Annotated in this window: 391 protein-coding genes, 36 tRNA genes, 2 other RNA genes, 3 pseudogenes and 1 riboswitch (2 of these 433 only partly in view); of the genes and pseudogenes, 164 read left to right on the forward strand and 268 right to left on the reverse strand. The window is 40.9% G+C overall.

Annotated elements, in window-relative coordinates; all coding sequences use genetic code 11:
* The 5 genes from QUE46_RS09945 to QUE46_RS09965 form a co-directional block, all read left to right on the forward strand.
* Nucleotides 1-1,253 carry the 3' portion of a hypothetical protein gene (locus tag QUE46_RS09945; RefSeq protein WP_286244654.1) on the forward strand. The gene continues 19 nt to the left of window position 1, outside the view, so the window shows 1,253 of its 1,272 coding nt (coding positions 20-1,272); its start codon lies off the left edge, out of view; it ends in the stop codon at nt 1,251-1,253.
* A 3-nt stretch (nt 1,254-1,256) separates the two neighbouring features.
* On the forward strand, nt 1,257-1,805 hold the full coding sequence (locus tag QUE46_RS09950) for a hypothetical protein (protein WP_286244655.1): 549 nt from the start codon (nt 1,257-1,259) through the stop codon (nt 1,803-1,805).
* Entirely contained in the window at nt 1,802-4,579 is a 2,778-nt protein-coding gene (locus QUE46_RS09955) for an ATPase (RefSeq protein ID WP_286244656.1), read from the forward strand. Before QUE46_RS09950 ends, QUE46_RS09955 begins: the two co-directional genes overlap by 4 nt.
* Before the next feature lie 108 nt (nt 4,580-4,687).
* A complete protein-coding gene (locus QUE46_RS09960) occupies nt 4,688-5,239 on the forward strand; it encodes a DUF4136 domain-containing protein (RefSeq protein ID WP_286244657.1) in 552 nt (183 codons plus the stop codon).
* A 403-nt stretch (nt 5,240-5,642) separates the two neighbouring features.
* Nucleotides 5,643-5,939: a hypothetical protein gene (locus tag QUE46_RS09965; protein WP_286244658.1), complete on the forward strand. Its 297-nt coding sequence runs from the start codon at nt 5,643-5,645 to the stop codon at nt 5,937-5,939.
* Nucleotides 5,940-6,291: 352 nt separating this feature from the next.
* On the opposite strand, the gene QUE46_RS09970 is transcribed toward QUE46_RS09965, so the two are convergent.
* Nucleotides 6,292-6,783: a peptide-methionine (S)-S-oxide reductase gene (locus QUE46_RS09970; protein WP_286244659.1), complete on the reverse strand. Its 492-nt coding sequence runs from the start codon at nt 6,781-6,783 to the stop codon at nt 6,292-6,294.
* 176 nt (nt 6,784-6,959) lie between these two features.
* On the opposite strand from QUE46_RS09970, the gene QUE46_RS09975 reads away from it, so the two are divergent.
* Entirely contained in the window at nt 6,960-8,813 is a 1,854-nt protein-coding gene (locus tag QUE46_RS09975; RefSeq protein WP_286244660.1) for a TonB-dependent siderophore receptor, read from the forward strand.
* A gap of 377 nt (nt 8,814-9,190) precedes the next feature.
* Here QUE46_RS09975 and QUE46_RS09980 read toward each other — a convergent pair whose 3' ends face one another.
* Entirely contained in the window at nt 9,191-9,454 is a 264-nt protein-coding gene (locus QUE46_RS09980; protein ID WP_055015194.1) for a YkgJ family cysteine cluster protein, read from the reverse strand.
* A gap of 169 nt (nt 9,455-9,623) precedes the next feature.
* On the opposite strand from QUE46_RS09980, the gene QUE46_RS09985 reads away from it, so the two are divergent.
* The 5 genes from QUE46_RS09985 (at nt 9,624) to QUE46_RS10005 (ending at nt 17,756) form a co-directional block, all read left to right on the forward strand.
* On the forward strand, nt 9,624-10,805 hold the full coding sequence (locus tag QUE46_RS09985; RefSeq protein WP_286244661.1) for an efflux RND transporter periplasmic adaptor subunit: 1,182 nt from the start codon (nt 9,624-9,626) through the stop codon (nt 10,803-10,805).
* Entirely contained in the window at nt 10,802-13,951 is a 3,150-nt protein-coding gene (locus tag QUE46_RS09990; protein WP_286244662.1) for an efflux RND transporter permease subunit, read from the forward strand. Before QUE46_RS09985 ends, QUE46_RS09990 begins: the two co-directional genes overlap by 4 nt.
* Before the next feature lie 698 nt (nt 13,952-14,649).
* Nucleotides 14,650-16,446, forward strand: a complete 1,797-nt coding sequence (locus tag QUE46_RS09995; protein WP_286244663.1) for a SulP family inorganic anion transporter — start codon at nt 14,650-14,652, stop codon at nt 16,444-16,446.
* Between the two features lie 132 nt (nt 16,447-16,578).
* Nucleotides 16,579-16,746: a hypothetical protein gene (locus QUE46_RS10000; RefSeq protein ID WP_286244664.1), complete on the forward strand. Its 168-nt coding sequence runs from the start codon at nt 16,579-16,581 to the stop codon at nt 16,744-16,746.
* A gap of 119 nt (nt 16,747-16,865) precedes the next feature.
* Entirely contained in the window at nt 16,866-17,756 is an 891-nt protein-coding gene (locus tag QUE46_RS10005) for a dienelactone hydrolase family protein (protein ID WP_286244665.1), read from the forward strand.
* Nucleotides 17,757-17,836: 80 nt separating this feature from the next.
* Here QUE46_RS10005 and QUE46_RS10010 read toward each other — a convergent pair whose 3' ends face one another.
* Both QUE46_RS10010 and QUE46_RS10015 read right to left on the reverse strand, forming a co-directional pair.
* On the reverse strand, nt 17,837-18,181 hold the full coding sequence (locus tag QUE46_RS10010; protein WP_286244666.1) for a lactoylglutathione lyase: 345 nt from the start codon (nt 18,179-18,181) through the stop codon (nt 17,837-17,839).
* Between the two features lie 13 nt (nt 18,182-18,194).
* Nucleotides 18,195-19,130 (reverse strand): LysR family transcriptional regulator, encoded by a 936-nt coding sequence (locus QUE46_RS10015; protein WP_286244667.1) that lies wholly within the window; start codon nt 19,128-19,130, stop codon nt 18,195-18,197.
* A gap of 509 nt (nt 19,131-19,639) precedes the next feature.
* Here QUE46_RS10015 and QUE46_RS10020 point away from each other — a divergent pair.
* The 4 genes and pseudogenes from QUE46_RS10020 to QUE46_RS10035 all read left to right on the forward strand — a co-directional run bounded on the left by QUE46_RS10020 (nt 19,640) and on the right by QUE46_RS10035 (nt 22,383).
* Nucleotides 19,640-20,017: a hypothetical protein gene (locus QUE46_RS10020; RefSeq protein ID WP_286244668.1), complete on the forward strand. Its 378-nt coding sequence runs from the start codon at nt 19,640-19,642 to the stop codon at nt 20,015-20,017.
* A gap of 21 nt (nt 20,018-20,038) precedes the next feature.
* Nucleotides 20,039-20,743 (forward strand): annotated as a pseudogene (locus QUE46_RS10025) (L-dopachrome tautomerase-related protein); the annotation flags it as partial.
* 119 nt (nt 20,744-20,862) lie between these two features.
* The gene (locus QUE46_RS10030; RefSeq protein ID WP_286244669.1) at nt 20,863-21,651 is read left to right on the forward strand and encodes a glycine betaine ABC transporter substrate-binding protein; all 789 of its coding nucleotides are present in this window, start codon (nt 20,863-20,865) and stop codon (nt 21,649-21,651) included.
* 78 nt (nt 21,652-21,729) lie between these two features.
* Nucleotides 21,730-22,383 (forward strand): nitroreductase family protein, encoded by a 654-nt coding sequence (locus tag QUE46_RS10035; protein WP_286244670.1) that lies wholly within the window; start codon nt 21,730-21,732, stop codon nt 22,381-22,383.
* Between the two features lie 51 nt (nt 22,384-22,434).
* On the opposite strand, the gene QUE46_RS10040 is transcribed toward QUE46_RS10035, so the two are convergent.
* From QUE46_RS10040 to QUE46_RS10070, 7 genes are all read right to left on the reverse strand, one after another.
* Entirely contained in the window at nt 22,435-23,019 is a 585-nt protein-coding gene (locus tag QUE46_RS10040) for a bifunctional 2-polyprenyl-6-hydroxyphenol methylase/3-demethylubiquinol 3-O-methyltransferase UbiG (RefSeq protein WP_286244671.1), read from the reverse strand.
* A gap of 182 nt (nt 23,020-23,201) precedes the next feature.
* A complete protein-coding gene (locus QUE46_RS10045; protein WP_286244672.1) occupies nt 23,202-23,408 on the reverse strand; it encodes a hypothetical protein in 207 nt (68 codons plus the stop codon).
* A gap of 177 nt (nt 23,409-23,585) precedes the next feature.
* Nucleotides 23,586-24,719, reverse strand: a complete 1,134-nt coding sequence (locus QUE46_RS10050) for an L-dopachrome tautomerase-related protein (RefSeq protein ID WP_286244673.1) — start codon at nt 24,717-24,719, stop codon at nt 23,586-23,588.
* 8 nt (nt 24,720-24,727) lie between these two features.
* The gene (locus QUE46_RS10055) at nt 24,728-25,219 is read right to left on the reverse strand and encodes a cupin domain-containing protein (RefSeq protein ID WP_286244674.1); all 492 of its coding nucleotides are present in this window, start codon (nt 25,217-25,219) and stop codon (nt 24,728-24,730) included.
* Between the two features lie 189 nt (nt 25,220-25,408).
* Complete coding sequence (gene ribB, locus QUE46_RS10060) at nt 25,409-26,062, reverse strand: 3,4-dihydroxy-2-butanone-4-phosphate synthase (protein ID WP_286244675.1); 654 nt, start codon at nt 26,060-26,062, stop codon at nt 25,409-25,411.
* A 346-nt stretch (nt 26,063-26,408) separates the two neighbouring features.
* Nucleotides 26,409-26,593: riboswitch (FMN riboswitch) on the reverse strand.
* Nucleotides 26,594-26,660: 67 nt separating this feature from the next.
* Complete coding sequence (locus QUE46_RS10065) at nt 26,661-27,719, reverse strand: S66 peptidase family protein (RefSeq protein WP_024033385.1); 1,059 nt, start codon at nt 27,717-27,719, stop codon at nt 26,661-26,663.
* Between the two features lie 312 nt (nt 27,720-28,031).
* Nucleotides 28,032-29,024 carry an AraC family transcriptional regulator gene (locus tag QUE46_RS10070; RefSeq protein WP_286244676.1) on the reverse strand — a complete coding sequence of 331 codons (993 nt, stop codon included), beginning with the start codon at nt 29,022-29,024 and terminating at the stop codon, nt 28,032-28,034.
* Nucleotides 29,025-29,180: 156 nt separating this feature from the next.
* Between QUE46_RS10070 and QUE46_RS10075 the strand changes: the two genes are divergently transcribed.
* From QUE46_RS10075 to QUE46_RS10085, 3 genes are all read left to right on the forward strand, one after another.
* On the forward strand, nt 29,181-31,295 hold the full coding sequence (locus QUE46_RS10075; protein ID WP_286244677.1) for a TonB-dependent receptor domain-containing protein: 2,115 nt from the start codon (nt 29,181-29,183) through the stop codon (nt 31,293-31,295).
* A 208-nt stretch (nt 31,296-31,503) separates the two neighbouring features.
* A complete protein-coding gene (locus QUE46_RS10080; protein WP_286244678.1) occupies nt 31,504-32,025 on the forward strand; it encodes a DUF2271 domain-containing protein in 522 nt (173 codons plus the stop codon).
* Between the two features lie 4 nt (nt 32,026-32,029).
* On the forward strand, nt 32,030-32,905 hold the full coding sequence (locus QUE46_RS10085; protein WP_286244679.1) for a DUF4198 domain-containing protein: 876 nt from the start codon (nt 32,030-32,032) through the stop codon (nt 32,903-32,905).
* A 332-nt stretch (nt 32,906-33,237) separates the two neighbouring features.
* On the opposite strand, the gene greA is transcribed toward QUE46_RS10085, so the two are convergent.
* The 4 genes from greA to dapB all read right to left on the reverse strand — a co-directional run bounded on the left by greA (nt 33,238) and on the right by dapB (nt 39,292).
* A complete protein-coding gene (gene greA / locus QUE46_RS10090) occupies nt 33,238-33,714 on the reverse strand; it encodes a transcription elongation factor GreA (protein WP_286244680.1) in 477 nt (158 codons plus the stop codon).
* A 46-nt stretch (nt 33,715-33,760) separates the two neighbouring features.
* Nucleotides 33,761-36,979 (reverse strand): carbamoyl-phosphate synthase large subunit, encoded by a 3,219-nt coding sequence (carB, locus tag QUE46_RS10095; RefSeq protein ID WP_286244681.1) that lies wholly within the window; start codon nt 36,977-36,979, stop codon nt 33,761-33,763.
* Between the two features lie 16 nt (nt 36,980-36,995).
* Nucleotides 36,996-38,132, reverse strand: coding sequence for a glutamine-hydrolyzing carbamoyl-phosphate synthase small subunit (carA, locus tag QUE46_RS10100; RefSeq protein ID WP_286244682.1), 1,137 nt, complete (start codon nt 38,130-38,132; stop codon nt 36,996-36,998).
* A 362-nt stretch (nt 38,133-38,494) separates the two neighbouring features.
* The gene (gene dapB / locus QUE46_RS10105) at nt 38,495-39,292 is read right to left on the reverse strand and encodes a 4-hydroxy-tetrahydrodipicolinate reductase (protein WP_286244683.1); all 798 of its coding nucleotides are present in this window, start codon (nt 39,290-39,292) and stop codon (nt 38,495-38,497) included.
* A 340-nt stretch (nt 39,293-39,632) separates the two neighbouring features.
* Here dapB and QUE46_RS10110 point away from each other — a divergent pair, with 340 nt between their 5' ends.
* The 3 genes from QUE46_RS10110 (at nt 39,633) to QUE46_RS10120 (ending at nt 43,046) form a co-directional block, all read left to right on the forward strand.
* Nucleotides 39,633-40,946, forward strand: a complete 1,314-nt coding sequence (locus tag QUE46_RS10110) for a Na+/H+ antiporter NhaC family protein (protein ID WP_286244684.1) — start codon at nt 39,633-39,635, stop codon at nt 40,944-40,946.
* Nucleotides 40,947-41,080: 134 nt separating this feature from the next.
* Nucleotides 41,081-41,869, forward strand: coding sequence for a nucleoside-binding protein (locus QUE46_RS10115; protein ID WP_286244685.1), 789 nt, complete (start codon nt 41,081-41,083; stop codon nt 41,867-41,869).
* 151 nt (nt 41,870-42,020) lie between these two features.
* On the forward strand, nt 42,021-43,046 hold the full coding sequence (locus tag QUE46_RS10120; protein WP_286244686.1) for an alpha/beta fold hydrolase: 1,026 nt from the start codon (nt 42,021-42,023) through the stop codon (nt 43,044-43,046).
* Between the two features lie 223 nt (nt 43,047-43,269).
* Here QUE46_RS10120 and QUE46_RS10125 read toward each other — a convergent pair whose 3' ends face one another.
* Entirely contained in the window at nt 43,270-44,067 is a 798-nt protein-coding gene (locus QUE46_RS10125) for a M48 family metallopeptidase (protein WP_286244688.1), read from the reverse strand.
* A 194-nt stretch (nt 44,068-44,261) separates the two neighbouring features.
* Between QUE46_RS10125 and QUE46_RS10130 the strand changes: the two genes are divergently transcribed.
* Complete coding sequence (locus QUE46_RS10130) at nt 44,262-45,461, forward strand: Bcr/CflA family efflux MFS transporter (RefSeq protein WP_286244690.1); 1,200 nt, start codon at nt 44,262-44,264, stop codon at nt 45,459-45,461.
* 27 nt (nt 45,462-45,488) lie between these two features.
* On the opposite strand, the gene grpE is transcribed toward QUE46_RS10130, so the two are convergent.
* Complete coding sequence (grpE, locus tag QUE46_RS10135) at nt 45,489-46,103, reverse strand: nucleotide exchange factor GrpE (protein ID WP_286244691.1); 615 nt, start codon at nt 46,101-46,103, stop codon at nt 45,489-45,491.
* A gap of 58 nt (nt 46,104-46,161) precedes the next feature.
* Nucleotides 46,162-47,127, reverse strand: coding sequence for an HrcA family transcriptional regulator (locus QUE46_RS10140; RefSeq protein WP_286244692.1), 966 nt, complete (start codon nt 47,125-47,127; stop codon nt 46,162-46,164).
* A gap of 279 nt (nt 47,128-47,406) precedes the next feature.
* On the opposite strand from QUE46_RS10140, the gene nadK reads away from it, so the two are divergent.
* The 4 genes from nadK (at nt 47,407) to QUE46_RS10160 (ending at nt 51,031) form a co-directional block, all read left to right on the forward strand.
* Nucleotides 47,407-48,291, forward strand: a complete 885-nt coding sequence (nadK, locus tag QUE46_RS10145) for an NAD(+) kinase (protein ID WP_286244693.1) — start codon at nt 47,407-47,409, stop codon at nt 48,289-48,291.
* 75 nt (nt 48,292-48,366) lie between these two features.
* Entirely contained in the window at nt 48,367-48,933 is a 567-nt protein-coding gene (locus tag QUE46_RS10150) for a hypothetical protein (RefSeq protein ID WP_286244694.1), read from the forward strand.
* A 75-nt stretch (nt 48,934-49,008) separates the two neighbouring features.
* Nucleotides 49,009-50,682 carry a DNA repair protein RecN gene (gene recN, locus QUE46_RS10155; protein WP_286244695.1) on the forward strand — a complete coding sequence of 558 codons (1,674 nt, stop codon included), beginning with the start codon at nt 49,009-49,011 and terminating at the stop codon, nt 50,680-50,682.
* Between the two features lie 37 nt (nt 50,683-50,719).
* A complete protein-coding gene (locus tag QUE46_RS10160) occupies nt 50,720-51,031 on the forward strand; it encodes a hypothetical protein (protein ID WP_286244696.1) in 312 nt (103 codons plus the stop codon).
* A 12-nt stretch (nt 51,032-51,043) separates the two neighbouring features.
* Here the strand turns inward: QUE46_RS10160 and QUE46_RS10165 are convergent, their stop codons facing one another.
* The 4 genes from QUE46_RS10165 to QUE46_RS10180 form a co-directional block, all read right to left on the reverse strand.
* Complete coding sequence (locus QUE46_RS10165; protein ID WP_286244697.1) at nt 51,044-52,063, reverse strand: GGDEF domain-containing protein; 1,020 nt, start codon at nt 52,061-52,063, stop codon at nt 51,044-51,046.
* 217 nt (nt 52,064-52,280) lie between these two features.
* Nucleotides 52,281-53,696 carry an FAD-dependent oxidoreductase gene (locus tag QUE46_RS10170; protein ID WP_286244698.1) on the reverse strand — a complete coding sequence of 472 codons (1,416 nt, stop codon included), beginning with the start codon at nt 53,694-53,696 and terminating at the stop codon, nt 52,281-52,283.
* A gap of 9 nt (nt 53,697-53,705) precedes the next feature.
* The gene (gene gltB / locus QUE46_RS10175) at nt 53,706-58,163 is read right to left on the reverse strand and encodes a glutamate synthase large subunit (RefSeq protein WP_286244699.1); all 4,458 of its coding nucleotides are present in this window, start codon (nt 58,161-58,163) and stop codon (nt 53,706-53,708) included.
* Nucleotides 58,164-58,823: 660 nt separating this feature from the next.
* Entirely contained in the window at nt 58,824-59,162 is a 339-nt protein-coding gene (locus QUE46_RS10180) for a Grx4 family monothiol glutaredoxin (RefSeq protein ID WP_004588110.1), read from the reverse strand.
* 266 nt (nt 59,163-59,428) lie between these two features.
* On the opposite strand from QUE46_RS10180, the gene QUE46_RS10185 reads away from it, so the two are divergent.
* From QUE46_RS10185 to QUE46_RS10200, 4 genes are all read left to right on the forward strand, one after another.
* Nucleotides 59,429-60,010 (forward strand): superoxide dismutase, encoded by a 582-nt coding sequence (locus QUE46_RS10185; RefSeq protein WP_286244700.1) that lies wholly within the window; start codon nt 59,429-59,431, stop codon nt 60,008-60,010.
* A 209-nt stretch (nt 60,011-60,219) separates the two neighbouring features.
* Nucleotides 60,220-62,142 carry a PrkA family serine protein kinase gene (locus QUE46_RS10190; RefSeq protein WP_286244701.1) on the forward strand — a complete coding sequence of 641 codons (1,923 nt, stop codon included), beginning with the start codon at nt 60,220-60,222 and terminating at the stop codon, nt 62,140-62,142.
* 26 nt (nt 62,143-62,168) lie between these two features.
* Nucleotides 62,169-63,452, forward strand: a complete 1,284-nt coding sequence (locus QUE46_RS10195; protein WP_286244702.1) for a YeaH/YhbH family protein — start codon at nt 62,169-62,171, stop codon at nt 63,450-63,452.
* A gap of 17 nt (nt 63,453-63,469) precedes the next feature.
* Nucleotides 63,470-64,984 (forward strand): SpoVR family protein, encoded by a 1,515-nt coding sequence (locus QUE46_RS10200; RefSeq protein WP_286244703.1) that lies wholly within the window; start codon nt 63,470-63,472, stop codon nt 64,982-64,984.
* 152 nt (nt 64,985-65,136) lie between these two features.
* On the opposite strand, the gene QUE46_RS10205 is transcribed toward QUE46_RS10200, so the two are convergent.
* Nucleotides 65,137-66,108, reverse strand: a complete 972-nt coding sequence (locus tag QUE46_RS10205; protein WP_286244704.1) for a diguanylate cyclase — start codon at nt 66,106-66,108, stop codon at nt 65,137-65,139.
* Nucleotides 66,109-66,111: 3 nt separating this feature from the next.
* Complete coding sequence (locus QUE46_RS10210) at nt 66,112-67,116, reverse strand: response regulator (RefSeq protein ID WP_286244705.1); 1,005 nt, start codon at nt 67,114-67,116, stop codon at nt 66,112-66,114.
* Between the two features lie 216 nt (nt 67,117-67,332).
* On the opposite strand from QUE46_RS10210, the gene tpx reads away from it, so the two are divergent.
* The gene (tpx, locus tag QUE46_RS10215; protein ID WP_286244706.1) at nt 67,333-67,920 is read left to right on the forward strand and encodes a thiol peroxidase; all 588 of its coding nucleotides are present in this window, start codon (nt 67,333-67,335) and stop codon (nt 67,918-67,920) included.
* 242 nt (nt 67,921-68,162) lie between these two features.
* Here tpx and adk read toward each other — a convergent pair whose 3' ends face one another.
* The 11 genes from adk to QUE46_RS10270 form a co-directional block, all read right to left on the reverse strand.
* Nucleotides 68,163-68,807, reverse strand: a complete 645-nt coding sequence (adk, locus tag QUE46_RS10220; protein WP_286244707.1) for an adenylate kinase — start codon at nt 68,805-68,807, stop codon at nt 68,163-68,165.
* 182 nt (nt 68,808-68,989) lie between these two features.
* Nucleotides 68,990-70,903 (reverse strand): molecular chaperone HtpG, encoded by a 1,914-nt coding sequence (gene htpG, locus QUE46_RS10225; protein ID WP_286244708.1) that lies wholly within the window; start codon nt 70,901-70,903, stop codon nt 68,990-68,992.
* 145 nt (nt 70,904-71,048) lie between these two features.
* Nucleotides 71,049-72,953 (reverse strand): MFS transporter, encoded by a 1,905-nt coding sequence (locus tag QUE46_RS10230; protein WP_286244709.1) that lies wholly within the window; start codon nt 72,951-72,953, stop codon nt 71,049-71,051.
* Between the two features lie 266 nt (nt 72,954-73,219).
* Complete coding sequence (recR, locus tag QUE46_RS10235) at nt 73,220-73,828, reverse strand: recombination mediator RecR (RefSeq protein WP_286244710.1); 609 nt, start codon at nt 73,826-73,828, stop codon at nt 73,220-73,222.
* Between the two features lie 5 nt (nt 73,829-73,833).
* A complete protein-coding gene (locus QUE46_RS10240) occupies nt 73,834-74,160 on the reverse strand; it encodes a YbaB/EbfC family nucleoid-associated protein (RefSeq protein WP_286244711.1) in 327 nt (108 codons plus the stop codon).
* Nucleotides 74,161-74,219: 59 nt separating this feature from the next.
* A complete protein-coding gene (gene dnaX / locus QUE46_RS10245) occupies nt 74,220-76,652 on the reverse strand; it encodes a DNA polymerase III subunit gamma/tau (protein WP_286244712.1) in 2,433 nt (810 codons plus the stop codon).
* 3 nt (nt 76,653-76,655) lie between these two features.
* On the reverse strand, nt 76,656-77,201 hold the full coding sequence (gene apt / locus QUE46_RS10250) for an adenine phosphoribosyltransferase (RefSeq protein WP_286244713.1): 546 nt from the start codon (nt 77,199-77,201) through the stop codon (nt 76,656-76,658).
* 172 nt (nt 77,202-77,373) lie between these two features.
* A complete protein-coding gene (locus QUE46_RS10255; protein ID WP_004588125.1) occupies nt 77,374-77,496 on the reverse strand; it encodes a hypothetical protein in 123 nt (40 codons plus the stop codon).
* Nucleotides 77,497-77,567: 71 nt separating this feature from the next.
* Nucleotides 77,568-78,320 (reverse strand): DUF2063 domain-containing protein, encoded by a 753-nt coding sequence (locus tag QUE46_RS10260; RefSeq protein ID WP_286244714.1) that lies wholly within the window; start codon nt 78,318-78,320, stop codon nt 77,568-77,570.
* A gap of 13 nt (nt 78,321-78,333) precedes the next feature.
* The gene (locus QUE46_RS10265; RefSeq protein WP_286247725.1) at nt 78,334-79,161 is read right to left on the reverse strand and encodes a DUF692 domain-containing protein; all 828 of its coding nucleotides are present in this window, start codon (nt 79,159-79,161) and stop codon (nt 78,334-78,336) included.
* A gap of 112 nt (nt 79,162-79,273) precedes the next feature.
* Nucleotides 79,274-79,759 carry a hypothetical protein gene (locus tag QUE46_RS10270; protein WP_024033363.1) on the reverse strand — a complete coding sequence of 162 codons (486 nt, stop codon included), beginning with the start codon at nt 79,757-79,759 and terminating at the stop codon, nt 79,274-79,276.
* A gap of 222 nt (nt 79,760-79,981) precedes the next feature.
* Here QUE46_RS10270 and QUE46_RS10275 point away from each other — a divergent pair, with 222 nt between their 5' ends.
* Both QUE46_RS10275 and QUE46_RS10280 read left to right on the forward strand, forming a co-directional pair.
* Nucleotides 79,982-80,962 (forward strand): tRNA-dihydrouridine synthase, encoded by a 981-nt coding sequence (locus QUE46_RS10275; RefSeq protein WP_286244715.1) that lies wholly within the window; start codon nt 79,982-79,984, stop codon nt 80,960-80,962.
* A gap of 57 nt (nt 80,963-81,019) precedes the next feature.
* Entirely contained in the window at nt 81,020-81,352 is a 333-nt protein-coding gene (locus QUE46_RS10280; RefSeq protein WP_286244716.1) for a TraR/DksA C4-type zinc finger protein, read from the forward strand.
* A 4-nt stretch (nt 81,353-81,356) separates the two neighbouring features.
* On the opposite strand, the gene QUE46_RS10285 is transcribed toward QUE46_RS10280, so the two are convergent.
* From QUE46_RS10285 to pyrC, 9 genes are all read right to left on the reverse strand, one after another.
* Nucleotides 81,357-82,400, reverse strand: a complete 1,044-nt coding sequence (locus QUE46_RS10285; RefSeq protein ID WP_286244717.1) for a hypothetical protein — start codon at nt 82,398-82,400, stop codon at nt 81,357-81,359.
* A gap of 63 nt (nt 82,401-82,463) precedes the next feature.
* Nucleotides 82,464-83,723 carry a hypothetical protein gene (locus tag QUE46_RS10290; protein WP_286244718.1) on the reverse strand — a complete coding sequence of 420 codons (1,260 nt, stop codon included), beginning with the start codon at nt 83,721-83,723 and terminating at the stop codon, nt 82,464-82,466.
* A gap of 11 nt (nt 83,724-83,734) precedes the next feature.
* The gene (locus QUE46_RS10295; RefSeq protein ID WP_126007517.1) at nt 83,735-84,349 is read right to left on the reverse strand and encodes an energy transducer TonB; all 615 of its coding nucleotides are present in this window, start codon (nt 84,347-84,349) and stop codon (nt 83,735-83,737) included.
* Nucleotides 84,349-84,753, reverse strand: coding sequence for a biopolymer transporter ExbD (locus QUE46_RS10300; protein WP_004588134.1), 405 nt, complete (start codon nt 84,751-84,753; stop codon nt 84,349-84,351). The genes QUE46_RS10295 and QUE46_RS10300 overlap by 1 nt, the downstream gene beginning before the upstream one ends.
* A 14-nt stretch (nt 84,754-84,767) precedes the next feature.
* Nucleotides 84,768-85,292, reverse strand: coding sequence for a MotA/TolQ/ExbB proton channel family protein (locus QUE46_RS10305; protein WP_004588135.1), 525 nt, complete (start codon nt 85,290-85,292; stop codon nt 84,768-84,770).
* A complete protein-coding gene (locus QUE46_RS10310; RefSeq protein WP_286244720.1) occupies nt 85,292-86,656 on the reverse strand; it encodes a MotA/TolQ/ExbB proton channel family protein in 1,365 nt (454 codons plus the stop codon). The genes QUE46_RS10305 and QUE46_RS10310 overlap by 1 nt, the downstream gene beginning before the upstream one ends.
* 7 nt (nt 86,657-86,663) lie before the next feature.
* A complete protein-coding gene (locus QUE46_RS10315; protein ID WP_286244721.1) occupies nt 86,664-87,434 on the reverse strand; it encodes a DUF3450 domain-containing protein in 771 nt (256 codons plus the stop codon).
* A gap of 851 nt (nt 87,435-88,285) precedes the next feature.
* Nucleotides 88,286-88,489, reverse strand: a complete 204-nt coding sequence (locus QUE46_RS10320) for a cold-shock protein (RefSeq protein WP_286244722.1) — start codon at nt 88,487-88,489, stop codon at nt 88,286-88,288.
* Between the two features lie 463 nt (nt 88,490-88,952).
* Entirely contained in the window at nt 88,953-90,002 is a 1,050-nt protein-coding gene (pyrC, locus tag QUE46_RS10325) for a dihydroorotase (RefSeq protein WP_286244723.1), read from the reverse strand.
* 213 nt (nt 90,003-90,215) lie between these two features.
* Here pyrC and QUE46_RS10330 point away from each other — a divergent pair, with 213 nt between their 5' ends.
* The 3 genes from QUE46_RS10330 to QUE46_RS10340 all read left to right on the forward strand — a co-directional run bounded on the left by QUE46_RS10330 (nt 90,216) and on the right by QUE46_RS10340 (nt 94,743).
* Nucleotides 90,216-92,585 carry an EAL domain-containing protein gene (locus tag QUE46_RS10330; RefSeq protein ID WP_286244724.1) on the forward strand — a complete coding sequence of 790 codons (2,370 nt, stop codon included), beginning with the start codon at nt 90,216-90,218 and terminating at the stop codon, nt 92,583-92,585.
* A 454-nt stretch (nt 92,586-93,039) separates the two neighbouring features.
* Entirely contained in the window at nt 93,040-93,927 is an 888-nt protein-coding gene (locus QUE46_RS10335) for a LysR substrate-binding domain-containing protein (RefSeq protein ID WP_055016584.1), read from the forward strand.
* Nucleotides 93,928-93,978: 51 nt separating this feature from the next.
* Nucleotides 93,979-94,743, forward strand: coding sequence for a YdcF family protein (locus QUE46_RS10340; RefSeq protein ID WP_286244725.1), 765 nt, complete (start codon nt 93,979-93,981; stop codon nt 94,741-94,743).
* Nucleotides 94,744-94,760: 17 nt separating this feature from the next.
* On the opposite strand, the gene QUE46_RS10345 is transcribed toward QUE46_RS10340, so the two are convergent.
* Nucleotides 94,761-95,513 (reverse strand): Nif3-like dinuclear metal center hexameric protein, encoded by a 753-nt coding sequence (locus QUE46_RS10345; RefSeq protein WP_286244726.1) that lies wholly within the window; start codon nt 95,511-95,513, stop codon nt 94,761-94,763.
* A gap of 150 nt (nt 95,514-95,663) precedes the next feature.
* Between QUE46_RS10345 and QUE46_RS10350 the strand changes: the two genes are divergently transcribed.
* A complete protein-coding gene (locus QUE46_RS10350; RefSeq protein ID WP_286244727.1) occupies nt 95,664-96,032 on the forward strand; it encodes a hypothetical protein in 369 nt (122 codons plus the stop codon).
* Between the two features lie 28 nt (nt 96,033-96,060).
* On the opposite strand, the gene QUE46_RS10355 is transcribed toward QUE46_RS10350, so the two are convergent.
* Nucleotides 96,061-96,537 carry an HPP family protein gene (locus QUE46_RS10355; RefSeq protein WP_286244728.1) on the reverse strand — a complete coding sequence of 159 codons (477 nt, stop codon included), beginning with the start codon at nt 96,535-96,537 and terminating at the stop codon, nt 96,061-96,063.
* 310 nt (nt 96,538-96,847) lie between these two features.
* On the opposite strand from QUE46_RS10355, the gene QUE46_RS10360 reads away from it, so the two are divergent.
* Nucleotides 96,848-97,420 carry a TetR/AcrR family transcriptional regulator gene (locus tag QUE46_RS10360; RefSeq protein ID WP_286244729.1) on the forward strand — a complete coding sequence of 191 codons (573 nt, stop codon included), beginning with the start codon at nt 96,848-96,850 and terminating at the stop codon, nt 97,418-97,420.
* Nucleotides 97,421-97,458: 38 nt separating this feature from the next.
* Here the strand turns inward: QUE46_RS10360 and QUE46_RS10365 are convergent, their stop codons facing one another.
* The 6 genes from QUE46_RS10365 to QUE46_RS10390 form a co-directional block, all read right to left on the reverse strand.
* Entirely contained in the window at nt 97,459-100,635 is a 3,177-nt protein-coding gene (locus QUE46_RS10365) for an amidohydrolase family protein (protein WP_286244730.1), read from the reverse strand.
* Between the two features lie 97 nt (nt 100,636-100,732).
* Nucleotides 100,733-101,557, reverse strand: coding sequence for a M90 family metallopeptidase (locus tag QUE46_RS10370; RefSeq protein ID WP_286244731.1), 825 nt, complete (start codon nt 101,555-101,557; stop codon nt 100,733-100,735).
* Between the two features lie 59 nt (nt 101,558-101,616).
* Nucleotides 101,617-104,505 carry a two-component regulator propeller domain-containing protein gene (locus QUE46_RS10375; RefSeq protein WP_308447152.1) on the reverse strand — a complete coding sequence of 963 codons (2,889 nt, stop codon included), beginning with the start codon at nt 104,503-104,505 and terminating at the stop codon, nt 101,617-101,619.
* A gap of 354 nt (nt 104,506-104,859) precedes the next feature.
* On the reverse strand, nt 104,860-105,498 hold the full coding sequence (locus tag QUE46_RS10380) for a CatA-like O-acetyltransferase (protein WP_286247729.1): 639 nt from the start codon (nt 105,496-105,498) through the stop codon (nt 104,860-104,862).
* 108 nt (nt 105,499-105,606) lie between these two features.
* Complete coding sequence (locus QUE46_RS10385) at nt 105,607-106,647, reverse strand: Glu/Leu/Phe/Val dehydrogenase (protein WP_286244732.1); 1,041 nt, start codon at nt 106,645-106,647, stop codon at nt 105,607-105,609.
* A gap of 449 nt (nt 106,648-107,096) precedes the next feature.
* Nucleotides 107,097-108,623 (reverse strand): fumarate hydratase, encoded by a 1,527-nt coding sequence (locus tag QUE46_RS10390; protein ID WP_286244733.1) that lies wholly within the window; start codon nt 108,621-108,623, stop codon nt 107,097-107,099.
* A gap of 169 nt (nt 108,624-108,792) precedes the next feature.
* Here QUE46_RS10390 and pabB point away from each other — a divergent pair, with 169 nt between their 5' ends.
* The 3 genes from pabB (at nt 108,793) to QUE46_RS10405 (ending at nt 112,200) form a co-directional block, all read left to right on the forward strand.
* Complete coding sequence (gene pabB, locus QUE46_RS10395) at nt 108,793-110,139, forward strand: aminodeoxychorismate synthase component I (RefSeq protein WP_286244734.1); 1,347 nt, start codon at nt 108,793-108,795, stop codon at nt 110,137-110,139.
* Between the two features lie 6 nt (nt 110,140-110,145).
* The gene (locus QUE46_RS10400) at nt 110,146-110,721 is read left to right on the forward strand and encodes a CoA pyrophosphatase (protein ID WP_286244735.1); all 576 of its coding nucleotides are present in this window, start codon (nt 110,146-110,148) and stop codon (nt 110,719-110,721) included.
* A gap of 102 nt (nt 110,722-110,823) precedes the next feature.
* Nucleotides 110,824-112,200, forward strand: a complete 1,377-nt coding sequence (locus QUE46_RS10405) for an L-serine ammonia-lyase (RefSeq protein WP_004589403.1) — start codon at nt 110,824-110,826, stop codon at nt 112,198-112,200.
* A 71-nt stretch (nt 112,201-112,271) separates the two neighbouring features.
* Here the strand turns inward: QUE46_RS10405 and cysB are convergent, their stop codons facing one another.
* Nucleotides 112,272-113,249: an HTH-type transcriptional regulator CysB gene (cysB, locus tag QUE46_RS10410; RefSeq protein WP_024032357.1), complete on the reverse strand. Its 978-nt coding sequence runs from the start codon at nt 113,247-113,249 to the stop codon at nt 112,272-112,274.
* A 292-nt stretch (nt 113,250-113,541) separates the two neighbouring features.
* On the opposite strand from cysB, the gene QUE46_RS10415 reads away from it, so the two are divergent.
* On the forward strand, nt 113,542-114,300 hold the full coding sequence (locus QUE46_RS10415) for a hypothetical protein (protein ID WP_286244736.1): 759 nt from the start codon (nt 113,542-113,544) through the stop codon (nt 114,298-114,300).
* A gap of 253 nt (nt 114,301-114,553) precedes the next feature.
* Here the strand turns inward: QUE46_RS10415 and QUE46_RS10420 are convergent, their stop codons facing one another.
* Nucleotides 114,554-115,846: an NCS2 family permease gene (locus tag QUE46_RS10420; protein ID WP_286244737.1), complete on the reverse strand. Its 1,293-nt coding sequence runs from the start codon at nt 115,844-115,846 to the stop codon at nt 114,554-114,556.
* A gap of 117 nt (nt 115,847-115,963) precedes the next feature.
* Between QUE46_RS10420 and QUE46_RS10425 the strand changes: the two genes are divergently transcribed.
* The 3 genes from QUE46_RS10425 (at nt 115,964) to QUE46_RS10435 (ending at nt 117,615) form a co-directional block, all read left to right on the forward strand.
* Entirely contained in the window at nt 115,964-116,419 is a 456-nt protein-coding gene (locus QUE46_RS10425) for a sel1 repeat family protein (RefSeq protein ID WP_286244738.1), read from the forward strand.
* 239 nt (nt 116,420-116,658) lie between these two features.
* Nucleotides 116,659-117,093, forward strand: coding sequence for a SulA-like leucine-rich domain-containing protein (locus tag QUE46_RS10430; protein ID WP_024032354.1), 435 nt, complete (start codon nt 116,659-116,661; stop codon nt 117,091-117,093).
* Between the two features lie 42 nt (nt 117,094-117,135).
* Entirely contained in the window at nt 117,136-117,615 is a 480-nt protein-coding gene (locus QUE46_RS10435; RefSeq protein ID WP_286244739.1) for a YchJ family protein, read from the forward strand.
* Nucleotides 117,616-117,909: 294 nt separating this feature from the next.
* Here the strand turns inward: QUE46_RS10435 and QUE46_RS10440 are convergent, their stop codons facing one another.
* Together QUE46_RS10440 and QUE46_RS10445 are read right to left on the reverse strand one after the other, a co-directional pair.
* Entirely contained in the window at nt 117,910-118,212 is a 303-nt protein-coding gene (locus tag QUE46_RS10440) for a DUF6172 family protein (protein ID WP_286244740.1), read from the reverse strand.
* 189 nt (nt 118,213-118,401) lie between these two features.
* On the reverse strand, nt 118,402-118,929 hold the full coding sequence (locus QUE46_RS10445) for a VC2046/SO_2500 family protein (protein WP_286244741.1): 528 nt from the start codon (nt 118,927-118,929) through the stop codon (nt 118,402-118,404).
* 112 nt (nt 118,930-119,041) lie between these two features.
* On the opposite strand from QUE46_RS10445, the gene QUE46_RS10450 reads away from it, so the two are divergent.
* Nucleotides 119,042-119,126, forward strand: a tRNA-Tyr gene (locus tag QUE46_RS10450).
* 48 nt (nt 119,127-119,174) lie between these two features.
* Nucleotides 119,175-119,259: transfer RNA gene (locus QUE46_RS10455), tRNA-Tyr, on the forward strand.
* A 48-nt stretch (nt 119,260-119,307) separates the two neighbouring features.
* Here the strand turns inward: QUE46_RS10455 and QUE46_RS10460 are convergent.
* Nucleotides 119,308-119,958, reverse strand: coding sequence for a M48 family metallopeptidase (locus QUE46_RS10460; RefSeq protein ID WP_286244742.1), 651 nt, complete (start codon nt 119,956-119,958; stop codon nt 119,308-119,310).
* A 309-nt stretch (nt 119,959-120,267) separates the two neighbouring features.
* On the opposite strand from QUE46_RS10460, the gene QUE46_RS10465 reads away from it, so the two are divergent.
* Both QUE46_RS10465 and QUE46_RS10470 read left to right on the forward strand, forming a co-directional pair.
* A complete protein-coding gene (locus QUE46_RS10465; protein ID WP_286244743.1) occupies nt 120,268-123,600 on the forward strand; it encodes an MHYT domain-containing protein in 3,333 nt (1,110 codons plus the stop codon).
* A 9-nt stretch (nt 123,601-123,609) separates the two neighbouring features.
* Complete coding sequence (locus tag QUE46_RS10470) at nt 123,610-124,605, forward strand: two-component system response regulator (RefSeq protein WP_286244744.1); 996 nt, start codon at nt 123,610-123,612, stop codon at nt 124,603-124,605.
* On the opposite strand, the gene QUE46_RS10475 is transcribed toward QUE46_RS10470, so the two are convergent.
* Both QUE46_RS10475 and QUE46_RS10480 read right to left on the reverse strand, forming a co-directional pair.
* Nucleotides 124,602-125,030 (reverse strand): VOC family protein, encoded by a 429-nt coding sequence (locus QUE46_RS10475; protein ID WP_286244745.1) that lies wholly within the window; start codon nt 125,028-125,030, stop codon nt 124,602-124,604. The genes QUE46_RS10470 and QUE46_RS10475 overlap by 4 nt on opposite strands.
* Nucleotide 125,031: 1 nt before the next feature.
* Nucleotides 125,032-125,688, reverse strand: coding sequence for an HD domain-containing protein (locus tag QUE46_RS10480; RefSeq protein WP_286244746.1), 657 nt, complete (start codon nt 125,686-125,688; stop codon nt 125,032-125,034).
* Nucleotides 125,689-125,828: 140 nt separating this feature from the next.
* Here QUE46_RS10480 and QUE46_RS10485 point away from each other — a divergent pair, with 140 nt between their 5' ends.
* A complete protein-coding gene (locus QUE46_RS10485) occupies nt 125,829-127,019 on the forward strand; it encodes a class I SAM-dependent methyltransferase (RefSeq protein WP_286244747.1) in 1,191 nt (396 codons plus the stop codon).
* Between the two features lie 96 nt (nt 127,020-127,115).
* On the opposite strand, the gene QUE46_RS10490 is transcribed toward QUE46_RS10485, so the two are convergent.
* From QUE46_RS10490 to QUE46_RS10540, 11 genes are all read right to left on the reverse strand, one after another.
* Entirely contained in the window at nt 127,116-127,412 is a 297-nt protein-coding gene (locus QUE46_RS10490; RefSeq protein ID WP_004589184.1) for a PilZ domain-containing protein, read from the reverse strand.
* Nucleotides 127,413-127,421: 9 nt separating this feature from the next.
* Nucleotides 127,422-127,802, reverse strand: a complete 381-nt coding sequence (locus QUE46_RS10495; protein ID WP_024034218.1) for a PleD family two-component system response regulator — start codon at nt 127,800-127,802, stop codon at nt 127,422-127,424.
* A gap of 74 nt (nt 127,803-127,876) precedes the next feature.
* Nucleotides 127,877-131,764: an ATP-dependent RNA helicase HrpA gene (gene hrpA, locus QUE46_RS10500; protein ID WP_286244748.1), complete on the reverse strand. Its 3,888-nt coding sequence runs from the start codon at nt 131,762-131,764 to the stop codon at nt 127,877-127,879.
* 95 nt (nt 131,765-131,859) lie between these two features.
* Complete coding sequence (locus tag QUE46_RS10505) at nt 131,860-132,894, reverse strand: isoaspartyl peptidase/L-asparaginase family protein (protein ID WP_286244749.1); 1,035 nt, start codon at nt 132,892-132,894, stop codon at nt 131,860-131,862.
* 125 nt (nt 132,895-133,019) lie between these two features.
* The gene (locus QUE46_RS10510) at nt 133,020-133,727 is read right to left on the reverse strand and encodes a SapC family protein (protein WP_286244750.1); all 708 of its coding nucleotides are present in this window, start codon (nt 133,725-133,727) and stop codon (nt 133,020-133,022) included.
* A gap of 335 nt (nt 133,728-134,062) precedes the next feature.
* Nucleotides 134,063-134,773 carry a 6-phosphogluconolactonase gene (gene pgl, locus QUE46_RS10515; RefSeq protein ID WP_286244751.1) on the reverse strand — a complete coding sequence of 237 codons (711 nt, stop codon included), beginning with the start codon at nt 134,771-134,773 and terminating at the stop codon, nt 134,063-134,065.
* A gap of 3 nt (nt 134,774-134,776) precedes the next feature.
* On the reverse strand, nt 134,777-136,249 hold the full coding sequence (zwf, locus tag QUE46_RS10520; RefSeq protein ID WP_286244752.1) for a glucose-6-phosphate dehydrogenase: 1,473 nt from the start codon (nt 136,247-136,249) through the stop codon (nt 134,777-134,779).
* A gap of 268 nt (nt 136,250-136,517) precedes the next feature.
* Nucleotides 136,518-138,164 (reverse strand): glucose-6-phosphate isomerase, encoded by a 1,647-nt coding sequence (gene pgi / locus QUE46_RS10525; RefSeq protein WP_286244753.1) that lies wholly within the window; start codon nt 138,162-138,164, stop codon nt 136,518-136,520.
* Nucleotides 138,165-138,504: 340 nt separating this feature from the next.
* A complete protein-coding gene (locus QUE46_RS10530; RefSeq protein WP_286244754.1) occupies nt 138,505-140,730 on the reverse strand; it encodes an aminotransferase class V-fold PLP-dependent enzyme in 2,226 nt (741 codons plus the stop codon).
* A 131-nt stretch (nt 140,731-140,861) separates the two neighbouring features.
* Nucleotides 140,862-141,938: an AI-2E family transporter gene (locus QUE46_RS10535; RefSeq protein ID WP_286244755.1), complete on the reverse strand. Its 1,077-nt coding sequence runs from the start codon at nt 141,936-141,938 to the stop codon at nt 140,862-140,864.
* Nucleotides 141,931-142,149, reverse strand: coding sequence for a hypothetical protein (locus QUE46_RS10540; RefSeq protein WP_286244756.1), 219 nt, complete (start codon nt 142,147-142,149; stop codon nt 141,931-141,933). Before QUE46_RS10540 ends, QUE46_RS10535 begins: the two co-directional genes overlap by 8 nt.
* A 147-nt stretch (nt 142,150-142,296) precedes the next feature.
* On the opposite strand from QUE46_RS10540, the gene QUE46_RS10545 reads away from it, so the two are divergent.
* From QUE46_RS10545 to QUE46_RS10565, 5 genes are read left to right on the forward strand one after another with little or no spacing between them, the layout of a single operon-like run.
* Entirely contained in the window at nt 142,297-142,962 is a 666-nt protein-coding gene (locus QUE46_RS10545; protein ID WP_004589173.1) for a hypothetical protein, read from the forward strand.
* A 1-nt stretch (nt 142,963) separates the two neighbouring features.
* On the forward strand, nt 142,964-144,421 hold the full coding sequence (locus tag QUE46_RS10550; RefSeq protein WP_286244757.1) for a M48 family metalloprotease: 1,458 nt from the start codon (nt 142,964-142,966) through the stop codon (nt 144,419-144,421).
* Between the two features lie 54 nt (nt 144,422-144,475).
* On the forward strand, nt 144,476-144,823 hold the full coding sequence (arsC, locus tag QUE46_RS10555; protein ID WP_286244758.1) for an arsenate reductase (glutaredoxin): 348 nt from the start codon (nt 144,476-144,478) through the stop codon (nt 144,821-144,823).
* A complete protein-coding gene (gene wrbA / locus QUE46_RS10560) occupies nt 144,823-145,377 on the forward strand; it encodes an NAD(P)H:quinone oxidoreductase (RefSeq protein ID WP_286244759.1) in 555 nt (184 codons plus the stop codon). The genes arsC and wrbA overlap by 1 nt, the downstream gene beginning before the upstream one ends.
* A complete protein-coding gene (locus QUE46_RS10565) occupies nt 145,374-145,817 on the forward strand; it encodes a DUF2069 domain-containing protein (protein WP_286244760.1) in 444 nt (147 codons plus the stop codon). The genes wrbA and QUE46_RS10565 overlap by 4 nt, the downstream gene beginning before the upstream one ends.
* Nucleotides 145,818-146,147: 330 nt before the next feature.
* Here QUE46_RS10565 and QUE46_RS10570 read toward each other — a convergent pair whose 3' ends face one another.
* The gene (locus tag QUE46_RS10570) at nt 146,148-147,485 is read right to left on the reverse strand and encodes an ankyrin repeat domain-containing protein (RefSeq protein ID WP_286244761.1); all 1,338 of its coding nucleotides are present in this window, start codon (nt 147,483-147,485) and stop codon (nt 146,148-146,150) included.
* 210 nt (nt 147,486-147,695) lie between these two features.
* The gene (locus QUE46_RS10575) at nt 147,696-148,289 is read right to left on the reverse strand and encodes a phospholipid-binding protein MlaC (RefSeq protein WP_286244762.1); all 594 of its coding nucleotides are present in this window, start codon (nt 148,287-148,289) and stop codon (nt 147,696-147,698) included.
* Between the two features lie 246 nt (nt 148,290-148,535).
* Here QUE46_RS10575 and QUE46_RS10580 point away from each other — a divergent pair, with 246 nt between their 5' ends.
* Complete coding sequence (locus tag QUE46_RS10580) at nt 148,536-149,072, forward strand: acyloxyacyl hydrolase (RefSeq protein WP_286244763.1); 537 nt, start codon at nt 148,536-148,538, stop codon at nt 149,070-149,072.
* A gap of 117 nt (nt 149,073-149,189) precedes the next feature.
* Here QUE46_RS10580 and QUE46_RS10585 read toward each other — a convergent pair whose 3' ends face one another.
* Nucleotides 149,190-150,560 carry a YjiH family protein gene (locus QUE46_RS10585; RefSeq protein ID WP_286244764.1) on the reverse strand — a complete coding sequence of 457 codons (1,371 nt, stop codon included), beginning with the start codon at nt 150,558-150,560 and terminating at the stop codon, nt 149,190-149,192.
* Between the two features lie 71 nt (nt 150,561-150,631).
* Complete coding sequence (gene bamC, locus QUE46_RS10590) at nt 150,632-151,690, reverse strand: outer membrane protein assembly factor BamC (RefSeq protein WP_286244765.1); 1,059 nt, start codon at nt 151,688-151,690, stop codon at nt 150,632-150,634.
* 360 nt (nt 151,691-152,050) lie between these two features.
* On the opposite strand from bamC, the gene QUE46_RS10595 reads away from it, so the two are divergent.
* The gene (locus QUE46_RS10595) at nt 152,051-152,587 is read left to right on the forward strand and encodes a glycine cleavage system protein R (protein WP_286244766.1); all 537 of its coding nucleotides are present in this window, start codon (nt 152,051-152,053) and stop codon (nt 152,585-152,587) included.
* Nucleotides 152,588-152,597: 10 nt separating this feature from the next.
* On the forward strand, nt 152,598-153,077 hold the full coding sequence (bcp, locus tag QUE46_RS10600) for a thioredoxin-dependent thiol peroxidase (protein WP_286244767.1): 480 nt from the start codon (nt 152,598-152,600) through the stop codon (nt 153,075-153,077).
* Nucleotides 153,078-153,211: 134 nt separating this feature from the next.
* On the opposite strand, the gene QUE46_RS10605 is transcribed toward bcp, so the two are convergent.
* From QUE46_RS10605 to QUE46_RS10615, 3 genes and pseudogenes are all read right to left on the reverse strand, one after another.
* Complete coding sequence (locus QUE46_RS10605; RefSeq protein WP_286247731.1) at nt 153,212-153,709, reverse strand: lactoylglutathione lyase family protein; 498 nt, start codon at nt 153,707-153,709, stop codon at nt 153,212-153,214.
* Between the two features lie 78 nt (nt 153,710-153,787).
* Nucleotides 153,788-153,868: pseudogene (locus tag QUE46_RS10610) on the reverse strand (twin-arginine translocation signal domain-containing protein); the annotation flags it as partial.
* 140 nt (nt 153,869-154,008) lie between these two features.
* Nucleotides 154,009-154,542, reverse strand: a complete 534-nt coding sequence (locus QUE46_RS10615) for a GNAT family N-acetyltransferase (RefSeq protein WP_286244768.1) — start codon at nt 154,540-154,542, stop codon at nt 154,009-154,011.
* Between the two features lie 128 nt (nt 154,543-154,670).
* Between QUE46_RS10615 and QUE46_RS10620 the strand changes: the two genes are divergently transcribed.
* Both QUE46_RS10620 and QUE46_RS10625 read left to right on the forward strand, forming a co-directional pair.
* The gene (locus tag QUE46_RS10620) at nt 154,671-154,928 is read left to right on the forward strand and encodes a hypothetical protein (protein ID WP_286244769.1); all 258 of its coding nucleotides are present in this window, start codon (nt 154,671-154,673) and stop codon (nt 154,926-154,928) included.
* A 199-nt stretch (nt 154,929-155,127) separates the two neighbouring features.
* A complete protein-coding gene (locus tag QUE46_RS10625; RefSeq protein ID WP_286244770.1) occupies nt 155,128-155,682 on the forward strand; it encodes a hypothetical protein in 555 nt (184 codons plus the stop codon).
* Between the two features lie 261 nt (nt 155,683-155,943).
* On the opposite strand, the gene queE is transcribed toward QUE46_RS10625, so the two are convergent.
* Complete coding sequence (gene queE / locus QUE46_RS10630) at nt 155,944-156,609, reverse strand: 7-carboxy-7-deazaguanine synthase QueE (RefSeq protein WP_286247733.1); 666 nt, start codon at nt 156,607-156,609, stop codon at nt 155,944-155,946.
* 145 nt (nt 156,610-156,754) lie between these two features.
* Here queE and queC point away from each other — a divergent pair, with 145 nt between their 5' ends.
* Nucleotides 156,755-157,411 carry a 7-cyano-7-deazaguanine synthase QueC gene (gene queC / locus QUE46_RS10635; protein ID WP_286244771.1) on the forward strand — a complete coding sequence of 219 codons (657 nt, stop codon included), beginning with the start codon at nt 156,755-156,757 and terminating at the stop codon, nt 157,409-157,411.
* Between the two features lie 98 nt (nt 157,412-157,509).
* On the opposite strand, the gene QUE46_RS10640 is transcribed toward queC, so the two are convergent.
* On the reverse strand, nt 157,510-157,959 hold the full coding sequence (locus tag QUE46_RS10640) for an isoprenylcysteine carboxylmethyltransferase family protein (RefSeq protein ID WP_286244772.1): 450 nt from the start codon (nt 157,957-157,959) through the stop codon (nt 157,510-157,512).
* Nucleotides 157,960-158,155: 196 nt separating this feature from the next.
* Here QUE46_RS10640 and QUE46_RS10645 point away from each other — a divergent pair, with 196 nt between their 5' ends.
* A complete protein-coding gene (locus QUE46_RS10645) occupies nt 158,156-158,398 on the forward strand; it encodes a hypothetical protein (RefSeq protein ID WP_286244773.1) in 243 nt (80 codons plus the stop codon).
* Here the strand turns inward: QUE46_RS10645 and QUE46_RS10650 are convergent.
* The 5 genes from QUE46_RS10650 to QUE46_RS10670 all read right to left on the reverse strand — a co-directional run bounded on the left by QUE46_RS10650 (nt 158,395) and on the right by QUE46_RS10670 (nt 164,668).
* Nucleotides 158,395-159,423 (reverse strand): hypothetical protein, encoded by a 1,029-nt coding sequence (locus tag QUE46_RS10650; protein ID WP_286244774.1) that lies wholly within the window; start codon nt 159,421-159,423, stop codon nt 158,395-158,397. The two genes, QUE46_RS10645 and QUE46_RS10650, sit on opposite strands and share 4 nt — an antisense overlap.
* 101 nt (nt 159,424-159,524) lie before the next feature.
* A complete protein-coding gene (locus tag QUE46_RS10655) occupies nt 159,525-160,196 on the reverse strand; it encodes a tRNA (adenine(22)-N(1))-methyltransferase TrmK (protein ID WP_286244775.1) in 672 nt (223 codons plus the stop codon).
* A gap of 148 nt (nt 160,197-160,344) precedes the next feature.
* The gene (locus QUE46_RS10660; protein ID WP_286244776.1) at nt 160,345-161,298 is read right to left on the reverse strand and encodes a class I SAM-dependent methyltransferase; all 954 of its coding nucleotides are present in this window, start codon (nt 161,296-161,298) and stop codon (nt 160,345-160,347) included.
* Nucleotides 161,299-163,293, reverse strand: coding sequence for an excinuclease ABC subunit UvrB (uvrB, locus tag QUE46_RS10665; RefSeq protein ID WP_286244777.1), 1,995 nt, complete (start codon nt 163,291-163,293; stop codon nt 161,299-161,301).
* Nucleotides 163,294-163,297: 4 nt separating this feature from the next.
* The gene (locus QUE46_RS10670) at nt 163,298-164,668 is read right to left on the reverse strand and encodes an MATE family efflux transporter (RefSeq protein WP_286244778.1); all 1,371 of its coding nucleotides are present in this window, start codon (nt 164,666-164,668) and stop codon (nt 163,298-163,300) included.
* A 1,062-nt stretch (nt 164,669-165,730) separates the two neighbouring features.
* Here QUE46_RS10670 and QUE46_RS10675 point away from each other — a divergent pair.
* The 12 genes from QUE46_RS10675 (at nt 165,731) to nth (ending at nt 175,220) form a co-directional block, all read left to right on the forward strand.
* Nucleotides 165,731-165,807: transfer RNA gene (locus QUE46_RS10675), tRNA-Asn, on the forward strand.
* Between the two features lie 21 nt (nt 165,808-165,828).
* Nucleotides 165,829-165,905 (forward strand) — tRNA-Asn (locus QUE46_RS10680).
* A 21-nt stretch (nt 165,906-165,926) separates the two neighbouring features.
* Nucleotides 165,927-166,003: transfer RNA gene (locus QUE46_RS10685), tRNA-Asn, on the forward strand.
* Nucleotides 166,004-166,029: 26 nt separating this feature from the next.
* Nucleotides 166,030-166,106, forward strand: a tRNA-Asn gene (locus QUE46_RS10690).
* A gap of 148 nt (nt 166,107-166,254) precedes the next feature.
* Entirely contained in the window at nt 166,255-168,198 is a 1,944-nt protein-coding gene (locus QUE46_RS10695) for an EAL domain-containing protein (RefSeq protein WP_286244779.1), read from the forward strand.
* Between the two features lie 213 nt (nt 168,199-168,411).
* Complete coding sequence (gene rsxA, locus QUE46_RS10700) at nt 168,412-168,993, forward strand: electron transport complex subunit RsxA (protein ID WP_004589478.1); 582 nt, start codon at nt 168,412-168,414, stop codon at nt 168,991-168,993.
* A 1-nt stretch (nt 168,994) separates the two neighbouring features.
* Nucleotides 168,995-169,549, forward strand: a complete 555-nt coding sequence (gene rsxB, locus QUE46_RS10705; protein ID WP_286244780.1) for an electron transport complex subunit RsxB — start codon at nt 168,995-168,997, stop codon at nt 169,547-169,549.
* A gap of 8 nt (nt 169,550-169,557) precedes the next feature.
* Complete coding sequence (rsxC, locus tag QUE46_RS10710; RefSeq protein WP_286244781.1) at nt 169,558-172,158, forward strand: electron transport complex subunit RsxC; 2,601 nt, start codon at nt 169,558-169,560, stop codon at nt 172,156-172,158.
* Entirely contained in the window at nt 172,155-173,213 is a 1,059-nt protein-coding gene (gene rsxD / locus QUE46_RS10715; protein ID WP_286244782.1) for an electron transport complex subunit RsxD, read from the forward strand. The genes rsxC and rsxD overlap by 4 nt, the downstream gene beginning before the upstream one ends.
* Entirely contained in the window at nt 173,210-173,848 is a 639-nt protein-coding gene (gene rsxG, locus QUE46_RS10720) for an electron transport complex subunit RsxG (protein ID WP_286244783.1), read from the forward strand. Before rsxD ends, rsxG begins: the two co-directional genes overlap by 4 nt.
* A complete protein-coding gene (locus QUE46_RS10725; protein ID WP_004589483.1) occupies nt 173,845-174,543 on the forward strand; it encodes an electron transport complex subunit E in 699 nt (232 codons plus the stop codon). The genes rsxG and QUE46_RS10725 overlap by 4 nt, the downstream gene beginning before the upstream one ends.
* A 44-nt stretch (nt 174,544-174,587) precedes the next feature.
* The gene (gene nth / locus QUE46_RS10730; RefSeq protein WP_024034131.1) at nt 174,588-175,220 is read left to right on the forward strand and encodes an endonuclease III; all 633 of its coding nucleotides are present in this window, start codon (nt 174,588-174,590) and stop codon (nt 175,218-175,220) included.
* A gap of 48 nt (nt 175,221-175,268) precedes the next feature.
* On the opposite strand, the gene QUE46_RS10735 is transcribed toward nth, so the two are convergent.
* The 4 genes from QUE46_RS10735 to QUE46_RS10750 all read right to left on the reverse strand — a co-directional run bounded on the left by QUE46_RS10735 (nt 175,269) and on the right by QUE46_RS10750 (nt 178,687).
* Nucleotides 175,269-175,928 carry a hypothetical protein gene (locus tag QUE46_RS10735; protein ID WP_286244784.1) on the reverse strand — a complete coding sequence of 220 codons (660 nt, stop codon included), beginning with the start codon at nt 175,926-175,928 and terminating at the stop codon, nt 175,269-175,271.
* 1 nt (nt 175,929) lies between these two features.
* On the reverse strand, nt 175,930-176,436 hold the full coding sequence (locus tag QUE46_RS10740) for an RNA polymerase sigma factor (protein ID WP_286244785.1): 507 nt from the start codon (nt 176,434-176,436) through the stop codon (nt 175,930-175,932).
* A 929-nt stretch (nt 176,437-177,365) separates the two neighbouring features.
* Nucleotides 177,366-177,731: a DUF4345 family protein gene (locus QUE46_RS10745; protein ID WP_286244786.1), complete on the reverse strand. Its 366-nt coding sequence runs from the start codon at nt 177,729-177,731 to the stop codon at nt 177,366-177,368.
* A 2-nt stretch (nt 177,732-177,733) separates the two neighbouring features.
* On the reverse strand, nt 177,734-178,687 hold the full coding sequence (locus tag QUE46_RS10750; protein WP_286244787.1) for an AraC family transcriptional regulator: 954 nt from the start codon (nt 178,685-178,687) through the stop codon (nt 177,734-177,736).
* Nucleotides 178,688-178,896: 209 nt separating this feature from the next.
* On the opposite strand from QUE46_RS10750, the gene QUE46_RS10755 reads away from it, so the two are divergent.
* On the forward strand, nt 178,897-179,847 hold the full coding sequence (locus QUE46_RS10755) for an SDR family oxidoreductase (protein ID WP_286244788.1): 951 nt from the start codon (nt 178,897-178,899) through the stop codon (nt 179,845-179,847).
* Nucleotides 179,835-180,644: an alpha/beta fold hydrolase gene (locus QUE46_RS10760; protein ID WP_286244789.1), complete on the forward strand. Its 810-nt coding sequence runs from the start codon at nt 179,835-179,837 to the stop codon at nt 180,642-180,644. The genes QUE46_RS10755 and QUE46_RS10760 overlap by 13 nt, the downstream gene beginning before the upstream one ends.
* 96 nt (nt 180,645-180,740) lie before the next feature.
* Here the strand turns inward: QUE46_RS10760 and QUE46_RS10765 are convergent, their stop codons facing one another.
* The 12 genes from QUE46_RS10765 to QUE46_RS10820 form a co-directional block, all read right to left on the reverse strand.
* Entirely contained in the window at nt 180,741-183,698 is a 2,958-nt protein-coding gene (locus tag QUE46_RS10765; RefSeq protein ID WP_286244790.1) for a TonB-dependent receptor, read from the reverse strand.
* 606 nt (nt 183,699-184,304) lie between these two features.
* Nucleotides 184,305-187,352, reverse strand: coding sequence for a TonB-dependent receptor (locus QUE46_RS10770; protein ID WP_286244791.1), 3,048 nt, complete (start codon nt 187,350-187,352; stop codon nt 184,305-184,307).
* Between the two features lie 78 nt (nt 187,353-187,430).
* Nucleotides 187,431-190,166, reverse strand: coding sequence for a poly(beta-D-mannuronate) lyase (locus QUE46_RS10775; protein ID WP_286247735.1), 2,736 nt, complete (start codon nt 190,164-190,166; stop codon nt 187,431-187,433).
* 518 nt (nt 190,167-190,684) lie between these two features.
* Nucleotides 190,685-191,647: a class 1 fructose-bisphosphatase gene (locus QUE46_RS10780; RefSeq protein ID WP_286244792.1), complete on the reverse strand. Its 963-nt coding sequence runs from the start codon at nt 191,645-191,647 to the stop codon at nt 190,685-190,687.
* Nucleotides 191,644-192,726, reverse strand: a complete 1,083-nt coding sequence (fbaA, locus tag QUE46_RS10785) for a class II fructose-bisphosphate aldolase (RefSeq protein WP_286244793.1) — start codon at nt 192,724-192,726, stop codon at nt 191,644-191,646. Before fbaA ends, QUE46_RS10780 begins: the two co-directional genes overlap by 4 nt.
* 13 nt (nt 192,727-192,739) lie before the next feature.
* A complete protein-coding gene (gene eda, locus QUE46_RS10790) occupies nt 192,740-193,357 on the reverse strand; it encodes a bifunctional 4-hydroxy-2-oxoglutarate aldolase/2-dehydro-3-deoxy-phosphogluconate aldolase (RefSeq protein ID WP_055020383.1) in 618 nt (205 codons plus the stop codon).
* 64 nt (nt 193,358-193,421) lie between these two features.
* Nucleotides 193,422-194,354 carry a sugar kinase gene (locus QUE46_RS10795; RefSeq protein ID WP_286244794.1) on the reverse strand — a complete coding sequence of 311 codons (933 nt, stop codon included), beginning with the start codon at nt 194,352-194,354 and terminating at the stop codon, nt 193,422-193,424.
* 58 nt (nt 194,355-194,412) lie between these two features.
* Nucleotides 194,413-195,720: an MFS transporter gene (locus QUE46_RS10800; RefSeq protein WP_286244795.1), complete on the reverse strand. Its 1,308-nt coding sequence runs from the start codon at nt 195,718-195,720 to the stop codon at nt 194,413-194,415.
* A gap of 3 nt (nt 195,721-195,723) precedes the next feature.
* Nucleotides 195,724-196,068, reverse strand: a complete 345-nt coding sequence (locus QUE46_RS10805) for a cupin domain-containing protein (RefSeq protein ID WP_055016656.1) — start codon at nt 196,066-196,068, stop codon at nt 195,724-195,726.
* Between the two features lie 11 nt (nt 196,069-196,079).
* Entirely contained in the window at nt 196,080-198,290 is a 2,211-nt protein-coding gene (locus QUE46_RS10810; RefSeq protein ID WP_286247738.1) for a heparinase II/III family protein, read from the reverse strand.
* A 5-nt stretch (nt 198,291-198,295) separates the two neighbouring features.
* The gene (locus tag QUE46_RS10815; protein ID WP_286244796.1) at nt 198,296-200,554 is read right to left on the reverse strand and encodes a chondroitinase-B domain-containing protein; all 2,259 of its coding nucleotides are present in this window, start codon (nt 200,552-200,554) and stop codon (nt 198,296-198,298) included.
* Nucleotides 200,555-200,700: 146 nt separating this feature from the next.
* The gene (locus QUE46_RS10820) at nt 200,701-201,579 is read right to left on the reverse strand and encodes an NAD(P)-dependent oxidoreductase (RefSeq protein ID WP_286244797.1); all 879 of its coding nucleotides are present in this window, start codon (nt 201,577-201,579) and stop codon (nt 200,701-200,703) included.
* Nucleotides 201,580-202,466: 887 nt separating this feature from the next.
* Here QUE46_RS10820 and gloA point away from each other — a divergent pair.
* The gene (gloA, locus tag QUE46_RS10825; protein ID WP_286244798.1) at nt 202,467-202,865 is read left to right on the forward strand and encodes a lactoylglutathione lyase; all 399 of its coding nucleotides are present in this window, start codon (nt 202,467-202,469) and stop codon (nt 202,863-202,865) included.
* Between the two features lie 37 nt (nt 202,866-202,902).
* Here the strand turns inward: gloA and QUE46_RS10830 are convergent, their stop codons facing one another.
* The 9 genes from QUE46_RS10830 to QUE46_RS10870 form a co-directional block, all read right to left on the reverse strand.
* The gene (locus tag QUE46_RS10830; RefSeq protein ID WP_286244799.1) at nt 202,903-203,169 is read right to left on the reverse strand and encodes a DksA/TraR family C4-type zinc finger protein; all 267 of its coding nucleotides are present in this window, start codon (nt 203,167-203,169) and stop codon (nt 202,903-202,905) included.
* A gap of 767 nt (nt 203,170-203,936) precedes the next feature.
* A tRNA-Glu gene (locus QUE46_RS10835) sits at nt 203,937-204,012 on the reverse strand.
* Between the two features lie 174 nt (nt 204,013-204,186).
* Nucleotides 204,187-204,262 (reverse strand) — tRNA-Glu (locus QUE46_RS10840).
* An 84-nt stretch (nt 204,263-204,346) separates the two neighbouring features.
* Nucleotides 204,347-204,422, reverse strand: a tRNA-Glu gene (locus QUE46_RS10845).
* Nucleotides 204,423-204,508: 86 nt separating this feature from the next.
* Nucleotides 204,509-204,584 (reverse strand) — tRNA-Glu (locus QUE46_RS10850).
* Between the two features lie 84 nt (nt 204,585-204,668).
* Nucleotides 204,669-204,744: transfer RNA gene (locus QUE46_RS10855), tRNA-Glu, on the reverse strand.
* A gap of 263 nt (nt 204,745-205,007) precedes the next feature.
* A tRNA-Glu gene (locus tag QUE46_RS10860) sits at nt 205,008-205,083 on the reverse strand.
* 141 nt (nt 205,084-205,224) lie between these two features.
* Nucleotides 205,225-205,300, reverse strand: a tRNA-Glu gene (locus QUE46_RS10865).
* Nucleotides 205,301-205,336: 36 nt separating this feature from the next.
* Nucleotides 205,337-205,412 (reverse strand) — tRNA-Ala (locus QUE46_RS10870).
* 960 nt (nt 205,413-206,372) lie between these two features.
* Between QUE46_RS10870 and QUE46_RS10875 the strand changes: the two genes are divergently transcribed.
* The 8 genes from QUE46_RS10875 to QUE46_RS10910 all read left to right on the forward strand — a co-directional run bounded on the left by QUE46_RS10875 (nt 206,373) and on the right by QUE46_RS10910 (nt 209,694).
* Nucleotides 206,373-206,448, forward strand: a tRNA-Val gene (locus QUE46_RS10875).
* Between the two features lie 144 nt (nt 206,449-206,592).
* Nucleotides 206,593-206,668, forward strand: a tRNA-Val gene (locus tag QUE46_RS10880).
* Between the two features lie 157 nt (nt 206,669-206,825).
* A tRNA-Val gene (locus QUE46_RS10885) sits at nt 206,826-206,901 on the forward strand.
* 36 nt (nt 206,902-206,937) lie between these two features.
* Nucleotides 206,938-207,013, forward strand: a tRNA-Val gene (locus tag QUE46_RS10890).
* Nucleotides 207,014-207,058: 45 nt separating this feature from the next.
* Nucleotides 207,059-207,134, forward strand: a tRNA-Val gene (locus QUE46_RS10895).
* 33 nt (nt 207,135-207,167) lie between these two features.
* Nucleotides 207,168-207,243 (forward strand) — tRNA-Val (locus QUE46_RS10900).
* Nucleotides 207,244-207,288: 45 nt separating this feature from the next.
* Nucleotides 207,289-207,364 (forward strand) — tRNA-Val (locus QUE46_RS10905).
* Between the two features lie 683 nt (nt 207,365-208,047).
* Nucleotides 208,048-209,694 (forward strand): tetratricopeptide repeat-containing response regulator, encoded by a 1,647-nt coding sequence (locus tag QUE46_RS10910; RefSeq protein ID WP_286244800.1) that lies wholly within the window; start codon nt 208,048-208,050, stop codon nt 209,692-209,694.
* A 4-nt stretch (nt 209,695-209,698) separates the two neighbouring features.
* On the opposite strand, the gene msrB is transcribed toward QUE46_RS10910, so the two are convergent.
* The 7 genes from msrB to QUE46_RS10945 all read right to left on the reverse strand — a co-directional run bounded on the left by msrB (nt 209,699) and on the right by QUE46_RS10945 (nt 218,236).
* Nucleotides 209,699-210,139: a peptide-methionine (R)-S-oxide reductase MsrB gene (gene msrB / locus QUE46_RS10915; protein ID WP_286244801.1), complete on the reverse strand. Its 441-nt coding sequence runs from the start codon at nt 210,137-210,139 to the stop codon at nt 209,699-209,701.
* 28 nt (nt 210,140-210,167) lie between these two features.
* The gene (locus tag QUE46_RS10920) at nt 210,168-210,608 is read right to left on the reverse strand and encodes a hypothetical protein (RefSeq protein ID WP_286244802.1); all 441 of its coding nucleotides are present in this window, start codon (nt 210,606-210,608) and stop codon (nt 210,168-210,170) included.
* A gap of 11 nt (nt 210,609-210,619) precedes the next feature.
* Nucleotides 210,620-211,126 carry a DUF2919 domain-containing protein gene (locus QUE46_RS10925; RefSeq protein WP_286244803.1) on the reverse strand — a complete coding sequence of 169 codons (507 nt, stop codon included), beginning with the start codon at nt 211,124-211,126 and terminating at the stop codon, nt 210,620-210,622.
* 9 nt (nt 211,127-211,135) lie between these two features.
* Nucleotides 211,136-213,154: an NAD-dependent DNA ligase LigA gene (ligA, locus tag QUE46_RS10930; RefSeq protein WP_286244804.1), complete on the reverse strand. Its 2,019-nt coding sequence runs from the start codon at nt 213,152-213,154 to the stop codon at nt 211,136-211,138.
* 71 nt (nt 213,155-213,225) lie between these two features.
* Nucleotides 213,226-213,969 carry a cell division protein ZipA gene (gene zipA / locus QUE46_RS10935; RefSeq protein WP_286244805.1) on the reverse strand — a complete coding sequence of 248 codons (744 nt, stop codon included), beginning with the start codon at nt 213,967-213,969 and terminating at the stop codon, nt 213,226-213,228.
* Nucleotides 213,970-214,041: 72 nt separating this feature from the next.
* Entirely contained in the window at nt 214,042-217,437 is a 3,396-nt protein-coding gene (locus QUE46_RS10940) for a chromosome segregation SMC family protein (protein WP_286244806.1), read from the reverse strand.
* Between the two features lie 67 nt (nt 217,438-217,504).
* Nucleotides 217,505-218,236 carry an RNA methyltransferase gene (locus QUE46_RS10945; RefSeq protein WP_286244808.1) on the reverse strand — a complete coding sequence of 244 codons (732 nt, stop codon included), beginning with the start codon at nt 218,234-218,236 and terminating at the stop codon, nt 217,505-217,507.
* 162 nt (nt 218,237-218,398) lie between these two features.
* Here QUE46_RS10945 and QUE46_RS10950 point away from each other — a divergent pair, with 162 nt between their 5' ends.
* The gene (locus QUE46_RS10950) at nt 218,399-219,508 is read left to right on the forward strand and encodes a YjgN family protein (RefSeq protein ID WP_286244809.1); all 1,110 of its coding nucleotides are present in this window, start codon (nt 218,399-218,401) and stop codon (nt 219,506-219,508) included.
* 9 nt (nt 219,509-219,517) lie between these two features.
* A complete protein-coding gene (locus tag QUE46_RS10955) occupies nt 219,518-220,540 on the forward strand; it encodes a M48 family metallopeptidase (protein WP_286244810.1) in 1,023 nt (340 codons plus the stop codon).
* A gap of 78 nt (nt 220,541-220,618) precedes the next feature.
* Here the strand turns inward: QUE46_RS10955 and speB are convergent, their stop codons facing one another.
* Together speB and speA are read right to left on the reverse strand one after the other, a co-directional pair.
* Nucleotides 220,619-221,542 carry an agmatinase gene (gene speB, locus QUE46_RS10960; protein WP_286244811.1) on the reverse strand — a complete coding sequence of 308 codons (924 nt, stop codon included), beginning with the start codon at nt 221,540-221,542 and terminating at the stop codon, nt 220,619-220,621.
* Nucleotides 221,543-221,545: 3 nt separating this feature from the next.
* Nucleotides 221,546-223,459: a biosynthetic arginine decarboxylase gene (gene speA / locus QUE46_RS10965; protein ID WP_286244812.1), complete on the reverse strand. Its 1,914-nt coding sequence runs from the start codon at nt 223,457-223,459 to the stop codon at nt 221,546-221,548.
* A gap of 262 nt (nt 223,460-223,721) precedes the next feature.
* Between speA and QUE46_RS10970 the strand changes: the two genes are divergently transcribed.
* On the forward strand, nt 223,722-224,585 hold the full coding sequence (locus tag QUE46_RS10970; protein ID WP_286244813.1) for an alpha/beta hydrolase: 864 nt from the start codon (nt 223,722-223,724) through the stop codon (nt 224,583-224,585).
* Between the two features lie 2 nt (nt 224,586-224,587).
* Entirely contained in the window at nt 224,588-225,193 is a 606-nt protein-coding gene (locus tag QUE46_RS10975; RefSeq protein WP_286244814.1) for a TetR/AcrR family transcriptional regulator, read from the forward strand.
* 37 nt (nt 225,194-225,230) lie between these two features.
* On the opposite strand, the gene QUE46_RS10980 is transcribed toward QUE46_RS10975, so the two are convergent.
* The 4 genes from QUE46_RS10980 to QUE46_RS10995 form a co-directional block, all read right to left on the reverse strand.
* Nucleotides 225,231-225,563, reverse strand: coding sequence for a YnfA family protein (locus QUE46_RS10980; RefSeq protein ID WP_286244815.1), 333 nt, complete (start codon nt 225,561-225,563; stop codon nt 225,231-225,233).
* A gap of 124 nt (nt 225,564-225,687) precedes the next feature.
* Nucleotides 225,688-226,557: an MYG1 family protein gene (locus QUE46_RS10985; protein ID WP_286244816.1), complete on the reverse strand. Its 870-nt coding sequence runs from the start codon at nt 226,555-226,557 to the stop codon at nt 225,688-225,690.
* Between the two features lie 164 nt (nt 226,558-226,721).
* Nucleotides 226,722-227,192 (reverse strand): GNAT family N-acetyltransferase, encoded by a 471-nt coding sequence (locus tag QUE46_RS10990; RefSeq protein ID WP_286244817.1) that lies wholly within the window; start codon nt 227,190-227,192, stop codon nt 226,722-226,724.
* Nucleotides 227,193-227,350: 158 nt separating this feature from the next.
* A complete protein-coding gene (locus QUE46_RS10995; protein WP_286244818.1) occupies nt 227,351-229,615 on the reverse strand; it encodes an EAL domain-containing protein in 2,265 nt (754 codons plus the stop codon).
* Nucleotides 229,616-229,996: 381 nt separating this feature from the next.
* Here QUE46_RS10995 and cysZ point away from each other — a divergent pair, with 381 nt between their 5' ends.
* Nucleotides 229,997-230,710 (forward strand): sulfate transporter CysZ, encoded by a 714-nt coding sequence (gene cysZ / locus QUE46_RS11000; protein ID WP_374761405.1) that lies wholly within the window; start codon nt 229,997-229,999, stop codon nt 230,708-230,710.
* A 49-nt stretch (nt 230,711-230,759) separates the two neighbouring features.
* Here the strand turns inward: cysZ and QUE46_RS11005 are convergent, their stop codons facing one another.
* The 14 genes and pseudogenes from QUE46_RS11005 to hemA form a co-directional block, all read right to left on the reverse strand.
* Nucleotides 230,760-231,296: a hypothetical protein gene (locus QUE46_RS11005; protein ID WP_286244820.1), complete on the reverse strand. Its 537-nt coding sequence runs from the start codon at nt 231,294-231,296 to the stop codon at nt 230,760-230,762.
* Nucleotides 231,293-234,610, reverse strand: a complete 3,318-nt coding sequence (locus QUE46_RS11010) for an Ig-like domain-containing protein (RefSeq protein ID WP_286244821.1) — start codon at nt 234,608-234,610, stop codon at nt 231,293-231,295. The genes QUE46_RS11005 and QUE46_RS11010 overlap by 4 nt, the downstream gene beginning before the upstream one ends.
* A gap of 17 nt (nt 234,611-234,627) precedes the next feature.
* Entirely contained in the window at nt 234,628-235,713 is a 1,086-nt protein-coding gene (gene rlmM, locus QUE46_RS11015; RefSeq protein WP_055016479.1) for a 23S rRNA (cytidine(2498)-2'-O)-methyltransferase RlmM, read from the reverse strand.
* Between the two features lie 17 nt (nt 235,714-235,730).
* Nucleotides 235,731-236,099, reverse strand: a complete 369-nt coding sequence (locus tag QUE46_RS11020) for a DUF423 domain-containing protein (RefSeq protein ID WP_055016478.1) — start codon at nt 236,097-236,099, stop codon at nt 235,731-235,733.
* On the reverse strand, nt 236,096-236,731 hold the full coding sequence (locus tag QUE46_RS11025; protein ID WP_286244822.1) for an alpha/beta family hydrolase: 636 nt from the start codon (nt 236,729-236,731) through the stop codon (nt 236,096-236,098). The genes QUE46_RS11020 and QUE46_RS11025 overlap by 4 nt, the downstream gene beginning before the upstream one ends.
* Nucleotides 236,732-236,733: 2 nt before the next feature.
* Nucleotides 236,734-237,630: a transcriptional regulator GcvA gene (locus tag QUE46_RS11030; RefSeq protein WP_004588843.1), complete on the reverse strand. Its 897-nt coding sequence runs from the start codon at nt 237,628-237,630 to the stop codon at nt 236,734-236,736.
* A 129-nt stretch (nt 237,631-237,759) separates the two neighbouring features.
* The gene (gene kdsA, locus QUE46_RS11035; RefSeq protein WP_286244823.1) at nt 237,760-238,614 is read right to left on the reverse strand and encodes a 3-deoxy-8-phosphooctulonate synthase; all 855 of its coding nucleotides are present in this window, start codon (nt 238,612-238,614) and stop codon (nt 237,760-237,762) included.
* Between the two features lie 9 nt (nt 238,615-238,623).
* Entirely contained in the window at nt 238,624-239,877 is a 1,254-nt protein-coding gene (locus tag QUE46_RS11040) for a DUF819 domain-containing protein (RefSeq protein ID WP_286244824.1), read from the reverse strand.
* 14 nt (nt 239,878-239,891) lie between these two features.
* Nucleotides 239,892-240,719, reverse strand: a complete 828-nt coding sequence (locus QUE46_RS11045) for a tetratricopeptide repeat protein (RefSeq protein ID WP_286247740.1) — start codon at nt 240,717-240,719, stop codon at nt 239,892-239,894.
* Nucleotides 240,720-241,013: 294 nt separating this feature from the next.
* A complete protein-coding gene (locus QUE46_RS11050) occupies nt 241,014-241,388 on the reverse strand; it encodes a SirB2 family protein (protein WP_064384853.1) in 375 nt (124 codons plus the stop codon).
* A 313-nt stretch (nt 241,389-241,701) separates the two neighbouring features.
* Nucleotides 241,702-242,643 (reverse strand): annotated as a pseudogene (locus tag QUE46_RS11055) (DUF3369 domain-containing protein); the annotation flags it as partial.
* 57 nt (nt 242,644-242,700) lie between these two features.
* Complete coding sequence (gene prmC / locus QUE46_RS11060; RefSeq protein WP_286244825.1) at nt 242,701-243,540, reverse strand: peptide chain release factor N(5)-glutamine methyltransferase; 840 nt, start codon at nt 243,538-243,540, stop codon at nt 242,701-242,703.
* Nucleotides 243,541-243,542: 2 nt separating this feature from the next.
* Nucleotides 243,543-244,628: a peptide chain release factor 1 gene (gene prfA, locus QUE46_RS11065; RefSeq protein WP_004588836.1), complete on the reverse strand. Its 1,086-nt coding sequence runs from the start codon at nt 244,626-244,628 to the stop codon at nt 243,543-243,545.
* A gap of 7 nt (nt 244,629-244,635) precedes the next feature.
* Complete coding sequence (gene hemA, locus QUE46_RS11070) at nt 244,636-245,892, reverse strand: glutamyl-tRNA reductase (protein ID WP_286244826.1); 1,257 nt, start codon at nt 245,890-245,892, stop codon at nt 244,636-244,638.
* An 83-nt stretch (nt 245,893-245,975) separates the two neighbouring features.
* Here hemA and lolB point away from each other — a divergent pair, with 83 nt between their 5' ends.
* The 16 genes from lolB (at nt 245,976) to QUE46_RS11150 (ending at nt 252,927) form a co-directional block, all read left to right on the forward strand.
* On the forward strand, nt 245,976-246,563 hold the full coding sequence (gene lolB, locus QUE46_RS11075) for a lipoprotein insertase outer membrane protein LolB (RefSeq protein WP_286244827.1): 588 nt from the start codon (nt 245,976-245,978) through the stop codon (nt 246,561-246,563).
* Between the two features lie 2 nt (nt 246,564-246,565).
* Nucleotides 246,566-247,423 carry a 4-(cytidine 5'-diphospho)-2-C-methyl-D-erythritol kinase gene (gene ispE, locus QUE46_RS11080; RefSeq protein WP_286244828.1) on the forward strand — a complete coding sequence of 286 codons (858 nt, stop codon included), beginning with the start codon at nt 246,566-246,568 and terminating at the stop codon, nt 247,421-247,423.
* Nucleotides 247,424-247,513: 90 nt separating this feature from the next.
* Nucleotides 247,514-248,461, forward strand: coding sequence for a ribose-phosphate pyrophosphokinase (locus QUE46_RS11085; protein ID WP_004588832.1), 948 nt, complete (start codon nt 247,514-247,516; stop codon nt 248,459-248,461).
* A 151-nt stretch (nt 248,462-248,612) separates the two neighbouring features.
* Nucleotides 248,613-249,227, forward strand: a complete 615-nt coding sequence (locus QUE46_RS11090) for a 50S ribosomal protein L25/general stress protein Ctc (RefSeq protein ID WP_286244829.1) — start codon at nt 248,613-248,615, stop codon at nt 249,225-249,227.
* Between the two features lie 18 nt (nt 249,228-249,245).
* Nucleotides 249,246-249,830, forward strand: coding sequence for an aminoacyl-tRNA hydrolase (gene pth, locus QUE46_RS11095; protein WP_024033868.1), 585 nt, complete (start codon nt 249,246-249,248; stop codon nt 249,828-249,830).
* Nucleotides 249,831-249,863: 33 nt separating this feature from the next.
* On the forward strand, nt 249,864-250,955 hold the full coding sequence (ychF, locus tag QUE46_RS11100) for a redox-regulated ATPase YchF (RefSeq protein WP_055018915.1): 1,092 nt from the start codon (nt 249,864-249,866) through the stop codon (nt 250,953-250,955).
* 751 nt (nt 250,956-251,706) lie between these two features.
* Nucleotides 251,707-251,783 (forward strand) — tRNA-Met (locus tag QUE46_RS11105).
* 67 nt (nt 251,784-251,850) lie between these two features.
* Nucleotides 251,851-251,935 (forward strand) — tRNA-Leu (locus QUE46_RS11110).
* Between the two features lie 37 nt (nt 251,936-251,972).
* Nucleotides 251,973-252,047, forward strand: a tRNA-Gln gene (locus QUE46_RS11115).
* Between the two features lie 5 nt (nt 252,048-252,052).
* Nucleotides 252,053-252,129: transfer RNA gene (locus QUE46_RS11120), tRNA-Met, on the forward strand.
* Nucleotides 252,130-252,220: 91 nt separating this feature from the next.
* Nucleotides 252,221-252,305, forward strand: a tRNA-Leu gene (locus tag QUE46_RS11125).
* Nucleotides 252,306-252,345: 40 nt separating this feature from the next.
* Nucleotides 252,346-252,420 (forward strand) — tRNA-Gln (locus QUE46_RS11130).
* A 68-nt stretch (nt 252,421-252,488) separates the two neighbouring features.
* A tRNA-Leu gene (locus QUE46_RS11135) sits at nt 252,489-252,573 on the forward strand.
* A gap of 40 nt (nt 252,574-252,613) precedes the next feature.
* Nucleotides 252,614-252,688 (forward strand) — tRNA-Gln (locus QUE46_RS11140).
* Nucleotides 252,689-252,728: 40 nt separating this feature from the next.
* A tRNA-Leu gene (locus tag QUE46_RS11145) sits at nt 252,729-252,813 on the forward strand.
* Between the two features lie 39 nt (nt 252,814-252,852).
* A tRNA-Gln gene (locus QUE46_RS11150) sits at nt 252,853-252,927 on the forward strand.
* Nucleotides 252,928-252,931: 4 nt separating this feature from the next.
* Here the strand turns inward: QUE46_RS11150 and QUE46_RS11155 are convergent.
* Together QUE46_RS11155 and QUE46_RS11160 are read right to left on the reverse strand one after the other, a co-directional pair.
* Nucleotides 252,932-254,521, reverse strand: a complete 1,590-nt coding sequence (locus QUE46_RS11155; RefSeq protein WP_286244830.1) for a bifunctional diguanylate cyclase/phosphodiesterase — start codon at nt 254,519-254,521, stop codon at nt 252,932-252,934.
* A gap of 155 nt (nt 254,522-254,676) precedes the next feature.
* Nucleotides 254,677-255,858 carry an FAD-dependent monooxygenase gene (locus QUE46_RS11160; RefSeq protein WP_286247744.1) on the reverse strand — a complete coding sequence of 394 codons (1,182 nt, stop codon included), beginning with the start codon at nt 255,856-255,858 and terminating at the stop codon, nt 254,677-254,679.
* Between the two features lie 244 nt (nt 255,859-256,102).
* Between QUE46_RS11160 and miaB the strand changes: the two genes are divergently transcribed.
* Genes miaB through lnt form a run of 5 tightly spaced genes read left to right on the forward strand, consistent with a single transcriptional unit; the run spans nt 256,103 to nt 261,568 of the window.
* Complete coding sequence (gene miaB / locus QUE46_RS11165; RefSeq protein ID WP_286244831.1) at nt 256,103-257,551, forward strand: tRNA (N6-isopentenyl adenosine(37)-C2)-methylthiotransferase MiaB; 1,449 nt, start codon at nt 256,103-256,105, stop codon at nt 257,549-257,551.
* 57 nt (nt 257,552-257,608) lie between these two features.
* Nucleotides 257,609-258,667 (forward strand): PhoH family protein, encoded by a 1,059-nt coding sequence (locus QUE46_RS11170; RefSeq protein WP_286244832.1) that lies wholly within the window; start codon nt 257,609-257,611, stop codon nt 258,665-258,667.
* A 4-nt stretch (nt 258,668-258,671) separates the two neighbouring features.
* Nucleotides 258,672-259,130 carry an rRNA maturation RNase YbeY gene (ybeY, locus tag QUE46_RS11175; protein ID WP_286244833.1) on the forward strand — a complete coding sequence of 153 codons (459 nt, stop codon included), beginning with the start codon at nt 258,672-258,674 and terminating at the stop codon, nt 259,128-259,130.
* 22 nt (nt 259,131-259,152) lie between these two features.
* Nucleotides 259,153-260,037: a CNNM family magnesium/cobalt transport protein CorC gene (gene corC / locus QUE46_RS11180; RefSeq protein WP_286244834.1), complete on the forward strand. Its 885-nt coding sequence runs from the start codon at nt 259,153-259,155 to the stop codon at nt 260,035-260,037.
* Nucleotides 260,018-261,568 carry an apolipoprotein N-acyltransferase gene (lnt, locus tag QUE46_RS11185; protein ID WP_286244835.1) on the forward strand — a complete coding sequence of 517 codons (1,551 nt, stop codon included), beginning with the start codon at nt 260,018-260,020 and terminating at the stop codon, nt 261,566-261,568. The genes corC and lnt overlap by 20 nt, the downstream gene beginning before the upstream one ends.
* 65 nt (nt 261,569-261,633) lie before the next feature.
* Here the strand turns inward: lnt and QUE46_RS11190 are convergent, their stop codons facing one another.
* From QUE46_RS11190 to QUE46_RS11210, 5 genes are all read right to left on the reverse strand, one after another.
* The gene (locus tag QUE46_RS11190) at nt 261,634-262,485 is read right to left on the reverse strand and encodes an alpha/beta hydrolase (RefSeq protein ID WP_286244836.1); all 852 of its coding nucleotides are present in this window, start codon (nt 262,483-262,485) and stop codon (nt 261,634-261,636) included.
* An 82-nt stretch (nt 262,486-262,567) separates the two neighbouring features.
* Nucleotides 262,568-262,858 (reverse strand): type II toxin-antitoxin system RelE/ParE family toxin, encoded by a 291-nt coding sequence (locus tag QUE46_RS11195; protein ID WP_055016135.1) that lies wholly within the window; start codon nt 262,856-262,858, stop codon nt 262,568-262,570.
* Nucleotides 262,848-263,099, reverse strand: a complete 252-nt coding sequence (locus QUE46_RS11200; RefSeq protein ID WP_055016136.1) for a type II toxin-antitoxin system Phd/YefM family antitoxin — start codon at nt 263,097-263,099, stop codon at nt 262,848-262,850. Before QUE46_RS11200 ends, QUE46_RS11195 begins: the two co-directional genes overlap by 11 nt.
* 83 nt (nt 263,100-263,182) lie before the next feature.
* Nucleotides 263,183-264,265 (reverse strand): RDD family protein, encoded by a 1,083-nt coding sequence (locus QUE46_RS11205; protein WP_286244837.1) that lies wholly within the window; start codon nt 264,263-264,265, stop codon nt 263,183-263,185.
* A 185-nt stretch (nt 264,266-264,450) separates the two neighbouring features.
* Nucleotides 264,451-265,536: an alkene reductase gene (locus tag QUE46_RS11210; protein ID WP_286244838.1), complete on the reverse strand. Its 1,086-nt coding sequence runs from the start codon at nt 265,534-265,536 to the stop codon at nt 264,451-264,453.
* Between the two features lie 212 nt (nt 265,537-265,748).
* On the opposite strand from QUE46_RS11210, the gene zigA reads away from it, so the two are divergent.
* Together zigA and QUE46_RS11220 are read left to right on the forward strand one after the other, a co-directional pair.
* On the forward strand, nt 265,749-266,948 hold the full coding sequence (gene zigA / locus QUE46_RS11215; RefSeq protein ID WP_286244839.1) for a zinc metallochaperone GTPase ZigA: 1,200 nt from the start codon (nt 265,749-265,751) through the stop codon (nt 266,946-266,948).
* Nucleotides 266,948-267,637 (forward strand): DUF1826 domain-containing protein, encoded by a 690-nt coding sequence (locus QUE46_RS11220; RefSeq protein WP_286244840.1) that lies wholly within the window; start codon nt 266,948-266,950, stop codon nt 267,635-267,637. Before zigA ends, QUE46_RS11220 begins: the two co-directional genes overlap by 1 nt.
* Before the next feature lie 271 nt (nt 267,638-267,908).
* On the opposite strand, the gene QUE46_RS11225 is transcribed toward QUE46_RS11220, so the two are convergent.
* The 6 genes from QUE46_RS11225 to QUE46_RS11250 form a co-directional block, all read right to left on the reverse strand.
* The gene (locus QUE46_RS11225) at nt 267,909-268,628 is read right to left on the reverse strand and encodes an SDR family oxidoreductase (RefSeq protein WP_286244841.1); all 720 of its coding nucleotides are present in this window, start codon (nt 268,626-268,628) and stop codon (nt 267,909-267,911) included.
* Between the two features lie 134 nt (nt 268,629-268,762).
* Nucleotides 268,763-269,665 (reverse strand): LysR family transcriptional regulator, encoded by a 903-nt coding sequence (locus QUE46_RS11230; protein ID WP_286244842.1) that lies wholly within the window; start codon nt 269,663-269,665, stop codon nt 268,763-268,765.
* A gap of 74 nt (nt 269,666-269,739) precedes the next feature.
* Nucleotides 269,740-272,499 carry a response regulator gene (locus QUE46_RS11235; protein WP_286244843.1) on the reverse strand — a complete coding sequence of 920 codons (2,760 nt, stop codon included), beginning with the start codon at nt 272,497-272,499 and terminating at the stop codon, nt 269,740-269,742.
* A gap of 264 nt (nt 272,500-272,763) precedes the next feature.
* Nucleotides 272,764-273,078, reverse strand: coding sequence for a hypothetical protein (locus tag QUE46_RS11240; RefSeq protein WP_286244844.1), 315 nt, complete (start codon nt 273,076-273,078; stop codon nt 272,764-272,766).
* Nucleotides 273,079-273,594: 516 nt separating this feature from the next.
* Nucleotides 273,595-273,691: signal recognition particle sRNA small type (gene ffs, locus QUE46_RS11245), an RNA gene on the reverse strand.
* Nucleotides 273,692-273,829: 138 nt separating this feature from the next.
* Nucleotides 273,830-274,705, reverse strand: coding sequence for a DUF3014 domain-containing protein (locus tag QUE46_RS11250; RefSeq protein WP_286244845.1), 876 nt, complete (start codon nt 274,703-274,705; stop codon nt 273,830-273,832).
* A gap of 385 nt (nt 274,706-275,090) precedes the next feature.
* Here QUE46_RS11250 and QUE46_RS11255 point away from each other — a divergent pair, with 385 nt between their 5' ends.
* Nucleotides 275,091-276,236, forward strand: coding sequence for a patatin-like phospholipase family protein (locus tag QUE46_RS11255; protein ID WP_004586945.1), 1,146 nt, complete (start codon nt 275,091-275,093; stop codon nt 276,234-276,236).
* A 22-nt stretch (nt 276,237-276,258) separates the two neighbouring features.
* Here QUE46_RS11255 and QUE46_RS11260 read toward each other — a convergent pair whose 3' ends face one another.
* On the reverse strand, nt 276,259-278,232 hold the full coding sequence (locus QUE46_RS11260) for a monovalent cation:proton antiporter-2 (CPA2) family protein (RefSeq protein ID WP_286244846.1): 1,974 nt from the start codon (nt 278,230-278,232) through the stop codon (nt 276,259-276,261).
* Between the two features lie 133 nt (nt 278,233-278,365).
* Here QUE46_RS11260 and QUE46_RS11265 point away from each other — a divergent pair, with 133 nt between their 5' ends.
* A complete protein-coding gene (locus tag QUE46_RS11265; RefSeq protein WP_286244847.1) occupies nt 278,366-279,262 on the forward strand; it encodes a GGDEF domain-containing protein in 897 nt (298 codons plus the stop codon).
* 53 nt (nt 279,263-279,315) lie between these two features.
* On the opposite strand, the gene QUE46_RS11270 is transcribed toward QUE46_RS11265, so the two are convergent.
* The 6 genes from QUE46_RS11270 to lpxB all read right to left on the reverse strand — a co-directional run bounded on the left by QUE46_RS11270 (nt 279,316) and on the right by lpxB (nt 287,268).
* Nucleotides 279,316-279,654 (reverse strand): hypothetical protein, encoded by a 339-nt coding sequence (locus QUE46_RS11270; protein WP_286244848.1) that lies wholly within the window; start codon nt 279,652-279,654, stop codon nt 279,316-279,318.
* Nucleotides 279,655-280,959, reverse strand: a complete 1,305-nt coding sequence (gene tilS / locus QUE46_RS11275; protein ID WP_286244849.1) for a tRNA lysidine(34) synthetase TilS — start codon at nt 280,957-280,959, stop codon at nt 279,655-279,657.
* A 91-nt stretch (nt 280,960-281,050) separates the two neighbouring features.
* Entirely contained in the window at nt 281,051-282,007 is a 957-nt protein-coding gene (accA, locus tag QUE46_RS11280; RefSeq protein ID WP_286244850.1) for an acetyl-CoA carboxylase carboxyl transferase subunit alpha, read from the reverse strand.
* 16 nt (nt 282,008-282,023) lie between these two features.
* On the reverse strand, nt 282,024-285,515 hold the full coding sequence (gene dnaE / locus QUE46_RS11285; protein WP_286244851.1) for a DNA polymerase III subunit alpha: 3,492 nt from the start codon (nt 285,513-285,515) through the stop codon (nt 282,024-282,026).
* A gap of 3 nt (nt 285,516-285,518) precedes the next feature.
* Nucleotides 285,519-286,121, reverse strand: coding sequence for a ribonuclease HII (rnhB, locus tag QUE46_RS11290; RefSeq protein WP_286244852.1), 603 nt, complete (start codon nt 286,119-286,121; stop codon nt 285,519-285,521).
* Nucleotides 286,111-287,268, reverse strand: coding sequence for a lipid-A-disaccharide synthase (lpxB, locus tag QUE46_RS11295; protein WP_286244853.1), 1,158 nt, complete (start codon nt 287,266-287,268; stop codon nt 286,111-286,113). Before lpxB ends, rnhB begins: the two co-directional genes overlap by 11 nt.
* 290 nt (nt 287,269-287,558) lie before the next feature.
* On the opposite strand from lpxB, the gene QUE46_RS11300 reads away from it, so the two are divergent.
* From QUE46_RS11300 to cydC, 5 genes are read left to right on the forward strand one after another with little or no spacing between them, the layout of a single operon-like run.
* Entirely contained in the window at nt 287,559-289,142 is a 1,584-nt protein-coding gene (locus QUE46_RS11300; RefSeq protein WP_286244854.1) for a cytochrome ubiquinol oxidase subunit I, read from the forward strand.
* On the forward strand, nt 289,139-290,278 hold the full coding sequence (gene cydB / locus QUE46_RS11305; RefSeq protein ID WP_286244855.1) for a cytochrome d ubiquinol oxidase subunit II: 1,140 nt from the start codon (nt 289,139-289,141) through the stop codon (nt 290,276-290,278). The genes QUE46_RS11300 and cydB overlap by 4 nt, the downstream gene beginning before the upstream one ends.
* Nucleotides 290,279-290,290: 12 nt before the next feature.
* Entirely contained in the window at nt 290,291-290,455 is a 165-nt protein-coding gene (gene cydX / locus QUE46_RS11310; RefSeq protein WP_004586934.1) for a cytochrome bd-I oxidase subunit CydX, read from the forward strand.
* Entirely contained in the window at nt 290,445-292,217 is a 1,773-nt protein-coding gene (gene cydD, locus QUE46_RS11315; RefSeq protein ID WP_286244856.1) for a thiol reductant ABC exporter subunit CydD, read from the forward strand. Before cydX ends, cydD begins: the two co-directional genes overlap by 11 nt.
* Nucleotides 292,210-293,952, forward strand: coding sequence for a thiol reductant ABC exporter subunit CydC (gene cydC, locus QUE46_RS11320; protein WP_286244857.1), 1,743 nt, complete (start codon nt 292,210-292,212; stop codon nt 293,950-293,952). Before cydD ends, cydC begins: the two co-directional genes overlap by 8 nt.
* Here cydC and QUE46_RS11325 read toward each other — a convergent pair.
* The 14 genes from QUE46_RS11325 to rpsB form a co-directional block, all read right to left on the reverse strand.
* Entirely contained in the window at nt 293,935-294,327 is a 393-nt protein-coding gene (locus tag QUE46_RS11325) for a septal ring lytic transglycosylase RlpA family protein (RefSeq protein WP_286244858.1), read from the reverse strand. The genes cydC and QUE46_RS11325 overlap by 18 nt on opposite strands.
* Before the next feature lie 136 nt (nt 294,328-294,463).
* A complete protein-coding gene (lpxA, locus tag QUE46_RS11330) occupies nt 294,464-295,234 on the reverse strand; it encodes an acyl-ACP--UDP-N-acetylglucosamine O-acyltransferase (protein ID WP_029773689.1) in 771 nt (256 codons plus the stop codon).
* 2 nt (nt 295,235-295,236) lie between these two features.
* Entirely contained in the window at nt 295,237-295,689 is a 453-nt protein-coding gene (fabZ, locus tag QUE46_RS11335; RefSeq protein ID WP_055018255.1) for a 3-hydroxyacyl-ACP dehydratase FabZ, read from the reverse strand.
* A 27-nt stretch (nt 295,690-295,716) separates the two neighbouring features.
* Nucleotides 295,717-296,739, reverse strand: a complete 1,023-nt coding sequence (gene lpxD / locus QUE46_RS11340) for a UDP-3-O-(3-hydroxymyristoyl)glucosamine N-acyltransferase (protein ID WP_286244859.1) — start codon at nt 296,737-296,739, stop codon at nt 295,717-295,719.
* A gap of 7 nt (nt 296,740-296,746) precedes the next feature.
* Nucleotides 296,747-297,265 (reverse strand): OmpH family outer membrane protein, encoded by a 519-nt coding sequence (locus QUE46_RS11345; RefSeq protein WP_004586927.1) that lies wholly within the window; start codon nt 297,263-297,265, stop codon nt 296,747-296,749.
* Nucleotides 297,266-297,276: 11 nt separating this feature from the next.
* Complete coding sequence (gene bamA, locus QUE46_RS11350; RefSeq protein WP_286244860.1) at nt 297,277-299,748, reverse strand: outer membrane protein assembly factor BamA; 2,472 nt, start codon at nt 299,746-299,748, stop codon at nt 297,277-297,279.
* Nucleotides 299,749-299,850: 102 nt separating this feature from the next.
* Nucleotides 299,851-301,203 carry a sigma E protease regulator RseP gene (rseP, locus tag QUE46_RS11355; RefSeq protein ID WP_286244861.1) on the reverse strand — a complete coding sequence of 451 codons (1,353 nt, stop codon included), beginning with the start codon at nt 301,201-301,203 and terminating at the stop codon, nt 299,851-299,853.
* 1 nt (nt 301,204) lies between these two features.
* A complete protein-coding gene (ispC, locus tag QUE46_RS11360) occupies nt 301,205-302,410 on the reverse strand; it encodes a 1-deoxy-D-xylulose-5-phosphate reductoisomerase (RefSeq protein WP_286247746.1) in 1,206 nt (401 codons plus the stop codon).
* Nucleotides 302,407-303,273, reverse strand: a complete 867-nt coding sequence (locus QUE46_RS11365) for a phosphatidate cytidylyltransferase (RefSeq protein WP_286244862.1) — start codon at nt 303,271-303,273, stop codon at nt 302,407-302,409. Before QUE46_RS11365 ends, ispC begins: the two co-directional genes overlap by 4 nt.
* Nucleotides 303,274-303,294: 21 nt before the next feature.
* Nucleotides 303,295-304,074, reverse strand: coding sequence for an isoprenyl transferase (locus tag QUE46_RS11370; RefSeq protein WP_286244863.1), 780 nt, complete (start codon nt 304,072-304,074; stop codon nt 303,295-303,297).
* A gap of 81 nt (nt 304,075-304,155) precedes the next feature.
* The gene (gene frr / locus QUE46_RS11375) at nt 304,156-304,713 is read right to left on the reverse strand and encodes a ribosome recycling factor (RefSeq protein WP_286244864.1); all 558 of its coding nucleotides are present in this window, start codon (nt 304,711-304,713) and stop codon (nt 304,156-304,158) included.
* Between the two features lie 13 nt (nt 304,714-304,726).
* Entirely contained in the window at nt 304,727-305,476 is a 750-nt protein-coding gene (gene pyrH, locus QUE46_RS11380; RefSeq protein WP_055016168.1) for a UMP kinase, read from the reverse strand.
* 159 nt (nt 305,477-305,635) lie between these two features.
* Nucleotides 305,636-306,487 (reverse strand): translation elongation factor Ts, encoded by an 852-nt coding sequence (gene tsf, locus QUE46_RS11385; protein ID WP_286244865.1) that lies wholly within the window; start codon nt 306,485-306,487, stop codon nt 305,636-305,638.
* Between the two features lie 105 nt (nt 306,488-306,592).
* Nucleotides 306,593-307,321, reverse strand: a complete 729-nt coding sequence (rpsB, locus tag QUE46_RS11390) for a 30S ribosomal protein S2 (RefSeq protein ID WP_286244866.1) — start codon at nt 307,319-307,321, stop codon at nt 306,593-306,595.
* A 238-nt stretch (nt 307,322-307,559) separates the two neighbouring features.
* Between rpsB and map the strand changes: the two genes are divergently transcribed.
* The 3 genes from map to dapD all read left to right on the forward strand — a co-directional run bounded on the left by map (nt 307,560) and on the right by dapD (nt 311,904).
* Entirely contained in the window at nt 307,560-308,378 is an 819-nt protein-coding gene (gene map, locus QUE46_RS11395; protein WP_286247752.1) for a type I methionyl aminopeptidase, read from the forward strand.
* 70 nt (nt 308,379-308,448) lie between these two features.
* Nucleotides 308,449-311,067, forward strand: coding sequence for a [protein-PII] uridylyltransferase (glnD, locus tag QUE46_RS11400; protein WP_286244867.1), 2,619 nt, complete (start codon nt 308,449-308,451; stop codon nt 311,065-311,067).
* A 9-nt stretch (nt 311,068-311,076) separates the two neighbouring features.
* Complete coding sequence (dapD, locus tag QUE46_RS11405; RefSeq protein ID WP_024033809.1) at nt 311,077-311,904, forward strand: 2,3,4,5-tetrahydropyridine-2,6-dicarboxylate N-succinyltransferase; 828 nt, start codon at nt 311,077-311,079, stop codon at nt 311,902-311,904.
* A 160-nt stretch (nt 311,905-312,064) separates the two neighbouring features.
* Here the strand turns inward: dapD and QUE46_RS11410 are convergent, their stop codons facing one another.
* The 9 genes from QUE46_RS11410 to pspA all read right to left on the reverse strand — a co-directional run bounded on the left by QUE46_RS11410 (nt 312,065) and on the right by pspA (nt 319,912).
* Nucleotides 312,065-313,063, reverse strand: a complete 999-nt coding sequence (locus QUE46_RS11410) for a DUF2971 domain-containing protein (RefSeq protein WP_286244868.1) — start codon at nt 313,061-313,063, stop codon at nt 312,065-312,067.
* Nucleotides 313,064-313,309: 246 nt separating this feature from the next.
* On the reverse strand, nt 313,310-313,654 hold the full coding sequence (locus QUE46_RS11415) for a 4a-hydroxytetrahydrobiopterin dehydratase (RefSeq protein ID WP_055016173.1): 345 nt from the start codon (nt 313,652-313,654) through the stop codon (nt 313,310-313,312).
* A 38-nt stretch (nt 313,655-313,692) separates the two neighbouring features.
* On the reverse strand, nt 313,693-314,490 hold the full coding sequence (gene phhA / locus QUE46_RS11420; protein ID WP_286244869.1) for a phenylalanine 4-monooxygenase: 798 nt from the start codon (nt 314,488-314,490) through the stop codon (nt 313,693-313,695).
* Between the two features lie 238 nt (nt 314,491-314,728).
* On the reverse strand, nt 314,729-315,910 hold the full coding sequence (gene megL, locus QUE46_RS11425; protein WP_286244870.1) for a methionine gamma-lyase: 1,182 nt from the start codon (nt 315,908-315,910) through the stop codon (nt 314,729-314,731).
* 136 nt (nt 315,911-316,046) lie between these two features.
* A complete protein-coding gene (locus QUE46_RS11430; RefSeq protein WP_286244871.1) occupies nt 316,047-317,075 on the reverse strand; it encodes a TIGR01620 family protein in 1,029 nt (342 codons plus the stop codon).
* Nucleotides 317,072-318,496: a YcjX family protein gene (locus QUE46_RS11435; protein WP_286244872.1), complete on the reverse strand. Its 1,425-nt coding sequence runs from the start codon at nt 318,494-318,496 to the stop codon at nt 317,072-317,074. Before QUE46_RS11435 ends, QUE46_RS11430 begins: the two co-directional genes overlap by 4 nt.
* A gap of 57 nt (nt 318,497-318,553) precedes the next feature.
* Nucleotides 318,554-318,955 carry an envelope stress response membrane protein PspC gene (gene pspC / locus QUE46_RS11440; RefSeq protein WP_286244873.1) on the reverse strand — a complete coding sequence of 134 codons (402 nt, stop codon included), beginning with the start codon at nt 318,953-318,955 and terminating at the stop codon, nt 318,554-318,556.
* A complete protein-coding gene (pspB, locus tag QUE46_RS11445) occupies nt 318,952-319,185 on the reverse strand; it encodes an envelope stress response membrane protein PspB (protein WP_004586907.1) in 234 nt (77 codons plus the stop codon). The genes pspC and pspB overlap by 4 nt, the downstream gene beginning before the upstream one ends.
* A 67-nt stretch (nt 319,186-319,252) precedes the next feature.
* Nucleotides 319,253-319,912, reverse strand: coding sequence for a phage shock protein PspA (pspA, locus tag QUE46_RS11450; protein ID WP_004586906.1), 660 nt, complete (start codon nt 319,910-319,912; stop codon nt 319,253-319,255).
* 186 nt (nt 319,913-320,098) lie between these two features.
* Here pspA and pspF point away from each other — a divergent pair, with 186 nt between their 5' ends.
* From pspF to QUE46_RS11480, 6 genes are read left to right on the forward strand one after another with little or no spacing between them, the layout of a single operon-like run.
* A complete protein-coding gene (gene pspF, locus QUE46_RS11455) occupies nt 320,099-321,163 on the forward strand; it encodes a phage shock protein operon transcriptional activator (protein WP_286244874.1) in 1,065 nt (354 codons plus the stop codon).
* 15 nt (nt 321,164-321,178) lie between these two features.
* Nucleotides 321,179-322,786 carry an ABC transporter substrate-binding protein gene (locus tag QUE46_RS11460; protein ID WP_286244875.1) on the forward strand — a complete coding sequence of 536 codons (1,608 nt, stop codon included), beginning with the start codon at nt 321,179-321,181 and terminating at the stop codon, nt 322,784-322,786.
* Entirely contained in the window at nt 322,786-323,820 is a 1,035-nt protein-coding gene (locus QUE46_RS11465) for an ABC transporter permease subunit (RefSeq protein ID WP_286244876.1), read from the forward strand. The genes QUE46_RS11460 and QUE46_RS11465 overlap by 1 nt, the downstream gene beginning before the upstream one ends.
* Nucleotides 323,807-324,700, forward strand: a complete 894-nt coding sequence (locus QUE46_RS11470; protein WP_024033801.1) for an ABC transporter permease subunit — start codon at nt 323,807-323,809, stop codon at nt 324,698-324,700. The genes QUE46_RS11465 and QUE46_RS11470 overlap by 14 nt, the downstream gene beginning before the upstream one ends.
* Complete coding sequence (locus QUE46_RS11475; protein WP_286244877.1) at nt 324,701-325,693, forward strand: oligopeptide/dipeptide ABC transporter ATP-binding protein; 993 nt, start codon at nt 324,701-324,703, stop codon at nt 325,691-325,693.
* Nucleotides 325,693-326,454 (forward strand): ATP-binding cassette domain-containing protein, encoded by a 762-nt coding sequence (locus QUE46_RS11480; RefSeq protein WP_286244878.1) that lies wholly within the window; start codon nt 325,693-325,695, stop codon nt 326,452-326,454. The genes QUE46_RS11475 and QUE46_RS11480 overlap by 1 nt, the downstream gene beginning before the upstream one ends.
* 114 nt (nt 326,455-326,568) lie before the next feature.
* On the opposite strand, the gene QUE46_RS11485 is transcribed toward QUE46_RS11480, so the two are convergent.
* From QUE46_RS11485 to QUE46_RS11535, 11 genes are all read right to left on the reverse strand, one after another.
* A complete protein-coding gene (locus QUE46_RS11485) occupies nt 326,569-328,470 on the reverse strand; it encodes a SurA N-terminal domain-containing protein (RefSeq protein ID WP_286244879.1) in 1,902 nt (633 codons plus the stop codon).
* A 172-nt stretch (nt 328,471-328,642) separates the two neighbouring features.
* Nucleotides 328,643-328,942 carry an HU family DNA-binding protein gene (locus QUE46_RS11490; protein ID WP_286247754.1) on the reverse strand — a complete coding sequence of 100 codons (300 nt, stop codon included), beginning with the start codon at nt 328,940-328,942 and terminating at the stop codon, nt 328,643-328,645.
* 183 nt (nt 328,943-329,125) lie between these two features.
* A complete protein-coding gene (lon, locus tag QUE46_RS11495) occupies nt 329,126-331,486 on the reverse strand; it encodes an endopeptidase La (protein WP_286244880.1) in 2,361 nt (786 codons plus the stop codon).
* Nucleotides 331,487-331,636: 150 nt separating this feature from the next.
* The gene (gene clpX / locus QUE46_RS11500; protein WP_004586896.1) at nt 331,637-332,920 is read right to left on the reverse strand and encodes an ATP-dependent protease ATP-binding subunit ClpX; all 1,284 of its coding nucleotides are present in this window, start codon (nt 332,918-332,920) and stop codon (nt 331,637-331,639) included.
* 135 nt (nt 332,921-333,055) lie between these two features.
* Nucleotides 333,056-333,673 carry an ATP-dependent Clp endopeptidase proteolytic subunit ClpP gene (gene clpP / locus QUE46_RS11505; protein ID WP_286244881.1) on the reverse strand — a complete coding sequence of 206 codons (618 nt, stop codon included), beginning with the start codon at nt 333,671-333,673 and terminating at the stop codon, nt 333,056-333,058.
* A gap of 160 nt (nt 333,674-333,833) precedes the next feature.
* On the reverse strand, nt 333,834-335,138 hold the full coding sequence (gene tig, locus QUE46_RS11510; RefSeq protein WP_286244882.1) for a trigger factor: 1,305 nt from the start codon (nt 335,136-335,138) through the stop codon (nt 333,834-333,836).
* Between the two features lie 356 nt (nt 335,139-335,494).
* A tRNA-Pro gene (locus tag QUE46_RS11515) sits at nt 335,495-335,571 on the reverse strand.
* A gap of 51 nt (nt 335,572-335,622) precedes the next feature.
* Nucleotides 335,623-335,699 (reverse strand) — tRNA-Pro (locus QUE46_RS11520).
* Nucleotides 335,700-335,714: 15 nt separating this feature from the next.
* Nucleotides 335,715-335,790 (reverse strand) — tRNA-His (locus QUE46_RS11525).
* A 24-nt stretch (nt 335,791-335,814) separates the two neighbouring features.
* Nucleotides 335,815-335,891 (reverse strand) — tRNA-Arg (locus QUE46_RS11530).
* 54 nt (nt 335,892-335,945) lie between these two features.
* Nucleotides 335,946-336,022: transfer RNA gene (locus QUE46_RS11535), tRNA-Pro, on the reverse strand.
* Nucleotides 336,023-336,361: 339 nt separating this feature from the next.
* Between QUE46_RS11535 and folD the strand changes: the two genes are divergently transcribed.
* Nucleotides 336,362-337,216, forward strand: a complete 855-nt coding sequence (folD, locus tag QUE46_RS11540; protein ID WP_286244883.1) for a bifunctional methylenetetrahydrofolate dehydrogenase/methenyltetrahydrofolate cyclohydrolase FolD — start codon at nt 336,362-336,364, stop codon at nt 337,214-337,216.
* Between the two features lie 72 nt (nt 337,217-337,288).
* Here the strand turns inward: folD and cysS are convergent, their stop codons facing one another.
* Complete coding sequence (cysS, locus tag QUE46_RS11545; RefSeq protein ID WP_286244884.1) at nt 337,289-338,668, reverse strand: cysteine--tRNA ligase; 1,380 nt, start codon at nt 338,666-338,668, stop codon at nt 337,289-337,291.
* A gap of 414 nt (nt 338,669-339,082) precedes the next feature.
* Here cysS and QUE46_RS11550 point away from each other — a divergent pair, with 414 nt between their 5' ends.
* The 3 genes from QUE46_RS11550 to QUE46_RS11560 all read left to right on the forward strand — a co-directional run bounded on the left by QUE46_RS11550 (nt 339,083) and on the right by QUE46_RS11560 (nt 341,252).
* Nucleotides 339,083-339,574, forward strand: a complete 492-nt coding sequence (locus QUE46_RS11550) for a peptidylprolyl isomerase (RefSeq protein ID WP_286244885.1) — start codon at nt 339,083-339,085, stop codon at nt 339,572-339,574.
* 87 nt (nt 339,575-339,661) lie between these two features.
* Nucleotides 339,662-340,399, forward strand: coding sequence for a UDP-2,3-diacylglucosamine diphosphatase (locus tag QUE46_RS11555; protein ID WP_286244887.1), 738 nt, complete (start codon nt 339,662-339,664; stop codon nt 340,397-340,399).
* Nucleotides 340,400-340,451: 52 nt separating this feature from the next.
* Nucleotides 340,452-341,252, forward strand: a complete 801-nt coding sequence (locus QUE46_RS11560) for an ABC transporter substrate-binding protein (protein ID WP_286244888.1) — start codon at nt 340,452-340,454, stop codon at nt 341,250-341,252.
* 32 nt (nt 341,253-341,284) lie between these two features.
* Here the strand turns inward: QUE46_RS11560 and miaE are convergent, their stop codons facing one another.
* Nucleotides 341,285-342,055 carry a tRNA isopentenyl-2-thiomethyl-A-37 hydroxylase MiaE gene (gene miaE, locus QUE46_RS11565; protein WP_286244889.1) on the reverse strand — a complete coding sequence of 257 codons (771 nt, stop codon included), beginning with the start codon at nt 342,053-342,055 and terminating at the stop codon, nt 341,285-341,287.
* A gap of 215 nt (nt 342,056-342,270) precedes the next feature.
* Between miaE and QUE46_RS11570 the strand changes: the two genes are divergently transcribed.
* On the forward strand, nt 342,271-342,870 hold the full coding sequence (locus QUE46_RS11570) for a Yip1 family protein (RefSeq protein WP_286244890.1): 600 nt from the start codon (nt 342,271-342,273) through the stop codon (nt 342,868-342,870).
* A gap of 97 nt (nt 342,871-342,967) precedes the next feature.
* On the opposite strand, the gene purF is transcribed toward QUE46_RS11570, so the two are convergent.
* The 10 genes from purF to fabB form a co-directional block, all read right to left on the reverse strand.
* Nucleotides 342,968-344,494 carry an amidophosphoribosyltransferase gene (gene purF / locus QUE46_RS11575; RefSeq protein ID WP_286244891.1) on the reverse strand — a complete coding sequence of 509 codons (1,527 nt, stop codon included), beginning with the start codon at nt 344,492-344,494 and terminating at the stop codon, nt 342,968-342,970.
* A gap of 18 nt (nt 344,495-344,512) precedes the next feature.
* Complete coding sequence (locus tag QUE46_RS11580; RefSeq protein WP_004586885.1) at nt 344,513-345,007, reverse strand: CvpA family protein; 495 nt, start codon at nt 345,005-345,007, stop codon at nt 344,513-344,515.
* A 169-nt stretch (nt 345,008-345,176) separates the two neighbouring features.
* Nucleotides 345,177-345,812 (reverse strand): SPOR domain-containing protein, encoded by a 636-nt coding sequence (locus tag QUE46_RS11585; protein WP_286244892.1) that lies wholly within the window; start codon nt 345,810-345,812, stop codon nt 345,177-345,179.
* A gap of 11 nt (nt 345,813-345,823) precedes the next feature.
* Nucleotides 345,824-347,089 (reverse strand): bifunctional tetrahydrofolate synthase/dihydrofolate synthase, encoded by a 1,266-nt coding sequence (gene folC, locus QUE46_RS11590; protein ID WP_286244893.1) that lies wholly within the window; start codon nt 347,087-347,089, stop codon nt 345,824-345,826.
* Between the two features lie 25 nt (nt 347,090-347,114).
* Nucleotides 347,115-347,990 carry an acetyl-CoA carboxylase, carboxyltransferase subunit beta gene (gene accD / locus QUE46_RS11595; protein WP_286244894.1) on the reverse strand — a complete coding sequence of 292 codons (876 nt, stop codon included), beginning with the start codon at nt 347,988-347,990 and terminating at the stop codon, nt 347,115-347,117.
* Between the two features lie 140 nt (nt 347,991-348,130).
* Nucleotides 348,131-348,925: a tRNA pseudouridine(38-40) synthase TruA gene (gene truA, locus QUE46_RS11600; RefSeq protein WP_286244895.1), complete on the reverse strand. Its 795-nt coding sequence runs from the start codon at nt 348,923-348,925 to the stop codon at nt 348,131-348,133.
* A 147-nt stretch (nt 348,926-349,072) separates the two neighbouring features.
* Nucleotides 349,073-353,431, reverse strand: coding sequence for a FimV/HubP family polar landmark protein (locus QUE46_RS11605; protein WP_286244896.1), 4,359 nt, complete (start codon nt 353,429-353,431; stop codon nt 349,073-349,075).
* Between the two features lie 352 nt (nt 353,432-353,783).
* Nucleotides 353,784-354,800, reverse strand: a complete 1,017-nt coding sequence (locus QUE46_RS11610; RefSeq protein ID WP_004588395.1) for an aspartate-semialdehyde dehydrogenase — start codon at nt 354,798-354,800, stop codon at nt 353,784-353,786.
* Nucleotides 354,801-354,845: 45 nt separating this feature from the next.
* On the reverse strand, nt 354,846-355,967 hold the full coding sequence (locus tag QUE46_RS11615) for a 4-phosphoerythronate dehydrogenase (RefSeq protein ID WP_286244897.1): 1,122 nt from the start codon (nt 355,965-355,967) through the stop codon (nt 354,846-354,848).
* 112 nt (nt 355,968-356,079) lie between these two features.
* Nucleotides 356,080-357,294 (reverse strand): beta-ketoacyl-ACP synthase I, encoded by a 1,215-nt coding sequence (gene fabB / locus QUE46_RS11620; RefSeq protein ID WP_273609736.1) that lies wholly within the window; start codon nt 357,292-357,294, stop codon nt 356,080-356,082.
* A gap of 181 nt (nt 357,295-357,475) precedes the next feature.
* On the opposite strand from fabB, the gene mnmC reads away from it, so the two are divergent.
* From mnmC to QUE46_RS11640, 4 genes are all read left to right on the forward strand, one after another.
* Nucleotides 357,476-359,485: a bifunctional tRNA (5-methylaminomethyl-2-thiouridine)(34)-methyltransferase MnmD/FAD-dependent 5-carboxymethylaminomethyl-2-thiouridine(34) oxidoreductase MnmC gene (gene mnmC / locus QUE46_RS11625; RefSeq protein ID WP_286244898.1), complete on the forward strand. Its 2,010-nt coding sequence runs from the start codon at nt 357,476-357,478 to the stop codon at nt 359,483-359,485.
* A gap of 105 nt (nt 359,486-359,590) precedes the next feature.
* Complete coding sequence (locus tag QUE46_RS11630) at nt 359,591-359,914, forward strand: hypothetical protein (protein ID WP_273609738.1); 324 nt, start codon at nt 359,591-359,593, stop codon at nt 359,912-359,914.
* Between the two features lie 169 nt (nt 359,915-360,083).
* Entirely contained in the window at nt 360,084-360,719 is a 636-nt protein-coding gene (locus tag QUE46_RS11635) for an NAD(P)-binding oxidoreductase (protein ID WP_273609739.1), read from the forward strand.
* Between the two features lie 355 nt (nt 360,720-361,074).
* Complete coding sequence (locus QUE46_RS11640) at nt 361,075-362,142, forward strand: hypothetical protein (protein WP_286244899.1); 1,068 nt, start codon at nt 361,075-361,077, stop codon at nt 362,140-362,142.
* An 87-nt stretch (nt 362,143-362,229) separates the two neighbouring features.
* Here the strand turns inward: QUE46_RS11640 and ssrA are convergent.
* Nucleotides 362,230-362,586, reverse strand: a transfer-messenger RNA (tmRNA) gene (gene ssrA, locus QUE46_RS11645).
* 266 nt (nt 362,587-362,852) lie between these two features.
* Between ssrA and QUE46_RS11650 the strand changes: the two genes are divergently transcribed.
* Nucleotides 362,853-364,478, forward strand: coding sequence for a DUF342 domain-containing protein (locus QUE46_RS11650; RefSeq protein ID WP_286244900.1), 1,626 nt, complete (start codon nt 362,853-362,855; stop codon nt 364,476-364,478).
* On the opposite strand, the gene rnt is transcribed toward QUE46_RS11650, so the two are convergent.
* Nucleotides 364,462-365,154, reverse strand: coding sequence for a ribonuclease T (rnt, locus tag QUE46_RS11655; RefSeq protein ID WP_273609755.1), 693 nt, complete (start codon nt 365,152-365,154; stop codon nt 364,462-364,464). The two genes, QUE46_RS11650 and rnt, sit on opposite strands and share 17 nt — an antisense overlap.
* 200 nt (nt 365,155-365,354) lie before the next feature.
* Between rnt and QUE46_RS11660 the strand changes: the two genes are divergently transcribed.
* On the forward strand, nt 365,355-366,233 hold the full coding sequence (locus tag QUE46_RS11660; protein WP_024032261.1) for an OmpA family protein: 879 nt from the start codon (nt 365,355-365,357) through the stop codon (nt 366,231-366,233).
* Nucleotides 366,234-366,246: 13 nt separating this feature from the next.
* On the opposite strand, the gene QUE46_RS11665 is transcribed toward QUE46_RS11660, so the two are convergent.
* The gene (locus QUE46_RS11665; protein WP_273609756.1) at nt 366,247-367,131 is read right to left on the reverse strand and encodes a DMT family transporter; all 885 of its coding nucleotides are present in this window, start codon (nt 367,129-367,131) and stop codon (nt 366,247-366,249) included.
* Between the two features lie 204 nt (nt 367,132-367,335).
* Between QUE46_RS11665 and QUE46_RS11670 the strand changes: the two genes are divergently transcribed.
* Nucleotides 367,336-368,538: an aromatic amino acid transport family protein gene (locus QUE46_RS11670; protein WP_273609757.1), complete on the forward strand. Its 1,203-nt coding sequence runs from the start codon at nt 367,336-367,338 to the stop codon at nt 368,536-368,538.
* 47 nt (nt 368,539-368,585) lie between these two features.
* Here QUE46_RS11670 and ggt read toward each other — a convergent pair whose 3' ends face one another.
* Nucleotides 368,586-370,259: a gamma-glutamyltransferase gene (ggt, locus tag QUE46_RS11675; protein ID WP_286244901.1), complete on the reverse strand. Its 1,674-nt coding sequence runs from the start codon at nt 370,257-370,259 to the stop codon at nt 368,586-368,588.
* A 96-nt stretch (nt 370,260-370,355) separates the two neighbouring features.
* The gene (locus QUE46_RS11680; RefSeq protein WP_286244902.1) at nt 370,356-370,898 is read right to left on the reverse strand and encodes a GNAT family N-acetyltransferase; all 543 of its coding nucleotides are present in this window, start codon (nt 370,896-370,898) and stop codon (nt 370,356-370,358) included.
* A gap of 51 nt (nt 370,899-370,949) precedes the next feature.
* Here QUE46_RS11680 and QUE46_RS11685 point away from each other — a divergent pair, with 51 nt between their 5' ends.
* Complete coding sequence (locus QUE46_RS11685; protein ID WP_286244903.1) at nt 370,950-371,318, forward strand: hypothetical protein; 369 nt, start codon at nt 370,950-370,952, stop codon at nt 371,316-371,318.
* A 109-nt stretch (nt 371,319-371,427) separates the two neighbouring features.
* On the opposite strand, the gene QUE46_RS11690 is transcribed toward QUE46_RS11685, so the two are convergent.
* Nucleotides 371,428-371,766, reverse strand: coding sequence for a P-II family nitrogen regulator (locus QUE46_RS11690; RefSeq protein WP_004588371.1), 339 nt, complete (start codon nt 371,764-371,766; stop codon nt 371,428-371,430).
* A gap of 179 nt (nt 371,767-371,945) precedes the next feature.
* Here QUE46_RS11690 and QUE46_RS11695 point away from each other — a divergent pair, with 179 nt between their 5' ends.
* Together QUE46_RS11695 and QUE46_RS11700 are read left to right on the forward strand one after the other, a co-directional pair.
* On the forward strand, nt 371,946-372,497 hold the full coding sequence (locus QUE46_RS11695; protein WP_286244904.1) for a GspH/FimT family pseudopilin: 552 nt from the start codon (nt 371,946-371,948) through the stop codon (nt 372,495-372,497).
* Nucleotides 372,498-372,577: 80 nt separating this feature from the next.
* Nucleotides 372,578-373,108, forward strand: coding sequence for a GspH/FimT family pseudopilin (locus QUE46_RS11700; protein ID WP_286244905.1), 531 nt, complete (start codon nt 372,578-372,580; stop codon nt 373,106-373,108).
* Between the two features lie 359 nt (nt 373,109-373,467).
* Here the strand turns inward: QUE46_RS11700 and QUE46_RS11705 are convergent, their stop codons facing one another.
* From QUE46_RS11705 to murJ, 13 genes are all read right to left on the reverse strand, one after another.
* Nucleotides 373,468-373,890: a type IV pilin protein gene (locus QUE46_RS11705; RefSeq protein ID WP_273609763.1), complete on the reverse strand. Its 423-nt coding sequence runs from the start codon at nt 373,888-373,890 to the stop codon at nt 373,468-373,470.
* Between the two features lie 9 nt (nt 373,891-373,899).
* Nucleotides 373,900-377,121: a pilus assembly protein gene (locus QUE46_RS11710; protein WP_286244906.1), complete on the reverse strand. Its 3,222-nt coding sequence runs from the start codon at nt 377,119-377,121 to the stop codon at nt 373,900-373,902.
* A 2-nt stretch (nt 377,122-377,123) separates the two neighbouring features.
* Complete coding sequence (locus tag QUE46_RS11715) at nt 377,124-377,627, reverse strand: pilus assembly protein PilX (protein WP_273609765.1); 504 nt, start codon at nt 377,625-377,627, stop codon at nt 377,124-377,126.
* Nucleotides 377,615-378,610 (reverse strand): PilW family protein, encoded by a 996-nt coding sequence (locus QUE46_RS11720; protein WP_273609766.1) that lies wholly within the window; start codon nt 378,608-378,610, stop codon nt 377,615-377,617. The genes QUE46_RS11715 and QUE46_RS11720 overlap by 13 nt, the downstream gene beginning before the upstream one ends.
* A gap of 1 nt (nt 378,611) precedes the next feature.
* Nucleotides 378,612-379,172, reverse strand: coding sequence for a type IV pilus modification protein PilV (gene pilV / locus QUE46_RS11725; protein ID WP_286244907.1), 561 nt, complete (start codon nt 379,170-379,172; stop codon nt 378,612-378,614).
* A gap of 107 nt (nt 379,173-379,279) precedes the next feature.
* Complete coding sequence (locus QUE46_RS11730) at nt 379,280-379,984, reverse strand: LytTR family DNA-binding domain-containing protein (RefSeq protein ID WP_273609768.1); 705 nt, start codon at nt 379,982-379,984, stop codon at nt 379,280-379,282.
* A complete protein-coding gene (locus tag QUE46_RS11735; RefSeq protein WP_273609769.1) occupies nt 379,981-381,015 on the reverse strand; it encodes a sensor histidine kinase in 1,035 nt (344 codons plus the stop codon). The genes QUE46_RS11730 and QUE46_RS11735 overlap by 4 nt, the downstream gene beginning before the upstream one ends.
* A gap of 40 nt (nt 381,016-381,055) precedes the next feature.
* Nucleotides 381,056-381,985, reverse strand: coding sequence for a 4-hydroxy-3-methylbut-2-enyl diphosphate reductase (gene ispH / locus QUE46_RS11740; RefSeq protein WP_273609770.1), 930 nt, complete (start codon nt 381,983-381,985; stop codon nt 381,056-381,058).
* Nucleotides 381,985-382,425: an FKBP-type peptidyl-prolyl cis-trans isomerase gene (gene fkpB / locus QUE46_RS11745; RefSeq protein WP_004588360.1), complete on the reverse strand. Its 441-nt coding sequence runs from the start codon at nt 382,423-382,425 to the stop codon at nt 381,985-381,987. The genes ispH and fkpB overlap by 1 nt, the downstream gene beginning before the upstream one ends.
* On the reverse strand, nt 382,422-382,922 hold the full coding sequence (gene lspA, locus QUE46_RS11750; RefSeq protein ID WP_004588359.1) for a signal peptidase II: 501 nt from the start codon (nt 382,920-382,922) through the stop codon (nt 382,422-382,424). The genes fkpB and lspA overlap by 4 nt, the downstream gene beginning before the upstream one ends.
* A 12-nt stretch (nt 382,923-382,934) precedes the next feature.
* On the reverse strand, nt 382,935-385,763 hold the full coding sequence (gene ileS / locus QUE46_RS11755) for an isoleucine--tRNA ligase (RefSeq protein WP_286244908.1): 2,829 nt from the start codon (nt 385,761-385,763) through the stop codon (nt 382,935-382,937).
* A 29-nt stretch (nt 385,764-385,792) separates the two neighbouring features.
* The gene (ribF, locus tag QUE46_RS11760; protein WP_273609772.1) at nt 385,793-386,719 is read right to left on the reverse strand and encodes a bifunctional riboflavin kinase/FAD synthetase; all 927 of its coding nucleotides are present in this window, start codon (nt 386,717-386,719) and stop codon (nt 385,793-385,795) included.
* Between the two features lie 84 nt (nt 386,720-386,803).
* On the reverse strand, nt 386,804-388,342 hold the full coding sequence (gene murJ / locus QUE46_RS11765; RefSeq protein ID WP_374761383.1) for a murein biosynthesis integral membrane protein MurJ: 1,539 nt from the start codon (nt 388,340-388,342) through the stop codon (nt 386,804-386,806).
* Nucleotides 388,343-388,636: 294 nt separating this feature from the next.
* On the opposite strand from murJ, the gene rpsT reads away from it, so the two are divergent.
* Nucleotides 388,637-388,897, forward strand: coding sequence for a 30S ribosomal protein S20 (rpsT, locus tag QUE46_RS11770; protein WP_004588355.1), 261 nt, complete (start codon nt 388,637-388,639; stop codon nt 388,895-388,897).
* A gap of 326 nt (nt 388,898-389,223) precedes the next feature.
* On the opposite strand, the gene QUE46_RS11775 is transcribed toward rpsT, so the two are convergent.
* Complete coding sequence (locus QUE46_RS11775) at nt 389,224-389,607, reverse strand: response regulator (RefSeq protein ID WP_273609774.1); 384 nt, start codon at nt 389,605-389,607, stop codon at nt 389,224-389,226.
* Between the two features lie 102 nt (nt 389,608-389,709).
* On the opposite strand from QUE46_RS11775, the gene QUE46_RS11780 reads away from it, so the two are divergent.
* The 3 genes from QUE46_RS11780 (at nt 389,710) to smrA (ending at nt 391,211) form a co-directional block, all read left to right on the forward strand.
* Complete coding sequence (locus QUE46_RS11780) at nt 389,710-390,150, forward strand: hypothetical protein (protein WP_273609775.1); 441 nt, start codon at nt 389,710-389,712, stop codon at nt 390,148-390,150.
* A gap of 106 nt (nt 390,151-390,256) precedes the next feature.
* Nucleotides 390,257-390,502, forward strand: coding sequence for a hypothetical protein (locus QUE46_RS11785; protein WP_286244910.1), 246 nt, complete (start codon nt 390,257-390,259; stop codon nt 390,500-390,502).
* Between the two features lie 127 nt (nt 390,503-390,629).
* Nucleotides 390,630-391,211, forward strand: a complete 582-nt coding sequence (smrA, locus tag QUE46_RS11790; RefSeq protein ID WP_273609777.1) for a DNA endonuclease SmrA — start codon at nt 390,630-390,632, stop codon at nt 391,209-391,211.
* Between the two features lie 208 nt (nt 391,212-391,419).
* On the opposite strand, the gene QUE46_RS11795 is transcribed toward smrA, so the two are convergent.
* Together QUE46_RS11795 and QUE46_RS11800 are read right to left on the reverse strand one after the other, a co-directional pair.
* Nucleotides 391,420-391,566, reverse strand: a complete 147-nt coding sequence (locus QUE46_RS11795; protein WP_273609778.1) for a hypothetical protein — start codon at nt 391,564-391,566, stop codon at nt 391,420-391,422.
* A gap of 95 nt (nt 391,567-391,661) precedes the next feature.
* Nucleotides 391,662-392,582, reverse strand: coding sequence for a glyoxylate/hydroxypyruvate reductase A (locus QUE46_RS11800; protein WP_286244911.1), 921 nt, complete (start codon nt 392,580-392,582; stop codon nt 391,662-391,664).
* Nucleotides 392,583-392,743: 161 nt separating this feature from the next.
* On the opposite strand from QUE46_RS11800, the gene QUE46_RS11805 reads away from it, so the two are divergent.
* Nucleotides 392,744-394,450 (forward strand): lysophospholipid acyltransferase family protein, encoded by a 1,707-nt coding sequence (locus QUE46_RS11805; protein ID WP_273609780.1) that lies wholly within the window; start codon nt 392,744-392,746, stop codon nt 394,448-394,450.
* Between the two features lie 51 nt (nt 394,451-394,501).
* On the opposite strand, the gene dapE is transcribed toward QUE46_RS11805, so the two are convergent.
* The gene (gene dapE, locus QUE46_RS11810) at nt 394,502-395,686 is read right to left on the reverse strand and encodes a succinyl-diaminopimelate desuccinylase (RefSeq protein WP_286244912.1); all 1,185 of its coding nucleotides are present in this window, start codon (nt 395,684-395,686) and stop codon (nt 394,502-394,504) included.
* Nucleotides 395,687-395,947: 261 nt separating this feature from the next.
* Here dapE and QUE46_RS11815 point away from each other — a divergent pair, with 261 nt between their 5' ends.
* Nucleotides 395,948-396,601 (forward strand): OmpW family protein, encoded by a 654-nt coding sequence (locus tag QUE46_RS11815; RefSeq protein WP_286244913.1) that lies wholly within the window; start codon nt 395,948-395,950, stop codon nt 396,599-396,601.
* A gap of 60 nt (nt 396,602-396,661) precedes the next feature.
* On the opposite strand, the gene QUE46_RS11820 is transcribed toward QUE46_RS11815, so the two are convergent.
* Nucleotides 396,662-397,198, reverse strand: a complete 537-nt coding sequence (locus tag QUE46_RS11820; protein ID WP_286244914.1) for a thioesterase family protein — start codon at nt 397,196-397,198, stop codon at nt 396,662-396,664.
* Between the two features lie 103 nt (nt 397,199-397,301).
* Between QUE46_RS11820 and QUE46_RS11825 the strand changes: the two genes are divergently transcribed.
* The gene (locus QUE46_RS11825) at nt 397,302-397,796 is read left to right on the forward strand and encodes a hypothetical protein (RefSeq protein ID WP_286244915.1); all 495 of its coding nucleotides are present in this window, start codon (nt 397,302-397,304) and stop codon (nt 397,794-397,796) included.
* Between the two features lie 77 nt (nt 397,797-397,873).
* On the opposite strand, the gene tyrR is transcribed toward QUE46_RS11825, so the two are convergent.
* The 3 genes from tyrR to bcsE form a co-directional block, all read right to left on the reverse strand.
* On the reverse strand, nt 397,874-399,430 hold the full coding sequence (gene tyrR, locus QUE46_RS11830; protein ID WP_286244916.1) for a transcriptional regulator TyrR: 1,557 nt from the start codon (nt 399,428-399,430) through the stop codon (nt 397,874-397,876).
* Nucleotides 399,431-399,639: 209 nt separating this feature from the next.
* Nucleotides 399,640-401,220 (reverse strand): cellulose biosynthesis protein BcsG, encoded by a 1,581-nt coding sequence (bcsG, locus tag QUE46_RS11835; RefSeq protein ID WP_286244917.1) that lies wholly within the window; start codon nt 401,218-401,220, stop codon nt 399,640-399,642.
* A 169-nt stretch (nt 401,221-401,389) separates the two neighbouring features.
* Nucleotides 401,390-403,012: a cellulose biosynthesis protein BcsE gene (bcsE, locus tag QUE46_RS11840; protein WP_286244918.1), complete on the reverse strand. Its 1,623-nt coding sequence runs from the start codon at nt 403,010-403,012 to the stop codon at nt 401,390-401,392.
* Nucleotides 403,013-403,126: 114 nt separating this feature from the next.
* Between bcsE and bcsR the strand changes: the two genes are divergently transcribed.
* From bcsR to fahA, 10 genes are all read left to right on the forward strand, one after another.
* A complete protein-coding gene (bcsR, locus tag QUE46_RS11845) occupies nt 403,127-403,306 on the forward strand; it encodes a BcsR/BcsP family cellulose biosynthesis protein (protein ID WP_286244919.1) in 180 nt (59 codons plus the stop codon).
* Nucleotides 403,307-403,337: 31 nt separating this feature from the next.
* The gene (gene bcsQ / locus QUE46_RS11850; protein WP_286244920.1) at nt 403,338-404,051 is read left to right on the forward strand and encodes a cellulose biosynthesis protein BcsQ; all 714 of its coding nucleotides are present in this window, start codon (nt 403,338-403,340) and stop codon (nt 404,049-404,051) included.
* 2 nt (nt 404,052-404,053) lie between these two features.
* Nucleotides 404,054-406,723 carry a UDP-forming cellulose synthase catalytic subunit gene (gene bcsA, locus QUE46_RS11855; RefSeq protein ID WP_286244921.1) on the forward strand — a complete coding sequence of 890 codons (2,670 nt, stop codon included), beginning with the start codon at nt 404,054-404,056 and terminating at the stop codon, nt 406,721-406,723.
* Nucleotides 406,716-408,962, forward strand: a complete 2,247-nt coding sequence (gene bcsB / locus QUE46_RS11860; protein ID WP_286244922.1) for a cellulose biosynthesis cyclic di-GMP-binding regulatory protein BcsB — start codon at nt 406,716-406,718, stop codon at nt 408,960-408,962. The genes bcsA and bcsB overlap by 8 nt, the downstream gene beginning before the upstream one ends.
* Nucleotides 408,962-410,089, forward strand: coding sequence for a cellulose synthase complex periplasmic endoglucanase BcsZ (bcsZ, locus tag QUE46_RS11865; protein ID WP_286244923.1), 1,128 nt, complete (start codon nt 408,962-408,964; stop codon nt 410,087-410,089). Before bcsB ends, bcsZ begins: the two co-directional genes overlap by 1 nt.
* Nucleotides 410,080-413,898: a cellulose synthase subunit BcsC-related outer membrane protein gene (locus QUE46_RS11870; protein ID WP_286244924.1), complete on the forward strand. Its 3,819-nt coding sequence runs from the start codon at nt 410,080-410,082 to the stop codon at nt 413,896-413,898. Before bcsZ ends, QUE46_RS11870 begins: the two co-directional genes overlap by 10 nt.
* 408 nt (nt 413,899-414,306) lie before the next feature.
* Entirely contained in the window at nt 414,307-415,800 is a 1,494-nt protein-coding gene (locus QUE46_RS11875; RefSeq protein WP_286244925.1) for a peptide MFS transporter, read from the forward strand.
* A 149-nt stretch (nt 415,801-415,949) separates the two neighbouring features.
* The gene (locus tag QUE46_RS11880; protein WP_286244926.1) at nt 415,950-418,697 is read left to right on the forward strand and encodes a metallophosphoesterase; all 2,748 of its coding nucleotides are present in this window, start codon (nt 415,950-415,952) and stop codon (nt 418,695-418,697) included.
* Nucleotides 418,698-419,004: 307 nt separating this feature from the next.
* The gene (gene hppD, locus QUE46_RS11885) at nt 419,005-420,051 is read left to right on the forward strand and encodes a 4-hydroxyphenylpyruvate dioxygenase (protein ID WP_286244927.1); all 1,047 of its coding nucleotides are present in this window, start codon (nt 419,005-419,007) and stop codon (nt 420,049-420,051) included.
* A 130-nt stretch (nt 420,052-420,181) separates the two neighbouring features.
* On the forward strand, nt 420,182-421,495 hold the full coding sequence (gene fahA / locus QUE46_RS11890) for a fumarylacetoacetase (protein ID WP_286244928.1): 1,314 nt from the start codon (nt 420,182-420,184) through the stop codon (nt 421,493-421,495).
* A 78-nt stretch (nt 421,496-421,573) separates the two neighbouring features.
* Here the strand turns inward: fahA and putP are convergent, their stop codons facing one another.
* A complete protein-coding gene (gene putP, locus QUE46_RS11895; protein ID WP_286244929.1) occupies nt 421,574-423,052 on the reverse strand; it encodes a sodium/proline symporter PutP in 1,479 nt (492 codons plus the stop codon).
* Nucleotides 423,053-423,386: 334 nt separating this feature from the next.
* Between putP and QUE46_RS11900 the strand changes: the two genes are divergently transcribed.
* Nucleotides 423,387-424,610 (forward strand): EAL and HDOD domain-containing protein, encoded by a 1,224-nt coding sequence (locus tag QUE46_RS11900; protein WP_286244930.1) that lies wholly within the window; start codon nt 423,387-423,389, stop codon nt 424,608-424,610.
* A 79-nt stretch (nt 424,611-424,689) separates the two neighbouring features.
* Here the strand turns inward: QUE46_RS11900 and QUE46_RS11905 are convergent, their stop codons facing one another.
* The 10 genes from QUE46_RS11905 to ccmA are packed head-to-tail and all read right to left on the reverse strand — an operon-like array spanning nt 424,690 to nt 432,408.
* Nucleotides 424,690-425,421: a VacJ family lipoprotein gene (locus QUE46_RS11905; protein WP_138540836.1), complete on the reverse strand. Its 732-nt coding sequence runs from the start codon at nt 425,419-425,421 to the stop codon at nt 424,690-424,692.
* Between the two features lie 9 nt (nt 425,422-425,430).
* Nucleotides 425,431-426,681, reverse strand: coding sequence for a c-type cytochrome biogenesis protein CcmI (ccmI, locus tag QUE46_RS11910; RefSeq protein WP_286244931.1), 1,251 nt, complete (start codon nt 426,679-426,681; stop codon nt 425,431-425,433).
* Entirely contained in the window at nt 426,681-427,142 is a 462-nt protein-coding gene (locus QUE46_RS11915) for a cytochrome c-type biogenesis protein (RefSeq protein ID WP_286244932.1), read from the reverse strand. Before QUE46_RS11915 ends, ccmI begins: the two co-directional genes overlap by 1 nt.
* Nucleotides 427,142-427,711 carry a redoxin family protein gene (locus QUE46_RS11920; RefSeq protein ID WP_286244933.1) on the reverse strand — a complete coding sequence of 190 codons (570 nt, stop codon included), beginning with the start codon at nt 427,709-427,711 and terminating at the stop codon, nt 427,142-427,144. The genes QUE46_RS11915 and QUE46_RS11920 overlap by 1 nt, the downstream gene beginning before the upstream one ends.
* Entirely contained in the window at nt 427,708-429,678 is a 1,971-nt protein-coding gene (locus tag QUE46_RS11925) for a heme lyase CcmF/NrfE family subunit (protein ID WP_286244934.1), read from the reverse strand. Before QUE46_RS11925 ends, QUE46_RS11920 begins: the two co-directional genes overlap by 4 nt.
* A gap of 1 nt (nt 429,679) precedes the next feature.
* Nucleotides 429,680-430,159, reverse strand: a complete 480-nt coding sequence (ccmE, locus tag QUE46_RS11930) for a cytochrome c maturation protein CcmE (RefSeq protein ID WP_055015944.1) — start codon at nt 430,157-430,159, stop codon at nt 429,680-429,682.
* On the reverse strand, nt 430,156-430,359 hold the full coding sequence (gene ccmD, locus QUE46_RS11935) for a heme exporter protein CcmD (RefSeq protein ID WP_004588323.1): 204 nt from the start codon (nt 430,357-430,359) through the stop codon (nt 430,156-430,158). The genes ccmE and ccmD overlap by 4 nt, the downstream gene beginning before the upstream one ends.
* A gap of 3 nt (nt 430,360-430,362) precedes the next feature.
* The gene (locus QUE46_RS11940; protein WP_286244935.1) at nt 430,363-431,100 is read right to left on the reverse strand and encodes a heme ABC transporter permease; all 738 of its coding nucleotides are present in this window, start codon (nt 431,098-431,100) and stop codon (nt 430,363-430,365) included.
* Nucleotide 431,101: 1 nt separating this feature from the next.
* Entirely contained in the window at nt 431,102-431,788 is a 687-nt protein-coding gene (gene ccmB, locus QUE46_RS11945) for a heme exporter protein CcmB (protein WP_004588321.1), read from the reverse strand.
* Complete coding sequence (ccmA, locus tag QUE46_RS11950) at nt 431,788-432,408, reverse strand: cytochrome c biogenesis heme-transporting ATPase CcmA (RefSeq protein WP_286244936.1); 621 nt, start codon at nt 432,406-432,408, stop codon at nt 431,788-431,790. Before ccmA ends, ccmB begins: the two co-directional genes overlap by 1 nt.
* 113 nt (nt 432,409-432,521) lie before the next feature.
* Here ccmA and QUE46_RS11955 point away from each other — a divergent pair, with 113 nt between their 5' ends.
* Both QUE46_RS11955 and QUE46_RS11960 read left to right on the forward strand, forming a co-directional pair.
* Nucleotides 432,522-434,834 carry a flagellar hook-length control protein FliK gene (locus tag QUE46_RS11955; RefSeq protein ID WP_286244937.1) on the forward strand — a complete coding sequence of 771 codons (2,313 nt, stop codon included), beginning with the start codon at nt 432,522-432,524 and terminating at the stop codon, nt 434,832-434,834.
* Nucleotide 434,835: 1 nt separating this feature from the next.
* Nucleotides 434,836-435,156, forward strand: a complete 321-nt coding sequence (locus QUE46_RS11960; RefSeq protein WP_286244938.1) for an EscU/YscU/HrcU family type III secretion system export apparatus switch protein — start codon at nt 434,836-434,838, stop codon at nt 435,154-435,156.
* An 80-nt stretch (nt 435,157-435,236) separates the two neighbouring features.
* Here QUE46_RS11960 and QUE46_RS11965 read toward each other — a convergent pair whose 3' ends face one another.
* The 28 genes from QUE46_RS11965 to fliF form a co-directional block, all read right to left on the reverse strand.
* Nucleotides 435,237-435,638 (reverse strand): DUF2802 domain-containing protein, encoded by a 402-nt coding sequence (locus QUE46_RS11965; protein ID WP_286244939.1) that lies wholly within the window; start codon nt 435,636-435,638, stop codon nt 435,237-435,239.
* A gap of 17 nt (nt 435,639-435,655) precedes the next feature.
* Nucleotides 435,656-436,153 carry a chemotaxis protein CheW gene (locus QUE46_RS11970; protein WP_004588316.1) on the reverse strand — a complete coding sequence of 166 codons (498 nt, stop codon included), beginning with the start codon at nt 436,151-436,153 and terminating at the stop codon, nt 435,656-435,658.
* 24 nt (nt 436,154-436,177) lie between these two features.
* Nucleotides 436,178-436,960 carry a chemotaxis protein CheW gene (locus QUE46_RS11975; RefSeq protein ID WP_286244940.1) on the reverse strand — a complete coding sequence of 261 codons (783 nt, stop codon included), beginning with the start codon at nt 436,958-436,960 and terminating at the stop codon, nt 436,178-436,180.
* 3 nt (nt 436,961-436,963) lie between these two features.
* Nucleotides 436,964-437,734, reverse strand: a complete 771-nt coding sequence (locus tag QUE46_RS11980; RefSeq protein ID WP_004588314.1) for a ParA family protein — start codon at nt 437,732-437,734, stop codon at nt 436,964-436,966.
* An 8-nt stretch (nt 437,735-437,742) separates the two neighbouring features.
* Complete coding sequence (locus QUE46_RS11985; protein ID WP_286244941.1) at nt 437,743-438,717, reverse strand: flagellar motor protein MotB; 975 nt, start codon at nt 438,715-438,717, stop codon at nt 437,743-437,745.
* Nucleotides 438,718-438,722: 5 nt separating this feature from the next.
* Nucleotides 438,723-439,487 (reverse strand): flagellar motor protein, encoded by a 765-nt coding sequence (locus tag QUE46_RS11990; RefSeq protein ID WP_286244942.1) that lies wholly within the window; start codon nt 439,485-439,487, stop codon nt 438,723-438,725.
* Nucleotides 439,480-440,625 (reverse strand): chemotaxis response regulator protein-glutamate methylesterase, encoded by a 1,146-nt coding sequence (locus QUE46_RS11995; RefSeq protein WP_286244943.1) that lies wholly within the window; start codon nt 440,623-440,625, stop codon nt 439,480-439,482. The genes QUE46_RS11990 and QUE46_RS11995 overlap by 8 nt, the downstream gene beginning before the upstream one ends.
* 51 nt (nt 440,626-440,676) lie before the next feature.
* Nucleotides 440,677-442,890: a chemotaxis protein CheA gene (locus tag QUE46_RS12000; protein WP_286244944.1), complete on the reverse strand. Its 2,214-nt coding sequence runs from the start codon at nt 442,888-442,890 to the stop codon at nt 440,677-440,679.
* Nucleotides 442,891-442,905: 15 nt separating this feature from the next.
* Nucleotides 442,906-443,673: a protein phosphatase CheZ gene (locus tag QUE46_RS12005; protein ID WP_286244945.1), complete on the reverse strand. Its 768-nt coding sequence runs from the start codon at nt 443,671-443,673 to the stop codon at nt 442,906-442,908.
* 15 nt (nt 443,674-443,688) lie between these two features.
* Nucleotides 443,689-444,072, reverse strand: coding sequence for a chemotaxis response regulator CheY (gene cheY, locus QUE46_RS12010; protein WP_004588308.1), 384 nt, complete (start codon nt 444,070-444,072; stop codon nt 443,689-443,691).
* 41 nt (nt 444,073-444,113) lie between these two features.
* Nucleotides 444,114-444,824, reverse strand: a complete 711-nt coding sequence (locus QUE46_RS12015) for an RNA polymerase sigma factor FliA (protein WP_024032309.1) — start codon at nt 444,822-444,824, stop codon at nt 444,114-444,116.
* Nucleotides 444,825-444,850: 26 nt separating this feature from the next.
* Complete coding sequence (locus QUE46_RS12020) at nt 444,851-445,711, reverse strand: MinD/ParA family protein (RefSeq protein ID WP_054983003.1); 861 nt, start codon at nt 445,709-445,711, stop codon at nt 444,851-444,853.
* Nucleotides 445,704-447,179 carry a flagellar biosynthesis protein FlhF gene (gene flhF / locus QUE46_RS12025; protein ID WP_286244946.1) on the reverse strand — a complete coding sequence of 492 codons (1,476 nt, stop codon included), beginning with the start codon at nt 447,177-447,179 and terminating at the stop codon, nt 445,704-445,706. The genes QUE46_RS12020 and flhF overlap by 8 nt, the downstream gene beginning before the upstream one ends.
* A 22-nt stretch (nt 447,180-447,201) precedes the next feature.
* Nucleotides 447,202-449,313, reverse strand: coding sequence for a flagellar biosynthesis protein FlhA (flhA, locus tag QUE46_RS12030; RefSeq protein ID WP_286244947.1), 2,112 nt, complete (start codon nt 449,311-449,313; stop codon nt 447,202-447,204).
* Between the two features lie 197 nt (nt 449,314-449,510).
* Nucleotides 449,511-450,644, reverse strand: a complete 1,134-nt coding sequence (gene flhB / locus QUE46_RS12035; protein ID WP_286244948.1) for a flagellar biosynthesis protein FlhB — start codon at nt 450,642-450,644, stop codon at nt 449,511-449,513.
* 8 nt (nt 450,645-450,652) lie between these two features.
* Nucleotides 450,653-451,432: a flagellar biosynthetic protein FliR gene (gene fliR / locus QUE46_RS12040; protein ID WP_286244949.1), complete on the reverse strand. Its 780-nt coding sequence runs from the start codon at nt 451,430-451,432 to the stop codon at nt 450,653-450,655.
* Nucleotides 451,433-451,434: 2 nt separating this feature from the next.
* Nucleotides 451,435-451,704, reverse strand: a complete 270-nt coding sequence (fliQ, locus tag QUE46_RS12045) for a flagellar biosynthesis protein FliQ (protein ID WP_055015929.1) — start codon at nt 451,702-451,704, stop codon at nt 451,435-451,437.
* A 42-nt stretch (nt 451,705-451,746) separates the two neighbouring features.
* Entirely contained in the window at nt 451,747-452,490 is a 744-nt protein-coding gene (gene fliP / locus QUE46_RS12050; protein WP_286244950.1) for a flagellar type III secretion system pore protein FliP, read from the reverse strand.
* Nucleotides 452,491-452,494: 4 nt separating this feature from the next.
* The gene (gene fliO, locus QUE46_RS12055) at nt 452,495-452,878 is read right to left on the reverse strand and encodes a flagellar biosynthetic protein FliO (RefSeq protein WP_286244951.1); all 384 of its coding nucleotides are present in this window, start codon (nt 452,876-452,878) and stop codon (nt 452,495-452,497) included.
* Entirely contained in the window at nt 452,875-453,273 is a 399-nt protein-coding gene (gene fliN / locus QUE46_RS12060) for a flagellar motor switch protein FliN (RefSeq protein WP_089348288.1), read from the reverse strand. The genes fliO and fliN overlap by 4 nt, the downstream gene beginning before the upstream one ends.
* 20 nt (nt 453,274-453,293) lie before the next feature.
* Entirely contained in the window at nt 453,294-454,385 is a 1,092-nt protein-coding gene (gene fliM / locus QUE46_RS12065) for a flagellar motor switch protein FliM (protein ID WP_055015925.1), read from the reverse strand.
* A 9-nt stretch (nt 454,386-454,394) separates the two neighbouring features.
* Entirely contained in the window at nt 454,395-454,928 is a 534-nt protein-coding gene (fliL, locus tag QUE46_RS12070) for a flagellar basal body-associated protein FliL (RefSeq protein ID WP_055015924.1), read from the reverse strand.
* Nucleotides 454,929-454,985: 57 nt separating this feature from the next.
* A complete protein-coding gene (locus QUE46_RS12075; protein ID WP_286244952.1) occupies nt 454,986-456,956 on the reverse strand; it encodes a flagellar hook-length control protein FliK in 1,971 nt (656 codons plus the stop codon).
* An 89-nt stretch (nt 456,957-457,045) separates the two neighbouring features.
* On the reverse strand, nt 457,046-457,492 hold the full coding sequence (fliJ, locus tag QUE46_RS12080; RefSeq protein ID WP_286244953.1) for a flagellar export protein FliJ: 447 nt from the start codon (nt 457,490-457,492) through the stop codon (nt 457,046-457,048).
* Nucleotides 457,492-458,826, reverse strand: a complete 1,335-nt coding sequence (gene fliI, locus QUE46_RS12085) for a flagellar protein export ATPase FliI (protein WP_096041360.1) — start codon at nt 458,824-458,826, stop codon at nt 457,492-457,494. The genes fliJ and fliI overlap by 1 nt, the downstream gene beginning before the upstream one ends.
* 18 nt (nt 458,827-458,844) lie before the next feature.
* On the reverse strand, nt 458,845-459,654 hold the full coding sequence (fliH, locus tag QUE46_RS12090; RefSeq protein ID WP_286244954.1) for a flagellar assembly protein FliH: 810 nt from the start codon (nt 459,652-459,654) through the stop codon (nt 458,845-458,847).
* A 3-nt stretch (nt 459,655-459,657) separates the two neighbouring features.
* The gene (gene fliG, locus QUE46_RS12095) at nt 459,658-460,698 is read right to left on the reverse strand and encodes a flagellar motor switch protein FliG (protein WP_004588291.1); all 1,041 of its coding nucleotides are present in this window, start codon (nt 460,696-460,698) and stop codon (nt 459,658-459,660) included.
* Nucleotides 460,691-461,373: the 3' end of a flagellar basal-body MS-ring/collar protein FliF gene (gene fliF / locus QUE46_RS12100; protein WP_286244955.1), read on the reverse strand. Its footprint extends 1,033 nt past the window's final position; only the last 683 of its 1,716 coding nucleotides appear in the window; the start codon falls outside the window, past its right edge — the gene reads right to left on this strand; its stop codon occupies nt 460,691-460,693. Before fliF ends, fliG begins: the two co-directional genes overlap by 8 nt.

Below are 461,373 nucleotides of genomic sequence, written 5' to 3' on the forward strand. Positions count from 1 at the left end.
TGCTAAATACCCTTAGCGAACATTGGGGTGTGTTAGAGCTATTATTTAAACGTTTTAAAATGGCCGACTTTAGCCTAAAAGACGTACAAAATGCCATTAAGCAAAAGCAGCCCACGTGGACAAACGAGCGCATATACAAAGAAACAAATCGTTTGCTCAATCAAGATATACTCATTCCATTGGCTAAATCTTCTCAGCTTGAAATTAACCGTGCCATTGCCGACTTTGCCACCTTTTTATTACAAGAAGAACACCTAGGCTTAGCACAAGAAATTAGCGTTTTGGTTGATGATTTAGCCCGTCTAGGAAAGCGTTTAGATAATGCCGGCGAAATGGAAGACTTTGACGATTTACGCCGCTATAGCCGCATTATGGATGATCGGGTACGTAAAATAATGAAGCTTTACGCGCACAACGAAAACGCTATTTTAAATATTGTTGAGCAAGCTAAGTCTGATCACGCTGTGCAATCTTTGCAAAAGCGCTACAAAGCCGTAATAGAAGCCTTTGACGAATACATAGAGCCGATGCTTGAAATGGTCGATATTCGCGGTGATTTTCATGCCTGCTTTACACTTATTGAACAACAAATAAGTAAGCAAATAGAGCACATAGAGCGCTCGGGTAAAGCCTACAACGACAAACGCATGCTTGAGCAATTACGTACCCGTATACTCGAAATGCATTTAGTTGGCCGAGAAAGCTTACGTAAAAGTGCCGATATGCTTATGCCACTGCGCGAAGAGCTACGCCGTAATAACTTAATTACCCGCCAAGCAGCAAAAGTGCTTGGCCTTGTGCGTAAAAATGGCGTAGACAATATGCTAAGTGCGGTACAGCCAAACTTTGTAAGCGATGCGCAGCGCTATTCGCTTGGCCAGCAGCGCCATATAGTGGCTTACATGGCAAGCCTGGTAGAATTTGAACACGAAGAATACCAGCTTCCAGAGCAACAAGACGTACCGGCTTTTGTAACGCCTAATATTCCTGACTATCACGATGTTAAAACAAGCTTTGCAAAACGCTTTAATAAAAAACGTAAAAAGCCCCAGCCATTACTGCAATTTTTAGATGAGAGCTACCCCGATCTAGACGCCGACGAAATGCTATTTTTATACCAAAAACTAGTCAGCGACAGTGAAATTCACATTAGCCAAAGCGATGAAAAAACACGCGTAAAAATAGCCGGCCAACACTTTTCGTTATACCCATTTAATTCAGCGCCTCAACCAGATACACAGGCAGACGAGTAACACATGACACATATAAACCTAAACGAGCTAACACACCTGCAAGCCATTAATAAAAAATTAGGTGCGGGTTACCATATTTGCGAACAAGACAACATAATGTGGCAAGAGCTTGACCAGCACATAGAATCTTACAGCGCCTTATTTAGCGCCCTTGGCCACGACTTAAAGCACGACAGCCGCGGCTTTTACTACTTTGCCAGCGACGAAAGCACGCCAAACATGGGTAAAATATCCCGTGCTATTGCACTGACTATTTACATTTTAATTGAGCATTTTGCCAATACGGGTAAAGACCCTATGCGCGCATTGTTTGACGAAGTAAACGATTTAGAACTGATGCAAACCTTAGTGCAAATTAACAAACACTTGTTTGATCAGCTTGAGATATTTTCGGGCTCAGATTTACGAAAAGACGTTTACCTGCGTATGGTGCGCTTAGGTTTAGCCCGCGAAGTAGAAGGCGGCTTTATGCTACAAGCGCCTATTCACCGCTACATTGATGCACTTATGGAAGTAAACGAAGAAACCTACATCACGGAGGACGAGCAATGAAAAACCTATACGGACTGAGTAAACTCGCCCTACTTAATACCGCAGGCTATGCAAAGTGTGTGATCCCACTTGATAAAAGCAGCTCTATTTGTGCGCCAAACAATACCGGTAAAAGCTCGGTTATTAACGCCCTCCAGTTTCCGCTAATAAATGATTTACGTTTAACCGAATGGGACGGGCACGATTTAGATGAAACCCGTAAGTTTTATTTTTCATCGGATCAGTCGTACATTTTACTAGAAGCTAACCTCCCCCATGGCTCGGTCGTTATTGGTGTGGCGGGCCTTGGTAAAATAGCCGGTTACGCGCATCAGTACTTTTGTTATCAGGGCAAACTTGATTTAGCGCAGTACACGCAAGGTAATACCATAATTAAATTTACTAAGCTGTTTAATCATTTAAAAACGCAAGGTTACAACCCAATAGAGCTAAAATCACAAGAGCTAAACGCCCTACTTACCGGCGGCGCTACCCCGTTTGATGGCGATATTAATTTAAAAATGATACCGCTTAATAACGTGCAAGACTCAGCCATTTATAAAGAAATATTTAGGCGTATTCTTAACTTACACAAATTAGGCGCAAGCGATGTTAAACGCTTTATGCTGCGTGTATTTGAGCGCCATATGTCAAACTCAAAGGTCGACTTTTACGAAGTCTGGCGTCGCTCGTTTGATAAAGTAAACCGGGCTAAACGTGAATTAAAAGCCCTTGAATCAATGCAAGAGCCAATAAGTGCGCTTGAATCAATGCTTGAAAACCAAACCGTGCTTAAAGGTAAGTTAGCAGCCTACGCACCAAAAATTGACCAAGCCCTAATAGACTTTGATACCTACCAAGAAGAGCAACTAAGCGAACTCGCCATTGCCCTTGAAGACATAGAGCACGAAAAACACGAGTTTGAACAAAAGCAAAGCTTATACGTGCAGCAATCGCGCGATATAGAGCGCAAACAAACCCAAATTGAGCAGTGGTTTTTAGATTACAGCGCTTTAAAAAGCGAGTTTGAACTAGTAAATAAAGCCACCCTCAAAGCAAACCTTGTTCAACTAAAGCAAGATTACGAGTCGCTTTCGCACTCAATAACCAGTGCACAAGGGCAAAGCCTGCACACCCTTGATTACCGCATTAGCGAAACGCAAAAACAAATAAAAAGCTTAAAACTGCAGCTTAAAAACCTTGAATTTAATTTGTTTACTCGAATGCGCGAAGACCTATCACTCAAAGAAGTAGAAGAAATATCGCGCATTTTAAATCCCGACTTACTCTCGTTTGCCACCACCAGCAATGGCGATATAAGCATTGATGACGAAGACGCCTTTGGGGAGTTTTTATCGCTATTAAGTGAAAACGTAAAAGGCGGTGTACTTACCCTTCCTGGGGCAAGCATTAAACTTAAAAAGCTCTCGCCTGTGCAAATGCAAAGCGGTGAAAACAAAGCCCAGCTGAGTGCTCAATTAGACGCGCTTGAACGCTCCTTAAAAGAGTTTAAACAACAGCGCGAAGTAGCCGCTAACGTGGCAGATAAACAAAAAGAAAAAGATGCACTTTACGATGAGCTAATGAGCGCAGAGAGCGCCCTAAAACGTTTAGAGCAATTTGAGGTAATGCAGCAGTCGGTAGAAGCGCAAGCCATGCTAAAAGAGCAATTATTAGCAGAGCGCGAACAAGTTGATGATTACCTGCAAGACATACAAAAAAATAGTGGCTCAATTGCAGACAGACGCTCGTTAATTAAATCAAAGCAAGAGCAAATTAATCGCCAAACCGAGCGCCTTCGCCAAGTTAAAAGCGAGCGAATTGATCATACTCTCGATTTATACAGCGGGAAAGTAACTCCGTACATGATTGATATAACAGTCGACTTTGATAACTTAAGCGATTTAGTACATCACTTTAATAAAGACTGCCAAGAGCTGCGCAATTTTGACATAAACGTGCGTAATACCTATTTGCATGTATATAACGCAGGCATTACTAAGTTCGATAACGAAAACGACGAATTTACTAAATACCAAAAACTAATTAGTGCATTTCACAACCTTGATAACGAACGCGATGCCGTTGAGCGCCAAGGACGCGTAGCTCTGACCGAAGTAGCCGCAACCATTAAAGGCCTGCGCGAAGACTTAGATCGCCTGCGCCGCGAGATGAATAGCTTTAATAAAGGCATAAGCCAGCACCGTATTTCTAACCTGCAAGCGTTTAAAATTAACGTAATACCGCGCAAAATGCTGGTTGATAGTATTGATACTATTATCAGCACGTCGCATCAGTTTGAGCAAGGCGACACCCTTGATTTACTAAGCCAAGAACCCTACAGCGAAAGCGCGGTAAACGAAGCAAAAGATCACTTAATTAAACTCGCATCAGATAAAGCGGGCCTCACCTTAACTGATTTATTTGATATTCGTTTTGAAGTGGTAAACCGCGCAGGCGAAACCGAACACTTTGAAAAAATCGATTCAGCCGGTTCAAACGGCACACGTATTACTATTAAGTTATTATGCGGCATGTTGTTTATTCGTTACTTATTAAGCGATCAAGAACAAAACCTTTACCGTATACCTATTTATATAGATGAAGCGGCCGATATCGACCCGCAAAACCAAAAAGCAATCATAGAAACCGCATTAAGCTTTGGCTTTGTGCCAATATTTGCCTCAGTTAAGCCGCAGGTAAGCTGTGATTACATTGTACCTATTCGTTCAGTAAAAGATGGCGCCCAAAACTGGGTAGACGAAAAAGACTGGATAGAAGTTGAACACAGTTAATTGGCCGTTAAGGCAAACTAACTAAACTAAAATATAGGACGTTAAACTAATACACATTTAAACAATGTGTGTTATTTTAAATTAACGCATTTTATTGGAGCAAAGGTAATGAAAAATATACTTATTGTTGCAGCGCTAGCACTACTTACAGCCTGTACGCAAACCCCAGACTGGGATTACGACAAATCAGCCAACTTTAGTAATTTTAAAACATTTGCTTGGGTAGAAAACGCGAGCCTAACCAAAGATACCACAAACTACCAAATTAACGGTTTAATGGAAAAACGTGTACGAACAGCTGTAAACGCTGAGCTTAGCCAAACGTTGGGGATGAGGCTAGTAGATCCAGCCCAAGCTGATGTGTTAGTTAACTACCATGCATCGGTAGATAAAGAGCTAGAAGTAGACAGCTTTAACGTAGGCTACGGCGCACGTTGGGGGTATTGGGGTACGGGCTTTCAACGCGATATTAGCGCCCGCGAGTACGAAGTAGGTACTTTAGTAATTGATATTATTGACCGCGAATCAAACCAGCTGATATGGCGTGGTGCTAAAGAGGGCCGTTTAAAGAAAAAACAATCGCCAGAGCAACGCGAAGCATCAATTAAAGAAACAGTCGCTAATATTTTAAGCAACTTCCCGCCGCACAAGCAGCTGTAAATTAACATTAGCTTTAAATAAGTTTTAAAAGCTCACATTATGTGAGCTTTTTTGTGGGTGTATATTTTGGTGCTGCAGAGCTAAATAATTACGAGCTTCGCTCGTCACGTCAGCAAGCTGCACGTATACAAAACACCGTGTCAAACTTTACTTGTAGGCGCTAAGCTTGCTTGCGCGAGAAGCGCAGCTTCTAATTACTTATGATTTCTCAAATATAATTTAAATTTTAAGCCCTCTTAAAATAGCTTTGGCAGTATTACTTTATAAATAGGTTTTACATTAGCTAAAGGAGCACAAACATTTACATCACTCCCAAAGACTGGTATTTAAAGTAAACCGCAGATCAAGCTATATTGGTTTTAGGGTACTAAGAGAAGTTAAAAAGGTTAAATAAAGGATTAAAATGAAACCTACATGCCCTAGCTGTCAGAATAAAATTAATAATAGAGATATAAAAAATACTAATAAAAAAGGGATGCTTTTTGAATTCGAGTGCCCATATTGTCAAACATGGATACATTTGAATAAAACACTAGGAGTTTTAAAAACACTTGGAGTATCACTCTTATTAATAACTAGCTTGCTAAATATTTTCAGTATTAAAAGTAAATATAGCTCAATTTTCTCAACCGTTGGCTTTGCCGGAATATTTATAGCTATGCTTATTACTTTTTTTGGTAAACATGAAGAAATCAAATAATAAAAAAACAAAAAAGAATCCAAAAATAAAACACGCTAATATTAGTAATACCAGAATGTTATTAAATCAAATAGCATTCTCCTTGTTTTTTTTGGCTATAGGCTCCTTATCTATCATAATCGCAGTAAAATCTATATACGACGGTTATGTACTTACACCAACAGATTATCGTGTTGAATCTGAGGTTTATTTTTTCTCGACCTCTCCATTTACTTATCTTTTTAACCTTTTTTTTTACTTAGGATGTGGGATCTTTTTTTTAGCAGTACCATACCTAAGTAGAGACATGTTTCCGCGAAAAAAGAAAAAACTAAGCAAAAAAGCTCAAAGAAAAAATAAACAATAGTTTTTATTAATTCGTTTTGTATTTATACAATAACTCAAAGGGTATATGGCAATAGTCATCTGGGTGGTTAGTTAAACGGTCTTGGTGTTCAGCATCGCTTGGTACGTAATTAGTAAGCAGCTCTACCTGTACAACAATTTTTTCTGCATCACTGCGCTTATTTATATAATTTCTTGCTGCGTCTAAATGGTTTTGGTTTTTACTGTAAATAGCAGTGCGGTATTTAGGGCCTACGTCATCTCCTTGTTTATTAATACTGTATGGGTCAATAATTTCAAAAAAGTAGTCAAACAGCTTATTTAGGCTAACGGCGTTTGGGTCAAAAATTACCTTTACGCATTCTGCATAACCATCGTAGTCGCCACCTGTCGTTTTAGTTGTACCATTAGCGCGTCCTGCTTCAGTACTTATTACGCCTGGTAAGTGTTTCATAAACTCTTGTACGCCCCACAGGCAGCCACCAGCAAAGTAAATAGTATTGTGTTCTTTAGTATTCATTATAAATGTTACCTAATGAGAAAAGTGTGAATGGTTATCAAATGCAGTTATTAACAAATTAATGTACAATCGCGCACAAAATGACTGCTGTTATATTTGGCTATTTTATCATGCTCAAATATGAGCTTTGAAATTTATTGTAACCGCAGCTTCAAATAAAAAACGACGAGAAACACATGAACTGCACATCACACATTATATTACCTGCCCTTTTATGCAGCGTTACCCCATTTGCTTATGCTAATACGCTACCTAATGAGTCATCAATCGAGCAAATAACGGTTGAAGCCTCACCTACAGCCAATAAACTGCCTGTGGGTACATTTGACTCGCCTATTTCTAATTTAGAGTACGACCCACGTGTTGATCTTCAATCTCGTAATATGGCTGAAGCGCAAGCTGATGTAACTATTCGTGGTGGGATTTTTGAAAACACAGGTTTTAGAGTAGGAAGCGCTACCCTGCTTGACCCGCAATCTGGCCATTATTTTGCTGAAATACCTATTGCACCACAAATGCTAAGTGGCCCAGATGTTTTAACCGGTGCTGATAACGCACTGTACGGTATGAACAGCTCTGTAGGTACAGTTTCGTTTGGTTGGAAACCAATTATTACTGGCGGTAGTGTATCGCTTGGCACTGGTACGAACGACTTTAACCTGCAAAGTATTCACGCTGCTAAAAACACTCAACTTGATAGCTTAGCTAACTATACCCTGGGCTTTGAAGGTGAGTACTCTCACTCGCAAAGTGATGGCACCATTGATAATGGCGACCATGACTTTTCGCGCGCCTCAGCACGCGTGCAATTAGCAAGCGAGCATAGTCAGACCGACTTATTTTATGGCTCGCAAGATAAGTTTTTTGGCTGGCCTAACTTATATACCCCTTTTGGCGTTAACGAAACTGAAGATCTAGAAACACGCCTTTGGATGCTTAATCACAAGCAAAACTATGCTGAAAACAGTCACTTTGAAGTATCGGCGTATTACCGTACCCATGACGATCACTATATTTACTCGCGCGAAAACCCAAGTGTATTTGAAGCTTTTCATAAAAGTGAAGTTAAATCGCTTGCTCTTTCGGGTCGCCATACACAAAGCGATGCACTGGCAATAAATTACTCGGCACAATTTATTGATGACTCGATTGAATCAACCACACTTGAAAACAACTTTACCTCACGAAAATATTATAAGCTGAGCGTATTGCCCCAATACACTATGGCTTTAAAAGCGAATCAGCAGCTTACTTTTCGCTTAGGGGCTGCGTATGATGATACCAATCGTGATGATGCTGAAGTATCAGCTATTGGTGATATAACCTTAAGCACCCAAAACAGTGACGGCACAGCGCAAAGTATTTATTTATCATACGCGCAAGCGAGCCAAGTCGCAGGCTACACAGCCATTGGCGGCAGCGATTCTGGCGGGTTATTTAGAAGTAACTACAACCTTGAGCGCGAAACAACGTCAAACTTAGAGCTTGGCTTATTACTTGAAGAGCAAAGCTGGCAGTTAAACTCGGCTATTTTTTATCGAAAAGATAATAATTTAACCGACTGGACTTTTAATTTTGACTCCACCTCTGCGCGCTTTGCAAACCCCGTTGATATTGATACTGCAGGGGTTGAATTTTTAGCGACTAAACACTTTGATACGGCAAAACTTATTGCTAGCTATACCTATTTGCATAAATCAGAAAACTACGGCGCAGCCGATATTGATGCCAGTTTTTACGCGTTAAACTTTCCTGATCACCGTTTAACACTCGGCGCTGTGTACAACCCAACTGATATTTTAGAATTTAGAATAGATAACGAATGGCGTACACAACACAAAAACGCGCTTAGAAACGGCCACGACAACGCGTTATTTACCCAGCTAACGCTTAAAATAACCCCGCCTCAGTTAAGCAATTTATTTATTACTTTAGCGGCTGATAACTTATGGGATGAGTCGTTTGAAGAAATACCAGGTACACCAGGACGCGGTGAGCAATATACGTTAAGCGCAACGTATAGTTGGTAGAAAATAAAGCCGGCGTTTACAAACTCAATTTATACTTTGATTTGTAAACGCTGTGTTTTTTATAAAAGCGCTATTTTAGACAAAAAATATTCCACAAAGAGAAGCGAATGAGAAGTAAATGAGAATACACAAACCAACTATTACTTAAAGCTAATCTCTTCCTCTAAAAGCGCAGCAACTCTTCCCCTCCTTGTGATTTATTCACTTTTACAGGCTTTGCCTGTCACGTAAGCAAGCTTTACGTCTACAAAACAACCGTATACCTGCACATTTGCGGTAGACGCTGAGCTTGCTCGCGTTAAAAGCGCAGCTTTTAATTACTTAAAAAATTACTCGGTAATAGATAAATGTAAATATATGTGTATTAACCTCGTGAGCTAGGTTAATTGCTCAAGCTCGGTTATAAGTGCTAGAGCCTCTGCATTAGTTGACCCACACACATCAAATGTGGCGCTAAAATCACTACATACTTTTGGACGGCTTTCATCGCCAAATAATTTACATAAATTACGTTCATCTAGCTGAATACAACGCTCTCCGGCTTTTTTACCGTTTGGCATCCCGGGGATTGGCGAGCTAATACTTGGTGCAATGCAGCATGCACCGCAGCCTAAACGACATGCCATAGGCTCTGTTTTCATAATAACCTCAGTTAATAAAACTATGCAATTTGCAGTGTGATTTCACCCATGCATAGTCAATTGTTTAATTGTAATACACACATGTAATGCTTTGTTACATCTTCAAACGCCTTGTAAACACTTTATTGCGTATTATTGCCTTGTCACCAAATATATGAAGGAATGCCTTGTGGCTACTAAAAAACAAATTTTATTACCTGTCGCAGTTTTAGCTGCCGGAATTGCACTGGCAATTGGCCTTTCAGCAATGAAAACGCCACCAGAAGAAAAACCAGAGCAAGACACTCGCCCACTTGTTGCTGCGCAAAACGTAAACATTGATGCCATTACGCTTGATGTAAAATCGTACGGCGTTGTAAAACCTAAAGACCGTACAGAGCTTGTTGCGCAAGTAAGCGGGCAAGTTATTTCAGTAGCCGAACAATTTGTTGAAGGCGCGTTTGTTAAGCAAGGCGATATTTTAGCACGAATTGATCCAAATGATTACGAAGCCGACTTAATTGAAGCCCAAGCAGGCCTTGCACAAGCAAGTTCAGCACTTGAAATTGAGCGCGCACAAGCCCATGTTGCTAAAGCTGAATGGGAACGTATTAAATCAGACTCAAACGATGCCATTGCATCTGAGCTTTATTTACGTAAACCACAACTTGCCGAAAAAATGGCAAATTTTAAATCTGCTCAAGCCCGTGTAAAACGCACTAAACGTAACTTAGAACGTACCTACATTAGAGCCCCATATGATGCCATTATTAACGAGCGCACTATTAGCTTAGGCTCTGTAGTAAGTGCAGGCAGTAAGTTTGGTGAGCTTAGCGCGACCTCGGTTGCAGAGGTACGTTTACCGGTTGCAGATAAAGAGCTGCAATACTTAAATAATGGCGGTATAGGTGCATTGGTTACACTTAATGCAGAATTTGCCGGTAGGCAAACTACCTGGCAAGCCAAGGTTGTACGTAGCGAAGGTGTTGTTGATCAAACTAGCCGTATGAGCTATTTAGTTGCGCAGTTACCTACCCCGTATGCTGATAACGCTAAGCCACTGCGTTTTGGCTCATACATTAACGCCACCATAAAAGGCCGCGCGCTTGATAACGCGATTATAGTGCCGCACCATTTAGTTAAAAATAACAAAATTGCTATTTTAAACGACAATCACACCCTTAGCTTTAAAACGCTTAATATTGTACGTGAGCAAAATGGCATGGTAATAGCCGACCAAGGGTTAAATAATGGCGAGCAACTTATTACCTCTGCCCTTGAATACCCAACAGAAGGCATGGCGGTTAAGCTAGAAGGCACTGAGCCTAAAAGCGATGTTACTCAATTAGCACTTAAAGAGGATACGCCATGAATACCTCAGAAAAAGGCTTAATTGCATGGTTTGCACGTAACCCTGTTGCGGCAAACCTCATCATGATTTTTATACTTATTGGCGGGCTATTAACGGCGCTGACCATTCGTAAACAGGCATTTCCGCAGTTTGAAAGTAACTGGGTGAGTATTCAAGCAGTATACCCAGGCGCCGCCCCGCAAGAGGTTGAAGAAGGCATAACCATAAAAATTGAAGAAAACCTTGAGGGTACCGAAGGTATAAAACGTTTAATTACTTACTCTAACCGAGGTTATGCGCAAGCGTGGGTAGAAATAGAAGAAAAATACGACCTACAAGAAGCCCTAGACGAAATAAAAGCGCAAGTAGACTCTATTAATACCTTTCCTGCGGGGATGGAACGCCCCGTTATTCAACGTGAAAAATTTCAGCAAGAGGTAATGATCCTCGCGCTTTATGGCGACATGAGTTATTACCAGCTAAAAGAGCTAGGTAACGACATAAAAGATGAATTACTCGCGTTACCTGGCGTTAACTTAGTCGATTTTTACAGTGGCCTAGATTACGAAATAGGCATAGAAATAAGCCCCGATAAACTGCGTGAATATGGCCTAACATTTAGAGATGTTTCAAGCGCTGTGCAAAACTTTTCTACCAATATGTCGGCAGGGCAAATTCGCTCTGACACAGGCTATATTTCAATGCGTGTTGAAAAGCAGGCATATCGTGGCGGCGAATTTGCAAAGCTTCCGCTTATAACGCTTGCCGATGGCGCACAAATTAATTTAGGCGATGTAGCGACGATTAACGACGGCTTTGAAGAAGGCCTACTTTACTCTAAATATAATGGTAAAAACTCACTCTCGTTTGAAGTAGATGCCTCAAAAGATCAAGACATAACCGATGTAGCTAAAATTCTTAAAGGCTACATGGCAGAAAAACAGTCAAAACTTCCGCAAGGCGTAAAGCTCTCACCTATTGTTGATTTAACTTACTACCTTGAAGGTCGACTCGATATGATGATCGACAACATGGTATGGGGCGGTATTTTAGTAATGATAGTGCTGGCGCTGTTTTTACCGCTGCGTTTAGCTTTTTGGGTAATGATGGGCTTACCAGTTTCATTTTTAGGTGCTTTTTTGTTTATGCCAATTGGCTTTTTAGACATCACCATAAACATGGTGTCGTTATTTGCCTTCATTATTGTACTTGGGATTGTGGTCGACGATGCCATAGTCGTAGGTGAATCGGCCAGTGCCGAAATAGAAAAACATGGCCATAGCCTTGATAACGTTATTCGTGGTGTTAAGCGCGTAGCGATGCCTGCAACCTTTGGGGTATTAACTACTATTGCAGCGTTTTTACCACAAGCTATGGCATCAGGCCCAGGTGCTGCGTTTTCTAAAGCCATTGGTGTAGTTATTATACTGTGTTTGATTTTCTCGTTAATTGAATCAAAGCTAATATTACCTGCGCATATTGCAGCTATGAACCCGCGTAAACCTAACCCTAAAAACCCATTACATAAACTGCGTAATATAGTTGATAACGGTTTAAAACACTTTGTGCAAAACTACTACACGCCTTTTATAGGCCATTGTATACATTATCGTTATACCGTAATTATTGGCTTTTTATGTATATTAATAGTGAGTGCGGGTATGTTTGCAGGCGGGTTAGTTAAGTTTGTACCTAACCCTAAAATACCGCATGACTTTCCGCGTATTACACTTGAAATGAACCTTGCCTCTTCGGAGCAGGCAACCCTTGAAACCGCCCGTAAAATAGAAGATGTATTACTCAAAGTAGATAAAGAGCTTGAAGAGCAATACGGCCAAAGCATGATACGCGATTTATCGGTAAGCTTACGTGGGCGTACAGAGGCTAATATTATGGCTATTTTAGTAGAGCCACACTTGCGCCCTATCGACACCTTTGAATTAAGCACCCTATGGCGCGAACAAATGCCACCGCTACCAGGTGTTAAAACGCTTAATATTCAAGATAATATTTTTAGTGGCGGACGTGATGACGGCGACGTAAGTTTTAGACTGCAAGGCAAAAATGCCGATGAGTTAAAAGAAGTAGCCGGTAAATTAAAAGCTAAACTACAAAGCATGGAAGGTGTAGGCGATGTAAACGACTCACTGCAAAGTGCCACCGACGAAGTACAGCTAGATTTAAAACCACTAGCCTACAGCATGGGACTTACACTTGCCGACGTTGCATCGCAAGTAAGCTTTAGTTACTACGGATTAGAAGCACAGCGCATTTTACGCGAAGGCGAAGAAATTAAAGTAATGATACGTTACCCAGAAAGCGAGCGTAACTCAATTAGCAACATTCAAAATGCGCGTATTATTACGCCAACCGGTGCAGAAGTGCCGTTAAGCGAAGTAGCCGAAGTTAAGCTTGTTGATGGTGTAAACCGTATACGCCGCGAAAACTCAAACCGTACTGTTAATGTGTGGGCAGCGGTAAATACTGACCAAGTTGAACCATTTGCTATTGCACAAGAAATTCGCGATGCCTATTTACCTTCGCTGCTTAAAAGCTACCCAGGCGTTAAAAGTAATGTGGCTGGGCGCGTACAAGAAGAAATGGACAGCGCCGATGAGCAGTTACGCGACTTTGCTATATCGCTGATGATTATATTTGCGTTATTAGCTATACCGCTTCGCTCTTACTCGCAGCCGCTTATTATTATGTCGGTTATTCCATTTGGTGTAGTAGGTGCAATGTTTGGTCACGTAATATTAGGCATGACCATGAGCGGGCTGTCTATGTTTGGCATTATTGCAGTAGCGGGCATTGTAGTAAACGACTCCCTCGTAATGGTTGATTTTGTAAATAAAGCACGCGCAGAAGGTATGGCTATTAAACAGGCTGTTATGCAAGCCGGTGCAAAGCGCTTTAGAGCTATATTGCTTACTTCAATTACTACATTTATTGGGGTAATGCCAATTATTATGGAAACCAGCTTACAAGCTAAAATAGTTATTCCTATGGCGGTATCGCTGGCCTTTGGTGTGCTTTTTGCCACGGTAATTACCTTAATACTTATACCTTGCCAGTACGTAGCACTAGAAGATGCTAAGCGCCTAACCCGTAAGCTATTTGGTAAATCGCAACCTATAACTGCTCAACCAACACCTACAAATAATTAAAGTTTCTCTCCCAACCATTAAAGCTCGGCCTAATACGCCGAGCTTTTTATTTGCCCTGCATTATTAATAGTTTTTATAAAGTGTTTCAAATAAATTATAGGTAATTATTTTAATAATATCAGCGTATTATGCGCCCTCAATTTAAAGCATCGCTAACGCATTAGAATTTTATTGTTTAGCATTAAGCTCACACCGCAATGGTTTTGAGCCGCTTAACTGTTAAGTGCCCTCCACTTAGCTCTAATAACGAGGGCGTGTTGACCTTTGGCGTTTGAATTTGCAGCAGTATGTTTGGTTTTTAGGCAAGGCAGAGCCTATGAAGTGTGGTTACTCCCCATAAATAGGCGATAACGTAGCATAAATGCCAAACATACGCTGCCCTTTGGGTTCTGCCTAGGGGCGATAAACTCTTTGTTGCCTACATGGATGTAGGTAAGGGGCGTGAGCAGGACGCGGAAGCTTTGCTCGGTTTTTACTTATTCTTACATGGATGTAAGTCATTAGAATAACGCAGGAGCAGTTATCGAGCCCACTAGGTTACAAACCTCGCGCCGCGATTTGATCGCACCTAGATTGAACAAATTTCAATCCGCAAAGATCAACACGCCCTATACACGTAAATTTAAAACACCAAAACATACTGCTATTCGCTAAAAGCGCTATGGCATGTAGTTTATTTATGCACGTTAAGGAACCCTATGTTTGATTTAATAAGCAAACGCAGCGCTAATTTAAAAAATGATGTATTAGCCGGCTTAACCGCTGTGCTTACGCTCATTCCCGAAGCCGTTGCGTTTACCTTTGTAGCGGGAATTGACCCCATGATGGGTCTTTATGGCTCGTTTTTTGTTGGCTTTATTACCGCCGTGTTTGGCGGCCGCCCTGGTATGATCTCGGGTGCGGCGGGCTCCATGGCTGTAGTCACTACCGCCTTTATTATTATGTTTGGGCTGGAATACTTGTTGGCGGCCGTGGTATTAACCGGTGTGCTGCAAGTTGTGTTTGGCGCTTTTAAAATGGGCAAGTTTATAAGGCTACTACCTCACCCCGTAATGCTTGGCTTTGTAAACGGCTTAGCCATAGTAATTGGTATGGCGCAATTTGGCCAATTTAAAGAAAACGTTCGTGTTGTATACGATAAGCAACACGATATGTTTACCTACGCGGGCGATTGGATGCAGCTAAGCAGCCCAGCCATGCTTACCATGATGGGGTTAATAGCGTTAACCATGGCCATTGTGTATTTTTTACCACGCTATACCAAAGCAATTCCTGCGCCCCTTGCCGCTATTGCCGTATGTACGGCGCTGGTTACATTTACCCCGCTTGAGTCAAAACTTGTTAGCGACGTTGTGTACACGCAGCGTACTTCAATGATTGAAAAAGAAATCATTACTGAAAACTTTGCTGCGGTAAAAAATCAAATTTCTCATGGGCAATACAGCGAAGCTGCGCAAAATATAGCATTAGAGCGCCCAACTGATGCACAAATTATGGCTAAATGGCAAGCTAACGAAGCGCAAAAAGTAGCAGAAGGATTAAAAGAGACTGCCGATCCGCTTGATGGCAGTTTAAAAGGTGCATTACCAAGTTTTCACTTTCCGCAAATTAGCTGGGATTTAACCAATAGCGACTCGCTCGATGCGCTAATTACCGTGTTAATGCTTGCACTTATTTTGTCATCGGTTGGGCTAATTGAAACGCTTATGACCCTTTCGCTTATTGATGAAATAACACAAACCCGCGGGCAAGGTAATCGCGAGTCTGTGGCACAAGGTTCGGGCAATATTTTAAGCGGTTTATTTGGTGGCATGTGCGGCTGCGCCATGATTGGCCAAAGTATGGTGTGTTTAAATTCAGGCGGCCGAGGCCGTGCTGCTGGCATTGCTACCGCTTTATTTATGCTGGTATTTATTTTGTTTTTCCCAAGCTTAATTGAAATGATCCCGGTAGCATCATTAATTGGCGTTATGTTTATGGTGGTTATTGCTACGTTTGAGTGGTCATCTTTGCGCTTATTTGGCCGCGTTCCAAAGTCTGAAATATTTATCATTATTGTGGTATCAACCGTTACCGTATTGCTCGATTTAGCCGTAGCCGTAGGTATAGGTATTGTTATTTCAGCCTTAGTTTATGCGTGGAATTCTGCAAAAGAAATTCGTATTCAATGCAGCGATGAGTCTCAAACGCAAAAAACTTACCAAGTAGCAGGCAACTTATTCTTTGGCTCTATAACCTCGTTTAAAGAAGGGTTTAACCCACATAACGACCCACAAAAAGTGTGTATTGATTTTGCCAATGCCAGAGTGTGCGACCAATCGGGTATTGAAGCTATACATGGTTTAAGCGTACGTTATAAAGCATTAGGTAAAACGTTGTATTTACGTCACTTAAGCCCTGAGTCTGCCCAGTTATTACAAAAAGCCGGTGATTTAGTTGAGGTTAACATTGTTGAAGACCCTAAATACCCTGTAGCCAACGACGCTATGGCGTAACAAGCCAATTAGATAACTTACTTAAAAAGCTCGGAGTTTTCCGAGCTTTTTACTTTAAATCAATTGTTTAAATTATTTTCAGCTGGTAAGTTAGGCCCTTAAATTGACTCCAATACATAAAAGGATGTAACTATGCCACTCATACAAATTATTCTATTTATTGCTTTTGCCGTGTTAACTACAATTGGCTACAAAAAGAATAACCGTAACTTAATGCTATTAGGCGCCATTGCTATATCGTTCGCGTTTGTGGGGCTCGACTTTTTAATAGGCGTAGATGAAGGGTTATCAGACAGGTAAGCTAAAACTCACTCAATAGCTAATTTTATATATAAAGAGATAAACTGCTCGTTTTTTACTCCTAATACGTTATGGTAATAAATAACAATACATAACTAATAATAATGGAAGGAGCAGCCATGAATACCCAGCAATCAGATCATATCCCGCAAGAAGCCTTTGATTGGTACGATGAATACGCCCACGGCTTAATGGACAGACGTACATTTATGAAAAAACTAGGTGGGTTAGCTGCACTTGGTTTTTCAATGAGCGTACTAACCAGTGCCCTGTTACCCAATTATGCGTTTGCAGAGCAAGTATCGTTTAATGATGACGATATTAAAGCCACCTACGAAGAATTTGATTCGCCAAACGGGCATGGTAAAGGCAAAGGTTACTTAGCAGTGCCTAGCAAAATTGAAGGTAAACTGCCGGTTGTATTAGTTATTCACGAAAACCGTGGTTTAAACCCATATATTAAAGATGTAGCAAGGCGCTTAGCCAAAAAAGGCTTTATTGCCTTTGCACCCGACGCACTCTATCCGCTTGGTGGCTACCCAGGCAATGACGATGAAGGCCGCGCCATGCAAAAAACCATGGACAGAGCTAAAATTCAAAACGACTTTGTAGCCGCTGCCCACTTTTTAAAAAATCATTCAAATAGCAACGGCAAGCTAGGGGCTGTAGGTTTTTGTTTTGGTGGTTATATTGTTAATTACTTAGCGGCGGTTGAGAGTGAATTACTCAGCGCGGGCGTACCCTTTTATGGCACCCCTGCCAGTGAGTCACTGCACAAAAATATAAAAGCGCCTTTAATGATTCAATTAGGTGAGCTTGATAAACGCGTTAACGCTACATGGCCTGATTATGAAAAAAGCTTAAAAGCTAATAATGTTGAGTACACTATGCACATGTACGAAGGTGCAAACCATGGTTTTCATAACGACTCTACTGGGCGTTATGATGAGCAAAAAGCAGAACTTGCTTGGCAGCGTACCTTAGCGTTTTTGAATGAAAAGCTAAGTTAATCAGAATATAATGCCACCAGCTTAAAATGGGTGGCGTTATTTAAGTTAATTGACCTAAGCTCTGATTAACTAAGCTTTGGCTAATTAAGCTCTGTAATATGTAAAAGCTCGCCCGAAGGTCCCCACAAATAAACCACTTTCCCCCACGGCTCTTGTTTTATCCCTTCAAAGCGAATATCAAAGTGAGTTAATTTGCAAATAATGTTAAAGGCTTCGTGAATATTTAATACACACACTTGCAGCATTAAATTTTCAGCAAATTCTTGGTTGTAGTAACGCTGTAAAAAGATGCAGCATTCACCTGATGTTGCAATACTTAAATCAGCTGACGCCCGCTGAACATTAAAGCCCAGCGCCTGATAAAAGTCACACGATTGCTGATAATTTTTACATGGCACAAACACTCTAATATCATCAACTTGCATTATTAGTCCTTAATTAGTCAAGCACGGTTTTATCAATAATCCCTTTTGCAATAAGGGCTTTTAAAATACCTGCGCTTTTTTCTCTAAATGCATCGCGAAGTAAGCGCACGGCTGGAGTGATTGACTGCCTGCTTGGGCATACTAGCCAAAGCTCTGTAGGTGTAGGTTTAAAATTTGCCATAACGTTTACAACATTACCGGCAAGTAAGTCGTTAGACATATCTAAGCAGGATTTAACTGCAAGCCCTTTGCCCGATACACACCAGCGCCTTACTAAATCACCATCGTTAGTTGCGTGGCCTCCGTGCAATTTTACTTTAAACTCTTCCCTGGCATCGCTAAATACCCATACATCTTTAATTATATCTTGCAGTTGATAAAACAGCCCTTTATGTTCAGTTAAATCATGTGGATGAGCAGGTGTGCCGTGTATATCAAGGTAGCTTTGTGCTGCGCATAAAATACGCGGTACGTCGCAAATTTTAAAACCGTACATGCTGGCATCGTTAGGTTTACCATAACGCAGTGCAATGTCGACCGAGTCACGATAAAAGTCGATATTACTGTCGCTAATATTGGCGCGAAGGCTTAACTGAGTGTGAGTTTGCATGAACTCGTCAAGCCATGGGATCACAATGTTGCGCCCTAAATCAGAAGAAAGCGCAATACGCAGCTCGCCATCAATTATATCGTCATCGCTTTTAAGTGTATTTTTGGCTTGTTCAAGCATCGCTATTGCTTGTTGGCATTGTGGAATGTAACGCTCGCCGGCTGCAGAAAGCCTTAAATGACGAGTGGTGCGTATAAATAATTCAAAACCTAAAGCCTGCTCTACCCTTTTTACAGCAGCACTTGCTGTGGCGGTGCGCATATCTAAATTTGATGCTGCAGCAGTAATACTTTTAAACTCTGCCACTTTTAAAATTACCTGTAAGTCTTCTAAAAGCATTGTGTATTAACCCATTATCAACTTAATAATTTAATTATTATTTTTGGCAAAATTAAGCGCTTTAGGTTTGCTTACAGTGTATTGAGCAACCAAAAAGTGATTTATTGTCTATTTATATTTGACAATGCTTAGCTATTGCGCGGTTTATCAATATAAAGGCAAATATTACACTGTACCCATCAGCTAGTCACTAGCCACTATTTATTAAATTAGGACAATCTTTAGTAACGCTCTATTAGCTTGCTTGCTCTCAACGGGGCTTAAAACCACTTCGTTTATTAAACGCTTTTAACTATATGTGTATTAGTAAACCCAGCTTTTGGGCATTAGCAGTATGTTTTTAAAGCAAGCGCTCGCCCACCAATTAACCAATATTTTTTGATAAAGATTCAATCATTACCCTGTTTATTGCACGAAAACTCTCACCTATTATTCACCTCAACACAGCGAAGTCATTCAGGCTATTTAAATCGCTTTACTTTATTTTTTAGCATAACGGGTATCACAGTATGAAACGATTAAAAACCACCTTAGCAATAGCAACCGTGTCATTAGCCGTAAGTGCTTTTTCAAGCGCCTATGCAGCAGAGGTTGGCCCCCTTGAAACAGTGACTACGTTTAATAAATATCGCGGCGCTGGTATAACTATAACACCTGCAGGACGAATGATTGTAAGCATGCACCCGCTTGATGCACCAAAAACGCGCGTAGTTGAAATTATGGCAAACGGTGCTCAACAACCTTTCCCTACTGAAGATTGGGCAGACGGCCCCGAGCTTGGCAAAGTAGGCCTTGCAGCCGTAATTGGCGTGCATAATGACAGCAAAGGTGTGGTGTGGATTTTAGACATGGGCAGCGAACAAGTAGCCCCAAAACTCATTGCCTAGGACAGCGTTGCTAATACCTTAGTTAATACTATTGAATTAAATAAAGACGCCGTACTTGCTAACTCATTTTTACAAGACTTTGTAATTGATGAGCGTAACGACAAAATTTACATTGCCGATATGTCATTCGGTAACTTTATAGGTGCAACCAAACCTGCGTTTATTGTTGTTGATTTAAAAACTGGCGAATCAATGCGCGTACTTGAGGGCAATGCTAAGCTAATGCCAGAGGAACGAGACATTGTTATTGAAGCCTCTCCTGTTGCGTCTAAATCAGCAAAAGGTGAAACAACAAACCTGCGTTTTGGTTTAAATCCAATTACCATTGATGATAAAAATGAATGGGTATACTTTGGCGCATTTACAGGCACACACGTTTACCGTATTCCGGCAAAAACCCTCGCCAATAGCACGTATTCAGATGCTAAAAAAGCAAAAAGCATTGAAGTATTTGGCCCTAAAAACCCAAGCGATGGCATGACCTACGCCCCAGGTGGCGGTATTTTAGTAACCGACCTTGAAAACAATGCCATTGGCTTAACCACTAAAGGCCACTACGAAATAATTGTTCAAGATAAACGATTATCATGGCCTGATAGCCTAGCAGTAAGCAACGGTTGGATTTACGTAACACAAGATCAGCTCCACCAGCACCCTGCATTTAGCCAAGGCTATGGTAATGCAAAACCACCTTACGTATTAACGCGTTTTCGCTTTAATCAGTAAAAGAGTGACTAGCGAGCCAGTTTTTGTACTGGCTCGTTAAAAGTTTTTACCAGCGAAATATTTTAAACATATTTGCTCTAGTTCAACTTAATTACTGGTATTCAAATAAGGCAGACCCTATGAGTAAACCAATTTTAAAAATGGGCGTAACCGATTTATCGTTTCATCATGTTACGGCCTCTTTAGTGAGCCATGTTTTAACTGATATGGGCTTTAACGTTGAGCGTGTTTATGCGCCGCATCAAGATAACTTTAAAAACCTTAAATCGGGCGATGTAGATTTACTTGCCTCAGCGTGGCTTCCTTCAAGCCACGGTATTTACAAAGCCGATGTAGAGCAAGTTATGCCACTCGTTGAGCTTGGCTTACATTATGAGCCTTATGCACACTGGGGCGTACCAGATTATGTACCACAAAGTGCAGTAAACGAAATTAGTGATTTGCTAAAGCCAGATGTGCTTGCAAAAATGCAAAAAACGATTCAGGGCATTAATGCCGGTGCTGGTATTACCCGTTTTTCTATTAATATGATGAAAGAATATGGGCTGACGAGCGCGGGATATGAGTTTTTAACCGGCACAGAGCATGACTGTTTTAGCGCGTTTGAAAACGCCGTTGCCACCCAAACCTGGTGCATAGTGCCGTTATGGAAGCCACAATTTTTGCATTACAAGCACACAATACGTGAGCTTAAAGAACCACAAGGGTTACTAGGCGTTGTTGATAGAGCTGTTTTACTCCTACGAGAAGATAAACAAGCGCTGTTTAACCAAGCACAGTTAAACACCCTTGATAAATTACGCTTTTCAAATGAGATCATTGCCGAGCTTGACTATAAAGTATGCAAAAACTTACAACCCCTCGATGACGTAACGCGTAATTGGCTTAATAACAATCCAATTAGATAGTAATTTGTGCTTTGTTTTTTTAAAAAAGGCTCAATATAAACAACATTCGGCTTAGTTAGCCACTTAACGGAGATAACCATGACCCATCCAATTATTAATGATTTAGAAAAACGTTATACAACTAAACGCTACACAACCCAGCGTATTCCTCAAGATGACTTAGATGTAATTTACGAAGCTATGCGTCTTTCTCCATCCTCTATTAACTCGCAGCCGTGGAAATTTATTGTTATTGAATCTGACGAAGCTAAAGAGCGTATGCACTCTACGTTTGCTAATAAATTCCAATTTAACCAGCCGCATATTAAAACTGCATCGCACGTTATTTTATTTGCTTACAACCCTAAATATAAACGTGATGACTACGCACAAGTAATTGATGCAGATATTAAAAATGGCCGTACACAAAGTGAAAACCGCGAACAAGCATTTGGCGCGTTTGCCTTTGTTGATATGAATACCGATGAGCAAGGTAACAATGCAATGTGGACCAAAGCGCAAACTTACATTGCCCTGGGTAACACTATGCACGCTGCAGCCCGTTTAGGTATTGATTCAACGCCAATGGAAGGTGTAGATGCACAGCTTATTGGTGAAGTGTTTGAACACGAGCTGGATGGCTATATTTGTGATGTAGCGTTAGTACTTGGCTACCATGATGATACTGAAGATTATAACGCTAAGTTACCTAAATCTCGCTTAGCAAAAGAGCAAGTTATTCAGGTTTTATAAAACCCATTAAAAAAGCTTAGCGCTAAAGAGTGCTAAGCTTTTATATTCATTTTATTTTTTAGCAATAGCTTGCAGTACCGATGCTAAACCTGTGTGATATGTACCCTCCAGCACTTCTCGCTTTAATTCTTCTAAATGCAAAAAGCTAAGCTCGATTAAGTCATCTTGTAAATCGCTTTTTGAGGTTTTAGTATCGACACTTGGGCCGCCTCCGGTATTATAATTTACTTGCTCAGGCGTATAGGCCTCAAGTAAAAACACCCCACCTGGCTTTAAACCTTTAACAGCGCGCTTATATACTGCTGAGCGTACCGCGCTCGGTAAAGGGCAATAAATAGACACTACCGCATCCCATTTCTCTTTCCCAAAATCAAACTTAGCTAAATCGGCGTGTATAAGCTCAATGTTTACGTTGTGCTCTTTGGCAAGCTTTGCCGCTTTTTCAAGCCCTACTTTTGAGCCATCAACCGCAGTAACGCGATAACCCATTTTTGCCAAAAATACCGCATTTCGCCCCTCGCCTTCGGCTAAGCTTATAACATTTCCTTTAGGTAATTGCTTATAGTGATCGGCTAAAAAATCGTTTGGCTGTTTGCCATAAGCGTATTGCTGAGTGTTATAGCGTTCATCCCACATAATTTCTCCTGAGCTAAATTTGTTTACACAAGCATGTATAAAATACGCTTTAGTTGCTTAATAATTCCACGAATAACATGGGGAGTAAATACGTAACAAGATTAAATAAAAAAGACCAGTGACGGGATCACTGGCCTAAAAAACAATACGAAGGGAGTCGCATTGGTTGTAAAAACTGCTGTTTACTTAACTAATGGCACACCTGACTCAAGTGCCTGATTATGCATCCACTGGTTTAATTGCTCTGGCCAAGTAATGGTTGGCTCGCAATATAAGCCGCGTAAAATAGAGTAATAAATTGCGCTATCAAGCAAACTTAATGACGTTTTACCTGCTACATATTTAACACGCGCACAAAAAGGACAATGAGAGTAACTGTATAGTTTCATATTTAATTAAAGTCTAAAGCGGGTTAAGTACCTATGCCCGTAAGATACCCAAATAGTCAGCGCAGAAAAACCGCATTTAGGTTGAAACTTTATCTTGTAAAAATTGATAATCACGCTTTAAAAAGTAAATAAAATAAAAAACACGCCATAAAGGCGTGCTTAATTTACACATTATAGTTAGCGCCCTATTACGCCCTCAGCTAAAGGTTTAAATCTAAATATATAATAAGGTGCTTTATTTTCAGCATTGCCGTTATTAAGCTTTGCCGAAAGCGGCAATTGCGCAGCGCCTGTGTACATGTAACCCTCTGGTCCAATGCTTACACCATCTGGCCAAATCATGTTTTCATCGTACGTGTAATCACGGTACGTACGTGTTGAGGCATCAATAACGCCCACGGTACGCTCACCTACTATGGTTAAATACAAGTTGTCATCGGCATCAATACTTAAACCACCGTTTACTGGTTTTTGTGCGTATTGCTCTACACGTTCGCCTAGTTGTTTATCGGTTAATTGTTCGTTAGCAATATCGGCCATTTTAATACGGTAAACATATTTTTTATTAAGCGGTGCAAAGTAAAGCCATTGCTGTGCGTTATCAAGCACAATGCCATCGGCACCAATAAAGGCATTAAGTTGCTTTTCTTCACTTGTACCTTCATCAATGATGATTGGCATTGCGTAATCGGGCAAAGCGCTTTCGTGGCCTTGCAATACTCGCCGGCTCTTACCTGTTTGAGTATTAACGATAATAAGGGCGGCTTGCTTGCCGTTACCGCCATCCGCAATACCTTCATCGGCAATCACTAATGTATTGTATTTGCTTGATATAGCTAAATCGTTAAGTTGAGATTGAGCTTGCGATATAGGTCTAGGCAAATAAATAATTTCATTGAGCTTATTGTTTAGCGCATCCCATGCTATCAGCTTTGGTGTAATACGCGGCTGTGCCTGGCCTGAGTCGAGTATCCACACATTCCCTCTATCATCAGCCCTAACTCCTAATACCCAATTTAAATAGTTAGCGGGATTCTTTAAACTGCCATCACTTTTATAAGGGTTTTGCATCTGCGCATTAGGAAATGGGACTACATCGCCATTTTTTAAAAGCTCCCCCACTTTTACTTTTGGGTTATAAAAGGGGTGATAACTAAAAATAAAGCGCTTGTTTTGTGTATACGTAATACCGCCTACTGCGCTATCTGTTTGCGCGTAAACCTCAGCAGGTACTGTTTCATTTGCAACCGCGACAGCACTTATTAATAAAACAATAGCGGTTAAGCCTAATTTAGATTTACTTAAAAACATAATTTACCTTACTTTTGTTTAATATAATTTGCAGTGCCGTCTATCCAGTCTTGGCGAGCTGGGGCAAAAAAGTCGATATCAACGGTATCTTGGGTAAAGTGAAATTCGTGCGGTACATTGGCCGGTATCACCATCATGTCGCCTGCTTTCATAAGGTATTGTTTACCGCCAGAAAACACCTTAGCCTCGCCAGAGATAATCCACGTTACTTGCTCATTTGGATGCTTATGCAAGGGTACTTTTCCGCCCTTTTTAGCCACCCACTTTACAAACGTAGATTGCGTACCATGAAAATATTGCCGCGTTAAATATGGGCCCATTTGCTCTTTGGGGTGGCTGTCGAGATTAAGTAAAAAAGGGGCGTTGGTAATGTGCTGATTATAACTATCCATTATGCCCATTTGGGGTGCAGGCGTTATTTGCTGTGCAAGTTTACTTTGCGCTGCCCATACGCTAGTGCTTGTTAAAGCAGCTGCTAATAAAAGCGTGTTAATTTTCATAGTTTCACCTAAATAATAAACTGGGTGCGGCTGCACTGACTATTTAGGCAAAGTTTACAGGCTGAGAATTTTTGAAAAAGCCGCTTAGCCGAGAAACATTTTCAAATAAAAACGAGTAATTAATTACTTATTGAAAAACAAAAACCCAGCAATAAAGCTGGGTTTTACTTAGGTCATGCTTAATAAACCTTAACTGACCTTGAGTTCTTGCATTTGTATGTACTGCACTAAGTCTTCAATCGATACCACGGTCATACTATGTTTATTAGCATAATCACTTACCTGTGCTAAACGCGCCATGGTGCCATCAGGGTTAGTGAGTTCGCAAATAACGCCAAACGGTTTTAAACCAGCCAGCTGCATTAAATCTACAGATGCCTCGGTGTGGCCGCGGCGAACTAAAACGCCACCTGTTTGTGCTTTTAAGCCAAATACATGGCCTGGGCGCGATAAATCACTCGGTTTAGCGTTATCGGCGGTGGCGGCTTTAATCGTTGTTACTCGATCGGCTGCCGATACACCGGTTGTCACACCGTGTTTAGCTTCAATGGTTACTGTATAGGCTGTGTTATTTTGACTGGTATTGTTAGTTACCATTTGCGGTAGGTCGAGCTGTTTAATACGCTCATCGCCCATACACAAGCACACAATACCGCTGCCTTCGCGGATCATTTCGGCCATTTGTTGAGTGGTTAAGTGCTCGGCAGAAAATACAAAGTCGCCTTCGTTTTCGCGGTTTTCGTCATCAACAACAAGCACGCCTTGGCCTTGCTGCAGTGCGGCAATGGCATTTTCTACACGGGTGTGGCTTTCGCCAAATTGAGTAAGTAAAGACTGAATCATTATTATATTCCACATAAAAATAAATAGATTCAGGACACTGAAAGACATGGCAAAACACACAAACTAAATTGCGCACTTTTTGCCACTAAACAGCTTATACCAATCCGCTTAATTAAGTGATTTATTTTGAGGCTGGAAAACGTGTTAATAGCTAGGCAAAAAATTCGCTATTTAGTTGCTCTCGGCAATTGCTCCTGCATTGCTCTACCTTCTGCATCCATGCAGTCGTAAATGAGAATTTTTTAACGCTGATAGCGACACGTTTAGCCCCTCAAAATGATTAAGTATTATTGCGAATTGGTATTAAACACGCAGCCACAGGCTACATGTTTGCATACGCTACAAGCTATATTCTCTTTCATCCGGACTATAACCGTCGGCTCTGGCATCTCACCAGATCTGCTTGACCTTCATTTAACTTTTTCAATATTGTAAAAATTAAATAAAGCGCTCGCGGGCTCGTTTTAGTCAAAAAAGTAATGAGTAAAACATACCGCCGGTGGGGAATTTCACCCCGCCCTGAGAATGTACCGTGAACTTATCTGTTCACGGCCTGCGTATTATACGCGTGTATTTATATGTAATTCAAAAATAAACGTTAAATAAGCTCAGTGTTTAGTGAAGCATTGAGTACTTTACCTTGATTTATATCGGCCGTTAGTGAGCATTTTGCGCCATTAACTAAGTTTAAATTTGGCTGCACATGGCCAATATCAGCATCTATTATTACCGGGAACAAGCACCCACCCAATGCCACATCTAGCGCATGACGGTAATCAAATGCATCGTGATGACTTTGCGTTATTTCACTGCGCCCTAAAATAAGGCCGTTAATATCATCAAATACACCGGCAAGTTTGAGCGACAGTAAAAATCGTGCCACGGTGGTAGGGGTAAGCTCTGAATTTTCTAGGTATAAAATAAGGCCTTCGTTTGCACTGTGTTTTTTAAAGTCATGCAATGCTAAAAATGGCGAATCTAGCAATAACCCTACGGTATCAAGGCAGCCGCCAAATAAGCGCCCAGACATCTCGATTGTGCGCTCATCGGTGTAATTGAGGCACTGCCACTGGGTAGGCTCGCTTGGCGCTAGCAGCTCATCGGGGTTTTGTGCGTAATTGGGTTTATTTTTTTGATAATAAGCAGAGGGTCCTTGCTCAAATTTACTTCCCGACTCGTAGGTAATGGTTTCAAAAATTTGTAAGCTGTAGGGGTTTGTTTCATCTGGGTGAAGCTGCATTAAGTTGGCACTATGAAGTGTTGCCCATTGGCACTTAGCCGTAAGAGCACAGGCTATTGTGCTCACATCAGAAAAGCCCACCAGCCATTTCGGTTTGGCCTCTTTTATGGCGTTAAAATCCAGTAGTGGCAAAATTTCCATCGCCAGCTCGCCGCCCATTGGCGGCATAATGGCGGCAACCTCATCGTCTAGTAAAAAGCCCATTAATTGCTTGGCATGGGCTTTTGCATCTAATTCATCGCGGGGTTTATTTTGGCGTAAAAACTCCCCTTCTACTACTTCGTAACCACGGTGTTTTAAACCGTCTATCACTCTATCTAATCGTGCATGGTATTTTTCTTTTAAGCCCGACGAAAGCGAGCAAATAGCAATTTTAGAGCCTACTTTTAAAGGTGCTGGATAAAGTATATTAGCCATGAGTGTTCCTTTTGATAAAGTAATTTCAGTGCGTGAAAAGTTTCCCCTTCTACACGTATTGTAGATGTGTACCCATATCAACACGTTTACTCTTTATGCAATATGAATGCAATAGGTAAATTTGGTATAGCCTAGGGGCGATAAACTCTTTGCAGCCTAGCTGGATATAAATCATTAGAGTATCGCAAGAGCAGCTATTGAGCCCACTCGGTTACAAACATCGCGCTGGGATTTAATCGCCCATAGATTGAACAAATTTTAATCCGCAATATTAAACACGCCCCCAGAGATTATTTAAATGATTGAAGTTACTTAGCTATGGGCTTTTCTGAAATTGTTAGGCGTGACCCCAAAACGCTTTTTAAATGCGGTAGTGAATGTAGAAACGTGGCTATAGCCCAGCAAAAAAGAGACTTCACCTATCGACTTACCATCTAAAACAAGCCAACTTTTCGCTTTATCTAAGCGTTTATTTCTTAAGTACTCTATTGCCGTGACTTGATACTTGTTTTTAACTTGCCGTTGTAACGTGCTAACACTAACCCCTAGATAATCTGCAATTTGGCTTAAACAACCATGCGTTAACGCAAAATCTTCAAATGCTTTGTCTATTTTACATTTGTGATGTGCTTTTAAAGATTGTCTGTGAAGATTAGTTATTGGTAACGACTTTGCTTGGCAAGGCTTAGTGAGCAGTAAAATTAAACTCTTATATATTAGTTGGATTGATAGTTGCTCTGCCTTGAGCTGATCTTCAAATATAAGGCTAGATTTTAATGTAAACAATTGATTTGCAATGCTTGTTAGTTCTTCCACGCAGTCAAACGTAAATACACGACTTGGGTGAGCGAAAATACTGTCTATTTTTATTCTATCGGCGGCTGTTTTACACCGTGAGTAAAGCCACTGCTTGTTAATTGATACATTTATTTTTTTTACTTTTTGATTTTCGTTTAAATGGCGGGTGAACATCTCTTTGCCAGAAATTGTATTAATAAATAACAACGGCTTTTGTGTTTTTGCCATAAGCTGATAAGTATTTTTACCTAGACTAAAACACAACGTCCCCCTAAATAAAATATTAACACTTACACCGGCATCAATGGCAACCGTACTGCTGGCTGCTTGTTTTTCTTCGCCATCACAACAGTGCATAGTGATACCCTGCGCTACACTTTCAAACGTTAAGTCGCCTACAAATAATGGTTTGTGATTAGCATTATGTTGTAAAACATGATTATCGTAGCCTTGCAAAACAAGTGCCGAATGAAGGTTATCTTTGTTTAAGTTTGATGCTAATTTCATAGCTATTTCACTTTCACGTTATTAATGGCGATTAATCAAAATTAATTGGCGATTTTACTTAATTATTTTCCAAATAAAATACTACCACACATGTAAAATAGTGCGAACAATTCTTATTTGCAATAATTCTACTATTTAAAATAATTAAGGATAAGCATGGCCCCTTTTAGTTTTTCTAAACGCATTATTTCTGGCGCTGTTGCCTCTGCACTCAGTGCAACAGTTATATCTGCAAACGCAAATGAAGCGCAAAACAATACTGCTGATAATGAAATAGAACGTGTTTCTGTGTGGAGTACAGCCGTTAATACTTCATCACTTTACCTTAATGAAGGTGATATAGGTAATAAACAAGCGGATCATATTTCTGACCTATTACGAACCATTCCTGGGGTAGATGTAGGCGGAGCACACTCTCTGAATCAACGAATCACTATTCGTAGTATGGATGATAAAGATTTAAAAATAAGCATCGATGGCGCAGCACAAAATACGTATATGTATCACCATATGGGTAACCTACAAATTCATGCCGACATTTTAAAATCAGTAGATATCGAAATTGGTACTAACTCGGTCGTCAATGGCGGCTTAGGGGGTGCAGTCAAGTTTGAAACTAAACAAGCTCAAGAACTGCTTAATGCAAATGAAAAAGTAGGTGGGCGTGTTCATGTGAGTGCCGGTGATAACTCGGGCACAAACTACTCATTAACAGGTTATGGTTTACTTGCCGATAACGTTGACTTTTTAGCCTATTATAATTACGTAGATCGCAAGAATTATGATGTTGGTGGCAATCAAATCAAAGATGCCAGTGGTATTGAAATTGACGGCACTGATGGTGAAGTAAAAGGCTTAGAAGGGACAACTACCGATGCATTAATTAAGCTAGGCTGGGATATAAACAACAATCAACGCCTCGCTTTTAGTTATGAAAGCTATAAAGATGAAGGTGATTACAGCTACCGACCTGATATGGGCTTAGCCACCGATTTAGCTATAACTAACTCCTTAGCGATTCCACTGTTGTGGCCTACAGAGTTTACACGCGACACATTAACGCTAAACTACACACTTCATTGGTCAGATTATTCGATGCTTAAAGCCTCGGTATTTTCAAATACCAGTGAATTATGGCGTGATGAGTTAGGCTGGGCCGAAAACGAAAGCTTTGCAAGCTCAGCCGGTATAATCACCGGTGAAGCCAAAAACACAGGGGTGAATATTTTAGCCAACACGTTAATTTCTAACAGCATTGAGCATGATATTACTTACGGCCTAGATATAGTTAAGCATGAAACACACTACCATGCTGATTACACAACGCTCGATGATGCTGTATCTGCAGAAGAAGCAACAACAACAGCACTGTTTATTCAAGATAAAATAGCAATTAGTCCAAGTTTTGCCATCATTCCAGGCGCCCGTTATGAACATTACGACATTGACTCAACCTTAGTTGATAATACATTTAACGAAACATCATTTGCTTTAGCTGCCGAGTACTCACCCACAGAGCAATTAATCTTTAAATTAAGTTCTACACAAATTTTTAAGGCACCAGAAATTGCTGAGGTATTTATTGGTGCAGGCTTATACGATGAAGCTAACCCTGATATTAAAGCCGAAACAGGTACCAACACCGAGTTCTCATTTGCGTATCAAACACCTATTAAAGATGATGATCAGCTCTCTTTAGGCGCGACATTATTTAAAACGTCAATCAACGATTACATTTATGATTATGCAAGCGGCTCACTCAAAGATAATATTGGCAACATGGAAATTGATGGCTTTGAAGCATACCTAGGCTACAAATTAAACGGTTTCAATAGTCAAATAACTTACTCATCAGCCGAGAGTGAACTTGATGCTTTTGATCAATACGATGCCTTAAACGGTGCAAGACTAGACCGCCAACAAGGTGATACCTTAACAGTCAGTGCCGATTATGTATTCTCTGCTGTCGATTTAACCCTACACTGGGAGTTAATGAATGTAGATGATGTGGATGCCGGCGTAGACCTTGACGGCGCGACACTTAATAACGAGAAAGACGGATTTACAGTACATAATATCTCGCTAAATTGGCAACCACAAAGCCAACCACAAATAAATATCGTGTTTGGTGTGGATAACCTCTTTGATGAATATTACGCCTCCCAATCATCACGAACAGGAACTTCATTCCACCCTCGCTTTGGCGAACTCTATCTACTCGATTATGAACCAGGCAGAAATATCAAAGCAACATTTGCCTATCAGTTTTAATACCAATCCGCATAATTAAGTGATCTATTTTAAGGATGGATAATCGTGTTGATAGCAAAGCAAAAAATTCGCTATTTAGTTGTTATAAATGAGAATTTTTTAACGCAGCTAGCAACTCGTTTAGCCTCGTAAAATGATTAAGTATTAGGCACAACCTTATAAACCAGTTAAGTTGTTAACTGGTTTATATTATTTAATGAGAACTATAATGCGCTTTAAAGCTATTAGAATATTCTACATTTCACTATTGGTAAGCTCGTTTTTAGCCCCAGAGAGTTACGCTAAAACAGCAGAGCCGATCAATTTAACCATCGACTTTACCTTACCAAAAATAAATACCGAACCCTACCACCGTCCTTATGTGGCTATTTGGCTGGAAACGCCCGAGCGCGAAGGTATACATACTTTAGTTTTTTGGCATGAGCAACAAGAGTGGTTTAAAGACTTACGCCAGTGGTGGCGAAAAATTGGCCGTAAAGCAAGCGCAAATTACGATGGCGTGTCAGGCGCTACAAAAAAACCAAATAGCTATCAAGTTAGCTGGCAAGGCCAATTAACTAACAGTGAAATGTTGCCACAAGGCGAATACACACTTAATTTTGAAGCTGTACGCGAAGAAGGCAGCCGAGAATATTTGAAACAAAAAATACGCTGGGATAACAAGCAACCGCAGCATTATCAACTGCAAGGTCAAACCGAACTTGGCGCTATTACCATCACAATAGAGTAAAACAATGAAAAAATTAATTTCACATTCGATCAAAGGGCTTGTTGCAAGCTGTAGCTTATTGGCCCTTACATTTAGCAACATAAGTATTGCTCACGAACGTTTCATGGTGCCTTCTCATACTGTGTTTTCAGGCGATAAGGTTCAATATGCAACCATTATTTCGAGTATTTCTAACGATATTTTTCACCCAGACCGCCCGCTGGGCAATAATAATAAAGGTATTGATGCTGGTGATTTAAAGCCTTTGTTCTCTTTATTGGAGTCAAATGTATTGTTACCCAATGGCGAAACCGACAGCTCAATACAATGGCAAGCATTTCAGCGCTTATCTGTGGCTGACGTGCCTTTTAGCCAATCAGGGACTTACCGCGTGAGCTTAGTGCAAAAAGAAGTGGCCATGACCACATTTAAAAAGGCCAATGGCGCGCCTGGGCGAGTATTTGGCCCAAAACCGGTAATCCCAGAAGGCGCCAGTAATATAGTGCGCAGAACAACCGCGGCTCGCGTCGAGACTTTTATCACTTTGAACGAGCCTTCTTTAAACACTTTTCAGCCTATTGGAAAAGGTTTAGAGTTAACAGGTAAAACTCATCCCAATGATTTATTTGCCCAAGAGCCTGCTCATTTTAAACTGGTGTATAACGGTAAAGCGGTGCCAAAAAATACGCAGTTAAAAGTTATAAAAGCAGGCACTCGCCACAGAAACACCCGCAATGAACAAATCATCAAAGTAAACGAAAGCGGTGAGTTTACCTTTACCCCACAAAAAGCTGGGTTTTACTTTTTAACCGCCGAAACCGCACTTGATATAGAGCAACCAGCTAATGTAGATGTAAAGCATGACAGCCTCTATGTCACGTTAGAGGTATTCCCGCAATAATGTTTGTATCGACACACAAATATAAGTGTTCACTTTGGGGGTCACAACTTGAGGTAAGTGGCGTTATAAGTTTCTTATACCAATCAGCTTAATTGAGTGCTCTACTTTGAGTATGGAAAAACGCATTGATAGCTAGGCAAAAAATTCGCTATTTAGTTACTCTAAATTAGAGTTTTTAACACAATTAACGACACGTTTAGCCACGCAAAATGATTAAGTATTATTGCGAATTGGTATAACACAATAGGTATAAGCGAATTACTTATACTAAAATTCAAACATAAAAAAACCACACCCTATTGCTAAGGTGTGGTTTTTTTTAACACTAAGTATTAAATATACTCAACGTCAATGATTTCGTACTCAACGTCGCCTTTAGGCGTTTTAATGGTTACAGCATCATCTGTTTGTTTACCAATTAAACCACGTGCAATCGGTGAGTTAACAGAAATTAAGTTATTTTTAATATCTGCTTCGTCATCACCTACAATACGGTATTTTACTTCAGCATCTGTCTCTACATTTACAATAGTGACGGTTGTACCAAAAATAACTTTACCTGTATTAGGCATTTTAGTTACGTCAATAATTTGCACATTTGAAAGCTTAGCTTCAATTTCTTGAATTCGGCCTTCACAAAAACCCTGTTGCTCACGCGCAGCGTGGTATTCAGCGTTTTCTTTTAAGTCACCATGTTCACGTGCTACCGCAATATCATTTATGATTTTAGGTCGGGTAACTGTTTTTAATTCGTTAAGCTCTGCGCGCAGTAACTCTGCGCCACGAACTGTCATCGGAATTGATTGCATACTTTTCTCACTTAACACCAAGGCCTAAAGGCCTTGGTACATTTCCTTAGTTCAATCGCTGGTGAAGCTCTTGAACTGACGTCACTTTACTACGGTCGTCCGCTTGGTTAGCAGTACAGTTAGCAAATGCCGCGTTCAAGGTTGTCGTGTAGTTGGTTTTGTTTTGCAATGCACCACGACGCAACACCTTCGAATCTTCGATCGCTTGGCGACCTTCGGTGGTATTTACGATATAGCTGTACTCTTTATTCTTGATGTTATCAAGAATATGCGGGCGGCCTTCATATACTTTGTTTACACGGCGTACTTCAATACCGGCCTCTTTTAAAGCCTCTGCTGTGCCACCTGTTGCATCAATTTCAAAACCAAGGTCTGTCATGGTTTTAGCAAGTTCTACAACACGAGACTTATCGCTGTTACGTACAGATAGTAACGCGCGACCACCGCGTGGTAAAGTGTTGCTTGCACCTAATTGTGCTTTTGCAAACGCTTCGGCGAAAGTATCGCCAACACCCATGACTTCACCTGTAGAGCGCATCTCTGGGCCACGGATAGGATCCACACCTTGAAACTTAGCAAACGGTAAAACAACTTCTTTTACGCTGTAATACGGTGGAATTACTTCTTTAGTAATGCCTTGGCTTGCTAAAGACTGACCTGCCATACAACGTGCTGCTACTTTTGCAAGTGCAATGCCGGTCGCTTTTGATACAAACGGTACAGTACGCGCTGCACGTGGATTTACTTCAATTAAGTACACCTTGCCATCTTTTACAGCAAATTGTGTATTCATTAAGCCCACTACGCCAAGTTCAAGTGCCATATCGGTTACTTGTTTGCGCATAACATCTTGCACTTCTTGAGATAAAGAGTGTGCAGGTAATGAACACGCTGAGTCACCCGAGTGTACACCCGCTTGCTCAATATGCTCCATAATGCCGCCAATGATTACTTGCTCACCATCACAAATTGCATCAACGTCAACTTCGATTGCGTTATCTAAGAAGTGATCAAGTAGTACTGGCGCCTCATTTGACGCTTGAACTGCTTCGGTCATGTAACGACGTAAGTCTTGCTCATCGTAAACAATTTCCATTGCACGGCCACCCAGTACGTACGATGGACGTACAACCAGTGGGAAGCCAATTTCGACTGATTTAAGTAATGCTTCTTCAGTTGATGTAACTGTTGCGTTTTCTGGTTGTAGTAAATCAAGACGCTCTACTAACTGTTGGAAACGCTCACGGTCTTCTGCGCGGTCAATCGCATCTGGTGATGTACCAATTACTGGCACACCATTCGCTTCCAGTTCACGTGCTAGTTTAAGTGGTGTTTGGCCACCGTACTGTACAATCACACCTTTTGGTTTTTCAACACGTACAATTTCTAGCACGTCTTCAAGTGTAATTGGTTCAAAGAATAGACGGTCAGAGGTATCGTAATCGGTAGAAACTGTTTCAGGGTTACAGTTAACCATGATGGTCTCATAGCCGTCTTCACGTAGCGCAAGGGCTGCGTGTACACAACAATAGTCAAACTCAATACCTTGGCCGATACGGTTAGGACCGCCACCAATAACCATGATTTTATCTTTGTCTGACGGGTTAGCTTCACACTCTTCATCGTACGTTGAGTACATGTAAGCCGTGTCTGAGCTAAATTCGGCAGCACACGTATCAACACGCTTGTACACAGGTACAATGTTTAACTGATGACGCTTTTTGCGAATTTCGGCTTCAGATACACCAGCAATTTCAGCAATACGTGGGTCGGCGAAGCCTTTACGTTTAAGTTTACGTAAAAACTCTGCATTTAAGCCGGCCATGCCACCTTCAGCAATTTTAGCTTCGTCTTTTAAAATGTCTTCTATTTGTACTAAGTACCAAGGGTCAACTTTGGTTAGTTCAAATACTTCTTCTACGCTCATACCATGGCGCATTGCATCGGCAATGTACCAAATACGCTCAGCACCTGGCTCACGTAGTTCACGAATGATTTTTTCGCGCGCTTTCGGGTCATCAAGTGCCACAATTGGGTTAAAGCCCGTTGCGCCAACTTCAAGACCGCGTAATGCTTTATGTAACGACTCTTGCTGGTTACGACCAATCGCCATCACTTCGCCTACTGATTTCATTTGCGTTGTTAAGCGGTCGTTCGCGCCGGCAAATTTTTCAAAGTTAAAGCGAGGTATTTTTGTTACTACGTAATCGATTGAAGGCTCAAATGACGCGGGTGTTTTGCCACCAGTAATGTCGTTTTGAAGTTCATCTAACGTGTAGCCAATCGCTAATTTAGCGGCAATTTTAGCAATAGGGAAACCTGTCGCTTTTGATGCAAGAGCAGATGAGCGAGATACACGCGGATTCATCTCAATGATAACCATACGTCCGTCAACTGGATTTACACCAAACTGAACGTTTGAACCACCGGTTTCTACACCAATTTCACGCAGTACCGCCATAGAGGCATTACGCATTAATTGGTATTCTTTGTCGGTTAGCGTTTGTGCTGGCGCAACGGTGATTGAATCACCGGTGTGTACACCCATAGGGTCAAAGTTTTCGATAGAACATACAATGATACAGTTGTCTTTTTTGTCACGAACAACTTCCATTTCGTATTCTTTCCAACCAATTAATGATTCATCAATTAATAATTCGCTGGTTGGTGATAAATCTAAGCCGCGCTCACAAATTTCGTTAAATTCTTCCATGTTGTAAGCCACACCGCCACCGGTGCCGCCCATGGTGAAAGAAGGACGAATAATACATGGGAAGCCAATGCGCGTAAGCGTGTCGTGCGCTTCATCCATTGAGTGAGCAATCTCTGCACGCGGACATTCAAGGCCAATGTTTTTCATGGCTACGTCAAAGCGTTCACGGTTTTCTGCTTTATCGATTGCATCAGCAGTTGCGCCAATTAGCTCAACGCCGTGTTTAGCCAGTACGCCGTGCTTGTCTAAATCAAGGGCACAGTTTAATGCAGTTTGACCACCCATCGTTGGTAGGACTGCATCCGGCTTTTCTTTTTCAATAATTTTTTCTACCACTTCCCAGTGAATTGGTTCGATGTAGGTTGCATCGGCCATTTCAGGGTCAGTCATGATAGTTGCTGGGTTTGAGTTAACTAATATAACTCTAAAGCCTTCTTCTCTAAGTGCTTTACACGCTTGAGCACCAGAGTAATCAAATTCACAAGCTTGACCAATGACAATTGGGCCTGCGCCTAAGATAAGAATGCTTTTTAAATCGGTACGTTTTGGCATTATTACTCCAGTTAAATTAGTTATTACGCGCTTGCATCAGGTCGATGAAGTGGTCAAATAATGGGGCTGCATCGTGCGGGCCTGGGCTTGCTTCTGGGTGACCTTGGAAGCTAAACGCTGGTTTATCAGTACGATGAATACCTTGTAGTGTTCCATCAAATAACGATTTGTGCGTGGCACGTAAGTTACTTGGTAGTGTGTCTTCATCGGCAGCAAAACCGTGGTTTTGTGCGGTGATCATTACTACATCGCGGTCTAAGTCTTTTACTGGGTGGTTACCACCGTGGTGGCCAAATTTCATTTTTACTGTTTTAGCACCTGAGGCCAGTGCTAATAATTGATGCCCTAAACAGATACCAAAAATGGGTGTGTCGGTTTCTAAAAAGGTTTTAATTGCTTCAATAGCGTAAGTACATGGCTCAGGATCGCCAGGACCATTAGATAAGAAGATACCATCTGGGTTTAAAGCAAGTACATCGGCGGCTGAGGTTTGCGCTGGTACAACGGTTAATTTACAACCGCGATCAACTAGCATACGTAAAATATTACGTTTAACACCGAAGTCGTAGGCTACTACATGAAACTTTTCATCATCACTGCTAAGGGTTTTAAATCCTTGGCCTAATGTCCAGCTTGATTCGCGCCACTCAAAATTTTCCTTGGTTGAGACAACTTTTGCTAAATCCATACCTTTTAAACCAGGGAAGGTTTGCGCGGCTTGTAACGCTTTGTTTTCGTCTAACTCGTCACCGGCAATAATACAGCCGTTTTGTGCGCCTTTGTCGCGCAAAATACGGGTAAGCTTTCTGGTGTCGATATCCGCAATACCTAAAATATTACGTTGTTTTAAGTAATCATCTAACGATTGCTCGTTACGAAAGTTACTTGCTAGCAGTGGCAAATCACGGATCACTAGGCCTTTAGCCCAAATTTGATTCGCTTCTTCGTCTTCGCTGTTGGTACCCGTATTGCCGATATGTGGGTACGTCAAAGTTACGATTTGTTCCGCGTATGATGGATCAGTCAAAATTTCTTGATAACCAGTCATAGACGTATTGAATACTACTTCACCGACTGACATACCGTCAGCGCCGATTGCAGTACCGCGAAACACTGTGCCGTCTTCTAGGACTAACAGAGCGGATTTAGTCAAGTTAAACCTCCTAACAGTAAAAAACGGGAGTAAGCAAATGCTTAACACCCCGCCAATACCCAGAGGGATCGTCAAAACCAGATTTATGTGAGCTTAAATTGTTTTACGCAGTCTTAAATGATGCCGATATAAAACGCTAAACCTTCAATCATTTTTCTTGCCTAAAACTCTTTTCATTCCCACTGAAACCCCTGGTTTTACTAGCCACTTGGGTATAATTGGAAACACGCATTTAGTAATTTTTGGCAAATTGGCTGCATTCTACATGAAGATGCTATTTAGGTCTAACGTTATTTAGATAAATACTACAAATAAGTCGCTTTAGGCAAAAATAGACCCAAACAGCTAAAAAAGTAACTAAACTACTTCAGATCTAGCACATCTTGCATATCATAAAGTCCTGCTGGTTTATTTTGTAACCACTGCGCAGCCCTTATAGCTCCTAATGCAAAGGTCATTCGCGAACTTGCTTTGTGGGTTAATTCAAGCCTTTCGCCCATAGTTGCGAAATACGCGGTGTGTTCACCTACTATGTCCCCACCTCTTAGGACTGAATAGCCAATTTCATTTTGTGATTTTGCGGTTTCTAGTTGGCTGCGGTCGTATACCGCTACTTCATCGTGATCCCACCCTTTAGCCTGTGCAATAGATTCACCAATGGCTAATGCTGTGCCCGATGGCGCATCTATTTTATGACGATGGTGCGCTTCAAACACTTCTATATCTAGGTCGTCACCAAATTTAGTGGCCGCTGTTTGTACTAGGTTAAGTAGTACATTAACGCCAACGCTATAGTTACGCGCAAACACAATAGGAATATGTTTAGCAGCATTTTCTAATAATGCCATGTCTTCGCTCGTTAAACCTGTGGTACCTATAACCATAGGTAATTTTTTATCGAGCGCTGTTTTTAAGTGATTGCGCATACCTGCTGGTAAGGTGAAGTCGATAAGTACATCAACATCAGCAACCTTGCTCTCATCGCTAAAGCTAATGGCTTTGTCGGCTGCACTGTTTACTTGATTTACATTAATACCCAATAACGATGAGCTGCTACGAACATACGCACCACCAAGTTGTGTTTGCTCTTTAATTGTCGCGGCTTCTAATAAGGCTAAGCCCATTCTGCCGTTAGCACCAAAAACACCGATTCGATTCATTGTTATTGCCTTAATCTGATTTAGTTGGATCTGTTGTTGCGTACCCTGATTAATTTGCCGACCTAAATTTGCTTTGAGCAATTATTAGCCGCATATAATCGCACACCGGTAGATATTATCTAAAAGTCGTGCAATAGTCAGGTAAGCCCTTAATTAAATAATAATAACAATACCAGTTTACTTTAGCCATCTATACATTTAAACTTCTCTTTCGCGTCGATTTGGTCTTTGGCTTGCGGGCGCTGTGGTCATCTACTTTTTTTATTAAAGAGTGATCTACTAAATTCAGCTAAAAGAGGAGTTTTGGCTGTGGTTATACTAACTGGTTATGAGGAATACAATGCAGCCAACATTTAATAAAAACAAAGCAATTCTATCTTTGCTTCCCCTTCTTACCTTTGTAGCCCTTTTTTTAGGCTCAGGTTTATATTTACAATCGCAAGGGGTTGATTACGCTTTTTACCAGCTCCCAGCTCCGGTTGCTATACTACCCGCTATTATGCTCGCCTTTATTTTAAACAAAGGCACTGTAAACCAATGTGTTGAAACCTTTATTAAAGGCGCAGGACACAACAACATTATTACCATGTGTTTAATTTATTTACTTGCTGGTGCATTTTCGGCTGTTGCAAGTGCCACCGGTGGTGTGGATGCGGTTGTAAATGCTGGCTTGTCACTTATACCCCCGTCGCTGTTATTACCTGGACTATTTTTAATTGCTGCGGTTGTCTCTACTGCAATGGGAACCTCTATGGGTACCATTGGCGCTATAGGGCCAATTGCTTATGCGGTATCCGTTAAAACAGGCATCGACCCTGCGCTAATGGCCGGTACGATAGTATCGGGCGCAATGTTTGGTGATAACCTTTCGATTATTTCAGACACAACTATTGCTGCAACGCGTACGCAAGGCTGTGAAATGAAAGACAAGTTTAAAGAAAACTTAAAAATAGCGGTTCCTGCTGCAGTACTAACCATTGCTTTGCTGCTTTATTTAACCCCTGCTCCACAAGCAGTAGAAACAAAAGATTTTGATTTATTATTAGTGCTGCCTTATGCCTTTATTTTAGTATTGGCTGTAGCCGGTATGAACGTGTTTGTGGTGCTATTTAGCGGTATTGTATTTGCTGCGCTAATGGGCTTTACCGGCAGCTACGAAGGCGCAAGCTTTGTAAAAGATATTTACAAAGGCTTTACCGATATGCAGGAAATATTTTTACTTTCTATGTTTATTGGTGGCTTATCTGAATTTATTCGTATTAACGGCGGCCTTGATTTTCTGGCACAAAAAATTCAAGCCATTACAAAAGTGATTGCCAAGTGGCACCGCAAAGTAGCTGATCAGCTTGGTATAGCTGCCTTGGTATTAACCAGTAACGTGTGTATAGCCAATAACACGGTATCAATTATTGTTGCAGGTCCTATTGCTAAAAAGCTTGCTGATGATGGCGAAATAAGTGGTAAACGCTCTGCAAGCTTACTCGATATTTTTGCTTGTGTTACGCAAGGCTCACTGCCCTATGGTGCGCAAGCATTACTGTTAGGAGCTACGTTTAAAATTAGCCCGTGGGAAGTATCAACGTCATCTTACTACTGCTTTATTTTAGCTTTTACTGCCATTGCCATTATTTGTTTGCGCCGTAACAAAGCCTAAATTTAGTGCAAAACCCTATGTTGCAGCTTACTAAATAAGCTGCAACATATGTTAAAATAATAATCTACTAATCAACACCTTGTGCTATAATGCGCGCTTTCGCGTGTCACCAAAATTATAGTTAAAAATAGATTATGAAATTTAAAAAATTACTTCCCCTCGTTACCCTTACTTCAATCGCTTTATCATCTTCTGCCCTTGCTGCAAATTGGAGCAGTACCGCATTACATGTTAATAATGGCGATCAAAAAAACCCATTTACCAAGCAAGAATCAGATACGACTGTTTACTCGCTGCAACATGCATCGGGCTATGATTACGGTGATAATTTTTTCTTTATTGATTACAGCAAAGACGATACAACCGATGGCTACCAAGATAGCGACTTTTACGGCGAATGGTATTCAACGCTAAGCTTATCGGCTATTAGCGGTGAGAAAATTGGCACAGGTGCATTATTAGATGTAGGCCTCACTGGCGGAATTAACGTTGCCGGCGATGCCAAAATGATGAAATACCTGCCGGGTGTTAAATTAAGCTGGGATGTACCCGGGTTCAACTTTTTTCAAACACTTGTCACTGCCTATATTGACGACAGTGAAGGCGTAGCAAAAGGCGGGGCCCCTATTGAAACTAACAGCTGGATGTTCGATGTAGCCTTTGAATATCCGTTTACCCTAGGCTCGCAAAAGTTTAGCTTTAAAGGGCACGCTGAGTACATCGCAGAGCGCGAAGATGAATTTGGTAACGACGTAGAAGCCTGGATACTCGCACAGCCTATTTTAGTGTGGGATATGGGCCATGCTTTAGAAATGAAAGAAAACACCCTATTATTGGGTATGGAATTACAATACTGGCACAACAAATTAGGTACCGAGGTAACTGAGTCGGTTCCACAAATACATGTTGAGTGGACATTTTAAGTAACCTCCTTGAGTTGAAATTGTATAAACGGAGCGCTTTAAGGCGCTCCTTTTTTATGCCATGAAAAGTATTTAATTGAACCCCTTTCAATACTTAGTTATTGTCGTACTTCTTTTAAGCCTATGGCTTGTCCTTTAAAGGAGTAACAAAATGTCGCCAATTAAAGTTATATGTTTTTCTGCATTGTTAGCTTTAACTAATAATGCTTTAGCAAGTAGTGAAGTAAATACAGAGTCTCTATCTTACGATGCGCTTTTAAGCAGTTATCAATACGACTTTAAAGTAAATTACTTTAATATTGAGTCACAAAAGCAATCACTAAAAATGGCATATATTTATTTAAAGCCGACTAAAGAAAGTATGCCAACCGTTACGCTAATGCACGGTAAAAACTTTAATGCCGACTACTGGAGCCCCACAGCACGTTACTTACAATCGCTTGGCTTTGGGGTGTTGATCCCCGATCAAATTGGTTTTGGTAAGTCTTCTAAACCCACTAACTATCAATATTCATTTGCGGCGCTTGCGTACCATACCCATGCATTAATGGACTCGCTAAATTTACAAAAGTCGATTGTTGTAGGCCACTCTATGGGCGGAATGCTAGCGAGCCGTTTTGCATTAATGTACCCAAATACAACCTCTAAACTGATTTTGCTTAATCCAATAGGGCTTGAAAACTACCTACACTATGTAAAATACAAAGACACCAACTTTTTTTATCAAAATGAGCTTAACAAAACCCCCGAGGGCGTTAAAAAATATCAGCAAAAAAACTATTACGATGGAAAGTGGAACGCCACCTACTCCGCTCTTACTGACTTTATAACAGGGCAAATACAAGGCCCAGATAAAGAGCAAATTGCCTGGGTTAACGCTAAAACCTACGATATGATTTTTACCCAACCGGTGATCACTGAATTTAAAAACCTAGCCGTGCCAGTTAAATTAATTATTGGTACACGCGATAGAACCGGCCCTGGTCGAAACTGGAAAAAAGATGGGGTTAATTACGAGCTGGGGCGTTACGACAAACTAGGTAAGCACGCTGCTGCGCTTATTCCTGATGCACAATTGTTTGAACTTGATAACTTAGGACATTTACCGCAAGTAGAAGATTTTGAGCGATTTAAAGCGGTGTTTAAACAGGCACTAAGTAATACCAATCCGCAATAATATCTAATCATTTTGCGGGGCTAAACGTGTCGCTATCTGCGTTAAAAAATTCTCATTTAGAACAACTAAATAGCGAATTTTTTGCCTTGCTATCAACACGTTTATCCATCCTCAAAATAGATCACTTACTTATGCCGATTAGTATGAGTAATAGCTTTATGCTTAATAAAATAAAGCCCCTGTAAGTAAACTGCTTACGGGGGTTTTTTATATAAAAACTAATTTACAGCGTACATTGCGGGTTTTTACCCTGCGCTTTAGCCGTACTTTGCTCACTAAGTGCTTTACTCATTTGTGCTTGTAAATTTTTAATACGATTGCTCGGTGCAGGGTGAGTAGATAAAAACTCAGGTGTGCTACCACTGCCTGCTGCGCTCATATTTTGCCAAAGGGTTACCGACTCTTGTGGGTTAAAGCCTGCTTGCGCCATTAAATCTAAGCCAATGGTATCGGCCTCTGATTCGTGTGAACGGCTAAACGGTAAAACTACACCGTATTGGGCCCCTAAGCCTAAACCTTGCATAATTTCGTTGCGGTATTGTACGTTGCCCATTTCAAGCGCAGCGCTGCCTAATTGCATACCGGTATCTAAAATTGAGCTTTGTGATACACGTTCATTTGAATGCTCTGCTATAACGTGGCCCACTTCATGCCCTAATACTGTTGCAAGCTGATCTTGATTGGTGGCTATTTTCAATAATCCTGTATGCACACCTATATAACCACCTGGTAGTGCAAAGGCATTAGCCGACTCATCTTCAAATACCACAACTTCCCAATTTTGCGACGCATATTCTTTAGGTAAAACAGCTACAACCTTATCAGCAATGCAATTTACATACGCATTGGTTTTCGCATCTTTATTAATTGGCTGTGATTCTTTCATTTGAGCAAAACTGGCTGTGCCCATTTCACTCATTTGCTGATCTGAATACAGCGCTATTTGTGTACGCCCTGTTGGCGATGTTTTACAACCTGCTAAAACTGCAGTTGCGATTAGGGCAAGGGCAAGCTTTTTCATGGTGTTTCCTTTAAATCTTTATTTTTTATTAGGTGTAGAATAGCAAACACAGTGCCAATTTAGAATCATTGCTGTTTATTGCTTAGCTCTTTATTTTTAATAAATAAATTAATTTCACGAGTAATCTCAGTTTATACCTTTACATAGCCCTGTTACACTATAAACCCTGTTTTTAGTGATTGTTGAGTGACTACATGGATGCCTCGGCTTCTTCTTTTAATACCCGAATATTATTACCTTTATTAGCCAGTATTGTTGCCATTACCCCTTTGGCCATAGACATGTATTTACCCGCCATGTTAGTGATTGCGAACGATTTACAAACCACTATGCCAAATGTACAAATTTCGCTAAGTATTTATTTAGCTGGCTACTCGTTAGGCATGTTATTTTTTGGCCCTATTGCCGATCAACTCGGACGACGAAAACTAGCCCGAATTGGCTTAACCTTGTTTGGTGCAAGTTCATTTGCGTTGGCATTTACCAGTGAAATACACACTTTTTGGGCACTTAGAGCTGCACAGGCATTCACCGGCGCCGCTGCCACAGTTATTGTACCTGGGGTAATTAGGCATATTTATCAAAAAAACACAGCTAAAGGTATGTCGTATGTGTCAATGATTATGATGGTAGCGCCTTTAGTGGCGCCTTCTGTTGGGTCTTTTATTTTAGGGTTCTCTGTTTGGTCTACCATATTTATAGTGCTCGCAGCATACAGTTTTATGATACTTGGATTTGTGCAGGTGTATTTGATTGATATCCCTATTCACACAAACGAGAAAAAAGGCCTCGCTTTATTTTTTGACAGTTATAAAACCGTGCTGAGTAATAAAGATGCGCGGGCAGATATTTTAAGCTCTATGTTCGTCTCGTTTGGCTTTTTCTGTTTTTTAACCTCAGTGCCTTTTGTATACCTAGATTTATATAATGTGTCTGAGCAATTGTTTGGCATTTTATTTGCCTTCAATGTTATGGCTCTGATGTTTGGTAACTTTTTAAATACCCGAATAGTACCTAGGATTGGCTCTCGTAAAATGCTCTATATAGGGCTTACGTGCGGTTTTATATCGGGGCTGTCGTTATTAACCTTTAGCTTATTACATCTATCGTTATATTACATTGTAGCGGCCATTGCGCCTTTAATGATGAGCCTAGGGGTAACAGCGAGTAATGCGGATTCATTAATATTAATCAAGTTTGAAAAAAATACTGGGACCGCCACCGCCGTTATTGGCACACTGCGCTTTGGTAGTGGCGCACTAGTCGGCCCTCTACTTGCAGTTATGCATGCAAAAAGTGCTGTGCCGTTTTCAAGCTTAATGTTTAGCGCCGTGCTACTAACTATGCTGGTGCAGTTAATCCACTATAAAATAGACAAAAAAAATGCCTCATAATGAGGCATTTTTATAAACAGTGACTAATTAAGCGTCTGCTTCTTTAGATACCATAACCATTGCAGGGCGTAATAAACGACCATTTAATGTGTAGCCTTTTTGCATTACTGCAAGTACTGTGTTTGGTGAAACATCGTTACTTGGCTGGATAGACATTGCTTGGTGGAATTCTGGATTAAATTGCTCACCTTGTGGGTTAACAATTTCAACGCCAAACTTTGCAACCGCATCGTTAAAGCTTTTAACTGTCATATCAATACCTTCAAGCAATGGCTTTAAGGTTTCGTTTTCTTTATCAGAAAACTCAATAGCGCGCTCTAGGTTATCGATTACTGGTAGTAGTTCGTTAGCAAACTTCTCCAGTGCAAATTTATGTGCTTTTTCTACATCTTGTGCTGCGCGACGACGAATATTGTCAACGTCGGCTGCTGCACGTACTACACTGTCTTTTTGATCTGCGATGGTTTGTTTTGCAGCTTCAAGCTCTGCGTATAGCATCGCAATTTCAGCTTCAGGGCTTTGCTCTTGGTCTGCTTCGTGTTGCTCTGCAGCTTCTACTGCTGCTTCAACATCTGCTTCCATTTGAGCTACTTCTTCGTTTAGTTCTACTTCTTGCTCTGGGTTTTGTGTCTGCTCAGACATAAAATACGTGCTCCAATTCTTTACAACTGCGGTAATTATGGGGGTTGAATAAAAAGATTCAAGAGTTAGATGGCTCTAATAATTTAAATTCTTGGATTAATTGTTCAATTTGCGCCGATTTAGGGCAAATTACGCAAAAGCGGCTTTGATACTCTTGGTTTTGAAAGTACGGCACACTAATTACTATCAGCTCATTACACTCTGTGAAGGGTAAATTTTCAGTGTTTAAAACTGATACACCATTTTTAAATGCGAGTTTATCTTCAACAAAGTTTAAAAATGAAACACCAATATTTAAGCTTTGTTCGCAGTCTATTTTTTTATATAAATAGTTTTCGCCCACTACAATGCTGTTATCTGATCCTAATTTTTGACTAAGCTGGCGCGTCCATTGTGTGAGTGAATCATGACAATTACGCGGTGCGGTATTTGCCATAGCTTGCATGCGGTACAAACCTTCCATTAAGGTTTGTTGGCTAAATACCGTGTTTAACCAAGTCGCAAATTGATAACGTACGGCATCTGAAGAATCATCAGGTTTGTTGATACAAATGTTATGGCTTTGTCCTGCTCTGTCTATAAGTAGTACCAGCCAATCTTTAGAATCAAACTCTAGCACTTCTACTCTAAACACTTGCTGCGAGCTTGCTTGGGGTAAGCCTACACAACAACATACTTGATACTTTTTACTTAAGCCATGGGCCAGCTCTACAAGTTGTGCTTGCTCTGGTTGCCAGTAATTAGCTATGTCAGCTAGCGGAAAAAATTCATCAAACCAATAATCAAACCCTTGGTTTGTTGGTACACGACCTGCCGATGTATGAGGGGAATATAACAAGCCTACTTTTTCAAGTCGTGCCATCGCATTTCGAACAGTGGCAGAACACACTGCCATGCCTTTTTGCTTGGCTATTTTTGTTGATGGAACGGGTAACCCTTCACCATTACAATAAAGGCTCATTACTGCTGAAAAAATTTGTTGATCTCGCGGGTTTATATTCATGTTATCTACATCTTGTTGCATGAAAGAGATATCGGGGCAGTTAAAATAAATTCAAGCCTAAAGCACGCTTTAAGTGAATATGTTGCTGCATGCATTACAGCAAAATACTGCTACCGCTATTTTTAAACATTAAATACAAAAGTTAAACCTGTGATTGAATTTGTTAGACCAACAAACAGTACTTACCTTTATAATATGCAGGCTTAATTGAATCATTATCATATTGGTAATTCTGTGTTTTCAAACACTTCTATTTTGAGTTACCCTACAAAAATATTATCTCTTTTAACTGCAGCCGTTATGCATTCACCGTTTAAAATTATTGGCCTTATAGGTAAACCAAACCACCCTAAAGCTGCGGCTACGTTACAGCGTTTACATACTTTTTTATCGGCACTTGGCTTTACTGTGATTGTAGAAAAGCGCACCGGCGGGCAATTATCTGACGTCCCTGAAGCTCATCAAGTTGACCTTGTTAGCTTAGGCGAGCAAGCCGACTTGGCTATTGTTGTAGGGGGTGATGGCAATATGCTTGGTGCAGCACGGGTTTTGGCACGCTTTGATGTAGCAGTAATAGGCGTAAACAGAGGTAACTTAGGGTTTTTAACCGATTTAAACCCAGAAGGCTTTGAAGGTAGCTTAGAGCAAGTATTAAGCGGCGAATATTTAGAGGAAAAACGCTTTTTGCTTGAAGTAGAAGTATATCGCCATGGTGAACTGAAAAGCGCAAATTCAGCCGTTAACGAAGCCGTGCTACATGCAGACAAAGTTGCCCACATGATCGAGTTTGAAGCTTTTATCAATAACGACTTTGTGTTTTCTCAGCGCTCTGATGGTTTAATTGTATCAACCCCTACTGGCTCTACAGCTTATTCTTTGTCCGGTGGCGGGCCCATTTTAACGCCTGAGCTAAATGCCATATCGTTAGTGCCAATGTTTCCGCATACATTATCGAGCAGACCCTTAGTTGTTGATGCCGATAACGAGGTGCGCTTAAAGTTAAGCCTTGAGAACACCGACAGCTTACAAGTAAGTTGCGACAGCCATGTAGTGCTTGCCGTTTTACCTGGGGATGAAGTGGTTATTAAAAAAGCCGACAGAAAACTGCGCTTAATTCACCCAAAAAACTACTCTTACTACAACGTTTTACGTACTAAACTTAATTGGGGCAGCCGTTTATACTAATTTTATTGCCATGTGTAGTGCTTTAGCGCAAAATACAAAACAAATAAAAATTAATTAAACTAGGAATATCTAGCAATGACGTATGTTGTTATCTTTGCTTTGTTATTACTTATCACTTTGCTTGGCGCTTATATTAGGGTTGAAAACAACAGAAAAAAAGCCTTAGAAACCAAGAAAAAACAATTTAACGAACGTGTTGCTCAAGTGAACACTCGCCTAAAAGCTAAACTTAATAGCTTATTAGAAGCCAAAATAATAAGACCTAAATATGTAGCGCAAATTCAGGCAATTGTGACCAATTTTTTTGTGGTTCAGCCTCATACTGATGAAAACCTTCAACATTTAGAAGATGTTAGCGACAGCCTAGTGAGCACGCTTTCGATTGAGTTTCAAAAAGCACTGCAAAGTGAAAACGCCCAAGCACTACAAGATAATATACAGTACTTTGTGAGTGAGTTACCCCAGCAAGGCATACTCTATAATAAGGCGTTTTATCACGAAATTTTACCCTCATTAATAGTACAAATTAAAACTGATACACCGGTAAACCCAAGTGAAAGCCTTGAAAACACTGACGAACCCCCTTCTGATGAAAGTACTGATGCGGATACGCAGTTTTCTCAAAATACCAGTGTTGCTTAAAAAGTAAAAAATTAATTTGCAAAAAACCTAAACACTGTATAAATTAACAGTTAATTCACTGGATGGATGAACAGTATGTTAATTGGTTTAGAAATTAAAAATTTTGCAATTGTAAGTAACTTAAGCACTGAATGGCACAGCGGTATGACGGCGATAACGGGTGAAACCGGCGCAGGTAAATCGATTGCCATTGATGCACTTTCTCTGTGTTTAGGCGAGCGTGCTGAAGCATCGGCGGTTCGCCCTGGCACTGATAAAGCAGAAGTGTGCGCACAATTTGATTTAACTGCCCTTCCTCTTGCTAAAGCATTTTTAGAGCAACACATGCTAACAAGTAACGACAACGAATGCTTACTCAGACGCGTTGTATGTAAAAATGGCCGCAGTAAGAGCTATATTAATGGCAGCGCTGTTACTGCTGCCCAACTTAAAGAGCTAGGCCAGTATTTAATTTCTATACACGGACAGCATGCCCATCAGCACCTTTTAAAAGCTGAACACCAGTTGCAACTGCTTGATGCGTACGCAGGCCACAATCAGCTTGTAAAAGCGGTGAGTCAAAGCTTTAAATTATATGCAAACCTGCAAAAAGAATTTAAACAACTTGAGCAACAGCAATTACAACAAGCTGCTCAAAAACAATTACTCGAATACCAAGTTGCCGAATTAGACGAATTTGCCTTACAAGAGGGCGAGTTTGAACAAATAGAAGCCGAGCATTACAAGCTAAGTAATAGTCAAACCATTTTAGAAGCCTGTCAGCGTGAACTTCAACACCTTTACGAAAGTGATGAGCAAAATGCCTGTTCAATGCTTCAACACAGCGCTCAGCAGTTTGCCGAGCTTGCAAATTATGACGAAAGTTTAGCAAGTGTAGCCGCATTACTAGATGAAGCCGCAGTTCAAGTTGAAGAAGCAAGTAGAGAAGTAAGAAACTACGCAGAGCAAGCCGACTTAGACCCCGCTCGATTAACAGAAGTAGAAGCGCGCTTAAGTGGGGCAATGGACTTAGCCCGTAAGCATCATATAAAGCCTCAAGAGCTGGTTGAGTTTCACCAAGGTTTAGCACAAGAGCTTGAGTCAATTAGTAACAATAGCTCACGTTTGGCGCAATTAGACGATGAAATAAGCAATGCGCTAAGCGCGTATCAGCACGCCAGTGATCAGCTAAGTGAAAGTCGCCACAAATACGCTAATACATTAAATCAATTAATTAGTGAAAGTATGGCTAATTTATCGATGGAAAATGGAGTATTTGAAATTCAGCTTACCCAAGAAGCTGATCGCCAGCCTAACGCACTGGGTTTTGATAGTGTCTCGTTTTTGGTCTCTACTAATCCTGGGCAACCATTACAACCTTTAGCCAAAGTAGCATCGGGCGGTGAGCTTTCGCGTATTAGCCTAGCCATACAGGTTATTATTGCCCAAAAAGTGACAACACCAACGCTTATATTTGACGAGGTGGATGTCGGCATATCAGGCCCAACCGCTTCCTCTGTTGGGAAGCTACTACGCCAACTAGGAAAATCAACACAGGTTATTTGTGTAACCCACTTACCACAAGTAGCGAGTAGTGCTCATCAGCAGTTTTTTGTAGCAAAAGAAATAGCACAAGGCGAAACCTTTACCCAAATGCTCAGCCTAAACAAAGACGGCCGTATTAATGAAATTGCACGCTTACTTGGTGGCGATAATATAAGTAAAACCGCTAAAGCAAATGCTAAAGAGCTTATTATGGCTCACGCCTAAGTTATACTTTTGCTGCAAAAGTGGAGAGACGTTTTAAATGCAAAGCATGCTGATAAATTTTTGCCATGTTATTGGGTGGCTACTTGTTGTTTTGAGCTTTTTGCTCATCGGTTTTAGTAAGTTTAAGCACGCAGAATTTAAGCTAAAACTTTTTAGCTTTTTAAAACTGATATTGGTTTATCAAGTAACGGTGAGTGTTTGGCAGTGGTTTATTATTGGCAACATAGTGGCTAATAACCAATGGTTACTTTTATTAGCACAAATACTTTGTAGTGTAATGTGCTATTTAAGTGTGCAGCGGCGAAAAAGTAAAAGTCGCCCCAACCTTGATAGTTTTTCTATGGATTAACTAACATAAGCGTTAAGAGCAAGTTCTATTTTTACCTTGCTCTTTTGCTTTGTATAAGCGTTCGTCGGCCAGCTTTATGTCTTGGGCTATGGTTGTATCTAACTGGCTTTGCACAAGCCCTATACTTAGAGTTAATACCACCGATTTTCCATTCATGCGCACTGGGTGTTTTTGTAATTCCGCATGAATTTTTTCTGCAATACTTTGCCCCTGCTCTTTGTTGCTGTGTGGTAATGCCATTAAAAATTCTTCACCGCCCCACCGAGAAGCAATACCTTGTTTTGGCATGCTCTTTTTTAAAATGGTGGCAAGTTGTGTTAACGCTTCATCACCAAAGTCGTGACCGAAGTTGTCATTAATTTTTTTGAAATTATCAACATCAGCTAACAAAACTACATACGGCTGCTTAGTTTTTTTATGAAGATGTTTAAGCTCGTCAAGCTCTTTCATCATAAAACGACGATTAGGTAAATCAGTTAGGTGATCGATTGTAGCAAGACGTTCATTTTTTTGACTCAGCGCAACTATTTTTTCATTGTATTTTTCGCGTGAACGCTCATAAAATCCACTTAATAACGCAACAATAATAAAAGAAATGACCACCCTAAGTGGAAGTTCCGCCGGTTGATAATCATAAATATTAAAGTTATCTGTAATAAAAAAACCAGCGATTACGGCACATAAAAAAACAACAATATCTACCGTTCCTTTTTTAAGGCCTCTAATGGAGTAAGTTACCGGGGATACGATAAATATCCAGATCGGTCCAGTCCCTTCAGCTCCACCTGAGATCACTAAATACAGCATTAAACAGTAAAGGTTATATAATATAGTGGTCGCTGATTTTTCGACTGCACGATAGAGACTAAATGCCCACGCATAAAACCCCGCAGAAACTAACAACATAATACCAAGCACTGTATTAGCATTAGATAATGCATTACACGCCATAACGAAGGTAGCTATAAATCCGATGGTCGAAAAAAAGCGAACAATTAGCTTTTTTTCTTTGTTGTCTGAGTATGCATTCATATTATTATTTTTTTCGAGCTAGCGGTAAAGGCTCATTATTTAGAAATATAAAAAAGAGGATAGAAACTAGTTTGTACTGAAATAGTATTTTAAGCAAGATTTACACGTTAATTATTAGTTAATAGTAACTGTTTAATACTTTTTTCATTTGAAAACAGTAAAAAAAAAGCAAGCCAATTGGCTTGCTTTTATTAAATTTTAAAACTTAACGAGGTAATTAAACCTCTAAATAATCCATAATACCTTCAGCAGCGTTACGCCCTTCAAAAATAGCCGTTACAACTAAATCAGAGCCTCGCACAATATCGCCACCAGCAAATATTTTTGGGTTAGTTGTTTGATGAGTAAATTCACCTTGCTCTGGTGCGTTAATGCCGCCCCAATGGTTAATTTCTACATCGTACTTTTCTAGCCAGTCCATTTTGTGTGGCTTAAAGCCAAACGCCATAATAACTTGGTCTGCTTCAATTACATGCTCAGAGCCTGGTACTACTTCTGCACGGCTACGGCCGTTTTCATCAGGCTCACCAAGTTGCGTTTTAACCATTTTAACGCCTGCAACATGGCCACTATCATCAAGTACAATACCCGTAGGCTGTACATTAAACGTAAAGTTTACACCTTCTTCTTTGGCGTTTTTAACTTCACGCTTAGAGCCTGGCATATTTTCTTCATCACGACGATAAGCACACGTTACTTTAGCTGCATTTTGGCGGATTGAAGTTCGTACACAGTCCATCGCGGTATCACCACCGCCAAGAACCACAACCTTTTGATTGGCCATATCAATGCACGCTTGGTTTTTTTCATCGTAACCCATAACGCGATTTGTGTTACCAATTAAAAATGGCAGTGCATCGTGTACGCCTGGCGCGTCTTCGTTTTCAAGACCAGCACGCATACTCTGATACGTACCTACACCTAAAAACACCGCGTCGTAGTCAGCTAAAATTTCGTCCATAGTGATATCTACACCCACTTCAACGTTTAGCTTAAATTCTACACCCATTTCGGTGAAAATTTCACGGCGCTTTTGCATTACTTCTTTTTCAAGTTTAAAAGAAGGGATACCAAAAGTAAGTAATCCACCAATTTCTGGATGACGGTCAAAAACCACTGGCTTTACACCGTTACGCACTAAAATATCGGCACACCCTAAACCAGCCGGACCCGCACCAATAATGGCCACTTTTTTATCCGTCCATGTCACGTATGACATATCTGGTTTCCAGCCCATTTTAAACGCGGTATCGGTAATATATTTTTCAATATTACCAATAGTTACTGCGCCAAACTCTTCATCAAGCGTACATGAACCTTCACACAGCCTGTCTTGTGGACATACGCGTCCACACACTTCAGGCAAGCTATTTGTACGATGAGAAAGCTCAGCCGCTTCTAAAATACGGCCAGTTCTAATTAATTTTAACCACTGTGGAATGTAATTATGCACTGGGCATTTCCATTCACAGTATGGGTTACCACAATCTAAACAGCGGTCAGCTTGTGAATTTACCTGATTCTCAGAAAAGGGTTCGTAAATTTCCACGAAAGATTTTTTACGCGACGAGATTGGTTTTTTACGCGGATCAACACGCTGCACGTCTATAAATTGATATACATTTTCGCTCATACTGCCCCCTTATTGCGCTTGAACACGAAGTTCTGCGCTACTGCGAGCGCGGTGCCCGAGTAAACTTTTTACGTCACTTGATTTTGGTTTAACTAGTTTGAACATAGGTAAGTACAGTTCAAAATTAGCTAAAATGGTTTCTGCTCTACATGAACCCGTAAGCTCTAAATGCTCAGCAATTAAGCCACGCAAATGCTCTTGGTGCGAACTTAAATCATCAAGTGTTACTACTTCTACAAGCTCTGGATTAATGCGTTTTTCAAAGTCATTTCGTTCATCTAAAATATAAGCAAAGCCACCTGTCATACCCGCGCCAAAGTTAACGCCTACATTACCCAGCACACATACTACGCCGCCAGTCATGTATTCACAGCCGTTATCACCTACGCCTTCAACAACGGCTTGCACGCCAGAGTTACGCACTGCAAAACGCTCACCAGCACAGCCTGCGGCAAATAACTTACCACCCGTAGCACCGTACAAACACGTGTTACCAGCAATAGTGGCTTTATGGCTTTCAAACGATGAGCCCAGTGGCGGGCGAATAACAAGCTTACCGCCAGCCATACCTTTACCCACGTAGTCGTTTGCATCGCCAATAAGCGTCATTTCAAGGCCACCAGCATTCCAAACACCAAATGATTGCCCTGCAGTACCATGTAGCTCAATTGCAACAGGATCAGCAGCCATACCTTGATTACCGTGTTTAGATGCAATGTAACCTGACAACATTGCCCCAACTGAGCGGTCTGTATTACATATGCGGCTTACTAGCGAAATACCCGATGAGGTATCAATCGCTTGTTGCGCTTTACCTAATAACGTTTCGTTAAGTTCACCTAAATAGTGCGAGCTATTTGGTGCGCTACAAAACAATGTCTCACCCGTTGGGTTATTAGGCTGAGCAATCACAGATGATAAATCTATTTTCTTTTGCTTCGCTGTTTTACCTTCAATTGCTTCAAGTAAATCTAAACGACCAATTAAGTCAGTTAGATTTGCAACACCTAAGCTTGCCATAATTTCACGTGCTTCTTGGGCAATAAACTTGAAGTAGTTCATCGCCATTTCTGGTAAGCCGTGGTAATGCTTTTGACGAAGTGTTTCATCTTGCGTTGCCACACCGGTCGCACAGTTATTTAAATGACAAATACGTAAGTATTTACAACCAAGCGCAACCATTGGGCCTGTACCAAAGCCAAAGCTTTCTGCACCTAAAATAGCCGCTTTAATAATGTCTAAACCTGTTTTTAAGCCACCATCTGTTTGCAAACGAATACGATGACGAAGACCATTTTCAACAAGCGCTTGCTGAGTTTCTGCAAGGCCAAGCTCCCAAGGACTACCTGCGTATTTAACTGACGTTAATGGGCTTGCACCGGTACCACCATCATAACCTGAGATGGTAATTAAGTCGGCATACGCTTTAGCTACACCTGTGGCAATTGTACCTACACCTGGCTCTGACACTAACTTCACCGATATCATCGCTTCTGGGTTTACTTGTTTTAAATCGAATATTAGCTGAGCTAAATCTTCAATCGAGTAAATATCGTGATGCGGTGGTGGTGATATTAGTGTTACACCCGGGACTGAATAACGAAGTTTAGCAATATAAGGCGTTACTTTTTCACCCGGTAATTGCCCACCTTCGCCTGGTTTAGCACCCTGCGCCACTTTAATTTGAATTACGTCGGCATTACGAAGGTAATGCGGCGTTACACCAAAGCGACCCGAGGCAACTTGTTTAATACGTGAGTTTTTCTCTGTGTTGTAGCGTAGCTTATCTTCACCACCTTCACCTGAATTTGAACACCCACCTAAGCGGTTCATCGCTATAGCTAACGCTTCGTGTGCCTCAGGAGAAAGTGCGCCAATACTCATCGCAGCTGAATCAAAACGTTTATATAGGTTTTCAGCCGGCTCAACATCATCGATACTAATGCCTTTTGCAGGTAACTTAAGCGCCAGCATATCGCGTAAAGTGGCAATTGGACGGTTATTAACTAAGTCGGCGTATGCACCATAGTCTTTATAATCACCAGAGCGCACGGCCTTTTGTAGCGTTTGAATAACATCTGGGTTGTAAGCGTGGTATTCCCCACCGTGAACATATTTTAATAAGCCGCCATGGCTCAGTAATTTACGCTTACTAAAAGCAAGTTTATGTAGCTTTTGCTGATCACCATCAAAGTCACTAAAACACGCGCCTTTAATACGACTTGCCACCCCTTTAAAGCACATTTCTACCATAGCATCAGATAGACCAACCGCTTCAAAAAGCATTGAACAACGATACGATGCAACCGTACTTATGCCCATTTTAGACATAATTTTGTACAAGCCTTTATTAATGGCTTTTCGGTACGAAAGCGTCACTTCGCAGTACGACTTATCAATCACTTTACTGTCGCTCATCGCAACCAGTGACTCGTAGGCAAGGTATGGATAAATCGCTGTTGCACCAAACCCAAGTAATACGGCAAATTGGTGTGCATCGCGTACGCTGCCCGTTTCAATAATAATATTAGACTCACAACGTAAGTTGTTATCTACTAAACGTTTTTGTACAGCACCTACCGCCATAGCAGCAGGAATCGGTAATTGGGTTTCGCTAAAGTTGCGGTCAGATAAGATAAGCATTACACAACCCGCAGCTGCTTTTTCTTGTGCAGCGTCGCAAATACGTGCAACCGCTTTTTCTAAACCTTCTTCTGCTGTGTACGTAATATCAATTTTACAGTAGCTGTAATGCTCGTCATCGGCATTGAGTAGCTGCTGCATGTCTGCATACATTAAAATTGGCGTATCAAACTGTAGGCGCTTAGCGTGGCCTGTGGTTTCATTAAATACGTTTTGCTCACTACCAATACACGTTGCCAGTGACATTACGTGGTTTTCACGCAGCGGGTCGATTGGCGGATTAGTCACTTGCGCAAACTTTTGGCGGAAGTAATCGTACAATGAACGATGCCCTTCGCTGAGTACTGCAAATGGTGTGTCATCACCCATTGAGCCTGTTGCTTCTTGGCCGTTTTCACCCATTACACGAATAACACTATCTAGCTCTTCATTAGTATAGCCAAACATTTTTTGGTACTTAGCAAGCGTTTCGTCATCAAACGAGCGATTACCCGCATCTTGCTCTGTAAGCTCTTCAAACGGGGTTAGGCGTTTAACGTTTTCTTCAAGCCATGATTTATAAGGATGACGCGATTTTAAATCTTGGTCGATTTCATCTGAGTGCCAGATTTTGCCAAGCTTTGTATCAATTACTAAAAGCTCACCTGGTCCTACACGGCCTTTTTCAACCACTTCATCTGCAGTGTAATCCCAAATCCCTACCTCAGAGGCAAGTGTAATAAAGCCATCTTGGGTAATAACATAGCGCGCTGGACGCAGGCCATTTCTATCAAGATTACAGGCTGCAAAGCGCCCATCAGACATAACAATGCCTGCAGGGCCATCCCACGGCTCCATGTGCATAGAGTTAAAGTCGTAAAATGCACGTAAATCATCATCCATTGCACGGTTTTTTTGCCATGCAGGTGGCACAAGCATGCGCATAGCACGGAATAAATCCATACCACCGGCTAAAAATAGCTCAAGCATGTTATCTAAGCTTGATGAGTCAGAGCCTGTTTCGTTTACAAACGGTGCTGCGCTTTGTAAATCAGGGATAAGTGGCGATGAAAACTTGTACGAACGGGCACGAGCCCATTGGCGATTACCTTCAATAGTATTAATTTCACCATTGTGCGCTAAATACCTAAATGGTTGTGCTAAAGGCCAACGCGGCTGAGTATTAGTAGAAAAACGCTGATGGAATACACAAATAGCGCTGGTCATACGAATATCAGCTAAGTCTAAATAAAAGTTAGGCAAATCTGCAGGCATCATAAGGCCTTTATAGATAGTTACTAACCCCGATAAACTCGCAATATAAAACGACTCATCCTCTGCTAAACGCTTTTCTGCACGACGACGTGCTACGTATAAACGGCGTTCTAAATCTTTAGAGCGCCAGCCTTCAGGCGCACTAACAAAAATCTGCTCAAAGCCAGGTAATTGCTGTGTAGCAATTGGCCCTAGCATTGAAGGGTCAGTAGGCACTTCACGCCAACCGAGTATTTTAAGTGTTTCTTGTTCTAATTCTTCACATAAAACCTGTTTTGCAGCTTGTGCTAAAACGGGATCTGAATTTAAGAAAACCATGCCTACGGCGTAATTTTTACCTAAGTGCCAATTATGCTCACTAGCAATAGCGCGGAAAAAACTGTCAGGTTTTTGTAGTAATAAACCACAGCCGTCACCTGTTTTACCATCGGCAGAAATACCACCGCGGTGCTGCATGCGATCAAGTCCAGTAATAGCTGTACGAATAAGCCGATGACTAGCCTGACCATTAACTTGGGCTATTAAGCCAAAGCCACAATTATCTTTTTCTAATGTTGAGTCGTATAACATAGACCCCTCCCTTGCTGCACTGTTAACGTGAATGAACTGCTCGACGATTTGCTAACAGACGCACAAAACTAGCCTCTATAGTAAATAGAGTCAATATTATTTTGAATACATATTCACATTCTTGAATATTTCTCACTTCAAGGCAAGATTTCTTTTTTACTCATAATTGTTAACAATTAGCGCTTATTTACGCGTTATTTTTTTATGACACTGGTGTCAATTTTAACACTTTGTAAAAACAAAGGCGTCAAAGCGATACCCTTTACGTAAACGTAAAGGTGGATTTAAATGAATAAATATTCATTAAACCCCTATGGATTCAGTTAACATTTAGATAGTTTAATGCGTTTTAAATAGATTAGAGGTTTAGGATCACGCTTTTTTTGCGTTCATTAGTATAGTTATTAATTACTATGTCATTTTTAGTGCAGATTGAGTGAATTTTTATTTAAAGTACATACTTTCATTAAAGCTTGCGCTTACATAAGCAGTTTTGTTGTTTACTGATAGTTACTGCGTGCATCTAAACAAGGAGCGAGGGAGCTGTTCAGCTGTTCAGCTGTTCAGCTGTTCAGCTGTTCAAGAAATTAAAACGTAATAAATAACACAGGTACAAAAAAACCACGTAAAACGTGGCTTTAATAGTTTAGCAAAGTAGTATTACTCTGCGTCAGCTTCTTTATATTTAGCTGCTGTTTCAGTGATCAGTGGTTGTAATTCACCACGTTGAAACATTTCAATAATAATGTCACAACCACCTACTAATTCGCCCTCAACCCAAAGCTGTGGGAAAGTAGGCCAATTTGCGTATGCTGGTAACTCAGCGCGAATATCTGGATTAAGTAAAATATCAACATAGGCAAATGGTTCGCCACACGACATTAGAGCTTGCGACGCTTGTGAAGAAAACCCACAATTAGGTAATTTTGGTGACCCTTTCATGTAAAGGATAATTGGATTTTCTGAAATCTGCTGTTTAATTTTATCAATGGTTTCCATCTACAACCTCAAAATGACGATAGCTTGATATACCTAGGGCTTGAAAATAAATCATTGTGGCCACAGATATATAACTTAAAATGGGCAAATAAAGCCGCAATTGAAATAGTCTTTAGCAATAGCATTGCTGTTTGCTTAAACTTGAGTAGAATACTCAACAATTATAGTAACACTATATTTTCGTTTGGTATAGGTAAGTGGTCTGTTCTATCAGGCATTACGTACTATCAAGCGAGTTATCAACCAAAAGAAAATGGAGATAAAAAATGGCATTTGAACTACCGTCACTACCTTATGCAATTGATGCACTTGAGCCTCATATTTCACAAGAAACTCTTGAGTATCACCACGGCAAGCACCACAACACTTACGTTGTTAAATTAAACGGTTTAATTCCAGGTACTGAGTTTGAAAACAAATCTTTAGAAGAGATTGTTTGTTCATCTGAAGGTGGCGTGTTTAATAACGCAGCACAAATTTGGAACCACACTTTCTACTGGAACAGCCTATCTCCAAATGGCGGCGGCGAGCCAACTGGTGCTATTGCTGACGCTATTAACGCTAAATGGGGCTCATTTGACGCGTTTAAAGATGCATTAAACGACAAAGCTGTTAATAACTTTGGTTCTAGCTGGACATGGTTAGTTAAGCTAGCTGACGGTACATTAGATATCGTAAACACGTCTAACGCAGCTACGCCGCTTACAGACGAAGGCGTTACACCAATCCTAACTGTGGATTTATGGGAACACGCTTACTACATTGATTACCGTAACGTTCGTCCTGATTACCTTAAAGGTTTTTGGGCGCTTGTTAACTGGGAATTCGCGAACGCTAACTTCGCTTAATTAGCCATTATACGCTGATTTAAAAAGACGCCTCGGCGTCTTTTTTTATGCCTTTATAAAATTATAACCGCCTTTATACGCGATAAATTGCTAATTTAGCCTCATGATCTTTTTTCACTTAAATTTTTAATTTTATTGCACAAAAATAGTAATCTCTGACTAAACTTTAAAAAGTAAGCACCTTTTTAAAGCGGGTTTCGGAGGTTATTATGACTATTTTTGAGCACTACCAAGCACGATACGAAGCAGCACAAGAAGAAGAATACAGCATTAGCGAATTTCTAGAAATTTGTAAAAATGACAAATCAGCTTATGCCAGCGCCCCTGAGCGTTTACTCATGGCAATAGGCGAGCCGCAAATGGTTGATACTGCAACCGATGCACGTTTAAGCCGGTTATTTTCTAATAGAGTGGTTGCACGCTACCCTGCCTTTGCAGATTTTTACGGCATGGAAGATGCCATAGAACAAATTGTCTCTTATTTAAAGCATGCGGCTCAAGGCCTAGAAGAATGTAAACAAGTTCTTTATTTACTCGGCCCTGTAGGGGGCGGTAAGTCATCTATTGCAGAAAAACTAAAGTATTTAATGCAACAAGTGCCTATTTATTCAATTAAAGGCTCTCCGGTAAACGATCACCCGCTCAGTTTGTTTGATCCAGTTGAAGATGCCAAAGTGCTTGAGCAAGAATACGGTATTAAACCCCGTTATTTAAAAACGATTATGTCGCCATGGGCTGGTAAACGATTAAAAGAATTTAACGGCGATATTAGCCAATTCAGAGTCGTTAAACGCTATCCCTCTATTTTAAACCAAATTGGTATTGCCAAAACCGAACCCGGTGATGAAAACAACCAAGATATTTCTGCATTAGTGGGCAAAGTAGATATTCGCCAGCTTGAGCATTTTGCACAAAATGACCCTGATGCTTACGCTTATTCGGGGTCATTATGCCTTGCAAACCAAGGGCTAATGGAATTTGTAGAGATGTTTAAAGCACCAATAAAAGTGCTACACCCTTTACTTACAGCCACACAAGAAGGTAATTACAACGGCACCGAAGGCATTAGCGCCCTTCCGTTTAATGGTATGATTTTAGCCCACTCAAATGAGTCAGAATGGCAAACATTTAAAAATAACAAAAACAACGAAGCGTTTTTAGATCGGGTTTATATTGTAAAGGTCCCTTATTGTTTGCGCGTCACCGAAGAAATAAAAATATACGATAAACTTATTCAACATAGTGAACTTGCCAGTGCGCCGTGTGCACCAGGTACGCTTAAAGCATTAGCACAGTTTACTACCTTATCTAGATTAAAAGAGCCTGAAAACTCTAGTATTTACTCAAAAATGCGGGTCTATGATGGTGAAACCCTAAAAGATACCGACCCTAAAGCAAAGTCTTATCAGGAGTACCGTGATTATGCAGGAGTAGATGAGGGTATGACCGGCCTTTCCACTCGTTTTGCTTTTAAGATTTTGTCGCGCGTATTTAATTTTGACACCACCGAGGTTGCAGCTAATCCAGTGCATTTATTTTATGTTTTGGAGCAACAAATAGAGCGTGAACAGTTTAGCGCCGAAGTAGAAGAGCGCTATTTAAGTTTTTTAAAAGGCTATTTAATTCCGCAATATGTTGAGTTTATTGGTAAAGAACTACAAACCGCGTATTTAGAGTCATACTCTGAATATGGCCAAAACATTTTTGACCGCTATGTGATTTATGCTGATTTTTGGATACAAGATCAAGAATACAGAGACCCAGATACAGGACAGTTATTTGACCGCGCCTCGTTAAATGCAGAACTAGAAAAAATAGAAAAGCCGGCCGGCATTTCTAATCCCAAAGATTTTAGGAACGAAATAGTTAACTTTGTATTACGTGCACGCGCTCACAATAATGGTAAAAACCCGTTATGGACAAGCTACGAAAAACTACGCACTGTGATTGAGAAAAAAATGTTCTCAAATACCGAAGATCTACTCCCTGTTATTTCCTTTAATACAAAAACCTCCGCTGAGGATCAACAAAAACACGAGGACTTTGTTAACCGCATGGTTGAAAAAGGCTACACGCAAAAACAAGTGCGTTTACTTTCTGAGTGGTATTTACGGGTTAGAAAATCGCAGTAACCTTCATGTAGTTTAGGGGGAACAGTATGGCGCATTTTATAGATAGACGCTTAAATGGTAAAAACAAAAGCACGCTTAATCGTCAGCGCTTTATTAGGCGCTATAAAAAACAAATAAAAGAAGCAGTGTCTGATGCGGTTAATAAACGCAGCGTTACCGATTCAAGTTCAGGGGAGAGTATATCTATCCCACAACAAGATATTAGCGAGCCCATTTTTCACCAAGGTAAAGGGGGCGACAGAGAACAAATTCACCCTGGCAATGATCAATTTTCAACAGGTGACAAAATTGAGCGCCCTAAAGGCGGCCAAGGTGGTGGCGTAGGCGATGGCGATGCAAGTGATTCAGGCGAAGGCCAGGACGACTTTGTGTTTTCTATTTCGAAAGATGAATACCTTGATTTACTCTTTGAAGACCTAGAGCTGCCCAACTTACAAGAAAATCAGCTAGATAAGCTTGTACAAATGAAAACGCACCGTGCTGGTTTTTGTAGCGATGGTATGCCCAGTAATATTGATATAGTACGCTCATTACAGGGCTCACTTGCCAGAAGAGTCGCCATGAGTGCGGGTAAAAAAAGGCGCCTAGCAGAGCTTGAAGGCCAACTTGCGATGGAGCGTGAGCAAGATGACTGCGACCAAGCCATCATTGCGTTATTACAAGAGGAAATTGAGCAACTTAAACAGCAAATAAAAGCCGTACCATTTATTGATAATTACGACTTACGCTTTCGCAACTACGAAAAGCGCCCCCACCCCACCAGCAAAGCCGTTATGTTTTGTATTATGGATGTATCAGGCTCAATGGATCAGGCCACAAAAGATATGGCAAAGCGTTTTTACATTTTGCTGTATCAATTTTTGACCCGAAGCTATAAAGACATTGAGGTGGTGTATATACGCCACCACACACAAGCTAAAGAGGTCGACGAACAAGAGTTTTTTTATTCTCAAGAAACTGGCGGCACTATTGTCTCCAGTGCCCTTAAATTAATGAACGAAATAATAAAAGAGCGCTATGATTCAGAGCAGTGGAATATATACGCAGCGCAAGCATCCGATGGCGATAACTGGGCAGACGATACTCCACACTGCGGTGAAATATTGCGTAATAAGCTACTTAATGCGGTACGCTACTTTGCCTATATAGAAATTACCACGCGTGCGCATCAAAGCTTGTGGCGCGAATACCAAAATATCACCCAAACCCATAGCAACTTTGCAATACAACATATTCAAAGTGTTGAAGACATTTACCCTATGTTTAGGGAGCTATTTAAAAAAAATCGTCAACAACAAGGGGCTGCTTAGCCTAAGCGAGGTTTACTATGAGCACTGAACGAATTAGCGATGGCCCAGACTGGACCTTTGAGCTGCTTGAGCAATACCAAACTGAAATAGCCCGTGTTGCAGCGCATTACCGGTTGGACACTTACCCTAACCAAATTGAGGTAATAACAGCTGAGCAAATGATGGATGCTTATTCAAGCGTAGGCATGCCTATAGGCTACAGCCATTGGTCATATGGTAAAAAATTCATTCAAACCGAACAAAATTATAAGCGTGGGCAAATGGGGCTGGCTTACGAAATTGTGATTAATTCAAACCCCTGTATTGCTTATTTGATGGAAGAAAACACACTCCCTATGCAGGCACTGGTTATGGCGCATGCCTGTTATGGCCATAACTCATTTTTTAAAGGAAACTACTTATTTAAAACATGGACTGATGCTGACTCCATCATAGATTACTTAGTATTTGCTAAAAATTACATTAGTCGCTGCGAAGAAAAATACGGTATAACACAAGTAGAAAGTTTAATTGATTCGTGTCACGCATTAATGAATTACGGCGTAGATAGATATAAACGCCCACAGCAAATATCCCTTTTTGAAGAACAAAAACGTCAAAAAGAGCGTGAAGACTACATGCAGTCTCAAGTAAACGAGCTATGGCGCACTATCCCCGCTCAACAGCAAGAAGCTAAAAAGCATGAAAGGCATTTCCCGCAAGAGCCACAAGAAAACATTTTATACTTTATTGAGAAAAATGCGCCTTTATTAGAGTCTTGGCAACGAGAAATAATACGTATTGTGCGAAAGATATCGCAATATTTTTATCCGCAAAAACAAACCCAAGTGATGAACGAAGGCTGGGCGACTTTTTGGCACTACACCATTTTGAACCATTTGTATGATGAAGGTAAATTAACCGACTCCTTCATGATGGAGTTTTTGCAAAGCCATACCAATGTGGTTTACCAGCCACCTTATAACAGCAATTACTATTCAGGTATAAACCCGTATGCATTGGGCTTTAATATGATGGTGGATATTCGCCGTATTTGCGAAAACCCAACAGATGAGGATAGACGCTGGTTTCCTGAGTATGCGGGGACTGATTGGCTAGACACACTGCATTTTGCGATGGAAAACTTTAAAGATGAAAGCTTCATAAGCCAGTTTTTATCACCTAAGTTGATTCGTGATTTTAAGTTATTTACTATTGTCGATCACAGCCGTAATCCACATTTAGAGGTAGGCGCAATACATGATGATAGCGGTTATCAGGCTGTACGCGAAGCACTTTCAGCGCAATATAATTTGAGTAATCACGAACCTAACATTCAAGTGTATAATGTTGATATTAGAGGCGACCGTTCTTTAACGTTGCGTTATGTTCCTCACAATAACATCCCCCTTGCTGACTCGCATAAAGAAGTGCTAAAACACCTATACAGGTTATGGGGATTCAAGGTTCAATTACAACAAGAGGCAAGTACAGGCGATGTTTCTACTCTTTGCCAATGCCCAGCAGATGATACTCGCCATACTACAGAGTAAATAAAACGGCTGATAAAAATGGCACTTTAACCAAGCCCTTGTTAAGTATTTACTACCAAGGCGTACGGCGCAATTAGCTGTACAGATGGTTACTTAAATTTAGGACTAATATTAGCGCTGCCTTAATTTTAACAGCGCATAAAAAATGACGCTTATGCGTCATTTTTTATATCCTCAAAATCGGTTACTCTGTTACGCCCATGCTCTTTTGAGTGATACAAGGCTTTGTCAGCGGCTTCAATCCACCGCTCATGTTTTGCAAAGTCAGGGCTATTTCCTGCAAAGCCAACACTTACGGTCATCTCTATTTTTATGTTTTTATAAACAAAAGGGTTGGCTTCAATTAATGCTCTTATGCGCTCAGCAAATATTGCTGCGCCTTGCTTGTCGGTATCAAGTAAAGTAACAACAAACTCCTCCCCACCATAACGCCCTGCTATATCGGTTTCTCGAAGTGTCGTTCGAAGCAGCTCTGAAAGATGGCGTAATGCTTCATCGCCACAGCTATGGCCATGCTCATCATTAATTTTTTTAAAGTGGTCAATATCAAACATCAATAATGTACTGCTGCCACCGCTGCGCTTAACACGTAAAAACTCTTGGTGCAGTGTACTTTCCCAATGCCCTCGGTTAAATAGTTGCGTTAAGCTGTCGGTTTGGCTTACTTGCTCTAAACGCTTATTTAAATCTTCTAATTCTTTTTTATTGACCGCCACATCGGTAACATCATAAATAATAATACAAATATGACTTACCTCGCCCAATGTGTTGGTAAGTGGAATAAAGGTCGCATTTTGGTACATGTAATCCGCTTTACCGGTAATGGGACGATAGTTTTTAAAACGAAAGATGTAAGGTTGCTGCTCCCAGATGGTAAAAGAGCGGTTTTTAAGTACAAATACAGACTCTGATTTACTTCTAAACCATTTTTCATCAATTGAAGGGAATAAATCAAATAGGTCTTTGTCTTTTACAGCACTTGGTAATAGCCCAGAATGGTTTTCCATAAAGCCATTCCACACACACACTTTATAATTTCTATCCAGTACAACCAGGCCCACATCAACCGTGTTAAACATATCCATTAACCAATGGATCTCATTCATTTCTAAATCAGCGGCCATAACTTAGTCTTCTAATAGGTAAGCAACTTTGTATTTCAAAGTTTTGAGTGAATCTTCGGTAAATAACAGCATAAGATCGCAGTTAATATCGTGGTTTTCGATACCGTAGCTTATTTCTATCGCTAAGGTTCTTTGCCAACGAGATTTATTTGATTTAACCAATTCAGATACATCGCGATGTTGACCAAGTACAATGGGATGACCTTGGCTAAAAGACATATCTAGCTGTTTAGAAAGCCCCGTTAAAATTGAGCCTATTAAAATATTACTAATATCCATTAGTAGCTCAAGCTCAACTTTGTCGTTCAGCTCACCGTCGTACTTCATCAGTGACGCAATTTCTTTAAAGCTTGAGTCGTTTAGTAAAAGTAATGCCTCGCCCGATACGCCACCGCCAATAAAGCCTTGGCAAACCCCTGAGGTGGCAGCATTATTGTCGATTGACTGCAATGCCATATCCAGCTCATTAACTTCAAGCACATTCACATTCGGAATTGGCAACTCTACAAACACATTTAAAAGCCGAGCAAGCAAATCGCCAGCTTGGCCCATAGCAACATTTGTAAGCTCTTGGTATATATCGCGTACATCTGGGTCTACTTGCTCTCCTAAAGAGTGGGCAAGACGCTCACGCATGGCTTTATCTTTAATGCCATGATGTTCGATAATATCGGCAAGTTTTTCTGGTGAGCAAGGTTTTTGGATAAAATCAATGGCACCTAATTCAAGTACGCGTTGGTGCGCATTTGGCTGAATATCGCCAGATACCACCACGGTTAGAATATTAAGGCCTTGCTCTTTCATGGCCATAAGAACTTCGTAACCGTCCATTTCAGGCATATTTAAATCAAGAAAAAGGATTTCGGGCTCGATTATTTTTAGTTTTTTGATGCAATCAACACCATCTTGAGCAAACTCTACTTTAATATCCCAGTCATCTGGTAAAGAGCGAGCTAGCTGGCGCCTCGCTAATTTTGAGTCGTCACATATTAATACGGATGTTGACATACTATCTCTCTATTATTTAACCCAATGATGTCAATAGGCCTTATGACTTTATTAAAGATACATTTTGTAACTATATGTTAATAAAAGTTCTTACAGTTTACAATTTATATATCACAGAACTTATTGTTACTTTTACAGTGATATTTAATCGCTTGGTCAGTGATATTGAGTATAATACACTCAAACCTATTGCGTTAATTTAAAAGGAAATAACCTATGGTACGCTCTCTTATTTTTGCATTAAGCACACTGGCTTTGAGCTCAGTTGGCTATGCATCACAGCTCCAAGAAAACACACTTGATGCAGGTAAAGTCTCTGCTCAAGGTAAACCTGTTACTCTATTAGGTAAAGGTGTAAGTGTAGGTGATAACGCGCCAGACTTTAAAGTAGTTGATGGAGGCTTTACGCCCGTAAACCTTGATGATTATAAAGGGCAAGCTGTATTAATCAGCGTAGTGCCGAGTTTAGATACTGGCATTTGTAGTTTACAAACTAAGCATTTTAACGAAAAAGTCGCAACGCAATTTCCTGCTATCGCAATACTGACCATCAGTGCCGATTTACCTTTTGCTCAAAAACGCTTTTGTAATGCTGAGAACATCGACAAAGTAACCGCCCTTTCTGACTCTGTATGGCGAGACTTTGGCCAAAAATATGGCTTAATAATAAAAGATATGGGGCTACTAACCCGCGCTGTGCTTATTTTAGATAAAAGCCATACAGTGATATACAAACAACTCGTGTCTAATTTATCTACCGAGCCAAACTACGACCCAGTAATAGAAAAGCTAAAAACGTTGTAGGTAACAGGGCGTGTAGATAGCTAGGCAAAAAATTTGCTTTTAGTTGTTCTCGGCAATTGCGCCTGCATTGCTCTACCTTCTGCATCCATGCAGTCGTAAATAAGAGTTTTTTAACGCAGGTAGCGACACGTTTGGCCTCGCCAACATGATTAAGTATTATTGCTGATTGGTATTAAAAGCTAATAAATACAAAAAACCGCCCGAGGGCGGTTTTTTAATACCTTAGCTGTGTTTAGATTATATTAACCTAATAACTCTGCTAGTTGCTGGCTTACTGTTTCAACAGCTTGCGTACCATCAAGCTTATGGTACTGCGTGTTGCCTGCGTTTGCTTCGGCTTGGTAATAATCAACCAATGGCATTGTTTGCTCATGGTAAATACCTAAACGTTTACGTACTGTTTCTTCCGTGTCATCTGCACGAATAATAAGCTCTTCGCCTGTTTCATCGTCTTTACCTTCCACTTTTGGTGGGTTGTAAACTACGTGGTAAACGCGACCAGAGCCAGGGTGTACACGACGCCCGCCCATACGCTCAACAATTACCTCATCAGCAACGTCAAACTCAATAACATGGTCAACCACAACGCCATTTTCTTTCATTGCATCAGCTTGTGGAATGGTGCGTGGGAAGCCGTCAAGTAAAAAGCCTTGCTCACAATCTGGCTTAGCAATACGCTCTTTTACTAAACCTATGATGATATCGTCAGAAATTAACTGACCAGCGTCCATTACTTTTTTAGCTTCTAAACCAAGTGGTGTACCTTCTTTAATGGCTGCACGAAGCATATCACCGGTAGAAATTTGTGGAATACCGTATTTGTCCATTAAAAACTGAGCTTGAGTACCTTTACCAGCACCTGGCGCGCCCAAAAGAATAATGCGCATATCATTGTCCCCTAGTATGGATAGTTATTTTAAAGCCTGAATTCTTCCACAAGCGCTGCAGATACTCAAGCAACTTATACTAATTGCCTACTTTAGAGCGCATAAAAAAAGGAAGCATACGCTTCCTTTATAATTATGGTTATAATTTAGGCTCTTTTAGTAATTAAAAGAGCCTGTTAGCCTTACTTATTTAAATCAAGCATTAACTTGTTTAAACGTGTTACGAACCCAGTAGGATCTTTTAATGTTCCACGTTCAGCAAGTAAAGCTTGGTCAAGTAATACATGAGACCACTGTGCAAACTTATCTTCGTCTTGCTCATCGTTTAAGTGCTTAACTAATTGGTGCTCAGGGTTAAGCTCAAACACTGGCTTGGCCTCTGGAACAGATTGACCTACCGACTCCATAAGTTTTTGCATTTGCGAGCTCATGTCGTTGTCATCGCTCACAACACAAGCTGGAGAATCTGTTAAGCGATGCGTAAAGCGCACTTCTTTAACCTCTTCGCCAAGCGCTGTTTTAATGCGCTCAATTAAGCCTGCGACTTCTTTTTCAGACTCTTCTTGTGCTTTTTTCGTTTCTTCGTCGTCAAGTTTACCTAAATCAAGGTCGCCACGTGTAATTGACTGGAACGATTTTTCGTTAAACTCAGTTAAGTGGCTCATCATCCACTCATCAACACGGTCACTTAGTAATAATACTTCGATGCCTTTTTTGCGGAAGATTTCTAAGTGTGGCGAGTTTTTAGCCGCTGTAAACGAATCTGCAACAACGTAGTAAATTTTATCTTGCTCATCGTTCATACGCTCAATGTATTGCTCAAGCGATACATCTTGTGTTTCTGAGTCGGTATGTGTTGATGAGAAGCGTAACAATTTAGCAATGGCTTCTTTATTTGCAGTATCTTCTGCAGGTCCTTCTTTGATCACTTGGCCAAATTCATTCCAAAATGTTTGGTAATCTTCAGCTTTGTTTTTAGCCATACGCTCAAGCATTTTTAATATGCGTGATGTGCACCCTTTACGAATTGCTTGCGTTACTTTGTTATCTTGTAAAATTTCGCGCGATACATTTAGCGGTAAATCGTTTGAATCAAGTAAGCCTTTTACAAAGCGTAGGTAGCTTGGCATAAACTGCTCAGCGTCATCCATAATAAAGACACGTTGAACATACAGTTTTAAACCACTTTGGCGCTCACGGTTCCATAAATCGAACGGCGCTTTTTTAGGGATATACAATAAGCTTGTGTACTCAGTTTTACCTTCTACTTTATTGTGCGCCCAGTTTAGCGGCTCTTCCCAATCATGGCTTACATGCTTGTAAAACTCTTTGTATTCTTCATCAGAAACCTCTGATTTATCACGTGTCCATAAAGCAGTTGCACGGTTAATGCTTTCCCACTCACCTGGAACTGCTGGGATTTTTTCGCCGTCTTCGCCTTCAGACTCAGGCACTTCTGCTTTATACATTTGTACAGGCGTAGAAATATGATCTGAGTATTTAGTAACGATGCTACGTAAACGGTATTCATCCGCATATTCTTTTTCTTCTTCACGCAGGTGTAAAATAATATCCGTACCACGGCCTTCTTTTTCAATTTCTTGTAACGTGTACTCACCTTCACCTTGTGATTGCCACTCGTATGCTTGTGTTTCACCCGCTTTACGCGTGCGTACTGTCACTTCATCAGCCACTATAAATGCTGAGTAAAAACCAACACCAAATTGACCAATTAATTGCGAGTCTTTGCTTTGGTCGCCGGTTAAGTTTTTGAAAAATTCAGCAGTACCCGACTTCGCAATAGTCCCTAAAGAGCTAATTACCTCTTCACGTGTCATACCAATACCATTATCAGAAATGGTAATTGTGTTCGCCTCTTTATCTGCGCTAATACGTACACGTAAATCGGCATCACCTTGGTAAAGATCGCCATTAGAAAGCGCTAAAAAGCGTAGCTTATCGGCAGCATCTGATGCATTTGATACAAGCTCACGTAAAAATATTTCTTTATTCGAATATAACGAATGAATCATTAAGTTTAATAGTTGTTTTACTTCTGTTTGAAAGCCTAATGTTTCTTTTTGTGCTGCAGTCATTTATGTATCTCCAATTAGCAAAGTGTCTGCGTTATGCACTTAATATGGGGTGAGGTGGAGTAACTTCAAGGGAAAAATTTAAAAAAGCAGCGTTTGTGCTTACATAAATAAAAAGCCACATAGAAATGTGGCTTTTAGCGTTAAATTACGGCGTATTTTTAGCGTACTGGTCTTTTAAAGCGCTAACTTGTTCGTGTAAATAATTAGCACTTACCTGCTCAGCTTCAATCGACTCTCCCACACTCACCGATACTAATGACCATTTAAGGCGTGGTAGTTGCCATTTGGCTTTACGGCTAAATATACTGCCCCACAAGCCACCTAAGTGAACGGGCACAACAGGCACTGGTGTACGCGCTATTATACGCTCAATGCCACGCCTAAACATGTCCATTTCACCGTTACTGGTAAGTTTTCCTTCAGGAAAGATCCCCACCAATTCACCACGTTCAAGCGCTGCGGCAACCTCATCAAATGCTTTTGCAAACGCTTTTGGGTTAGCTTTTTCGCTATCAATTGGAATAGCTTTTGCCATTTTAAATAACCAATGCAGTGCTTTTGAATGATAAATGGGCGCAAACACCATAAAGCGTATAGGCCTTGGCGAGGTGGCTAAAATAAACATCCAATCTACAAAGCTAACATGGTTAGCTACAATAACTGCTGCGCCTTCGCTTGGAATATTTTCATGCCCTTTTGTGCGCACACGATACATGCATATAGCTAAAATATAGATAACAAAGCGTAAGAAAAACTCCGGCACCTTAGTGTAAATATAAATAGAGATAAGCAGGTTAAGCCCCGCCAAAAGTAACAGTAACGACGAGATATGCCACTGTAAAACAGAGAGCGTTACAATACTTAATATGGCACTGCCAACCATAAAGAGCGCATTAAGCACGTTATTAGCAGCAATCACCCGCGAACGACTTGCCTCCTCGGTACGCTGCTGAATAAGCGCATACAGCGGCACAGTATAAAAACCAGATGCAATACCAATACCGGCCATCCAAACAAAATGCCATACCATATCGCCCGTATTGAGTACTTGCTTAAGCGTTAATAAGTTTTCAGAGGGCGCGATATACACACTAATAGCAGGCTCTTGGCTCAATAAATACAAAAATAGCGTAATTAAAATAGCGCCAAAAGGAACGATTCCCAGCTCAATACGTGAGCGCGAAAGCTTTTCGCACAACAAAGAGCCTACGGCAATGCTTAGCGAAAACACCACCAGCGCACTGGTTACTACGAGTTCATCGCCACCCATTACATGCTTAACATAATTAGGCAATGCAGTTAAAATAACCGCGCCTATTAGCCAAAACCAGCTTATGCCCAACACCGATTTACCAACCGATTCTGTTTGAGCATTAAGCGCTTTGAATACATTTTTAGTGGATGAAAAAATATTATAAGTAAAGTGCAAATTAGGATTATTGGCTTGGCTTATAGGAATAAAGCGGCTGGCAAAAAAGCCAAGTACCGCAAGTATCAGCACTGCAATACTAATAATTGTTGGGCCTGTTGTTTGAGTAATGTAATAGGTGCCAAAAATAGTCCCCATTAAAATAGCCACAAAAGTGGCAGACTCAACCAAACCATTGGCTTTTGTTAATTCGTTAGGCGCCACATGCTGCGGTAATATCGAATACTTAAGCGGGCCAAAAAAAGTACTTTGCAAGCCCATAAAAAACATGGTGGTCAGCATTAGCCACACATATTGCGTAAAAATAGAGGCTGCACCAATAACCATAATTGGTATTTCGCAAAATTTAACAAGCCGGATCAATTTTGATTTTTCGGTCTTTTCGGCAAGTTGCCCTGCCATTCCTGAAAATAAAAAAAACGGTAATATAAATAAGCCCGCTGCAAGGTTTGAATACAGCGCACCATCGCAAAGGCTTGCAGCTTGAAACACTAACAATATAAGCACAGATTGCTTATACACATTATCATTCATAGCTGACAAAAACTGTGTTACAAATAGCGGTAAAAAGCGTTTACTACTGAGTAAACCACCTTTATTGTCGTGTTTATTATTTTGCATAGTACTCCTTACTAATCAGATAAAATCCTGATGTTTGCTTATACCAACTAGCGCCATATTTTTAGGGCGCGTGAGCCGTGCCACCTTCACGTTATAAATTGTTGTAAGCCAACAATTTATAACACAATGTCGCTAAATTTAACTCATTTATTAATTTAATATGATTAATAACCGCTCACACACGTTATACGGTAATTAAATAGCAAACACAAAAAAGCCCACATATTTTACTATGTAGGCTTTTAAAACGATTTCAGACAGTCGTATTAGTCCTGCATAACAGCTCGTCGGCCACTAAATGCATGCATTAACGTTGTGCCATCTACTAAATCAAGCTCACCACCAACAGGTATACCATGCGCTATACGCGAGGCCCCTACTTTATATTTATGGCAAAGCTGGGCAATGTAATGTGCAGTGGTCTCGCCCTCAACCGTGGGGTTGGTAGCTAAAATCACTTCGTTAATACCGCCGTGCGAGAGCTTTTGTTCAAGTATATCAAGGCCAATTTCTTTAGGGCCAATACCATCAATGGGCGATAAATGCCCCATCAGTACAAAATATAAACCAAGGTACTGACCTGTTTGCTCTATTGCCAACACATCCGTAGGCGATTCAACAACACAAAGCACACCAGTGTCTTGGCGTTTTGTACTTAAGCAAATATCACATTGTGCCTGCTCAGTAAAAGTACGACACGACTGACAATGCCCAACCGCGCTCATGGCTTTGGTCAATGCGTTACCAAGCTGAGTGCCCCCTTTACGGTCACGCTCTAATAAATGAAACGCAATGCGCTGAGCAGACTTAGGACCTATACCCGGTTGACAGCGAAGTGCTTCTATAAGCTGTGTTAGACTATCTGAAAGTTGCATATTTATTAGAACGGCATTTTCATACCTGGTGGTAATTGCATACCGCCAGTCACTTTACTCATACGCTCTTGCGTTTCGTCAGCTACGCGACGAACGGCGTCATTACATGCTGCAGCAAGTAAATCTTCAATCATGTCTTTGTCATCTTCCATGAGGCTTTCATCAAGCTCAACACGACGCACATTATGATTACCAAGCATGGTTACTTTTACAAGGCCTGCGCCGGCTTCGCCAACAACTTCCATCGTCGCGATTTCGTCTTGGGCCTTTTGCATGCGCTCTTGCATTTGCTGCGCCTGCTTCATCATGTTACCCATTCCACCTTTAAACATAATTTTCTCTCTTTCTTTTAAACTCTAATTGTCATGAAGATAAGGGCGATTGTATTTAATTACAATGCCTGAATACTGTTTTCGTCAATTTCGGCGCTAAATAGCTGCTGAAATTGTACTATGTTTTCATCAGCTGTGATCACATCAATTGCTTGCTGGTGCCGTCCTGCATCTATTTTTTGCTGAATTAAATAAGGCGAGTCAATCACCCCTTTTGCAAAGTTAATACTCAGCGAAACGTTATGACCATATATGCTTGATAACGCCGCATCGAGCTTTTGCCTAAGCATAGGGGTATCTAAGTGTTTTTGTGATTCATCCACGTCAATATGTAAACTGTCGCCTTGCTTGGTAAAAATCGAGTGTAATGCAAATTGGCGCATCCGCCCACCAAGTCCCATGCGCTTAATTAAATAAGCCCACTCATCTTGCTGATGCGCAAATTTAATCTCGCTAATTGGGCTTTGAAAGTCATCGGGAACCGGTATAGCGGGCTCTTGCTCTATTACCTCAGGCTTTTTTTGCGGGTTAATTTGCTCAAGCAACTCAGGGGCTAAGTTTTCTGTAATCGTTTGGTGCTTTTGTTGAAAATCAACCTTACGCGCTGGCTGGCTTTGCGTTACTGGCTCAGCTGGCGTTTGGCTCCCTGTTACTGGGAGCGTTGGCTTTTTTTCGCTATCGCCTTGCGGATGGTCTTGCCATGGCGGTGAATCGTTTTGTGACTCACTCGCTTGCATGCTTGTATCGTGTGGCTTTGCTTGGTTGTCAGGCGTAGCTTGAGCAGGTGTTTTTGATGTTTGCGCTTGCTCAGGGGTATTTACACTCTCCCCTGAAAGCCTACCTGCACCCGATATATTTCTATCCCGTAAAATTCGCGCAATTGCTGATTGTGCTTGGGCTTCTTGTTCACGCACAGTGATATTTTCATCATCGGCTATGCCTGGCTCGTGTTGTTCTACAGGTGTAGGGTTATAACCTTGATCTACAGCACTGCTCATAACATCATCAAATTGTGCCGCTAAATTTTGCTCCATATTACTGTGTTGCAGGTAAGCGTCGTCTTCACTTTGACGCTCAGCAGCTTCATCAGTTTTGGCCATTTTCTCGCCTTGCTGCACAGAGCTGGACGTATCGTTTGGAGTGTTTTGAACCGTAGAAGGTGCGCTGTTGTTGTCTTGTTCATTCGGCGAACTTGTTGGCGGCGCTGCGGGTTCATCAATTTTTTGGTTTTGCGCAGGGCTTTGCTCAACCATTGCTTGTGTAGCAGAGGTTTCGTTTTGCGACGGTGTTTTATTCTTATTTAATATATCGCGCAGCGCATCGGCACGGCCTTTACTACTGGTAGGCGCAGGCGTTGCTGTACTCGGTGTGTCACTAGGCTCAGGATGTGAATGAGCATAGGTTGTACCTGCCGATTCAAATGCTAACAATCGCAGCATTATCATTTCAAAGCCTAAACGAGGCTCTGGCGCCCATTGTAAGTCTTTTTTACCGTTTAATAGTAACTGGTAATAAATCTGTATTTGTTGAGCCTGGGTGTGCTGTGCAACATGGCTTATATAATCGGCATTTTTATCATCAAGTTGCGCGGCTTGAGGGACAAGCTGAGTTAATTGAACAAGGTGAGTTAATGCAATTAAATCATCAAGTAGGGCAATATAGTTAGGGTTACGGCTCGCTACTTGGGCTATTTCATCCATGAGTGCACCACCGTCTTGTGCTAACAAAGCAGCAAGCAAACTTTGGCTATAATGTGTGTCCATTAAACCAAGCATGGCTTGCACGGCTTGATTGTTTATGTCGCCGTTGGTTTGCGCAATAGCTTGATCTGTTAAGCTCAAGGCGTCTCGCATACTGCCATCAGCGGCTTTTGCAATAATACTTAGTGCATCTTTATCAAAGTTTAGTTGCTCTTGAGTAAGTACGTGTTCAAGCTGAGTTTTAATTTCACTTTGCGAAAGTGCATTTAAGTTAAACTGTAAGCAGCGCGATAAAATGGTAACAGGTAACTTTTGCGGATCGGTGGTTGCCAGTAAAAATTTCACATGCTCAGGCGGCTCTTCTAACGTTTTTAATAACGCATTAAAGCTATGCTTAGAAAGCATGTGCACTTCATCTATTAGGTATACTTTATAACGTCCGCGTGTTGGTGCGTATTGAACGTTATCAAGAATTTCACGAGTATCTTCGACTTTGGTGCGAGAAGCGGCATCAATTTCAAGTAAGTCAATGTATCGCCCTGACTCGATGTCAGTACAACTACTACATTGCCCACATGGAGATGCCGATATACCTTCGTCACAATTTAAGCTTTTAGCAAAAATGCGTGCAATGGTGGTTTTACCCACACCACGGGTTCCAGTGAATAAATAAGCGTGATGCAGTCTATTTTGTGTAAGCGCATTAACAAGCGCTTGCTTTACATGAGACTGGCCAACCAATTCATGAAAGGTTTGCGGACGCCATTTTCTAGCTAGAACCTGATAACTCATCAATTACTCGCCTTCAAACTCAACCAGTTTTAAGATTTTAATACCCATTTTTTCTATACGATGCTCACCACCAAGCTCTGGTAATGAAACAACAAACGCAGCATCAGTGGCTGTGCCGCCTAATTTTGCAACTAGCTTTGCTGTGGCTTCAATTGTGCCACCGGTAGCTAATAAATCATCAACTAATAATACTTTGTCGCCTGGGACAATAGCATCAACATGAAGCTCTAATGTGTCTTCACCGTATTCAAGTAGGTAATCTTGGCGAATCACTTCGCGCGGTAGCTTGCCTGGCTTACGAACAGGAATAAAAGGGATCCCTAACGCGTAAGATAGCGGCGCACCAAAAATAAAGCCGCGAGATTCTGTACCAATAATTTTTGTAAAGCCTTGGTTTTTATATTCGTTTATAAAAGCATCAATTGTTGCTTTAAAGGCTTCTGGATTTGCCATTAGTGTTGTTACATCACGAAACATAATGCCTGGTTTAGGATAGTCGGCAATGGTTGCGATACTGTTTTTAATAATAGCGGGTGTTACTTGAGTCATAAGTTTAATTGCTCAATAGTTTATATTTCAAAGCAGCTGATTATAACCTTAACTGACGTTAAAATGCGAGTTTGCTGTCATTAATACCGAGGTGGTTTGAAAATTATAAGGGTGGAGGAGGAAAAGAAGCTTAAGGCTGATATAAACAACAGCCTTAATAAAGCAAGGAGCTTTAGGTTAGGCTTGTGATCCAGCCTAAAATCGCATTTAAACAGCCAATACCCACAAAAACTGCTAAAAAAGCAATAAAGTAGGTAGCATTAAACGGATCTTTAAAGTCTTTATCATCTGACATTGGTATAACCTTTTTTAAGCACGACAAATAAGGCTGCCATGATAGACGAAGTAAAAAAATCTATAAAGCCCTTAATGTTGATTTTTTGTCACGATAATCCCGCGCTCGCACATTGCATTGAGCGTACTTAATGCTCCATGTGCAATTTGTTGTTGAGTAAAATTAGGCGCATGAGCTAAAACCTGTTGGCATACACTCTCAAAGTCAATGCCTGTATTTGACTCTATTATAGAAAGTAGTAAAGCGGTCATTGCATTGGTGGCTAAAAACTGTACGTCGTCGTTATTATCTCTATAAACCACAAAGTAATTGGGCTGCTCTGATGGCACGCTAGGTTTATATTCTGTACTAATATTTTGAACTGCATACTGGTAGCTTAAATTACGTGCTACACTCGACAAGTAAAGCTCGGCACTAGTCAGTTCGGTACTTTTTAAGCGTTGATCATTAACGTCTTCATTAGCCACCGAAACATCAAGCTCAATCCACTCATAATGTGCCAGCTCCAACATAAATGGGTAATCGTACTCTTGCATTGTATAGCCGTTCGATAAGTAATTAATAAACTCCCCTGCAATATCTAAAAAATAAGGCGACTTACAGTCGTGCTCATTAAAAAATGTTCTTACTAATTTTTGCCATTGCTGCTGTGTGTATAACGTTTTGAGTACCGGAAAACCAGATGAAATAAACCCGGCAATATTGTTAAAAAATAAATCGCGGTAAATCGCCATGCGCCTATCTTCGATATCTTTAGGCTTTTGGTTGAGCTGAGGCTCACGAATGTGCGCCATAAATTCGTTTTGCGTGTCAATAAAGTTCATTTACCTTCCTTATTTACGCTGTTTGCTGAGTAAGCGTTGAACTTGCGTTTTTATTTTGTAAATCGTGAATAATATCAAGCTCTTTTGTTAGTGTATTTATGCTTGGAATATTAAAGTCACGCTCCAATAAGGTAGGAAACACCCCATGCGCTTGGTATGCTTTATCAAGCAAGTCCCAAACGGGGTCTATAACATCAGCGCCATGGGTATCAACAATTAAATCATCGGCTTCATTGTAGTGACCTGCTACGTGCCCATATGCAATTCTGTTTGTAGGTAGCCCTAATAAAAACGCATCTGCATTGTAACCATGATTAATTGAATTAACATAAATATTATTTACATCAAGTAGTAGTTTACAATCAGCTTGCTCTAAAATCGCATTAGTAAATTCAAGCTCAGATAACTGCTGGCCAGGCGCTGCATAATAAGAGACATTTTCGATGGCTATTTGGCGCTCTAAAATATCTTGCACTTGTTTGATCCGAGGTACAACGTGTGCAATGGCATCTTCAGTAAAAGGGATTGGCATTAAATCGTACATATGTCCTTTACCCGAGCAGTAACTAAGGTGTTCACTAAATAGTTTAATATTGTGTTGATCAAAAAACGTTTTTAGCGATTTAACAAAGTCAATATCAAGAGGTTCAGGCGAACCGATAGAAAGCGATAAACCATGGCAAACAAAATTATTGGCGTCAGTTAATGTTTTAAATTGTTTTTTAAAGCGGCCTCCTAGCTTAAGCCAGTTTTCAGGCGCCACTTCCATAAAATCAATTTGCTTGGGTATATGCACTAGTAATTCATCAAGCATCTCTCGACGAAGGCCTAAGCCAACCATCCCAAATGCTGAGTTTTGTGAAGCTTTCATCATTATCTCCTAAAACAAAAAGGGCCTTTTGGCCCTTTAGCATAACGTATATCTGAGTAACTCAGGTAGTTAAGTCAGCGTGTTATTGGCCACCACATTTACCTTCGCCGCACTTACCTTCTTTTTTACCTTTTGCGTCGCCACCACATTTGCCTTCGCCGCATTTACCTTCTTTTTTACCTTTTGCGTCGCCGCCACATTTGCCTTCGCCGCATTTACCTTCTTTTTTACCCTTTGCGTCGCCGCCACATTTGCCTTCGCCGCATTTACCTTCTTTTTTACCTTTTGCGTCGCCGCCACATTTACCTTCGCCGCATTTACCTTCTTTTTTACCTTTTGCGTCGCCGCCACATTTGCCTTCGCCGCATTTACCTTCTTTTTTACCTTTTGCGTCGCCGCCACATTTACCTTCACCGCATTTACCTTCTGCAGCATCAAGTTGATAACCCGTCACTAGCTGTTGGAATTCAAATGGGTTTGCTTGTGCATCTGCAGAGGCAAAACTTGCAGAGCCAACAACTACTGCACCTAAGGTTAACGCGATTGAATTTTTCTTTACTGTGTTCATTGTATGACTCTCTTATATAAGTATTAAAATAATGCAAGCTAATTATTGTCAATTATGCGTTGCTTGTATGATTAAATAGACCTGATAGAAAATAAAAACTTTCATTTATTTTCATTTTTTTTACTTTTAAATTTGTACAAACAAATATGGACTGTAATTTAGGTTTTATCAAACCATACTTTGCAGGTACACTACGCACCCGTTTTTCAATAAACATACTTTATGAAACTTGTTTTAGCGCCTATGGAAGGTGTTGTTGATTTTAAAATGCGCCAACTTCTTACTAATATTGGTGGCTTTGACCTATGCGTAACTGAATTTGTTAGAGTAATTGATAAACGTTTACCGGCTAAAGTTTTTCATCGCTATTGCCCTGAGCTCAATAATGATGGTTTAACAAAAGCTGGGACTCCTGTGCGCATACAGTTGTTAGGGCAAGTGGCAGACGTATTAGCAGAAAATGCGGTTAGAGCTATCGAATTAGGCTCTCACGGTATAGATCTTAATTTTGGCTGCCCTGCAAAAACAGTAAATAAAAGTCGTGGTGGTGCTGTACTGCTAAAAGACCCTGATCATATGTATAACATAATCAAAGCGGTAAGGGATGCGGTAGATAGTAAACAACAAGTAAGCGCTAAAATACGCTTAGGCTTTGATGATGATAGCAATAGCCAAGAGATTGTAGATGCAGTTGTAAGCGCCGGCGCAGATAGTATTGCAATACATGCCCGTACCAAGCGTGACGGTTATAACCCTCCTGCATATTGGGAAAAAATACCTCCGCTAATAAAAGGTAAAAACATAGCAGTGGTTGCCAACGGTGAAATTTGGCAAGTAGAAGATGCGCTACTTTGCCAAACACGCAGCCAGTGTAGCGATTTAATGCTAGGGCGCGGTGCGCTTTCTCACCCTGATTTAGCGAAAAAAATTAAAGCTCATGTTAATAATGAACAATACAATGGCCTAGAGTGGGAACATATAATTTATCATTTAATTCATTCTGCTATTCATCAAGACCCCACACAAGATGAAAAATATTTTGCCTCGCGAACTAAACAATGGCTTGGCTATCTTAAACGCCAATACCCACAAGCAAATGTACTCTTTGATGAAATAAGACGTCTTAAAGTAAAAAGTGATGTAGCCGAGGTTTTAAAAAAATATGCTAAGTCTCCGCAACTTGATTCAAATCATAACGTATAAGCAGCACAGCTCAGATAATACAGGTATAACGAAACGCTAAATAAAGGTTATACCAACATGCTTTATCAGCAACAACTGCACAGTGAAGTAGCACACGTTAAATCAACAATATTAGCAATGTTGAGCCAATCTGCACACCCTGCCCATCTTAAGCTACATGACGTTATACTGACTAGCCTGCATAATGAATGGCTTGACACAGCCACGCACAACTTAGGTGCCGAATATCAAACCTTAGTAAATAGACTAACAGAATTAGAAGCGGCAATCAGCCAAATTGAAATTGGCCAATACGGCTATTGTTGCGATTGTGAAGAAGCAATCTCAGAGCAGTTACTTAAACAAGACCCTGCAACACAACGTTGTGAAATGTGCGCTAAGCGCACATAAGCTATTAAAGTGTTAAGAGTTGCTCGGCAAAACTAAAAGCGAGTGCAGGGTAAAGTACACTATCTTCAACCAAATATTGGGCGTTGCGCTCTGAAATAGCTAATCGTTTTACTAAGTTCACTTTTGCCTGAGATAAAGTCCATGCATGGTAGTGTATACCCACATCGGTCTCCATCAGCGCAAGCATTAGCCTCTTATCTTCTGGACTTAGCTGGCTATTTTTAGCCATAGCTGGCAATAGCATGTAATCAGTTTGCCAATCAATCCCTTTTATTTTAGGCGCCTTGCTTAAATATTGGCTAATAAACGAAGTATGATGGGTCATGCTGTAGTTCAAATTAGGTGCCGTGTATGAATCACTGTGAATGTGCTGATTAATAATATCAACCCATTGCAGCGGTGACTTAACTGCCCCACTGAAGTAATTTAGTTTACTTTGATACCATTCACTGCCATTAGCAAGCCCTCTTAAACCAATGCTTCCCCTTGGTTTGTACTTGGCCAAGTAATCATTAAACTCTGCAATCTGGGCTTTTAAATCGTTTGCGCTAGCGTGTTTTAATAGTGATGTTTTTAAGTACCCCTGTAAAAGATTTAATTCAACCTTGTTCAATCTTAAATTGCTTTGCAGCGCACTGTCTAATTGATCTTGTGTAAACTTAAGCCACTCAATGACCTCGCTAGACTGAGTACTTTGCATTTGCGCTGAGAATAAGTTGTCTAACACATTGACTTGGGCAGGCCAGCTAAAAAACCGCTCAGGAAAACGCTCAGCAATAATTAAGTAATTTAGCTGCTGCGTTTGCGCGTTTGAAAGTGTCATCGCTTGTAGGCGCTGATACATCTGGTGACGAAGAGATAAATATGCTGAGGAAAAAGGCAATACCTGTTCAGTGGATACACGTGTAGTGCCCGCAGGTTTTAGCGCGGTGTTTAAACTTTTGATGCTTAGTTGTGCAGCATCATAAGATTCAAAAGGCAATGGTTGTTTTGAGCAGGCAACCAAAAACAGACTAAATAGAACAGAAAAAAGGTGCATTTTCTTCATTATAGATTCCAATAAAAAAAGCCCCAAAGGGGCTTTTTATATAATTGCTAAAACAAATTAAAGTTAAATTTTAACACCGTTGCGAGCGGCTTTATCTTTAATAAATGTTGACCAACCTTTAGCAAACTTACGTGTGCGCGGGTCGTCCATTGCTTTAGTAATAGCAGCATAAGCTTGCTTGTATTTAGCTTGGTAGTAGTACGCTTCTGCTAAATCTGAATAAATTGTGCCCTTTTTGTCAGAGCCAAGCTCTAACGCTTTGTTCAAACGAACAACAGCAGCACTAAAGTTCTCAGATTGTAAAAGTAACGAACCTGCTTTGCGGTAAAGCTCTGCATCGTCGTCAAATTTAGCAGCTTCTTCGTAGTACTTAGCAGCTTTTTCGATGTCTTTAGAACGGTGGTAGTTACTAGCAATTGCGTTAACATTTTGCTTAGTACGCTTAACTTTGTCTTCTTTAATTGCATTTTCAAGGGTTTTAGCCGCTTTAAATGGAATTTCGTTTAAAGAGTAAAAGTTAGAAAGTACTTTGTAATCTACTTCCGCTTCAAAATAGCCATTTTTGAATGCTACTTCCATGGTCGCTAAACCTTTAGAGTAGTCTTCGGTTTGTAGGTAGTATTTACCTAAACTAACCCAGGCTTTTTTGTCATCTGGCCAAACTCTAACAATTTCTTCACCAATTTTCACCATGTTGGAGTAATCTTTAAGTTCAAAGTAAGAACCTAATTTTAATTGGTAAGGGGCCTTATTAGGCTCCTTTTGTAAAGAGATTGCTTTGTCTGCAGGTTCAAAAACATCACGAAACTGACCTAACTGATAGTTAGCTTGTGCAATACGAGTGTACACTTTAGGGTCTTCTTCGCCGGTGAAGTCCATCCAAGCTGTATAAGCTTTTTTGGCTTCTTGGAACTTTTCAGTACCTGCGTATAAATCACCTAATAGCTTTAAAGTTTGCTCGTGATCTGCGAAGTTTAAAATATCAGGGGCAACAGCTTGTCTAGAGTATTTAATCGCTTCATCGTACTTCTCTTTTTGCGCGTACATGCTACCTAAGTAACGATTTACAGTCGCTTTATCGAAGTCGTTAGATGCGTCAATCTCTTTTAACAAGGCAATTGCTTCATCAACTTTGTCTTCATTGTACAAGTCAAACGCTTTAATTACCTTTTTACCAGTACGCTCGCCCATGATTTTAGTCTTGGCTTTCTTACGCTCTTCAATTTTAGCGTAATCTGGCGCTGCTAATACAGGTGCAGTAATAGCTGCACCTGACACAGACATAAGAATTGCAAGAGCAGTTACTTTAGATAAATTTCTCATTACTCGCCTCCTTAGCCTTGGTTAAGTTTAAAGTCTAGTTGAACTTGTAAACCAACTTGTTTCTGTGGTTTACCGTCAATAATTTTAGGACGGTATTTCCACTTGCGCAGTGCACGTTTAGCTTCACGGTCAAAGATACGTTTTGGTTCTGCGTCAATAACTTCAACGTCAGTTACGCCACCTAACTCATCAATTGTGAACGAAAGTTGTACCCAACCTTCTTTGCCATCACGCGCTGCTTGCGTTGGATATTTTGGTTCAATACGAACGATAGGTGTCGCATCACCATCTCGTCCAAATGCACCTGGACCACTTAGCCCACCAGCCGAACTTCCTACATCAATGCTACCCATGTTAAATGACATAGCACCAGGATTAGGATTGTTATTCTCCGGCTGTGGCGGCTGCGGTTTAGGCGGCTGCTTTGGCGGTGGCGGAGGCGGAGGCGGAACACGCTTCCTCTCCTGCACCTTAGATTCAGGCGGATTCGTCATTATTTCGACTATGATCTGCTCTTTTTGTTCAGTATTACGGTCAGCCCCACCAGAGATGAGGTAAGCCATGAAGTAGAACAAGCCGAAAGTAACTGCCCCACCTGCAATCAGTGAAAACAGAAAACGAATCATTACTGATCTCCAGCTATTGAAATTCTCAGGTTGTCACCCGTCGCTTTGATCTGGTCCATAACTTTAACCACTACACCGTGTTTTGCTTCTTTATCAGCTTGCAAAATCACAACGTCAGTAGGTTGTTCTGCTAATAAACTTTCGATTTTTGCTGAAACACGTTCAACATCAACTTGCTGTTTATCAATCCAGATAGCACCATCACTGCGAATAGCAACAAAAATGTTAGCATTTTTTTGCTTCGTAGCTTGGGCCGCTTTAGGTTTATTGACCTCGATACCAGCCTCTTTAACGAACGATGTAGTTACGATAAAGAAAATAAGCATGATAAATACGATGTCAAGCATTGGCGTCATATCTACCGCTGCTTCTTCTTCTTCACGAAAACGTTGTTTACGTGCCATATTTAATTCTCTCTCTAGTGATGAGGCATGCTATCTACAAGTTTGGCTTTCACCATTCTCGCTCTTGCCTCAAGGCGTGAGCTAAAGAAAACTCCAGATAGTGCCGCAACCATTCCAGCCATTGTTGGGATTGTTGCCATTGAAATACCTGATGCCATTAAACGTGCATTACCAGTACCTTGAGTTGCCATGGTTTCGAAAACCGCGATCATACCCGTTACAGTTCCAAGTAAGCCAATTAAAGGACAAACAGCTACTAATGTTTTAATCAACAACATACGCTGATCTAATTTTTCAGACGCTTCAGAAATCCATGCTTCACGGATTCTGTGTGCGTACCAAGACGTAGTGTCTTGGCGGGCATCCCACTTCGCTACAATATCCTTCGTCAAACGAGGAAATTCAGCAAGTAGGAACCAATAGCGCTCAATCATTAAAACCCACATAAGAAAGAGTGCTATCGCGACCACGTATAATACCTGGCCGCCTGTGCCAACAAAATCCCTGATAGATTCCCATATCTCCATCAGGACTAGCATTAGGCTTTCTCCTTCTCCGCGTGAGTAGCAACGATACCCGCGCTTTGCTCATCAAGGATATGTAATACTGACTTACTACGACCTGCAACAATTGAATGAAGTAGGATAAGTGGTAGTGCAGCAATTAGACCTAGCGCTGTAGTTACAAGAGCTAGAGAGATGTTACCAGCCATGATCTTCGGATCGCCCGTACCGAACAATGTGATTGTTTGGAACGTTAAGATCATACCGATTACTGTACCTAGTAGACCAAGTAACGGTGCGATTGCAGCAAGAATCTTGATGATATTGATACCAGCTTCAACACGTGGCGTTTCACGTAGGATAGCTTCATCAAGTTTAAGCTCAAGGTTTTCAACGTCTTGGCTCTTGTTGTCATGGTACACTTTAAGAATACGACCCAGTGGGTTGTTTGTATTCGGTGTAGACAAGTTTTTAAGCTGAGACTTGATCTTAGAAGTAGTAAGCGCTAAGTCAACGAAACGTACTAAGAAGATTAGTAGACCAACAGCTAATAAAACTGTGATGATGTAACCAACTTCAGCACCTTGCTCGTAGTATTCCATAAGCGTTTTCTTCTGCGTGTTGATACGTAAGATTGCACCACGAGTCGGGTCAATGTATACGCCAGCGTAATTATCAGAAGAAGTACCTTCAAGAGCAGAGATACCATCTAAAATGTAGCTATCAGGTTGTTTACCTAAAGGCTGAATAGATTTTGTCTCTGGCGAGTAGATTAAGTAACCTTCGTCAGTAACTAAGTTAAAGTTACCAATACGTGTTACTTGCTTAACTGTAGAGTTACCGTCAAGACCTGACACTTCAGTTTCAAAAGTAGATACTTTTGCTGATTCAGTCATTTCTGTTTGAAGTGCAATCCAAAGTTCTTCTAGTTCACGAACTGTTGGAAGTTCTTTAGCTGCTGCTAATGAACGAAGTACTTCTGCACGGCCTGGCTTTTCAGCACTAACTAGTGAAGCTTCGATAGAACCGATAGCGTCTTGCGCTGCACGACGTACAACACCAAACATTTCACCAAGAGTACCTTGTGCGTTTTGAAGCGCTTGCTCTTTTTCAGCTAATGTATTTTCGTTTTGTGCATATTGCTTAGCTAAGCTGTCACCGCGTGCTTTTTCAGACGCTAATTGGCTTTTTGCTTTGTTAAGTAATGCTTGTTTGTCAGCACGTTCTGATAAGAACTCTTGCTCACGTTGCTTATTGATTTTACCTTCAGAGATACGTTCTTGCTTTACTTGCTCAAGAATTTTATCTAAAGCACCAGTATTTGCATGTGCATTAAGCGCGGTACCTGCAGAAACAGATAGTACTGCTGCAACAGCAAAACCTTTAAATAGTTTCTTCATTATTCGATTACTCCGCGCCAAAGATTGGTAGTTTAACAAGTTCTAGTGTCGCTTGCTTACGCGCCATACGAATCACTTCTTTAACTGGTTTTAGGTATTCTTCACCTAATTCTTTCCACTCTTTAGTGTTGTTGTCCCACACCCAAGCGTGTTTTAAGTCAAAAGATTGTGCTACGTAAGTGATACGACCTAAACGACCGATATCAACGTTAATGTTTTTACCATTAACTTCTAAAGTGCCTTGAGAAGCAGTTACAGCCGAGCTGTAAGCAGTTTCAACTGTGTATGCTTCAAGAACTTGGCGGAATTTCTCAGACGTCGTAACAGACGCAGAAGCCATGATTTCACGAAGTCTTTCTACACGGGCAAGACGAGAATCAAGATTGAACGGAACGTCCGCTTTGATGAATTGCTCAAGCGTATCGATCATGCGATACATCAAAGGCACAACGTTTTGTTTAGTGTTGTCGATAGTAGCGATTTGACGGTCAAACGATTCGATTGACGCATTTTGGTCAGCGACCAAACGTGCTACGTGATCGTTGTACACTTTCATAAGTTCAGTCTCATCAACAATACTACGGTACTCAGCGATTAGCTCTTGAGTTTGACCGTATACGTTGTCAATTTTAGTTTGAGACTTAACAGCAGCCTTTTGAATTTGCTGACCTGCTTTTTGCACGTCATTCAAAGGATCTGCAATCACATTGCTGCTTGCAAATGCAAAAGCGCCAACCAACGCAGATGCTACAAGACTCTTTCTGATTTTAACAGACATAGTTCCCAACCAATTAAGTAATGTTACTTTTATAATTTAATTATCAACCCTAGTAAGGATGACAACCCTGATATCTTTTAATAGATATCAACCCTCCAATAATGCTAAATGCAATACGCCCTGTCAACTTGATGTTAGCTATTCTAAGTAAATAAATACCTTGAAAAAGCTAAAACTAAAGTATTACAAAAAATACTGTTAACATAAATGCAACCAACATTAGGCCGCTTTAGTATTATATAGCCCCTTTAAAATTAAACACTAGTTAAAAATTAGACACTTACATGAAACAAAAATGCAACATCTAAACAAAACTGAATTGCACCTTAAAAAAAAACAAAAATAATAAAAATGTGAAAAATTGATGAACTAAAGTTGGTAAAATTAGGCTAAAAATACAGCTTAACTTGTAAATTAAGCGCTTCATCGTATAAAAATACAACAACACCCTGCTTGTTACACCATGATGTATAAATATTACTGCAATTAAGTTAATAGCTTTAACTTTACTAAGCCTAACTTAAGCCTTATCAGAGCCAGTAAAGCACTGTTAACTACAAGGTTTAGTGGTACACACTATGCAAGTGGTTAATGTATGATTTAAGCTTGTTAGAAGTATGCTGATTATGCGCTGCTAACGTATTAAAGCGGCGTTGCTATATACTGAGGTTATTAACTAGTAAAATAGGAAGTAGGTTAATCGTGTTTGAAGCTATAGCGTTAAGTAAAATATAAAAGTTAAACGATTGGCTGTATTAAGGAGAGTATAAATAATGGGGAAATATTTTGAGGAATTATGGTGAAACAGAAAACTGCTTCACCAAGATGAACTAAGGTTCACATAATTAAAATTATGCTACTTCTACGTTCTCAGCTTCAGGGCCTTTTTGACCTTGTTTGATGCTGAAAGTCACTGCTTGACCTTCGCTAAGAGTGCGAAAACCAGAACCAGAGATTGCGCTGAAGTGTACAAACACGTCAGGACCGTTTTCTTGTTCAATGAAACCAAAGCCTTTAGCTTCGTTGAAAAATTTTACTTTACCAGTAACCGACATACTAAATTTTCCTGTAAGTCAATAATTAAAATTCAGCCATATTATTATGGCTATATCCTCCCTGAGTCAGTGCCCAAAATTCTGGAGGTATAGTACAGGAACAAGTTTTAACCTAACCGGTAACCTTAAACGCAGCACAATATCCGTAAATTCAATACGCAAAAACTCAAAGCAAGTTAAGGTTAACACATTAATATTTTTTTGGCTCTATTAATTGAGATTTATTTGCTAAGAACAAAGATAATTAAAGAGATAAACATAAGTGGTTATTTTTAAAGCTTAAATTGCTTAATAAACAGTAAATTTTTAACTTGTAATTGTAACAAATCGTGTTTGGGTAGTCAGCTTTGCAAATAAAGAGAGTTGCAAGTAGCGTTAAGAAGAGTGCAAAGGCTAAATTACAAGCAAAAAAAGGCCGTACAGCAAGCTATACGGCCTTATTATAATATACATTTAATGTACTTTATTTAACCTGCCAGTCAATTGTAGCTTCTGCCTTAATAGGCACAACTTTCGAGTCACCAAGAGTATAGCTAGCAGGTACTTGCCAAGGGCTTTTCTCTAAGGTAATAGTATCGGTGTTACGAGCAAGGCCGTAAAAGTCAGGGCCAAAATGACTTGCAAATCCTTCCAGTTTATCCAGCGCCCCTGCTTCTTCAAAAGCCTCTGCGTAAAGCTCAATAGCAGCATGGGCTGTATAGGCGCCAGCACAACCACAAGCAGCTTCTTTTTTATCTTTATAGTGCGGTGCTGAGTCAGTGCCTAAGAAGAACTTTTTATTACCACTTACCGCAGCAGCCATTAAAGCTTGTTGATGAATATTACGTTTTAGGATAGGCAAACAGTAATAATGTGGGCGTATGCCACCTGCTAACATATGGTTACGGTTATACAATAAGTGATGCGCGGTAATCGTTGCGGCTACATTTTGTGGAGCGGCTGTTACAAAATCAACAGCATCTTTTGTTGTAATGTGCTCTAGCACTATTTTTAGATTTGGAAAGTCTGCTACAACATCGCCTAAAATTGTCTCTAAAAATACTTTTTCACGGTCAAAAATATCTATTGATGAATCAGTCACCTCGCCATGCACTAATAATAGCATGCCCACTTCTTGCATCGCTTCTAATACAGGATAAATATTCTTTACTGAGGTAACCCCTGAGTCTGAGTTAGTGGTTGCCCCAGCAGGGTAAAGCTTTGCAGCAACAATTTTACCGGTTGCTTTGGCTTTTTTGATTTCTTCAGGTGTGGTTTTATCAGTTAGGTAAAGTACCATTAGCGGTTCAAAGTTGCCTTGCGGCTGCGCTGCCATAATTCGCTCCCGATAAGCTAGCGCTAAATCTGTGCTGGTTGCTGGCGGTACTAGGTTTGGCATTATGATGGCGCGGCCCATGTAGCGGCTAATATCGCGTACTGTATCTTTAAGTTGCTCACCATCGCGTAAATGGACATGCCAGTCATCAGGACGAGTTATGGTTAATGTGTTTTTTAAATTACTATTAATGCTCATTACTTTTTTCCACGGCTGAATTTATCCGATCATAGGCATATGAGAAGATCTAGTAAAGTGTTATCTAATTTATTCCCTTCTATGAGGCTGCAAAATACGATTGGGTTTAAGTTTAACGACGAATACCGCCATTTAAGCGTTTTATTTTGAACCTGCCTTAAATTTGGGTTAACTTATCACTGCTAATACAAATAAAAAGAATAAAACTACCTTATGTCGAATCACCTCGATACTTATAAAGCGCTCGAAATTAAAACCGAGCAGCTAAGCATAATCAATCAGTTCTCTTCTAGCTTGTTACAGCTCGATACCTTAGAAGAATTATTTGAGTATGTAACCACTCAAGTAGTTAACCGCCTCGGGTTTGTTGATTGCGTGATTTACCTGGCTGATGAAACGCGCCTACTGCTCAATCAAGTTGCCTCTATGGGTATAACTCATGCAAGAGACAAGTACCAAGCGGAGCGCAAAATAATAGGCTTTAACGAAGGTATAACCGGTTATGTAGCCCGTACGGGCACCGCTATTATTATTGGTGACGTAACGCAAGACCCCCGCTACATTGCTGATGAGCGCCCTGCCCAGTCGGAGCTGTGCGTGCCACTTATATACAAAGATCAAGTTTTAGGGGTGATTGATTGTGAACACCCAATAAAAAACTATTTCACAAACGCCCACTTGGAAATTTTAACCACGGTTGCGCATTTGCTCAGTGCAAAACTAAATCAAGTAAACACAGTTAATAGCTTAAAGCACACAGTAAATCAGTTAAACGACGCCCAAAAGCTTGAAAACAGTTTACTGCAAATAGCTAATTTAACGTATAAAGCCAGTAACCTAGATACCTTTTTTGAATCACTCCACAACATAATAAATAGCTTACTGCCTGCTGATAACTTTTTTATTGCTCTTTACGATAAGCAAATAGACATACTCGATTTGGTTTACATTGTTGAAGAAGGCATACAAACGCATGCACATAAAAAAATATCAAAAGAACAATTAAAAGATACAGCTTCGTATTATTTATTAAAATCAGACAGTGCACTGCTATTAAACCAAAACGATTATCAGCAACATATAGACAATGGCGACTTTAAACTTGTAGGTCGTCTTTCAGAATCCTGGCTTGGTGTACCATTTAAAGCAAATAATAGAATAAGCGGTGTGATTGTTGTTCAAAGTTACGACAAAAAGTTGCATTATAACGAACACGACAGCGCCCTTTTAACCTACGTAAGTAGGCAAATTAGTATGGCCATAGATAGGCAGCTTGCAAGGCAGGAGCTTGAACACAAAGCATTGCATGATGAGTTAACGGGTCTGGCTAATCGCTCGTTACTCATTGAGCGTATTAAACATGCAATTTTGCGTTTATCACGTGTCAAAAAAGGCACCAGCCATGCCCTGCTTTATTTAGATTTTGATCGATTTAAAAGTATAAATGATTCGCTTGGGCATGAGGTTGGCGATCACTTTTTAATTAAAATTTGTGAGCTAATAAAAAGCACCGTTAGAAACACCGATACGTTTGCACGCCTTGGCGGCGACGAATTCGCCATTTTTATGGAAAACATCACACACCGAAATCAGGTTAGCGAAGCGCTAAAACGAATAAACATAGCTCTTGCTAAGCCACTTAATGTGGATAGTCATTTATTGCAAGCATCAACCAGCATTGGCATCGCTTTTACTGAAAGCTGTGACGATAAAGCCTATTTGCTATTACAGCAAGCCGATGCTGCCATGTACGAAGCTAAATCAAGCGGGCGTGGCCAAGTTAAGTTTTTTAATAACACCATGCGTAAAAAACTTAAAACCCATGCAGATATAGAAAACGACTTACAACACGGTATTGAGCACAACGAGTTTGAACTTTATTTTCAGCCTATTTTTACTATCGCGACAAGCGAAGTTGTCGGCTTTGAGGCATTGGTAAGGTGGCACCATCCTAAAAAAGGGTTTGTATCGCCAAATGAGTTTATCCCGATAGCCGAAACCACTGGGCAAATTATTAACCTCGACTTGCACTTACTTGAACTCGCTGCGCAACATATTGCGCATTGGCACAAACTAGGTCATCGCTTTTTAAAAGTAACGGTCAATGTATCGTCGCGTCATTTTGCCAGCCTCGACTTTGTTGCTCAAGTTCACGCATTGTATAATAAATACCAACTACCTTTAGGATCATTATGCCTAGAAATCACTGAGTCCGGGCTCATTGCAAACCTTGACTTAGCAACTCAAATAATAGAAGGGCTTGCCCCACTTAAAGTGAAATTATGCTTAGATGATTTTGGTACTGGATACTCAGCGCTTGGTTACTTACACCAATTACCTATTCATATTTTAAAAATTGATAAAAGCTTTATCGATCACCTCAATAAAACCAATAACCCGTTAGTAGAGGCCATTCTCTCATTAGCGCAATCACTAAACTTTGAAGTTGTGGCTGAGGGGATCGAAACCCAAGAGCAACTCAATATTTTACAAGCCACCCAATGTAATTACGGACAAGGCTTTTTAAAGTCAAAACCCGTTACAGCCCAACGCGCTATTCAACTTATCAATAAACCTCTGTAGTAGCTGCTATCCGCGGGCTTACTTTTTTCAAGGTCACAAAGATGTAAAAAGTAAGCCCCGTAATACCCATTCGTTTACTTAAGCGCTCAGCTTTTTAGCAATAAAAATAGGTTGTTACTGTTTAAACTTTAGCCCATTAAAACATACCTGTTATTGCGGGTTGGTATAATCACTTATCCTTCTTAAAAACCAATGTCATTTATGAAGCTGCCCTGCTCGAAACGCTGCTTTACACAGCAACTGCACAACCCAACAAGCAACTTGAGCTAAACTCATAGCAAACTCATCAAACCAGTAGCAAATATAGTACCCACATTAGTTAATTTAACTTTAAGGGGATGTTTTAGTAATTAACAGATTATTTTAGCCATCTAGACGTTGAAACGTTTTTTATAAAGGCGTAGTATGTAGTCAATCTGAGCCAAACTCACTTTTCCCTTGAGAATTATTAAAGATGATTGATATAAAACACCTTAAAACTATTGCGACATTAAAAGACACCGGATCGTTAGTTAATACAGCCCGCGAATTATTTTTAACGCAATCAGCTTTATCTCATCAAATTAAAGACTTAGAAAACAAATTAGACTGCCAATTATTTGAAAGAAAAACGCAGCCTGTGCGCTTTACACCTCAAGGAATGCTTTTACTTGAACTTGCTAACGACGTTTTGCCAAAAGTAGAAGCCACGAAGTGCCGCTTAAAAGAAAGCCTGAATCAACCAATTTCTCAACTACGCTTAAGTGTTGAATGCCATGCGTGTTTTCATTGGCTGCTTCCAACAATTAAAGAATTTAATAATTTTTGGCCAGACATCAAAATTGACTACGAACGCGGCTTTAGCTACGACGCTATACCAGATTTACTCAATGATGAGCTCGACTTAGTATTAACTTCAGATATACGCGAGCCTGATAAGCTTGAATACGCTCACTTATTTGATTTTAAATTAAAGCTTATTGTCGCCCCTGATCACGACCTAGCTAAAAAAGCATATGTAACGGCGCTTGATTTAAAAAACGAAACCATCATTTCGTACCCTATTCCGCGCGAGCGGCAAGATATATTTAAACACTTTATTCAAAACGCCCGCTTTGACGGCACACTTAAAAATGTTGATCAAGGCTTATTAATTTTTCAGCTAGTGAGTGCAGGAATGGGTGTAGCAGCGCTGCCTGATTGGTTGGTTACACCTTATGAAAGTCAAGGTTTAATCAAATCAATTCCACTTGGTGCACTTGGCCTAACCCGCCCTATGTACCTAGCAATGAAAAAAGACATGAAAGACAACCCCGTTTATCGCCACTTTTTAAATACCTGTAAGCAAAATAACGGTCGATAAATTACAGACGAATAAGTAACATAAGGCCTATTGTGCTTTATGTTACTTATTATGTTTGAATTAAAAAAATTATTAGGTGGCTTGATTATGCCGCTACCGCTATTTGGTTTACTTACCTTTGTAATGCTAGCTTTGGCGTTTCGTGGACGTAAACCTGCTTTAGTGCTCGCAAGTTTGAGTATATTGGCACTTTTAGTGTTAAGTACACCGTTTGCTGCGCATCAACTTATTAAACACAATGAGCCCGTTTCATTGGCATTTAATGCCTTAAAACACCCAACCCTTGATAAAATTGTTGTGCTGGGTTGCGATATAAACCCAAACCCCGCTTTAAGCGCTAATAATCAGCTAGGAAACTGTGCGCTTACTCGCTTGGTAGAAGGGGTCAAACTTGCAAAAAAATACCCTAATGCAACGCTTTTCGTATCTGGCGGTGGCTATAACAAAGTAACAAATAGCGCATTAATGAGCCAAACAGCAATAAATTTAGGGGTGAGTAAAAGCCGTATAAAACAAAACCCACAGGCAATGGATACCGCCGCAGAAGCCAAACTCCTCGCGCCTAAACTCGTTGATTTTAAGGTTGCACTGGTTACGTCTGTACTGCACATGCCTCGCGCAAAAAACTTGTTTAATGCCCAAGGCATTGAGGTAATTCCTGCCGCTACGGATTATCACAATTTTGCGGCTTTACCTTTGTATAAACAATTTATACCAAATGCTGAGGCATTACGTGTAGTAACGCAATACATGCATGAAGTGATTGGGAGTGCTTGGATAAGCATGCGCCGCCGGATAAACCCAGAGGCGCTTTAGGCTATAAATAAGTTTATTTATACTGGGTTATCTATATCTATAAAGCTCACGTCAAAGCCATGTTCTTTGGTAAGTAGTTCACCAAGCGCTTTAATTCCGTAACGCTCGGTTGCATGGTGCCCTGCCGCAAAAAAGTCTATATTTTGCTCACGCGAGCTATGAATAGTTTGCTCAGAGGCCTCGCCTGTTAAGTATGCATCAATTCCTTGCTCTGCTGCTAAATCGATATAACCTTGCCCGCCTCCAGTACACAGCGCAATGGTGTTAATTTTTTCATCGCGTACAACACTACGTAATGGTTCACGGTTTAAAACTTTAGCTATTTTATTTGCAAACTCGCTACCTGTAAGCGGAGTTTTTAACCGTCCTTTCATAGCAACGCTGTTAGCAACAGGTTCAAGCCCTGCTTCTATTTCAATATCAAGTAAATTAGCAAGCTGGGCGTTATTACCTACAACGGGGTGAATATCAAGCGGTAAATGATAAGCAAATAAATTAATATCATGCGTTAACAAAGCCCCTATACGACGTTTTTTCATGCCTGTAATAGGTTGTGATTCACCTTTCCAAAAATAACCATGATGAACCAAAATAGCATCGGCTTTTTTTTCTATCGCTGCATCTATGAGTGCTTGGCTTGCTGTCACCCCTGTTACAATAGTGGTGATGTCATCTCTACCTTCGACTTGCAACCCATTAGGGCAAAAATCTTTAATTGTGTGAGGTTTTAAAATGTCGTTTAACAGTTGGTTAAATTCTCTTCGTTGCATTATTGTTACCTTACTCAGCACTGAATTTTGTGCAAATTTTGGCGTTTATGGGGCTAAAATGGAAGGAAAATCGCAAAAAATTGAAAAACAGTTGGAAAATAGGTATAAATACGGCTTCTTTATCTGTGTTCACAACGTATAGGGTCTCTGATGAGCAAACTAGACAAAACAGAAGTTTTATCTGCCTTTGAAGCTGCATATGAAGCTGCTAATGGTAAAAAACCTGAAATCACTACAAAACCTGGCTGGTACAGCATCGATGGCGGCAAAAACTTACGCCTAGCTGATGTAGCGGAGCTAACGAAAGAATTAGTCTCTGGCAAACCAGCTGCACAAGCTGAACAAAAAGCGCCTGCGAAAAAAACTAAAACAAAAACTGCTGCGCCTGTTAAAGCAAATAAAACAGCGCCGTTTACTGTTGTAACACAAAGCGAAGACGGCTACACAGCTGAAGAGCTTTGGATTGTTGAGCTTGCAAGCAAAGATCACGATTGTCGTTTACCACGCGGTGTTGTTTAAACATCATGTGATAAATAAAAAAGCCGCGTTAAGCGGTTTTTTTATGCCTGCTATTTAGTAATTGGACATCTAACCATTTAGCTAAAAATCCGCACAATACAATAAATACTGTGCCTAGCAAAACCGGCATCACTAAAAACCCCCAGCTTTGTCCAGATACAATAATTAGAATAGGGTTTGCACCAGCTGCAGGATGAACTGTTTTAGTCAACATCATTAGCGTAATTGCAAGGCCTACAGCTATCGCAATCGACGTACTGCTATCTCCCACATAAGTTACAAACACAACACCAACTAAGGCTGTTATTAAATGCCCTATAATTATGTTCCTAGGCTGTGCAAGTGGGCTATCTGGAATACCAAATACAAGTACAGCCGTTGCGCCAAACGGTGCCATTAGCCAAATACCGTAATCACCTAAATGATTAAGCCATGCTAGAAACCCTATCACTAACATAGAAAAGACTCCTGCGATGCAAGCAAAACGAATATCTTCACACTTCATAAAACCTCCACAAAAGTAGACCGACTTGTCTACACCAGTAATATAGACAACTTGGTCTACCTCTGTCAATATATACTTAACGAGTCAAACAATACCAATCCGCCTAATTAAGTGATCTATTTTGAGGATGGAAAAGCGTGTTGATAGCAAGGCAAAAATTTCGCTATTTAGTTGTTCTCGGCAATTGCTCCTGCATTGCTCTACCTTCTGCATCAATGCAGTCGTAAATGAGAATTTTTTAACGCAGATAGCGACACGTTTAGCCCATAAAAATGATTAAGTATTATTGCGAATAAAAATAAGGTGACGTGTGAGCAAACGAGAAAAAATTATAAATACAGCACTTACGCTTTTTTATAACAAAGGAATTCACGCCGTAGGGATTAATGAGATTTTAACGGTGTCGGGGATAGCTAAAAAAACGCTTTATAATCATTTTGAAAGTAAAGATGAGCTAATTGTTGCTTGTTTAAAACAGCGTGATGCCACTTTTAATCAATGGTTAGAGCAAATATGTGACAAACCAAATGCTATTGGTGTTGCCAGTGCGCTTTTTGACGGTTTAAACCAATGGTTTAATAATGAAGTATCAGAATTGGGCAATTTCAACGGATGCTTTTTTATAAATGCTGCGGCTGAATACCCCAACGACTCACACCCTATTGCAATTCAGTGCAAAACCCATAAACAAGAAGCACTGAATATCGTTTTTAATGCTCTGCTTACCACTGAAGAGCTAAAAAATGATAAAAACAAAGCCCTATATATTGCGCATTTGCTATTTACCATAAAAGAAGGGCTTATATGTCAAGCTCGTGTAATGCATACAACTACTCTTAAAATGCCAAGTTCATCGCTGATACAACACTTGTTACAAAACTAAAAAAGCGGCTAATAGCCGCTTTAAGTAAGTGTAAGCAATTATAGCTTTTCAAAATAAAGCGCTTTACGCTGCTTTTTACCCACTTCATTCATGGTACTTGCATCAAATAAACGACCATTAATCATAGTGTAATCGACTTTATCTGAATCACGAATATTTTTCAGCGGATCGCCATCAATAACCATTAAATCGGCAAGCTTACCGACTTCTAACGAGCCTATATTTTTATCAAGCCCTAAGTATTTAGCAGGGTCAAGCGTAGAGGCTCTAATTGCTTCAAGTGAACTCATACCGCCTTGAGCAAACATCCACATTTCCCAGTGGGCACCTAAGCCCTCACGTTGCCCATGCGCACCTAAATTTACCAGTACACCTAAATCTTGCAGCTCTTTAGCGACACGGGCGTTATTAAAGTGGTTATAGTGATGATCGGGCGCTTTTACTCGGCGCATTGAACGCGGTAATAATTGATTTTTAGGCACAAACTTACTTAAACGCGGATGATTCCACACATCGGTTTTGTCATACCAGTAGTTTTCCCCCCAAATTCCGCCATAGGCGACAACAAGCGTTGGTGTGTAACCTACATCACTTTGCGACCATAATTGTTTTATATCATCGTAAATATTCTCAACCGGAATTGAGTGCTCAATGCCCGTATGCCCATCAACAACCATGCTTAAATTATGTTGTAACAGTGAGCCGCCCTCTGGCACTATCATCATTTCAAGCTCTCGCCCTGCTTCAATAACTTGTTGGCGTTGCTCGCGGCGCGGCTGGTTATACGATTTAACACTAAAGGCTCCAACCTTTTTAAGGCGCTCTAAATGAAATTTAGCATCGTCTAAGGAGTCAATGTGCGAGGTGTAACCAGGCATATTTGCTCCATATAAAATAGTGCCGGTAGAAAAAATTCGTGGCCCTACAATCATGCCGGCCTTTTGCATTTCACTGGCAGTAAATATCTCTGATGTATCGTTTGATGGGTCATGAATTGTGGTAACACCGAGCGCTAAACCTGCGAAGTTTTTCCAGTTTTGCTGTGGGATTATTTCATCACTTGCCTGAGAGCCATGTGCGTGCGCATCAACAATCCCAGGCATAATTGTTTTACCTGTAACATCAATAACATCGGCATCTCTAGGAATAGTAACCTCACCCACTTTGCCAATCGATTTAATGTGTTTACCATCGGTAATTATAACGCCGTTTTCAATGACCTGTTCGCCATTCATGGTAATAATGTTTGCACCTTTTAAAGCAATCATACCTTTTGGCTCGGCCATTTTTTTACTAAAGCTAATGTTTTCGCCACTTTTAACTTTAAAGTCGGCCTCGCCTGCATTGTTTATAGCAAACATGCCATCAAGGCTTGCATGGTATAGCTCGGGGCCTAAGCTCCAGTACAGCTTATTACTATTAGCACTCCAGCTTATATTTTCACCCGCACGTACAGACAGCTGCTCAATAGGAAACTGATTATCTTTAGGGCTTATTGTAATAGGTGAACCGCTTTGCACCAGCGGGGTAACAAATACTTTAAAACGCTCTGCAAACGCTAAGTATTTACCATCTGGTGAGACTCTAAATTCAGTGGCATGCTCCGACTCATAAAGCTTGCGTATCTTTTTACTCTCAAGCTCCACAACACTTAAGGTAGGCTTAGGCCACGGGCTCATGATAAATACACGGTCATTGGTACTACCAAACTGAGGTTGATAACCACTTTTAGAAATAAGCTCGCTCTCTCCCCCTTTTGCACTTACTTTATAAACGCCCGGGTTAAGCGACCACTTAGGATTTAAAATACTTCCGCCGGTGGCTTTACGATAAACGATTGTTTTGCCGTCAGGGCTAAACGTAGGCTCTACATACTTACCCGGTTGCGTTGTAATAGTATCACCACGACCACTGCGCGCAGAGACCACACGCACAGTGCCTTGCTTACTGTCATTCCAAGTGGTGTAAACAATCTTTTTACCGTCGCGGGAGTACTGCGGGAACAGCTCATAATGATCGGTTTGTTTAGTTAAGCGCTTAATTTTACCTGAGTCTAAATCGCGTTTATAAATATACCCTAATGCTTCAAAAATAGCGGTTTCGCCATCGGGGCTAACCTGTACGTTACGCAACATTTTTACGTCAAACTCATCGGTATCTAAATCTTGTGTAAAGCGTACTGCCTTTTGAATCTTTTTAGTGGTTTGTACTTTAAAGTCAATTGGGGCGACTGTTTTATCATCAACGGCTAATTTATGAATTGTACCGCCAGCCCAAAACACAAGCTCTTCGTTATCTGGGGTCCAAGCAATTGTCGGGTACACTCCATGAATAGCCCAGGTTTCTTGCATATCGCGTTCAAGCTTGTCGTAGAGCTTAGTGTGCTCGCCACTGGTTAGGTCGTATAGGTACAAGCTGGTTTGAAAATCATCACGTCTTATATAGGCAAGCTTTTTACCATCAGGTGAAGGAGTCGGTCTTATTGCACCGCCCATTCCTTCAATAATTGTTTCAATGTCGCCGGTTTGTCGGTCAAAGCGCTTAATTTTATAAATACCGGCAACAGAATCTTTAGAGTAGTGAAAGGTTTTACCAGGCGTTGCATCATGAGAAAAGTAAACATAGCGCCCATCTGGCGAGAACATTGGCTCACCTAAGTCTTTTTGGTCGTTCTCGCGTTTAGTAAGCTGAACACCTTTACCACCGGCTTTGTGATAAAGCCACACTTCTCCAGCCCCTAGTGAGCGACTAGCGGTAAAGTGTTTGCGTGCGACAAGGTAATCGCCATCAGGACTCCATGCGGGGCTGTTTAAAAGTCTAAAGGTTTCATCAGTCACCGCTCGCTGATTACTACCATCAATATCCATTACCCATATATTATCGCCACCGCCTTGATCCGAGGTAAACGCAATGTGTTTACCATCTGGGCTAAAGCGAGGTTGCATTTGCCAAGCAATATCGGATGTAAGTTTAGTTGCTTCACCGCCACTAATGGGCATAGCGTATATATCGCCAAGTAAATCAAACACCAATGTTTTACCATCAGGGCTCACATCAATATTCATCCATGTGCCTTGCTGCACGCTAATTGTTGCGTCTGCAAATTTGCCTTTAGGTGAATCAACCTGCCACTTAGCTTGCTCTTCGCTTGCATGCGCGTGACCGATTGCCAATGACACTGATAATGCCAGTGCAGTGTGAAGCATTTTTTTCATGCATTTCTCGCTTGTTATTATTACAGTTAAATTCTCTAACACGATTGCAACAAAAACAGCACTAACATGCCAGTGTTATCAGACCAAGTGCCGAAAATTAATGCCAAACAATGGGATCAAATTGATAATACTCCACCAGCAAGCGGTAAATTTCAGGGTCGTATTGGCGCAGCTCGCTTGGCTTTTCTAAAAAAGTCTCGGTGATCACAGCAAAAAATTCAGCTTCATTTGTTGCTCCATAACTATGAATAACATGGGGCATATTATACGCAACATGGCTTTTTAATTGAGTAAACGCACGGCTAAACACACGGGCCCACTCTTTATAAGCATTGGGGGTTTTTAATAATGGTGTACCGCTAGTTTGGCCAGTTTCTTGGTCTAACTGGTGGGCAAATTCATGAAATACTAAATTATGGCCATCGCTTGGTAAACGGTTGCCTTCTAGTACATCATGCCAACTCAGCACTAATGTACCACCAGGCCATGACTCACCTAAGCGCACTGCGTTGTGGTAACTGACCAGCCCAGCACTATCGCGTGTTGATTGCGGCGCATAATACGCACTAGGGTAGAGTAAAATTTCTTTCACGTTTTTATAAAGTGGCCAAGGTTTATTAAGCACTAACACACAGGCATCGGCTGCAACTATCAGCTTCATGGCGGGGGTTAGCTTTAGAGCATCGCGGCCTAAAAAGCGCTTTTCATTGAGAAACCATATTATGTGGCGCTCAAGCTTGGCTCTGTCGCTATCCGTCATCTTTTTATAGATAGGCATGCAACGAAGGAGTATTTCTTTTTGTTGAGAGTTTAATACAGCGTTTTTATATTTTTTATTCCAAAGCCAGTTTTGTATTATTGGCCAGCGCCAATAGGTAATAACAAAAACAGCTAATACGGTAATTAGTAGCCCATTTATCATTAAGGACATCCAAAATAAGTTAGTCCCTTATTAATATGTGCGCATGGGCTTATTTTCAATCAGATAATTTCTGTACAATTTCGCCCACTATTTTTAGCTTTGTATAAGGCTTGATCTGCTCGCGATAAAAGGCGGTCGTAATCACCTACGTTGGTTGAATCAGACAAGCCAAAGCTTGCTGTTACACTTAACCCCTCACCAATGGCCGAAAAGTCATATTGTGCAATGCTCTCGCGCAGTGCTTCACATATTATTTTTGCTTCAATAGCGGTTTTGTCAGCAAAAACTATCGTAAACTCTTCGCCGCCCCATCGTGCTATGTGTTGGTTTTCTTGGCAGCCATTTTTAAGCAGCTCTGCAATTGTACAAATCACTTTGTCGCCAATAATATGCGACCAGTTATCATTGATACGCTTAAAGTGATCAATATCTAGTATAGCTATGGCTAACGGTCGGTTTTGTTGTTTGTAAGTGGCAAAGTTATGGGCAAGCCAGCTATCAAAAGCACGCCTATTAGGCATATCGGTAAGTTGGTCGTGTGTTGCTTGATACGCAAACGCATTGGCCTGCGTTTGTAAGTCTTGCGTTTGTTTCTCTACTCGGTTTGTAAGCTCTATTTCTATTTTTTTATAGTGGTATAAACGGTATTTGTATATGGCAAAAATAATCATTAAAAATAAAACAAATACTGCAAACTTAAACTGCGCTTTTTGCCAAAAAAATGACTGAATAACAATATTTACAGCTTGCTGATTATCTTGCCAATGTGCGTTAGGGTAACTTGCTCGTACCATAAAGGTATACTCCCCAGGCGGTAAATTGGTGTACTCAGCACTGGTCATATTTTGACGGTTAACCCATTTATCGTTAAAGCCCTTTAATTGGGTTTGAAAATTTAATCGCTGCGGCATAATAAAGCTCAGCCCTGCATAATGAAATGATAAACGAGAAACCCCTGGCGGTAAAAATACCGACTCCCCTTTAAGCGGAAGCGCAATAGGCTTACCGTCTACAAAAATATTTTCAATTATCGTCGGCAAGGCAATTTGAGTTGATGCTTGTAAGCGCGCAGGTTGTACGGTACTCACCCCCTTTGCGGTTGCAAACCAAATACTCCCATCGTTATGTGTTACAGCCGAAGGGGTTGATCCTCCATTAGCCTGCGCACTTAACATGCCATCGCCTTCATCGTAAAGTTGATAGTTAAGCACGGGTGCTTTAGCGGAGGCAGGAGCATCGAGGATTTGCTGTATATGATTTTTATCAATTTGAATAATGCCCCGATTGCTCGAGAGCCAAAATGAGCCATTGTGCGGCACCACTTGAAATAGCTTGTCGATAGGTAAACCTTGCTCTAAACCAAGCATTGCCATTTTTGCGCTTGTTAGCTCATAGCGCACTAAGCCTCTATCTGTGGCCATCCAGGTATAGGTATCATCAATATAAAAACCAAATGCATATTGAGCAGAAAACGCACGTGGAAATTCAACGGTTGTAAATTGCTCACTAACAATATCAAACACCACCACCCCATTGCCGGTACCTACCCAAATATTGCCTGTATTATCTTCACTCAGCGCAAGTATAAACCCACTGGGTAAGTCTTTTTTATTTGTAAATTGATCTAAACTACCATCTTCATTGATGCGCGTTAGCCCCATAGCAGAGCCTATCCACAAACGGTTTTTAGAATCAAATAGTAAAGCCCTTACTTCGTTACTTCCAAGGCCAGTGCTACGATTAATAAACGGGGTAAAGGTATTATTAACTATTTTTAAAACGCCTGAGGTATATGTACCAGCCCACACGGTGCCATCGGGTGCCTCATGCAAACTGAGAACTGAAAAAGGACTACTTTGTTTAGAGCCCGACACTACCGTCGCGCGGTTATTTTTTATTATATTTAAGCCAGAGCTTCCCCCCACCCATAAACTACCATCTGAGTGAGAAAGCACTGTACGGGTATAATCCCCTGCTAAACCTCTTTTTTGGGTCCACGATGAAAACGGTGATTCACGTAGCCTAAAGAGACCTGCATTAGTGCCTATCCAGATACTATTTTCTCTATCTTGTAACAAAGATAAAATTCGGTTGGTGGGTAATCCGTTATTGGCATCTAATTGCTCTACACCATCAGGCGATAACCTAAATACCCCTTTATTAATTGTGCCAAACCATAAATCACCATGATTATCTTCTAGTAGGCTAGAAATAGACTCATTTGCAAGCTGTTCATGTACCGGCTGAAACTGTGCATTGGTTTTGATCCACGCGCCTTTTTCGCTTCCCACAATCAGCGAGCCGCCACGGGTAATTAATAAGTTATATACGGGCGCATTAGGTAAACCAAAATGTGGTGTCATTAAGGTAGGTATTTTATTGTGAATTTTATAAAGGCCCGCACTGGTTGCTGCCCAAATGATCCCATCGCTATCTTCTATTACGCGATAAGCGCTGACATTTTTAATTATTGCAAGGTCGGTATCGCTGTTGTGCGCACGATAAAACACTCCATCGTTTTCAAGGGCTAACCATAAGCTTTTATCAGCACTTTCAATTAAATGATTAACCATAGTAGGCGCTGAACGCTTAGTATCCCACTGCCTATGTTGATATAAGCTAATTCCTCCGCGCGCGCCCGCTATATATAACCCTCCACTATTAGTCGGTGTTAGCGCCCTTAAACCTGAGTCGGGTAAGTTATTAATGTGGGCACGGGTTAGTATTGTAAACTCTTGCCCATTAAAACGCGCCAAACCTTCCCACGTAGCGACCCATAAGTAGCCATCTTTAGTTTGCGTAACACTGTTAATACTGTTGTGCGGTAATCCAGAGCGAGTATTCCATGTTTCAGAAAAATAATCGCTTAACGGTAAACGGGTTTGCTCTTGAGCTTCACATAAAAACATGACGAAAAAAGAACATATAATGCTTAATTGTCTCATCATCAACTGCCTTAGTTATTCTTTTACTTGTGTAAGCGTTTTATCGTTATTTAAACGTAGCAGGAAAGAATTTACTCGGCACTGGGCACATCTAAACTGTGCGTCCAACAAAGTGTTAAAATCCCTATACGCACGGGGTGAATACACTATGGTTTGTTTAAGCGCTAACAAGCGCTTTAATTTAAACTAAACAATAGCGGCAACAACAAATAATACGTGCTAAACACACCTTATAATAAGTTATTAAAACGTTATGCTTTAAACGTATCAGCTAATCGTTACAAATTAACTTATACCCACTTATTTAATTAAAAATACTACCATAGCGAATAAATACATTGCATTAACTAAATTCAATTAATCTTTACAAAAGTTGTTAATATTATTTTGTAATACGCTTATAAACGCTGCGACGTGTAAACCGTCCATTAAAGAATGATGCACATCAATCGAAAACGGCATTAGTCCCGTGGTTTTATCATATTGACCAAACACAAACTTAGGAATTCCTAAACATTCCCCATCACTAAAGGCATGCGAAAAACTGCTAAAGTTCAGCCATGGCAACACCGAAATATGTATCAAATCAGCTTGTCCTTCGGTTTGAGCGAATGCCTGAGAAAATAACGGTTGAGATTTAGCATTGGCACTTATAGTGGTGGCGTGTTGAGAAAAAGCTTCAAAGCAAGACGAATAATTAAAATAACTAAATATAAACGAATTATCACTAGCAAGCTCTACCACACTGGCTCTAACTTGCTTTAAGCGCCATGGACGATCATTTACAATCCTTAACATAATCGGGTTATAGGCGTGGCATGTTGTTAGTGTGACATGCACATATGCTTGGAAAAAAGACAGTTTATTTTGTTTGCAATATTCAAATAAAGGCTTGGCGTTAAGTGTTACACACACATTAAAATATGGCTGGGTGAAATTTTTAAATAATTCAAAGTGTTGCTTACGAGGCCAAGTATCAAAATCAATTGGCTCCATTATGGCGTTTTTATTAGTCATATTATCCATACGGTTAAAGGTACCGCCATAAAGTATAAACAAAAAAGGCGTACCTAAGTACGCCTTTTTATAAATAATACAGCTAAATTAAAGACCGTTTTTAATAATCTCTTGAGCTAGCTCATCAGCAATTAAATGCGTTGATTTTTGCTCTTTTTCACTACGCGCAAAAATTTCAGTTAGTGTATCGTATATGCCTTCAACATGCTTATTAGAAGCCGCAGCACTGTAACCTTGTGGTGCTGTTTCGTAATATACGTTTATTATGCCACCAGCATTTATAACGTAATCAGGTGCATATAAGACCCCTTTTTCACGTATAACTTCCCCGTGGCGAGATTGTGCTAATTGATTATTTGCACAACCTGCAATAATCGTTGCTTTAAGGCGTGGTATAGTTTCATCGTTAACCGTTGCACCAAGTGCACACGGTGCGTATACATCAACATCAAGGTCGTAAATTTCATCAATGCCCACCGGTGTTGCACCAAAGTCATTAACTACACGTTCTACAGCATCTTGGTTTATATCAGTTACAAATAGTTGCGCACCGGCCTCAGCTAGGTGTTTACATAAACCATAGGCTACAGCACCTAAGCCTTGCACAGCCACTTTAATAGCCGAAAAATCTTGATGACCGCGCTGGTGCTGTAACGCCGCTTTAATTCCTAAAAAAGTACCATACGCTGTAAAAGGTGACGGGTTTCCGCTTTTCCCTTCAAGGCCTAGCACATAGTTTGTTTCTTTATTCATTAATGCCACATCATCACAGGTAATGTTCACATCTTCAGCCGAATAGTAACTGCCATTTAATCGCTCTAATTGGCGTCCAAAAGCACAGAATAACTGCTCAGTCTTAATTTTTTTTGCATCACCAATAATAACAGATTTACCACCACCAAATGGTAAACGTGCTACCGCATTTTTGTAAGTCATGCCCTTAGATAAGCGCAGCACATCGTATACTGCGTCTTCATCTTTTGCATAATCCCACATTCTACAACCGCCAACGGCAGGGCCAAGGTTAGTATTGTGCACGGCAATAATTGCTTTTAAACCTGACGCTTCGTCAGAACAAAAAACCACTTGTTCGTGGTTATCAAATTCAGCTTGATTAAACACAGCCACTGTTATTACTCCAAAATAGTTTACCCGTGAGAGGGATGAGCGCTGGAAATTGACGAAACTTTACCACTTCATTTTTAAGGGTGCCATACAATGAGAAGTTAAACCTGTAAAAACCGAGCTTTGTGAATTAATAAATCCGAATGATGATAAAATATAGATATAAAATTCAATAATTGGCGAAAAAGTTAAATTAAAAACTAATAACACCGTTCAAAATCGCGCTCAAATTTACGTGAACGTAAAGGTAACACCAAGTGTAAACCTTGTATTACACAGCCCCTCTCCCATCAAAGGCGCACAGTGTATAGGTTTATAAAGAAAAAAGCAGATCCAGCACAACTGGTCGGAGCTGCTTATTTGAAGGGATAATTAGCGTTTTTTAAATATTTCATATAGCAAATACAAAAAAGCGAGCCTAAGCTCGCTTTGTAATTAGATTACGTAAACCTTTATTTAAGCTTACCGTCTAGCTCTTCAATTTTAGCTTTCCAAATTGCAGGGCCTTGCGTATGTGCGTTAGCCCCTTCGCTATCTACAGCAACTGTTACTGGCATATCTTCTACTTCAAATTCGTAGATGGCTTCCATACCTAAATCTTCAAAGGCAACCACGCGTGCTTTTTTAATTGCTTTAGATACTAAGTATGCTGCACCACCTACCGCCATTAAATAAACCGATTTATGCTCTTTAATAGACTCAACCGTCGCAGGACCACGCTCAGCTTTACCTATCATGCCTACGATGCCGGTTTTTTCTAGCATCATATCGGTAAACTTATCCATACGTGTTGCGGTTGTAGGGCCAGCAGGACCTACGGCTTCATCACCTACGGCATCAACTGGACCTACGTAATAAATAAACTTGTTATCAAAATCTACGCCCTCAGGTAAACCTTCACCTGAATTGATCATATCTTGTAAGCGTTTATGGGCAGCGTCACGGCCTGTTAAAATAGTGCCTGAGAGTAAAATAGTTTCACCCATTTTCCACTCGCGAGTATCTTCCTTAGTTAGCGTGTCTAAATTAACTCGGCGAGTTCCTTCACCTACTTCAAAGGTTACTTCTGGCCAATCTTCTAACTTAGGCGCTTTTAAATCTGCAGGGCCTGAGCCATCTAAGGTAAAGTGTACGTGGCGAGTTGCAGCACAGTTAGGGATCATTACAACAGGCTTTGAAGCCGCATGCGTAGGGGCTGTTTTTACTTTAATATCAACAACCGTTGTTAAACCACCTAAACCTTGCGCACCAATACCTAGCTTGTTAGCACGCTCAAAAATTTCTAAACGTAATTTTTCTTCTGTCGTTTGTGCACCGCGCTCCATAAGCTCATGAATATCAACCGGGTCCATTAGCGACTCTTTTGCCATTACCGCTGCTTTTTCAGCTGTACCACCAATACCTATACCTAGCATGCCTGGCGGACACCAACCTGCGCCCATCGTCGGTAGCGTTTTTTCTACCCATGCAGCTACATCGTCAGATGGGTTTAGCATCACCATTTTACTTTTGTTCTCTGAGCCGCCGCCTTTCGCTGCAACCATTACTTCTACTTCGCCACCTGCCACTAAATCAATGTGTACCACTGAAGGGGTATTATCTTTAGTGTTTTTACGCGTGCCTGCAGGGTCAGCTACAATAGAAGCTCGTAGTGGGTTATCTGGATTTAAATATGCGCGACGTGTGCCTTCATCAACCATTTGTTGTACGGTTAAATCTGTTTTATCCCACTTAACATCCATACCTACTTTTACAAAACAGGTAATAATACCCGTGTCTTGACACAATGGACGTTTGCCTTCAGCCGACATACGCGAGTTAATTAAAATTTGCGCAATTGCATCTTTTGCAGCCTTGCTTTGTTCTTTGTTATAGGCTTTTTCTAGCGCTTGAACAAAATCAAGGGGATGATAAAAAGAAATATATTGCAACGCATCTTCAATGCTATCAATAAAGTCTTGCTGACGGATTGTACTCATAGTGGTTCCTTAAGTTAGCGTTACGCTTAAGCGTAATCTATACCAAACCGGTGACGGTGGTTTGCACTGTTTTAATTACAACGTAGATTTGATACTAAACGCTGCCAAAAAAATTTGACTTATGATACCCTCCCAGCCCGTTTCGAGCCAGTTCTTAAAGGGGCAGTAAATGCTAAACAATGAAAAAAGTTGTGTAAAATTAGCCATAACGCAAAACTGCATTGATGTTTTCGCGCATTTTGCGCATTTACCCTATGCCGTATTACTAGACTCAGCCAATAGCGAGCACATAAATAGTCGCTTTGATATTATTGCAATAGAGCCTCACGCTATTTTAGAAGTAAACAACAATCAAAGCGTATTTAATCAGCAGCTTGACTCACGTAGCCCCTTTAAAATAATGAACGATGAGCTAAGTAAACTTAGCGCGCAAAAAGCCGCTAGTAATCTGCCTTTTAACGGCGGCTGGCTTGGTTATTTTGGTTACGACTTAGGCCGCATTATTGAGCACATGCCAAGCACAGCAAAACACGATATAACATTGCCACAAATGGCTATTGGCCTTTATTTAGATGCACTGATATTTGATAAACGCCAGCAAAGCTGGTTTTACGTTTCTCAACCTGAAGTAAACCGTTTGGCGCTTTACCAACAGTATTTAGTAAACGATATAGTACCTGCACATTTTTCACTCACCAGTGATTGGCGATCAAATATGAGTGAACATGAATACGCTGATAAATTTGCGCAGATACAAGATTATTTAAAAAGTGGTGATTGTTATCAAATCAACCTAGCACAGCGATTTAGTGCTGGCTTTAAGGGCGACTGTTTTCAAGCTTATAAAGTATTGCGCGAGGCTAATAAAGCGCCATTTTCTAGTTTTATTAACCACCCATGTGGCGCCATTTTATCAATATCGCCAGAGCGTTTTATTGCAGTGCACGACAACATAGTTGAAACAAAACCCATCAAAGGCACTTTGCCACGTAAGGCCGATGCCATCGCAGATCAACAACAAGCCAGAGCCCTTGAAAGCTCCACTAAAGATCGTGCAGAAAACGTAATGATTGTTGATTTATTGCGCAACGATTTAGGTAAAGTAGCCAAGCCAGGCTCTGTAAAGGTGCCCTCACTGTTTGCTATTGAGAGCTTTCCTGCCGTGCATCATTTAGTAAGCACAGTAACGGCAGAACTCGATGAGGGTAAAACGGCGGTTGATCAGCTTGAAGCGGCTTTTCCGGGCGGCTCAATTACCGGTGCACCTAAAATTAGGGCTATGGAGATAATTGAAGAGCTAGAGCCTCATAGGCGTAGTATTTACTGCGGTTCTATAGGGTATTTAAGCGCCTGCGGCAATATGGATACCAGCATTACAATTCGTACCTTGGTTTGTCATAACGAACACATTTATTGCTGGGCCGGCGGTGGTATTGTGGCTGATTCTAAAGTCGAATTGGAATACCAAGAAACATACGATAAAGTGAATAAAATACTTCCTTTATTAACACAGTAGGTCGCTTTGAATAGTGAACACATTATGGCGCGGTTTCAGTTAAGCCCTACAGCTGCGCCAAATCAAATAAAAGATACCCGTAAAAAACGCGCAAGTGCCGTTATGCTGCCTATTATTGATATTGATAACCATGCGCATATTTTACTGTGTAAACGCCCTACTTATTTACATCATCACCCTGGGGAAATTTGTTTGCCCGGTGGTAAGTTTGAGCAAAGTGATAAGCACCTTCGCACTACCGCGCTTCGAGAACTTCACGAAGAGCTTAATATAGCGCCAAGTAATGTCACAGTGCTAGGCCAACTGCCACAATACTCTACACTTACAGGTTTTAGCATCAGCCCATTTGTGGGTTTACTTGATAAACACACAGTATGGGAAAACGATTATAATGAAGTGCAAGCTAGTTTTTTGCTCTCACTGACTGAGCTAAGTAGAGCAGATAATTGGCAGCCATTGCCTTTTCAACGCTTTGGTAAAACCATTACCCTACAGGGGTTTAGTACACCTCATGGGTTACTGTGGGGAGCAACAGCTAGCATTATAAAAAACTTTACAAAGCAGCTTGCCCTACCAGTGTAAAACTTACGGCCAAATAGTTACATAATATAGAATTAACGTTATGATACTCAACCGTTCAAAGAACAGCTTTCTAGCTGAGTAAATAAAGTAGAGACCCATAGTATGATCAGTGCATTTGATATGTTTAGCATTGGTATTGGCCCATCGTCGTCACATACCGTTGGCCCAATGCGTGCCTCGCGCTTATTTGTTAATGACCTACAAGAGCAACAACTTTTAACCTCTGTTACCGATATAAAGGTAGAGCTTTATGGCTCACTGGGTCAAACCGGCGTAGGCCACGGCTCTGGTAAAGCCGTTATATTAGGACTTGCTGGGTACGATCCAGAAACAATAGATGCCGATTTAGTTGACGATATTCTTGCCACAATTGAAAAAGAGCAAGTGATATACCTAAACCAAACCCATAAAGCGAACTTTCCTAAGCAAGGGGCTATTGTTTTCCATCGCCGCAAAACCTTGCCTAAGCACTCTAATGCAATGGAAATTATTGCCTCGAATAATGGCGAAAAAGTATATAGCAAAGTGTACTACTCTATTGGTGGCGGCTTTATTGTTACCGATGAAGAATTTGAAAACGAAAAACAAGCAGCCCTTGATATACGCGAACAAAACCCGGCTCCTTACCCGTTCGAAAGTGCTAAAGACTTACTAGAGCTGTGTAAAGAATCTGGCTTTAGTGTATCTACTTTAATGATGCATAACGAAAAAACGCTGCGCAAAGAAGACGATATCAAAGACGAGCTGTTTAATATTTGGCAAGTAATGAAAGCCTGTATTGAACGTGGTATGCGCACCGAGGGAATTTTACCAGGTGGTTTAAAAGTTAAACGCCGTGCGCCTAGTTTGTATTTAAAGCTAAATGTAGAAGTAAGTAATGACCCACTCAGAGCAATGGATTGGGTGGATTTATTTGCCTTAGCTGTAAATGAAGAAAATGCCGCGGGCGGACGCGTAGTCACGGCGCCAACAAATGGTGCTGCGGGTATATTGCCAGCCGTTTTAATGTACTACCACACATTTATTAAAGAAGTGGACCGCGACATAGCCACACGCTATTTATTAACCGCAGCGGCTATTGGTATTTTATACAAAAAAAATGCCTCAATTTCGGGCGCAGAAGTAGGCTGCCAGGGAGAAGTGGGAGTTGCTTGTTCAATGGCTGCTGGCGCACTCACCGAAATTGTTGGTGGTAATGTAGTACACGTTGAAAACGCCGCCGAAATTGGCATGGAACATAATTTAGGCCTAACCTGCGACCCTGTGGGCGGATTGGTACAAGTACCGTGTATTGAGCGCAACGCCATGGGCGCCATTAAAGCAATTAATGCTTCTCGCTTAGCAATACGTGGCAGTGGCGAGCAAAAGGTGTCGCTTGATAAAGTAATTAAAACCATGCTCGATACCGGTAACGACATGAAAACCAAATACAAAGAAACCGCACGCGGTGGATTAGCAGTAAACATTATTGAATGTTAAGCGTATAAAAACAAAAAACCGCGTATTTTAGCAATACGCGGTTTTTTAGTATTTATATAATTAAGATCTTACTATTTTACCGGCAGCTCTATGTCGGCAAATAACGCATCAACATCTTCTTGATTGCGTAATAAGCTTGCTCGCTCTACTCGCTCTTTAGTTAAATGCGGAGCAAAACGCTCAATAAAGTCATACATATAAGTACGTAAAAAACTGCCCTTTCTAAAACCAATTTTAGTTGTGCTCGCTTCAAATAAATGGCTGGCATCAATACATACTAAATCTGTGTCACTTAATTGATCAACGGCCATTGAGGCGACAACACCTACACCTAACCCTAGCCTTACATAAGTTTTAATTACATCGGCATCGGTTGCAGTAAACACAATGTGTGGCTCAAGGCCGTGCGCATTAAATGCTTTATCAAGCTCAGAGCGTCCAGTAAAACCAAATACATACGTAATAAGCGGATACTGCGCTATATCAGCAACGGTTAAATTGTCGGCCTTTTGTGCTAGTGGATGATCTTTTGCCACCACAATGCTGCGGTTCCAATGATAACAAGGCAGCATAACTAAATCTGAGTATAAATGAAGTGCTTCAGTTGCAATGGCAAAGTCTGCGTCACCGCGCGCTGCCGCATCAGAAATTTGTTGTGGTGTGCCTTGATGCATATGCAGCGAAACAGCTGGGTATTTTTTCATAAAGCCCTGAATAACACTTGGCAAAGCATAACGTGCTTGCGTATGTGTTGTGGCTATATTTAGTTTACCCTGATCAGGCAGCGTGTGCTCATTAGCAACCGCTTTTATACCTTCGACTTTAGATAAAATTTCGCGAGAAATGTTAATTATTTCTTCGCCGGCACCTGTAACATGCGTTAAATGCTTACCACTGCGGCCAAAAATTTGTACACCTAGCTCATCTTCAAGCATGCGCACTTGTTTAGATATACCAGGCTGTGAGGTAAATAAACTCTCAGCAGTTGCTGATACGTTTAGCTTATGGTTTTGAACTTCTACAATGTATCTAAGTTGTTGTAATTTCATGGTGGCAGTTTTTAACGTTATTATTAAGCTTATATGATGGTAATACTAAGCAAAACCAAGTTAAATTTAGTAAAACTTGGCAAAGTAAGCATGTATATTTTCATTATTCAAGCATTAAGGCTAGCACAATAAATCCGCTGCAGATAGCGATGTTTATTCAGGTTCAACTTATAATACATTATTCTTATATCTAATTTTTAACATATTTTTAAGTTAATCAGCGCAAAGCTACCCTCAAAGCATATATTTGATGTAATATAAAAAAATAGATTATGAATCCGAGAATTAAGCCATGATCGTTTCGATTATAATTGTGCTTATAGTGGCACTGATAGTGATTGCACTGTGGGTAAGCGCTGTACAACAGCATAAAGAAAAGCAAGAAATTGAACGTCGCAAAGAATTAACAAAACAAAAAGCGATAATTGAAGAAACCGAAGAAGCACTGATGAATAGCGCTAATATTCCGCTTTCTGAAAACATTATACGCGTTTTACAACGTAGATGTTACGAAGCACTAAACGCGATGGTAAACCACTCACCTAATTCTAAAGCATTAAAAAGTAGAATGAACGAAGCTAAAGAAAAGCTAAGTGGTGCAGTTCAAGGTAATAGCAGCGACAATTTATCGTTACCAAGTAACGATAAGCAGTTAGTGTCGCTAATTCAGGGCATAAAAAAGCTTAGAGCTATTATGCGCTCTGAGCACAGTAAAGGGCGTGTAGATAGCCAAGTATTTGCAGCAGAAGATAAGCGCCTTGAAAAGTTACAGCTCAGAATTAATATAGAAAGCCAAATTAAACGCGGTTTATCTGCTCGTTCAGCGAGCATGGTGGGCTCTGCTAGGCAATATTTTGAAAAAGCCTATGCCACACTTAGTGCCGTTAGTTATTCTGATGAATACGTCAACGCAAAACGTCAAGAAGTTGAAGCCTATTTAGAAGAAATAAGCAGCGAACTAAAAGCTTCAAACGCCACTGCCTTGAAGAAAAAAGCAGAAGCAGAGCAAGATGACTTAGACGTATTATTTGCACCTAAAAAGAAATGGTAATTTTAAATACCCAAAAGAAAGCCCATGCATAATGTATGGGCTTTTTTGTATCTGTTAAGCTGTTTTACCAATGGGTAAATACTAACGTATTTTAAGGCACTACCTAGCGCTAACCACATTATAAACGCTCATTTGCCTCTGCATAGAAACGCAAGGTATAACAATGCAGTGGCAATAAGTGATAGCGACTAAATAATAAATGTTTATCCACCTTCAAATTAAATCTCTTAACTAAAAGAATGGACATTAGCTACTACGATAAAAATGCAAACTTGATAATAAATAACGCTGTTAAAATCCATACGCTAATACTCACTTGCTCACGTTTACCACATAGTACTTTAACCGCAGTATACGATATAAAACCAAGCGCAATACCGTGCGCAATAGAGAATGTAAGTGGCGTCATAAGTAGTACCACACTCACTGGAATTGCATCGCTCATGTCATCCCAGTTTACAAACTTAAGGTTTTGCAGCATTAATACCGCAACGTATAAAATAGCACCCGCAGTCGCATAAGCCGGCACCATTTGCGCAAGCGGTGCAAAAAACATCATTAGTAAAAAGCATATACCCACTACAACAGCTGTTAAACCAGTACGCCCACCAACCGATACACCGGCTACAGACTCAATATAAGACGTAGTGGTAGAAGTGCCTAACATTGCACCTGCAATAGTCGCTGTACTATCGGCACTTAAAGCACGCCCTAAACGTGGCATATTGCCTTCTTCATCGGCTAAACCTGCTTTTTGAGTTACCGCAACCAAGGTCCCTGATGTATCAAATAAATCAACAAACAAAAACGCAAAAATTACACTCAGCATAGAAAGCTCAAAGGCCGCAGCAAAATCAAGTTGCATGAACGTAGGTAAAATAGATGGTGGCATTGAAATTACGCCGTGGTATTTAACTAAGCCGAGGCTTAATGCAATGCCTGTTACTAACAAAATGCTAATAAGTACGCCGCTTTTTATATCACGATAAAGCAAAGCTGCAATCACAAAAAAGCTCAAAATAGCGAGTAAAGGACCTGCCGATGTAATATCACCAAGCTGTACTAATGTAGCTGGGCTTGAAACAATAATACCCGCATTTTTAAGTGCAATTAACGCTAAAAACGCACCAATACCAGTGGCAATAGCCTGCTTTAAAACTAGCGGTATAGCATTAATTATCCACTCTCTAACCTTAAACAAACTTAATATTAAAAATATACAACCAGACATAAATACCGCACCTAATGCCGCTTGCCAGCTATAACCCATACCCAGTACAACACCATAAGTAAAAAATGCGTTTAAACCCATGCCCGGCGCAAGTGCTAAAGGGTAATTAGCCCAAAGCCCCATAATAAAACAGCCAATTGCCGCTGCAATACAGGTAGCAACAAATGCAGCACCTTGATCCATACCTGCTTCAGCAAGCATTGCAGGGTTTACAAATACAATGTAAACCATAGTAATGAAAGTAGTGATTCCAGCAATGCTTTCGCGTCGCACAGTGGAGTTATTTTCGCGGAGTTTAAATAGAGCTTCGAGCATAATAGACTTGTGATAATAAAAAGTGACGTGATTTTACCATAAAATTAAGTATAAACAGGACATTTTACCTTGCTATATACTAAACTGTTGACGTAGAAACTATAAAAAAGAAAGTATATGAATAACACTCAGCCTAGCGGACAAGACTTAGAGCAGCAATTAAACAATATTTTAGATTTTGTAACACAGCCTACAAACCACAGTGCTGACGACAATAGTGATGTAAGTGAACAAACAACACTTAACAAAGCGCTGTATTATTTAAAGCATAACCAAGCACCGTTGGCAGCTAAGTGGATGCGCCTTACCGCAATGGCCGGAAATCATCGCGCCCAGTTTTATTTAGGGTTATTTTTTGTCAAAGGCCAAGGCGTACCAAAAAGTGTATTTCACGCTGCAGCATGGCTAAGTTTAGCCAGCAGCCAAGGCTATGAACCGGCAACCGCTGCATTAGATGATTTAAGAAAATATATCGATACCAAACGCTTTAAAGACGCTCAATGCTATGCAGCCAGTTTGTATGAGCAAATCCACCAAATTCAATTTGCCCGCTTAGTTCCAAAAAATGACTAACTACTGTATAGCTAACAGCTAAGTACTGTATAGCGCTGCTACACTTTATACAGTACTGCAAACACCCTCAGCTTTCATTCACACGCCAAAAACATAAATATCTGTTTTTAAAGTGTTATTTTTAATTTTAATTTTTTAAAACCATTAACTGTATAAAAAATAGCAAAAAACGCTTGCACACAACAACTGTATAAACTACTGTATACATGTACTGTATATAAACCCAGTGAGTGAGACCTATGCTACAGCCAATTACCGTAAGAACTGTTAAAAGCTACCAACAACATGATGAAAGTGAGTCGGTAAACTTAATAAAAGTAGAAGATGAAATTTCTGCTACGTTTGAGATGCTAAAAGTGTTGCACCAATACAATAGCTCTAACGCGTGGACCTTACTAATTGCGCCCGACCATGTGCCTAGTAAAGCCTTGTTAGATAGTTGCTCTATAGATACCAGCAAACTGCTTGTAATAAGACAAAAGCATTTAGTAAATTTAGAGTATGTGCTTAACTCAGCACTTCATAATGGTAATTTTGCAGCCATTATTACGTGGACCGATATAGTAAGTGAGCAGCAACTTGTTAACTTATCGCTTAATTTAAACAAAAGAAGCGCTAAGCTATTTTGCTTTACTAAAAAAACCAGCACTACAGCAATATCACTTACTCAATAAGCTTGGTAAAATACATTTTTAATCTATGTTAATTAGTATTTTATGAGTGTAACCAGTACCAGCGCTTGCTTATGCAACAGTCAGCTTAATTATGGCGACTGTTGCCAACCTTATCATCTTGATATAAAAACCCCAGAAACACCTGAGCAACTAATGCGTTCGCGCTTTAGTGCTTATGCATTAAAAAATGCATCTTATGTATTTAAAACTTACGCCAAAGAAAAACAAGCACAAAACCCAGTAAATGAAATTGCTGACTTTGCCAATAGCTGCCGCTTTGTAAAATTAGTTGTGCGCGATACGCAGCAAAGTGATGAGCGAGGTTATGTTGCCTTTAACGCATATTATTTTTACCAAAACTTATATTGTGAGCTAGATGAGAAATCAGACTTTATAAAAGAAGACGGTGAATGGCGATATTTAGAGGGTATTATTAATCCGGTCGCCGATATAAAAGTTGCCAGAAACGATCCCTGTCCATGCGCAAGCGGTAAAAAATATAAAAAGTGTCACAGTGTATAAAGTAAGCTAAACACTTAGAAAAAAAATAGCGTCTTATTTAATACCATTAATCCGCTTAATGAAGTGACCTATTTTGAGGATGGAAAAACGTGTTGATAGCTAGGCAAAAAATTGCTCTTAAGTTATTATAAATGAGAATTTTTTAACGCTGATAGCCCACATGTAGCCTCTCAAAATGATTAAGCATTATTGCTAAATGCTATAAGCGCTACTTTATATCACTAAATATATTAATAACTGCCATAAACAAAAAATGGACCATTTAGGTCCATTTTCTACAATATTGCTATTGGTTTATTCATCATCATCTAAATCGTACGATTCACGCTGCGCAGGTCTAGCTAAAATCTCAACATAGAATGAAGTAAGCGCCTGCTTTTCGATTTCGCTGATCTTGTTGTTAATTTCAGCTACGTGAACAACTTCTGCATCATCGGCACTTGTGCCAAACTTACAGTCAAATGCCCAGTAATCAGCTTCAACAGGTAGCGTTTTATTGCGCTCTCTTTTCAAATATTTTTTCACTTCATGCTTTGCAGCATCAACCATACGAGGGTATTTGATTTTCTCGTGATTTAGCGTGAATGTTTTCTTCATTACGTTCCTAATTACCTTGATTTAATGATAATGGCACTCAAGTCATACCATTTGCAGCCATTATAGCAATTGCATTTAATTTGTGGATGCTTTTTTTAAACAAAAAAGGAATTGTTCTATTTTATTGCATAACCGATTATTAAATATAAGGTGTTTTAAGCTTTTAAAACGCACGAGTGTTAAATTATTTTATGCGTTAGCAACAAGCAATGGCTTATGTATAGCCTCATTAGTTAAATCGTCATAAAATGCGGCGGCGTCCATTTGTGGACTTGCAAGCGCGGTGTGCGTGTCATTTAAGCGCCTGCGTACTGATGGTTCACAATTCTCGATTACCGTTAAAGGGATATGTAACTTGTCATCTCTAATCGCTAGTGGCTCAGGGTTTAAGCAGTGACTTAATTTTATTGCTTTCATACCTGCTTGTTCGCCTTGTTGAACAATCACAGACGCGTGCTCTTGCCCTATGCTCATATCAAATTTTTCGGGGGCTAATAATTGCTTTGGCCCAGCACCAAAGCGCTTCCTTAACTGTTCTTCGTCTACATAAGCACTATGCGTTTCACTTTTTGGTAAGTGAAATTGACTAAAATCCAGCGCATCGTGCGATAGCATCGCTAATAAAAGTGAAAATTCGCCTCTGCGATTTTCATGCACACTTTTATTTAGCCTGGTCTTTAGTTGACTCTCTGTGATTAACAAATCATCGATTTGCATAGTCTTTAGCCGATAATGATAACTGGTAGATATTTATCGGCTTTATTTCAAATTTCTTTAGCTTTTTTCTTTACTTAAATACGCAGTTTGCTATTATCAGCGCCGTTGCATTGGAGGGGTTCCCGAGCGGCCAAAGGGATCAGACTGTAAATCTGACGGCTCAGCCTTCGCTGGTTCGAATCCAGCTCCCTCCACCACTTTTCTTACCGCAAAGTTAAGTGGGGCCAAATGTGACAAAATAGTGTGGAGGGGTTCCCGAGCGGCCAAAGGGATCAGACTGTAAATCTGACGGCTCAGCCTTCGCTGGTTCGAATCCAGCTCCCTCCACCACTTCTTATTTTCTATATCTTCTTCGCTTCTATCTAAATCATTTTCAGACTAATTATCAAATACCCACTGTAATGTTGCTCCGTGGTTTTTAAGCCATGCGGATGCAGATTTATAATCGGGATAAAATTTAGCTACGCGCTTCCAAAAAGCGTTGCTGTGGTTTAAATGCTTTAAATGAGCCAATTCGTGCACAATAACATAATCAATTATATGCTGAGGTGCCCCAACAAGGTTAAGGCTAAAGGTTAGCTCTCGTCGAGAATTACAACTTCCCCACTTACGTTTATAATTTCCAATCGTCAATTTAGTCGGTAATGCTTCTGACATCTGTTGGCAATAATAAGCCAAGCGCATTTCAATGTAGTTTGTTAGCGTTTCTTCAAGAGCAAGGCAAAGTAGCTGCTTGCGTTTATCAAGCTGTTTGGTTACTCGATTAGAAGTGTAAATAGTAAACACGCTATCGGATTGCTGAACATGCGAGCGTGCCCCTTTAGCAAAAGTAATAGTATATGGCTTAGCAAAAACCATTATTTGCTGGTTTTTAAACGGGTGTTGTTGATTATCAATAGCGTTAAGTTGTTTATGTAATTGCGCAGTTACCCACTCTTTTTTACTAAACAGCCATTGTTCTATTTGTAGTTTTGGGACGTGTGTAGGTGCATAAACAGTAACTAGTTTTTTGCTTACTTTTATTGCCACTGTTTTACGCCTAGTGCTGCGCTTTAACTGATACTCAAACAAGGTGTATGCTCTAAATATAAATAAAAGCCTATTATAAAGCCTTATTTAATCAATGCAGTTATTTACAGATAAATAAATGGGCTCAGTATTTTTTATTGTATTCATTAACTCAAAATAACGCCTTATTAATAAAGCGTGCTGCATATGTTAATATTTTAAAAAGAAAAGGTAACTTCACAGATTTATAGTATAAATAATTAGATTAACAGTTTATTTATATAATAAATCTATTAAACTAGTTCAATAAAGATACTAATTAGAGTCATTATGCTCTCCGCATTTTTTATAACCGACCAAGATCCGAGCCTCATTATAAATGGTGCATACAACCCTATACTGGTTAGCTTATCGGTTATTACCGCTATTTTTGCTGCCTTTTTTACCGTATGGTTAATTGATGTAGCAAAACAAACACAGTTCGAAAGCTATAAACGCTTAGCCAATGTAACCGGTGCCACAGTTTTATCGGCCGGTATCTGGAGCATGCATTTTATAGGTATGTTGGCTTTTTCGTTATGTACAGACATTAGCTATGATCCGCTCATAACCCTCTTATCTTTTTTACCTGCATTTATTGCATGTCAATATGCCTTTTCGATTTTAGTAAAATCGCAAGGCTCGTTCAAACACCTTTTTATTTGCTCTATTTTACTCGGCGCAGGTATTGGTACAATGCACTACAGCGGCATGGCAGCAATGCAACTAGCCCCGTTATTACGTTACGACCCTGCTATGTTTGCTTTATCAATTGTGGTCGCTGTTGGTTTATCGTTTATAGCGCTTTTTACGCGTTATCATTTAACACGTTTACTCCCTAATTTATCACAGATACAAGCTCGCGTTATTACCGCTGTCATATTAGGAACTGCGGTGGCAGGCATGCACTACATGGGGATGGCCGCTACCCGCTTTGTTGCAACCTCACCGCTTTTACCCGATTACCAAAAATCAACCACTGAGCTTGCTTTTGTCGCCATAGCGGTAGCTACTGCAACAGTTGCTATAACCTGTGTTATTGCAGTTATAAATGGCATGGTTAGATACCGCCTACTGCTTGAAGAAAAATCGGCTGATGAATCTCGACTAAATGCTATTTTAGGCACTGCTATTGATGGCATTGTGACTATAGATCACACCGGTATAATTTTGAGTTTTAATGATGCTGCTAGCAAAATTTTTGGGTGGCGGGAAAGCGATGTTCAGGGTCAAAATGTAAAAATGCTCATGGCTGATGAAATCGCTCGTCACCACGATGGGTATTTGTCTAACGCCAAAAATGTAGACCTAGGTAAAGTAATCGGTATAAATAGAGATGTGTCAGCCAAACACAAAGATGGCCACCTCTTCCCTATTCGCTTAGGCATTGGAGAGGTTAATCAACCCGACCACATGCCATTATATGTTGGTTTTATTACCGATTTAACCGAGCAACGCGCTATGCAACAAAGTCTTATTGAAAAAGAGCAAAAGTACCGCTCTTTAATGGACAATATGCCAGGCGCTGCTTTTCGTTGTAAGTACGATAAAAACTGGAGCATGTTATTTATCAGCCCTATAGTGGCTGAGCTAACCGGCTACACACCAGAAGAGTTCACAGAAAGCTGCATTGAATTTAATGATCTTATTTTAAAAACAGATCAGCCAACGGTTAACGAAGCTGTAGCGCAAGCTTTGACCTCGAGTTTAAAGTACTCGGTAGAATACCGTATTCGCCACCGTAACGGTAAAGTTGTTTGGGTATTAGATAAAGGCAGTCTTACCTGTGATAAAGACAATGACCCTCAATGGATAGACGGGGTATTAGTAGATATTACAGAGCAAAAAGAATACGAAGACAAGCTAGAGCAAGCTAAATTACAAGCTGAAGAAGCAGCGCACGCAAAACAAGCGTTTATGGCTAATATGAGCCATGAGATCCGTACGCCAATGAATTCTATAATCGGTTTTAGCGACCTACTGATGGATACACCGTTAAACCAAGAACAGCAAAAACACTTAGTTACTGTAAATAATGCAGCACGTTCATTATTAAGACTCCTTAACGAAGTGCTTGATACCGCAAAGCTCGAGCGCGGAAAGCTAACTATTGAACCAGTCCACTTTAGTTTGAAGCAAGTACTCGACAGCATTATTTCGACATTTTGGCTCGAAGCAAAAAAGAAAGACCTACGTTTAAAATTAAACATTAAAGACTCTGTTGCCACAACCTACTATGGTGACCCAGATAGGTTAAGGCAAATTTTAACTAACCTCATCGGTAACGCGATTAAATTTACCGAGCAAGGTTCGGTTGAGCTAACTGTAAGCACAACGCAAACCGATCAACTCTTTTTTGAAGTGCAAGATACAGGTATAGGTATTGCTAAAGACCGCGTTAAAGCTATATTTCAGCCGTTTGTTCAGGCCGATGGCACCACTACTCGTCGCTTTGGCGGTACAGGCCTGGGAACAACCATTAGTAAACAATTAGTAGAGCTGATGGGCGGCACTATAAACCTAGTCAGTGAAGAAAACAAAGGCACCTGCTTTTATTTCTCTTTACCTCTTAAACAAGGCGATGCAGAAAAAATAGATCATTTCGATGGACTGCACACTCAATTACCATCGCTAAGGGTACTTGTGGTGGACGATATTGAGCAAAACACTGAGCTGCTCTCGTTATTACTTTCTAAAGATCAACATTTGGTAAGCAAAGCAAGCAACGGTTTAGAGGCTATTGCAATATTCGAGAAGCAAGATTTTGATGTAATTCTAATGGATATTCACATGCCTGAGTGTGATGGCATAGAAGCAACCACAAAAATTAGAGCCATAGAAAAGCAAAGGCAGCTTAAATTTACCCCCATTATTGCACTAACGGCCAGCGTCCTACAACAGGATAAACTTACAGCTAAACGTGCTGGCATGAATGGCTTTGCTAATAAGCCTATAGATATAAACCAGCTTAACCAAGAAATTGCGCAGGTGCTTGGCTTAGGTATTGCTAAAGATATGGTTATTAGCCAATCAGACCCTGAGGCTAAACACATCGACTTTGAAAAAGGTGTGATGCTTTGGGGTAATAAATGCAAGCAGTTAACCGAAATTGCCAAATTTATAAGTGACAGCAATAGGCGATTTGATATTTTATTTAATAATAAGTTATCTGAGATTAAAGACGCCAACAGCCTAATACATACCCTTAAGGGGGTCGCCGGTAATTTAGGCCTAACAACATTAATGTCTTTATTAGCCAACTTAGAGCACGAACAAACATCTGAACAATCTACAACGTTAGTAACACAAATAAAAGACGAGTTAGAGACAATAACCCAATTAATATCAGGCGATGAATGTGCACCAATCACGCGTGTTGAGAGTGAAGATACAGAGCAAAAAAGCTCGCTAAGCGCGGCTGAATTAAAGTCACTATGTGAAACGTTGCACCATGAAGCGCAAAGCGCCGAGCTCAACGATGATTTACTTGCGCAGCTTGAAAATAACGCCCCTGCACACTTACAAACTCAAATAAATGAGGTTGTAAACGCGTTTGATGAATTTGACTTTGATCAGGCGCAACATGTGCTAAACGATTTAATTAAAGAGTTTACCCAAGAATGAGAATAGTGAATGGATTTTAGCAACGACAAACCACGTATATTAATCGTTGACGATGAACCTGCGAACTTAAAAGTTATGCGAGAAGTATTAGGTAATCAATACCGTATGTCTTTTGCTAAATCGGGAGATGCAGCACTTACACTGCTTGAAAAAGAACAGCCTAAACTTATTTTACTCGATATCATGATGCCCGATATGAATGGCTTTGAGGTATGCGAAATAGTTAAAAGTACACCCGCTCTTTCGCATATCCCAATTATTTTTGTAACGGCTCTGGGCGATGAAAGCGATGAGTTTAAGGGGTTTGAACTTGGCGCTGTTGATTACATAACTAAACCTATTAGCCCTGCGATTGTGCGCGCCCGAGTTAAAACACATTTGTCGCTTGTGCAGGCCGAGCAATTAAAGCAAGCCCATGTTGATTTAGTACATCGCTTAGGTCGCGCTGCAGAGTACAAAGACACAGACACTGGCGAGCACATTGCTAGGATGAGCCAATACAGTAAATTATTAGCATTAGAGTTTGGTATGGATCAACACCAAGCCGAGCTACTTCGCCAAGCAGCCCCCATGCACGATGTAGGTAAAATAGGTATTCCTGATGCTATTTTATTAAAGCCTGGGCGATTAACCTCTGAAGAATTTGACCACATGAAACAGCACGCGGTTATTGGTGCACAAATTTTAGCAAATTCTTCATCTCCGCTATTACAACTTGCCCATAAATTAGCTATAGAGCACCACGAAAAGTGGGATGGCAGTGGCTACCCTCATGGTTTAAAAGGCGAACAAATATCGGTTGAAGGGCGTATTGTAGCTATTGCTGATGTATTTGATGCCCTTACCTCAAAACGCCCGTATAAAGAGGCCTGGGGTGTAGAAGAAGCACTTGAGCATATGCAAGCACAAGCGGGTAAACACTTTGACCCCCATCTTATCAATTTATTTGTAAATAAGCTCGATGCTATAATCGCAATTAAAAATACATATCAAGAGCAAGACTAAGTATTGCGCTTGTGCGAGCCTTGTTTTACATCACCATATATCGCTTTTATGTGCGGGTAGTCACGAGAGGTTATTTCGTGGCTATTCCCACTGTTATCTTTAAAATAAAGTGAAAACGTAACACCGTGATCGGCCAGTACTGTTTTTATATTTAAGCCATTTAAATAATCAACCCAGCAAATAAACTGTGCGCCGGTGGCAGCAAACGCAATCCCTTTACTTCGACCTTGTGCTTCAAACAACGCTAAACGCGTTGTTTTTGCGGTATCTTCAAGTGTGAGTGGCCCTTTGCCATTTTCATCCCAAAAGGCAAGCTCTTCAACTACGCTAAAGCCTAGTACCCGCTTATACCATTTTAGCGCTTCTTGGATGTTTTCAACATTAAGGTGGCAATGATCAATACCCGATAATAAGGGAACACTCATTTTATTGACCAATTTCTGATTTTAACTGCTCTAAAAACGCATACATATACTCTGTACGCCGCTGTGCCTCGGCTTTAGCTGAAGGCGTATTCATGCTCTTGGCAATATGAAGCAATTTAATAAAAAAATGATCAAGAGTATAGGTTTTATCATCTGCTTCGCGGTTAACACAAAATGGGTCATCAGGGTTATACAGTAAGCGGTTAATAGAGCCCCCTACTTTCATACAGCGGCTAACACCTATTGCACCGAGTGCGTCCATTCTATCGGCATCTTGCACTATTTGAGCTTCGACTGTTTTAACCGCAATATTGGCGCTAAAGCTATGGGCAGCGATAGCATGGTGAATATCATCAAACAAATTGGCGTCATAATTAATTGATTTTAAAAACGCAATGGCTTTATCTGCCGCCATGGTGGATGCTTTTGCTCTGTCTGGATGGTTTTTAGCCACCGCAACACAATCGTGCATCCACGCTGCCGGTAAAACAATATTCATATTGGCTTTCTCAGCGTGACATAATTGAATGGCAACACGTACTACGCGTTCAATATGCGTTATGTCGTGTGCTACATCGGCATGTATTAACGAAGTAATAAATGATCGACATTGAGAATCAAGCTGTTGTAACTCAGGGCTTAAAGCAGTGTTGGCCACAGTTATGTTCCAAAAAACTAATTTATATGAGAATTATCCGTACTTTAACGCGCTTTACACCTCCCTTGCAAAACATTCATTGTATGTTGTCCTATGCTTGACTAAAATACAGCGCTTATTTACTACTACTGAGAAGCCTTATGTCATCTGCCGTTTACCTACAAGCTGGTCGCGAAAAATCATTAAAAAGAAAACACCCTTGGTTATTTTCAAAAGCCATCAAAAAGATTAAAGGTAAACCAGGCCTAGGTGATACGGTCACCATTCACGACAGCGAAGGTAAATTTTTAGCCACCGCAGCTTATAGCCCTCACTCTCAAATAAGAGCACGTGTGTGGAGTTTTGATGAAAAAGAAGTAATAGACCAACACTTTTTTGAGCGTCGCTTACGCCGCGCTTTACACGCACGCGAGCATTCAATCGCTGAAGGCGGTTTAACCGGTTTTAGGTTATGCGCTGCTGAGTCTGACTATTTGCCAGGTGTAACCATCGATAAGTTTGATAACACCTTAGTTTGCCAATTATTAAGTGCCGGTGCCGAGCGCCATAAAGGTGAAATTGTAGGCGCGTTAATGGCTATTTTTCCGGGTGCGAATATTTATGAGCGCTCAGATGTAGATGTGCGTACCAAAGAAGGCTTAGAACCTATTAAAGGTGTACTGTGGGGCAACGAGCCATCAGCGCCTGTCATTATTGAAGAAAATGGCCTAAAGCTTGAAGTAGATATTTTAGAAGGCCACAAAACAGGCTTTTACCTGGATCAACGTGATAGCCGCGCAGCACTTGAGCGCTTTTCAAAAGATAAAACCGTATTAAATTGCTTTAGTTACACAGGTACTTTTTCGCTTTACGCACTACGTGGTGGCTGTACACACGTCACTAATGTTGATGTATCACAACCAGCACTGGATACCGCTAAGCGTAACGTAGAGCACAATAACTTAGATTTAAATAAAGTCGATTTTGTTAAACAAGATGTGTTTAAGCTATTACGCCAATACCGTGATGAAGGCAAACAGTTTGACACTATTGTGATGGACCCACCAAAGTTTGCAGACAACAAAGCGCAATTAACCGGTGCATGTCGTGGTTATAAAGATATAAACATGATTGCCATGCAAATATTAAAACCAGGCGGTACACTACTTACCTTCTCATGCTCTGGGTTAATGGAGCAAAACTTGTTTCAAAAAGTGGTAGCAGACGCTGCGCTAGATGCAGGTAAAGAGCTATTGATTATGGAGCGTTTAAATCAAGCGGCCGATCACCCTATTGCTGGCAGTTACCCTGAAGGCTTTTACTTAAAAGGCTTAATTTGTAAGGTTTACTAAAAATTATTGTTATTACCTACAAGGACGTAGGTAATAAAATCGAACGTTATTTAACACCCGCGATAACAAAAACCAGCCGCTAGGTGTTTATTAAGTTTAATTAAACTGGACTATTTCTAATCCTGCAGTAATAGTGCCATCATCTTCTTTGCTAGCACGTATAACTTTAGCCGTGGCATTTAAAGAAGCAATACTTGGGTGTGTCGATTCTATATTAACCTGTAGTAAGGTATCGAGCTCAAGTAAGTCATCTAAATGTAGCGATAACCCTGTGGCACTTAAATCAACACATTCTGCGGTATAATTTAGCCCAGCAACAGGCTCTATTGTTGTTAATTGAGCAGGCGTATTTACCTGCATACGTCTAAAATTGCGCTTATCTTCAGTAAACATGCATCACCTTTAAACAACCGTGTTTATTTGCTCAAATAAAGTACCCATCGAAAACGGTTTTACTACATAGGCATCACACCCTGCATCAAAGCCAGCTTGTTTTTCCGAGGGCGACTCTAAGCCCGAAACCATAACAACAGGTATATTTTTAGTTTCAGGCGTGTGCTTAAGCATCCGACATGTATCATATCCATCTAGGCCTGGCATACATACATCAAGCAAAATAATATCCGGCGGGTTAGCAATGGCAGACGCCAAACAGCTTTTCCCTGAGTCAGCATAACTAACATCAAATTTTGAGGTCAGGGCAGATTTTAGCATTTCATAATTAAAATACTCGTCATCTACAACTAACAATCGCTTAATCTTATGTTCAACCGATGAGGACATAGCTATGTCGCTTCCTTCTCAACCAAAAATAAATCCTTCTATTAAGGTACTAAGCTTAATAGAAAATGCAAGTTTTATTCTATCTCTTTTATCGCATTCATCACGCGTTTTGCAGAAATAGGATATGGGGTACCTAAGGTTTGCGCAAACAGTGACACCCTAAGCTCCTGCTGCATCCAAAAAATAGCATTTACCTGTTGTGGAATAGGCAAGCCTTTTGGAATTTTATTTACGAGCTTTTTGTACTCTTGCGCTACTTTTTCAAGCTCTAAAACGCACAATCTATCGCGGTTAGGATCAACAGGCAGTTTTTCTAAACGTTTTTGAATCGCTTTTAAATAACGAATAAGGTCGGGCATCTTATTCGCACCGTGAGCGCTCACAAACCCTTTAAAGATAAGTGACTCAAGCTGCGATTTTATATCGCCATGGGCAGTTATCATAGTTAAATCGACACGCCCTTTCATTTTTTTATGTAACGCGTGGGCAATGCTTAAAACTTGCTCAACCTGTGTGGCAATTTCGACCACTGCATCGCCTAGTTCGCCCCTAATTTGCTCTTTAACTTTATTAAAGGCCGCTTCATCACGAATATCGCCATGTTTTATTAATAAGCTGTCTACGCCAGCTGCAATACAATCGTCAATTAAATCTGCAATTTTACCAAACGGATTAAAGTACAAGCCCAGTTTGGCTTTATTAGGCAAGTTTTGCTGAAGGTACTTTATCGGCGACGGTACATTTAATAATACTAAACGACGTAAACCTTGCTGATGCGCTTGCTGCGCTTTTTCTTCACTATCAAACAGCTCAATCGCCGCTGTGGCTTTTTTATCTACCAGCGCTGGGTAAGCTTTTATTTCGTATTGGCCTTGCTTTTTAACATACGAGGCAGGCAAAGCACCAAAGTCCCATTGCGTTAAATCTGCTTTTTCAATGCCTTTATCAGCCACCTTGGAAAGCGTATCGGTTACTTTACCTTGCAGCTGTGCTTTTAGTTTTGCCAAATCTAGGCCGCGTGCAAGCAATTTATCGTGCTCGTCACGAACCTCAAACTGCAACCTTAAATGAGGCGCCAGTGCGTTTAAATCCCACGCTTCTAAATCTACTTTTACACCTGTCATTCTTAGTAAGCGTGTAGTAAGTGCATCAAGTAAGCTGCCTTGCATAGGCTCAATGGCAGCCAGTACAGCGTCAGCGTAATTGGGAGCAGGTACAAAGTTACGACGTAACGACTTAGGTAACGATTTAATTAAACCACTTATTAGCTCATGCCTAAAGGCCGGTATGTGCCAATCAAACCCGGTTTCTTGCACTTGGTTTAAAAGTGCTACCGGTATTTGTACAGCCACCCCATCAACGGCTTGCCCTGGATCAAAATGATAGCTCAGCGGCAAAATGATATTATCTTGCTGCCATGTATCTGGGTAATCAAACTCAGTAATATTACTTGCGCCGTGCTGCATAAGCTCTTCACGGGTCATGTATAGGTAGCGTTTGTCTTGTTGCTTTTGAGCCTTATACCACTTTATAAAAGCTGCACGGTTGTTGATTTCCTTAGGTATTTTTTTATCGTAAAATTCAAATAACGTTTGCTCATCAACCAAAATATCGCGACGTCGCGATTTATGCTCAAGCACCTGAATATCTTCTATTAGCTCGCGGTTGTATGCTAAAAACTGCTCATTTAAGCCAAGCTCTTGCTCTACAAGGGCGGTACGTACAAATAGCTCGCGGCTAACTTTAGGGTCTATATTGCTATACACACAGCGGCGTTTATTAACCACCAATAAGCCATACAAGGTTTGCTGCTCGAACGCGATAACAGCGCCTGGCTTTTTCTCCCAATGCGGCTCAGAGTAGCTTCGTTTTACTAAATGCTGTGCAAAGGGCTCTACCCAATTAATATCTATTTTGGCGTTAATACGTGCGTATAACTTACTGGTCTCTACCAGCTCTGCCGACATAATCCATTTGGGGCTCTTTTTAAATAACCCAGAACCCGGAAAGATATGAAACTGGCTATTACGAGCGCCTTTATATATTTGCTTTTCGTCTTTAAAGCCTATGTGGCTTAACATACCGCTCAGTAGCGCTTTGTGAATTAGCTCAGAGTCAGCCACTTGCGTGGTGGCTTTAATTTTCATTTCGTTGCACACAGTGCTTATTTGATAAACAATGTCTTGCCACTCGCGAATACGCATGTAAGCTAAAAAGTCTTTTTGGCACAACTTTCTAAACTGGCTATTAGTCAGCTCACTTTGCTGCTCTTCTAGGTAATTCCAAAGGTTTAAAAAAGCAATAAAATCCGAGTCAGGATCATCAAAGCGACTATGTTTTTCGTTCGCTGCGGCGCGTTTTTCTTGCGGGCGCTCGCGTGGGTCTTGAATCGACAGCGCAGCCACAATAATAATAACTTCTCGAAGCGCACCGAGCTTATTAGCGCTAAGCACCATTTTAGCTAAACGCGGGTCTACTGGTAAGCGGCTAAGCTCACGCCCTGATTGCGTTAAACTCGTTTGATGGCGCTTTTTACTTGGCTTAATCGCCTGAAGCTCTTCAAGTAAGGTTAAACCATCGTTAATATTGCGACTATCTGGCGCTTGTACAAACGGAAACTCGCTCATATCGCCAAGCCCTAATGCCAACATCTGCAAAATAACTGAGGCTAAATTAGTGCGCAGTATTTCTGGGTCTGTAAACTCAGGACGAAATATAAAGTCATCTTCTGAGTACAAACGAATACAAATACCTGCTTCAACACGGCCACAGCGTCCCATACGCTGGTTCGCACTTGCCTGAGAAATTGGCTCAATAGGTAAGCGCTGCACTTTAGTACGATAGCTGTAACGGCTAATACGCGCTGTACCTGGGTCTATTACATAACGAATACCGGGCACCGTTAATGAAGTTTCGGCCACGTTTGTAGATAAAATAATATGGCGGCGCGAATGCGGGGCAAATATACGGTTTTGTTCTGCGTTAGATAAGCGAGAATAAAGTGGTAATACGTCGGTGTGTTTTAAATTACGTTTTGAGAGCGCCTCTGCGGTATCGCGTATTTCACGCTCGCCATTTAAAAATATGAGAATATCCCCTGGCCCTTCAGCGCACAACTCATCTACCGCATCAAAAATACCTTGTAATTGGTCGCCTTCGGCTTCCATAGCGTCTTTATTTATATCGCTTATAGGGTTATAGCGCACCTCAACGGGGAATGTACGTCCCGATACTTCAATAATGGGCGCATCATCAAAGTGCTTTGAAAAGCGCTCAGGGTCAATGGTGGCCGAGGTAATAATAACTTTTAAGTCGGGACGCTTTGGCAGTAAGTTTTTTAAATATCCTAAAATAAAATCGATATTTAAGCTGCGCTCATGGGCTTCATCAATAATGATGGTGTCGTACTGGTTTAAAAAACGGTCTTGTTGTATTTCGGCAAGCAAAATACCGTCGGTCATCAGTTTTACGTAAGTATTATTAGACACCTGATCGCTAAAACGTATTTTAAAACCGATCTGTTGGCCAAGCTCACATTTCATTTCCTCAGCAATGCGGTTAGCTACACTTCTCGCAGCTAAACGTCTTGGCTGAGTATGGCCAATAAAGCCATCAACCCCACGGCCAAGCTCTAAACACATTTTAGGTATTTGCGTTGTTTTACCTGAACCGGTTTCGCCAGCAATAATCACCACTTGATTATTCGCAATCGCGTCTTTAATAACGTCCTTTTTTTGACTTACCGGTAATTGCTCAGGGTACGTTACAGAGGGCAGCTCTGCTAAACGTTTTACACGTAGCTGCTGGCTGCGGGTGATATCAGCTGCTATTTTTTCAAGGGCATTGGCCTGCTTAGACTCATCGTGTATTTTTTTTACGCCATGTAAGCGTTTTTTAAATATAAACTGATCTTTTTTTAAGCACGTTTTAAGCTCGCCAAACAACTGACCTAGGTTTACCACCCGCACACCTTATAAATTTAATAAATGAGGGCTAATAGTATCAAAATAAACGCGCAGCGTTAATCCTACAAACGCTATAAGGCATATATATCACGCTATTGCTCTTTAAAAATTCCCACAAAGGTTGCTTGCGTGTTCGATTTGCTCGCTCGGTACATGCCCGAGGTATTAAATGGCATACTAATATGGCCTTTAGCATCCACAATAATAACGCCACCTGTGCCGCCTATAGGTGCAAGCACGTGGTTAATAACCTCATCCCCTGCTTGTTCAATGGTTTTATTTTGATATTTAACACGCGCGCAAATATCGCTTGCAACACTGTAGCGAATAAAATACTCGCCGTGTCCAGTGGCCGACACCGCACACGACTCGTTTTCTGCAAATGTACCCGCACCAATCACTGGCGCATCACCAATGCGGCCAAAGCGCTTTGCGGTCATGCCACCTGTAGAAGTACCTGCGGCTAAATTGCCATTTTTATCAAGTGCCACAGCGCCTACGGTGCCCATTTTATAATTTGTTGGCAGGGCTTTATGCGCAGCTTGATAGTTTTTGCTGGTGGCTTTTTCTTTTTCTAATTTTTGCTTTGCTTTTAAAAGTGCTTCATAACGATGCTTAGTATCAAATATATTATTTTCTATCAGCGCAACGCCCTGCTCTTTTGCAAATTCTTCAGCGCCTTGGCCGCTTAGCATTACGTGTACTGAGTTATCCATTACTAAACGGGCTAATTGAATTGGGCTTTCTATGTGCTTTACACCAGCAACTGCACCCGCTTGTCGGTTTCGTCCATCCATTATCGAGGCATCAAGTTCATGGCTGCCATCATAGGTGTACACTGCACCGCGCCCGGCATTAAAATAAGGTGACTGTTCTAATACTTTAATGGCTGTGGTAATTGCATCTAAGCTTTCGCCACCTTTTTCAAGCACGCTGTAACCGGCCTCTACTGCTTCGGCTAGTTTAGCTCGGTAGGCTTTTTCTTTCTCTGGGGTAAATTTTGCTTTTTCAATTGTGCCTGCTCCACCATGAATCGCAATGGCAAACGGGGCTTGTTCGCTAAATACATGCATACTGAAGGCTAAGCAACTGCTGGCTAAAACCGATAATAAAACTGTTTTTTTCATAGTGGGCTCTTTTTACAAATAGGGTAAAAACAATGTGAATGGTTACAACGAAGATTTCAACTAAAGCAAGTTTAATGGCACAAAAAAAGCGCCATCAGGCGCTTTTTAGCTAAACGTGTATATAATTACGCGCTTTGTTTTGCTTTTAAACGTGCTAAACGAGCTACTTGGTGAGTAGATGTTAAGAACGAATAAATAGGTGCTAAGTAACCACGCTTACGAAGCTCTAAAAACTCTTCATCGCTAAGTGAGTTTAGTTTTTTCTCATCGATAAGGTAAATACCGTTGATGTCTTTTTTCTCGCCTTTAATGTCTACAGTTAGCGTTTGCGCTACTAGTAGCTCTTTATCAGCTAAGTATTTAGTGAATGCTTCTGTTACTTGAGAAAACTCAATGAAAGACACTAAAGACTCTTTACGACGCTTCAAGTACTCTGTTTCTTCGCCGTTTTCAAATAATGCATTACCTTCTTCTTCACCAACAAGTGAGCTGGCTTCGTCAATCACAATACCGTATTGATCTTGCTCAGGATGCTTTACTAGACCTAGTGGGTAACGCGTTGATGCCATAGGAGCAAAAGCTGCTGTCCATTTGCCATCTTCTACAAACAGGTTTTCGCCTGGCTCTAGACCAAACATTGCAACTGCTTGGAAAGTACCGCTTTCGTTGTTTTTAACAAAAGACATTGGAAATTCATTTGCTACGCGTGCAAACTCGTGTGCAACTACTGGCACTAAATGTTGAGTTTTCATAAATTCAACGTTGATGCCGTTTTGAATTTTAGTGTTGGCATGCTTTTCGTTGTGTAAAGGCTGTACTTGTTGCTCCGCCATGTTACTGCTCCGTTTATTTTTAATATATGTTTCATTGTTAATGCCTTTAGGCTAATGCTTTTGAACGAAAAAAGGAAGGGAAAGTTTTATGACAACCGTCATGAAAAAATAAAGTTTAACTAAATCTGTGCGTTGCTAAAAAATAGACAGCTAAAACCACCTGAATATGGTTAAAAACACCGCACCTCATGGTTGTTTTTAATACAACCTTATAAAAACCGTTAACATTGGTTAACAGTTAGCACTACTTTTTTTGCTACAAATAGCATTAAATTTAGGCAAATAAAAAGGCAGCTTAAAATAAGCTGCCTTTAAAGTGTGATTGAAAACCTAAATTAAGGCGCCCAATATACTTCTATATTAATGCTCGGGTGATTAAGCACTGCGCGAAGTGGCATATCGTTTACCTCGCCTCCCGCTTTAGCTTGCTTGTAAACCGCTAGCTTTTCTTCACCGCTTATAAGTAACTTGACCACTTTTGAGTTTGCTATTGCATTTAACGTTAGCGTCATGCGCTCTGTAATGCTGCCTGTGACGTCACTTTCTATAGCGTTAATAGCGCACACAGTTTGCTGGGTTGTTAAACCATGCTCAAGGCCCTGCGCATGTGGGAACAAAGACGCTGTATGGCCATCTGGGCCCATGCCTAATATAGTTACATCGTACGGTGCTTTTAAAGCACTATAAGCGGCTTCACATACTTGTGTGCCCTGCTCGGCCGTTGCGGCATCGTTTTTCATTGTAATGAAGTTTGCTGCACTGCCGTAATTTTGTAATAAAGTGCTTTTTATAAACGCTTCGTTACTTTTTTCATGGTTTGGCTCAACCCAGCGCTCATCCACCATGGCAACATCAACGTTTTGCCAATCTAAATCAAGCGTTGATAAATGCTTGTACGCCGGCGCAGGAGACGAACCACCCGATACCATTAGCACAGCACGGCCATCACTTTTAATACCATCACGTAAAGATTGCTCAAGCGTATGTGATAGCTCAGCGGTTAACTCACCTTTTGAGTCAAAAAATTTTTCAACAAGTGTTGCCATACCTTACGCCTTATCGCCTGTGTTAAACCACACGTGGTTGTTTTCAGCTAATAATTCATCAGCATCATCCGGTCCCCAGCTACCAGCACGGTAAAGTGCAGGTTTGCCTTTGGTTTGCCAGCGCTCAATAATTGGATCTATCCATTTCCATGCTTGGCGAACTTCGTCACGGTGTATAAATAACGATGGGTTATTAGCTGCAGCATCAAGCATTAAGCGTTTGTAAGCATCAGAATGGAAACCATTGCTGTACGCTTGAGAAAGCTCAATATTCATCGTTACCGGCTCTAATTGCATTTCAAGGTTATCAAGGCGCTTAGACATAAGCGTTAATTGAATCGTCTCTTCAGGTTGCAAGCGAATAACAAGGCGGTTTGGCTCAATATTACCTACGTTTCCTTCATAAATATTGTGCGATACTTTTTTGTATTCAACCACAATTTCTGCACATCGTTTAGCCATACGCTTACCTGTACGAAGGTAAAATGGTACCCCCGCCCAGCGCCAGTTATCAATATGTGCACGAATAGCAACAAAGGTTTCTGTTTTGCTTGAACCTTCATTAAGCTCTTCTAGGTAACCTGGTACAATTTTACCGTTTAAGTCGCCTGGTACATATTGACCACGAACGATATTTTCATCCACGTCACCTTCAAGTAACGGACGAAGTGCCTCTAGTACTTTTAGTTTTTCAGTACGGATACTGTTTGCGTTTAGTTTATTTGGTGATTCCATTGCCACTAAGCACAATAATTGTAATAAGTGGTTTTGCACCATATCACGCAGCGCACCGGCTTTATCGTAAAAACCAGCACGGCTTTCAAGGCCTACCGTCTCTGATAAACTAATTTGAATATTATCAATAGATTTGGCATCCCACATGTTTTCAAACAATGAGTTTGAAAAACGCAATGCCATAAGGTTTTGTACTGTCTCTTTACCTAAATAGTGGTCAATACGGAAAATTTGCTCTTCGTCAAAAAACTCTGCAATTTTACCATTGATAGCCTCTGCAGATTCGCCACAGTAACCAATTGGCTTTTCAACAACTACACGTGAAGTTGGCGTGATTAGCCCTTTCGTTGATAAAATTTCACAACATGTGCCGTAAACAGCAGGCGGAAGTGATAAGTAAAATACGCGAGATTTATTGCTGTCGTGCTCATCTAAAATGCCTTTAAGTACATCCCAGTTGTCGTCAGCTTCGGTTACGTTGCTAACTACAGGCACTAAGTAAGTAGAAAATGCTTTCCAATCTTTAGCGTTATATTCGCCTTTACTTAAAAATTCTTTCAGGGCGTTGTGTGCTGTTTCTATGTAGTCAGCACGCTTACTTTCTTCACGCACTGTAGGCAGAATACGTGAGCCTTCTGGTAAGTTGCCTTCTTGATATGCTCTGTACATTGCAGGTAGCAATTTGCGTAACGCAAGATCACCACCGCCCCCAAAAATTATAATATCAAAAGGATTAAGCATAGTTACTCTCTACGTTTGTAATACCTAAAAGCGACTTCCATAAGCCGCTTGGTATGCAGGTTTAGTGCTTGAATGACAGTGGCTCTTAGGGTTAATAAAAGCCTATTGAATGTTTTACGCTAAGTTGTTGTGTTTATTATTTGACTATTTGCACAATTAAATGAGTCTTAGGAGTCCTGTAAATCCTCTCACAAAAATACAGGCCCTAAGAACTCCAGCGCTACCCGTTCAAAGGTACTCGGTTTGCTTATTTACATAAGCGAATATATTACTGCGTACGATGCTGCTTGTAGTACGCAATTAAGCCATTCGTTGAACTATCGTGAGCGTGTTTTACGCTGTCATCGGTTAGTTCGCTTTCAATTTTAGAGGCAAGGCCTTTACCAAGCTCTACACCCCATTGATCAAATGAGCAAATTTCTAAGATTATGCCTTGGCAGAAAATTTTATGTTCGTACAGCGCAATTAAGCGTCCTACTGTTTTCGCATCAACTGTATCTAGCAGTATAGATGTTGTAGGGCGGTTCCCCTGATGAATTTTATGATTTAGCAACTCATCAATTTGCGCTTGTGTTTTACCTTTTGCGGCTAAATCTTCAGTAATTTGCTGTGCATCTACACCGCTCATCATTGCTTCTGTTTGCGCTAAAAAGTTAGATAATAAAATATCGTGATGTTTATCTACGGCTACCTGCGGCTTAACTGAAGCAATAAAATCAGCAGGTACAATCACATTACCTTGATGTAAACATTGATAAAACGCATGTTGGCCGTTAATACCGGTCATACCCCAAATAATAGGAACCGTTGTATAAGGTACGGTTTCGCCTGCAAAGTTAACATGTTTACCGTTACTTTCCATCTCACCTTGTTGTAAATAGGCAGGTAACATATGAAGCGCTTGGTCGTACGGTAAAATAGCTTGCGACGTAAAGCCTAAAAAGCTGGTATTCCATACACTTAGTAGTGCCATTATAAGCGGAATATTTTGCTCAAATGGGGCTGTTTTAAAGTGCTCGTCCACTTCAAATGCGCCTTCTAAAATAGCTTCAAACGCGTCATAACCTAGGTATAACGCAATAGGTAAGCCTATCGCACTCCAAAGTGAAAAGCGACCCCCAACCCAATCCCACATAGTGAATACGTTTTCATCGCTAATACCAAAAGCGGCGGTTTTTTCTAAATTAGTGCTAACAGCAACAAAATGCTTAGCAATGGCGCTGTCATCTTTTGCGGTTTGTAAAAACCAATCAACGGCCGTTTTGGCGTTAGTCATGGTTTCTGAAGTGGTAAATGTTTTTGATGAAATAACAAATAATGTTGTTTCTGGATCAATTGCTTTTAACACAGAGGCAATTTGAACACCGTCAGCATTAGATACGTAATGCACGTTTAATGTGTCATCTGCAAGTGCTTTAAGCGCTTCGGTTGCCATTTGCGGACCAAGATTTGAACCACCCACGCCAATGCTTACCACATCTTTTACTGCTTTACCTGTGTAACCAAGCCATTGACCGCTGCGTACTTTTTCAACAAAGGCTTTAATTTTTGCTAATTCGTTATCAACCGCTTGTGTTACGTCTTCGCCGTCAACAACTAAAGGTGTATGAGCACGATTACGTAAAGCGGTATGAAGAACGGCACGCTCTTCTGTAATATTAATTTTTTCACCGCTGAACATTTTGTCGCGCCAAGAGGCAATGTCACACTCTTTAGCAAGCTCGATGAGTTGTGCAAAAATAGTTTTATCAATACGCTGCTTTGAATAATCAAACAACACACCTGGAATTTGAGTAGAGAATTCATCAAATCGTGTATTATCTTGTGCAAATAACGTTTTTAGATGGGTTTGTTTCATCTGCGCAGCACTATTTTGCAGTGCTTGCCAACTTGCTAATTGCGAACGATTAGACATGTAAATATCCTCTAAAATATTTAAACTAATGATTTAAAAACAGTTTTAGGTAAAAAGACTTCGCTAATTGCGCGTAGTGCTAATAAAAAAGCAAGCGCGTAGTATAACGAAAAAAGCAATAAAAATGCTGTTTTTATAATTTATGATGCAGATAATAACGCAATTTTTTACTTTTGACACCGGTATCATAAAAATTTTATGAATTAATTACCCACAAATTTTAAGCATTTAACAGTTTAATCAACATTTATTAAATATTCATGAATTACGCATAAAATGCATGCGCGGCAGATGCCTGGCTATTAAAGTGGTTAAAACACTTACAAATTTAGGCCAAAAATTAGCTCATCAAGGCCAAGCCACCCGCTACGTTATAAATATTCTTAAAGCCTAACTGCTGTAAATTAGCTGCCGCAATTTTAGAGCGATTGCCACTTCTACACAATAAAATATAAGTATGCTGCGGGTTTAATTGATTTTGCACTATGGCGTTAGCCATACGGCTAAGTGAAATATTAAACGTATTGGCTAAAGGCGCGGCAAAAAGCGCCGCCACGTTAATTGCACCATGTTCATACGGTTCACGAGTATCAATTAAATACACATCTTTTTGCGTTAATAGCGTTTTGGCTTGTGCAAAGTCTAGCTGCTTGGTGTGTGATTGGACCGCTGCTTGTACATAGCCACACAATTGGCTACTAGTTTGTATATGCAGCTGATCGTGTTGTGCTTTTAGCTGCACAAATTGCGCTGTATTTATTTCTTCATTTAATAATGGGTTAAGCAAAGGCGTTTGTGCGCGTACTGTACGCCAGTTTATGGCAAAGCATTGCTGATAGTCATGCCCAGAACAAATAACCGTATCATCACTTATTTGCTCGCCAAGGCTAATAAGCGAGTGTGCCATTTGTGTCGCACTCCCCCCTTCAAGCGAGGTATTACCAAGCCCTGCCGGTAAAATTAAATCGCCACAAAAACAATAATCAACATGGTTTGTGGCGCGCTCTTTTAATAAATAACTCACACTGTCTTTGCTGTGCCCTGGGGTTGGCTTTGTGGTTAGCGTTTTTGTACCAAGCTCAATGCTATTTTGCATCGTATGTGTTGTGCCCAGTACTTCATTTAACAAAGCCACTGCGCTTGGGCGATCTTGGTGATGGTGGGTATCTAAAATTGCTTTTACGTTGAGCTGTTGTGTGCTTACTATGTTTTCAAAGCGCGGAATAAGCTCTATTACCGGGTCAATAATAACGGCGCTGTTGTCGTCACTCACATACAGCCAACTACACGCCCCTTTATGTCTAAACTGTGTTAATCCCAGCGCGCACACTTCTTGCTTTGGCGACGCACTATCAGAAACTATTAAGCAATTGGCCTCTAATACCGCCTTTAGCGAGCATATACGTTTGCATGCTTGGCTAATTTGCGCTTGTGTTGCAGCAGGCCCAAACGACAACCTAATGGCGTTTTCACTTTGCCAATTAGTGGCTCCCATTGCATCAAGCACAAAACTACGCGTTGCACCGGTACTGCACGCCGAGCCACCACTGACTCTAATGCCTGCTGCGTCAAATAAATCAATAACCTCTTTGGAGGTAAGCGTATCGACAGCAAAATTAAGGGTGGTAGGCACAGAATGTGAAAACTCGTGATTAAAGGTTATATCTCCAAAGGTACTTTTCAGCGCATTAAGTAGTTGTGCTCGATAGCTATTTAATACCTCAACCGACTTAAATGTGTCGTCGTTTTGATCTAGTAGCAAGTTAAACAATTTATTAAGCCCTGCTATGCCTGGTAAATTTTCGGTGCCAGAGCGCATGCCGCTTTCTTGCCCGCCCCCCGCAATAAATGGTGTGTAGGCGCTGCCATTTTTAATATATAAAAAACCAATTCCCTTTGGTGCATACAGTTTATGGCCCGAAAACGGGGCATAATCTATACTGGTACGGCTAAGCGCGAGCGTCTGTTTACCTAAAGCTTGTACACAATCAACCATCCAAGATACTGACTTATTACGACTACGAATAGTATGCTCAATAGCGTTTAGGTCTTGATAAACACCGGTTTCGTTATTAACCGCCATGGTACAAATCATTAGCGCGTTATTTATGTGCTCACTAATAAACGCTAAATCTAAAACCCCTTTGCTATCAACAGGAATAGCCAGTAATTGGGCGTTAATACCTAAAACGCTATTCCAATGTTTTAACGTATTAGGCACCGCTTTGTGCTCAGTTGCCCCGTACAATAATACAGGGTTTTTAATCGTATGATTTTTAGCATGAATGAGCGTTGATACAATGGCTGTTTGTATGCCCTCTGTCGCGCCTGAGGTAAAAAGAATATCGCCATCGGGCGCGCCAATCACTTTACGTGCATTTTGCCTTGTTTGTTCTAATAAGTACTTAGCTTGTATACCGCTAATATGGGGGCTAGAGGGGTTACCAAAACAAATTTGCATGGTGTGCGACACCACATCGGCAATACAGGGTAAAACAGGCGTTGTAGCGTTTGCATCAAGATAAACTTGGGCAGCTTGTTCATCGTGCAATAAAAACTCAGACATTAAAAACGCACCTTTATTACTAAAAAATATATCTTATACCCAATAGTACATAAGTTTATTCACATTGGGTAATAATCAATTAGTAACTTAGGTGCGTTTACTATGCTTTTTTAAACTAAAAGTATATTGCGTTACTCTGCCAGCTCTTTTGCTATTTCTTCGTGTGTTGATGACCAGGCATTAATTAATGCTTTTACAAGTGATGCTAAAGGTATGGCAAAAAACACGCCCCAAAATCCCCATAAGCCACCAAAAAATAGTACTGCAACAATTATAAATACCGGGTTTAAGTCAACCGCCTCGGAAAACAACAAGGGCACTAATACATTACCATCGAGCGCCTGAATAATTCCGTATATTATTAACACCGTCCAAAACTGTGTTTCGATACCAAATTGAAATAACGCCACCGCTGCAACCGGTATGGTAACTAATGCAGCGCCAACAAACGGAATTAAAACCGAAAACCCAACCAGTACACCAAGTAACGCTGCATAACGTAAATCAAGTACAGTAAAGGCAATAAACGAGGTGCCACCCACAATTAAAATTTCGAATACTTTACCGCGAATATAATTCATTATTTGCTGATTCATTTCGTGCCACACTTGCAAAATCAACCGGCGCTGCTGCGGAATAAGCTTAGCGGCACTACTTGTAAGCTCAAGCTTGTCTTTAAGCATAAAAAATACCAGTAAAGGTACAAGCACCAAATAAATAAGCCATGCCACAACATCTTTTAACGAAGTGAGTGAAAACGACACGATAACTTGACCAAACTCCAACGCCTTGGCCTCTACACTGGCTACAATAGCTTGGACCTGCTCGGCATTTATTAAACTAGGGTATTGCTGTGGTAAGGCCATTAAAAATGACTTCCCTTGCTCTACCATGTGCGGGGTTTCTTGTACTAAATTACTAGTTTGCTTCCAAAGTACTGGGCCAATAACCAAAATAAGGGTAAGCATAACCCCGGTAAATATCAGCATCACAATAACAGTGGCACTAAAACGTTTTAAACCAAAGCGCTCTAAGTGCACCACTGGCCAATCAAGTAAATAAGCAATCACTAATGCTACTAATACAGGAACAATTAACGAGCCAAAAAAGTACAGTAGTGCCACAGAGGCAATGAGTAAAAAAAGTAAGGTGACTGAATGAGGATCTGAGAATTTCCTTTCGTACCATGTTTTAACGTATTCAAACATGCAATGGCTCCACTAGTAGTAGTCCTTGGTATTGATCAAATTTATATGTATATGCATTTTTTGTTAAAAAACGCGTAATATCATCTGCGCTTTCGTCGTTATTTATACTAAACGTTATTGCCTTATTAGTTGACTGCGCACTACGAAGCGCTAATTTAAATTGTACAAACTGTTGTGGGCATTTAAATTTTTTTAAATCGCACTCTAACATAACTACTTTACCCGCTAAGTAAAATGAATAATAAGTCGCATATTGTCGGTCATTGTATTTATAAAATGTGAACAGCAGTAACTTTTTCTTAAAACCACCCCTGCAATGGTTTATCCTTATACCATAATTAGCAGTAAGGATAAGTTAATGCCTGGCACGCATAATAAAGCGCAACTACCTAGTAATCCAACTCTCAAAGAGATTAATTGGTACAAAAAGCAGATAAACTGGGGAGAGCTCCCGCCTTTTTATCATCTTGTTGCTTCTTCGGTCAGTGAGTCTGAAGGAATATTGGAGCACGGATTTGATAATGCTGTAAAAAGCTTAATTAATAAACGCAATTGGAACTTAGACTTACTTGATGGCTATGAAGATGATTTTGGTGAAATACACACCAAGCATAAGCCGCGTATAGCACTGCACCAAGTATTTACCGACCGTGGCTTTGAGCTTTGGGCGCAACCCTATGCTAAAGACATTATTATTGATCAGTACGTTAAAGATAACCGCTTTATGGAGTTTAAAGTATGGGATCCGCATTCAATGAAAAACCTGATCCGCATAAATCAGCTCCATAAGTTTATTGGCTTTTATTTTGAGCGCGGCGACAAGGCCGATAAAGCCATTATTTTACATGCACATAAGGTAGTACATAAAATTATTAAATTTTTGCAACAGGAATTGAACGTTGTAAAGCTTGATGGAGTCACAATAAAAGAACTCTACCAATTGTGCGAAAAAGACAGCCGTGCAAGCAGCGATGAAATTGACATAGCAAAAATTGCCATTGGTGAACAAATTAACAAGGAATAAAATGCAGCTAAAATCAGCCTTTATCACTTTATGCAGTGCCGCGCTTACCTTTAGCCTACTGGTTAGTGAGCCGTTAAAGGCACAAACAAACTTTACGCTACCGGATTTAGGCACGTCTGCGCTACAAGTTTTGCCACTTGAAAAAGAACAAGCCATTGGCGAAGTGATGATGATGCAAATAAGAGGCTCATCACCGGTAGTAAACGACCCCGTTTTAGACGAATACTTAACCACACTTGGCCGAAAACTAGTAGCTAATGCAAACGACGTGCGTTTTCCTTTTTCTTTTTTTTGGGTAAATAACAACGAAATTAACGCCTTTGCTTTTTACGGCGGGCATGTTGGTGTGCATACTGGGCTTATTGCGCAATCAGATAACGAAAGCCAATTTGCCTCTGTACTTGGGCACGAAATAGCGCACGTAACTCAGCGCCATTTAGCTCGTCGTATTCAGCAACAGCAAGACAACAGCGCACTGACTATTGCGGGCATGATAGCCGGTATATTAGCCACCGTTGTGGCTCCCGATGCAGGTATTGCTATTATTTCGGCTAACCAAACTCAAGCTGCGTTTAGCCAACTAACTCACAGCCGTGCTGCCGAGCAAGAAGCCGACAGAATTGGTATGCAAACCCTTAATAACGCCGGTTTTGACGCCCGCGCATCGAGTGAGTTTTTAACTAAACTTGCAGCGCAAATAAGATATAAGTACAAGCCACCCGCTTTTTTACTCACTCACCCCTTACCAGAGAGCCGTGTATCTGACGTACGCCTGCGTGCAGAGCAATACCCTGTACGCCATTTAAACCCAAGCCTTGAGTTTAATTTAGCAAAAAGCCGTGTACTTGCCCGTTATGCCAACAAACCCGAAAATGCCGAAGCGTTGTTTAAAAAGTTAATGCGCGAAAACAGTTACAACAATACCGCGCTTAAATACGGCTTGGGCATAAGCTTACTTGATCAAGATAAACTAGATGAAGCCGCCGAAATTTTAGAGCCGCTATTAGCGCAAAACCCTAAAAATTTATTTTATATCGATACCCATACCGATTTACTAATAGCGCAAAAAAAAGCCGACGAGGCCGTAAAGTTTTTGGCTGAACTAAACAACTATCGCCCTAACAACCAAGTTATTACTTTAAACTATGCAAATGCGGCACTAGAGGCTGAACAGTTTGAATTAGCTGAAAACATTTTAAAAAGCTTTTTACTTGAAAAGCCCGATCATAGCTTAGGCAAACAGCTATTAGCCGATGCCTATAAAAAACAAGACAAGCTTGCTGCTTATCACGAAGCCAATGCTGATGTGTTATCGCAATATGGCGCGTATATTAAAGCCGCAGACGAAATCCAAAAAGCACTTAACTTCGTAGAACCCACTGAGCTGGTTAAACAGCAACGCTTAAAAGCCTTGCTCACTCAGTATCGCCGTTTACAAAAAGAGCTGGCAAGACTTTAAGTCTGTCAGCGCTTGCCCTAAAATAGCGGCAAATTACATTTTGGAACTCATTGTATGTCAGTTACTATTTATCATAATCCACGTTGTTCTAAGTCGCGTGAAACTCTAGCATTACTTGAACAAAATAGCGTAACACCACGCGTAGTAGAGTATTTAAAAACACCGCTTAACCATGAACAAATTAGCCAACTTTTAGAACAATTAGGCTTCAGCTCAGCTCGCCAGCTAATGCGCACAAAAGAAGATGCATACAAAGCGCTTAACCTAAAAGAAGAAACCAACGAGTCAGTGCTAATAAACGCCATGGTAGACAACCCTAAACTTATTGAACGCCCTATTGTACAAAACAACGGTAAAGCAGCCCTTGGCCGCCCGCCTGAAAACGTATTAAGCGTATTATAATGACGACCCGCATTGTTGTTCTGTACCACTCAAGCCATGGCTCGGTTGAGGCTATGGCGCACGAAATAGCCGAATCTATAGAGCAACAGGGTGCCACAGCCGAGTTGCGTACCTTTGTTGCTAAAAATCCGCACGATATAGTCATTACCAAAGATGATTTAATCAATTGTGACGGCCTTGCTTTTGGCACCCCTACCCGCTTTGGTATGATGGCATCGCAAGCAAAAACATTTTGGGAAACCACCAGCGATCTGTGGCTAAAAGGCCAGTTAATAGATAAACCGGCCTGTGTGTTTTCATCGTCAAGCAGTATGCATGGCGGCAATGAAGCCACCTTACTTAATTTATCATTGCCACTACTACACCATGGTATGATGTTATTAGGGGTACCTTACGAAGTACCAGAGTTACTAGCTACGCAAACCGGCGGCACACCTTACGGGGCAACACATGTAGCCGGCAGCAGCAATACTAATACCTTAAGTAAAGATGAAATTAAAATATGCCAAAGCGTTGGTAAACGCCTCACTCACATTGCGAGAAAACTTCAATGAATACCGCTGACACCCCTGCTAAAAAGCCGATTACTGTAAAATTTCAGCGCACCGCTATATTTGGCTATATGGGTTTATTACTTTTATTTCCACTGTGGATGTACTTTGTACCTCCGCTAAATGGCAACGCAAGTTTTGTATCGCTGTTTGTGCCTATTATTCCTTTACTGTTGCCCTTAAGAGGCTTTATTAAAGACAACACCTACACTTACGCATGGGCTAACTTTGTTGTTATGTTGTACTTTATACACGGCTTGACCATGTTATGGGCTGCACCTGATGAGCTAATATGGGTGTTATTAGAGCTTGTGTTTGCCTCTGCCATGTTTATTGGCTGCACGTATTACGCAAGGCACCGTGGGCAAGAGCAAGGCTTAAAAATACGTAAGCTTAAAGAAGAGCTCGCAGAGGAAAAAGCAGCTAACGAATACAATAAATAATGCTTATTCGCAAAATTAGTTATTTAAGCTGAAAGTTGAAATAATACCAATCCGGATAAATAAGTGATCTATTTTGAGGATGGAAAAACGTGTTGATAGCAAGGCAAAAAATTCGCTATTTAGTTGTTCTCGGCAATTGCTCCTGCATTGCTCTACCTTCTGCATCCATGCAGTCGTAAATGAGAGTTTTTTAACGCAGATAGCGACACGTTTAGCCCCGCAAAATGAATAGATATTATTGCGGATTGGTATAACAGCTTATACACACAAAAAAACGCGCTTAACATAACAATGTAAGCACGTTTTTTTCGGCTTTTAGTTTGCTAAGCGTTATACCAATTCGCTCAGCGCAGCGAGAGCAACTATACTGGCTAATCCAAGCTGTGCTATTAAGCTCAACAACGAAAAAACTCGCAACACAAATAATCCCCACGGGTGCTTTATATGCGGATAGAGCGCACAGCGCTTTAAACTCGCCGCAAAGAAAAAACACACCGATGCAATCAATGTAAAAATTAAAGTCAGTTCACTTTTTATGGCAATGCTTTCATCAAAAAAGAAATAGAGCTGCAATGGCAATAAAATAGTGACAATGGCGTGTAAGGCGTGCACCTTTTTAATACGGTTAAATTGCCCTTCTGGCGAAAGCTCTTTTATACCAAAGTCACGTTCAAGGCATTTAACTAAATTAGTTGCTTTTATACTTACTGCTAACCGGTAACAGCTTAAGCCCTCGTTATTACGTGCTCTAAAGTCGTAACCTGCTTTTAGTAATAACACCATTAACGTTTCGTTTTTGGCCAGTACTGCATAATGCAGTGCAGTATTACCTAAGGTGTCTTGCGCTTTTTGATCTTGTTTAGAAAGCAATGTTTCTATCACATTTACATAGCCTTTTTCGGCTGCCCACATAAATGCTGTTTTATTGTTTTCATCAGCCAAGGTACCGGTAGCACCTTGCTCAATAAAACGCATCGCCATGGTTTGCTTTGCGCTTTTTTGACTTAAATGAGCAAGTAATGCTTTTTCAAGCAATACAATAGAATCAACATCAGGCGATACTTGCGTTAACAGCGTAAAATAGTCTTTACCGTTTGCTACTTTTTGACTGGCAAGCTCTGTAAGTTCATTTAAATCGGCGACCGATTCAGGTAAAAAAGCACTTAAACGCTCTCTAAAATCAACTTCTTGCCAGAGCGCTAGTGTATCGTGTGCACTTAATTTACTACCACTGTTTAGGGCATGTTCTATTAAAGAGAAATAGCGTTTACTAAATAATAAGCTAAACAACGAAAGGGGTGTATCAAGTGCGTTTTGCGCCGCCACACTGGCGTATTTTTCTAAGCGCTGGCACAGCATTAGTGCCATGGACTCGCTGGTGTATTCGTTATCTAAATAATGATTTTTGACAGCAGCAATGTAAGCGTGCGCATCTTCGTCATATTCACTAATATGCTGAAAATAACACTCTTCAAAGGGTTCAAGCGGGGTTAACCATATCAAATAGTAAATGGGTGGTAGCACCGTGGTGCATACACCGTCATCTTCAATAGTAGAACGACATGCAGGCCAAGCTTCTAAAGCATCTAAAATAAAGGCACCGTTTTGTTCTACAAGTCCTTTAATAAGTAATGGGTATTCCTTTGGCCAAATCAGTACATTTTCCATTAAAACAGCACAACTCCAGTGTAGCTTGATGAGGCGTCAGTTATAGCAGTTTTTAGCTGACACCACGCTTAATCGACGTGGTGATATTCTATCACACCTTTTTTTTGCTGCGAGCTTAAAGTAGATGAATATTAAGAAAATATAAAAGCAGCCAATACACTAAAGTGCGGCTGCTTTTTTGGTTGGAGGGGGTCTTAATCAGGGAGTGAACTATTTATTTTTTAGTTCACTAATTACTTGCTCTAAGCCAACATCAGAAATACGTTGAATAATCTCTTTTTGCTTAGCGCTTAAAAGCGAAATACCTTCGGCAACAATGTCGTATACTTTCCATTGCTGGTCTTTACCTTGGCGCAGCTTAAAATGCAGATCAATCACAGGCGCGTTTGGCTCAATAATTTGCGTTTTAACCGTAGCGTACTCAGAGTCGCTTTTAGCGGTATCTTGTTCAAATACCACTTGCTGGCCGGTGTACTTCATAAGCGCACCTGCGTAAGTGCCTGTTAAATAATGCTCTACTGCATCAATAAAGCGTACAGCTTGCTCACGCTCAATACCTTTTATGTGTTTACCAAGCAATTTAAACGACACAAACTTAATATCTATATTTGGCATTAAACGCGTCTCTACAATGCGCGCCATATCGGCTTTACTCGCATCACCTTTTGCATTTACTTTAGCAATGTCGCTAAAAAGTGTGTCTGCAACGCCCTCAAGCATATGTTGAGGTGACTGCGATGTTTGCGCAAATAACGCGCTACTAAATAAGGTGGCAGCAATAAATAAAGTGTTAAAAAGTTTCATAAGCGTGACCATGTGTGTGATTAAGATGTAGCTAAATTACGCGATTTTAACTCTTAAAAAAAGACACAAAAATGCACCTTATTAATGCCAAATTGGCACCAATAAAATAAACTATTTAATTTCAGTCAGTTAAGCATTCCCTGTTAACACCCTATAAACAAGCGGTATTTTGTCCTCATTGAAAATGTAAATACCCCGCCCTTATCATTTAATTACTAATTCGACTCACACAGCAATTTGGCAGTTATGAAAACGGTATATAAAACTTTCACTATTACTTTATTTTTAATTATTTCAGTATGGGGTAAATCGGCGTTTGCACAGTCTAATCACGGTTACGCCGTAGATATTCTCAAAGGCGAAGGCAACGTGAATGGCGTTAAGCTGGCTTATCAATATCATGCCCCTAGCTTACAAAACTTAGTAGGCGATGCGCGCTTTTATTTTGAAACCAGCGTTAATATGTGGGAATACCGCCATGGTGACAACTCGCAATCTAATCTTGTGTTGGCTATGTCGCCCGTGCTGCAATTTCCTGCTTTTAGTTTTCATAATACCCCGTTTTATATTGAGGCAGGTATTGGTGTATCGCTTATTGATGAGACTAAATTTGCGGGTAAAAACATTAGCACTCACTATCAATTTGAAGACCGTATTGGACTAGTTGCAGACTTTGGCCACACTAACGTAGCGCTTCGGGTTATTCATTACTCAAACGCCGGATTTAAAGAGCCTAATCCGGGTTTAAACTTTTTAACGCTTTCAGTGGCAAGGCGCTTTTAATATATCCTCGCAACGAGTATCAATTTACCACTTAAAAATGTTAAGCATTAGGGTAAATTGAAATAACTAGTAAAAAAGCCCTGATAAATCAGGGCTTTTTATAATTAAAATACGCTACTAGCCAACTAACCAATGCGCCATTAAGGCAATAACCGGCAACGTAATAAGTGTACGTAAAATAAATATAACAAACAGCTCAACAATATTTACCGGTATTTTACTGCCCAGTAAAAGTGCGCCAACCTCAGACATGTAAATTAGCTGAGTTACGCTCATTGCGGCAATAATAAAGCGCGTTATATCGCTTTCAATGGTGCCCGCAGCTAAAATTGACGGAATAAACATATCGGCAAATCCCACCATAATAGTTTGTGCTGCGGCCTGTGCCTCGGGTACTTGCAACCACTCTAAAAATGGCACAAACGGCATACCTAAATACTGAAATACCGGCGTGTACTCAGCAATAATAAGTGCAAATGTTCCTACGGCCATTACAACAGGCAGTACACCAAACACCATATCAAGGGCATTATGCACGCCCTCTTTTAAAGTACCTTTAAAACCTAATGAATTATTGGCTTTAGCTAATGCAACATCCAGCGAATGACCCACTAAGGTTTTGCCATTTGGAATAGCTTCGGCATCGCGATTTGGCTCGCTGCCATCAATGAGTAAATCTTTTTTAAAACGAAGTGGCGGTAAACGCGGCACAATAATAGCGGCAACCACACCGGCTAAACACACGGTGGCATAAAATGGGGCAAATAAGTGCTCTAATTTTACTTGGCCTAAAACCACTAAGCTAAAGGTAATTGAAACCGCCGAAAACGTAGTACCAATAATAGCCGCTTCACGTTGCGTGTAGTGTTTTTGGTCGTACTGCCTTGCAGTCATAAGTATGCCTACACTGCCATCACCTAACCACGACGCAGTACAGTCAACCGCACTTCGCCCTGGTACGCCAAATACTGGGCGCATAATTTTTGTAAGCATGGTGCCTGCAAGCTCTAATAACCCAAAATTAATTAATAATGGCAGTAATAAGCCGGCTAGTATAAATACCGAAAACAACACAGGTAATAAATCATTTAATACCAAAGCGCCTGTGTTTGCTGAGGTAATTGCCTCGCTCCCTAACCCTAAATGGGTCATTAGCACAAATGCCATACCAAATAAGCGCACTACCAGCCAAATTATGCTTACATCAAACAAATGTTTTAACAAAGGCGACTGGTAAATAGCGACGGGGTTGAATACTTTAGTGATCACCGACATAACGCCAGTAATACAAATAATTAAGGTAATAATAGCTTGCGCGGAGCCCGCCATAAGCGCTTGCACGCCTTTAGCCATTAACGCAATAGGAATGGTCATCCCGTCGGCGGTAGGAATAGGTGTCATAAACAAAAAAACACCAATTAACGACGGTACTAAAAAAGTAAACCAAGTGCGCCACGTATAGTGTGTGCGAGGAGGTAACTGAGACATATTTTTTAACCCATAAAAACTACAAAAAGAGCAAAGCGCTCTTTTTGTAGTAAAAGTTTATTATTAATTATTTAAATTTTAATGCCGCGCTGTATAAGTGCTGCTTCTAACGCTTGCTGTAAACCGTTCATGGTACCAGGCTCAAGTGTTTCACCTTTGTCGTCCATCCAGGTCAAACTTGTACCGCCTTCTTTAGTTTTACTCACTAAAATTTGGTATTGCCCTTCTTCAATAGGAAGCTGCGCAACTTCGTCGCCCCAAATTGAATCCCATACACTGCTTTGTGGCTTGTTGTAGTCGGCAGTTATTAAGCCAGTGTCAGTTTTAATCTCAACAATAGTAAACGATAAACGCTCTAAAAAGCCCGAGAAACGATCAAATACTGCATCGTATGATTGCTCAGTAACAAGTGCAGCATTGCCTTTGTTATCAAAGCCCATTTCAAGCGAGATAATTCCTTGGCGCTTACGGTTTTCTAATTCTAACTGGCGGTAGCGGTAATCAAACTCAGCCACAACTTGGTTAAGCGCGCGCACTTCTAGTTGCTGCTTAAGCAAATCGGTTAAGGTGTCATCGCCTTTAAAATCGATAAGCTCAGCGCGCAACGACGCAGTACGCTGATGCGATTTTTCTTCAATTGTGAATCTAAAACGCTCTTGGTTTTCGCTTACCTCATCGCCCCATAACCAGCTTTCTTCCGCTTTAATTATGGCATACCAATCGGTTTCGATAATACCAAGTAGCTTATCTTCTTTTGTGGTCGTTGCATTACTTTCGGCAATAACCGCTTTAATTGAATCCCAAACAAATTCATCTAAATCAACTATTCCGTCGTTTTTATCAAAGTAAACGCGAGCTTTTTTGTCGCCCTCTTCTACCCAGCTACCTTTAGCAACAGTTAAAACCTGTGCTGGTGGACGATAGTTTGTTGCCTCAGGATTGTTATCGTATTGGCCCACATCCATTTTATAAACCGGATCTTGCGCGGGTTGCGATAACGATGGCGGAGTTTTAACACCTTCGTGGGTACGATAATTACGTTCGTTGTGCGCTTCATTAATAAAAACATTACACCCTGATAAACTTACCAATACACTCACTGCAAGTGCTTTTGGGATCCAATACTGCACAGATATTTCTCCTTAGCATACCCTTTAATTGTTTTACACGTATATGAGTGGGTAATACCGAATTTGGTTCAGTGTAAAATCAACATTAACTTTACATTTATTATTTGGCTGTCTAATTGCAATAAAGTTCACACCTTGGTGTTATAAAATCTATAACAACAAAAAGACAAATTTTAGCTATGGTACTTTCCTGTGCCTGTAAAAACAAGGAACACAATGCTATAAAGCGCCTTTAATTAAGCACCTATGTAGTTTAGAGCACTTTTTGTGTTAAACTTCGCCGCCATGCAACGTATTGTATGGGCAAAGGGCTATACCAACTCGGTTGTTATATTTCAAAAAACGTAGGTATTAAACTTCATGACTGCATTTTCAAATCATCAAATTGTTTTAACCGCTATTGGCGAAGATAGACCGGGAATTGTAAGTGAACTTACTCAGCTTGTAAGTGATTGTCATTGCAACATAGTAGATAGCCGAATAGCCATTTTAGGTAGCGAATTTACTTTTACCATGCTACTGAGCGGCGATATGTCGGCCATTAGCCGCATAGAGCACACTTTGCCTACTAAAGGCATGGAGCTGGGCCTACTCACCATGATGAAGCGCAGTACCACTCGCCACACCGAAAGTGAGTTTTGCGCAGGCTACACCCTTGAATACACTGGGATAGACACCCCAGGTACACTAAGCAAAGTAACGCGTTTTTTTGCCGATCACCACATTAGTATCTGCTCATTAAAGTCAGACACCTACGATGAAGAAAGCGACACTAAAATGCGCTGCGAAATTGAGTTTAATATTCCAGTAGAGGTTGATATAGACCAATTTAAAGTGACCTTTGAAAACCTTTCGCACAGTCTTAACGTAGATTATATTTTTAAACGTATTCGCTAAGGAGCACAGCATGAACAAAATTAGTCCATTACAAGCCGGTGATACAGCACCAGAATTTAGCTTACAAAACCAAAACTACGAAACAGTCACATTAAGCGAGCTGTTAAAAGAGCAACAAGTACTGGTGTACTTTTACCCAAAAGCCTCTACACCAGGGTGTACGGTTCAAGCCGAGAACTTACGTGACCAACAAAGTGAACTTGCTAAATTTAATACCCGTGTTGTCGGTATTAGCCCAGATCCAATCAAGCGCCTTAAAAACTTCGAAACTAAAAAAGAACTTAATTTTGATTTATTAGCTGATGAAGATCACGCCATTGCAGAAGCATTTGGTGTATGGGGCTACAAAAAGTTTATGGGTAAAGAGTACGATGGTATTCACCGTCTAACATTTTTAGTAGGCCAAGACGGTAAAATTAAACACTTATTTGATAAATTTAAAACCAAAGATCATCATCAAGTGGTTTTAGATTACTTAGCGGCGGAATAAGTAAGCTATCAGCTATCAGCTATCAGCTATCAGCTATCAGCTATCAGCTATCAAAAAATAGAAAAAAGCGTTGCTCTGGGGCAACGCTTTTTTATTGACGTTTGTTTGAGTACAGCTGCACGTTACATAGTTAATCAACCATATGCGCCACTTGAATATATAAGCTCGTAACTGTGGCTATAAATTTCTAAAATATTGCCAAACGGGTCTTCCATGTAAATCATGCGGTATGGTTTTTCTCCTGGGTAATAATAACGCGGCGCTTTCATACGCTTTTTACCGCCCGCAGCCACTATTTTATCAGCGAGGCCTTCTACATCAGGGTCTTGTACGCATAAATGAAATATCCCCGTTTTCCAATACTCAAAATTATTTTTAGGGTTTTGCTGATTTTTAAATTCAAATAACTCAACGCCCACCCTATCACCTGTTGATAAATGAGCTATTTTAAAGCTGCCCCACCCAGCACCAAATACATCTGTGCACATTTCACCAATGGGTGATTTATCTTCTGTTATTTTTGTAGGCTTCATAATTAAATACCAACCTAGCAGCTCAGTGTAAAACTTAACGGCTTGTTCTAAGTTTGGCACTGACACACCAATATGCGAAAACGTGCGCGGGTAAGGCATTGGCGAATCGGCTAAGCCATTTTCTTGCCCGCCTTTACCAGCCACTTGCAGGTTGGCATTAGCATTTAAACTTGTAAACAGCATAGGCAGCGCTGCAGCACCTAACCCTGCTGCCGATAACTTCATGAAGTCTCTACGGTTTAACTCTTTTTTATTCATGGCATGTTCCTTAACGGCAAGGGCGTTAAAAGTAATTAAAGGGGATTAATTAGCCATAATAAATGAATATAGTGAGGACAAAAAATTATCAAATATGATGTTTATGATTACGTTTTGTGATGATGGTTGGAACATATTTATTATTTTACTGCGGCTCTATAAATATTCAGGTTCTGCCATACATCATCCGCAACTAAAAAATTAGGTATAACATTTACAAGCAGAGCGCCTGATTTCAACGCAACCTTTATACTTGCCGCATTTTTCTCTAGGCACCTAAATTCGATAAATTTAGCATGAGTGCTCGTGAGTAGCTGCGGAGCTTTTGAAATGATTTGACTAATAATCCCGTTACCATGAGCGTTTTGAGCTAACCAATAGCCTAATTCAGCAACTGCCGAATCGGGACATATTGATTTAATAGCAAATACACCACAAAACTTACCTTTAAAGTTTATTTTGAACCATCGTGAACCACTTTTTCCGCTATTTACTCGTTCAAAAATATATTTATGGGCCGACGCTATGTCTGATACACCTTTAACCCAGTAAAGATATTTTGCTAAATTAATACGGTTTTCATTAACTAATCTTAAAACATCGGGAGCATCACTTTCTAATAAAGGAGAGAGCTTTATGTCTTTTGACATTTTTATATGTAAGTACTTTTCCATTTAACTTTTGATCTCCGTATATCCTTAATTACACTTTAAAATACCCAAAATAAACTTTAAGTGGCTAAATACCAATCTATTTGATAAAAAGATAAAAAGATAAAAAGATAAAAAAGGAGAATTTAATTTTGAGTAAGGCAATCAAGTTTAGAGTGTATTTAGTCGCATTGATTATATGTATTATTGGCTTTATGTTTTCACCAGTGAGTAGCCAGTTTTATACAAACCCGTTTTATATTGGCAGTTTTATTTTTGCAATCACGCTAATTGTGAATGTTATTAATTACTTTTGCCCAAAGTGTAAGAAAAACCAAGTAATGCAATCAGCTACTAGCTATCGCCTGCCAAAAAATGAATGCTATCACTGTGGGGAAGAAATTAACTAGCCTTTTCGGATGGCGCTTCGCTTATCCGACCTACGTGTTTAATAAGCTAATGTGTTGCTTAATATAAAGAGTGAGTAAAGGTATATAGTGTTGGGTTTCGTTACACTCAACCCAACCTACTAATACTGAGTCAATAATCAGAACCGTAAAGATCAAAACAAAAAGAGCTGAATGATTTTATGAATGAGTTAGTTAATTCGTGGTAAAAACTTTAAAACAACGATTTAGTAATATCGACGCTACTTTTTTATTTGCTGTTGTGTTTACAATTCTATTAAGTGTTGGTGTTACTTGGCTAATGATTTCTTACCTTTTTAGGGAAATAATCCAAGGAATTTTATACCCATATAGTAACTATCCAGTAATAATATCGTCTACCGCTGATATTTTAATGATTCCCGGCAGTATAGTTTTATGGCTGGGGTCATTTATCGGTGTTTTAGATATTTTATCGAAGTTATTTAAAAAGCCTATTTATGAAAAAGTAAAAATGAAATTAGGACAAGCTATTGGTGTAATGCTAGTAGTCTCATTAGTAACGCTTATTGCGAATTATGTAACTTGGCAAGTTGCAGCTCGCGCTAATGGTTATACCCAGTGCACAAGTGGCAGTAAACTTTTAGTTGGGAGCAAAACATCTTCAGCGTGGAGTAAAGAAAAGTATTTATGCTACGACTACAATGTAGACAGACTTTTACCTACAGGCACTCATGAGCAAGTGCTTGAGGTAGCTGAATATCTAAAGAAAGATTAAATTAAAAGCGTTGCTACCCTTGCTGAGCTTTTAGCAGAAACCAATTTATTTTTACGGTATTCAATTTTTTGTGTCGGATGGCGCTTCGCTTATCCGACCTACGTGTTTAAATAAGCTGGTGTGGTGGTTTATATAAAGAGGGAGTAATGGAGTTATGGTGTTGGGTTTCGTTTCACTCAACCCAACCTTGTATCTACGTAATATAACTTAACGCCGAGCAGCTTATCGCTTACAGCTAAGCACTTACAGCAGCTCTTTCGCTTAGCTAATCCCTAAATACTTATGTACTTGCACCGATAGGCGCCAGTTTTTGGCAATACAGGTGTCGATGGCTAATTTGGTGGCTGACACTTTTTGGCTGATTGGCTGTAAATAAACAAGCTTAGGGTTAACACCTGTTTTTGCAAATAGCTCTTCAAGCTCTTCTACGTGCTTTTGCATGGCTATTGGGTGCTTTATTTCGTTTGCGCGCTTCATGGCGCTGGTAAGTACTTCGTAACCACCGCGCATGTTTATTTTAGGCGATACAGTAACCCATGTTTGCTCAGGGGCGAGTATTTCAAACGTGCCGCTGGTTTCTATTTGTGTTGTAAAGCCGTTATCGTGCAGCAAGTTACACACTGGGTTTAAGTCGAACATGCATGGCTCGCCACCGGTAATAACCACGTGTTTTGCGTTGTAGCCACGCGATTTAAATAACTCGAGTACTTGCTCGGCGCTGGCATCGGCCCAGTGATCTGAGTCGGCTTTTTTTTCTACCGTTTCATCAAGGGATACTTTGTACACGTTATCTACTTCCCAAGTTTGTTTAGTATCACACCATGCACAGCCCACTGGGCAGCCTTGCAAACGCAAAAATATTGAGGGGGTGCCGGTAAAACTTGCTTCACCTTGGATGGTTTCAAACACTTCATTAATTTTGTACAAAAGAGATCTCACTTACTGCCTAGCTGCAACATTGCTACTATAAAAGACGAAAAAGCGCTGCCCAAAAATTGTTATTTAAGCTGCGGCCGTGTAGTATATCGCGCCCTGATATAAACCTCTATTAAAACTAAAGAGCAATCCAGATATGACGCAAAAAGTAGTTGTTATTTATTCCGGCGGTATGGATTCGTTTACCGTATTAAATAAAGCCTTACAACAAGGCCATGATGTTTATGCCCTTTCATTTGACTATGGTCAGCGTCATGTTAAAGAGCTTGAAGTGGCTGCAAACGTGTGTAAAAAGCTTAATGTTCCACATAAAATTGTAGATATATCAGCAATTAATCAGCTTATTGGTGGCTCATCACTGACTGATGATATTGATGTACCCGAAGGCCATTACGAAGAAGAAAGCATGAAAAGCACCATTGTGCCTAATCGTAATATGATTTTGCTTTCGCTGGCGGTTGGTTACGCAGTGTCTTTAAAAGCTAGCAAAGTATATTATGGCGCGCATTCGGGCGATCATGCTATTTACCCTGATTGCCGCCCTGAGTTTGTGCAAAAAATGGATGATGTATGTCGTATTGCAAATTACGACGCTGTAGAAATTTTTAGCCCGTACCTAAATAACACCAAAATTGATATTTTAACCGACGGCATAAAAATGGGCTTAGACTACAGCCAAACATGGACTTGTTATAACGGACGCGAAAAAGCCTGTGGTAAATGTGGCGCCTGCCAAGAACGTTTAGAGGCATTTAAGCTTAATAACGTCACTGATCCAATCGAGTACGAATAACACTAGTTATGGGGTTTTCAGTGAAAGCACGGTTAACTTATTAGCGCTGAACGCAAAAAGGCTATCATTTCGATAGCCTTTTTTGTTTTTACTGAAAGTTAAAGCCAGCGTTTAACTTTGTTTTTATACTCGGTGAATTCTTGGCCAAATAATTTAGTTAGTGCTCGCTCTTCTGGGATTATTTGAAAAAGCGTTAAATACGCAATAAAACCAATAATGCATAACAGTGCCCACAGCGAACTAAGCCATATACCCCACCCCGCTAAAATAAATGCAAACCCAACATACATAGGATTGCGCGAAATTTTATAAATGCCGCCAGTCACAAGTTTAGATGCCTGCTCGGGCTTATTAGGGTTTACTGTGGTGCGGGCAAGCTTAAAGCTAACGACTCCGGCAATACAAAACACACAGCCAATGATTACTAGGCTTGCCGCTAAATAGGTAATAAACGCTGTAAAATCAATAACACTATAATGCGCGATTAAAGCCATAATGCCTGCAAAAACCAAGACTACAATAACCGGTGGAATTTTATTATTTAACATAGCAACTCACTGTATTACTTATAAAATACGTACTTTATGTTTTATCAGTATTAAACAATAAATCGTATGTATCAATGATGAACACAACTACACGCTGTCCCAATCGACAAATAAAGTTACAATTGTCAGGTTTAACCACTTTAAAATATGGTTATACTTTACACAACTAAAGCGATGAATATAAAAGGAAGTGGTTATGTCAGGCACTACAATGATAGTACTTATTGTGCTTATATCGGTTGGCTCTGGGGTTATATACGATATGTACAAAAAGCACCTTGAATTTAAACACAAAATGCAAGATAGCAACCAAGATGCGAATAAACAACTGGCCGAGGTAAGCGCACAAGTGGTTGCCTTAAAAGAGCGCGTGCAAACGCTTGAGGCCATAGTGACAGACTCAAGCTATTCCACAAAAGAAGAAATTAACCGCCTTTAAAAACGATATAAATGGGCATTTTCTGGCTGCTCTATGCCATGAGCAGCTAAAAACCCATCTATAGCTTGGCCGCAGCCCTGTGGCGCACGAGAGCTATCTATTTCAAAGTTAAGCTTATTTGCATGTTGTTTTCCAAGCGAGCAAAGCCTCAATACTTTAGGTGAACGCATTGCCACACTAAGCTCCCCTATTTTTTCTACGGAGTTGTGTTTACTAAATCGGGCAAACCCTTGGTATTTAAATTGCTCACTCACATACTCATTACTAATATCAACCAGGGCATTAATAAGGCCGTGTAAAAAGCTATTTGCGCTGCTATCACTGGTTAAAAATGCAAAGGTTTTGTTATTAAATTCAGTAAGCTGGCAAGTATGACAGTGTAATTTTAATGTGTATAACCACTGCTGTGAGCTTATTTGCTGCATAGCACTTAGCGATACCGTAGCACCTGCAAATAACACCCGTTTTAATAACTGCTCAATAATCTCTGTGCCCGGCGGCGCGTGTGCAGTAACGAGCTCTGCATTTTGTGCCATAACCGGTAAATCATGATGATTATTAAATGGGGTACTGGTTGTATTATTGCTGTGAGTAAGTTGAAACAGCTCTCTTACCTCGTGCTCTCGCGCTATTTTAAGCGCTAAAAACGCTGTTTGAATAAGCTCAGAGGTGGGTAAGTTTTCCTCTACTATCCAGCGTCTGCCAAACAGTAATTTTTTTGCTGTGCCCTCTCCCGCATAACTACTGGTTTTGTAATTATCGGGGCTGAGCACGGCAACTTGTAAATAAAGTTGCTGATCTTTTTGCGCAGCAAGCACTCTAAAGTGCGCTGAAAAATCAATATTATCAAGAACCTGATTAACGCTTTGTAAGGTGTGTTTATAGCGTAAAAAATGCTGTGGAACTATCCAGCTGTTATTAGCAAGTTGCACTAATGGCGCATACGAAATTGGCTGCTCGTAACTGTTTTGCCATTTTTGCTCTGCACTGAGCAGCGGCTCAATGCGACTTTTTTTATCTGACATACATAAACCAAATAAATTCGCGTAAGGCGATATAATCTATGTTGTTGTTACGTTTTAGCGCCTTAAATTAGATCACACTATTAGCGCTAAATAAGCCATTTTTAAGCGCTGCTGAGCTTTTTATAATCTGTTATAACTTTTTGATAATAAAGCTCATCTTTATTAAGCATTTTATTATAATGAGTGAGTAACTGTTTAAGGTATTGCCTGTGCGATGCAGTATTTAAATCCCACATGCTGTTACCGGTATGTGTGAGCAACGCTGTGCTACGTTGGCTTACTTCTATAAGCTCATAATAGCGGTTGTTTTCAGTGATCAATTGCTCGCTTTCAAGGCCAAAGCCTAATTTGGCTAAACCACTGCGCAAATGATAAGTATGGTGTATAGGGCAAACTATAAAGCGGGTGTTTGCTACTGATGCAGCGCAATTGTTTTTGATAATGCCGGCAACAAGTTTTAGTAACAGCTCGCCACCAACACCAGCAATAACCACAGTATTTAATGCATTTGGAACGAGCTTTATTTCTCTTACATCTTGGCAATGTACTTTATATTGCGTATCACTTGGCAGTGTTTGGCTAATATTTGCTAAGTACTCGCTCAGCTCGGCCATTATTTTATCTACCACATCTACAAAATTAACCTGTTTTGCAGCGCGGCGCTTAAATAATGCAATGCCTAAGTAACCATGATCGCAGCAGCAATCCCAAATAACATCAACGGGGCTAGTAATTAACGCATTAATTGCGTTTAAACGCTTACTTAGTTTCATTTAATACCAATTAGCTTAATTAAGTGATCTATTTTGAGGCTGGAAAAACGTGTTGATAGCTAGGCAAAAAATTCGCTATTTAGTTGTTCTAAATGAGAGTTTTTTAACACAGATAGCGACACGTTTAGCCCCTTAAAATGATTAAGTATTATTGCGAATTGGTATAAGTTGCGGTATGCGCCGTTTTATACACTAACGCCTTTAAGCTTTTATTGCTGTCTACTTCTACAAAACGGGCCGTGGGTGCAAGGCGCTCAACAAATTCTATTGCGCCTTGGGTGTGCTCGTTTATTAAAGCTTTAAACGCATCTTCGCTAAGCTCTGGGCTATTTGCGCATAATAAAAGCTGTGTGGTATCGCACAGTAGTTCGGGTAATCTGCGCAGCACCTTTTGATAATCTTTAGTTAGAATAAAGCTGCCCTTTTGAAAGCTTGGCGGGTCTACAATAATTAAATCAAACGGCGCTGCTTTTTTTAATTTACCAAACGACTTTAAAATATCGTGCGGTAAAAAACTAACTCCGCGTTCAAAACCATTGAGCTGGTGATTTTGCTTACCAACTTTAAGTACGCCTTTGCTCATATCCATATTCATTACGTGATCAGCCCCGCCTTGCATTGCCGCAAGTGAAAACCCACACGTGTACGAAAACAAATTAAGTACTTTTGCATGTTTACTATTGGCAGAGACAAACTCTCGCCCACTTCGCATATCGGGGAATATTCCGGTGTTTTGGCGGCTTGTTAAATCCACTAAAAAACCAATGCCGTTTTCCTTTACCACATGTGGTGAAGGAAGATTACCATGCACTAAACGATTACTACTTTGCACACCCGCGCGCTGTTGATACACAAGTGCAGTAATAAGCTCAGGGTGATACTGCTGCGCCCATGCCCAAAGGGTACTGGTCAGTGTATTTAACGTAGCTTCGTCAATTTCATCGTACGAAATTAAAAATAAGCTTGGCGGATAAAAGTCTAAATTAATATGGCTTAGCGATGCCACGCTATGGCCGCGGCCATGAAATACGCGGCATAGTTCGTTTTGTAGTAATGGCGCATCTTCAAGCGCATTTATTAGGGGCGAAAAATCGGGTGTCATTTAGTTAATCAACTGTTGTTGTAGTTCGTGTATTTCGTCGCGTACCGAGGCGGCTTTTTCAAATTCAAGATCGCTGGCATAAGCATGCATTTTGCTTTCAAGCTGCTTAATTTGTGTGGCAATTTCTTTCGCACTGAGTATTTTTTTAGACTCTTTACGCACCAGCTTAAGATTATCTTGTGGTGCGGCTTCTTCGCCCACATCCATAATATCGGTGATCTTTTTAACCAAGGCTTGCGGCTCAATGCCGTGCTCAATATTAAAGGCGTGTTGTATTTCGCGGCGGCGCTGTGTTTCGCCAATCGCTTTTTCCATCGATTTAGTTACTTTATCGGCGTATAAAATGGCGCGTCCGTCGAGGTGACGTGCAGCACGACCAATGGTTTGAATAAGTGAACGTGCTGAGCGTAAAAAACCTTCTTTATCGGCATCTAAAATTGCAACGAGTGCCACTTCTGGCATGTCTAAGCCTTCTCGTAATAAGTTAATACCCACTAACACATCAAACACACCGGCGCGTAAATCACGAATTATTTCAACGCGCTCTACTGTGTCTATGTCTGAGTGCAGGTAACGTACTTTAACATTGTGCTCGCTTAAGTAATCGGTTAAATCCTCAGACATGCGCTTGGTAAGCGTAGTTACCAGTACACGCTCACCTTTTTCTACACATTTATAAATTTCTGAGAGTAAATCATCTACTTGAGTGCTTACAGGGCGTATTTCTATTTCTGGGTCTAACAGGCCGGTTGGGCGTATAACTTGCTCTGCTACTTCGCCTGCGCTGCGCTCTAATTCAAAATCACCCGGCGTTGCCGATACATAAATCGTTTGCGGTGCTATGGCTTCAAACTCTTCAAAGCGTAATGGGCGGTTATCCATCGCCGATGGCATTCTAAAGCCATATTCAACTAGGTTTTCTTTTCGGCTTCTATCGCCTTTATACATGGCACCAATTTGCGATACGGTGACGTGCGATTCATCGATTATCATCAATGCATCATCAGGAAGATAATCTAGTAATGTGGGTGGCGGATCGCCCGGTGTACGCCCCGATAAATAACGGCTGTAGTTTTCTATGCCCGAGCAATAACCAAGCTCGGTCATCATTTCTATGTCGTATTGTGTACGCTGCGCTATGCGCTGCTCTTCTACTAATTTATTGGCACTTAATAATTGTGCTCTACGTTCTTTAAGCTCGGCTTTTATTTTTTCTATGGCATCAAGAATTTTTTCGCGTGGCGTTACATAGTGCGTTTTAGGGTAAATAGTGGCACGTACTATGTGTTTTTCTACCGCACCGGTAAGCGGATCAAAAATACTAAGGCGCTCTATTTCGTCATCAAACATTTCTACGCGTACTGCATAGGTATCTGACTCGGCAGGAAATATATCAACAACTTCGCCACGTACACGGTAAGTACCACGGCTAAAGTCAATGTCGTTACGGGTATATTGCAGCTCAGCTAAGCGGCGCAGCATATCGCGTTGGTCGACCTGTTCGCCTACTTTTAAAAGCAGCATCATTTTCATGTATGAGTCGGGGTCGCCTAATCCATAAATAGCCGACACAGAGGCCACTATTATGGTATCGCGGCGCTCAAGCAAAGCCTTAGTAGCACTTAAACGCATTTGCTCTATGTGCTCATTAATAGAGGCGTCTTTTTCTATGAATGTATCGCTGGCGACCACGTAGGCTTCTGGCTGGTAGTAATCGTAGTAAGATACAAAATACTCAACTGCATTATTAGGAAAAAACTCTTTCATTTCTCCATACAACTGCGCGGCTAGCGTTTTATTATGCGCCATTATTATTGTAGGGCGATTTAAATCGCTGATAATATTGGCCATAGTAAACGTTTTACCTGTGCCTGTGGCACCGAGTAAGGTTTGATGCGCAAGCCCGGCTTCCAAGCCTTCTTCAAGCTGTTTAATCGCTGTGGGCTGATCGCCCGCGGGTTTAAATTGTGACTTTAGCTCAAAGTGATCATTCATTTATTTACTCCGTTACCGTGTTACTGCATATTGCATCTAGCTCTTTTACAAACCATTTGTACGCGACTAACCCTGTGAATACATTACCGATTGCAGCGCCAATAAATAAACCAATTAAACCACCTAGCATACTGCCTATATAAGCAAAAGGCAGGTAAAACACAAACAAACGAATAACACTTAAAAACAATGCATTCATAGGTTTGTGTAAAGCATTAAACGATGAATTTGATAAAATGATCACCCCTTGAAAGCCATAACTTAGCGGTATGGTGTATATAAAGAGCTTAATAACATCGATTACAGCTTGTTCTTTACCAAATAATTGGCTTATTACCCCCGACAGTGCAATGAGTAAAATATAAATAGCAAATTGCCATATCATCACAAATTTTAACGTACCAATGTATGCCTCTTTTACGCGGCCTAATTTACCCGCCCCAAAGTTTTGGCTAACAAAAGGAGGCAATGTCATCGATAAGGCCAGCACTAAAATACTGGCAATTGATTCAATACGGCTGCCTACACCAAAAGCGGCAACCGCTTCGGGTCCATGATTAGCAACGAGTGCGGTCATTACAGCCATTGCCACTGGGGTAAGCATGTTAGCCCCCGCTGCGGGTAAGCCTATTTTAAGTACTTTTTTAATTGCACTTGCCGCAGTTTGATTACCGGCTTTTAAGCTTAATAACCGCTTTTTAACTGCCAGCACATACAAAATAATAATAACCGCTACGCCCCAGGCAATAACACTGGCAATAGCGGCACCTTGAATGCCTAATGCCGGCACTGGGCCCCAGCCAAAGATTAATATAGGATCGAGTATGGCATTAATAAGCCCTGCTCCACCCATTACTATGCTGGGTGTTGTAGTATCGCCACTGGCTCGTAATACCGAATTACCTATCATGGGGGTGATTAAAAACACACTGCCAATAAACCAAATATTCATATACTCATGGATAAGTGGCAGCACTAATTGTCCGGCCCCTAATAAAGTGAATATTGGGTCTATTAGTAAATATCCAACAAACGAAAGTAAAATAACTAATAGAAGCGCCACAATAAGCGACACACTGGCATCAAAACGCGCCTCTTCTATTTTATTACTGCCTAAGGCTTTAGCTATAACCGCTGATGTGCCAATACCTAAGCCTATGGCTAGGCTTATTACCGTAAAAGTGACCGGAAACGTAAAGCTTACCGCCGCAAGGGGCTCTGTGCCCAACATACTGATAAAAAATGTATCAACTATATTGAACATCATCAGCGTGACCATGCCAAATATCATCGGGATGGTCATTTTTTTCAATGTAGGCAAGATGGGATCGTTAAGTAAATCTGGGCGTGATTGAGAATGTGAAGTTTCGCGCATGGAATAAATTAGCCTCTATTACTGAGCGAGCCATTTTAAAGCATCATAGCAATTCAAGCCACGGATTTATCAATGGATTTAACACTGATAATAAAACAACAGTCATAAAAATAACTAAAGTTGAATTTTTAAGCATTTGTGCACAAATAAGCCTTTAGTGAGCTAAAAAACAATAAGTGAACATTTATATTACTTTTTTAACATTTAACCTTGCAAATTCGCTGAATTTTTACACAGCACAATATTAATCCTTATCGTAACGAATTAATTTATTCATCGTTGTTGGGTAGTTCAGCATGCATTTATAACTCTATGTTTTTTATAGCAATAAAAAAATCGTTTTAAAAGCTTGAAATCGTTGTAGCGCCCTAAAACTCTGGTCGGGGCACTGTTCTTAAAGTTTCATAAACAGAGTTATCCACAGAAACCGTGGATAACTCAGCTCAGCCCGCATTTATAAAGGCTTGCGCGCTGGCTTAAAATAAGCTCAGGTCCAACCTTTGCTCAAAACTAAAGTTAAAAACTTATCAATGCTTGCAAACAAAAAATTAAGCTAAGCCAAATCTTCGTGCCTAATGCAGATACAAGTGACTTGATAAGTTAAGGTAAATATTTAGCAACTTATTGATTGTTTTGTTTTTGTGCAGCTTTTTAAAATAAAGTTCCCAGCCAAGGCTTTGCTAGTTTAGCCCTCCTTAAATGCCGTATTACGAAAAAACTGCCCTACTGGATTTTTCAAAAATATCTGCTAGTGAAATTTATTCTTTATTTTATGACGATAAGGTTAAACACAAATTTACTGATTTAACGGAGTAAATATTGCCTCAAGCGGATTTTTTACACATAAATTAAACAATGGCTGTTTTATGTTCGCTGCTTTTTTTGTATTGGTGCAAGTTTAAATAGAGAATTATTACCGTGTTTTGCTTAAATAGAGTTATAAAATGCGCAGATCGAACATAAAAACAACGAATAAACTTCTTTTTTAAATTTATGACTTTTATATGTTGACACTTTGCACCTCCATCATTAATATTTCGCCCCGTTGAAAGGCATGACGCTTCCCCCTTAGCTCAGTTGGTTAGAGCGACGGACTGTTAATCCGCAGGTCCCCCGTTCGAGTCGGGGAGGGGGAGCCAAGTTTTTCAATCATAAACGATTCCCCCTTAGCTCAGTTGGTTAGAGCGACGGACTGTTAATCCGCAGGTCCCCCGTTCGAGTCGGGGAGGGGGAGCCAAGTTTATGTTTATGATGTAGTTCCCCCTTAGCTCAGTTGGTTAGAGCGACGGACTGTTAATCCGCAGGTCCCCCGTTCGAGTCGGGGAGGGGGAGCCAAATCATAAAATCATATCTCAATTTGTTCCCCCTTAGCTCAGTTGGTTAGAGCGACGGACTGTTAATCCGCAGGTCCCCCGTTCGAGTCGGGGAGGGGGAGCCAATCATAAGAATTTCATAGACATTTCAGTAATTTTCCACTACTCTTCTGCTTTATAACTAAAACATAATTTCTATTCTAATGTGTTGCTATTAGTTGAATGATCAAGGACCTGATTCCTTTCCTTTTGAACTATTAAAAGATTGATAACATGGCTGGCTTTAAAAAACTTATTTTTATACAAATCCTGTCTTGGCTTGTATGTGTTGCGGCTGGAAGCTACTTCATTTCTGTAAGCTTTAATAATGCAGTAAGTGAAGCGCAAACGTCAGCACAAACCAGTGTAACACGCTACATTAACAGTTTAACTAGCGAAGAGCTTTCGCCTGAAAGTATAAAAAAAGCGATTGGCGATGGTAAAACATTTTCAAGCTTTATACTAAGAGACTACCAAGGGGCTGAAGTATTTTCAGTTAACTCCCCTGCCCAGCTCCCCATGTTTGCTGAATTTATTCAATCTAGCTTTAATTCGGTTCGTCCTCAGTTTGCCGTTAACGACGCCGCAGATATAAAAGTAGAATTTACACTCAACATTGAACGTTTAGCGCAGCAACTACAAACCTCGTTATTTATAGTTATATTTATTTCTGCTTTTTTAGTGATTATCCCAATCATATTAATGAAATCTATTTTTCATAGCTTAAATAAAAATATCAGCATGACCGTTGCCGATGTAATAGACATTTACATTAACCAAAATCAAATTGGCGACGACCTAGATACCGCGCTTGATGCCAGTAAAATGAAAAAACTAGGTAAAGATTTAGTCCCTAGCTTTAATCGCCTTTCGCATTTTTTAAAAAATAAAAATGATGATATTCAAAACGCTGCCCTCAGCATTAAGCAAGAAGCCTATAAAGATGTTATTACCGAATTAGGTAACCGTAATATGTTTGTTGAATATTACGAAAAGCACATCGAAAACAGTGAGCGCAGTACCTTTGGCTCGCTAGCGCTTGTACGCTGTAGTGAGCTGCAATCAATAAATCAAAGTCGTGGCTATCAAAAAGGTGATGACTACGTTAAAGGTGTGGCGGATATAATTAAGCATATAAGCGGCACTTACACCGGCAGCCAAGTATTTAGGCTAAATAGCTCAGACTTTGCCATAGTATTACCTAATACCCCTCTTAAAGAAGCAGAGCGTTTTGGTGAAAACCTGCAATCGCGCTTTACTCAATACCAGCAAAATCAGGAGCTCAGCTCTGTGGCTAATACGGGTATTGTAGGCTACGAAAAAGGCAAACCGCTGGGCGAGCTATTATCGGTTGTAGATAACGCAATGAGTATGGCGCAATCTAAGCAAGTAAATGCATGGCATGTGCAGCGCGAAACCGATTTAGTTAATAATGTAAGTGCTGGGTTTGGTAACCAAAACTGGCGTAAAGTGATTAACGAAGTAATTGAATCAAAACGTGTTCACTTAGTAATGCAAAATATTATGCCGCTGGGTAAAAGTATTAAGGCTTATGCAGAGATACAAGTACGTTTTAAGACCGAAGATAACCAAGTGCTTCCTACGGCCTCATTTTTAGCTATGGCCGAAAAGCTCGACATGGCCATAGAAATTGACCGCTTAATTATTGACTCGTCACTTGAAAAAATTAAAAGCCGCAACCTGTCTGAAAAGTTTTTTGGCCTGAATGTAACCGCCTCAAGCGCCCATAACGACCAATTTGTTATTTGGTTAGAACGCCGCTTATTAAAAGATACACATATAGCCTCTAAATTAGTATTTGAAGTAAGTGAGTTTGGCCTACAGCAAAATATTAAAGCCAGTAAACGCTTTATTGATATGGTGCATCGTGTAGGGGCCCGCGTAACGGTTGAACGCTTTGGTGTAGGATTAACTTCGTTTAAGTTTTTCCGTGATTTAAAACCCGACTTTATTAAAATGGATGCAAGTTACACCCGCGGCCTAGAAGATGATAAAAACAATCAATACTTTATGCGCCTAATGGTTGATTTAGCCCACCGCATTGGTGTGAGTGTGTTTGCAGAGGGCGTTGAAAGCCAAGAAGAAAAACACATAGTAGAAACGCTTTGCCTAGACGGCGTACAAGGTTATTACATAGAAAAACCTAAAGATATTTAGCACCAACCCTTAATTAAAGTAAAAAAGAGCACATGTGCTCTTTTTTGCGTTTAGCTGTTTAATTTTCGCTTACTTTAAAATCACATAAATTTTACAGCTTTGTGATCGCTTAATTATTTTACCCTGTTTATTTAACTGATAACGACTCGCATATGTTGTTTATCGGGGCAGAAAAAAGGATAATACACAGGATTTTAATAGCGCGAGGCACACATGACAGAATATGTCTTGTTATTGATTGGAACCGTTCTAGTTAATAACTTTGTATTAGTACAATTTTTAGGCTTATGTCCATTTATGGGTGTATCAGGCAAGCTTGATACCGCAATTGGCATGTCTTTAGCAACCACATTTGTGCTTACTCTTGCCTCTGTTACAAGCTATTTAGTTAATCAATATATTTTAGCACCGCTAGATATCGAATTTTTACGCACCATGAGCTTTATTTTAGTAATTGCTGTAGTTGTGCAATTTACCGAAATGGTTGTGCGTAAAACAAGCCCGACTTTATACCGGTTACTGGGTATATTTTTACCGCTGATCACCACTAACTGTGCGGTATTAGGTGTTGCGCTTCTTAACATAAAAGAAGATCACACCTTTTTACAATCGGCCGTGTATGGTTTTGGCGCAGCTGTTGGCTTTTCATTAGTACTTGTATTATTTGCAGCGCTGCGCGAACGCCTTGCTGCTGCAGATGTTCCTACCCCGTTTAAAGGCGCCTCAATAGCCATGATCACCGCCGGCTTAATGTCGATGGCGTTTATGGGTTTTACCGGATTAGTGAAGTTTTAATATGACCTTAATATATGCCTTGATAGCGCTTGGCTCGCTAGCGCTTGTTTTTGGACTTATTTTAGGCTTTGCAGCTATTCGCTTTCGTGTAGAAGGCGACCCAATTGTTGAGCAAATAGATACCATTTTACCGCAAACCCAGTGTGGCCAGTGTGGCTACCCAGGCTGTCGTCCCTACGCTGAGGCAATTGCCAACGGGGATGAAATTAATAAATGCCCTCCAGGCGGTGAAGCAACGGTTAAAAAACTGGCCGATTTAATGGGCGTTGAGCCTAAACCGCTTGCCGGTGGTGAGCAAGCAGAGCCGATAAAAACAGTGGCCTATATTCGCGAAGACGAGTGCATAGGCTGTACTAAGTGTATTCAGGCATGCCCTGTGGATGCCATTGTTGGTGCTACACGCCAAATGCACACTGTATTAATAGAAGAATGTACCGGCTGCGATTTATGTGTAGAGCCCTGCCCTGTAGATTGCATTGATATGCTGCCTGTAGCCGAAACAAAACAAAACTGGAAATGGCAACTTGATGCTATTCCTGTCACGCAAATAGATTAGAGGTTTGAGTGGAAAAGTTACTTGAACAAATTAAAAAAGGCACTGTTTGGGCATTCCCAGGCGGCGTGCATCCACCACAACAAAAAACACTCTCTAACAGTGCGCGTATTGCTAGGCTCCCTCTACCTGATAAATTAGTTGTACCAATTAAACAGCACATTGGTGCTAACGGTAAATTAATTGTAGAAAAAGGCCAACAGGTATTAAAAGGCCAAGCACTTACCGTGCCCGTTGCGAATTGGTCTGTGCCTGTACATGCGCCCAGCTCTGGTACCATAACAGATATTGCCTCTATGCCTTCGGCGCATCCATCGGCTTTACCTGAGCTAAGTATTATTATTGAGCCTGATGGCAAGGATCAATGGTGCGAACTGACTCCTCCCCCTAACCCAAGTGAGCTTAGCCACGATGAATTAGTCGATATAATTCATCAAGCAGGTATAAGTGGTATGGGTGGAGCAGGCTTTCCTACTTATGTAAAAGCCGATATAAAACAACCTATTGAGTTTTTAATTGTTAATGCTGTTGAGTGCGAACCATACATAACAGCCGATGATGTGTTAATGCGTGAACATGCCAAGCAAGTAGTGCAAGGCATTGAGCTAATGCAACAAATTTTAAACCCGACACTGTGTATTGTTGGCATTGAAGATAATAAGCCCGAAGCCATAGCGGCTATGAAAAGTGCCGCAGAGCACAAAACCAATATTGTTATTCAAACAGTCCCTACTGTTTATCCATCAGGTGGCGAAAAACAATTAATTAAATTACTTACAAACCGTGAAGTACCTAGTGGCGGTATTCCGGCCGATATTGGTATTTTAGTGCACAACACAGGAACTTTGTTTGCTGTGCAGCAGGCAGTATACGAAGGTAAACCGCTTATTGAACGCGTTGTTACAGTAACAGGCAACACCATTCATAATGCGGGTAATGTATGGGCATTATTAGGCACTGAAGTTAAACACCTACTTGATTGCCAAGGTTTTTCACCCGTACCACAGCAGCGCGTTGTCATGGGCGGGCCAATGATGGGCTTTACCTTGCCTACTGTTCGTATTGGTGTAATTAAAACCACCAACTGTATTTTAGCCCCCGATCATAAAGAGCTGGCAGAACCAGGCCCCGAAAAAGCCTGTATACGTTGTAGTGCCTGTGCAGATGCCTGCCCTGCTTCGTTATTACCACAGCAATTACAATGGTTTGCAAAATCAAAAGAATACGACAAATTACAAGAGCACAACTTATTTGATTGTATTGAATGTGGTGCGTGTGCATATGTATGCCCAAGCGAAATACCTCTGGTGCAATACTACCGCGTAGCAAAAGTAGAAATAAAAGAGCAGCAAGCCGAAAAAATTAAAGCCGATAGAGCAAAAGAGCGTTTTGACGCTCGTAAAGAGCGCCTAGAGCGCGAACAACAAGAACGTCAAAACCGCCATAAACGTAAACCGGCCGCTAAATCTGACGATGAAAAGCAAAAAGTAGCAGATGCACTCGCTCGTGTTAAAAATAAATCAGATAAAGGCGATGAAAAATCAGCTGTAGCCGCTGCAATTGCCCGCGCCAAAGCGAAAAAACAGCAAGGTGAAGAGCTAGAGCCAGATAACAGTGAAGTAGCTAAAGAGCGTGCACTACGTAAAGAAAAAGCGCGTAAATATAAAGAACAAAAAGCTGCCGAGAGCGAGTCATCATCAGCACCTGATGATAAAAAGTCAGCCGTAGCTGCTGCTATTGCCCGCGCTAAAGCGAAAAAAGCGGCGCAAGCTGAACAAAGCGCTGAGCCACAAAAAGATGAAGCTCCCGCTGATGATAAAAAGTCAGCCGTAGCTGCTGCTATTGCCCGTGCTAAAGCGAAAAAAGCAGCGCAAGCTGAGCAAAGCGCTGAGCCACAAAGCGATGAAGCACCCGCCCCAGCTGATGACAAAAAAGCAGCCGTAGCTGCGGCTATTGCTCGCGCTAAAGCTAAAAAAGCCGCTAAATCAGCTGAGCAAACCCAGCAATCAGCTGAACCAAATGCTGCTGAGCAAACAAGTAATGTTGAGCCTGAAAACTCGCAAGCAAGCCCTCCTGCTGATGACAAAAAAGCGGCCGTAGCTGCGGCTATTGCTCGCGCTAAAGCTAAAAAAGCCGCTAAATCAGCTGAGCAAACCCAGCAATCAGCTGAACCAAATGCTGCTGAGCAAACAAGTAATGTTGAGCCTGAAAACTCGCAAGCAAGCCCTCCTGCTGATGACAAAAAAGCGGCCGTAGCTGCGGCTATTGCCCGCGCTAAAGCTAAAAAAGCCGCTAAATCAGCTGAACCAAATGCTGCTGAGAAAACAAGTAATGTTGAGCCTGAAAACTCGCAAGAAAGCCCTCCCGCTGATGACAAAAAAGCGGCCGTAGCTGCGGCTATTGCCCGCGCTAAAGCTAAAAAAGCCGCTAAAGAAGCTGAGCAATCACAAGCAAGTAAACACAGCGCACCTGAACAAAGCAATGAGCCACAAACCAGCAACGGTTCAGACTCTGAGCAAACTGCAGCAGAGAAGAAAAAAGCCGCCGTGGCCGCCGCAATAGCGCGCGCCAAAGCTAAAAAGTTACAAAAAGAAGGAAATGATCAGTCATGAAATTAACCATGGCCAGTTCGCCGCACAACCATAGCCATAAGTCGTTAACGCGATTAATGCTAACCGTCATTGCTGCGTGTATTCCTGGGCTAATAGCGCAAGTGGTATTTTTTGGGACTGGCGTACTTATTCAGTTAGTACTGGCACTTGTTGCTGTGAGCGTATTTGAAGCAGCCATTATGTTAATGCGTAAACGCCCTGTTTGGCCTGCATTGAGTGATGGTAGTGCTTGGCTTACTGGTGTGCTGTTAGCACTGAGTATTCCGCCGCTGGCGCCTTGGTGGGTCATTATTATTGGCTGTTTATTTGCCATTGTGATTGTAAAGCAACTTTATGGTGGGCTTGGGTTTAACTTATTTAACCCAGCAATGGCCGCATACGTACTACTTTTAGTCTCGTTTCCGGTGCAAATGACCGCTTGGTTACCCGTTACTGATTTACTTAACGCCCCAATTGGCTTTATTGACCAATTACGCCTTATATTTACCGATTTTACCGCTCTGGGCTTTAGTGTTGATCAAGTCCGTGCCGGCGTTGATGGCCTCACCATGGCCACCCCGCTTGATACAGTTAAAACCGATGTAGCACATGGTCTAACTGTTAGCGAAAGCATGCAAAAACCGATTTTTTCGCAATGGGCTGGGCTTGGTTGGCTATGGGTTAACCTAGGCTTTTTAGGCGGTGGTTTATACCTATTAAAAGCTAAAATTATAAACTGGCATATTCCAGTAAGCTTTATAGGCTCACTAGCGCTGTGCAGTGCCATTGGCTATATTGCCGCACCTGGTACCGAGCCGGGTATGGTATTTCACCTATTAAGTGGCGCGACCATGATGGGCGCATTTTTTATTGCCACCGATCCTGTTTCGGCTGCAACCACCAATAAAGGGCGCTTAATTTATGGCGCGTTAATTGGCTTGTTGGTGTATTTAATTCGCACCTTTGGTGGTTTCCCTGATGCGGTAGCCTTTAGTGTATTATTAATTAATATTGCTGTACCGCTGATTGATTACTACACCCAACCTCGCACTTATGGCCACGGAGCAGTAAAATGATTATTTCATCAATGGCTAAAAATGGCGCGATATTAACAGCCTTTGCGCTGATAACAACAGGCTTAGTTGCCTCAATTGATGCCTTTACCGCCGATAAAATTGCCGAGCAAGAACGCCTGCAACTAACCTCACAATTACAAGAGGTATTAAACCCAAGCAGCTACGATAATCAGCTCAATACAAATTGCGTAATTATGAGTGACGAACAACTTGGCCCTTACCCTGAGCAAATTATTTACCGCGCTTATAAAAATCAGCAACCTGTAGCACTTGTAATCAGGCACATAACACCTAGTGGTTACAGTGGCGATATTAATTTATTAACCGCCGTACTTGCTGATGGCACCATTGCCGGCGTACGTACCACTAAGCACGAAGAAACGCCCGGCTTAGGCGATAAAGTAGAAGTTAAAAAGTCGCTGTGGATCACTACATTTAACGATTTAACGGTTCAAAGTGAAGACGATGCCCGTTGGGCGGTAAAAAAAGATGGCGGCCAGTTTGACCAATTTACCGGCGCTACAATTACTCCTCGCGCCGTGGTTGGCTCGGTAAAAAATGCCGTATTATTTGCAAAAACTAACTTTGACGCCATTTTTAAACAGCCTAATGCTTGCCAAGAGGTAACACAATGAGTGAGTTAAAAACCTTATACAAAGAAGGTGTATGGGCTAATAACCCCGCGCTAGTGCAGCTACTCGGTTTATGCCCGCTTTTAGCTGTTACATCAACTGTAACCAACGCACTTGGCCTAGGGTTAGCGACTTTATTAGTGTTAGTAGGCTCTAATATTACTGTTTCTGTTGTGCGTAATTGGGTACCTAAAGACATTCGTATTCCGGTATTTGTAATGATTATTGCAGGCTTTGTGACTATAGTTCAACTACTTATGAATGCGTACACCTTTGGTTTGTATCAATCATTAGGCATATTTATTCCACTAATAGTAACTAACTGCGCCATTATTGGCCGTGCAGAGGCGTATGCTTCTAAAAACCCTGTGCACCTGTCTGCATTCGATGGCCTGATGATGGGCTTAGGCTTTATGGCCGTACTATTAGTGCTAGGTGCAATGCGCGAACTTATAGGCCAAGGTACATTATTTGATGGCGCCGATTTGCTCCTTGGACCGTGGGCCCAAAGCCTACGCTTGGAAATATTTAGTTTTGATAGCCAGTTTTTACTCGCTATTTTACCACCCGGCGCCTTTTTAGGGCTTGGGCTGTTAATAGCAGCAAAAAATGTTATTGACGCACAAATAAAATCAAAACAGGTAACGCCACCAGAAGCCGAAAAAGGCCCACGCGCACGCGTTACTAGCTTAACTTAAGGGGAAAACGCATTAGCACTTTTAGCTAATGCGTTTTAAGTTGCATGAATAAAGAAAAACGTCACCAAATACTCTCGCGCTTGCGCGAACAAAACCCACATCCAGAAACCGAGCTTGAATACTCAAGCCCATTTGAGCTACTAGTAGCTGTTACGCTCTCTGCACAAGCCACCGATGTAGGGGTAAATAAAGCCACACGTAAATTATTTCCAGTAGCTAATACGCCACAAGCCATTTTAGATATAGGCCACGATGCACTTCGCGATTATATAAAAACCATTGGCTTATTTAATTCAAAAGCCGCAAACGTGTACAAAATGTGCCAAATATTGGTTGATCAACATAACGGCATTGTGCCCGAGAACCGCGAAGCGCTCGAAGCCCTACCCGGTGTTGGCCGAAAAACCGCAAATGTCGTACTCAACACCGCCTTTGGCTGGCCGACCATTGCCGTAGACACGCATATTTTTCGTGTTTCAAACCGCACCAAATTTGCGATGGGTAAAGATGTAGTTGCTGTTGAGCAAAAACTTGAAAAAGTGGTACCAAAAGAATTTAAAGTTGATGTGCACCATTGGTTAATACTACACGGGCGCTACACCTGCGTAGCACGTAAACCTAAGTGTGGCTCGTGTATAATAGAAGACTTGTGTGAGTTTAAAGAAAAAACGGACTAACCTTAAATAACAATATTTTGAGTATTTAAAAGTAAGACAGCTAATTAATTAGCTGTCTGTTGATTCTATACTATTTATAAATTGCGCCATATTTACTAAACGTTCACCAACAATGAGCTCAATGGTGCGTTTAACCCAAGGCGTGGCAATATTTGTGTAGTTTAGTTTAGCCAATACGCAGCCTATGGTAATTAAAAGTAGTAGTGATGACACGCTGTAAAACCAAACCATGTGTTGCTCTAGAAGTGCAAATAGATCAATTTTAAATAGCACATCAAACCCAATAAACACATAAGCCATATAAAAAGGAACTGACATAAGCAACAACTTAGTTAGTTGTAATTTATGTGAGCAAAGGCGATAAATGTCTTTTTGAACTTGGCTAATTGGTTTTGCATAATCAATATTAGCAATATGCACTATTTGGCCAATATTACCTGCAAGGCCAACAATGGCAAATATAGCCAAGATTAAAGCAGATATTACAGGCGCTGAAACACTAACGTTTTTTGCAATATACTGGCCCAATAAAGCAATAATAAAAAAGAAGGCTGCGCTTTCAATAATACGTGCCCACTTCATAGTATTAAGCTCTTTTATTTGTTTATTCGCTTTTGTTTCGCTCAGCAGTGATTGGTTTATTGTAATGGCCGATTCGTTAACACTATTTTGCTGCTGCCATGTGTTTTTAAAATTATCTAAATTCATTTTAAGCCCCCTGTTTTTCAAATTGATTTTTTAGTGTTTCTTTAATTCTGCCTATTCGCGTAGCGACATTGGTTTTACTTATGCCTAAACTCTTCGCAATGCTTTGATGGGATTCACCTTCTAAATACAGCAATACTATGGCTTTATTTAACTTATCGAGCTTTGCTATAAATTCATATAATTGCTTAACATCTTCGCTTCTATCGTCTTGTGCTGAATAATCCGCTATATGCACTATGCACTGCTCATTTGCATTGGCTTTATCTTCTCGTTTACTGTCTTTGCGGTAATAGGAAATTGCCACATTTAATGCTATTCGGTACATCCACGTAGAAAACTTATAGTCTTTGTTGTAGTTCTCATAAGCCAGCCACATAGTCGTGAGTATTTCTTGCGCTAGGTCTTGCCTGTCGTGTTGGTTTTGACAGTACGAGTTTACAACTTTATAAATAATGCCTTTATGCTGCTCCATTGTTTGAGCAAACAGTGCTTTTTTATTGGTGTTCATGTAGGCATAAATCCATCATTTAATTAATCTCATCACGTATTATTTCTAATGTATCTGTTTTTAAAAGCAACAGATGCAAAGTTGTGGCTAATGCAACACAGCCAGTACACATTTGTATAAACATTTTAGCTGCACGCTAACCCCCACATAATTTTCTTATCTAGTTATTCGCAATATCGCGGAAATAATCACAACTAATTAAAAAAATTATTGGAGAGAGTAATAAGCTAAGCAAAGGAGCAAAGCGTTAATTCTTTTTCTGCCTTGCTATTAAAAGTGAATAATAATTTAAGGAGGTTTCTGCGTTAGCGCTGTAAAAAACCACATAACTTCAAGGATGTATTTTGCAAAGTAATCATTCAAAATTTCAGCCAAATAAGTGGTCATTATTAAATTTAGCTGTTGCGCTTATACTGGCGGGTGCATTTTATTATTTGGGTCAATTTTTTGTTATTTCATTTGATTTCTAAGTCTAATTTGTTTTATTTCATTTTTAACCTTATAAATTTTAAAACATTGGAAAGCATATATTAACTATTTAAAAGCAATAGGAGATGAGATAGAGCGAGGCAGATTCTACTTAGGTGAACACATAGTATCGATTGTTCCTTACATGAACTTACAAATAACAGTTTATGCACGTATGGATGAATCAGCTTTATTAATCAAAAAAATTGTTATATTTCAATTAATCTAAAAATTTTTGCTCATTTGAAACAAATGAATATTTCGCACAGCCAATCGCGAAAGTAATATTAGCCGATAATAAAAACTTAGCTCCCACATCCTATATACTTTGGCCTGAAGAAATGGCGCTAACTCAAAGTAAAGCACATGGGTAAACGCCTTTGTTTACTTATCACGCCTTAAAGGTATTAAGCGTTACACTTTAAGACGATACTAAGATTTATAGCGGTTTAACTCTGATACTAGCTGCGTACTTTTAAATACCACCAAATTAAAGGCGCCAGTATCACTAATTCAATACCAACATTCAGCCACTGCTTTGCTACCGTTCCATCTAACATAATTCCTATAAGCCTTGCGATTAAAAGCCCTACGAGTAACGATGACAGTGTTGCAGCTATGGTAGCTTGCCAAGGTGCGAGCTGATGATGAAATTGCAGCAATAAGCCAAAACCAATAAATAATCCCCACCAAATTCTACGCTCTACAGCCTTAAAAATATCGCTAGGGACTGGCTTATTACTTATCAGCTCAGGGTTGGCAGCTAATACTATGCCAAAAATAATTAGCAGTGCACCAACAACCCTAAAAATAACTATATTATCCATGATTAATTCCTCAGGTTAGTTGTTTGATTAATCGCTTGCTCAACACGCGCCTTTGAGTGCCCTTTTTCTTGGCTCCACTGCTTTGGCGATTGCCCATACATACGTTTAAATTCTCTGCTAAATTGAGATGAGCTAACATAACCTACCGACATGGCCGCAGAGCTTACGTTCATACCCGTTGCAATTTTCATCGCGGCGGTATTTAAGCGCATAGATTTAACAAATTGAATAGGCGACATACTGGTCGCATCTTTAAATTTACGATGTAAAACCGCCCTACTTACGCCAATTTTTGCCGCCATATCGTCTATGGTTATGGTTTCATCTAATCGAGAGGCCAAATAATCAATTGAACGTGCTATGTCATTTCCTACGCCAAAGGCTTGGCGCACACTACTCCCTGCCTGTCCGTTTAATATGGCGTAATATAGTTCACGCAGTCGCCCTTCACCTAAAATCGCAATATCTACAGGGTTATTTACTAGTTGTAGCAACCGTAGTAATGAATCTGTAAAGGAGTCATCCCAAGCTGCGAGTGTGAGCCCTTGCTCTTTAGAGGCTGATGCGTATTTTTTTACACCTTCTGCAGCCATGGTAATAGATAATTCGGTCATCACTTTGGTATCTAGCGACACAATAACGCCTAGTAAAGGGTTATCAGGTGAGGCCGTGGGTGTACCCGCTTCTACCGGCATAGACATAGGGCAGCACATATAACTATTTTCATCGTAAATAAAATGCTTACCATCGAGTATGGCTTCTTTAGCGCCACTCACTATGGCAACAATACACGGCTCGTATACCGCAGGCGCACAGCGCATAGCGTGCGTTACTTTAAACAGCTGAACACCTTTAATACCCGTTTCTATTAGCCCTAGGGCATAATTTTCATCGCTGTTTACTTCGTTAAAAGACAGGTTGTTTTGTATAAGTTGTTTAATCTGGTGTTTGCTCATACACCAATACCCTTTAAATATAGAATAATTCTAATCTAGCACCGAAAATGCACATTCTCAATGCAGTGATACAAATAGGCATATTTTAAAGAGGATATCGCCTAGTTACACCCAGTATCGAGAGTTATATTACCTAACAAGCAATGTAGAACAATGCGCATAGCCCTGTACTACATATTTACACTTAACTATTGATAGGAATTTAACTAATGAGCGCAACTAACCCATTTGGCCCTTCTGGCTGGACTCCCGACCAACTCAGTTCTTTAGTCGGTAAATGCTATTTAATAACGGGAGCAAATACAGGCGCAGGCTTTGAAGCAACCCGACTATTACTCGCTAAAGGCGCAAAAGTAGTTATGCTCAATCGAAACCCTTTAAAATCAGATGAAGCTATAGCTAAGTTAAAACAGGAATTTGGCGATAGTACTGACGTGAGTTTTATAAAAATGGACTTAGCAGAGCTTGCCTCAGTGCGCCATGCAGCCAACGAGGTATTACACACTGTGCAACACATAGATGCACTTATTTGTAACGGTGCTATTGCGCAGGTCGCGACTCAGCAATTTACTAAAGACGGCTTTGAAAGTCAGTTAGGGGTTAACCACTATGGGCACTTTTTACTGTGTGGTTTACTTTTTAACAAAATAGAGCAATCAAACGGACGTATTGTTGTGGTTGCCAGTGAAGGTTACAAAATGGGGCTTAAAACGATTCAATTTGATGACATGAATTGGAATAAAAACTACCACCCAAACAAAACCTACTGCCACAGTAAACTTGCCCAAATGATGTTTGCCTATGAACTGCAAAGTAAAATAGCCGCCGCAAATAAAAATGTGCAAGTGTTTGTATGTCACCCAGGTGCCGCTAATACCTCTCTTATTGGCGATAATGTTAACTTTGCAACCCGATTTACCTGGTCACTAATAGTCAAAATGGGCTTAGCGCAATCGGCAGAGCAAGGTGCATACCCTGAGGTTATGTGTGCCACCGAGCATAACCTAAAACAGCGCGCTTATTATGGGCCATCAGGCAGGTGGAATTGGAGCGGCCCTGTAGGTGAATGCACCCTTGAATCATTTGCTTTAGAGCAGCCTGTGCTAAGCAAACTATGGGCAGTTACTGAGCAGCAAGTCGCTTTTAAATGGTCAATATAGTGTCGCAAATAGAGTGCGTATGCAGGGGGAAACGTAATAAAAATATATTCGCAAGCCACTTAATACTTCTGCTTTTACTAACGGGCTGTAAAAGTACCGATAGTGGCCCTGTACAGTACAAAGCCAATGATGAGCTAGTTGTACTTGCCCATGGCTTAGGTAGAAGCGATTGGGCAATGCGTTACTTTGCCCAACAGCTTAAGCGTGCTCGTTATAAAGTATGTAGCTTAGATTACGCCTCTATAGGGCAAAGCGTTAAAGCCGTGCTTTTACAAACTAATAAACAAATAAACGCCTGTATTTCTAATGCGAATAAAATACATTTTGTCGGCCATTCCCTAGGAGGCTTAATTATTAGAGCCTACTTGCAAAATAACAGCGTGGTTTTAAACAGCAATAAGCTAGGAAATGTTGTGTTAATTGGCACACCCAACAAAGGCAGCGAATTAGCTAATCATTTAAATGGTTCATGGTTATTGCATATAGCCGGCGGTGTAAGCCAAGCTCTCGTTACTGGTGATAACAGCCTAGGCAACACGATAGATGAGCTGGACATTAATGTAGGTGTAATAGCCGGTACTAAAGCATCCCCTCTTACACAAAGTTACTTTAACAGTGAAAACGATGGTTTGGTGTCTGTGGAATCAACCAAGCTTAATAATATGCGTGATTTTATTACCCTTGATGTTAGCCACACGGGAATGCGCTACAACCAACAAGTAATGCAACACACACTCAATTTTTTGCAAACTGGTGCATTTTTATCCCCTACACGAAGAACCAATACCCTTTATTAACCACTTAGCTGCGGCTAATTTAAGGTCAAAAAAAAGCAAGCCAAATGGCTTGCTTTTGAGTGCCCGTTCAAAGGCTACACACTCTCAACATACTTTTTAAAAACGGTAACTTGCACCTAGTGTAATACGACGGTCAGTTAAACCTTGGAAACACAATAATGCGCTTTCGTTTACACATGATTGGCTAATTTCAGATTCAGTAATATTTACTGCCTCTAAGCCAATGTTAAGTTGCTCGTTCACATCGTAGCTAATACTTGCGTTAAGCTGGCCACGGTCTTCTTGTACTACAGGGAATCCCCAAGGGAAACTAGACGTACTACCGAAGTCATTTGAACGATACCCTTCACGCCACGTGTAACGCATGCGAGCTGACAGGCCAAATTTTTCGTAGTAGAGCGTAATGTTATACGCATTTTCAGAAAGATTAAGTAAACCTTGAATTTCACTCACTTCAATACCGGGTGTACCTGTAGTTGCAGCAAATACACTACTCGCTCTTGATGTTGCGGTATTTTCAGTTTCACCACCTGAGAACTCTTGAATTGTGTAGTTAGCTAGCACACCAAAACCAGAGGCCCATCCTAGGTCTTCTTCAAAGCCCGATAAGTCATATTGAAAAGCAAACTCAATCCCTTTTTGGGTTGTTTCACCACTATCGTTTACTTTTGTTTCTGTACCAACACATACGCCACGGCCATTCTCAGGGCCAAATACGTTTATATCTGCAATGGGGTTAAATATACCGCCGCCTTCACATGGGTCTGTTAAATCGCGGTACCCAGTTACTGGGTCTTCAACTGGCGATGTTAACTGATTTACATGTAAATCTTTACGGGTTTTATGGAATATACCCACACTGATAACACTCGCTTCATCAAAGTACCATTCGGCAGATAAGTCATACGAAAGCACCTCTTCAGGTTTTAACGCAGGGTTACCAAATTCAACTTCGTCATTTGGGCTTGTGCTGTAAGTAATAGAGGTTGATAAGTCGTTATAATCAGGGCGACGAATATCTTTACCAACACCAAAGCGCACAAGTACATCTTCCGATACATCAGCGACAAGGTTTAAGCGAGGTAAAATAAAGTCATAGTCAGATTTATTAGTAATTCGAGTCACAAGCTCATTACCACTGCCATCTTCTGTAACTGAGTTACCCGTAGACTCAACGTCTGTTTGAATGTAACGTACGCCGATATTACCGCGTACCATTTCGTACTCAAAGTTAGCTTGTGCATATAACGCATGGGTGATTTCTTCTATATCAAAAAAACCAGATGAGCTAGATGTTGGTGCATTTAATGTTTTGCTTGACCCATGCGCAGTCATGGCGTTTTGTAATGTTGCAAGTACCGCATCAGGGTCTGATGCAACTAGCTCAGGGTCAATTAATAAAAAGTCAGCAATGTATAACGAGCGACCATCAGCTTCGTTAAAGTTATCTGGGCCAGCGACTAATAAATCGGCGAATAAATCACCGGTTGGGCTATCTGCCATTGTTCTTAGACCAACGCTTGATGTAATTTCGTTTTGTTTGCTTTGTGATTTACTATAACGGTAACCAAAATCAATAGAGGTCACAATTGAGTCTGTGTAATAGGTTGAATCAATACGGAACGCATCTTCAGAGTTTTCAACCGTATCTTGACCAATATTTACATCGCGCAGCACCACATTTGCAGGGTCTAGTAATTGCTCAACCGTAGGTGCGTATTCTGCCCCTTCTGCAATACCAAAAGCGAGTGCTCCGCCTGATAAATCGTACTCAAACGGCACGCTGTTATCATTACCGCCACCAGCATCTAATGGTGCATTAGGGTTAATAAAGTTAAGCGTTGTATTAAAGCTTGGCGTAGTCGTATCTGAACTTGAAGATGCAATTTCTGCACTTACAAACCACTTATCACCTTGCCATTCGCCACCCAGTCTAAAAATATTACTGTCGGTGACACGCGAGTTAGTATCGCTTGAAAAACGAAGGTTAGGATCGTCATCATCATTTTCTAAATTTACAGGAATAACACCACGCAAGGCCGCTTGAATTGACCCTAGATTAGTGCCCCCCAATGAGCCTAAGTTTACTGTTTCAAATTCATCAGGCACAGAAATATCGTTCAGTGCACTTACACCAGACGCTTGTACACGAGAGCTTTCTTGACGGCGCTCTTGATCGTTAACCACAGCATCAAAGTAAAACTTTGTGTTATCGTTTGGCGCCCATTCAATAGTACCTACAAAGTTTTTAGTTTCGTATTCGTAGTTATCGTAATCTTGTACAAAAAACTGAATAGGTAAAAAGTCAAACGACTGCGCACTCGCTACACCGCTATCTGCAGTAATAATATTGTCTCTGTCGGCACGAGGGCGAAACGCCGTTACGTCTTGCTCAGCATAACTTCCACTAAGTAGTACACCAAACTTACCATAATCACTTTCCCAGTTATCTGCAAAGGTACCTGAAAAGCGAGGTTGTAAGCCGCTATCTGTACTTAAGCTGCTACTTTCACCCTGTACTCTTATTGTTGCTAGCTGCTCACCTAAGTGCAAAGGGCGAATCGTCTTAAGGTTAATAGTACCACCAACAGAGCCCTCAATTGTTTTCGCTTCAGGCGATTTTATTACCTCTAAGCTTGAAATAATTGACGCTGAAACATCTTCAAAGCTAATACCACTTCGTCCAGAGCCTGAGCCTACCGTTGATACACCGTTAATTTCAGTACGGTTAGCATCTGTACCACGTATTTGTACACCGGTACCTACACCCGCTTGACGGGTAATTTGGATACCCGTTACGTTTTCTAGTACTTCAGCGAGGTTTTGATCTGGCAGTTTACCAATATCTTCTGACTGAATAATTTCAACTAGGCTATCTGCAGAGCGCTTTTCAGCCAGAGCATTAGTGAGTGATTGACGAATACCAGATACCTCGATGATTTCTACATCATCTTCTGCTATCGGCTTGGCTTCCTGTGCGTGTGTTGACATAGAAAGATTTAATGCTGTGGCAGATATAACTGCTAGCGTAATTTTTGATAACTTGTGATTCATAGTTTTTCCTGTGTGTGTCAGTGCTATGTGTAACTCGCTATATATTTTTATTAAACGCCTTACCATTTATCTAAATGGTTAACTTAATATTTACAGCAAAACGTTAAAAGGTCAACCTATTGGTAAACCATTTTCTCATAAAAAAAGCCCAAACAAACATTACCAATAAAGCCAATTTCGGCATGACAAAGAAAGGCAATCAACTGACCAATATATAACCACTTGTATTTAAAATGCTTTTAAGAACCTAAAAAGGTTAAATAACACACAAAAGGAGAGTGAAAGCCCAGCAATTAAACCGATATAATTTTTTTATATAAACAGGATTATTTTTAAATTTAGCAGGTTTCATAGGTGAAATTGGTCAACCAAGATAAAGATAGTAGACTTTAGGCTAACTAAAAACTCGTTAAAAACGCTGCGCTTTTGGTAAAAGCTTTCTTTAAATCGGCTGTATCGCGTTTATGAAACTTAGATTTAATACTAACCCTCTTAATTAAGTGAGCTATTTTCAGGATTGGTATAACAGTCCTAAATCGCAAACAAAAAAACCCAATTAGCGGTATACGCTAATTGGGTTTTAAATGGGGATTACTGGTTATTACGTTATAGCTTAAAGCTCATTCCTAAGAATAAACGTGGGCCGTAATCGTTTACTTCACCTAGGTTATCTTCCACAAAGAAATCTTGTGATTTAGGTGCGCTAAACAAGTTAATAGCTTCAGCCTTAACTCTAAAGTGCTCGTTAATTTTATACGATGCACGCATTTCCCATACACCTACAGCATCAACATAGCGTAAGCGTGTGCCATTGCTTGTATACGGCTGGAAGTATTCACTACGGTATTTGTAAATAATGGCCGTATCAAAGTCACCAATTTGGTAATACAGTTGGCTACTAAATACATGCTCTGAGAAGCCAGGTACCGAACCTGGCTCAATAATACCAGCCGTTAATTGAGTAGTATTGCCATCTAGGTCAGTAACGTATGTATCGCCGTATAAGCTATCTTCAAACTCAAAGTCAGTATCGGCAAAGTTATAGCCAAATTTTACACCAATGCCATTATCCCAGCGGTACGAGAACGAAGCTTCTAAACCTAAAATTTCGCTATCGTCATCGGTTGTTACCGAATTTGTCACTGGTAGTGATACTGTTTCACCACCAACTACATAGTCTTCAATCACAGTTTGTTGCTGGAAGCCACCTTGGAACTGTTTGTAATATAGGCTTAACGCTAAAATAGAGTCCTCATTAGGGTACCATTCAAAGGCTAAATCGTAGTTCCATGACATTAGTGGTTGAGTATCAGGGTTACCTGAACCATCCACAGTTAATAAGTCCGAAAGCGATAATGCAACAGATTGATCGTCAGTAACAAAGTCACGATCAAAACCTAAATCAGATGGATCAGCACGTGACATACCTCGGTATATACCTGCACGAAGTAAAATATCTTCACTGTAGTCAACGACTAAGTTAAAGCTTGGTAGATATTTGGTATAACCACCACCGCTTTGAGTTCTTTCAAGTGAATCCCCTACATCAAGAGTTACGGCGCCTGTGGTTTCATCCACATCAACGGTGTAATTTGTTCTAAAGCCTACCGAAGTTATATCTGTATCAACAATACGTAAGCCAACATTACCACGAATAAATTTGCCAAACATTTCTGTATCGTAATTTGCCATTAAGTAAACAGACGTGGTTTTTTCTGTCACGTCAATGGTACCGGCATTTTCGTACTCAACATCTGGGTAACCAAATTCACCTGTATAATCAGCGTCGGTAGCTGCTACAGCTTGAGAAAAGCACACGTTATCGTATGTCGCCCACGAAGAACCTGTTCCTGAGCTTATTACATTACCGCTACTGTCTATGTTGGTTATTAAATCGCCATCAGATACGCTAGATAAAAAGTCAGATTCTGGGAAGTCAATTTGACAACCTTGGAGTATCTCCAATGCTGAATCATCTCCTATGGTGTATTCATTACGAGAACCATTACCTTGGCTGCCACCAAACTGAATAAAGCTTAATTCAGAGGCTCTAATCCCCCCTTCAATACTGGTAAATATATCGCCCTCTAACGCGTAGTTAAAATCGATACGCGCCGACTTAATTTCATTTTCGCGGACATTTTCGCGGTCTAGACGCGTACGTAGGCTATCAGTAAAGTTAGAAATATCTGTAACATCAAAATCGGTTAACGTGAAATGAGGAATTTCATCGCCCATATCCCAGCTAAACAAATTACGGTCTGCGGTTCTACCACGGTTAGAAATTTGCAGCTCTTCACGCTCAGTTTTTGAATACGCTAAGTCAAGACTTACAGTGAGTCGATCGGTTAATGTGTGCTCAATATTAATACCATAGCCCTGGTAGTTTTCTTCACGAGAAAATTGCTCACCGGCTGATTCAATACGTTCTTCACCTTCCCAATGTAAAATACCGCCTACATCGTTAGTAACAAGCGTTGGACCTGTTAAGCCTGGCGTTGCACGTTTTTGTAAAAAAATTAAATCGTGGCGTGCTTCTTTTTGGGTTCTGTCAGAAATTTGTGCATCAAAGTTAATATCCCACTCAGATGACGGTTGGTATTGCATTGCTAAAAATATAGCGTCGCGCTCGTCTGAAGTTTCATTTTGACGATAACTGCGGCTACTGCCTGTCCAAGCGTATGGTGTGCCATCACTTTCGGCTTTACCAGTTTCTGGGTCTATTGCTGTTTGATAACCTTGATTGTTACTGCCACTTACTTGGTCTTCACAGTCCCCAGCGCTACTTCTGTAAAACCCTTCATTCGTATTTGTTGGGTCATTTAAACATGCCCAAAGCGAGGAGCCCGACGGGCTTGAACTTCTGTATTCGGCCTCTGGTTGGCTAATATCTTGGCGCTGAACACCAAAAGACACCCCTACCGCTTGGCCATTATCAAACTCAAATTGATCAACATAACTAAACGTACCACGGTAACCAGTGTCACTTTGTAATGAGTTTTCTACATTACTTTCATCAGGATTGTAGTTTAATTTAACCTCACCCTGAACTCGCTGCTTACCGTAATCAAGTGGACTGACTGTTTCAAGTGCAATTACACCCGCTACACCACCTTCAATCATTGACGCATCTTGGGTTTTATAAATAGCGATTTTTTTTACAAGTTCTGATGGAAACTGTGAAAAGTTAACAGAGCGGTCACCACTACCATTGGTCGCTTCACGACCATTAATATGGGTTGCACTTAAAAATGGGCCTAAACCACGAATAGTAATTTCGGTAGCACCGCCGTTTTCACGGTGTGATGCAGCACCGGTGATAGACTCAAGTGCTTCACCAATTGAGAGCGCAGGTAAATCACCAATATCTTCGGCAGATAAACCATCTACTACGGTTGTTGCTTCACGTTTTATTGCAATTTGATCTTGTATGGTTCTACGAGTACCCGTAACGCTGATGATTTCTACATCTTGTTCTACTTCAGTCACTTTTTCTTGGGCTTCTTGCTGAGCAAAAGCATTAAATGACAATGAACCTGCCATACCTGCAAGTAAACTTGCTCTAATTAACTTAGCAGCAGGTGAAAGTGCAAAATGATTACAAGCAGCGTTGCTTGTAGAATGTTGATGTCTTCGATCCATTTTTAACGACATGCCGCGTTCTCCTTTTTCATTGTGTGTGTTGTGCGTAATTTGCTATTTTTATAAGTATTAGTAATGTGCAATGTGGGCTTATTCATCTTGTGCCACCCATGTAGAACCTACACCTACATCGGTGCTTTGGATGTAGTATAAGTTTCTTGCACCTGCTAAGGCTTGTGCACCATTTGAGTCAGTCTCAAGCAGCGTACTTGTAGCAGTGACAAACTCAGGAATTTCTTTACCATTGGCTTCTGGGTTTTGGTCAATAGCGCCATCGGTGTCGTATTCACCATTGCCATTTACGTTTCTAATATCAACCCATAAGTTGCTCGCATCGCCCGACTCATAACTGTCACTAAAGCCAAAGCTGTTAGAGAACAGTGATTCAGTATGGTTAATTAGGTCACAGTCGTATTCAAAAGAGTGAGCGCTCGAAAGCGTGTTAGGGAAAAAGAAACCAAAAACAAGCGCACTGCTTTGTATGGTGTCTTCATCAGTTTGATCGCCCACCCCATTAGCATTTAAATTACCGTTAAAGTTAATTTCAAATGCATTTTTTGTTAAACCGTACAATACAGGGGCGTTATCTGCGGTAAGCTCATCACAATCACCTACCGGTGCTTTTGAACCTATTTCTGTACTAAATACAAATGGCTGCTGTGAGTTCAGTACCGTATTGTTAGTCACATTAAGGGTAAAGTCGCCTGCGCCATCAAGCACAGCTTGGTTACCTCCATTTGGCACCCCACCATCAGCTTGTGAGAATGGGTTAGCGGTAAATACAATACCACCGGCTTCTTTATTACCTGAGCGAATACCCGCAATGTAGTTATTGCTTACAGTGTGGCCTAAAGGCGTAATTAATACACCAGCTGGTCGATCGCTTGAGCTTGCAATATCTGTGGTACGAATAATAATGTTGTCTGATACCGTATTAAATCCACCATCTTCAAGCGAAATACCGCCATTAGGATTTAAAATGGTATTGCCTTTAATCGTCGCGCCTGAGGTTTGTACGCGCATTAAACGTCGACCTGTAACAAAGTTTTCTACTCGGTTATATTGAATAGTAAAGTTTGCATCATCAGCAGCACCGGTACCTGTGGTACTACCTGCGTTAATTAAGTGCAGGCTAGAGTTGCCAAAATTTGGGTTGCTGCTGGTACCTGTGAAAAGGTTATATTGAATAACGTGGTTAGTGCTCGACGATGACATTTTAATCACCGAACCATTTTCTGCTTTATCTCGGTTGGCAAAGGTATTACGCTCAACCATTGCGCCATCGCCTTTAAGCATTAACCAGTGGTAAGTAGAGTTATTTAATGTCTCGGCTTCACCATCGATAGTATTTTGTGTAAATGTGAAGTTGTCACCCTCAGAGTAAATAACGGCATCTTCTTCGGTTTCACAAAAGCCGCTCGATTTAGTATCAATATTTTTAAAAGTAAGCCCTTCAATACCTGCGCCATCAACCCCACTGGCTACATGAATACAAAGCTCGCCACTAATTACCGGACTTTGTCCTTCAACTGCTTTAAGGGTTGCTGCGCTAGTTAGCATAATGGCATCAAGATCGGCATATACACCCGTATTTAAACCAAGCACATCGCCATCACCAAGCCCTGCATTAATAGCACCTAATAGTGAGCCTGCATCGCTTATCACTTGCGTATACACTACTGTATCGGCGGCGCCGGTAATTGTGCTTGAAAAGCCATCGTTATCGGTATAGCTAGCCGTTACCGATATAATCGCGCCAGCTTGATTAGTTGGTGTAAATGTTTTGCTGTTTGTGTCAGCAATTGCTACGCCATCAGCAAGCCAAGTGTAGGTAACGTTTTGCTCATCCACACCATTGTTATCATTAATTTCAGCGGTTAATTCGCTAGTCACTAAATAAGGCGTAGCCCCTGAAATGGTAATGCTACCGGCTTCATCTACAGCTTCAGCTGAAACTGCAATAGTTGCCTCTGATAGATTGTCTTCAGTAAAGCCATGATCGTCTGTGTAAGTAACCTGCACAGTGATAACTTGACCAAGTAATGATTCATCAACAACATAAGTACTTTGTGTTGCACCTTCAATAGCAACAGTATCTGCAAACCACTGATAAGTGATTGTGCCGCTTGCGCCATCCTCATCGGTAATTTCAGCCGTTAGTGTGTTACCAACCGTAGGCGTACCAACAATAGCCACCGAACCTTCTGAATTTGCACGTTCTACTGGCGCAGTAGCAGCTGATGTAGCTGTCTCTGCAAACCCTCTGCTATCTTCAAATGCTGCATTTACGGTAATTACTTTACCTAATTGCGCTTCGGTAATTGTGTAAGTTGCTAAGTTTTCATCAGCAATTTCTTCATCATCTGCAAACCATGTATAAGTTACAAGCGCTGGGTCGAAGCCATTTTCATCCGCTACATTAGCACTTAGCTCATTACCTATAATTGCATCACCGTTAATTTCTACCGTTGCCGCAAAAGGAATAGCTGACACTTCATCAGTTGGCTCACTTAAATGCGATTCATTAACGCCGCTGTCATCTGTATAAAGTGCTTGTGCTGTAATCGCAAAACCAATTTGCTCATCGGTTAATGTGAACGTTGCGTCATTAGCGCCACTAATAACTTGTCCATCGGCATACCAGTAGTAGCTAACTTCGCCAGAAATACCATCTGCATCATTCACGCTGGTCGACAATGTTTCGCCAGTTAGTGCTGTACCTGATAGAGCAATAGAGCCCAATGTGTTGTTATTATTATTTGAATCCGTGTCACAACCTATAATGGCAGCTGCAACGGCACATAATGCAAAATGTTTTAATTTCATCATGGCTCTATTCTCCTTAATTGTGTGGTTTAGTATTTAGTATGAGTTATGTGTGATTTACCAAATACCCAGTGTGTTATTACCAAATTATTTTATTTTTACGCCTCATTGTTAACCAACTTGGTAATATAAGCATAATAAAAACACTTTTACCACTTTATTCGTTCAAAAATCATCACATTTTATTAATTGAAAGTTAACTTAAACATATACCTAATAACGCAAGGTTATTACCAATATTAATTTCACGAATAGATAAAAAAACAACTTTTATGAACAATTGGTTTTACCGATAGGTAGTGCTATGCATTAATTGTTAAGTGCAGAAGGAGCTGGGATTAGCAGGTATGGGCGTGATCGCCTTAATGCGATGATATGTAAATAAGAAATCTTAAATGGTATATTTGAAGTGACGTAACCACAGCGTTTGACTATCTAGCGCGTAAGCAACTCAATAATAAAGCTCTGTATATAACTTGAGGCTATATTGAGAGCTTTATTATTTAACATGCATTTTTTTAATAAACCGCTGAATTAAAATAAGTAGCAGGTTCACTGGAGCCTAAAATAACGGGCACACGCTGGTGCAGCTCATCCGGCTTAATATCTAAAATACGCACGCCTTTAGAAGTCGCAATTCCGCCTGCATTTTCTGTTAACATTGCCAGTGGATTAGCTTCGTAAAGTAACCGTATTTTACCGTTTTCGTTACCTGCACGCGTATCTTGCGGGTACATAAATACCCCGCCACGACATAGTATTCGGTGCACATCGCCAACCATAGCGGCATTATAGCGGATTGAGCTTTTAGCAAATTCCTCTGATGTATACAGTACCTTATCAAAGTAAACTTGCGTTGCTTCATCCCAGTATCGGTAATTTGCCATATTAACCGAGAACTCACGGCTTTTACTCGGCACTTTAAGCTCTGGCTTAGTAAGCAAAAAGCCACCGTGGGTTAAATCATGCGTATAACAGCGAGTTGGCCCACCAGTGGTCATCACGAGTAACGACGATGGTCCATACAACACGTAGCCCGCACAAACCTGATTAGTACCGGGTTGATTAAATTGCTCATCGCTATCGTAAGGCACGTCAGCTTTCGCTGGGTAAATGGTAAAAATAGTGCCTATTTGCCCGTTAACATCAATATTTGATGAACCATCAAGTGGATCAAACGCTACAATGTACTTACCATTAGGGTGTGCACCTACTGCGTTGTCCTCTTCTTCAGAGGCCACTGTTTTTACTAGCTCATCATCAATTAGAGTATCTTTTAGCAACTGATTGGCGATAACATCTAGCTTTTTTTGCACCTCGCCTTGTATATTTTCGTTAAGAGTAGACCCTAAAACACCGGCAAGCTCACCTTGGCTTACTCTAAACGCTATCTCTTTTGTGGTTGCTAATATCGTGCGAATTAACATGATAAGATCGGTTTCTACCCCATCTTCTTTTAATACTTTATTCAGTCTTTTCATGCGCTATACCTGTTGACACAATTAAGGTCGTCAAAACATTGGATCAGGCGTGCCACCATATGCTGCTCCGACTGACGTAACCACACCCGTGGGTCGTAGTGTTTTTTATTGGGTTTATCTTCGCCATCAGGGTTACCAATTTGGCCTTGCAAGTACTCTTGTTTTTCTTGGTAATAATTTAATACCCCACTCCAACTCGCCCATTGAGTGTCGGTATCAATATTCATTTTCACCACCCCATAGGTTAGCGATTCTGCAATTTTGCTGTGCTCCGAGCCACTCCCTCCATGAAATACAAAATTGATAGCGTTATGCTCTAAATTAAACTTTTCAGCTACATAGGCTTGCGAATCACGTAATATAGTAGGTGTTAAAACTACATTACCAGGCTTATATACGCCGTGGACGTTACCAAAAGAAGCTGCAATGATAAAATTAGGGCTTATTTTACTAAGTCGCTCATAAGCGTAGGCTACATCTTCGGGTTGAGTATATAGGGCAGAGCTGTCGAGATGTGAGTTATCAACCCCGTCTTCTTCTCCACCGGTACACCCTAGCTCTATTTCAAGTGTCATTCCTATTTTTGCCATGCGTGCTAAATAACGCTCACAAATTTCTATATTTTCTTCAAGCGGCTCTTCTGAAAGGTCTATCATGTGCGATGAAAAAAGCGGCTTGCCAGTTTGTGCAAAATACTTTTCGCCTTCTTCTAGTAAACCATCGATCCAAGGCAGTAGTTTTTTTGCTGCGTGATCTGTGTGCAGCATTACAGCAACGCCATAGTGCTTAGCCACATTATGCACATACTGTGCAGCACTTATTGCCCCAACAACAGCAGATTGCTGGCCCTCTAGTGCTAAACCTTTACCACAAAAAAACTGCGCGCCACCATTAGATAGTTGAATAATGACCGGCGACTTCATTTTTTTTGCGGCCTCTAAGGTGGCATTAATTGACGATGTGCTCACCACGTTTACAGCAGGCAATGCATACTGATGCCCTCGTGCATGTTTATACACTTCGCTTACTTCATCGCCAACAACAACGCCTGGTGCAATGGTTGGGGCTAAATAATTCATTTTTTGCTCCTTGCTATTTTAAAGCCTCGATACAAGAGTCTGTAATGGCTTGCCAATTACCCTGCGCTACCCATTCTTTTTTAGCAACCCAGGTACCGCCTACTGCAAATACATTGTTTAACGACAAGTAATCCATTTTATTTTTTTCGCTTACACCGCCGGTTGGACAAAAGCTCACTGCACGAAATACAGACGACACAGCAGAAACAAACGGCGCACCACCAGCGAGTGAAGCTGGAAAGAGTTTTTGCTCTTCAAAACCATATTCAAGCGCCATTAATATATCGCCGGTATTTGATACACCTGGCAACACAGGCACATTACACTTAACCAGCTCACTTAATAGTGTAGGCGATACAGCGGGAGTGACTATAAAATCTGAGCCGGCTTCTAGCGCTTGCTTTAAAATGGTTTCGTTAATAACGGTACCTGCGCCCACTTTTAACTGGGGAACCTGTTCTTTAATGGCTTTCAGCGCATCAATAGATGCATCTGTTCTAAGAACAACTTCTACCAATGTTAGGCCTGCTTCAGCCATTGCTTTAGCAATGTTTACACCTTGCTCTGGCGTGTCAGCTTGAATTATAGGTAGCAGAGTTTGCCCTGCCATTAGTTCAGAAAAGCGAGTCATTCGTTGTTTCCCTTATTTTAGATAATCGTGCTACTTAGTGTTATATATTGAGTACATTAGCCAGTTACAGGCCTGATTTAGCCATGGCTTGTTGGAATACATCTTTTGGAGCAATGGCTCCGGGTTGCTGAATAACAGCGCCGGCAGCTTGCGCACCAAGTTTAACTGCATCACTTATAGGGCGCCCATCTAAGCGCGCTCCTAAATACACGCCGTTAAACGCATCGCCTGCTGAGGTGGTATCAACCACGTTTTCAACCGGTGTAATACTGTGGCTTTGCACTGCATTAGCCTCTTTTGTAATCACCGAATTAGGGCCGTTTTTAACTATAATTTCGTTAATATTGTACGGTGCTAAATAATCAATTACCGCCTCTACACTTTGTACATTGTATAGCGTTTCTAGGTCTTCAACGCCGGGTAATGTAATATCAGCTAAGCTAAATGCAATATGGTACTGCGCTTTAGTTTGCTCAACGTTATCCCATAGTCGCGCACGGTAATTAGGGTCAAATACTATTTTTACTCCCGCATCTTTTAGCTGCTTTACTATGTCCCAAAACTGCGCTCTAGCTTGCTCTTCTATTACAGCTAAAGAAATACCCGAAAAGAAAAACATATCACCCGATGACAGCTGCTTAACTAGCTCAGGGCTAATAAATTCAACCACTTTTTTTGCTGCAGAGTCATCGCGCCAATAAATAAAACTGCGCTCGCCTTGCTCGTCCGTTTCTATGTAATACATGCCTGGGACTTTACTTTTATGAGCAAATACATAGTCTGTATTTAATTGTTCACTTGCAAAACGCTCACGCATTTTTTTACTTAAGTTATCTTCCCCTAAAGCGGTTATCACTGACGTTGTGATCTGTGGAAAACAGCGCTTTAAGTAAACTGCCGAATTGTATACGTCACCTGCAAAAGACTGATGCAATGTAGAGGGAACTGTCGCTCTTAACTCAATCATGCACTCGCCAATAAAGTAAATATTTTTCATTATTATCACTTACCTTAGGTAGTAAATGGCTGTGAAAAACACAGCCATTGCCAACAACTTAGTTAGGCTTTTTTAATGGTTCAATTTTTGGAATTAAAATCCATACAGCGGCCATTGCAATAATCGCTAACGATGCACCTATTACAAACGCCGGTGTATAATTACCATCAGCGGTTAAAATTGGTACCAATGACGTAAGCCCTACAGCACCTAATTTAGCGGCCATGCCAGAGAAGCCCGACAACGTTCCTACCGCTTTTTTACCGAGTAAGTCGCTTGGTAAGGTTTGCACGTTACCAATAGCAGTTTGGAAACCAAATAAAATAACAGCCATAATAAGCACTGCGATTACCGGCTCGCCGGGGTTAGCCATTGCAAGCAGCGCCGGCAACATAATCAAACACCCTAATGTGATGGTCAGCTTACGGGTTTTATCAGTATTCCAGCCTGCTTTAAGGCGGTTTTGGGCAAGTAAGCCTCCAAACCAGGCACCAAACATAGCGCCTACATACGGTACCCAACCATAAATACCAATAGATTTAACATCCATGCCGTACACTTCGTTTAAGTAAATGGGAATCCAAAAAACAAATAGCCACCAGATAGGATCAATAGCTGCAGAGGCTATAATTACACCCCAGCTTTGCTTACGAGAGAGTAACTCGCCCGTTGAAGGGTTATACTCTTCTTCGTCATCGTTTGTTACATCGCCGTTATCATCAACGCGTCGCTGTCCGGTAAGAATGTACTCGCGTTCTTCTTCACTTATCCAAGGGTGAGAGCCTGGTGGCGCTTTTACTAAAATAATCCACGGCACTAACCATAAAAAACCTAACGCACCAACAAAAATAAACACCATTTGCCAACTAAAATATACTGTTAAATATGCAATAAGCGGAATAGCAATGATGCCACCAATGGCTGCACCTGAATTAAATATTCCTTGCGCTAAAGCGCGCTCTTTCGTTGGAAACCATTCGGCATTACCTTTAGCTGCACCGGGCCAGTTACCCGCTTCGGCTACACCTAAAATTGCACGGAAAATACTTAAACTAAGCACCCCTTGTGCAAATGCATGGGCAATCGTGGCTAAAGACCACACACCAATTGAAAGTACAAAACCAAAGCGTGTACCCACCCAATCAAAAATTTTGCCAAAAATAGCTTGGCCAAATGCATAAGCAAATACGAATACAATAGAAATATTTGCGTAAATTTGTTTACGCTCTAAAGCAGATTCATCAGGAAACATTTCTTCCACAATGTCTGGCCATAAAACGCTAAGCGCTTGACGGTCAATGTAATTAATGATGGTAGCCAGTGCAATCAGCACGATGACCCACCAGCGTAAGCCTTGAATTTTCATAGGTTATTCCTCAAGAAAGTCTTCGCGAGCTGGGCTAAAGGTATCAATCAAAATACCACCAGTTGGGCATGTTGCACCATGATCGGCAAACGGAGGAATAAAACAGCTATCACCCGCTTTTAAGATTTTAGTGACACCGTCAATATTAAAGTGAAATTCACCTTCAACTACATACGTTACTTGCGAATGCCTGTGCGCATGGTTATAACCAATCGCTCCCTCTGAGAACCAAATTTTTACAGCCATTAGCTCTTCGTTATAGCCAAGCATTTGGCGTTTTAAGCCATTACCTAAATCTTCAATCTCGGTTTCGTTACCAAATGAAAAGTGTGGACTTTGCTTTTGCATCCTGTTTACTCCTAATTATTTTTCATCGCATAAACGCCAAGACGGCCATTTAAGGTGAATGCTTTATTTTGATATGTGAATGTGTGCTTAGCTGCTTTTTCAGCTTTATTAATAGCAACCAAATAAGTGTTATTTTTTACTTTAACTTCAACTAGGTCTAAGAGCTCTTGCGCGTCATACTTAAGTGCCGACACACGGCTTACAGCCTCTAGGGTATATTCTTTACTTGGATTGTATTCACCGTGAGGCTCAAGTACTGAAATAAATTTATGCTGTTTTTTACCTTCCACACGTCGCATATAGCCATTTTCGTTACGAAGGTTAAAGTGTGGATCAGTAGCCCCTATTTGTGTGAACAAAAATGACTCATCTCCTTTGACTAAGCTTGTTTGTGTATAAAAGCGGCCATTGTCATTTAACCATGTTACCTTTGCTAACCCTTGCTGTGGTTGCGCCTGTGCTTTTAACCACAAGTGCTGGTAGCCATTTTTATCACCTAGCGCAGCTAAACTATTTGAGTTACCAACTAGCTCAAAACTGGTATCAATTAATTGGCCTTTGTAATGCAGTGGTAAATCAATTTTATGGGAGGTATCTGCATTTACATTAAAAATATCAATTGCGAGCGAACTTTCAAGCTCAGGCAAATTAATTAACGCTAAAGTACGTTCAAGCTCAACGCCTTTATAAGCGGTGCTTATTTGCCCACTTGAAACTGTCCCATATTGATTTGTTTCAAAGAAATTAAGCGTAGGATGATTGTTATTACCCACTTTAACATTAGCGTTAAAATGTGAGGTTTCATCAATTACAACCGTATTGTGTGCCACGGTATGTTTTGCGTAAGTTTCGTTTTCTGGTAGGTAACGACCGCCATATTTAGCCTCAACATTTAAAAAACGTGCTGCGCCATAATCAGATACAATTTCGTTACCGTGGTCGTAAAACTGCCAAGTTAATTTATCAAAATGGCCATGTCCTAAACCTTGTGCTGCAGGTTTAAATAAAAGTGCTTGGTCGCCACCGGTTTGCGTACGCATTACTACTAATGCACCCTGCTCGCCATCGTTACCGTCGCCAAACGCTACCGATTTAAATACATAAGGGGTTTGCTTATTTTTATCCAACGCTTGAGCAACTTTTAAACCATCACCTGTCAGGATCACTTGATCTTGATACTTAGCAATATCCAGATAACCCGTATCGTTAGTCAAGCCATACGCGGCTGTTACACCTTGAACTAATTCAATCGTATCAATACCTTTGCTTTTTATGGCATCGTTTATAGGGAAAAACAAACCGTTGTAGCTCAGCTGTATAGTGGTATCAATTGCTTTGAGTAATATGCCATCGCGATATTCAAAAATATCTCGTTGCGGTTCGTTGTTTTCAATAGCTTTAGCAAAGGTTACAAACGGAAGTAATGCAAAACGTTGATAATAAGGTCCTTCGTTGTAATAGCCTTGTGGTGAAAACAACATGTCTAGCTGCTTAATAAAACCACCTTCGCCCGATTTATCTAAATCGTAAAGAGACTTTTCAACCCACTCAGATTCATCTAACACATACCCAGCCATACCAACTCCGGCTGTTGCCCATGTACCGTGGTTATGTACCTTGTTAAAAGTTGATGGTTGTCCTTGTGATAAAAATAACGATACCGGGCGTAGTAGGTCATTTTCGATGGTTTTGATATTAGCAGCACTCAATGCGTCATGGACTAAATCATATGCTTGAATGGTATAAACAAGCCACATGGCTTCATTAAGGCTTTGCCAAAATAATTTACCTGGGTTTTGCGACTTAACTTTGCGCTTAGGATGCACATCAAGTGTTGGATATAATTTGGCATACGCAAGTAACATATCACGCACGTAATGCGCATATTTTTCATCTTGGCTTAGCTGATAAATAACACCAGCGTTATACATAAGCTGATAATTTTTTTTGTGACGCTCGTGGGTATAGCCTCCCCCACCATCTTTTGGGACAGGTACCGTTATAGGTCCTTTAATTTGCTCATCAACTTGTGCTTTGAGTGCTTCAAATGCGTTGGCAAACTTACCCAGCCCATTGCTGCTGATTGCTTGGCGCATATGCTGTACATCATCATTGGTTATAACCAAATTTGGATGCGCAGCATAAGCGTTTAACGATAAAGCTAAGGCACTTACAGTAACCCCCAGCGTTTTAAATAATGACTGACTGCGTGTTAAGTTCATCATTGTTAGTTCACCTTATTTAAAACGTTGTTATTTTTAATGGTTGCCGTGTGAGGTCCCGCTACACGTAACTCTTTTACGTTTGGTGCTTTTGTTGCATCAAACGTGTTATCTGTAATGGTTGTAATGGGCTCACCCACCGTGTGCTCAATTTTAACCGGTGCAGATTTTTCAAATTTGTTGTTTGCAATATTTGTTACTTGTACACCGTGCGCATACACACTTGCTTGTGCCTTGTTGCGCTTACCTAAACCTACTTTAGTTAGGGTGTTATTGGTCATTACTAAATGCGGGCCAAAGGTACTCTCATCGCTTCCCCCTCGGTATAACTTAACAACAGCACCGGCTACCTCATCAAAGGTGTTGCTTTTAAGTGTTACATACTCAGCGTTATAAATACCTAAGTCTTCTATTTCGGTATTGAGACGTAATATATCGCCAGTTACATTTTTGAAGGTGTTATTGACTAACGTGATTTCATCTGCCATTGCACCTTTACCCGTTACAAAAAAGTGAAATGAGTGGTTAATATCAAGGTTAGTTAATTGTGAGTTGTGTATTTCAAAGCGGTAGTTATCGACCATGCCCCACTTTTTAGTACGTACTACGCTATTATTAATAGCATCAGGGGCATTTTCACCTGAGATAACTAAGCCATCGAGCTTTAAGCTACCGCCATCATGAATTTCAAATAACGTAGAGCGTTGGTAAGTCAACTTAGCTTTACCAGCATGTTTAGCTTTAAGTGTAAGCACTTTTGTTATTTTAACGAGTTTAGATACATCGTATTGGCCATCAGACAGCTCTAATATATCCCCCGTTTGTGCAGTATTAATTGCGTTTAGTAATGCATCTGCACTTGCTTCAACTTGGTGAGTTTTACCCGTATCAAATGCCACGACTTGCTCTGTTTTTGGATACCAGCTAACGCCGGTGTCGGCCTTTTTTAGCACCTTTAAACCACGTTTTGCACCTGCACTTATTTTGTTTGATTTAGGGTAAAGTAAACCGTTACTAGCTCTGGAGAGTGTTACATCTTGCTGTTTAACCCCGTAATTTAACTCTTTTAATACCTGGGTGTTAGCTACATTTTTGCTAAATTTAATACCGCTTACATCATCAAATGTTGTAAAAGGCTGCTCGCCATTTTGATTAATAATAAGATTATTTTTCATTACGCTATTAATTGGCGCAGCGCTACGTTCGCTATCGCTACCCGCACCCAGTTGTATATGACGCACATTTACATAGGTATTGTTTTCAATTGTCGCGTTTTCTACCTGATGGTAGCGATTTATTGGTGAGTTAGGTACGCCGTTCATAACCGTAAAACCACTCCCAAAGCGATAGCCTGTTAAACCCTCTAGGTAGTTATTTTTTACTATTTGGTTTTTATTAATTATGCGAATGCCACCTGTGTGATCTACACCATTACCAAAAAAAACGTTTTCTTCTATAATATTGCCATTACCATGGCGTAGCGTTAGTGTGCCGCGAGACTCAAAAAACACATTATTACGAATGTGGTTTTTACCTGACTTAACAGAGATTATTTCTACTTCGCCGTTAGTACGTTCAAAGTAGTTGTTTTCAACTAGAGTGAATGAATCACTTAATGAATAGTGGCTAGTACCAATGCGCAGTGTTTCACCCCCGTTAGATCCAAAAGTTGGACGATAGCCAAAGAAGTTATGATCAATTTGATGGTGGTTTTGTTGGCTTTGCTCACTATTAAGCCTTACAGCTACCGTAACGCCTTTGTTACGTTTACCTACTAAGTGACTGTGATCAAAACGGTTGTGTTTACCATACAGAGCCACCCAATAGTCTGATTCACGCTTATCGGGATTATTGTAGTTATCGATAACGACTTGTGTTACGCGGGAGTGAGTAGCAAGCTCATCTTTATTTTTACGAAATTCAATAACGGCTGAGCTAGGCGTATAACCATTTTTAAATACAAGTCCTGACACTTCTAAATACGAACCCGCCAGTCTTAAATTAGATTGCCCTGATAAAATAACATTACCCTTGGTTTGCGCTGTAAGCTTTATAGGGGCGTTTTTGGTTCCTTGGCCTTGTAATAAAATTTCGAAATTAGACCACGTACCGTCTTTGAGAGTTACTTTATCGCCGGCAACGAGTTTGTCAGAGATTTCTTGAAAAGCTTGTTCAGTGTCTACAAAATAATCTTTGGCTGCCAATTGTGTGGATGTGCATCCAATAAGAACTAGGCTAAGCTTTATTATATTAATTAAACGCATAGATAACTCTTTTTCAGTGTGACCGGAAGTAATGCCTTATCAAAAGTAATGCTGCACTCATTGCACAAAGCAGATTAAATCTAGCCAATTGATGTTGTGTGTGTTTTGGTGCTTTAACTTAGTTAAAGCACCCAATGTTGTTGGTATTATTTTTCTAGAGTTTTAAAGTAATCAAAAATTTCTGGCACGTTGCCTTGGCCCATACCTGCATCAAATGCCGCTTGTAAATTAGCCGATGACCCTTCGGCAATTTTTGATTCAGTCCCAAGGTCTGAAACCATTTGTAGGAAGTAGCCTAAGTCTTTGTTTGCATTAGCAATTGAAAAACCAAGGTCGCTTACATTGTCTACCGCGTAGTTTTTACAAAATTGCATAAATGGAGAGCTAGAAGGCCCTGTCGACATAATGTCAAATAGTTGCTGACGATCTACACCGGCTTTATCTGCTACAGCAAACGCTTGTGACATAGCACATACTGTGGTCATACCCATAAAATTGTTGATTAACTTAGTTGTATGACCTGCGCCTAGCTCACCTAGGTGAAATACGTTTTCGCCTTGGTCTTCAAGTACAGGTTTAACTTTATTAAACGTGTCAATATCGCCCGCAGCCATAATATTTAATAGACCATCTTTAGCATGTGCTGGAGTACGTCCTAGTGGTGCGTCAATCATGCCTGCGCCTTTAGCAGCTAAGTCGGCGCCAATTTTTTTAGTTGATGAAGGAATTGATGTACCAAAATCAATTAATACCGCGCCTTCTTTAATTCCCGCTAAAATACCATCTTCTGCATAGACAATTTTTTCAACAACTGCAGATGTTGTTAAACAAAACATAATTATGTCTGCACCTTGTGCGAGCTCTTTTGCAGTGCTTGCTGTTTTTGCGCCTCTGCTAACGCATGCAGCAACCGCATCTTTGTTTAAATCCATAACAACAAGCTCATAGCCTTTGTTCTGTAAGTTTTCGGCCATATTGCCGCCCATTAAGCCAAGGCCGATAAAACCGATTACTGGTTTAGACATGAATAACTCCTAAATATGATGGCGCGTGCTTTTATGAGTACGAGTAATGATTTACCCCATAAATAGGTACGCTGTGTCGTTTAGTTCAATTTGCTAAAGTAACCCTGAGCATGCTCGTTTGAATAGGTAACCCGCCGCGTTATTACCATTTGAGCGAATAAAAACAGAGTAATTAAACGCTGTGTATTGTTGACCGGTTACGTATTTATTTCGTTATGCTTAGCATTGCTTTGATTATTTATTAATACCTTGGAGAAGCTAAAACCAAGTAGCTTACCAATTGGTATGTAAAAACTGTATTACCATACACCAATCTTGTCAACCAATAAGTTAACTTTGTAAACCAAGGTAATTTACAATTTATTTTAATTAAATTAAATTAACTTAATAAACATATAGTTACACAATAAATCGAAATCAAATTAATTCACTGCACTTTTGCCCTCTTTGGTTATAGCTTAATAAAAAATAGGTTGACCAATAAGTTACAACAACTTTATAAACTCGTATAAATAGCGTGGCTATAAAAACACTGTGCGCTAGCCTATCGTTGGTAATACCATTAATCTAGTGTGGTTAATATTATGGCAATGTGTGGTTGTAAATGCCGAGCCTTGCCCACATTTAGCTTAAATAGCCTGAACTCAGGTCTAGAAGTTTACTTACGTATTAAATAGTACTGTTATTTTACAAACTGAGGTTTTCAGTGAAGGCAAAGCACACTTGTGCGGCAATAGCTGGTTAAAATAAACTTATTATTCGAAATTAAGGTAAAATAAGTCCCTAGGTATATAGCAGGCTCTAGCCTTTGCAATGCGGTTATAGGTACTCCATTAAGGCGCTATGCCCCACACCTATTTAAATTTAAACTCACAGAGGTAACCTAAATGCGTTTATTACACACAATGTTGCGTGTAGCCGACTTAGAAAAGTCGCTTTCTTTTTATACACAGGTTTTAGGAATGAAAGAATTACGCCGTTCTGACAACGAAGAGTATCGTTATACATTAGCTTTTGTAGGATATGGTGAAGAGGATAGTAATACTGTTTTAGAGCTTACTTATAATTGGGATGAAAATAGCTACGATCTTGGTAATGCGTATGGTCATATAGCTATTGAATTTGACGATATATACAAGGCATGTGATGACATAAAGGCCGCAGGTGGAAATGTCAGCCGAGAACCGGGACCAGTAAAAGGTGGCACAACAGAAATTGCTTTTGTGAAAGACCCTGATGGCTATTCAATTGAGCTTATTCAGAAAAAGAAAAACAAAGCTCACTAGGCAATAAAATTTATCAAAAAGGTGCCTAGTCGCACCTTTACCTTAGTTGGCTATCTTTACTTGCTCGGCGGTTTACGCCAGCAACGCCCTTACCTTTAGCCTCAAGCTCATTTTGACACGCCACACAGTGCCTAACACCAGGCAGCGCTAACCTGCGTGCCTGTGGTATTTCACAATCACACTCATCACAGAATTCAGCACTCGCGCCTGAGATTAAATTTTGCCTAGCATATTGCACCGCGTCGTTAACACTTGCATCGATTTGATCTTGAATTGCGCCATCACGCGCCCAACCACTTGCCATAATTAACTCCTAATAATAAGAAATTAAACTAAAAGGCTAGCAGCACAGCGCTTTATAAATGCTGAATACTTTGTACTGATCTTTATTGGGTAAGCTATTTAAAAGATGAATAAATATGGTTTAGAGTAATTTGTAATTTATACCAATCCGCATAATTAATTGATCTATTTTGAGGATGGATAAACGTGTTGATAGCAAGGCAGAAAATTTGCTATTTAGTTGTTTTAAATGAGAATTTTTTAACACAGGTAGCGAAACGTTTAGCCCCTGAAAATGATTAAGTATTAATGCTGATTGGTATTCGTTGTACTACCCATTTTATTTACACATGCAGTTATAGGTATGTATTTTTAACGCAGCTAGCAAAAATTTATCACTGTAAATGAATAATTGTCATTGCGGATCGATCTTGAAATCAAAGAAATTATACGTAGGTAATTATTAATTAAATAGATAGGTTTTTAGATATTGAAGAAAATTAAAAGTATAAAACTAAAATTTTAACGGATAAACAGTAGAAATTAATGCGTTGGATAGCGCTGAGGAAGTAATAGCTTTGTAATGGATTTATACACTACTAAAATAGTAAATGGCGCCTCAATAGATTAGTACTCTTGATAACATCGTGCATAGAGAGTGCGGTGTCACACTGCTTTATACAGTACTTAAAATAGTAAGTGGCATCCCCATGAGATTAGTACTCTTGATAACGTCGTGCATAGAGAGTGCGGTGTCACACTGCTTTATACAGTACTTAAAATAGTAAGTGGCGTCCCCAAGGGGATTCGAACCCCTGTTACCGCCGTGAAAGGGCGGTGTCCTAGGCCTCTAGACGATGGGGACACTAAAAAGTGTCACTAGGACAACTGAATGGTTTGACTCGTTTCAGGCGAGTTTTTAATAACACTACCCTACTATAAATAGTAAGTGGCGTCCCCAAGAGATTAGTACTCTTGATAACGTCGTGCATAGCGAGTGCGGTGTCACACTGCTTTATACAGCACTTAAAATAGTAAGTGGCGTCCCCAAGGGGATTCGAACCCCTGTTACCGCCGTGAAAGGGCGGTGTCCTAGGCCTCTAGACGATGGGGACACTAAAAAGTGTCACTAGGACAACTGAATGGTTTGACTCGTTTCAGGCGAGTTTTAATAACACTACCCTACTATAAATAGTAAGTGGCGTCCCCAAGGGGATTCGAACCCCTGTTACCGCCGTGAAAGGGCGGTGTCCTAGGCCTCTAGACGATGGGGACACTAAAAAAGTGTCACTAGGACAACTGAATGGTTTGACTCGTTTCAGGCGAGTTTTTAATAACACTACCCTACTATAAATAGTAAGTGGCGTCCCCAAGGGGATTCGAACCCCTGTTACCGCCGTGAAAGGGCGGTGTCCTAGGCCTCTAGACGATGGGGACACTAAAAAGTGTCACTAGGACAACTGAATGGTTTGACTCGTTTCAGGCGAGTTTTAATAACACTACCCTACTATAAATAGTAAGTGGCGTCCCCAAGGGGATTCGAACCCCTGTTACCGCCGTGAAAGGGCGGTGTCCTAGGCCTCTAGACGATGGGGACGCAGAAATTGCTTTGCAAATCAATGATTTGCTATTTCTAAGTAAGATGAGACCGAGCCTGCGAGGCGAATGGCATTATCTTCTCAAAAACGTTTTCTGTGTCACTAGGACAACTGAATGGTTTGACTCGTTTCAGGCGAGTTTTTAATAACACTACCCTACTATAAATAGTAAGTGGCGCTCCCAAAAGATTAATACTCTTGATAACGTCGTGCATAGAGAGTGCGGTGTCACACTGCTTTATACAGCACTTAAAATAGTAAGTGGCGTCCCCAAGGGGATTCGAACCCCTGTTACCGCCGTGAAAGGGCGGTGTCCTAGGCCTCTAGACGATGGGGACACTAAAAAGTGTCACTAGGACAATTGATAAGTTTAACTCATATCATGAGGTGCTAAGGTAATACGTTTAATACACATAAAGACTCGAGCTTAAAGTGTTACGCTATTCTCTTGGTAAAACCACGCCTAACTATTTGTTAGATGGCGTCCCCAAGGGGATTCGAACCCCTGTTACCGCCGTGAAAGGGCGGTGTCCTAGGCCTCTAGACGATGGGGACACAGAAAACTGCTACCCTAGGACATACACAAAGATTTGGTGGAGCTATGCGGGATCGAACCGCAGACCTCTTCGCTGCCAGCGAAGCGCTCTCCCAGCTGAGCTATAGCCCCAAACCTTTTAATACCTAACGTGTTTAACACGTTGTGTATCGCTGAGTGCGGGGCGCATTCTATGCACCCCCCAAAATAAAGTCAACAGTTTTTTATGCCACTTTATTTAAATGGTTTAATTTTCAACAAACTGGCTATCAAGCATGCTAAAAAATACAATTTCGACAAAATTTGGCCTGTACTTCATCTAACAGCACTACTAACAGATTAATTACCTCTTTATACCTCGTTGATGAGGCAATAATGTTTAACATAAAAGGTATACATTTATATGCAAATTGAGTTGAGGTTAAAAAAGCACTAAAACCAAGGCTAAACCTCGCATTTAAGTGTGTTATTAAAATGCGAGGGCTCTATTCGATAACCTTATTATTAAATGCTCAACCCTGCCCTTTTTAAGTTGCTTGTACACACATATAAAAATTCAGGTGAATTAGGCCGTCGTTAAAAGTGCTAGCAAATAATTCGTGCTCTTTTTAAACACTATGATCCAGTCTAGGTAATAGGCTCTATTTTGTTGTCATTGCGCCAACAACCCATGGCGTTAATTAAAGTTTATTCGCACTAATGGCAATACAGATAACTGCTTATGCCCATTAACGTGTTCGTACCTTTTAAAAAGTACCCTATGCCAGTTCAATAATTTAAAACCTCATATAGTCATTTATCTTATTTTGATAAAACGCCACACTTACTGTATCAATTTCAACATCGCTTTTTATTAGCTTATTTAAGCAATACTTTTTATTGTATGTAAAAATAAGGCAGTCACTTAGCTCAGATTTAGCTGTTTATTTACCCTAGCAACTGAAATCTGATGATAAAGTAAACGCCAATCACGCTACGCTGTTTATAAAACCTTCACTTAGCACATTTTTATCATTCAAGTGTTGACACATTTGCAACTCTATCTATAATAGCGCCCCACAACAACGCAGCAATGCGATGTTATTTAGATGTGGGTGATTAGCTCAGTTGGGAGAGCATCGCCCTTACAAGGCGAGGGTCACTGGTTCAAGTCCAGTATCACCCACCACTTTATTAAGTGTACACATCTAAACTTCTATTTGAGTTGTTAGCTCAGTTAGAAAAAGAGCATCAGCGCTTTTAGTAAAAGAGGCTGAGGTTCACTGGTTAAAGTCCAGTACTATTTTTAATAGTAGCGTATTGATTTATATGTGGGTGATTAGCTCAGTTGGGAGAGCATCGCCCTTACAAGGCGAGGGTCACTGGTTCAAGTCCAGTATCACCCACCACATATAGAACCTATTAGATTAATAGTCGTGTTTAAAATTGTAATATGGGCCGTTAGCTCAGTTACAAGAAAATAGAGCATCACCGCTTTTTATAAAAGATGGCGAAGTTCACTGGTTTAAGTCCAGTACTATCTATACAGATAGTAGCATGTAATATGGGTCGTTAGCTCAGTTGGGAGAGCATCGCCCTTACAAGGCGAGGGTCACTGGTTCAAGTCCAGTACGACCCACCATTCTTAGAATGGTGCATATTACAAAAATTTATATGTGGGTGATTAGCTCAGTTGGGAGAGCATCGCCCTTACAAGGCGAGGGTCACTGGTTCAAGTCCAGTATCACCCACCACATATAAAAGCTATTATATAAATAGCTCGTTTTAAAATTTAATATGGGTCGTTAGCTCAGTTGGGAGAGCATCGCCCTTACAAGGCGAGGGTCACTGGTTCAAGTCCAGTACGACCCACCATTCTTAGAATGGTGCATATTAAATATATAATTTGGGTGATTAGCTCAGTTGGGAGAGCATCGCCCTTACAAGGCGAGGGTCACTGGTTCAAGTCCAGTATCACCCACCAAATTATATAAAACGTTAAATTGATAAAGTCATACCTATTATATGTGGGTGATTAGCTCAGTTGGGAGAGCATCGCCCTTACAAGGCGAGGGTCACTGGTTCAAGTCCAGTATCACCCACCACATATAACCACTTCTAAAATATCTAAATTTAACCACTTCTAACTAGTTATTATAAAAATCTTACTTAGGTAATTAACCCAACTGTAAGAAAAAAGCATCGCCGTTCTTTACAAATAATGGCGAGGGTCACTGGTTCAAGTCCAGTATCACCCACCACATATAACCACTTCTAAAATATCTAAATTTAACCACTTCTAACTAATTATTATAAAAATCTTATTTAGGTAATTAACCCAGCTGTAAGAAAAAAGCATCGCCGTTCTTTACAAATAATGGCGAGGGTCACTGGTTCAAGTCCAGTATCACCCACCACATATAACCACTTCTAAAATATCTAAATTTAACCACTTCTAACTAGTTATTATAAAAATCTTACTTAGGTAATTAACCCAGCTGTAAGAAAAAAGCATCGCCGTTCTTTACAAATAATGGCGAGGGTCACCGATATCAAGCCAAGCAATCAGCGCATATAAACACTCCACAAAACACCTAGGTTATTCTAATTATTATTTAGGGCTCCTTTTTATTTATTAAATAAAATCGCTAATGCCAGATAATATTAAGCCAGCTAAAGGTATTGAAATAATTTAATCTTCTAATAACCTCGGCTAATAGTTAAATTCCCTTGTAAGCAAGTAAACTGTTGATTATAGTCTGTGATAAATCAAACAACATGTATGCCAATGCCGACTAAAATCTACGCCAAAGCCAAAATACTGATAGTAGAAGAGCAGCCCCTCGCTCAAAGCTATATGAAGCAGTCGCTTGAAAGGCTTGGCTTTCGACAGTTGCACTTTGCCGATCATGCAATTGCGGCTAAAGAACAATGCTTGGCTGGGCAATTTGATTTAATAGTATGTTCCTTTAATTTAAGTAAACACCAAGACGGTTACCAACTCTACGAAGAGCTCCGTGTTAAGCGACTTATTAAAAACTCCACCGCGTTTATTTTTATTTCTGCAGAAACCAGTGGTGCGCTAGTGCATAGCGTTTTAGAACTTCAACCCGACGATTTTTTGGTAAAACCATTTACGGTACAAGAGTTAAAAACGCGCATTGAGCGTATTTTAAAACGTAAAAATGAACTACAAAGCATTTATACACTTATAGATGATGGCAACGACTCAAAGGCCATAAAGGTAATCGATGCTGCACTGAATAAAAAAAACAATCTCTACAGCCCTATCTTACTTCGATTAAAAGGAGATGCGTTACTTAGGCTAAACCGCAGCGAAGAGGCTAAAGACTTTTTTACCTCAGTACTAGACATACAAAAGTTTGCCTGGGCCAAAGTTGGTTTAGTAGAAGCATTAATTGCAAACAACGAGCATATTCTTGCTCAGCGTATGTTAAAAACAATGCTTGAACGTCATGAAACGCGTTTAGTGGCACTAGACTTGCTCGGGCAATTAGAAATAAAACTAAACCAATTTGAGTTAGCGCAAGATTTTTTAACCCAAGCAGCCGATATTGCGCCGCGCAATATTCAAAGACAAAAATCGTTGAGTAACGTCTCATTAATAAACCATGATTACGAAAAAAGTTATTTAACTCAAAAAGACATAGCCAGTTATGCGCGTCATTCTATTCATGACAGCCCCGACATCTATCTCAATGCTGCTCGTGCGGGAATAGACTTTGCGCTAACAACCGATCAAACAGATCAAATACAACGTATTTCGCGTCAAACGAACAAATACATCAATGATTTAAAAAAGCAGTTCCCTAATAATGCAAATCAATCTCAAATTGATGTACTTAATGCGCGTTTGCACTATTTGAAAGACGAGCACCAAAAAGCAAAGCGTCTTATTGAGCAGCTCGATGACGACGATACGTTAATACGCTCTGTGGATGGCGCACTTGATAAAGCAAAAGCGTTTCACGAACTGGGTTTTCACCAAAAGGCACAAGCCTTATTTAGCCAAATAATTAGCCACTGTGAACGCCACCCCAATATGAGTGATACGACTTACTTGCGTTACATTCAACAGCAACAAAGTGAGCGTCGTGATATTAAAATGGGTCCTAAAGAGCTTAATAACCATGCTGTGACTCAATTTAATAAAGGGCAATTAAATACGGCGCTAGAGGCGTTTACACAAGCATTTAGAGTAATGCCGCGTAACCCAAGCATTGCGCTTAATTTATTACAGTGCTTATTTGATTCAACAAAACAAAAAGGCGGCACTTTCAACCTAGTTCTTGCTAAAAAGTGTTACGCCCTTTTGAGTAATTCTACACTGCAGGAAGATCAGTCGCAGCGGTTAGACAAAATTTTGCACATAGCAAAAGAGATGAAACTCGATATACAAAACTCGAGTAAATAAAACCCTAGAGCTTTTTCATTGCCGCTGCGTTGACACAATAACGCAAGCCCGACGGCGCGGGTCCATCAGGAAAAATGTGCCCTAAGTGTGCATCACACACATTACACACAACTTCAACGCGCTGCATACCATGGCTTAAATCGTTTACATAGCCAATAGCAGCTACTGTTGCTGGTTGTGTAAACGAAGGCCAGCCTGTACCGCTATCAAACTTTTCATCGGCATCAAAAAGTAAATTATCACAACATACACACGCGTATTTGCCCGGTTCTAATAATGTGCACGTTTGCGAGCTGTGAGGGCGTTCGGTGCCCTTTTTACGTGTCACATAATATTGCTCATCATTTAGCATTGACTGCCATTGCGCGTCTGTTTTTACAACCTTTTCGGGTGGCGTTGGGTTGCCGTTATTAGCAAAATTTATAACATCATTCCAAGTAAGCATAATAGCCTCCTTCGGTATTAATAAGTGATTAGCTAAAGCGAATAGTTTGCTTTTCATGATCTGAAAGTATGCGCTTCATGTAGGCGTCTATGTCATTTTTTTGTGCTGGTAAACTTACACTAAATTGTCGTTCGTTATTGCTATGAATAATAAGCTCATCGTTCTTACTTTCAATATGTTCAATGTTGCCAATAACAAGCCATTGCGGGCCAAATTTTTTATCAAAAAAACCTGCCAAGCTAAATAACATTAAGTGCTGTGCATCACGCTGAATAAAATTATCAAGCGTATTGCGCTTTTTAAAGGCGGGAGTCAGCCTGTAACAACACGAACAAAACACAAATAACCATAATCCTATTACGGCAGAAAACCAAATATGATCAATCAATGATGTAAACAGCACCAAAGCACCCAAAATAATGCCTATACCAAGCACTACAGCAGCAATTTTCTTATTAATGTTATCCATTTGGCTCCCTTTTATTTAGCGTTTTTATTATCGGCTTTTTCGGTAGGCTCTGGCCAATCGTTAAAAAACACTTTCAAATAACGACTCTTTGCCAGGTACCACATTACCCAAAACACAATTACCATTTGCACGGCTAAAAACAGTGAAAACCTGTAATGACTATGTGCTGCTTGTATTGTTAACCAGCCTAAATCGGTTACTGCGCACACCAGTAACGGCCAGCGCATGTAGCGCCACACCGTTGCTAAACGCGCACTCTGTTGATGAGAGTCGCGCGGGCGTCTTAAGCAAAATAAAAAGGTGGGCACTATCGCAATAGCACCAATTGCAATAGCGATAAAAAAATCGTTTTTAGATTTAAAAAATAACGACATTAAATCAAGCTCAGGGCGACGACTCAGTGCCGCTATAACCCAAATAAAATACGCACGTAGCAACACCAATAAACTTAGATGAAATGCAATAGGCGTACGGTAGCTTCCATATTTATCCCAGTATTCAGGTCCATAACGGCTCATTTTATTACCCTAAGCATTATACTTATCAAACAGTGCAATTAAGTCGTCTTCGCTAAGTATATCTATCCCTAAATCTTGTGCTTTGGTTAATTTAGAGCCTGCTTTTTCGCCTGCCACCAATGCATCTGTTTTAGCCGACACGCTACCAGCTACTTTTGCACCTAAGTGTTGTAAGCGCGCTTTAGCATCGTTTCGGTTTAAAGTATTAAGCGTGCCAGTTAATACATAGGTTAGCCCAGCTAAGGGTTGCTCATCCTCTGAAGGTGGCGTTAGCGCTGGCCAATTAATGCCTTGTTCAATTAAAGCATTAACCACATCTACATTATGTTGCTCATCAAAAAAGCCACGAACATGCGTTGCTACAATAACCCCTACATCGCTCACTTGTGTAAGGCTTTCAATACTGGCTTGGGTTACCTTTTCAAGTGTTAAAAAATGATTTGCTAAGTTTTGCGCTGTGGCCTCGCCAACCTCTCGGATACCCAGCGAATATAAAAACTTTGCAAGCGTCGTTGTTTTTGCAACTTCAAGTGCATCCACTAAGTTTTTGGCCGACTTAGGACCCATACGCTCAAGTGACTCAAAATGGCCTTGTTTTAATATAAATAAATCTGCGGGGGTTTTTACCAGCTCTCTATCAACTAGCTGATCAACTATTTTGTCGCCTAAGCCATCTATATCAAGCGCTTTGCGTGATGCAAAATGTTTTATCGCTTGTTTACGCTGAGCTTGGCACACTAAGCCTCCGGTACAACGAGCCACGGCCTCGCCTTCTACTTTTTCAACGTGTGAGTCACAAATGGGGCAACTGGCAGGAAATACAATGTTGCGTGCATCATCTGGGCGGCGCTCAAGTACTACTTGTGTAATTTGCGGAATAACATCGCCGGCGCGGCGTATAATTACTGTATCGCCTACCTTTACGCCTAAGCGGGCTATTTCATCGCCATTGTGAAGCGTTGCGTTTGATACCGTCACACCACCTACAAATACAGGCTCTAAACGCGCTACCGGCGTTATAGCACCTGTGCGGCCAACCTGAAATTCTACATCTAGTAACTGGGTTATTTCTTCTTGCGCAGGAAACTTATAAGCAATGGCCCAGCGCGGTGCACGTGCAACAAACCCTAAACGCTCTTGTAAGGCTTTTTGATTTACTTTAATTACCACGCCATCAATTTCATATTTAAGCTCGCTTCTGCGCATTAAAATATCGCTGTAGTAATCTAAAGCCGCTTGTGTTCCTTCTACTAACTTTGTTTCTGGACACAGCGGTAAACCCCAATCGGTTAATTTTGCCAATTGTTGGTAGTGATCTTCAGGCATTGTACCCTCAGCCACCAGCCCGGTGCTGTATGCATAAAACATTAGCGGGCGCTTAGCGGTAATTTTTGAATCAAGCTGGCGTAAGCTACCTGCGGCTGCATTTCGCGGGTTAACAAATACTTTATCGCCACGCTTTTCGGCGTCGGCGTTTAATTTTTCGAACCCAGCACTATCCATAAAAACTTCGCCCCGTACTTCAAGCTCTGCAGGGTAATCGCCACGCAATTTAAGAGGCACATTACGGATTGTTTTAACATTTTGCGTAATATTTTCGCCGGTAAACCCATCGCCGCGTGTCGCTGCTTGCACAAGTACACCATCACGGTAAATAATCGATACTGCCAAGCCATCTAATTTAGGCTCACAGCAAAAGGTAAGCTCATCTTGGCTCATTAAACGCTCTTTAATTCGACGATTAAACGCGCTAAATTCCTCTTCGCTAAAAGCATTATCGAGCGATAACATAGGCACTTGGTGAGCTACTTGTTCAAACTTACTTAGTGCTGCCCCACCTACTTTTTGGGTTGGTGAATCAGGAGTCAAAAGTTCTGGGTGCTGAGTTTCAAGGGCGCTTAACTCGCGCAATAGTCTATCGTACTCTGCATCAGGAATACTGGGTGTATCAAGGACATAATAATTGTAGTTATGTTGCTCTAACGTACTACGAAGATGATTAATTTGCTCACTAATGCTGCTAGACATTTAAACCTCAAAAACATAAAAAAAGCCACTTTTAGGTAAGTGGCTTAATAAAAATAATGTGTGCGTATAAATTACGCAGAAAATGCACGAACCTGCTCAACATATTGACGAACGCGCTCAACAGTCATTTCTTCACGCTCGGCATCTAAAATTTGTGCACCAAATTCATCGGCAATTTTTTTAGCGGCGCTATGTAACATGTTAAATGCTGCAAGCCCGTCGCCCTCACATGGTAAAGTCATAAATAAGCTAACCCCTGCGGTACTAAATTGTTCCATATTATCAATATCGAACGTACCTGGGTTATACATATTTACTAATCTAAATAACACTGGACCTTGGCCTGCAGGGTCAATATGACGATTAAAAAAGCCTTCTTCTGAGTATTTAAAACCAAGCGTATTAACCGCCGGTAATAATTTACTGCCTTGCATGCTTAGCCCTTCAGGCATTTGAATATGCACAATAACAAAGTCAGAGACCTCTGCTGGTGCTTCTTTTTCTGGCTCTGGTTCTGGCTCTTGAACTACTTGCAGATCATCTTCAATGGGTGTTTGCGCCGCGCTAGTATCTATTTGCGGCTCGTTTGCGTCAAAATTTAGCTCGCCAAACTGCGGCTCATCTCGCTGTGCAACAACCGGCTCTTTAGGTTCAACGGGTGTATGCGAGGGTGTATCTTGCATTGGTTCAACCCGCTCCGAAGGCGCTACCTCGGGGCTGTCTTTTTTTCTAACTGACCATAAACCATGTACTAATAAGCCACCTATGACAAGTACACTGATCACAATTAAAACCAATCTTAGTTCTTCGGCCATCCCCTCACCTTTTATTATTTGTTATGCCTAAACCCGTGTATTAATTAACACTAATACGCTTAAAATAAACTGTTATGTGTGTGCAAGTTGCACTGCTTGTTCTATATCTACTGCTACCATGCGTGATACACCTGGCTCTGCCATAGTTACGCCGGTTAAACGCCCCGCCATTTCCATTGCAATTTTATTATGACTAATATAAATAAACTGCACCGATTGTGACATTTCTTCAACCAAACGGCAAAAGCGCACCACGTTAGCATCATCAAGCGGCGCATCTACTTCATCCAGCATACAGAATGGAGCTGGATTGAGCCTGAATATAGAAAACACCAATGATAATGCGCTCAGCGCTTTTTCTCCACCACTTAACAGGTGAATTGTTGAATTTTTCTTGCCTGGCGGCTGTGCCATTATACTAACACCACTTTCAAGTAAATCATCACTGGTTAATTCTAAATACGCGCTACCACCGCCAAATACTTTGGGAAATAACTCTGCAAAGTCACTGTTTACTTGATCAAAAGTGGCTTTAAAGCGTGTTTTGGTTTCGCTGTCAATTTTACGAATGGCACTTTCAAGCGTATTTAATGCTTTGGTTAAATCCTCAAGTTGATTATTAAGATAATCACTGCGCTCTTTAGCTTGTTCAAACTCATCAATTGCAGCTAAATTTACCGCACCTAGCTTATCTAATTGATGCACAAGCCCGTTGTACTGATTTTGCGCTGCACTTAAACTCAGTGAATCAGGCAATATATCTAAAACACTTTTTAAGCTTTGCTTTAATTCTTCAAGCGGCTCAAGTGCTGCCTGTGCTTTTATAATTAGGCTTTGCTCTTCTATACTTAGCTTTTGATGTTGTTCTTGCAAACCTGCCAGCTCACCTTGAGAGTGCTTAAGACTGGCTTGTTTACTTATAAGCGTTTGCTTTGCCTCGTTAAGCTTTTTTTGTAACGCAACCAAACTCGCTTCGCCTTGCTGATGCTTTATTAAAAGCTCTGCAATTTTCTCGTTGAGCTCTTGCTCTGGTATCAGTAACGCTTCCATTTGCGCTTGCAGCTCTTGAGCTTCTTCTTGCGTACTAATAAGTTCTTGCTCGGCATGATTAAGCTTTGTTTGACTGAGCTGCCACTCACTGTGTATCTTCTGCTCTTTTAACGAGGCCTGATGCGCGTGTGTTTTATATTGTTCAAGTGTAGCTGCAGCTTGACTGTATGCAGCGTTACTGCGTGTGCAAGTGGCGTCGGCGCTTGTCAGTTCCGTTGCTAAATCACGTTGCTGTTGATATAGCACTTCAAGCGTACTTTTTTGCTCATCGCGCGTTTTATATAAGTGTGATTGCTCAGAGGTTAATGCAAGTTTTTGCTGCTGGTATTTTTCTAGTTGCTGTAAAAATTGTGCAACTTGCTCTTTAAGCATATCGCTGCGTGTGCTCGCCACGGCAATATTTTGTGCTAATTGGTGAATAGCATTTTTATGTAGCGCTAATTCATCAGAAAGTTCTTTTTGCTGTGCTTTTAGCGTATTGAGGTGCTCGAGAACACTTGTCAGTGTATTTTCGGCATCTACTAAGCTCGCCGTTTTTTGCTTTAACTGTGTGTGTTTTAAAAGTTGTGAATTTTCGGCGTTTTTATCTGCGCTGCGGTGCCAGTTCCGAGCATGTAAAGCACCGGTTTTATCCATAACAGCAATATAAAATGTATCGTTTAATGCAGCTAAATCAGCACTTTCGCTGTACGCAATACGGGTCAGTATATCTGGAAAAGCTCCATCAGTGATCAATGCCGCAACGCTATTTGCTGGTGCATCACTTTTATGTGGCCACACACTATTATTGCTTTGTACATCGGCTACATTTAGGTGCTCAAGCGTTTGCAGTGCCTGTTCAACTATATGTTCGAACCTAGGTTTTACCTGTAGTTGATTAAATAAAGTGTGCTGCTTATTAGTATTTTCAATCCCTAAGCTGCTTTTTAGCCCTGCAATACGCGCTTTTAGCTCATTAACGTGCTGCACGCTTTGCTGGTGTTGTTGCTCAGCGTCATTCACTAAATCGGTTTGCTCTTTAAGCGCTGCGGTGTAGTGTGTTTGCGCCGTTTGCTTACTGGCTAGCTCTTGAGTGAGGGTTTGTTTGTATTTTTGTTGCTCAGCTAATTGCTGCTCTAATTGGCTACTTTTAATATCGTCAATTTGGCTATTTAACTGGCTAAGCTGTGCGTCTACATGGGTTAAGGCTTGCTCTGTTTGCTTAACGCTACTTTGCTGCGTCTGTACTTTATTATTGAGCGCGTGCTGTTGTTGATTTAGGCTTTGCCACGCGGCTGTGTGCGTATTCTTCTCATCTATTAAATCTGCAAGTGTGAGAGTAAGCTCTTCAACTTGTTCGCTACACTCTAAACTATATTCACTTACCTCTTGGTGGCCCACAGCGAGCTGTGCACACACATTTTGCTGCTGTATTTTTAGCTCTTCACTTTGGCGTTTTCGCTGCTCAAGTTTTACCACAGTTTGTTTAAGCGTTTGCGTTTGCTGCTTAATATTAATCTGTTGTTGCTCGGTACGCGTTAACTCGGTATGAGTAACGTGTTGCTGATGCTGCGCATCGCTTAACTTATCTTGCTGGGCTTGTACTTGCCCCTCTAAGCTTGCAAGTATGTCATCGTGCCCTGAGTGCGCCGTTTTAAAAAACGTTATTTGCTCATTCAGCTTTTTAATTTGTGCGCTTTTTTCGAGCTGTTGTTGATGCAGTTTTTGCCATTTTAATACGGCAATTTGACCTTTTAAAGTGCGCTCTTGCGCTTTGAGTTCTCGGTATTTTTTAGCATCAACCGACTGTACAGCGAGTTTATCAAGCTGAGTTTGCAGTTCTTTACGCACATCGAGCAAACGCTCTAGGTTTTCGCGGGTACTTTTAATTCGGGTTTGGGTTTCGCGGCGGCGCTCTTTGTATTTAGACACACCGGCGGCTTCTTCTAAAAACACCCGTAGCTCTTGAGGTTTACTCTCGATTAAACGCGAGATCATCCCTTGCTCTATTATTGCGTAACTACGCGGGCCAAGCCCGGTGCCCAAAAATATATCGGTAATATCGCGCTTACGACATTTGCTACCGTTTAAAAAATACAGCGATTGCCCGTCACGAGTTACTAAGCGTTTAATTGCTATTTGGTTTCTGTCGGCAAAAGTATTGGGGATATCACCTTGGGTATTATCAAAAATCAGCTCTACAGAGGCTTGCGAGATAGGTTTACGATTAGTTGAGCCATTAAAAATAACATCGGTCATGGCATCGCCACGTAAGTTTTTAGCCGAGCTTTCACCAAGCACCCATCGCACTGCATCAATAACGTTAGATTTGCCGCAGCCGTTAGGGCCAACAACACACGTCATTTGATCAGGAAATGGAATTTTAGTGGGCTCTACAAACGATTTAAAGCCCGCTAATTTGATAGTGCTTAAGCGCATCTTATTGTTATTACCGATTATTATTGTTATTAATTACAAACAATTTAACTCATAAACAGTTAAAAAGTTAAGCTTGGCGTTTAAAGTTATCCAAAATAATACCGGTGGCCATAGCCACATTAAGTGACTCTGCACCGCCAAATGCCGGTATGGTTATTTTGTCGCTCACTAATTTTGTGCATTGCTCACGTATACCATGCGATTCACTGCCCATTAGCAGCACACCTTCACCGTTAAATTGTGTTTTATGCACGCTTTGCCCATCTAAAAACGCGCCATATATTGGCAAGTTTAAAGTTTGTAAGTATTCAGGTAGCTCTACTTGGCTTACAGACACTCTTACAAACGAGCCCATAGTGGCGCTAATTGTTTTAGGGTTGTAAGCATCGGCGCTGTCGGTACTTGTTACTATATGTTTAATGCCATACCAATCAGCAACACGAATAATAGTGCCTAAATTGCCCGGATCTGATACGCCATCAAGAGCAAGTATTAACCCATCGCTTTTTGGCAGCTCTGCATTTGGCATATTAACAATAGCAATTGCGGCATTGTTACTTACCAGCGTACTGGCTTTAGTGAGTTGCTCTTCTTGTGCTTCAATTAACTGTGTGTGAGGATATTGGCTTTGATGAGCATTTATAAATGCCTGCGTAGCAAATATATCAACCGCTTTTAATGGGCTGTTTAACAACTCAAGTACGTTTTTTTCACCTTGTACAAGGTATTGATTATATTGCTTTCGGTACTTTTTTTGGCCAAGTTGGCGAATAAGCTTGAGTTGGTTTTTTGAAATCATAACAGCCCCATAAAATTATCGCCCTAGTATACCAGAGATGATTTAAAGTGCAGCACCACATATATTAAAAGCAGCGCCATTGTAGGCTGTAAGGCTTTTAAAGATTGAGCTTTGCACCAAACTTAGGTAAATTAACAAAAAAACAACATGGATATAATTTTAATGGAATCAACACACCCTACTCCCCTAGAAGCAAACCCACCAGCAAATGAGCCAGCAGCCCCTATTTTTAGCGGTAAAGTACAGTTTAGCGGTAAAGGCGGTGAATTTTTTGGTATTTGGATAGTCAATATTTTACTGAGCGTGCTTACTTTAGGTATTTACTCGGCTTGGGCAAAAGTGCGCACAATGCGATACTTTTATGGCCACACTCGCATTGACGGACACAGCTTTGACTACTTAGCCACCCCTATGCAAATTTTAAAAGGCCGTATTTTAGCGGTTATTGTATTTTTAATTTACACCTTTGGGAGCAGCTTTTTCCCTTTTATAGGCTTACTCTTTGCGGTTGCTTTTATATTTTTAATGCCATGGATTATTAACCAAGGCCTGCGCTTTAATATGCGTATGACCCGTCATCGTAATGTGCGTTTTGCATTTAAAGGCGATTACGGCGAAGCCTTTGTTAACTTTATACTGTTACCTATAGCCAGTATTTTTACCCTTTATTTGCTAATGCCGTATGTTTTAAAACGCATCGATAGCTACATTCATAGCAATATTAGTTACGGCGATACACCATTAACCGTAAACCTTAAAGGTGAAACCTACTACTTAACAGCGCTTATTTGCTTTGTTGTAAGCTCTATTACCATGGTTATTTTTATGGCTGTGTTAGGCTTATTTGGACTTGATTTAATGAATGTAGAAAACCAACAAGCTGCACAAGATCCAGCCAAAATGGGCATTATGTTTGGTGGATTAATGATTGCTTACGTATTTATGATTGCGATAGTAACTGCTGTTTGGGCTGCGGCTATTCGTAACCATATTTTTGATAACAGCCAATTTGAAGACGTAGCGTCATTTAAATCAGAGCTTAAGCCTATTCCTTTTGCCCTATTACTCTTAACCAATATGCTGGCCATTGTGTTCTCTTTAGGGCTTGCTTACCCGTGGACCAAAGTGCGTACATCGAGAATGCTTGCCGAGGTTACAACCGTTAATATTTACCCAAGTGCGCTAAATTTAGTGGATACTGCGCAGCAAGAGCAGTCATCGTTTGCTGAAGAAGCAGCGAATGTATTTGATATTGACCTATCGCTAACCTAAGAGCTTACTATGCACGTACAGGGACATTACTTCCCCAAGGCATCAAGTAATTATCAACAAGGTGTCGCTAACATTAGCGACACCTTGGTTGAAATTAGCTACGATGACCAGCTTATTTCAAGCTATGCAATAAGCGATATAACACTCACCTCTGGCCTGGCAGGGCTTGCTGATGAACTGCGTTTTAATGATGGCAGCCGCTTTATTCCTATTGATGTAAATTATCGCTGGCCTTTTAAAACCGATAAGCACGACCTACTCGAGCGGCTTGAAAAAAGTAAGTGGGCTATTATCGCGGCCGTTATTTTTACACCACTTTTTATGTGGTTAATGCTTTATAAAGTTGTACCCGCTATTGCTGTTTACAGTGTTGATACCTTGCCACGCAGTGTAGTAGAGCAAATGGGGGAGCAAAGTTTTACCATAATTGAAAAGCTCGCGCTTGATGACAGTGAGCTGCCTATTGATCAGCAAGCTAAAGTACAGCAACACTTTAAAACCATGCTCACTGAACTCTCGCTTGAGCCATCAGTCTATAGGTTATCGTTTTATAAATCAGATAGCTTTGGCGCTAATGCGTTTGCAATGCCCCATGGACGTATTGTAGTTACTGATGAATTAGCAAATTTATTAGCAGATAAACCAGACGCGTTAAAAGCCGTGTTACTGCATGAAATTGGCCATGTAGTCCACCAGCATAGTGTACGAATGACCGCGCAATCGGCTGCCAGTACCATTGTACTTGCGGTTATATTTGGCGATTTAGAAGGTATAGCAGAAGTGGCGCTTGGTACTGGAGCTACGTTTGCACAACAAGGTTTTTCGCGTGATATGGAACGTGAAGCAGATAGCTATGCCCTCATTCAACTTGAGCATTTAGGTTATTCAAGCAATGATTTTGCCGATGCCATACAAGCGCTACAAAGCGCGCACACTAGCGAAAACGAGCATATTGAAAAGGTAAATAATTTACTTGAATATTTGTCAAGCCACCCAAGTGCACAAGAGCGGATTGATAATGCCAGAAAGTGACACGCTAAATACTTGGCACCTCTAAAATAAAAAAGGTATGCCATTGCATACCTTTTTTGTAGTACTTAACTTATAGCGTTAATACTTATTTTTATGTGTCCACAAGTGCAATAATTCGTTGGCAATAGTAGCTGCAGCAATAGCGGTAAGCTCACTTTGGTCATACGATGGTGAAACCTCTACCACATCCATTCCCACCATATTTATGCCTTTAAGCGCGCGCAATATTTTAAGCACTTTATCAGATGTTAATCCGCCGCATACCGGAGTGCCTGTACCTGGCGCAAATGCAGGGTCTAAACAATCTATATCAAACGTTAAGTAAACGGGTAAATCGCCTACTCGCTCACGTATTTGCGCTGCAATGTCATTGGCATGCAAATCGTTAGCTTGCATTGCATCAATCACTGCAAACTCATGCTTTGATTGGTCAAAGTCGGTACGAATACCAATTTGTATACTGTGCTCTACATCAATCAGCCCTTCCATCGGTGCATGATAAAACATAGTGCCGTGATCAAAACGCGAGCCATTGCTGTACGTATCAGTGTGCGCATCAAAATGAACCAGTGCCATTTTACCATGTATCTTTGCATGTGCGCGCAATAGCGGAAGCGTTACAAAGTGATCGCCACCAAGGCCTAAAAGGGTTGCCCCTTGGCGAAGTATTTGCTCCGCGGCCATTTCTAGCTGTGCCGTAAAATACTCAGGATCGCCCACCGGATAGGTAAAGTCACCTGCATCGGCAACCGTTAAACGCTCAAATAAAGGGAATGTCCACGGGTATTTAGTGTCTTCCCAGGCTAAATGCACCGACGCACGTCGTATTGCATCTGGCCCTAAGCGTGCACCAGGGCGGCCCGATGTTGCTAAATCAAAAGGTAACCCCAGTACAACGACATCCGCATCTATTGCGTTAATATTTTGCACCATAGGACGACGTAAAAACGTCATCCCGTTTGAATACAATGAGTGGTCAACATGACCAAACAAGCTAGACATTGCTTATAACTCTTCTAAATACGTGTAGCCACTAAGGCCGCTTTGCAACTCGTCTAAAACGCTTTGCTGTTCATTTTTATCTATTTTTGCAGACACTAACTGCGCGTACGACTGTTGAAAACTCTCAACATCTAAATGTACATAACGCATCATGTCGGCCACCGTATCGCCTTGATTTATTTCACTAATACTGGCAACACCTTGCTCATCCATATTGATAATGGCGCTGTGCGTATCGCCAAATAAATTGTGCATATCACCTAAAATTTCTTGGTACGCACCCACTAAGAAAAAGCCCATTAAGTAAGGTTTATCAGCACTGTACTCAGGCACGGGTAATGTGCTTTCAATGCCTTGGCCATCAACATAGTGCTCGAGTGCGCCGTCTGAATCACAGGTAATATCAAGTAATACAGCACGTTTTTTTGGTGCTTCGGTTAAGCCACTTAAAGGCAGTACCGGAAACACTTGGTCAATCCCCCACGCATCGGGTAGTGACTGAAAAAGCGAAAAGTTTAAGAAAAACTTATCGGCTAAACGCGCATTTAACTCATCAATAATCGGGCGATGAAAACGGTTTTTATTGTCCATTAACTTGTTAAGCTCATAACAAATTCGCAAGTTAACTTGCTCTGCCCACGCTCGCTGCGTTAAATCTAAAAGTCCTAACGCAAACTGGTTATGTGCCTCAGCTAAGTCCCCTTGGCTATCGTGATAAATTTCAATGAGCGCACGGTCATCAGTTAAATCGGTTAACTGTACAAATGACGACCACATATTATTTAATAAAAGTGGTGCATCACCAGCAGGCGCTTTAAGCTCCTCTGGTACATAGCTTTCTGTACCTATCACATTTGATATAAGGACAGCATGGTGAGCTGTTAATGCACGCCCAGACTCAGAAATAATCGTCGGCATGGGCTGCGCATATTGTTTACACGTGTCGCCTATGGTGTACACAATATTATTTGCATACTCAGCTAAGCTGTAGTTCATTGAGTTATGAGACTGGCTGCGCGTACCGTCATAATCCACCGCTAAGCCGCCCCCAACATCAAGGCACTCAATGTGTGCACCTAATTTGCGTAGCTCACAGTAAAAGCGCGCGGCTTCGCTTACACCTAAGCGCACATCGCGAATGTTTGCCATTTGCGAGCCTAAGTGAAAATGCACTAGTTGCATTAAATCAAGTTGACCTGCGTCTTTTAAACGATTCACTACATGCAGTACTTGCGACGCTGATAAACCAAATTTAGATTTTTCACCGCCACTTGCTTGCCACTTCCCTTTGCCTTGCGATGCTAAACGTACACGAATGCCAATGCGTGGTTTAACATTTAGCGCTTTTGCTTGGCTAAGTACCATGTCGAGCTCAGAAAGCTTTTCAAGCACTATGTATACTTTATGGCCTAGTTTTTCGCCAATAAGGGCCAAGCGTACGTATTCTTTGTCTTTGTAACCATTACATACAATCACCGCACTGGTTTTTTCTGCCATTGCCAAAACGGTTAGTAGCTCTGGTTTACTGCCGGCCTCAAGCCCTAATTGTTTTTTTTCTAATTCAGCCTGGCTTGCAACTATTTCTTCAACCACTTCACGTTGTTGATTTACTTTTATTGGGTAAACTAATAAGTAATCTTTTGGGTAACCATAGTTTTCAATCGCGGTATTAAACGCACCGCACAAACTGTGTACACGGTGATGCAAAATTTGTGGAAAACGCACTAAAGCCGGTAAGCTCAAGCCCTTTTCTTCTAGTTGCTTTGCGATATCTGTCAGTGCAATAGTTTGCTCTGGGGCGTGAGCCTTTGGCGCAACATACACATCACCTTGATCATTAATACCAAAAAAACCTTGGCTCCAATGACGAACATTGTAACTCGTGCGAGCGTGTTCTAGTGATGTTGTCTCTTTCATTTATCTTTCTCTTTTATTTAATGAATGCCGGTTCGGCGAGTTGCGCGCATTAAAAGAAAAATAGACATTTAAGTCCAACAAGTATTTTTACTCGTTACGAGTGATTTTTAGTGTTGAAAGGTAAAAGCAGCTACACATACCTTTTAACATGATAGTGAGAAAGGCAACCTTACTATAGCGATAAAATAATGGGACTAAATAAATAAGTACAGTTGTACTTTTTTAAGATAAAATAGAACAACTGTACTTATTTGGTATAAACATGAAACAAATTTATTTTAATCAAAACAAGCCACCTAAATTTTCTAAAATAACAAAGGCTGCCACCTTCGGTCTGACCAAAACATTCCCTAAACTCAGTGCCCGCCTTGCAATGAAGGTATTTTGTAACCCCCATAGTCGACGCCAATACGAATTTAGAACCAGCATCCAGCCAATCAATATTAAACTGACTACTGAGCTTGGCGCTGTAAACCTGTACTATTTTAGCCAAGCCGAAAACACTAAAACGGTATTTTTATCCCATGGATGGGCCGATAGCACCAATCGATTTACTGCTTTAATCGATGAACTACTTGAAAAAGGCTTCAATGTTTACTCAATAGACCACATAGGCCATGGCTATTCGCACGGAAACACATCGCATTTATACGGGTATATGCAGGGATTAACAGCCGCTTTTGAGTACTTTAATGCGCAAAATATTTTAATTAATAGAGTAGTTACACACTCTATGGGCGGTGTTGCTTTGCTAAACTTAGCACCTCAATATTTAGAGGATAAAAAAATTGTGATGATCTCTGCCCCTGCGCAGATATTTGAAGCTATGTTTGCAAAAGTTAGGCAAGTGGGGATTTCTGAACTTATGTTAGAAAATATGCTTAATAAAGTGTCAGACAAATATGGTATTAGCTGGCAAAACCTTCACCCTGATCATTCAAAAAATAAAATTAACGAAAACATGTTGTTTATTCATGATAAAAATGACTCAGTGGCAAGCTTTGAGGCAATAAAATTATTAACTGAGAACACACCCGCAACACTTGTGGCCACACAAGAGCTAGGACACGTGCGCATTTTAAAAAGCCAATACGTGTACGACCAAATAACACGCTTTATGGATTAACGATGAAAAAAAGTGAGAGCACTAAACTTAATATTTTACAAAAAGGTATGGCCTATGCCGCCGCATATGGCTTGTATAGCATATCGATAGGTAAAATTGCGGCAGTGACAAATATGTCGCGCACTGGGGTGATCTCTCACTTTGCCAATAAAGAAGATATGCAAGTAGCAATATTGGCCTACACAGAAGACGAGTTTAAAAAACAAGTTGTTGAGGCATCTGTTGATACTGATGCTTTAAAACATTTAAATAACTTTCAGCAGCGCTGGCTTGAGTGGCTCAATTTTTTAGATACCGTATCCCCTGGTCAGCAAGCAAGTTGCCCGCTTATTAAAGCCTCGGTAGAGTTTAAAGCAAGCCCGCATTGTTTGGTAAGGCAATTTATGCAAGACCAACACATAAGGATGCTCAATTACCTCACTAAGCTTGCAGTTAACTGCCAAACGCAAGGTTACTTTAGTCATGACAAAGAGCCAAGCATTTTTGCCTATGAGTTTTATGGCCTGTACACCGGGCATGTTGTACAAACAAGCTTAATAGATACCCCTGCTTTAACAATCACTTATAAAAAAGTAGTCGGCAATTTAATTGAGCGATATATGCGTTAACAATGGCCTGCCGCTGTTATCTTCCTTTGTTTGCTTTTTAAACGCCTTTAGGTGCAAAAATAATAATAGCCATGCCCAATAAGGCAACCGCCCCGCCCACTACATCCCACATTGTAAGCTTTACACCATCAATGGCCCATAACCATAGTAAAGCCACACATATGTACACGCCGCCATATGCCGCATACACTCGCCCAGCGGCCGCTGGGTGTAGCGTTAGCAACCACGCAAATAGCGCTAAACTGATTGCAGCGGGTACTAAGAGGAATATGCTTTTATCTTCTTTGAGCCACAGATAGGGTAAATAACAGCCAATAATTTCTGCCAATGCGGTAATAGTAAATAGCGCGATAGTTTTTACTTCAAACATAAACCCTTACGTAATTTAAATAACGAAAACATAATAAAGTTAAGTAACTATAAATTAATTACTTAGCTAAAAGAGGTGCAAATTGTGGGTAAAAATTTTTTACCCACATTTAAGTAAAAACAAGTTACTCAGCTAAGGCCACTTCGGCCAGCTTCATTGTACTTTCGAACGATTTAGTACCGGCTATAAATAAACCATTGTGGCAAAATACAGCGTCATCCAATCCGGTTTCAGCTTGAAACTCTTCATCTGATAAACCAGCCCACGCTTTAGGCAGTGACTTTCTGTCTTCAAACGAGCCAGGCTCTACAGGAACTGTTTGAATAATCCACTGGCCGTTTTGCGAAGGGTAAACCATAAATAAAGCGTCGCTTGATAAATGGTGCACTGTTTTTTTCCACGGTGTATATTTTTCTAAAATAATCACGCGGGGATCTTTTGCCTCTTCTATTGCTTTAGCAACAATATCTTTGGCGTTAATGCTTCCTTTTGCAGAGGCAATAAAACGAGTTAATAAATGCGCCGCAAACTCAACCGCTTCATTAAAGCATTCATCAAAGTTACCTTGCTCTTCCCACGTTGGATTGAACATAGAAAGCGTTTGGCTAAGCGTTATGCCCTCAACCACACCCTTAACATAGCCACAATCTATGGCATCAATGGTAGAGACTAAACCTGCGTCTACTCTATCTGCAACCGCTTGGTTATTATCACACAGTGCTAAACCATACTTTTTCCAAACTAAGCCAAATGACGAGTATGGCGTGCCGTTTTCGCGCTCGCCTGCGCCGCCACGTTGATGGTGATCAAAGCGCCCTGTGTCAGAGTTGTATTCACCACCTACATCAACAACAATATCGGCACTTTCTATTATGGCTTTGTCGCGGGTTCGTACCAAGTTAAAGGCTGGCAACACATGCTTAAGTACCGCAATACTAAACACGTCATCGGCATGGAAATTACCACTGTGGGTTACTACTGTTAAATCGCTCATTGATTTTGGGCTACTTTTAAAAAAGATAAAATTCTCACTTATGAAGTGCTAAATACAGATTAAAACTTACGTAGCGATTTTATACGAACAGAGCAACGAAAAACAGTGAAGTATTTTTTGCGCCCCCCACTAAAAGGGCAGGCGCGAGGGATAAATAAGCAATTTTATTTTGGCTCAGGGCTTAGGCCAAGCTCCATAAATACACTTTGTGGGTTATCTTGATACGAGCCAAAGCTTGCACAGCGCACAAAACCTAAATCTTCATACAAACTAATTGATTCGGTTTGCTTTGGGCCAGTTTCTAATCGAATAAGTGGAATTTTTGTTTCGCCGGCATAATGCAGTAGATTTTGCATTATTCGTCTTGAGAAACCTCTGCCACGGTAGCTTGGTTTTACGTATAAACGTCTTATTTCACCATATAAGGTACCGTCATTTTGCTTAACAATAGCGCCACAGGCAATAATGCCATCTTCGTTTTTTAAGCCAATTGCGTAAACGTTATCTTTGCTTAATTCTTCTAATTTAAGAGATTGGGCTGTAGCCACAGGGTATAAGGAGTTTATCAGTCTATCTATATCTGCAAACACATTAACTACATTAGGATCCTTAGGGGTTAATTCGACTAACTGCATCTCTTGTCGTCCATTTTATTATTTTGAATCGTTATAGTGACTTCATAATATATACTTAATACGCGTGTTCCTAGTGTTGTTTAAACAAAATGTTTTAATAAGGTAATAATAGCTTTATTAAAACGTTAGTCTAATTTACAAAAACTACGTACAGCCTGCTAAGCACTTAGGCTTTGCTTTTTTAATTGATGTGCATGCCACTTAATATAATTACTGGCATTCATAGGTTTTGCGACTAAATAGCCTTGTATGCAATCTGCATTGAGCAAGTTTAGTAGCTCAAACTGTGCCTCTTGCTCTACACCCTCAGCTACAACAGTAATGTCTAAACTTTTGCCTAGGCTTATAATCGTATTAACAATGTTAAAGCCTTTGCCTTTATCTAAAATTTTATCGATAAAGCTTTTATCAATTTTTATTTCCTGTACGGGGAAGGCATTCAAATGGGCTAAACAGGAATACCCAGTGCCAAAGTCGTCTATAGAAAACACAAAACCTTGCTCTTGTAGCTCCGTCATTTGCTTTATTGTGCTGTTAATATCGCCCGATAGCATGGTTTCGGTGATCTCAAGTTTAATATGCTGCGGATTTATGTTGAACTCATTAATTGTAGAGCATAGCTCGCGAGTAAGCTGCGACGAATTAAACTGTATATGACTGATATTTATAGATACGCTAAAGTGCTCATCTATCATGTTTTTTTCATCAAGCTGATTAATAAGGCTGCATATATTGCGAAGCACTATGTTTTGCAGTTTTTGAATCAGGCCATATTGCTCTGCAATAGGGATAAACTGATTAGGCGCAATAACCCCTTTATTAGGATGTATCCATCTTATCAGTGCTTCTGCACCTACTATCTTACCGTGCATACTAATTTGCGGCTGAAAATACGCACAAAATTCGTTATTTGCGATTGCTCTTACAATATCCGTTTCTAATTCGGCTTGGTTTTCGAGTAAAGTTTGCAGTTTGGGATCATAAAAGCTGCAGCTATTGCCACCTTTCGCCTTAGCTCGATACATGGCTGTATCTGCAAATTTTAATATGTTATCGGTGGCTGTATGCTCTTCGTTAATTAAGCAAATACCTATACTGCAGCTCACTTGAAATGCCAGCTCTCCTATTGCAAATTTATCATTAAATACGCCTTGTACTTTTTTTGCGACTATTTCGGATTCTATACAAGCTTGGTGATTATGCTCGCCAATGTATTCTAATAGAATAATAAATTCATCACCGCCTACCCTAGCTAAAGTATCTGATGCTCTTATTACACCTTTAAGCCGTTTTGCTAATTCTATTAATACTTGATCTCCGGCGCCGTGGCCTAATGAGTCATTTATTCTTTTAAAGTTATCAACATCTAAAAACAGCAGTGCGCCTGTTTTTTGGGTGCGTTTAATACGCTCAACACACTTTGTTAAACTGTCGCTGAGCATTCGCCTATTAGGTAATCCAGTTAGTGGGTCAAAAAAAGCTAACCGCTGCACCTCTTGCTCTGCTTTTTTACGAAGAGTTACATCTCTTGCCATCCACACTACGTGCTTAAGTTCTGGTTTATCTGGTTGGTAGTTATTAAGTGCAGCGGCTCTTCCTTCAAAGGTTATGTGGCCTTTGGGTACTGATAAATCGTACTCAAATATTTGCATTTCGTTGGTACAAATGGTTTTTTTAATAACGCCCATGATCATCTCAGCATCTTTTACTGGGAATAAATCTTGTACATTTTGACCAACCAAATCGGTGGGTGACTCCAGTAATAAGTCACTCGAAGTGCCGTAAATATCGGTATATACGCCCTCTTCATTTAAAATCAAAATAAGATCGGGCATCACTTTCGTAAATGCTTTAAATTTTTCATTACTTTTTTGCAGGTCTGCCACTAGCTGCCTAGCCTTAAGCGATTCAGCATTTTTTTCTAGTGCTATGCTAGAAAAGTGTACAAAATAATCAATAAGCTCTAAATCTTGTTTTGTGGGTGCTTTAGGGGTGTTGTGGTAAATAGCAAAAGTGCCCAATGTTTCATTGTTGGTTGAAATAATCGGTGTTGACCAACAAGAGTATAAACCATAGCTGTGTGCTAAACTTTTGTAACCGTTCCATAAGGGTGAAAGGTTAATATTTTGCGTAATAATTCGCTCTTTTTTATAGGCGGCAGTGCCACAAGACCCCACATTCGGACCTATAAATACACCATTAATTGCTTCTAAGTATTCATCGTCAATATTTGGGGCAGCACGGTGAAATAATTGATTCCCCGTTAAAGACAGTATTGAGCACCTTGCAGAGCTGTCTTCAATAACTTGCTCTATAGCTAAACAAATATCCTGTAAAACATCGTCTAAGGCTATGCCTAACGCGATTTTAGATAATATATCCTGCTGGTGAGATAATAGTTGTTTGAGTTTTGCAGTATTCATACTTCACCATGCATTTAGGTACTCTTATGCTGCTAAGCACTTTAAAAAAGGCAGTGCATAAACAAATTCCTGCTCTTAGTTTGTATATTTAAAGTGAGTATAGTTAAAAAACTTACAGCGCGTGTTTTATTATTAAGATTAAAGAAATTATTTTTTAATAAATAGATAAAAACAACTTTAGTATGCGTTAAACACATATTTTTTTGCAACAAAAAACAAACATTTTTAACAAAATCATTCCAGCTAACATACTCTCAATCCTTTAAAATTTTGCCGGTTTAACACTTTGTTACTTAAAAAGGCTGTTCAAAATTATCAGCCTAATTATACTGCATGCAGATATGAATCTTTTTTGAGGTTACTGTGCAGATCATACAAGGTATGGAATATTTTTTTTCAGGCTTTAAATTAATTAGCCAAAAAGGCCTTAAGCGCTTTGTGCTTATTCCGCTTTTGCTTAATATTTTATTGTTTGGTAGTTCATTGTTTTTTTTATTTGGTTGGTTAAGCGACAGTTTTAACTATATAAACAACATGTTACCTGAGTGGCTAAGCTGGCTTGAATGGTTATTGTGGCCCATTGCCGTACTTATTGTGCTATTTAGTTACAGCATGCTATTTACGGTAATAACCAACTTTATTGCAGCCCCCTTTAATGGCTTACTCAGTGAAAAAGTTGAGCTTTATTTAACGGGCCAAAAAATAAATGACGATGGCTTTGCTGATTTAATCAAAGATATACCCCGTATGGTTGGCAGAGAGTGGACAAAGCTTTGCTATTACTTGCCCCGCGCTGTAGGGTTTTTTATATTGTTATGGGTTTTACCCGTTATTGGCCAAATTTTGTGGATTTTATTTACATGTTGGATGTACGCAGTGCAATACAAAGATTTTGCCTTCGATAACCATAAAATTGGCTTTAAACAAATGAAAGACGATTTAAAATCAAAGCAAGGTTTGTCTTACGGGTTTGGCTTTGCAGTTATGCTGCTCACAGCAATCCCATTTATTAACCTAATAGTTATGCCTGTTGCCGTGTGTGGCGCTACTCGATTATGGGTAGATAATTACCGTCCCAAATACCGTGTGGGCTAAATAAACGTATAACAAATAATAAAAGCACCTTTTAGTGCTTTTATTTTACCTATCTTAGCTTAAGTGCAATGTAATTTAATTTAGCGCGGCGTGGCAGTGCTGCACTTTTTTCATCTTGTAAAATAAACTCTGTGATCAGTACCGAGAATAACTGCTTTTTAAAAGTAATGTTAATAACTTCGCCTATTTTAGTTTTATATGAGTGTTGCTGATCAAACAACCTCAGTTCACCGTTACCTAATTGCTCAACATATAAATACGGTGTGTGCAAAGGCAGTTTTAACCTTATAACATTTAAACTGCTTTGCTCTTGTACTGCTATCCACTGCCCGTCTTTATAAAGCGTATTAAAACGCGTTATGCCCTCGGGCTGTAGCACAGAGTCGTTTTTAATAAAGCATGTACTGCACCCGTTAACACGCGTTTGCTGCCAATTTACTGGCTTATTACTATAATAAAGCGCATCAGTTAGTAACCATTCACTACCATTGTTAGCATTTGCTTTCTTATCGCTTAAACTACATGCAACTAATAAACAAATAACAATACCTTGTAAAAGCGCAACTTTTATAAATCTATAGCTCATTTGCGCTCTTTAATTGCTTTAATTTGGTTAATTATAGCCTTGCTTGGTGCAGCTTCCTTTATATAGCTAGGCAATGAAGTAGAAACAGCTTGAATGCGCTGCTGTTGATACACCTTATGGCTCATTGTATTTGCAACACCAAATCGATTACCTGCACTTTGTGAGTAAAACTGCAGGTTGATCATGCCCCACTCGTCAACATCTGTGAGTATAGTAATTTGTGAATCTTGGTTTGCATCAAAGTTTGTTAATGTATCGCCTAATATTGCATTGCAATTATAATCAACCGCCTCAGAGCCTGCTCTGTTTAACCCTGCGCTTTCGTCAATAGCACTTTCATTTATATCTGCAGCACTACCATTTGAATAATCAATGATAAAATCATCCGTTGACCCCGTTTGATTATTGGTATTTGGCACAAGGTCACAATTAATGTTATTGGTATAAAACCGATCGTAATAACGATCGCCTTCATTATTACCTATACTTGCAAGCCCCGTTAATTGATATAAGTAATTCATTGAACTTAAATGGTTTGGCTTAAAGTTCACTTCTTCATCGCCACCATGATAAAGCCCTAAATTATGCCCCAACTCATGAAAAATAGTAGATGCTTGGTAATTGTTCGTCACATTTTGTGATGTTTGATCATCAACCGATAACCCCCATCCACCCATAGTCAACATTAGGTCATTACCATTAATTTCAGCAATACCCGAACCGCTAATACTGCCATCTTCGTTACCACTATTTGCCATTAATAAATAATGAAAAATTGGTCGGCGCGTTGTATCGGCATACTCCATTTTATAAGCAAATAAATTAGCGGTACCTTGGTCATATTCAAAGGGCGTATAGCTGTTAAACGGTACCGTTGTACCGCCTCCTAAATCAAAGTTAGCGGTCGAAATACCGGTACTTTGGTCAAATAAATCGCCTACATCAAAATGCACTGTGTAACCGTTACTTGCAAATACGCTCACTACTTTTTCTAATGCTGTGCGCTGTGGCGTAATGCCTGCATCGCTACTGTCCATATAATCAATTTCGATAAATATATCTTTTTGATTTTCTCGCGCGCCCCATTCATATAAAGGCAGCCCGCCAAACGTTGTACCTTCTTGCTCGGTACAATCGGGGATCCCATCTAAATCAGTATCTGTATCACAGCTAACATCGTTTTGCCCTGCTGGCGTATTAAAAACCGAGTAAGCCCAATCGCTTGCTTGATTAGTATCTGTTGCATTAAGCGCACGTTTTAAGCTTGACCCTTGCTCGGCCTGCATTTGCGGCGCATTATCGCCCTGCCATTGCGTGGCACTTACCGGTTGCTGGGTAGAGTTACCAAACTTAACAAAGTCGATAGTTTGTGTGGCGGCACTGTTTAATAATTCAGCAAAGCCATTTATATACCAATAAGGGCGCAGCGTGTCGTTTTGGTTACCCACCAGCACAATTTTAGGATTATTAAGTGCCGCACTTGCTAAAAACTCATCGCCAAAGCGACTTTGCAGTAAAATATAACTGCCGTTTTCTACTACTTTGTTGGGTAATGTAAATACTTGCTCGGCGCTCACTGAGCTATCAAGCATATTAATTGCGCGCGTTTTTAATGAATAGTTTTGTAAATTAACAGCCTCTCCTGTGCCGTTATAAATCTCTACCCAGGGCGTATCATTAGTAAATTGCACCGATATGAGTTCAGTTATTTTTAAATCTTGAGTTGAGGTGGTAAATTCGCTCACTTGGCCTGCTGTCGCAGCAGTACCAAAAAAGTTAACTAATTGGTCATTTACACGCACTTTGTAAAGCGTGTTTTCTAAAAATTCAGCGCTTAAGTTAACGTTTTTAAAATAGTCATTCGTCTCATCAGGTGCACCAGATAGACTTGCTATAGTCAGTGCAACACAACTTGCAAAATCATCACTTGATACCTGAACACTGCCCTCACAGCTCCCCGCAGTACTATTTACTGTTAACGAACTACTCAGCATCACATCAGAAAACGTAATGCTAATGGGAGTATCAACCAATACCGGTTCACCTACTCCATTAGGCGTTATTTCCGTGACCGTTGCTGCGCTGGTATCAACAATTGTCGTATTAAGTAAAAAATTAGTGCTGTCTTCACCGTCACTGGCTATCAGGGTATAGTTTTTTTCAGAAATGCTATTTACAGGCGGTGTGTAGCTAAAACGCAGCGTTTGAGCATCAATAACACTCACCTGCGCCCCGTCTAAATCATCAGGAAACGTAATTTGTACCGTATCGCCGTCGGCATCACTTACTATCAAATTAAATTCGGTGCTAAAGTTATATTGCACCTCGATTGATACATCATCAGCTACCGGCGGGTTGTTAGGCGGCATCAAAATTACCGTTTTTTGTGCACTATTGGTTGCATCGTCGTTATCTCTAACTGTGGCTAAAAAGGTAATGTTGGTGTTCTGAGCAACCGTTGGAGCCATAAAGGTAATGCTTGAATCGGTTTGCGTGAATTCGACCACGGGACCGTTAGTTTGCTGCCAAGTAAGTTCGCTAATGGTGCCATCGCTGTCTTGCGCTGTGGCTGTTATTGTCACTGACTCATTTTGCATTGCCTCGTCAGGCCCAGCTAAGGTAACACTAGGAGCGCTATTTAATTGCGTAATAAGTAGTGTTGCGCTGCTTTGAGCAGTGCCCCCGGCATTGTCGGTTACAGTAACACTAAAACCAAGCGTTTCATTTTCACTTACATTTGGGGCGGTAAAGTTTAATTCACCTTCTGTTTGGCTAAATTCAATGGTGGAGCCAGCAGATTGCACCCACACTATGCTGCTAATTGTGCCATCTATGTCTTGTGCATTAGCAATTAAACTAACTTGGGTATTAGCCAATGCGCTGCTTGGTCCTGTAATGTTTACCGTAGGAGGGGTATTCTGGACCGTGATAGTCCCAGAGAACACTTGCTCTGTAGTGGCACCGTCATTATCGGTTACTAGCACCGAAAAGCTAAAATCAGTGTCGCTTTCTACACTCGGGGCCGTTACTGTGAGTATGTTGCCATTAGCTGTAAAGGTAAAGTCAGGGCCCGATAGCTGCTGCCACTGGTAACTAGAAACCTGCCCGTCGCTATCGTTTGCCTGAGCCGTAATAGTAAAGGTTTGGTTAGCAACAATAACGCTGCTGCTTACATTAACACTTACAGTAGGGGCGATGTTGCCAGTTGAGCCACTATCGGTGGCGTCACTATCGCTGCCACCACCGCCGCAACCGGCTATTAAAAGTGATAAAAAAAGTAATCCTAGCCATTTATAAACATTATTTAATACCACTTTTATGCCTCTATGATTTAGCTATACAAATTTTGGGGCACCTTAACAACATTTAAATGAACGGTAATTTCCTCACGATCATGATACAAATGCTTAGCTTGCAACTCATAGGTTATACCGTACTTAGTAAGCTCTTCTTTGATCATCGTTAGGCATTCATAAACACTATCAAAGCGTTTTTTCATAGGCAGCTTTAAATTAAATATAAGCTCTTTAGCGTATGCGTTTACTGCCCAGTCAATCATTAGATTAGTCACTTTGGTTGGTTTTTCCACCATATCGCACACTAACCAGTTAATATTTCTTTTTTCTGGGCGATATTTAAAACCGTCGGCTCTAAAGTGTTTAACTTGGCCTGTTTCCATCAAACTATCATTCATCGGGCCATTATCTATTGCGCTCACAAACATGCCTCTGCGTACTAATTGATAGGTCCAACCGCCTGGGCAAGCACCTAAATCAACCCCTCGCATGCCTGGTTGTACTCGCTCTTCTCGCTCTTTTTCAGGGATAAAAACATTAAAGGCTTCGTCAAGTTTTAACGTTGAGCGGCTCGGTCCGTCACTTGGCATGCGTAAACGTAAAATGCCCATAAAAAACGGCGAATTATTATAGCTATACGAATACCCTACATACGCGGCATTGTTTGCTAAAAAGAGTACATGCATTACCGGGCGGTTTGCCTTTGGCTCACGTAATACCGTGTTTTGTTTTTCGAGTGCTTTTTTTAACGGCGTTGATATTTTTTTACAAAAGGTCAGCAGCTCTTTGCCTTCGTTAGTATCGGGAGTTTCTACGCGCAATTCACTACACAAAGGAAACTCCTTTGCGGCTTCTTTTAATGCAGTGACCCTATCTTCTACCGGCATATTTTCGATTAACGTGCCAGCAAACCACTGGCGCGCAAATACCATATTTTTAAAGTCGACCTTTTTAATTATTTCGTCGCTGTGTTGCGCTTCAAAACATTCATAAATCACGTAGCCGGTATTTGGTTTGGCTTTTACATAGCCGGCAAAACCTTGCTCGGCAGCATGAAACGTTATTTCAGCAGCCGCATCGTTTTCAAAACCACTACGACAATAAATCACAACACTAGACATATTAACCCTTAAACTCTTTAAAACTTAAATCGTGCAACTTGCACTAAAATAACAACCCAACCAATTATAAAGCATAACCCACCTAACGGGGTTATTGGCCCTAACCACTTCATGCCGCTGAGGGCTAATAAATATAAACTGCCACTAAAAAGCAGTGTACCGGCAATAAAAAAGCCACCCGCTATGGATAAATTAATACCCCACTTAATTAAAATTGCTACGGCTATAAGTGCTAAGCCGTGCACCATTTGATACTCAGCTGCGGTTTTAAATACCCCGAGTGAATACTCAGTTAAACGGCTTTTTAAACCATGCGCGGCAAAGGCCCCTAACATAACCGACAACATGCAAAAAAAGCTGCCCGTGAGTAAAAATAGTTTAATCATAATTGCTCCACTCTATTAGCTATAAATTTATAGGCTTCACGCGCTGCAGTTTCACGGTTTTCAAGCTCGCTCACTCCACTTTTTTTACGCGGTTTGAGTGAATGATCACCATCGTTAAGCCACACATAAGTTGGCTGTTTTGGCATAGAAAGCGTTTTAAGCTCTTCACGGGTACCAAAGGTATCTCGCTCGCCTTGTAATACTAAAAACGGGCAAGGTATATCTGCAAAATGCTCGGTGCGCAGCTTTTCAGGTTTACCGGGCGGGTGAAACGGATAGCCAAACGCTAATACACCTGCAATCGGTTGAGTAGAGGTACAGGCAAGCATAGATGCCATACGCCCGCCCATCGACTTACCACCAATGAATAGCGGTAAATTAGGCTGCGCATGTGTTAGTACTTGCTCGTAATAAGCTAACAGTTTAGGGGCTCGCTCTGGCGGCCTACGTTTTTGTGTTTGTTTAGCAATTTGCATGTATTCAAAATCAAACAAACCTACATCAATACCCTGCGCACTAATGAGTTTAGCCATCTGCTGCATAAAATCAGAATCCGCCCCTGCACCCGCACCATGTGCAAATATAAACTGTGCAATAGCCGGTTGTGTTGCGCTTTTAAACCATTCAATCATTATTAATACTCTTGTTCTTGCTCTACTAAGCTCAGCATCCAATCTTTAAACGAGACTATTTTACCCAGCTCTGTTTGCGACTCTCTAATCACTAAGTAATACGCGTTTTTACTCTCTAAACTGTGGCTAAATGGGATCACTAAACGGCCTGCGTCAATATCGGGTTTGGCAAGCACACTATTGCCTATTGCTACCCCTTGGCCGTGCACCGCGGCCTGTAGCACCATTGATGAGTGGCTAAATATAGGGCCTTGATTCACTTGTACATTGCGTACACCCGCCGTTTTCATCCACGTTTTCCAGTTGCGGCGTGTGGTATCGTGCAATAAGGTGTGCTGGGCTAAGTCACTCGGTTGATTAAGCGGTTTATGTCCGCTTAATAACAATGGGCTACATAACGGCACCAAATACTCGGTGTGTAGTTTATAAGTTTGTACCCCACTCCAATGCCCTCGGCCGTAGTAAATAGCAATATCTACATCATCGGTTAACGAGTTTTCGTCTTGGTCTTGCGCTTTTATACGCACATCTATTTCGGGGTGGAGCTCGTTAAATAAGCTTAATCGAGGTACTAACCACTGTATTGCAAAACTCGGGGTTAAACTTACGGTAAGCGAGCCTTTTGCACCACGAGCAAGTAGCTTTTCGGTGGCATCTATCAGCTGGGTAAAAATCTCTTTAATATCTAAAAAGTAGCCTTGGCCTTCTTCGGTTAATAATAACGAGCGGTTTTTACGTAAAAACAATTTTAAGCCTAAGTGCTCTTCAAGGGTTTTAATTTGATGGCTCACTGCCGCTTGCGTTACATACAGCTCTTCTGCTGCTTTAGTAAAGCTTAAATGGCGTGCCGCGGCTTCAAAAGCTTTAAGTGCGTTTAATGGGGGGACTCGTCTTGACATAGTAACCAAGCTTAGAATTAGTTTTTCTTATGCATAAGATTATATACAGCATCGTTGTGCGTGTATATTAATGGAATAAAAAAAGCGACCTAAGTCGCTTTTTAAACTATTACCTGAGTAGGTGTTAAATTATAAGTCGCTTGCGCTTGTATCAAGTGGTGCAAAGCTTTTAACTAAATCATCTACCGCTTTCATTTGCGATAAATACCCTTCAAGCTTGCTTAGAGCCAAAGCACATGGACCATCACACTTTGCTTCATTAGGGTTAGGGTGAGCTTCAATAAATAAGCCCGCAATACCCAGTGCCATGCCGCTGCGAGCAAGCTCGGCAGCTTGTGCACGGCGTCCATCTGCAGAGTCTGCTCGCCCGCCTGGACGTTGTAGTGCATGGGTTGCATCAAAAATAACCGGTGCCATAGCTTTCATATCATCCATACCTAGCATATCAACCACTAAGTTGTTATAGCCAAAGCTTGAGCCGCGCTCACACAGTGCAACATTGTTGTTACCCGCTTCATTAAATTTAGTAATGATATGACGCATTTCATGAGGGGCTAAAAATTGTGGTTTTTTCACGTTAATAATGGCACCCGTTTTAGCCATAGCTACCACTAAATCGGTTTGGCGTGCTAAAAATGCAGGTAACTGAATTACATCAACTACTTCAGCAACAGGCGCTGCTTGATGAGGTTCGTGCACGTCAGTTATCAGTGGAATATTAAAGGTATTTTTAATCTCTTCAAATATTTTTAAGCCTTCTTCCATACCAGGGCCGCGGTATGAGTTTATTGAAGAGCGGTTCGCTTTATCAAACGAGGCTTTAAATACATAAGGAATATTTAATTTAGAGGTTACTTCTACATAGTGCTCAGCAATACGCATCGCTAAATCGCGTGACTCTAAAACATTCATACCACCAAACAATACAAAGGGTTTGTCGTTTGCCAGTTCAATATTATTGATATTAATTACTTGATTGTTCATTTAAATTCCTTAAGGTGCAACTGCTTGCATCATTAATCCACAAATGTAGGCCATATATGTGCCTACACCATACCCTAATACAGCTAATAACACGCCCACAGGCGCTAGCGAAGGGTGAAACGCAGAAGCCACTACAGGCGCCGACGCAGCGCCGCCAACATTAGCTTGCGAGCCTACCGCCATATAAAATAACGGTGCTTTTATTACTTTGGCTACAATCAGCATTAAACTTGCGTGTGTTAGCATCCAAATAGCACCAATTAAAAACAACCCAGGGTTGCTAAATATAGCGGTTACATTCATGTGTAAGCCAATTGATGCTACTAAAATATATAAAAAGCTTGAAGCAACTTTTGATGCACCAAACGCTTCTATTTGCCTAACTTTAGTAAATGATAAACTAATACCAATTGTGGTTGAAATAACAATTAACCAAAAGAATTTACTGTTTAAGCTGTATTCTTTAGCCCACGCATAATTGTTTGCAAAAAACGGCCCTAAAAAGTCGGCGCAAAAATGAGCCAACCCTGTTATACCAAATGCAATGGCAATAATGGTCATGTAGTCATTAAGTGTTGGCATGCGAGCATGCTCTGCATGATATTGCTCTACACGGCTTTTTAAATCTTCTATGGCGGTTGTATCAGCGCCTGTTGCGGCATCAATTTTTTTATGGTTTGCGGCCATTAGTAATAGAACAGCCATCCAAATATTCGCCACAATTACATCAACGGTCACCATAACCGAGAAAATATCCCCGCCAACCTCAAACATTTCTTTCATTGAGGCTTGGTTTGCACCGCCACCGATCCAACTGCCAGCAACCGTTGTCATACCGCGCCAAACCGCATCTGGGCCATGGCCCCCCACTAAATCAGGGTTAAATACACTCACCACTAAAATAGATAAAGGCCCACCAATTACTATGCCCAACGTTCCCACTAAAAACATAATAAGCGCTTTGGGACCTAAATTAATAATCGCTTTTAAATCAATACTAATGGTAAGTAAAATCAAACATGCTGGGAGCAAATAACGCGAAGCAACGTAGTAAACATTAGAGCTATGCCCATCTACAATGCCAAACGTATTGAGTAAAGAAGGTAAAAAATAACACAGCAATAATGCCGGTACATATTTATAAAATGCTTTTAGTTTGGGGTTCTCGCTGCTAGAGGTTTTAAAAATAAACCCTAAAATTACCGCAAGCAAACCCAGTACAACAGCATCATTAGTAATTAATGCAGTGTGAGTATCAGCCATATTTGTTCCTATTCTTAATGGTGTGTTTTATTATTATCTTCAAGTTCTTCTAGTTGATGCTGAATAATTTCAATTGCCGGGTCGTCTGGGCACTCATCAATAAAAAACTGTAAATCATCGCGTGCCATTTTAGGACAATCTAGCTGATTGAGTAAGTAACCTCTGTCGCGTCTCTCGTACGGGTCATCGCCTAAAAGCTCCATTAGCAACTCAACACAAACTAAAGCATGGCCAAATTTATTCTCGCTAATAAACGACCATTTTTGCTGCGCTAAAAACAGTTTATAAACTTCATCGTTATAAATAAGTTCAAGTGGCTCTTGCTCTTGGCCATTTTCTTCATCTGCATTTTCAGGAATGATGTACCAACTTTGTTGTCCGCTACTAGGCTCAATAATGTAGCCTTCTTCATCACTTATAGCGACATGCACGCTAATATCGCCTTGATTAATACACACACTGGCGTCTAATTGCGCTTGCTCAAGCAAGTGTGTTAATAAAATGCCTAATGTGGTTATAGAGCCGCTGCGCATAGTGAGTGTATAGCTTAAGCTGTTTATTTTATGCTCCGGCACCTTCAATCCAGAGGCGCTAAATAGCCATTTGCTATAAAAAATATCAAGCAGCGCTTCTAATCTATCATGAGGGTCTTTTTGCTTAACGCACAGGGCACTTATTTGCTGCTCAAAGTCAGTTAATACAGAAAAAGTTGGCGCTAAATCTATTTGAGGGTCCCATTTCGATTCTGCATTAATACACCGATAAAGTGGCGGTGGAGTAAATTCATCATATGCATCATCTAAATAAGATTCGTCGTGTTCGTCATACCCGAGGGTGGTCATCAATACTACAACATTTATTAAAAAACGAAGGCGTAGTTTACCTAATTTTAAGGGTAGTTACCAATACAGCGAAGCACCCACCCATAATTATAATTTATAACTGTGCTTTATAGTTAAAGGAGGAGGCTAGCCTGGCTTAGAAATGCTCAAGGCTATGAGACGTTTAGAGGTGTGTTAACTGTTACTTAAGTCTTTTCTATTAACTCCCTACGTATAAGTCCCTTGCCTCTAAGTATCGTGCGTGTTTAAAAAGTGTATACACGCACCGACACTTAACTTGTAACAGAGTAGGTATTATAAAAGGAGCGGCGATTTTGCCGTTGCCAAATACCCTATCGCTAAAATCACAACCGTGTTAACTACCACATACATAATTTTTGGCAGCGTATTAGTTTGTTTAGCGCTAATAATACCTATCGCTATATAAATCACTACAAGCACTATTTTTTCTAATAACCATAGTTGCTCAAAGGGGTTTATTTTTGCCATGAACACCAATGTTATTGCAGAAATAAGTAATAAAGTGTCAATGCTGTGACTGCCAATAAAAACCAGTTTATTTTTGGCAAGCTTGCCACTGCCCATACGCGAAAAAGAGCGGATGTAAAATAAAATAACGCTTAGCATAGCAATTGCCATGTGTGAGTGTTTTACTGCTAAATAATCCATAAGCCTCAGTACTTTTTGTTTTGTTAAATTTAGTTAAGTGCGTTTAATACCAATCCGCTTAATTAAGTTATCTATTTTGAGGATGGGTAAACCTGTTGATAGCTAGGCAAAAAATTTGCTATTTAGTTGTTCTAAATGAGAATTTTTTAACGCTGATAGCAACACGTTTAGCCCCTCAAAATAATTAAGAATTATTGCGGCTTGGTATAATACCAAGCCCTACGCACTGCTTTGGCTATTATGCCTCACAAACTAAAAAGCACATAGTCGCAAGGCTATGTGCTTTTTAAATTTATAGTAACGATTAACGTTGTTGTCGTTGCACGTTCTCAAATGCTAGTTGTACATTTTGCGAAAAAATCTCAATTAAATTACGTTGCGTATCGGTTATATTTTTAGGGATCCCCGATATAAATAACATCGAATTGTGATTGTACTCGCTACTACAATAAGCAAATAAATAGTTATCTTTATAAATTATGCTTTTATCTTTTAGTGCTTGATGACATGCCTCTAGTTGCTCGTTTTGCAGCACCGCATCTAACTCTTTACCTTCGCTTTGCTCAAACTCACCGGTACCTGAGCGCACTATTAGCTTATCGTTACTATTTTCTTGCGTATTTTGCGCCACTAACGTAGTGGCATACACCGCTTGTTCTGCAATGCCTAATAACGAGGTAAGTTGCTGCATCACCCCTTCAATAAACTGCTCTATTGAACGTGTGGCAAATATATCGCGCGAGGCAACAATAATTTTTTCAAGCCCTTCGCGAGATTGCTCTATAGAAATAATATCGCGATATGAGCGTAAGCTCGACATTATCACAGTAAACAGCTTTTGCGCTGTCAGCTCTGTTTTCGATTTATAATCGTTAATATCGTAATTAATTATTACTTGGCGCTCTGGTGCTTGCCCAGGCTGACCGGTTCTTAAAATAATGCGAATATGATTATTATTAGCTTCTTCGCGAATAAATTTAGCAACCTGTAACCCAGCGTCATCGGTTTCCATTACCACATCGAGCAGTACAATAGCGGCGTCTGGGTGCGCATTTATTAATTCTTTTGCTTCAGCGCCCGAGTAAGCGCTTAAAAATTCTAAACGTTTGTTCTGAAATTCAAAATCACTCAACGCAAGCTTTGTAACAGCATGAACTTCAGGTTCGTCATCAACGATTAATACTTTCCAAGTGCCAAGCTCTACTTCACTATCTAATTCATCTGGCTCATCTGAAAATAAAAAATCACCCATCATATTAAAGGTTCCTTAATGCATTTATAGAACACACAATCATGGCTGTTTGTTATCAAATTAAGGCCACTGTGCGAGCGTTACACGATCGTTATTTCCCAAGTCTTTTACTGTTTTAATATTTATATACGCCATTTGCTTAAACAAATGCCGAACAGCTTCACCCTGTTCAAAACCATGTTCTATTAAAAGATAGCCACTAGGGAGCAAATAGTCACGTGATTGTGTAATTATTTGTTTTATATCAGCCAATCCTGCCTCATCGGCCACTAACGCGGAAAGAGGTTCAAAGCGCACATCCCCTTCTTTTAAATGTTTATCGTCGTGTTCAATGTACGGTGGGTTGGTCACAATTAAATTAAACTGCTCGTTTTTCAGCGCGCTAAACCAGTTACTTTGCTTTACCTGCACGTTTTCAATCTCTAAACGCTGCTGATTTCTAGTTGCTAAGGCCACCGCATCTGCTACTTTGTCGACTGCTGTTATGTGCCATGTTGGCATTTCGCTACCAAGTGCAAGTGCAATCGCGCCGGTGCCGGTGCCTAAATCAAGCACTTTTGCGTGCTCAGGTACTGTCAGTTCTAACGCTTGCTCAACGAGTGTTTCGGTATCGGGTCTAGGAATAAGCGTCGTGGCATTAACCTCTAATGCTAAGCTCCAAAATTCGCGCTGACCAATAATATGCGCTACGGGTTCACCATTTAAACGCCGTTCACAAAATTCATTATATTGACGCTGCTCATCGCTGCTAAGTAGTTTATCTGGCCAGGTAAATAGGTAACTGCGGGGCTTTTGAAGAATATGTAATAGGAGTACTTGTGCGTCTAATTTAGCGGTGTCGCTAGTTGGTGCAAGTGTATTTGCACCAACTACTATTGCCTGCTCAAGAGTGTGGCTCACAATTACTCATCGCCCATTGCGGCAAGTAAATCTGCCTGATGCTCTTGCATTAACGGGTCAATAATTGCGCCTAAATCACCGGTTACCACTTCGTTTAAGCGATAAAGCGTTAAATTAATACGGTGATCAGTAATACGCCCTTGCGGGTAGTTGTAAGTACGAATACGCTCAGAGCGATCGCCACTACCCACCAAGTTACGGCGCTCAGAGGCCTCGGCAGCATGACGTTTTTCATCTTCGGCTTGCTGTAAACGCGCGGCAAGTACAGACATCGCTTTAGCACGGTTTTTGTGTTGCGAACGCTCATCCTGACACTCAACCACAACACCCGTTGGAATATGAGTAATACGAATTGCCGAGTCGGTTTTATTTACGTGCTGACCACCGGCGCCTGAGGCTCTAAATGTATCTACTTTTATGTCGGCGGTGTTTATTTCAATGGCTTCTGCTTCTGGAATTTCAGCCATTACTGCTACCGTACACGCAGAGGTATGTACACGCCCTTGTGATTCAGTCTCTGGTACACGTTGTACACGGTGAGCGCCTGATTCAAACTTAAGCTTGCCGTACACACCTTCACCGCTAATATTTGCAATCACTTCTTTGTAGCCGCCGTGTTCACCTTCGTTGGTGCTCACAACTTCCACTTTCCACTTTTGTGTTTCGGCGTAACGGCTGTACATTCTAAACAAATCGCCTGCAAATATAGCCGCTTCGTCACCACCGGTACCGGCACGTACTTCTAAAAATACATTGTTGTTATCTTTAGGGTCTTTAGGCAGCATTAGCACTTGCAGTTCATCTTCTAATGATAAAATTTGCGCTTTAGCTTCTTTGTATTCTTCTTGCGCCATTTCACGCATATCGGGGTCTGAATCTTTTAACATTTCTTCAGCAGTCGCCACATCGTCTTGCGCTTGTTGGTATGCTAAAAATGTTTTTACAATTTCTTCAAGCTCAGAGTATTCTTTTGAAAGAGCACGAAAGCGGTTTTGATCACTAATGACCGACGGATCGCTCAGTAGCGCTTGTACTTCTTCGTAGCGCTCTACTAAGGTTTCTAATTTACGATATACAGACTCTTTCATTTAACTGTTATTCCTGATCAATACCTAACATTTTTTTCAACTGAGTTAGTTGTGCCACTTCACCTTTTTTAGCCGCATCTTGAATTGCACGGGTAGGCGCGTGCATTAAGCGGTTGGTTAATTTATTGGCCAACTCTAATATAATTTTTTCTGCGTCCTTACCTGTACTTAGCTGGCTAACCGCCCGCTCAACAAGTTCTGACTTAATGGTTTGTACGTCGTTTCGGTAATGGCGAATTAAATCAACCGAATCGAGAGAGCGAACCCACATTTCAAATTCTTTGACGCGCTCGCTTATTATTAATTGTGCTTGCTCTGCTGCCTGTTCACGCGCGGCCATATTCTCGCTTACAATGGCTTGTAAGTCATCAACGGAATATAAATAGGCCGCATCAAGCTCGCCTACTTGGCTTTCTATATCGCGCGGAACGGCAATATCAATGAACAACATAGGCTTATGGCGGCGCTGTTTTAGTGCTTGCTCCACCACCCCTTTACCTATAATTGGTAACGTACTGGCTGTTGAACTAATAACAATATCGGCTTTGTGTAAACGCTCAGGTAGTTGTGCCAGCGCAATCACATCGGCCGATACTTCCTGTGCTAAACCGCGTGCACGCTCAATGGTTCTATTAGCAACCGTAATCTGTTGCGGCTCATTTTGGTATAAATGTTTGGCTACAAGCTCTATTGTTTCGCCGGCTCCAATTAATAACACATTGGTTTTATCAAGCTTGCCATAAATATGTTTTGCTAAATTAACCGCAGCAAACGCCACCGACACAGCACTGGCACCAATATCGGTATCGGTACGAACTTGTTTAGCCACCGAAAAAGTTTTTTGAAACAACCTATCAAATTTAACGCCTACGGCATCGTGTGTTTTGGCGCTATGATAGGCTTGCTTAATTTGCCCTAAAATTTGCGGCTCGCCCAATACCAACGAATCTAAACCGCAGGCAACACGCATTAAATGATTAATGGCTGCATCGCCTTGGTGGCAATATATATTTTTGCTCAGTTCGTGTTCATCCAAACCATGGAAACTGGCAAGCCATGCTAGCAGTGCTTGGGAATTTGACTGCTCAAGGCTACAATAGATTTCGGTACGGTTACAGGTAGATACAATAACGGCTTCGTTAAAGTCGGCATGACCGCTTAATTGCTGGAGCGCCTCAGACATTTGCTCAGGCGAAAAAGCCACTTTTTCACGTAATTCTACGGATGCGGTTTTGTGATTTATACCAAGTGCTATGATGGTCATATTTGCCAAATATTGCTGCGCCCTACTTTAAAGGCGGCAATTTTACCAAAAATCAGCGGAATATGGAAAGTAAGGAACAACATTTGATTAGACATTATTTAATTTTATTCACTCTTTTTTTGTTTTTAGCGGGCTGCGCCCACCAAATTGACACAAATACAACACTTTACGATGATTGGAAACCACGCTTAGCGGCTCAAAAAACCTGGCAAGCACAAGGTAAATTAGCATTTATAAGCCCTGATGAGCGCCAATCTGCAAACTTAAATTGGCAACAAGACGAAAAACAAAACAACTTAGTGCTTACTACGTTTATTGGTACTCGTATATTGTCGCTTAAACAAACCCGCACTGGTGCGGTACTTGATTACGACGATAAAACATACACAGATACTAACGCCGCGTTGTTGTTAAAACGCTTAACCGGTTTTGATCTGCCAGTTGATAACGCCGATAACTGGTTAAAAGGCACATTAATCTCGCAAACATTAAAAGTAGACGAACTTGGCCGTGCACAACAAGTTATTTGGTACGATAACAGCAATAAAAAGTGGCAAATAACATATTCAAACTACAAGCAGCAAGGTGGCTTTTGGGTCCCTGGCAATGTCACGCTAAAACATCAGCAAATTAAAATCAAAATTCAACTCTACAATTGGCAATTTAATTAAGTATGAATACTAAAACAGCTTTTTCGGTGATTGCACCGGCAAAACTTAACTTATTTTTACACATCAATGCGCGCCGTGATGACGGATATCACGAACTAGAAACCTTATTTACTTTTTTAAATTTTGGCGACACATTGGACTTTTCAGCCACCGAGGTGCCCACTATTTTAATAACAGGTGATACTAAAGGCATAGCAGATTGCGATAATCTCATCTATAAAGCCGCGTTATTGCTTAAAAATCACTGTGGCATTTCTTCAGGTGTAAAAATAAATCTCACTAAACGCCTACCTATGGGTGGCGGTGTCGGGGGCGGTTCGTCAGACGCAGCCACCACCTTACTTGCACTAAATAAAATGTGGAATACACAACTAAATACCGATGAATTAGCAAACTTAGGCCTGCAATTAGGCGCCGATGTACCGGTATTTATTCGTGGTAAAAGCGCCATAGCACACGGTATTGGCGAACAATTGGTTGACGTAGAGCTTGAACAAAAATGGTATTGTGTTGTGCACCCTAATCAGCATGTAAGTACCGCTAAAATATTCACTCATCCAGATTTAAAACGCGATACGCCAAAAATTTCAGGTGATTGGCGAACCCATAAATTAACCAACGATTGTGAGCCTTTAGTTAAAAAGCTCTGCCCCGAGGTTGAAAAAACCCTGCAGTGGTTGCTAAAATACGCCCCGTCGAAGATGACCGGAACAGGTTCATGTTGTTTTGTCGAATTTGCTAGCCAAGTTCAAGCACAAGATGTACTTGATAACCTCCCCCATACTTGGCAGGGTTTTGTTGCTTCTAGCGCAAATGTCTCACCTGCTCATACGGAGCTTGCCGCCATATTCGATCAATGAAGTAACGTACAAGTAATCATAAGTTAACGCGTAGTGGGTTTTACCTATTTACCCGTTAGTCCAAAAATTCAGTGCCTGAGGAACCCTACCGTGCCTGACATGAAGCTCTTCGCTGGTAACGCAACACCTGAGTTAGCTCAAAAAGTTGCAAAACGTTTGTATATTGAATTAGGCGATGCTGTTGTTGGCCGTTTTAGTGACGGTGAGATCAGTGTTCAAATAAATGAAAATGTTCGTGGCTCGGATGTTTTTATCTTGCAATCAACCTGTGCCCCTACTAACGATAACCTAATGGAACTTATCGTTATGGTTGATGCTCTACGTCGTGCATCAGCAGGTCGTATTACTGCCGTCATTCCTTATTTTGGTTATGCACGTCAAGACCGTCGAGTACGTTCTGCGCGCGTTCCAATTACCGCTAAAGTTGTTGCCGATTTCTTATCAAGTGTAGGCGTTGACCGCGTTCTTACGGTTGACTTACACGCTGAGCAAATCCAAGGCTTCTTTGATGTACCAGTAGATAACGTATTCGGTAGCCCTGTATTACTTGAAGATATGGAAGAGCGCGAGTTTGAAGACGTTGTTGTAGTATCGCCAGATATTGGTGGTGTAGTACGTGCCCGTGCTATTGCAAAACTACTTCACGACACAGACCTTGCTATTATTGATAAACGCCGCCCTCAAGCAAACGTTTCTCAAGTAATGCATATTATTGGTGATGTTGAAGGCCGCGACTGTATTATCGTAGATGATATGATTGATACCGGTGGTACTTTATGTAAAGCCGCAGAAGCACTTAAAGAACACGGTGCTAAACGCGTATTTGCCTATGCAACGCACCCTATTTTATCGGGTAAAGCCGCAGAGAACATTCGTAACTCAGTAATTGATGAAGTGATTGTAACTGACTCAATTCCGTTATCTGATGAATTAAAAGCGCTTGATAAAGTAAAAGTATTGACGCTTGCTGACATGTTAGCCGAAACAATTCGTCGCATCAGCAATGAAGAGTCTATTTCAGCGATGTTTGAACACTAAAATCACACATCTGCTTGAACATATAAGCGCCTTTTGGCGCTTTTTTTGTATGTGTTGTTTATTTTATTGGGGGGTGGTGTTATGATAGCGCGCCTTTTGGGTAGGGACCTTGGTCGCAAAGGCCCTAACACTTTTAATTATTGGAGACATTATGTCTAACGAAACTTATACTTACAACGCTGAACTTCGCGTAGAAACTGGTACTGGTGCGAGCCGCCGCCTACGTCGCGAAGACAAAGTACCTGCTATCCTTTACGGTGCAGATAAAGAAGCGGTATCGCTTACTCTTGCTCATAAAGACATGATCAAAGCACAAGAAAGCGAAGGTTTTTACACGCACATTCTTACGCTAAATGTTGGCGGCGAGTCTGTTGAAGCTATCTTAAAAGATATCCAACGTCACCCATTCAAGCCAAAAATCACTCACCTTGATTTCCAACGTGTAGATGCAACTCACAAACTAGTAACTAAAGTTCCTCTTCACTTCATCGGTGAAGAAGTAGTAACTAAAGCTGGCGCAACGGTTGTTCACCAGTTAACTGAAGTTGAGATTTCTTGTCTTCCTAAAGCTTTACCAGAATTCGTTGAAGTTAACGTTTCTAAATTAGTAGTTGGTGATTCAGTTCACATTTCTGACCTTGAGCTTCCTGCAGGCGTTCAGTCTGTTGAGCTAGGTAAAGGCGAAGGCCACGACCTGTCAGTAGTTACTATTAAAGCTAACAAAGCAGCTCCAGCTGAAGAAGAAGCTTCAGACGCTGCTGAATAATATTTAAGGTCTTGCACCTTGAATTCTATTCAAATGCTTGTGGGCCTGGCTAATCCAGGCCCCGAATACGCAAATACACGCCACAATGCAGGTGCTTGGTTTATTGAAGAACTCGCAGCACGCTACAACTGCACGCTCAAACACGATCCTAAATATCACGGCCTAACTGGCAAAGTGATCATCCAAGGCCAAGAATTCAAATTATTGATCCCCACCACCTACATGAACTTAAGTGGTAAAGCGGTCGGTAGTTTAGCCAATTTTTTCAAAATCCCCGTGGAAAACATACTCGTTGCCCATGACGAAATGGATTTAGACCCAGGCGTTGCCAAACTTAAAAAAGGCGGCGGTCATGGCGGTCATAATGGCTTAAAAGACATTATTGCAAAAATGGCAAACCAAAAAGATTTTATGCGCTTACGCATAGGTATCGGTCATCCAGGACATCGTGAAATGGTCACAGGTTGGGTGCTTGGAAAAGCAGCCAAAGAAGACCAAGAAAAAATGGATGCCGCGGTTGATGAAGCAGTTCGTTGTATGGAAATACTTGCAAAAGATGGTGTGTTAAAAGCACAAAACAGACTACATTCTTTTAAACCATAATCGTTTAAACGAATCTTAACAAGGTATCTTACTATGGGTTTTAAATGTGGCATCGTTGGCTTGCCTAATGTTGGTAAATCAACGCTTTTTAATGCACTAACTAAAGCGGGTATTGAAGCCGCTAACTTTCCTTTTTGTACCATCGAACCTAACACAGGTGTAGTACCGGTACCCGATCCTCGCTTAGACGAGCTAGCAAAGATTGTAAATCCTCAACGCATCCTACCTACCAGTATGGAATTTGTTGATATTGCTGGTTTAGTAAAAGGCGCATCGAAAGGTGAAGGTTTAGGAAACCAATTTTTAGCAAACATTCGTGAAACGGATGCAATTGGCCATGTAGTTCGCTGTTTTGAAGACGAAAACGTAATTCACGTTGCAGGCACTATTGACCCTGCTGACGATATTGACGTTATCAATACCGAATTAGTACTTGCCGATATGGACAGTGCTGATAAAGCTATTTTCCGTAATGCTAAAAAAGCCAAAGGCGGCGATAAAGACGCTAAAGAGCAAAATGCAGTACTTGAAAAAGTTAAAGCGCATTTAGACGAAGGCTTAACACTTCGCTCTTTAGAGCTTACTAAAGAAGAAAAAGCAGCTATTAGCTCAATTAACTTCTTAACTATTAAGCCTACCATGTACATTGCTAACGTAGCTGAAGATGGCTTTGAAAATAACCCACACCTTGACCGTGTGCGTGCTATTGCAGAGTCTGAAGACGCAGTCGTTATTCCTGTGTGTGCTGCAATCGAATCTGAGCTTTCTGAACTAGATGAAGAAGACAAGCTTGAATTTATGGCAGACCTAGGTTTAGACGAGCCAGGCCTTAACCGTGTTATTCGCGGTGGTTACGAGCTATTGCATTTACAAACCTACTTCACTGCAGGTGTAAAAGAAGTACGCGCGTGGACTATTCCAGTAGGTGCAACTGCACCGCAAGCCGCTGGTAAAATTCACACCGACTTTGAACGTGGCTTTATTCGCGCACAAACCATTGCTTATGACGACTACATTGCCTTTAATGGCGAAGGTGGCGCTAAAGAAGCGGGTAAAATGCGCCAAGAAGGTAAAGAGTACATTGTTAAAGATGGCGATGTAATGAACTTCTTGTTCAACGTATAATTACGCCTAAACAATCTGTTTATAAAAGCCCGCTTAATGCGGGTTTTTTTATGGCTATTAACATGTAAATTTAACCTCAAAAGGTAAGCTGTCTTAATCATTTTGGCTTTTTATACCAATTCGCATAATTAAGTGATCTATTTTGAGGATGGATAAACATGTTAGCAGCTAGAAAAATTCGCTTTTTAGTTGTTTAAAAGATAATTTTTTAACTCAGATAGCGACACGTTAAGGCCCACACAATTAGTAAGTATTATTACGGATTGATATTATATTAACGATCTAAGCTAAATACTTTATTTGACATGAGAAATACACATTAATAATTAGGCAATTGCCCTACTAACTGCCTCTACACTGCGACGCTGCGATTAACGTGTAATATTAAACACAACTAGCACAGGTTATGCCTCTTAAAATGATTGCATCGCCTGGTTGTTGAGTGTCATAGCTTTATTAAATTGCTTAAATCCTCAATAAACTAGGCTTTAAGACGAATTGATCACAAAATAACTGCTGAAATACACAGCTGTTTTTATATTAACGGTTTTAAGTTGTTATTACTTAGTGTACTTTGACAGTTGATTTACAGTTAAAAAAACAGCAAATTTATTAAAATTTAGCCTCTTAGCTTAATTTTCCTGCAAACAAACCGTGTTAAGTGTTTTTTTGCAAAAAAGGTGTTGACGGATTTGGGTCATATCAGCATAATACGCCCCGCACTCAGCGATGAAGTGATAACAAAAGAGATGGCTAAGTAGCTCAGCTGGTTAGAGCACATCACTCATAATGATGGGGTCACAGGTTCAAATCCCGTCTTAGCCACCATTTTTCTTTTGTTGCTCAATGAAGAGTTTAAAATAACTACCTTCCTTTGATTATTCAAAGTGAAAATGCGGGAGTGGCGGAATTGGTAGACGCGCTGGATTTAGGTTCCAGTATCTTAGGATGTGAGAGTTCAAGTCTCTCCTTCCGCACCATGTTCTGATATGAACTAAACTATCAATTGTTTTCTGTTGGGATATCGCCAAGCGGTAAGGCACCAGGTTTTGATCCTGGCATTCCCAGGTTCAAATCCTGGTATCCCAGCCAACAATGGCTAAGTAGCTCAGCTGGTTAGAGCACATCACTCATAATGATGGGGTCACAGGTTCAAATCCCGTCTTAGCCACCATTTCTTTTTTTGAAGTGGCTCTGCAAGAGTTAAAATTGCAGCTCAATGAAGAGTTTAAAATAACTACCAGTGTTTATTAAACACAAAAAATGCGGGAGTGGCGGAATTGGTAGACGCGCTGGATTTAGGTTCCAGTATCTTAGGATGTGAGAGTTCAAGTCTCTCCTTCCGCACCATGTTCTCGATAAGAACTAAAATTATCAATTAATTCTTTGTTGGGATATCGCCAAGCGGTAAGGCACCAGGTTTTGATCCTGGCATTCCCAGGTTCAAATCCTGGTATCCCAGCCAACTTCTTCTACCAAAGAAACGTTGCATAAAGAATTGCTCTGTTAAGAGTTTAAATATAAACGATGTATGCGGGAGTGGCGGAATTGGTAGACGCGCTGGATTTAGGTTCCAGTATCTTAGGATGTGAGAGTTCAAGTCTCTCCTTCCGCACCATGTTCTCGATAAGAACTAAAATAATCAGCTAATTCTTTGTTGGGATATCGCCAAGCGGTAAGGCACCAGGTTTTGATCCTGGCATTCCCAGGTTCAAATCCTGGTATCCCAGCCAATTTCTTATACCAAAGAAATTGCTATAAAGAATAAGAACTGCGGGAGTGGCGGAATTGGTAGACGCGCTGGATTTAGGTTCCAGTATCTTAGGATGTGAGAGTTCAAGTCTCTCCTTCCGCACCATGTTCTTATCTAGAACTAAAACTATTCCAAATTTAGCGTTGGGATATCGCCAAGCGGTAAGGCACCAGGTTTTGATCCTGGCATTCCCAGGTTCAAATCCTGGTATCCCAGCCAATTTCTATATTATCCTATACTCTTCCTCATTCGCATATTTGTGTATAAACTCATTAATGTTTACTGGCTTGCTAAAATAATATCCTTGCAAATAATCACAATTCATTAGCGTTAATGTTTGTTTAAGATCGTTATCTTCTATTCCCTCTGCCACCACCTTACAATTAAGTCGTGTTGCTAAAAACAATGTCGATTCAACAATCGCGTAATCAGCTATTTGAGTTAGCATGTCTTTTATAAATGATTGATCTATTTTTATTTGGCTTATTGGTAATTCTCGCAGTAATACCAAAGAAGAAAAACCAGTACCAAAATCATCTACACTAAATTCAAACCCTCGGCTATTTAGCTTTTGCATCATGGTGCGCGCGGCTTCAAGGTTTGTCATCATGGCGCATTCGGTTATTTCAAAAATAATTGCATCGCTTAACGTTGGGTCATGCTTTACAAGTTCTTCAACAAACTCATAAAACTCCGGGCTTTCTAAATCTTTAGTAGAAAGGTTTACATGCAACGAACCTACAAACCCAGCTGCTTTTAACACCTTTAAATGTTTTATTGTTTCTAGTAACACCCATTTAGAAATATTTAATATCAACCCACTTTGCTCGGCAATGCCAATAAATACCTCTGGGCTAATAAAAGAGCCATCACTTTGTGGCCAGCGTATTAATGCCTCTGCACCATGTACTTCATCGGCTTTGGCATCAAAAATAGGTTGCAAGTAAAGCTCAAATTCGTGGTTTTTAATAGCCTGCTTAATACGTGTGGTCATATTTGAAAGCTCATTTGCTCGGGTGCTCAGCGCCTCAAAGTAATGTACATAAAGTTGCTGTGTGTCTTTAGCTTCATGTAATGCTAAGTCTGCTTGCTTTAATAGCTCATTGGCATGTGACGAGTGATTCGCAAAGGTTGTTATTCCCACAGTCACGTGTACACGTAAGCTATGTTCGTAAATATGAAAAGGGTGCTTGGTTGACTTTTTTATTGCCTCAATACATAAATCAATTGCATCATTGGCTGAGTTATCAACAATAAGGGCAAATTCATCGCCGCCCAAACGGTAAAGCTTGGCTATTCCCACAATATTATGGCTAAGAGTTTTTGAAAAAATGCTTAACAGCATATCCCCTACTTTATTACCGTATGAGTCATTAAACGATTTAAAGCGGTTTAAATCTATGAGCATTAAATAAAAAGAAGGTTCGTACTTAACTTGTTTGTTAAGCACCTGAAAAAACTTTTTTCGATTAGGGAGGCCGGTTAAGCTGTCGTTTTCGGCAAGGGTACGTTGTCGCTTTGCAAAGCGGTCTATTTTTAAAATACTGTTATAACTAAGCTGAATAACTAAATAAACAAAAGCACCGCCACCAAATAAAATAAGCGATACGCTCATAGCAATAAATCCGGCTAAATCGTTATTTACAAAATAATAAAGTACATACCAATAACCCACTATAAAGCTAAAAATAAGCGCCAGTAGCAAAATCCACGAAACACGGTTAGTTTTTTTACAAATTTTTATTGTAGGCACAATACTCAGCGTAAGCAGTAAAGTGCCGAGAATGAGTATAAAAATAAAAAAATTATCCACAAACACACAACTTTTAATTGGTTAGTAGTTTGAGTATGGCAAAAAAATGCAATAACGGAATAAATTAATAGTGACAACAATACAGGTGCCGAAGCGGCATAAGAAAGGGAGTGATTGGCTGTACATTAATAATTTAGCCAATCACTTAAGCGGATTTAACTAAGCTCCCCACTAATAGCATATTTTAATACCCAGTTTTTTAAAGGAGAGGTATTGTTAGCCATTTTTAAAAACTGGCTGCGCGCCCATTTAAGCGGCGTAATTTGATTAGAAAAACCAAAGTAACATGCATCCATCATGCTCATCATTAATAGGTTGGCTTTACGGCGGCTTCGCTCATATTCTTTTAGTTTTAGCGGGCAACCAATATCACCAGCGCTTTCAAGCGCATGTGCAAGTGCCACCACATCTTGAAAACCTAAATTAACGCCCTGCCCGGCCAGAGGGTTAATTGTGTGCGCCGCATCGCCAACTAACACCAAACGCCCATTAGAGTAATTATTTGCATGCTGACGAGTAAGCGGAAATACCGCATGGCTTTGTACCTCAAAATCGCCTGCAAGGGATGGAAATTTATTTAAAATATGCGCTTTGAGTTGCTCAGCTGTTAACCCTTTAAAATTTTGCAAGGTATTAGCGTTGTCATACCAAATTAAATTGGCATAAGGTGCCTGCATAGGTAAAAAGGCTAACGGACCTGTAGGGGTAAATTGCTGCCACGTTTTTACTTGCTGCGGCGCATCAAGCTTTATTAGTACGCCCATACAGTGCTGCTGATACTGCCACCCTGTTACACCAATATTTGCCTTTGCACGTAACTGCGATTGCCCACCGTCGGCTGCAATAACTAAATCAGCAGTATAACGGGTATCACCATAAATGAGGGTGATTGACGCGCCACCTTGCTCAATAGCACTTAAAGGTGCTGATTGTTCAATCACCTCAATATTATAATGTGCAAACTGCTGCCAAAGACTTGCTTGTATTAAATTGTTTTCAATTAAATGACCTAAGTGCGAAGTATTAATATCGGCGCAATCAAATAACAGATTGTCGCCACCGCGCTCAAATGCCTCTAACTGCGTGTAAGGCGCTAATCGATTTTGCCTTAAAATAGGCATAGCCCCTAGCTCGTCCAGCAGGTTTTCTGAAAAACGATTAATAGCCGATACCCGTATATCTACCTGCTCACTGGCTAAAATGGCGTCGGCGTTAATCAGTTTTTTTTCTATTATTTGTACTGACTTTCCTTGCTGTGCAAGCTTTATGGCCATGGCCGCACCGACCATCCCAGCGCCTACAACAATCACTTTGTTTTGAGTCATGTTTTTCATCATTTTGTTAATACGAGAAACTGTTTTGATTGTATCGTAACTCGCCGCATTAGTGCGAGAGTATATAGCTATCACGCTATTAAACTGCCTGTGTATTGATTTGAGATCACAAACATGAAAACTATACTTGGATCTGGGCGGGTATCCAGCTAAAATACGCGTCCTTTAAGTGAGCAACCTTGCTCCTTAATCCCGTTTTAAGCACATTTTTGTGCCACTACCGAATTGAACACGAGGCTATATTTCAATGAGCAAAAAGCTGCATATCAAAACTTGGGGTTGTCAGATGAACGAGTACGACTCTCAGAAGATGGCTGATCTTTTAGATGCAACCAACGGCTACCAGCTAACGGAAGAAGCAGCAGACGCCGACGTTATTTTACTTAACACCTGTTCAATTCGTGAAAAAGCGCAAGAGAAAGTATTTCACCAATTAGGTCGCTGGAAGTTGTTAAAAGATGACAAGCCAGACTTAATTATCGGTGTAGGTGGTTGTGTTGCCTCACAAGAAGGTGACTCTATTCGCCAGCGTGCACCATTTGTTGATGTTATTTTTGGCCCGCAAACGCTGCATCGTTTACCAGAAATGATTAAACAAGTGCAAGGCGACAAAGGCTCATCGGTGGTTGATATTTCGTTCCCAGAAATTGAAAAATTTGACCGCTTACCAGAGCCAAAAGCAGAAGGCCCGTCTGCATTTGTATCAATAATGGAAGGGTGTTCTAAGTACTGTACTTTTTGTGTTGTACCTTACACTCGTGGTGAAGAAGTTAGCCGCCCATTAGATGACGTATTATTAGAAGTTGCACAACTTGCTGAGCAAGGCGTACGTGAAGTAAACCTACTAGGTCAAAACGTAAACGCATACCGCGGTGAAACACACGATGGTGAAATTTGTTACTTCTCTGATTTAATTCGTTACGTAGCAGCGATTGACGGTATTGACCGCATTCGTTACACCACCTCGCACCCAGTTGAATTTACGCCAGATATAATCGACGCATACGCTGATGTGCCAGAGCTTGTTGATCACTTACATTTACCAGTGCAAAGTGGTTCAGACCGTATTCTTAATTTAATGAAACGCGGCCATACAGCGCTTGAGTACAAATCAACAATACGAAAGCTGCGTAAAATTCGCCCTAACTTAAGCATGTCGTCAGACTTCATTATTGGTTTTCCGGGTGAGAGCAAAGCTGACTTTGAAGCCACAATGAACCTAATTAACGACATTGGCTTTGATATGAGCTTTAGCTTTATTTACAGTGCGCGCCCAGGAACACCTGCCGCCGACTTGCCTGATGACGTATCAGAGCAAGAGAAAAAAGAGCGCTTATACCTACTACAAAACCGTATTACGCAAATGGCACAGCAAATCAGCCGCCAAATGTTTGATACAGAGCAACGTATTTTAGTTGAGGGGCCTTCTAAAAAGAACCCAATGGAATTACGTGGCCGCACCGAAAACAACCGTGTAGTTAACTTTGTTGGTCCACACACAGTGATCGGCCAGTTTGTTGATGTACGTATTACCGAAGCGTTACCAAACTCTTTACGTGGCGATTTAATTCGTACAGAATCAGAAATGAACTTACGTCGTGATGTTGCTCCTTCAGCTATTTTAACAAAAGCTGCAAGCGTGGAGCCAAAAGTCGATACAACCAACGAAATTGGCGTAGCTACTTTCGTACCATAGTTGTATAAATTCATTGCGCCAGTAACCCTTACTGGCGCACCCGAATAGGAAGTAATTTTGAGTAATCAGTTAAAAACATTAGAGATTTATTTAGAACCTGCCGACAACAAACGCCTTTCTTCTTTATGTGGCCCGTTTGACGAAAACATCAAACAAATTGAACGCCGCCTAGGTGTTGAAATAATCCACCGCGACAACTTTTTTAAAGTAACAGGTAAACTGCACTCAAGTGCCGCGGCCGTAGAAATTTTAAAAAACCTTTATGTTGATACTCAGCCTGTTCGTGGCGAAATTGGTGAAATAGAGCCCGACAACGTACATTTAGCCATTACCGAATCAAAAGCCCTAGAGCAAGACGTGCCGCAAAGTGCATACGGCAAAGAAATGTTTATAAAAACCCGCCGTGGCGTAATTAAACCGCGTAACGACAACCAAGGTTTGTATGTTGCAAATATTTTGCATCATGACATTACCTTTGGTATTGGCCCTGCCGGTACAGGTAAAACCTACCTTGCTGTTGCCGCCGCAGTAGACGCCCTAGAGCGCCAAGAAATTCGCCGAATATTACTTACCCGCCCAGCGGTAGAAGCCGGCGAAAAATTAGGATTTTTACCAGGTGATTTAAGCCAAAAGGTAGACCCATATCTGCGCCCTCTTTACGACGCCCTATTTGAAATGCTTGGCTTTGAAAAAGTAGAAAAACTTATTGAAAAACACATTATTGAAATAGCGCCACTTGCTTACATGCGTGGACGCACATTAAATGATGCGTTTATTATTTTAGATGAAAGTCAAAATACCACCGCAGAGCAAATGAAAATGTTTTTAACCCGTATAGGCTTTAACTCTAAAGCAGTAATAACGGGTGATATAACGCAAGTTGATTTACCACGCGGTGCGCGCTCAGGGCTTCGCCACGCTATAGAAGTGCTTAGTGATGTTGAAGAAATTAGCTTTAACTTTTTCCAATCGCACGACATTGTTCGCCACCCTGTTGTTGGCCGTATTGTAGAAGCCTACGAGCGCAACGACGAAAGCGAGCGACTAAAGCGTATAGAAAAGCAAAAAGCCAAAGAGCAACTTGCCGCTCAACAACCGCCGTCTACTAAAGAGTAATACCGTGAGCACCGAATTAGATTTACAAATAGCCTGTGAGTTTGACAACCTCCCAAGCAAAGAACAGTTTGCACTGTGGGCCGACAAAGCACTTAGCAAGTTTCGTGATGAGTCTGAGCTGAGCATCGTTATAAGCGATGAAGCCCAGTCGCAACAACTAAACAACGACTACCGTGGTAAAAATAAACCCACCAATGTGTTGTCGTTTGAATTTGAAGCACCGCCTGGCATTGATTTGCCATTAGTAGGTGATTTAATAATTTGCCCAGCCATTGTATTGGCCGAGGCAATCGAGCAAGAAAAGTCATTTCATGACCACTTTGCCCATATGGTTATTCATGGATGCTTGCATTTACTTGGATTTGACCATATAAAGAGTGAAGACGCTTTTGAGATGGAAAGCATAGAAAAGCAATTACTTGCAGAGCTAAACATAGCTGACCCATACCGGGACGAACTTTAAATTAACGGAGCATTTAGACGCAATGAGCGACGATAACTCGCAATCTAGCCAGGGTTCTTCTGGCAAAACGTGGATGGGCCGCATAGCCCAAATGTTGCAAGGGGAACCCCAGAATAGAGAAGAGCTGGTTGAAGTAATTGCCGACGCGCAAGAGCGTGACGTAATAGATCCAGAAACCAAAGAGATGATTGAAGGTGTGCTTGGTGTATCCAAGCTTAAAGTGCGCGATATAATGATCCCGCGCTCACAAATGGTCACGCTTGAAATCGACAGCCCCCTTGAAGATTTGATCCCCATGATGGTCGACTCCACCCACTCACGTTTCCCTGTGGTGTGTGAAGACAAAGACCACGTTGAAGGTATTTTGCTCGCAAAAGACTTGCTGCCGCTTATTTTAAATAAAGATGAGCACCTCCCGTCACTGCGCGAATATTTACGCCCAGCCATGGTTGTGCCAGAGAGCAAACGCGTAGACACCCTGCTAAATGAGTTTCGCCAACAGCGCTACCATATGGCGATTGTAATTGACGAATACGGCGGTGTGTCGGGCCTTGTCACCATTGAAGATATTCTTGAAATCATTGTCGGCGAAATTGAAGATGAGCACGACGAAGAAGAAGATCAACAAGATATTCGCCAGCTAGCTAAGCATGTATACGTAGTACAAGCGCTCACCCCTGTAGATGACTTTAACGAGTACTTTAAAACAGGTTACAGCACCGATGAAGCCGATACCATTGGCGGTACGGTACTACACGCATTTGGCCACATGCCAAGTCGCGGCGAAACAATTGAAATAGACGATTATCAGTTTAAAGTTACAAATTCCGATAACCGTCGTATTTTACAACTGCAAGTCACCGTTCCTAAGGTTGATGATAACGACAGTGAAGAAACTACTAACTAAACTCACCCTGTTAGTAAAAGATAAAAAAGCATGGCTCGCACTAGTTGCGGGCCTTATTTTAACTTTTGGCTACGCCCCTTACCAAATTTGGCCCATCGCATTTTTTAGCATTGCCGCCATTATTTTTTGTATTAACCCAAACAACACAGGCAAAGCACACGCAAAACGCGCCGCTAAATATGGCTTTATATTTGGCTTAGGCTGGTTTGGCGCAGGTATTAGCTGGGTGCATGTATCAATTGCTACTTTTGGCGGCATGCCGCTTGTAGCGTCGCTCTCGTTAATGGCTTTACTGTGCTCATATTTAGCGCTGTTTCCAGCACTCGCGTTTTGGGGAGCCACTCGCTTTGCAAGCGGCCCTAAAAGTATGGGGGCACTGCTCATTGCCACTATAGCCATTAGTGAATATTTACGTGGGCACTTACTAACCGGCTTTCCGTGGCTAAGTTTTGGTTATACACAAACAGACGGCCCGCTTAGACTACTGGCGCCCTATATTGGCGAATTTGGCTTAACGCTTACCTGTGTTGGCATTGGTTTTGCCCTTTACAGGCTCACCCAAAAAGAGTTAAAAACCCCATTAATAAGCGCAGCAGCATTAGCGTTACTTGTTATTGGCGCATTAAATACCGGTAATAATCGCTACTCTGGTAAAGAAATGTCGACCTTACTGGTGCAAGGTAATATTAAACAACACCTGCGCTTTGAGCCCAGTGAGTTTTGGACCACCATGAGCAAGTACCAAGACCTAACACGCCCCCATTGGGATGCTGATCTCGTAGTATGGCCCGAAGCCGCCGTGCCCGAAATAGAAGCCTTGGCCGACACTTACTTAGCCAATTTAGACAGCGCCGCATCGTTTAATAAAACCGCGTTAGTTACCGGTATTGTTGACTACCAGCTCGACACCAAAACCATTTACAACACGCTGATTGTGGTAGGTAATAAAGAGCGCAACGACGAGCACGGCCATTACCGCTACCTAAACAAAAACCGCTACCGTAAGCACCAGTTGTTACCTATCGGCGAATTTGTACCATTTCAGGATATATTGCGCCCTATAGCACCACTGTTTGATTTACCTATGTCATCGTTTACCCGTGGTGATAAAGTACAAAACAACTTACGTGCCAATGGTTTTAATCTGCTACCCGCCATTTGCTACGAAATAGTATTTGCCGATTTAGTGCGCGGTAACTATAAAAGCAACTCAGACCTACTCTTTACGGTAAGTAACGACGCGTGGTTTGGCGACTCTATTGGGCCATTGCAACACATGCAAATAGCCCGCATGCGCGCACTAGAGCTACAACGCCCGCTGGTACGCGTTACCAATAATGGTGTTAGCGCCGTATACGACCCAATAAGCCACACACAACAAACTATGCCACAGTTTGAAGCGGCGACCATGAAAGCCGATATAAAGCTTATACAAGGCAACAGCGTTTACAGCCAGTACGGAAACGTGTTTGTGTGGGGGTTTGTGTTATTGCTGGGGGTTGGTGGATTTGGGGTTAGGTTTAGGAAATAAAATAAAGTTGATAGCCGTCAGTTGTCAGCTATCAGTTCTGCGTTTTAACCCAATGAAGTAGACATCTAATTACTTAAAAGCTTTCTAATACCATAATACCAACTAATTGCTGCGACTGTGCCATGGGTTTCATCTTCAAAGTAGCGTTGATTTATAACTAGATCATCGCTTGAGTGCACTTTTAACTTTTTAGCAAACGCTAAACCCCATTGGTAATTTGTTTCACCAATTTCGCCAAACGCTTTAGCATTATTAGCAAAAGTAAAATACACATTGCCGTTAAGCGGCTTATTTATTAATTGTTTCTCATCAAAATAACGGTTTAGGTAGTTGTTATCCCACAGGTAAGTCGCATCAATAATTAAGTAATCTGTAAATAGTGCATGGTTAGAAAGCAACACATAGCTGGCAAACAAGCCGCCAAAAGACTCGCCAATTAATACGCGTTTAGTTGATGTGCGGTAATTTTTATTAATGAGTGGAATGAGTTCTTTTTCAAAAAAGGCGCGGTAGTTTGCGGCGTTGCCGATATTTTTAAACTTTTCTAGGAGTTTACCGTTAAATGTCCAATCAACATTGGTTGGGGTAAAGTCTCGCTCTCTTATCGCATTTTGACTATTAGGAATGGCTACTATAATTGCTTGCTGTATTTGCTGCTCAAGCCGCTCCGTACTAAGTGCCTCTACGAGCCCTGCAACGGCTTTTAGATGTGTTTGGTCACCATCGAGCAAGTAAATAACAGGATATACTCGTTCGAGGTTTTGCTTGTAGCTTGGTGGTACATAAACGCTAAAGCTACGTTGTTCATTTAAAATAACAGACCTAAGCTGATAGGTTTTGGCTAAAGTAATAGGCTCTGAGGCATTTACATTTATTGTAAAAAATAAATATAAAAATATTATTGATAAGACTTTCATACATATCCTTGTATTAAATTAATAGCAAACCAAGAAGAAACGCCCTTCTTTCAACAATCAAAACACCGCTTTTATCACTATGCTATTCCTTAGCTCTTGAGGCTAACTTTTTATATATTGCATCTTTATCGCGTTTACCAATTGCGAGTACATACACCACAACTTCGTCATCAATGACTTCATAAGCAAGGCGGTACCCTGCCGTACGCAATTTTATTTTATAAACATTATCAAAGCCGCGTAGCTTTGAGGCTGGCACGTGGGGGTTATCTAAGCGCTCAGCAAGTTTCTTTTTAAACTGGCTTTTAAGTGATGGCGCGAGTTTTTCCCACTCCTTTAAGGCTGCTGGTAAAAACTTTAACTTATAAGTCATCTATATTAACTTCAACCGCTTGAGATAAATCGCCTCTGCGGCTCTCAACAACTTTAGTTAATTCATAATCATCCAATTGTTCCATTAGTTGCTCATACATTTGTGCAGGCACTAAGTACGCTGCAGGCTTATTATGATTTAATATGGCTATTGCAGCGCCATCTGCTTCATTTAAAAGCGCGGTTGGGTTTTTTTTAAGTTCTGAAATACTTGCTGAACAATCAGCTAAAACCTGTCTCATATAACACCTATAAAGAACTAAATTAAGACCTTATTTTAGCCCTTTTCTTATCTAAAGCCATATATTTTATAATTACTTATTTTCTAAGTAGTTTTTAAAGTCTCTTCTACCGTTTGTGTATTTACAACCTGGTTCACACTGCCCTGAATAACCACTGTCGCTGATATTTTATCTTGAATGGCTTGCCTGTTTGGGTCCCAATATACTTGTAAAAAGCCTAATAAGCCCGTGGCAAAACCTGCGCCGTAACCGCCGTACCTTCCAAAACAATCAAGCATACCTAGTGGCTCACCATTTAGTGAAACCACCCGAATATTACATACTTTTTTACCTGGGGTTTGTCCGCGCCATAATAACGAAAACAACGTAAAGTATACGGCCGCCCAACCAAAACCAAGGCCTAGGTCTTGAATAATGCCTTTACCCCACTGCAAAATGCTGGTGACAGGTTTGGTTTGCTCGCTTTTAGTGTCTGCTTTTTCATTGATATTGCTTTTATGAGTTATTTCGTCCGAAATACTCTTTAGCTCTGTCTCATTATTTTTAAAATCATCTGCCACAACAGGCTCATCATCAGCTATGGCTATTAAGTGCAATAATGTGCGTGTAACTTCAATACCGCCTACGTTTTCCATTTCAACAAGCGCGGGCAATTGGCTAACTAAATTAGCACGAGCAACGCTTTGGCAAGCATCGTCGCAGTTTTTATCGTCGTTTGTTTGTGCTAAATAGGTGCGTATTATTGCTTTATCATGCTCGCTTAATTCATCGTTTTGCTGTGTTTTTTCTATTTGAGATGTTTGAAAAGCAGTATCGCATTCAAAAAAATCAATCGCTAATGAGAGTACAGTGAGTGAACTTACAAATAAAAAACTCGCGGCAAAAAGTTTTAAGGTTCTACGCCAAAACGATGACATTTTTGGAAGATATTGCTGCGCAGTGCCTTTATAAAAAGCCATGGCAGCCACAAAGGCAATTAAAGTGGCGCTTAGCTTAGCGGCCATAAATATTAAAGTGACATCAATGATCATTGCCATTGCACGTTTAATTGGGCTCGCTAATGGAATACCTAATAACGCTTGGTCAATTTTAAAGGCATACGGGGTGATCACGTCTTTGGTTTCAGAGTCTGATAACGCGAGTTGCTCTATCTCTTTGGTTTTCATTTTTATTTTTATGTTTTTAAAATGGGTAAGCTATTTAACTTACGCGCTTTTTATTTTTATATCAATCCGCTTAATTAAGTGATCTATTTTGCAGATTGGTATTAGCTCAAGTTAAAAGTATTGATTTACCGGCATAAAAAAGGGCTGCATACATACAGCCCTTAAAATACTTTATTTATAAATAATTAAGCGGTTGGGTAATCGGTATAGCCTTGCTCTGCGCCACCAAATAAAGTGTCGGGGTTGTGGCTATTTAGCGGTTTACCTTGCTCAAGCCTTGCTGGTAAATCTGGGTTTGACAAAAACGGGCGGCCAAAGCCAATCATGTCGGCCCAGCCTTGCGCAAGGGCTTCATCGGCGCGCTCTTTGGTGTATTTACCTGCATAAATTAAAACGCCGTTGTACGCTTTACGAATAGCCTGTTTAAACTCCACACTCATTAAAGGGGCGTCATCCCAGTCGGCTTCAGCAATATGCATATAACCTACGCCAGCATCATTTAGTGTGTGTGCCACGGCCAAATATGTTTGCTCTGGGTTATCGTCAACCGTGCCGTTAAGCGTAGTAAGTGGCGCAAGCCTTACACCTACTTTTTTACTACCAATTTCATCACATACTGCTTTGACTACTTCAACTAAAAAGCGCAAACGGTTTTGTACACTGCCACCATATTCATCAGTACGCGCATTTGATTGCGAGTCTAAAAATTGGTTAATTAAATAGCCATTAGCGGCATGTAGCTCTATGCCGTCAAAGCCTGCGTCTACTGCATTTTTAGCTGCTTGGCGAAATTCTGCTAGTACATTTTCAATATCTTGCTTGCTCATCTCACGCGGCAACTGAGTATCAACAAAGCCAGGCTCGCCGTTAGTATCTACAAATACTTTTACGTCTTTTGCCGCAATGGCCGATGCTGATATTGGCTGGACGCCCCCTGTGTTATCGCTGTGTGTTACTCGCCCTACGTGCCAAAGCTGAGCAAACATAACGCCACCAGCGTTATGTACTTTATCAGTTACTTTACTCCAGCCAGCTACTTGCTCGTTTGAGTAAATACCCGGTGTCCAGGCATAGCCTTTACCAAGCTCACTAATTTGTGTGCCTTCGCTAACTATTAACCCAGCACTTGCGCGTTGTGCGTAGTAAGTGGCCATTAAATCGTTTGCTATATCGCCAGGCTGCGTTGAGCGCGAGCGTGTCATTGGTGGCATAACAATGCGGTTTTTTAATGTTTTACCTGCAAGTTCTATTGGGGAAAAAAGTAATGTCATAATGCCTCCTAAGTTTGATGGCGCTCATAGTAACGCGTTTAAATAAATTCAAAAACAACAAAAAATGCAAAATAGTTTTGTCGAATTTGCAATAAAAACGAATGGTTACCAATCCTTCAAAACACCATTCATTAAAAAAGCATACTATGGCTAGAATATTTAATTGATACAATATAACATACCATTAAATGCATATTAGTAAGTAAAATTAAATGATAAATAAACTGCCCGTCACAGTGTTATCAGGCTTTTTAGGAGCAGGTAAAACAACCGTTCTTAGCCACATTCTTAACAACCGCCAAGGTAAAAAAGTGGCTGTTATAGTTAACGATATGAGCGACATAAACATAGATGCCGCCACTATTAAAAACGATATATCGCTCAGTCACAGCGATGAAAAACTCGTAGAGATGAGTAATGGCTGTATTTGCTGCACGTTACGCGAAGATTTACTGTTAGAGGTAAGCAAGCTTGCAAAAGAAGGTCGTTTTGATCATCTTGTTATTGAGTCAACCGGTATCTCTGAGCCACTCCCTGTTGCCGAAACATTTACCTTTGCTGATGAAAATGGCGTATCGCTAGGGGATATTGCCACCCTTGATACTATGGTAACGGTGGTTGATGCGGTTAATTTTTTAACCGATTACGAGCAAGCTAACGACTTACAAGATACAGGTGAATCCCTTGGTGAAGAAGATGAACGAAGTGTTACCGACCTACTTATTGACCAGGTTGAATTTGCCGATGTAATTTTAATTAGTAAAACCGACTTAATCACCAAAGCACAATTAAATAAACTCACAGCCATTTTAAACACACTCAATACTCAGGCAGAAATTATTCCTATATCGGCTGGAAAAGTTGATATTAATAAAGTAATTAACACCGGCCTGTTTAACTTTGAACGCGCAAAACAAGCCCCTGGCTGGCTTAAAGAAATGCGCGGTGAGCACATTCCAGAGACCGAAGAGTACGGTATTAGCAGCTTTAATTACATTGTTCATTGCCCGTTTGACCCTGAAAAGTTTTATAAGTTTTTGCACGGTACTGAGCAATTTGGCAAGCTCATTCGCTCTAAAGGCTACTTTTGGCTTGCCACACGCCCGCTATTTTGCGGCCAGTGGAACCAAGCAGGCGGCATTGCCCACTATGGGTTTGCAGGCATGTTTTATAAAGCCATACCTAAAAAAGACTGGCCAACCGATCCTGAGCTACTTGCCGATATAAACAGCAAATGGGTAGAACCCTTTGGCGATATGCGCCAAGAGCTGGTGTTTATTGGTCAATCATTAAATAAGCAAGCCATGATTAAAGCGCTTGATGACTGCCTACTGCCTGAAGATGCCGTACTTAAAGGTAAAGATTTTTGGAGAACCTACAACGATCCATTTCCAATTTGGGAGGAATTATAATGAACGCCCTAGCTCCTTTATCAGCGCAAGTAAAACCCACCGAACCACTACATCGTCGTGCAGCTATAAATAGTGATGCCAATGTGCTACCGCAAATTTATAACGAAAATATCAACATTACGGTTTGGCAAAGAAACCTCGAAAGCACATTAACAGAGGCGGTTAATACGCTTATAAATACAAATGTATTAAAGCCACTTGAACTGGCGCTCTCACCCGACGATGCGTTTGATCAATTAATTAAAGCGCTAAAGCCAGCAGAACAAAATTACAATGAAGCTAAAGCGCTATGTGAAGATATAGCCTTACTCGTTGAAATGTTTTGTTGCCTGTTCGATTTAAAACGTGCTGGGCTAAGGCTTAAAGTGTTAGTTAAACCTATGTGCCCGCGTTTTCATGTAGACAAAATTCCGTGCCGACTAGTGACAACTTATCAAGGGGTTGCAACGCAGTGGCTAAATCATAGCGATGTAAACCGCTCAAAGCTGGGAGCTGGTAATTTAGGTAAGCCCGATGAAGAGTCAGGTTTATTTTCATCAACAAGCCATATTAATCAATTAAATCAGGGCGATGTTGCCCTACTTAAAGGTGAATACTGGGACGAAAACGAAGGCGCAGGATTAGTGCACCGCTCTCCACCGGTAGCTGCAAACGAGCAACGCTTACTACTCACCCTTGATTTTATTTAATAAAAACAAAAAACGCTGGCATCTAACCAGCGTTTTTTATACCCATTGCATTAATACCAATCCGCATTAATACTTAATCATTTTCAGGGGCTAAACGTGTCGCTATCTGCGTTAAAAAATTCTCATTTACGACTGCATGGATGCAGAAGGTAGAGCAATGCAGGAGCAATTGCCGAGAACAACTAAATAGCGAATTTTTTGCCTTGCTATCAACACGTTTATCCATCCTTAAAATAGATCACTTAATTATGCGGATTTGTATAAATTAGTATTATGGTTGCTGCGCAGTAGCTGCTAGTACTATTTCGCGAATACACACATTTTGTGGTTGTGCGTAAGCGTATTCAACAGCTTGTGCAATGTCGTCAGGTGTTAACACCCCTCCCATGTCTTCTTTCCATGCTTGATAACCGTTTACTATGTCTTTAGATGTTGTATGCGACAGTAACTCAGTTTCTACTGCACCTGGCGCTATAGTACATACACGCACATTGCTGCTTGCTACTTCTTCACGTACGTTTTCGCTAATAGCATGTACTGCAAATTTAGAGCCGCAATACGCTGCATGATTTGGAAAAGTTTTACGCCCAGCAACTGAGCTTATATTAATAATGGTGCCCGTTTTACGCGCTTTCATTGGTGAAAGTACAGCTTGCATTCCGTTCATTAAGCCAATTACGTTTACATCAAACATGGTTTTCCACTCATCGGCATTTTGCACATCAAGCTCACTTAAAAGCATTACACCGGCATTATTAACAATACAATCTGCTGGGCCATATTCACCTTCTGCTTTTACAATAGCAGCTGTGAATGAGGCTTTATCGGTAACGTCTACTTTTTCGCATAGAGTATTGGGTAAATTAAGCGCCTCTAAACGCTCAATACGACGTGCTAATAACAGTAATGGGTGGCCGCTATTACTTAAACGGCGCGCAATTGCTTCGCCAATACCAGAGCTTGCACCTGTGATCACTACTAACTTTTTCATATTAATCTCCATTATTTAAACGTGCGCAGCACAATTACTGCAATGGAGTTATTTTAAAAAATTAAGCAGTGTTGATATATATCGCTAAAGTCAAAATACTGTTGCTGTACAACAACAATAATCATAAAAGAGAGTTACTGGTGGTATTGTTCAAAGCGGTTATTAATAAAGTTAATAAATTCGCGTAAGCGTTTAGGGCGGTATTTGTCGTTGTGGTAAATTGCCGAAAACGTCACCGCAGGAATTTGCCATTGTGGCAGTAGCTCAACAAGTTCACCGTTAGCTATTTGGGCTTCGCAGTACATTTTAGGCACTCTAATAATACCCACGCCTGCTAATGCCCCTTGTAAAAGTGCATGGCCATTTTTACAAATTAACTGCCCAGCTATTGTTATATCAACTAGTTGTGAAGGATTGGCAGTACAACTAAAACTCCAACGCTTTACAGACCCAGTAAGGCAGCGGTGCTCGCTGAGCTCTTTTGGGTGGCGTGGATTACCAAACGCTTTTATATACGCTGGGCTTGCTAGGGTTACAATATTTATGTTCATGAGCTTTTTAGCAACAAAACCAGCGTCGGCTATTTCACCCATTCTAAAGGCAATATCAAACTCATCATTAATTAAATCAACGCGGTGGCTGCTAAAATCAAGCTCAATATTAATTTGCGGATACAACGCCATAAACTCACTAATATAGCGTGCAATAAGTTGCTCGCCTATGTAACCCCCTACACAGTTTATACGTATTAGGCCGCGGGTTTGTTTTGTGTCATCAACTGCTGCAATTAGCGCCTGATCTATATTATTTAACGCGCCTTCGCATTGCTTAAATAACAGCTCGCCTGCAAGCGTGAGTTTTAATGTACGGGTAGTACGTGTAACGAGCTTTACCGCCATTTTACTTTCAAGTGCGCTAATTTGCCGTGACACATGCGAGCGTGACACCCCCAATGCCTCAGCAGCTTTAGTAAAATTACCCAGCTGTGCAATAAGTACAAATGAGCGAATATCAGCAAGGTTAATATTATTAAGCATAAGCGCCTCAAATAAGTGTTAAGCCTTACATAATAAACAAAAATGTTATTTTAAGTAATGGCATAACTCTTTATTTAGCCTGCGTTAAGCACTCTATTAATTACATCATACAAGCCCTGAGTATTCACCGGCTTAGAGACAAAGTCATCCATACCCACCTTTAAACAGCGCTGCTTATCATCTTCGTAGGCGTTCGCAGTAATAGCCACAATAGGCACATGTATTTTAGTGTTTACCTCGTTAGCCCGTATTGTTTGGGTGCATTCGTAGCCATCCATATTGGGCATTTGGCAATCCATTAAAATTAAATCAAACCGGTTACCTTCTAGCACTTTTAGGGCTTCTATACCGTCGGTTGCCATTACTAAGTTTACCTTGGTTGGCTCTAGCATTTTTGCAATTACTTGGCGGTTAATGGGGTTATCTTCAACTAATAATAGTGTTTTATCGCTCAAATTTGGCAGCGACTGTTGTTGTTTAACGGGCTTTGGTTTGCTCGACTGTGCTTTAGGCGCACTCACGTAAAATTTAAGTACACTACCTTTACCTGGTTCGCTGTTGAGGGTAATTTCACCCTGCATTTTTTTTATTAACCCTTGGCTGATCGCTAAACCTAACCCTGTGCCGCCATATTTACGTGCCACACCTACATCTGCTTGTGTAAACTCGCTAAATAACAGCGCTTGTTGATCTTTTTCAATACCAATGCCGCTATCAGCTACGCTTACTAAAAGTTGCTCGTTTTGATAATCAAACGATAAGCGCACAAAGCCGCGCTCAGTAAATTTATACGCATTAGAGAGCAAATTAATAATCACTTGATTTAAACGTAAGTCGTCAATTTTTACGCAACCTGGCAGCCTGTCGCTTTGCTCAACAATGAATTCGACCTGCTCTGAGCTCACAATCGGCGAGAACAACGACTTAATATTGGCAACAAACGGCGCAAGGTTAGTCTCCCGTGGGCTAATTTCCATGGCGTTGGCTTCTATTTTAGAAAAATCTAAAATGTCGTTTAAAATTTTCAGTAAATTTTGAGCGCTTTTTTGCTGTGTATTTAACAGCTCCCGCTGCTCATCGGTTAATGAATTATCGCGCAGTAACACCTCCCCCATGCCTAAAATACCGTTCATAGGAGTACGTAGCTCGTGGCTCATATTGGCTAAAAATTGCGATTTTGCCACATTAGCTAAATTTGCCCTATTCACCGCTTTTTTAAGCTCTTTAGTTTGCTCTGCTACTTTTCCCTCAAGTTGTTGATTAAACTCGCTAAGCTGGGCATTTAACCCTTGGTTTCTGATATTAGATGCTTGTAAGTTTTCTATTGAACGCTGAAGCGCATCAGCGAGTAATTCAAATTGCTGTTGCAGCTGCAATACTTCATGCCAACTGGAGTCTGTATTAAACTTATGTGTTTTAGTTTTACTAAAGCTTTGCATTAGCGTGGTTAAGCTAGTGATTGGCTGCACTAATAAATTAGCAAGTTGGTGTATAAAAATAACCACCAAAATCATCAGTATCGCACTTAACAAAATGGTAGGAAGCCAAGCTTTTGCCACCGCCATACTTAAATGTTTACGGTTGTAAAAGGTAATAACTTGCCAATTGTTTTGTGGATCAATGTACCTAGAGCTGTGGTACACCTCGTTTTTGGTCGAACGAAAAAGGTTTTTATCACCTAAATTACTGGTATTAAAGCCTTGCTCGTTAAAGTGGCTGAGTATTTTAAATTCATCAAGCGAGCTAAATACCACCTTTTGCTGCGCATCAAGCACCACTAAATCGCCCGTGTATTCAAATAAGTTAGGGATAAATCGTTCTAAGCGATTTAACTTTAATGAGCCCTCTACTACACCATAAAACGTATTGTTACGATAAATAGGCGCTGAGAGCGCCACAATAGCCTCGTTACCTAAGCCGCGCCCCTGAAACACACCACTGGTGTAACCAAGTGGATAATCCTGGGCTTGGGTAAAATACCCTCTGTCTTTAACGCTTCGCTGGGCAAGGCTAAGCCCCTCTATTAAGTCGCTGGGCGAACTAAGCTCTACAAAGCCGTCTGGGTTTGCATACAAACTGGTGGTAAAACCAGGAAACAAAGACATTAATCGTTTGAGCTGCACATCGCTTGCAGTTCCCACACTTATTGCATCGCTACTCATAACAATGGCGTTTCTGTGAAATGCTAAATAATCATTTAATTGCGTGCTAATAGACTCGGCTTTTTCTTCTAATTGGGCGTTTACTTCATACTCTAAGCGCGCATGGTGGTCGTTAACTAAAATAACACTGGTTAGCAACACCACTAAAATAATAATAACACTGACCACATAGCTTAAAATTTTTGCCAGTGGCCGCCCCTGATACGCACGGCTAGCGTAAGGTACAAATACACTAAATAAATCAACCACCGCCAAGCTTATTAGCGCGTTAATTAAATACTTTGATATAGCTACTATGAGTGTTAACCAGGCCAAACCAATAACAAATTGACCTATAACCCACACAAAGGGTAAACCTATGCATAACCAAAATACACTGCCTAAAGGAAGAATAGGTTTAGAGCGGCGTAGACAAAAAGCATAAAGCCAAAAAAGCTCGAGTAAATACACAATACTCGGCCAACAATGACCCCACCTATAAAGTAAAAAACCAGAAACAATGGCAAGGCTTAGGCACGCGTAACGCAGTCCAGTAAATACTAAACTACATAAAACAAATACCTGCCCAAACAAAAATTCGGAGCTGTCGAAAAAATACAATGGCGAGAGATTTACTAACCCGCCTAATAACCCTAATAAAACAGCGAGTGTCCACTTACTTCTTTGCGGCATTAATCAACCTTGGGGCACTTTGTTAACACTTTACGCGCTAAAATTAATGTAATTTTTACATTATTACGTACAAGGCAAGGGTTGTCTAGCCGCAATAAAATAGGAACAGGTAAACATTAAACCCTGTCAAAAAATCAAAATAACCGTAGGTAACAAAATGATTTAAAAAGAAAGGTGTGCAATTAGCCACCCGCATAAAAGGTAGGATATATGGCGCGCTAAATATTGAGCAATTTAGGCTTCTGAACGCACTCAAAAAGCGTGTTATGTGTTTTTACATTTACTCTTTTTATGGCTTCCACTTAAATTTAACTTAATATCCTTAAGCATAGGTTTAGCATTTGCGATTGCTAAATAGGCATTAGCTAACGTTTCTGGGCCTGCGCAATAGTCTACATCGAGTATTACTGTTGAAACATTTAGTGTTTTTAATTTACCCTCTAACTCAGAAAATGTGAGCTTTACTTTGGAGTTGCTGGTTAAGTAATTCGATTCTTTTACATAAATAGTGATTGTTTCATCTGCTAATGCAGTAAATGGCAAGAATAAAAACAGTGTGAATGTAAAAATGATACGCATAAATCCTCCACGGTGTACAACGGCGCAAAATTAATAAGCAACAACTGACTATAAAACAGAGCGAAGCAAAACCACGACATCCATTAAAAAAGCCTCGCATCGAATAAATTACTGTGCCACTATAAACCGAGAAATGTCCATATATCACACTGCATTCATCTTAGCCCTCGAATAAGTACCTGTAAACAACAAGTTATACCAATTCGCATAATTAAGCGATCTATTTTGAGGATGGATAAACGTGTTGATAGCAAGGCAAAAAATTTGCTATTTAGTTGTTCTAAATGAGAATTTTTTAACGCAGATAGCGACACGTTTAGCCGCTAAAAATGATTGAGTATTATTGCGGATTGGTAGTAATTTAGATTCATAAGTTGCTGAGGTAGAAATACACCCAAATGGGAGAGCAGTAATATTAGATAAACAACAATCGTAATACTTAATATTTAACGGTGTTATTAAGGAATAATTTAAAAAGGAATGTATTTTCACCCAAATGAGGAATTTGGGTGGCAGTCTTACCAGCCACATCTCGGCACACACGTCACAAACTGTGGCTGCTCCCTTCCGGGCCTGACCAGGTTCGCCTGCTAGTGTTGCGAGAGGACCAATAAGACTACCATTGAGGGCCTTGGTTGGCGCGGGAAGGATTATCTCTACTTTTGGTGTGTTATTCAAGGGATAATCAAAAAAGAAAGTGCGATTGCATACTTCATATACAATCGCGCTTAAAAACAGCCTTTAATGCCTATTAATTACGCTCTAACTCGGCTTTTACTTTACGTAGTGCTGCTTTTACTTTTTTCATGTTTTCTGGACCCATACGTAACAGCTGTTTTTGTGCAGCCGGTAGTTGCTCCCATTCAGAAAACGCATACTGATAAGTAACCGAATCACGCAGTAGCGGTAAATCACCTTCTGGCTCCGGTGTATCAAGTAATAAATCAATAGCATCTTCTAGCGTTTGATTAAACTCATCATCGCCGTAGCCAATTTCACTGTACGCGCTGTTGATTAATGGCTTGTATTGCTCATACATACGCACAGCTTGGGCAGCGCTCATACTTGTAAACACTTTTACATAAGGCGTATAACGCTCGTAGCTGTTAGGGTCAATGGTTAAAATGTCCCCTTCGTTTACACTAAATTCTTCTTCGGGTTTAACCACTGGCGTATGCTTTTTAGCAATTTTTCCTTTGGCTATGTTGTCTATAAATACCACACCACGGCGAATCACATCGTCGGTTACCATTAGGCTCATTACAGAGTCGCTTAGGTATTCATCCATTTTAGCAACCACTACGGTGTCGCTTTCATCTAGCGTTGGTAATGGCTCTACAACCGGCTCTGGCTCAGCTGGGCGCTGGGCAGGCACGCTTAGCTCTGCTGGCTTTTCAGGCTTAACTGATGGCGCATCTACCACGGGGTCGTTTTCTGGCTTTAGCGCCATTACTGGTTGCTCTTTTGGTGTTTGCTCTACCTCTTTACGAGTTTGCGGCTCCTCAGTGGGCGTCAGCAAAACAAATGCAGCAGCACACACTAAAATAATTAAAATAATAACGGCGAATAAAAAGTTGTTTTTAGGCGGACGTTTTTGAACATCTGACGCTTCTGGTTTATCTGACATACAAACTCCATAAATTTAAATGCATATTATACCAATCCGCAATAATACTTAATCATTTTGCGGGGCTAAACGTGTCACTACCTGCGTTAAAAAATTCTCATTTAGAACAACTAAATAGCAAATTTTTTGCCTAGCTATCAACACGTTTTTCCAGCCTCAAAATAGATCACTTAATTAAGCGAATTGGTATTACTCAGAGTACCCTGAGTGGAAAAAATTCACTATCGGTAATCACTATTACTTTAAATATAGGCTTTACAACATAAACCTACACTTACTAATCAGAACAACACGCTATAGTAACTCAGTTATTCTTTGATTCTTCTAGCTTAAAGACTTAAAGTTGATAAATAAAGAAAAGACGTTAAGCAGTTTAAACAGCACTATGAAAATCCAGCAAGTTGACCCACATAAACCTAAAATAGCCCTATTACTTACAGGTGGTGGCGCTCGCGCTGCTTATCAAGTGGGCGTGCTTAAAGCGCTTGCTCATAGTATGCCCCGCACCGCGCCTTTGCCATTTAGAATTATTAACGGCACCTCTGCAGGCGCAATTAATTCTGCTGCTTTGGCCTGTTATGCCTCGTGTGCGCATTTGGCCGTGCGTAAACTTGAGTCTGTATGGAAAAACTTTTCAACGTCTATGGTCTATAAAAGCGACTTTTTAAGTGTGTTTGGCCATATTGCGCGTAACATATTAACCAGCTTTCAGTCTGAACATATAAACCACCCGCCAGGCAGTTTGCTAAATAACCGCCCTTTGCGCGGTTTATTAAACGAAATTTTAGACCTGCACCGCATTGAACGTAATTTACACCGTAATTATTTAGAAGCGATTTCTATTACGGCTTCAAGCTATACAACCGGTGACTCTGTTGCGTTTTTTCAGTCAAACACACAAACACCTTGGCAACGCGCTAAGCGCGAAGGCCGCCCTATGCGCATTAATGTTGAGCACTTAATGGCATCAAGCGCTATTCCTATGGTGTTTCCGAGTGTTAATGTATTTAACCACTATTTTGGCGATGGCTCTATTCACCAGCTTTCACCGCTTAGTCCGTCTATTCATTTAGGCGCCGAAAAAATATTTATTATTGGGGTAGACCAGCCAAAAGAGTCGCACCCGGCGGGGTACTCGCCCCACTACCCTGGGCTTTCTGCAGTGGCTGGGCATTTACTCGATAGTGTATTTAGCGACACCATGCAAGCCGACCTTGAGCGCCTTGAGCGTGTAAATCGCACTTTGGGGCTACTTCCGGCGCGCGACAAACATCAAGAGCTAAAACAAATCGAAACCTGCATTATTAATCCATCAAAAAACTTTAACGATATTGCCGCGCAATACTACAGCGATATGCCGTGGGCAATTAAGTTGCTGCTGCGCACAATTGGGGTAAAAAAGCACTCGCAATCTAGTTTAACCAGCTATTTATTGTTTGAAAAACGCTACACTCAGCACCTAATTCAAATTGGCTATGAAGATGGCATGAAAAAGCTCCCTGAAATACGCCAATTTTTAGAGCTCGATTAAACAAAATAGTCAGCGCACTCTTTTATTCAAGCCCATCAAGTAGGTAATGCTCTACTCGCTCTACCCGTCTAGGCTTACCTTGTAATACCAATACATCATTTGCGCATAATGTGGTGTTGGTTGATGGGGCATCTATTTCTTGGCCTTCTCGGCGCAGGGCTTTTACAGTCACGCGGCGTTTTGATAAGTTAAGCTCATCTATTGTTTTATCCACGGCGTAGGCTTGGTCGGGCAAGGCGACTACGTGTAAATATTCTAAGCGATCAGAGGAAGTTTCTTCGTTGTCTTTAAAATAGCCAGCGTAAAAACTTTGCATAAGTGGGTAGCGATTACGGCGCTCTTTACTCACACGGCGCACAATGCGTGTCATTGGTACGCCCGACATCGACAACACATGGGAAACCAACATTAAACTTGCCTCTAACGACTCAGGCACCACCTCAGTAACGCCGAGCTCTTTTAAGTTGTTTAATTGGCTGTCATCGCGGGTTCTTATTAATATTTTAACGTTGGGTGCAAGTTGTTTTATGGCGTCTATAACCACATGTGCATGCTCAAGCTCTGTAAAGGTAATAATCACTAAGCGTGCTCGCTCTACCCCTGCGCATTTTAAAATATCTTTTTGTTTTACATAGCCAAATATTACTGGCTCACCTGCGGCTTTGCCCTCTTGTACTAAAATAGGGTTACTTTCTATGGCAACGTAATCTATGGCTTCAGGTTTTAAAAATCGCGCTATAGTTTGCCCTACGCGAGAAAAGCCACAAATAACCACGTGATCGTTATATAAAGTGCTACTTTTAGGCTCGCTCTCCCTTGCCATACTGGGGTGATCTAAAATGCCTAATTGCTTTAAAAGGAGTGGGGTTTTATCAATTAAAAATGGGGTTAGCGCCATCGAAAGCACCCCTAAGGCAATTAAAAATGAGGCTTGCTCTGAATTTAATAACTCATGCTGACTTGCCAAAGCAATAAGCACAAACCCAAATTCACCCATTTGCCACAGCATAATGCCACATGCCAACGAGTCTTGATTACGCTCATGCATTAATCTGGCACTTAATGCCAGCACGGTAATTTTTAATATTAATAAACCAAATAACGCACCAATAATTACTAACCCATGCGAAAGCACAAATAAAATATCGAGCTGCATCCCCACAGTTACAAAAAACAGCCCCATTAAAATATCGCGAAATGGTCTAATATCAGCCTCTAGCTGATGGCGGTAGTGGCTCTCTCCTAGCATCATGCCGGCTAAAAATGCCCCAAGCGCCATTGATAAACCAAACATGTAAGTTAAAAAGCCGGCAAATAACGCCACTAAAATGGTGGTAAGTACAAACAGCTCATCGGTTCGTACCTGCGCTATTTCTTTAAATACTTTAGGTAATACCCATTTACCAATCGCCCACAGTAATAAGCAAACAAACGCGCCTTTTGTAAGCGCAAATGCCAGTGCCCAACTAATACTTTGCGAATCGCTTGAGGCAAACAGTGGCAAAATAATAAGCAAGGGGACAACGGCAATATCTTGAAACAGCAATACACCTACGGCAAGTTGCCCACGGCGCTGGTTTAGTTCGCCTGTTTCTTTTAATAGCTTGACCACCACCGCGGTGGAAGAAAGCGCCATAATTGTGCCAATGGTAAAACTAGTCAGTAAGGAAAAATCTAAACAATATAAAAAAATGATGAAGAGTAAGCTGGTAACACCAACTTGTAACGAGCCTAGCCCAAACACAATGTTGCGCATGGCCATTAGCCGCGATATAGAAAATTCGAGCCCTAAACTAAACAATAAAAATACAATGCCTAGCTCAGCAACAAACTCAATTTCGTGAGATTGTGCTAGCCAGCCAATGCCATGGCTGCCCGCTAAAACACCTGTTGCTAAATACGCCAAAATAGGCGGCAAGCCAATGCGCTTAAAAAACCATACAAAAAGCACCGCTGCCACTAACAAGCCAAAAATTTGAGCGTTTATACTTTGCAAATTTGGCCTCCAGCGTCAATTAAACTAGGGAATAAGCTTTAAATATAGCAACCATATGTTTATCAAGCAATTTTAAAATATGGCATAAAAATAGCTTAGTTATTGCAAAGAAACACCCTGGGGGAAGATTTTAATGGAAAATGTCCATATTTTGACACAACGCGTATCTGGACGCGGCGATTTTTTGCCGTTTTCAGCTGAGCAAACACATACAAACGAAACAGCGGCAACGCACGACTTAATTACCGAGCTACAAACAAGCCTAGTAATAGAAGATGTATTGGCTATTTATGCAAAATTTGCCAAACAACTACTTAACTTTTCGGGCTTGCAGTTTCAATCAACGCTCGGTACTGCACAAACCTCAGATAGCAACACGAATGCTAGCCCATATTCTTACGATTTAGCTATTGGCCGCGAGCATTTAGGACAGCTAATTTACTTTAGCCAATACCCTATTAGTAAAGCGATTGAAAACAAATTACGTGCCCTGCATAGCGCCCTTGCGTACCCATTGCGTAACGCAATGATGTACAGCCGAGTGTTAAAACTTGCCACAAAAGATGCGCTAACCGGATTAAATAACCGGAGTCAATTTAATGACATTTTATCGCAAAAGCTCGAAAACTGCCGTCGTTACCAGCGCCCTTTTAGTTTAATGCTGCTTGATTTAGATAACTTTAAGCAAGTAAACGACAACTATGGCCACAAAGTAGGTGACGATGTGTTAAAAGAGTTTTCGCAGGTACTTTGCAGTAGTATACGCGGTACCGACTCTGTGTTTAGATTCGGTGGCGATGAGTTTTCTTTGATTATTGAAGACCCCGAATTTACTACAAACAAAGTGGTTGCTGAACGCATTATGCACTTAGTGAGAAATTCAAGCCTAATGGCTAAATACAAAGTAACCACCAGCATTGGCTTTACCCTAGCCAATAGCCAAGATTGCGAAACAGAAATATTTGCTAGAGCCGATAAAGGCCTATACAAGGCAAAAGCTTCTGGGCGCAACTGCGCGAAAGCCTATTAGTATTTATATAACTGTATTTTTAAAAAAGCCTAGCTTCCCCCGCTAGGCTTTTTTTATTTATTAGCCCGTAATTTATAAACAAATAAGGCGGCACAAAAGCCAAAAAAGAAACCGCTCACTAAATTAAGCAATGCTGTTATGGTTGCAAGCGGGGTAAGTAGCACTAAAACTAATGGCAGGCTTACACCTAAAATAAAAAACAGCCCGCCTTTTCCTAACCAGTAGGCAAGCAGTAATGCCGCCGATATCACCCCGCCCACAACAGCATAACCTAATGTAATAATATTTAGCTCTAGCAATACATTGGCTATAACAGCAACTAACACTGTTATTACCATGCCTATAGGTGCTTTATTAACTAACGATAAGCCCACATGCGGCTGCTTACTCATTTATTTACACTCCCAAAAAATACCGTTATTGTATTGGTGTTTTTCACTTATAAAATATCCCACTACTTGAACAAGCTCGTCATTATAAAATATTAAAGGCACACGCCCTCTTAGCCATGGGGCTACTTTTGCGTCTTTAAACCAATGTTTAAGCGTGTTACTACCTGGCTTATTTAATGGCTTTATACGCGCACTATTACAATTAAAGCGCACCGTTACTTGTTCATTAGCTAATGGGGCTCGTAGGCCTTTACCTTGCTGCTTTATTAATACGCGCCCATCATTAAGTGCAAGCTCATTGCTTGTTAGCGCTTCATCGGCTAATGGCGTTTGTGGTGTAACAAAATACAAATACCCTTGATGACGACGTATTTGCCCCTCACTTAAATCAACTTGCATTTGCGCATCAGCCTGAGCATTTATGGCTTGATTAATTATTTGCAAAAGCTGCTTTTGAGAGGGCATTACTTGGGTAAATAAGCTTAGCCAAGCACGCACTACATTAGTTATACGCACATCACTGTAAGCGGTTACTTGGCTAACACTAAGTGCTTGGTGGGTGTTTATACTTTGTTTTAAGTCAAACTCAGTGTATTCATCTAGTAGCGCTTGTTGTTGTTGTAGTAACTCAATGCTGCGCCCTGCACAGTGCTCAAACCCTCTAAAACGCTTTGCAAGTAAAGGCACTACACGTGCGCGTAAAAAGTTACGATCAAAACGCTCATCGGCATTTGAGTCATCTGTAATGTGTGAAATATTAAACTGTTCGGCAAAGTGCTCTATATCACTGCGCGTTATGTTTAAAAGCGGCCTGTAGCATATTCGCCCGCTTGGTAATTCACGCATTTTTTGCATTGCGCCTAACCCTTTTAAGCCAGAGCCGCGCTTTAATCGCAGTAAAAATGTTTCTATTTGATCGTTTAAATGCTGCCCCAGCAAAATAACACTGCCCACGGGGCTCAGCTCATCAAGTGCTTTGTAACGTGCCTCTCGTGCTTGCGCTTCTAGACTTGTTCGTGTTTGTGGGTTTATTGTTACCTGCGCGGCATTAAACGGTACATTTAGCTCAGTACATACGTTTTGGCAAAAGCGCTGCCAGTCATTAGCGTATTGGCTTAAACCATGATTAACATAAATCGCGTTTACGTTTAACGTTGGTATTTCTTGCTTTAGTAAATGCATTACATGAAGCAACACCACCGAATCCACGCCACCCGAAAGCGCCACCGTAAAGTTATATTGCTGGTGCTTAAAAAAATGCTCTAGGGTGTGTTTAACGTGCTGAAAAATTGGTGAAGCTTGCATGGATTCGCTATAAATTTAATGTTTGCAGTATTTTAAAACAAAAAAGCCGCATAAGCGGCCTTTTTTAACAATAAATGCGATGGTTAGCTAATTAGCAGTAACCAAACGACATTAAGCGTTTGTAGCGTTGATCTAGCATGTCTTCAAGCGAAAGCGCTTGTAAGTCTGCAAGGTCGCGCTTTAAGCGTGTTTTTAAGTTACGTGCCATAGCATCGTAATTGCGGTGTGCACCGCCTAAAGGCTCTTCAACTAAGTTATTAATTAAATCAAGCTCTTTAACACGCTCAGCTGTTACACCCATTGCCTCTGCCGCAAGGGGTGCTTTGTCAGCGCTTTTCCATAAAATAGAGGCACAGCCTTCTGGTGAAATTACTGAGTACGTGCTGTATTGCAACATGTTAACTCTATCGCCAACACCAATGGCTAATGCACCACCTGAGCCGCCTTCGCCAATAACCGTACAAATGGTTGGTACTTTAAGTGCAGCCATTACTTTTAGGTTACGTGCAATTGCCTCAGACTGACCGCGCTCTTCAGCACCAACACCTGGGTATGCCCCTGGCGTGTCGATAAAGGTCATAATTGGCATTTTAAAACGCTCAGCCATTTCCATTAAACGTAAGGCCTTGCGGTAGCCTTCTGGCTTTGGCATACCAAAGTTACGTTTAATTTTTTCAGCTGTATCGCGCCCTTTTTGCTGGCCAATAACCATGACTGGCTCGCCATCTAAACGCGCAACACCGCCTAAAATAGCCGGATCGTTTGCAAAAGTACGATCGCCTGCTAACTCGTCAAATTCCGTGAAAATGCGCTCGATATAATCTCGAGTGTAAGGACGCAACGGATGACGCGCTAACTGCGATACTTGCCAAGCGCCTAAATTTGAGAAAATTTCCTCTTTTTGCTTAGCGCTTTTTTCTTTTAATTTGCTGACTTCCTCTTCTAACTCAAGGTCTAATTCGCCAGCGCGGCTTATGCTTTGTAATTCTTCAATTTTTGCTTCTAATTCTGCAATCGGAAGCTCAAAATCAAGATAATTGAGGCTCATGCTCTAAACTACCTAATCAGTTAAATTCTAGTTCTACATCTTGTGCCGCCATAAGTGATAACTTATGAATTAAGTCGTCGCTCGGCGTAACACACCATTCGATCCCTAGGGTTAATTGAGCCAACGCATCGGGGCGCTGGTAATAAACCTTGATCGGACACGTTCCCATTTTATAAGGTTCGAGTACTTTTTGTAATTTATCGAAGAAACCTGCCTCGATTTGCACCATGTTCAGCGTCATTTTAATCGCTTTAAGGCGTTTTTCACGCGCTTGAGCAATGGTGTTTATTTCTCTGGCGGTCATTGTAATGCCACCGGAGAAGTTATCAAAGCTGACCTGTCCAGATATTACCAAGATATTGTTTACTTGAAGCATTTCTTGGTACATTTCGAACTGTTCTGGAAACAAGCGTACATCAATACGGGCGCTCTTGTCATCTAAAGTTATTAAGCCCCAACGATTTCCTTTTTTATTAATTAAGGTTCGCGCAGAAATAACTAACCCAGCCGCCGTAGAGAGTACATCACGATTTGTTGGCTGTAAATCCACCAACTTACCGCTGGTGTAATGTCTAAGCTCGCGCCGATATTGATTGATCGGATGCCCTGTTAAATAAAGGCCTAGGGTGTCTTTTTCGCCATCAAGCCATTGGTTATCGGTAAGCGGTGTTGCTTTAATAAATGCTTGTTCAACTTCATCAGGCTCGGTGGCCAGTAAACCAAATAAATCGCTTTGCCCAAGCTGCTCAGCCTTATTGTGCTGATCGGCTGCGCGCATGGCATCTTTTAAACTTGCCAGTAAAGTTGCACGCCCTGCTTGGGTTTTTTCTGGCCCTAGTTGGTCAAGCGCACCGGCGTAAATTAATTTTTCGGTCACGCGTTTATTTAAGCGTTTTAAATCTACACGAGCACAAAAATCAAATAAATCTTTAAATGGGCCGCCTTTTGCGCGCGCTTCTAAAATGGCCTCTACCGGCGCTTCACCTACGCCTTTAATTGCACCGATGCCGTAAACAATTTCACCTTTTAGGTTTACCGTAAACTTAAACTCACCGGCGTTTACATCTGGCGGTAATAAGGTGAGCTTCATGTTTTCACATTCATCCACCAAGATCACTATTTTATCGGTGTTATCCATATCGGCCGACATTACCGCGGCCATAAATTCTGCCGGATGGTGCGTTTTCATCCAAAGCGTTTGGTACGATACCAGTGCATACGCTGCCGAGTGAGATTTATTAAAACCATAACCGGCGAATTTTTCTACCAGGTCGAAAATTTTAATCGCTAGTTCGCCGTCTATACCATTATTACGTGCACCTTCTTCAAAGGTTGAACGCTGCTTAGCCATTTCTTCGGGTTTTTTCTTACCCATTGCACGACGAAGCATGTCGGCGCCACCCAGCGTATAACCGGCGAGTACTTGGGCAATTTGCATTACTTGTTCTTGGTACAAAATAATGCCGTAAGTAGGCTCAAGTATGGGCTTTAAGCTTTCGTGTTGATATTGGGCATCGGGGTAAGAAATTTCTTCTCGGCCAAGCTTACGGTCGATGAAGTTATCTACCATGCCTGATTGCAGCGGGCCCGGGCGGAACAAGGCTACAAGTGCAATCATATCTTCAAAGCAATCGGGCTTTAATCGGCGTACGAGGTCTTTCATGCCACGCGATTCTAGCTGGAATACCGCGGTTGTTTCGGCGCGCAGCAATAGCTCTATACTTTTTTTGTCATCCAGTGGAATGGTGTTTATATCAACGGGGTCTTTACCTTCGCGCTTCATTCGCTCGTTGGTCATATCTACCGCCCACTGCAAAATGGTCAGTGTACGTAAGCCCAAGAAATCGAACTTTACCAGCCCTGCTGTTTCTACGTCGTTTTTATCAAACTGGGTAACCGGAAACTTACCTTCGTCATCACAATAAAGTGCAGCAAAGTCGGTAATAGTAGTCGGCGATATTACAACACCACCGGCGTGTTTACCGGCATTACGCGTACACCCTTCAAGGATGCGACACATGTCGATTAAATCTTTTACTTCTGAGTCGCCATCGTAGGCTTCTTGTAAACGCGGCTCTACCTCAAACGCTTTGGCAAGCGTCATCCCCGGATCCCCTGGGATCAATTTAGAGATACGATCAACAAACCCATAAGGATGGCCTAGTACACGGCCTACATCACGAATTACCGCTTTTGCCGCCATAGTACCAAAGGTAATAATTTGTGATACCGCGTCCCGCCCATACAATGCCGATACGTGGTCAATTACCTCATCGCGCCTGTCCATACAAAAGTCGACATCGAAATCGGGCATTGATACACGTTCTGGGTTTAGAAATCGCTCAAAGAGTAAGTCAAATTCCAGCGGATCTAAGTCGGTTATTTTAAGCGCGTAAGCCACTAATGAACCCGCACCCGAACCACGTCCTGGCCCTACTGGAATATTGTTATCTTTACTCCACTGAATAAACTCCATTACGATTAAGAAGTAGCCAGGGAAACCCATTTGGTTAATTACATCTAGCTCTACTTTTAAGCGATCGTCGTATTCGCCCCGTTTTTCTTGTCGCTCTTGTTCATCGGGGAATAAAAATTGTAGTCGCTCTTCAAGGCCGTCTTGTGAAACCTTAACCAAAAAGTCTTCAATTTTTAACGAGCCTGTGGGGTAATCAGGCAAAAAGTATGTGCCTAGTTGAACTGTTACATTACAGCGTTTGGCTATTTCTACCGTATTTTGCAGTGCTTCAGGAATGTCGCTAAATAGCTCCGCCATTTGCTCAGGCGTTTTTAGGTATTGCTCTTGTGAAAATCGCTTAGGGCGGCGTTTATCATCAAGGGTATAGCCATCAAAAATAGCCACGCGAATTTCATGTGCTTCAAAGTTTTCGGGCTTTAAAAAAACCACTTCGTTGGTGGCAACAACCGGCAGCTGCTCTTTATGTGCCAGCTCTACCGCCATATGCAGGTAGTCTTCTTCTAGTGGGCGGTTGGTACGAACGAGCTCTAAATAGTAATGATCGCTAAAATGCTGCTTATAAAAGCTCACTACAGATTCAATAACGCCTGGGTTATTTTTTAATAAGGCTTTACCTAAGTCACCATCTTTAGCACCTGAGAGAATAATAAGCCCTTCTCTGTGCTTTACCAGCCATTCTCGGTCAATCACGGGGCGATGAAATATATGCCCACGCTGATACGCTTGTGAGATCAATAAGGTGATATTTTTATAACCGTCGTTGTCTTTAGCTAGCAACGTAATGCGGCAAGGCTCGTCTGGAAATTCTGGACTGCGTAGCCAAAAATCAGCACCAACAATCGGTTTAATCCCTGCACTGTGCGTGGCACCATAAAACCGTACTAAACCACAAAAGTTCATTTGATCGGTAATTGCCAGCGCTGGCATTTCAAGCTCTTGCGCTTTAGCAACAATTGGCTTGGTTTTGGCTAGGCCGTCGACCATTGAAAAGTCTGAGTGAACCCGTAAATGTACAAAATTTGGAGCGGCCATTATTTATGCCTCACCCTTTGCTTGCATTAGCACACGTTGTACCGGCTTAAAGCTTTTACGGTGCTCATCAATTGCGCCGTATTGTTCAAGCGCTGCAAAATGCGCTTTAGTTGGATACCCTTTATGCCCTGCAAACCCGTATTGTGGGTAGCGTGTATCAAGCTCAAGCATTTCGTCATCACGCGCTACTTTAGCTAAAATAGAGGCTGCTGAAATTTCGGCTACTAAGCTGTCGCCTTTAACGACCGCTTGAGCAGGCATTGCTAATTTAGGTAAGCGGTTACCATCTACAAATACAAACTCTGGTTGTGTGCTTAGCCCTTCAATTGCGCGCGTCATCGCAAGCATAGTTGCGTGTAAAATATTTAACTCGTCAATTTCAGTTGGGCTACAACGACCAATGGCGTAGCACAGGGCTTTTTGTTTTATTTCTATAGCCAGTGCTTGGCGTTTTTTGTCGGTAAGCTTTTTAGAGTCGGCTAAACCTGCAATCGGGTTAGCTGGGTCAAGTATTACTGCAGCGGTAACAACATCACCGACAAGCGGGCCACGCCCGACTTCATCTACTCCGGCAATTAAGGTTACGTTGGGTCGTTCAATTTGCATTTATTAACTCCGCCACAGCCTTGGCTGCTTGTTTGCTGGCATCTAGTCTAATTTTTTCGTGGATAGCTAAAAAACGTGCTTTTAGTTCTTTATTATCAGTATTTAGCATAGGTGTTAGTGCGCTTGTTAAATTAGCCACGTTGCATTCACTTTGTAAAAACTCCGGCACTAGCTCTTCATCGGCTAATAAGTTTGGCAGCGAAAAATATTTAATATTAAAAGTAAACAAGGTTTTAAAAATCCAATAGCTCATTGGCTTAATTTTATAACCCACAACCATAGGCTTTTTATATAACATGCCTTCGAGCGTCGCCGTGCCTGATGCTAGTAAAATGGCATCAGCCGCTTGCATGGCTAATTTTGACTGACCATCGAGTAGGTTTACAGTTAAGTTTGGCGCTGTGGCATTTAAAATATCACTAAATTGCGCTCTGCGTTTTTCGTTTACGAGTGGCACCACTATTTTAAGGTCTGGGTTTTGCGCTTGTAACTGCGCTGCTGTTTTTATGTAGGTTTCGCTTAGTAAGCCCACTTCAGAGCCGCGGCTCCCTGGCAGTAATGCCAGTACTTTATCATCAAGGCTTAGTCCTAGCTCTGCACGAGCTTGGCTATCGTCGTGCTCAAGGGCTATATCGTCAGCTAAGGTGTGCCCTACAAACGTACAAGGTACTTGGTGCTTATCGTAAAATTCTTTTTCAAAAGGTAGCAAAGCAAGCACTAAGTTTGTGGCAGCACTTATTGTATGAATACGCTTTTCACGCCATGCCCACACTGATGGGCTTACGTATTGTATGGTTTTAATGCCGGCATCTTTTAATGGTTTTTCTACGCGTAGGTTAAAATCGGGCGCATCTATACCTATAAATACATCAGGGGGGTTATCAACAAAATGTTGTACTAGCTGTTTGCGTATTTTAAGTAAACGCGGTAAACGCCCTAATACTTCAACCAGCCCCATTACCGATAGCTCGTCCATGTCGTAAAGCGTTTTACAGCCTTGCGCCTGCATTTTTGGCCCCGCAATGCCTTCAAAAATAGCATCTGGAAAGTGCGTTTTAAGTGCTTTAATTAAGCCTTCGCCTAAAATATCGCCCGACAGCTCACCGGCCACAATACCAATTCGTAGTTGTTTTTTCTCTTTATTCATTCGACTTTATTTATCAGGCGTTCATAGCGGTTAGTTTACCGTGTTTTAGTGTTTGATTAAACGCTTTAAATCGATGGTTTTTGTAACCAAAGTAGACACAAATGATTGTATGTTTTTAATACTGATGTAGCATGGTGAATATATATTAACTTTTTCTAATATGTTTGTTGACAAAAATTGTGCAAACGTAAATAATATTCCAAACTTTCAGTAATTACTGAAAGTTCATTAATTTTAACGTTGCCAATTATTGATTGCCTTGTTAACCCGTCACCCTCAAGGAGCCAAAAATGATAGATGAAACCTTTGTGGATCTATCGCGATTGCAGTTTGCTGTTACCGCACTCTTCCATTTCTTATTCGTGCCTTTAACCATAGGTATGACCTGGATTTTAGTTATTATGGAATCGGTTTATGTGATGACCGGTCGCGAAATTTATCGTGATATGACTAAGTTTTGGGGAAAACTGTTTGGTATTAACTTTGCCATTGGGGTGGCAACGGGCCTCACCATGGAGTTTGAGTTTGGTACTAACTGGTCTTATTACTCGCATTACGTGGGTGACGTGTTTGGTGCGCCGCTGGCTATTGAAGGTTTAATGGCGTTCTTTTTAGAGTCAACCTTTGTGGGTATGTTCTTTTTAGGCTGGGATAGGTTAACTAAACGCCAACATTTGGGCGCTACATTTTTAATGGCGCTGGGAACCAATATGTCGGCGCTGTGGATTTTGATTGCTAACGGCTGGATGCAAAACCCAGTGGGAGCAGAGTTTAACTATCAAACTATGCGCATGGAAATGACTAACTTTGCTGAGCTTGTATTTAACCCTGTGGCACAAGTTAAGTTTATTCATACTGTATCGGCAGGTTATGTAGCCGCTTCTATGTTTGTGCTGGGTATTAGTAGTTGGTACATATTAAAAGGCCGAGATTTAGCCTTTGCTAAGCGCTCGTTCTCGGTGGCTTCGGGCTTTGGTTTAGCGTCAATACTGTGTGTTATTTTATTAGGTGACGAATCAGGCTACGAAGTGGGCGAGGTTCAAAAAGTAAAATTGGCCACAATAGAAGCAGAGTGGCACACCGAAGAAGCACCTGCAGCGTTTACCGCATTTGGTTTTCCAGACTCGGATGAGCAAGTTACCCATGCAGCAGTTAAAATTCCCTACGCATTGGGCATTATTGCTACCCGCTCTTTAGATGAGCAAGTTATTGGTATTTCTGATTTAGAGAAAAAACACGAAGTACGTATTCGTAACGGCATGGAAGCGTACGAATATCTCGAAAAACTTAGAAATGGCGATGACAGCGAAGAAAACATCGCTAAGTTTGATGCTCTCAAAGATGATTTAGGCTACGGCTTATTGCTCAAGCGCTATACCCCCAATGTGGTAGATGCCACAGAGGAACACATTCAAATGGCGGTAAAAGACTCCTTCCCTAAAGTGGGGCCTATGTTTTGGTCATTTAGGATTATGGTGGCCTGTGGGGTAGCAATGCTAGCAGTATTTATATTGGCTTTTTATTACAACGCACATCGTATTATTGAGCAAAAACGTTGGTTGCTGTGGGCTGCGGTATTAAGTATTCCGCTACCATGGATTGCCATAGAATTTGGTTGGATCGTTGCCGAATATGGCCGTCAACCTTGGGCAATATCTGAAATATTACCAACTTTTTTAGCGACCTCGTCTCTAACGGTAAATGATATTTTAATTAGCTTAACTGGATTCATTATTTTTTACACTGGCCTTGCCATTGTAGAAGGTTGGTTAATGGTGCGCTTTATTAAACAAGGCCCAAGCTCGTTGCATACCGGTAAGTATCACTTTGAGTTACCAAACAAAGCAGATAAAGACGCAGGAGAGCAATTATGATTTTTGATTATGAAACATTAAAAATGCTGTGGTGGCTGCTCATTGGCGTACTGCTAATAGGCTTTGCAATTACCGATGGCATGGATATGGGCGTAGCTATGCTGCTTCGCCTGGTGGGTAAAACAGACTCAGAGCGCCGCACGGTAATTAACACAATTGGCGCACACTGGGACGGTAACCAAGTATGGTTTATTACCGCAGGCGGCGCTTTATTTGCAGCGTGGCCTATGGTGTATGCTGCAGCATTCTCAGGCTTTTACTTTGCCATGATGCTGGTATTGTTTGCGCTATTTTTTAGACCTTTGGGTTTTGATTATCGCTCAAAAATAGACTCTAAACGCTGGCGTAATAACTGGGACTGGGGCTTGTTTGCAGGCAGTGCCATTCCCGCTTTAGTCTTTGGTGTGGCCTTTGGTAACTTATTTTTAGGTGTACCGTTTAACATTGATAACCTACTGCGTGTAAGTTACCAAGGCTCGTTTTTTGGCTTACTCAACCCATTTGGTCTACTAACAGGTTTAGTTAGTATTGCCATGTTAATTGCTCATGCTGGCATGTGGCTACAACTGCGCACAGCAGATGCCGTTGCACAGCGCTCAGCACAATATGGTCGCTATGCCTTAGTGGTATTTATTGTACTGTTTGCGGCTGCCGGTTTTTGGGTGGCAAACATAGATGGCTACCAAATTGTGTCTATGCCTGATACGCAAAGCCATGCTGATCCGCTGGCAAAAGTAGTCAGCACAGCGCAAGGAGCATGGCTTAATAATTACAGCGAGCGCCCATGGACAATAACCTTCCCTATTTTAGGCTTTGCTATGGCACTCAGTGCTTTGCTGTTCTCTAAACTAAACAAACCAGCGCTTGGGCTTATTTCAACCAGTATAATGTTAATTGGCGTGATTATGACAGCAGGTGTGTCGCTGTTCCCCTTTATTATGCCATCTGTTAATAACCCAGATATTAGCTTAACTATTTGGGATGCGGTATCGAGCCACAGAACCCTTAATATTATGTTTGTTGCTGTTGTTATATTTATTCCGTTAATACTGGCCTACACCACCTGGTGTTACGTAAAAATGTGGCGCAGAGTAACGGTAGACGAAATTGAAAACAACACGCACGGTAGCTACTAAGGAGACTAAATTATGTGGTATTTCGCTTGGATTTTAGGTGTACTTTTAGCCTGTACCTTAGGTGTTATAAATGTGATGTGGTACGAGTTTCATCAAAATAAAAACAGTATTGCTGATGATGAACAACCGATGCACGATTTACTAAACGAAGCTAACAACACAAAAGATGACGACTAATCCCCGACCAAATCGCGCGCAGCAGCAATCTCTACGCGCTTTTTTAAAAAAGCAAAGTAAGCCTGCGGGTGCATGGTTAAAGTTAAGTATTGCACTGGGCACATTCAACGCTATTTTAATGATTGCAGGCGCGTATTTACTGGCACACACTATTCATAATGTCATGTTTGCAGGCGCAAGCCTTAGCCAAGTAACTCACTTACTTTGGCCGCTTGCAGGGATTATTTTACTCAGAGCTCTATTTTTAGCTATTAGCGAAAGGCTCAGTGCTTATGCGGCACTTAAAATAAAGTCGGCTATGCGCCAAACCTTATTAACCAAATTGACTCAACTTGGCCCAAGTTATATTGAACAACACGGTCAAGGCGCTACACTCAACACCTTACACAATGGCGTTGAAGCACTTCACGATTACTACGCTAAATATTTACCCGGTGTTGCCTATAGCGCACTTGTACCGCTGGCAATATTGGTCGTTATATTTCCTACTGATTACAAGGCAGGCTTAATATTTTTATTAACCGCCCCGCTTATCCCATTTTTTATGATTTTGGTTGGCCATAAAGCCGAAGCACTTAATCAACAGCGCTGGAAACAACTTGCCGTACTTGGTAATTACTTTTTTGACCGCGTACAAGGTTTAACACAACTGAAATTGTTTAACGCAACGCAAAAAGAGCTTAAACAAATAGCCAAAATTTCTGATGACTTTAGGCACGCAACACTCAGTGTTTTAAAAATTGCCTTTTTATCATCATTTGCACTGGAGTTTTTAGCTACTATTAGTGTGGCACTAGTGGCGGTAATTATTGGTTTTAGGCTGTTTTTTGGCACGCTTGATTTTGCAACTGGCTTTGTTGTTTTACTACTCGCTCCAGAGTTTTATTTACCACTGCGCCAATTAGGCAGCCATTACCATGCCCGTCTGCAAGGTATTAGTGCCGCAGCCGATATGATCGCGATTTTAAACGCTCCGCTTCCTGAACAATCACAACAAAATGAAGCAAAGTTTGCAAAGCCTATAAATTCAATAAGCATAAACAACTTAAACTTTACTTATCCAAATAGTAATGAAGGCATAAAAAATATAAACCTTACGTTACCTGGTGCAGGGTTAGTTGCTTTAGTGGGCGCAAGTGGCTCAGGTAAAAGTACTTTATTTGATTGTTTATTAGGGTTTCACCCACAGGTGATTGAGCAATTAAGTATTAATAATAAACCACTTGATGCAACAAGCATTAGTACATTACAAAATTCAATAGCATGGATACCTCAAACACCAACGCTATTTTATCAAAGCATTAGCGATAATATAAAAATAGCTAAGCCAGCTGCTACTCAGCTAGAGCTTGAGCAAGCCGCACACCAAGCCGGTGCCTTAGATTTTATAAATTTATTACCCAATGGCTTCGATACCCTTATAGGTGAGCAAGGTGAAGGACTCTCTGGCGGTCAAAAGCAGCGTATAGCCCTTGCACGGGCGTTTTTAAAACAAGCGCCTATTTTAGTGCTTGATGAACCGACAGCCCACCTTGATAGCCAAACTGAGCAGCTTATTCAACAGGCTATAAATAATTACGCTAAAACTCACTTGGTATTGGTTATTGCTCATCGGCTCAATACAGTGAAAAACGCGAATAACATCCTTGTTATGCAAAATGGCGAAATAGCACAGCAAGGTACTTACAGCCAACTTGAGCAGCAACAAGGCGCATTTAAATCACTCCTTAATTCGCAAGCGCAAGGAGCAAACAATGACTAATTTTATTAGGCTATTAACGCTTTGCCGACCACATTATAAAGCCATGCTACTGGGTACTTTTTTAGCAACGCTAACGGTACTTGCTAATGTAGGCTTATTAGCTATATCGGGGTGGTTTTTAGCCTCAATGGCGGCAGCTGGGATTGCCGGTGTACACATGAATTACTTTACCCCAGCAGGAACCATTCGGTTTTTAGCGATTGTACGAACTGCATCGCGCTATGGTGAGCGCTTAGTAACTCATAACGCGACATTTTTACTACTTAGTGAAATACGCGTTAATATGTTTGCCACGCTGAGTAAGCTAAACAATGTAGATTTAGCAATGAGCCGCAGCGCCGATTTAGTTAACCGCCTACAAAATGATGTAGATGCACTTGATAAGTTTTACTTAAACATATTACTGCCAATGCTGGTGGCGCTTTTGAGTGTGCCAATTATTATGGTGTTTATGGCGGCTTATAATGCCAACGTTGCGCTTATTTGTTTTATCGGCATATTATTAATAGGTGTTGTTTTACCAGCCCTATTAAGTGCTAAATTAAATAAAAATAGCCATAAAGAAACACAGCTCAGTGCACAACTTAGATCAGAGCTTTCTGACACCCTAACAGGCCTTAGAGAGCTGAGTATTTATCAGGCACGAGCTGGGCAAATTTCAAAGTGTAATGAACTGAACGAGCAGTATAACCACCAACTTTATAGCCGCCATAAAGCACTCGCAAATAGCGATGGTTTAAGTTTGCTGGTTGTGCAACTAGCTATGCTTGGCGCAATAGTCACTATTGTCCCTTTGGTTTATAGCGGCGCTATGGTAAATATTGAGCTGGCTATGCTAAGCCTATTTGTGTTAGCAAGCTTTGAAAGTGTTTTACTGCTCCCTAACGCATTTATAGAGCTGCCCAATGTACTTAAAGCTGCTGAGCGACTATTTACACTTGAAGATAAAGTCACAGCCCAAGAAGCTAATAGTACTAAGTTAGTTGAGATACAATTTGATAAAAACAATACAAGTTTGTCACTTAATAACATTGCTTATAAATACCAGGAGCACACCGCTTTAACTAATATCAGCTTTACCCTTAAAGCACAGCAAAAAGTGGCAATTGTAGGCAGAAGCGGCAGTGGTAAAAGCACATTGGTTAATTTGCTCACCGGATTATGGCCAGTGCAGCAAGGCAGTATTAGGCTAAGCGATGAAAATAACGCAGAAGATCTTCACTCACTTAGCAGCAACACCCGTTCAAGCGTTATTAATATACTCGCGCAGCAACACCACATTTTTGATGGCAGATTAAGTGAAAACTTACGCTATGCAAAGCCAAGTGCCACAAAAGAAGAAATGCTTGAAGCCATTAACCTTGCACAGCTCAAACCTTGGTTTAATGAGCTACAAGATGGTTTCAAAACCCGTTTAGGCACAGGCGGAAGAAACGTTTCTCAAGGCCAATCAAGGCGCATCGCTATTGCGCAAGCTTTATTACAAAACCCCGCTATTTTAGTTCTTGATGAGCCTACTGAAGGGCTTGATAACCAATCTAAGCAAACGGTAATGAACGCGATTATGCAGGTAATGGGGAACGCAAGCGTACTGACCATTACCCACGACCCTGCTCTTTTAGCGCAAATGGATAATATTATTTGGCTAGACAATGGCAGCCTTGTAGCACAAGGTACTCATAAAGCGCTCAGCGAAAAATATACCGATTATGTTGCCTTAACTACTCGGTTTTAAAACGCTGATTGATACATCTATAACGCCGACTTTAGGGTCGGCAATTTTTTTAAACATACCTAACGACAAATCAATAACCCGCCCTCTAACGTACGGACCTCTATCGTTTATTCTCACGATTACCGATTTGTTATTTGCCAAGTTTGTAACCTTCACTTTTGTACCAAAGGGTAATTTTAAATGCGCAGCAGTGGATGCGTTTTGGCTAAATGTTTCGCCGTTTGCTGTTGTGCGACCATGGTATTTATTAGCGTAATAAGAGGCTTTACCTAACTGAGTACGCTCACCATTAGCAGAGGTAACTATAGGTTGGCTGCTACACGCAGCTAAAATTGATAAAAAACTGAGGGTAAAAATTAACTTAGTAAAAGACATAGATGCGCTTTAATTATAAAAATTCGCGCAAAGGTTAACCTTACGTGGCTGAGTGTGTACTGAATTAAAATATTTTATAGGCAATAAAAAACCACCCGCGATTTCTCTTAGGTGGTTTTTTTAAAAGCAACAGCGCTTATCTTACGATTCCGCGCTCAGAGCTTTTTACAAAATCAATCATAGTTTGTACTGCAGGATACTTAGCGGCATCTTCACTTAGTGAGGCAATTGCTTCATCAACACTTAAGCTCTTACGATAAAACGCTTTATAAGCACGGCGTACAGCCATAATTTCGTCGCTTTCAAAGCCTCGACGCTTCATACCTTCTTTATTGGTCGCTGCAGGGCCTGCAGGCATACCAATAGTGGTTACAAATGGCGGTACGTCTTTATTAACGCCTGAGTACATACCAATAAATGCATGATCACCAATTTTACAGAACTGATGTACACCTGAGTTACCACCTAAAATAACCCAATCGCCTACATGCACGTGGCCTGCAACACTTGCGTTATTAGCAAATATAACGTTATTACCAATTACGGCATCGTGAGCAACGTGGGTATACGCCATAAATAAGTTATTGCTACCAATTTTAGTAACACCCTGGTCTTGAATAGTACCACGGTGAATGGTTGCACACTCACGTATAACGTTGTTATCGCCCATAATAAGCGTGGTTGGTTCGTTGTTATATTTTTTGTCTTGGCAGGCTTCGCCTACTGACGCAAATTGAAAAATGTGGTTGCCAGAGCCAATTGTAGATGGCCCTTTAATAACAACGTGAGACTCAATAATACAGTCATCACCGATCACAACATCATTGCCAATATAGCTATATGGACCAACTGAGACATTGTTGCCTAGTTTAGCGCCAGGTTCGATTATTGCTGTAGAATGGATCACTATTAAAACTCTCTTCTCGCACACATAATTTCGGCACTACATACTACTTTGCCGTCGACTCTTGCTTCAGCGGCAAATTTCCATATATTGCGGCGCTCTTTTAAAAACTCTACATGCAAATGCATTGTATCGCCTGGTACTACAGGCTGCTTAAAACGCGCATTATCTACTGCAGCAAATAAGTAAAGCTCATTATCGCCACGGTTTTCAACTGTTTTAAAGCCTAATAAACCAGTTGCTTGCGCCATTGCCTCTAATATTAGCACACCAGGGAAAATTGGCTGGTTTGGAAAGTGACCAGTAAAAATAGGCTCATTAACTGTTACGTTTTTAATCGCATGTAGTTTTTCGCCTGGTGTAAAATCAATAACACGATCAACTAAAAGCATCGGGTAACGATGGGGTAATAAACTTAAAATTTCTTGAATATCAAGGCTATTTAATTCGTTTGCCAAAATAGCATCCTTATTTGTGTTCAACGTTTATGACTTAGCCAATGCTTCAAGCGCTTTAAGACGAGCTTTCATGTCTGAAAGGTTACGCAAGTGAGCAATTGATTTACGCCATTCTTTATTAGTTGTATGGGGCATACCAGATGAGTAAATACCCGGCTCGGTGATCGATTTTGTCACCATACTCATGCCGGTAATTATAACACCATCACATACTGACATGTGACCATTAATTGCTGTCATCCCGCCAATTTGGCAGTTTTTACCTATGGTTACACTGCCAGCGAGTACAGTACAGCCAGCAATGGCAGTACCCGAGTTAACTTCAACGTTGTGTGCTATTTGACACTGGTTATCAATGATCACATTGCTATGTATAATCGTGTTATCAAGTGCGCCACGGTCAATTGTTGTACTTGCGCCCACTTCAACCTTGTCACCAATAATCACAGAGCCTAGCTGAGGAATTTTCACCCACTGCCCGCGCTCATTTGCATAGCCAAATCCATCACTGCCAACCACAGTATTTGCTTGGAACAAACAATCAGCGCCAATTTCAACATCGTGATAAATAGTCACACTCGGCCAAAGCTTTGTGCCAGAACCTATTTTAACACGTTCGCCGATAAAACTGTTCGGACCAATTTGTGCATTATCGCCAATTACAGCACCAGCTTCTATCACTACATTGGCGCCAATGGCTGCACTAGTACTTACTGCTGCACTTGGGTGAATAGTCGCACTTGCGTGAATACCTTGCTGCGCCGCTTGTGGAGTTGTATCCATAAATTGTGCAAGCTTGGCGTAGCTTACATACGGGTTTCCAACAATAATTTTTGCGCCACTAAAATACGGCGCATCGGCTTCACTAACAATAACTGCACTGGCTTGTGTGGTTTCAAGCTGGGTGCGGTATTTTGAGTTCGCTAAAAATGCAATATGCCCAGAACGGGCATTTGCAAGTGTAGCTATTTTTGTAATTTCTAAAGCGCCATCACCTTGAAGTTCGGCGCCTAGAAGTTCCGCAATATGCGAAAGCGTATAATTTTGCATAGAGTGATTATTTCTTACTAACTGCTGATACAACTTTGCTTGAAAGATCAGTTACTTCTTTAGGGTTAAAGTAAATAGTCGTGTCTTTAACTTTAACTTCATCGAAGTCGCCATCTTTAGCAATTTCTTCAATTGTTTTAATAATTAAACCCTGAACTTTAGCCAGCTCTTGGTTTTGACGTGCTTTAATTTCTTGCTCTAAAGGGCGGCCCTTTTCAGCAAGGTTTTGTTGCATGCCTTGGATTTTATCGCGTAGTGCATCTTTTTGAGCTTGGCTCATTGTAGTGCTTTCACGCTTAAATTTTTCTGCTTCAAAGCGAATATCGCCTTGTAGTTTTTCAAGCTCTTGACGACGCTCAGCAAACTCAGTTTGTAAAGACTGCTCAATTTTAGCCATTTGAGGAATTTGCTTGTAGATCTCTTGCATATCAACAATGCCTACTTTATGGGCAAATGCACTTGCAGAGGTGCCCATCATCAATGTTGCTAACACGGCTACTGCTGTTGATTTAAATAATTTTTTCACAAAAAACTCCTTTAGAAAGTGTTACTAATATTAAAGCTGATGGTCTTTGTATCGTCATCTTCTTCTTTTTGCAATGGATACGCAAAACTAATCAGCATTGGACCCATTGGAGAGATCCATTGTAAAGATAAACCGGTCGATACCCTAAAGCGCATTGGATCAGAGTAATCGTCTAACTTAGCACGCTCATCTGGCGCTAGGTTTTGGAAACGGTCAACGTTAAATTCAGTATCCCATACGTTTGCAGCATCTACAAAGAAACTGGTACGTACAGAGCTGGTGTTTTCTTCATCTAAGAACGGTGTAGGTACAATTAGCTCCATACCTGCAACCGCTTTTGCATTACCACCGATACGCCCTTGTGGTACTAAAATATCAAACTCTTCTGAGCCACCAATACTTCCGGTTGTCGTCCCATCAGCATTTGGTGTACCAGGAATTGATAAAGGAATACGTGATACAGCACGAGGTAATATTGTATTACGGTCAAAGCCACGTAGTTCCATTTCAGTTATACGGAAGTACTCTTGGAACGGCAGTGTTTGCTCATAGCCATTAGTCGACCCATAGCCATTACCGTAACCAAGCGCTGCACGTGTTGAGAACACCCAACGGTGGTCATTAGAAATAGGCCAGTAAAAACGCGAATCATAGTTCAGTTTAAAGTACTGAAGATCTGAATTAGGCGTTGTGGCTGTTAAATTTAATGTTTGGCGCGAACCCGCTGTTGGGAATAAACCACGGTTAACGGTAATACGCGACCAACCAACGCTTAGCTCATATTTAGTAAAGTCAAAGCCAGCATCTGGGTTTTCTTCATCTAAGAAGGTTTCGCGAAGTACACGTGTTTGCTCGTACTCAGCAATTTCTGATAGTTCTTCTTGAATCCAACGTACACCAAAGTTAACACGGTTTACCGCATCAATTGGGAAGCCAATGTTGGTACCAATACCATAACTTGTTGACTTATAATCTACTAAACTAAATTTACTCGCGTCGTAGTTGTTGTAGAAAATACTGCTGCCTTGCGATACGCCATCTGGCGTGAAGTAAGGGTCAGTGTACGACAAGCTAATGCTTTCAGAACCTGTAGAGGTATTTAGGTTTAAGCCAATTTGGTTACCCGTGCCTAAAAAGTTAGACTCGGTAACACCAATATTAAACTGAAGCCCTGCATACGAACCATACGCTAAGCCCGCGTTAAAACTACCTGCCGATTGCTCTTTTACCGTAAAGTCTACATCTACTTGGTCATCAACACCCGGTACTGGTACTACGTTAAAATCAACTGTTTCCATATACGGCAAACGTTGAATTTGCAGCTTTGAGCGCTCAAGGTTTTGATTAGATAACCATGCACCTTCAAGTTGCGTCATTTCACGGCGAAGTACTTCATCAGCGGTATTTTGGTTACCACCAACAATAATACGACGAACGTACACTCGCTTGCCCGGATTTACCGAAAGCGTAAGTTGCACTTCTTGTTTTTCATCATCAATTTCTGGAATTGTGCGTACTTCGGCATTGGCGTAACCAAAGCGCGCTAAGTAGCTTTTGATAAATTCTTCAGATGAGGTCACTACAGAGCCGTTGTAAAGCTCGCCAGCACGAAGTGGAATAACACTTTTAATTAGCTCTTCACGACCAAGTAAATCACCAATAAAGTCAAAACCTTTAACAGTGTACTTAACACCTTCTGTTAAGTTAGCCGTTACATACACTGATTCACGTTCAGGACTTACAGATACTTGCGTTGAGTCAATATTAAAACGTAAGTAGCCACGGTCTAAGTAAAAGCTGCGAATTTTTTCTAAATCGCCTTCAATGGTTTGTTTTTGGTAACGATCGCTACCCATAAACTGCCACCATGGTAAATCTTGTTGCGATTCAGCAAGCTTTAAAAGCTCTTCGTTTGAGAATAATTCGTTACCCACTAAGTTGATTTGACGAATAGAGGCGGCTTCGCCTTCATCAAACTCAAGCTTAAGCTTTACACGGTTACGTGGCAGCTTAGTTACGCTAATATCAACGGTGGCGTTATATTTACCAATACTGTGGAAAAACTCCACCAGGCCTTTTTCGATATTATCGATCACGGTTTTATCAAGCGGTTCGCCTTGGCGAATATCTTGCTGATCGAGTGATTCGTTAAGCTGCTCGTCTTTTATGTCTTTATTGCCTTCAAATTCAATAAAGCTAATAGTAGGACGCTCAGTAACTTTAAAAATAACGTTATTACCATCGCGTAACGCTTTGATGTTGTCAAAGTGACCTGAACGATAAAGTGACTTTATTGTTTTTGAAATCGTATAGTCATCAACATTATCGCCCACATTGATAGGAACATGCGTTAGTGCTGCACCTAGTGCAACACGTTGCAAACCTTCAATTTTTAAATCTTCAACAATAAAGGAGTTTTGGCCCAGGGCTGCAAAACTTGCACCCAATAAACTTGAAACTGCCAAATGTTTTTTTATAGCCATTTTATTATCTTTATCCTTTACAACTGTATTACCGCTTAACATCAAAACTAAAAGTTAGTGATGCTTACAATCGTGTTCTAATTAGTAATTGTCACGCTGTAACTACAAACGCGATACATCATTGAACAAAGCGAAACATGTTAAAAATATGAGCAGCAAGGCGCCCACTTTAAAACCAAATTCTTGTGTCTTTTCAGAGACCGGCTTTTTACGGAAAAGTTCAATTATGTAATACATTAAGTGTCCACCATCAAGCACTGGCAGAGGTAATAAATTAAATACACCCAAGTTAACGCTTATTAGCGCTAAAAAGCTTAAAAAGGCGACTAGCCCGTAGCTTACGCTAGTTCCTGCACCTACTGCAATGCCCACCGGGCCACTTAAATTTTTAACCGAAACCTGACCCGTAAGTAAATTACCAATCATGTCAAAGCTAAGCGTTATAAGGCGCCAGGTCTCTTGAGTGCCACGCGCTATACTATCAAGCGGACCAAAGCTTCTGCTTTCAACATAGCCCTCTGGCCATGGCTGAACAACTGGCGCAACACCTAAAAACCCTTGCTCAACACCGTGCTCATCAATACGCGATTTAGGCGTTACCATTACGCTTTTTATACTATCTTGTCTTTTTACACTAAATTGTAAAGATTTGTTAGCCGATTGCGTAATAAGATTAACTAATTGCTGCCAATCGCTTATTGTTTCACCATTTACAGCGATAATCGTATCGTTAACCTGCAAATTTGCCAGTTCGGCCGCTGAATTTTTAGTAATCGCCGCTATGGTTAATGTGGCTTGGGGCCTAAACGGTACAATACCTAGTGAGCTCAGTGGCGGCACATCTTGTTGATCGAGTTTCCAGCCTTCTACGTTGAGCATTTTTGTTTGCTCTTGGTAGTTTTGGTTACGCACAACAACTGGCACACGTTGCTCACCTAGGCTCGACATAAGTGCAAAAGTTGCATCTTGCCAAGTAGCAATATCATCATCGCCAATTTTAATAATTTGCTCAGAAGGCATAATGCCCGCCTGCTCTGCACGGCTTCCTTCTGTAATGCTACCTACTACAGGTTTTATCGATTGCACGCCCACCATGTACATAGTGGCAAGCGCTACAATGGCGAATAAAAAGTTAGCCAATGGGCCAGCTGCTACTATGGCTATACGTGCCTGAACCGATTTAGCGTTAAATGACAAATGGCGCTCATTTTCTGGTACTTCATCGACTCGCTCATCAAGCATTTTTACGTAACCACCAAGTGGAATAGCCGCAATTACGTATTCTGTATTGTATTTATCGTGCCACTTTAAAAGCGGCTTACCAAAACCAATTGAAAAGCGCAGCACTTTAACACCCATTTTACGGGCAACCCAAAAATGGCCGTATTCATGGATGGCAACTAGAATACCCAGCGCTAAAATAAATGAACCAAGATTCCATAAAAAATCTAACATATTAATGAGTCACTTTTGTTATTAGGTGCGCAGCACGTTGGCGGGCTGATTTGTCACACTCTAAAATTTCATCCAGGCTTTGTACGTTTGTAAATGTGGCATCGTCGAGTGTTTGTGCATTAATTTTATAAATATCTGTAAAGCCAATTTGACCCTTTAAAAAAGCCGCCACCGCTATTTCGTTTGCAGCATTTACGGTGGTGGTTGCGCCTTGCCCTGCACTGCACGCATCAATAGCAAGTTGTAAATTGGGATAACGTGTAAAGTCAGGTTTTGTGAACGAAAAATCACACATATCCGAAAAGTTAAGTGGTTTAACGCCGGCATCTATACGCTCTGGAAACGCAAGTGCATGGGCAATTGGCGTGCGCATATCGGGGTTACCCATTTGCGCTAAAATAGAGCCATCATGGTATTGCACCATAGAATGAATAATACTCTGCGGGTGGATCACCACCTCAATATCGCTGGCGTCACAATTAAACAGCCATTTGGCTTCAATAAATTCAAGGCCTTTGTTCATCATGGTGGCTGAATCTACCGATATTTTTTGTCCCATAGACCAATTTGGATGCGCAACAGCTTCGCTCACCGTTACCGCTTTTAAGGTATTTATATCACGCGTTAAAAATGGCCCGCCAGAGCCGGTAAGCAATATTTTACTTACGCCTTTCTCTTGTAAATTTTGATCAGCATTTGCGTTTTGAAGAGAATGAGGTAAGCACTGAAAAATAGCGTTGTGCTCGCTATCAATGGGTAACAATGTGGCTTTATGCTGTTTTACTTTATCAATAAACAACTGCCCTGACATAACTAACGATTCTTTATTGGCAAGCAGTACCTTTTTACCAGCCTCTACAGCGCTTAGTGTAGGTAGTAAACCGGCAGCGCCAACAATAGCTGACATCACAGTATCTACATCAGGATGCGCGCATAAATCGCTCATAGCTTGCTGTGAATGCATTACTAAGGTTTGGCATGGCGTATTATTTAAATACGATGCTAATTGCTCTGCAGCGCTTTGGGTGGCCATAACCGCATATAGCGGTTCGTGTTCAATACACAGCTCAGCCATTTTTTTGGCATTGTGGCCTGCCGTTAGGGCAAAAACGTTAAATAGCGATTTGTTTCGCGCTATCACATCTAATGTACTTAACCCAATTGAACCTGTAGCACCTAAAATAACAAGTTGTTGCTGTTGGCTCATAAACTCAAGGTCCATGCATAGCACATTACAAACATAGGGGCGGCTGCGGTTAAGCTGTCAATTCTGTCTAAAATACCGCCGTGACCAGGTAAACAGCGGCCGCTGTCTTTTAAGCCTGCTTCACGTTTAAACATACTTTCTAGTAAGTCACCAACAGCCGAAAATAAGGCTATAAAGGCGGTCATTACGGCATAAATAGGCCATACAGCAAAATCAACACCGGTAAAGTGGCAAAAAGCTAACACAAATATAATTGATGCAACCACACCGCCAGCTAAGCCTTCGATGGTTTTGTTTGGACTCACCTTTGGCATTAGCTTGTGTTTACCAAAACTTTTGCCTGTAAAGTAGGCACCTACATCGGCGCTCCACACAATGCCAAGTACCACTAAAATCAGTACTGAGCCAAAATGCGTTGATTCGGCGTATTGCGCGCTACGCAAGGTATTAAGTGCAAGCCATAGTGGAATTAAAGTAAGTAGTCCTGCAATGCCGCGCATTACCAAGCCTTCGTTCCATGCCTTGGCCATAGCTGGATAACGCCAAATTAAATAACTGGCCACAATCCACCAAGCAAATGAGAGCGTAAATAAGTAATTTGCATCCCCGACCAGCTGGCCGTTTTGCCACAGAGATTCAATCGGCCAATGTAAATTTAACAGTGCCAATAGCGCTCCAATTAATACGACAAACGCTCCACGCTTTAATTTTCCACACAGGCCCATAAAAGCAGACCACTCCCACGCGCCAAGTAAAACAATAATACCGGCGAAATAACTAAATAAAGTTAGTGGAGTATAAAAAACCAAGGCTAGCGCTAACGGCGCTAATACAACCGAGGTTAAAATTCGTTGTTTTAACAAAATAGTGACCCTTTTTCTATTTTAGGTTTGAGCGAGTAATTGTTTTATTTGTTCGCCCGTACAACCAAAACGTCGCTCTCTGGCAACGTAACACGCAATGGCCTCTGCAAATGCTGCTTCGTTAAAATCAGGCCAAAGAGTATCGGTAAAGTAAAGTTCCGCATAAGCAGCTTGCCATAGTAAAAAATTACTAATACGAACATCACCACCGGTGCGAATGAGCAAATCCAGCTCCGGTTGATCAGCCATGCTCATATGCTGTGCTAAGCGCTCTTCTGTAACATCCTCTGCCTTGAGTTGTCCGCTTGCAACTTGTACTGCAAGTTGCTTTGCTGCATTTGCCATGTCCCATCTACCGCCATAGTTAGCAGCCACATTTAAATGCAAACCGGTGTTATCTGCTGTTAGCTCATGCGCAGCGTCTACTTTGCTACGTAAACTTTCAGAGAAGCGTGATAAATCTCCAATAATGGTTAGTTTTACATTATTTTTATGAAGCTTTTTTACTTCCTTTGTTAAAACAAACAAAAAAAGCTCCATTAAAGTGTTTACTTCATCTTCGGGGCGGCGCCAGTTTTCACTACTAAAAGCAAATAAGGTTAACGATTGTATCCCTAATTTAGTACAGAACTGAACAGATTGACGAACTGCGTCCACGCCTTTTTTATGCCCGAACACACGAGGTCTATTTCTAGCTTGCGCCCAACGCCCGTTCCCATCCATGATGATGGCAACATGTTTAGGTAAACATTGCTGTGAAATTGTATCAGCGTCTAGAACCATAAATATTGAGTATTCCATAAAAAAACGCCGCCTAGTATACCCTAGACGGCGTTTCAAAACTAATATATTTCATAACCTACATTGAGGTTATTTAGCTGTTTAGATTTCCATCAACTCAGCTTCTTTCGCTGTTAGTTGTGTATCCATTTCTTTAATAAATTTATCTGTAAGCTTTTGAATTGCATCTTCCGCTTGGCGCGCTTCATCTTCAGAAATGTCTTTCTCTTTTAATAACGATTTAATATCGCCATTGGCATCACGACGAATGTTACGCACAGCAACACGGCCGCTTTCAACTTCGCCACGAACAATTTTAATTAAATCTTTACGGCGCTCTTCAGTAAGCGGAGGAAGTGGTACGCGAATAACCGTACCCGCAGACATAGGGTTTAAACCTAAGTCAGAGGCCATAATCGCTTTTTCTACCGCTTGCGCTAAAGACTTGTCGAATACGCCGATAGCAAGCGTACGAGAGTCTTCAATCGTTACATTAGCTACTTGGTTAAGCGGCGTATCAGCACCGTAGTACGATACCATGATACCGTCTAAAATTGCTGGGTGAGCACGACCTGTACGAATTTTTGATAGTTGACTACCTAGTGCTGCTACACTTTTTTGCATGCGCTCTTGCGCATCTTTTTGAATATCGTTAATCACGGTTTAATCCTAATTATTTGATTACTTCATCTGAGGCTTGTGAAGAGATAAGCGTGCCTTCTTCTTCACCCATAATTACGCGTTTTAAAGCGCCTGATTTATTCATGTTAAATACGCTCAATGGCATATTGTGATCGCGAGCGAGTGTAAACGCCGCTAAATCCATTACTTTTAATTCTTTATCAATGATTTCATTGTAGCTTAAGTGACGGTAAAGCGTGGCATCTGGGTTTTTAACCGGATCATCACTGAATACGCCATCCACTTTAGTGGCTTTAATTACCGTGTCGGCTTCAATTTCAATACCGCGTAAACACGCAGCAGAATCGGTAGTAAAGAATGGGTTACCTGTACCCGCCGAAAAAATAACAACGCGGCCAGATTTTAATAAGCTAATAGCTTCAGCCCAGTTGTATGCATCACATACACCGTTTAATGGGATTGCCGACATTAAACGACAATTAACAAATGCACGGTGTAGCGCATCGCGCATTGCAAGGCCATTCATGACCGTTGCAAGCATCCCCATGTGATCACCCACTACACGGTTCATACCAGCTTCTGCAAGTGATCCACCACGTAAAAAGTTACCACCGCCGATAACTAAACCCACTTCTACGTCGAGTTCTACCAGCTCTTTAATTTCTTGGGCCATACGATCTAATACTTTAGGGTCGATGCCGAAGCCTTCGTCTCCCATTAAAGCTTCACCACTTAATTTGAGAAGAACACGTCTAAAAATAGGTTTACGATTGATAGTCATAATATTGGGGCCAACTTTTTATTAAATTATGGGTAAAAAATAACCGCGCTTATGATAAACATAAAAGCGCGGTTATTTTAAAGAATTTCTAAGCGTGACGCAAAAGCAAATAGTACTTTAATGGCATCTAATTTCCTTATGCATCACAAATAGTTAATCTTACTCGCCTTTAGCAGCTGCAATTTGAGCAGCAACTTCAGCAGCAAAATCTTCTTCTTTCTTCTCGATACCTGCACCAACTTCCATACGTACAAAGCCAGTAACTGTTGCGTTTTTCTCTTTAAGAATTTCGCCAACAGATTTTTTAGGTTCCATGATGAAAGCTTGACCAGTAAGAGAAACCTCACCAGTAAATTTCTTCATGCGACCAACAACCATCTTCTCAGCGATTTCAGCAGGCTTGCCTTCGTTCATCGCGATGTCGATTTGTACTTGCTTTTCTTTTTCAACAACATCAGCAGGTACGTCATCTGGAGTTAGGTAATCTGGGTTTGAAGCAGCAACGTGCATTGCAATGTGCTTAAGTGTCTCTTCATCAGCAACACCTGCAACAACAACACCAATACGCTCACCGTGACGGTATTCAACTAGTTGCTCACCAGTGATGTACTGAAGACGACGTACATTGATGTTTTCACCAATTTTAGTTACTAGCTCAACGCGGTCTTCTTCAAACTTAGCTTGTAAGTCTTCAATAGACGTAGTCTCTGCAATCGCAGAATCTGCAACTTTGTTAGCGAATGCTAAGAAGCTTGCATCTTTAGCTACGAAGTCAGTTTGACAGTTAACTTCTACAAGTACTGCAACACCGTCGTTTTGTTTGATGATGATAGTACCTTCAGCAGCAATGTTACCTGCTTTTTTAGCAGCCTTTGCAGCACCGCTCTTACGCATGTTTTCAATTGCTAACTCGATGTCGCCATCAGTTTCAGTTAACGCTTTTTTACAATCCATCATGCCAGCGCCAGTACGCTCGCGTAATTCTTTAACTAGGGCAGTAGTTACAGCCATTAGTAAATCCTCAAATCTGAAATCAGGTATTAGATAAGCGGGTAAACCGCTCTACAAGAATAGCAAGTCTTCACCTTATAAAGATGAAGACTTGATGACAGCTAATTACTCAGCTTCTACAAAGTCGTCTTTCTCAGCTTGAGCAACGATGTTGTTCTCACGACCTTCAGTGATAGCAGCTGCAACAGAACTAGTGTAAAGGTTGATTGCACGGATAGCATCATCGTTACCAGGTACGATGTAATCAACACCGTCTGGGTTAGAGTTAGTATCAACGATTGCAACAACTGGAATACCTAGGTTGTTTGCTTCACGGATAGCAATGTGCTCGTGATCAGCATCGATAACGAAGATAGCGTCTGGAAGGCCACCCATGTTTTTGATACCGCCAAGGCTCTTTTCAAGCTTTTCCATTTCGCGAGTAAGCATTAACGCTTCTTTCTTAGTTAACTTCTCGAAAGTACCGTCTTGGCTTTGAACTTCAAGGTCTTTAAGACGCTTGATTGACTGACGAACTGTTTTCCAGTTAGTTAACATACCACCTAACCAGCGGTGGTTAACGAAGTACTGGTCGCTTTGTAAAGCAGCTTCTTTAACTGCTTCGCTTGCTGCGCGCTTAGTACCAACGAAAAGAACTTTACCTTTGTTTGCAGCAGCACTTGATAAAAACTTAAGTGCGTCGTTGAACATTGGTACTGTTTGCTCAAGGTTGATGATATGTACACGGTTACGTGCGCCGAAGATGAAAGGCTTCATCTTAGGGTTCCAGTAACGTGCTTGGTGACCAAAGTGAACACCAGCTTGAAGCATATCGCGCATTGAAACGTTTGCCATTTTGTAAATCCTCTATGTAGTTTAGGGTTAGGCCTCCACATATCCCATAGCACCAACACCGAAGTATTTAAACTTCAAATGCACCCAAGTGTATGTGACGATACGTGTGTGTGTTAAAATAAAATTGTGTTTGCCTTAAATACAAAAAATCATTTAAGAATTTATTTGTAAAAAGACGGCGCGCTTTATACCATATTAAAATTAAATACTCAACGTCGCGTGCAAAATTTGTGCGACGATAAATGTTAAAAAACGCAACTTTGGAGCCTCAATGAGCGCTGTGATCAAGACCCCTGAAGAAATTGAAAAAATGCGTGTAGCCGGGCGCTTAGCGGCAGACGTACTTGAAATGATAGAACCACATGTAGTGCCTGGTGTGACTACTGATGAGCTAAATACAATTTGTCATGATTATATTGTAAATGTGCAAGATGCTACCCCTGCGCCACTAAATTATCACGGTTTTCCTAAGTCAGTATGTACCTCAGTAAATCACGTTATTTGCCACGGCATCCCAAATGACAAACCGTTAAAAGATGGCGATAGTGTCAACATTGATGTAACCGTCATTAAAGATGGTTACCACGGCGACACCTCAAAAATGTTTCATGTAGGTACGCCAAACATTCAAGGTAAACGCCTTGCACAAGTAACACAAGAAAGCCTGTACCTTGCCATTAAAATGGTAAAACCTGGTGTGCGTTTAGGCGATATTGGTGAAGCAATCCAAAAATACGCAGAAAGCTTCAATTACTCTATTGTACGTGAATACTGCGGCCACGGTATTGGAAGCGAATTCCACGAAGAGCCACAAGTAATGCACTATGGTAAAGCGGGTACTGGCGAAACACTTAAAGCGGGTATGTGTTTAACAATTGAGCCAATGGTTAACGCAGGTAAGCGCCAGTGTAAGCTTTTAAAAGATGAATGGACTGTCGTTACCCGCGACCGTAGTTTGTCTGCACAGTGGGAACACACTTTATTAGTGACTGAAAATGGTGTTGAAATTTTAACGCTGCGATCAGATGATACTATCGACAGGATTATCGAACACTAATAATAAAACCACAGCACTAAATTAAGCATAGCTCATTGAGTGTGAACGGTTCAATAAGGAGCCAGCCCACGTGGCATTACCCAACAAAGTAAAAAAGTTGCTCAGCGATGCTGAGCAACTGAGCGATTATCGCGATTGTTCTAGCTATTTTTATAAGTGGTTACATAATCAGTTTTCTAAGCAACCAGTTGGTAATTTAATTAATGCCCGGGCAGAGTTTATAGACCGCCTGCTAATTAAACTGTTTCATGTTTATGATTTGGCTCACGAGCCTGATCTGGCCCTTATTGCCGTGGGCGGGTACGGCCGTGGTGAGCTACACCCCTACTCCGACATTGACTTTTTACTGCTTGTTACGCAGCCACCGAGCGAGCAAATATGTGAAAAAATAGGCAAGTTTGTAACCATGCTTTGGGATCTCAATTTAGAGATTGGCCATAGTGTGCGTACCATTGAACAAGCAATAGAACAAAAACGTGAAGACGTTACCTTTGCCACCAGCTTGCTCGAAAGCCGACTAATTTTTGGTAACCACATTGAGTTTGAAAAGCTCAAAACGCATATTATCGAAACCCCAGTTTGGCGCTCAGGTGAATTTTTTGTGGCCAAAGTGCAAGAGCAAAACCTACGTCATAAAAAATGTCACGGTACAGCTTACAACTTAGAGCCAAACATCAAAGAAAACCCCGGTGGCTTGCGTGATTTACAAACCATAATTTGGGTTGCTAAAAAGCACTTTAGAGCCGAAACCCTGCAAGAGCTAATTAGCCACGGCTACTTAACACATGAGGAGTTTCAGGAGCTCTCGGAGTGCCTAGAAAACCTCTGGAATATTCGCTTTGCACTGCATTTAGCCGCTGGGCGCTCAGAAAACCGCTTACTGTTTGACCATCAACCTCATACTGCCGAAATACTTGGCTTTGGTAGTGATGGTAAAGCCTCGGTTGAGCGCATGATGAAACGCTTATTCAGAATAATGAGCCGTGTGCGTGAGCTTAACCAAATGCTGCTATCGTACTTTGAAGAAAGTATTATGCCAGAGAGCAGCGAAGCGCCAGTAATTGAGTTAGACAAAGACTTTGAACGCGTTGGGCACCAAATTAGAGTAAAAAACCCCTCGGTATTTTTTAGGCGTGACCAACTTTTTGTTTTATTTGAACATATTGCCGACAACCCAGAAATTACCCATATTTACCCAAGTACTATTCGTACCATTAGGCAAGTACGCAGGCGCCTATTAGGTGATTTACAAGATTATGCCGCATGCCGCGAGGCATTTATGCGCATTGTAAAACATCCCAATGGCATGGGGCGCGCATTTACGCTAATGCACAAACACGGCATGTTGGCTGCGTATTTACCACAATGGCGTAATATATTTGGGCAAATGCAATTTGATTTATTTCATGCCTACACAGTAGATGAACACACCCATAAATTAATCAATAATATTTACCAGTATTTTGATAAATCTAAAGTGAGCGAGTTTCCACTTTGTAGTGAAATAGTAACCCGTATGGATAAGCCTGAGTTGCTTTATTTAGCGGGTATTTTTCATGATATTGCTAAAGGGCGTGGCGGCGATCACTCAGAGCTTGGCTCGGTTGATGCCATTGCATTTTCTAAGTTACATGGCTTCCCGTCATCAGATGGCAAACTGATATCGTGGTTAGTTGGTAACCATTTACTTATGTCGGTTACCGCGCAGCGTAAAGATATAAACGACCCAGGTGTTATTAAAGACTTTGCATCACGGGTAAAAACAGAACGCCAGCTCGACTACCTATATTGTTTAACCGTTGCCGATATTCGCGCAACCAACGACAACTTATGGAACGATTGGAAAAACACGTTACTGCGCGAACTCTACTTACATACTCAACGTGCGCTACGCCTAGGGCTTGAAAACCCAATGGATCAACGCGACCAAATTCGCGATAAAAAGCACCAAGCTAAACAGCGCTTACTTAATTTAGGCTATGCAGAAGAGCAAATTGATTTAATTTGGAGCCGCTTTAAAGCCAATTACTTTACTGCCTTTAGTGAGCAGCAAATATCGTGGCAAAGCGAACACCTATTAAAATGCGCAGACTTAAGCCTACCCAGTGTCATTGTTTCTGATAAAGCAATGCACGGCGGCACGCAAGTATTTGCCTATAGCCCCTACTCAGGGCCACTTTTTGCCCGTTTAGTAAGTGTAATAGGCTCTAAAAAAGCGCAAATACAACACGCGCAAGTACTTACAACTAAGGACGGCTACGCCCTATTTAATTTTGTAATACTTGAAGTAAGCGGTGACCCGATTGCAAGTAGCCGCGCACAATCAATTAAACGCGGGCTTGAGCAAGCACTTAACGAGCCGCGTAAAAAAATACGCTTTAAAAAGAACCGCTCGCAACGATTTAAAGACTTTAATATTAAACCTAAAATAGTGCTGCGCCCTCATGCACGTAAAGATCGCAGCCTAATAGAAATTCAAGCTGTTGATATACCTGGTTTACTAACCAAAATTGCCGAAGTTTTCCAAGCGCATTTATTACACATTCATGCTGCCCGCATTACCACAGTAGGTGAACGTGCAGAGGATTTCTTTGTCGTATCAAATAACGAATACCAAGCGCTGACTGATGAAGAGCAAGCAAAAATTCATCAGGCATTACGTAAAAAATTCAACGCCGAAACAGAATAAGGACACACCATGTCAGATTTAAAAACCATGATCGAAAACGCCTGGGATAACCGCGATAGCATTAGCCCAAGCAGTGTATCAAGCGATGTTAAACAAGCGATTATTGACGCACTAGAGCTACTTGATAGCGGCGCTGCCCGCGTTGCTGAAAAAATATCAGGCGAATGGGTTGTACACCAATGGCTTAAAAAAGCCGTATTACTGTCGTTTCGTATTCGCGACAACCAACCAATGAACGACGGCGTAAATCAATTTTATGACAAAGTACCGCTTAAATTTAGCGACTATACGCCGGAGCAATTTCAGCAAGGCGGCATGCGCGTAGTACCAAATGCGGTAGCCCGTAAAGGCAGCTTTGTAGGTAAAAACGTGGTACTTATGCCTTCGTACGTAAACATTGGCGCATACGTAGACGAAGGCACCATGGTTGATACATGGGCCACTGTAGGCTCATGTGCACAAATTGGTAAGAACGTACACTTATCGGGCGGCGTTGGCATAGGCGGCGTTTTAGAGCCACTACAAGCTAACCCAACCATCATTGAAGACAACTGTTTTATTGGCGCACGCTCTGAAATTGTTGAAGGCGTAGTGGTAGAAGAAGGCGCTGTTATTTCAATGGGCGTTTACATTAGCCAAAGCACTCGTATTTATGACCGTGAAACCGGCGAAATTCACTACGGCCGCGTACCAGCAGGCGCTGTAGTTGTGCCAGGTGCGCTCCCATCAAAAGATGGCACCCACAGCCTTTACGCTGCAATCATCGTGAAAAAAGTAGATCAACAAACACGTGAAAAAGTAGGCATCAACGCCCTACTACGCTCGATTGATGATTAAAAGAAGCTTTTAGCTGTAAGCTGTAAGCTTTTAGTTGATTTGTGTTAAACGTAGGTTGGGTTGAGTGAAACGAAACCCAACAACACATTAAAGCTTAGCGTTTTAGCTGAACTTTAATTGTATATAGAAAAGCGCTAAGTCCGTATGGGATTAGCGCTTTTTAAATTCTTCTAAATGAAGTTTCAGTGCTAGAAACTTTTACATTGTAATCTAATGAACTCAAAAGAGACCTCAAGCCTTTAACAGCCAAGTCTTTGTTCTCTGATGGGCCAACTATAATCTCTTCAATTGAATTTTTAGGAAAAGGTATCGCTCTATATGGGGCTATAATGCCAGACTTTAGGGTTCTGTAGCGTAAAGGAAAAAACTCTTTCACTCCATTTTCAAGCTCTATAAAATCAATATTTGAGGAGTCTATAAAATCAAAATAACCCTTTTCAGTATTTTCATTTAATGAGACTAAACCAGGGTAAAAAAGAGTAAAACGATACTCTTCTTCATATTCGAACGCTTGATCTTTTATGCTAGCAATCTTAAAAATCGCTTCATTAAAAATTTCAATTGCAGTAATAGCACATTTTTCATTTAGGTCATTTCCACTTAAATTTGGATCTAACACATAACTTAAAACCTCAGGCAGATAGTGTTCTTCAATTAAAGAATGAAGCATTTCCTCAGTTGGTTGGTAATCAACATCATCATAGCCACTCAAAAGTTTTCTTTGCCTAAAGTACTCATCATCAAATAGCTTTTCTTTATTAAACTTTATGCAATATGAAGTTTGCTCTGACCCGTAAGTTAGCCAGTGGTTTAGGCTATCACGCTTAGTTGTAAATGAAGTGGTATAAATTTCATCAATGGTATTATTATCAATTATATTCCATAGAAAATTTAAAAAATGATTTGCGAGATGCACGTCCTTACTTCGCATTTCTTTTTGGGTAACATCTAAAGGTATATTTTTGTGTTTGGCATAAATTTCTTCGAGTTTGATTTGTGAAAACTCAGACAAACTCTCTCTGAGTGATTTTATTCTATCAATTCCTTGCTTTATTTCTCTAAAATCATTTAGATACTCTGTGTTAGTAGCCCATAAACTTTTGCTCTCTAAAATTCCCTTTAAACCATCTGCAGAAGTGTAGTGATAAACATAATCCATATTTAAAGCCTAAAAAATTCCAGAGATTAACTGCGAGTCTAACCCTTTTATACAAAACAATAAAATTGAGATGACACAGAGTACTATAACCCTGTTGGGTTTCGTTTCACTCAACCCAACCTACGGCGATAAAGTTAACGCCGTTCAGCTCGTCACTGATAGCTGACAACTAATAACTTTTATTTAGCTAATAAAAAAGCACTTATAAAAATAAGTGCTTTTGGGTTTGCTCAATTAATTTTTTAATTACAGCGCGTTAAATACGTCGTCTGTTTTAGCTGCGCAAATAAAGTCGTTTTTGTGTAGGCCTTTAATTGAATGGCTCCACCACGTTACGGTTACTTTGCCCCACTCGGTTAATAAACCAGGGTGATGGCCTTCATCTTCTGCCATATCGCCTACTTTGTTAGTAAACGCCATAGCTTGCTTAAAGTTTTTAAACTTATAAACACGCTCTAGCTGCATGATGCCGTCGCGTACTTCTGGTACCCAGTCTGGGATTTTAGTAATTAATTGTGCAAGCTCTTCGTCAGATACTTTTGGCGCATCTACGTGGCAAGCTTCGCATTTTTGTTCACTTAATGAAGACATTTTAAATCCTTACTTTAGCGTTTCTTTTTAAATTAAAGTTAACTGGCTAATTGTTCTTTTGGTGGAAATTTGGGGTCGTGCAAGCCAAGCGCTTTAGCTTGCTCAACCAAAGTCATAATATCCATTTGCGATATATCAAACAGATCATGAATCGAATTAATGGTGTAGTACTGGGGTTGCATAATATCTATGCGGTAAGGCGTACGCAGCACATCAATGACGCTCATAGGCGTTATTTCTGGTGTGTCTGAATACACGTACTGGGTTTCACCTGGGCTTGATAAAATACCGCCGCCGTAAATACGTAGGCCGTTTTCGGTTTGCATTAAACCAAACTCAACCGTAAACCAATACATACGCGCAAGGTACACGCGATCTTTTTTCTGCGCAGCATAGCCTAATTGGCCATATTTATGTGTAAATTCGGCAAAGTCAGGGTTGGTTAGCATGGCACAATGGCCAAATATTTCATGAAAAATGTCAGGCTCTTGTAGGTAATCAAACTCTTCACGGCTACGAATAAATGTAGCTACCGGAAACTGCTTATTTGCCAATAATCTAAAAAACTCATCAAAATCGATAAGCGCAGGCACAGGGGCTACTTGCCACCCAGTAGTCGCCAGTAGCACCTCGTTAAGTTCGCTTAACTGGGGAATACGATCGTGTGGTAGGTTTATTTTTTTAAGCCCATCCATATACTCATCACAGGCCTTACCTTCTATGCACGCAAGTTGGCGTGCTACAAGCTCAGACCAAATTTTATTTTCTTCTTCGCTCCAGTGAATAACACCATTTTCGTCTGGTGTTTTGGAGGTGTATTTACTTGCTTTAGCCATAATAACCTTCTTGGGGTTAAGCCCTAAATGTGTGTCAGTGTAATACTCAAAAAGTAATGAATATCTAATGCAGCCATACTAAGCAAAAGTGAAGAGAAGTTTAATAGTTGAGCGTATATCTACATTTGGCACGATCAACCAATGTGTACACTTATGATTACACCTAAGGAATAAATTGTGTACACCTTTAATTTCAGTGACCTTAAAGGCCACCCCACCCGTACACAATTAAATACACTCAATAGATAGTGGCAAAAGCTTGGTCTAAGTCTGCAATAATGTCGTTAACATCCTCAAGCCCAACAGAGAGCCTTATTAGGCCATCACTAATTCCTGCAGCTGCACGCTCCTCGGGTGTATAAGGTGAATGTGTCATTGATGCGGGGTGTTGAATGAGTGTTTCTGCATCGCCTAAACTTACAGCAAGTGTGCAAAGCTTCATGCTATCTATAAACTGCGCACCCTGAGCAAGGGTGCCGTTAATTTCAAATGCAATAACGCCGCCTGCGGCCTTCATTTGGTTACCTATGTATTTGTTACCTGGATGCGATTTAAGCCCTGGGTAATAAACAATATTAACCTGTGAGTGCGCCTCTAAGTATTCGGCAACCGTTTGTGCGCTTTGGCAGTGACGCTCCATACGTATAGCTAAGGTTTTTAGGCCGCGATTAATAAGCCATGCATCGTGCGGGCTTATGGTGGCACCAATATCTTTAAGTACCGTCATTTTTATTAAGGTAATGTGTTCTTGCGTTCCACACACAAGCCCTGCGACTACATCGCCATGGCCGTTTAAATACTTAGTGGCACTGTGCATAATAATATCTATACCGTACTGCTTAGGCGATTGCAGCAGTGGCGTTAAAAAGGTGTTGTCGACCACACTAATTAAATTGTGTTGTTTAGCCACTGCGCCAATTAAGGCTAAATCAATAACAGCCATTGTCGGGTTTATGGGTGTTTCGACAAATATCATTTTGGAATTAGGTTTAATGGCAGCACGGAGCTCGTCCTCGCAGGTCATATCAACAAAAGTGACTTCAATTCCCCAGCGCGGCAACATGTGTGCAAAAAATGCGAACGTACAACCATATAATGCGCTTGATGCCACAAGGTGATCGCCCTGCGATAAAAAGCTCAACACCGATGCCGATACAGCGCCCATACCGGTGGCCGTTGCCGCTGCAGCTTCGCAGCCTTCTAACTGTGCGACTTTTTGCTCAAGTTCGGTGGTGGTTGGATTACCCAGGCGGGTGTAAATATAACCAGGCTCTTCGCCTGCAAAGCGTGCGGCACCTTGTGCTGCATTTTCAAAATGAAAGGTAGAGGTTTGATACAAAGGCGATGTAAGTGCGCCATGCGGATCGTTTGCTTTTTGCGGGCCATGAATACATTGGGTATTAATATGCTGCTTGCTCATTGTGTGCTCTCGTTTTTATTATGTGTGTCAATTACATAAATAAAACGCACCGCAGTTTAAATCACAAGCATGCCGGATGCTCAGATGGCTATTTGTGCAAAGTTTACCCGCTTAGCTGTACACAAATATTTCCATGCTATTGTGTAGGCTCTGTTTTTCCTCGTTTTATAATTTTACTGGTAATACTTTGCACTGTACCTTTTAACAAGCTGCGTTTGTTTTCAAGCCTTGGTAATGGGCGGCTAAGCTCCATTGCTTTGTAGCCAATACGTGCTGTAAAAATACCGGCGCTTACACCTTGTGCTGCACGCCCCGAAAGCTTGCCTAAAAGCTCAGCACTAAGTGCTGTTGCTGCTAAATCAGATACAAGCTCAGTACTGCCTACAAACATCACTTGTTTTATAAGCATACGGTAGAGCTTAATGCGGCTTGCGTAACCAAAACCAATGCCATAAATTTTACCTATTTGCTCAATTAACTTAGTGCCGCGCCAAAGCACTGCCATCATATCCACCAGCGCAAGCGGGCTTAGGGCAACGAGCAATGCTGACTCTGTCGCAAAGCGGTTTATAAGCTTTTTAGCTTGCGTGTCTTGCGTTATAAGTAAGCTATTTGCGTAAAGAGTCATTATTTCTTTATCGCTGTGGTGGCTAGCCACTTGGTTTTTAAACGCTTCGAAGTTGTCGAGCTGCTGGTGCTTATTTAATTTTTCAAGCCACGGTAATGCACCGCCTACTTGCTCACTATTTAAGAGTCTGTCGGCTTCATGGCGGTGTAACTGATTACGCTTTAAACTGCGCAGCATTCTATATTCGCGCCAAAGCATGCGGCCAATTAATAACACACCACTTACCACGGCTGTTAAATATACGCCGCCTAAAATTACCGACTGCTGGAACGCAAACACTAACGAATACGCGAATTCTAGTAGCACTAATACTAAAAAACTTATAGCAAACACCCCTTTAAGTGTTTGCCATTTAGATTTTTTATATACCGGCTCTAAGTCTATTTCACCTTCAATAAGTTCATCTTCAGGCTCTTCAATAGAGTCACTTTGACCTTGGGTAATTATTTTTGCAGGGGCAAGTTTAGGCTCAACCTGCTCATCAGCTTGGGTATTAATACGCCTACCCGCTTGAAATGTTTGCTGTGTGTCGTTCATGATAATTTGTCTCCTAGCAGGTACTGCATCACATGATCAAGGCGAATATGCTTAAGTTGTTTGTCGGGGTTTGGCATAGGTGCAAACGATAAAAACTCAAAGCCCTGCGCTGGCCACTCATTTTTATTAAGCATGCGCTTAGGTGGCTGTGGCGGTAAGTAAGTTAGCCAGTCTTGCTCGTTAAGTGGTTTGCCATAAATGCAATCTAGCGTTTGCCCTTTGTCAGCAACTTGGCGCGGTTGCGTTGCAGCAATTGACGACATTGCCATGGTTTCTATTTGTACACCGTCAAATTTTAGATGATTGCTTTGCTCATGCACGAGTGAATCAAGTAGTAGTGCTAAGTCTTTATGATGCTTGGCACTTATATGATCTGACTTATTGGCAGCAAACAGTATTTTATCGATATTAGGTTTAAATAAGCGCTTAAAAAAGCCCGACTCGCCGTAATTAAAATGTGCAAGTAACTGGTTTATTACACTACTTTGCTCTTGAAGTGTTTCGTGGCCTTCGTTTAAAGCGCTCAGTACATCTACCAACACAATTTGGCGGTCAAAGTGTTTAAAGTGCTCATTATAAAATGGTTTAACCACCTCTTTTACATAGGCGTTAAAGCGCTTAATTAAATGCGCTAAGTTAGAGCCTGGCACTATCTCATCGCTTTTTATATGCTGCGCATTAACCGGAAAAAACAACAAAAGGGGTGCACCTTGTAGGTCGCCAGGCATTAGCATACGTCCAGGTTGTAACATGGCAAGCTTGGTGTCTTTTTTAAGGCCCACCAACATACTTTGATAAAGTGTAGCAATATGTGCAAGCAAGCCTTCATCTACGGGGGCATTTAAATCAAGCTGTTCAAGCGCGTTTAAAAATTCAGTAGAGGTGCCCACACGCGGGTGCTGTAATAAAAGCGGGAATTGTTGCTCGCACCACTGGCTATAGCTTTGCTCAAGCATAGGTAAATCAAGTAGCCATTCGCCTGGGTAGTCAATAATGTCTAGATACAATGTAGATTGCGGTGAAAAATGCCCACGTAACCCTGATGCGCTTTGGTATTTAATCGCTAAACGCAGGGTATTAATGCGCTCGGTTGATGCAGGCCATGTAGGCACCCCATCAGCTGGGAGCAAGGCATTAAGCGCTCGCGAGTAGTCAAAGGTAGGGACTTTTAACGCCTCTTGCGGCACCACTTTAGTGGCTATATGGCGGTGCTCTCGCATTACATCAAAAAACGGTAAGTTTTTGTCATCACTTTGTGTTGTAAGGTGTTTAACCAGTGCAGTAATAAACGCGGTTTTACCACTACCACTTAGGCCGGTTACGGCCAATTTAACGTGTTGATCTAAACTGCGATGAAGGGCTTTTTGGGCTGAACCTTTAATACTTTTAAAGGTTTTTTTGGCAAATGAAGTGCTACTCATAATGGGCTAGCACTTCATTGATGCTGTTAATCACCGAACAAAGTGCTATTAAATCCTTTAAAGTTTGTTGATTTCACGGCTAACCGTAAACTCGCTTGAAGTAACATGGCGCTCCATATCTTGAAGGCGCGTGTCTATTCGCGTTAAACGCTCTTTTAAGTCTTGCAATGCGCGGCGCGGTGGCTCGCCTTTTTGCCAAACTTTAAATTTAACTTCTAGCGGATCATCAGTTTTAGTTGAGCTACTAGTATGCATAGTAGTGGGGTCTTTTTTATCTAAAATAAACCACGCTGCAATATACGCTACCACAAATAATGGGCCACCCGTTAGCAGTACCGCACTAACAAAAATAATGCGAACTAACCATAACTCCATATTAAAGTAGTCACTTAATCCCGCACATACACCGGCTATTTTACCGCGCTGTGGGTCTCTTAATAATTCGCGTTTGGCACTCATACTTTGCGTCTCCATTGTGGTGACTCTTGATCAAGCAATGCTTCAAGGGTTTCTACTCTATCAGCCATTTTTTCGGCTTTGTGGGCAAGTTCCAATAACTGACGATGTTCATGCTCACTTAACCCTTGGCTCACTTGTTTTTTGCTACGGTAGTGTAAAATTAACCACAGTGGCGCAACAAAAATCATGAACAAGATAAAAGGTGCAATTAGTATCTCTGGATCAAACATAATCCTCTCCTGACAATCCGTATTCGATGTTTTAAGCAGTGGGGCACTTTAAGTGCCCCTTTATAAGTTATTTATCAGCTAGCTTCTTTTTAAGTTCAGCAAGCTCATCATCTATCTTTTCATTTTTTTGCAAGTCGGCAATTTCATCTGCAAGCGACTTTTTACCTAAATCGTAAGACTCTATTTGAGATTCTAGTCCATCAATTTTAGTTTCGTAGCGCTCAAAGCGATTAAGTGCGTCTTCAACTTTAGAGCTATCAAGTGCTTTTTTCACTTCAAGGCGCGACTCAGCCGAACGTTGACGTAAAATAATGGCCTTTTGACGTGCTTTAGCATCAGCTAGCTTTTCTTGTAGTGTAGTGACTTCTTGCTGAAGTTTCTCAATGTGAGACTCTACATGCTCAAGCTCAGACTCTACTGCTGCGACTGCTTCTGCTGATTTTTGCTTTTCAAGCAACGCTGAACGCGCTAAATCGTCGCGATCTTTACTTAGTGCAAGCTCAGCTTTATCTTGCCAATCGCTCACTTGTGCTTTTAGTGTATCTACACGACGTACTAATTCTTTTTTCTCAGCCAGTGTTTTAGCTGACGTAGAGCGTACCTCTACCAATGTGTCTTCCATCTCTTGGATAATAAGACGAACCATTTTTTCTGGGTCTTCTGCTTTATCTAAAATGGCATTGATATTAGAATTAACAATGTCTGCAAAACGTGAAAAAATTCCCATAACATTTACCTCTGTAATATAAACTTAGTTGGTCTGCTGTAACTAGTATCAATATGCTTGCCAACTTTTTAAAATCTAAAATACACTTTATTTTCATTAAGTTAAACTAAATATACAAATTCCTTTAGTTATCCCTGATTATGAAATACACTAACTGTTAGCAAAAATGACCAAGAGTTAGGAAAAATGAGCCAATATCGCCAACAGGATAATTTACTCGGCCAATCTGATAGCTTTTTAGCTGTACTTGATCAGGTATCGCAGTTAGCTAATTTAGATAAGCCAGTGCTTATTATTGGTGAGCGAGGAACTGGTAAAGAGCTTATAGCCGCCCGTTTGCACTTTTTATCAAAACGTTGGGATCAAAACTACGTAAAGCTTAACTGTGCAGCCCTTAACGAAAACCTCCTCGAAAGCGAATTATTTGGTCATGAAAGCGGTGCTTTTACCGGAGCAAGTAAACGCCACGAAGGTCGCTTTGAACGCGCTAACAGCGGTACCCTATTTTTAGATGAGCTGGCTAATACATCAGCCATGGTACAAGAAAAGCTTCTGCGTGTTATAGAGTACGGAGAATTTGAGCGTGTGGGCGGTAAACACACCGTAAAGGTAGATACGCGATTAGTGTGTGCAACCAACGAAGATTTACCCCACCTTGCTGAGCAAGGAGAATTTAGAAGTGACTTACTTGACCGCTTAGCCTTTGATGTAATTACCCTGCCACCACTGCGAGAGCGTCAAGACGATATTATGCTACTCGCTGAGCAATTTGCGATGAATATGGCACGCGATTTAGAGTGGGAATTGTTTAGCGGTTTTACCCGCAGCGCTACCGACGCCCTGCTAAATTACGACTGGCCAGGTAATATACGCGAACTTAAAAATGTAGTTGAGCGGAGTTTGTATCGCCATGGTAATGAACATATTCCCGTTCACCAGATTATTTTAGACCCATTTGAAAGCCGCTTTAGACCCAAAGCACGTATTAAAGCCCCAATTGCCACACCGCTTGCCCCAGCTGAGCCTACACCACTAGCCGCACCTGTTAGCGAGCTTAGTAACGAGCTTAGCGCCCCAATTGAGTTTCCGTGTAGCTTAAAAGAGCGCTCTAACGAATTTGAAATAAATATGATTAATAAAGCCCTTGAGCATAGCCAATTTAATCAAAAGAAAACTGCAGAAGTACTCGGTTTAACGTATCATCAATTACGTGGTTATCTTAAAAAATACAATTTATTAGAAGATAAATAGTTAGAGGTTATGCGAGTGCATAAAATACTACTTGTTTTACTAGCCAGCACCTTAACCGGCTGCTTTGATAGTAAAGAAGAAATAATAGAAGAAAAAAACCAAGGCCTCGTTTATTGCGCCGAAGCGAACCCTGTGTCGTTTAATCCGCAAGTAACAACCACCGGCTCAACTATTGATATTATTGCTAATCAGTTATTTGACCGTTTAATTAGTATTGACCCTGTTACTGCAGATTTTAAAAGTGAGCTGGCAACCGATTGGAAAATTAGCAACGATGGAAAGTCGGTCACCTTTACACTGCGTAAAGGCGTAAAATTTCATTCTACCTCTTACTTTACCCCTACTCGCGATTTTAACGCTGATGATGTTATTTTTACCTTTAGCCGATTATTTGACGTATACAATCCGTATCATTTTGTAGGCGATGCAAACTACCCGTATTTTCAAAGTGTGGGGCTCGATCAGCTTATTCGTAAAATTGTCCGCGTGTCTGACTATCAGGTGCGCTTTGAACTATTTCATCCAGAGAGCAGTTTTTTAACCAACATGGCCACCGACTTTGCTGTAGTACTGTCGCAAGAATACGCCATGCAATTAAAAGCGCGAGATCAAACTAATTTATTTGACCAGTACCCTATTGGCACAGGCCCCTACATTTACAAAGAGTACCGACGCGATCACTTAGTGCGCTTTTACCGCAATCCCCTTTATTGGAAGCACGATGTTGCCCTTGAACAGTTGGTTTACGACATTACGACAAACGGCACTACACGTATTGCAAAAATGCTGACTAAAGAGTGCGATGTAACCGCGCACCCAAGTAGCGCACAGCTAAGTATTTTAGCGCAACGAGACGATATAAACGTTGAAAAAGAAACCAATTTAAATATTGGTTATTGGGCTTTTAATACAGAGCGTGCCCCATTTGACGACATAAGAGTACGCAGAGCCCTCGCGCATGCAATTGATATAGACAAAATAATGCAAGCCGTTTATTACGGTAATGGGATACGCGCGCAATCTATTTTACCGCCAACCTCGTGGGGCTTTGAACCACAAGAAAATATGCCTGTTTTTGACCCAGAACTGGCTAAAAAGCTGCTCATAGAAGCGGGATTACCTAATGGCTTTGATATGACCATTTGGGCCATGCCGGTGAGTCGAATTTATAACCCTAATGCACGTAAAATGGCAGAGCTGATGCAAAGCGATTTACGCAAAATTGGGGTTAACGTAAGTATTGTAGAGTACGAGTGGAATACTTTTATTCAGCGTATAGGTGAACACCGCCACGATAGTGTATTACTTGGATGGGCTGCCGATACCCCCGACCCAGATAACTTTTTTAGCCCACTACTAAGCTGTACTGCCACGTTTAGCGGTAAAAACCCAGCAAATTGGTGTAACCCACAGTTTGACTTATTGCTTACCCAAGCACTCGACACCACCGATTTAAGCCTGCGCAAACAGTATTATGATCAGGTTCAAGCGCTGATTGTAGAGCAGCTCCCTTTAGTACCGATTGCTCATGGCATGCGTTTTCAAGCAAATAGTGCCGATGTAGAAGGGATAACCCTTGGCCCATTTGGGGCTATTTCACTCGCAAATGCGAGGAAGAAATAATGATACTTGATTATATATTACGCCGCCTTGGCTTATTTTTATTCATGATTTTAATGCTGAGCATTTTTACCTTTTCGCTTAGCTATTTGTTTCCAGGCGATCCGCTTAGTAACCTAAGTGGTATCCCTAGCGGTAATTTTTCTCAGCACAGTGAGCTTGAAGAAAAATACATGTATGACAGCAATTACGTTATGCAATATTTGGCGTTTTTAGGACGTATATTCCAAGGTGATTGGGGGTTATCGTTTGCCTCAGGAGACAACGTTTTTCAACACATTTTAGATTTAATTCCAGCAACTTTAGAATTGTGTGTTTATGCACTTATTGTATCGGTTGTGGTGGGCGTACCCGCGGGCATTTTGGCCTCAGCGTATACACGCCGTTGGCCAGATAAATTAATTAGCTCTACTACCATGATTGGTTACTCTATTCCGGTTTTTTGGTTAGCACTGTTACTTATTATGATTTTTTCGCTCAAGCTGGGTTGGTTTCCTATGTCGGGCAGAATGGGGTTACTCTTTGAAATACCGCCTAATACCGGGTTTATATTAATTGATATTATGCTCGCAGGCTTCCCGTACAAAGGTGAAGCATTTATAGATGCACTGCATCACTTAACACTGCCAACCATAGTACTTGCCATGTTTCCTACCACTGTTTTAGTGCGCTTTACCCGTGACTCTATGCTTAAAGTAATGGATCAAAGCTTTATCAAAACAGCCAGGGCAAAAGGCCTTAATCGACGCCAATTAATCATGCATCATGCGCTGCGCAATGCGCTATTGCCGGTAATAAAACAAATAGGCCTGCAATTTAGTACGCTAATTACACTTGCCATGATAACCGAAGTTATTTTTTCTTGGCCTGGTATTGGCCGTTGGCTAATCGATAGTATTTACCAACGAGACTACCCTGCTATTCAAGGCGGTTTAATGGCGGTGTCTATGTTTGTTATTATTGCCACTATTGTTGCTGAGCTTACATATACTTTGTTCGACCCAATTTCGCGGAATCAGGCACATGGTAAAGTTTAAGTTATTTTCTGAAGAGTCGAATAAATCGCCGCTGGCGCGTTTTTGGCGCAAATTTAAAAACAATCACCCCGCCTTGGTTGGATTATGGATTTTTATGGCGTTTGCGTTATTGGCCGCCAGTGCACCCTTTTTAGCCCCGTATGGGGTTAACCAACAACATAGCGATGCATTACTTATACCGCCATCATGGCGAGAAATGGGCGATGTGCGCTTTATTTTAGGCACCGATGACTTAGGACGCGATGTACTTTCACGCCTAATGAACGGCGCCACTTACACGTTTGGTTTATCGGTAGTGGCTGCATTTATTACCACCATCATAGGTGTGCTTGTAGGCACTTTTGCCGGTATTAGTCGCGGCCTTCGCTCTAGCTTTTTAAATCACTTGCTTGATATCACGCTCTCTATTCCGTCTTTGCTATTGGCGATTATTATTATTGCCGTACTTGGCCCAGGCTTAATGAATACAGTGTGGGCTATAATATTGGCGTTATTGCCACAATTTATTCATTCTATTCGTAATTTAATTGTGGATGAGCTAAGTAAAGATTACATTACCGCCTTTAGGCTTGATGGTGCCTCTAACTGGCATATTTTGTCGCGGGGTATTTTTCCTAATATTTATGAGCACATTGTGGTTATTTTTACCACCGCACTTTCTACTGCTATTTTAGATATTGCCGCCTTAGGCTTTTTAAAACTTGGTGCACAGCCCCCTACGACGGAATGGGGCGCCATATTAGCTGAGAACTTGGGCCTTATATATTTAGCACCTTGGACCGTTGCACTACCGGGTGTATTATTATTTTTAGCTGTATTGTCTACCAATTTAGTAGGTGATGGCCTACGAAAAGTGCTTAAAGCACGTAAGGCTGATTAGATGCAATTACTCGACGTTAGAAATTTAACCATAGAGCTACGTACCTCTGAAACGGTTATTCGGGCTGTAGACAGAGTCAGCTTTAGCTTAAAAGAAGGCGAAGTACATGGCTTGGTGGGCGAATCGGGCTCAGGTAAAAGCTTAATAGCCAAGGCCATCGTTGGGGTACTTAACGAACGCTGGAATATAACAGCCGATAGAATGCATTGGCGCGGTGTTGATTTAATGCGTTTAAGCCCAGAGCAACGCAGAAAAACAGTTAGCCAAGATATTGCGATGATTTACCAAGATCCTAGCCGATGCCTTGATCCGACCGCAAAAATATTTGATCAAATAGCTGAAACATTGCCTGAAATATCCACTAAGGGCTTTTTTTTAAAGCGCAATAGAGAGCGTAAAGACCGCGTAAAAGCGCTTATTCATAAAGTGGGGATTAAAAATCACGACGCTGTGCTTGATAGTTACCCACACGAGCTCTCAGAAGGCGTGTGTCAAAAAGTAATGATTGCCATGGCCATTGCCCGCACCCCTAAACTTCTTATTGCTGATGAACCTACCACAGCGCTTGAGAGCACCACCCGCGCACAGGTATTTAGGTTGCTAAAAAGCTTAAATCAATTAAAAAACATGTCTATTTTGATGATCTCTCATGAGCTTGAAGAAATTGCTGACTGGTCGCACGGTATTCATGTTTTATATTGTGGGCAAATGGTTGAAGCCGGCCCAACGCAACGTATTTTTCGCCAGCCTCGCCACCCTTACACGCAAGCGTTATTAAAAAGCTTACCTAATTATGAGCAAGGCTTAGCACACAAAGAACCCTTTTATGCACTTAAAGGCACTATCCCAACTTTGCAACATTTACCTATAGGTTGCCGATTAGGCCCACGCTGCCCACAAGCACAAAAAGAATGTGTTATTACCCCTGCGCTTACAAAGCACCATGGGCACAGTTATGCGTGTCATTTTCCGCTTGTTAAGGAGATGAAGTAATGCAACCGGTATTAAAAGTACAAGCGCTTTGTAAAACCTTTAACATACGTGCTGGTTTATTTAGCCGCAAAAAATTTGACGTACTTAAAGATATTTCATTTTGTGTTGGCAAAGGCGAAACAATCGCTGTAATAGGTGAAACCGGTGCGGGTAAAAGTACGCTCGCTAAATTACTCGCTGGGGCCGATAGCGCCGACAGTGGGCAAATTTTATTAGAAAGTAACATTATTGAAGATGATGGCGTGCGCGATGATCAATGTCGACATATCCGCATGATATTTCAAGACTCCGCTGCCTCGCTCAATCCGGGTCTCACTATAGGAGATATGCTAGATGATTGCTTGCAGTATAATACCGACTCAGATCAACTGGCTCGCCAAGAAAAAATAGATGCCACGCTGTCTAAAGTGGGGTTGCTAGTTGATCATCAAGATTATTACCCTCACATGTTTAGTGTAGGTCAGTTACAGCGTGTAGCGTTGGCGCGGGCGCTTATTTTAGACCCTAAAGTGGTGGTGCTTGATGAAGCTCTATCGGCTTTAGACCCATCTGTTCGTGCGCAAACAGTTAACTTATTACTTAAGCTGCAAAAAGAAACCGGCCTCACTTATGTACTTATAACGCACCATTTAAGTTTAGTGCGCCATATTAGCGATCAGCTAGTGGTACTTGAAAAAGGTGAAGTAGTTGAATATGGACGTACCGAAGAGGTGTTTCAAAATCCGCAATCAAAAGTCACCCAGCGTTTGATTTGCTGTTAATACTAAGCTTATAACCATAACCAAATTGCCTAATCACTTATTGGGCACATTGAGGTTATAAAAAAAGGCGCGTTACTTGTAAAGTAACGCGCCTTTTTTAGTATTTAGTAGCTGTTATTCTGCTGCTTGCTCAGCCACCGGTAGGTTTAGCTCAGCTTTAGCCTTTAACGACTCAATAAATGCAAAGTAGTTTTTGTTAGCTTGCGCAATAGTAATGTTTTGTTGTACTTGCGGGTCGATATTTGCGCTTAGCTGCGCATCGCTTACCGATTTAAGTGCAACAATTGCCGCATCACCATTGTTTAAATCTACCACATCAGTGCTTGGAGCATCAGTTGGACGCGGCATTTTAAACGCTTGCGTTACAATAGCTGGCGAAACCGTGTAGCTTTGACGCGTTAAGCTCGCTTCTTCGCGTACCGTTAGGTTTTGCTCACTGGCCACATCACTTAATGTTTTACCTGCTTGAACTTGCGCAAATAACTCACGTGCTTTTTCTTTAGCAAGTGTAGATGCTTTTTCATTAACTAAACGTGTTTTAATTTGCTCACTCACTTGCGCAAGTGGTTTAGTTGCAGATGGCTCATATTTATTTACACGTACTACAATAACGTGCTCATCACCTAGCTCAATCACTTCTGAGTTTACTTTATCTTCAAGTAATTCTACCGAGAATAACTGAGCAATTACCGCAGGTGTATTAAGTGGCTCTGGCAATGCATTACGTGCAACAAGTGGCGTGGTTTTAACTTCAACGTCTGCCACTTCTGCAGCATCGTCTAAACGGTCAGAAATCTCAAATGCTAAGGCACCCATTTCTGTTTGCTTTTCGTAAAACGCATCCACTTTTTCAGTTTGCTCAAGCTCTGCACGTAGGTCGGCTTTTACGTCGTCATACGCTTTCACTTGCTCTGGCTGTAAGTCAGTAAGTTTAATAATGTGATAACCAAACTCTGATGCTACAACCTCTGAAATATCACCTTTGTTTTGAAGCGCAAATGCAGCATCTTCAAAAGCTGGGTCCATTACATCGCGCTCAATCCACTCTAAGTCGCCGCCCATTTCGCCACTCACAACATCATCAGATGATGACTCTGCAAGCTGTGCAAAATCAGCACCTTGCTCTAACTGCTCGTGTAACGCGTTAGCTTTTTCAAGCGCAGCATCATCATCTTCGCTGTTATCAATTAAAATGTGCGATACACGGCGTTTTTCAGGCTCAATGTACTGTGCTTTATTTTGCTCATAATACGCTTTTACGTCATCTTCTGTTACCGACTCAACGGTGATATCTTGTGCTTTAAGCTCAATGTAATCAACAGATACACGCTCTGGCGATAAAAATTGTGATGCGTTTAGCTCATAGTAATCAGTAATTTCTTGCTCTGATACGTCTACGTTTGCTTGCAGCGCTTCTTTGCTTAACACAAGGTAGTCTATGCTACGCGTTTGCTGCTGCAGAGCTGCAGCGCGTTTAAGTTCGTTTTCAAGTGCAAACTCAGTACCCGCAACAGCAGACACTAACTGGCTGCGTGTCATATCTTTACGTAAGTACTCACGAAAAGCATCTGGTTGAAAGTTCATTTGACGAATTACTTGTAGGTAACGGTCGTTATTAAATTTTTCACCAATTTGAAAGTACGGTAGTTCTAAAATTGTTTTACGTATGCTGTCGTCGCTTACGCGAAGGCCTAAATCTGCCGCTAATTGTGATTGCAATTCTTGTTGTACTAAGCGGTCAATTACACCTTGACGAATTTGCGCCATATAATTTGGATCTGCACTAATTTGTGCAAAGTATTCACCAAATTGTTGCTCTAAACGGCTACGTTCGTTTTGGTAAGCGCGATTAAATTCGGTTTGGCTAATTTTAATTCCATTTACTTCAGCAACGGGTTGTTCTGGGGTTTGACCTAAGTAACTACCGATCCCTGCTAAGGCAAAAGATAAAATCACCGCGCCTAAAATTATTTTGGCTACAGGACCCTGTGAGCCCTCTCTGATTTTCTCAAGCATTTGTTTATCTCTTATTGATCAAGGTATTTTACCTTGTCATATGTAAAAAAAGCGTATCTTACCAGATACGCTTTTTCACTTGAAGTAACTGGCGGTGAAGTTACTTAATTCATCGATTAGAATAATTAAGTTTATACACACTCGCCATAACTAATCTGTATTTAAACAGTGATTAGTTTACTGCGTCTTTCAGCGCTTTACCGGCTTTGAAAGAAGGAATATTTGCCGCAGCAATTTGGATAGTTTCACCAGTTTGTGGGTTACGGCCTGAACGAGCAGCACGCTCGCGTACTGAGAAAGTACCAAAACCTACAAGTGCAACTGAATCGCCATCTTTAAGCGCGCCAGATACAGACTCGATGAATGAATCTAGTGCACGACCTGCAGCCGCTTTAGAAATGTCAGCGTCAGCTGCGATTTGATCGATTAATTGAGATTTATTCACAATATCATCCTCTTTCATTGTTATTATCAAGAGCGATTGTTTTTTAAACTAACATCACTTTTTTGAAAATTTTAGAGCAAACTTTTAATGCTCACATGATTATATTTTTCTTAAGCCTAGGCCCCATAAGGGCTAGGCTCGAAAACCAGTGCTTAACTTATCATACCGATTAAATTTGAAAAGCCCTAAAAAGCACTTTTTTTAGGTTTTTTATTGGTTTTTCGGTGTTTCGACTGAAAAACTCTCAACAGGATGCACTAAAGCTAACTTTAATACTTCATCAATCCAGGTAACTGGGTGAACATCTAAGCCTGCCAGTACGTTATCTGGGATCTCTTTTAAGTCACGTTCGTTAATTTTTGGAATGATGACTGTTTTAATTCCACCTCGGTGTGCAGCAAGTAGTTTCTCTTTTAAGCCACCAATAGGCAGTACTTCACCACGCAGTGTTATTTCACCTGTCATTGCTACATCGGCTTTAACAGGGTTACCAGTCAAGCTCGATACTAAACCCGTTACCATCGCAGCACCGGCACTTGGGCCATCTTTAGGGGTTGCCCCCTCAGGTACGTGCACATGAATGTCGCGTTTTTCGTAAAAATCGCTATTAATACGGAACGTATCAGCACGATTACGAACTACAGTCATGGCCGCTTGAATCGACTCTTGCATTACATCACCGAGTGAGCCTGTGTAGCTTAGTTTGCCTTTACCTGGCACAGCCGCACATTCAATGGTCAGTAAGTCGCCGCCTACTTCGGTCCACGCTAGGCCTGTTACTTGGCCAATGCGGTCGCCGTCTTCAGCTTTACCGTAGTCGTAGCGTTGTACACCTAAAAACTCTTCTAGGTTATCTTGATTGATAGTGACTGTTTTAGTCTCTTTATCAAGTAAGATATTTTTAACGGCTTTACGGCATAGTTTAGATACTTCGCGCTCTAAATTACGTACACCCGCTTCACGCGTGTAGTAACGAATAATGCCAATAATTGCACTATCTTCTATTACAAGCTCAGCAGGTTTTAAACCATTGCGTTTAACTTGCTTAGTAATTAAGTGCTCTTTTGCAATGTTTAGCTTCTCATCTTCTGTGTAACCCGATAAACGAATAACTTCCATGCGGTCTAGTAGTGGACCCGGAATATTAAAGCTGTTTGATGTTGCTACAAACATTACATCCGATAAATCGTAATCAACTTCTAAGTAGTGATCAGCAAAGTGGCTGTTTTGCTCCGGATCTAGCACCTCTAATAGTGCCGATGCTGGGTCGCCGCGCATATCTGATGACATTTTGTCGATTTCATCTAACAAGAATAATGGATTTTTAACGCCCACTTTTGTCATGTTTTGAATCAGCTTACCTGGCATTGAACCTATGTAAGTACGACGATGACCACGAATCTCAGCTTCGTCACGTACACCACCTAATGCCATACGCACATATTTACGACCCGTAGAACGTGCAATAGACTGCCCTAGTGACGTTTTACCTACACCCGGAGGCCCTACTAAACATAAAATAGGTCCTTTGAGCTTATTGGTACGTTGTTGCACCGCGAGGTATTCAATTATGCGCTCTTTAACTTTATCTAAGCCGTGATGATCACTATCAAGAATTTTTTGCGCGCCTGCTAAGTCTTTTTTCACTTTAGAGCGTTTTTTCCAAGGTACATTAATTAATGTATCAATGTATGAACGCACTACAGTGGCCTCTGCAGACATTGGCGACATCATTTTAAGCTTATTAAGCTCAGCCGATGCTTTTTCTTTCGCTTCTTCTGGCATACCTGATTCTTCAATACGCTTTTTAAGCGCTTCAAATTCGTCAGGTACATCATCAAGCTCACCAAGCTCTTTTTGAATGGCTTTCATTTGCTCATTGAGGTAGTACTCGCGCTGAGACTTTTCCATCTGCTTTTTAACGCGGGTACGAATTTTTTTCTCAACTTGCAATAAGTCTATTTCACCTTCCATCAGTGCCATTAGGTACTCTAAGCGTTCTGTAACACTTGAAATCTCAAGCACTTTTTGTTTTTCAGGCACTTTTAATGGCATATGAGCGGCCATTGTATCGGCAAGTCGCGCTGGCTCATCAATACCTGAAACAGAGGTTAATACCTCAGGTGGAATTTTTTTATTAAGTTTTACATAGCCTTCAAATTGGCTAACAGCGCTGCGGATGAAAATATCTTGCTCTTGCTCATCCACTGAATCAGATTCGATGAACTGAGCATTCGCTACAAAAAACTCATCGTTATCTACAAATTCTTCAATTTGTGCGCGCTGCGTACCTTCAACTAAAACTTTAACTGTACCGTCTGGTAACTTTAATAACTGAAGTACAGTAGCAATAGTACCTATACGGTAAATATCGTCTTGCTCAGGTTCGTCTACAGTTGCATCTTTTTGCGCAACCAAGAAAATTTGTTTGTCTTTATCCATTGCTGCTTCGAGGCATTTTATTGATTTTTCACGGCCTACAAAAAGCGGGATCACCATGTGCGGGTATACCACAACATCGCGCAGTGCTAGCACTGGGATTTCGACTCGATCGGTTCTCTCAAGCGTCATTATAGTTTCTCTTCGCACTTCATTTATTTAAAAGATTACTCAAGTATATGGGGATAATCTAATTAAAGTTCAACAATTTTCCCCATCTCGTTTAAATTAATTATAAAAAAAGGAGCCTAAGGCTCCTTTTTTATACAAATAGCTTAAAAACTACTCTGATGCTGCTTTATCTTGATTATTGTTTTCATAAATCAAAATTGGGTCAGATTCACCTTTAATCACGGTTTCATCTATAACCACTTTGCTTACATCATCCATTGATGGTAGCTCATACATAGTATCAAGCAGTACACCTTCAACAATTGAGCGAAGTCCGCGAGCACCTGTTTTACGCTCCATCGCTTTGTGAGCAATAGCGCTTAGTGCATCATCACGAAACTCTAATTCAACGTCTTCCATACCAAATAATACCGAGAACTGTTTAGTAATGGCGTTTTTAGGTTCACTTAATATTTGCACAAGAGCCGCTTCATCAAGCTCGGTTAATGTAGCAACAACAGGTAAACGACCAATAAATTCAGGAATTAAGCCGTACTTAACTAAATCCTCTGGCTCTACGTCTTTAAATGTTTCACTTAAAGAGCGGCTTGACGCTGACTCTTTAACGTTAACACCAAAGCCAATCCCAGTATTTTTATGGCTGCGTTGTTCGATTACTTTATCAAGGCCTGCAAATGCACCACCACAGATAAATAAAATCTTAGAGGTATCAACTTGTAAAAACTCTTGCTGCGGATGCTTACGACCACCTTGTGGTGGTACTGAGGCAACCGTGCCTTCAATTAGTTTAAGCAGTGCTTGTTGTACACCCTCACCTGACACGTCACGTGTAATAGATGGGTTATCTGATTTACGCGAAATTTTATCAATTTCATCAATGTAAACAATACCGCGTTGGGCTTTCTCTACGTCGTAATCACATTTTTGTAGCAGCTTTTGAATGATGTTTTCTACATCTTCACCTACATAACCAGCTTCGGTTAATGTAGTTGCATCTGCCATAGTAAACGGTACATCAAGTAAACGTGCAAGTGTTTCTGCCAGTAATGTTTTACCACTACCTGTAGGGCCAATAAGCAAAATGTTACTTTTACCTAGTTCTACTTCCTGCTTTGTAGATTGGTTACGTAGGCGCTTGTAGTGATTGTATACCGCTACAGACAATACTTTTTTAGCATGGTCTTGACCAATTACGTAGTCGTCTAAGTGATTACGAATTTCTTTTGGCACAGGTAGTTTATCAGACGAATTATGCTTAGGAGCAATGTCTTTGATTTCTTCCCTGATAATATCGTTACACAGCTCTACACATTCATCACAAATGTATACTGAAGGACCTGCAATTAATTTACGCACTTCGTGTTGGCTTTTGCCACAAAAAGAGCAGTATAACAATTTATTACTTTTGTCGCCGTCTGTAGGAGTGTCAGACATTCAGCTACCTCTTTTATACGTTGGCTGCCAAATTAGGTTGGCAACTATTTCAAATTCGCTTTTAACTATACCAAAATTTACTGGTTTTCGCATAGTAACTCAAAGTGGCAAGCAATTATTTGCTTGCCTACACGCTTACTTGCTTTCGCGATTTGTAAACACTGAGTCTACTAAGCCGTAATCAACAGCTTGTGATGCACTCATAAAGTTATCACGGTCAGTATCGCGTGAAATAACCTCTAATGGTTGGCCTGTGTGCTCAGCCATTAAGCGGTTAAGTTTGTCTTTAATAGACAGAATTTCTTTTGCGTGTATTTCAAAGTCAGATGCTTGACCTTGGAAACCACCTAGCGGTTGGTGAATCATTACACGTGAGTTTGGTAAACAAAAACGCTTACCTTTAGCGCCAGCAGTAAGCAAAAATGCGCCCATGCTTGCCGCTTGGCCAACACAAATAGTACTTACATCTGGTTTGATGAAGTTCATTGTATCGTAAATTGCCATACCAGCGGTTACCGAACCACCTGGTGAATTAATATATAAAAAGATATCTTTTTCAGGGTTTTCTGATTCTAAAAATAGCATTTGCGCTAAAATTAGGTTTGCCATGTTGTCTTCAACTTGGCCCGTTAAAAAGATAATTCGCTCTTTTAATAGACGCGAATAAATGTCATACGAGCGCTCACCTTTAGCTGTTTGTTCAACAACCATAGGGACTAATGCATTTAGGGGATCTGTTATACCAGTGTTCATACTTTTTTAATTCCTTATGCGCTTATGCTTTTTACTAAAGGAAGCATAGTTATCATTTTTCGCAAATTATGGGGCACAAACTAAAATGGCCCGGGCACACTGCATAAACAGAGTAACACGAGCCATTTAATCGTTAGCGAGCGCTTAAGTCAATGACTTATTAAGCACCTTGCTGAGGATTCATGATGTCATCAAATGCTTTTTCAACGTCAGACACGTTTGCTTTAGCTAAAATAGCTTCAACAGCTTGCTCTTCCATTGCAACATTACGCATTTGCTGCATAAGTTGATCATTTGCTTTGTAGTACTCTACTACTTCAGTTGGATCTTCGTATGCAGATGCAACTGTAGCAATTAATGCTTCAACTTTTTCATCATCAACTTTGATATCGTTTGCTTTGATCACTTCACCTAGTAATAGGCCAGTTTTAACGCGAGTTACAGCTTGCTCGTGGAACAATTCAGCTGGAAGCTCAGGCATGTTCTTAGCGTCGCCACCAAAACGTTGAGCTGCTTGCTGACGTAATGCGTCAACTTCTTGATCAACAAGTGCTTTAGGCACTTCGATTTCGTTGTTTTCTAAAAGACCTTTGATAGCTTGGTCTTTCACGTTAGCTTTAACCGCTTGGTCTAGCTCACGCGTCATGTTCTTTTTAACTTCTTCTTTAAGCGCGTCTACGCCGCCTTCGGTAACACCGAATTTAGTTGCAAACTCTTCGCTTAATTCAGGTAGCTCTTGTGCTTCAACTTTTTTCACTGTGATAGTGAATTGAGCTGCTTTACCTTTAAGGTTTTCAGCGTGGTAATCTTCAGGGAATGTTACATCAGCAACCACTTCTTCGCCTGCTTTTTTACCAACGATGTTATCTTCAAAACCTGGGATCATACGACCTTGGCCAAGCTCCAGTGGGAAGTCTTCAGCTTTACCGCCTTCAAACTCTTCACCGTCAATAGTACCTACGAAATCAACTGTTACACGGTCGTTTTCGCCAGCAGCTGCGTCAACATCAGCCCATGAAGCGTGTTGCTTACGAAGTGTTTCTAGCATGTTTGCTAAATCTTCGTCAGTTACTGATACAGCTGGTTTTTCTACAGCAATTTTATCTAAACCTTGAACTTCAACCTCAGGGTAAACTTCAAATGTTGCTGTAAATTCTAAATCTTTACCTGCTTCAAGCGCTTTAGGAGCAAATGTTGGTGCGCCAGCTGGATTAATTTTTTCAGAAACGATTGCTTCAATGTAGTTACGCTGCATTACTTCGCCAGCTACTTCTTGACGAACCGCAGGTCCAAAACGCTTGTTGATTACTGAAACTGGTACTTTACCAGCACGGAAGCCATCGATACGCTGCGTTTTTGACAGTTGTTGTAAGCGTTTTTTTACTTCGGTCTCAACGTTCTCTGCAGGAACGGTGATGGTCAGACGGCGCTCAAGGCCTTGAGTCGTCTCAACAGAAACTTGCATGATTTACCTCAATATTCAATTTTGGCGACTGTTCGCCTTCCTTACAAACAAAGTAATCTTCATGAGTCTTGATAAATTTTAAAGCGATTTTTCACTAAAAAGCATCCGTCACTACCATGAGATCCCATTGCTGCTCTGCCCTTCGGGCACTATGTTAAACAATAGACGCGGCATTATAACCTAATAATTATGATAGTCGAGTGTAGGGGGCAATTATTTGGACTAGTTTAGCTACGAACGAGACTAACTGCGTAAAAAACAGACTAACTGGTAAATTGAATCGATATTTTAGTAGGAATTAAATAGATGTTATTAACTGAGTGATGACTTGTTTACTTTCTTTAAGGCTAAGAAAGTGGTCGGCGATGCAGGATTTGAACCTGCGACCCCTTGGACCCAAACCAAGTGCGCTACCAAACTGCGCTAATCGCCGATAATAGTATTGAATACTTAAATGTAGAATTTAAGACCACTTTTGAGAAAGTGGTCGGCGATGCAGGATTTGAACCTGCGACCCCTTGGACCCAAACCAAGTGCGCTACCAAACTGCGCTAATCGCCGATACTCGAAGTAAATTGGGGTGACTGATGGGGCTCGAACCCACGACAACCGGAATCACAATCCGGGGCTCTACCAACTGAGCTACAATCACCACGGTATTTACTTTGTTTTCAAATGGCGCACCCGGAAGGATTCGAACCTTCGACCAACGCCTTAGAAGGGCGTTGCTCTATCCAGCTGAGCTACGGGCGCATCGAAAACTTCATAGTTTGCCTGTAAGCTATTCTATTATAAAAATAAAAGAAGTGGTCGGCGATGCAGGATTTGAACCTGCGACCCCTTGGACCCAAACCAAGTGCGCTACCAAACTGCGCTAATCGCCGATGCTTACGATTGCCTGCGAGTGACCTCGTTGACAACGGGGTGCATAATAGTGATTTGACTGGGAGAGGTCAAACGTTTTTTGCATAAAATAAATCAATCGGTCATTTTTAGTTCATAATGGTTAAATATTGCAAAACCAAGCTGAATTTTAGGCGTTTTTTTGAAAACACAGGGTTATATCCTAAAAGCAACTTGGCGCTACGGGCCTTTTCTGCGAAAATAGCTGCATATTAAAAAAGCATTAATAAAATTAATTTTTTGCATACACCCCTCTTTATATGCAGATGCTTTTAAAATATAAGTATCGAAGTTTTTTTAACCCCAATTAAAGGTCCCCCATGACGGCAAACATCATTGATGGTAAGGCAATCGCAAAGCAAGTACGTAGTGCAGTAGCTGAGCGCGTAAGCGAACGCGTTGCAAACGGTTTACGTGCACCCGGTTTAGCAGTAGTACTGGTAGGGCTTGACCCTGCAAGCCAAGTTTACGTTGGCTCTAAGCGTAAAGCGTGTGAAGAAGTAGGGTTTATTTCAAAGTCATTTGATTTACCTGCACAAACCAGCGAAGAAGAACTACTAGCATTAATTGATGAGCTAAATAACGATGGTGAAGTAGATGGTATTTTAGTGCAACTACCGCTACCTGAAGGCCTAGATGCAGAAAAGATTTTAGAACGTATTACACCACATAAAGATGTAGACGGTTTTCATCCGTATAATATTGGCCGCTTAGCACAACGTATGCCGGCGCTTCGCCCGTGTACACCCAAAGGGATTATTACCTTATTAGACTCAACAGGTGTGCGTTACAAAGGTATGCATGCTGTAGTGGTTGGCGCCTCTAACATTGTTGGCCGCCCTATGTCGCTTGAGCTATTACTTGCCGGTTGTACTACAACGGTATGCCATAAATTTACGCAAGACTTAGAAACCCATGTTCGTCGCGCAGATTTATTAGTAGTCGCCGTAGGTAAACCGGAATTTATACCGGGTGAGTGGGTTAAAGAAGGCGCGATTGTAATTGATGTAGGTATTAACCGTTTAGATACCGGTAAATTAGTAGGTGATGTTCAGTACAGCATTGCCGAGCAAAAGGCTGACTTTATTACCCCTGTGCCGGGTGGTGTTGGCCCAATGACGGTAGCAAGCTTAATTGAAAACACCTTAGAAGCGTGTGAAAAATACCACAGTTAAACATTTAACCGATACCAATAAAAAGGGTTGCCAACTGGCAACCCTTTTTAGTTTAAACGCTACTTTAAGTATTTACGCTTTACGCCACGTTGTTTTACCTGCTGAGTCTTCAAGCACTACACCAAGTGCATTGAGTGCATCGCGTGCTTCATCAGCAGCTGCCCAGTTTTTGCTTGCGCGCGCTTCGTTACGCTTGACAATTAATGCTTCAATTGTTGCCACTTCATCGTCATCTTGGCCGCCTTGTAAAAACGATTCAGGTGCTTGTTGCGCTACACCTAACACTTCACCTATGCTACGTAATACAAATGCAAGTTGACCTGCTTGCTGCGTATCGCTGTCTTTAACACGGTTTAGCTCTTTAGCCAGTTCAAATAACACTGGTAATGCTTCTGGTGTGTTGAAGTCATCGTTCATTGCTTTTCTAAATTTAGCCACGTACTCATTGTTTTCAATATCACACGTTAATGGCTCAACACCGCGAAGTGCTGTGTAAATACGTTCAAGCGATGAACGTGCTTGATCTAAATTCTCTTGTGAGTAATTTAGCTGGCTTCGGTAATGCCCAGATATTAAAAAGTAACGAACTGATTCAGGGTCATATGTTTTTAATACCTCACGCACAGTAAAAAAGTTGTCTAATGATTTAGACATTTTCTCTTTATTTACTTGTACCATGCCTGTGTGGATCCAGGTATTTACATATTTACCATTGTTTGCACAGCATGATTGCGCAATTTCGTTTTCGTGGTGCGGAAACTGTAAATCGGAGCCGCCACCGTGAATATCAAAATGCTCACCTAAGTGCTTTGAGCTCATTGCTGAACACTCAATATGCCAACCTGGTCGGCCCTCACCCCACGGTGATGACCATGACGGCTCACCTGCCTTTGCTTTTTTCCACAATACAAAATCAAGCGGATCGTCTTTATCTTGTGCAACCTCTACGCGAGAGCCTGCTTGGAGCATACTTAAATCTTGTTGTGATAGTGCGCCATAGTGCTCAAACGTAGAAACATCAAAAAGCACGTCGCCGTCGTTTGCTACGTATGCATGGCCTTTTGCAATTAAGCGCTCGACCATTTCGATGATTTCATCCATATGGTTTGTAACCGTAGGTTCAATATCTGGGCGTAACATGTTTAAGCTATCAAAGTCTTCATGCATGGCTTTGGTCATACGCAAAGTTAGGTCATTAATTGACTCACCATTTTCGTTTGCGCGTTTAATTATTTTATCATCTACGTCGGTAATATTACGTACGTATTTTAAGTCGTAACCAAGGTGGCGAAGGTAGCGGACTATTACATCAAACCCAACAAAAGTACGCGCATGACCGATATGACAAAAATCATAAATGGTGATACCACACACGTACATGTCGATTTTGCCTTCGACCATAGGTTTAAACTGCTCTTTTTGTCGCGTGAGTGTGTTGTATATTTGTACCATTTACTTTAAGTCCTTGACTGTTTGCTGAGTTGGCTATGTTAACACTTGAAAAGCCCCCGCTCTAGCGCTTTTTATACCCAAACCGCCTCAATGCGCATGTTTGAGCTGGAATTAAAACTAATTTAGGCAAGCCATTACATCGTGTGTAACCTTGGTTCTGTTGTTAAAGTTAGTAACACTGTAAAAATCAGATTCTCTCCCCTTTTCTTATCGCTTAACAGACTCTTACTCTGTGCATGGTAAGCTTTTAAAAGTGAATGTAATTAGGGACAAAATTGCACCTCGAAATTTTCCTCAGTAAAACGCACAAGCGTGTTCCTTGAGCTGGTTTTGATATATTGAACAAGCGCTTTGTTTATCTTAGTTAACTAAGATAAAATAGCGCGACTAATTAAACCAGATATAGGAAACCACATGGTTGTTCTACACACTAATTTTGGTGACATCACCATTAAAATGTTTGAGCAAGAAGCTCCAAACACAGTTAAAAACTTTTTAGAGTACGCAAACTCAGGTTTTTACAACGGCACTATTTTTCACCGCGTAATTGACGGTTTTATGGTGCAAGGCGGTGGATTTGTACCTGGTATGGATCAAAAAGACGTAAACGATCCAATTAAGAACGAAGCAAACAACGGCCTATCTAATAAAGTAGGTACGCTAGCTATGGCACGTACGCCTGATCCACATTCAGCAACGGCACAGTTTTTTATAAACGTTAACGACAACGACTTTTTAAACCACAGCAGCGAAACTTCGCAAGGTTGGGGTTACTGTGTGTTTGCCGAAGTAGTTGAAGGCATGGACGTAGTAAACAAAATTAAAGGTGTAGCAACAGGCAGCGCTGGTTTTCACCAAGACGTACCGCTTGAAAATGTAATCATCGAAAATGTAACTGTTAACTAATAACTTTTGCATTTAAAATGAATAATGAGGCGGGCAAATATACGCAGTGTATTCGCCCGTTTTTATTTAACTAAAATAGATGTTCCTATGACTCGCCAAACTTACTTTATTGCCGATTTACACCTTAGTGAAAACCGCCCTGACATTAGTGATGCTTTTTACCGTTTTTTAGATACGCATATTATTGGTAAGCAAGTAGATGCACTTTACATTTTAGGTGATTTTTTTGAAGTATGGGTTGGAGACGATTACATAACCGAGCTTGCTAGCAAAGTAGCTAAATACTTAAATAAAGTGAAAGATGGTGGAACACCTGTGTATTTTATTCATGGGAACCGCGATTTTATAATGCGAGACCAATACGCAAACCTTGCTGGGATGACGCTTTTAAATGAGCAAGCAGTTATAGACTTATACGGTACACCAACGGTTATTTTGCACGGCGATGAAATGTGTACACAAGATGTTGAGTACCAAAAATTTCGTAAAAAAAGTCGTGGCTGGTGGTGGCCAAAATTAATGTTAGCAATGCCACTGTGGTACAGAAAAAAAATAGCCCGTAATGCCAGAGAAAAAAGTAAATTAAGCCAAGCCGACAAACCCATAGAAATTTTAGACGTGGTAGATGACGCAGTATTGGCAATGTTTGCAAAGCATAATGTAAGCAACATGATACACGGCCATACTCACCGGCCTAACGTACACACTTACACAGTGGGTAAGCAAACACTAACACGCACTGTACTTGGCGATTGGTATACACAAGGCTCATTCTTAGTGGTTACTCCACAAGGTCAAAAACTCATTAATACACCCTTCGCATAATCTCAAATCCTGACTATTATTTAAGTACTTTTTTGGTAATGGGTAAGGATATATGAATAAAGCTATTTATTGCTTGCTGCTTTGTTGCATTTTTTCCAAAGGGTATGCTTCTGAAAATTGGCAGATAGTCGCCGAAAACTCCCCCCCTTATATTGGTGAGCGTTTAGTAGATAACGGTTGGGTTACTGCTTTAATTAAAGCAGCCTTAGCTAATCAAAATATTAATAACGACATAGAGTTTACCAGCTGGAACAGAGCATTGGAGCTAACCAAAATAAATAAAAAAGATGCAATTTTAGGGGCTTTTTTTACAAAATCGCGTACTGAACTTTTTTATTATTCACGCCCACTGGCTAACGTTTATGTTGGCCTATTTAAACTTAAAGACAGACAAATAAGCTATGACGGCAGTATGGACTCTTTACAACCTTATAGCATTTGTAAAGGCACTGGCTACGCAGTAAGCGAAGCTTTCTCGGAAAGTAATGGCCTTGCGGTCACCTCAACTCGCGGATTAATAAACAGTTTGTATATGTTACAAAAAGGACGAATAGATTTAGTAGCGGGCACTAAAGAAGTGGGTGAATATTGGCTAAAAAACACCGAAAAGCTTAATGAGCCCGGCGCGCCACAAGTTGAATATATTTCGCCCGATTTAGAGCATCATCAACTGCATGTTATGTTTCCAAAGTCTGACCCTAATGCAAAACAAAAAAGAGACGCGCTTGAGCAAGGTTTTTCTACTATTTTATACAATGGCACCGCAAAAGAGCTATTAGTAAAACATGGTTTTTCTCAAAGCACGGCACTTGAGCTTATAGATTTTATAGAAAGAAGTAGCACACCTAACTAGCCGATGTGCTTTTAGAGCTAAATAGCACTGCTTTAGTTAGTTACAAGTGCAGGTGCGCCACTGTGAAATTTAAAGTCTTCATCAGGGCTGGTGATCAAATCTGCCTCAATTTTACCAAAAAACTCGACTCGTTCAGTAATATCAAAGTCCGCAATTTCTTGTGCCAGTGTTAAGTAATCTTGGTAATGGCGCGCCTCAGAGCGAAGCAATGAAATATAAAAATCACCTAAGCGTTTATCTACATGCGGCGCAAGCTTTGCAAAACGCTCACACGAGCGAGCTTCAATGTAGGCGCCTACAATGAGTTTATCGACTAATGCATTAGGCTCAAAGGTTTTAACGTTACGCAGCATGCCTTTAGCGTAACGACACGGTGTAATGCTTCGGTACTCTATTCCATACTCGTCCATTATTTCGAGCACTTGATAAAAGTGATGCAGCTCTTCTTTGATAAGCATTACCATTTTATCAATGAGCTCTTGCCCGTAAGGTGAATTTGACTTTGGAATAATTGATTTTGTAAGTTTATTTTTAGCCGCTAAATCACGCCAATTGCCTTCGCGTTTATAAATAAGTGTTTCAAAGGGCTTTAGCCATTCAAGTAATGCATCGCTGCTGTCTTTATCTACTGCGTACTTACGGATTAAAAACATTGCACTTTGCGCTGCTTTTAACTCACAAATTAAGTGATCGATTAAGATAACCGATAAATTTTCTTTTTTTACTGCTTCATCGACCCATTCGTTCGGGGTTTCGCACAACAAAAAATTATTAATAGGGGCTAAAAGTTCACTATGGGGCACAGGGCTGCTCGTTACTTCAAATAATAAAAGGCCATTTTAACACGAAAAATAACGAAGAATAAAACGAGCTAAAACAACCCCTTTAAAATGTTAATAAGCAGTTAACTTGACTTTGTATATGAACTAAACCATAAATATAGATGCTGTATAAAAAACAAACTAACTAAAACTAAATTATAACCAACAGTAATACGTTCCTTTTATGGAGTACCGCTATGATACTGAATCACCTGTGGGGCATTTATGCTCATCCACTCGAAGAATGGCAAACTATAGATAACCGCCACGAAAGCCTAACTTATAGCCTGTCGCATATTTTACTTATTGCATTATTTCCATCGGTTATGGGGTATTACTCATCGGTGTATTTAGGCTGGAGTATTGGTGCGGGCAATCCAGTATTTTTAACACATGAAAGCGCACTGCTAATTGCCGTGGCTATGTATGGTGCGTTAATAGCCGGTGTGTTTGCACTGGCCTATTTAGCCCATTGGATGGCCGTTACATTTGGTGCTAAACCTACCTTTACACAAACGTTAGAGCTTGCCGCTTATACTGCTACTCCGGTGTTTATGTCGGCTTTAGCCGCTTTTTTACCTGAGCTGTGGTTTGTTGTTTGCGTAGGTATGATTGCTCTGGCCTATTCGGTGTACTTGCTATACACAGGCGTGCCAATACTGATGCATATTCCACAAGAGCGTGGCTTCATTTATGCCAGCTCTGTTGTTACCTGCGGGCTAATTTTATTGGTAATAATTTTAGCTGTAACCGCCATCCTTTGGACTAACGGCATTGTGAGTCCTATGTTTACCTAATCAACCACGTTGTTTGATATGAAGTGTTCCCTTTCTTTCCTTCGCAAAAAAGGAGCTAATTAGCTCCTTTTTTTATATCTGATTTTTAATTTAAAAATTAATCAGCTTCGTTTTCATCTTGATTGTGTATTTCAAGACCTGACGACATGGCGTTTTCGCGGTTACTCTTAGCCGAGTCATTGCGTAGTTGGTCAATATGGTTTAAGTAATCTTGATCGATATCACCGGTAATGTATTGCCCATCAAATACAGAGGTTTCAAACTTAGTAATTTCTGGGTTTTCTTGGCTTACAGCGGCAATTAAATCGTTTAAAGATTGAAAAATTAAGCCATCAGCACTGATGCTTTGGTTAATGTCTTCAACTTCGCGGCCATGTGCAATAAGCTCTGCGGCAGATGGCATATCAATACCGTACACATTAGGAAAGCGTATTTCTGGTGCTGCTGAGGCAAAATAAACATTTTTTGCTCCAGCTTCACGAGCCATTTCTACAATTTGTGCCGAGGTTGTACCGCGTACAATTGAATCATCAACCAGTAAAACGTTTTTACCTTTAAACTCACGGTCTATCGCGTTAAGTTTTTGACGCACCGACTTTTTACGCATCTCTTGGCCAGGCATAATAAATGTACGACCAATATAACGGTTTTTAACAAAGCCTTGGCGGTAAGGTAAATCAAGCATACGCGCAATTTCTAACGCCACATCGCATGAGGTTTCAGGAATTGGGATAACAACATCAATGTCTTTATCGCTCCACTCACGCGCAATTTTTTCACCCAGCTTTGTACCCATGTTTACACGCGTTGCATAAACCGACATACGATCGATGGTTGAGTCAGGACGAGCAAAATAAACAAACTCAAAAATACACGGTGCATAAGAGGCTTTTTCAGCACAGCTTTGTGAATGAAATTGGCCATCTTCAGTTACGTAAATCGCTTCACCAGGGGCTACATCTCGCACAAATTCAAAGCCGTCTGGTTTTAATGCTACGCTTTCTGAGGCAAACATATACTCAGTGCCTTTAGGGGTTTCACGTTTACCAAATACCAGCGGGCGAATACCATTAGGGTCACGAAATGCTAATACACCGTGGCCAATAATCATCGCAATTGCAGCGTAGCCACCTGTTACTTTGTTATTTACTTCGGTTACTGCGGTGAAAATATCTTCAGCGTCTAAATGTAATTTGTCAGACTTACTTAGCTCATGCGCCATGATATTAAGTAGTATTTCTGAGTCAGACGTTGTATTAACATGGCGACGCGCTTCTGAAAACAGTTGCTGCTTGAGCGTTTCAGCATTAGTTAAATTACCATTATGCGCAAGCGCAATACCAAATGGTGAATTAACATAAAACGGCTGCGCTTCAGATGAGCTTGACGAGCCTGCAGTAGGGTAACGTACGTGGCCAATACCAATTGTGCCTTGTAGTCGTTTCATATGGCGGGTGTGAAACACATCCTTTACTAGGCCATTTGCTTTGCGCAAGCTAAACGTATTGTTTTCAATGGTAATGATGCCCGCGGCATCTTGACCTCGGTGCTGCAAAACAGTTAAGCCATCATAAATCGCCTGATTAACAGGAGATGTTCCGACTATCCCAACGATACCACACATGTAATTTATCCTCGCCGATTAACGGTTTACTGAATTTAAAAAGCTCGAGTTGTTTTCTAGGTACGAAAAGAACCATTCAACAACAAAGCCAAATTCTGGAATCAAAATAGAATTGCCCCACCAGTGCGTGTTTGGTGCACCAGTAAAAGCATCAAGAAAGAAGAGTAACGCGCTCACGACCAACACGCCTCGTAACGCACCAAAAACAATGCCGAAGACACGATCGGTGCCAGATAAACCAGTACGTTGTACAAGCTCACCTAAAATGTAGTTTAGTAAACCGCCTAACAGTAGCGTCGCAAAGAAGAGTATGGCAATGGCCGCCGCATTTCTTAAAAGGGGTTCAGAAATGCTTGTTAGGAAGGAAGCTAAATATTGGTAAAACAAACTAGAGATGATAAATGCGCAAGCCCATACTGCTAATGACATAGCTTCTTTAACAAAGCCGCGTATTAAACCGATGATGGTAGACAGTGCAATGATGCCAAGAATGGCGTAATCAACCCAGATCATATTAACCAATTAGTCGCTATTTTGGGGCGCATTCTATACCCAAACCTCCTAAATATGCAAGTTAAAGCGGGAGATAACCAGCAACTATCTAATACAAAAAATTAACATTTAAGTGGTGTGTTTTTTAGCGCTAAATTAAAAAGGCCTTACTAAGTAAGGCCTTTAAAAATCAGTGAGTGACGGTATATTGCGTTACTTTGCCGTTGAGCTTGGTCAGCGCTTTGAGCTCGGGTAGCTTTTCAGTAAGCTCAGCCTTATCAAGCGAGGGCCCCACAAACACTTTAGTCAATGTGCCATTGGGTGTTTTAATTGGCTTTGTAAACGTTTTAAAACCTTTCGCTTTAAGCTTAGCTTGTAAAGCCTTAACATTGGCGGCATGGGAAAAACTACCTAGCTGAATGACGTAGGCCATATCAGTGAGATTTTCTTCACTTTTACGTGGCGCTATTGGTTTTGCTTTTACCGGCTCTGGGGCTTTTGCTACAGGCTCTGGCGTCGTTTGAGGCTCTATGCTTGCTTCGACTATTTCAGGCTCTGCTGCGTATTGGCTTTGTTGGCTTGTCAGCACGTCGTCGTCAGCAGCTATGTCTTCAACTTGCTCTTGTTTTAAAGGCTCAGCCTGAGCTACTTTTTCATCTATAGACTCTTGAAGGTCAATAGTTTTAAACTCAGAGCGTTCAGGGATAGCTTTAAAGCCCTCTTTGTAGTGGACCTTTTCGCCATCGAGTATATTAGGAATAAACACAATTGCTGCGATCACCACAATACTGGTTCCGACTAAACGATTTATAAAACCTGAGTTCACCGACTTTCTCTCTATTTTTTAAAGTAGTTTATAGCATCTGCAACAGTAAAAAATGACCCAAACACAATTAAAAGCGTATCACTTTGCTGTGCAGGCATAATTACATTAAGTGCATCGTGCACACTATTATAGCGTTCATGCGTGCCTGTATGAGGTATAGTTTGCAACGCCGTGGCCATATTTTCAACGTTATCGCCACGAGGTATGTGCAAGCTGGTAAGAGACCATTGATCAATTACATGACTTACCTCTTTAAGTACACCCGCTTTATCTTTATCAGCAAGCATAGCGACTAATGCATGAATTTTAAAGCCTTTATCTTTATAGCTTGCAAGCTTTAGTGCTAAATAACGGGCAGATTCAGGATTGTGCGCAACATCAGTAAACACTAAAGGTGTCGTATTGAGTTGCTGAAATCGGCCCTCAACAACTAAATTAGCTAAACAACGTTTAATTACCTCATCGCTTGGTAGTAAATCTAACACTGCTAAAGTAGTTAAAGCAGTTGCGGCATTTTGTGCAGGAATTGCTGGTTTGTCTAACGCCAGATCATAATGCTTATATTGCCATGTGAAATGTGCTGGGTACTCTTTGAATATAAAATCAGTGCCCGATATAACCATGTTGGCTTTAATCTCAGCACCATAATCGGTCATGGTATGCGGTATGTTTAAATCACCAATAATAGCCGGTGTGTTTTGACGAAATATACCTGCCTTATCATAAGCAACTAACTCTCGTGTATCTCCTAGGTATTCTTTATGATCTAAATCTATAGTGGTGATCACACTGGCATAAGGTGTAACAATATTGGTGGCATCAAAGCGCCCACCCAAACCCACTTCAAGCAGTACATAATCAACTTCACAGCGTTTAAAAATAGCTAACGCCCCAAGCGTGCCATATTCAAAGTACGTAAGCGCCGTACTACCACGGCCCTGCTCTAGCATGTGAAATGCATCAACATGATATTGATCATCCAGCTCTTGGCCGTTTATGCGCACTCGCTCGTTATATCTAATTAAATGAGGAGAGGCATACGTACCTACGCTGTAACCTTGCGCAAGTAGTAACGATTCTAAACAGCGTGCAGTCGTGCCTTTGCCGTTTGTGCCGCCAATAAGAATAATTTTGCTGGAAGTGCTTAATAAGCCAATGTTGCTTGCAACAGTAGCGACGCGTTCGAGGCCCATTGCAATATTTGCAGGGTGAACACTTTCTAAATAACAAAGCCAATCATCAAGGCTTGATGATTGGCTAGGGATTGTGTTTGTCATAGCGTGTAATCAGTAAAGCTGAAATTTACGCTACTCTATGCTCTTGTTCGGTAGAAGGCAAGTTCATAAATTTAGCAAGTACGCGTGCTAATGTGTCGCGCATTTCGCGACGGTCAACAATCATATCAATTGCACCGTGCTCTAATAAAAACTCACTACGTTGGAAACCTTCTGGTAGGGTTTCACGTACTGTTTGCTCAATCACGCGAGGGCCAGCAAAACCTATCAAGGCTTTTGGCTCAGCAACGTTAATATCACCTAACATCGCTAATGATGCAGATACACCGCCCATTGTAGGGTCGGTCATTACTGATATAAACGGCAGGCCTTTTTCACTCATTTTAGCAAGCGCAGCGCTGGTTTTAGCCATTTGCATAAGTGACATAAGCGCTTCTTGCATACGAGCACCACCTGAGGCAGAAAAACACACTAATGGCATGTTGTGCTCTAAACATTGGTCTACCGCATCAACAAAGCGTGCGCCTACAACCGAAGCCATTGAACCACCCATAAATGAGAATTCAAAAGCAACCGCAGCAACAGGAATACCTTTTAAGCGGCCTTTCATCGCTACTAATGCGTCTTTTTCGCCACTTGCTTTTTGTGCAGCGCTAATACGGTCTGAGTATTTTTTAGAGTCTTTAAACTTTAATACATCTTTAGGCTCGTGCTCAGTACCTAGCTCTGTGCGGTCACCTTCATCTAAAAAATGCTCTAAACGTTTGCGGCCGCTCACACGCATGTGATGGTCGCATTTTGGACAAACATTTAATGACTTTTCTAGCTCAGCTTTATATAAAATTGAATCGCAAGCTGTACATTTAGCCCAAACGCCTTCTGGAATTTCTTTACGACCTGACGACTTAGTCGTTTTAGGTAAGATTTTTTCTAACCAACTCATTTGCAACTCTCTTAATGCTGTTCTGTGTCGCGAGTCTGCTAATAAGTAGCAGACAGATTTTTTCAATTAAAACATGAATTACGCAAACACGGTATAAAAAACTGGTCTTAGTAGTTAGATAAACGCTTATAAATTCAACACTAACATTCCGAGTCAGGTAAAAATAATGGTCCTAGTGGGGTTTTAGGAATATTAAAGTGTTCTGGGTAATCTACATCAACTAAATAAAGACCCGCGGCTTTAGCCGTGGCACTGGCCTTAGCACGCTCTTTTAAATCTAATAGCTCTTTTAACCATGCAGGTTGGTGCTTGTGTAGGCCAATATCCATTAAACAACCGGTAATATTACGTACCATATGGTGTAAAAAAGCGTTCGCTTTAATATCAATAATAACGTAATCGCCCTGGCGTTGTACCGATAAATGATGAATCGTTCTGTTTGCTGTATTAGCTTGGCAATGCAGTGCTCTAAAAGAGGTAAAGTCGTGTTCGCCAATTAAGTACTGACACGCCTCTTGCATTTTTGTTTCATCAAGTGGGTGGTGGAAATGCGTAACGCCTTCATTCATCACTGCGCCTCTGTAGGCGTAATTATAAATAACATAACGGTAACGACGCGCTGTTGCGCTAAAACGTGCATGAAAGTCTTCACTTACAGGTTGTGCAAAACGAATCGCTATATCTTTAGGCAGTAACGTATTCATTCCCATGGTAAATGCAACCATCTCACGTGGAGCATGGGTTTCAAAGTGTACAACTTGGCCTGTGCCATGCACACCTGCATCTGTGCGGCCCGCACACACTATTTCAACCGGGTGATTACAAATGCGCGACAACGCTGTTTCTACTTCTTGTTGTACACTATTTACATGTGATTGACGTTGCCATCCACTGTAACGTGCGCCGTTGTATTCAACTCCAAGTGCTACTCGCATAATTACTGCTTTACCTACTGTGCTAATGAACGAGGCATTTTATGCTATCTCGCGGTGCAATAAAAGCCAGTGTGTTGTGATCCAATAAATACCTACAAAAAAGCCGCAATAAATATCTTATTGCGGCTTAAATAGCGCCTAATAACGCTACTTTAGTTTAGCTTTTAAACTTTGCGCTTCTTCTTGCACATCTTCAGGGCCACTTTCAATCACATCTTCAATCACTTTAAGGGCTGAGTCAAAATCGTCAATTTCAATATATGCTCTTGCTAAATCAAGCTTGGCAGAATAACCACCGCCTTCTAAGTCAACATCTGTAGGGTTGTCACCTGCAAGTAACGAATCAAAGTCACTTAACCCTACATCCATATTAACTTCATCATAGGGCTCGTGCTCAAGAACTGAGTCATCGCTTTGCTCAAGTAGTGCGTCAATATCAACAAAGTCATCGGTTGTAGCTTGCGGATCGCTTTGCGAAGGCTCTTCTTGCACCGCTTTCGCTTCTACTTCATTGTCTAAGTCTTCGTTTAATAGGCTATCAAAATCGACATCAAATTCGCTGCTATCTTCTAAATCTAACTCATCCGGTTCAGCTAATTCACTAAGTAACGCATCAAAATCGGTTTGCGTTAAATCAGCCATAAACTCATCGTCTAGCTGCTCGTCGGGTATAACGTCTTCATTAATTTGATCATCAGCAGCCTGTGTTAGTTCGGCTTCTAATTGCGAATTTGTTATTTCATCTTCAACGTCTTCAGAAAGTGCTTGTTCTAAAATTGCATCGTCAAAATCAGACTGTTCTTGCCCACGTTCCGTTGCTTGCGTTTCACCTAAAGGTTCCTCTTGCGGTAAAGGCGTATCGAGCTCATCGTCAATTAGTGGCTCGTCATCTAGGTCAGCATCTAACGCATCAATACCAGTGTTATCAGCAAGTGCATTGGCTAAGTCTTGCTCAGCTTGGCTTGGTGCCATACCGCTTGCTTGTCCATCAAGTTCATCACCTTGTAACTCTTGCGGACTATATGATTGCTGATCATCTAAATCAATTTCATCGTCGTTATCAAGCTCTAACTCAGGGTACTCGTCAAGCTCTTCACTTGGAGTTACTTGCTCATCTAATAATGCATTGAGCTCGTCGTCTAGCTCATCAACGCTTTGCAATAAATCATCATCGAAAACCCCTTCGTCTTCATCCGTATTTTCAGATAAATCTAGCTCACTTTCATCATCAGTTAATTCATCAAATGATGACGGCACTTGAGCGTGCTTATCATCTGCACCTATATCATCGGTATGTTTCGGCTCAAGTTCTAGCTCTGAAAAATCGTTATCAATGAGTAACTCATCATCAAAATCGTCTTCTAAGCTATCTAATTCACTGCCTGAAAGTGCGTTTGCTAAGTCTTGTTCAGCTTGGCTTGGCTGCATGCCTGTTGCATCACCATCAAGCTCATCTCCTAATAACTCATCAGGTAGATATTGCTGTTGCTCTGTTACATCTAACGTATCGGGATTATCATCTGAAAAGTCTATATCATCACTAAGCGTATTATTTACAGCATCATTTTCAGGTTGAGTATCTAAAAGCGGACTCGCTGGTGCTTCTTGTGAGTCAAGCGGGTCATCACCTAAATCAACCTCTACCTCTTCAATGTCATCATCAAGATCATCTAATGCCCAATCAGGGTTTTCAACATAGTCTTCGTCTGTAGCTTGCTGTAGCTCGTTGAGTAATTCGTCAACACTTTTTAGGGTGTCGTCAGTGTACTCTTCCTGTGCATCTTCTGGGTCAAGTAACGTTTCTGAACTATCTGTAAAGTCAGTGTTTTCAAGCAAATCAGCATCAAGCTCTGGCTCTTCTACAAGCTCTGGCTCTTCTACAAGCTCTGGCTCTTCTACAAGTTCTGGCTCCTCGAGAAGCTCAGGCTCTTCTGCAAGCTCAGGCTCTTCTACAAGTTCTGGCTCTTCTACAAGTTCAGGCTCTTCTACAAGTTCTGGCTCTTCTGCAAGTTCTGGCTCTTCTACAAGTTCAGGCTCTTCTGCAAGTTCTGGCTCCTCGAGAAGCTCAGGCTCTTCTACAAGTTCTGGCTCTTCTACAAGTTCTGGCTCCTCGAGAAGCTCCGCCTCTTCTACAAGTTCTGGCTCTTCTACAAGTTCTGGCTCTTCTGCAAGTTCTGGCTCATCAATAAGTGAAGACGCTAATGTTTCAATATCATCTTCATCAAAATCTTCCTGTGCATCAGCTAGCTCTTCGACCGAATCAGCTAAAGCGCTATCAATATCTCGCTCTGTATCATCAGTTGCTACTTGAGCGGCAGATGAGTCTTCAACTTCATCAATTAGGCTGTCTATGTCGTCTAAATCAAAGTCATCGTTTTCTTCAACTAGCGCATCAGTAGGGGCTTCATCAGGTGTATCACTTGCATCATCAATTAAGCTGTCTATGTCGTCTAAATCAAAGTCATCGTTTTCTTCAACTAGCGCATTAGCCGGTGTTTCATTAGGTGTATCACTTGCTTCATCAATTAAGCTGTCTATGTCGTCTAAATCAAAGCCATCGTTTTCTTCAACTAGCGCATCAGTAGGTGTTTCATCAGGTGTATCACTTGCTTCATCAATTAAGCTGTCTATGTCGTCTAAATCAAAGTCATCGTTTTCTTCAACTAGCGCATCAGCAGGGGCTTCATCAGGTATATCACTTGCTTCATCAATTAAGCTGTCTATGTCGTCTAAATCAAAGTCATCGTTTTCTTCAACTAGCGCATCAGCAGGGGCTTCATCAGGTATATCACTTGCTTCATCAATTAAGCTGTCTATGTCGTCTAAATCAAAGTCATCGTTTTCTTCAACTAGCGCATCAGCAGGGGCTTCATCAGGTGTATCACTTGCTTCATCAATTAAGCTGTCTATGTCGTCTAAATCAAAGTCATCGTTTTCTTCAACTAGCGCATCAGCAGGGGCTTCATCAGGTGTATCACTTGCTTCATCAATTAAGCTGTCTATGTCGTCTAAATCAAAATCTTCGTCTTTTGGTGATTCTGTATCAGCTTGTTGATCTAATAATTCATCAATATCAAAGTCATCGTCTTCTTCTTGGGCAAGCTCTTCGCTTAAGGCAGCCAACTCATCATTGCTTTCTAAGCTGTTATCCGCGGTAGGCTTTTCAACCTCAGGCAAATCGATTTCTGGCAGGCTATCGTCCTCGTCAAATAAATCGTCTAGGTCGTCACTGCTTAAAATATCGTCAGAATCTTTTGTATCATCTAAATCAAGGTCAATTTCATCATCTTTTTTGTCATTTACAGGTTCATCAAAGCCCTGCTGCATGAAAATGTCTAACTCGTCCCCTTCGCTGCCTTCGTCATCAAAAACAATGTCATCACTTAATAGGCTTTCTAATTCGTCTTGGTCAAGCAAGTTTTCTGAATCAGTAAACTCGTCGTCTAGCGCATCATCAAGAGAGTCATCAAATGCAATATCATCTTCAGGCAACATGTCGTTGCTATGATTGTCATCTAATTGAATATCTAAATCATCAAGGGGATCAGGAATAATTGGATCGTCTAACGTATCATTACTTTGCGGCTCACCTTCGGTAAAGCTTGGGGTTTGCGGCAGAAAATCGTCGTCTTCTTGCGCTGCTTCATCTTTATTGGCGCGCTTTCGTAAAAACATCACCACGGCAAAAATAATTAATAATGCAGGAATGGTCATTAATAAAATAAGCACAAGCGGGTTAGACATTAAAGCGCCTAGGTCAAAAGGCTCTTCTTTTGGTACTTCTTGCACTTTTTGCTGAGCTATTATTTCGTTTTGTTTTTCTATTAGCTCTTTTAGCTGTTTTTGAATTTCGCTGTCTTGGCCTAGTTGCTCTTTTACATTAGCGAGCTCTTTAGAGATACCCGACAATTGTTTTTTAAGGTTATTATTTTCAGCTAATATTTCTTCTACATTATTAACCGAGCTTTTAAATTGCTGCTGCAGCTCTACAAGTTTATTGCCTTGCTCTGTTTTTATTTCATTTAATTCTTTTTGGATTTCTTTTTTAGCGTCGTCAACATCGGCTTTACGAGCTTGTGTTACTTTGGTTTGCGCGGCGTTAATCTCACTTGTAGTTAGTGTGCCATTTTTCTTTTTTTCCCACAGCGCGTCATCTTGCTCTGAGCGTTGTTTAGCAAGTTGTGGGTCTACGCGTCTAATTTCCGCTAAGGTGGGTATTTTTAAATAGGCACCACTTTGCATGTGGTTTAGGTTTTGTTCTAAAAAAGAATTAGGGTTTTTGTTATACAAGGCTTGCATAACTTGGTAGATACTAACTGAGTTATCTGGGCGTACTTTGGCAGCAATACGCCATAGTGTATCGGTTGGTTTTATAGGCCCTATTGATCGCCCTTGCGCACCATAGTCAGCGCCTTTTGGCCCCTTTAATTGGGTGCTGTCTTGAGAGTAAATTGGAGTTACTACCAATGCAGACGCTAATATAATAAGTGAAGCTAAACCGCGCATGCTGATCCTTTAATGTGTAAATGTTAAATGCTTTGCTATTTATTTAGCTGCTCAACATTAATTATTCTTGCCGTAACCAGCCAAATAGCTGATCTACATTTGTTATTACAATCTATTTTTATTGCAAGCTCTATTCCAGTTACAAACTATAAACCAGTTGCGGCCTAATATCCATTGCAACGCTTTGAAAATAAATACCTTAAAACTTTATTCTTAATACTATTTTATCGTGATAGATCAAGGCGTTTAGTTTAGTAGCAACACTAAGCGGCAATAATTTGGCTCCCTAAAATACAAAAGCGGCAAACTATAAAAGTTTGCCGCTTAATTTACACACAATATTAGCTGCTATTTATAAGTAGTTAGCGATTAACTCTTCTGCTATTTGTACGCTATTAGTAGCAGCCCCTTTGCGGGTGTTATCACTGACAACCCACATATTTAAACCATGAGGGTGCGAAATATCGGCGCGCAAGCGGCCAACGTAAACCGTATCATTACCACTGGCATCTGACACCGCTGTTGGGTAATCGCCCTCATCTTCAATAAGCTCAACCCCTGGGGCATCATTTAAAAGCTGCTTAACGTGTTCAAAGTCATACGGCATGCGTGTTTCAATGTTGATTGACTCTGAGTGACCAAAAAATACAGGTACACGCACACAGGTTGGGTTAACAGCAATAGTGGTATCGCCCAAAATTTTATGCGTTTCGTTTACCATTTTCATTTCTTCGCGTGTGTAGCCGTTATCTTCAAAAGTATCTATTTGAGGGATAACGTTAAATGCAATTTGCTTAGGAAAGATTTCGTTTTCCATTGGGCGAGCATTCATTAAATTAGCTGTTTGCTTTGCCAGTTCATCTACTGCTTCTTTACCTGCACCAGATACAGCTTGGTATGTAGATACATTAATACGGTCAATACCATAAGCATCGTAAATTGGTTTAAGGGCTAGCATCATTTGAATAGTAGAACAGTTAGGGTTTGCAATAATATTGCGGTTTCTAAAGTCTTCAAGGCTTGCTGCATTCACTTCTGGTACCACTAGCGGTACTTCAAAATCGTTTCTAAAATGTGAGGTGTTATCAATTACAACACAGCCAGCATCAGCTGCAATTGGCGCGTATTTTTCTGACACACTGCCACCAGCTGAAAACAAGCCTATGTGTGCTTGGCTAAAGTCAAAGCCTTCTACATCTTGCACTTCAATGGTTTCACCACGAAACTTTATGTCTTCACCTGCGCTGCGGCTACTGGCTAGTAAAAAAAGTTGATCTACCGGAAATTTACGATCTTCCAAGGTTTCAATAATTTGACGACCGACTAAGCCTGTAGCGCCAAGTACAGCAACGTTATATTTTTGCGACATATTTTTTCCTCTTTAAGCAGTGTTAAAACAACACTGCTAGTTAAATTAGTTTGCGGTGTTAAAGCCAAGCTGAGCGAATGCATCTGTATGCTGCGTACCACCTTGCACCGTTAAAGTGCTAAACTCACGCCTTACTGGGTAGTTTTTACGTAAACTATCAAACCCGTCTTTTGCTAAGTTGCGCAGCAAAATGCCATCATCGCGGCGTACGTCGTAAATCAAATGCACTAAACGCGCAATATCAGCCTCAGTAAAGCTACTCTCTAAACTTAGGCTTGTAACGGCAGGTTGTGGTAAAAAATCAGAAAGCGACTTTTCTGCGGTTACACCTTTTAATTTACACAGTGCTTGATATAGCATTTGTGTACCGCGGGCTTTTCCTTCAAGAGTATGCCCAGCAATGTGCACGCTGGCATAGCGCACATGATCAAGCAATGGGATTAAAATGTTAGGCTCGTTTTCCCAAACATCAAGAACCAAATCTAAGTCTGCCCCTTGCTCCATAACCGATAACAAAGCGTGGTTATCAATCACTTCTCCACGGCTCGCATTTATAACTGCTAACCCAGGCTTTAACGCGTTAAGACGTTTTTCATCAATTAGATGATGCGTTTTGTGCTCACCTGCTTTAATCAGCGGCACATGAAAAGTAACCGCATCGACGCGCTCAAGTAGTTCGTCAAGCTCAACATGCTCGGCTAATAAGCCCTGCTCATGTTTAATTGGGTCACATAATAAAACATCAACATTAAGCGCTTTTAGTTTTTGTGCTAAACAGCTGCCAATATTACCCACCCCAACAATACCTATTGTTTGACCACTTAGAGGGACTGCGTTTTCTTGGCTTAATGCAAACAAGCTACTTATTACATACTCAGCCACCGCCACTGCATTGCAACCTGGGGCACTACTAAAGGCAACGCCTTTCTTATTAAGTAACTGTGTATCTATATGATCAACACCAATAGTGGCGGTACCTACAAAGCTTAATTTATTAGCATGAGCAAGCAGGTCACTGTTTACTTTAGTAACCGAGCGCGTAAGTAATACATCAACATCAATTAACGCATCGGGTGCTAAGTTTCGACCATCAAAGCGCGTTACCTCACCAAAGTCTGCAAAATACTGCTCAACTAAAGGCATGTTTTGATCGGCAAGAATCTTCATTGGGGAGTCCGTATGGCAAAATGAGGCGCTATTGTAACGAACAACCGAGCCATTACACAAACTAAAAAGCCGAGCAATGCTCGGCTTTTAATCACTATAAAGAGAAAACGAATTAACCTTTATATTTGCTCATAACTAATGTGGCGTTTGTACCACCAAAGCCAAAGCTATTAGACATAACCGTATTAAGCTGCGCATCACGGCGCTCAGTTACAATGTTAAGGCCTTGTGCCTGCTCATCTAGCTCTTCAACGTTAATAGATGGCGCTACAAAATCGTTTTCCATCATTAAAATTGAGAAAATAGCTTCGTGAACACCCGCAGCACCCAGTGCGTGACCCGTTAATGATTTAGTCGCACTAATAAGCGGCGAGTTACCACCAAACACTTCTTGAATAGCACCTAGCTCTTTAACATCGCCCACTGGCGTAGATGTACCGTGCGTGTTTAAATAATCAATTGGTGCATCAACGCCTTGCATTGCTTGGCGCATACAGCGTACTGCGCCTTCACCTGAAGGTGCTACCATGTCGTAGCCATCAGATGTAGCGCCATAGCCTACAATTTCTGCGTAAATATGTGCGCCACGAGCAAGTGCATGCTCAAGCTCTTCTACTACAACAATACCGCCGCCAGCAGAAATAACAAAGCCATCGCGGTTTGCATCGTACGTACGTGATGCTTTTTCTGGCGTTTCGTTGTATTTGGTAGACAATGCGCCCATTGCGTCAAATTCCATTGCAAGGGTCCAGTGTAGCTCTTCACCACCACCGGCAAAAATAACATCTTGCTTGCCTAATTGAATTTGCTCAACCGCGTGACCAATACAATGTGCAGATGTTGCACACGCAGAGCTTATAGAATAGTTAACACCTTTAATTTTAAATGGCGTTGCTAAACAGGCCGATGTGGTGCTCGCCATTGTACGCGGTACCATATATGGGCCTACACGTTTTACGCCTTTTTCGCGCAAAATGTCGGCTGCTTCTACTTGCCACTTTGAAGAGCCACCACCAGAGCCAACTAATAAACCCGTGCGCTCATTAGATACTTGCTCATCAGATAAGCCTGCATCTTCAATTGCTTGCTTCATAGAAATATAAGAGTAAGCAGCAGCATCACCCATAAAGCGCATTGCTTTACGGTCAACGTGTTCTTTAACATCAATATCAATTTTGCCTGACACATTACTGCGTAAGTTGTAATCGGCAAATTCTTGGTTAAAAGCAATACCGCTTTTGCCCGCTTTTAGTGACTCTAATACTTCTTGTTTGTTATTACCGATGCTTGATACAACACCGATACCCGTAATTACGGCTCTTCTCATGGGTAATTCCCTTAGCTTGATACTAAATTACTGTGTATTTTACGCTGTTTTTAGGTGTTAAGTGGTCAGCTTTCTAGCGTACACCTGTACTCTGAATTTAATAGCTTATAAATAACGCCAGACTATTTCAAAGAAAACCCGTAAAATAATTAAAAAATACTGTCTAAAAATTTAATAAGTCATGATAAAAAACGCCCAAATACACTTTAATGAAGTAGGCACACCGGTAGCCGATAACTTTGACGATGTTTATTTTTCTAATGACGACGGCCTTGCTGAATCGCATTACGTATTTTATCAACAAAACAATATACAGGCGCGGTTACAAAATCATGACCAAGCGCATTTTGTTATTGCCGAAACCGGTTTTGGTACTGGCTTAAACTTTTTAAATGCATGGCAACAATTTAATGACCACCTTGCCAATCAACAAGTTCAAAATCAAGTAGACAAACGGGTTAAGCGGTTGCATTTTATTTCGTTTGAAAAATACCCGCTTAATGCTGATGATCTAAAAAAAGCACTGCAAGCGTGGCCAACATTACACAAACTTAGTGATGAATTAATAACGCACTACCCTATAAATTTAGGCGGCTGTCATCGTATAGAATTTAATAGCGGCCAGGTTATTCTTGATTTGTATTTTGGCGACGTGCTTGATTCAATAAATGCAATGAGCTACCCGCAATCAGGGGTGGTCGATGCGTGGTTTTTAGATGGCTTTGCACCGAGTAAAAACCCCGACATGTGGCAACAAAGTGTGTTTAACGCCATGGTTGATATATCGCGCAAGCAGGCAACACTAGCCACGTTTACCGCGGCAGGCTTTGTACGCCGAGGCTTAATAGCCGCAGGCTTTAATATGCAAAAAGCAAAAGGTTTTGGCCGAAAACGCGAAATGCTGATAGGTCAATTAGCAGATGCAAATAGTGCGCACTCATCGCCCCCGTACTTTGAACACCCCCCTGCCAAGCTAGAACATGTTGCTGTAATAGGAGGCGGAATTGCAAGTAGCTGTATTTTGCACAGTTTGGCTAAGCGGGGCATTAAAAGCACCCTATTTTGCCAAGATGAAAAACCAGCTATGGGCGCTTCACATAATGTACAAGGCGCGGTTTACCCGCACTTACAAGCTAAAAACTCACCTCACAGTGAATTATTTGCGCATAGTTTTTTATACGCTAAACGCAGCTACCAACAGCTACTAAAAAACGGCTTTAATTTTGATTATAGCTGGTGCGGTGTGCTGCAACATGCGGTAAAAAAACCACTTGCCGATAAACACCAAAACTTAGAACAAAAACAGCTATGGCCTCAAGCCTTAATACGCAATGTAACTGTAGAGCAAGGAGATAAACTCGCAGGCGTAACAACCGGCTACCCCGGCGTTTATTTTGAGCAAGGCGGCTGGGTAAACCCACCCCAGCTAGTTGAGGCAATGCTAAAAGCGGCCAATAGCCTTAACTCCATTAATAGCTATTTTAATTGCCATATACAGCAGCTTACTAAAACCGATGCAGGCTGGTATTTAACCCACAAGCATACCCAATATGGCCCTTTTAGTGATGTAATAATATGTGCAGGTGAGCATAGCGATGCGTTTGAACAAACAAACGCATTACCTATTGTAGGGGTACGTGGTCAAGTATCGCATATTCAAGCGAGTGAACAATCTAAGCAACTTAAAACCGTATTGTGCCATAAAGGTTATTTTACCCCCGCCTATTTAGGCAAGCACTGTATGGGCGCAACATTTGAAAAAAACACAAAAAGTCGCGCCGTTACAGAAAAAGACAACCAGCTAAACCATGAGCAACTACTTAGCTTTTACCAGCAAAGCGACTTTGCCACCACATTAGGTGACATTACCAGTGCTAAAGCAGCTGTGCGCTGCACATTTATAGATCACTTGCCAATGGCAGGACAATGGTGTGAGCAAAGCGATTATATTAACGCCTTTGCTAATTTACGCTTAGGTAAACGCTATCAATACTCGCCTTTGCAAAAGCCACATCAAGGCTTACATATTTTTACCGGATTTGGCGCGCGCGCATTATGCAGTGCACCGCTGTTAAGCGAGCACTTTATTAGTACATTAAATAATGAGCCACGCCCACTAAGCGAGCGTGTAAGCCAAGCTATTCACCCAGCGCGTTTTATAGTTCGTGATTTAATACGAAATAAAATTTAAATGACATCATTCTTTTTTTGCGTAAAATAATATCTATAAAAGGAATTTATATACCCATGCGCACCCTATGTACGAATGCGAATAGGTATAAATAAAAGGAAAACAATGAAAGCTTTAACCTGTGCTGCAGCATTACTCGCTGCAATATCGTTCAACACATTTAGCCAAAACGTAACCGAAATCCCCTTACCCGAAGAATTCATAACCACTATGGATGTAACTGACGAATACCCCAAAGTACGCACTGGGTATTTGGCTGCTTCTATCAATGATATTGCTAAATTTTATCAACATGCACTAGGGGATCCCATTAATAGTAAAGGCGATAATACCTATCGTACCCTTTACTATAACTACCAAGAACATGCTGTTCGCATTAGTTTGTATCATCATAATTATGTCACCGAAGTCAGCATAATGATCGAATAAACACGGCAAAAAGCAGCTAATTTTCATACTCAGTTCAGACTCATTTTTTATCTGCTTTTAAATGACCAATTTATTGATAAAAACACTGTTTTACCCTTTAAAAAAGAATGCCTACCCCAAGGTCTATTTGTACCAAACACCTTTACACTAAATTGAGAAGGAATTAATTATGAGTAAGACCCTAATTATTGGCGCTAGCGGGCAAATAGGTAAAATGGCAACCGAGCTGCTTTTAAAAAACGAGCAAAATGTATCCGCATTAGTGCGCGATAAAAGTAAGCTAAGTGATTTAGATAGCCCGTTTTTAACTATTGTAGAGCAAGACCTCGAAGGCGACTTTTCTACTGCGTTAAAAGATTGCGACCAAGTAATATTTGCAGCGGGCTCTGGCGGAAGTACAGGCACAGATAAAACCGTGCTAATCGATTTATGGGCAGCCACCAAAGCAGCAACGTATGCTAAAGAGCATGGCGTTAAGCATTTTATTATGATCAGCTCTATTGGCGCTGACGATCCAGACTCGATTGAAAGCGACTTAAAGCCTTACTTAGTTGCCAAACATATGGCTGATGAGCACCTTATAAACAGTGGCTTAAACTACACCATAGTGCGCCCTGGCACTTTAACCAATGAAAGCGCCTCAATGAAAGTAACCACCGAGCGCCCAAGCGATCGCTCTAAAGCTAAAATTAGCCGCGAAAACGTTGCCAATGCCCTATTACATATTGCTACTAACGCATTTAATGGCAACCGCGTTTTTGAGTTGTTTGATGGTGATACGCCTATCAAAGCAGCTGTAAAATAAAGCACCCTTGTTGCCCTTTGTAACCCCCCCCTAGCAAAGGGCAATGTATTTAAATGCTACAGAGCACGCTAACCGTTTCTCTCACCATATTAATTAATGTAAACAACTCACAAAAATTGCTTTATAAAAGCCCATATACCGCGTACCCAATAAAACAACATAAAAACAAGCACTTCCATCAAAGCTACCACAAAACAATGCATTAAAAATTTAATAGAACAAATTTTATTCAGGCTTTTTTACTAGTTTAATGAGGCCAAATACTAGAAACCCCTTATTTTATCTGGTAAATTAACAGCGTGTTAAAACAATAATAAAAATTCCTCAATGGAAGTTGCACGAATAAGGACATAGCGTGAGCGCCTCATTTAAAATTATTTTTAATGGTCAGTTACACCAAAATGCTGACATTAGTACCGTACAAGAGCAACTTTGTCTGTTTTTAAAAATTCCCCATAATGTCGCTGTAAAATTATTTGATGGCCGAGCCTACGCACTCGTCAAAGACCTATCGAGTATTGATGCAGTTAAAACAGAATCTAAACTAAAAAGTTTTGGTTTAATAACCAAAGTAGAGCCACATGCAAGTGTAAGGGCACCTCAAAGCGCCACGGGTACTAAATTGGTTGTTTCACCTAGCGAGCCTGCGGTTAAAAACATAGATCGTAAATTAACCAGCATAAAAAAGTCCGGCATAAATAGCCCTGCCGCCTTGCCCAAATTAGCACTGCAAAGCGCATTATTTTTTTGTTATAGCTTATTATTCATCTGCCTTATTTGCTCAGCAGTAATAAGCTTTAACACATTTAAAATTAGTAAGATTGACAGCTCAATAGCTTCGCCCTCTACAACATTAAATTACGTTCATTACAAGCAATACTTAGCAAATCAAAAAAAGCACCCAGAAGTCAGCTTGCCTAACACCCACAGCACAGATGAGCTTGACCAAAGGGCGCAGCAAAAAATTGATAGCTATTTTGCTCGCTTTTCAGCGCACATAAACAGTTACGCAAAGATTCTAAAGCAACCAAACATAAACAGCATGGGCGCAGAAAAGTTAAAGCAGCACTTACAAGAAATAGACGCGCTAGGCACGGAACATGTATTTTGGGAGCAATTAATTAACCTTGCTAAATCGCTCAACAGCGACGCTCATGTAATGAGCAAGCTTACTAACGATAACCCAGATAAAATTCAGTGGATCAACGCCGTTGATTGGATAAGCCAAAGCTATATTAGGCAACAACAAAATAAGCCTGACGCTTTGCCTGCCTCGCCTGCAAACACACAACTTGCCAAGTCACCAATTTTAGATTTAACTCTGCTAATTAGCTTAATGTCGTTTTTAACGCTTATTATTATTAGTATTAAAATGAAAGTAAGATCGTTAAAAATGAAGCTAACCACTATAAGTACAGAATAAATTAAACCCATAAAAAAACCGCCAACTTGATTGCTCAAATTGGCGGTTTTTTTATGGGTTTTAAGTAACGAACTTAAATACCTGTATTGGTGGAGCTGGGGGGATTTGAACCCCCGTCCGAAAAGCCTCGACCGTCGGTACTACATGTTTAGTATTGTCATTTAATTAACCTTTAAATCCCGGACAAACACGGTAGATAAAGGCGAGGCCGCTTAGTTTTAACGCTTCAACCCCGGCCAGGGTTTCCGTCGCGATCAGGTGTTAGGGTGACACTCCAAAATCCAGTCCACAAGAATACATGGAAGGAGCGCTAGCCAGCCTAAGCTGCTAGAGAGTAGTTATCGTCGTTTGCGATTACTTTAAATTGCGGCTTTTTTACGAGGCAAACCGCACCTCGACATGCACCTCAGGCTTCTTGAATTCCGTCGAATCCTAATCAGCCCCTGAAATATGAATTTCTTTCAGTGAGGGCAGTATAACTGAGTAAACGACTGATACTCAAGGGGTGTGACACTTTTATTTTAGCTAACTGAATCAACTGAACAGTAAATAAGCACAAGTTTGTAAAAAAGCAAACAAATACTGAACATTTACTTAACATACCGGTCAAGTTGTGCTCAAATAAGGAGTTAAATTTTACACTAACCATAAGACTTTAGTAGTAAAAATAATAATCATAATAACAGGCATATTACGTAGGGAATTTATAAATGTCGGTTTTTTTATTTAATGAACAAACGGGGGAGCTGGCGTTATCTGCGCACCCTATTGATAATGGATTTCCGGTAACGAGTGCTCAACTTATTGAGCTGCTTGAACAGTCGGATTATTGCGAGTTTGAAGTCCTCTCTGGCAATATTGGGAAGTTATTTTCACCGAGTAAAAATTATCAGCAAGAATCATTAGTAATTGCCAAGGCCACGGACGCGAGCCTTGTTATTAACGTTGATGAAAAAAACATGGTTGCAGAGGCAACGCTTACCACGGCCAGAGGCGGTGCTTTACTCTCTATGGAGGCAGCTCAAGCCGCTTTGGCTGAAGCTGGCGTGAAAAAAGGCATTAGCCCTCGCGCACTTGATACGTTTTTAGGTCAGCAGTTTTCTCACCCTGCAGGTACAGCATATAACGCTATTGTGGCCCATGGCCGAAACCCCAAAGAAGGCAGTGATGCGAGGTTTGTTCGCCTTTGCTCTACTGCGCAAGACCGCGTACTTAGCCCCCAAGCAAAAGAAGGCGGCAAGGTGGATATGAAAGACCTTGGCGCTATTATTACGGTAAAACCCGGCACTCCTTTAATGCAGCGTGTGGCTGCTACACCAGGTGAAGATGGCTATACGGTTTTTGGCGATATGATTAAGGCAACGCCTGGTAAAGAGCATCAATTACAGCCCTTTGAAGGCACAAAAATAGACCCTAATAACCCAAACATGCTAGTTGCTGATTGTAAAGGCGTGCCTGTGGCCTTACCTAGGGGCATGCGGGTTGACGATGTTTTATGTTTTCATAATGTGGATGTAAGTACAGGCCACGTTGATTTTGATGGTAGTGTAATTATCTCTGGTGATGTAAAAGACGGTATGCGGGTTAAAGCCAATGGCGATATTACTGTATTAGGGTTTGTTGAATCAGGCACGATTGAAAGCCAAAGTGCAGTAACTATTATGCTCGGCGCTATTGGCCGTAAACGTGAAAATGAAGAAGCATTTACTTGCGAAATTTCTGCTAAGGGTACTATTTCTATTGGCTATGCCCAGTACTGTAATATTAAAAGTGCGCAAGATTTATTTATAGAACGCCAAGCATTGCATTGTAATTTAAGCGCAAGGCGCTTAATACGTGTGGGTAAAGCAGGTAACCCGCGCGGCAAAATAATTGGGGGGAATATTCTTGATGCTATGCGTATTGAAACCGGTGAACTAGGTGCGCCGGCAGGTACTAAAACCCGTGTGTTTCTAGCTCAAAACTGGCATGAATTGCGCTCAAAACAATCTCAAATAATTGATTTTGAAAAAGTGTTAGCCAGTAAAACATCGGCGCTTAAACAAGCTAAAGAAAAAGCGATAAAAATTCCTGTTGCTGCTCAACGCCAACAACTACTCGATAAAATTGCCGCTAATGAGCAACATATAAAAACACGCGCTTTGCAGGTTCAACGACAAAAAAGATTGGTTAAGCAAAAAATTTCTCAGCTATTGGCAACTAGCCGACTTAAAATTAATGAAATAATGCACCCAGGTGTGGAGCTTAAAATAGCAAAAGATACAAAACAGTTTTCGCGTATTTATCCACCCCACTTAGTAAAACTTTCTGAGGGAAAAATCACTCAGTCGTTTTAGTATCCTCTTGAGTGTTTTCAATTTCTTGAGCGTCACTTTCAGGGAGTGGCGCTAATGGCCAGCCCCCTAGTTCTTGCCAACGATTTACTATTAAACAATACAGCTCTGCTGTGCGCTCTGTATCGTAAAGAGCAGAGTGTGCTTGGCTGTTATCAAACTCAATGCCCGCTGCTCTACATGCTTTAGCAAGTACCGTTTGGCCTAAAGCTAACCCTGCAAGCGAGGTGGTGTCGAAACTCACAAATGGATGAAATGGCGTACGCTTAATATTGTTACGCTCAATGGCTGCATTTAAAAAGCCATGATCAAAAGCAGCATTATGTGCTACTACAACTGAGCGTTGACACCCAGCAGCTTTTTGCGCTTTACGCACTGCTTTACAAATTTCTTTAATTGCTTCCTCTTCTGGTACTGCGCCACGCAACGGGCTAAACGGGTCTATGCCGTTAAATTCAATGGCTGCCTGTTCTATATTAGCACCTTCAAAAGGCTCTACATGAAAATGAACGGTATGATCTATGCTGAGTAACCCTTCGTCATCCATTTTTAAAATGGATACGGCAATTTCAAGTAAAGCGTCGGTTTCTTTATTAAAGCCGGCGGTTTCTACATCAATAACAACAGGAAAAAAGCCGCGAAAGCGTTGTGCGAAAAGTGTTTGCTCAGTATTTGCCATAGTCTTCTTGGTTTATGAGGATAAGCTCACTATTATGTCAAAATTGGGGGTGACTCGGCTAGGGCTTTATAAATTTTTAATTAATATATTTTAGGCATACTATTTGCTTTTAAATAATTGCTACCCGTATTGGCAATTAATTGTTCCCAGCTTTTGTAGCACGCCAAAATATTGGCTTAGTAGATTAACCGGAGCGTTTTATGAAGTGTAAGTTGTTTTTTATTAGCGTAAGCCTTGGCACCGCCTTGATGAGTTATTCATCGCAAGCGGCTATGCGCCAATACAGCGCAAATCAAGATAACTCCAATTGGGAAGTTATAAAAACAACGCGCTTACAGTGCCAATTAAACCACGAAGTGCCCTACTACGGTGAAGCCATATTTAAGGCATCGGCGAGTAAAAACAAAAACCTAACCTTTAATCTTGATATGGTTGTGCGCCCCGACAATTACGACATAGCCGGTTTAAAGGCGGTGCCACCAGCGTGGCGTTCAGGCCTGCCCGCGCGTGATATAACCACGATGAAGTTACTTAAAAAGTTTGATGGTGAGCTTGGCAATAAAACTGCTTGGGAAATGCTAACTGAACTTGAAAAAGGGTTTCATCCTACCTTTTACTACCAAGACTGGCAAAATAGTGCCGACAAAATTGCCGTTGGTATTTCAAGCGTTAATTTTAAACAAGCCTACTGGGCGTTTTTACAGTGCCGCGATGAACTTTTACCATACAGCTTTGAAGATATTTCATTTACTGTAATGAACTACCAATCAAATAGTAGTAAGCTCACTAAAGAGTCGCAAAAGCGCTTAGATAAAATTGCTGAGTATTTAAAAAATGATACCAGTATTGAGTCTATCAGTATTGATTCGTATACCGATAGCTACGGTGGCCGTTGGAATAACTTAGATTTATCGCGTAAGCGTGCTAAAGCTATAAAAGATTATATGGTCAGCTTAGGTGTTGATGAGGGCAAAGTGCAAACCACGGGCCTAGGTGAAAAACGCTTTGTTGATACTAACGAAAATATTTTAGGGCGAAATAAAAACCGCCGTTTAATTATTCAGATAGCAAAAATGTAATAGCCTTAAACTGCTAGCTGCCGCGGCGCTTTATGAGCTTATCGCCAAACTGAAATAGCGTTAAGCTTAAAAATATAATAATGGCGCCTATAATGAGCTCTTGGCTTAAAGGTTCGTTATTTAGCAGTGCGCCTAGCGCTAGTGCAAAACTTGGTGTGATTAAACTACTTAAGGCTACAGTACTGGCGTTTAACTTTTGTAATACATGAAAATACGCCAGAGCCCCTACAATCGAGCCAAAGATACCTAAATACGCAATACTCCATAACGCGCGAGCACTCCAATAAACCGTACTTATTTGCCCATCTACCATCCACCATAACAGCCCAAATAACGGAGTAACAAAAACCAGCGCTCCAAACGTGGTTGCCATTGGGTGAATAGCGATTTTTACCCGTTTGATCATTACCCCACTTAAGCTAAATAACGTGACCGCCAATAACACATACATCAACCCTATACCTTGAGCTTGTGAGGTTTGTAGCTGGTTATAACTTACAAAATATAGGCCTATTAATGCACAGCTCAGCGCTATTAATTTAATAGGGCTAAATTTAGGCTCGTTAAGTAACCTTTGCGCTAAAAAGCCAGAAAGAATAGGCGCAAGGCCAAACACTAACGAAATAATACCTGAAGGTACTGTGGTAGCAGCCATGTAACTTAATGACATACCACCAAAAATGCCCAAACTAGAGTATGCGTATAACGTACACGCGTTTTTGCTCCAAGGTACACGAATATTAGCTATAGCAACAATTAACCCAGCAACAAATAGGCCTATAATCATGCGCATTAAAACAGCAAGCGTTGGCGCTACTGTTTCACTGCTCCATACAATACCTAATGGTGTAGTACACCAAATAATGACAAGTAGTAAATAAGATAATTTAACTGGCACACGCCATTCCTTTGCACTGAGGAGATAGAAGCCCTATTAAAGTAAATTATACGCGCGAAAGTAACGCGCAGTATATATAAACGCCTAAATACAGCTGTAAATTCATAGTTACATTATTATTTACCGGCATTTATTACAAAACTATTTATGTTTTAAGTAACTAGTTATATCTTGAGTGCCTCTCACACATTTTAGGATAGTTAAGTGCTTAAAAATAAAACAATAGGCAGCATGTTAATTGTTGCAGGCACCACCATAGGCGCAGGTATGCTGGCATTGCCAATTGCCTCTGCAGGACTTGGATTTAATACCGCGCTTGCACTGATAATAGCCAGCTGGTTACTGATGACCTACACCGCATTATTAATGCTAGAGCTCCACCAACATGCCCCCAGAGATGCAACGTTAAACACCTTAGCAAAGCGCTGGTTAGGAAAACGCGGCCAGTACATTGCTAACTTTTCGATGATATTTTTATTTTATGCCCTGTGTGCAGCCTATATAGCTGGGGGTGGCGCACAATTGCAGTCGCGTATTAGTAGTGATTTGAGCATAAACATAGCACCACAAATTGCCTCTATAGTTTTAGCCATTGTAATAGGTAGCGTGGTTACTTTAGGCACCAGTAAAGTAGATAAGCTTAACCGCGTGTTGTTTACGATTAAAATTTTAGTACTAGGCAGCTTGTTTTATATGCTTACACCCTATGTACAAGGTAAGCACTTACTTGAAATGCCCGTTGAGCAAGGGCTGATTTTATCTGCTTTACCCGTTATTTTTACCTCGTTTGGTTTTCATGGCTCTATTCCGTCAATTGTTAAATATGTAGGGCTAGAAACAAAAGTATTGCGCAAGGTAATGATTGCAGGTGCTGCTTTACCTTTAGTGATTTATATTTTTTGGCAACTGCTTAGCCAAGGTATTATGCAGCAAAGTGATTTACTCAATAGTAATGGCTTAACAGGCTTTGTAGAGAGTGTGGCAAATATTGCACATAATCCGCGGGTAACAAGCGCCGTTACTCTGTTTGCCGACTTAGCATTAGCCACCTCTTTTTTAGGTGTTAGCTTAGGCTTATTTGATTTTTTTGCTGATGCATTTAATAAAGGCGACTCCAAATCAGAGAGAATAAAAACCGCACTAATTACTTTTATTCCCCCTTTAGGATTTGCGTTATTTTACCCTCAGGGATTTATAATGGCACTTGGCTATGCAGCCATCGCCCTTGTGGTATTAGCAATATTTTTACCGGTTTCTATGGTGTATAAGCAGCGTAAATCGGGTCCTCAAACGGGATACAAAGTGCGCAGTGGTAATGTGGGGTTAGCGGTTGCAGGGCTGTGCGGCATTGTAATTATTGTAGCCCAATTTATGCAAATGCTGGGATTAGTACCCGCAATTGGTTAATACAGTAAAGGCTAACCCCTTTAGCTTAAAGGGGTTAGCTAAAAATGTTAAAATACCCGAGACTCACCACGACCTGTAGCCTGAGAAGCCGCTTGTAACTGACCGTCCTTATTTACAATAACCTGCAAGTCACCAAAACTTCGCTCATCTAGTGTGTAGCCCATTTTTATAAGTTCATCCTTTGTGTTTTCATTAAGCCCTGCGTGCGTTCTGATCACATTTTTAGGCCATAACTGATGATGAAACCGCGTGCTGTTAACGATATCCTCAGCGCTCATATTAAATTCAACCGCATTTAAAATAGACTGATACACCGAGCTAATAATTGTTGTGCCCCCAGGCGAGCCTGTAACCATTTTAACGCTATTGTTTTTAAGCAGTATAGTTGGCGACATTGAGCTAAGCATACGCTTGTGTGGCTGAATTTCATTGGCTTTACCGCCAAGTGCACCAAAGGCGTTCATTACCCCAGGTTTAGCGCTAAAGTCGTCCATTTCGTCATTTAATATAAAGCCTGCACCTTCAACCACAACGCCACTACCAAAGCTTAAATTAATCGTTGTGGTATTGGCCACCGCATTACCCATTTTATCAATAATAGAAAAATGCGTGGTTTGCTCACTTTCTTTAAGGCCTGGTTTAATGTTTTCGGTGGTAGAAATAGCTGTTAGAGAAATATCGTTACTGCGCGCTTTTAAGTAATCAATATCAGTAAGCTCAGTTACTGGCACGTCAAAAAAGTCCGGATCGCCCAAGTACTCTGCTCTATCGGCAAACACTCTCTTACCGATTTCAGCAAGTAAATGTACATATTGAGTAGAGTTATGTACCAGCCCCATTTCGCTTTTTTTAAGCTCAAACATTTTTAACCACTGTAAAATAGCAATCCCACCAGAGCTTGGTGGTGGTGAGGTTAATACTTCATAGCCATTCCAATTAGCCTTTATAGGCCTGCGCGACACAGCAGTGTAATTAGCCAAATCAGTTTTGTTAATAATACCACCGTGCTGGTGCATAAAGTTGGCAATAATGCGGGCGGTTTCGCCTTTATAAAACCCATCTTGACCATTATCTCTAATGCGCTTTAAAGTAGCGGCCAGCTCCGGCTGTTTAAAAATCTGATTTGCTTTTATATCTGCAAAGTAGTGTTTAAAATTTACATTTATATTTTGCTTGTCTAAATGAGCAATGTATTGTGCGACCCCTTGAGCTAATTTGGGCGGCACTTTGAAGCCTTGCTCTGCTAGGGTAACCGCAGGCTGTACTAATGTTTGCCATTTTAAGGTGCCGTGTTTTTGATGAGCCAGCCACATACCCGCGACGCTCCCCGGTACACCACTTGCGTGAATACCATAAATTGACTTATTTTTTATTACATCGCCCTTGGCATCTAAATACATATCTCTGTGCGCTGCTTGGGGAGCGATTTCGCGATAGTCTATAAAGTCGCCTTTACCCTCTTTTTGTATAAGCATAAAGCCTCCCCCACCAATATTTCCAGCTTCGGGAAGCGTTACCGCTAAAACAAATTGCGCGGCAATAGCCGCATCAACAGCATTGCCACCTTGCTCTAAAATAGCCTGTGCTGTATTTGCACTAAACGAGTCAGGCATTGCTACAGCGCTTTTTGTAACTTGCTCCGCCTGCACGCTAAATATACAAAACTGTGCAATCAACACACTCTTAACAATGAGCCGACTTGGTCTAAAAAATAACCCCATAAAACATCCTTTCTTTATTATTAGAATCTCGCTTAGCTCATTTATGCATACCATAGAATACTAGGTCAATGTTTATACAAGTAATTTTTTTGTATGCTATAACGCCTTTGCGTATAAAACGGCATCCAAATCGCCTTGCTCATCAGTGTGTATATAGTTTTTAACCCAGGAAAATCCCAGCTTTTGCATAACGCTAATTGAAGCTTTATTATCGGCCAGTGCCATTGCTGATAGCGTTTTTATCTCTGGCTGCGTTTTTAAGGCGCTACATAATGCACTAGCTGCCTCCGTTGCATAACCTTGCCCCCAACTAGATTGCTTAAAGCGCCACCCTATTTCAATATTTGAAAAATCGGGAGTCTGAGTAAAAAAGTGCATAGGCCTAATAAGTACCCACCCTATAAAAGAGCCCTCTTTTTTAAGGGTGATTTTCCACAGCCCCCAACCTTTGTTTGTATTTTTATAGGCGAGCATTCTGGGGATCCCAATTTCTTTAATTTGCTTTAATGACGACGGTACACCCCGGTTTATATATTTCATTACCGCTGGTTCTTGATCTAGTTCATGCAGCAGCGGCCAATCGTGTTCATTCATTAATTTGAAGTTTAAGCGTGTTGTTACAGGTGCGTTCATTTTCATTGTTCTACTATTTACATGAATTAATAATTTATCTCTAAGGAGAGATGGCACATGAATAAATTAGCAGGTTTAGCTTTATTAGGCACTTTAATTACTCTTACGGGCTGTGAAGACGCTCAACAAGTTCAAGAAGATGCAAAAGATAAAAGCGCACAAATGCAAGAGCAGCTTGGTGATACATGGAACGATGTAAAAGATAAAGCCAACGATCTTAAAAACGATGAGTCTTTAAATGAGCTACTTGAACAAAGTAAAGCAATGGGCTTAGACATGTACGACGATGGCAAAGAAATTGCAGTTGATGCATGGATAAAAAGCAAAGAAGCAGCGGGCGAATTAACCGAAAAAGCGAAGCAAAAAGCGCAAGAAATTGCACAAGAAATTGAAGAAGCGCGTGAAGCGCATTCTCAAGAGCAATAAGCTTTAGTAGTTTTACTATTTAAAAAATTAGTATCTTACAAAAAAGGCTGCAAATATAACTATTTGCAGCCTTTTAGCTTTATATACAAAGATGTTTTGCGTTATAAAATTAAATTGCTTCTTCGTCTTCTTCTGCTGTGCGTATACGTACTACACGCTCAACATCAGTGACAAATATTTTACCATCGCCAATTTTGCCTGTTTGCGCTGTTTTTACTATTACTTCTATAGCGCGCTCAACGTCTTCATCGGTTAGCACAATATCAAGTTTTACCTTAGGTAAAAAATCCACCATGTACTCAGCACCACGATAAAGTTCTGTGTGGCCTTTTTGACGGCCAAAACCTTTTACTTCACTTACTGTCATACCCGTAATACCTACATCTGATAAGGCTTCGCGTACGTCGTCTAACTTAAACGGTTTGATGATTGCTTCTATTTTTTTCATGCTCACTACTTATTAAAGCTTTAGTTGCCTCGATTTTAGACAATCACGGAGTTCATAGCAAACAAAGCAATTGAATTCGATGATAAAACAACCAAGCGTGGTATAATTATTTATAAGTCTGAATTATAAATCTTTCTCAACTAGCTATAATAATAACAAATGTAGTAGGTATAAATAATATGAAAAAATTCCAAACCGGTTTAACTTTATTAGAGCTCATGGTGGCAGTAGCCATAGTGGGCATTATTGCCTCTATTGCTCTTTGGGATAGCAGCGACATGCTTGAAGAAAACCGCGCTGAGAGCTTTTTACTTGAACTAAAGCGCAATATTAGTTTTGCTCGATCACAAGCTGCCAGTACAGATGAAATTGTTGTTTTATGCCCTACTGGCCAAGGTAGAATTAAAAATAGTAAAGATACTTTTAACTGCAATAAAAAGTGGGACGAGAATAAAATTATAGCTGTATTTATCGATGTAGATAACGATGGGCACTATAATGGCGCTACCGATACATTGCTTAGAGTCATGGAAGAAATATCAGATAACGATAAGTTAACCTTTACAGGGAATGACCGCCGCTTACGTTTTAATACCAGCGGGAGAATTACGACAAACCCTGGTGACTTTGTTTTTTGCCCTAATGGTGGTACTGAAAATAATAAAGCACTGACTTTATCGCAATCGGGGACAGCTTTTTATACAGGTGATACAACTCAAACTTGCGGTTAAAAAATATACAGATTTATATTGTCATATTTCTATCATTTACTACACTGAGCTAATACATTTTTTGACTCAGGGCTTCAGGGATGAGGTTATCTACCCAAACTCAGGCTGGTTATACGCTTTTAGAATTAATGGCATCTATTGCTATTGTGAGTATTGTTAGCCAAATTTCTCTATCGGTTTTTCCTGATTTTTTAGCGAAAAACCGAGCCGACAATCATGTTAGTTTACTGCACAGAAACATTAATTATGGCCGCCTTTATGCCATTGAGAATGGCACTTATGTAACTTTATGTGGCTTAAAAGATAATCAATGCACTAAAGATGATTGGGATGGGCAAATGTCGCTGTTTATTGATAATGATAAGTCTACGTCACTAGACACCGATGACTTACTATTGAGCACATTTGAAAAAGTGCACGTTGCAGATTCTATGCAATACCCTCGTAGTGCAATTACCTTTAGACCTGACGGCTCTTTGAATGGTTTTCAAAACGGAACATTTATATATTGCCCCAATAAAGATAAAGCCAACCTTGAGGGGTTGGCTTTATCTGTGAGTCAAACAGGCCGAATACGTGTTAAATCAACCGATAAGTGTCAGAGCAACTAGGGCGTGTTGACCTTTGCGGATTGAAATTTGTTCAATCTAGGGGCGATTAAATCGCGGCGCGAGGTTTGTAACCTAGTGGGCTCGATAACTGCTCCTGCGTTATTCTAATGACTTACATCCATGTAAGAATAAGTAAAAACCGAGCAAAGCTTCCGCGTCCTGCTCACGCCCCTTACCTACATCCATGTAGGCAACAAAGAGTTTATCGCCCCTAGGCAGAACCCTGAGGAGCGCATGTTTGGCATTTATGCAGCGTTATCGCCTATTTATGGGGAAGAACCACACTTCATAGGCTCTGCCTTGCCTAAAAACCAAACATGCTGCTGCAAATTCAACCACCGAAGATCAACACGCCCTAGTTAACGTCCCCAACAATACTCAACATCTGAATTACCTTTGGTTCCTTTAGCGCCTTTGTAACCAGTGTCAGTGATTGTAATTTGTGTGCAATCACCGTCACCTTTTACTGCACCCGCAATAGGTTTAGCTGTAATTATAAAGGTATTGTCGTCATCATCCACATCAATCGACAGCTCAAAATGGCCGTTTTCTGTGGTGTCTTGTATACCTAAGTCAGAAAATGTCTCTGTGTACTCACGATTATCTACAAAGTACTGCTCTTGTTTGTTAGCAGCGTCTAAAAGCGCCGCTGCGGCCTCGGCCCGAGAAGAGCGTTTTACATACTCAGTATAATTTGGCAGTGCTATTGAGGCTAAAATCCCTACAATAGCTACGGCTATCATTAGCTCTATTAACGTGAATCCGCGTGCTTGTTTATTCATTAATATTCCTTAATCATCAATTTCATCATTTTCTTCACGTTTATAAATATAGGTTTGTTGCGTTTTAAAACCAAACCCTACGCTATCGTTGTCATTCACTAATTGTACGGTACCATCTACAACCGTTAAACCTGGACCCATAATTTCTACTGGCTTCATTGGATTTTGTGCATTTTCGCCTTTTATTCCTGGTCCAATTAGATAAAACTGACTTTCTTCGGTCACTTCAATGGTTGGGTTATCATCACACATGCCATCACCGTTGCCATCTGCACAAGAAGGCCCTTCACCGAAGTACAATTGTGGTGTGTCAGGCACATCATAACTAGTAGTAAATTTTAGGTCGTCATATACTTTGGTGCCATAATGTAAATGGAACGCATATAACGAGCCGCCACCGCCACTTAACGAACATTGGTTCTCTGTCGAAGTTTCAGATGAAGGTGTAAAGCTAGTATAGTAAGCGACACCGCCAACCACTGTAGCTGCTGCTAAAGACTTTTCGCCGGTGCCTAATTCATAACGCCAGCCTTTAAATTTAGCTAAATCAACTTCTAAATCAACAAACTCATCTACATCATCCAATGCATTACCAAACGGGTCGCTGTTCATTAGCATTAAATCTGCAGGTTTAATCGCTGTAGGGGCACTCGTGAATGACTGAGTTACAGTGTTTTCATCTCTTATCATAAACAGCTGATCGTCTTCATTTGTACCTGTTGGTTTGGAGCGATTTCCGCTACCTATTACTATGGCATCATACGGTGTATCTAAGCGTGTAATGACGGTTTCACCATTAATTGTTGTTTCGCTTACTTTACTATAAAGTGTACGTGCCACCAGTGGCTGGTAAAAAAATCTACGGTCCTGGCTTGCTAAACTACTACCTAGTTCTGCAAGTTTGAAGTGCGTGAAATTACTGGTGCTTGTGCCTGGCATATCAATACGCCAAATATCGCCTCCGGTATCGGCAGCATAAATTCGATCAATGTAACCATCGTAATCTGAGTCAAGCGTTGATACATTTGCTGCAATCGAGTGTTTACCTTTAAATCCATTTTCGCTTGGTGTTAAAGCCCACACTTTTTTGCCTGTTTCGGCTTCTACAATATAAATACCACGACCAACTGAGTCTTCACTTCTTACCACGGCATCTTTATTCGTGTCATACCCTGCACCAAAAACGAGTAATGGTTTATCACCAAATGCTTTTATGTACGCTATTTGGGGTTTTGACCACGTTTGAGCAAGCTCTTTAAAATCGCCTTTACCGCCCTCTATAGGATTATCCCATAGTTTTTTTGGCTGATCAGGGTTAGTAATATCAAAGGCATAATAGTTTTTCCCACCACGGCGCATACCTGCAAACGCCCACACGTCATCACCATCGCTCGCATCAACAATACCATCGTTGATACCTTCATCATTCAAGCTCTTATCACTAAAATAAACACTGATTGGGCCGTCCATACCATAGAGTTTACCAGTGTCTTTATTGCGTAAGGGCTGAATAATATCGTAAAGGTCAGAGGGGATGAATGCCCAGCTTTCTGTTACTTGGTTATTAGTATCATCATCTTTAAACATATGTAAAAAGCCGGCGTTAGTACCAATTAATATACGTATGTCATCATTACCATAGTCGATTGCTACGGGCTTAGAATGCAAAGGATCGCCAAAAATATCACTACGTTGATCTGTGTTAGAGCCATCATTATCTTCATCATCAACATCTATTCCCATTGCCCATTTAATATCAGAGCTGGCTAGGCTAATTGGGTTGTTGGTGACTAAATCTAAAATATCGCTCACAATATTAGTGGTAAACTCAACTATATCGCCTTGTTTATCGGTATAAAGATTACGCCTGTCTTCAGCGGGTGAGCCTGTTAATGAAGACAAGTGATAATTTACACCTCCTTGTGCTACTAAGTTACCATCGGCAGACTGCCCATCTGGCAACCAAAATGTTTTAGCATCAGTGTCTATTAGACCGTTTGAATCAAGCGCAGTGTTATCCGCTGAATCGACTATTTCGCTTCCTGATACTTTTAATTTTTTTAAATTACCGCCCCACCGTGTGTTTGTTTCTGGGTAGAACATGGCAAAGTAGATAGCATCGCGGCTACGTGTTTGATCTACGTTGTTACTTGCTACTGAAGGCGATGAAAAGCTATCGTTAACTTCACGAATCCGAGAAATAGCACTATTTAGCGAGTTAGAAAGCTCATCTGGCGTGCTTGCTGGTAAGTTTTCACCACCACCTAATAAGGCTGCGCGCCTTAATAGTTCTTGCCCATTGGCACTCATACCCGAACCAAAGCCTATCGTGTATAAGCGGCCTGTTTCGTGAATATCGGGGGTAGCTGGGTATAAATCAACAGTAACATCACTTGTACCGTGGATAATTTTAGCCATTTGATGTAAGTAGTTACTGTAATAGCTATCGGTGCTCCAGTTTAATGGCTCTCCAAAGTACTTTTCATGTTCATCACTAATATCACTATCACTGCCGTTGTCATTAGATGGATCACCATCGGTCATGTAAATAATATTAATTGAATTATCACAACGAGCTGCTTCAGCTTCACTGTCTGCAAATGGTGATATATAAGTATACTCGTAATTGTCTCTTACTATATTTTCACATTCATACACCCAACCTCGACGGCGATTCCAAACCCAATCACACTCAACGTCTGTCCATTGGCTACCTGTACGTAATTCTACATTTGTATCACGCTCTGCAGTAGTAACGCCCTCTCCGTATTGAACCTCCTGCCCAGTAATATACAAATATGCTTCCCAGAGTGTCTCTGTTAATGGTGTTCCCCCATCTGCTGGTAACCCGGCAATAGAAGTACGTACCACGGATGAATCACTACCAACACCATTTACAACATATCCTCCAGCTGAATTTCTTTCAAAGCGCATTAGACCAAAATCGATAGTGTCTTCGTTATCTAATACCACTTTATTCATGGCAAATTGCGCAGCAGCGAGGCGGCTATCTATGCATAAGTTAAATAAGCCTAAAAAATTATTATAACCACAGCTATTACCATTAGTTGATGAAAAAGCCATACTGCCTGATGTATCAAAAATTAACAGTACACGCGGTTTTTCTTCCACATCCACATCATGGTTTACATACAACTCTATATCTTCAGCAGCAACATAGCTGCTTAAAGTGATGCCAATTAAAGAGGCGAGAACTTTATTCGTTTTCATCTTTAAATCCCCTTACTTATACTGGCCATTTCTTGAGCAACACCGGTTACAATTGTAAGTTCGTGTTTTGCTTTAGAGCCGTATTTAATAGTGGTAGAAACTTGCAACATGTTGCACGATATACCCGCAGTAAAATTAAATCTGCGGGGACACTCTAAATCAAGTGCCCCCTGATTTAGGTTTACCATTTTACTTTGCATATCGTCATGCGCGGCGATGACCATTCCCTCATCGTCTGCGCCTGCATGGCTTGATACTTCATCTGGCGTTAAAAAAAACTGATTAGCAGCGCCTTTGCTTGCTTCATCAGAAATCATACGCTGTACTTCACCAATAAGCTCATTTTCAGCCACTTCGCGCTCTTGGGCTGCATTGGTAATTTTTATGTCAACGCTACTACTGCTCATTAATGTAACGGCAATACCCGTTACTGCAATAACCATAATGAGGGCTGTAATAAGCACTACACCTTGTTGTTTATTTGCGTGTTGACTTAGATACGCCATAAATTTGCTCCCACGTTATTTAAACGAATGGTGGTGGTAAATACTGTTCTTCTGTAAGAGTCGTTAAAAGTAAGCTCTCGAGCGTCTTCATCTTCACCTAAAATATAGGTTTGATTTTTTATTTTAAGACCTGGATCTGGCTGCAGTGCTCTTACTAATAAAAAAACTTGCACTGTTAAGATGCTTTTTCGGTTTTCCCAATCAAAGTGCTGCATGTCGTCAATACTTCGGTACGAATCAACACGGCTATCACTGTCTGTATCTAAACCAAAAACAAAGCGCATGTTTTCAACGCCCTCCATAATTGTTTCGGCTTTCATATTGGCGCCATTTAAGCGTTTACGCATTAATGCTGGTACTTTAAGGCTTTTATTGTTTACCGTATAAGTTTGCTCTGCGAGGTAATAAACATGGTGACTATAAGGCCACACTGTGGCATTTACGTTTAAACTACCTGCACCTACAACGCCTCGAGCAAACTCAGCGCTTTCTTGCTCAGCTATAAAATAGTTTTCACCTGCTTGTGTTTCGTTCGTAGTGCCATCTACAGTTAGCTGCTCGCCTTGTAAAAACTTAATTTGTAAAATATCAGTTCCTGCTATGGGCTTACTTATGCAGTTAAGCTCGCTTGTTGAACTGGCTTCTTTTGCATAAATAGTTCTGAAATTACTAGCGGATGCTAAATCTGGGAAGCTACCGTTATTAAGCCCTTCAAAGCAATCCCCCCCGGGGTTAGCCAACGTTTGTGTGTTTGCTGCAGTAAATGAATCATCGTAGTAAGTGCCCCAAAAGCCCACTTGCTCAATATCACGCTGCATTATATTAATGGCTAAGCGGCCAGACTCTTGTAGCTCGCCTATTGTCATTGTGTCTTTTGTGGTTACTTTCATGCCAATATAGGTAAACATCACCCCGCCTAAAATAAGCCCACCAATAAATAATGAAATCATCATTTCGATTAGTGTAAAACCTTTTTGTCTCATCTTAGCTCCTTAGGTATATATAGCTATTTAATGCAACCAAACGGCGTTTTTTGTCATCAGTACCGCATTTAAGTGCTTTGGTTTCATCATTAGCATTAAACTCTTGGCGGCCTTGCCAAGACACTATGACTTCAATATTAAACCCACGCCCGCCCGTACCTGCTGCGGCTGTAGGATTTATACATACAGTGGCATCATCCAATGAGCCTGTGTTTTCGCGCGCACGAATAGCGCGTTTCCATTGCTGTAAATCAAGAGCTGCAACTTGCGCAGCAGTACATGACCCACTAAAACAAGTCGTAGAGGTAGTCGTTGATGTTTTACTTGTGAAGGTTTGCTTATATAAAGCAACGAGCTGCGCGGTATCATTTGCTCTAATACGCTGAATAATATCATTTCCTAACGCTACTGCTGCTGCGCGCTGCATAGAGTCAAAGCTTGCCTGTTTAGCTTTTGCTTGCAGTGCAACAGCGCCTAATAAGCCAAAGCTTAAAATAATAAACGCAATCAGCACTTCAATTAAGGTAAAGCCTTTTTGAGGTTTTTTGTGAGGTGAATGCATAGTAAAACCAAATAAATTTTATCTAATTATAAGTTTATGCATTGAAAGTGGTTATGCAATAAATACTAGGACAAGCGGTTAAATTTGTTGATAAACGGTAAACAAAGTTACTGTAGAATATTTTTTACTGTTTTTAGCTCTCGCCTACTCACGCTTAATTGCTCCTTACACCCAGCTAGTTCTACACTATGTACACCTGAGCTTTGGGTATGCAGCGCAACAAGCTTTTGTTTGTTTATAAGGGTATTTCTGTGAATGCGTAACAATAATGTTGGATAGCGTTGCTCAAGCTGCTTTAAACTTTGCTCAATCAGGGCCTCGCCCCCTTGAAATACCATATTGGTGTATTTTTCTTGGGCATTAAAGTAATACACTTGATCAAGTTCAATACTTTTCATTGTACCACCAAGCTGATAACTAATTTTTGTAGATTGCTGCTTTTGCATATGCGCTTTATTTAAGCGCCCTACTTGCCCTAACACTTTATTTAATGCCTGTTCAGTAACTGGTTTTACTAAGTACCCTGCGGCACTGAGCTGTAGCGCATCAAGTGCATGCTCGGGGTAAGCGGTTACAAATATTATTGCCGGTGGCACACTTAGCGTATTTAGTTTCTGTGCTACTTCTAGGCCATTAATACCCGGCATATCTATATCTAAAAACACCAAATCGGGTTGAACCTGCTTAATAATAGCAAGCCCCTGCGCGCCGTTATCACCTTCGCCTTTAACTAAAATATGCTCGTTGTGCTGCAGTAGCCGCTTTATTCTAGCGCGAGCTAGCGGTTCATCATCAATAATTACAACATTCATTGGGGGTTCTCAAACTGCTTAGGGATCACCACTTTTACTCTAAATACATCCTCTTTTTGTGTGATCGTTAGTTGTGCTTTTTCTTTGTAATAGATAAACAATCGCTGACGAATATTTTCGAGAGCCATACCGTTATTTGGTCTTTTTAACGCTTCATTGTGAGTGATTGGGTTAGAAACAATTAATGTTAAATACCCTGTTGTTACATGTAGCTCAACACGAATAACGGCCCCTGTTTCACTGGGCTCTACACCATGGCATACCGCATTTTCTATTAACGGCTGAAGGGTTAAGCACGGTATATCAAGGTCAGGTAAATCAGCAGGTACATGCCAGTTAACCTTTAAGCGGTTGCCAAAACGCCATGTTTCAAGCGCAACATATTGTTTTGATAAGGTCAGCTCATCTTCAAGTGAAACGCGCTGCCCCGAGCGCATAGCCGCTTGCGACAACGCCGCAAGCGCAAGTATTGCTTGCTCTGCAGCATCGGCATCGTGGTGTGTTAGCTCGGCAGCAGTATTAAGGCTATTGTACAAAAAATGAGGGCGAATTCTGGCTTGCAAAGCATCAAGCTCCGCGCGAGAGAGCGCTTTTGTTTGCTGCTCTTTTTCGAAATAAATCAGTAAAAACTGTACAAATAAAGCCGTAATCAAAAAAACAATTAAGCAGTTTCGTAGTACAAAATAAATGCTCGTTTCATTATTTGCAATATCTAAAAAGTAGCGGGCACACAGTACACTAAATAAAGCGGTACTGACTAAAAAGGAAATAAAAAAAGCAAAAAGTTGGGTGGTTTGCGACTTTTTTTGTAAAACACGCCGAAAAGAGTATAAAACAGAAATACTGACCAAAACGGTCATATGAGAAAATAAACTAATTACGCCAAGGCTTTGCCAGCTATCCCCTTCAACAAAAGGAGCAAACGCTAAAATAGTAGCAACAACTTGGGTAACAATAAGCGAGGCAAGTACCCCTCGCTCATTAAAAAGAGCCGAAAAAAGCAATGTTTCACCTTGCGGCAACTTGCTCATAACGGCTCTCCTTGTAATCTAAATAATTAATTTATATAGATTAACGCAGCTCAACAGGAACGGCAAATACGATATTCTCTTCTTCACCTGGGTTTTCTACTACCTGCTTGCCACCTAGCTCTTTTAAACGTGCAATAACTTGTTGTACAAGCACTTCTGGCGCAGAGGCACCAGCCGTAACACCAACAGACTTAGACTCACAAACCCATTGCTCTTGCACATCAGTTGCATCATCAATTAAATAAGCCGTAGTGCCCATTTTATCTGCAAGTTCACGTAAACGGTTAGAGTTAGAGCTGTTTTTTGCCCCCACAACTAATAGCACATCTACTTTGTCTGCTAAATCACGCACAGCATCTTGGCGGTTTTGTGTGGCATAACAAATATCATCTTTGCGCGGGCCATCAATTGCGGGGAATTTTTCGCGCAACGCATCAATTACATCTGCAGTGTCATCTACCGAAAGCGTAGTTTGGCTACAATAAAATAGGTTATCAGCATTTTTAACGTTAAGTTTGGCAACATCTTCAGCGGTTTCTACAAGGTAAATACCACCGTCGTTATTATCATACTGCCCCATAGTACCCTCTACTTCTGGGTGACCATGGTGACCAATTAAAATACACTCAATACCTTTACGGCTCGCACGCGTTACTTCCATATGCACTTTAGTAACTAATGGGCATGTTGCATCAAATACTTTTAAATCGCGGCGTTTAGCTTCTGAGCGAACTGCTTGCGATACTCCGTGGGCGCTAAAAATAACAATGCTGTCATCAGGTACTTGGTCTAGCTCTTCAACAAATACGGCACCACGGTTTTTTAAACCATCTACTACGTAGCGGTTATGAACGACCTCGTGGCGTACGTAAATTGGCTTTTCAAAAATATCTAAAGCGCGCTCTACTATGCTAATTGCACGATCTACCCCTGCACAAAAGCCTCGTGGGTTCGCTAATAAAATATCCATTAGCCTTGCACCTCAATAATGTCTACTTCAAACGTTAAACGTTGCCCTGCTAACGGATGATTAAAATCTATAGTAACCGACTCACCTTGCACTTCACGAACCAGTCCTGGCAGCTCAGTACCATCTGGCTGAGTAAAGGCAATAATAGCGCCGACTTTAGCAGGTGTTTCTGCACCAAATTTACTGCGTTCTACATAGTAAATATTATCTGGATTAGGTTGGCCAAAGGCGTCCTCTGGCTCAAGCTCAAACGTTTTGCTTTCGCCTGCACTTAAACCTAGTAAGCACTTTTCAAAATTAGCCGTTAAGCTGCCATCACCCATCGTTAGCTTGGCCGGTTTATTATGCACCTTAGTTGAGTCTGCGGCAGAGCCATCTTCTAGTTTAATAGAAAAGTGAAAAATAACCTCTGAGTTTTCACCAATTACAGCTTGGCTCATGCTTTATGCTCCTTCGGACTTTCGCCTGTAAAGGCATCAAATAATAATAATGCGGCACCAATACAAATTGCACAGTCGGCAATATTAAATACTGGGAAATGCGAGTTTTTATAAAACACATGTATAAAGTCAATTACATAACCATAAGCAACACGATCATATAAATTACCAATAGCGCCAGCAAGCACTAACGCATAAGCACTACATAATATTTTATTAGTCGCTGGTAAACGCTTTAACCACCACACCAGTAGCGCACTAATAGCAATGGCAATAAAGCTTAAAAACCAACGCTGCCAACCACCTGCTTCACTTAAAAAGCTGTAGGCCGCTCCATAGTTATGTACGTAGGTAATACTAAAAACAGGTAGTAAATTAATCGATTCTTGATAAGCCATGGTATTTACAACAAGTGTTTTAGTGGCAAAGTCTATTACAAGCAGTAATAGACTTAACCAAAGCCACACTAAACCACTTTTTTGGGCTAGTTTGCTCACTGAGTAAAACTCCTAAGCGAATTGACGCTTTTCACCTTCGCCGTCAACATTGCTTACACAACGACCACAAATTTCAGGGTGAGCAGGTTCTGAACCTACATCATCACTGTAATGCCAACAACGCTCACATTTAGTTGCATCTGTGGCTGCTACGCTAATGTATAAACCTTCAATTTCGGTTGTTTGCGTATCACTTGGCTGGCTATCTACTGCAGATACATTCACCGCAGACGTTAGTAATACAAAACGTAGCTCATCACCTAATGCTGCTAACTTATCAGCCAGTGCTTTTTCGGCGTATAAGTTAACGCTCGCTTGCAGCGTTGCGCCAATAACTTCTTCTTTACGGGCTGCTTCTAGTACGCGGTTTACTTCGTCACGTACATTTAGAATCGCTTGCCAGTCATCGTTGCTAAATTGGCTGTTTGTCGGTGCGTGTAGACCGTCGTACCATACTGATGTAAATACGTAGTCGCTACGCTCACCCGGTAATGCTTCCCAGATTTCTTGCGCTGTAAAGCTCATAATTGGTGCCATCCAACGCGTCATTGCTTCAGCAATATGGTAAAGCGCAGTTTGACAAGAACGACGTGCATGACTGTCGCTTTTCGCTGTGTACTGACGGTCTTTAATTACATCTAAGTAGAACGAACCAAGCTCACCTGTACAGAAGTTCATTAGCTTTTGCGTAACTAATAGCATTTGGTAGCTATCGTAGGCTGCTAAAATTTCTTCTTGTAATTGGGCTGCACGGCCAACAATCCACTTATCCAGCTCAACCATATCATCAACAGCAACTTGATCTGTTTTTGGATCAAAACCACTTAGGTTAGCTAATAAGTAACGGCTGGTGTTACGAATACGGCGGTAGCGGTCTGCAGAGCGTTTAAATATTTCATCCGATACCGTCATTTCGGCGGTGTAATCGGTAGAGGCTACCCATAAACGTAAAATGTCAGCGCCAAGTTTATTCATCACGTTTTGTGGTGAAATAACGTTGCCTAACGACTTTGACATTTTGCGGCCGTTTTCATCTACGGTAAAGCCATGCGTTAGTACCTGCTTGTAAGGTGCGTGACCGTTAATCGCAACTGAGGTCATCATTGATGACATAAACCAACCACGGTGCTGATCAGAACCCTCTAGGTATAAATCGGCTGGGCCAACTAACTCTTCACGTGCATCAACAACACATGCATGTGTTACGCCCGAATCAAACCATACATCTAACGTATCTTGTACTTTCATGTATTGCTTGGCATCTTCTTCGCCTAACAAGGTTGCTGGCTCTAGGTCATACCAAGCTTGAATGCCTGATTTTTCTACTAGTTCTGCAGCTTGCTCAATAAGCGCTTGCGTATTTGGGTGTAAAGCACCGGTGTCTTTATCAACAAATAAAGCAATTGGCACACCCCAAGTACGTTGGCGTGAAATACACCAATCTGGGCGACCTTCAACCATGTTTGCAATGCGGCTTTCGCCCCACTCTGGCAACCATTGCGTGTTTTTAATTTCGCTTAACGAGTCTTGACGTAAGTTAGCCTGATCCATGCTTACAAACCACTGCGGTGTAGCACGGAAAATAATAGGCGTTTTGTGGCGCCAACAATGCGGGTAGCTATGCGTAAGCGCATGATGATGCATTAAAGCACCGCGCTCTGTTAGTACGTCAATTACACTGGCATTTGCTTTAAATACATGCTGACCAGCAAATAACTCTGTGTCTGGTAAATAAACACCATTAGCACCTACAGGGTTTGCTACTTCAAGGTTGTAATTTAAGCCTGCCGCGAAATCTTCTTGACCATGGCCTGGCGCGGTATGTACCACACCCGTACCTGAGTCAGTAGTAACGTGGTCTGCTACAATTACCGGTACATCAAAATCGTAAAATGGGTGAGCAACCTGTAAGTTTTCAAGTGCTGCACCTTTAACATAACCTAGTACGTGGAAATGATTAAAGCCATAACGGTCCATTGCATCTTTAACAAGCTCTGAGCCTAAAATTAAACGTTGCTGTGAGCCTTCATCATCTACTTGTACTAAGGCGTACTCTAAATCTGCATGCACAGCTACGGCACGGTTAGCGGGTAAGGTCCACGGTGTTGTAGTCCAAATAACAGTACCTACACTGCCTTGCCCTTCATGACCATCGGCTAAATCAAAGGCATTAACAACCGCATCTTGATCGGCAAATGTAAAACGTACGTCAATCGCTGGTGATTGCTTATCTTGGTATTCTACTTCAGCTTCTGCTAATGCAGAACCACAGTCTGTACACCAATGCACAGGCTTAGCACCTTTATGAAGGTGGCCATTTTTAATAATACGACCAAGCACGCGAATAGCGTTTGCTTCAAAGTCATAGTTCATTGTTAAGTAAGGTTTGTCCCAATCGCCAAACACACCTAAACGTTTAAAGTCTACTTTTTGACCTTCAACTTGCTTTTTAGCGTAAGCACGGCATTTTTCACGAAACTCGCTCGCGGTTACTTTAACGCCTGGCTTGCCTACTTTTTTCTCAACCATTAACTCAATTGGCAAACCATGACAGTCCCAACCAGGTACATAAGGTGCATCAAAGTCAGATAAAGTTTTAGACTTAACAATAATGTCTTTTAAAATTTTATTTACTGAGTGGCCTAAATGGATATCGCCGTTTGCATACGGAGGGCCGTCATGCAAAATAAAGGTTTTTTTACCTTTTTTAGCGCTGCGAATTTGACCGTACAGGTCGTCTTCATACCATGCTTTAAGCATTTTTGGTTCACGTTGTGCCAAATTGCCACGCATTGGAAACTGCGTTTCCGGTAAATTCAAAGTATGTTTGTAGTCGCTCATTAATCCTACTTTCCGTATCTATCGGCTACCTAATTTAAACCAAAACACTGTTTTGCGGCGGCAACGTCGGTTGCTATTTGTGCCGTTAACTGTGTTAATGTCTCGAATTTTTTCTCATTGCGAAGTTTTTTTATTAACTCCACATGCATAAACTGTCCATATATATCGTGTGCAAAGTCAAAAAGATGAACTTCTAACAAAGCACGCGTTCCATTAAAAGTGGGTTTATTACCAATATTGGCTACCCCATAAACCTGTTTTCCGGCAATATTTGCTTTTACTGCAAACACCCCATTTACAGGGCAAACTTGGCGTTTAAGCGCTATATTTGCAGTTCGAAAACCAAGCTCTCGCCCTCTTTTCCAACCATGTATTACACGCCCTGAAATCGCATAATTATGCCCAAGCATTAACTTTGCATTTTCTAAGTCGCCTGCGGCTAATGCTTCACGTATTAGTGTGCTGCTTACTCTAGCATTTAATTGGCGAAAACTCGCGGTGCTTTTTACATCCATGCCCGCTTGTTTGCCCATACTGCGCAGTAAATTAAAATTCCCTTGGCGCTGTTTACCAAATTTAAAATCATCACCTACTGTGAGTGCTTTAACGCCTAGCTTTTTAATTAAAATATCGCTAACAAATTGCTCAGCGTGCATATTGGCAAATTGTTGGTTAAAGCTAATACAAATAACTCGTTCAATACCTAAGTTGCTCAGTAACTTAAGTTTATCGCGTAACCGAGTAAGCCTTGCTGGCGCATTGTTTTTAGCAAAAAACTCTTGCGGCTGCGGCTCAAACAACATTACAGTGCTGGGTAAGCTATGTGCTTTAGCATCAGCTAACAGCCCTTTTAACACTTCGCTATGGCCTAAATGCACACCGTCAAAATTACCAATAGTCAACACACAACCATAATGTTGCGCTCGAATATTGTGTATACCTCTAATTAACTCCATGCCACCTAATGCCTTTTTCAGCGAGTATTATTAACGACTTTAAAATCGTTCAAAACCACAGGGCTGCCGATTATAATCTTTTTTTTAATTTGATTCAGTAGTTGCTACACTTTTTATCGTATTTAGTCTTACACCGAGTAAAAACAGCACCGCAAAGTAACTTATTGCAGCAATTACTAGCAATACAATTAACAACATTACTTGCTCAGAAAAATGCCATGTAGCCCAATAATAACGGCTGCTGATGTACCAAGTTAGCGCGCCCATTACCAAGCTTGCCACTATGCATTTTATGGTAAAGCGTAGGCTCATAGCAGAAAACTGATACACATTTTCTTTTTTAAGTTGCCTGTAAAGTAAAAAAGCGTTGCAGCTGGCCGACATAGACGTTGCTAAAGCAAGCCCTAAATATCCTATAAACGGGGCTAACATGATATTAAATACCATATTAAGCACCAGCGTAATAATACCAATGCGCACAGGTGTTTTGGTATCTTGGCGCGAGTAAAAACCCGGCGCTAATACTTTAATAAGCATAAAGCTAACTAACCCTACCGAGTAGGCAACTACCCCTAAGCTTACCGCTTTGACATGATCAACATCAGCGTCTTTAAATGCACCGTGGTCAAACAGTACAGTAATGATAAGCGGGCTTATAATCATTAAGCCGACCATGGCGGGTATGCCTAAAAAAATGACAAAACGCACACCCCAATCTAACGTATCTTGAAAATCACTGAGCTTTTTACTGCTATGTAATTTAGAAAGTGCGGGTAAAATAACAGTGGCAATACCAATTCCAAATAAACCTAGTGGAAACTCAATTAACCTATCTGAATAATAAAGCCATGCGATAGAGCCCGTCATTAATAGCGAGGCAATCATGGTATCGAGCAGGAGGTTAATTTGGCTTATTGAAACACCAAATAATGCCGGTAGCATAAGCTTACGCACTTTTTTAACGTTGTCGTCTTGCCACGCCCAGCGAGGACGTGCCAACATTTTTGCTCGGTATAAAAATGGTAACTGAAACAACAATTGCACTACACCGCCCACAAATACACCAATGGCTAACGCATACGCCCCTACGCTAAATTGGTCATGCAATAAAATAGCGCAAGTAATAATTGAAACATTAAGTAATACGGGCGTAAAAGCAGCCACTGCGAAACGGTTATACACATTCATTACCGCACCACTAAGTGCCACCAAACTAACAAATAGCAAATACGGAAAAGTTAACTTTAATAACGAGCTTGCCAGTACAAACTTTTCTGCATTTGGGCCGCCATGCCACCAATCTATAAACCAGCCAGTACCAAATAACGCGGCAATAACAGGCGAGGCAATAACGCCAAAAATAGTCACACAAAGTAAAATTGTGCCCAGCGTGCCGGCAGCCTGTGCTACAAATAGCTTAACCTTATCATCGCCATGGTGCTCTTTAATTTCGCTAAGTACAGGTACAAATGCCTGAGCGAAGGCCCCCTCTGCAAATAGTCGGCGTAAAAAATTGGGAATACGGTTAGCAAATAAAAAAACATCGGCAGCAGCACTTGCGCCTAATAAGTTTGCAACGACGGCATCTCGTACTAACCCTAAAATACGCGATATCATTGTCATACAACTTACAATCATACCGGAGCGAAATAATCCTTTTGACACCTTAAACCTACTTAAAAACCTTTAGTTAACGCGATTATGCCACAGTCTTTTTTATAAATCGCTTTAAAGCACTAGGCTGGGCGTCTGTGCTTTGTTACAATAGCGATATTAACTGCTAAAGCGGCAAATTGATGTTCGTTATAAGGAGCAGTTTTTCTTGAATTGTTAAAATTACATTGACATTCATGATAAAAACAGGCATATTCCACGGCCTTTAATTTAAGCTTTATTTAAGATTGTTAGGAGCAAACCTTGGCTAACATCAAGTCTGCAAAAAAACGCGCTATCACTAGCGAAAAAAACCGTCAGCACAACGCAAGCCGTCGTTCAATGATGCGTACTTACTTCAAAAAAGTAACCGCTGCTATTGAAGCTGGCGATAAAGAAGCTGCACAGCAAGCTTTCTCTGTTGCTACACCTATCCTAGACCGTTACGCAACTAAGGGTCTAATTCATAAAAACAAAGCAGCTCGTCATAAGAGCCGTTTAGCAGCTAAAATTAAAGCGCTATAATTTGTTTTATGATTAAAAAACCGGCTTAGGCCGGTTTTTTTATATTTAAAATTTAGTATTAATACTTTTTAGTGTTAGTAATCCGCATAATCCCATAAGATTTAGCGGATTATACCAATCCGCATAATTAAGTGAGCTATTTTCAGGTTGAAAAAGCGTGTTGGTATCAAGGTAAAAAATTCGCTGTTTAGTTGTTCTCTGCAATTGTTTCTGCATTACTCTGCATCCATGCAGTCGTAAATGAGAATTTCTTAACGCAGATAGCGACACGTTTAGCCCCTAAAAACGATTAAATTTAATTGTGGATCGGTATTAAATATCTATGGTTAAACGCTTTCTAAATCTGGGTAAAACTTTTTCAACATCGCAGCTATTTTTTTAGGGGTAAATGGCTTAACCACAAATCCCTTAGCGCCTTTATCTATGGCTTCTTTAACATTTTCAACAGCTGAATGAGCCGACACCATTACCACATTGGTTTCAGGGCTAATATCATTAATTTGTGCGATTAACTCTTTACCATCACCGTCAGGCAGCTCAATATCTAAAAAGATCATATTGTAATTAGCTGCTTGGCATTCGCTAATACATTGTTTAGCCGTTGAAGCCTCTTTAACGTTTTCTATTCCTAAGTGCATGAGCGTTTGGCTCAAAAAACTACGCACTGTGCTAACATCATCTACTATTAAAATCGATAGCTGCGTATCCATGTATGTTCCTCGTAGGCTAAAAGCATTGTATAAGTTATTATATAACTAGATATTTAATCATTTTATTATAGAGACCTACGCTAAAAAGGCCAGATTTGCTTTATGTCAAACAACACAAAAAAACAATCATTGCTTGGTAAAACACCACAAAAAAGAAAAGCACCAGTAAAAAAGCCCCGCAATAGGCCGCAAACAGCACCGCAACCTTCAACTAAGCCAACAACATCTACCCCTGCAGAGCTGCCTGTAAAGTCTAAAAAATGGTTACTTATTACGCTGGCTGTAATTTTTGCGGTAGCCATTATTTTTCCAAAACCAACTTTACTCACCTATAAAAAATTAGGGTTAGTGAGTGAAAGTATTTATTGGCCTGGAGTTTTTGGCCATGGCCGTACATTACTTGACTCAAACTTACACCCGCAGCTAGACGAGAAGCGTAACGCCCTTTATTTATGCGCAGATTTAAAGGCGCCGCAAAGCTGTCAAAAGTATCAACTAATAAAAAATAATGGCTTTTTTGCAGCCCTAACCAGCTACATTTAGCATTAAAAAAACTAATCTGAAAATTTAAAATTACTTGGTTGAAAGGTGTGCAAAAGATCAACATAATGGCGCTCCTTTTTTCAACAACTGAACTATTGAAACGACCATGCTAAACGAGCTAGATTGGCTTTTAAACACTGTATTACTTGCACTAGGTTTAGGTGCATTCTTTATTAACCACATAACAATACTGCGTGTTGCAGCAATTAGTGCATGTGGACTGTTATTTTTGTCTTTTAGCTTGGATTTAATGTCGTCGAGTGTTGTTTCAAATATGAGTTTAGTGTTGATCAATACATTTTACTTGTTCAAAGTGTATACGTTTGGACAATTTAATGTAACGCAGAGTTAACATTTCTCCTTAGAATATTTTATAGCCAAGCCTTGCTGGGCTTTTTTATTTAAAAATTAAAAGGCTTGGGGAACAGATTGAACTAAGATAAAATTTATCTCGTATTAATCCTCATTTAGGTCTTACTATGTCTTTATCTGATTTCGATTTATTTTTATCTTCTATGGAAGATGTAAAACCTATAAACCACGATACTGTAACTCCTCTTGCAAGTAACCCTAGTGCCACCCTTGCCCAGCAAGAAAAACGCAAAGCTGCTGAGCTTAGCCTTACGAATGATGAAAATTACTTACAAACTGAGCATGTAGAACTTTTAGACCCGCATGCATTACTCAGTTTTAAAAAAGACGGCGTACAAAGCGCTGTATTTAAAAACTTACGCTTAGCTAAATACCAAGTTGATGCCACATTAGATTTGCATGGCCAATTACTTAAAAACGCACGCACAACATTATTTAACTTTATTACTGATTGCCACCAGCGAAACATACGCGTTGTACTAGTACGCCATGGCATTGGTATAAAAAATAAAGCTAAGCCAGGTATACTTAAAAGCTACGTTAATAAGTGGCTACAGGCTCTACCTGCGGTATTGGCGTATCATACGGCCCTTAAGCATCATGGTGGCAGCGGCGCAACGTATGTGTTGCTTAAAAAAAGTGATGAGAAAAAACATGAAAACAGAGAGATACACGCTAAGCGCTTTTAGTGCAAAACTAATGCCTCACTTTTAACAAATAAAGTGGCACTTACTCTGCCCCTTTGGGGTTTAGGGTTCATTTAGGGATGGATAACTTGTAGCGAGATATTTTAAGCTAGTAGAAGAACGCTAAACGCTACTTTACTAGCTTTATAAGCCGAGTAGTTATAATTAAAGCTAAGCCGTAAGTTACATGCTTAATTTCTAAAATTGACTTCTAATCGGTTTGCGTTGTTTGCTCACTTTGGTTTTTACTTTGCGGTATTTGATCTGCACTCGCTTGGTTAAACCATGCCGATACACCCAATACAATAATAGAAACCACAACTAAGCTTAGTTTTACGCCACCTTGACTCGATTTCATACGTTACTCTTATTATTTTTATTATAGGTTTAGCCCTTACATTAATTAAAATTACAAATGTTAACAAGCTGTTTTTTAAACTGTTTGGCTATCTATTAATAACCTTTTGTTCTATTAACTCGATTGTTTAGCTCAAGCCCGCTATTTAAGCGATTAACATTTTCTGCTATTTGCTCTGTAACACTATTTAAGTCTGATATTGCTGCGCAATGTGGAGTAATAGTCACTTTTGGGTGCTGCCAAAATGGGTGAGAGCCTGGTAATGGCTCTTCGGTGAATACATCAAGGGTTGCCGATCTTAAATTATCTGAATCTAGCGCTGATAATAGATCTGGCTCTATAACATGCTCACCCCTTGCTACATTTATTACGCAAGCATGCTTAGGGAGCTTTGCTAATAATTGTGCGTTGATAATTCCTTTAGTTGCCTCAGTAAGTGGCAATAAACACACTAAAAAATCTATTTTGGGCAGCATTTCATCAAGCCCTTGTAATTCGGTGTATAGCTTGACCTGCTCACTTTTTTTAGGCGTTTTAGACCATGCACTTAGCGTAAAGCCATTAATGCGTAACTTATCTGCGCATGCTTTTCCTAATTCACCAAAACCTAAAATACCCACATGTTTATATTTATAGGCGCGTTTAGGCTTCCAGTTACTTTGTGATTGTTTAACAAAGTATTCTTTTAAGCGCAGCTTTTGAGCTAACACATGAGTTAATACATATTCTGCCATGTCCTCGGCTAGTTGCTCATCAACAATACGCACCACATCTACATGCTCATGCAATAGCGACATATTAATACTGTCTACACCCGCGCCAAATGAAGAAACGGCTTTTAAATTAGGCAATCGTTGCCATAGGTCATTCGGGGCATTCCAAGCCAGTACAAACTCTACAGCACTGGGGTTTTTACACGATGGCCATTGCTCAATAGTTTCATTAGGTAACAATTCAGTTAGCCTTGCTATTAGTTTTGTATTATCGCGCCCTGAAATGGCAACTAAAACCGACATGTAAACTCCTTATAAACTTTAATATTTTTACCTTCATCATTGAGTAAATTTACTGCTGATTATTTACTCTTTAAAAAGTCACACAACTGCAAAGTAAATGTCACACCCTTTTTTTACTCTAAACAGCAAGGCGAATAGGCCAAATTGTAAACGAGGTTAATATGATAAGCGTTGATAAAGTAATAGCAGCAAACTTACCACAATTAGAGAACTCCCCTAAAGTAAAAGGTTTAGTTAAAAAAGGGCTTGGCTACTTATTACATGAACAAGAATTTGTCGCCTTTGGCGATGCTTACCCCCATTTACAAGGGCTAGAGTTTGTTGAGCAAGTGCTTGATGAGCTTGACTTTGATACCCGCTACAAACCAAAGCAAATTGAAAATATACCCAGCGAAGGTAAGTTAGTTATTGTAGCTAACCACCCCATTGGGTCGCTCGACGCACTCGCGCTGATAAAAGTACTATCCAGCGTTAGGCAAGATTTAAAAGTGGTTGCCAATCGAATGCTAATGTCGGTTACCCCTATGCATTCATTGCTGTTGCCAGTAGATAACTTATCAGGTACCAGTAAAAAACAAGAATTAAGCAATATTCAAAAACACTTAAAAAATGAAGGTGCTTTGTTAATTTTTCCTGCTGGTGAAGTATCTCGATTAAGCCCTACCGGAATTAAAGATTGCAAGTGGAACAGTGGCTTTTTACGCATGGCTAAAAAAGCAAACAGCCCTATTTTACCTATTTATATAAAAGCCAAAAACAGCCCGCTTTTTTATGGTACATCAATGATTTATAAACCGCTTGCGAGCTTATTATTAGTAAAAGAAATGTTTAAGCAGCGTCAAAAGTCATTAGAGTTTGAAATTGGCGCTTCCATTCCACCCGAGTCATATTTAATCGAAAATTTAAAAGATAAAGAAATCGTAAACCTCATTCGTAAACAACTTTATCGCCTTACCACTAAAAAGCCTCTCCCCCTTAAAACTCAAACCCCTATTGCTATTCCTGAGTGTCGAAAAGAGCTAAAAAAAGCCATAGAGAGTTGCCAATTATTAGGTAAAACACACGATGGCATGCATATTCATTTATATCAATACACGGGGAGCTCACCGGTGTTTAGAGAGCTTGGGAGACTCAGAGAAATCGCCTTTAGAGCGGTAGGTGAAGGCAGCGGAAAACGCCGCGACATCGACAAATATGATATGGATTACCAACACTTAGTGCTATGGGATCCCACGCAGTTAGAGTTGGTGGGGGCATATCGCCTAGCTTGCGCAAAGGAAATAATAGATAAACATGGCCGAGAAGGCTTATACACCGATAGTTTATTTAGTTACACACAAGCAATGAAACCCTATTTAGAGCAAGGTATAGAACTTGGCCGCAGCTTTGTGCAACCTAAGTATTGGGGACGTAAAAGCTTAGACTACTTATGGTACGGTATTGGCGCATTTATTAAAAACTACCCGCAATATCGTTACTTATTCGGCGCAGTGAGCGTCTCTAATGCTTTACCAGAACAAGCTAAAGCCATGCTCGTATATTACTATCAACACTATTACAAATCAGAGCAACACCTTGCCACCCCTAATAACGAGTTTAAATTAAGCGAGCAACAACTTACTCAGTGTAAAACTGTTTTTAGCGGCAACGATGTAAAAGAAGACTTTGTAGAATTAAAACATGTACTGGCCAATATGGGGGCACACGTTCCTACGCTATTTAAGCAATATACCGAGCTGTGTAAGCCTGGCGGTGTAAAATTTTTAAGCTTTAGTATCGACCCCGACTTTAACAACTGTATTGATGGGTTAGTACTAGTAGACTTACAAAACGTAAAAGAAAATAAAGCTAAGCGCTATTTAGGTTAGTCAAACAGCGAGGTGATCCTCGCTGTTTATTTTTATAAGGCGTGTTTACACCTATTTATGGCTAAAAATTCGCGCTAACAAGTCTGTGTAAATGGCCTCAATTTTAAGTAAATCATCAACCGGGACATGCTCATTTACCTGGTGAATAGTACTGTTTTTAACGCCACACTCAATAACTTGGGTATGCTGGTTTGCAAAAAATCGCCCATCCGAAGTACCGCCACTGGTACTTAACATGGGGTAATTCCCTGTTTGCGCATAAATGGTGTGCTCTAATTGCTGCAATAAACTCCACCCGTTTGTTGGTGCTGTATAATAGGGCTCACACGCTCGTTCCCATTCCATCTCAAGGTGCTGGGCGTATTCACTCAGTGCTGTTGATATACAGTGCTTTATTGTACTGCTTGTATAACCATGGCTATAGCGCACATTAAAGGTAATTTCGCATTCACTAGGGACTAAATTATCAATAACATTGTTTATATTAATGCCGGTCACTTGCAAGGTGGTTTTAGAGCTTGGCTCATCTTCAGGCCATGTCAAATTACTTAAACAATTTACAATATTACCCGCAATATGCGCCGCATTTATAGTGTTCTGCGGGTAAGCAACATGCCCGGCCTTGCCGTGTACTTTTATTCGAGAAGAAATAGCGCCTCGACGACCATTTTTAATTGTATCGCCTACGTGTGTAGAGCTTGTCGGTTCACCAACAATACAGCCATCAAGTTGTATATTATTTTTTGCAAGGCGCGCGGCTATTTCCTCTGAGCCAAATTCCGCCTCCCCTTCCTCATCAGAGGTGATAAGCCAGTAAAAACGCCCTTTTTTATTTTTTGTATTGTTTAATAGTGCCTTAGTAGCACCAAGCATAGCCGCCACGCCGCCCTTCATATCAGCAGCGCCGCGACCATACACGGCATTATTAATAATATTGCCGGCAAAAGGTGGGCTTAACCAGTTGCCGGACTCTGCAGGTACAACATCAATATGCCCAGAAAACGCAACACATGGCCCTTCTTGCTCAAAATTTACGTAGGCAATTAAATTAGTAACACCTTCACAAATAAACTGCTCACAATTAAAACCAAGCACAGTTAACTCATTACTAAGCCAATCTATGGCACCGCCTTGGCTAGGCGTTACAGACTCAAATCTTATAAGCGTTTGTGTATTTTTTACCACCGCGCTTAAAGGCTTACTTACACTGTTTTGCGATACTTTTGCAAAAGACATAACAACACACTCAATAACCACAAGATAGGTTATTAGAGCGCGACAATATGACCAAATAATGGCAAAGATAATACAGTGCGATGACCGTTAAATACCTACCTGTGTCAATTAATTAAAATACTTTTTACAGCAACTTTAATCTAAATCAATAAAGTGATTCATACACTTCAAACATTTTTGAAACTTTGATCTAGAACAGGTTTTTAACGCTCGGAGGTTGTAATAATAACGTCAATCAAAAAGTAGTTATTGGAGCACAACATGAAAACCCAAATCAGCATTGCATTACTTACCTCTTTACTTGCTATCACCCCTGCGGCACACGCTAACCTAAGCGTTAATGTTGGCGCTATTAATGTAAATCCAGATAACAGCAGCTCGACAATTAACGAAGCGCCAACACTGGGTCTAAAAGGCGACTCTGATACGCAGCTGGGTATTACAATCGACTATGCATTTAACGATAAGTGGGTGGTAGAGCTTATTGCCGCTACGCCGTTTTCACACGATGTAAATGGCGCAGGTGGGTTAGCTGGTAATAAAATTGCCGACATCAAACAGCTTCCGCCATCATTGGTTGCGCAATACCACTTTTTAGATACAAGTTACGCACTACGCCCGTTTATTGGTGTAGGGCTTAATTACACCACCTTTTTTGACGAGCAGCCTTCACAAGCGCTAAAAGCAACCCTAGGCACTGATGATGTTGAAGTAAAGCTAGATGATTCGTTTGGCTTTATCGCACAAGTGGGCGCTAACTATAAAATAGACCACAACTGGGGGTTACATGCCATGGTATCACTGATTGATATAGATACCGACGCCACAGTGTATGCAAACGGTGCAAAAGCACTTACATCAACCGTTGAGCTTGACCCAGTCGTTGCTATGTTTGGCGTAAAATACCGCTTTTAATTAAGCTTATAGCGCCCATGTTCTATGTGTTTAAGGCCGAAAGGCCTTATTTTATGAAAATTATTTAGGAAGGTTGTTCACCTTTTTTTGCTCAAGCATTTCTTTCCAGTGCATAATTTCAGCGGGTAAAATAGGCGCTACACCATCAAAGCCCGCTACTTCAAGCATTTCTTCAATAGTTATAATGCCTTTTTTGTTTTTAAACACACCGCGCACATACGCTATAGCGTGCAGGCCACGGGCAGAATGAAACTTTTGTTCAATATAAAAATACTTGTGATCCCACCCCACCAGCTTGGTACTAATGGTATAACGCTGCATAGGTTTAATATCGCGAATATAAGTGATGGCTGTGGCATTAACAATAGGGAACCAACGGCGTTTCATTACTTGTTTTAATAGGCCAATTCGCTCAATCATCCAGGTTCGCGACAAGTCCATCATAGCCAAATAACGCGAGTTTGTTAGGTGCAGGTTTATATCGCAGTCTGTTGGCAGCGCTTTATAATCAATATCTACCGTATCAAGTAACTGTTGATAGTCACGGTTGCGCTTAATTTTAAAAAATAATAAAAGAAGTCTAATATATAAGTTCACGATAAGGTCTTACCAGTATAAAGTTAACTCAGTGTAACATAGCCACTTGTTAAGGCGAATGTTCTGTTTTAATCTCAAATTATAAATATAAAAAAGCCATAGTATGAAATATAAATTAGCGACACTTTTTACCATCAGTTTATTATGCATTAGCACCTGCGCACTGGCCGATTTTACTATTAAAGGCCCAGGCACAGTGACGTACCCAACGGGTGTAGAAAAAACATTTAATTTTGGCTTTGCATGGCAACAGCAACTTGGTAAATTTTCAATAGGTAGTAAAAGCTACGATATGTCGCAATTACCTAACTCATACTCGGTAGCAATTACTTTGGCTAAAGACGATAGCCAAGTGTGGGTACAAGAGTTTAACAATGGCTTTATTGAAGCGTTTGACTGGCAAATTGGCAAACACACTGTCTCTTTAAAAAAGCAGCAGTTTAAAGACCCTGTAAAAGGCAATTACGTGATTGAGCTCAATGGCCGCAGTTACTTTTTTACGCGTAATAACGCAAGCATAGTGATTAATTTTGATGAAAATGGCATAGAAACAATTGCCATTGATGGGGTTACTAAAAACATGGGCACTAAAAACTAGGGCCTGTTGACCTTTGCGGATTGAAATTTGTTCAACCATCAAAGAACAACACGCCCTAGCGCCCATTAAATCGGCTATTAAACTTTAACCGTTTTGCGATTAATACCGTAATCTCGTAGTTTATTTGCCACTGCGGTATGACTTAGCCCTAAACGCTTAGCTAATTGTCTTGAGCTTGGGTAAGCCGGATACAATTTACGTAGCAAGGTTGCTTCAAAACGTTTTACAGCTTGATCTAACGACCCTTCAAAGTCTGACTCTAAATAACCTAAATCAGGGGTAAAGGTAGGCAATTGTAAATGCTCTACGCGTAGCTCACTATCATCAAGTAACGACACCGCCCGATAAATTGCATTTTCTAGCTGACGCACATTACCTGGCCACGGGTACTCTTGTAAAAAGCGCAGGCACTCTTGCGATAAAAGCGGAATTGCATGGCCGTTTTGCTGTGCGTACTTTTGAATAAAGTGCTCAGCTAATGGACCTACATCCGCTTTACGATCTCTCAGTGGTGCAATCTCTAATGTGAGTACATTAATTCGATAGTATAAGTCTTCTCTAAATACGCCCTCTTGCACCATAGCCGGTAAATCTTTTTGTGTGGCTGCAATAATACGCACGTTTACTTTTACTTCGTTCTCGTCGCCTACTTTTCTGAATGTACCGTCTTGCAAAAAGCGCAGCAGCTTTGTTTGTAGCTGTGTAGACATTTCGCCTACTTCATCTAAAAACACAGTACCGCCATCTGCTTGCTCTAGTACCCCGCGTTTAGGTGCGGTGTTTTCTTCATATCCGGCGTAACCAAATAGTTCAGATTCAGCCACATCATCAGGCAAAGATGCGCACGAAAGTGCAATAAACGGCTTAACCGAACGATTAGAGGCATAGTGGCACGCACGGGCAAGGAGCTCTTTACCTGTGCCAGTTTCTCCGGTTATTAAAATGGGGGCTTCTAGCTGTGACATTTTTCGTGCTTCGCGCACTACACGGCGCATAGCAGTACTAAAGTTATGAATAGTTGCAAAGCTTTCTTGTCCATAACGCCTAAAGGCACTGACCTGCTGACCAAGACGGCTTTGCGATTTTATATTTATAACCGCACCAGCTAACACGTCACCTTCACCCCCTTGCGGGACGGCAATCGGTAAAATATCGGCTATAAAATCTTCACCGGCAACATCTACGCGGGTTGTTTGTCCAAGTACTTCTTTGCCTTCTAACCAACGCGTAAAGTTAAACCCTTTTAGTAGGTTATTAATATTGGCCCCTACCACTTCTTTTTCGCTCAATTGTAGGTCTTTACAGGCGGCGTCGTTACACAAACGTACCCACCCTTTTGCGTCAATCGAGATAACGCCATCGGGAAGTGCACGCAGCAGTGTATTTAATTCGTTATGCTCTCGCTCAGAGGGTAAAAAAGCGGTTGTGCGAACATCATGTACGCCATCAATCAAACGAATAGAAGGCATAATCTTTTGAAACTGCTCAAATTCAATTTCAGGAAAGCTTACATACATACGGCAATTTACAGAATCAACCTCAATCCCCTTTAGGTCAACATCGTAGTTAACTAAAATATTTAGGATCTCTTGGGCTATACCTACGCGGTCGGCACAATGAATATCTAGACGCATACATCCTCGAATAAGGAAAAACTATATTAGCCGAATAATACGCTAACTCCGTTATTCAATACAGTAAATTGTAAACAAATTTGGACAAATCATCGTTTATATAGCTGTAAATTCATGTCTATGAACATCAAACTGTAATAACGAGTGGCTTAAAACAAAAAACGCAGCGTGTTAGCTGCGTTTTAAAAAGGGGGAATACCTATATGCTATTAGTTTTGCGGGTATGGGGTCCAGTCTCCGCCATCTAATTGAATATAAGGGCGTTTATTAACATACATCATTATTGTATCGGCGTTTTCAGCGACTTTAGGTGCACGAGGCAGCGAATCAACTAAGTCGGCAATATTGCCGTTACCTGCAAAAAAGTTTGTGCTAAGCACGCCACTAATTAGCTCCGATAAACCAAAGTAACTTGTTGATTCGCTTACAAGCGTTTGTGAATAGCTTTGTACATTTTTACCAATAAACTTAATCGCCACCGGAACAGATACAATACTTGGGCTTGGTATCTCACGCAGCCCTGCAAATTGTACTTTATCACCTTTTAATGCCGCGCCGTGTTCAGGTACTATCATCAGCATGACATTACGGCCACGTTTTTCTAAGTTTTTAATAAACCCGTTAATGTCGTTAAATAAGTTTTTATGTCTAATCGGGTAGCTTTCAAGGCTACTCATGCGGGGCTGATTCGCTAATTGATTGCCATCATGTAAACTAGTTGTATTATAATACATAGCGCATGGCGCACAGTCTTCACCTTTTTCATTTAGCCAAGCGTTAAGCACCGCACCATCTGAATAAATAGGTTTATCGTCAAAGCCATATTGAGCTACAGGTAAGTTAGTTATATCGTAAGGCGGCTCATCTATTTTGCCAAACCTTTTCACCAAACCTTTGAACTCATCGAAGTGGCCGTCGTGATTCATAACCACACTACTTTTGTAACCTATGTTTTCTAAATTCTTAAACAAGTGGCACTGTTCAGGCGCATTTTCAAATAAAGCTGTTTGACTTGTTTGACCACAACTTGCTCGTAGCAGGCGAATTGCAGCAGGTCCAGAGTAAGAAGTAGCCGAATTAAAATCAGAAAACACTACATCAAAATCGCTGTATAAATCATCAAGGCTAACACCTATGGTCTCTAAATCAGCCACAGCCATCGAGCATATATTTAACACAATGACATCAAATAATTCGCCATTATATTGCTGAGGGAATTGGCTTGCTAACAAACTTTGCTGCTGATAAAACTCTTTTAATTGCTGATCAGGCGATTTTGCTTCTTGCGTTACCACCTGTGCTTGTAAACGAGGCGTCGCTGTTTGTACATTATTAGCCGCCACTGGCTGTGTAATTAAATTATCCTCATTGTTTGTGCCCTGCCACGCTACAAACATAAGCCCAACAATAGTTACTGTGGTAAAGCGTATCCACTGTGAGCAATACCAAAAGCACACAGTAATAACAAACAATGCTAATAGCATATCAACATTAATAACACGCGCCATGAGCTCTAAAAAATAGCCAAAGCTAAAGTCTTGTACGTTACCAGCTTGGCGAGTTAAACGGTCTATTGGCGGCAACCACGAATCTTTATAAAGTAAAACAATGGCCATTACCGCGCCTAACCAATGCTTGGCTTTATTTAATAAAGGGCGTGTGTAAGAAATAGCAAAAAAAGCAGCCAGTGCTGCATTTGCCAATAAGCCAAAGTCGATTACACCATAATAAAAAAGTGCAAACTTAACTAAAAAATAGAGGTTCCACACCCCTAAGCCTGATAATTTCACTATTTACCCTTCTTTATTCTATTAGGTTTGTAAGGTTCGAGTACTTCATGTTTAAACGTAAGCTGAGCATAATATTTTTTTATTTTTTTCAGTATCAACGACCCCGACATACATAAAAATACGCCAACTAGCATCGCTAAAATTGCTGTAATCAATAATTGATTAATACTCATACGTTACCCTTTATAGCCATTTTGAACGGCACGGCATCTGCGCGTTCGTTTTTAGTAAACTCGGGTGTTTCTAAATCAGCTGCAACACTTGCATCTATTTTGTGCGAAAATTTATAGCTGTCATTCTCTGTTAATTGGGCAGAGTAATCGGTTATATCTTGGCCCGCATAATAACGCCTAAGCTGCTTACATTCTTGCTGAATATAAAAATGATCGGAAATAATATTTTGCTGCGCAAAAAAGTCGTTTGTTTCCAATTTAAACAAGTGCTTTATTGCATTGTTTACATCATTTTCGCGACACGCATGTAAATACAAATACACCGTATTTTCTACCAAGCTAAATACATCACCTTCACGTTTGATATGAAATAAATGCAAAGGGTGGATGGGGTCAATCCGGGGTAAAAGCTCAAGTTTAACCAACACGCCGCTCACCCCTAAATTTACAGCAGAGTCACTATGAACTTCTACCTGTTTGGTAAAGTCCATAAATGGTAGGTAGCCTTTAGAAAAAGTATTTTCAGTAAACTGAAGTACATGTTCAATAGAAGGCGGTAATGGTCTTGAAAATTGAAACCCTTGAATTGACTGTACTTGTGAGAGCAACCTAGAAGGCTCTGAAAAACTATACAAAATAAGATTAACACCTAAGGTCAAAAATAAGCATTCATCTTGATGGCGGATCACGCCATCAACGTTTTGAATCACCAATTTAAGCCAGCGACCACAGTTTTTCCTCAGCTCAAAACATTGTTTAGCAAGCTGAGCTATATCAGTATAACGCGAGACTGCAAACACCAATGTTGCCGCCTCTAATTTAGGGCCTTTTGAAAAAAGCGCATTGTTGTCTTTTATTATTTTATATTTTGCAGGAAGCTTGGTCCCTTCAGGAATAGCTCCTTGCACAATCCATACGTCATCTTCATCTGCAAATACACTCGATGTTGAGACTTGTTTTTCAGTAATGCTATCTTGCTGTACTTTAAAACAGTCACTTTCAATCATTAACGGATACTGCACAGAAGCTATGACACCTGTACTGTGGTGCCAATAATCGTACTCTAGCACGCGCACTGTTGAATCATTCTCGACATATACTAGCCCGTCAAGGTCCGAATTTAACCGCCTTAATAAAAAGCGATAGTTAGTCACCTCAGGGCCTGAAACTAAAAATAAAACGGTCGCCTCTGATTGTGTACTAAATTTTTTATAGGCCTGAAGACTTTGAATCAGTTGTTTTTCATTTAATGAGGCTAAATCAGTCGTACTAAAGTGAACAATAACTAATGCTTTATTTAGGTGTTTATAAGCATTTAGCTCTTTAAAAGTACTGTTAATTATTTGTTGCTTTGGCCAGTCGCGCGTATCTGCAGAAAACCTAAACGGATGCACTTTATGGTGGTCATATGCCTGATTTAAAGCACCGCTAAAAGGACCTTCAAAAAATATTTCTATCTGAGAAGAAACAATATAAATATCAGAGGTTGAGGTCTTATTAATTGCATGTAATGCTAGTTCAGTAGCAAAATTGTCTAAAGGGGCTAAAATTGCATATAACGATGCAGGTTTTAGCTCTGCAGCAGAGGGCTGCAAGCCTGAAATGTTAAAGTTATGCACTGAATTTAGCCTATAAAAAATACTTTTTTACTAGTTTTACCCGTTATTCTATATATAATAGACAAATATTGTCCACTTTAAATAAAAATAATAAACTTTCGTACAAAGGTAACAATGCACAATTTAACGACCAAAAGCTCTGAAACCTTAACATCAAATGACATTGAGAACCTTGCTCGACGTTTTGGTGGTAAGAGTGAAGATTACATTGAAATTGTTAATAAACAGAAGAATAAACAAACAATAAAGAAATATGCATTACTAAACGAAATACACCGTGTAGTAAATGCGTAAGTAGTTATTAAAACGACAGGTAAATAACCCTTTGCAAAGAATTTTTTTAAAAGGCATTAAAGGCGGTACTGGCGCTACCTCTATGGTTGCCAACTTAGCCTGCGTATTAAAAAAATCAGGCTCTGACGTAATTGCTGTAGATTTAGATTCTAAAAGCGACTTGGGTCTGCACTTTGGGCTACCCTGGCAATACAGTCAAGGTTGGAGTAATGAGGATCGCTTTGAAGAGGCTTTAGCGCACTTTCATCAAGATAGCGATGGCATTGTATTTTTACCCTTTGGTGATTCAAGTGTGAGTAATACAGCGTTATTTAGCCTTATTAACAATTGCAATAAGCTGGATTATAACAAAGATACTTGGCTCCTTTTTGATTGCCCAGCGCATATCAATATCACTGATTACCCACTAAATAAAAACGACATAGTAATTGAAATCGTTAATTGTGATGCTATTTGCCACAGCCTAATTTATAAAAAGCTACAAACGTTAAAGCATACTGATAATCAGTGGAAACACTTCTTTTTAGTTAATCGTTACAATTCTGCATCAACACTCGAATTTGATCTCTTTTCTTTGTGGCAATCGACTTTGCCACTTATGGCGCCTTTCTTTATAAATAGTGATGAAGTAATTAAAGAGTCCACAGCCTATAGAAATGTAGCGCTAAATTGTGCTCCCTACAGTGTTGCTAACGATGACTTTGAAACACTTGCCGGTTGGCTTGTAAGTAAATCGGCCTTGTAGTTATGAGCTTTTCTTTGTTTTATAAGCGCCCAATACACAGTACTTTGTATTTACTGTTAAGTGTTTTTTTTACTGAAAAACTTGTCCGTTATATTTTATTTAAGTTTCACAGTTATTTTAACCAGCACAAAGTAAACGTGATTGAGGCCTTTTTAATGCCTTTTATTACGCTAATTAGCTCATTGTTTATCAACATAAAAGACCACAGAATTAACTTTGAGCTCATTTTATATGATTACTATCCGCATCTTCGCCTGCCGTACCGCACGTTTATTTATACAAATATTTTGCGCTTTATCATCCAAAGCGTTTATTTATTATTTTTTAAATACAAACCAAAAAATAATTTTGTAAGAGAGCGGTTATCAAATCAGTTTTATAATGGGGTAAGTTATTTACTTAAACAGTTGCGTTGGTTTGATTTAAAACTGGGTAGGTTACTAAAACGTTTGCTATCAAAAAATGACAAAGGGCCAAAAAAGAGCGCTTTTAAAACCATGGCTGACGCTAAGATTTGGCAAAACAAACTAATCAAATATGTGGTTGTAGCCTTTATATTATTTTTACTGGCTATTTTTATAACCATTCCATTTAGCCTAGAAGCACAAGCCGTTTTTATTAGCTTTATTTTGATAGTGGCATACGGGCTTAAGCGCGTTAAAGGGCAAATGGCCACGATTGTAATGATCACCCTATCGGTAACCACTTCATCGCGTTATTTATGGTGGCGCTACACTGAAACCCTTAATTGGGATGACCCTGTAGCACTTACATTAGGCGCAGGCTTGCTGCTGGCAGAAACCTATGCGTGGCTAGTGCTCATTTTAGGCTTTTTTCAAACTATAAATCCGCTTGAGCGCAAACCTATTCCTTTACCTGAAAACACCGACTTATGGCCAACCGTAGATGTATATATACCCACTTATAATGAACCACTAAGCGTTGTACAACCAACCACACTGGCAGCAATGAGCATTGATTGGCCTGCAGATAAGCTCAACGTATACATTCTGGATGACGGCAAACGCCCTGAATTTAAAGAATTTGCCCAAAAAGTGGGAGTCGGTTATTTAACACGTCCTGATAATAACCACGCTAAAGCCGGTAACATGAACAGCGCCATGCGCTATACCAACGGCGACTATATCGCTATTTTTGACTGCGACCACGTACCTGCCCGCTCATTTTTACAAATGACCATGGGGCAATTTTTAAAAGACAGCAAAGTATGTTTAGTACAAACGCCGCACCACTTTTTTTCTGCAGACCCATTTGAACGTAATTTAAATAACCACAGCCAAATACCTAATGAAAACATGCTTTTTTATGGGTTAATTCAAGATGGTAATGACATGTGGGATGCCACCTTTTTTTGTGGCTCATGTGCCGTTTTAAAACGACAAGCACTTGATGATATTGGCGGCTTTGCATTTGAAACGGTAACCGAAGATGCTCACACTGCACTTCGTATGCAACGTGCCGGTTATAAAACCGCGTATATAAATATTCCTCAGGCTGCGGGCCTTGCCACCGATAGCTTATCAGCGCATATTGGTCAGCGTATTCGCTGGGCACGGGGTATGGCGCAAATATTTAGACTCGACAACCCTATTTTAGGTAAAGGGCTCGATATACCACAGCGCCTGTGCTACTTAAACGCCATGCTGCACTTTTTATCGGGCATTCCGCGCATAGTATTTTTAACCGCCCCCTTAGCACTTATATACTTTAATGCTTACATTATATATGCACCTTTTTTAGCTATTTTTATTTACGTTGTGCCTACGCTCATACAAATAAAAGCGACCAACTCACGGATTCAAGGAAAATATCGCTACTCTTTTTGGGGAGAGGTGTATGAGTCTGTTCTTGCATGGTACATATTAAAGCCGACCACCGTTGCGCTAATAAACCCTAATAAGGGTAAGTTTAACGTAACAGAAAAAGGCGGCTTAAATGATAAAGAGCATTATGATTGGGGTATATCTAAACCTTACTTGGTGCTTTTGCTGATAAACTTAATCGGCATGCTGGTAGGTGTGTTACGTTTGGGTTTTGGCGATCCAAGCCAAGTAGGTGTTTTACTTATCAGCATGGGCTGGGCAATTTATAATATTATTATTTTAGGCGCTGCGGTGGCTGTTGCAGCAGAGGCAAGGCAAGTAAGACAGTCGCACCGTATTAAAGCGAACTTTCCGGCGGGCGTGCGCTTAGCAAATGGGCATACGTTAAAAGTTAAAATTACCGATTACTCTGATAATGGGGTGGGTATTGAAACAGAACATGCTCATTTATGCCGTGTAAACGACAAAATAGAGCTTTTAATGAGCCGCGGTAATAAGCAATTTTCGTTTACAACGTATGTATGTAACACCCGAAACAAACAAATAGGCTTAACGTTAAAAGATCTTTCACTCGAAAAGCAAAAAGCATTTATACAATGTACTTTTTCAAGAGCGGATGCGTGGCTTGATTGGCAAAATAACTTTCGTCATGACCGCCCTTCTTATAGCTTTAAAGAAGTACAAAAAACAAGTTTAAGAGGATTTAGCAATTTATTGTTTCATGCTCCTAAACCATTGCAACCCTTTGTAAAACTAATGACAAAAATTGTTGTTTATATAAACTCTTTCACCCCTAAAAAACCAATAGTGCATAATAATTATGATTAAAAATTTGCTTAATACATTTCTAATACTGTTTTTAACATGCAGTGCTTATAACGCATGTGCTATTGAGCCAATGCACGATAAGTCTGTATTTATAAATGGCTACCCTGAGAGCGCAAACGTGTCTAGCTTAAGGTTAGACTTTGCTGCTTTAGGCTTTAATGGCTACAAGCTTGATGGCATAAACAACAATTCAAGAGTGGATTTTACAAATCGCATTGACAAGTTAAGCACCGACTTACAGCTTAATTTCTCATATACAAACTCGCCCTCGTTAATTGCAAACGTGTCGCATTTAAAAGTGTACTTTAATGAAAACTTAGTGACTGTACTGCCCATAAATGAGCAGCTGAGTGTTGTTAAAAATACCGTTAACCATAGCCTTAAACTCAATGCTAAATATGTGCAAGACTACAACCAAGTTCGTTTTGAGCTAGTTGGTTATTATGACTTACGTTGCCAAGACTACTTTAGCCGCTCTATCTGGACCGAAATTAATAAGTCGAGCAACATCACACTCAATCAAAAACAGCTGGCAATAGACAGTCGTTTAGAGTACTTACCAGAGCCCTTTTTTGATGCCAAAGATTACAATAAGTTAAGCTTACCGTTTGTATTTGCAAAAACACCTAGCACTAAAACTATTGAAGCGGCGGCGACTCTTTCAAGCTGGTTTGGTGCACAAGCGGACTGGCGTGGTGCTGATTTCCCGGTGGTGATTAATAAGTCATTAGATAAGCACAGCGTGGTTTTTATTACCAACGATTCAAAACCTGACTTTTTAAAAGACTATCCAGATGTTGAAAAGCCAACCGTTGAGATTATTTCAAACCCAGAGAATAGATACAGCAAAATGTTGCTTATTTTAGGGCGTGATGAAGAGGATTTAAAAACCGCCGTCACGGGTTTGGCCTTTGGTCATACAGTAATGACCGGCAGAACAGCAAGCATAGAGGCTATTAAGCAACTGCCGCTGCGTAAAGCTTACGATGCTCCACGTTGGTTACGCGCCGATAGACCGGTGCATTTTGACGAATTAATTGATTTTGATACCCAGCTTCAAGCACAAGGGTTAAATAATGGACCCGTAAAATTAAACGTGCGTTTTGCTCCAGATTTATTTACCTGGCGCGAAAAAGGCATCCCCATTACATTACAGTATCGCAGCACACCCGAGAGCGAGTCTTTAGACTCTCGATTGAATATGTTGATTAATCAAAAGTTTATTAGTGGATACTTGCTAGATAATGACGACTCTACACTTAATACTACAAAAACCTTATTGCCACTTATAGCCAATACTGATACCACACAAAACGCAGAAAACTTTTCACTGAATGGCATCAACTTAGCCACTCGGAACGAGCTAAACTTTGATTTTAGATTTGCGGTATTGAAAAAAGGTGAATGTGCGATAGCGCCGCCAGGTGGTGAGTTTGGTGTTATTGATGGTAATTCAAATATTGATGTAAGCGGTTTTGATCATTACATTGCCTTGCCAGATTTAAATGTATTTGCAAACAGTGGCTTTCCGTACACTAAGTATGCTGATTTACAGCAAACGCTTGTACTGGTTGATCAGCAGCCTTCTGCAAAAGCGTTAACTTTGCTATTTAATCTTACCGGTCATTTTGGCGCAATAACCGGTTACCCAACCCACAGAATGGCGGTTGCCCACTTAAATGAAAACGTTGATTTAGACAACAAAGATATTTTAGTTATTGCAAAGCCTAGCAGCACAGCTCAGCAACTGGATGAAGATGCGCAAACGCACGTGCTTTTAAATAATAACCAGCGCGAAATAAAACAAGCTATTTACAACGGTGCATACGATGAGCAAGCCACAGATAAAATACAAGTGAGTATAAAAAGTAGCGGAGACATGGCGGTCATTACAGCGTATCAATCGCCCTTTAATTCAGAGCGTTCAGTTGTTTCACTTAATGCCACCACTGAAAAAGCGTTTGGCTTAATTGATAAAACCCTTATGGACTCGCAAACATTAAGCCAATTAAAAGGCAGTGCTGCAGTTATTAACTCACAAGGTGTTAAAACAATAAAAACTGAAGAGCAATACTTTGTCGGTCATATTCCTGTACATACACTGGTGTGGTTCCATTTATCTGACCATCCATTTATTTTAGCCCTGCTTTCTATATTAACGCTGTTACTAATTTCATTTATTTTATGGCGATTACTACAAGCACTCACCCATAAACGTTTAGCTGAAGGAGATGAATAATGACATTACTTAACCGTGCATTATTAGTAGCCGCTTTTTTAAGTTTTTCTGTATCAGCGCAAACGCAACAGTGCGAGCCTTGGCAGGGGTGGCAAGTCTTTAAAAACCACTTTATCAGTGATGAAGGTCGCGTAATAGACTTAGGCTCAAAGCAAAACATTACCACCTCAGAGGGGCAATCATACGCGCTATTTTTTGCATTGGTAGCAAACGATAAAGCCGCATTTGATACCATTTTAGATTGGACGCAAGAAAACCTCTCTGAAGGCGATTTAAGTACACGTCTGCCTGCTTGGCAATGGGGTGAAACAGGCAATGATACCAATGGCATTATAGACTCAAACCCAGCATCAGACTCTGATTTATGGATAGCATATAGCTTATCGCAAGCAGCTATTTTATGGGATGAACGCCGCTATAGTATTTTAGCTGCGGTGTTAGCACAGCGTATCATGCGAGAAGAAACCGCCTATATCTCAGGTTTAGGACTTACCTTATTGCCCGCCCCTGCAGGCTTTGAATTTGACAATGATACTTTTAAGCTCAACCCAAGCTATTCGCCTTTGTTTATTTATCAGCAGTTTAGTAAGTTATACCCGCATTCACCTTGGCAACAATTACATGAAGGCTCTGCAAAACTTATTTTAGATACCGCTAAAAATGGGGTTAGCCCTGATTGGGTGATGTATAGCCCAGCAAAAGGTTTTTATTACGATAAAAAAACAACCGATTTAGGCAGTTTTAATGCCATTAGGGTCTACTTATGGGCCAGTATGATGGCGAATGACGCCCCTTACAAAGCTCAGTTGAGCGAGCAGTTTGCACCTTTTGTAGAAGCTATAAACAACCGTGGCTATGTCCCTTTAAATACCTATGCGAGCTCTGGCAAAACCCAACAGCGAGGCCCATTAGGTTTTAATGCTGCCCTACTGCCAATGCTAAAAGAAAAAGGGGACGATTCATTGGTTATGGCCATTCAACAAAAGCTGATGGTCGATAAATCATTTACACGAACTCGCTATTACGACAGTGTGTTAAACCTCTTTGGTAACAGTGCGCTTAATAAACGCTTTTCAATAACAGCAGACGGGACGCTCAAGCCAAAGTGGAGCACTGAATGTCGTTAAAATGGGCTGTTGTTTGTTCGTTAGCAGTCAGCGCAAGTGTGAATGCTAAAACAAATAATGACATTGATACACACTCTGTTGAGTGGCTCTTGAGTCAGATCAATATTGGTGAAGTACAAGAAAATAAAGACTTAATTGCCGATAGCTTACAAAAGTTATTGGCAATTGCACCTAATCGAATAGAAAGCCAGTGTGCGCTTGCTCGCTATGAGTTTGCTAATGGTAAAGCGGTGCAAGCAAATCAAATTTTAAGAAAAATAGATAATAGCAACACACGCATTCACCCTTGTGTTGAGCAGCTAAGGTTAATTGCTCGGCTAGAAAACCAAGATAAAGCAGATATACAGCAAGCAAAATTACTTGCACGTGCCGGGCGCTTTGAACAAGCACGATTAATTTACAACTCTCTTTTTAAAAACACCTATCCAAGCTTAGCATTTGAGCTAGAGCACTTAAGTTGGTACGCACAAGACCAAAGCCAATGGCAAAACGTAAAAAAAGGCTACGAAAGGCTACTACGCAGTTACGAAAACATCGGGGCGGTTGATATTGCATATGCACGCCATCTGTTGAGAAAAAACCCAACCGATGACAGTGCGTTAACTATTTTAAGTAGATATGGCTCGACTTCTCGCTACAGTAATGAAGTAGAAGCGATATGGTTAGGTGCTTTATCTAATATGCAATTAAATAGCACAACTGATAAACAGTTTCAGCGCTACTTTAGCGTGTATCCGTTTAGCAGCAAAGGTGAATTGCAATATCAAGATTTCAAAAAAGATCTAAAAGCACGACAAAAATTATTAGCCAACCCTGCCTACCAGCTATGGGTTAAAGGTGAAGCCTTACTTGAGCAAAACAAGCTCGTTGCCGCAGAGCCACTTTTATTAAAAGCACTCAGAGGGCGCCCGAAGGATGGCGCGATTATGCGTAGCTTGGGCATCTTATACTTACGAATGGGTAAAAATCAAAAGTCATATAATTACTTTACACGAGCACAAAGCAACACCGCTGATTTTGCAGAGCGTGAAACATTAAAAGAGTTAGCTGCAACGGCTAAGTTTTGGCTTTATATTCGTCAAGCGAAAGAAGCAACAAACGAACGCCAATTTAAAACTGCAAAATTAAAGTTAGACTTAGCTGATACCTTAAATCAAGACCCCGCTACTATTTTATATAACCGTGGCTTATTGCAATTTGCACAAGGTAACTACTCTCAGGCAGCCGCCATATACCAAACTGTGCTTAAAAATGAGCCTTTAAACAACGGCGCCTTAACAGGGTTATTAGAAATTGCTGAATTGGACAACAATGAACAATCGTTAATCAAATTTTATAATGCGTTATCTAGTGCCCAAAAAGCGCAACTAAAACCGATATATTCAGCAACGTTAAGTAGCCAGCTTCGCGAAAAAGCACGTCAATATAACGATGCAGGCGATACAGAGCTTGCTGAGAAAACCTTAAAAGAGGCCATTGAACTGGCCCCTGAGCAGCCTTGGCTTTATTACGATTTAGCGTTTATTTATCAACAAAATGGGTTAACTCAAAAGGCAAAAACGTTATTTAATAATGTGCTTTGGCAGTTTCCTCTTAATCCACAATTACGTTATAGCCATGCTTTATTTTTACGCTCAATAGATGATTATCAAGGCGCTTTAAACACCTTAGATTATGTGCCGGTTAATGAGCGAAATGACGACATAATTACTCTTGAGCAGCAGCTTAGGCTCAATGAGTCTCTGCGACGAAGTGAGCGCCACTTAAATAGCAAAAATAGAACCACGGCTATTTTTCATTTAAGTAATTTAGAAGCGCAAAATTTAACACCAGTAATGAAAGCCGAGCTATCGCGTAGCTGGTATCAAATAGATGAGAAAAAACACGCCATAAAGTTAATTAATGATGCATTAAAGACTGAGCCTACTTTATCACCTTATTGGCATATGCTGTATGGAGAATGGCTACTCGAGCAAAATGAGCGCCCAACTGTAGAGCAATGGTTTACCAATTACAGCTTACCTAGTAATGCCAGTACTGGCGAAATAGAACAGTACGTCAATTTATACACTACATATATTAATGAGTATTACGAAGGCGGCGAACTACTAGCAAAGCTAAACCAGCTTGATCAAAAGTACCCAAGTACCCCCGCAACGACCACGGCATTAATAAATGCTAATTTAGCGCTTGAGCAGCGTGAGTCGGCAATTATTGTTTATCAACAAAAACTAAAAAACAATCAGCCAATCGACCCTCAAGCTATGTTAGCAGTTGCAAAAGCATACAGGGAGCTTGGCAACGACTTTCAAGCGAAAGAAGCCACTGAGCGCGCAATAGCACAAACAGATGATCAGCAAGCCTATTTACAACGCCAAATTATGGCCTCGTTAAATGACTTTAATTACGCAGGTGATGCGTTAGCTTTAGCCAATCAATTAATAACTAAATCACCCAATGATAAAGAGCTTAGTTATTTGGGCGCTGAAGTTGCCCGAAACTTTAATGAGCAAGACCAAGCTAAGCAATGGTATTTAAAAACACTATCGAGCGAGCAACGCCTAAACGATGAATCGTTTTACAAACAAATTGCGCGTATAGATGAAAATGATGCGTGGTATATAAACGGTGCTAAACGCGAGCTTATAAATGAGCAAAGCAAAAACCAAGCATACATTGCCATTGGGGTTAACTTTAGTGGCCAAACAAGCACTGAAAGCGAAGCGACGCTTGGCGCTGGCTTAGTCCCTATTGAGGCCTATTTTCCACTTTGGCAGGGTCAAGGGTTTATTAAAATAGACCCAACTAGCATCAGTGCACAAACAACACGCTTTGATGAGCAATTTGCTGGTAGCCGCTACGGCCAAGGTGCACTGTGTATATTTACCTGCGATATTGATGAAGTAAGCCCTGAGCAAGATGGGGTCGATATAGGTATTGGCTGGCAAAATGAGAATTGGCGTGTTGATGTGGGTACTACCCCACTTGGCTTTTTAATTGAAGACATAGTATGGGGTGTAAACTACGCAAACAGCATTGGCGATTTTGGCTATAGCCTAGAGCTCGAAAAACGCCCTGTAACAAGCTCTGTGCTCTCTTATGCTGGGCTTGAAGATGTGAATACCGGTGAAATTTGGGGCGGCGTGCGTTCAACTGGCCTAACTGCCAACCTATCTCATGATTTAGGTGGCGATTGGGGCTTTTGGTCAAGCGCCGACTTTACGCTTTATAAAGGGCAAAATGTTAAAGATAACCAACGCTATAGAGTAATGGGTGGGTCGTATTATCGCGTAATTAGCAATCAAGAGCGCGAATTCACTGTCGGCGCAAGCCTATTACATTGGGCGTATCAGTATAATTTAAGTGAAGAAACATGGGGCCATGGCGGTTACTATAGCCCACAAAACTACGTTGGGTTGTCACTGCCTTTAAGCTACGATGCGCGCTGGGGTGATGATTTTGTTTATCGCTTAAAAACGGGCATATCGTATTCGCAAACAAAAACCCAAGCGATTGACTTTTATCCCAACGATACAGACTTGCAACTACAAGCCTACGATAGAGAGTCGATAACCGGAGTAGACCCTGTATTTGAGAGTGATGACAGCGCAGGCGTGTCATACAATCTTGAAGGGAGCTTTGAGTACCGTATAACGCCGCATTGGTTTTTTGGTGGTTACTTAGCAATTGACCGCTCTGATTTTTATGAGCCGAACTTTGGCCAGCTGTATATTCGTTACTATTTCAATCCTGTGTACGGGACGTTAGAGTTTCCTGGCACCCCAATTATTCCTTATGCAGACTTTTAACGCAGTGCAAGGTGATACATCGCGAATGCTTCCCCTCGCACTAAGGTATATGTATACTTGAGCGCAATTGTAACTAGGATAAGGGTGTGTCTCTTACCTTATGGTGTTACTACCATTTAGCAAATCATTATCTTAGCTACAAATAATATACAGATGGTCGAGCGTTTTATACCAATCCGCATAATTAAGTGATCTATTTTGAGGATCGATAAACGTGTTGATAGCAAGGCAAAAAATTCGCTAATTAGTTGTTCTAAATAAGAATTTTTTAACGCAGATAACAACACGTTTAACCCCTGAAAATGATTAAGTATTAATACGGATTGGTATTAGTGCCCCAGGGCACAAAACAGCTAAAGCAAAAAATTATAAGGCCATTACAACAATTCTTAAAGTTAGGAAGTAAATATGAGTTCAGCTCCAGATAGTGGTTGGTTTGGCCACCCTAAAGGACTTTCGACATTGTTTTTCACTGAGATGTGGGAACGAATGAGTTACTACGGCATGCGAGCTATGCTCGTATTGTTTATGACAGCAAGCTTACAACAAGAAGGGTTAGGCTTTACTGTTGCTTCAGCGGCTGCAATTTACGGTTTATACACAGGTGCCGTTTATTTCTTAGGCTTACCTGGTGGTTGGCTAGCGGATAGATTATTCGGTGGCCAAAAAGCCGTATGGTACGGCGGTATCATTATCATGTGTGGCCATATTATTTTGGCCGTGCCTCATGAGTATTCATTTTTTATTGGTTTAATATTTGTAGCTACTGGTACTGGTTTACTTAAACCAAATATCAGCGCAATGGTAGGTCAGCTTTACAGCGATGCTGATGAGCGCCGTGATGGCGGTTACGCTATATACTACATGGGTATTAACTTAGGCTCTTTGATTGGTTACTACGTATGTGGCTACTTTATGGAAAATGTTGGCTGGCACTGGGCATTTGGTGCTGCAGCGGTAGGTATGGCGATTGGCTTAATCCAATATAAACGTACATTAAATAACTTACCAGAACACAGCGCACTACCTGCTAACCCTTTAAGCCCTCAAGGCACTACACGCACATGGGGTGCAATTGCATTGTTTGTTGCTGTTGTTACTGGCGTTACAGTAGCCGCTATGGCGGGTGTAATTGTTATCAATCCATCGGTTGTAGCCGGTTACACAGCCGTTATATTTACTGTTATATTTTTTGTATATTTTGGCCTTATTTACTTTAAAGGCAATTTAACCGGTGAAGAAAAACAAAGAATGTGGGCACTATTTTTAGTGTGTGTTGCTTCTGCGTGTTTTTGGTCTGGTTTTGAGCAAGCGGGTTCATCACTTAACCTATTTGCTCGTGATTACACAGACCGCCTTATCGGGACTTTTGAAATTCCCACTACGTGGTTTCAATCATTAAACTCACTGTTTATTATTGTACTGTCGCCGTTTTTTGCAGCGCTTTGGATTAACTTATCTAAAAAAATGATCTCGCCAACTTACAGCGTTAAATGTGCACTTGGCTTAATTATTATGGCTTCTGGCTTTTTAGTGATGTTTATGGCTGCTCAGTACGCTGCTGAAGGTTTAAAGGTTGCGCCTTACTGGCTTGTTACTACTTACTTTTTACATACAGTGGGTGAGCTTTGTCTAAGCCCTGTTGCATTGAGCGCAGTAAGTAAATTATCACCTCGGCGCTATACAGGCCAATTAATGGGTGTATTTGTTTTAACCTACTCTATTGGTAATGTTATCTCGGGCATACTGGCGGGTAACTTTGATCCAAACAATGTACAAGAAATCCCTAACTTATATTTACAAATTGCCTTATTTAGCATTGGCGTAGGTATTGTTCTAGTGCTTATGAGCTTTAAAGCAAAAGTATGGGAAAAACAAGGCTTAGAAGAAAATGTAGCATAATATTGTACGTTTAATTACGCATACTGCTATCTAATATTTCCTCCATAGCCAGCCGCTATGGGGGAAATTTTCTCAAATTTCTATATCACCTCACTGTAAACTGTTATTATCTGCTGATTAATTTTTAACTTGTCTCAGGGACGCAGTACATGCGCTTGTTAACTTTATATCGCACCCCATTTTTAATTTTTTGTATTTTTTTATTATCTGCCTGTGGTGGTTCAGACGATCAAGTTACAACTAACCCTAACGATCCTATTGAGCCAGAGCCAAGCGAGTTAACCGTATCTACAACGACCGGTTTAGATGTCAGCCTTGATGAAGGAAGCTTTTTACTGACTGTACCGGCCAATGCTGTATCTCAAAGCACTGAGCTTACCTACGAAAAAACAGTGCTAGATGATGCAAATGCACTGCTAAATATTATCTCAGATATACACCTACTGACTCCCAATACGCTTTCCTTTAGTAATCCAATTACAATTACCATAAAAATACCTGATGATTACCAATTAGGTGGCCAGCTATTTATTGCTAGACAATCTGGCGATAGCTGGGCAGTTATTGAAAACTCTTTTGTTGCAGATGGCTTTGTAAGTGCGCAAGTAACAACACTTGGAACCTTCGCTTTAATGATGCAGCGTAATGAGGCCTTTGCCGATATTGGCCCAACGTGTGATGCCACAGCCACAGAGCAATCAGTAAGGTTTATTCATGTTGCCGATTTACATGCACGATTTGGTTATGAGGAGCAGTATTTTAGCCGCATAAAGGCGTACTACAACCAAGCACTTGCACAAACGCCGCACACCCTGTTTACCAACGGGGGTGATGACTACGAAAAAGGCACGGTTGCTGAACAACTGTCACAAGGCAGTGCCACAGAAGAAGCCATTAAAGCCATGCAGTTTGATTTACGCGTAGTAGGAAATCACGACTATGCATGGGGCCCTGAAAAATTATTAAGTTATTCCCAAGATGAGAATGCCATCGTAGTTGCTAGTAATACCCGCTATGAGGGTGAGCAGCTTCAAGACTTTGCAGCTGTAGGCTTTGCTAAAGTTCAAGTTGGTTGTGTTACCTTGGGCGTATTTGGCATGACATCCGTACCATGGAACGAGCTAGACGAACCAATTGATGAGGAGCCTATTCCTGATTTTATCAAACAATTTAAAATGAGCTGGCAGTGGCAACAAATCGCACAAAGTATAGTAAGCCAATACCAAGACGAGGTTGACTATATACTAATGCTAAGCCATTTAGGTGAAGGCCTAGATATTGATATGGCAACCGATGTAAGCGGTATTGACTTAGTGTTAGGTGGCCATACTCATGGCGGAGAAAGTTATAATACGCTCGAGAACGGCGCAGTGGTTATTCAACCAGACTTTTATGCCAAAGGGATCACTGATGTTACCCTTACCTTTAATCTGCAAGATAAAACATCGCCAACGATAGATTACAACACCATTGAAACTGACAGCATTAGCGAACGTGATGAACAAACCAAACTTGCGATTGATGAAATTATGGGGCGTTATGCGCCCGATGCAAACACAGAAATTGCTATTTCTGAAAATTACCCGAGTAGTTTAGAACTTGCAGAAATAACGGCATTAGCTGCAGCCCATGCAAGTGATATAACGGCCGCTCTGCTCAACCCTGAATTAGTACAAACAAGATGGACACCCGGCACCTTAACACAAGAAGACTTTCATAAAGCCTACTATGTTGAGCGCCAGCCCTCTAACACTCCAGGCTTTAATTCGTTATATAGCGTAACGGTTACAGGTAGCGATTTAAACACCATGTTTGCCAGTCAGCCCGATTGGTTTTTACTCAAACCAGATGATATACAAGCTGCGAGCACTTACCAGGTTGCGTTGTTTAAAGGCGCAGCGCTTAATCCTGAGCTATTTTTTAGCGGAGTTACCTTTTCAAACGTAGAAGCCATTGACGAAGCATGGTGGTTACTCGATCAATATGCACGTTTTAGAACAAGCCAATGCTTATATCTAGATACCGATAATCAACTCTTTTCATGTAACGAGCAAAGCAATGTCACCGTGTGGAATTTTGACGATGCAAATAGCCCTTTAACGCCAGATTATGGTCCTTCAGTATTGAGCTATTTTGACCCAGAACAGACAAACTGGGGCCCTGAAGAAACGCAATATAATACAACTCAAGCACTTGGTATTTCAGATTTTTCTGATGGCAGCTCTGGTGTAATGGCGTTTTCACGCCACGCCCCTACTGAGGGGTTATTAATAACCTTAAATACACCTGCCAATGGTGATTATGCAAGTGAAGGCATGGTTTCTGATTACACCTTAGTAATGGATTTATATTGGCCTGAAGAAGGCAAAGATATTTATCGCGCAATCATGCAAGCAAACACACAAGATTACCTTACTGATGATGCCGATATGTTTATCGACCCAACGGGCGGTTATGGCAAATCAACCAGTGACAGTGGTTACTTTGGACAAACAGAGCCTGAAAACTGGCACCGAGTTGCATTTGTATTTTATACCGCCCCCAGTAATGGGGTATTTGAAGTGTACATAGACGGCGAGCTTGCTGGTGTGAAAGAAGACGGTGAAATAAATAACACCTGGGCATTAACGTCGTCTGTTTTACTCTTTACAGACAACAACTTTGAAACAGTGCCTGGTTATTTAAACGCCCTTTTATATGCTGGGCGCGCCCTGACTCGAGACGAAATTAAAAGCATGGGCAGCGCACAATCAAAACTGACATTTACCCCTACAACACGGGTATTAAACCAAGCTATTGAGCGCCATTACCAAGCAGCACCAATGGTAAAACCTAACCTTTGGCTCGAGCAGCGCAACACGTTTTTTAACAACCGCACACAAAGTGTAAACAATTAAATACAAAAAACATTACGTAACTACATTTTAAAAGAGGTTTTATTTTTATAAAACCTCTTTTTTATTCATTTATATCAACACCTTAAACTTTAATAAACTAAAAGCATCTAGCTAATATATGCATATTTACTCTAAAGCGTAAGGTATAAACCTACTAAGTAAGTAAACGTCTTATTAAATTTACAGTTTGCTCAAATGCTAAATCTGCTCCCCCTCTTCCCCAAACTTAAAATCTAGTTGATTATCTAGCTCAACACGACAACAACACATAATCGCAGTAGCAATATTTATTGCAGGAGTAAAAAAAATGAGTGAAGCAAATAATCCACTAGGTTTAGTTGGTATTGAGTTTACTGAATACGCAACACCTGATGCAGACTACATGGATAAAGTGTTTACTGATTTTGGTTTTTCAAAATTAAAAAAATTTAAAGACAAAGATATTATCTACTACAACCAAAACGACATTCACTTTTTACTAAATAACGAACGCGATGGTTTTTCTGCTGAATTTGCAAAAAGTCATGGTCCAGCAATTTGCTCCATGGGTTGGCGCGTAAACGATGCTCAGCATGCATTTGAAACAGCTGTAGCACGTGGTGCAAAACCCGCAACCGACTCAACCCATAAAGACTTACCTTACCCCGCAATTTACGGTATTGGCGATAGCCTGATTTACTTTATTGAGCAATTTGGTGATAAAGGGTCTATTTATGAGTCTGACTTTGAAGATTTATCATCACCTAATGTAGTTGAAGATAAAGGCTTTATACGTATAGATCACTTAACTAATAACGTTTACAAAGGCACTATGGAAACATGGGCAAACTTTTACAAAGACGTGTTTGGTTTTACAGAAGTACGCTATTTCGATATTAAAGGTCAAAAAACAGCGTTGCTATCGTATGCATTAAAATCACCCTGTGGCACCTTCTCAATTCCTATTAATGAAGGTAAAGGCAATAACAATAACCAAATCGACGAGTATTTAGGCGAATATAATGGCCCTGGTGTACAACATCTCGCGTTTTTAACTGACGATTTAGTAAGCTCGCTTGATAAGCTTGATAAATCGACCATTGCTACTTTAGACATTATTCCTGAGTACTACGACACTATTTTTGACCGTGTGCCTTGGGTTGCAGAAGACAAAGAAAAAATTCGCGAACATCAAATATTAGTCGATAGCCAAAGTGAAAATTGTTACTTATTACAAATATTTTCTAAGAACTTATTTGGGCCAATTTTCATTGAAATGATCCAACGTGTTGACGATGGTGGTTTTGGTGAAGGTAATTTCCAAGCATTGTTTGAGTCAATTGAGCGAGACCAAGAGCGCCGCGGCGTTTTATAACTTTTTTGAGTAAATTAAAAGCAGCGATTTTCGCTGCTTTTTGTCGTTTTAATATTTAAAAAGTAGGGTGCAAGATACAAGTATGCTTAAATAAATGCATGCACCTCACATCAAACCTAAAGGATAAGTAATGAGCCAAATTAACGAAACCCACGACATTAAATTAACCAGCTGGGTAGAGTCGGCCAATATTAAAGGCTGTGACTTCCCGATTCAAAATTTACCTTTTGCAGAATTTCGTACTAAAAACACAAATGAAGAATTTAGAGGCGGGGTTGCTATTGGCGATCTGGTTATTGATTTAGCAAAATTGAGCCGCTTAAACATTTTTACCGGTGATGCTAAAACAGCGCTTGATGCAGCAAGCGAATCAACATTAAATACATTTATGGGTTTAGGTGGGCAATACTGGTCAGCACTGCGTTTAGCGCTTTCAAAAGCATTGCGTGAAGGCGCACAGCAACAAAGTGAAATACAAAGTACGCTAATAGCTCAAGCTGATATAGAGTTTTCACTGCCGTGTCGTATTGGTGATTACACCGACTTTTATACCTCAATTTACCATGCAACAGCCGTTGGTAGCTTGTTTAGACCAGACAACCCGCTATTACCAAACTATAAATGGGTGCCGATTGGCTATCATGGTCGCTCATCATCTATTGATGTATCGGGGCAAACGTTTCATCGCCCTAAAGGGCAAACTAAAGCACCCGATGCAGATACCCCATCATTTGGCCCATGTAAACGCCTAGATTACGAGTTAGAGCTTGGTATTTACTTAGGTAAAGGCAATGCGCTGGGTGATGCTATCGCCATTGAAAACGCTGAAAACCATGTATTTGGCTTTTGTGTATTTAACGATTGGTCAGCACGAGATTTACAAGCATGGGAATACCAACCATTAGGCCCGTTTTTAGCTAAAAACTTTGCATCTACTGTATCGCCTTGGATTGTCACCACTGAAGCACTTGCACCTTTTAGAGCGGCTTGGACACGTGATGAAAACGACCCGCAACCAATGCCGTACTTAGAATCTGCTGCTAATCGCGAGCAAGGTGCTTTTGATATTCAAATGGATGTTAAAATTCAGACTCAAAAAATGCGTGATGAAAACCACCAACCTACGCAGGTCTCTGCCTCAAGCTTCAAACATTCATATTGGACTGTGGCGCAAATGGTGGCTCATCACACTGTTAATGGCTGTAACTTTATGCCAGGTGATATGCTCGGCTCTGGCACTCAGTCAGGCCCTACACATGAAGAAGCCGGCTCTTTATTAGAGCTTTCTCGTGGTGGTAAAGAAAAAATAACCCTGAGTAATGGAGAGCAACGCAGCTTTTTAGAAGATGGCGATAATGTAATTATGCGTGGCTGGTGTGAAAAAGAAGGCTATGCCCGTATCGGCTTTGGTAGTGTAGAAAGCACAGTGCTTCCTGCTAAATAACCCATTTATTTAAGGCAAATAAAAAGCCAGCTAGTTAATTAACTAGCTGGCTTTTTTTATACTTAACGTGCTGAGTGATTAAAGTTCTTTTTCAACTTCATCAAATAGCGCAGTAATATTTTGTGCAGGCTCTTTTGTCGCTAAGCTTACAACGACAATGGCAATACTTGCTAAAATAAAGCCTGGTACAATTTCGTACATGTAACTGCTTAAGCTTTGCCCATCAATCATAAACGGTGAGTAAATCCAAAACAGAACCGTGCCAGCACCCACAACCATACCTGCTAGTGCGCCTTCAAAGTTCATGCGTTTCCAGTACAGGCTAAATAGAACCAGTGGGCCAAATGCCGCACCAAAACCAGCCCATGCATTACTTACTAAGCTTAATATTGAACTGTCTCTATCGTACGCTAAGTAAATAGCACACAAGGCCACTGCTGCTACGCTAATACGCCCTACAGTGACAAGCTCTGTGTCGCTTGCTTCTTTGCGTAAAAACGTTTTGTAAAAATCTTCAGTTAACGAACTTGAGCTAACAAGTAATTGCGAAGAAATTGTACTCATGATAGCCGCCAAAATAGCCGCCAATAAAAAGCCAGCTATTAATGGATGGAACAACAGCTCAGAAAGAATTAAGAAAATAGTTTCTGGGTCTTCAACAACAATGTTGTTTTCATACGTATACGCGGCACCAAATAAACCTGTGCCCACAGCACCTATTGCAGCTACTATCATCCATGTCATACCGATACGGCGAGCTGTTGGCATATCACTTACGCTACGCACCGACATAAAACGTACAATAATATGAGGTTGACCAAAATAACCCAAGCCCCACGCCATTGCCGAAATAATCCCTAATGCAGAGCCTGCGCCTATCCAATTAAGCATATCTGGGTTAACGCTATGAAGCGTTGACTCTAGTGGCTGCTCTAATAAAGAGTAAGCAACTGTCGGTACAAGTATTAAGGCAATAAACATAATACAGCCTTGCACAAAGTCAGTTAGGCTAACAGCTAAAAAGCCACCAAATAAAGTATATAAAACAACAACACCGGTTGTGATATATAAACCCATTTCGTAACTTAAGCCAAACGAGCTTTCAAACAATTTACCGCCAGCGACAACGCCTGACGAAGTATAAAGTGTAAAGAACACAATAATTACTACCGCAGAAACTACACGTAAAAGGTTTGATTTATCATTAAAACGATTAGAGAAGTAGTCTGGAATTGTGATTGAATCGTTTGCTTTTTCTGTATAAACACGCAAACGCGGAGCGACTAATAAGTAGTTTAACCACGCACCAATAACCAAGCCTATTGCTATCCATGTACTGCTAAAGCCTGTAACAAACATAGCGCCGGGTAAACCCATTAAAATCCAACCACTCATATCCGACGCGCCAGCAGATAATGCTGCAACACTTGGAGATAAACTACGCCCGCCTAGCATATAACCCGATACATCACTTGTAGACTGTTTGTACGCATAAAGCCCAATGCCTAGCATGACTATAAAATACAATGCCAGTGAAATAATCATTCCTGTTTCCAAATTCGCCTCCACAAAGTTGTATAAAACAGGCTTTTAATCCGAATAATGACTCTTAAAATATTATAATAAAGTCACTATTGGGGTAAAAACCATCCGTCTTGACTATATCATGCTTAAAGGTGATAACTCCAACTTGTTACAGTGAAGTGAATAAAAAACAGTCACACTGACTATTTAGCCCTCAAACACTCGGCATATGGTAAATTTATTTACATAGATAGCTAATATTTAATAACAATTCATTAAATCAATAATAATTACCTAATGCTATTTTAAGCGTTTTACCATATATTATAGCCATTACGACTATTTATTATTTTGTACGGAACTATTTATGTATTTTTATGCTGCACGCCAACCTATTTTAGACCGCGAAAAGGAGCTTGTTGGATACGAGTTATTATTTCGTGATGGCGTTGATAATGTATTTCCAGACATAGACGGTGACGAAGCAACAACTAAATTAATTGAAGGGAGTCAGTTTAATTTTGGTTTAGAAGATTTAACTGGCAACAAACCCGCCTATATTAACTTTACCCTCGAAACCTTACTAAAAGGTTACCCTACTATGTTAGGTAAAGAGACGGTAGTGGTTGAGATCCTTGAAACAGTGCAACCAGGTAAGCGCTTGCTGGCTATTGTTAAAGATTTAAAAGAAAAGGGCTACACGCTAGCACTTGATGACTACATACACCAACCGGTATGGCGCCATTTTTATCCGTTTATTGATATTTTAAAAATAGACTTTTTAACCACGGATGAAAGTACAATAAAAACCATAATTAACGATATTAAAGCCTACCCACACATTAAGCTTTTAGCTGAAAAAGTAGAGACTTACGAGGCTTATAACTTAGCGCTTGAGCTTGGGTTTGAGTATTTTCAGGGGTTCTTTTTTTCAAAGCCAGAAATGGTACAAAGTAAAGCACTGCCGCCATCTGAAATGGCATTAGCTGAGCTGCTTTACGAAACCTCATCTGTTGAAATGGATCTTAAAAAGATCACTGATGTGTTTGAACGCGACGTAAACTTATCCTACAAATTATTGCGTTATTCAAACTCAGCTGCGTTTGCACGCAGGGCAGAAATAAACACAATCAAACAAGCATTAATAGTGCTAGGCGCCAACGAAATTAAAAAGCTACTATCTTTGTTATTTGCAGCGCAAGTTTCTGCTGATAAACCAGTAGAGCTTATTAGATTATCGCTAACTCGTGCACGGTTTGGCGAACTCCTCGCTATTTCACACGGCCAGTTTAAAGATACCGGTATGGCTTTTTTAACGGGCATGATGTCGCTTATGGACGCCATTTTAGATGAAAGTATGGAAAGCGTTATGCAAAAACTTCCGCTTTCTACAGAGATAAAAGCTGCACTATTAAATGACGAAGGCTTACTCGCTAAATACCTAAACTTAGTTAAATATTATGAGCACGCAGAGTGGGAAGCTGCAAATAACATCGCAAAAGAATTAAATCTAGGAGGAGAGGTGGCCGATGCTTACCACGAATCTTTAGCCTGGGTAAATGAGCAGATGCAACTGATGGTTAAAGAATAATAAACATTAAGAGCCGTGTATTAAAGCTCAAAATGCTCATAAAGATGCCAGCAATTGCTGGCATTTTTATGGCTGTTATTTATAAGCTTTCTAAGAAGTCTTCATCAAAGTCTTCAGGTTCTTCTTTAATTGGTGGGTTGCCGTCATATAGCTCATAAAGCTGGCGCTGGAAGTATATATCTTTAACAAACAAATACGGGTCAAGAGAGTCATTAAGTAGGCCTTCTTGTGGGATAAGTGCCGCACGAGCTTCAACCGCTTTTAGCGCAAACACTAAAATAGTTTGCGGTGTAGTCAGTGCGATTTCTGGTAACACAAAGTTATCAACTACGTCGCCAGTTAAATTACGTGCTGTAGTTGGTCCCATCGCCGGCAACATAATATATGCGCCGTCGCCAACACCCCACACGCCCAATGTTTGCCCAAAGTCTTCATCTACCAGCTCAAGTCCGAGTGAACTTGCAACATCAAAAATACCAAACACCCCTACCGTAGAGTTAACTAAAAAGCGCGCTAAGCTTACGCCTGCGTTGCCTGCTTTACCTTGCAGCCCTGCATTTATCATATCAACAGGCGCACTAATATTATCGGTAAAGTTAACAATACCATTGCGTACAGGTACAGGGGTCACTTCTACATACCCTACAGCCACAGGGCGTAAAATATAGGCATCAAGAATATCCATATTAAAGTCGTACAATGGACGGTTAATGCTTTGCAGCGGGTCGCGCTCATCAACTTTGTTTTCTGGTACTTGTGCACATCCGGCTAGCACCAATAAACATAAAAAAGTAAAACTATGCTTTAACATCTAATGTCCTTAAGGTATTAATGTATTAATTTGAAGTTGGTAGTCACTTACGTTTTCACGTTGTAGTGCCTCAGAGTGACCCTCTAACTCACCACTACTTGGCATAACTGACTCATCAATTGAGATCCGCGCTGTGATCACAATATCTTTTGCACTTGATAAGTTTAACCCATCAACCATTGCATTAGCATCAGTTAGTTGCACTGTTAGCGGAAAGCGGTACTCAGTTAGTTTAACAACCGCTAATGGCATAGGAGAGCCTTGAGCAGCCTTTGCAAAAATAAATAAAGTTCCCTGCTGTGGCTGCTTATCGAAAAGCTCATCTGCTAAGCTCACAGTAACACTAATAGCGCTGTTAGCAGAGACAGGCATTACAGAGCCCTCATTTTGCATTTGTTGTTCAATATCTGAAATACGCTGCGCTATCATTGAGTAACGCGTATCACTTTTATCCATGCTGGCCAGTAATACTTCAAACGCCGCTTTAGCTTGCGGCCAGTCCTTGCGCTCATAAGCAATAAGCGCTAATAACGAAATAGCATCCAGGTTTGTCGGTTCAACCTTCAGTACTTTCGATAGCATACCCGCTGCACGTGTCATGTTCTCTTCACTGCCTTCAAGCAGTAAAACTTGGCTGTAGCTAATGAGTACTTGCATGTTGTCTGGGTTCATTCGCAGGGCTTTATCAAACGATTGCTGTGCCATATCAAATTCGTTTAACGACATAGCTACACGTCCAAGCAACATCCACGCAACTTCGTCATCCCCTGATTCACTAAGCTTAGTACGCAGCGCTAAAGCAAACGCTTGTAACTCGTTTTGGGTTAGTGGCTCACCTTTTTGCATTACTGCACGCTCGCCATAATCGGCAAGGTTATCCATTGCATCATACCATGCTGCTATTTGTTGTTGGCTCCCTGTAAAGGTGTAAAAAACGCCGGTGAGGGCTAATAAAAATGCCGCGCCTGTTAAAGCAAAAATACGGTTATTACCTTTGCTATTAAGCGATTTTTCCGGTGATAGCTCGTTCAATAAACGACGTTTTAACTCAATAACCGATTCACTATGACTTTGTGCATCAATACGTTGATTGTCTAAGTCGTTTTGCAGCTCAACTAAACGCTGCTCGTAAATGCTGATCAATTCTGCATTAGCATTGTGAGTAATGGTTTGCACGCGTTCTTTTTTTAAAAAAGGCAGCATAATAAAAGCCAGTGCAATTAGTGTGAGTAAAGCAAAACACGCCCACATTAAAATCATTAATTTTGCTCCTGACGTTTATTTTCTGCAATTAACTTAGCAAGTTTTGCTTCATCATCGCTGTTCCACGTTTGCTTAACCGATGCCTTACGCTGGCGAATAACAATAAAACCAAAACCCAAAATAACAATAAGTACAGGTAAAACCCAAAGTACTAATGTGGCCGGTGTCACAGGCGGATCGTAATGAACAAAATAACCGTATCTGTCGATCATGTAATCGATAACTTCGTCTTTTGTTTTACCTTCTTTTACCAGCGCTAGCACCTTATCGCGTAAATCTTTTGCAACAATGGCATCTGAGTCTGCAATATTTTGATTTTGACATTTAGGGCACCTAAGCTCTTTGGTTAACTCTTCAAAGCGCACTGCTTGTTGGTTATTATCAAACTGGTAGCGATCTTGCTCGGCGTACACTGCCATACTTATAAAAAAGCTAAGAGTTAATAAAAATAGCCTCATTAATTTAGCTCCTGCATAACAGGGGCAAATTTAGCACGCCATACACGCGGGTTTAAATCTCCCGTATGGTGTAATAAAATTTTACCCGTTTTATCCACTAAAAAAGTCTCTGGTGCACCCGACACGCCTAAATCAAGAGAAAGCGTACGATGCAAATCAAGTATATTAAACTGATATGGGTCCCCTGCACGGCCAAGCATATCTGTTACATCTGTGCGCAGCGCTTGCATATCAAACGGGCCATCAAAATCAGCGTCATAACCTTGTACATAGTACAAACCAATAATTTTTACGCCTTGCTCTCGAAGTTTAGTTAAATAACCAAGCTCTACCAAACATGTAGGGCACCAAGTCCCCCATACATTAAGTAAATAAACTTCGCCTTTTAGGCTTTCATCTGTCCAGCGCTTATCATCTTGCATTAAATCAGGCAGATTAAAGGCAGGCATAGTTTGGCCTAGCCGCCCCGTTTGTATCTCCCGAGGGTTGGCAAATAACCCTTGGTATAAAAATACGCATACAAAAGCAAACACTAAAAGTGGTGCAATAGCTAAAAGTTTACGGTTCATAAAGCACTCTCCGATTCAGCCTTACGCATTGTTTTAGCTGATGTACGATAACGTTTATCAAATAAAATCATAAACCCTGCTAATGACATAAGTACGCCACCAATCCAAATCCAGCGGACATACGGTTTATGATAAATTCGAAGTGACCACGCATCACCACTTAACTTCTCCCCTAACGCTAAATATAAATCACGTTTAAAACCGGCATCTATTGCAGCCTCGGTCATAAATTGCATTCCGATGTCATATTTGCGTTTTTCAGCGTGTAACCGAGTTACTAGCTCATTATTTTTTAGAACTGATACAACGCCTGCATGGCCACTGTAATTTGGCCCTCTAATAGTCTTAACGCCATCAAAGCGATATTCATATTCGTTAAGCTGAGCTATGTCACCTGGCTTCATAGATACATCGCGCTCAACCGAATAAGCAGACGTAAGTGATACACCTGCAATAATAAATGCAATACCAATATGCCCAAGCACCATAGCCCAATAACTTACAGTAAGGCGTTTTAAACCTTCTGTTAAGGTGCCATGCACAGATGATTTAGTATAAATATCAATCGCTGTTGATACAGCAACCCAAACTGCAAGTGTTGTCGCTAGTAGCGTAAGTGGCTTTACGAGATCGTAACTTGAGAATAACCAAGCGCAGGTTATGACTACACTTGCTAATACACCCATTAAAATTTTGTTTTGTAAAAAAGCCCATTTATTTTGCTTCCAGCGTAAAAGTGGCCCTATTCCCATTAAAATAGCAAAAGGCACTAATAAAATGGCAAACATTTTATTAAAAAACGGTTCACCAATAGAAATACTGCCTAAGCCCATTTCTTTATGTACCATGGGTAATAACGTGCCTAACATAACAATTAATGTAGCAACTACTAAAAATATGTTATTAAGCCATAATGCCACTTCGCGAGATACAAATTTGTATCGACCTTCGCTGTATACCTGCGATACACGCAGTGCATACAAGGCTAAGCCTCCACCTACAACAACACCTAAAAAGGCGAGAATAAATAATCCCCTATCTGGATCGGTAGCAAACGCATGCACCGATACAATAATACCCGAGCGAACAATAAAGGTGCCTAACAAGCTTAATGAAAAACCAGCTATTGCTAATAATACCGTCCACGATTTAAAAATACCGCGTTTTTCGGTTACGCTTAATGAATGCAGTAATGCGGTGGCGACAAGCCAAGGCATTAGTGCTGCATTTTCTACCGGGTCCCAAAACCACCAGCCGCCCCAGCCAAGTTCTGAATAAGCCCACCAACTGCCAATAGTAAGACCTAGGCCTAAGAAACCCCAAGCGGTCATTGTCCACGGGCGTGACCATTTAGCCCATGTGTTATCAAGCTTACCTGTTAAAAGTGCTGCAATAGCAAAAGAAAAAGCAACCGACAGCCCAACATAACCCATGTACAGTAGTGGCGGGTGAATGATCATACCAGGATCTTGTAGTAACGGATTTAAATCGCGCCCTTCAACAGGAAAATAAGGTAGTAAACGCTCAAAAGGGCTTGAAAGTAATAAGGTGTACATCATGAAACCCACACCTAAAAAGCCAAGTACCCCCAACACACGTGCACGTAGTACCCACGGCAGCGATTTAGAGCGCACAGCTACCGCTGCAGTCCAACCAGCTTGCATTACTAGCCACAATAAAATAGCGCCTTCGTGTCCACCCCATGTAGAGGTGATTTTATAATACCAAGGCAGCGTACTACTTGAATGATACGCCACATAAGACACCGTAAAGTCATCTGTTAAGCTGGCATAGATAAGCGCAGCAAACGAGAGAAGTACAAAAGCAAACTGTCCAACGGCTAAAGACGGGGCCGCACGCATTAAACGAAGATTACCGGTATGCGCGCCCCACAGCGGAAAAATACACAGTAAAACGCTTAGCACCATGGCAAGCGTTAAAGAAAAATAACCAAGTTCTGGGATCATATTAGCTACCGCTATCTAGGTTGTATTTAGGTTTTTCGTGTTTAATTCCTTTTACGGCCTCTGCAACTTCTGCTGGCATGTATTCTTCATCATGCTTGGCCAGTACTTCAAACGCTTCAATTACGTTTGGCTCTACAAGTACACCTTGCGCTACAATACCTTGCCCTTCGCGAAATAAGTCAGGCAAAATGCCTTGGTATTTAATTGTTACCAATGGCCCTGTATCAATCAGCTTAAAGCTGACTTGCAAACTTTGCTCATTACGAATAACAGAGCCCGGCACAACCATGCCGCCAATACGCAGCTTTTGCCCTATTTGCGGTTTTTCTTTATCAGGGCCCTTACCTTCGATTAATTCGCTTGGTGTATAAAACAAGTTTATGTTTTCTTGAAGTGCATAAAGTACTAAGCCTATAGAAGCACCAATGCCAAACAACACTGCAATAATTACCAATAGGCGTTTTTTACGTCTTGGGTTCATGAGATTTGTTCCTGCTTCGCTTTTTTAATTCGCGCTTCGCGCGCAACTTGCTGCTCTACTGAGGCCATAATACGTTTTGTATCACGTAAAGAGCTAAATAAAATGCCCAACAAAATTAAGGCGCATGTACCAAAAGACAGCCACACGTAAAACCCGTAGCCCCCCATTGCAATAAAATCAGAAAAAGAGTCAAACTGCATAATTTACCCCTTACTTAGCATCGCTCGAACCCATGGCCGATGCTTTTCACGTTGTAATATTTCATTTTTTAAACGAATTAACGTTACAGTGCCAACAAAAGCACCAAACGCTAAAATATTCACCATTAGTGGCCAAAACATACTAGGGTCAATAGCTTTAGTATCAAATTTTGTGATTGTTGCGCCTTGGTGCAAAGTATTCCACCACTCTACCGAGTAATGAATAATAGGTAGGTTAATAACCCCAACAATGGCCAAAATAGACGCCGCTCGCCCTGCTGCTTTTTTATCTTCAAATGCATGATAAAGCGAAAGTACACCTAAGTATAAAAATAATAAAATAAGCTCAGAGGTTAAGCGTGCATCCCACACCCACCAAGCTCCCCACATAGGTTTGCCCCATGCAGCGCCGGTAATTAAGGCAATAGCTGTTACGCATGCTCCCACCGGGGCAATAGCAATTACAGCAAGTTCAGCGTTACGTAATTGCCACACTAAAGCGACAATAGCTGCTATAGCCATGGAAGAATACGCCCCCATAGACAAAATAGCCGACGGTACATGAATGAAAATAATACGGTAACTGTCTTTTTGTTGGTAATCAGCTGGCGCAAAACCTAAGCCCCAAATCCAACCAACAAGCATACTTATAACCGTAACAACGGCAAAATAAGGCAGTAACGTATTACATAACTGGTATGCGCGCTCTGCTTTTGCGTAGGGATGTAACCACTTCCACATATTAACTTACACTCACTTTTAATGCTGATGATATGGCGATGGGTGCACACATAATAGCAACTACTAACATGGCCCCAAGAATGGCAAGCTGCCCGCTATAGTCCAGCGACATAGTACTGGTATCAATGGCTGACGTTGCAAAAATTAAAACAGGAATATACAAAGGCAACACTAATAGGCTCATTAAAATACCGCCTTTTTGTAATCCCACAGTAAGGCCAGCCCCAATTGCACCAATAAAGCTTAATAATGGCGTGCCTAATAATAATGTTAATACGGTGGCTAACAGCGCTGAGCTCTCTAAATTAAGCAATAAAGCAAATAACGGTGTCATTAATACTAATGGTAAACCGGTAACAACCCAATGCGCCGCGACTTTAGCCAGTACAGTGAGTGATAGCGGGTACGATGAAGCAATAAGCTGCTCCAATGAACCATCGTTATAGTCGTCTCTGAATAATTTATCGAGTCCAAGCATGGTAGATAGCAAAGCGGCGACCCAAATAATACCTGGCGCCATTCTGTTTAACAGACCGGGCTCTGGGCCAATTGCTAACGGAAATAAAGAAATAACAATGAGAAAAAACAAGATAGGGTTGATAATTTCAGCACGCTGGCGAAACGCAAGCTTTACATCTTTACTAAATACCGCACTAAACAGCAGCCAATATGAATGTTGACGAGTCATCAGTAACGATACTCCAAGGTCACCGTTTGTAGGTTTTCAAACTGTGTTGATAGATCTTGATGGGTTGTTAGTAAAATAGCGCCACCACTTTTCAAATGCTCAGAAAAACGTTGTTGTAAAAATGCAACGCCATTTTTATCAAGTGCAGTAAAGGGTTCATCAAGCACCCATAGTTTTGCATCGCTTAACCATAAGCGTACTAAAGCCACACGACGCTGCTGCCCTGCCGAGAGCATTCTAACTGGCACATCTTCAAGACCCACTAAGCCAAGTTTGGCTAAAATTGGATATAAGTCGGGCTCATTTGTATAGCCATTAATGCGTAACCAATGGCGTACGTTTTCCAGTGCGCTGAGCTGTACATTGACACCGGTTTTATGGCCTATAAATAGTAAGTCTCTGGCGTACTCTTCATAATGTTTGGTAATAGCTTGCTGGTTATAAAAAATAGCGCCTTCATCAGGCACACTAAAGCCTGCGACAATACGCAATAATGATGTTTTACCAGCCCCGTTAGGACCCGCTAATTGCATGATTTGACCGCTATTTAGGCTAAAATTAAGATCCGCAAACAAACAACGTTCTTGCTTGATGCAGGTGACGGACTTAATGTGTAACAAGATGACGTTTCTCTATGCCAAAAATTAGGCGTTAGTCTACCATAATGATAGGGTAATACGAATATTGCTTTAAAATCGATTCACGAAAATTAGCGAAAACTTGATTTAAAATAATGAATAATCCAACGCAAATCACATTATCTAATTCATTGGTTAATAACCAAAGCGCCCCGAGCACTTCGGACGAATTAGTACAATTACCCGAGCAGGTACTTGCGGCTAAAAATATTCAGTTTTCAAAAGGCTCAATTACACTCGATGTTTTGATTGATAAACACTGGCAAACACTACGCTTAGGCATAACCCATGCCCCTCAAAAAACAGATAAAATAGCAAGTGCTAACATACAGCTCAGCTCTGATGGAAAGCAGCTAAGTATAACTCCCAACAATACCAATATTACACTTAGCAGCGCATCACAACTGCAGCGTTTTTTGAATTATGTTAGTACCGGTAGTGAAATACAAAGTAAACCCTTGCCAGTCAATGTACAGCTCTCGCCGTCACCGCAGCTTGTTATTCCGAATCTTAATGCCAATATTGCAATCAATAAACAAACCGCACAGCTGTTAAATACCGAGCAGCCATTACAGGTACTTATTAATACAACCAATAAAGGCGCACAAATAAATGTTATTAACCGCTTTGCTGACACCGTCCATACTCAAACTCTCAGCCAACATAAAATTTCGCAGTTATTAACTAATTTACTGCCAAGCGCGCAGCTACAGGCAACGCCAAAATTAGCTATTATTTCGCACCCTCATCATAGCGGCTCGTTTACAACTCCGATAACCAATAAACAGCTTAGTGAATTGCCCAGTAAACCCATGGCAGTAAATATTATTCATCAAGCAGATAAGCTGCTCATTAAAACTAACTTACCTAAAATGCAGGTCGCACTTAACAACTCTTTTAGTAAACCCTTTACCGACTTAGTTTTATCACAGCAGCAAAGTGTAGTTAGCACCCCCGCTGATAAAACAAGTCCGCAGTTAAGTGCACAAAGCCCTATAAAGTCATGGTTAGAAAGCAGCTTTAGTGATTTAAAAACGCGAATTAACGATGCCGTTAAATACTTTGAAAACAAACCCTTTACGAGTAAAACGCCACCTTTGCAAGTTCAACAAGCTAAGCTTGATGTAAATAAAGTGTCTACACAAATAAACACGTTAACAAACCCTAATTTAAGCAAGCTAAATATAACCGCAGAAGTTGCTAATAATTCTTTTACTACTAACAGCCCTTTAGCTAAACACTTTGCGCAGCTTCCTCCTTTAGTACAAATAACCCAGCAATTAAAGGCGAGTGTGTCGTTATGGCAATCAGTAAACAACATAGCTCAGCCGCAAGCAGTGAGCGCCCAACCAACAAATGCAAGTACCCAAGGCTACTCTTCTGCGCCGCTGAGTTTAAAAATACTAAATACCACAACTTCACAGGTAAATACTCCCAATCAACCTAGTTTGTCTCACTCGCTTTTTAAAACCGCAGCAAGTCAACAATTACAACCTGTAGAGGCCAAATTATTAACCTCGCTTTTAAACTTGCCAACAGAGAGTGAACACCCAAATAGCGCTTCCAACCCTAAAACATTGTTGAGTAGCCAAATTACTGACATAGCAAGTAAAGCGACACAAAACACACCTGATCTAACGCGTCTAGTAAATCAAGCTTTTAATAGAATGGTCTCTAGTACTAATGTGCACCCAGCCACCATACAGCGAGAGCTTTTAAGTACCTTACAACCGCTTACTACGCCAAACGACACACTACAAAGTAGCTTTACAAAAGGGCTTGAGCAACTTGCGGTTACTATTTTAGCGGCGCCAATAATAAGCCAACCTAGTACTTCGCTAACGTTTAATAACCACACAGGCGTAGATGCCCTACTTAACGTGCTTTTACCTACTTTTAAAGTAGGTAATGGCGCAGATAAACTATTAGAGCAACTTCAACAAACACAAATACAAGAGCTTGCCCCAGAGCTGCTGCAAGTTAAAAATACCCTTAGCCAAGTACAAGTAACTACGCCAAACCAACAAAGCGACACAAACCCGCTAGCACAGTTTTTATTTCCGATGAAACTTCCGCCTGAAGCGGGACAAACAGAAATAACCTTAGGGCAATATAAAAAAGCCAGTGTAGATAAAGCCGAAAAAAACGTGTGGTTTGTTAGGTTAAATTTTGATTATGCACAGCAAGGACAATTACAAATAGTGGCAGAGCTTATGGACAAAGCACTCGATTGCCAGCTGCTTGCCTCTAGCCAAGAAGTAAGCGCAATGGCACACCCTCACTTAGACAGCCTTAGGGCTAAATTGGCTCAGCATGGCTTGCAAGTAGGCGAGCTAAACTTAAAACGTGGAGATGCTAGTCATCAAGCGTTTTATCAATCGCATGCCATTATAAATATTAAGGTTTAACATGACTGACACCTCTAATTTTGCTGCAAATAATAAATCCGCGATTGGCCTGTTATATGAAGCAGGAAGCACCCCATCGGTAAGTGTAAAAGGGTTTGGGGAGTTGGCCGATGAAATAATCAAAGCTGCAAAACAAAAAGGCATTATGATCCACCAAGATGAAGCACTTGCTAAAACACTCTCACACTTACAATTGGGAGAGGAAATACCTAAAGAGCTTTATTATGTTATTGCTGAATTGATTGCTTTTTCGTACGTGCTTCGTGGTCAGTTCCCACCTGGCTGGCAAGACTTTCAAGGTAAGCTAAATGTAAGGGCATAACTAGGTGGATGAATTATATCTACCCTTTAGTAAGTATGACTGCACATGGGTATTGTGTGTAGTTAAAAGCAAAAAAGACGCTAGGCGTCTTTTTGTTTATGTAACGAAAATAATAGTTCAGCCTCGGCTCTAGGAAGCTCGCACTCGCGTATAACCTCATCTAAATCTGCGCCAAGCTCAACCATTTTAACAGCACGAGAATATATTTTTGCGTCTGGGTCGTCATATTTTTGGGCAGCTTGCTGTTGCATCAACTCTTGATTTTGTTGCTCAACTTCAAGTACGCGCTTACCAATACTTAAAAGCCCGGTTCTGAGCTCAGACACTTCACTGCGTAATATATGTGTTTGCTCTGAGGTATCTTTTAATTGCTGTGATACCGCATTAAGCGCCGCCGACTGTTTATTTTTTAATGCAACAATTAGCGCCAGCGATATTAAACCTATCCCTAGCGCTGCTATTGCGATACTAAGTAACAACATAATTTTAGTGGTAAAGCTTAAATATCGCTTAACTCATCCCATTCGTCATCGCTAAGTAATTTATTTAAATCGACTAAAATAAGTAATTCGTTATCGCGGTTACATACGCCTTGAATAAACTTAGCACTTTCTTCGGTACCAACATTTGGGGCGCTGTCGATTTCAGAGCTGCGTAAGTACACAACCTCAGAAACACTATCAGCTAAAATACCAATTACTTGCTCTTCTGCTTCAATAATTAAAATGCGAGAGTTGTCAGTTGCATCCGCAGCAGGCAAACCAAAGCGAGCACGAGTATCAATAACAGTGACTACGTTACCACGTAAATTTATAATGCCAATAACGTATGAAGGCGCACCAGGGACTGGCGCAATTTCGGTATAACGTAAAATTTCTTGCACCTGCATTACGTTTACGCCATACGTTTCTTCTTCAAGCTTAAACGTTACCCACTGTAAAATCTCATCGTTGTTATCTGCGTTTTTATTCGCTGATAATAGTCTATCTTCGCTCATGCTGTTACCCCGTAATGGTCGTTACTACTGACGGCTATCTAAGCCTTTTTCTAATAGTGCATTTAAATTATCTACATCTATTAAAGCACACATTTTTTCTTTAATAACACCAGCAAGCCAAGGGCGTTTGCCGCTGTTTTTTCGCCATTTTACATCTTCTTTACTCAATGTAATGTTATTTATTAACTTTTCGGCCAATAAACCCCAGTTGCTATCGCCTAGGGTTATTAAATACTGATAATTAAGAGAAGCCTCTAACTTTTCATCGTACTTTTCTGGCATTACCCAACGGGCAGTATCAACCACGTTTAGCTTTTCATCTCTATTAAGCATAACGCCTTTAAACCACTTTGGCTTACCAAATAAATGATTTACCTCACCTAATTGATGAATTCCTCCAAGTGCTTTTAAAGGAACAGCCAATGTTAAGCCAGCCACTTCAAAAAACAGAGCCTGAAACTCACCTTCAAAGTAATCTTCTTGGCTATGTAATAAAGGGGCAGATTCAGTACTTAACTGAGTTTGCACCTCAGGTGTTTCTAGTTGCTCAGGCTCAATAGGCACTGATTGTGAAATATTAGCGTCAACCTCGCTAGTACTCTGTTTTACTTGCTCAGAATAAAGCTGCTCGGTCACTTTTAATTGCGCTTTGGGTTTTAAAAGTACCTCGTCGTTTTGTATGGCACTAGGTACTTGCTCAAGTAGCTTTGCTACAGGCTCAAGGTTTTCCTCAGGTTCGTCTTCGCATAATAGCGCCCCTAAGTATTGAGTCATTACTTTTTCATTAGCAAATAATTGCTTACTCATTCATTAACCTTGTCCAATTAAATAATCTAATAACGCTTTGTAAGCGTATACCCCACGCGAACGCGGGCAAAATTCTATGGGTACCTTTTGTGCAAGGCTTGCATCTCTAAACTTTGTATCAACGGGGATCACCCCTGGCCATACTTTATCTTTATATGTATTTTGCAATGTTTTGTAGGCTTCAAGCGACGCTTTAGTGCGCTTATCATACATAGTAGGGATTATAGTATATTGGTACTGTTTCGCTTGAGAGCTTTGCATTAATTCCATAGTGCGCATCATTCTATCAAGCCCTTTGAGCGCCAAAAACTCAGTTTGCACAGGCACTAAAATACGTTCGCTGGCGGCTAATGCGTTCACCATTAAAACACCTAAAACGGGCGGGCAATCAAGCAGCGCATAATCGTAATGTTCACTAATTTTTGCAAGTGTTTTTTTTAAAATTAAGCCCATCCCCGTTTTATTGCCCATGCTTCTATCAAGTGTTGCTATAGCCATCGTTGCGGGCAATATATCTAGATTTTCCATCGTAGAGGGGCACAATGCTTGCAGTATTTCTTCACTTTGCATTGAGGTGCCGCGGGCAAAAATATCGTACACACTGACTTCTAAATCTTCAGAATCAATACCAAAATAGTACGTTAGTGAGGCGTGAGGGTCGGTATCAATGAGTAATACGCGTTTACCTTGCAAGGCCAAAATACCCGCAAGACTAACAGCCGTTGTGGTTTTACCTACACCGCCTTTTTGATTTGCTACTGTCCAAATCTTCACATTAAGTCCTAATTACTGTCATTGCGCGTGGTGATTCTGATACCACCATGAGGTAAACGAATTATTTTAATAGAGTTATCATCAGAGGGAAGTTCGACCTCTGGCTCAGGCGCTGCTTCTTGCACTTGCTCATCAGATTCAGCTTTATTTTCATTTTCGGTGGTTTGTTGTACTAAGCCATACTTAGAAAGGGCAATAACAACTTTACGATTTTCTGCTCGACCTGCTGCGGTGTCGTTATCGGCAAAAGGTGAGTATTGCCCATAGCCCTCGATTGCCATTCGCGCTGGGTTAATTCCTAACGTTTCCAATTCAACTAAAATAGAGGTCGCACGTGCAACTGACAACTCCCAGTTAGAGCGAAACATTTCATTACGAATACTTTCGTTATCTGTGTAGCCTCTTACCCTTATGTAGTTATCTACTGGGGCAATAATGTCTTTTACAATTTTTACGACTTGTTTAGCTCGCGCGTGGGCAACTGAGCTACCACTAGAGAACAGCATTCCAGAACTTAGCTCAATAATAAGCCAATCTTGGTTGAGCTCTAAACTTGCTTCTCCATCACGAATTTCATCAATAAGTGCCGAATGTAATTTAGTTAATAAGCTATCGAGTGGTTTACCTAAATGTTTTTGTTTTATATTGCTAGTGTCGCTTTGTCCGTCTAGCAGCTCTGGGCCAGACTCCTGCTTTTGAATGCTCTCACCGTACAATAACTCTTGCTCTGGGGTAACACGGTCGGTGAGTAGCCCTTCGCCTGTCACACCTTCGCCTTGTTGCGATTGTTGCCTTGCTGATTTATCAAAAACCTGTTCAAGGGAGTCGGAGAGAATTTGAAAATTTTCTTCTTTATTGATGGCAATGGCATACATAACCACAAAAAAGGCAAACATAATAGTCATGTAATCAGCATAAGAGACTAACCAACGTTCTGTATGTTGATTTTTTTCTGCTGATTGACGTAAGCGCCTGCGTAACATAAAAGTTACTCTACCACGACATTAGGGCGCTCTGTGCGATAAGCTTCAAGCTTTAATTCTATGTTAATAGGACTTTCACCAAGGCTTATAGCAATCACCCCTTCGGCCATCATTTCATGGTAAAGCATTTTTTGCTCTATTCGTTGCTTAAGTTTATTGGCCATAGGTAAAAATAATAAGTTAGCTAAACCCACCCCATATATTGTTGCAATAAATGCGGTGGCGACCCCAGCACCTAGCTTTTGAGGATCGGTTATAAATGACATTGCTTGAATAAGGCCAAGTACAGCCCCTAAAATACCTATCGTTGGGCTATATCCCCCCATGGCTTCGTACACTCTACTTGCTTCAAGTAGGCGGTCTCGTTCAAGCATTAAGTCTATCTCTAGGGTGTCACGTAACTTTTGCTCCGAGCAACCATCTACAAGTAAACTAAGTCCTTTAGCAGCATAAGGGTCAGGGTGACTAAGCGCCTCTTTTTCTAGCGCTAAGTACCCTTCTTGGCGCGCTTTGTGCGACCAGTTTTTAATTTGCTCTATGGCTTGCTCAATATTGTACTGAGGTGAAAAAAACACCCAATGACTCATGCTGAGCGTTTTTTTAAAGGTGCTTGTAGCCGTTTGCAACATAACAGCGCCTAAGGTGCCGCCAAGTACAATAATAAGTGCAGGGCCATTAAATAACGCCGTAACAACGCCCCCCTCTAAAGAGTAACCAATCGCTATAGCGCCCAGCGCAATGATTAATCCTAAAACAGAGAGCTTATCCACAACCAGTCTCTCTTTTTATTCTTGCTGCAACATCGTTTAGCGCTAAATGCTCTGAGGCAAGCCCTGCGTTGGCAATGGCTTGAGGCATACCGTATACCACACAGCTTTTTTCATCTTGCGCCCAAATTGTTGCCCCAGATTGCTTAAGCATTCGTGCACCATCACGCCCATCGGCGCCCATGCCAGTTAAAACAATGGCAAGTACGTCTCCTTGATAGCTTTTTGCAACACTTGCAAAAGTAACATCAACGCTTGGTTTGTAGCTTATACGTTCACTATTATCTTCAAATACACGCAGTGTTTTATTACCACTTCGCCCCTCTACCATCATTTGCTGTCCACCAGGGGCTAGGTAGGCTGTACCCGCTTCTAATTTATCACCTTGCTGTGCTTCTTTAACGCGTATTTTGCAAAGGCTATTTAAACGCGCAGCAAATGCAGGTGTAAACGCTGCCGGCATGTGCTGAATTAACAAAATAGGATGCGCAAAATTAGCAGGTAATTGGGTTAATATGGTTTGTAAAGCAACTGGCCCGCCAGTAGAAGTGCCAATCGCCACTATTTGATAATGTTTACCGCTGGCTCGTGTCGGCATACTGGGTGTCGCTGATGCTTGCCCCGATGCGGCACGTTGAAAACTTCTATCAGGTTGTTTGAGCGAGGAGCTTGAAGTGGCTAGTTTGCTTGCAGGTGGAGCAGTAATCTTACTTGATGTTAATGGCCTAACAGGGCGCGGTGCACGCCTGCGACCAATTTCCTTCACTTTAGTTTGCAATAACTTAATAGCATCTTCGTTATTTCGTGCAATGTCTTCAAACTTTTTAGGTAAAAAGTCCATTGCTCCGGCATCAAGTGCATCTAACGTTGCTGTTGCACCATCGCGTGTTAGCGATGAAAACATAAGGATTGGCGTTGGGTTACTCGCCATAATTTCTTTCACTGCGCTAATCCCGTCAAGCACAGGCATTTCTACATCCATGGTGATCATATCTGGACGTAACTGCGCTGTTTTATCTACGGCTTCTCTACCGTTAACAGCAAAACCTATTACTTCAATACCGCTGTCTTGTTCAAGGATTTCGCTTACTCGGCGGCGAAAAAAACTAGAATCGTCAACAACTAAAACTTTTACGGCCATTGCGCTCTCTTATTAAATTTATGTATAGGCATACACAGGTATGCCTATATTTTATCCTGCGTAATGCTTAAGCATATTAGGTACATCCAAAATCAGCGCAATACCACCGTCAGATGTAATTGTTGCACCGGCCATTCCAGGCGTACCTTGTAATAACGCATCAAGAGGCTTAATAACAACTTCTTCTTGGCCAATTAATGAATCAACCACAAAGCCAACTTGCTGAGTACCTATTTGCACAATTACCACATGACCTTGCGCTTTACGCTGAGAACAATCAGCACCTTTGACTAACCAATGCTCTAAGTAAAATAGTGGTATCGCTTTTTTACGAACAATAATTGTAAGCTGACCATCTACCACATTAGTTTTAGTTAAATCTAAATGGAATATTTCACTCACGCCGGCTAGTGGTAACGCAAATGTTTGCTCACCAACAATAACCATCAGCGTTGGTAAAATGGCCAGCGTTAATGGTACTTTTATTTCTAAAATAGTCCCTACGCCCAACTCAGACTGGATATTAACAGAGCCATTAAGCTGGGTTATTTTAGTTTTTACTACATCCATACCTACGCCACGGCCAGAAATGTCAGATATTTCTTCTTTGGTCGAAAAGCCAGGTGCGAATATTAAGTTATACGCTTCAGTGTCTGATAAGCGACTTGCCTGATCGTGATCAATAACGCCTTTACTAATCGCTATTTTTTTCAGTTTCTCAGCATCCATACCTGCACCATCGTCTTTAATGGTTAACAAAATATGGTCGCCTTCTTGCGAGGCCGATAAAGTCACATTACCTGTTCTGGGTTTACCCGCAGCTTCACGCGCTGCGGGCATTTCAATACCGTGGTCAACTGAATTTCGTACTAAATGCACTAACGGATCGGCCAGTGCCTCAACTAAGTTTTTGTCTAAATCGGTTTCTTCACCTACAAGCTGTAAGTTAATTTCTTTATTTAAACTACGTGCTAAATCACGTACTACGCGAGGAAAACGCCCAAATACTTTTTTGATAGGCTGCATTCGCGTTTGCATTACTGCGCCTTGAATATCTGCAGTGACCACATCGAGATTTGATATCGCCTTACCCATTGCTTCACTATCTGTATTGGTCGCTAAACTGACTAACCTATTTCGCACTAATACCAGCTCGCCAACCATATTCATTATTTGATCTAGACGTTTTGTATCAACCCGTACCGTGGTTTCAGCAGGCGGAGGCGTGGCTTTTTTAGGTGCCGCGCTGCTCGCTGGCTTTTCAACCACTTTAGGAGTAGGGGCAGCCGCTTTTGCCACAGGTGCTTGCTTAGCAGCAGGTGCTGGCGTAGGTTTTGCTGGTGTTTGTGCTACAGGAGGAGCAGCCTTAGGAGGCTGTGGTGCAGGTGCCTCAGCTTCTTTTGATTCTGGTGCACCGCCTTTGCCATGCAGTTCATCAAGCAGGGCTTCAAATTCATCATCGCTGATTTCATCATCACCGCTATCATTTGTAACGGCCGCAGGTGCTGTGTGTTTAATTTCGGGCTCATTGCTTGAGGTATCTGTCGCAACAGGGCCAAAACTACCCACACCATGTAATTCATCTAATAAGCTGTCAAATTCATCATCGGTAATATCTGAACTTGAATCAGGCTCTGCACTTGCACTTGGTTGCGATACTGGGCTTTGGCCTTTACCATGTAGCTCATCTAATAAGCTTTCAAATTCATCTTCTGTAATTTCATCAATTTGCGTGGTATCTGCTGATGGGCTTGAACCTGCTACATCAAATAATTCATCAAATGCAAATGGGTCTTCTTCATCAGTTGCGCTAACAGGTGCCGCAGCTTCTTGCTGAACAACCTCAGGGGCTGTTTCAGTAAGCTCATCATCCGTAGGTGGCTGGCCAAGTTTGTGAAGGGTTTCTAATAACTGAGGATCTGCTGGGTCTGGTTGTTCGCGGTTTTGAATAGTAGCAAACATTTCATTAATGGTATCTAGTGCTTGTAAAATCACATCCATCAGTTCTGAATTAACAGTTCTAACCCCTTGACGTAAGAGATCAAATACGTTTTCAGCACCATGACAGGCATCAACAAGCTCAGTCATAGCTAAAAAGCCTGCCCCCCCTTTTACGGTATGAAAGCCCCTAAAAATAGCGTTTAATAACTCAGTATCTTCTGGATTATTTTCTAGCTCAACTAACTGTTCAGATAAAAGCTCTAGGATTTCTCCGGCCTCTACAAGAAAGTCTTGTAAAATATCTTCATCGACTTCAAAGCTCATGCAGTTACTCTCCTCTTAGAAGCCCAAACTTGATAATAGGTCATCGACTTCGTCTTGGTCAGATACAACGTCATTTCGCGACTCTTTATCAATAATAGGGCCTTCAGGACCTGCTAATGTTTGTGCGGCAACCAATTCTTCTGATTCTTGTTGTTCTTTACTTTCAACATTGCTGTCATCTTGAGCAGCAAATGCTGTTAAAAGGTGGATTAAACTTTCTTCAACTTCTCTGACTAACTCAATTACTCGGCGGATAACCTGGCCGGTCAAATCTTGAAAATCTTGCGCCATGAGTACATTGGTCATTAAAGTTTGCAACTCATCGGTTTTATGATGAGAGCTATTCATAAACTTGTCGATGCTGTGGCATAAAGTTTTAAATTCGCCAAGCTCTATTTCACGGTTCATAAGCCTATCCCAAGTAGGCTTAATCTGTGCAATTTCATCTGCTAGCTGCTGTGCAATAGGGAGGCTTGCTTCTACCGCATCCATTGTCTTATTAGCAGCATTTTCTGTCATTTCCATGACATAGTTTAAGCGCTTTTTCGCATCAGGAATTGCATCGGTGGTTAAATCGGTTAAGCGCGTATCAAGTTCAAAGCTTTTGAGAGCTTCGTGTAATTGGCGCGTTAACTTACCTACTTCAGCAAAAAGCTGCGATTGCTCTTGAGAGGCAGTATCTAAAATTAATTGATCAGCTTTATCTTGCTCACCATTTTCTAAATAAACGACGAGCTGACGAGCTTGTTCTAAAGTAATTTGAGGCGCAGCTGGTGCTGACATAAGCCTCTCCTCTCATTAACCTAAGCGTTCAAACACTTTTTCTAATTTAGTTTTCAAAGTACCTGCAGTAAATGGCTTAACAATGTAACCATTAACACCTGCTTGCGCTGCCGCTATTATTTGTTCTTTTTTAGCTTCTGCCGTCACCATTAAAACCGGAATATGTTTTAATTTTTCGTCAGCTCTAATGGCTCTTAGCAAGTCAATACCCTGCATACCTGGCATGTTCCAATCGGTTACAACAAAGTCAAAAACCTGATTTTGCAACATAGGTAATGCTGTAGAACCATCGTCAGCTTCTTGAACATTCGTGAACCCTAGGTCACGCAACAGATTTTTTATAATACGTCTCATTGTAGAGAAATCATCAACAACAAGAATTTTCATGTTTTTATCCAAAACATCCTCCGGTGAGGTCTTAACCTATAATTTACTTACTACTAGTTTATCCAGTCATTGATTTTTGCTTTGAGCTTAATCATCGCCTGACCATGTATCTGACTTACACGCGATTCACTTACATCGAGTATATGCCCAATTTCTTTTAAATTCATTTCATCGTTGTAATACAAAGAAAGCACCATTGCATCTCGCTCTGGTAAAGACTTTATTGCCTCTAACAATGAATTATTAAACCGTTCATTTTTAACATTATTAAATGGTTTGTCTAGCGCTAAATCTTGGCCTGCAGGGCTAATAACATCTTCATCTACCCCAAGGTCTTCAATGCCTAGTACTTTACTGGAATTAACATCATTTAAAATATGATGGTATTCTTCTAGCGAAATATCAAGTTTTTCAGCTACTTCAGTATCTTTTGGTTCTCTATTTAAACTATTTTCTAATTCTGTAATGGTTTCTGCGACTAATCGGCTTTTACGGTGTACCGAACGGGGTGCCCAATCTCCTCTACGCATTTCATCAAGCATAGCGCCGCGAATACGAATACCAGCAAACGTTTCAAAGCTTGCCCCTTTACTAGCATCAAAGTTTTTTGAGGCCTCAATAAGGCCAATCATTCCTGATTGGATTAAGTCATCAAGCTGAACGCTAGGAGGAAGACGAGCTATTAAGTGACACGCCACTTTTTTGACAAGCGACGCGTGCTTTTCAACAATCACATTTAAATTTTGTGTTGATTGATATCCCATAGCTCTTTTCACCGATGTTGTCATAATCAGCCGTTTACTAGCTTCTCAATGAAAAACTCTAAATGTCCTGAAGGTTGATTAGGTATAGGCCATTTTACTGCTTTTGTCGCTAATGTTTTAAACGCGACTGCTGCTGGTGAATTAGGGAAAAGATCGACAATGACTTTTTGTTTACGCGTAGATTTACGCATATTTTCATCATATGGAATAGTCGCAACAAGCTCCATAGACACATCTAAAAAACGGTCTGTTACTTTAGACAGCTTTGCAAAAAGCTCTTGGCCCTCGCGCATACTGCGCACCATGTTTGCAACAATTTTAAATTTATAAACGCCGTGTTCGCGGCTAAGTACTTTAATAAGCGCGTAGGCATCAGTAATTGAGGTCGGCTCGTCACACACCACCACCATGACATCTTGCGCTGCACGAGAAAAACTCAGCACCATGTCAGAAATACCAGCGGCGGTATCCACAATTAAAATATCAAATTCGGTATTAAGCTCACTAAAGGCACGAATTAATCCAGCATGCTCAGAAGGTGTTAGTTCCACCATGCTTTGCGAGCCTGATGTAGCAGGCACGATTTTAATACCGCCTGGGCCTTCAACTAAAATCTCGTCAAGTTCGCACTCGCCTGAAAGGACATGAGACAAGTTTTTTTCAACACGTAGTCCTAGCATTACATCACAATTAGCTAGGCCTAAATCGGCATCTAATACTAATACACGGTTACCCTGCTGCCCTAAAGCAATAGCAGTATTTAAAGAGACATTGGTTTTACCCACTCCGCCTTTACCGCCGGTGACAGCGATAACTTTTACGCCGTTGTTATTGTTTTGACTCATTTTGCGCAGGCCGCTTGCTTGATCTAATACTGTGTTAATCATACATCCCTACTGTGCTTGGCGCCACTGCTTGGTGCCTTGAATGTTGTGCTTTTGCTCTTTTTAAATACAATTGCTCAGCTTTTTTTACTAGTTTTTCAGCATTTGCAACGCGAATATCTTCTGGTACACGCTGACCATTAGTAAGATACCCTATTGGAAGACGATTTTGAATCGCTATACTAATAATCTCACCTAAACTTAATGATTCATCTAACTTAGTGAAAATACAACCGCTTAGCTGAACCTTTTTAAAATGTCTTACGGTTTCTTGCAAAACATTTATTTGTGCTGTGGCACTTAATACTAAATAACTACGTATATCTACTCGTTGGTTGCGCATTAACGTATTTAATTGCTCGGTAAGGCGAAGATCACGCTGGCTCATACCCGCTGTATCAATTAATACTAGACGCTTATTGCGTAAATGATATAAAACTTGAGCTAATTCATTGGCATCTTTTACTTGTTTAACACCACAACCAATAATACGGCCATATGTAGCAAGCTGCTCGTAAGCACCTATTCTGTAAGTATCAGTCGTTATTAGGGCGACTTTATCGGCGCCATATTTTTGTGCCCCTAATGCTGCAAGTTTAGCAACTGTGGTTGTTTTACCTACACCAGTAGGCCCTACAAGCGCGTACACACCACCTTGGCGAAGAATTTCATTATTGGTGGTCTGCATTTGATCTTCAACCATTTGTAATAATGCTTTCCAACCTTGCTGGCGCGATACGTCATCAGGGATAAAACACGCCATTTGCTCTGCAACGTCTTTATCTATCCCCATGCCAACTAACCGATCAATCATGCATGCACGTGTTGGGTCACGACGGGCCATATCTTGCTGCATTAAACCCGATACTTGGTGCTCTAGTAACTGGCGAATTGCGTTCATTTCATCCCGCATTGCGCTCATTTCAACACTTTCTTTATTTTGTGCTTGGGGACGCGGAGCAATAGGTGCATCTAACTCGTCAAAATCGCGGTCTAAGTCATCGAAGCCTAAGCTATCTGCTTGGGTTTGCATGCGTTTTGGTGCTTCATCTTCGCGGGCAAACATATTAGTCGTACGTGGCTGTGCTGGCTCTTGATAATGCTCAGACGTATCAATACCTGATTGCGAAAACATAGAAGCAAGCTCAGGAGAGCGAGGGCGTGGCGACTGGCGCTCTAGTAAAGCTTGTAAGCTGTCGGCAACAGCCGCTTGTGGCTCAGGTTGTGCACGCTTTGGCTCTGGCTTTATAAAGTTATGAGTGTTTTGCTGCACAGCTCTTTGCGGAGCTGGCGCTGCCTGTGGTTGCGCTGCGGCTTTAGGGGCTGCTTTGTCGTAATCGACTGCGGCAACTATTTCTACACCATTAGCGAGTTTTTTGTTCGACATAATAACGGCATCCACACCTAACTCATCTTTAACTTCTCTCAGTGCGGTGCGCATATCTTTGGCAAAAAAACGTTTAATCTTCATGGTTCAACCCCTGTTAAAATCTTTATTGTTGGCCTACTGAGCTGACAATCTTGATCTGTCTTTCATCTGGTACCTCTTGGTAAGACATCACCCTTAAACCCGGTATGGTGTACTTAACAAAACGAGATAACACAGTGCGTAACATTCCTGACGTTAGCAATATTGAAGGTTCGCCAGCCATTTCTTGATTTTGATGCGCTTCGTTTAATGATGTTTGAAGTCGCTCAGCAAGACTTGGTTCTATTCCGGCACCTTCGTCGCCTGCATTTTGTAATGACTGATGCAACATCTGTTCCAACTCAGGCGCCAAGGTTATGACAGGAATTTCTGATGACATTCCCACAGCGTCTTGAACAATTAATCGACGCAGGGAGATACGCACTGCAGCTGTTAATACATCCGCATCTTGGCTCCGTGGACCGTACTCTACAAGGGTTTGAACAATAGAGCGCATATCGCGAATAGCTACGCCTTCGTTTAATAAATTTTGCAGCACTTTTACAACAGTAGTCAGTGGTAATACTTCTGGTACTAACCCTTCAACTAAACGTGGGTGGCTTTTAGCTAGCATATCAAGTAGGTTTTGAACCTCCTCATGGCCTAGCAATAATGCAGCACTGTTCGTTAGTAATTGGCTAATGTGAGTGGCTACTACAGTGGCTGAGTCAACTACGGTATAGCCGAGTGATTGTGCTTCATCTTTTTGATCAGGCTTTATCCATACTGCATCCAAACCAAACGCTGGGTCTTTGGTTTCAACCCCTTTAATAGGACCAAACACTTGCCCTGGGTTGATGGCCAGTTCATCGCCATGTTTAAGCTCGCCTTCGCCACTTGAAACACCCATCATGGTAATACGATACGCATTTGGGTCTAATTCTAAGTTATCGCGTATATGCACAGGTGGCACCAAAAAGCCAAGTTCCTGCGATAGCTTTTTACGCACCCCTTTAATACGATTAAGCAGCTCACCACCTTGAGATTGATCAACCAGAGGGATCAACCTGTAACCTACTTCTAAACCTATTACATCTATTTGTTGTACATCGTCCCAACCTAACTCTTTTTGTTCTTGCTTGTTTGCAACACCAGTTCCCGGAGTTGCACCGCTTTGCGCTTCTTGCTCTGCTAAAGCGGCGGCTTTTAGCTTTTGCTGTTGCGTAAAGTAAGCTAAGTAGCCAAGTAATGCCCCTAAACTTAAAAAAGCAATGTGAGGCATACCCGGGACTAAACCCATAATGATCAAAATACCTGAGGCAATAAATAATGATTTTTCGTTACCTAATTGGGTTTTAAATTGCTCACCCATGTTGTGCGATTCGTTTTGGCGGGTAACAACAATAGCAGTACCAATAGAAAGCAGTAAAGAAGGAAGCTGCGCAACAAGGCCGTCACCTATGGTAAGTAAAGTATAAACTTCCATGGCACGGCTAAAACTTAAATCATGTTGGATCATGCCTACAAATAAGCCACCAACAATATTAATAATTAATATCACGATACCAGCAATAGCATCGCCTTTTACAAACTTACTCGCCCCATCCATAGAGCCATAAAAGTCAGCTTCTCGGGTTACTTCGCTACGGCGTTCACGTGCTTGCTCTGCACTAATAAAGCCCGCGTTTAAGTCGGCATCTATCGCCATTTGTTTACCCGGCATAGCGTCTAATGTGAAACGTGCCGATACTTCTGAAATACGCCCAGCACCTTTGGTAATTACAACAAAGTTTATGATGATCAGGATCAAAAACACCACTAAACCTACCGCATAGTTTCCGCCAATAACGACTGAACCAAATGCTTCAATTACTTTACCTGCTGCATCGCCCCCGTTGTGACCCTCAAGGAGCACCACTCGCGTACTGGCAACATTGAGAGCTAAACGCATAATCGTAGCGATTAACAATACTGCGGGAAACATGCCAAATTCGAGCGGTTTCATGGTGTAAACAGTCACCAGTAAAACAACTAAGGCAAGGGCAATATTAAATGAAAATAATATATCTAGAAGAAATGGCGGCAACGGTAAGATAACCATACCCAGCGCTGCAAGCACTAATAATGGTGTGCCTACGCCTTTGGCATACTCTTTTTTATCTTTGTTAAGTTGTTGTAATACCGCTTTAAAATCCATAACTCTACAATTCAATAAATTGACACTAGCTTGAAATTGCAATAACTATTCCAAGTGTAGCCTCAGTAATAGATTCATTGAGCATTGATGTAAAATTTAAAGCAGATTAAAGCAAAACGAGGAGTTTTAAGGAACAAATTTGCTGTAGCGTGTAGGGTTTTAAGCAAGGCGAACTTGTAAAGTGTGGTTAGCCTAACCTAATCGTATTTAAAATCATCCGGAATAGGTAGTTTAGATTTTAGAGGTATTGGGCGTTTACCTCTGCCCTTTTTGAACCGTTTGAGCTGAAACACATAAGCTAAAACTTGTGCTACCGCAGTAAATAATTGATCAGGTATTTGCTGGCCTACTTCAGCGGTATGGTAAAGCGCCCTTGTAAGCATTGGGGATTCTACAATCGGTACTTCGTTGCCTTTGGCTATTTTACGAATCTGCATAGCCATTTCATCTATCCCTTTGGCAAGTACAATAGGCGCACCTGCACGCTCAGTATCGTATTTTAGCGCTACAGAGTAGTGAGTAGGGTTGGTTACAATTACGTCGGCATCGGGGACATCTTGCATCATTCTTCGCTGCGACATTTGCCTTTGCGTTTGCCTAATACGTGCTTTAATTTGCGGATCACCTTCTGAGTTTTTGTACTCATCTTTGATCTCCTGCATGGTCATTTTAAGTTGTTTGTTGTGGTTATAACTTTGATAAGGGGCATCTATTGCGGCAATAATCACTAAAGTGCACGATAAGCCTAAAAACATCCATGAGAGTATTTCAAGGGCATGAATTATATTACTCGGTGCACTTTCAATACTTAAATGTAAAATTTCATCAAAAAAAGTTTGAATCAAAAACACCGCAAAAATAGCCACCAGCGCAAACTTTAATATGGATTTTACCAGCTCTATCGCGGCTTGAGGGCCAAACATGCGTTTAAAGCCTTTCATTGGCGACATTTTACTAGGCTTAGGTGCTGCAGCTTCCCAACTAAAATTAAAGCCACCGAGTAAAGTATTACCAATAAATGCCGCAATAACAATAATTAAAACAAACATTGCCATAGGAAACAGCAGCGCACTGGCCACCTCACTCCACACCGCAAACATTTTAGTGGTGTCGTAAGCTTCAGTGCGATTTAAAGACAGCATCCTACCCATAATGTTGTACAAACCTTTGCCTATTTCTGGGCCATACAACAATAACGAAATGGCAGAAAAAATAAGTACAAACATAGTACCTAGCTCTTTTGAGCGCGCTATTTGCCCTTTCTTTTTAGCATCTTCGAGCTTTTTGGAGGTGGGTTCTTCTGTTTTTTCTTGTCCTGAATCTTCAGCCATCGCCCCTCCTACACCGTACAGCCAACAAGGCTACACATGAGCTCAATCATTTTTAACCACTGGAATTCAAACTGGGTGACAAAATTTCCCAAGGTGGCCCAAATAATCATTAAACCGGCAACTAATGTAAACGGAAAACCTATTGAGAAAATATTTAACTGTGGTGCTGCACGAGTCATAATACCAAATGAAATATTAATGATGAGCATGGCAGTAAGGGGAGCTAAAGCCAATACCAGTGCCGTAGTAAACATCCAGCTGCCCCACGTTACTATGTCCCAGTAATGGTCAACCGCCCACCAATCGCCGTTTATTGGCAGTACTTCAAAGCTGTGAACAACCATTTGAATCATCATTAAATGTCCATTAAAAACAAAAAATAACAAGGTTGCTAAAATTAAATAAAACTGGCCAACTGCAGGCACACTTGCACCATTTGAGGGGTCAATCACAGAGGCAAAGCCCAAACCGGTTTGCATTGCTAGTATTTGCCCAGCAAGCACAAAGGTATTTAGCATAAGCGTTGAGGCAAATCCTATCGCAACACCTATCAACATTTGCTGAATAACCACCAACACCATTTCAAAAGAAAATAAATTAGTAAATGTTGCGGGAGGCAGCACGGGCACGACTAAAAACGTGACCACTACCGCTAACCCCATTTTAATACGTGTAGGCACATTTTGTGCGCCTAAGCCCGCCATAATCATGATCATAGAGCTAATGCGAACAAGCGGTAGTAAAAAATCACTTAACCATTGAATAACAACAGCAAAAGGGAATTCCACAGTTAGCCTGCAATTTCTGGAATGAGTAACACTAAGCGGTTGAAAAAGTCCATTAGCTCTTGAGTAAGCCAATGCCCACCAACAATAAGTGCCCCTATGGTAATTAATAAACGCGGTAAAAAGCTTAAGGTTTGTTCATTAATGGAGGTAGCCGCCTGAAACACCGCCACCACTAAACCTACTAGCAAACCAGGTACCACAATAGCAGACACCAGCTTAATTACTAAAAACAGTGCATCACTAAGAATATCAACAAAAATTTCCGGTTCCATGTTGTACTCCTAATGTTTAAAAGTGCGAATGCTAAACATGGTTTAAGTCCCTAAGCCAAAACTTTTAGCGAGCGTTCCCATTACTAAGCTCCAGCCATCGACCAGTACAAATAGCATTATTTTAAATGGTAAGGACACTATCATGGGCGAGAGCATCATCATACCCATGGCCATTAATACTGAGGCCACCACTAAATCCACAATTAAAAAAGGTATAAAAAACATAAAACCAATAATAAACGCAGTTTGCAGTTCACTGGTCACAAATGCCGGGATGAGTACTATTAGCGGCGTCGCTTCTGGTGAATCAAGCTGCTCATAGCCTGCTATTTTGGCAAATGTTTCTAAATCTTTTAATCGTACCTGCGAGAGCATAAAGGCTTTCATAGGCTCTTTTGCAAGCTCTAATGCTTGTACCGAAGTAACTTGCTCATTTAAGTAAGGCTCTATCGCACGCTCATTAACTTGCTGATAAATAGGCGCCATAATAAAAATACTTAAAAATAGCGACATACCCAATAAAACTTGGTTTGAAGGTGTTGATTGTAAACCAATAGCTTGGCGCAAAATGGCCAATACAACAATAATACGCGTAAATGAAGTCATCATAATGATGGCGGCAGGAATAAAGCTCAATGCCGTCATAATTGCCAGTACTTGCAAGGTTACTGAGTAATCTTGCGTACCGTCGGCATTAGTTGTAATGGTTAGTGCGTCTATGCCCTCTGCACTGCTGGCGGTAGGCACAAATAACACAGCTAAAATAATCAGCAGCCACTTTATCATAGGGTTAATTCTTTTTATTTTGATTCGTTTGCGGGTTTAGTAGTTTGCTAAATCGTTTAGCAAGTTCTGGCAATTCTTTTTCACTTAACGGCGTTTCAAGTTTATGTAAGTAGTTAATGCTGTGCGGGGTTACCCCTAATAAATGCTGAGCATTGTCTATTTCTACCACCATTAACCGCTCGCGCGAGCCAAGCGGTAAACTTCGTACTACTTTAAATTCTTCGCTATTGGCTAAATTTGGATTAAGCTTTCTTACAAAAAATGCCAGCACCACAATTAGCACTAGCACCATAACCAACGACAGCACCATAGACAAAATGTCAGCCGTTGGCGTGAGTGTATCTGCCTTTGTAAATACTGAGTTTGTTAAAGCAACAAGAGAACTCATCGTAATTTTTTGATCCGCTCTACCTGGCTTATAACGTCCGTTAAACGAATACCAAATTTATCATTTACTACAACCACTTCGCCATGAGCAATGAGCGTACCATTTACAAGTACATCTAATGGTTCACCTGCTACGCGGTCTAGCTCAACAACAGAGCCTTGGTTTAGCTGTAATAAATTACGGATATTTATTTTAGAACGCCCTACTTCCATAGAAATCGTCACAGGAATATCTAAAATTGTATCGAGTTTACGCTTTTCGTCACCGCTAAGCTCATGCTTAGCATCACTTAATTCATCAAGCTCAGCAACTTGCGCCTCTGCGCCTTCATCACCGCCTTCGGCTTCTGCTAGGGCTGCTGCCCATTCGTCCATTGTATCTTGATCATCGCTCATACTTTTAACCTTTTAATCAATTACCAGTCTAAGTCTACACCGTCAGAAAGGTGTAAATCATCTTCTAGTTCTGCTAATTCTGCATCTGAATCAATTTTCTTGCCGCCTTTGGTAAATACATGCAGCTCAGATTTAACTGAATCAGGGCGTTTAATTTTTTCACTAATTTGTAGCGCAACGTTATCGCGAGAGCGACCCATTTTAGCTCTAAATGTAGGTAACTCCTCAACAAATACCGTAATATGCTCTGGCATTTCTACCGGAATAATATCGCCCGCTTTAAGTTCCATTATCTGCTTGAGCGACAAGTCAACCTCAAGAAGCTGTGTTGATAAATCAACTTCAACATCCATAATTTCATCGCGCAACGCTTTGCTCCAACGCAAGTCGGTATCTTCTGTATCCGATTGCACACCCGCATCTAGCAGCTCTCTAATTGGCTCAAGCATTGAATACGGCAGAGCAATGTGAAAATCGCCACCACCACCATCTAATTCAATGTGAAAAGAGCTAATAACCACAACCTCAGTAGGGCTAACAATATTAGCCATTGCTGGGTTTACTTCTGAATCGAGGTATTCAAACGATACGTCCATAACCGGTGCCCATGCTTCTTTGTAATCTTCAAAGATAATTTTTAGTAGCATTTGCACAATTCGACGTTCGGTAGGTGTAAATTCGCGACCTTCAATTTTGGCATGGTAACGCCCGTCACCACCAAAAAAGTTATCTACCAAAATAAACACTAAACGTGCTTCCATGGTAATTAGGCCGGTGCCTTTTAGTGGTCTAAAACGCACCATATTTAAACTTGTAGGTACAAATAAGGTATGAATATATTCACCAAATTTAATCATTTGTACGCCATTAATCGACACCTCTGCGGTGCGGCGCATCATGTTAAATAAGCTTATTCGCATATGACGAGCAAACCGCTCGTTAACAATTTCCAGGGTCGGCATGCGACCACGCACGATCCGATCTTGCGAAGAAAAGTCGTACTGTAATGTACTGCCTTCGCTATCTTCACCTTCGTGTATATCTTCCTCTTCGACTTCATCAACGCCGTGTAAGAGTGCATCAATTTCGTCTTGGGATAATAAATCGCTCACACTAGCCCCTTATTGCATCACAAAGCCGGTAAACAATACCCGCTCAATTACTTTAGTGCCTTCAACATCATTTAACGCAGCTTGCACTTTTTCAAGCGCAGTAAAGCGTAATGTCTCTTTGCCCGCACTTGTGCTGAGCTCATCAGCTGTAGTGGTTGAAAACACGCTTAATAAGGTGCCTTCAATTAAAGGAATGTGCTTTTTAGCAGTTTCTTCATTTACGTCGCCACGCACAAGTAATTGCACTTTAATTTGTACAATTCTATCTCTGCTCGACCCTGGTACATTAAAAACAAAGGGTCTTGGCATAGCAACATACAAAGCACTGCCCATTTCAGCTGAAGATCCTGAAGGAGCGGCCGAGTCGCTCTGCGCTGCGGTTGTTGTTTCTTCATCTAATGTTTCAACGGGTGCATCATCCCCCGCCATGAAAAAATAGCCTGCACCACCGCCAACAACAAGCAGCACTGCCACTATAATTATGATCAGCTTTTTTTTGCTTTTACCGGTTTCTTCTATTTCTAAACTTGTTTCTTCGGCCATTGTGATTCCTATTTTAGCAAAGGTACTTGCTTGTTTTAGTTATTATAATAGCAGTACTTAGGCATAGTAATCTATTGATGATGAAGTTTGTTGTCGAGAACTTTGTGGGTTAGCGCCATCTTGCTCATCATTTTGATCCTGCTGTGTATTTTTATTAGCCATTTGACCTTGCGAGTGTCCCTCGCCTTCATCGCTTTGCTCATTACCCGATTGCCCGTAAGAAATAGAGCTTTCGCCTAAATCAATGCCTTGTTCGGCTAGCATTTCACGCAAGCGTGGCATCGACTGCTCAAGCGCTTCTTTAGCTTGCTGATTTTGTACCACGAAATTTATTTGTGCTTGCTCAGCATCACTTCTGATACGAATTTGCATACTGCCCATTTCTGGCGGATCTAAGCGAATTTCTGCTTCTTTATTGCTAATACTAAGCATAGAAGAAACTCGCTCTTGAAGCATTTTGGCTGCATCACTTTTAACAATGTTAATAGCCTGCATCATACTTGCGTCTATATTTATTTGCTTAACCTGCGCGGAGCTGGTTTGTAATTGCTGCGACTGTATTGCTTGGCTTTCTAAAATAGACTGCTCATAACGCGCGTTGTCGTACTGAGTATTTATTTGTACCTGCGTGTTATTAATACCATCTGTTATCAACGAAAATACCTGAGCTACACGGGATAAACCAGTATTTGTTTTAGGCTCTTTGGGTAAGCTTTCCTGCTCGGCCTCTAAGGCATTTAACTCTTCTTTATTTACACCGTATTGCTCAATACTAGAGGGTGCTTGAGCATTAATCATGGCTTTATTTTGCGGTGTATTTGCATTCATTGCAGCATTACTGGCTTGCTGCGTATTTAAAGCCGCATTTGCAGAGCTCGACACACTTTGCGCTTTGCTCTCACTAAGCTGCGTATCAAGCATAGTTTGTAAGTTGTTTATTGTTTCATTTACTTTTTTGAGCGTATCACCTGTCGGTTGCTCGTCACTCACATAGCTTTTCAATTGGCTAAGTAGCGCCTGTTTTTCATCGCTATTTAAGTTTTTTAACTGAGATTGAACTAGCTCACCGCGCGTGCTTGTCTCTTTTTCGTTTTGTACTACAAACTCTGTAAGTAATTGTTTAACGGCGCTTGCACGATCATCACCTTCACTTGGCGTGGTTTCAGTAAATGAGCTTTTAACTAGCTCGTTTAATTGTGCGCTTTGCGCTTCGCTTAATGAGTTAAGTACTTTAGATGTCGTTGGCAGCTGTGTCTGTGTAGATGAACGAGTCAGTTCTTTGGCTAATTGCTCTATGTCTGAATCGCTTATAGGCAGTACACCTTCAGCATTTAACGCAGTGCTTAACGCTTTTGTATTCTCAGCACTTTTACCTTCAGTATTTATAGGAACTGCGCTGCTATTAGTTTTATTGATTTGTGTTTGCACCGCTTCTGCTATTGGGTTTTTAGCAGCACTACTTGCTAGGCTCTCATTTTTTAAAGAAGAGGCTAAATTTTCTCCAGCGCTTTGTTTAGCTGCTTTAGCTTCTAGCTCGGCGTTTGTAAACGCGCTTTTTTTGCCGTTGCTATTATTATCAGCTAAAAGAGTATCATCGACTTTAGTCGTTATGGCATCAGCATCATCAGTTTCACCTAATTGCGAAGCTAAAAAGCTCACACTTTTATCACTCTTTTTTGCACTTAAATCGCTAAAGTCACTATCGCTACTGCCGTGTTTTTTCACACTTACGTCAATCACTTGCGAGGAGTTTATTTGTGCTAAAACGCTGTCACCAGATAATAACGTATCTTGCGTGTCATCACTTGATGAACCATTGACTAGCTGCTTATCATCAGTTGGCAATAAAGAACCAGCTTGGCTAGGAGCCTCAGAATTGGCAGGCAATGCGAAAGGTTTGTCTGCATCTTGTAGTTGGCTTAAAAAAGCATCGCCAGATTCGTTACCTGCAGGTAAGTTATTGTCTTTAAATGCTAAAAAAGAGTCTTTTTCAGCTGTTGCCAACATTGAAATATCGTTTATTGCCATAATTCACCTACACAGCACTGCGGCAAGTTGCCACCGCACTTTGCCAAAATTAATTACCACCTACCAACAAAGCAATAAACGCGCCAAAGTTATAAACTTTTACGGCGCTGAAAAAATTGATTAGCAGAAAACTCGTCCAGCATTTTTTGTTCACTCTTTGCCATTAACGACGCCGCTTTTAGGTTTTGTTTTTCAATTAATTTTGCTACGGCTTTTGCTTTTACCTGCTGCTTTAACCACAAAGCTTTACGCTGTGTTACAACTTGTTTAGCGGTATTTACCGTACTGGCTTGTTGGCGAATCGCTTCTTCAATTTTTGCTATAAAGGCATGGTACTGGCCAAAGCCCGCGCTTGATAAACCGGACTTTCCTTTCACATGTAATTGCTGAGAGTATTCTAATCTAAAGTTATTTAACCCTTGCAGCTTTTGTTGGTTAGCTTGTAAATTTTGATTGGCTTGTAAGTAGCTCATGCGCAGATTTTCTTCTTTGTCGTTTTCGAGCTTAAGCAGTAAATCGAGCTTATTTTTTGCCATTATGCTTGTCCTAGTAATTGGGCTAGGCCGTGTAAACCATCATCGTAACTTATTACATCGCGCATACCTTGTTGTAAAAACGCATTAACACGCGGCATCATATTAATAGCTTGATCAAGCATTTGGTCAGCCCCTTTTTGATATGCACCTAGGGTGATCATATCTTTATTTTGCTGATACATTGAATACACTTGTTTTAATACTCGAGCTTGTTGCATATGAGGCTCAGACACCACTTGCGGCATAACACGAGAAATTGATTTTTCGATGTCTATTGCGGGGTAGTGACCGCTATCGGCTAAATCTCGCGAGAGTACAATATGCCCATCTAAAATTGCACGTGCTGCATCGGCTATTGGGTCTTGCATATCATCGCCCTCACTAAGCACTGTAAAAAACGCAGTAATAGACCCTTGCCCTTCACCACCATTACCCGCTCGTTCCACCAGCGCCGGTAATTTGGCAAATACAGAAGGCGGATAGCCTTTTGTCGCAGGCGGTTCGCCAACCGCTAGCGCGATTTCGCGTTGCGCCATGGCGTAACGGGTTACTGAATCAAGCAATAACAATACGTTTAAACCTTGATCACGAAAGTACTCTGCAATGGTCACCGCGCTTTCACAGCCTTTTAAGCGCATAAGGGGCGATGCATCAGCAGGAGCGGCTACAACAACTGAGCGTTTGCGCCCTTCTACACCGAGTATCTCTTCAATAAATTCTTTTACCTCTCGGCCACGCTCACCCACTAGGCCAACCACAATAACATCGGCTTCACTGCCGCGGGTCATCATCCCTAAGAGGACCGATTTACCAACACCAGAGCCTGCAAACAAACCCATACGCTGGCCTTGCCCTACAGTAATAACTGAGTTTATAGCCCGTACACCTACATCCATAGGTTGACTAATGGGTCTTCTAGCGAGGGGATTTATGGGGTTTTGTGCAAACTTTAAATAGTGTTCGGCGTTAATTTTCCCCAGGCCGTCAAGCGGTCGGCCTAAACCATCCACTACACGGCCGAGTAGGCTCATACCAACAGGCAAACCGGTATCATTTACTTGTGGAATAACACGCGCACCAGGTAACACACCAGAAATATGATCATTAGGCATCAAATATAGTGTTTGCTCACTAAAGCCCACCACTTCGGCATCTACAAAGCCTGACATAGTTTCTATTTTGCATTGACTGCCTACAGGCGCACGCAGCCCTTTCGCCTCAAGGGTTAAACCGACGACTCGGGTTAAAATACCCGCTACAGCAGGTTTAAACGCTGCGATATGGTGTTGGTATTGATTTAAGCGTTCGCTTAGAGGTGCACGTTGAGCTGCCATAACACGCCACAAAAAAGATTAGATACCGCTATTATGCAAAAAGCTATCCAACGTTTCTTTGACACGAGTTTTTAGGGTCATATCTAAAGAGGATTGTGGCGTTTTAACTTCGCAACCGCCTCGTTCAAGGGTTGGCTCTGCAATGAGCTGCCAATTATTATCTGTAATAGTTTGCTCACCATAGCTTTGCTTTACCAGTTCTAGGTCATCTGGGTTTAAATGCACGCGAACTTTTCCTTGTTCAGTATTGAGTGCATCTATGCTTTTTTTAAGCGTATGTAAAATAACTTCGGGCGATGTTTTAATTTCCTGATAGGTTATAGCCTCAGCCAACATAACAGCTAATTGCACTAAGTGCTTTTCTGCCAGTTCGTCCACTTTATCAAGCGGAGCACTAAGGTTGTCGATTATGCTACGTAAGCTGGTTAACTGCTCTTCTATTAGCGGTTTTACGTCTTCTTGGCCTTGTGTTTTACCAAGCTCTACGCCTTCTTTGTAACCTGCTTCTTTGCCCTCGCCAACCCCTTTTTCAAAGCCATCTATGTAGCCTTGTTCGTGTCCTTGCTTTAAGCCTTCTTCATAAGCATCTTGCCTAATGCGCTCAAGCTCAGCCATAGTTAGAGAAGGCAGCTCAGGTTCTTGCGGCTGCTCGTCCTCTATGGCCTCTTCTTCAACTTCTTTTTTATATAAATCAGAAAGCGGTGTGCCAAAAGCCGTTGAACGGTTGCCAAAACTACGTTCATCAGGAGCAACATCCGGTATTGGCCAATTTTTTAAAAGCTCATCTGCTTCATCTGCATGCAAAGGGCGACCTTTTAATTTAGACATAGCTTACAGGAACTCCTCGCCGCCACCGCCGCCTAATTGAATCTCACCCGAGTCTGATAGACGCCTTGCTGTTGAAAGTACTTCTTTTTGGGCTGCTTCTACTTCACTTATTCTAACCGGTGCCATAGCTTCTAAGTCATCAGCAAGCATTTCGGCTGCACGTTTAGACATATTACCCAAAATTTTATCTTTAAGCGCTTCATCAGTCCCTTTAATGGCTTTCATTAGTACGTCTTGCTGTACTTCACGCAGTATGGCTTGAATACCGCGATCATCCACATCCATAAGGTTTTCAAATACAAACATAAGATCTTGAATTTGCTGAGACATTTCTTCATCGTGTTCACGAATAGAGTCCATCAACTGGCCTTCTACATTAGTATCTAGGTAGTTCATGATATCTGCCGCGGCTTTTAAGCCACCCATTTTAGCGGCTTGTGCACCTGCTTGGCCGGCAAATTGTTTTTCCATAATTTCGTTAAGTTCTTGCAAGGCTGCTGGTTGCACTTCTTCAAGGTTAGCAATACGCATGGTTAAATCTAGGCGCACTTTTTCAGGAAACTGCGCGAGGATTTCTGCCGATTGCTCCGGTTCTAGATACGATAAAACAATAGTTTGAATTTGCGGGTGCTCATTACGAATAATATTAGCCACTTGCTTTGAGTCCATCCATTTAAGTGAATCTAAGCCTTTAGCGCCCGAACCCATTACAATTTGGTCTATTAAGCTTGCGGCTTTATCTTCACCTAATGCGGCGGTAAGCGCCTTTTTAATAAAGTCTTCTGACTGGAAGCCAATTGTACTAAAGCTTTGTATTTGCTCTATAAACAAGTTATGAACTGCACTTATTTTTGATTGTGACAAATCATCTAGCGCAGCCATTGCCATACCCACTTTTTGCACTTGCTTTGGCTCTAAGTGTTTAAGTATTTGCGCTGCGTCTTCTTCTGATAAGCTCAATAAAAGAATCGCGGCTTTATCTACGCCATCTAACTTGTCAACATCAAACGCTGGCGGGAGTTGTTTTTGTTCTTGATCAGTCATCTTCTGTTAACCACGCTTTCACTACTTGTGATGAGAGTTCCGGTTCGTTCGCTACAAGTGCTCTTACCGCTTTGAGCAAATCTTCGTCGCCATGTAAGTCTGGCAGCTGCAGTGTACCATCACTTGAGAAGCCAACAGCAGCAGAATCAAAATCTTTATTTAGCATATCTAGCGTGCTATCGCCAATATCAACACCAGAGCTTAATGCATCTTCATCGTATTCTTCAAGCGTGTCATCTGGGTAGATTAAGCGCTTAAGCATAGGCTTAACAACTGCCATGATTAATACAATAATAACTAAAGCACCAAGCACAAGACGGATGATTTTCATAAACCAGTCTTGCTCCCACAGCGGCACTTCTAAGTCTAAATCAACCGCTTCACGCACAAATGGCACGGTTACTACTTCTAGTGCATCGCCACGTTGCATATCAAAGCCAACACCACCTTGTAATAAACGACGTATATTTGACAAAGCTTCTACTGAGCGTGGTGCCATGGTTGTTTCGCCGTTTTCACCTACTTTCGGGACGTAATCAACAGCTACCGAGACACTAATTCTGCGAATAACCCCTGTTTGTTGGCGCTTATGCGAAATAGTGGTGTCTAGTTCAAAGTTACGCGTGGCTTCTTTATGCACTCGGCTTGGATTGGTTGCCGTGCCTGCATTACCTT

Origin of the sequence: Pseudoalteromonas sp. MM1, assembly GCF_030296835.1 — a bacterium.
In the GTDB taxonomy this organism is placed as follows: domain Bacteria; phylum Pseudomonadota; class Gammaproteobacteria; order Enterobacterales; family Alteromonadaceae; genus Pseudoalteromonas.

Bases quoted from the DNA above. Each gene is read 5' to 3' on its own strand.
- QUE46_RS11815 (WP_286244913.1), top strand. From the start codon at position 395,948: ATGAAAACCCAAATCAGCATTGCATTACTTACCTCTTTACTTGCTATC.
- tilS (WP_286244849.1), bottom strand. From the start codon at position 280,959: ATGCAAGCTTCACCAATTTTTCAGCACGTTAAACACACCCTAGAGCAT.
- QUE46_RS11270 (WP_286244848.1), bottom strand. From the start codon at position 279,654: ATGAGTAAGCAGCCGCATGTGGGCTTATCGTTAGTTAATAAAGCACCT.
- QUE46_RS11250 (WP_286244845.1), bottom strand. From the start codon at position 274,705: ATGTCAGATAAACCAGAAGCGTCAGATGTTCAAAAACGTCCGCCTAAA.
- ispE (WP_286244828.1), top strand. From the start codon at position 246,566: ATGAATACTAAAACAGCTTTTTCGGTGATTGCACCGGCAAAACTTAAC.
- QUE46_RS09990 (WP_286244662.1), top strand. From the start codon at position 10,802: ATGAATACCTCAGAAAAAGGCTTAATTGCATGGTTTGCACGTAACCCT.
- QUE46_RS11685 (WP_286244903.1), top strand. From the start codon at position 370,950: ATGAATAAATTAGCAGGTTTAGCTTTATTAGGCACTTTAATTACTCTT.
- rnhB (WP_286244852.1), bottom strand. From the start codon at position 286,121: ATGCAAATTGAACGACCCAACGTAACCTTAATTGCCGGAGTAGATGAA.
- queC (WP_286244771.1), top strand. From the start codon at position 156,755: ATGACGCAAAAAGTAGTTGTTATTTATTCCGGCGGTATGGATTCGTTT.
- pabB (WP_286244734.1), top strand. From the start codon at position 108,793: ATGCTAAACAATGAAAAAAGTTGTGTAAAATTAGCCATAACGCAAAAC.
- QUE46_RS11975 (WP_286244940.1), bottom strand. From the start codon at position 436,960: ATGAGTAAGCAATTATTTGCTAATGAAAAAGTAATGACTCAATACTTA.
- QUE46_RS11960 (WP_286244938.1), top strand. From the start codon at position 434,836: ATGACTGACACCTCTAATTTTGCTGCAAATAATAAATCCGCGATTGGC.
- ispH (WP_273609770.1), bottom strand. From the start codon at position 381,985: ATGGATATTTTATTAGCGAACCCACGAGGCTTTTGTGCAGGGGTAGAT.
- QUE46_RS12005 (WP_286244945.1), bottom strand. From the start codon at position 443,673: ATGTCAGCACCAGCTGCGCCTCAAATTACTTTAGAACAAGCTCGTCAG.
- QUE46_RS11955 (WP_286244937.1), top strand. From the start codon at position 432,522: ATGAATAATCCAACGCAAATCACATTATCTAATTCATTGGTTAATAAC.
- tyrR (WP_286244916.1), bottom strand. From the start codon at position 399,430: ATGCGTCTAGATATTCATTGTGCCGACCGCGTAGGTATAGCCCAAGAG.
- QUE46_RS10200 (WP_286244703.1), top strand. From the start codon at position 63,470: ATGAGCACTGAACGAATTAGCGATGGCCCAGACTGGACCTTTGAGCTG.
- QUE46_RS10335 (WP_055016584.1), top strand. From the start codon at position 93,040: ATGATTGATATAAAACACCTTAAAACTATTGCGACATTAAAAGACACC.
- QUE46_RS10045 (WP_286244672.1), bottom strand. From the start codon at position 23,408: ATGAAACTATACAGTTACTCTCATTGTCCTTTTTGTGCGCGTGTTAAA.
- QUE46_RS11225 (WP_286244841.1), bottom strand. From the start codon at position 268,628: ATGAAAAAGTTAGTAGTGATCACAGGTGCAAGCTCTGGTATTGGCGAA.
- kdsA (WP_286244823.1), bottom strand. From the start codon at position 238,614: ATGAACAATCAAGTAATTAATATCAATAATATTGAACTGGCAAACGAC.
- flhA (WP_286244947.1), bottom strand. From the start codon at position 449,313: ATGGATTTTAAAGCGGTATTACAACAACTTAACAAAGATAAAAAAGAG.
- QUE46_RS10650 (WP_286244774.1), bottom strand. From the start codon at position 159,423: ATGTCAGATAAAAAAAGTCGCATTGAGCCGCTGCTCAGTGCAGAGCAA.
- QUE46_RS10770 (WP_286244791.1), bottom strand. From the start codon at position 187,352: ATGTCGTTAAAAATGGATCGAAGACATCAACATTCTACAAGCAACGCT.
- QUE46_RS10795 (WP_286244794.1), bottom strand. From the start codon at position 194,354: ATGAAAAATATTTACTTTATTGGCGAGTGCATGATTGAGTTAAGAGCG.
- QUE46_RS11680 (WP_286244902.1), bottom strand. From the start codon at position 370,898: ATGAAAATGAACGCACCTGTAACAACACGCTTAAACTTCAAATTAATG.
- QUE46_RS10990 (WP_286244817.1), bottom strand. From the start codon at position 227,192: ATGCAGTTAGTCGAATTAACCCCTAAGGATCCTAATGTAGTTAATGTG.
- pgl (WP_286244751.1), bottom strand. From the start codon at position 134,773: ATGGCAACACTTGTTGAAAAATTTTTTGACTCAAAAGGTGAGTTAACC.
- QUE46_RS11050 (WP_064384853.1), bottom strand. From the start codon at position 241,388: ATGGATTATTTAGCAGTAAAACACTCACACATGGCAATTGCTATGCTA.
- QUE46_RS11695 (WP_286244904.1), top strand. From the start codon at position 371,946: ATGAAAAAATTCCAAACCGGTTTAACTTTATTAGAGCTCATGGTGGCA.
- QUE46_RS10985 (WP_286244816.1), bottom strand. From the start codon at position 226,557: ATGAGCGATTTAACAGTAGTAACCCACAGTGGTAATTTCCATGCCGAT.
- QUE46_RS10185 (WP_286244700.1), top strand. From the start codon at position 59,429: ATGGCATTTGAACTACCGTCACTACCTTATGCAATTGATGCACTTGAG.
- phhA (WP_286244869.1), bottom strand. From the start codon at position 314,490: ATGGCTAAAGCAAGTAAATACACCTCCAAAACACCAGACGAAAATGGT.
- QUE46_RS11915 (WP_286244932.1), bottom strand. From the start codon at position 427,142: ATGAGGCTATTTTTATTAACTCTTAGCTTTTTTATAAGTATGGCAGTG.
- QUE46_RS10055 (WP_286244674.1), bottom strand. From the start codon at position 25,219: ATGAAAATTAACACGCTTTTATTAGCAGCTGCTTTAACAAGCACTAGC.
- QUE46_RS10605 (WP_286247731.1), bottom strand. From the start codon at position 153,709: ATGCCTTACCCGCGCACGTTTTCGCATATTGGTGTGTCAGTGCCAAAC.
- QUE46_RS10955 (WP_286244810.1), top strand. From the start codon at position 219,518: ATGCACGTACAGGGACATTACTTCCCCAAGGCATCAAGTAATTATCAA.
- speA (WP_286244812.1), bottom strand. From the start codon at position 223,459: ATGAAAGAGACAACATCACTAGAACACGCTCGCACGAGTTACAATGTT.
- folC (WP_286244893.1), bottom strand. From the start codon at position 347,089: ATGACAAACACAATCCCTAGCCAATCATCAAGCCTTGATGATTGGCTT.
- QUE46_RS11195 (WP_055016135.1), bottom strand. From the start codon at position 262,858: ATGACTTATAAGTTAAAGTTTTTACCAGCAGCCTTAAAGGAGTGGGAA.
- QUE46_RS11720 (WP_273609766.1), bottom strand. From the start codon at position 378,610: ATGAGACAAAAAGGTTTTACACTAATCGAAATGATGATTTCATTATTT.
- QUE46_RS10945 (WP_286244808.1), bottom strand. From the start codon at position 218,236: ATGATTTCAAAAAACCAACTCAAGCTTATTCGCCAACTTGGCCAAAAA.
- QUE46_RS10405 (WP_004589403.1), top strand. From the start codon at position 110,824: ATGATCAGTGCATTTGATATGTTTAGCATTGGTATTGGCCCATCGTCG.
- QUE46_RS10910 (WP_286244800.1), top strand. From the start codon at position 208,048: ATGCCGACTAAAATCTACGCCAAAGCCAAAATACTGATAGTAGAAGAG.
- hemA (WP_286244826.1), bottom strand. From the start codon at position 245,892: ATGACCATCATAGCACTTGGTATAAATCACAAAACCGCATCCGTAGAA.
- fliN (WP_089348288.1), bottom strand. From the start codon at position 453,273: ATGAGCGATGATCAAGATACAATGGACGAATGGGCAGCAGCCCTAGCA.
- gltB (WP_286244699.1), bottom strand. From the start codon at position 58,163: ATGTTATACGACTCAACATTAGAAAAAGATAATTGTGGCTTTGGCTTA.
- murJ (WP_374761383.1), bottom strand. From the start codon at position 388,342: ATGACAATGATATCGCGTATTTTAGGGTTAGTACGAGATGCCGTCGTT.
- prfA (WP_004588836.1), bottom strand. From the start codon at position 244,628: ATGAAAGAGTCTGTATATCGTAAATTAGAAACCTTAGTAGAGCGCTAC.
- QUE46_RS11210 (WP_286244838.1), bottom strand. From the start codon at position 265,536: ATGACATTACTTTTTTCCCCAATAGAACTTGCAGGTAAAACATTAAAA.
- QUE46_RS11555 (WP_286244887.1), top strand. From the start codon at position 339,662: ATGACTCGCCAAACTTACTTTATTGCCGATTTACACCTTAGTGAAAAC.
- pspB (WP_004586907.1), bottom strand. From the start codon at position 319,185: ATGTTTGATCCAGAGATACTAATTGCACCTTTTATCTTGTTCATGATT.
- QUE46_RS10390 (WP_286244733.1), bottom strand. From the start codon at position 108,623: ATGAGTACAATCCGTCAGCAAGACTTTATTGATAGCATTGAAGATGCG.
- QUE46_RS11550 (WP_286244885.1), top strand. From the start codon at position 339,083: ATGGTTGTTCTACACACTAATTTTGGTGACATCACCATTAAAATGTTT.
- fliG (WP_004588291.1), bottom strand. From the start codon at position 460,698: ATGACTGATCAAGAACAAAAACAACTCCCGCCAGCGTTTGATGTTGAC.
- fbaA (WP_286244793.1), bottom strand. From the start codon at position 192,726: ATGAATTATTTAGCCCCAACCATTGCACCAGGCGTTGTTGTTGGCGAT.
- pyrC (WP_286244723.1), bottom strand. From the start codon at position 90,002: ATGAGCATTAATAGTAATTTAAAAAACACATTAACCATAACTCGTCCT.
- QUE46_RS10760 (WP_286244789.1), top strand. From the start codon at position 179,835: ATGGTCAATATAGTGTCGCAAATAGAGTGCGTATGCAGGGGGAAACGT.
- QUE46_RS10290 (WP_286244718.1), bottom strand. From the start codon at position 83,723: ATGAGAAATTTATCTAAAGTAACTGCTCTTGCAATTCTTATGTCTGTG.
- smrA (WP_273609777.1), top strand. From the start codon at position 390,630: ATGTCTTTATCTGATTTCGATTTATTTTTATCTTCTATGGAAGATGTA.
- QUE46_RS10445 (WP_286244741.1), bottom strand. From the start codon at position 118,929: ATGCAAATCGATGATTTGTTAATCACAGAGAGTCAACTAAAGACCAGG.
- QUE46_RS10300 (WP_004588134.1), bottom strand. From the start codon at position 84,753: ATGGCACGTAAACAACGTTTTCGTGAAGAAGAAGAAGCAGCGGTAGAT.
- QUE46_RS11235 (WP_286244843.1), bottom strand. From the start codon at position 272,499: ATGCCGCAAAGAAGTAAGTGGACACTCGCTGTTTTATTAGGGTTATTA.
- QUE46_RS10940 (WP_286244806.1), bottom strand. From the start codon at position 217,437: ATGCGCTTAAGCACTATCAAATTAGCGGGCTTTAAATCGTTTGTAGAG.
- QUE46_RS12020 (WP_054983003.1), bottom strand. From the start codon at position 445,711: ATGATTAACACAGTATTAGATCAAGCAAGCGGCCTGCGCAAAATGAGT.
- fabB (WP_273609736.1), bottom strand. From the start codon at position 357,294: ATGAGAAGAGCCGTAATTACGGGTATCGGTGTTGTATCAAGCATCGGT.
- QUE46_RS10110 (WP_286244684.1), top strand. From the start codon at position 39,633: ATGCAGCCAACATTTAATAAAAACAAAGCAATTCTATCTTTGCTTCCC.
- QUE46_RS10030 (WP_286244669.1), top strand. From the start codon at position 20,863: ATGAGTAAACCAATTTTAAAAATGGGCGTAACCGATTTATCGTTTCAT.
- QUE46_RS11020 (WP_055016478.1), bottom strand. From the start codon at position 236,099: ATGATTAAACTATTTTTACTCACGGGCAGCTTTTTTTGCATGTTGTCG.
- rsxA (WP_004589478.1), top strand. From the start codon at position 168,412: ATGACAGAATATGTCTTGTTATTGATTGGAACCGTTCTAGTTAATAAC.
- QUE46_RS11465 (WP_286244876.1), top strand. From the start codon at position 322,786: ATGATACTTGATTATATATTACGCCGCCTTGGCTTATTTTTATTCATG.
- QUE46_RS10830 (WP_286244799.1), bottom strand. From the start codon at position 203,169: ATGGCAAGTGGTTGGGCGCGTGATGGCGCAATTCAAGATCAAATCGAT.
- QUE46_RS10035 (WP_286244670.1), top strand. From the start codon at position 21,730: ATGACCCATCCAATTATTAATGATTTAGAAAAACGTTATACAACTAAA.
- pspF (WP_286244874.1), top strand. From the start codon at position 320,099: ATGAGCCAATATCGCCAACAGGATAATTTACTCGGCCAATCTGATAGC.
- carB (WP_286244681.1), bottom strand. From the start codon at position 36,979: ATGCCAAAACGTACCGATTTAAAAAGCATTCTTATCTTAGGCGCAGGC.
- pyrH (WP_055016168.1), bottom strand. From the start codon at position 305,476: ATGACTATCAATCGTAAACCTATTTTTAGACGTGTTCTTCTCAAATTA.
- QUE46_RS09995 (WP_286244663.1), top strand. From the start codon at position 14,650: ATGTTTGATTTAATAAGCAAACGCAGCGCTAATTTAAAAAATGATGTA.
- rpsB (WP_286244866.1), bottom strand. From the start codon at position 307,321: ATGGCAAACGTTTCAATGCGCGATATGCTTCAAGCTGGTGTTCACTTT.
- bcsA (WP_286244921.1), top strand. From the start codon at position 404,054: ATGAGCTTTTCTTTGTTTTATAAGCGCCCAATACACAGTACTTTGTAT.
- fliQ (WP_055015929.1), bottom strand. From the start codon at position 451,704: ATGGAACCGGAAATTTTTGTTGATATTCTTAGTGATGCACTGTTTTTA.
- mnmC (WP_286244898.1), top strand. From the start codon at position 357,476: ATGATAAAAAACGCCCAAATACACTTTAATGAAGTAGGCACACCGGTA.
- QUE46_RS12015 (WP_024032309.1), bottom strand. From the start codon at position 444,824: ATGGGATATCAATCAACACAAAATTTAAATGTGATTGTTGAAAAGCAC.
- QUE46_RS10735 (WP_286244784.1), bottom strand. From the start codon at position 175,928: ATGAATTTAGATAATTTTAAAAACACATGGCAGCAGCAAAATAGTGTT.
- QUE46_RS10755 (WP_286244788.1), top strand. From the start codon at position 178,897: ATGAGCGCAACTAACCCATTTGGCCCTTCTGGCTGGACTCCCGACCAA.
- htpG (WP_286244708.1), bottom strand. From the start codon at position 70,903: ATGACTGCAGCACAAAAAGAAACATTAGGCTTTCAAACAGAAGTAAAA.
- bcsR (WP_286244919.1), top strand. From the start codon at position 403,127: ATGCACAATTTAACGACCAAAAGCTCTGAAACCTTAACATCAAATGAC.
- QUE46_RS11160 (WP_286247744.1), bottom strand. From the start codon at position 255,858: ATGATGAAAAACATGACTCAAAACAAAGTGATTGTTGTAGGCGCTGGG.
- bamA (WP_286244860.1), bottom strand. From the start codon at position 299,748: ATGGCTATAAAAAAACATTTGGCAGTTTCAAGTTTATTGGGTGCAAGT.
- recN (WP_286244695.1), top strand. From the start codon at position 49,009: ATGTTAATTGGTTTAGAAATTAAAAATTTTGCAATTGTAAGTAACTTA.
- purF (WP_286244891.1), bottom strand. From the start codon at position 344,494: ATGTGTGGTATCGTTGGGATAGTCGGAACATCTCCTGTTAATCAGGCG.
- QUE46_RS11255 (WP_004586945.1), top strand. From the start codon at position 275,091: ATGAAAATCCAGCAAGTTGACCCACATAAACCTAAAATAGCCCTATTA.
- truA (WP_286244895.1), bottom strand. From the start codon at position 348,925: ATGCGAGTAGCACTTGGAGTTGAATACAACGGCGCACGTTACAGTGGA.
- QUE46_RS11660 (WP_024032261.1), top strand. From the start codon at position 365,355: ATGAAGTGTAAGTTGTTTTTTATTAGCGTAAGCCTTGGCACCGCCTTG.
- fliH (WP_286244954.1), bottom strand. From the start codon at position 459,654: ATGTCTAAATTAAAAGGTCGCCCTTTGCATGCAGATGAAGCAGATGAG.
- QUE46_RS10440 (WP_286244740.1), bottom strand. From the start codon at position 118,212: ATGAAGAAAACATTCACGCTAAATCACGAGAAAATCAAATACCCTCGT.
- QUE46_RS10190 (WP_286244701.1), top strand. From the start codon at position 60,220: ATGACTATTTTTGAGCACTACCAAGCACGATACGAAGCAGCACAAGAA.
- QUE46_RS10120 (WP_286244686.1), top strand. From the start codon at position 42,021: ATGTCGCCAATTAAAGTTATATGTTTTTCTGCATTGTTAGCTTTAACT.
- QUE46_RS10465 (WP_286244743.1), top strand. From the start codon at position 120,268: ATGCTCTCCGCATTTTTTATAACCGACCAAGATCCGAGCCTCATTATA.
- QUE46_RS10550 (WP_286244757.1), top strand. From the start codon at position 142,964: ATGCAGCTAAAATCAGCCTTTATCACTTTATGCAGTGCCGCGCTTACC.
- QUE46_RS11875 (WP_286244925.1), top strand. From the start codon at position 414,307: ATGAGTTCAGCTCCAGATAGTGGTTGGTTTGGCCACCCTAAAGGACTT.
- msrB (WP_286244801.1), bottom strand. From the start codon at position 210,139: ATGCTTACTTGGAATGATGTTATAAATTTTGCTAATAACGGCAACCCA.
- ligA (WP_286244804.1), bottom strand. From the start codon at position 213,154: ATGTCTAGCAGCATTAGTGAGCAAATTAATCATCTTCGTAGTACGTTA.
- QUE46_RS10820 (WP_286244797.1), bottom strand. From the start codon at position 201,579: ATGTCTAAACCAGTAATCGGTTTTATCGGCCTTGGCTTAATGGGCGGC.
- pspC (WP_286244873.1), bottom strand. From the start codon at position 318,955: ATGAGTGCCAAACGCGAATTATTAAGAGACCCACAGCGCGGTAAAATA.
- QUE46_RS10140 (WP_286244692.1), bottom strand. From the start codon at position 47,127: ATGCAACAAGATGTAGATAACATGAATATAAACCCGCGAGATCAACAA.
- QUE46_RS11410 (WP_286244868.1), bottom strand. From the start codon at position 313,063: ATGGATTATGTTTATCACTACACTTCTGCAGATGGTTTAAAGGGAATT.
- QUE46_RS10570 (WP_286244761.1), bottom strand. From the start codon at position 147,485: ATGGAAAATGTACTGATTTGGCCAAAGGAATACCCATTACTTATTAAA.
- zigA (WP_286244839.1), top strand. From the start codon at position 265,749: ATGATAAATAAACTGCCCGTCACAGTGTTATCAGGCTTTTTAGGAGCA.
- uvrB (WP_286244777.1), bottom strand. From the start codon at position 163,293: ATGAATGATCACTTTGAGCTAAAGTCACAATTTAAACCCGCGGGCGAT.
- QUE46_RS10115 (WP_286244685.1), top strand. From the start codon at position 41,081: ATGAAATTTAAAAAATTACTTCCCCTCGTTACCCTTACTTCAATCGCT.
- greA (WP_286244680.1), bottom strand. From the start codon at position 33,714: ATGCAATCAATTCCGATGACAGTTCGTGGCGCAGAGTTACTGCGCGCA.
- QUE46_RS10425 (WP_286244738.1), top strand. From the start codon at position 115,964: ATGAATAACACTCAGCCTAGCGGACAAGACTTAGAGCAGCAATTAAAC.
- QUE46_RS10470 (WP_286244744.1), top strand. From the start codon at position 123,610: ATGGATTTTAGCAACGACAAACCACGTATATTAATCGTTGACGATGAA.
- QUE46_RS11005 (WP_286244820.1), bottom strand. From the start codon at position 231,296: ATGAGCTATAGATTTATAAAAGTTGCGCTTTTACAAGGTATTGTTATT.
- dapB (WP_286244683.1), bottom strand. From the start codon at position 39,292: ATGAATCGAATCGGTGTTTTTGGTGCTAACGGCAGAATGGGCTTAGCC.
- QUE46_RS11190 (WP_286244836.1), bottom strand. From the start codon at position 262,485: ATGAAAGTCTTATCAATAATATTTTTATATTTATTTTTTACAATAAAT.
- QUE46_RS11265 (WP_286244847.1), top strand. From the start codon at position 278,366: ATGGAAAATGTCCATATTTTGACACAACGCGTATCTGGACGCGGCGAT.
- QUE46_RS11905 (WP_138540836.1), bottom strand. From the start codon at position 425,421: ATGTTAAAGCATAGTTTTACTTTTTTATGTTTATTGGTGCTAGCCGGA.
- QUE46_RS10750 (WP_286244787.1), bottom strand. From the start codon at position 178,687: ATGAGCAAACACCAGATTAAACAACTTATACAAAACAACCTGTCTTTT.
- ribB (WP_286244675.1), bottom strand. From the start codon at position 26,062: ATGATTCAGTCTTTACTTACTCAATTTGGCGAAAGCCACACCCGTGTA.
- QUE46_RS10160 (WP_286244696.1), top strand. From the start codon at position 50,720: ATGCAAAGCATGCTGATAAATTTTTGCCATGTTATTGGGTGGCTACTT.
- QUE46_RS12000 (WP_286244944.1), bottom strand. From the start codon at position 442,890: ATGAGCTTTGAAGTCGATGAAGATATTTTACAAGACTTTCTTGTAGAG.
- QUE46_RS10210 (WP_286244705.1), bottom strand. From the start codon at position 67,116: ATGTCAACATCCGTATTAATATGTGACGACTCAAAATTAGCGAGGCGC.
- cydX (WP_004586934.1), top strand. From the start codon at position 290,291: ATGTGGTATTTCGCTTGGATTTTAGGTGTACTTTTAGCCTGTACCTTA.
- zwf (WP_286244752.1), bottom strand. From the start codon at position 136,249: ATGCTTAATCCTTTTGATATTATAATTTTTGGGGGCGGTGGTGATCTT.
- QUE46_RS11300 (WP_286244854.1), top strand. From the start codon at position 287,559: ATGATAGATGAAACCTTTGTGGATCTATCGCGATTGCAGTTTGCTGTT.
- QUE46_RS10510 (WP_286244750.1), bottom strand. From the start codon at position 133,727: ATGGCGGAGCAACAAGTACAGCCTTTACACAACGAAAAGCATGCCAAC.
- zipA (WP_286244805.1), bottom strand. From the start codon at position 213,969: ATGGCCGAAGAACTAAGATTGGTTTTAATTGTGATCAGTGTACTTGTC.
- QUE46_RS10355 (WP_286244728.1), bottom strand. From the start codon at position 96,537: ATGAAGTGTGAAGATATTCGTTTTGCTTGCATCGCAGGAGTCTTTTCT.
- QUE46_RS11635 (WP_273609739.1), top strand. From the start codon at position 360,084: ATGAGTAAGACCCTAATTATTGGCGCTAGCGGGCAAATAGGTAAAATG.
- QUE46_RS11205 (WP_286244837.1), bottom strand. From the start codon at position 264,265: ATGAAAACCAAAGAGATAGAGCAACTCGCGTTATCAGACTCTGAAACC.
- cysS (WP_286244884.1), bottom strand. From the start codon at position 338,668: ATGGTACAAATATACAACACACTCACGCGACAAAAAGAGCAGTTTAAA.
- ychF (WP_055018915.1), top strand. From the start codon at position 249,864: ATGGGTTTTAAATGTGGCATCGTTGGCTTGCCTAATGTTGGTAAATCA.
- QUE46_RS09970 (WP_286244659.1), bottom strand. From the start codon at position 6,783: ATGAATACTAAAGAACACAATACTATTTACTTTGCTGGTGGCTGCCTG.
- QUE46_RS10350 (WP_286244727.1), top strand. From the start codon at position 95,664: ATGAGCAAACTAGACAAAACAGAAGTTTTATCTGCCTTTGAAGCTGCA.
- rsxB (WP_286244780.1), top strand. From the start codon at position 168,995: ATGACCTTAATATATGCCTTGATAGCGCTTGGCTCGCTAGCGCTTGTT.
- QUE46_RS10530 (WP_286244754.1), bottom strand. From the start codon at position 140,730: ATGTCTGAGTTTTTATTGCACGATGAACAAGCTGCCCAAGTTTATCTT.
- QUE46_RS11965 (WP_286244939.1), bottom strand. From the start codon at position 435,638: ATGTTGTTACTTAGTATCGCAATAGCAGCGCTAGGGATAGGTTTAATA.
- QUE46_RS11805 (WP_273609780.1), top strand. From the start codon at position 392,744: ATGATAAGCGTTGATAAAGTAATAGCAGCAAACTTACCACAATTAGAG.
- QUE46_RS11090 (WP_286244829.1), top strand. From the start codon at position 248,613: ATGTCTAACGAAACTTATACTTACAACGCTGAACTTCGCGTAGAAACT.
- nth (WP_024034131.1), top strand. From the start codon at position 174,588: ATGAATAAAGAAAAACGTCACCAAATACTCTCGCGCTTGCGCGAACAA.
- QUE46_RS10540 (WP_286244756.1), bottom strand. From the start codon at position 142,149: ATGTTAGAGTGCGATTTAAAAAAATTTAAATGCCCACAACAGTTTGTA.
- QUE46_RS10330 (WP_286244724.1), top strand. From the start codon at position 90,216: ATGTCGAATCACCTCGATACTTATAAAGCGCTCGAAATTAAAACCGAG.
- QUE46_RS10125 (WP_286244688.1), bottom strand. From the start codon at position 44,067: ATGAAAAAGCTTGCCCTTGCCCTAATCGCAACTGCAGTTTTAGCAGGT.
- QUE46_RS10240 (WP_286244711.1), bottom strand. From the start codon at position 74,160: ATGTTTAAAGGTGGAATGGGTAACATGATGAAGCAGGCGCAGCAAATG.
- ribF (WP_273609772.1), bottom strand. From the start codon at position 386,719: ATGGAGTTAATTAGAGGTATACACAATATTCGAGCGCAACATTATGGT.
- dnaX (WP_286244712.1), bottom strand. From the start codon at position 76,652: ATGAGTTATCAGGTTCTAGCTAGAAAATGGCGTCCGCAAACCTTTCAT.
- rlmM (WP_055016479.1), bottom strand. From the start codon at position 235,713: ATGTCTAGTGTTGTGATTTATTGTCGTAGTGGTTTTGAAAACGATGCG.
- fliJ (WP_286244953.1), bottom strand. From the start codon at position 457,492: ATGGCAAAAAATAAGCTCGATTTACTGCTTAAGCTCGAAAACGACAAA.
- QUE46_RS10295 (WP_126007517.1), bottom strand. From the start codon at position 84,349: ATGATTCGTTTTCTGTTTTCACTGATTGCAGGTGGGGCAGTTACTTTC.
- bcsZ (WP_286244923.1), top strand. From the start codon at position 408,962: ATGACATTACTTAACCGTGCATTATTAGTAGCCGCTTTTTTAAGTTTT.
- gloA (WP_286244798.1), top strand. From the start codon at position 202,467: ATGCGTTTATTACACACAATGTTGCGTGTAGCCGACTTAGAAAAGTCG.
- cydB (WP_286244855.1), top strand. From the start codon at position 289,139: ATGATTTTTGATTATGAAACATTAAAAATGCTGTGGTGGCTGCTCATT.
- QUE46_RS10130 (WP_286244690.1), top strand. From the start codon at position 44,262: ATGGATGCCTCGGCTTCTTCTTTTAATACCCGAATATTATTACCTTTA.
- lpxB (WP_286244853.1), bottom strand. From the start codon at position 287,268: ATGAATAAAGAGAAAAAACAACTACGAATTGGTATTGTGGCCGGTGAG.
- QUE46_RS10580 (WP_286244763.1), top strand. From the start codon at position 148,536: ATGAAAACGGTATATAAAACTTTCACTATTACTTTATTTTTAATTATT.
- QUE46_RS10775 (WP_286247735.1), bottom strand. From the start codon at position 190,166: ATGAAATTAAAACATTTTGCATTATGTGCCGTTGCAGCTGCCATTATA.
- QUE46_RS10195 (WP_286244702.1), top strand. From the start codon at position 62,169: ATGGCGCATTTTATAGATAGACGCTTAAATGGTAAAAACAAAAGCACG.
- QUE46_RS11220 (WP_286244840.1), top strand. From the start codon at position 266,948: ATGAACGCCCTAGCTCCTTTATCAGCGCAAGTAAAACCCACCGAACCA.
- QUE46_RS10010 (WP_286244666.1), bottom strand. From the start codon at position 18,181: ATGCAAGTTGATGATATTAGAGTGTTTGTGCCATGTAAAAATTATCAG.
- QUE46_RS10150 (WP_286244694.1), top strand. From the start codon at position 48,367: ATGACGTATGTTGTTATCTTTGCTTTGTTATTACTTATCACTTTGCTT.
- QUE46_RS10065 (WP_024033385.1), bottom strand. From the start codon at position 27,719: ATGGCTAATATACTTTATCCAGCACCTTTAAAAGTAGGCTCTAAAATT.
- pilV (WP_286244907.1), bottom strand. From the start codon at position 379,172: ATGCATTCACCTCACAAAAAACCTCAAAAAGGCTTTACCTTAATTGAA.
- QUE46_RS11735 (WP_273609769.1), bottom strand. From the start codon at position 381,015: ATGAGCAAGTTGCCGCAAGGTGAAACATTGCTTTTTTCGGCTCTTTTT.
- QUE46_RS10490 (WP_004589184.1), bottom strand. From the start codon at position 127,412: ATGTTTACTGAAGATAAGCGCAATTTTAGACGTATGCAGGTAAATACG.
- QUE46_RS09955 (WP_286244656.1), top strand. From the start codon at position 1,802: ATGAAAAACCTATACGGACTGAGTAAACTCGCCCTACTTAATACCGCA.
- QUE46_RS10995 (WP_286244818.1), bottom strand. From the start codon at position 229,615: ATGAATACTGCAAAACTCAAACAACTATTATCTCACCAGCAGGATATA.
- QUE46_RS10595 (WP_286244766.1), top strand. From the start codon at position 152,051: ATGACTGCATTTTCAAATCATCAAATTGTTTTAACCGCTATTGGCGAA.
- corC (WP_286244834.1), top strand. From the start codon at position 259,153: ATGAGCGACGATAACTCGCAATCTAGCCAGGGTTCTTCTGGCAAAACG.
- QUE46_RS10340 (WP_286244725.1), top strand. From the start codon at position 93,979: ATGTTTGAATTAAAAAAATTATTAGGTGGCTTGATTATGCCGCTACCG.
- QUE46_RS11995 (WP_286244943.1), bottom strand. From the start codon at position 440,625: ATGGCCGTAAAAGTTTTAGTTGTTGACGATTCTAGTTTTTTTCGCCGC.
- QUE46_RS10040 (WP_286244671.1), bottom strand. From the start codon at position 23,019: ATGTGGGATGAACGCTATAACACTCAGCAATACGCTTATGGCAAACAG.
- QUE46_RS10050 (WP_286244673.1), bottom strand. From the start codon at position 24,719: ATGTTTTTAAGTAAATCTAAATTAGGCTTAACCGCTATTGTTTTATTA.
- QUE46_RS10475 (WP_286244745.1), bottom strand. From the start codon at position 125,030: ATGAGTGTTCCCTTATTATCGGGTATTGATCATTGCCACCTTAATGTT.
- QUE46_RS10255 (WP_004588125.1), bottom strand. From the start codon at position 77,496: ATGTCAGATGATAAAGACTTTAAAGATCCGTTTAATGCTACCTACTTT.
- accA (WP_286244850.1), bottom strand. From the start codon at position 282,007: ATGAGCCTCAATTATCTTGATTTTGAGCTTCCGATTGCAGAATTAGAA.
- QUE46_RS11710 (WP_286244906.1), bottom strand. From the start codon at position 377,121: ATGAAAACGAATAAAGTTCTCGCCTCTTTAATTGGCATCACTTTAAGC.
- dapD (WP_024033809.1), top strand. From the start codon at position 311,077: ATGTCAGATTTAAAAACCATGATCGAAAACGCCTGGGATAACCGCGAT.
- QUE46_RS10420 (WP_286244737.1), bottom strand. From the start codon at position 115,846: ATGCTCGAAGCTCTATTTAAACTCCGCGAAAATAACTCCACTGTGCGA.
- QUE46_RS10545 (WP_004589173.1), top strand. From the start codon at position 142,297: ATGCCTGGCACGCATAATAAAGCGCAACTACCTAGTAATCCAACTCTC.
- QUE46_RS11630 (WP_273609738.1), top strand. From the start codon at position 359,591: ATGAAAGCTTTAACCTGTGCTGCAGCATTACTCGCTGCAATATCGTTC.
- QUE46_RS09965 (WP_286244658.1), top strand. From the start codon at position 5,643: ATGAAACCTACATGCCCTAGCTGTCAGAATAAAATTAATAATAGAGAT.
- recR (WP_286244710.1), bottom strand. From the start codon at position 73,828: ATGCAACTTTCAGATAGTCTAACACAGCTTATAGAAGCACTTCGCTGT.
- QUE46_RS11610 (WP_004588395.1), bottom strand. From the start codon at position 354,800: ATGTCGCAAAAATATAACGTTGCTGTACTTGGCGCTACAGGCTTAGTC.
- QUE46_RS10670 (WP_286244778.1), bottom strand. From the start codon at position 164,668: ATGCGCGAAACTTCACATTCTCAATCACGCCCAGATTTACTTAACGAT.
- lon (WP_286244880.1), bottom strand. From the start codon at position 331,486: ATGACGCTTGAGAGAACCGATCGAGTCGAAATCCCAGTGCTAGCACTG.
- QUE46_RS10070 (WP_286244676.1), bottom strand. From the start codon at position 29,024: ATGAAATTAGCATCAAACTTAAACAAAGATAACCTTCATTCGGCACTT.
- QUE46_RS12075 (WP_286244952.1), bottom strand. From the start codon at position 456,956: ATGGCAATAAACGATATTTCAATGTTGGCAACAGCTGAAAAAGACTCT.
- QUE46_RS11730 (WP_273609768.1), bottom strand. From the start codon at position 379,984: ATGAATGTTGTAATTATTGATGATGAACCGCTAGCTCGCGCTAGAATA.
- ggt (WP_286244901.1), bottom strand. From the start codon at position 370,259: ATGGGGTTATTTTTTAGACCAAGTCGGCTCATTGTTAAGAGTGTGTTG.
- fliO (WP_286244951.1), bottom strand. From the start codon at position 452,878: ATGAGTTCTCTTGTTGCTTTAACAAACTCAGTATTTACAAAGGCAGAT.
- fliP (WP_286244950.1), bottom strand. From the start codon at position 452,490: ATGATAAAGTGGCTGCTGATTATTTTAGCTGTGTTATTTGTGCCTACC.
- cydC (WP_286244857.1), top strand. From the start codon at position 292,210: ATGACTAATTTTATTAGGCTATTAACGCTTTGCCGACCACATTATAAA.
- clpX (WP_004586896.1), bottom strand. From the start codon at position 332,920: ATGTCTGACACTCCTACAGACGGCGACAAAAGTAATAAATTGTTATAC.
- dnaE (WP_286244851.1), bottom strand. From the start codon at position 285,515: ATGGCCGCTCCAAATTTTGTACATTTACGGGTTCACTCAGACTTTTCA.
- QUE46_RS10000 (WP_286244664.1), top strand. From the start codon at position 16,579: ATGCCACTCATACAAATTATTCTATTTATTGCTTTTGCCGTGTTAACT.
- QUE46_RS10805 (WP_055016656.1), bottom strand. From the start codon at position 196,068: ATGCAAAAGCAAAGTCCACACTTTTCATTTGGTAACGAAACCGAGATT.
- QUE46_RS11200 (WP_055016136.1), bottom strand. From the start codon at position 263,099: ATGAGACAGGTTTTAGCTGATTGTTCAGCAAGTATTTCAGAACTTAAA.
- rsxG (WP_286244783.1), top strand. From the start codon at position 173,210: ATGATTATTTCATCAATGGCTAAAAATGGCGCGATATTAACAGCCTTT.
- QUE46_RS11880 (WP_286244926.1), top strand. From the start codon at position 415,950: ATGCGCTTGTTAACTTTATATCGCACCCCATTTTTAATTTTTTGTATT.
- QUE46_RS11230 (WP_286244842.1), bottom strand. From the start codon at position 269,665: ATGCTTAATAATATTAACCTTGCTGATATTCGCTCATTTGTACTTATT.
- flhF (WP_286244946.1), bottom strand. From the start codon at position 447,179: ATGAAGATTAAACGTTTTTTTGCCAAAGATATGCGCACCGCACTGAGA.
- QUE46_RS11795 (WP_273609778.1), bottom strand. From the start codon at position 391,566: ATGAAATCGAGTCAAGGTGGCGTAAAACTAAGCTTAGTTGTGGTTTCT.
- QUE46_RS11240 (WP_286244844.1), bottom strand. From the start codon at position 273,078: ATGCGTATCATTTTTACATTCACACTGTTTTTATTCTTGCCATTTACT.
- QUE46_RS10815 (WP_286244796.1), bottom strand. From the start codon at position 200,554: ATGCGTTTAATTAATATAATAAAGCTTAGCCTAGTTCTTATTGGATGC.
- folD (WP_286244883.1), top strand. From the start codon at position 336,362: ATGACGGCAAACATCATTGATGGTAAGGCAATCGCAAAGCAAGTACGT.
- QUE46_RS10575 (WP_286244762.1), bottom strand. From the start codon at position 148,289: ATGAAACTTTTTAACACTTTATTTATTGCTGCCACCTTATTTAGTAGC.
- QUE46_RS11780 (WP_273609775.1), top strand. From the start codon at position 389,710: ATGTCAAACAACACAAAAAAACAATCATTGCTTGGTAAAACACCACAA.
- QUE46_RS10020 (WP_286244668.1), top strand. From the start codon at position 19,640: ATGAAACGATTAAAAACCACCTTAGCAATAGCAACCGTGTCATTAGCC.
- QUE46_RS10265 (WP_286247725.1), bottom strand. From the start codon at position 79,161: ATGGTTGGCTTAGGCCTTCGTCGAGAGATGCTTGATGAATTACTAGTG.
- QUE46_RS10640 (WP_286244772.1), bottom strand. From the start codon at position 157,959: ATGTTAAATAATAAAATTCCACCGGTTATTGTAGTCTTGGTTTTTGCA.
- pgi (WP_286244753.1), bottom strand. From the start codon at position 138,164: ATGTCTAATCGTTCGCAATTAGCAAGTTGGCAAGCACTGCAAAATAGT.
- accD (WP_286244894.1), bottom strand. From the start codon at position 347,990: ATGAGTTGGTTAGAAAAAATCTTACCTAAAACGACTAAGTCGTCAGGT.
- QUE46_RS11030 (WP_004588843.1), bottom strand. From the start codon at position 237,630: ATGTCAAGACGAGTCCCCCCATTAAACGCACTTAAAGCTTTTGAAGCC.
- QUE46_RS11485 (WP_286244879.1), bottom strand. From the start codon at position 328,470: ATGCTTGAGAAAATCAGAGAGGGCTCACAGGGTCCTGTAGCCAAAATA.
- QUE46_RS11475 (WP_286244877.1), top strand. From the start codon at position 324,701: ATGCAATTACTCGACGTTAGAAATTTAACCATAGAGCTACGTACCTCT.
- eda (WP_055020383.1), bottom strand. From the start codon at position 193,357: ATGACTCGCTTTTCTGAACTAATGGCAGGGCAAACTCTGCTACCTATA.
- QUE46_RS11690 (WP_004588371.1), bottom strand. From the start codon at position 371,766: ATGAAAAAAATAGAAGCAATCATCAAACCGTTTAAGTTAGACGACGTA.
- QUE46_RS10375 (WP_308447152.1), bottom strand. From the start codon at position 104,505: ATGATGAGACAATTAAGCATTATATGTTCTTTTTTCGTCATGTTTTTA.
- QUE46_RS10430 (WP_024032354.1), top strand. From the start codon at position 116,659: ATGCTACAGCCAATTACCGTAAGAACTGTTAAAAGCTACCAACAACAT.
- pspA (WP_004586906.1), bottom strand. From the start codon at position 319,912: ATGGGAATTTTTTCACGTTTTGCAGACATTGTTAATTCTAATATCAAT.
- fahA (WP_286244928.1), top strand. From the start codon at position 420,182: ATGAGCCAAATTAACGAAACCCACGACATTAAATTAACCAGCTGGGTA.
- dapE (WP_286244912.1), bottom strand. From the start codon at position 395,686: ATGTCTTTTGCAAAAGTATCGCAAAACAGTGTAAGTAAGCCTTTAAGC.
- QUE46_RS10080 (WP_286244678.1), top strand. From the start codon at position 31,504: ATGCGCTTTAAAGCTATTAGAATATTCTACATTTCACTATTGGTAAGC.
- QUE46_RS10015 (WP_286244667.1), bottom strand. From the start codon at position 19,130: ATGCTTTTAGAAGACTTACAGGTAATTTTAAAAGTGGCAGAGTTTAAA.
- QUE46_RS10655 (WP_286244775.1), bottom strand. From the start codon at position 160,196: ATGAAACTAAGTAAGCGTTTAAACGCAATTAATGCGTTAATTACTAGC.
- QUE46_RS10660 (WP_286244776.1), bottom strand. From the start codon at position 161,298: ATGACACCCGATTTTTCGCCCCTAATAAATGCGCTTGAAGATGCGCCA.
- ccmI (WP_286244931.1), bottom strand. From the start codon at position 426,681: ATGATTTTAATGTGGGCGTGTTTTGCTTTACTCACACTAATTGCACTG.
- QUE46_RS10725 (WP_004589483.1), top strand. From the start codon at position 173,845: ATGAGTGAGTTAAAAACCTTATACAAAGAAGGTGTATGGGCTAATAAC.
- QUE46_RS11715 (WP_273609765.1), bottom strand. From the start codon at position 377,627: ATGGCGTATCTAAGTCAACACGCAAATAAACAACAAGGTGTAGTGCTT.
- QUE46_RS10925 (WP_286244803.1), bottom strand. From the start codon at position 211,126: ATGAGCCGTTATGGACCTGAATACTGGGATAAATATGGAAGCTACCGT.
- QUE46_RS10005 (WP_286244665.1), top strand. From the start codon at position 16,866: ATGAATACCCAGCAATCAGATCATATCCCGCAAGAAGCCTTTGATTGG.
- QUE46_RS10585 (WP_286244764.1), bottom strand. From the start codon at position 150,560: ATGTCTCAGTTACCTCCTCGCACACACTATACGTGGCGCACTTGGTTT.
- QUE46_RS10505 (WP_286244749.1), bottom strand. From the start codon at position 132,894: ATGAAAAAAACAGTTTTATTATCGGTTTTAGCCAGCAGTTGCTTAGCC.
- bcp (WP_286244767.1), top strand. From the start codon at position 152,598: ATGAACAAAATTAGTCCATTACAAGCCGGTGATACAGCACCAGAATTT.
- QUE46_RS10075 (WP_286244677.1), top strand. From the start codon at position 29,181: ATGGCCCCTTTTAGTTTTTCTAAACGCATTATTTCTGGCGCTGTTGCC.
- QUE46_RS10765 (WP_286244790.1), bottom strand. From the start codon at position 183,698: ATGAATCACAAGTTATCAAAAATTACGCTAGCAGTTATATCTGCCACA.
- QUE46_RS10435 (WP_286244739.1), top strand. From the start codon at position 117,136: ATGAGTGTAACCAGTACCAGCGCTTGCTTATGCAACAGTCAGCTTAAT.
- QUE46_RS11650 (WP_286244900.1), top strand. From the start codon at position 362,853: ATGTCGGTTTTTTTATTTAATGAACAAACGGGGGAGCTGGCGTTATCT.
- cydD (WP_286244856.1), top strand. From the start codon at position 290,445: ATGACGACTAATCCCCGACCAAATCGCGCGCAGCAGCAATCTCTACGC.
- QUE46_RS11605 (WP_286244896.1), bottom strand. From the start codon at position 353,431: ATGCGCGGTTTAGCTTCACTTATTATATTAGCGTCTGCATTGGTAGTA.
- QUE46_RS09960 (WP_286244657.1), top strand. From the start codon at position 4,688: ATGAAAAATATACTTATTGTTGCAGCGCTAGCACTACTTACAGCCTGT.
- tsf (WP_286244865.1), bottom strand. From the start codon at position 306,487: ATGGCTGTAACTACTGCCCTAGTTAAAGAATTACGCGAGCGTACTGGC.
- clpP (WP_286244881.1), bottom strand. From the start codon at position 333,673: ATGAACACTGGTATAACAGATCCCCTAAATGCATTAGTCCCTATGGTT.
- arsC (WP_286244758.1), top strand. From the start codon at position 144,476: ATGTCAGTTACTATTTATCATAATCCACGTTGTTCTAAGTCGCGTGAA.
- QUE46_RS11430 (WP_286244871.1), bottom strand. From the start codon at position 317,075: ATGAACGACACACAGCAAACATTTCAAGCGGGTAGGCGTATTAATACC.
- QUE46_RS11785 (WP_286244910.1), top strand. From the start codon at position 390,257: ATGCTAAACGAGCTAGATTGGCTTTTAAACACTGTATTACTTGCACTA.
- QUE46_RS09975 (WP_286244660.1), top strand. From the start codon at position 6,960: ATGAACTGCACATCACACATTATATTACCTGCCCTTTTATGCAGCGTT.
- hppD (WP_286244927.1), top strand. From the start codon at position 419,005: ATGAGTGAAGCAAATAATCCACTAGGTTTAGTTGGTATTGAGTTTACT.
- QUE46_RS11940 (WP_286244935.1), bottom strand. From the start codon at position 431,100: ATGTGGAAGTGGTTACATCCCTACGCAAAAGCAGAGCGCGCATACCAG.
- QUE46_RS11985 (WP_286244941.1), bottom strand. From the start codon at position 438,717: ATGTTACGCAGGCGCTTACGTCAATCAGCAGAAAAAAATCAACATACA.
- QUE46_RS10740 (WP_286244785.1), bottom strand. From the start codon at position 176,436: ATGAACACCAATAAAAAAGCACTGTTTGCTCAAACAATGGAGCAGCAT.
- QUE46_RS11415 (WP_055016173.1), bottom strand. From the start codon at position 313,654: ATGTCTTCATTAAGTGAACAAAAATGCGAAGCTTGCCACGTAGATGCG.
- rsxD (WP_286244782.1), top strand. From the start codon at position 172,155: ATGAAATTAACCATGGCCAGTTCGCCGCACAACCATAGCCATAAGTCG.
- QUE46_RS10165 (WP_286244697.1), bottom strand. From the start codon at position 52,063: ATGAATGCATACTCAGACAACAAAGAAAAAAAGCTAATTGTTCGCTTT.
- QUE46_RS10645 (WP_286244773.1), top strand. From the start codon at position 158,156: ATGTCAGGCACTACAATGATAGTACTTATTGTGCTTATATCGGTTGGC.
- QUE46_RS10975 (WP_286244814.1), top strand. From the start codon at position 224,588: ATGAAAAAAAGTGAGAGCACTAAACTTAATATTTTACAAAAAGGTATG.
- QUE46_RS10230 (WP_286244709.1), bottom strand. From the start codon at position 72,953: ATGCAAAATAATAAACACGACAATAAAGGTGGTTTACTCAGTAGTAAA.
- QUE46_RS11825 (WP_286244915.1), top strand. From the start codon at position 397,302: ATGAAATATAAATTAGCGACACTTTTTACCATCAGTTTATTATGCATT.
- fkpB (WP_004588360.1), bottom strand. From the start codon at position 382,425: ATGAGCCAAGCTGTAATTGGTGAAAACTCAGAGGTTATTTTTCACTTT.
- QUE46_RS10365 (WP_286244730.1), bottom strand. From the start codon at position 100,635: ATGAAAAAAATGCTTCACACTGCACTGGCATTATCAGTGTCATTGGCA.
- QUE46_RS10275 (WP_286244715.1), top strand. From the start codon at position 79,982: ATGAAACTTGTTTTAGCGCCTATGGAAGGTGTTGTTGATTTTAAAATG.
- QUE46_RS10285 (WP_286244717.1), bottom strand. From the start codon at position 82,400: ATGAAGAAAATGCACCTTTTTTCTGTTCTATTTAGTCTGTTTTTGGTT.
- QUE46_RS10485 (WP_286244747.1), top strand. From the start codon at position 125,829: ATGTCATCTGCCGTTTACCTACAAGCTGGTCGCGAAAAATCATTAAAA.
- QUE46_RS10615 (WP_286244768.1), bottom strand. From the start codon at position 154,542: ATGGAAAAGTACTTACATATAAAAATGTCAAAAGACATAAAGCTCTCT.
- ileS (WP_286244908.1), bottom strand. From the start codon at position 385,763: ATGAGCGACTACAAACATACTTTGAATTTACCGGAAACGCAGTTTCCA.
- ccmE (WP_055015944.1), bottom strand. From the start codon at position 430,159: ATGAACCCAAGACGTAAAAAACGCCTATTGGTAATTATTGCAGTGTTG.
- bcsB (WP_286244922.1), top strand. From the start codon at position 406,716: ATGATTAAAAATTTGCTTAATACATTTCTAATACTGTTTTTAACATGC.
- wrbA (WP_286244759.1), top strand. From the start codon at position 144,823: ATGACGACCCGCATTGTTGTTCTGTACCACTCAAGCCATGGCTCGGTT.
- QUE46_RS10535 (WP_286244755.1), bottom strand. From the start codon at position 141,938: ATGTTTGAATACGTTAAAACATGGTACGAAAGGAAATTCTCAGATCCT.
- QUE46_RS11040 (WP_286244824.1), bottom strand. From the start codon at position 239,877: ATGGCTGATACTCACACTGCATTAATTACTAATGATGCTGTTGTACTG.
- QUE46_RS11900 (WP_286244930.1), top strand. From the start codon at position 423,387: ATGTATTTTTATGCTGCACGCCAACCTATTTTAGACCGCGAAAAGGAG.
- QUE46_RS11615 (WP_286244897.1), bottom strand. From the start codon at position 355,967: ATGAAGATTCTTGCCGATCAAAACATGCCTTTAGTTGAGCAGTATTTT.
- QUE46_RS11480 (WP_286244878.1), top strand. From the start codon at position 325,693: ATGCAACCGGTATTAAAAGTACAAGCGCTTTGTAAAACCTTTAACATA.
- QUE46_RS10800 (WP_286244795.1), bottom strand. From the start codon at position 195,720: ATGAAAATTCAAGGCTTACGCTGGTGGGTCATCGTGCTGATTGCACTG.
- QUE46_RS10695 (WP_286244779.1), top strand. From the start codon at position 166,255: ATGGCTGGCTTTAAAAAACTTATTTTTATACAAATCCTGTCTTGGCTT.
- QUE46_RS10315 (WP_286244721.1), bottom strand. From the start codon at position 87,434: ATGTCTGTTAAAATCAGAAAGAGTCTTGTAGCATCTGCGTTGGTTGGC.
- tpx (WP_286244706.1), top strand. From the start codon at position 67,333: ATGGTACGCTCTCTTATTTTTGCATTAAGCACACTGGCTTTGAGCTCA.
- QUE46_RS10780 (WP_286244792.1), bottom strand. From the start codon at position 191,647: ATGAAAAGACTGAATAAAGTATTAAAAGAAGATGGGGTAGAAACCGAT.
- QUE46_RS10380 (WP_286247729.1), bottom strand. From the start codon at position 105,498: ATGGAGCCAATTGATTTTGATACTTGGCCTCGTAAGCAACACTTTGAA.
- QUE46_RS10310 (WP_286244720.1), bottom strand. From the start codon at position 86,656: ATGAAGAAACTATTTAAAGGTTTTGCTGTTGCAGCAGTACTATCTGTT.
- fliL (WP_055015924.1), bottom strand. From the start codon at position 454,928: ATGGCCGAAGAAACAAGTTTAGAAATAGAAGAAACCGGTAAAAGCAAA.
- grpE (WP_286244691.1), bottom strand. From the start codon at position 46,103: ATGTCTGAGCAGACACAAAACCCAGAGCAAGAAGTAGAACTAAACGAA.
- QUE46_RS11470 (WP_024033801.1), top strand. From the start codon at position 323,807: ATGGTAAAGTTTAAGTTATTTTCTGAAGAGTCGAATAAATCGCCGCTG.
- QUE46_RS10745 (WP_286244786.1), bottom strand. From the start codon at position 177,731: ATGGATAATATAGTTATTTTTAGGGTTGTTGGTGCACTGCTAATTATT.
- QUE46_RS10170 (WP_286244698.1), bottom strand. From the start codon at position 53,696: ATGAGCGAAAATGTATATCAATTTATAGACGTGCAGCGTGTTGATCCG.
- QUE46_RS10495 (WP_024034218.1), bottom strand. From the start codon at position 127,802: ATGTCCTCATCGGTTGAACATAAGATTAAGCGATTGTTAGTTGTAGAT.
- QUE46_RS10565 (WP_286244760.1), top strand. From the start codon at position 145,374: ATGAATACCGCTGACACCCCTGCTAAAAAGCCGATTACTGTAAAATTT.
- QUE46_RS10415 (WP_286244736.1), top strand. From the start codon at position 113,542: ATGATCGTTTCGATTATAATTGTGCTTATAGTGGCACTGATAGTGATT.
- cysZ (WP_374761405.1), top strand. From the start codon at position 229,997: ATGGAATATTTTTTTTCAGGCTTTAAATTAATTAGCCAAAAAGGCCTT.
- ccmB (WP_004588321.1), bottom strand. From the start codon at position 431,788: ATGACTCGTCAACATTCATATTGGCTGCTGTTTAGTGCGGTATTTAGT.
- QUE46_RS11970 (WP_004588316.1), bottom strand. From the start codon at position 436,153: ATGAGCGAAGATAGACTATTATCAGCGAATAAAAACGCAGATAACAAC.
- apt (WP_286244713.1), bottom strand. From the start codon at position 77,201: ATGACTCAAGTAACACCCGCTATTATTAAAAACAGTATCGCAACCATT.
- megL (WP_286244870.1), bottom strand. From the start codon at position 315,910: ATGAGCAAGCAGCATATTAATACCCAATGTATTCATGGCCCGCAAAAA.
- QUE46_RS10345 (WP_286244726.1), bottom strand. From the start codon at position 95,513: ATGCAACGAAGAGAATTTAACCAACTGTTAAACGACATTTTAAAACCT.
- QUE46_RS10970 (WP_286244813.1), top strand. From the start codon at position 223,722: ATGAAACAAATTTATTTTAATCAAAACAAGCCACCTAAATTTTCTAAA.
- QUE46_RS10320 (WP_286244722.1), bottom strand. From the start codon at position 88,489: ATGTCGGTTACTGGTAAAGTAAAATTTTTCAACGAAGCTAAAGGCTTT.
- cysB (WP_024032357.1), bottom strand. From the start codon at position 113,249: ATGAAATTACAACAACTTAGATACATTGTAGAAGTTCAAAACCATAAG.
- tig (WP_286244882.1), bottom strand. From the start codon at position 335,138: ATGCAAGTTTCTGTTGAGACGACTCAAGGCCTTGAGCGCCGTCTGACC.
- QUE46_RS11775 (WP_273609774.1), bottom strand. From the start codon at position 389,607: ATGGATACGCAGCTATCGATTTTAATAGTAGATGATGTTAGCACAGTG.
- QUE46_RS10270 (WP_024033363.1), bottom strand. From the start codon at position 79,759: ATGAACACAGTAAAGAAAAATTCAATCGCGTTAACCTTAGGTGCAGTA.
- rnt (WP_273609755.1), bottom strand. From the start codon at position 365,154: ATGGCAAATACTGAGCAAACACTTTTCGCACAACGCTTTCGCGGCTTT.
- QUE46_RS11925 (WP_286244934.1), bottom strand. From the start codon at position 429,678: ATGATCCCAGAACTTGGTTATTTTTCTTTAACGCTTGCCATGGTGCTA.
- miaB (WP_286244831.1), top strand. From the start codon at position 256,103: ATGAGCAAAAAGCTGCATATCAAAACTTGGGGTTGTCAGATGAACGAG.
- flhB (WP_286244948.1), bottom strand. From the start codon at position 450,644: ATGGCTGAAGATTCAGGACAAGAAAAAACAGAAGAACCCACCTCCAAA.
- QUE46_RS11370 (WP_286244863.1), bottom strand. From the start codon at position 304,074: ATGGAATACTCAATATTTATGGTTCTAGACGCTGATACAATTTCACAG.
- nadK (WP_286244693.1), top strand. From the start codon at position 47,407: ATGCATTCACCGTTTAAAATTATTGGCCTTATAGGTAAACCAAACCAC.
- QUE46_RS11025 (WP_286244822.1), bottom strand. From the start codon at position 236,731: ATGATTGAATGGTTTAAAAGCGCAACACAACCGGCTATTGCACAGTTT.
- QUE46_RS10980 (WP_286244815.1), bottom strand. From the start codon at position 225,563: ATGTTTGAAGTAAAAACTATCGCGCTATTTACTATTACCGCATTGGCA.
- QUE46_RS11800 (WP_286244911.1), bottom strand. From the start codon at position 392,582: ATGTCGGTTTTAGTTGCCATTTCAGGGCGCGATAATACAAAACTAATA.
- QUE46_RS10950 (WP_286244809.1), top strand. From the start codon at position 218,399: ATGGAATCAACACACCCTACTCCCCTAGAAGCAAACCCACCAGCAAAT.
- ccmD (WP_004588323.1), bottom strand. From the start codon at position 430,359: ATGCAGTTTGACTCTTTTTCTGATTTTATTGCAATGGGGGGCTACGGG.
- QUE46_RS11325 (WP_286244858.1), bottom strand. From the start codon at position 294,327: ATGTCTTTTACTAAGTTAATTTTTACCCTCAGTTTTTTATCAATTTTA.
- QUE46_RS10280 (WP_286244716.1), top strand. From the start codon at position 81,020: ATGCTTTATCAGCAACAACTGCACAGTGAAGTAGCACACGTTAAATCA.
- QUE46_RS11920 (WP_286244933.1), bottom strand. From the start codon at position 427,711: ATGAACCGTAAACTTTTAGCTATTGCACCACTTTTAGTGTTTGCTTTT.
- QUE46_RS11560 (WP_286244888.1), top strand. From the start codon at position 340,452: ATGAATAAAGCTATTTATTGCTTGCTGCTTTGTTGCATTTTTTCCAAA.
- QUE46_RS11435 (WP_286244872.1), bottom strand. From the start codon at position 318,496: ATGAGTAGCACTTCATTTGCCAAAAAAACCTTTAAAAGTATTAAAGGT.
- adk (WP_286244707.1), bottom strand. From the start codon at position 68,807: ATGCGCATTATTCTTTTGGGCGCGCCAGGTGCTGGTAAAGGTACTCAA.
- QUE46_RS11580 (WP_004586885.1), bottom strand. From the start codon at position 345,007: ATGATCTGGGTTGATTACGCCATTCTTGGCATCATTGCACTGTCTACC.
- QUE46_RS09950 (WP_286244655.1), top strand. From the start codon at position 1,257: ATGACACATATAAACCTAAACGAGCTAACACACCTGCAAGCCATTAAT.
- QUE46_RS11045 (WP_286247740.1), bottom strand. From the start codon at position 240,719: ATGACCACCCTCGGGTATGACGAACACGACGAATCTTATTTAGATGAT.
- QUE46_RS10305 (WP_004588135.1), bottom strand. From the start codon at position 85,292: ATGCTAGTCCTGATGGAGATATGGGAATCTATCAGGGATTTTGTTGGC.
- QUE46_RS10810 (WP_286247738.1), bottom strand. From the start codon at position 198,290: ATGAACTTAACACGCAGTCAGTCATTATTTAAAACGCTGGGGGTTACT.
- QUE46_RS10085 (WP_286244679.1), top strand. From the start codon at position 32,030: ATGAAAAAATTAATTTCACATTCGATCAAAGGGCTTGTTGCAAGCTGT.
- QUE46_RS11700 (WP_286244905.1), top strand. From the start codon at position 372,578: ATGAGGTTATCTACCCAAACTCAGGCTGGTTATACGCTTTTAGAATTA.
- ispC (WP_286247746.1), bottom strand. From the start codon at position 302,410: ATGAGCCAACAGCAACAACTTGTTATTTTAGGTGCTACAGGTTCAATT.
- QUE46_RS10260 (WP_286244714.1), bottom strand. From the start codon at position 78,320: ATGAACTTTATTGACACGCAAAACGAATTTATGGCGCACATTCGTGAG.
- QUE46_RS11870 (WP_286244924.1), top strand. From the start codon at position 410,080: ATGTCGTTAAAATGGGCTGTTGTTTGTTCGTTAGCAGTCAGCGCAAGT.
- QUE46_RS11705 (WP_273609763.1), bottom strand. From the start codon at position 373,890: ATGAATAAACAAGCACGCGGATTCACGTTAATAGAGCTAATGATAGCC.
- rseP (WP_286244861.1), bottom strand. From the start codon at position 301,203: ATGTTAGATTTTTTATGGAATCTTGGTTCATTTATTTTAGCGCTGGGT.
- QUE46_RS09980 (WP_055015194.1), bottom strand. From the start codon at position 9,454: ATGAAAACAGAGCCTATGGCATGTCGTTTAGGCTGCGGTGCATGCTGC.
- fliI (WP_096041360.1), bottom strand. From the start codon at position 458,826: ATGGCAGCTCAACGTGCACCTCTAAGCGAACGCTTAAATCAATACCAA.
- QUE46_RS10920 (WP_286244802.1), bottom strand. From the start codon at position 210,608: ATGGATAACATTAATAAGAAAATTGCTGCTGTAGTGCTTGGTATAGGC.
- QUE46_RS11570 (WP_286244890.1), top strand. From the start codon at position 342,271: ATGATACTGAATCACCTGTGGGGCATTTATGCTCATCCACTCGAAGAA.
- QUE46_RS10180 (WP_004588110.1), bottom strand. From the start codon at position 59,162: ATGGAAACCATTGATAAAATTAAACAGCAGATTTCAGAAAATCCAATT.
- lpxD (WP_286244859.1), bottom strand. From the start codon at position 296,739: ATGCAAAATTATACGCTTTCGCATATTGCGGAACTTCTAGGCGCCGAA.
- speB (WP_286244811.1), bottom strand. From the start codon at position 221,542: ATGTCTAGCTTGTTTGGTCATGTTGACCACTCATTGTATTCAAACGGG.
- QUE46_RS10205 (WP_286244704.1), bottom strand. From the start codon at position 66,108: ATGGCCGCTGATTTAGAAATGAATGAGATCCATTGGTTAATGGATATG.
- QUE46_RS10370 (WP_286244731.1), bottom strand. From the start codon at position 101,557: ATGATAAATGGGCTACTAATTACCGTATTAGCTGTTTTTGTTATTACC.